General features: G+C 57.8%; 409 protein-coding genes, 6 tRNA genes, 3 rRNA genes, 1 other RNA gene, 7 pseudogenes and 1 riboswitch (2 of these 427 cut by a window edge). Of the genes and pseudogenes, 207 read left to right on the top strand and 219 right to left on the bottom strand.

Annotated features, from left to right (window positions below; all coding sequences use genetic code 11):
• Both AC1MEA_RS04005 and AC1MEA_RS04000 read left to right on the top strand, forming a co-directional pair.
• Positions 1–1177 carry the 3' portion of a TonB-dependent receptor gene (locus tag AC1MEA_RS04005; RefSeq protein WP_480916812.1) on the top strand. It extends 1079 nt beyond the left edge of the window, so only the last 1177 of its 2256 coding nucleotides appear in the window; the start codon falls outside the window, past its left edge; the stop codon is at positions 1175–1177.
• Between the two features lie 116 nt (positions 1178–1293).
• Positions 1294–3675 (top strand): PepSY domain-containing protein, encoded by a 2382-nt coding sequence (locus AC1MEA_RS04000; protein WP_480916810.1) that lies wholly within the window; start codon positions 1294–1296, stop codon positions 3673–3675.
• A 71-nt stretch (positions 3676–3746) separates the two neighbouring features.
• Here AC1MEA_RS04000 and AC1MEA_RS03995 read toward each other — a convergent pair whose 3' ends face one another.
• From AC1MEA_RS03995 to AC1MEA_RS03930, 14 genes and pseudogenes are all read right to left on the bottom strand, one after another.
• Positions 3747–4718, bottom strand: coding sequence for a peptide ABC transporter ATP-binding protein (locus tag AC1MEA_RS03995; RefSeq protein WP_480916808.1), 972 nt, complete (start codon positions 4716–4718; stop codon positions 3747–3749).
• On the bottom strand, positions 4715–5686 hold the full coding sequence (locus AC1MEA_RS03990) for an ABC transporter ATP-binding protein (RefSeq protein ID WP_480916806.1): 972 nt from the start codon (positions 5684–5686) through the stop codon (positions 4715–4717). Before AC1MEA_RS03990 ends, AC1MEA_RS03995 begins: the two co-directional genes overlap by 4 nt.
• Before the next feature lie 10 nt (positions 5687–5696).
• Positions 5697–6608: an ABC transporter permease subunit gene (locus AC1MEA_RS03985; RefSeq protein ID WP_480916804.1), complete on the bottom strand. Its 912-nt coding sequence runs from the start codon at positions 6606–6608 to the stop codon at positions 5697–5699.
• 10 nt (positions 6609–6618) lie between these two features.
• Positions 6619–7629, bottom strand: a complete 1011-nt coding sequence (locus tag AC1MEA_RS03980) for an ABC transporter permease subunit (protein WP_480916802.1) — start codon at positions 7627–7629, stop codon at positions 6619–6621.
• A gap of 75 nt (positions 7630–7704) precedes the next feature.
• Positions 7705–9300, bottom strand: a complete 1596-nt coding sequence (locus AC1MEA_RS03975; RefSeq protein ID WP_480916800.1) for an ABC transporter substrate-binding protein — start codon at positions 9298–9300, stop codon at positions 7705–7707.
• 92 nt (positions 9301–9392) lie between these two features.
• Positions 9393–10769, bottom strand: a complete 1377-nt coding sequence (locus tag AC1MEA_RS03970) for an OprD family porin (protein ID WP_480916799.1) — start codon at positions 10767–10769, stop codon at positions 9393–9395.
• Between the two features lie 425 nt (positions 10770–11194).
• Entirely contained in the window at positions 11195–12820 is a 1626-nt protein-coding gene (locus tag AC1MEA_RS03965) for an ABC transporter substrate-binding protein (RefSeq protein WP_480916797.1), read from the bottom strand.
• 270 nt (positions 12821–13090) lie between these two features.
• Positions 13091–14692 (bottom strand): ABC transporter substrate-binding protein, encoded by a 1602-nt coding sequence (locus AC1MEA_RS03960; protein ID WP_480916795.1) that lies wholly within the window; start codon positions 14690–14692, stop codon positions 13091–13093.
• A gap of 114 nt (positions 14693–14806) precedes the next feature.
• A complete protein-coding gene (locus AC1MEA_RS03955) occupies positions 14807–15589 on the bottom strand; it encodes a hypothetical protein (protein WP_480916793.1) in 783 nt (260 codons plus the stop codon).
• A gap of 346 nt (positions 15590–15935) precedes the next feature.
• Positions 15936–17126 carry a hypothetical protein gene (locus AC1MEA_RS03950; protein WP_480916792.1) on the bottom strand — a complete coding sequence of 397 codons (1191 nt, stop codon included), beginning with the start codon at positions 17124–17126 and terminating at the stop codon, positions 15936–15938.
• 1 nt (position 17127) lies between these two features.
• The gene (locus AC1MEA_RS03945; RefSeq protein WP_480916790.1) at positions 17128–20664 is read right to left on the bottom strand and encodes a T6SS effector BTH_I2691 family protein; all 3537 of its coding nucleotides are present in this window, start codon (positions 20662–20664) and stop codon (positions 17128–17130) included.
• 192 nt (positions 20665–20856) lie between these two features.
• Positions 20857–21165: pseudogene (locus tag AC1MEA_RS03940) on the bottom strand (hypothetical protein); the annotation flags it as partial.
• Between the two features lie 25 nt (positions 21166–21190).
• Positions 21191–22753, bottom strand: coding sequence for an HET-C-related protein (locus tag AC1MEA_RS03935; RefSeq protein ID WP_480918094.1), 1563 nt, complete (start codon positions 22751–22753; stop codon positions 21191–21193).
• A gap of 292 nt (positions 22754–23045) precedes the next feature.
• Positions 23046–23759: an SIMPL domain-containing protein gene (locus AC1MEA_RS03930; RefSeq protein WP_480916788.1), complete on the bottom strand. Its 714-nt coding sequence runs from the start codon at positions 23757–23759 to the stop codon at positions 23046–23048.
• Positions 23760–24021: 262 nt separating this feature from the next.
• On the opposite strand from AC1MEA_RS03930, the gene AC1MEA_RS03925 reads away from it, so the two are divergent.
• The 9 genes from AC1MEA_RS03925 (at position 24022) to AC1MEA_RS03885 (ending at position 35688) form a co-directional block, all read left to right on the top strand.
• Positions 24022–25284 carry an ATP-binding protein gene (locus AC1MEA_RS03925; RefSeq protein WP_219064294.1) on the top strand — a complete coding sequence of 421 codons (1263 nt, stop codon included), beginning with the start codon at positions 24022–24024 and terminating at the stop codon, positions 25282–25284.
• Positions 25277–25837 carry a response regulator transcription factor gene (locus AC1MEA_RS03920; RefSeq protein WP_219064293.1) on the top strand — a complete coding sequence of 187 codons (561 nt, stop codon included), beginning with the start codon at positions 25277–25279 and terminating at the stop codon, positions 25835–25837. The genes AC1MEA_RS03925 and AC1MEA_RS03920 overlap by 8 nt, the downstream gene beginning before the upstream one ends.
• Before the next feature lie 98 nt (positions 25838–25935).
• Positions 25936–27672: an ABC transporter ATP-binding protein/permease gene (locus tag AC1MEA_RS03915; protein ID WP_480916787.1), complete on the top strand. Its 1737-nt coding sequence runs from the start codon at positions 25936–25938 to the stop codon at positions 27670–27672.
• 98 nt (positions 27673–27770) lie between these two features.
• Positions 27771–28520, top strand: coding sequence for a FadR/GntR family transcriptional regulator (locus AC1MEA_RS03910; RefSeq protein ID WP_219064291.1), 750 nt, complete (start codon positions 27771–27773; stop codon positions 28518–28520).
• Positions 28521–28806: 286 nt separating this feature from the next.
• Positions 28807–29718 (top strand): 5-dehydro-4-deoxyglucarate dehydratase, encoded by a 912-nt coding sequence (kdgD, locus tag AC1MEA_RS03905; RefSeq protein WP_219064290.1) that lies wholly within the window; start codon positions 28807–28809, stop codon positions 29716–29718.
• A 63-nt stretch (positions 29719–29781) separates the two neighbouring features.
• Complete coding sequence (locus AC1MEA_RS03900) at positions 29782–31227, top strand: aldehyde dehydrogenase family protein (RefSeq protein WP_449634861.1); 1446 nt, start codon at positions 29782–29784, stop codon at positions 31225–31227.
• A 106-nt stretch (positions 31228–31333) separates the two neighbouring features.
• Entirely contained in the window at positions 31334–32707 is a 1374-nt protein-coding gene (locus AC1MEA_RS03895; RefSeq protein WP_322177729.1) for an MFS transporter, read from the top strand.
• An 11-nt stretch (positions 32708–32718) separates the two neighbouring features.
• Positions 32719–34272 carry a galactarate dehydratase gene (gene garD / locus AC1MEA_RS03890; protein ID WP_480916784.1) on the top strand — a complete coding sequence of 518 codons (1554 nt, stop codon included), beginning with the start codon at positions 32719–32721 and terminating at the stop codon, positions 34270–34272.
• A gap of 90 nt (positions 34273–34362) precedes the next feature.
• Positions 34363–35688 (top strand): OprD family porin, encoded by a 1326-nt coding sequence (locus AC1MEA_RS03885; RefSeq protein WP_219064286.1) that lies wholly within the window; start codon positions 34363–34365, stop codon positions 35686–35688.
• 75 nt (positions 35689–35763) lie between these two features.
• On the opposite strand, the gene AC1MEA_RS03880 is transcribed toward AC1MEA_RS03885, so the two are convergent.
• Complete coding sequence (locus AC1MEA_RS03880; RefSeq protein ID WP_480916782.1) at positions 35764–36648, bottom strand: LysR family transcriptional regulator; 885 nt, start codon at positions 36646–36648, stop codon at positions 35764–35766.
• Between the two features lie 138 nt (positions 36649–36786).
• On the opposite strand from AC1MEA_RS03880, the gene AC1MEA_RS03875 reads away from it, so the two are divergent.
• The 7 genes and pseudogenes from AC1MEA_RS03875 (at position 36787) to AC1MEA_RS03845 (ending at position 46062) form a co-directional block, all read left to right on the top strand.
• Entirely contained in the window at positions 36787–37935 is a 1149-nt protein-coding gene (locus AC1MEA_RS03875; RefSeq protein WP_480916780.1) for a muconate cycloisomerase family protein, read from the top strand.
• Between the two features lie 13 nt (positions 37936–37948).
• Positions 37949–38239, top strand: a complete 291-nt coding sequence (gene catC / locus AC1MEA_RS03870; protein ID WP_322177734.1) for a muconolactone Delta-isomerase — start codon at positions 37949–37951, stop codon at positions 38237–38239.
• Positions 38240–38293: 54 nt separating this feature from the next.
• Complete coding sequence (gene catA / locus AC1MEA_RS03865) at positions 38294–39223, top strand: catechol 1,2-dioxygenase (protein ID WP_480916779.1); 930 nt, start codon at positions 38294–38296, stop codon at positions 39221–39223.
• Between the two features lie 465 nt (positions 39224–39688).
• Positions 39689–43252, top strand: coding sequence for a PAS domain S-box protein (locus AC1MEA_RS03860; RefSeq protein WP_480916778.1), 3564 nt, complete (start codon positions 39689–39691; stop codon positions 43250–43252).
• Positions 43249–44316 carry an HD-GYP domain-containing protein gene (locus tag AC1MEA_RS03855; protein WP_449634855.1) on the top strand — a complete coding sequence of 356 codons (1068 nt, stop codon included), beginning with the start codon at positions 43249–43251 and terminating at the stop codon, positions 44314–44316. The genes AC1MEA_RS03860 and AC1MEA_RS03855 overlap by 4 nt, the downstream gene beginning before the upstream one ends.
• Positions 44317–44376: 60 nt before the next feature.
• Positions 44377–45156: pseudogene (locus AC1MEA_RS03850) on the top strand (cache domain-containing protein); the annotation flags it as partial.
• 201 nt (positions 45157–45357) lie between these two features.
• Complete coding sequence (locus AC1MEA_RS03845) at positions 45358–46062, top strand: methyl-accepting chemotaxis protein (protein WP_480918093.1); 705 nt, start codon at positions 45358–45360, stop codon at positions 46060–46062.
• 100 nt (positions 46063–46162) lie between these two features.
• Here AC1MEA_RS03845 and AC1MEA_RS03840 read toward each other — a convergent pair whose 3' ends face one another.
• The 3 genes from AC1MEA_RS03840 to AC1MEA_RS03830 form a co-directional block, all read right to left on the bottom strand.
• Complete coding sequence (locus AC1MEA_RS03840) at positions 46163–46435, bottom strand: hypothetical protein (RefSeq protein ID WP_219064278.1); 273 nt, start codon at positions 46433–46435, stop codon at positions 46163–46165.
• A gap of 118 nt (positions 46436–46553) precedes the next feature.
• Positions 46554–46787: a DUF2845 domain-containing protein gene (locus AC1MEA_RS03835; RefSeq protein WP_480916777.1), complete on the bottom strand. Its 234-nt coding sequence runs from the start codon at positions 46785–46787 to the stop codon at positions 46554–46556.
• 71 nt (positions 46788–46858) lie between these two features.
• The gene (locus tag AC1MEA_RS03830; protein WP_480916776.1) at positions 46859–47530 is read right to left on the bottom strand and encodes a helix-turn-helix transcriptional regulator; all 672 of its coding nucleotides are present in this window, start codon (positions 47528–47530) and stop codon (positions 46859–46861) included.
• A gap of 71 nt (positions 47531–47601) precedes the next feature.
• On the opposite strand from AC1MEA_RS03830, the gene AC1MEA_RS03825 reads away from it, so the two are divergent.
• The 3 genes from AC1MEA_RS03825 to AC1MEA_RS03815 all read left to right on the top strand — a co-directional run bounded on the left by AC1MEA_RS03825 (position 47602) and on the right by AC1MEA_RS03815 (position 50553).
• Positions 47602–49014 (top strand): MFS transporter, encoded by a 1413-nt coding sequence (locus AC1MEA_RS03825; protein WP_480916775.1) that lies wholly within the window; start codon positions 47602–47604, stop codon positions 49012–49014.
• A gap of 128 nt (positions 49015–49142) precedes the next feature.
• Positions 49143–49670 (top strand): type IV toxin-antitoxin system AbiEi family antitoxin, encoded by a 528-nt coding sequence (gene abiEi, locus AC1MEA_RS03820; protein WP_480916774.1) that lies wholly within the window; start codon positions 49143–49145, stop codon positions 49668–49670.
• Positions 49657–50553 carry a nucleotidyl transferase AbiEii/AbiGii toxin family protein gene (locus AC1MEA_RS03815; RefSeq protein ID WP_480916773.1) on the top strand — a complete coding sequence of 299 codons (897 nt, stop codon included), beginning with the start codon at positions 49657–49659 and terminating at the stop codon, positions 50551–50553. The genes abiEi and AC1MEA_RS03815 overlap by 14 nt, the downstream gene beginning before the upstream one ends.
• 188 nt (positions 50554–50741) lie before the next feature.
• Here the strand turns inward: AC1MEA_RS03815 and AC1MEA_RS03810 are convergent.
• The 9 genes and pseudogenes from AC1MEA_RS03810 to AC1MEA_RS03770 all read right to left on the bottom strand — a co-directional run.
• Positions 50742–51260 (bottom strand): annotated as a pseudogene (locus AC1MEA_RS03810) (methyl-accepting chemotaxis protein); the annotation flags it as partial.
• 429 nt (positions 51261–51689) lie between these two features.
• Positions 51690–52664: pseudogene (locus AC1MEA_RS03805) on the bottom strand (PDC sensor domain-containing protein); the annotation flags it as partial.
• A 1480-nt stretch (positions 52665–54144) separates the two neighbouring features.
• Positions 54145–54538: a transfer-messenger RNA gene (ssrA, locus tag AC1MEA_RS03800) on the bottom strand.
• A 118-nt stretch (positions 54539–54656) separates the two neighbouring features.
• Positions 54657–54926, bottom strand: a complete 270-nt coding sequence (locus AC1MEA_RS03795) for a hypothetical protein (protein WP_219063857.1) — start codon at positions 54924–54926, stop codon at positions 54657–54659.
• Positions 54927–55139: 213 nt separating this feature from the next.
• Positions 55140–57950 carry an FAD-binding and (Fe-S)-binding domain-containing protein gene (locus AC1MEA_RS03790; protein WP_480916772.1) on the bottom strand — a complete coding sequence of 937 codons (2811 nt, stop codon included), beginning with the start codon at positions 57948–57950 and terminating at the stop codon, positions 55140–55142.
• Positions 57947–58618: a LutC/YkgG family protein gene (locus AC1MEA_RS03785; RefSeq protein ID WP_480916771.1), complete on the bottom strand. Its 672-nt coding sequence runs from the start codon at positions 58616–58618 to the stop codon at positions 57947–57949. Before AC1MEA_RS03785 ends, AC1MEA_RS03790 begins: the two co-directional genes overlap by 4 nt.
• Positions 58615–60105, bottom strand: a complete 1491-nt coding sequence (locus tag AC1MEA_RS03780; protein WP_480916770.1) for a LutB/LldF family L-lactate oxidation iron-sulfur protein — start codon at positions 60103–60105, stop codon at positions 58615–58617. Before AC1MEA_RS03780 ends, AC1MEA_RS03785 begins: the two co-directional genes overlap by 4 nt.
• Positions 60102–60926, bottom strand: a complete 825-nt coding sequence (locus AC1MEA_RS03775; RefSeq protein ID WP_219063853.1) for a (Fe-S)-binding protein — start codon at positions 60924–60926, stop codon at positions 60102–60104. Before AC1MEA_RS03775 ends, AC1MEA_RS03780 begins: the two co-directional genes overlap by 4 nt.
• Before the next feature lie 150 nt (positions 60927–61076).
• Positions 61077–62771: a lactate permease LctP family transporter gene (locus AC1MEA_RS03770; RefSeq protein WP_219063852.1), complete on the bottom strand. Its 1695-nt coding sequence runs from the start codon at positions 62769–62771 to the stop codon at positions 61077–61079.
• A 411-nt stretch (positions 62772–63182) separates the two neighbouring features.
• Here AC1MEA_RS03770 and AC1MEA_RS03765 point away from each other — a divergent pair, with 411 nt between their 5' ends.
• A complete protein-coding gene (locus tag AC1MEA_RS03765; RefSeq protein WP_219063851.1) occupies positions 63183–63950 on the top strand; it encodes a GntR family transcriptional regulator in 768 nt (255 codons plus the stop codon).
• Positions 63951–64073: 123 nt separating this feature from the next.
• Here the strand turns inward: AC1MEA_RS03765 and smpB are convergent, their stop codons facing one another.
• Entirely contained in the window at positions 64074–64556 is a 483-nt protein-coding gene (gene smpB / locus AC1MEA_RS03760; protein WP_219063850.1) for an SsrA-binding protein SmpB, read from the bottom strand.
• 118 nt (positions 64557–64674) lie between these two features.
• On the opposite strand from smpB, the gene AC1MEA_RS03755 reads away from it, so the two are divergent.
• Genes AC1MEA_RS03755 through AC1MEA_RS03745 form a run of 3 tightly spaced genes read left to right on the top strand, consistent with a single transcriptional unit; the run spans position 64675 to position 66833 of the window.
• Positions 64675–66078 (top strand): sodium-dependent transporter, encoded by a 1404-nt coding sequence (locus tag AC1MEA_RS03755; protein ID WP_480916769.1) that lies wholly within the window; start codon positions 64675–64677, stop codon positions 66076–66078.
• A gap of 7 nt (positions 66079–66085) precedes the next feature.
• The gene (locus AC1MEA_RS03750; protein WP_480916768.1) at positions 66086–66520 is read left to right on the top strand and encodes a type II toxin-antitoxin system RatA family toxin; all 435 of its coding nucleotides are present in this window, start codon (positions 66086–66088) and stop codon (positions 66518–66520) included.
• On the top strand, positions 66513–66833 hold the full coding sequence (locus AC1MEA_RS03745; protein ID WP_480916767.1) for an RnfH family protein: 321 nt from the start codon (positions 66513–66515) through the stop codon (positions 66831–66833). The genes AC1MEA_RS03750 and AC1MEA_RS03745 overlap by 8 nt, the downstream gene beginning before the upstream one ends.
• Before the next feature lie 78 nt (positions 66834–66911).
• Here AC1MEA_RS03745 and AC1MEA_RS03740 read toward each other — a convergent pair whose 3' ends face one another.
• Positions 66912–67433, bottom strand: coding sequence for an outer membrane protein assembly factor BamE (locus tag AC1MEA_RS03740; protein WP_480916766.1), 522 nt, complete (start codon positions 67431–67433; stop codon positions 66912–66914).
• A 98-nt stretch (positions 67434–67531) separates the two neighbouring features.
• Here AC1MEA_RS03740 and fur point away from each other — a divergent pair, with 98 nt between their 5' ends.
• Entirely contained in the window at positions 67532–67939 is a 408-nt protein-coding gene (gene fur, locus AC1MEA_RS03735) for a ferric iron uptake transcriptional regulator (RefSeq protein ID WP_219063845.1), read from the top strand.
• A 128-nt stretch (positions 67940–68067) separates the two neighbouring features.
• On the opposite strand, the gene recN is transcribed toward fur, so the two are convergent.
• Positions 68068–69741, bottom strand: a complete 1674-nt coding sequence (gene recN / locus AC1MEA_RS03730; protein ID WP_449634835.1) for a DNA repair protein RecN — start codon at positions 69739–69741, stop codon at positions 68068–68070.
• Between the two features lie 274 nt (positions 69742–70015).
• On the opposite strand from recN, the gene grpE reads away from it, so the two are divergent.
• From grpE to AC1MEA_RS03690, 8 genes are all read left to right on the top strand, one after another.
• Positions 70016–70579: a nucleotide exchange factor GrpE gene (gene grpE, locus AC1MEA_RS03725; protein WP_219063843.1), complete on the top strand. Its 564-nt coding sequence runs from the start codon at positions 70016–70018 to the stop codon at positions 70577–70579.
• Between the two features lie 104 nt (positions 70580–70683).
• Positions 70684–72597: a molecular chaperone DnaK gene (dnaK, locus tag AC1MEA_RS03720; RefSeq protein ID WP_219063842.1), complete on the top strand. Its 1914-nt coding sequence runs from the start codon at positions 70684–70686 to the stop codon at positions 72595–72597.
• Between the two features lie 325 nt (positions 72598–72922).
• Positions 72923–74047, top strand: a complete 1125-nt coding sequence (gene dnaJ / locus AC1MEA_RS03715; RefSeq protein WP_219063841.1) for a molecular chaperone DnaJ — start codon at positions 72923–72925, stop codon at positions 74045–74047.
• A gap of 24 nt (positions 74048–74071) precedes the next feature.
• The gene (gene dapB, locus AC1MEA_RS03710) at positions 74072–74875 is read left to right on the top strand and encodes a 4-hydroxy-tetrahydrodipicolinate reductase (protein WP_449634833.1); all 804 of its coding nucleotides are present in this window, start codon (positions 74072–74074) and stop codon (positions 74873–74875) included.
• A 264-nt stretch (positions 74876–75139) separates the two neighbouring features.
• Positions 75140–76276: a glutamine-hydrolyzing carbamoyl-phosphate synthase small subunit gene (gene carA / locus AC1MEA_RS03705; protein WP_480916765.1), complete on the top strand. Its 1137-nt coding sequence runs from the start codon at positions 75140–75142 to the stop codon at positions 76274–76276.
• A 136-nt stretch (positions 76277–76412) separates the two neighbouring features.
• The gene (gene carB, locus AC1MEA_RS03700) at positions 76413–79634 is read left to right on the top strand and encodes a carbamoyl-phosphate synthase large subunit (protein ID WP_480916764.1); all 3222 of its coding nucleotides are present in this window, start codon (positions 76413–76415) and stop codon (positions 79632–79634) included.
• Positions 79631–80107 carry a transcription elongation factor GreA gene (greA, locus tag AC1MEA_RS03695; RefSeq protein ID WP_219063837.1) on the top strand — a complete coding sequence of 159 codons (477 nt, stop codon included), beginning with the start codon at positions 79631–79633 and terminating at the stop codon, positions 80105–80107. The genes carB and greA overlap by 4 nt, the downstream gene beginning before the upstream one ends.
• Positions 80085–80540, top strand: coding sequence for an MFS transporter (locus AC1MEA_RS03690; protein ID WP_480916763.1), 456 nt, complete (start codon positions 80085–80087; stop codon positions 80538–80540). The genes greA and AC1MEA_RS03690 overlap by 23 nt, the downstream gene beginning before the upstream one ends.
• Before the next feature lie 8 nt (positions 80541–80548).
• Here AC1MEA_RS03690 and yhbY read toward each other — a convergent pair whose 3' ends face one another.
• Complete coding sequence (gene yhbY, locus AC1MEA_RS03685) at positions 80549–80860, bottom strand: ribosome assembly RNA-binding protein YhbY (RefSeq protein ID WP_219063836.1); 312 nt, start codon at positions 80858–80860, stop codon at positions 80549–80551.
• A gap of 104 nt (positions 80861–80964) precedes the next feature.
• Between yhbY and rlmE the strand changes: the two genes are divergently transcribed.
• The 16 genes from rlmE to AC1MEA_RS03605 all read left to right on the top strand — a co-directional run bounded on the left by rlmE (position 80965) and on the right by AC1MEA_RS03605 (position 96959).
• Positions 80965–81615 (top strand): 23S rRNA (uridine(2552)-2'-O)-methyltransferase RlmE, encoded by a 651-nt coding sequence (gene rlmE / locus AC1MEA_RS03680; protein WP_219063835.1) that lies wholly within the window; start codon positions 80965–80967, stop codon positions 81613–81615.
• 193 nt (positions 81616–81808) lie between these two features.
• Positions 81809–83713: an ATP-dependent zinc metalloprotease FtsH gene (gene ftsH / locus AC1MEA_RS03675; protein ID WP_219063834.1), complete on the top strand. Its 1905-nt coding sequence runs from the start codon at positions 81809–81811 to the stop codon at positions 83711–83713.
• Positions 83714–83721: 8 nt separating this feature from the next.
• Complete coding sequence (gene folP, locus AC1MEA_RS03670) at positions 83722–84573, top strand: dihydropteroate synthase (RefSeq protein WP_219063833.1); 852 nt, start codon at positions 83722–83724, stop codon at positions 84571–84573.
• A 16-nt stretch (positions 84574–84589) separates the two neighbouring features.
• Entirely contained in the window at positions 84590–85927 is a 1338-nt protein-coding gene (gene glmM / locus AC1MEA_RS03665) for a phosphoglucosamine mutase (protein WP_480916762.1), read from the top strand.
• 66 nt (positions 85928–85993) lie between these two features.
• A complete protein-coding gene (gene tpiA / locus AC1MEA_RS03660; RefSeq protein ID WP_219063831.1) occupies positions 85994–86749 on the top strand; it encodes a triose-phosphate isomerase in 756 nt (251 codons plus the stop codon).
• Positions 86750–86753: 4 nt separating this feature from the next.
• Positions 86754–87137 carry a preprotein translocase subunit SecG gene (gene secG, locus AC1MEA_RS03655; RefSeq protein ID WP_219063875.1) on the top strand — a complete coding sequence of 128 codons (384 nt, stop codon included), beginning with the start codon at positions 86754–86756 and terminating at the stop codon, positions 87135–87137.
• Between the two features lie 44 nt (positions 87138–87181).
• Positions 87182–87267: transfer RNA gene (locus AC1MEA_RS03650), tRNA-Leu, on the top strand.
• 95 nt (positions 87268–87362) lie between these two features.
• Positions 87363–87439: transfer RNA gene (locus AC1MEA_RS03645), tRNA-Met, on the top strand.
• A 129-nt stretch (positions 87440–87568) separates the two neighbouring features.
• The gene (gene rimP / locus AC1MEA_RS03640) at positions 87569–88027 is read left to right on the top strand and encodes a ribosome maturation factor RimP (RefSeq protein WP_219063830.1); all 459 of its coding nucleotides are present in this window, start codon (positions 87569–87571) and stop codon (positions 88025–88027) included.
• Positions 88028–88074: 47 nt separating this feature from the next.
• A complete protein-coding gene (nusA, locus tag AC1MEA_RS03635; RefSeq protein ID WP_219063829.1) occupies positions 88075–89556 on the top strand; it encodes a transcription termination factor NusA in 1482 nt (493 codons plus the stop codon).
• A gap of 27 nt (positions 89557–89583) precedes the next feature.
• A complete protein-coding gene (gene infB / locus AC1MEA_RS03630; RefSeq protein ID WP_480916761.1) occupies positions 89584–92109 on the top strand; it encodes a translation initiation factor IF-2 in 2526 nt (841 codons plus the stop codon).
• A gap of 160 nt (positions 92110–92269) precedes the next feature.
• Positions 92270–92716, top strand: coding sequence for a 30S ribosome-binding factor RbfA (gene rbfA / locus AC1MEA_RS03625; protein ID WP_219063827.1), 447 nt, complete (start codon positions 92270–92272; stop codon positions 92714–92716).
• 5 nt (positions 92717–92721) lie between these two features.
• Positions 92722–93639 carry a tRNA pseudouridine(55) synthase TruB gene (gene truB, locus AC1MEA_RS03620; protein WP_449634829.1) on the top strand — a complete coding sequence of 306 codons (918 nt, stop codon included), beginning with the start codon at positions 92722–92724 and terminating at the stop codon, positions 93637–93639.
• A 118-nt stretch (positions 93640–93757) separates the two neighbouring features.
• Positions 93758–94027 carry a 30S ribosomal protein S15 gene (rpsO, locus tag AC1MEA_RS03615; RefSeq protein ID WP_219063825.1) on the top strand — a complete coding sequence of 90 codons (270 nt, stop codon included), beginning with the start codon at positions 93758–93760 and terminating at the stop codon, positions 94025–94027.
• A 175-nt stretch (positions 94028–94202) separates the two neighbouring features.
• Positions 94203–96308 (top strand): polyribonucleotide nucleotidyltransferase, encoded by a 2106-nt coding sequence (gene pnp, locus AC1MEA_RS03610; protein ID WP_480916760.1) that lies wholly within the window; start codon positions 94203–94205, stop codon positions 96306–96308.
• 300 nt (positions 96309–96608) lie between these two features.
• Positions 96609–96959 carry a BON domain-containing protein gene (locus AC1MEA_RS03605; protein ID WP_449634894.1) on the top strand — a complete coding sequence of 117 codons (351 nt, stop codon included), beginning with the start codon at positions 96609–96611 and terminating at the stop codon, positions 96957–96959.
• 186 nt (positions 96960–97145) lie between these two features.
• Here AC1MEA_RS03605 and AC1MEA_RS03600 read toward each other — a convergent pair whose 3' ends face one another.
• The 6 genes from AC1MEA_RS03600 to acs all read right to left on the bottom strand — a co-directional run bounded on the left by AC1MEA_RS03600 (position 97146) and on the right by acs (position 105832).
• On the bottom strand, positions 97146–97439 hold the full coding sequence (locus AC1MEA_RS03600) for a DUF2845 domain-containing protein (RefSeq protein ID WP_219063823.1): 294 nt from the start codon (positions 97437–97439) through the stop codon (positions 97146–97148).
• Positions 97440–97442: 3 nt separating this feature from the next.
• Positions 97443–100397, bottom strand: a complete 2955-nt coding sequence (locus tag AC1MEA_RS03595) for a DUF748 domain-containing protein (RefSeq protein ID WP_480916759.1) — start codon at positions 100395–100397, stop codon at positions 97443–97445.
• A 107-nt stretch (positions 100398–100504) separates the two neighbouring features.
• A complete protein-coding gene (locus AC1MEA_RS03590) occupies positions 100505–101521 on the bottom strand; it encodes a class I SAM-dependent rRNA methyltransferase (RefSeq protein WP_449634826.1) in 1017 nt (338 codons plus the stop codon).
• A 110-nt stretch (positions 101522–101631) separates the two neighbouring features.
• Complete coding sequence (locus tag AC1MEA_RS03585) at positions 101632–102810, bottom strand: acetyl-CoA C-acetyltransferase (protein WP_480916758.1); 1179 nt, start codon at positions 102808–102810, stop codon at positions 101632–101634.
• A gap of 162 nt (positions 102811–102972) precedes the next feature.
• Entirely contained in the window at positions 102973–103845 is an 873-nt protein-coding gene (locus tag AC1MEA_RS03580; RefSeq protein WP_480916757.1) for an oxygenase MpaB family protein, read from the bottom strand.
• A gap of 49 nt (positions 103846–103894) precedes the next feature.
• Positions 103895–105832, bottom strand: coding sequence for an acetate--CoA ligase (acs, locus tag AC1MEA_RS03575; protein ID WP_480916756.1), 1938 nt, complete (start codon positions 105830–105832; stop codon positions 103895–103897).
• Between the two features lie 221 nt (positions 105833–106053).
• Between acs and tssI the strand changes: the two genes are divergently transcribed.
• The 5 genes from tssI (at position 106054) to AC1MEA_RS03550 (ending at position 113859) form a co-directional block, all read left to right on the top strand.
• Positions 106054–108186, top strand: a complete 2133-nt coding sequence (gene tssI / locus AC1MEA_RS03570; RefSeq protein WP_480916755.1) for a type VI secretion system tip protein TssI/VgrG — start codon at positions 106054–106056, stop codon at positions 108184–108186.
• Positions 108183–108734, top strand: a complete 552-nt coding sequence (locus tag AC1MEA_RS03565) for a DUF4123 domain-containing protein (protein ID WP_480916754.1) — start codon at positions 108183–108185, stop codon at positions 108732–108734. The genes tssI and AC1MEA_RS03565 overlap by 4 nt, the downstream gene beginning before the upstream one ends.
• 1 nt (position 108735) lies before the next feature.
• Positions 108736–112440 (top strand): hypothetical protein, encoded by a 3705-nt coding sequence (locus AC1MEA_RS03560; protein ID WP_480916753.1) that lies wholly within the window; start codon positions 108736–108738, stop codon positions 112438–112440.
• Positions 112437–113504, top strand: coding sequence for a hypothetical protein (locus tag AC1MEA_RS03555; protein WP_480916752.1), 1068 nt, complete (start codon positions 112437–112439; stop codon positions 113502–113504). The genes AC1MEA_RS03560 and AC1MEA_RS03555 overlap by 4 nt, the downstream gene beginning before the upstream one ends.
• 112 nt (positions 113505–113616) lie before the next feature.
• On the top strand, positions 113617–113859 hold the full coding sequence (locus tag AC1MEA_RS03550; RefSeq protein ID WP_480916751.1) for a hypothetical protein: 243 nt from the start codon (positions 113617–113619) through the stop codon (positions 113857–113859).
• A gap of 273 nt (positions 113860–114132) precedes the next feature.
• Here AC1MEA_RS03550 and pgi read toward each other — a convergent pair whose 3' ends face one another.
• From pgi to dksA, 11 genes are all read right to left on the bottom strand, one after another.
• Positions 114133–115797, bottom strand: a complete 1665-nt coding sequence (pgi, locus tag AC1MEA_RS03545) for a glucose-6-phosphate isomerase (RefSeq protein WP_219063813.1) — start codon at positions 115795–115797, stop codon at positions 114133–114135.
• 226 nt (positions 115798–116023) lie between these two features.
• Positions 116024–116404 carry an aspartate 1-decarboxylase gene (gene panD / locus AC1MEA_RS03540; protein WP_064118696.1) on the bottom strand — a complete coding sequence of 127 codons (381 nt, stop codon included), beginning with the start codon at positions 116402–116404 and terminating at the stop codon, positions 116024–116026.
• 2 nt (positions 116405–116406) lie between these two features.
• On the bottom strand, positions 116407–117258 hold the full coding sequence (gene panC / locus AC1MEA_RS03535; protein WP_480916749.1) for a pantoate--beta-alanine ligase: 852 nt from the start codon (positions 117256–117258) through the stop codon (positions 116407–116409).
• Positions 117255–118055 (bottom strand): 3-methyl-2-oxobutanoate hydroxymethyltransferase, encoded by an 801-nt coding sequence (gene panB / locus AC1MEA_RS03530; protein WP_219063811.1) that lies wholly within the window; start codon positions 118053–118055, stop codon positions 117255–117257. Before panB ends, panC begins: the two co-directional genes overlap by 4 nt.
• A 339-nt stretch (positions 118056–118394) precedes the next feature.
• Entirely contained in the window at positions 118395–118868 is a 474-nt protein-coding gene (folK, locus tag AC1MEA_RS03525; protein WP_480916747.1) for a 2-amino-4-hydroxy-6-hydroxymethyldihydropteridine diphosphokinase, read from the bottom strand.
• 17 nt (positions 118869–118885) lie between these two features.
• Entirely contained in the window at positions 118886–120286 is a 1401-nt protein-coding gene (locus AC1MEA_RS03520; protein WP_219063809.1) for a polynucleotide adenylyltransferase PcnB, read from the bottom strand.
• A 724-nt stretch (positions 120287–121010) separates the two neighbouring features.
• On the bottom strand, positions 121011–122459 hold the full coding sequence (locus tag AC1MEA_RS03515; protein ID WP_219063808.1) for a sigma-54-dependent transcriptional regulator: 1449 nt from the start codon (positions 122457–122459) through the stop codon (positions 121011–121013).
• 22 nt (positions 122460–122481) lie between these two features.
• Complete coding sequence (locus AC1MEA_RS03510) at positions 122482–125436, bottom strand: sensor histidine kinase (protein WP_219063807.1); 2955 nt, start codon at positions 125434–125436, stop codon at positions 122482–122484.
• Positions 125420–125596, bottom strand: coding sequence for a hypothetical protein (locus tag AC1MEA_RS03505; RefSeq protein ID WP_003250005.1), 177 nt, complete (start codon positions 125594–125596; stop codon positions 125420–125422). The genes AC1MEA_RS03510 and AC1MEA_RS03505 overlap by 17 nt, the downstream gene beginning before the upstream one ends.
• Positions 125597–125700: 104 nt before the next feature.
• The gene (gene gluQRS, locus AC1MEA_RS03500) at positions 125701–126588 is read right to left on the bottom strand and encodes a tRNA glutamyl-Q(34) synthetase GluQRS (protein WP_480916744.1); all 888 of its coding nucleotides are present in this window, start codon (positions 126586–126588) and stop codon (positions 125701–125703) included.
• Positions 126589–126691: 103 nt separating this feature from the next.
• Positions 126692–127135, bottom strand: a complete 444-nt coding sequence (dksA, locus tag AC1MEA_RS03495; protein WP_219063805.1) for an RNA polymerase-binding protein DksA — start codon at positions 127133–127135, stop codon at positions 126692–126694.
• A gap of 357 nt (positions 127136–127492) precedes the next feature.
• Between dksA and AC1MEA_RS03490 the strand changes: the two genes are divergently transcribed.
• Positions 127493–128665, top strand: coding sequence for a pyridoxal phosphate-dependent aminotransferase (locus AC1MEA_RS03490; protein ID WP_219063804.1), 1173 nt, complete (start codon positions 127493–127495; stop codon positions 128663–128665).
• Positions 128665–129384 (top strand): DNA/RNA nuclease SfsA, encoded by a 720-nt coding sequence (gene sfsA / locus AC1MEA_RS03485; protein WP_480916742.1) that lies wholly within the window; start codon positions 128665–128667, stop codon positions 129382–129384. Before AC1MEA_RS03490 ends, sfsA begins: the two co-directional genes overlap by 1 nt.
• Here sfsA and AC1MEA_RS03480 read toward each other — a convergent pair whose 3' ends face one another.
• Positions 129385–129705, bottom strand: a complete 321-nt coding sequence (locus AC1MEA_RS03480; protein ID WP_480916741.1) for a Rieske (2Fe-2S) protein — start codon at positions 129703–129705, stop codon at positions 129385–129387.
• Positions 129706–129991: 286 nt separating this feature from the next.
• On the opposite strand from AC1MEA_RS03480, the gene AC1MEA_RS03475 reads away from it, so the two are divergent.
• From AC1MEA_RS03475 to deoC, 4 genes are all read left to right on the top strand, one after another.
• Entirely contained in the window at positions 129992–131032 is a 1041-nt protein-coding gene (locus tag AC1MEA_RS03475) for a FecCD family ABC transporter permease (RefSeq protein WP_480916739.1), read from the top strand.
• Positions 131033–131099: 67 nt separating this feature from the next.
• Positions 131100–131867: a heme ABC transporter ATP-binding protein gene (locus AC1MEA_RS03470; RefSeq protein WP_219063800.1), complete on the top strand. Its 768-nt coding sequence runs from the start codon at positions 131100–131102 to the stop codon at positions 131865–131867.
• 12 nt (positions 131868–131879) lie between these two features.
• Positions 131880–132797, top strand: coding sequence for a ChaN family lipoprotein (locus AC1MEA_RS03465; protein WP_480916737.1), 918 nt, complete (start codon positions 131880–131882; stop codon positions 132795–132797).
• Between the two features lie 145 nt (positions 132798–132942).
• Positions 132943–133713: a deoxyribose-phosphate aldolase gene (gene deoC / locus AC1MEA_RS03460; protein ID WP_219063798.1), complete on the top strand. Its 771-nt coding sequence runs from the start codon at positions 132943–132945 to the stop codon at positions 133711–133713.
• 215 nt (positions 133714–133928) lie between these two features.
• On the opposite strand, the gene AC1MEA_RS03455 is transcribed toward deoC, so the two are convergent.
• The 3 genes from AC1MEA_RS03455 to AC1MEA_RS03445 form a co-directional block, all read right to left on the bottom strand.
• The gene (locus AC1MEA_RS03455; protein ID WP_219063797.1) at positions 133929–134201 is read right to left on the bottom strand and encodes a TfoX/Sxy family protein; all 273 of its coding nucleotides are present in this window, start codon (positions 134199–134201) and stop codon (positions 133929–133931) included.
• A gap of 234 nt (positions 134202–134435) precedes the next feature.
• A complete protein-coding gene (locus AC1MEA_RS03450; protein ID WP_219063796.1) occupies positions 134436–134780 on the bottom strand; it encodes a pentapeptide repeat-containing protein in 345 nt (114 codons plus the stop codon).
• A gap of 90 nt (positions 134781–134870) precedes the next feature.
• The gene (locus AC1MEA_RS03445; RefSeq protein ID WP_480916735.1) at positions 134871–136415 is read right to left on the bottom strand and encodes a bifunctional aminoglycoside phosphotransferase/ATP-binding protein; all 1545 of its coding nucleotides are present in this window, start codon (positions 136413–136415) and stop codon (positions 134871–134873) included.
• 116 nt (positions 136416–136531) lie between these two features.
• On the opposite strand from AC1MEA_RS03445, the gene mrcB reads away from it, so the two are divergent.
• Genes mrcB through AC1MEA_RS03430 form a run of 3 tightly spaced genes read left to right on the top strand, consistent with a single transcriptional unit; the run spans position 136532 to position 139966 of the window.
• Complete coding sequence (gene mrcB, locus AC1MEA_RS03440) at positions 136532–138856, top strand: penicillin-binding protein 1B (protein ID WP_480916733.1); 2325 nt, start codon at positions 136532–136534, stop codon at positions 138854–138856.
• Positions 138857–138872: 16 nt separating this feature from the next.
• Entirely contained in the window at positions 138873–139637 is a 765-nt protein-coding gene (locus tag AC1MEA_RS03435) for a tetratricopeptide repeat protein (RefSeq protein ID WP_480916732.1), read from the top strand.
• Positions 139637–139966 (top strand): YqcC family protein, encoded by a 330-nt coding sequence (locus AC1MEA_RS03430; RefSeq protein ID WP_480916730.1) that lies wholly within the window; start codon positions 139637–139639, stop codon positions 139964–139966. Before AC1MEA_RS03435 ends, AC1MEA_RS03430 begins: the two co-directional genes overlap by 1 nt.
• Before the next feature lie 24 nt (positions 139967–139990).
• Here the strand turns inward: AC1MEA_RS03430 and AC1MEA_RS03425 are convergent, their stop codons facing one another.
• Complete coding sequence (locus tag AC1MEA_RS03425; RefSeq protein WP_480916728.1) at positions 139991–140416, bottom strand: DUF4124 domain-containing protein; 426 nt, start codon at positions 140414–140416, stop codon at positions 139991–139993.
• 403 nt (positions 140417–140819) lie between these two features.
• Between AC1MEA_RS03425 and AC1MEA_RS03420 the strand changes: the two genes are divergently transcribed.
• The 14 genes from AC1MEA_RS03420 (at position 140820) to AC1MEA_RS03355 (ending at position 156272) form a co-directional block, all read left to right on the top strand.
• Positions 140820–142544 (top strand): acetolactate synthase 3 large subunit, encoded by a 1725-nt coding sequence (locus tag AC1MEA_RS03420; protein WP_219063790.1) that lies wholly within the window; start codon positions 140820–140822, stop codon positions 142542–142544.
• A gap of 2 nt (positions 142545–142546) precedes the next feature.
• Complete coding sequence (gene ilvN, locus AC1MEA_RS03415) at positions 142547–143038, top strand: acetolactate synthase small subunit (RefSeq protein WP_219063789.1); 492 nt, start codon at positions 142547–142549, stop codon at positions 143036–143038.
• A 46-nt stretch (positions 143039–143084) separates the two neighbouring features.
• Positions 143085–144101, top strand: coding sequence for a ketol-acid reductoisomerase (ilvC, locus tag AC1MEA_RS03410; RefSeq protein ID WP_219063788.1), 1017 nt, complete (start codon positions 143085–143087; stop codon positions 144099–144101).
• Positions 144102–144256: 155 nt separating this feature from the next.
• Positions 144257–145114, top strand: coding sequence for a CDP-diacylglycerol--serine O-phosphatidyltransferase (gene pssA / locus AC1MEA_RS03405; protein WP_219063787.1), 858 nt, complete (start codon positions 144257–144259; stop codon positions 145112–145114).
• Positions 145115–145179: 65 nt separating this feature from the next.
• Positions 145180–146193, top strand: coding sequence for a protein-methionine-sulfoxide reductase catalytic subunit MsrP (msrP, locus tag AC1MEA_RS03400; RefSeq protein WP_480916726.1), 1014 nt, complete (start codon positions 145180–145182; stop codon positions 146191–146193).
• The gene (gene msrQ, locus AC1MEA_RS03395; protein WP_480916724.1) at positions 146193–146825 is read left to right on the top strand and encodes a protein-methionine-sulfoxide reductase heme-binding subunit MsrQ; all 633 of its coding nucleotides are present in this window, start codon (positions 146193–146195) and stop codon (positions 146823–146825) included. Before msrP ends, msrQ begins: the two co-directional genes overlap by 1 nt.
• Before the next feature lie 483 nt (positions 146826–147308).
• Positions 147309–148847, top strand: a 16S ribosomal RNA gene (locus AC1MEA_RS03390).
• An 83-nt stretch (positions 148848–148930) separates the two neighbouring features.
• A tRNA-Ile gene (locus AC1MEA_RS03385) sits at positions 148931–149007 on the top strand.
• Between the two features lie 30 nt (positions 149008–149037).
• A tRNA-Ala gene (locus AC1MEA_RS03380) sits at positions 149038–149113 on the top strand.
• Positions 149114–149349: 236 nt separating this feature from the next.
• Positions 149350–152240: ribosomal RNA gene (locus AC1MEA_RS03375) — 23S ribosomal RNA — on the top strand.
• Positions 152241–152382: 142 nt separating this feature from the next.
• Positions 152383–152498 (top strand): 5S ribosomal RNA (gene rrf, locus AC1MEA_RS03370).
• The 16S, 23S and 5S rRNA genes sit together here with 2 tRNA genes alongside, the layout of an rRNA operon.
• A 196-nt stretch (positions 152499–152694) precedes the next feature.
• Positions 152695–153369, top strand: a complete 675-nt coding sequence (locus AC1MEA_RS03365) for a paraquat-inducible protein A (RefSeq protein ID WP_480916722.1) — start codon at positions 152695–152697, stop codon at positions 153367–153369.
• Complete coding sequence (locus tag AC1MEA_RS03360; RefSeq protein WP_219063418.1) at positions 153356–153979, top strand: paraquat-inducible protein A; 624 nt, start codon at positions 153356–153358, stop codon at positions 153977–153979. Before AC1MEA_RS03365 ends, AC1MEA_RS03360 begins: the two co-directional genes overlap by 14 nt.
• A complete protein-coding gene (locus tag AC1MEA_RS03355; protein WP_480916720.1) occupies positions 153972–156272 on the top strand; it encodes a PqiB family protein in 2301 nt (766 codons plus the stop codon). The genes AC1MEA_RS03360 and AC1MEA_RS03355 overlap by 8 nt, the downstream gene beginning before the upstream one ends.
• A gap of 52 nt (positions 156273–156324) precedes the next feature.
• Here the strand turns inward: AC1MEA_RS03355 and mksF are convergent, their stop codons facing one another.
• From mksF to mksB, 3 genes are read right to left on the bottom strand one after another with little or no spacing between them, the layout of a single operon-like run.
• On the bottom strand, positions 156325–159159 hold the full coding sequence (gene mksF / locus AC1MEA_RS03350; RefSeq protein ID WP_480916718.1) for an Mks condensin complex protein MksF: 2835 nt from the start codon (positions 159157–159159) through the stop codon (positions 156325–156327).
• Positions 159156–159872 carry an Mks condensin complex protein MksE gene (gene mksE, locus AC1MEA_RS03345; protein ID WP_480916716.1) on the bottom strand — a complete coding sequence of 239 codons (717 nt, stop codon included), beginning with the start codon at positions 159870–159872 and terminating at the stop codon, positions 159156–159158. The genes mksF and mksE overlap by 4 nt, the downstream gene beginning before the upstream one ends.
• The gene (mksB, locus tag AC1MEA_RS03340; protein WP_219063422.1) at positions 159862–161139 is read right to left on the bottom strand and encodes an Mks condensin complex protein MksB; all 1278 of its coding nucleotides are present in this window, start codon (positions 161137–161139) and stop codon (positions 159862–159864) included. The genes mksE and mksB overlap by 11 nt, the downstream gene beginning before the upstream one ends.
• A gap of 144 nt (positions 161140–161283) precedes the next feature.
• On the opposite strand from mksB, the gene AC1MEA_RS03335 reads away from it, so the two are divergent.
• Positions 161284–162078: an energy transducer TonB gene (locus AC1MEA_RS03335; RefSeq protein ID WP_480916715.1), complete on the top strand. Its 795-nt coding sequence runs from the start codon at positions 161284–161286 to the stop codon at positions 162076–162078.
• A 22-nt stretch (positions 162079–162100) separates the two neighbouring features.
• Entirely contained in the window at positions 162101–162556 is a 456-nt protein-coding gene (rimI, locus tag AC1MEA_RS03330) for a ribosomal protein S18-alanine N-acetyltransferase (RefSeq protein ID WP_480916713.1), read from the top strand.
• A 25-nt stretch (positions 162557–162581) separates the two neighbouring features.
• Here the strand turns inward: rimI and AC1MEA_RS03325 are convergent, their stop codons facing one another.
• Positions 162582–162989: a serine kinase/phosphatase gene (locus AC1MEA_RS03325; protein WP_480916712.1), complete on the bottom strand. Its 408-nt coding sequence runs from the start codon at positions 162987–162989 to the stop codon at positions 162582–162584.
• A 153-nt stretch (positions 162990–163142) separates the two neighbouring features.
• Between AC1MEA_RS03325 and can the strand changes: the two genes are divergently transcribed.
• Positions 163143–163784 (top strand): carbonate dehydratase, encoded by a 642-nt coding sequence (gene can, locus AC1MEA_RS03320; RefSeq protein ID WP_480916710.1) that lies wholly within the window; start codon positions 163143–163145, stop codon positions 163782–163784.
• A gap of 94 nt (positions 163785–163878) precedes the next feature.
• Here can and AC1MEA_RS03315 read toward each other — a convergent pair whose 3' ends face one another.
• The 7 genes from AC1MEA_RS03315 to secF form a co-directional block, all read right to left on the bottom strand.
• The gene (locus tag AC1MEA_RS03315; RefSeq protein WP_480916709.1) at positions 163879–165252 is read right to left on the bottom strand and encodes a sensor domain-containing protein; all 1374 of its coding nucleotides are present in this window, start codon (positions 165250–165252) and stop codon (positions 163879–163881) included.
• Positions 165253–165525: 273 nt separating this feature from the next.
• Positions 165526–166095: an N-acetyltransferase family protein gene (locus AC1MEA_RS03310; protein ID WP_480916708.1), complete on the bottom strand. Its 570-nt coding sequence runs from the start codon at positions 166093–166095 to the stop codon at positions 165526–165528.
• 194 nt (positions 166096–166289) lie between these two features.
• Positions 166290–167423: a nickel/cobalt efflux protein RcnA gene (locus AC1MEA_RS03305; protein ID WP_480916707.1), complete on the bottom strand. Its 1134-nt coding sequence runs from the start codon at positions 167421–167423 to the stop codon at positions 166290–166292.
• 7 nt (positions 167424–167430) lie between these two features.
• A complete protein-coding gene (locus tag AC1MEA_RS03300; RefSeq protein ID WP_219063430.1) occupies positions 167431–167736 on the bottom strand; it encodes a metal-sensing transcriptional repressor in 306 nt (101 codons plus the stop codon).
• Positions 167737–167868: 132 nt separating this feature from the next.
• Entirely contained in the window at positions 167869–168717 is an 849-nt protein-coding gene (locus AC1MEA_RS03295) for an FTR1 family iron permease (protein WP_449636122.1), read from the bottom strand.
• Between the two features lie 21 nt (positions 168718–168738).
• Positions 168739–169092, bottom strand: coding sequence for a cupredoxin domain-containing protein (locus tag AC1MEA_RS03290; protein ID WP_449636121.1), 354 nt, complete (start codon positions 169090–169092; stop codon positions 168739–168741).
• Positions 169093–169266: 174 nt separating this feature from the next.
• Positions 169267–171816 (bottom strand): protein translocase subunit SecF, encoded by a 2550-nt coding sequence (gene secF, locus AC1MEA_RS03285; RefSeq protein ID WP_480916705.1) that lies wholly within the window; start codon positions 171814–171816, stop codon positions 169267–169269.
• A 151-nt stretch (positions 171817–171967) separates the two neighbouring features.
• Between secF and AC1MEA_RS03280 the strand changes: the two genes are divergently transcribed.
• Positions 171968–172633, top strand: a complete 666-nt coding sequence (locus AC1MEA_RS03280) for a response regulator transcription factor (RefSeq protein WP_480916704.1) — start codon at positions 171968–171970, stop codon at positions 172631–172633.
• Positions 172623–174050 (top strand): sensor histidine kinase, encoded by a 1428-nt coding sequence (locus AC1MEA_RS03275; RefSeq protein WP_480916702.1) that lies wholly within the window; start codon positions 172623–172625, stop codon positions 174048–174050. Before AC1MEA_RS03280 ends, AC1MEA_RS03275 begins: the two co-directional genes overlap by 11 nt.
• Positions 174051–174085: 35 nt before the next feature.
• On the opposite strand, the gene AC1MEA_RS03270 is transcribed toward AC1MEA_RS03275, so the two are convergent.
• The gene (locus tag AC1MEA_RS03270; protein WP_480916701.1) at positions 174086–174829 is read right to left on the bottom strand and encodes a hypothetical protein; all 744 of its coding nucleotides are present in this window, start codon (positions 174827–174829) and stop codon (positions 174086–174088) included.
• Between the two features lie 516 nt (positions 174830–175345).
• Here AC1MEA_RS03270 and AC1MEA_RS03265 point away from each other — a divergent pair.
• Positions 175346–175822, top strand: a complete 477-nt coding sequence (locus AC1MEA_RS03265) for a WbuC family cupin fold metalloprotein (RefSeq protein ID WP_480916700.1) — start codon at positions 175346–175348, stop codon at positions 175820–175822.
• 51 nt (positions 175823–175873) lie between these two features.
• Here AC1MEA_RS03265 and AC1MEA_RS03260 read toward each other — a convergent pair whose 3' ends face one another.
• The 10 genes from AC1MEA_RS03260 to AC1MEA_RS03215 form a co-directional block, all read right to left on the bottom strand.
• Entirely contained in the window at positions 175874–177589 is a 1716-nt protein-coding gene (locus AC1MEA_RS03260; protein WP_480916699.1) for a SulP family inorganic anion transporter, read from the bottom strand.
• A 105-nt stretch (positions 177590–177694) separates the two neighbouring features.
• Entirely contained in the window at positions 177695–177946 is a 252-nt protein-coding gene (locus AC1MEA_RS03255) for a hypothetical protein (RefSeq protein ID WP_480916697.1), read from the bottom strand.
• 301 nt (positions 177947–178247) lie between these two features.
• The gene (locus AC1MEA_RS03250) at positions 178248–178508 is read right to left on the bottom strand and encodes a hypothetical protein (protein ID WP_480916696.1); all 261 of its coding nucleotides are present in this window, start codon (positions 178506–178508) and stop codon (positions 178248–178250) included.
• Between the two features lie 150 nt (positions 178509–178658).
• Positions 178659–178910, bottom strand: coding sequence for a hypothetical protein (locus tag AC1MEA_RS03245; protein ID WP_219063444.1), 252 nt, complete (start codon positions 178908–178910; stop codon positions 178659–178661).
• A 239-nt stretch (positions 178911–179149) separates the two neighbouring features.
• A complete protein-coding gene (locus tag AC1MEA_RS03240) occupies positions 179150–179377 on the bottom strand; it encodes a hypothetical protein (RefSeq protein ID WP_219063445.1) in 228 nt (75 codons plus the stop codon).
• A 333-nt stretch (positions 179378–179710) separates the two neighbouring features.
• The gene (locus tag AC1MEA_RS03235) at positions 179711–180151 is read right to left on the bottom strand and encodes a DUF411 domain-containing protein (protein ID WP_480916694.1); all 441 of its coding nucleotides are present in this window, start codon (positions 180149–180151) and stop codon (positions 179711–179713) included.
• A gap of 27 nt (positions 180152–180178) precedes the next feature.
• Entirely contained in the window at positions 180179–180451 is a 273-nt protein-coding gene (locus AC1MEA_RS03230) for a heavy-metal-associated domain-containing protein (protein ID WP_480916692.1), read from the bottom strand.
• A 118-nt stretch (positions 180452–180569) separates the two neighbouring features.
• Complete coding sequence (locus tag AC1MEA_RS03225) at positions 180570–180716, bottom strand: hypothetical protein (protein ID WP_480916690.1); 147 nt, start codon at positions 180714–180716, stop codon at positions 180570–180572.
• A 56-nt stretch (positions 180717–180772) separates the two neighbouring features.
• Positions 180773–181159 (bottom strand): hypothetical protein, encoded by a 387-nt coding sequence (locus tag AC1MEA_RS03220; protein WP_480916689.1) that lies wholly within the window; start codon positions 181157–181159, stop codon positions 180773–180775.
• Between the two features lie 100 nt (positions 181160–181259).
• Positions 181260–181655, bottom strand: a complete 396-nt coding sequence (locus AC1MEA_RS03215) for a hypothetical protein (RefSeq protein ID WP_480916687.1) — start codon at positions 181653–181655, stop codon at positions 181260–181262.
• A gap of 584 nt (positions 181656–182239) precedes the next feature.
• On the opposite strand from AC1MEA_RS03215, the gene AC1MEA_RS03210 reads away from it, so the two are divergent.
• From AC1MEA_RS03210 to AC1MEA_RS03195, 4 genes are all read left to right on the top strand, one after another.
• Positions 182240–183343 carry an AI-2E family transporter gene (locus tag AC1MEA_RS03210; RefSeq protein WP_480916686.1) on the top strand — a complete coding sequence of 368 codons (1104 nt, stop codon included), beginning with the start codon at positions 182240–182242 and terminating at the stop codon, positions 183341–183343.
• A gap of 473 nt (positions 183344–183816) precedes the next feature.
• Complete coding sequence (locus tag AC1MEA_RS03205; protein ID WP_480916685.1) at positions 183817–184269, top strand: hypothetical protein; 453 nt, start codon at positions 183817–183819, stop codon at positions 184267–184269.
• A gap of 384 nt (positions 184270–184653) precedes the next feature.
• On the top strand, positions 184654–185214 hold the full coding sequence (locus AC1MEA_RS03200) for a lipid-binding SYLF domain-containing protein (RefSeq protein ID WP_219063453.1): 561 nt from the start codon (positions 184654–184656) through the stop codon (positions 185212–185214).
• 74 nt (positions 185215–185288) lie between these two features.
• The gene (locus tag AC1MEA_RS03195) at positions 185289–185699 is read left to right on the top strand and encodes a carboxypeptidase regulatory-like domain-containing protein (protein WP_480916683.1); all 411 of its coding nucleotides are present in this window, start codon (positions 185289–185291) and stop codon (positions 185697–185699) included.
• A gap of 63 nt (positions 185700–185762) precedes the next feature.
• Here AC1MEA_RS03195 and AC1MEA_RS03190 read toward each other — a convergent pair whose 3' ends face one another.
• A complete protein-coding gene (locus tag AC1MEA_RS03190) occupies positions 185763–186779 on the bottom strand; it encodes a zinc-dependent alcohol dehydrogenase family protein (RefSeq protein ID WP_480916682.1) in 1017 nt (338 codons plus the stop codon).
• A 188-nt stretch (positions 186780–186967) separates the two neighbouring features.
• Between AC1MEA_RS03190 and AC1MEA_RS03185 the strand changes: the two are divergent.
• The 10 genes and pseudogenes from AC1MEA_RS03185 to AC1MEA_RS03140 all read left to right on the top strand — a co-directional run.
• A pseudogene (locus tag AC1MEA_RS03185) lies at positions 186968–187864 on the top strand (LysR family transcriptional regulator); the annotation flags it as partial.
• A gap of 528 nt (positions 187865–188392) precedes the next feature.
• A complete protein-coding gene (locus AC1MEA_RS03180) occupies positions 188393–189487 on the top strand; it encodes a hypothetical protein (RefSeq protein ID WP_480916681.1) in 1095 nt (364 codons plus the stop codon).
• Positions 189474–189965 (top strand): hypothetical protein, encoded by a 492-nt coding sequence (locus AC1MEA_RS03175; RefSeq protein ID WP_480916679.1) that lies wholly within the window; start codon positions 189474–189476, stop codon positions 189963–189965. Before AC1MEA_RS03180 ends, AC1MEA_RS03175 begins: the two co-directional genes overlap by 14 nt.
• A gap of 39 nt (positions 189966–190004) precedes the next feature.
• Positions 190005–190823, top strand: a complete 819-nt coding sequence (locus AC1MEA_RS03170; RefSeq protein ID WP_480916678.1) for a sulfotransferase family protein — start codon at positions 190005–190007, stop codon at positions 190821–190823.
• 49 nt (positions 190824–190872) lie between these two features.
• Entirely contained in the window at positions 190873–194040 is a 3168-nt protein-coding gene (locus tag AC1MEA_RS03165; RefSeq protein ID WP_480916676.1) for an autotransporter domain-containing protein, read from the top strand.
• A 129-nt stretch (positions 194041–194169) separates the two neighbouring features.
• Positions 194170–195093, top strand: a complete 924-nt coding sequence (locus AC1MEA_RS03160) for an alpha/beta hydrolase (protein WP_480916675.1) — start codon at positions 194170–194172, stop codon at positions 195091–195093.
• 154 nt (positions 195094–195247) lie between these two features.
• Positions 195248–195421 carry a hypothetical protein gene (locus AC1MEA_RS03155; RefSeq protein WP_480916673.1) on the top strand — a complete coding sequence of 58 codons (174 nt, stop codon included), beginning with the start codon at positions 195248–195250 and terminating at the stop codon, positions 195419–195421.
• Complete coding sequence (locus AC1MEA_RS03150) at positions 195418–195798, top strand: BrnT family toxin (protein WP_480916671.1); 381 nt, start codon at positions 195418–195420, stop codon at positions 195796–195798. Before AC1MEA_RS03155 ends, AC1MEA_RS03150 begins: the two co-directional genes overlap by 4 nt.
• Positions 195776–196084 carry a BrnA antitoxin family protein gene (locus tag AC1MEA_RS03145; protein ID WP_480916670.1) on the top strand — a complete coding sequence of 103 codons (309 nt, stop codon included), beginning with the start codon at positions 195776–195778 and terminating at the stop codon, positions 196082–196084. Before AC1MEA_RS03150 ends, AC1MEA_RS03145 begins: the two co-directional genes overlap by 23 nt.
• Positions 196081–196233: a DNA-binding protein gene (locus AC1MEA_RS03140; protein ID WP_480916668.1), complete on the top strand. Its 153-nt coding sequence runs from the start codon at positions 196081–196083 to the stop codon at positions 196231–196233. The genes AC1MEA_RS03145 and AC1MEA_RS03140 overlap by 4 nt, the downstream gene beginning before the upstream one ends.
• Before the next feature lie 226 nt (positions 196234–196459).
• On the opposite strand, the gene AC1MEA_RS03135 is transcribed toward AC1MEA_RS03140, so the two are convergent.
• The 9 genes from AC1MEA_RS03135 to AC1MEA_RS03095 form a co-directional block, all read right to left on the bottom strand.
• On the bottom strand, positions 196460–197116 hold the full coding sequence (locus AC1MEA_RS03135; protein WP_480916667.1) for a KilA-N domain-containing protein: 657 nt from the start codon (positions 197114–197116) through the stop codon (positions 196460–196462).
• Positions 197113–197415, bottom strand: coding sequence for a helix-turn-helix domain-containing protein (locus AC1MEA_RS03130; RefSeq protein ID WP_480916665.1), 303 nt, complete (start codon positions 197413–197415; stop codon positions 197113–197115). Before AC1MEA_RS03130 ends, AC1MEA_RS03135 begins: the two co-directional genes overlap by 4 nt.
• A 1-nt stretch (position 197416) precedes the next feature.
• A complete protein-coding gene (locus AC1MEA_RS03125; protein ID WP_480916664.1) occupies positions 197417–197674 on the bottom strand; it encodes a helix-turn-helix transcriptional regulator in 258 nt (85 codons plus the stop codon).
• A gap of 103 nt (positions 197675–197777) precedes the next feature.
• On the bottom strand, positions 197778–198788 hold the full coding sequence (locus tag AC1MEA_RS03120) for a hypothetical protein (RefSeq protein ID WP_480916663.1): 1011 nt from the start codon (positions 198786–198788) through the stop codon (positions 197778–197780).
• A gap of 178 nt (positions 198789–198966) precedes the next feature.
• Entirely contained in the window at positions 198967–200208 is a 1242-nt protein-coding gene (locus AC1MEA_RS03115) for a tyrosine-type recombinase/integrase (protein ID WP_480916662.1), read from the bottom strand.
• 154 nt (positions 200209–200362) lie between these two features.
• Positions 200363–200439 (bottom strand) — tRNA-Met (locus AC1MEA_RS03110).
• 120 nt (positions 200440–200559) lie between these two features.
• Positions 200560–201738 carry an acetyl-CoA C-acetyltransferase gene (locus AC1MEA_RS03105; RefSeq protein WP_219063467.1) on the bottom strand — a complete coding sequence of 393 codons (1179 nt, stop codon included), beginning with the start codon at positions 201736–201738 and terminating at the stop codon, positions 200560–200562.
• 110 nt (positions 201739–201848) lie between these two features.
• Complete coding sequence (locus tag AC1MEA_RS03100; protein WP_219063468.1) at positions 201849–203621, bottom strand: acyl-CoA dehydrogenase C-terminal domain-containing protein; 1773 nt, start codon at positions 203619–203621, stop codon at positions 201849–201851.
• A gap of 140 nt (positions 203622–203761) precedes the next feature.
• Positions 203762–205384 carry an acyl-CoA synthetase gene (locus AC1MEA_RS03095; RefSeq protein WP_449635347.1) on the bottom strand — a complete coding sequence of 541 codons (1623 nt, stop codon included), beginning with the start codon at positions 205382–205384 and terminating at the stop codon, positions 203762–203764.
• 313 nt (positions 205385–205697) lie between these two features.
• On the opposite strand from AC1MEA_RS03095, the gene AC1MEA_RS03090 reads away from it, so the two are divergent.
• Entirely contained in the window at positions 205698–207755 is a 2058-nt protein-coding gene (locus AC1MEA_RS03090; RefSeq protein WP_480916661.1) for a methyl-accepting chemotaxis protein, read from the top strand.
• A gap of 51 nt (positions 207756–207806) precedes the next feature.
• Here AC1MEA_RS03090 and AC1MEA_RS03085 read toward each other — a convergent pair whose 3' ends face one another.
• On the bottom strand, positions 207807–208916 hold the full coding sequence (locus tag AC1MEA_RS03085) for a J domain-containing protein (protein WP_480916660.1): 1110 nt from the start codon (positions 208914–208916) through the stop codon (positions 207807–207809).
• Between the two features lie 290 nt (positions 208917–209206).
• Here AC1MEA_RS03085 and AC1MEA_RS03080 point away from each other — a divergent pair, with 290 nt between their 5' ends.
• Positions 209207–209425, top strand: a complete 219-nt coding sequence (locus AC1MEA_RS03080; RefSeq protein WP_449635344.1) for an HP1242/YdcH family protein — start codon at positions 209207–209209, stop codon at positions 209423–209425.
• A gap of 54 nt (positions 209426–209479) precedes the next feature.
• On the opposite strand, the gene AC1MEA_RS03075 is transcribed toward AC1MEA_RS03080, so the two are convergent.
• The 9 genes from AC1MEA_RS03075 to AC1MEA_RS03035 form a co-directional block, all read right to left on the bottom strand.
• Positions 209480–212413: a bifunctional diguanylate cyclase/phosphodiesterase gene (locus AC1MEA_RS03075; protein ID WP_480916659.1), complete on the bottom strand. Its 2934-nt coding sequence runs from the start codon at positions 212411–212413 to the stop codon at positions 209480–209482.
• Between the two features lie 122 nt (positions 212414–212535).
• Positions 212536–213636 (bottom strand): redox-regulated ATPase YchF, encoded by a 1101-nt coding sequence (gene ychF / locus AC1MEA_RS03070; RefSeq protein ID WP_219063475.1) that lies wholly within the window; start codon positions 213634–213636, stop codon positions 212536–212538.
• Between the two features lie 21 nt (positions 213637–213657).
• Positions 213658–214242 carry an aminoacyl-tRNA hydrolase gene (gene pth / locus AC1MEA_RS03065; RefSeq protein WP_219063476.1) on the bottom strand — a complete coding sequence of 195 codons (585 nt, stop codon included), beginning with the start codon at positions 214240–214242 and terminating at the stop codon, positions 213658–213660.
• A 165-nt stretch (positions 214243–214407) separates the two neighbouring features.
• Positions 214408–215004: a 50S ribosomal protein L25/general stress protein Ctc gene (locus AC1MEA_RS03060; RefSeq protein WP_219063477.1), complete on the bottom strand. Its 597-nt coding sequence runs from the start codon at positions 215002–215004 to the stop codon at positions 214408–214410.
• 137 nt (positions 215005–215141) lie between these two features.
• Positions 215142–216083, bottom strand: coding sequence for a ribose-phosphate pyrophosphokinase (locus AC1MEA_RS03055; protein ID WP_219063551.1), 942 nt, complete (start codon positions 216081–216083; stop codon positions 215142–215144).
• Positions 216084–216129: 46 nt separating this feature from the next.
• Positions 216130–216204, bottom strand: a tRNA-Gln gene (locus AC1MEA_RS03050).
• A 35-nt stretch (positions 216205–216239) separates the two neighbouring features.
• Entirely contained in the window at positions 216240–217091 is an 852-nt protein-coding gene (gene ispE / locus AC1MEA_RS03045; protein WP_480916657.1) for a 4-(cytidine 5'-diphospho)-2-C-methyl-D-erythritol kinase, read from the bottom strand.
• A gap of 2 nt (positions 217092–217093) precedes the next feature.
• Positions 217094–217711, bottom strand: a complete 618-nt coding sequence (gene lolB, locus AC1MEA_RS03040) for a lipoprotein insertase outer membrane protein LolB (RefSeq protein ID WP_480916656.1) — start codon at positions 217709–217711, stop codon at positions 217094–217096.
• 4 nt (positions 217712–217715) lie between these two features.
• Positions 217716–219443 carry a tetratricopeptide repeat protein gene (locus AC1MEA_RS03035; protein WP_480916654.1) on the bottom strand — a complete coding sequence of 576 codons (1728 nt, stop codon included), beginning with the start codon at positions 219441–219443 and terminating at the stop codon, positions 217716–217718.
• Between the two features lie 227 nt (positions 219444–219670).
• On the opposite strand from AC1MEA_RS03035, the gene hemA reads away from it, so the two are divergent.
• From hemA to AC1MEA_RS03005, 6 genes are all read left to right on the top strand, one after another.
• Entirely contained in the window at positions 219671–220948 is a 1278-nt protein-coding gene (gene hemA, locus AC1MEA_RS03030) for a glutamyl-tRNA reductase (RefSeq protein WP_219063481.1), read from the top strand.
• The gene (gene prfA / locus AC1MEA_RS03025) at positions 220945–222027 is read left to right on the top strand and encodes a peptide chain release factor 1 (RefSeq protein ID WP_480916653.1); all 1083 of its coding nucleotides are present in this window, start codon (positions 220945–220947) and stop codon (positions 222025–222027) included. Before hemA ends, prfA begins: the two co-directional genes overlap by 4 nt.
• Positions 222028–222870 carry a peptide chain release factor N(5)-glutamine methyltransferase gene (prmC, locus tag AC1MEA_RS03020; protein ID WP_219063483.1) on the top strand — a complete coding sequence of 281 codons (843 nt, stop codon included), beginning with the start codon at positions 222028–222030 and terminating at the stop codon, positions 222868–222870.
• Entirely contained in the window at positions 222864–223619 is a 756-nt protein-coding gene (locus tag AC1MEA_RS03015; protein WP_480916651.1) for a molybdopterin-synthase adenylyltransferase MoeB, read from the top strand. The genes prmC and AC1MEA_RS03015 overlap by 7 nt, the downstream gene beginning before the upstream one ends.
• Complete coding sequence (gene murI / locus AC1MEA_RS03010) at positions 223612–224412, top strand: glutamate racemase (protein WP_219063485.1); 801 nt, start codon at positions 223612–223614, stop codon at positions 224410–224412. The genes AC1MEA_RS03015 and murI overlap by 8 nt, the downstream gene beginning before the upstream one ends.
• Before the next feature lie 118 nt (positions 224413–224530).
• Entirely contained in the window at positions 224531–225049 is a 519-nt protein-coding gene (locus AC1MEA_RS03005; RefSeq protein ID WP_219063486.1) for an acyloxyacyl hydrolase, read from the top strand.
• Positions 225050–225064: 15 nt separating this feature from the next.
• On the opposite strand, the gene AC1MEA_RS03000 is transcribed toward AC1MEA_RS03005, so the two are convergent.
• The 12 genes from AC1MEA_RS03000 to AC1MEA_RS02945 form a co-directional block, all read right to left on the bottom strand.
• A complete protein-coding gene (locus tag AC1MEA_RS03000; RefSeq protein ID WP_480916650.1) occupies positions 225065–225379 on the bottom strand; it encodes a YkgJ family cysteine cluster protein in 315 nt (104 codons plus the stop codon).
• An 85-nt stretch (positions 225380–225464) separates the two neighbouring features.
• Entirely contained in the window at positions 225465–225974 is a 510-nt protein-coding gene (locus tag AC1MEA_RS02995) for a DUF2878 domain-containing protein (RefSeq protein ID WP_480916648.1), read from the bottom strand.
• Positions 225967–227229 carry a class I SAM-dependent methyltransferase gene (locus AC1MEA_RS02990; RefSeq protein WP_480916646.1) on the bottom strand — a complete coding sequence of 421 codons (1263 nt, stop codon included), beginning with the start codon at positions 227227–227229 and terminating at the stop codon, positions 225967–225969. The genes AC1MEA_RS02995 and AC1MEA_RS02990 overlap by 8 nt, the downstream gene beginning before the upstream one ends.
• Positions 227216–228016 carry a DUF1365 domain-containing protein gene (locus AC1MEA_RS02985; protein ID WP_480916644.1) on the bottom strand — a complete coding sequence of 267 codons (801 nt, stop codon included), beginning with the start codon at positions 228014–228016 and terminating at the stop codon, positions 227216–227218. Before AC1MEA_RS02985 ends, AC1MEA_RS02990 begins: the two co-directional genes overlap by 14 nt.
• A complete protein-coding gene (locus tag AC1MEA_RS02980; RefSeq protein ID WP_480916642.1) occupies positions 228013–229260 on the bottom strand; it encodes an NAD(P)/FAD-dependent oxidoreductase in 1248 nt (415 codons plus the stop codon). Before AC1MEA_RS02980 ends, AC1MEA_RS02985 begins: the two co-directional genes overlap by 4 nt.
• The gene (locus tag AC1MEA_RS02975; RefSeq protein WP_480916640.1) at positions 229257–230045 is read right to left on the bottom strand and encodes an SDR family NAD(P)-dependent oxidoreductase; all 789 of its coding nucleotides are present in this window, start codon (positions 230043–230045) and stop codon (positions 229257–229259) included. The genes AC1MEA_RS02980 and AC1MEA_RS02975 overlap by 4 nt, the downstream gene beginning before the upstream one ends.
• On the bottom strand, positions 230042–230464 hold the full coding sequence (locus tag AC1MEA_RS02970; protein ID WP_480916638.1) for a nuclear transport factor 2 family protein: 423 nt from the start codon (positions 230462–230464) through the stop codon (positions 230042–230044). The genes AC1MEA_RS02975 and AC1MEA_RS02970 overlap by 4 nt, the downstream gene beginning before the upstream one ends.
• Entirely contained in the window at positions 230457–231902 is a 1446-nt protein-coding gene (gene phrB, locus AC1MEA_RS02965; protein ID WP_480916637.1) for a deoxyribodipyrimidine photo-lyase, read from the bottom strand. The genes AC1MEA_RS02970 and phrB overlap by 8 nt, the downstream gene beginning before the upstream one ends.
• Positions 231903–231911: 9 nt before the next feature.
• Positions 231912–232862, bottom strand: a complete 951-nt coding sequence (locus tag AC1MEA_RS02960) for a MerR family transcriptional regulator (RefSeq protein ID WP_480916636.1) — start codon at positions 232860–232862, stop codon at positions 231912–231914.
• 3 nt (positions 232863–232865) lie between these two features.
• Positions 232866–233831: a YbgA family protein gene (locus AC1MEA_RS02955; protein WP_219063496.1), complete on the bottom strand. Its 966-nt coding sequence runs from the start codon at positions 233829–233831 to the stop codon at positions 232866–232868.
• A 173-nt stretch (positions 233832–234004) separates the two neighbouring features.
• Positions 234005–234220: a TIGR02450 family Trp-rich protein gene (locus AC1MEA_RS02950; protein WP_480916634.1), complete on the bottom strand. Its 216-nt coding sequence runs from the start codon at positions 234218–234220 to the stop codon at positions 234005–234007.
• On the bottom strand, positions 234217–235203 hold the full coding sequence (locus AC1MEA_RS02945; RefSeq protein WP_219063498.1) for an NAD(P)/FAD-dependent oxidoreductase: 987 nt from the start codon (positions 235201–235203) through the stop codon (positions 234217–234219). Before AC1MEA_RS02945 ends, AC1MEA_RS02950 begins: the two co-directional genes overlap by 4 nt.
• Before the next feature lie 272 nt (positions 235204–235475).
• On the opposite strand from AC1MEA_RS02945, the gene AC1MEA_RS02940 reads away from it, so the two are divergent.
• Together AC1MEA_RS02940 and hemH are read left to right on the top strand one after the other, a co-directional pair.
• Positions 235476–236378 carry a TIGR01777 family oxidoreductase gene (locus AC1MEA_RS02940; protein ID WP_480916632.1) on the top strand — a complete coding sequence of 301 codons (903 nt, stop codon included), beginning with the start codon at positions 235476–235478 and terminating at the stop codon, positions 236376–236378.
• Between the two features lie 13 nt (positions 236379–236391).
• Positions 236392–237417, top strand: a complete 1026-nt coding sequence (gene hemH, locus AC1MEA_RS02935) for a ferrochelatase (RefSeq protein WP_480916631.1) — start codon at positions 236392–236394, stop codon at positions 237415–237417.
• Positions 237418–238122: 705 nt separating this feature from the next.
• Here the strand turns inward: hemH and AC1MEA_RS02930 are convergent.
• Positions 238123–239400, bottom strand: coding sequence for a uracil-xanthine permease family protein (locus tag AC1MEA_RS02930; protein WP_449635325.1), 1278 nt, complete (start codon positions 239398–239400; stop codon positions 238123–238125).
• The gene (upp, locus tag AC1MEA_RS02925; RefSeq protein ID WP_219063502.1) at positions 239400–240038 is read right to left on the bottom strand and encodes a uracil phosphoribosyltransferase; all 639 of its coding nucleotides are present in this window, start codon (positions 240036–240038) and stop codon (positions 239400–239402) included. The genes AC1MEA_RS02930 and upp overlap by 1 nt, the downstream gene beginning before the upstream one ends.
• 162 nt (positions 240039–240200) lie before the next feature.
• Here upp and AC1MEA_RS02920 point away from each other — a divergent pair, with 162 nt between their 5' ends.
• Complete coding sequence (locus tag AC1MEA_RS02920) at positions 240201–240758, top strand: hypoxanthine-guanine phosphoribosyltransferase (RefSeq protein ID WP_219063503.1); 558 nt, start codon at positions 240201–240203, stop codon at positions 240756–240758.
• Between the two features lie 2 nt (positions 240759–240760).
• Positions 240761–241234: a WbuC family cupin fold metalloprotein gene (locus AC1MEA_RS02915; RefSeq protein ID WP_480916628.1), complete on the top strand. Its 474-nt coding sequence runs from the start codon at positions 240761–240763 to the stop codon at positions 241232–241234.
• A gap of 75 nt (positions 241235–241309) precedes the next feature.
• Here AC1MEA_RS02915 and dauA read toward each other — a convergent pair whose 3' ends face one another.
• Positions 241310–243037: a C4-dicarboxylic acid transporter DauA gene (dauA, locus tag AC1MEA_RS02910; protein WP_480916627.1), complete on the bottom strand. Its 1728-nt coding sequence runs from the start codon at positions 243035–243037 to the stop codon at positions 241310–241312.
• Positions 243038–243213: 176 nt separating this feature from the next.
• On the opposite strand from dauA, the gene AC1MEA_RS02905 reads away from it, so the two are divergent.
• Together AC1MEA_RS02905 and AC1MEA_RS02900 are read left to right on the top strand one after the other, a co-directional pair.
• A complete protein-coding gene (locus tag AC1MEA_RS02905) occupies positions 243214–243720 on the top strand; it encodes a hypothetical protein (RefSeq protein ID WP_449635323.1) in 507 nt (168 codons plus the stop codon).
• Positions 243721–243786: 66 nt separating this feature from the next.
• Positions 243787–244074 carry a PA4642 family protein gene (locus AC1MEA_RS02900; RefSeq protein ID WP_480916626.1) on the top strand — a complete coding sequence of 96 codons (288 nt, stop codon included), beginning with the start codon at positions 243787–243789 and terminating at the stop codon, positions 244072–244074.
• 73 nt (positions 244075–244147) lie between these two features.
• Here the strand turns inward: AC1MEA_RS02900 and mqo are convergent, their stop codons facing one another.
• The 3 genes from mqo to AC1MEA_RS02885 all read right to left on the bottom strand — a co-directional run bounded on the left by mqo (position 244148) and on the right by AC1MEA_RS02885 (position 246614).
• Positions 244148–245656, bottom strand: coding sequence for a malate dehydrogenase (quinone) (gene mqo / locus AC1MEA_RS02895; protein ID WP_449635322.1), 1509 nt, complete (start codon positions 245654–245656; stop codon positions 244148–244150).
• Between the two features lie 52 nt (positions 245657–245708).
• Complete coding sequence (locus AC1MEA_RS02890; protein ID WP_480916625.1) at positions 245709–245849, bottom strand: hypothetical protein; 141 nt, start codon at positions 245847–245849, stop codon at positions 245709–245711.
• Positions 245850–246380: 531 nt separating this feature from the next.
• Positions 246381–246614: a hypothetical protein gene (locus AC1MEA_RS02885; protein WP_480916623.1), complete on the bottom strand. Its 234-nt coding sequence runs from the start codon at positions 246612–246614 to the stop codon at positions 246381–246383.
• Between the two features lie 191 nt (positions 246615–246805).
• Here AC1MEA_RS02885 and AC1MEA_RS02880 point away from each other — a divergent pair, with 191 nt between their 5' ends.
• Positions 246806–247390 carry a YajG family lipoprotein gene (locus tag AC1MEA_RS02880; protein ID WP_219063510.1) on the top strand — a complete coding sequence of 195 codons (585 nt, stop codon included), beginning with the start codon at positions 246806–246808 and terminating at the stop codon, positions 247388–247390.
• A 106-nt stretch (positions 247391–247496) separates the two neighbouring features.
• Here AC1MEA_RS02880 and AC1MEA_RS02875 read toward each other — a convergent pair whose 3' ends face one another.
• Both AC1MEA_RS02875 and AC1MEA_RS02870 read right to left on the bottom strand, forming a co-directional pair.
• On the bottom strand, positions 247497–247703 hold the full coding sequence (locus AC1MEA_RS02875) for a hypothetical protein (protein WP_449635320.1): 207 nt from the start codon (positions 247701–247703) through the stop codon (positions 247497–247499).
• A 115-nt stretch (positions 247704–247818) separates the two neighbouring features.
• Positions 247819–248982, bottom strand: a complete 1164-nt coding sequence (locus tag AC1MEA_RS02870; protein ID WP_449635319.1) for a 1-acyl-sn-glycerol-3-phosphate acyltransferase — start codon at positions 248980–248982, stop codon at positions 247819–247821.
• A 120-nt stretch (positions 248983–249102) separates the two neighbouring features.
• Here AC1MEA_RS02870 and AC1MEA_RS02865 point away from each other — a divergent pair, with 120 nt between their 5' ends.
• The 4 genes from AC1MEA_RS02865 to AC1MEA_RS02850 all read left to right on the top strand — a co-directional run bounded on the left by AC1MEA_RS02865 (position 249103) and on the right by AC1MEA_RS02850 (position 251202).
• A complete protein-coding gene (locus tag AC1MEA_RS02865; RefSeq protein WP_449635318.1) occupies positions 249103–249285 on the top strand; it encodes a CPXCG motif-containing cysteine-rich protein in 183 nt (60 codons plus the stop codon).
• Complete coding sequence (locus AC1MEA_RS02860) at positions 249285–249545, top strand: putative signal transducing protein (RefSeq protein WP_449635364.1); 261 nt, start codon at positions 249285–249287, stop codon at positions 249543–249545. Before AC1MEA_RS02865 ends, AC1MEA_RS02860 begins: the two co-directional genes overlap by 1 nt.
• 86 nt (positions 249546–249631) lie before the next feature.
• Positions 249632–250252, top strand: a complete 621-nt coding sequence (locus AC1MEA_RS02855) for an SOS response-associated peptidase (protein WP_480916622.1) — start codon at positions 249632–249634, stop codon at positions 250250–250252.
• A gap of 131 nt (positions 250253–250383) precedes the next feature.
• Positions 250384–251202: a M48 family metallopeptidase gene (locus AC1MEA_RS02850; RefSeq protein WP_480916621.1), complete on the top strand. Its 819-nt coding sequence runs from the start codon at positions 250384–250386 to the stop codon at positions 251200–251202.
• 52 nt (positions 251203–251254) lie between these two features.
• On the opposite strand, the gene AC1MEA_RS02845 is transcribed toward AC1MEA_RS02850, so the two are convergent.
• The 3 genes from AC1MEA_RS02845 to AC1MEA_RS02835 all read right to left on the bottom strand — a co-directional run bounded on the left by AC1MEA_RS02845 (position 251255) and on the right by AC1MEA_RS02835 (position 254091).
• Positions 251255–251839 (bottom strand): TMEM165/GDT1 family protein, encoded by a 585-nt coding sequence (locus AC1MEA_RS02845; protein WP_449635316.1) that lies wholly within the window; start codon positions 251837–251839, stop codon positions 251255–251257.
• A gap of 71 nt (positions 251840–251910) precedes the next feature.
• Positions 251911–252048: riboswitch (yybP-ykoY riboswitch) on the bottom strand.
• 33 nt (positions 252049–252081) lie between these two features.
• Positions 252082–253086 carry a class I SAM-dependent methyltransferase gene (locus AC1MEA_RS02840; protein ID WP_219063517.1) on the bottom strand — a complete coding sequence of 335 codons (1005 nt, stop codon included), beginning with the start codon at positions 253084–253086 and terminating at the stop codon, positions 252082–252084.
• Between the two features lie 39 nt (positions 253087–253125).
• Positions 253126–254091: a 2-hydroxyacid dehydrogenase gene (locus tag AC1MEA_RS02835; protein WP_480916620.1), complete on the bottom strand. Its 966-nt coding sequence runs from the start codon at positions 254089–254091 to the stop codon at positions 253126–253128.
• A 292-nt stretch (positions 254092–254383) separates the two neighbouring features.
• Here AC1MEA_RS02835 and AC1MEA_RS02830 point away from each other — a divergent pair, with 292 nt between their 5' ends.
• The 12 genes from AC1MEA_RS02830 (at position 254384) to AC1MEA_RS02775 (ending at position 271285) form a co-directional block, all read left to right on the top strand.
• On the top strand, positions 254384–255550 hold the full coding sequence (locus AC1MEA_RS02830) for an AMP-binding protein (protein WP_480916619.1): 1167 nt from the start codon (positions 254384–254386) through the stop codon (positions 255548–255550).
• Positions 255551–255564: 14 nt separating this feature from the next.
• Complete coding sequence (locus AC1MEA_RS02825; protein WP_219063520.1) at positions 255565–256356, top strand: ABC transporter ATP-binding protein; 792 nt, start codon at positions 255565–255567, stop codon at positions 256354–256356.
• A gap of 75 nt (positions 256357–256431) precedes the next feature.
• The gene (locus AC1MEA_RS02820) at positions 256432–257313 is read left to right on the top strand and encodes a branched-chain amino acid ABC transporter permease (protein WP_219063521.1); all 882 of its coding nucleotides are present in this window, start codon (positions 256432–256434) and stop codon (positions 257311–257313) included.
• A gap of 11 nt (positions 257314–257324) precedes the next feature.
• Positions 257325–258392: a branched-chain amino acid ABC transporter permease gene (locus AC1MEA_RS02815; protein ID WP_480916618.1), complete on the top strand. Its 1068-nt coding sequence runs from the start codon at positions 257325–257327 to the stop codon at positions 258390–258392.
• An 82-nt stretch (positions 258393–258474) separates the two neighbouring features.
• Positions 258475–259800: an ABC transporter substrate-binding protein gene (locus AC1MEA_RS02810; RefSeq protein ID WP_219063523.1), complete on the top strand. Its 1326-nt coding sequence runs from the start codon at positions 258475–258477 to the stop codon at positions 259798–259800.
• Positions 259801–259859: 59 nt separating this feature from the next.
• Complete coding sequence (locus AC1MEA_RS02805) at positions 259860–260624, top strand: ABC transporter ATP-binding protein (RefSeq protein WP_219063524.1); 765 nt, start codon at positions 259860–259862, stop codon at positions 260622–260624.
• A 160-nt stretch (positions 260625–260784) separates the two neighbouring features.
• Positions 260785–261414 carry a LysE family translocator gene (locus tag AC1MEA_RS02800; protein WP_322278403.1) on the top strand — a complete coding sequence of 210 codons (630 nt, stop codon included), beginning with the start codon at positions 260785–260787 and terminating at the stop codon, positions 261412–261414.
• 221 nt (positions 261415–261635) lie between these two features.
• The gene (locus AC1MEA_RS02795) at positions 261636–263318 is read left to right on the top strand and encodes a fatty acid--CoA ligase (protein WP_480916616.1); all 1683 of its coding nucleotides are present in this window, start codon (positions 261636–261638) and stop codon (positions 263316–263318) included.
• A gap of 332 nt (positions 263319–263650) precedes the next feature.
• Entirely contained in the window at positions 263651–265573 is a 1923-nt protein-coding gene (locus tag AC1MEA_RS02790; protein WP_449635313.1) for a DUF1302 domain-containing protein, read from the top strand.
• Between the two features lie 31 nt (positions 265574–265604).
• The gene (locus AC1MEA_RS02785; protein WP_219063528.1) at positions 265605–267011 is read left to right on the top strand and encodes a DUF1329 domain-containing protein; all 1407 of its coding nucleotides are present in this window, start codon (positions 265605–265607) and stop codon (positions 267009–267011) included.
• Positions 267012–267211: 200 nt separating this feature from the next.
• Positions 267212–269953 carry a winged helix-turn-helix domain-containing protein gene (locus AC1MEA_RS02780; RefSeq protein ID WP_480916614.1) on the top strand — a complete coding sequence of 914 codons (2742 nt, stop codon included), beginning with the start codon at positions 267212–267214 and terminating at the stop codon, positions 269951–269953.
• A 126-nt stretch (positions 269954–270079) separates the two neighbouring features.
• On the top strand, positions 270080–271285 hold the full coding sequence (locus AC1MEA_RS02775) for an MFS transporter (RefSeq protein ID WP_480916612.1): 1206 nt from the start codon (positions 270080–270082) through the stop codon (positions 271283–271285).
• An 11-nt stretch (positions 271286–271296) separates the two neighbouring features.
• Here AC1MEA_RS02775 and AC1MEA_RS02770 read toward each other — a convergent pair whose 3' ends face one another.
• A complete protein-coding gene (locus AC1MEA_RS02770) occupies positions 271297–272541 on the bottom strand; it encodes a cyclic di-GMP phosphodiesterase (protein ID WP_480916610.1) in 1245 nt (414 codons plus the stop codon).
• A 511-nt stretch (positions 272542–273052) separates the two neighbouring features.
• On the opposite strand from AC1MEA_RS02770, the gene AC1MEA_RS02765 reads away from it, so the two are divergent.
• Complete coding sequence (locus AC1MEA_RS02765; RefSeq protein WP_449635309.1) at positions 273053–273697, top strand: MBL fold metallo-hydrolase; 645 nt, start codon at positions 273053–273055, stop codon at positions 273695–273697.
• Positions 273698–273833: 136 nt separating this feature from the next.
• Positions 273834–274538 carry a YiaD family glycine zipper/OmpA-like lipoprotein gene (locus AC1MEA_RS02760; RefSeq protein ID WP_480916609.1) on the top strand — a complete coding sequence of 235 codons (705 nt, stop codon included), beginning with the start codon at positions 273834–273836 and terminating at the stop codon, positions 274536–274538.
• A gap of 69 nt (positions 274539–274607) precedes the next feature.
• Here the strand turns inward: AC1MEA_RS02760 and AC1MEA_RS02755 are convergent, their stop codons facing one another.
• The 3 genes from AC1MEA_RS02755 to AC1MEA_RS02745 form a co-directional block, all read right to left on the bottom strand.
• Positions 274608–275513 (bottom strand): acyltransferase, encoded by a 906-nt coding sequence (locus AC1MEA_RS02755; RefSeq protein ID WP_480916607.1) that lies wholly within the window; start codon positions 275511–275513, stop codon positions 274608–274610.
• Between the two features lie 62 nt (positions 275514–275575).
• Entirely contained in the window at positions 275576–277666 is a 2091-nt protein-coding gene (gene pta, locus AC1MEA_RS02750; RefSeq protein WP_480916606.1) for a phosphate acetyltransferase, read from the bottom strand.
• Between the two features lie 113 nt (positions 277667–277779).
• Entirely contained in the window at positions 277780–278076 is a 297-nt protein-coding gene (locus AC1MEA_RS02745; RefSeq protein ID WP_480918092.1) for a DUF3565 domain-containing protein, read from the bottom strand.
• Between the two features lie 13 nt (positions 278077–278089).
• Between AC1MEA_RS02745 and AC1MEA_RS02740 the strand changes: the two genes are divergently transcribed.
• The 4 genes from AC1MEA_RS02740 (at position 278090) to AC1MEA_RS02725 (ending at position 281088) form a co-directional block, all read left to right on the top strand.
• Complete coding sequence (locus tag AC1MEA_RS02740) at positions 278090–278575, top strand: FKBP-type peptidyl-prolyl cis-trans isomerase (RefSeq protein ID WP_449635306.1); 486 nt, start codon at positions 278090–278092, stop codon at positions 278573–278575.
• Between the two features lie 121 nt (positions 278576–278696).
• Positions 278697–279179: a glutathione peroxidase gene (locus AC1MEA_RS02735; protein WP_449635305.1), complete on the top strand. Its 483-nt coding sequence runs from the start codon at positions 278697–278699 to the stop codon at positions 279177–279179.
• 176 nt (positions 279180–279355) lie between these two features.
• The gene (locus AC1MEA_RS02730; protein ID WP_219063538.1) at positions 279356–279967 is read left to right on the top strand and encodes a TetR/AcrR family transcriptional regulator; all 612 of its coding nucleotides are present in this window, start codon (positions 279356–279358) and stop codon (positions 279965–279967) included.
• Between the two features lie 17 nt (positions 279968–279984).
• Entirely contained in the window at positions 279985–281088 is a 1104-nt protein-coding gene (locus tag AC1MEA_RS02725) for an NADH:flavin oxidoreductase (protein WP_480916604.1), read from the top strand.
• Positions 281089–281171: 83 nt separating this feature from the next.
• Here AC1MEA_RS02725 and AC1MEA_RS02720 read toward each other — a convergent pair.
• The 5 genes and pseudogenes from AC1MEA_RS02720 to cysZ all read right to left on the bottom strand — a co-directional run.
• Positions 281172–282302: pseudogene (locus tag AC1MEA_RS02720) on the bottom strand (glycosyltransferase family 4 protein); the annotation flags it as partial.
• Between the two features lie 77 nt (positions 282303–282379).
• Positions 282380–282886 (bottom strand): hypothetical protein, encoded by a 507-nt coding sequence (locus AC1MEA_RS02715; protein WP_480916603.1) that lies wholly within the window; start codon positions 282884–282886, stop codon positions 282380–282382.
• A 70-nt stretch (positions 282887–282956) separates the two neighbouring features.
• Positions 282957–283187 (bottom strand): hypothetical protein, encoded by a 231-nt coding sequence (locus AC1MEA_RS02710; protein ID WP_480916602.1) that lies wholly within the window; start codon positions 283185–283187, stop codon positions 282957–282959.
• 341 nt (positions 283188–283528) lie between these two features.
• On the bottom strand, positions 283529–283840 hold the full coding sequence (locus AC1MEA_RS02705; RefSeq protein ID WP_480916601.1) for a hypothetical protein: 312 nt from the start codon (positions 283838–283840) through the stop codon (positions 283529–283531).
• Positions 283841–284054: 214 nt separating this feature from the next.
• Positions 284055–284810: a sulfate transporter CysZ gene (gene cysZ / locus AC1MEA_RS02700; RefSeq protein ID WP_480916599.1), complete on the bottom strand. Its 756-nt coding sequence runs from the start codon at positions 284808–284810 to the stop codon at positions 284055–284057.
• Positions 284811–285059: 249 nt separating this feature from the next.
• Here cysZ and AC1MEA_RS02695 point away from each other — a divergent pair, with 249 nt between their 5' ends.
• Both AC1MEA_RS02695 and trxB read left to right on the top strand, forming a co-directional pair.
• On the top strand, positions 285060–285659 hold the full coding sequence (locus AC1MEA_RS02695; RefSeq protein ID WP_219063544.1) for a peroxiredoxin: 600 nt from the start codon (positions 285060–285062) through the stop codon (positions 285657–285659).
• A gap of 151 nt (positions 285660–285810) precedes the next feature.
• The gene (trxB, locus tag AC1MEA_RS02690; protein WP_219063545.1) at positions 285811–286773 is read left to right on the top strand and encodes a thioredoxin-disulfide reductase; all 963 of its coding nucleotides are present in this window, start codon (positions 285811–285813) and stop codon (positions 286771–286773) included.
• A gap of 131 nt (positions 286774–286904) precedes the next feature.
• On the opposite strand, the gene AC1MEA_RS02685 is transcribed toward trxB, so the two are convergent.
• The 7 genes from AC1MEA_RS02685 to AC1MEA_RS02655 form a co-directional block, all read right to left on the bottom strand.
• A complete protein-coding gene (locus AC1MEA_RS02685) occupies positions 286905–288323 on the bottom strand; it encodes an IS1182 family transposase (protein WP_480916315.1) in 1419 nt (472 codons plus the stop codon).
• Positions 288324–288423: 100 nt separating this feature from the next.
• Entirely contained in the window at positions 288424–288765 is a 342-nt protein-coding gene (locus AC1MEA_RS02680; protein ID WP_480916597.1) for a HopJ type III effector protein, read from the bottom strand.
• Positions 288758–289054 carry a DUF1244 domain-containing protein gene (locus tag AC1MEA_RS02675; RefSeq protein WP_219060866.1) on the bottom strand — a complete coding sequence of 99 codons (297 nt, stop codon included), beginning with the start codon at positions 289052–289054 and terminating at the stop codon, positions 288758–288760. Before AC1MEA_RS02675 ends, AC1MEA_RS02680 begins: the two co-directional genes overlap by 8 nt.
• A 116-nt stretch (positions 289055–289170) precedes the next feature.
• A complete protein-coding gene (gene folX / locus AC1MEA_RS02670; protein WP_219060867.1) occupies positions 289171–289542 on the bottom strand; it encodes a dihydroneopterin triphosphate 2'-epimerase in 372 nt (123 codons plus the stop codon).
• Positions 289543–289544: 2 nt separating this feature from the next.
• Positions 289545–290105, bottom strand: a complete 561-nt coding sequence (gene folE / locus AC1MEA_RS02665; RefSeq protein WP_219060868.1) for a GTP cyclohydrolase I FolE — start codon at positions 290103–290105, stop codon at positions 289545–289547.
• A 22-nt stretch (positions 290106–290127) separates the two neighbouring features.
• Entirely contained in the window at positions 290128–290838 is a 711-nt protein-coding gene (gene folM, locus AC1MEA_RS02660) for a dihydromonapterin reductase (RefSeq protein WP_219060869.1), read from the bottom strand.
• 170 nt (positions 290839–291008) lie between these two features.
• Entirely contained in the window at positions 291009–291578 is a 570-nt protein-coding gene (locus AC1MEA_RS02655; RefSeq protein WP_219060870.1) for a putative antibiotic biosynthesis monooxygenase, read from the bottom strand.
• Between the two features lie 200 nt (positions 291579–291778).
• On the opposite strand from AC1MEA_RS02655, the gene AC1MEA_RS02650 reads away from it, so the two are divergent.
• Entirely contained in the window at positions 291779–292729 is a 951-nt protein-coding gene (locus AC1MEA_RS02650) for a MerR family transcriptional regulator (protein ID WP_219060871.1), read from the top strand.
• A gap of 57 nt (positions 292730–292786) precedes the next feature.
• Here the strand turns inward: AC1MEA_RS02650 and AC1MEA_RS02645 are convergent, their stop codons facing one another.
• Both AC1MEA_RS02645 and AC1MEA_RS02640 read right to left on the bottom strand, forming a co-directional pair.
• Positions 292787–293395 (bottom strand): hypothetical protein, encoded by a 609-nt coding sequence (locus AC1MEA_RS02645; protein ID WP_449633091.1) that lies wholly within the window; start codon positions 293393–293395, stop codon positions 292787–292789.
• Positions 293396–293463: 68 nt separating this feature from the next.
• Positions 293464–293910 (bottom strand): PAS domain-containing protein, encoded by a 447-nt coding sequence (locus AC1MEA_RS02640; protein WP_219060873.1) that lies wholly within the window; start codon positions 293908–293910, stop codon positions 293464–293466.
• Between the two features lie 99 nt (positions 293911–294009).
• On the opposite strand from AC1MEA_RS02640, the gene AC1MEA_RS02635 reads away from it, so the two are divergent.
• The 9 genes from AC1MEA_RS02635 to AC1MEA_RS02595 all read left to right on the top strand — a co-directional run bounded on the left by AC1MEA_RS02635 (position 294010) and on the right by AC1MEA_RS02595 (position 305050).
• Complete coding sequence (locus tag AC1MEA_RS02635) at positions 294010–294465, top strand: flavodoxin (RefSeq protein ID WP_480916594.1); 456 nt, start codon at positions 294010–294012, stop codon at positions 294463–294465.
• Positions 294466–294635: 170 nt separating this feature from the next.
• Entirely contained in the window at positions 294636–295400 is a 765-nt protein-coding gene (locus AC1MEA_RS02630; RefSeq protein ID WP_374028613.1) for a class II aldolase/adducin family protein, read from the top strand.
• Entirely contained in the window at positions 295400–296302 is a 903-nt protein-coding gene (locus tag AC1MEA_RS02625) for an alpha/beta fold hydrolase (protein ID WP_480916593.1), read from the top strand. Before AC1MEA_RS02630 ends, AC1MEA_RS02625 begins: the two co-directional genes overlap by 1 nt.
• 130 nt (positions 296303–296432) lie before the next feature.
• Entirely contained in the window at positions 296433–297344 is a 912-nt protein-coding gene (locus AC1MEA_RS02620; RefSeq protein ID WP_219060877.1) for an SDR family oxidoreductase, read from the top strand.
• Between the two features lie 197 nt (positions 297345–297541).
• Positions 297542–297736 carry a hypothetical protein gene (locus AC1MEA_RS02615; RefSeq protein WP_480916591.1) on the top strand — a complete coding sequence of 65 codons (195 nt, stop codon included), beginning with the start codon at positions 297542–297544 and terminating at the stop codon, positions 297734–297736.
• 326 nt (positions 297737–298062) lie between these two features.
• Positions 298063–298614: a hypothetical protein gene (locus AC1MEA_RS02610; RefSeq protein WP_480916590.1), complete on the top strand. Its 552-nt coding sequence runs from the start codon at positions 298063–298065 to the stop codon at positions 298612–298614.
• A 535-nt stretch (positions 298615–299149) separates the two neighbouring features.
• Positions 299150–300943 (top strand): DUF1302 domain-containing protein, encoded by a 1794-nt coding sequence (locus AC1MEA_RS02605; RefSeq protein WP_219060879.1) that lies wholly within the window; start codon positions 299150–299152, stop codon positions 300941–300943.
• A 22-nt stretch (positions 300944–300965) separates the two neighbouring features.
• On the top strand, positions 300966–302333 hold the full coding sequence (locus AC1MEA_RS02600; RefSeq protein ID WP_480916588.1) for a DUF1329 domain-containing protein: 1368 nt from the start codon (positions 300966–300968) through the stop codon (positions 302331–302333).
• A 158-nt stretch (positions 302334–302491) separates the two neighbouring features.
• Positions 302492–305050 carry a LuxR C-terminal-related transcriptional regulator gene (locus AC1MEA_RS02595; RefSeq protein WP_480916586.1) on the top strand — a complete coding sequence of 853 codons (2559 nt, stop codon included), beginning with the start codon at positions 302492–302494 and terminating at the stop codon, positions 305048–305050.
• Between the two features lie 9 nt (positions 305051–305059).
• On the opposite strand, the gene AC1MEA_RS02590 is transcribed toward AC1MEA_RS02595, so the two are convergent.
• Positions 305060–305863 carry a SirB1 family protein gene (locus tag AC1MEA_RS02590; protein WP_480916585.1) on the bottom strand — a complete coding sequence of 268 codons (804 nt, stop codon included), beginning with the start codon at positions 305861–305863 and terminating at the stop codon, positions 305060–305062.
• Between the two features lie 239 nt (positions 305864–306102).
• On the opposite strand from AC1MEA_RS02590, the gene AC1MEA_RS02585 reads away from it, so the two are divergent.
• The 4 genes from AC1MEA_RS02585 to AC1MEA_RS02570 all read left to right on the top strand — a co-directional run bounded on the left by AC1MEA_RS02585 (position 306103) and on the right by AC1MEA_RS02570 (position 310408).
• Positions 306103–307125 (top strand): Leu/Phe/Val dehydrogenase, encoded by a 1023-nt coding sequence (locus tag AC1MEA_RS02585; protein ID WP_480916584.1) that lies wholly within the window; start codon positions 306103–306105, stop codon positions 307123–307125.
• Between the two features lie 88 nt (positions 307126–307213).
• A complete protein-coding gene (gene pdhA, locus AC1MEA_RS02580; protein WP_480916582.1) occupies positions 307214–308314 on the top strand; it encodes a pyruvate dehydrogenase (acetyl-transferring) E1 component subunit alpha in 1101 nt (366 codons plus the stop codon).
• Entirely contained in the window at positions 308304–309290 is a 987-nt protein-coding gene (locus AC1MEA_RS02575) for an alpha-ketoacid dehydrogenase subunit beta (protein ID WP_449633081.1), read from the top strand. The genes pdhA and AC1MEA_RS02575 overlap by 11 nt, the downstream gene beginning before the upstream one ends.
• Positions 309291–309301: 11 nt before the next feature.
• Entirely contained in the window at positions 309302–310408 is a 1107-nt protein-coding gene (locus AC1MEA_RS02570) for a dihydrolipoamide acetyltransferase family protein (RefSeq protein ID WP_480916580.1), read from the top strand.
• Between the two features lie 89 nt (positions 310409–310497).
• Here the strand turns inward: AC1MEA_RS02570 and AC1MEA_RS02565 are convergent, their stop codons facing one another.
• Positions 310498–310761 carry a YebG family protein gene (locus AC1MEA_RS02565; RefSeq protein ID WP_480916578.1) on the bottom strand — a complete coding sequence of 88 codons (264 nt, stop codon included), beginning with the start codon at positions 310759–310761 and terminating at the stop codon, positions 310498–310500.
• A gap of 363 nt (positions 310762–311124) precedes the next feature.
• Between AC1MEA_RS02565 and AC1MEA_RS02560 the strand changes: the two genes are divergently transcribed.
• Positions 311125–311613 carry a phosphate-starvation-inducible protein PsiE gene (locus AC1MEA_RS02560; protein WP_219060888.1) on the top strand — a complete coding sequence of 163 codons (489 nt, stop codon included), beginning with the start codon at positions 311125–311127 and terminating at the stop codon, positions 311611–311613.
• A gap of 61 nt (positions 311614–311674) precedes the next feature.
• Here AC1MEA_RS02560 and AC1MEA_RS02555 read toward each other — a convergent pair whose 3' ends face one another.
• From AC1MEA_RS02555 to AC1MEA_RS02545, 3 genes are all read right to left on the bottom strand, one after another.
• Positions 311675–312004, bottom strand: coding sequence for a DUF3509 domain-containing protein (locus tag AC1MEA_RS02555; RefSeq protein ID WP_219060889.1), 330 nt, complete (start codon positions 312002–312004; stop codon positions 311675–311677).
• 177 nt (positions 312005–312181) lie between these two features.
• Positions 312182–312613 (bottom strand): HPF/RaiA family ribosome-associated protein, encoded by a 432-nt coding sequence (locus AC1MEA_RS02550; RefSeq protein WP_219060890.1) that lies wholly within the window; start codon positions 312611–312613, stop codon positions 312182–312184.
• 263 nt (positions 312614–312876) lie between these two features.
• The gene (locus AC1MEA_RS02545; RefSeq protein ID WP_480916575.1) at positions 312877–313752 is read right to left on the bottom strand and encodes a helix-turn-helix domain-containing protein; all 876 of its coding nucleotides are present in this window, start codon (positions 313750–313752) and stop codon (positions 312877–312879) included.
• Positions 313753–313886: 134 nt separating this feature from the next.
• Here AC1MEA_RS02545 and AC1MEA_RS02540 point away from each other — a divergent pair, with 134 nt between their 5' ends.
• Positions 313887–314801 carry a DMT family transporter gene (locus tag AC1MEA_RS02540; protein WP_480916574.1) on the top strand — a complete coding sequence of 305 codons (915 nt, stop codon included), beginning with the start codon at positions 313887–313889 and terminating at the stop codon, positions 314799–314801.
• Between the two features lie 4 nt (positions 314802–314805).
• Here the strand turns inward: AC1MEA_RS02540 and AC1MEA_RS02535 are convergent, their stop codons facing one another.
• Together AC1MEA_RS02535 and AC1MEA_RS02530 are read right to left on the bottom strand one after the other, a co-directional pair.
• Entirely contained in the window at positions 314806–315780 is a 975-nt protein-coding gene (locus tag AC1MEA_RS02535; RefSeq protein ID WP_480916572.1) for a 2-hydroxyacid dehydrogenase, read from the bottom strand.
• 112 nt (positions 315781–315892) lie between these two features.
• Complete coding sequence (locus tag AC1MEA_RS02530; RefSeq protein WP_219060895.1) at positions 315893–316840, bottom strand: LysR family transcriptional regulator; 948 nt, start codon at positions 316838–316840, stop codon at positions 315893–315895.
• A 183-nt stretch (positions 316841–317023) separates the two neighbouring features.
• On the opposite strand from AC1MEA_RS02530, the gene AC1MEA_RS02525 reads away from it, so the two are divergent.
• Genes AC1MEA_RS02525 through AC1MEA_RS02510 form a run of 4 tightly spaced genes read left to right on the top strand, consistent with a single transcriptional unit; the run spans position 317024 to position 321817 of the window.
• Positions 317024–318550 carry an efflux transporter outer membrane subunit gene (locus AC1MEA_RS02525; protein ID WP_219060896.1) on the top strand — a complete coding sequence of 509 codons (1527 nt, stop codon included), beginning with the start codon at positions 317024–317026 and terminating at the stop codon, positions 318548–318550.
• On the top strand, positions 318547–320742 hold the full coding sequence (locus tag AC1MEA_RS02520) for an FUSC family protein (RefSeq protein ID WP_480916570.1): 2196 nt from the start codon (positions 318547–318549) through the stop codon (positions 320740–320742). Before AC1MEA_RS02525 ends, AC1MEA_RS02520 begins: the two co-directional genes overlap by 4 nt.
• Positions 320732–320932, top strand: a complete 201-nt coding sequence (locus AC1MEA_RS02515; protein WP_480916569.1) for a DUF1656 domain-containing protein — start codon at positions 320732–320734, stop codon at positions 320930–320932. Before AC1MEA_RS02520 ends, AC1MEA_RS02515 begins: the two co-directional genes overlap by 11 nt.
• Before the next feature lie 24 nt (positions 320933–320956).
• Complete coding sequence (locus tag AC1MEA_RS02510; protein WP_219060899.1) at positions 320957–321817, top strand: efflux RND transporter periplasmic adaptor subunit; 861 nt, start codon at positions 320957–320959, stop codon at positions 321815–321817.
• A 25-nt stretch (positions 321818–321842) separates the two neighbouring features.
• Here the strand turns inward: AC1MEA_RS02510 and AC1MEA_RS02505 are convergent, their stop codons facing one another.
• The 15 genes from AC1MEA_RS02505 to yaaA form a co-directional block, all read right to left on the bottom strand.
• Complete coding sequence (locus AC1MEA_RS02505) at positions 321843–322664, bottom strand: SDR family oxidoreductase (RefSeq protein WP_449633073.1); 822 nt, start codon at positions 322662–322664, stop codon at positions 321843–321845.
• An 18-nt stretch (positions 322665–322682) separates the two neighbouring features.
• Entirely contained in the window at positions 322683–323147 is a 465-nt protein-coding gene (locus tag AC1MEA_RS02500) for a multidrug transporter (RefSeq protein WP_449633072.1), read from the bottom strand.
• 220 nt (positions 323148–323367) lie between these two features.
• Positions 323368–324822: a mannose-1-phosphate guanylyltransferase/mannose-6-phosphate isomerase gene (locus tag AC1MEA_RS02495; RefSeq protein ID WP_449633071.1), complete on the bottom strand. Its 1455-nt coding sequence runs from the start codon at positions 324820–324822 to the stop codon at positions 323368–323370.
• A gap of 123 nt (positions 324823–324945) precedes the next feature.
• Positions 324946–325617, bottom strand: a complete 672-nt coding sequence (locus tag AC1MEA_RS02490) for an alginate O-acetyltransferase AlgF (protein ID WP_219060903.1) — start codon at positions 325615–325617, stop codon at positions 324946–324948.
• Positions 325618–325629: 12 nt separating this feature from the next.
• Complete coding sequence (locus tag AC1MEA_RS02485) at positions 325630–326805, bottom strand: alginate O-acetyltransferase (protein ID WP_480916567.1); 1176 nt, start codon at positions 326803–326805, stop codon at positions 325630–325632.
• 10 nt (positions 326806–326815) lie between these two features.
• Complete coding sequence (locus AC1MEA_RS02480; RefSeq protein ID WP_449633068.1) at positions 326816–328402, bottom strand: MBOAT family O-acyltransferase; 1587 nt, start codon at positions 328400–328402, stop codon at positions 326816–326818.
• A gap of 192 nt (positions 328403–328594) precedes the next feature.
• Positions 328595–329722, bottom strand: coding sequence for a mannuronate-specific alginate lyase (locus tag AC1MEA_RS02475; RefSeq protein ID WP_219060906.1), 1128 nt, complete (start codon positions 329720–329722; stop codon positions 328595–328597).
• Positions 329723–329729: 7 nt separating this feature from the next.
• Entirely contained in the window at positions 329730–331184 is a 1455-nt protein-coding gene (locus tag AC1MEA_RS02470) for an alginate O-acetyltransferase (protein ID WP_449633067.1), read from the bottom strand.
• 12 nt (positions 331185–331196) lie between these two features.
• Entirely contained in the window at positions 331197–332762 is a 1566-nt protein-coding gene (gene algG / locus AC1MEA_RS02465; RefSeq protein ID WP_480916564.1) for a mannuronan 5-epimerase AlgG, read from the bottom strand.
• A gap of 25 nt (positions 332763–332787) precedes the next feature.
• Positions 332788–334266 carry an alginate export family protein gene (locus AC1MEA_RS02460; RefSeq protein ID WP_219060909.1) on the bottom strand — a complete coding sequence of 493 codons (1479 nt, stop codon included), beginning with the start codon at positions 334264–334266 and terminating at the stop codon, positions 332788–332790.
• Entirely contained in the window at positions 334263–335675 is a 1413-nt protein-coding gene (algK, locus tag AC1MEA_RS02455) for an alginate biosynthesis TPR repeat lipoprotein AlgK (protein WP_449633065.1), read from the bottom strand. The genes AC1MEA_RS02460 and algK overlap by 4 nt, the downstream gene beginning before the upstream one ends.
• A gap of 2 nt (positions 335676–335677) precedes the next feature.
• The gene (locus tag AC1MEA_RS02450; protein WP_219060911.1) at positions 335678–336847 is read right to left on the bottom strand and encodes an alginate biosynthesis protein Alg44; all 1170 of its coding nucleotides are present in this window, start codon (positions 336845–336847) and stop codon (positions 335678–335680) included.
• Between the two features lie 43 nt (positions 336848–336890).
• Positions 336891–338372 carry a mannuronan synthase gene (alg8, locus tag AC1MEA_RS02445; RefSeq protein ID WP_374028606.1) on the bottom strand — a complete coding sequence of 494 codons (1482 nt, stop codon included), beginning with the start codon at positions 338370–338372 and terminating at the stop codon, positions 336891–336893.
• A 157-nt stretch (positions 338373–338529) separates the two neighbouring features.
• A complete protein-coding gene (locus AC1MEA_RS02440; RefSeq protein WP_219060912.1) occupies positions 338530–339846 on the bottom strand; it encodes a nucleotide sugar dehydrogenase in 1317 nt (438 codons plus the stop codon).
• An 801-nt stretch (positions 339847–340647) separates the two neighbouring features.
• On the bottom strand, positions 340648–341427 hold the full coding sequence (gene yaaA / locus AC1MEA_RS02435) for a peroxide stress protein YaaA (protein WP_219060913.1): 780 nt from the start codon (positions 341425–341427) through the stop codon (positions 340648–340650).
• A gap of 94 nt (positions 341428–341521) precedes the next feature.
• On the opposite strand from yaaA, the gene AC1MEA_RS02430 reads away from it, so the two are divergent.
• The gene (locus tag AC1MEA_RS02430) at positions 341522–342646 is read left to right on the top strand and encodes a polysaccharide deacetylase family protein (RefSeq protein WP_480916562.1); all 1125 of its coding nucleotides are present in this window, start codon (positions 341522–341524) and stop codon (positions 342644–342646) included.
• Between the two features lie 350 nt (positions 342647–342996).
• A complete protein-coding gene (locus tag AC1MEA_RS02425; protein ID WP_219060915.1) occupies positions 342997–344391 on the top strand; it encodes a PhoH family protein in 1395 nt (464 codons plus the stop codon).
• A 113-nt stretch (positions 344392–344504) separates the two neighbouring features.
• Here the strand turns inward: AC1MEA_RS02425 and AC1MEA_RS02420 are convergent, their stop codons facing one another.
• Positions 344505–345272, bottom strand: a complete 768-nt coding sequence (locus AC1MEA_RS02420; RefSeq protein ID WP_480916560.1) for a sulfite exporter TauE/SafE family protein — start codon at positions 345270–345272, stop codon at positions 344505–344507.
• Between the two features lie 842 nt (positions 345273–346114).
• Between AC1MEA_RS02420 and AC1MEA_RS02415 the strand changes: the two are divergent.
• The 4 genes and pseudogenes from AC1MEA_RS02415 to moaE all read left to right on the top strand — a co-directional run.
• Positions 346115–346384, top strand: a pseudogene (locus tag AC1MEA_RS02415) (PhoH family protein); the annotation flags it as partial.
• 163 nt (positions 346385–346547) lie between these two features.
• On the top strand, positions 346548–347033 hold the full coding sequence (gene moaC, locus AC1MEA_RS02410) for a cyclic pyranopterin monophosphate synthase MoaC (protein ID WP_219060916.1): 486 nt from the start codon (positions 346548–346550) through the stop codon (positions 347031–347033).
• Positions 347030–347275, top strand: coding sequence for a MoaD/ThiS family protein (locus AC1MEA_RS02405; protein WP_449633059.1), 246 nt, complete (start codon positions 347030–347032; stop codon positions 347273–347275). The genes moaC and AC1MEA_RS02405 overlap by 4 nt, the downstream gene beginning before the upstream one ends.
• A gap of 2 nt (positions 347276–347277) precedes the next feature.
• Positions 347278–347736: a molybdopterin synthase catalytic subunit MoaE gene (moaE, locus tag AC1MEA_RS02400; protein ID WP_480916558.1), complete on the top strand. Its 459-nt coding sequence runs from the start codon at positions 347278–347280 to the stop codon at positions 347734–347736.
• Between the two features lie 105 nt (positions 347737–347841).
• On the opposite strand, the gene rhlB is transcribed toward moaE, so the two are convergent.
• Complete coding sequence (rhlB, locus tag AC1MEA_RS02395) at positions 347842–349320, bottom strand: ATP-dependent RNA helicase RhlB (protein WP_219060919.1); 1479 nt, start codon at positions 349318–349320, stop codon at positions 347842–347844.
• Positions 349321–349468: 148 nt separating this feature from the next.
• Positions 349469–350125: an alpha/beta hydrolase gene (locus tag AC1MEA_RS02390; RefSeq protein ID WP_219060920.1), complete on the bottom strand. Its 657-nt coding sequence runs from the start codon at positions 350123–350125 to the stop codon at positions 349469–349471.
• 480 nt (positions 350126–350605) lie between these two features.
• On the opposite strand from AC1MEA_RS02390, the gene AC1MEA_RS02385 reads away from it, so the two are divergent.
• The 7 genes from AC1MEA_RS02385 (at position 350606) to AC1MEA_RS02355 (ending at position 356840) form a co-directional block, all read left to right on the top strand.
• Positions 350606–351634 carry an amino acid ABC transporter substrate-binding protein gene (locus AC1MEA_RS02385; RefSeq protein ID WP_219060921.1) on the top strand — a complete coding sequence of 343 codons (1029 nt, stop codon included), beginning with the start codon at positions 350606–350608 and terminating at the stop codon, positions 351632–351634.
• A gap of 70 nt (positions 351635–351704) precedes the next feature.
• On the top strand, positions 351705–352886 hold the full coding sequence (locus AC1MEA_RS02380; protein ID WP_480916556.1) for an amino acid ABC transporter permease: 1182 nt from the start codon (positions 351705–351707) through the stop codon (positions 352884–352886).
• 10 nt (positions 352887–352896) lie between these two features.
• Positions 352897–353994, top strand: a complete 1098-nt coding sequence (locus AC1MEA_RS02375) for an amino acid ABC transporter permease (protein WP_219060923.1) — start codon at positions 352897–352899, stop codon at positions 353992–353994.
• Positions 353995–354004: 10 nt separating this feature from the next.
• Entirely contained in the window at positions 354005–354769 is a 765-nt protein-coding gene (locus tag AC1MEA_RS02370) for an amino acid ABC transporter ATP-binding protein (protein WP_480916554.1), read from the top strand.
• A 211-nt stretch (positions 354770–354980) separates the two neighbouring features.
• Complete coding sequence (locus tag AC1MEA_RS02365) at positions 354981–355451, top strand: nuclear transport factor 2 family protein (protein WP_480918091.1); 471 nt, start codon at positions 354981–354983, stop codon at positions 355449–355451.
• Between the two features lie 51 nt (positions 355452–355502).
• Positions 355503–355823, top strand: coding sequence for a GIY-YIG nuclease family protein (locus AC1MEA_RS02360; RefSeq protein ID WP_449633058.1), 321 nt, complete (start codon positions 355503–355505; stop codon positions 355821–355823).
• Between the two features lie 84 nt (positions 355824–355907).
• Positions 355908–356840 (top strand): glutathione S-transferase family protein, encoded by a 933-nt coding sequence (locus tag AC1MEA_RS02355; protein WP_480916552.1) that lies wholly within the window; start codon positions 355908–355910, stop codon positions 356838–356840.
• A gap of 38 nt (positions 356841–356878) precedes the next feature.
• Here the strand turns inward: AC1MEA_RS02355 and AC1MEA_RS02350 are convergent, their stop codons facing one another.
• Both AC1MEA_RS02350 and yejK read right to left on the bottom strand, forming a co-directional pair.
• Positions 356879–357229: a glutaredoxin family protein gene (locus AC1MEA_RS02350; protein ID WP_219060933.1), complete on the bottom strand. Its 351-nt coding sequence runs from the start codon at positions 357227–357229 to the stop codon at positions 356879–356881.
• A 22-nt stretch (positions 357230–357251) separates the two neighbouring features.
• Complete coding sequence (gene yejK, locus AC1MEA_RS02345; RefSeq protein WP_219060934.1) at positions 357252–358253, bottom strand: nucleoid-associated protein YejK; 1002 nt, start codon at positions 358251–358253, stop codon at positions 357252–357254.
• A 416-nt stretch (positions 358254–358669) separates the two neighbouring features.
• On the opposite strand from yejK, the gene AC1MEA_RS02340 reads away from it, so the two are divergent.
• Positions 358670–358951, top strand: coding sequence for an HU family DNA-binding protein (locus AC1MEA_RS02340; protein ID WP_219060935.1), 282 nt, complete (start codon positions 358670–358672; stop codon positions 358949–358951).
• Positions 358952–359058: 107 nt separating this feature from the next.
• On the opposite strand, the gene rlmF is transcribed toward AC1MEA_RS02340, so the two are convergent.
• The 5 genes from rlmF to AC1MEA_RS02315 all read right to left on the bottom strand — a co-directional run bounded on the left by rlmF (position 359059) and on the right by AC1MEA_RS02315 (position 365651).
• The gene (gene rlmF / locus AC1MEA_RS02335) at positions 359059–360060 is read right to left on the bottom strand and encodes a 23S rRNA (adenine(1618)-N(6))-methyltransferase RlmF (RefSeq protein ID WP_480916550.1); all 1002 of its coding nucleotides are present in this window, start codon (positions 360058–360060) and stop codon (positions 359059–359061) included.
• A gap of 177 nt (positions 360061–360237) precedes the next feature.
• Positions 360238–363084 carry a valine--tRNA ligase gene (locus AC1MEA_RS02330; protein ID WP_219060937.1) on the bottom strand — a complete coding sequence of 949 codons (2847 nt, stop codon included), beginning with the start codon at positions 363082–363084 and terminating at the stop codon, positions 360238–360240.
• Positions 363085–363245: 161 nt separating this feature from the next.
• A complete protein-coding gene (locus AC1MEA_RS02325) occupies positions 363246–363668 on the bottom strand; it encodes a DNA polymerase III subunit chi (RefSeq protein ID WP_480916548.1) in 423 nt (140 codons plus the stop codon).
• Positions 363669–363675: 7 nt separating this feature from the next.
• On the bottom strand, positions 363676–364104 hold the full coding sequence (locus AC1MEA_RS02320) for a DNA polymerase III subunit chi (RefSeq protein ID WP_219060939.1): 429 nt from the start codon (positions 364102–364104) through the stop codon (positions 363676–363678).
• A gap of 56 nt (positions 364105–364160) precedes the next feature.
• Positions 364161–365651, bottom strand: a complete 1491-nt coding sequence (locus AC1MEA_RS02315; protein WP_480916546.1) for a leucyl aminopeptidase — start codon at positions 365649–365651, stop codon at positions 364161–364163.
• A gap of 339 nt (positions 365652–365990) precedes the next feature.
• Here AC1MEA_RS02315 and lptF point away from each other — a divergent pair, with 339 nt between their 5' ends.
• On the top strand, positions 365991–367112 hold the full coding sequence (lptF, locus tag AC1MEA_RS02310) for an LPS export ABC transporter permease LptF (protein WP_480916544.1): 1122 nt from the start codon (positions 365991–365993) through the stop codon (positions 367110–367112).
• The gene (gene lptG, locus AC1MEA_RS02305; RefSeq protein ID WP_449633052.1) at positions 367105–368166 is read left to right on the top strand and encodes an LPS export ABC transporter permease LptG; all 1062 of its coding nucleotides are present in this window, start codon (positions 367105–367107) and stop codon (positions 368164–368166) included. Before lptF ends, lptG begins: the two co-directional genes overlap by 8 nt.
• 67 nt (positions 368167–368233) lie before the next feature.
• On the opposite strand, the gene AC1MEA_RS02300 is transcribed toward lptG, so the two are convergent.
• From AC1MEA_RS02300 to gap, 14 genes are all read right to left on the bottom strand, one after another.
• Positions 368234–368722 (bottom strand): RDD family protein, encoded by a 489-nt coding sequence (locus AC1MEA_RS02300; protein WP_480916543.1) that lies wholly within the window; start codon positions 368720–368722, stop codon positions 368234–368236.
• Between the two features lie 97 nt (positions 368723–368819).
• The gene (locus AC1MEA_RS02295; RefSeq protein WP_480916541.1) at positions 368820–369032 is read right to left on the bottom strand and encodes a cold-shock protein; all 213 of its coding nucleotides are present in this window, start codon (positions 369030–369032) and stop codon (positions 368820–368822) included.
• A gap of 406 nt (positions 369033–369438) precedes the next feature.
• On the bottom strand, positions 369439–370563 hold the full coding sequence (gcvT, locus tag AC1MEA_RS02290) for a glycine cleavage system aminomethyltransferase GcvT (RefSeq protein WP_480916540.1): 1125 nt from the start codon (positions 370561–370563) through the stop codon (positions 369439–369441).
• A 73-nt stretch (positions 370564–370636) separates the two neighbouring features.
• A complete protein-coding gene (locus AC1MEA_RS02285; protein WP_219060946.1) occupies positions 370637–372013 on the bottom strand; it encodes an L-serine ammonia-lyase in 1377 nt (458 codons plus the stop codon).
• A 179-nt stretch (positions 372014–372192) separates the two neighbouring features.
• Positions 372193–375057, bottom strand: a complete 2865-nt coding sequence (gcvP, locus tag AC1MEA_RS02280; RefSeq protein WP_480916538.1) for an aminomethyl-transferring glycine dehydrogenase — start codon at positions 375055–375057, stop codon at positions 372193–372195.
• Between the two features lie 9 nt (positions 375058–375066).
• Complete coding sequence (gene gcvH / locus AC1MEA_RS02275) at positions 375067–375450, bottom strand: glycine cleavage system protein GcvH (protein ID WP_219060948.1); 384 nt, start codon at positions 375448–375450, stop codon at positions 375067–375069.
• 293 nt (positions 375451–375743) lie between these two features.
• Entirely contained in the window at positions 375744–377252 is a 1509-nt protein-coding gene (locus AC1MEA_RS02270) for a sigma-54-dependent transcriptional regulator (RefSeq protein ID WP_480916536.1), read from the bottom strand.
• A 126-nt stretch (positions 377253–377378) separates the two neighbouring features.
• Positions 377379–377732: a DUF5064 family protein gene (locus tag AC1MEA_RS02265; protein ID WP_449633047.1), complete on the bottom strand. Its 354-nt coding sequence runs from the start codon at positions 377730–377732 to the stop codon at positions 377379–377381.
• A gap of 66 nt (positions 377733–377798) precedes the next feature.
• Positions 377799–378728 carry a carbamate kinase gene (gene arcC / locus AC1MEA_RS02260; protein ID WP_480916534.1) on the bottom strand — a complete coding sequence of 310 codons (930 nt, stop codon included), beginning with the start codon at positions 378726–378728 and terminating at the stop codon, positions 377799–377801.
• A 17-nt stretch (positions 378729–378745) separates the two neighbouring features.
• A complete protein-coding gene (locus tag AC1MEA_RS02255) occupies positions 378746–379756 on the bottom strand; it encodes an ornithine carbamoyltransferase (RefSeq protein WP_449633045.1) in 1011 nt (336 codons plus the stop codon).
• 84 nt (positions 379757–379840) lie between these two features.
• Positions 379841–381097 carry an arginine deiminase gene (gene arcA, locus AC1MEA_RS02250; protein ID WP_480916532.1) on the bottom strand — a complete coding sequence of 419 codons (1257 nt, stop codon included), beginning with the start codon at positions 381095–381097 and terminating at the stop codon, positions 379841–379843.
• Between the two features lie 33 nt (positions 381098–381130).
• Positions 381131–382558: an arginine-ornithine antiporter gene (gene arcD, locus AC1MEA_RS02245; RefSeq protein WP_480916531.1), complete on the bottom strand. Its 1428-nt coding sequence runs from the start codon at positions 382556–382558 to the stop codon at positions 381131–381133.
• Between the two features lie 163 nt (positions 382559–382721).
• A complete protein-coding gene (locus tag AC1MEA_RS02240) occupies positions 382722–383138 on the bottom strand; it encodes a YbaN family protein (protein ID WP_480916530.1) in 417 nt (138 codons plus the stop codon).
• 75 nt (positions 383139–383213) lie between these two features.
• Positions 383214–384215 carry a type I glyceraldehyde-3-phosphate dehydrogenase gene (gene gap, locus AC1MEA_RS02235; RefSeq protein ID WP_480916528.1) on the bottom strand — a complete coding sequence of 334 codons (1002 nt, stop codon included), beginning with the start codon at positions 384213–384215 and terminating at the stop codon, positions 383214–383216.
• A 221-nt stretch (positions 384216–384436) separates the two neighbouring features.
• On the opposite strand from gap, the gene edd reads away from it, so the two are divergent.
• The 9 genes from edd to AC1MEA_RS02190 all read left to right on the top strand — a co-directional run bounded on the left by edd (position 384437) and on the right by AC1MEA_RS02190 (position 395474).
• Positions 384437–386263 (top strand): phosphogluconate dehydratase, encoded by a 1827-nt coding sequence (gene edd / locus AC1MEA_RS02230; RefSeq protein WP_480916526.1) that lies wholly within the window; start codon positions 384437–384439, stop codon positions 386261–386263.
• Entirely contained in the window at positions 386260–387216 is a 957-nt protein-coding gene (locus tag AC1MEA_RS02225; protein WP_219060958.1) for a glucokinase, read from the top strand. The genes edd and AC1MEA_RS02225 overlap by 4 nt, the downstream gene beginning before the upstream one ends.
• 104 nt (positions 387217–387320) lie before the next feature.
• Positions 387321–388058 carry a response regulator gene (locus AC1MEA_RS02220; RefSeq protein WP_219060959.1) on the top strand — a complete coding sequence of 246 codons (738 nt, stop codon included), beginning with the start codon at positions 387321–387323 and terminating at the stop codon, positions 388056–388058.
• A complete protein-coding gene (locus AC1MEA_RS02215; protein WP_480916525.1) occupies positions 388048–389508 on the top strand; it encodes an ATP-binding protein in 1461 nt (486 codons plus the stop codon). Before AC1MEA_RS02220 ends, AC1MEA_RS02215 begins: the two co-directional genes overlap by 11 nt.
• Before the next feature lie 148 nt (positions 389509–389656).
• A complete protein-coding gene (locus AC1MEA_RS02210) occupies positions 389657–390949 on the top strand; it encodes an ABC transporter substrate-binding protein (RefSeq protein WP_219060961.1) in 1293 nt (430 codons plus the stop codon).
• 126 nt (positions 390950–391075) lie between these two features.
• Positions 391076–391984, top strand: coding sequence for a carbohydrate ABC transporter permease (locus AC1MEA_RS02205; RefSeq protein ID WP_219060962.1), 909 nt, complete (start codon positions 391076–391078; stop codon positions 391982–391984).
• Complete coding sequence (locus AC1MEA_RS02200; protein ID WP_219060963.1) at positions 391977–392822, top strand: carbohydrate ABC transporter permease; 846 nt, start codon at positions 391977–391979, stop codon at positions 392820–392822. Before AC1MEA_RS02205 ends, AC1MEA_RS02200 begins: the two co-directional genes overlap by 8 nt.
• A 2-nt stretch (positions 392823–392824) precedes the next feature.
• Positions 392825–393988: an ABC transporter ATP-binding protein gene (locus tag AC1MEA_RS02195; protein ID WP_480916522.1), complete on the top strand. Its 1164-nt coding sequence runs from the start codon at positions 392825–392827 to the stop codon at positions 393986–393988.
• A 121-nt stretch (positions 393989–394109) separates the two neighbouring features.
• Positions 394110–395474: a carbohydrate porin gene (locus AC1MEA_RS02190; protein WP_480916521.1), complete on the top strand. Its 1365-nt coding sequence runs from the start codon at positions 394110–394112 to the stop codon at positions 395472–395474.
• A gap of 151 nt (positions 395475–395625) precedes the next feature.
• On the opposite strand, the gene AC1MEA_RS02185 is transcribed toward AC1MEA_RS02190, so the two are convergent.
• Positions 395626–396486, bottom strand: coding sequence for a MurR/RpiR family transcriptional regulator (locus tag AC1MEA_RS02185; RefSeq protein WP_219061299.1), 861 nt, complete (start codon positions 396484–396486; stop codon positions 395626–395628).
• A 239-nt stretch (positions 396487–396725) separates the two neighbouring features.
• Between AC1MEA_RS02185 and zwf the strand changes: the two genes are divergently transcribed.
• The 3 genes from zwf to AC1MEA_RS02170 are packed head-to-tail and all read left to right on the top strand — an operon-like array spanning position 396726 to position 399587.
• A complete protein-coding gene (gene zwf / locus AC1MEA_RS02180) occupies positions 396726–398195 on the top strand; it encodes a glucose-6-phosphate dehydrogenase (RefSeq protein ID WP_219060966.1) in 1470 nt (489 codons plus the stop codon).
• A complete protein-coding gene (gene pgl / locus AC1MEA_RS02175; RefSeq protein WP_480916520.1) occupies positions 398182–398895 on the top strand; it encodes a 6-phosphogluconolactonase in 714 nt (237 codons plus the stop codon). The genes zwf and pgl overlap by 14 nt, the downstream gene beginning before the upstream one ends.
• A gap of 17 nt (positions 398896–398912) precedes the next feature.
• Positions 398913–399587, top strand: a complete 675-nt coding sequence (locus tag AC1MEA_RS02170) for a bifunctional 4-hydroxy-2-oxoglutarate aldolase/2-dehydro-3-deoxy-phosphogluconate aldolase (protein WP_449633032.1) — start codon at positions 398913–398915, stop codon at positions 399585–399587.
• 71 nt (positions 399588–399658) lie between these two features.
• On the opposite strand, the gene AC1MEA_RS02165 is transcribed toward AC1MEA_RS02170, so the two are convergent.
• Both AC1MEA_RS02165 and AC1MEA_RS02160 read right to left on the bottom strand, forming a co-directional pair.
• Entirely contained in the window at positions 399659–400861 is a 1203-nt protein-coding gene (locus AC1MEA_RS02165; RefSeq protein ID WP_480916519.1) for an aminotransferase class V-fold PLP-dependent enzyme, read from the bottom strand.
• Between the two features lie 26 nt (positions 400862–400887).
• Positions 400888–401118 (bottom strand): DUF3820 family protein, encoded by a 231-nt coding sequence (locus AC1MEA_RS02160; RefSeq protein WP_219060970.1) that lies wholly within the window; start codon positions 401116–401118, stop codon positions 400888–400890.
• Between the two features lie 221 nt (positions 401119–401339).
• Between AC1MEA_RS02160 and AC1MEA_RS02155 the strand changes: the two genes are divergently transcribed.
• Positions 401340–401813: a ferritin-like domain-containing protein gene (locus AC1MEA_RS02155; RefSeq protein WP_480918090.1), complete on the top strand. Its 474-nt coding sequence runs from the start codon at positions 401340–401342 to the stop codon at positions 401811–401813.
• 63 nt (positions 401814–401876) lie between these two features.
• On the opposite strand, the gene AC1MEA_RS02150 is transcribed toward AC1MEA_RS02155, so the two are convergent.
• The 6 genes from AC1MEA_RS02150 to AC1MEA_RS02125 form a co-directional block, all read right to left on the bottom strand.
• Positions 401877–403406, bottom strand: coding sequence for a sensor domain-containing diguanylate cyclase (locus tag AC1MEA_RS02150; RefSeq protein WP_480916517.1), 1530 nt, complete (start codon positions 403404–403406; stop codon positions 401877–401879).
• Between the two features lie 415 nt (positions 403407–403821).
• Entirely contained in the window at positions 403822–404052 is a 231-nt protein-coding gene (locus AC1MEA_RS02145; protein ID WP_219060972.1) for a hypothetical protein, read from the bottom strand.
• Between the two features lie 193 nt (positions 404053–404245).
• Positions 404246–405610: a heavy metal sensor histidine kinase gene (locus AC1MEA_RS02140; RefSeq protein ID WP_480916516.1), complete on the bottom strand. Its 1365-nt coding sequence runs from the start codon at positions 405608–405610 to the stop codon at positions 404246–404248.
• Positions 405600–406277: a heavy metal response regulator transcription factor gene (locus tag AC1MEA_RS02135; protein WP_480916515.1), complete on the bottom strand. Its 678-nt coding sequence runs from the start codon at positions 406275–406277 to the stop codon at positions 405600–405602. Before AC1MEA_RS02135 ends, AC1MEA_RS02140 begins: the two co-directional genes overlap by 11 nt.
• A gap of 10 nt (positions 406278–406287) precedes the next feature.
• Positions 406288–409401: a multidrug efflux RND transporter permease subunit gene (locus tag AC1MEA_RS02130; protein WP_480916514.1), complete on the bottom strand. Its 3114-nt coding sequence runs from the start codon at positions 409399–409401 to the stop codon at positions 406288–406290.
• Entirely contained in the window at positions 409398–410558 is a 1161-nt protein-coding gene (locus AC1MEA_RS02125; protein ID WP_480916513.1) for an efflux RND transporter periplasmic adaptor subunit, read from the bottom strand. The genes AC1MEA_RS02130 and AC1MEA_RS02125 overlap by 4 nt, the downstream gene beginning before the upstream one ends.
• A 389-nt stretch (positions 410559–410947) precedes the next feature.
• Between AC1MEA_RS02125 and AC1MEA_RS02120 the strand changes: the two genes are divergently transcribed.
• The 7 genes from AC1MEA_RS02120 (at position 410948) to AC1MEA_RS02090 (ending at position 417909) form a co-directional block, all read left to right on the top strand.
• Positions 410948–411295: a hypothetical protein gene (locus tag AC1MEA_RS02120; protein ID WP_219060977.1), complete on the top strand. Its 348-nt coding sequence runs from the start codon at positions 410948–410950 to the stop codon at positions 411293–411295.
• A gap of 334 nt (positions 411296–411629) precedes the next feature.
• Complete coding sequence (locus AC1MEA_RS02115) at positions 411630–412211, top strand: fimbrial protein (protein ID WP_449633026.1); 582 nt, start codon at positions 411630–411632, stop codon at positions 412209–412211.
• Positions 412212–412272: 61 nt separating this feature from the next.
• Positions 412273–413022 (top strand): fimbrial biogenesis chaperone, encoded by a 750-nt coding sequence (locus AC1MEA_RS02110; RefSeq protein WP_480916512.1) that lies wholly within the window; start codon positions 412273–412275, stop codon positions 413020–413022.
• A gap of 322 nt (positions 413023–413344) precedes the next feature.
• Positions 413345–415750 carry a fimbria/pilus outer membrane usher protein gene (locus AC1MEA_RS02105; RefSeq protein ID WP_480916511.1) on the top strand — a complete coding sequence of 802 codons (2406 nt, stop codon included), beginning with the start codon at positions 413345–413347 and terminating at the stop codon, positions 415748–415750.
• Entirely contained in the window at positions 415747–416553 is an 807-nt protein-coding gene (locus AC1MEA_RS02100; protein WP_480916510.1) for a fimbrial biogenesis chaperone, read from the top strand. Before AC1MEA_RS02105 ends, AC1MEA_RS02100 begins: the two co-directional genes overlap by 4 nt.
• Positions 416550–417539, top strand: a complete 990-nt coding sequence (locus AC1MEA_RS02095) for a fimbrial protein (protein ID WP_480916508.1) — start codon at positions 416550–416552, stop codon at positions 417537–417539. Before AC1MEA_RS02100 ends, AC1MEA_RS02095 begins: the two co-directional genes overlap by 4 nt.
• Positions 417540–417657: 118 nt before the next feature.
• A complete protein-coding gene (locus AC1MEA_RS02090) occupies positions 417658–417909 on the top strand; it encodes a hypothetical protein (protein ID WP_219060983.1) in 252 nt (83 codons plus the stop codon).
• Between the two features lie 187 nt (positions 417910–418096).
• Here the strand turns inward: AC1MEA_RS02090 and AC1MEA_RS02085 are convergent, their stop codons facing one another.
• From AC1MEA_RS02085 to AC1MEA_RS02075, 3 genes are all read right to left on the bottom strand, one after another.
• Positions 418097–418420, bottom strand: coding sequence for a hypothetical protein (locus tag AC1MEA_RS02085; protein WP_449633021.1), 324 nt, complete (start codon positions 418418–418420; stop codon positions 418097–418099).
• A 65-nt stretch (positions 418421–418485) separates the two neighbouring features.
• Complete coding sequence (locus AC1MEA_RS02080; protein ID WP_480916506.1) at positions 418486–418941, bottom strand: GNAT family N-acetyltransferase; 456 nt, start codon at positions 418939–418941, stop codon at positions 418486–418488.
• Between the two features lie 44 nt (positions 418942–418985).
• On the bottom strand, positions 418986–419888 hold the full coding sequence (locus tag AC1MEA_RS02075; RefSeq protein WP_449633019.1) for a chemotaxis protein CheW: 903 nt from the start codon (positions 419886–419888) through the stop codon (positions 418986–418988).
• Between the two features lie 335 nt (positions 419889–420223).
• Between AC1MEA_RS02075 and hmpA the strand changes: the two genes are divergently transcribed.
• From hmpA to AC1MEA_RS02025, 10 genes are all read left to right on the top strand, one after another.
• Positions 420224–421405: an NO-inducible flavohemoprotein gene (hmpA, locus tag AC1MEA_RS02070; RefSeq protein WP_449633018.1), complete on the top strand. Its 1182-nt coding sequence runs from the start codon at positions 420224–420226 to the stop codon at positions 421403–421405.
• A gap of 229 nt (positions 421406–421634) precedes the next feature.
• Complete coding sequence (locus AC1MEA_RS02065; protein ID WP_219060988.1) at positions 421635–422144, top strand: disulfide bond formation protein B; 510 nt, start codon at positions 421635–421637, stop codon at positions 422142–422144.
• Between the two features lie 482 nt (positions 422145–422626).
• Entirely contained in the window at positions 422627–423565 is a 939-nt protein-coding gene (gene cyoA / locus AC1MEA_RS02060; protein ID WP_449633017.1) for a ubiquinol oxidase subunit II, read from the top strand.
• A 3-nt stretch (positions 423566–423568) separates the two neighbouring features.
• On the top strand, positions 423569–425545 hold the full coding sequence (gene cyoB, locus AC1MEA_RS02055; RefSeq protein ID WP_480916505.1) for a cytochrome o ubiquinol oxidase subunit I: 1977 nt from the start codon (positions 423569–423571) through the stop codon (positions 425543–425545).
• A 3-nt stretch (positions 425546–425548) separates the two neighbouring features.
• On the top strand, positions 425549–426163 hold the full coding sequence (locus tag AC1MEA_RS02050) for a cytochrome o ubiquinol oxidase subunit III (RefSeq protein WP_219060991.1): 615 nt from the start codon (positions 425549–425551) through the stop codon (positions 426161–426163).
• On the top strand, positions 426164–426496 hold the full coding sequence (cyoD, locus tag AC1MEA_RS02045) for a cytochrome o ubiquinol oxidase subunit IV (protein ID WP_219060992.1): 333 nt from the start codon (positions 426164–426166) through the stop codon (positions 426494–426496).
• Positions 426497–426506: 10 nt separating this feature from the next.
• Positions 426507–427394, top strand: a complete 888-nt coding sequence (cyoE, locus tag AC1MEA_RS02040; protein ID WP_449633016.1) for a heme o synthase — start codon at positions 426507–426509, stop codon at positions 427392–427394.
• A gap of 303 nt (positions 427395–427697) precedes the next feature.
• Positions 427698–428591 carry a glycosyltransferase family 2 protein gene (locus tag AC1MEA_RS02035; RefSeq protein ID WP_480916503.1) on the top strand — a complete coding sequence of 298 codons (894 nt, stop codon included), beginning with the start codon at positions 427698–427700 and terminating at the stop codon, positions 428589–428591.
• Between the two features lie 72 nt (positions 428592–428663).
• Positions 428664–429311, top strand: a complete 648-nt coding sequence (locus tag AC1MEA_RS02030) for a CatB-related O-acetyltransferase (RefSeq protein WP_480916502.1) — start codon at positions 428664–428666, stop codon at positions 429309–429311.
• Between the two features lie 38 nt (positions 429312–429349).
• Positions 429350–429976 (top strand): hypothetical protein, encoded by a 627-nt coding sequence (locus AC1MEA_RS02025; RefSeq protein ID WP_480916501.1) that lies wholly within the window; start codon positions 429350–429352, stop codon positions 429974–429976.
• A 45-nt stretch (positions 429977–430021) separates the two neighbouring features.
• On the opposite strand, the gene AC1MEA_RS02020 is transcribed toward AC1MEA_RS02025, so the two are convergent.
• The 18 genes from AC1MEA_RS02020 to AC1MEA_RS01935 form a co-directional block, all read right to left on the bottom strand.
• Positions 430022–433357 carry a DUF6701 domain-containing protein gene (locus AC1MEA_RS02020; protein ID WP_480916499.1) on the bottom strand — a complete coding sequence of 1112 codons (3336 nt, stop codon included), beginning with the start codon at positions 433355–433357 and terminating at the stop codon, positions 430022–430024.
• Positions 433354–433782 carry a hypothetical protein gene (locus tag AC1MEA_RS02015; protein ID WP_219060997.1) on the bottom strand — a complete coding sequence of 143 codons (429 nt, stop codon included), beginning with the start codon at positions 433780–433782 and terminating at the stop codon, positions 433354–433356. The genes AC1MEA_RS02020 and AC1MEA_RS02015 overlap by 4 nt, the downstream gene beginning before the upstream one ends.
• On the bottom strand, positions 433772–434689 hold the full coding sequence (locus AC1MEA_RS02010) for a prepilin-type N-terminal cleavage/methylation domain-containing protein (protein WP_480916497.1): 918 nt from the start codon (positions 434687–434689) through the stop codon (positions 433772–433774). Before AC1MEA_RS02010 ends, AC1MEA_RS02015 begins: the two co-directional genes overlap by 11 nt.
• The gene (locus AC1MEA_RS02005; RefSeq protein WP_480916495.1) at positions 434689–435144 is read right to left on the bottom strand and encodes a prepilin-type N-terminal cleavage/methylation domain-containing protein; all 456 of its coding nucleotides are present in this window, start codon (positions 435142–435144) and stop codon (positions 434689–434691) included. The genes AC1MEA_RS02010 and AC1MEA_RS02005 overlap by 1 nt, the downstream gene beginning before the upstream one ends.
• Entirely contained in the window at positions 435141–435593 is a 453-nt protein-coding gene (locus AC1MEA_RS02000; RefSeq protein WP_219061000.1) for a prepilin-type N-terminal cleavage/methylation domain-containing protein, read from the bottom strand. The genes AC1MEA_RS02005 and AC1MEA_RS02000 overlap by 4 nt, the downstream gene beginning before the upstream one ends.
• The gene (locus AC1MEA_RS01995) at positions 435593–436030 is read right to left on the bottom strand and encodes a pilin (protein WP_480916493.1); all 438 of its coding nucleotides are present in this window, start codon (positions 436028–436030) and stop codon (positions 435593–435595) included. The genes AC1MEA_RS02000 and AC1MEA_RS01995 overlap by 1 nt, the downstream gene beginning before the upstream one ends.
• A 27-nt stretch (positions 436031–436057) precedes the next feature.
• Complete coding sequence (locus AC1MEA_RS01990) at positions 436058–436585, bottom strand: type II secretion system protein (RefSeq protein WP_480916492.1); 528 nt, start codon at positions 436583–436585, stop codon at positions 436058–436060.
• Positions 436586–436595: 10 nt separating this feature from the next.
• Complete coding sequence (locus AC1MEA_RS01985) at positions 436596–437075, bottom strand: hypothetical protein (protein ID WP_480916490.1); 480 nt, start codon at positions 437073–437075, stop codon at positions 436596–436598.
• Between the two features lie 14 nt (positions 437076–437089).
• Positions 437090–438322, bottom strand: a complete 1233-nt coding sequence (locus AC1MEA_RS01980; RefSeq protein WP_480916488.1) for a type II secretion system F family protein — start codon at positions 438320–438322, stop codon at positions 437090–437092.
• 64 nt (positions 438323–438386) lie between these two features.
• The gene (locus AC1MEA_RS01975) at positions 438387–440111 is read right to left on the bottom strand and encodes a GspE/PulE family protein (RefSeq protein ID WP_480918089.1); all 1725 of its coding nucleotides are present in this window, start codon (positions 440109–440111) and stop codon (positions 438387–438389) included.
• Between the two features lie 6 nt (positions 440112–440117).
• On the bottom strand, positions 440118–441548 hold the full coding sequence (locus AC1MEA_RS01970) for a tetratricopeptide repeat protein (RefSeq protein ID WP_480916487.1): 1431 nt from the start codon (positions 441546–441548) through the stop codon (positions 440118–440120).
• Positions 441545–442459, bottom strand: coding sequence for an ExeA family protein (locus AC1MEA_RS01965; protein WP_480916486.1), 915 nt, complete (start codon positions 442457–442459; stop codon positions 441545–441547). Before AC1MEA_RS01965 ends, AC1MEA_RS01970 begins: the two co-directional genes overlap by 4 nt.
• 4 nt (positions 442460–442463) lie before the next feature.
• Positions 442464–444113 carry a secretin N-terminal domain-containing protein gene (locus AC1MEA_RS01960; RefSeq protein ID WP_480916484.1) on the bottom strand — a complete coding sequence of 550 codons (1650 nt, stop codon included), beginning with the start codon at positions 444111–444113 and terminating at the stop codon, positions 442464–442466.
• A 5-nt stretch (positions 444114–444118) separates the two neighbouring features.
• Positions 444119–444442, bottom strand: a complete 324-nt coding sequence (locus AC1MEA_RS01955) for a Type II secretory pathway component (RefSeq protein ID WP_480916482.1) — start codon at positions 444440–444442, stop codon at positions 444119–444121.
• Positions 444435–445112, bottom strand: a complete 678-nt coding sequence (locus AC1MEA_RS01950) for a type II secretion system protein GspM (protein ID WP_449633001.1) — start codon at positions 445110–445112, stop codon at positions 444435–444437. Before AC1MEA_RS01950 ends, AC1MEA_RS01955 begins: the two co-directional genes overlap by 8 nt.
• Positions 445109–445714: a PilN domain-containing protein gene (locus AC1MEA_RS01945; RefSeq protein ID WP_480916480.1), complete on the bottom strand. Its 606-nt coding sequence runs from the start codon at positions 445712–445714 to the stop codon at positions 445109–445111. The genes AC1MEA_RS01950 and AC1MEA_RS01945 overlap by 4 nt, the downstream gene beginning before the upstream one ends.
• Positions 445714–446457 (bottom strand): type IV pilus biogenesis protein PilM, encoded by a 744-nt coding sequence (gene pilM / locus AC1MEA_RS01940; protein ID WP_449632999.1) that lies wholly within the window; start codon positions 446455–446457, stop codon positions 445714–445716. The genes AC1MEA_RS01945 and pilM overlap by 1 nt, the downstream gene beginning before the upstream one ends.
• Before the next feature lie 403 nt (positions 446458–446860).
• Positions 446861–449209, bottom strand: coding sequence for a tetratricopeptide repeat protein (locus AC1MEA_RS01935; protein WP_480916478.1), 2349 nt, complete (start codon positions 449207–449209; stop codon positions 446861–446863).
• Between the two features lie 494 nt (positions 449210–449703).
• Between AC1MEA_RS01935 and AC1MEA_RS01930 the strand changes: the two genes are divergently transcribed.
• Genes AC1MEA_RS01930 through AC1MEA_RS01920 form a run of 3 tightly spaced genes read left to right on the top strand, consistent with a single transcriptional unit; the run spans position 449704 to position 453312 of the window.
• Complete coding sequence (locus AC1MEA_RS01930) at positions 449704–451254, top strand: arylsulfatase (RefSeq protein ID WP_219061304.1); 1551 nt, start codon at positions 449704–449706, stop codon at positions 451252–451254.
• Positions 451255–451312: 58 nt separating this feature from the next.
• On the top strand, positions 451313–452590 hold the full coding sequence (locus AC1MEA_RS01925) for an OmpP1/FadL family transporter (RefSeq protein WP_219061012.1): 1278 nt from the start codon (positions 451313–451315) through the stop codon (positions 452588–452590).
• A 47-nt stretch (positions 452591–452637) separates the two neighbouring features.
• Positions 452638–453312 (top strand): DUF3313 domain-containing protein, encoded by a 675-nt coding sequence (locus AC1MEA_RS01920; RefSeq protein ID WP_480918088.1) that lies wholly within the window; start codon positions 452638–452640, stop codon positions 453310–453312.
• A gap of 67 nt (positions 453313–453379) precedes the next feature.
• Here AC1MEA_RS01920 and AC1MEA_RS01915 read toward each other — a convergent pair whose 3' ends face one another.
• The 7 genes from AC1MEA_RS01915 to AC1MEA_RS01885 form a co-directional block, all read right to left on the bottom strand.
• Positions 453380–454927: a TerC family protein gene (locus tag AC1MEA_RS01915; RefSeq protein ID WP_480916476.1), complete on the bottom strand. Its 1548-nt coding sequence runs from the start codon at positions 454925–454927 to the stop codon at positions 453380–453382.
• 262 nt (positions 454928–455189) lie between these two features.
• Entirely contained in the window at positions 455190–455630 is a 441-nt protein-coding gene (locus AC1MEA_RS01910; protein ID WP_449632995.1) for a YqaA family protein, read from the bottom strand.
• Between the two features lie 143 nt (positions 455631–455773).
• Positions 455774–456541, bottom strand: coding sequence for a phosphonate ABC transporter, permease protein PhnE (phnE, locus tag AC1MEA_RS01905; RefSeq protein WP_480916474.1), 768 nt, complete (start codon positions 456539–456541; stop codon positions 455774–455776).
• A complete protein-coding gene (locus AC1MEA_RS01900) occupies positions 456538–457365 on the bottom strand; it encodes a PhnE/PtxC family ABC transporter permease (protein WP_480916472.1) in 828 nt (275 codons plus the stop codon). The genes phnE and AC1MEA_RS01900 overlap by 4 nt, the downstream gene beginning before the upstream one ends.
• Positions 457359–458156, bottom strand: a complete 798-nt coding sequence (locus AC1MEA_RS01895; protein WP_480916470.1) for a phosphonate ABC transporter ATP-binding protein — start codon at positions 458154–458156, stop codon at positions 457359–457361. The genes AC1MEA_RS01900 and AC1MEA_RS01895 overlap by 7 nt, the downstream gene beginning before the upstream one ends.
• Positions 458153–459004: a putative selenate ABC transporter substrate-binding protein gene (locus AC1MEA_RS01890; RefSeq protein WP_219061017.1), complete on the bottom strand. Its 852-nt coding sequence runs from the start codon at positions 459002–459004 to the stop codon at positions 458153–458155. Before AC1MEA_RS01890 ends, AC1MEA_RS01895 begins: the two co-directional genes overlap by 4 nt.
• 156 nt (positions 459005–459160) lie before the next feature.
• Entirely contained in the window at positions 459161–460576 is a 1416-nt protein-coding gene (locus tag AC1MEA_RS01885; RefSeq protein ID WP_449632991.1) for a diguanylate cyclase domain-containing protein, read from the bottom strand.
• 214 nt (positions 460577–460790) lie between these two features.
• Between AC1MEA_RS01885 and AC1MEA_RS01880 the strand changes: the two genes are divergently transcribed.
• Positions 460791–461373: the 5' portion of an ATPase gene (locus AC1MEA_RS01880; RefSeq protein ID WP_449632990.1), read on the top strand. The gene runs 89 nt beyond the window's last position; the window shows 583 of its 672 coding nt (coding positions 1–583); its start codon is at positions 460791–460793; the stop codon falls past the right edge of the window.

The following is a 461373-nucleotide window of genomic DNA, read 5'->3' as shown; positions in this document are numbered from 1 at the left end:
AAGCCGTAACTCGACCTCCAGTGGCTTCGTCAACCAGACGGACCTGAGTGCCAAGTTCAACAGTGGTTTCATCGAACACAGCCTGGTGACCGGGCTGGAGTTCAGCTATCAGGACACCCACAACCGCAACTACAACGTGCTCAACGCCCGCGGCGGCACCATTGCATCGACATGCTCTTCGGGGTTGCTGGCGTCCGGCGATTGCACCAGCCTGTACAACCCGACGCCCGGTGACGCGTGGAACGGCACCATCACGGACAGTCAGGCGTTCACCGACACCGACACTAAAACCAGCGCTGCGTATGTGTTCGATACCCTGAAGTTCGACGAACAATGGTCGCTCAACCTCGGCCTGCGCTATGACCACTACGACGTTGAGTCCAGCGGGTATGCGACTGCCGGGCGCACCACGTCCGCCGGCACCTTTTCCCGGCAGAAAACCAGCGGGCTGCTGAACTATCAGGTTGGCCTGGTCTTCAAGCCACTGCCTAACGGCAGCGTTTACGCGGCATGGTCCACCTCCAGCAACCCGGCGGGTGAAACCAGCGGTAACGGCGGCCTGGAAATAGCCGCCAACAACGCCGATCTCGAGCCAGAAAAGAACCGCAGCTATGAGGTGGGCACCAAGTGGGACTTCTTTAACGATGACCTGTCGTTAACCGCTGCGCTGTTCCGCACCGAAAAAACCAACGCCCGCATCAACGACCCGGATAACGCGACCGTTCAGGTCCTGGATGGCGAACAGCGCGTCGATGGTTTCGAGTTCACATACGCGGGCAACATTACCCATAACTGGAAGGTCTTCGGCGGCTACACCTACATGGAAAGCGAACTGGTCAAAACCACCCTTGCGGCGGACCAGGGCAATCACATGCCGAGCACCCCGCGTAACAGCTTCAACCTGTGGTCGACCTATGACGTGATGCCGAAACTGACCCTTGGCGCTGGAGCCACCTTCGTCGATTCGCGTTTCGGCAACGAAGCCAATTCGGTGGAAGTCCCGTCCTACTGGCGCTATGACGCGATGGCGACCTATCGCCTGACCAAAAACGTCGACTTGCAACTCAACGTGCAGAACCTGACCGACAAGCGTTATTTCGATCAAGTGTTCCAGACCCACTACGCGCACGTTGCCGCCGGTCGTACCGCGCTGATGGGTGTCAACTTCCACTTCTAAGCCATGGTCGTTCAACGCCCGGTTCATTACGTGATCCGGGCGTTTGCCTATGCAATCGAGAATGCATGCTGCCTGGGCGCGTGATGCGCCGTAGCGGTTGAGTGAGGTAAGCCAAGGTGTTGAAAAAAACCCTGTTTCAGGTGCACTGGTTCTTTGGTATCAGCGCCGGACTGGTCCTGGCCTTGATGGGCGTATCGGGGGCGATCAGCTCGTTTCAGGACGAGCTATTGGAGGTGCTCAACCCGAATGTGTTGCGCGTGGAACAACGCGCCTCAGGGGTTTTATCGCCGGTTGAACTGGTCAGCAAACTTGAGGCTCAGACGGGCAAGGTGGTCGCTTCGCTGTGGGTCGATGCCGACAGTGACAAGGCCGCACGGGTGGCGTTTACGCCGCCGCCGGGGGAGCGTCGTGGTGAGCTGAATTACTTCGATCCCTACACCGGCCAATTGCAGGGAGAGGTCTTCGGGCAGGATTTTTTTGGTCTGAATCTGCAACTGCACCGTACTCTGGTGTTGGGCGAGTTCGGTAAGCAGATCACCGCTGCCAGCACCTTGATTCTGGTGTTCTTCTGTTTGTCTGGCCTCTATATGCGTTGGCCGCGCAGAGCCTTGAACTGGCGCATCTGGTTGACCCTGGACTGGGCGAAAAAAGGCCGTGGTTTCAAATGGGATTTGCACTCGGTTTTTGGCACGTGGTGCCTGGTGTTCTATCTGGTGTCAGCGCTGACGGGCCTGATGTGGTCCTACGACTGGTACAGCAACGGTGTGACTAAACTGCTGGGCGACGCACCCGCTGGCGAGCAGCGCAAGGGAGGCGGCGGTCGCCCAGGCCGTGGACAGCCGGTAGCAGAAGGTCCGTTGCCGACGGTTGACTACCCTGCGGTGTGGACCAGTATTCAAAGCGTCGCAGGCCCTGAACTGAGCAGCTGGAACCTGCGACTGCCCCCTGTGGCGGGTCAGGCAGCGACGGTTTATTACCTGCTCAAGGATTCGCCGCACCCGCGAGCCCTGAACCAGATCACCCTGGACCCGGCCACGGGCAAGGTCGGCGCGGTGTCCCGCTATGCCGACAAGAGCCTCTCCGCGCAGGTGTTGATCAGCAATTATGCGCTGCACGTCGGCAGTTATTTCGGGATCGTCGGGCGCGTTGTGATGACGGTTGCATCGCTGATGATGCCGCTGTTTTTTATCACCGGGTGGCTGTTGTACCTGGACCGTCGGCGCAAGAAACGCCAGATCAAAACTGCGCGTGGCCAGCTGATACGAGATGTCGGCACGGCCAGCGACGCACCTGCCTGGCTGATCGGCTTCGCCAGCCAAAGCGGTTTCGCTGAACAGCTGGCGTGGCAGACAGCCGGGCAGCTACAGGCGACGGGGTTGCCGGTGCGTGTGCAGCGCTTGGCGGACATCACGGCGCAGGATTTGAAGCAAAGCCACAATGCCTTGTTCGTCGTCAGTACTTTCGGTGACGGTGAGGCGCCCGACAGCGCCCGAGGCTTCGAGCGCACGTTGCTCGGCCAGCCCTTGTCGCTGACTAATCTGAACTACGCGGTGCTGGCGCTGGGCGACCGCCAGTATCAGCACTTCTGCGGCTTCGCCAAACGCTTGCACGGCTGGCTGGCCGAGCGCGGTGGCAACACGCTGTTCGCGCCGATTGAGGTCGACAGTGCCGACAGCGTCGCGCTGCAGCAGTGGCAACGGCAGCTCGGGGAATTGACCGGTAGCGCGCCGTCGATGGCCTGGCAGGCACCGGCATTCAGCCGTTGGATATTGAGCCAGCGCGAGTGGCTGAACCCCGGCAGTGGAGGGTCGAAGGTGTTTCTGCTGAGCCTGACGCCGCCGACTGCGCAGGCATGGGACGCAGGCGATCTGGTCGAAGTGCTGCCGCCTGACAGTGCTGTCGTACGCGAATATTCCATCGCGTCGATTCCGGCGGACGGCAGCCTGCAGCTCATCGTCCGTCAGGAAGTGCATGCAGACGGCAGCCTTGGGCTGGGTTCCGGCTGGTTGACTGAACAGGCCACGCTCGGCGCGTCCATCAGTCTGCGTCTCAGACGAAACAGCAGCTTTCATCTGCCACGCGAGCCGGTGCCGATGATCCTGCTGGGCAATGGCACAGGTCTGGCGGGGTTGCGCAGTTTGCTTAAAGCACGCATTGCCCAAGGACAGCAACGCAACTGGTTGTTGTTTGGCGAGCGCAACATCGCCCATGACTTTCATTGCCGGGAGGAGCTGCAAGGTTGGTTGGCGACAGGCGATCTGGCACGACTGGACCTGGCGTTTTCTCGCGATCAGGTCGATAAAATCTATGTGCAGGACCGTTTGCGTGAGTCCGCGGATGAGTTGCGCAAGTGGCTGGCTGAAGGCGCGGTTATTTATATCTGCGGCAGCCTGCAAGGCATGGCGATGGGGGTCGAAGATGTACTGGTCGACGTGCTGGGGACGCTAGAGGTCGCGCGTTTAGTCGAGCAAGGGCGTTATCGACGGGATGTGTATTGAGCGCGGTGTGTCAGACACACCGCGTCAAACGTTCGCGAAGGCGGTGTGGTTGACACACCGCCTTCAGCCCGTCACACGATGAACTGCTCTGCGTGATGGCAGGCAACCTGACGGTTGTCCAGCAGGCGCAGGGCCGGTTCTTCGCTGATGCAGCGTTCAGTCGCGTAGGGGCAGCGCTTGTGGAAGGCGCAGCCGCTTGGCGGGTTGAGCGGGTTGGGCAGTTCGCCGACGATTTTGATCTTCGGCTTCAGCGGGTCCGGGTGGATAGTCGGGGTCGCCGACAGCAGTGCCTGGGTATAAGGGTGCAGTGGCCGGTTATAAATTTCTTCCTTGGGCCCCATCTCCGCCGGACGTCCGAGGTACATCACCAGCACCGTATCGGCCACGTGACGCACCACCGACAGGTTGTGGGAGATGAACACGTAAGCGGTGTTGAACTCCTTCTGCAAATCCATGAACAGGTTAAGTACCTGCGCCTGAATCGAGACGTCCAGCGCGGAGGTCGGTTCATCCGCCACCAACACTTTGGGTTGCAGCATCATGGCGCGCGCCAGGGCGATACGTTGGCGCTGACCGCCAGAGAACATGTGCGGGTAACGCTGGTAATGCTCTGGACGCAGCCCGACCTGTTGCATCATCGCCTGGACTTTTTCCCGGCGTTCGGCACGGGTCAGGTTGGTATTGATCAGCAACGGCTCGCCCAACTGGTCGCCGATTTTCTGCCGTGGGTTAAGCGATGCATAAGGGCTCTGGAACACCATCTGCACGTCGCGTCGCAACTGCTTGCGTTCGGCTTTGCTGGCGCCGGTGACTTCTTGCCCGGCAATTTTCAGCGAGCCGGAGGAGGGCTCTTCAATCAGGGTCAGGGCGCGCGCCAGGGTGGACTTGCCACAGCCCGATTCGCCTACCACAGCCAGGGTCTTGCCCGCTTCCAGCTCGAATGACACGCCGTTAAGGGCGCGAACCAGGGCATGACCCTTGAACAGGCCAAGGGATACTTCGTAGTGACGGGTAAGGTCGCGGGCGGTAAGAACGACGCTCATAACACCAGCTCCTGATTCAGTGGGTAGAAACAGCGGGCAAGGCTATGGGCTTTAGAGTCCAGGCCCGGGCGCTGTGTCCGGCAGTTGTCTTGCACGTAGGGGCAGCGCGGTGACAGCAGGCAGCCCTGGGGTCGGTCATAACGCCCAGGCACCATGCCCGGCAAGGTCGCCAGACGCTCGGCGCCCATGCTGTGCTCGGGGATCGCAGCCAGCAAGGCTTCGCTGTAAGGGTGAGCGGGGACGTCGAACAACCCCGGCACCTGACCGATTTCAACGGCTTGCCCCGCATACATCACGCACACGCGCTGGGCGGTTTCGGCGACTACTGCCAGGTCGTGAGTGATCAGCACCAGTGCCATGTCCTGCTCTTTTTGCAGGCTCAGCAGCAGGTCCATGATCTGTGCCTGAATGGTCACGTCCAGCGCCGTGGTCGGTTCGTCGGCGATCAGCAGTTTCGGCTCGCCGGCAATCGCCATGGCAATCGCCACACGTTGGCTCATGCCACCGGACAGTTGGTGCGGGTAGGCGTGCAAGCGAGCAGCAGCGCCGGGGATTTCTACTTTCTCAAGCAGTTCCAGTGCGCGTTGGCGTGCGGCTTTGCCAGACAGGTTCAAGTGCTGGCGCAACACTTCTTCGATCTGGAAACCCACGGTATAGCTGGGGTTGAGTGCGGTCATCGGGTCCTGGAAGACCATCGCCATGTCTTTGCCGATGATCCGTCGACGCTGACGCGCACTGAGTTTGAGCAACTCCTGGCCATCGAAGCTCAGGGAGTCGGCAGAGACCACGCCGGGCGGATCGATCAAGCCCATCAGCGCCATCATGGTGACCGATTTACCGGAACCCGATTCGCCAACGATGGCCAGCACTTCGCCCTTTTCCACGTTGAGGTCCAGACCGTCGACAACCGGCACGGCCTTGGCGTCGCCGAAGCGGACGTTGAGATTCTTGATTTCTAAAAGTGACATACGAATCTCCTCAGGCGGCATTCTTGAGCTTCGGGTCCAGCGCATCGCGCAGTCCGTCGCCCATCAGGTTGATTGCCAGCACGCTGAGCAAAATGGTCAGACCGGGCAGGCTTACGACCCACCAGGCGCGTTCGATGTAGTCACGCGCCGACGCCAGCATGGTCCCCCATTCAGGGGTGGGCGGTTGCACGCCCAGGCCGAGGAAACCCAGGGCTGCGGCATCGAGAATCGCCGAGGAAAAGCTCAAGGTCGCTTGCACGATCAGCGGCGCCATGCAGTTAGGCAGTACGGTGATGAACATCAAGCGCGGCAGAGTGGCGCCGGCCAGACGGGCAGCAGTGACGTAGTCGCGGTTCAGTTCGCCCATGACGGCAGCACGGGTCAAACGCACGTACGAAGGCAGGGACACGACAGCAATTGCGATGATGGTGTTGATCAGGCCAGGGCCGAGGATGGCGACAATCGCAACGGCCAGCAGCAGCGACGGCAGGGCCAGCATGACGTCCATCAGGCGCATGATCGACGGGCCGAGAATACGCGGGAAGAACCCGGCGAGCAGGCCCATCAGAATCCCCGGAATCAACGACATGACCACGGAGGACAAACCGATCAGCAGCGACAGGCGCGAACCAGTGATCAAGCGCGACAGCAGGTCGCGTCCCAGTTCATCGGTGCCGAGCAGGAATTGCCATTGGCCGCCTGCGAGCCAGACCGGCGGGGTCAGCAGGAATTCGCGGTATTGCTCGGTGGGGTCATGGGGTGCGACCCACGGGGCGAACAGGGCACAGAACACGATCAAGGTCATGAACATCAGGCCGGCAACGGCACCTTTGTTCTGCGCAAATGCTTGCCAGAATTCTTTGTACGGCGAGGGGTAGAGCAGGCTTTGATCGACTGCTACCACGGGAGTAGGTGTGCTCATTAGGATGATCTCAGCGCTGATGACGGATGCGTGGGTTGGCAAAGCCGTAGAGGATGTCCACCACGAAGTTGACCAGAATCACCAGGCAGGCGATTAACAGGATGCCGTTTTGCACCACGGGATAGTCCCGGGCGCCAATGGCTTCAATCAGCCACTTGCCGATACCGGGCCAGGAGAAAATCGTTTCGGTCAGTACCGCACCCGCCAGCAGTGTGCCGACTTGCAGGCCGAACACCGTCAATACCGGGATCAGCGCATTACGCAGGCCGTGAACGAACACCACGCGTGCTGGCGACAGGCCTTTGGCCCGAGCGGTACGCACATAGTCTTCACGCAGCACTTCAAGCATCGAAGAGCGGGTCATCCGGGCGATCACCGCCAAGGGGATGGTGCCCAGCACGATGGCCGGCAAAATCAAGTGATGCAGCGCATCAAGAAAGGAGCCGGCCTCATCGCTGAGCAACGTGTCGATGAGCATGAAGCCGGTTCGCGGTTCGATGTCATACAGCAGGTCGATACGCCCGGACACGGGGGTCCAGCCCAGCGACACCGAGAAGAACATGATCAGGATCAGGCCCCACCAGAAGATCGGCATCGAATACCCCGCGAGGGAGATGCCCATGACTCCGTGGTCGAACAGGGAGCCTCGCTTGAGTGCCGCGATCACCCCGGCCAGCAGGCCCAGAATGCCCGCGAAAATCAGTGCGGTAGTCGCCAACTCCAGGGTGGCGGGGAACAGCGCGGTGAACTCCGTCCAGACGCTTTCGCGCGTACGCAACGATTCGCCGAGATCGCCGTGGGCGAGCTTGCCGACGTAATCGAGGTACTGCGCATACAGGGGCTTGTTCAGGCCAAGACGTTCCATGGCTTGAGCGTGCATTTCCGGATCGACCCGGCGCTCCCCCATCATGACTTCGACCGGATCACCCGGAATCAAGCGAATCAAGGCAAAGGTCAGCAGGGTGATGCCGAAGAAGGTGGGTATCAACAATCCCACGCGGCGGGCAATAAAACTAAACATCTTCTGGTGTACCTCATCAGCCGGTTAGGCGTGCCCCGGTGAAGCTCGGGTTACGAGCAGCACCGGTGTTTTTATCTACTTCACCTGAGTGGTGGCGAAGTTGTTATTGGTCAGCGGACTGATGTGATAGCCCTCGACATTCTTGCGCATCGCCGTGAACAGTTTGGGGTGGGCCAAGCTTATCCACGGTTGTTCCTGGTGAAAAATGTGCTGGGCTTGCTCGTAGAGTGCGGCCCGTTCTGCGGGGTCGGTCGTCGCGCGTGCCTTGGAGATAGCTTCTTCAAATGCCTTGTTGCACCAACGGGCGTAATTTTCACCGTTTTTTGCGGCGTCACAACTGAGAATAGGTGTCAGGAAATTGTCCGGATCACCGTTGTCACCCGCCCAGCCGGCGAACACCATGTCATGTTCTCCACTCTTGGCGCGCTTAAGCATCTCGCCCCATTCCAGAACGCGAATATCGACCTTGATGCCTACCTGCGCCAGATCCGATTGCAGCATCTGTGCGCCGACCAACGGATTAGGGTTGGTGACGGCACCACCGTTACGGCTGAACAGGGTGAACACTTGCCCTTTTGGGACACCGGCGTCTTTCAATAGTGCGCGGGCCTTGTCCAGATCACGAGGTGGATTCTGGATATCTGTAGCGTAGCCGAGAAGCGTTGGCGGATACGGGTTGACTCCTTCGGTGGCTTTGCCTTCACCAAACAGGGCTCTGATATAGGCTTTTTTGTCGAAGGCGATATTGATCGCTTCACGTACCCGCACATCGCTCAAGTAGGTGTGCGACGTATTGATGGCAATGTAGCTGGTCATCATGGCTTCCATCTCGTCAATCTTGAGATTGGGATCAGCCTTGATGCTGGCTATGTCGTCAGGTTTTGGATAAAGCGCGATCTGGCACTCGTTAGCCTTGAGCTTTTGCAGGCGAGTATTGTTGTCGAGCGTGATGGCGAAAATCAGCGCCTCGCTGGGCACAGTCCCCTTCCAGTAGTCAGGGTTGGCTTTAAAGCGGACCTGTGCGTCTTTGGCGTAGCGGACCAGGATGAACGGGCCGGTGCCGACAGGTTTGCTGTTCAGCTCGCCGGGCTTACCGGCCTTGAGCAACTGATCGCCGTACTCGGCTGAGTAGATCGACGTAAAGGGCATCGCCAAGTCGCGCAGGAACGGAGATTCAGGACGGGACAGGGTGAATTTGACGGTGTAGTCGTCGAGTTTTTCGACGTTTTTGAGCAGGTCATTGAAACCCATGCTCTCGAAATAGGGGAAGCCGGTGAGCGATTTATCATGCCATGGGTGCTTCGGGTCCCATTGACGCTGGAAGCTCCACAGCACGTCATCGGCGTTCATCGCGCGCGTTGGCTTGAAATAATCGGTGGTCTGGAACTTCACGCCGTGGCGCAAGTGGAAGGTGTAGCCGAGGCCGTCCGGGCTGATGTCCCAGCTTTCGGCCAGGCCCGGTGCGGTATCGCTGGTGCCGGGTTTGAACGTTACCAGACGGTCGAGAATAGTTTCCGCCGAGGCGTCGGCCGTGACGGCCGTTGTGTACTGCACAATATCGAAACCTTCAGGGCTGGCCTCGGTGCAGACCACCAGGGGTTTGGCTGAAACGCTGACGGCGACGCTGAGCAGCGCCAACGCAATCGAGGTTCGTAGAGAAAGCACTTTCATATAGACCCTCCTTAAACACATGAGCGGTGATGGCCTGTGCGGCTGATTGCGGAGGCTTCCGGGTTTCAGCCGCACAAGGCGCTATCGACGATTTAAAGAATGTTGAATGGAATCGTGGTCACCAGACGCAACTCGTTCAGGCTGCCGTCGACCTGATTCTCACTGGCGCGGTGGGTGGTATAAGTCGCGCGCACAGAGGTGTCCTTGAGAGGGCCGTTCTGCAGGGTGTAGCTGGTGCCGATCCCGTACTCCTGGTGTTTTTCACCGTCCATTTTTTTCACGTCGTAAGCGGTGCCGGCGTAGTGAGTACCGTCGATGCCCCAGCCGCGCGCCTCGTACACATTGAATTTCAGGCCCGGGACGCCGTACGCGGCCATGTTCAGCACGTAACCGATCTGGAAGGATTTCTCGTTCGGGCCGTTGAAGTCAGAGAGCAAGGAGTTGGCCAGGAAGATGCCGTTGGTCTCGTGGGCGTAGTCGAAGTACTCGTTACCGGCCACTTCCTGGTACGCGAAGGTCAGGCTGTGCGCCAGGTGCGTCGCGGTGAACGACAGGCTGAAGGTGTCGTTGTCGATCGCGCCGAGTTTACTTTGGCCTGAGTCCTTGGTTTTGTAGTAGTTGAACCCGGTGGTCAGGCCCACGATCGAGGTGTCACCCAGGTCATGAGTGATGCTGACGTAGTACTGCTTCCAGAAGTCTTCCAGGTCCGATGCGTAGAAGCTGGCCGTCAGGGCTTTGGACGGTTTGTAGTCGACACCGGCCATGCTCAGGCGGTCGGCGGTGGCGGTGCTGCTGGCGTACTCGGAGCGGAACCGGGTCATGCTCTGTTCGGTACGCGGCGATACGCGGTCGAAGCTGCCCGCCTGAAGCGACAGGTTGTTGAACTCTTCGCTGAGCAGGCTGAAACCGTTGAAGCTCGAAGGCAGCGCACGGTTGCCGATGTAGGCAATGACCGGCGTGTTCATGGACTGGCGACCGGCCGTCAATGTGCTGTTGGAAATACGCGCCTTGATATTGCCCAGGCCCATTTTGCTCCATTGGTCGACGGCATCACCGTTGCTGTCAGTGAGGGTACGGTTTCCGCCGCCGGCGATACGCGCGTGGCCCGCTTCAAGCGCGACTTCGTTGTAAACGGCGACTTCAGTACCAATCCCGACCGTGCCTTCGGTGAAGCCCGAGGTGTAGTTGAGAATGGTGCCTTGGGTCCAGGTATCGCGACGGTTGGTGGGGACTTTTTGGCCGTCTTTTTGATAGCTGAAAAGGTCTGCGCGCGTGCTGCGTTCCCGTGCGTAGAAGTTACGGGTGGACCCTGTCAGGTGCTGGTCTTCGATAAAGCCTTTTGCGCCGTCTTGAGCGTGGGTGGTACTCAACGTTGTCGGGACGAACGCCTGACTGGCGTTTTCTGCGTGAGCCATTGCGCCCAAGGTGGTAATGGACACGGCTAATAGAACGGTACTGGTCTTTCTCACGATATGAAGCTCCCTTTACTACTTTTATAAGGGCCAGTCTTATGGGTGATCTGGCTTGATGGAACACGGCTACTGCACGCTTCAATGCCTCTGTGCACGCAAGGCATCAAATCGCCGGAATGGCGTTGCCGGGAGCGAAAATCTCGCCCCAGGATGAATGCCGGGCAAACGACGACGGAACATCCCTGTTCCCGACGCGTTCTCGATCACTCAACTATTTTTACGAATAGCAAAGCCATAAGCCTTCGAACTTATGTTCGTCAGGCCGTCCAGTAAATAGTTCGGAGTGCTTCAGGGCTTATGGGAAACATGACTAGAGAGCATGGGAAGCCGCTGATTAGGCAGTTTCCCAACTGACATGAGTTTCTATAAGTTCCGGAAGTGGATGTCACTGCGCCGTGTGTAACAGCGCAGTGACAACACCCTTACTTGCTAACGCTGACACCGTAAAAGGAGTTCAGACCAAACGGGCTGATCTTGAAGTCCTGCACGTTGCTGCGCATAGGTTGGTAGACGGTGGAGTGCGCGATAGGTGTCATCGGCACGGCGTCTTTGAGGAGGTGTTGCGCCTGTTTGTACAGTTCGGTGCGCTTGGCCTGATCCGGGGTTGCCTTGGCTTGCTTGATGATGGCGTCGTACGGTTTATCACACCATTTCGAGAAGTTGTTGCCGTTCAGTGCGTCGCAACCGAACAGGGTGCCCAGCCAGTTATCCGGGTCACCGTTATCGCCGCTCCAGCCAATCAGCATCGCGCCGTTTTCACCTGCTTTGGCGCGCTTGATGTACTCGCCCCATTCGTACGTGACGATCTTGGCCTTGATACCGATCTTCGACCAGTCGGACTGGAGCATCTCGGCCATCAACTTGGCGTTGGGGTTGTACGGACGCTGAACCGGCATCGCCCACAGGGTGATCTCGGTCCCTTCTTTAACGCCGGCTTCCTTGAGCAGCGCTTTGGCTTTCTCAGGGTTGTAGCCCGCATCTTTGATGGTGGTGTCATACGACCATTGGGTCGGTGGCATGGCGTTGACGGCCAGTTGGCCCGCACCCTGATACACGGAATCGATGATCTGCTGTTTGTTCACCGCCATGTCCAGCGCTTGACGGACTTTCAGCTGAGCCATCGGGTTTGGCGTATCGCTGCCCTTGATTTTGTCCATCACGTTGTAGGCGATGTAACCAAGGTTGAAACCCGCCTGATTAGGCATTTTCAACTCTTTGTCCGCTTCGAGCACTTTAAGATCGGCTGGGCGCGGGAACAGGGTGATCTGGCATTCGCCTTTCTTGAGCTTCTGCATACGCACCGACGGGTCGGTGGTGATGGCGAAGATCAGGTTGTCGACTTTGACGTCTTCAGGCTTCCAGTAATCCTTGTTGCCGGTGTAACGGATGTTCGAATCTTTCTGGTAGCTCTTGAACACAAATGGACCCGTGCCAACCGGTTTCTGGTTGATGTCCTGAGCCTTGCCTTCCTTGAGCAACTGCGCGGCGTATTCAGCGGACTGGATGGACGCGAAGCTCATGGCCATGTTCTGGATGAACGCAGCATCGACGGACTTGAGCGTGAACTTGACGGTGTGGTCATCAAGTTTCTCGACCTTCGTAATGTTCTCGTCCATGCCCATGTCGGTGAAGTACGGGAACTCGGTCGGGTAGGCTTTGCGGAATGGATCGTCTTTGTTGAGCATGCGGTTGAACGTGAACAGCACGTCATCGGCATTGAAGTCACGCGTCGGCTTGAAGTAAGGCGTGGTGTGGAACTTCACCCCGTCGCGCAGATGGAAGGTGTAGGTCAGGACGTCAGGGGAAATGTCCCAGCTGGTCGCCAACCCTGGAATGACCGCAGTGCCGCCGCGTTCGAACTGGCTCAAACGGTTGAACATGGTCTCGGCTGACGCGTCGAAGTCGGTGCCGGTGGTGTACTGGCCTGGGTCGAAACCGGCCGGGCTGCCTTCGGAGCAAAACACCAGATTGGTAGCTGCTTGGGCGAAGGGAGCGCTGGCGATCAAACCTGCGCTGAGTAAAAACGGAATGACCGCGTTTTTGAGCATGGTGGCCTCATGTTGTTGTCATTTTTTAGATAGAGGGTGCGACCTCGTGAGTCGACCCTGCCGATACTTATGCAGGGGCCGTACCCAAAGCAAGATGGTGGCGCCAAGGAAACGCCAAACAGTGGTACGAACGTACAAGAATGTCGCATTCATGTACTTATGTGCCAATTTGATCGTTTGCGTGGTCGTTTTCAGAGGAGTTCGCTGCACCGCAGGAGGGCAACCGGGCGTGTGAAATGCACCCGGTTAGCGCGAGAGTGTTACGGATTGCTATTTATTCAGGCTGACGCCATAGAACGGCGTCAGGCCAAACGGGCTGAGTTTGAAGTTCTGCACTTCTTTGCGCAGTGGCTGAAATACCTTGGAGTTGGCAATTGGAGTAATCGGCACCTGTTCCTTGAGAATGTGCTGAGCCTGCTGATAAAGCCTGATCCGCTCTGAGCGGTCACGGCTCAATTTTGCCCGCTGCACCAGCGTGTCGTAGGCCGGATCACACCACTTGGCGAAGTTGCTGCCGTTGACCGCCGCGCAGCTGTAGAGCACGCCGAGCCAGTTGTCAGGATCGCCGTTGTCGCCGGTCCAGCCATAAATCATGACGTCGTGCTCGCCGTTTTTGGCGCGCTTGATGTACTCACCCCATTCGTAGCTGACGATGTTGGCCTTGATCCCGATTTTTGCCCAATCGGCCTGGATCATCTGCGCGGACATACGCGCATTGGGGTTCGACGCCCGCTGTACGGTCATGGCCCACAGGCTGATTTCGGTGCCCGGCGCGACCCCCGCTTCCTTGAGCAGTTGCCTGGCCTTGGTCGGGTCGTAGGGTGCGTCCTTGATCGTTGGGTCGTAACTCCACTGGTTGGGTGGCAGGGCGTTTTGCGCGAGTTGCCCGGCGCTCTGGTAAACCGCCTTGATGATCGCAGGCTTGTCGATGGCCATGTCCAGCGCCTGGCGCACCTTGAGCTGATCCAGCGGTGTGTGAGTGACGTTATAGGCGAGAAAACCAAGGTTGAAACCGGGCTGGCTGAGCACCTGGATGTTCGGGTCTTTTTCCATCAGCTCGATGTCCTGCGGGCGCGGGTAGCCGCTGACCTGGCATTCGCCGGTCTTGAGTTTTTGCAGGCGCACCGCGGCATCGCTGTTGATAGAAAACACCAGATTGTCGAGCTTCACATCCTCCGGCTTCCAATACGTCGGGTTGGCGCTGTAGCGGATCTGCGAGTCTTTTTGGTAACGCTTGAACACGAAAGGCCCGGTGCCGATGGGCTTCTGGTTGATGTCGGCGGCCTTTCCTTCCTTGAGCAACTGCGCGGCATATTCAGCGGACTGGACCGAGGCAAAGCTCATGGCCAGGTTCTGGATAAAGGCTGCATCGACGTTGTTCAGACTGAAACGCACGGTGTGTTCATCAACCTTGTCGACGCTTTTGATCGTGGTGTTCAGGCCCATGTCGTTGAAGTACGGCGATTCGGACGGGTAAGCCTTGCGAAACGGATGATTCGGGTCGAGCAGACGATCGAAGGTGAACAACACATCGTCGGCGTTGAAGTCCCGAGTGGGTGTGAAGTAATCGGTTGTGTGGAATTTAACGTTCTCGCGCAGGTGGAAGGTGTAACTCAGGCCATCGCTGGACACCTCCCAGCGGGTGGCCAGGCCAGGTTCGACTTCAGTGCTGCCACGTTCGAATTGCGTCAGCCGGTTGAACACGGTTTCGGCCGACGCATCGAAATCAGTGCCACTGGTGTATTGGCTCGGGTCGAAGCCGGCAGGGCTGGCCTCCGAGCAGTACACCAGGGTGCTGGCGGCCTGGACGACAGGCGTGCAGGCCAGCAGCGCGGCGGCGAGGAGCAGCGGTTTGAAGGCGGTCTTGTCCATAGTGGCCTCGAGAAGGTGATGCAAACGCGTCGTCTGGAATCATGCGGCGATGTGGATAGACACAATAAACGCTGAGTTCGTAAAAGCCATCCTTGTGGCGAGAATCGCGGAGCGTCATCCGCGTTTCGCTTCAGCAATCTGCACTTCAACGAAGTGCTGAATCAACGAGGCCTGCGGCTCTTTCTGGCGCAGGTCTTTGACCATTTTGCTCATGCGCTGCAACTTCTCGCTGGGTTTGGCCCATTCAGTTTTCGGCAGCGGAGCGGACCATGCCTGCATCGCCTCGAGCACGGCGGCGCGGCCCATGCTTTTGATGCGGCGGATTTCCCATTCGGTGAGGTGATTGGGCAATGTCCAGAGGGTCATGACGTGGTACAGGTACCACCAGAACGGATAACTCCAGCCCACTTCCCCAGCTTTGCGCCGACGGCGCATCCGTTCGCGGGCGTTGTAGAACGTGTGCAGCCCTTCATGTGGCGGATCGTCGGTGCCTAGCAGGTCGAGCGGGTCCTGAATGTCCTTGAGGGTGTGGACTTCGTACTCCATGTACGCACGAATGGCTTCCCAGTTACAGACGGCCAACTCAAAACCGCTGCAGTGAAACTCCAGGGTGTATTGCTGATCGTGAGGCGGGTGGTAAAAACCGAGGCCCATGGCGTATTGGATGTTCAGGCCGTATTGAGTAACACCTCGGGCCTGGACGACCCACGCCGAGAGTGATTCCCACGGAACGAAGATCGGTTCGGTTTGACCGGCAGGGACGAAGCAAACTTCACGGCGTTGGCGGTTGAAGCGGGTGGGGACCAGGGTTTCGTATTTGGCGAGGTGGTTGAGGGAGATGATAAGGAACATCAGAAGAACAGCGCCGCCGCCCCATGCACCTATTTTGAGGAGCATGGGGAATGGCCCTGTTAAAAATATCATTGCTTCTTCAAACGTTCCGCCAATCACCAAACCCGTAAATGCAAAAATAATAGGCATGAGAAAAGCAGACAAACAGAAGCAAGTAAATGGCCCTCCTAGGGTTATCTGCCAACCAAACACAGCAGGCAGTCCGAATCCAAAATCCATGTAGGTATCATTTACTTCACCTACCGCATTTCCGTAATCCTGAGCCAGCCTGTCGGTGGGCAAAGGAACGGGGGCCAGATAAATAACCTGGCCGCTGGGGAAGTTTTCGATCATCCCTGCATACGGTTCACGACTGATCGGTGGCGGCGCGTTATGGGGCGGCTTAGCCATATCAGTCGTCCTCCTGCGGCAGGTGGAGGGGATCAATCAGGGCGTCATCGCCGTCCTCTTCTTGACTCTCTCGTTTCGCTTCAGCGATCTGCACTTCAACAAAGTGCTGAATCAACGAGACCTGCGGCTCTTGCAGGCGCAGGTCCATGACCATTTTGCTCATGCGTTGCAGCTTCTCGCTGGGTTTGGCCCATTCAGCTTTCGGCAGCGGAGCGGACCATGCCTGCATCGCCTCGGGCACGGCGGCGCGGCCCATGCTTTTGATGCGGCGGATTTCCCATTCGGTGAGGTGGTTGGGCAGGGTCCAGAGGGTCATGACGTGGTACAGGTACCACCAGAATGGATAACTCCAGCCGACTTCGCCCGCCTTGCGCCGACGGCGCATGCGTTCGCGGGCGTTGTAGAACGTGTGCAGCCCTTCATGCGGTGGATCGTCGGGGCCTTGCAGGTTGAGCGGGTCCTGAATGTCCTTGAGCGTGTGGACCTCGTACTCCATGTACGCACGAATCGCCTCCCAGTTGCAGATGGCCAACTCAAAACCGGCGCAGTGAAACTCCAGGGTGTATTGCTGATCGTGAGGCGGGTGGTAAAAACCGAGGCCCATGGCGTACTGGATGTTCAGGCCATATTGAGTAACACCTCGGGCCTGGACGACCCACGCGGAGAGTGATTCCCAGGGGACGAAGATCGGTTCGGTTTGGCCTGCGGGGACGAAACAGACTTCACGGCGCTGGCGGTTGAAGCGGGTGGGGACCAGGGTTTCGTATTTGGCGAGGTGGTTGAAGGTGATGATGATGCCGAGGGCTAGGGCGAGGCCGCCGCCCCACGCGCCGATCTGCAAGCCAGAGGGGATCAGGCCCAACGTGAAGTCGCTGGCCTCTTTCAAATCCCCTCCAAGACCAAGAACTATTATCCCGACCAACAACGGCAAGATAAACGCATACAAACAGGAACACGTAAATGGGCCCCCAACTATCATCTGCCAACCGAATACAGCAGGCATTCCTAGCCCGAAGTCCATATAAACGTCATTTACGCTGCCCACTGCATTCCCGTAGTCCTGAGCCAGGCTGTCAGTGGGCAAAGGAGCGGGGGCCAGATAAATAACCTGGCCGCTGGGAAAGGTTTCAATCATCCCTGCGTAAGGTTCCTGATTGATCGGCGGAGGACTGCTAACGGAGGGTTTAGCCATATCAATCGTCCTCCTGTGGCAGGAGGAGGGGATCAATCAGGTAAAAAGAGCATTTCTCCCCTTGAGGTTCAAGGTTCTTATCAGCGATCTCACCGTCTTGGCCGTCGAGAGGCACTCTGAATTGATAAACGTTGAGTAAGTAAGCGCCATCCTCGGGGCTAAAGTCTCCAAGCTCAACGGTCACCACCAGCTCGTCGCGCTCGGTGGCGGTTGGGCGATACTCGCGAGTGGGTGCCTCAAACTCCAGAACCAGAGGTGTTACTTGTTTGATCTGCAGTTTTTGGATCAATGCGTCAGTCGCAACAGTCCAGCGCTCGACGGGATTGACGCGCGTGGTGTGAGTCCGTACTTCATAGCCGCCTATCCTGAGCACGGTTTTGGCTTTGCTGTTGCCAAAAGGTTTCATCAAATCGGCACTGGAGGTGGTGGGCAGGTGCAGCACTATTCGCGTCGCGGACAGGGTGCCCTGATCATCAGGTTGCTCGGGCCGCACCTCGATTTTTGGGGCCTTGACCTGAACGTGCAGATTTTTTTGGTACTCGCTTAACGGCAACGACAAGCGTCGATCCGCATCTCGACTCCAGGGTGTCGTTTGCAGCCATCGATCATGGCGACTGAGGTTATAGCGGTTGTAAAACCAACTGCCCGACAGTTCCAGAGCGGTAAACAGAATCCCGGCCATATTGACGCGAAAAAACACCAAGGACAGACGTGTGCCCGCTACGGCCCAAGCTGCCAGACGGGCTTCGGTTTGCATCGCAACGGATAGGACGTTTTTACCCGCCATCAATGTTTCACCGAAGCCATAAGCGTTGCTTAGTAAAAAACCGCTACTGCCCATCATGCTCAGGGTGGCACCTGCTTGTGCTGCCCCGTTACCTTCGCGTGCGGCATTCAGCCAGTTGTTATGGGCGCTTCTCAGGCTCATCGCAGCGGCCACCGTCCCGGCGAAGTAGCCGATTAAACCTAATCCGAGATGCAACTTCCCCATTTGGACGTGCACGCCTTTCAACTCGGCTACTTTTATGTTCTTACTCAACACCGCTGCCTGTGCGCCAAGTGCGGTATCAACAATTCCTCCGGCGGCACCAAAGCCGGCTGCGACTGTAGTGGAGAGTGAACTCCAAAATGAGGCAAGGTCTTTTTCGTGACCCGATTGGGCCCTTATTTCCCTAATCACCTGCACAAAATTCACCAACTGCGCCGCAAACACCAGCAGCCCAGCCCCATCCCCCAACAACCCGGCTGTAGGCGCAGCCCTCACCCCCTGCCGATAGTTATCCAGCAGCGACCGTACCTGCGCCTGCTGCTCGGGAGGAAACACCAAGGCCAACCCCGGCGTGCCGGCCGTCGCTGTTTGCAGGTGCACCGCGCCCTCTGGCAGTTCACGAATCGGGCTCAGCATCCGGGCCAGTCGCTCTTCCAGAACGTTAAGTTTCTGTTGAGTTTCAGGCCGCTGGTTTTCCAACTCTTGAGCCAGCCAGTGATCTTTTTCCGCACGATAGCGACGGGCATTGTTGTTCAGGGAACGCAGGTATCTACGTTTCGCCTGCACCTCCTTGACCGTCTCACCCAAGGCTTTCAGGTCATCGGCATCGGCCACTTGAAAGCTGACCTTCTCGCGCCGGGCCGCGTCGAGCAGGGAAACCCCGAAGGTCTTGGGCAGGTAGCGAAACAGTGCCTCGATGTCCGGCATCTGGCCTTTGTCCAAGGCCTGCATGAAGTCGTGCAGCCCTTGTTGCACGCCCCACTGCACGGCGGGGGCGAGGGTGCCCCAGGCGGCGGTGGCGTTGACTTGGGTGGCGTGGGGCAGGGTTTCGATGTCCGGCAGATGGCCGACAAACAGTGTTTTCAGCTTCTCGATCCACTCCGGCGCGCTTTTAAGCAGTCCCCAGCCCGCGTTGGTGAACAAGGCGAATTGTGCGGCCAGTTCGGTCTGCACGCTCAGCGGCAAGGTAAAAAACAGTGACCGACTCTGATGCGGGTTGCGGTTGAGCCAGGCAACAATGGTGTCGTTGGCGGTGTCACTGCGGCACAGGTCTTTCAAACAGTCGTATTGGGTGAGCAAGGCGTGATCGATCTGCTCCGGATCGTTGGCGTCGTAATACCAGGCGGCGCGGTGGAAACGGTTGTGGGTCAGCATCTCCAGTCGGTCATAGGTGATGCGATCAAGCAGGGTGTTCCAATGCGCGAGCTTGGGGCGTTGCGCCTTGAGAAAAGCGTCCATGCGCGGACGGTCGATCAGGTCGTTGATCCCGCGCTGGCCCCAGCGGGCGCCGTACAGCAGGTCTCTTAGTCGCTTGTCCTGTTTCCGGTGCAACTTGGCCAGGGTTTGCCAGTGGGTGGCAATAAACTCAGGGTCGGCGGTGGCAAGTTTTTGCTTGAGGTAGTAAAGCTCGACGGCTTTCTCCAGCTCGCTGGCCATGTTGTAGCCAATGGCTCGCACCGGGCCGATCTGGATGCTTTTTAGCTGGGCCTTGAGGTCGGCAGGATGGTCAGGGTCGGAAACACCGGGCAGCGGATTGGCAACCGGATCAAGGTTCAGCACCTCCAGCAACGCCTGCCGCGTTTCACTACGTTGGGGTTCGGGCAGCTTTTCCAGATCAAGCAATAACGCCTTGAGCGCAGGGTCATCGGTGCTCTCGGCCATTTTTCTGAGGTTGGCGGCACTGATCTGGCTCAGCGATTCGATGTAGCAGCCCAGCACGTAATCACGCTCGGTGTGGCCTTCTTCCTGACCGCTGCGGGCCCAGTCATCGATCCAGCCCACCACCTTGTCCTGATAGTTCGCCAGGTCGCGCATTACGCCGATATCGTCGCGTACGGCGAGGAACAGGAAGTCGTTTTTGTGCTCGTTGCTGACCTGGCTGGTCAGCTCCTCGATCAAGGTCTGACGAAACCGTGGTGGGTGTTCCCACAGGTACGGGATGTTTTCTTCAGGCGTAAGGCCTTGATGAGGGCTATCGTGATCCGGCGCCACCTCGGCCAGCCATTTCTTCGCGTGTCGCTCATGCAGCAGCGGCGCGACGATGTGTTCGCTGTTGACCGGCGCCAGGTCGATACGCTGCATGAAGTGCTCGCGCTCGGTGGCGCTATCGAGCACCTGCCGGCACTTGGCGACGGTCCACTGCAGCTCCGAGTAGGCGACATGCAGCACGCTGCGCCGGGAGACGATCATTTCTGGAGGATCACCCAGGGGCGGGCGATCCTCTTTAAACGCGTTGCCGGTGAACAGCCAGTACTCGAGGGAGCCGTCTTTGATGCTGTATTCACTCAGCATTCCGGTAGCGCTGTCGATTACATACAGATAACCGTCACGCAGCATGCGCAGACCCAAGGGGCGGCTTTGTAGCGTGTAAGGCATCGCCAGATCAGCACTCGGATCTAGGCTGTCTTCAACCAGGCCGTAACGTACCGGCAGCAGGTGAATGGTTTTTTGCAGCAGTGGGCAAACGCCGACTTCGCCGAAGGGTGTGGCGCTTTTGGATTGGGCGACCAGATTGGCCATGTGACCGCGTGGGGTCATGAAGTCGGTCATGGCTGGCTCCCGACCTGCTCAGCGCTGGAGTGGTTGTGATCGGGGTTCGAAAAACCGACGCGTTGCAGCCAGAGGAAAGCATCAGGCAAAGCAAATGGAGGTCTTTTTGCCGTAGTAGACGTCATGCGCAGTCCTTCGTATTTACCGAAAGCGGCGACTATGGCGGGATTTCAGATTCAGGGCTGTCGGCGGCGGGCGCGGCGGGCCGTAGGACTTTTCGCTTGGGTACGAAAGGTCCGGTGCCGATGAGCTTTTGGTTGATGTCAGGTGGAAGGTATAACTCAGTCCATCGCTGGACACCTCCCAGCGGGTGGCAAGGCGCGGCTCGATTTCAGTGCTGCCGCGCTCGAATTACGTCAGCCGATTGAACACAGTTTCAGCCGACGCATCGAAATCAGTGACACGGGTGCTGGCTTCGGAGCAATAGACCCGTGTGCTGGCAGCGTGAGCCAAGGACGCGTGCGGATGTCGACAACGATCAGACAACGCAGAATGCCGCACTGCTTCGTTTCCCTACAAGGTTTGCTTAGTTCTTTGGCCCGAGGAACTCCTTGATATTAGTAGCTGCGCGTCCAGTAGGGGTGAGCTTCCATATATCAAGTAGGGGGTTAGTGTCGGTGCTGATCAAGGTGTTTAAAAAGCGGGAGCCGTCTTTCTTGAATTTTTCCAGTCCTTGCACAACGCTGTTGTGCAAGTGCTCATGCACTTTATCCAAGTCGCTTTTTCGCGTGCTGCTAAGGACGAGGTCGGGGTGTTTTTCGGCCCACTCTCGTACCTTACCATCCTGCCAGTCGCAATCCTGGGGGTGGACGAAGTAAGAGGATGCGACAGTTACAGGATCGGCACCCGGCTTATCTTCCCAATGCCCCAGCATGGCTTGTGCAACTCGAAGAACTGCATCCCGGGCCAGTAATGCGGCAAGGGAATGAAGCGGGTGTTCGGCATGATCCTTGGCCAGCTGTGAGTGGGTCGGGTCAGTTGAGCCACTGGTATTGGGGTTGTCACCGAGCAAGGTCTGGCTATCGTCGATGCTGTTTCCCAACAATGTCAGCATGCCTTGCATGATTGTACCGACAGCATTGCTCAGTACTTGTACGGGGGTACCCAACTGCCATTGCAGCTTCTCCACCCATTCGGAAAAAGGCAAGTCGGCCCATGTATCACGAACCTGAAGGTATCCTTCGAAGGCCGGGAGCAGAATTGCGTTTGGGTGCTCACCGAGCAAAATCAGGATCAGTTGGTCTTGTTCAGTGCGAAAGCCAGCCTTGGTGGGTTCAAACGTTGTGTCTTTTGTCGAAAATAATATCTCCCCGAGAGGTGCTGCCAGACTGGCGATAACATCGCTGGCACCGAACATACCGGTGACCAGCGGCAGGCTCTGCTTGCAATCGGCTTTCGAGGTCCATGGCAACACATTTTCGTAACCCGTTTTGATCAAGCTCAGTTCGACGAAATTGGAGTGAGCAAAAAAATCTTCCAGGATATGCAGCGCCGCGCCGAACGACCTGAGCCCGTCGGTAGATGATGGCCCCTCCTGCATTGCCTTCTTCAATTCGTCGACCATGACGTCAACCGAACGTTGGATATAGCGTTTTTTCGAGGTCTCGAAGTCGACTTGCAATAACGGATCGTCAGGCAGAACCCACGGTTCGAAGTCTGCGTCGCGCTGCTTGGGATCGGCCGGTTCAGGTTTCACCACTTTAGGATTATCAATGTGTTCGCTTGGACGATAGACGCCCAGCCTCTGTGGCGTCACCTTGAATTTCTCCCGGTCTATCTTCATCAACGCGGGGAATTCACGGATGGCCAGTACATCCACTATCTGCGTCAGCGCTTCACGGGAGAGCACGTCCGGGAAATTTTTAGGCATCGTAGTTGCGCGCACAATCTTGGGATCAAGCAACTGCGAGTAGTCGCGCAACCAGTTACCGAAATAAATGGCTTCAATCTCATTGGTGCTAAATGCGACAGAGGCCAGCACCTCTTCGATGGTCCGGTGGGTCGATTTATTTTTGTCCCCAGCGCCGGCTTCGAAGTCTACCGTGTCGCTATTCTGCGACGATGACGACGGCTTTTCGTCGATGGGCATCTGAGAGATCAAATGCATCGCTTCGGCGTAGTAATGAGGGTTATCTGAAGGGGTGTTAAGAGGCTTCATCCGTGATTCCATAAAAAGTGGCGCGTCAATGCACCCTGTGTCAGGGCAGCTCAAAACGCAAAAGAATGAGTAAGTGTTGCGGGGATGGAGTTTACGGTTTGCGCAATGGATGCCAATCAGGCGGAGCAGCGAGTGCTGTAGGGCAACGGTCGGGCGGGAGGGCGGAATGTGGGCGGGGAAGAATAGAAAACGGCGGCAACCAGCGGCTGCCGCCGTGATTGCATCACTGCATCAACACTTCGATCACGCCATCGGCGTTGACACTGACCTGGCTGGTACCGGCTTCGACTTCCGGAGTGGGGGCTGACTCGGCGCGGGCGGCTTTCATCATCATGACGGGGGCGCGTTGGTATGGCTGTGGATAACCCGACGTATTGAGGTTCAGGTTGACCAGTTTGTAACCCTTGCCACCCAAGGCGTCGGTTACCAGCTGCGCACGGTTTTTGAAGGCGGCGACGGCGTCCTTGAGCAGGGTGTCTTCGCTGGCTTTACGCGTGGGAGGGGAGATGGCGAAGTCCATGCCGCCCATTTTCAAATCCTCCAGCAGTTCGCCGGTCAGCTTGGAGAGTGCGGCAAAGTCCGCGCTCTCGAGGCGCAATTCGGAGCGTTCGCGCCAGCCGGTGATTTTCTGGCCTTTGTCATCATAGATCGGATAGCTGTTGCGGCTGCCCTGACGAATCGTGATGTCCTTGACCTGACGCGCCTGGCCGAGGGCCTTATTCATGGTTTCGGTGATTTGTGCAGCCAGTTTGGCCGGATCCGTGTCCTGCGCTTCGCTGTACAGCGTGACCATCATCAAGTCGCGTTGGACTTCCTGGCTGACTTCGGCACGTACGGAAACCTGATTGTAATGAACCTCTTCAGCCAACGCAGGCAGACTGGCAAGCGTTGCGGCGCCAAGGGCGAAGAGGGCGGCAGTGGGGCGAAGCCTAAGCATAAAAACTCCTTGTTAACGAACCGGCTGCGACGGGTAACCGTCACCCGGAAAACTATCAGACTGTAGACGAACCCTTCAGGTTCCGGCAGCCATTCCCCTGTGAGAACGAATTCATTTATGAATGAATTCGCTCCCCACAGCCTGTACCGGGCTCGTGTGCATCTTTTCAGCGTATGTGGCGCTTTGACGCAGTTTTCGCTGTTTTCACCTCTGCTTGGTTATACTCGCTGCGATCCGCCTGCTGCGCTCATCAGGAGAGCTCATGCTCGCCCCCGTTCAACTGCTTTCAGCTACCCGCCAGAACCTGTGGCGCCTTACCGTTATCCGTACGTTGGTACTGGCCGCGCAAGCGGGTTCGGTGGGTATTGCCTATTTGTTCGACTTGCTGCCGCTGCCGTGGCTGCCATTGGCGATCACCCTCGGGTTCTCCATGGTCCTGTGCGTGATGACGGCCATTCGTCTGCGCACGTCGTGGCCGGTTACCGAGCTGGAATACGCCGTGCAGCTGGCATTCGACATGCTGATCCACAGCGTGCTGCTGTTTTTCTCCGGCGGATCGACCAACCCGTTTGTTTCCTATTATCTGGTGCCGCTGACTATTGCCGCAGTGACCTTGCCGTGGCTGTACTCGCTGATGCTCTCGGGCCTGGCGCTGGTCAGCTACACACTGTTACTGGTGCAGTTCTATCCGATGGGCACCTTTCCCATCGCCCGCGAGAACATGCAGATCTATGGCATGTGGCTGAGCTTTGCTCTGGCGGCGGCGGTCATTACTTTCTTCGCGGCGAAGATGGCCGAGGAGCTGCGGCGTCAGGAGCAGCTGCGTGCAGAGCGTCGGGAGGAGGGCCTGCATGATCAACAATTGTTGGCCGTCGCGACCCAGGCAGCTGGCGCGGCCCACGAATTGGGTACACCCTTGGCGACCATGAGCGTGTTGATCAAGGAAATGCGCCAGGACCATAGCGATCCGCTGTTACAGGAAGACCTCGGCGTGCTGCAAGAGCAGGTCCAACAGTGCAAGCAAACCCTGCAACAACTGGTGCGCGCGGCTGAAGCCAACCGCCGATTGGCGATCGATGAACAAGACGTCACTGATTGGCTGGACGAAGCCCTGAACCGCTGGCACCTGATGCGCCCTGAAGCCAGCTATCGCTTCCAGCGCCTGGGCCAAGGCACGGTGCCACGCCTGGCGCCGCCGCCGGACTTGACTCAGGCATTGCTCAATCTGCTGAACAACGCCGCCGATGCCTGTCCGGAAGGGCTGGAAGTGCATCTGGGCTGGGACGCCGAAGAAATCTGCATCAGTATTCGTGACCATGGGGCGGGTGTGCCGCCGGCAATCGCCGAACAAATTGGCAAACCGTTTTTTACCACCAAAGGCAAAGGCTTCGGCCTCGGCCTATTTTTGAGCAAGGCCAGCGTGACCCGCGCAGGTGGCTCGGTAAAACTCTACAGTCATGAGGAAGGCGGGACGCTCACTGAGCTTCGCCTGCCCTGTGGCGCCCGAGGAGACAAGCATGAGTGACGAGATCCAAGTGGAAGGCGAAGAACTGCCGCATTTATTGCTGGTAGACGATGACGCCACCTTCACCCGCGTGATGGCGCGGGCTATGAGCCGCCGTGGTTTCCGCGTCAGCACCGCAGGTTCGGCAGAGGAAGGGCTGGCCCTGGCCTTGAATGACGTGCCTGAATACGCTGCGCTCGACCTGAAAATGAATGGCGACTCCGGTTTGGTTCTGCTGCCCAAGCTGCTGGAAATCGACCCGGAAATGCGCGTGGTGATCCTCACCGGTTATTCGAGCATCGCCACCGCCGTCGAAGCGATCAAGCGCGGCGCCTGCAACTACCTGTGCAAACCGGCCGACGCCGATGATGTGCTGGCGGCCTTGCTGTCCGAGCACGCTGATCTGGATACGCTGGTGCCAGAAAACCCGATGTCGGTGGATCGCCTGCAGTGGGAGCACATTCAACGTGTGCTGACTGAGCACGAAGGCAATATTTCCGCGACGGCGCGGGCGCTGGGCATGCACCGGCGTACCCTGCAGCGTAAATTGCAGAAGCGGCCGGTTCGGCGCTGAACGGGGACTGAACGAATGTCTCAGGACTTCGCGAAGCAGCAAGCCGATCATCTATGATCGGCCCGACGCGAGTTCTCTATCCCAATCGAGCCTGAATAATGAATCGCAACGCCGAGTATTCTGCGGTCAATGACGCCGTACGCGGAGAGTTCTTCCGCCGCGTCTGGAAGCTGATAACGCCGTACTGGCGCAGTGAAGAAAAGGGCATGGCCTGGCTACTGCTGGTCTCCGTGATCGCGCTTTCGCTGTTCAGCGTGGCGATCTCAGTGATGATCAACAGCTGGTACAAAGACTTTTATAACGCGCTGCAAGAGAAAGACCTGGCGGCGTTTACCCACCTGATTCTGTACTTCTGCGGCATCGCCACGGTGGCGATTCTGGGGGCGGTGTACCGTCTCTATCTGACGCAGATGCTGACCATCCGCTGGCGTCGCTGGCTGACCGAGCAGCACTTTACCAAATGGCTCAGCCACAAGAACTACTACCAGTTGGAGCAACACGGCTACACCGATAACCCTGACCAACGGCTGTCCGAAGACCTCAACAGTTTTACCACCAGCACCCTGAGTCTCGCGCTGGGTTTGATCCGGACCGTGGTCAGTCTGGTGTCGTTCTCGATCATTCTGTGGGGCGTATCGGGCAGTATCGAGCTGTTTGGCATCACGATTCCCGGCTACATGTTTTGGGCCGCGCTTGTGTATGCGGTGGTTGGCAGCTGGCTGACCCACAAAATTGGGCAGCGTTTGATCAAGCTGAGCAACCAGCAAGAACGCTACGAAGCCGATTTGCGTTTCGCCCTGGTACGGGTTCGCGAAAATGCCGAAAGCATTGCGTTCTCCAACGGTGAGCCTAATGAAAACAAGCGCTTGAGCGCACGCTTCGGCATGATCTGGAGCAACTACTGGAACGTCATGAAGGTCTCCAAGCGGCTGACCTTCTTCACTGCGGGCTATTCCCAGATTGCCACCGTGTTTGCTTTCGTCGTGGCGTCACCGCGTTATTTCTCCGGCTCGATTGAGCTGGGCGGTCTGATGCAGATCAATTCTGCATTCGGCAACGTGCAAGAGAACTTCAGTTGGTTCATCGAGGCGTACACCACACTGGCCTCGTGGCGCGCCACGTGTGACCGATTGCTGAGCTTCCGGCAGGGCATGGCGGACAATGAAGCGCGCACCTCAACCATCAAGCTGGACCGAGACGGTGATGGCCTGCATTTTGACAATCTGGCGCTGAACCTGGCTGATGGCCGTGAACTGTTGGCTGGCGCCAGCCTGAACATCGTTCGCGGTGACCGGGTCATGCTCAGCGGTCGTTCCGGCAGCGGCAAAAGTACCCTGCTGCGAGCGTTGGGTGGGTTGTGGAGCGATGGGCTGGGCAGCGTGAAGCTGCCCGCCGAGCGTTATCTGTTTTTGCCGCAGCGGCCATATTTGCCCATTGGCACACTGCGCGAAGCGTTAAGTTATCCACAGGCGCCGGAAGCGTATCCCGTCGAGCGCTTTGCTCAGGTGCTTGAAACCTGTCGCTTGATGCACCTGGTACCGCGTCTGGATGAAAGTGATCACTGGCAGCGCATGTTGTCCCCAGGCGAACAACAGCGTGTGGCTTTCTCCCGTGCGTTGCTCTATGCACCCAGTTGGCTGTACCTGGATGAAGCAACTTCAGCCATGGACGAGGAAGACGAGGCGGCTCTGTACCAGGCGCTGATCGACGAGTTGCCGGGCGTGACCTTGCTCAGTATCGGCCATAGCAGCAGTCTCAAGCGCTTCCATCGACGGCATCTGCGCATTGACGGTGGGCAACTGCGCGAGCAATCTCATCCTGAAGTGGTTGTTTGAAACCAATAACCTGAAACCGGCCGAGTTGTTACGAGTGTTATCGTACAACCCGGTTGAGCTATCATGTGTTTTTCATCGCCTTGGGACAAATGTTCGACATGGATAATCAGAGTCCTGCGCCCCGCGTTCGCAGAAAGCACCGCAGCCTCGCTCAGGAATTGGTCACTGAACTGTCTGAACGGATTCGCGACGGCCAATTGAAGCGCGGAGACAAGTTGCCGACAGAGTCGGCGATCATGCAAGAGCAGGGCGTCAGCCGGACGGTGGTGCGCGAGGCGATCTCGCGTTTGCAGGCGTCCGGGCTGGTGGAAACCCGGCATGGCATCGGCACTTTCGTGCTGGACACGCCGAGCCCGAGCGGCTTTCGAATCGATCCGGCGACCATTGTCACCTTGCGTGATGTGCTGGCGATTCTTGAGTTGCGCATCAGCCTTGAGGTGGAGTCCGCAGGGTTGGCCGCGCAACGTCGCACCCCTGAGCAACTGGTCGCCATGCGTGCTGCGCTGGATGCCCTGATTGAAAGTGCGTCGCAGGCCGGTGATGCGGTAGCATCAGATTTTCAGTTCCACCTGCAGATTGCCTTGTCCACCGGTAACCGCTACTTCGTCGACATCATGACCCATCTGGGTACCAGCATCATTCCGCGTACCCGGATCAATTCGGCGCGTCTGGCTCATGATGACCAACAGCGCTACCTGAACCGCTTGAGCCGTGAGCACGAAGAAATCTTTGAGGCCATCGCCCGCCAGGACTCCGACGCTGCCCGCGCGGCCATGCGTCTGCACCTGACCAACAGCCGCGAACGCTTGCGTCATGCCCATGAACAGGCAGAACAGCAGCAAGCTTAACTCCTGTAGGAGCTGCCGAAGGCTGCGATAAGGCCGGAACGGCCTTCACACGATCAACCGTCGCATCCGGTCCCGTCGGACGCGACCCCGGGGTGATCGCAGCCTTCGGCAGCTCCTACATTTGGGTCGATGCAGTTTCCCTGACCGCTGATCGGCCCTCACGCCCCCAAATCAAATTCCCGCAAATCTCTATTGAGTGATCTTATTTTCAGTTGTACGATGACGTACGACATCAGTTTGGAGCTGATGTGCTTCCTCCACATTTGCTATCCAGGGTGTTCAAATAATGAATCCACAAGAACTGAAGTCCATCCTCTCTTCCGGCCTGCTGTCTTTCCCGGTCACCGATTTCAATGCTCAGGGCGATTTCCATCGCGCGGGCTATATCAAGCGTCTTGAGTGGCTGGCCCCGTACGGCGCTACTGCCTTGTTCGCCGCTGGCGGCACCGGTGAGTTCTTCTCCCTGGCGGCCAGCGAATACTCCGAAGTGATCAAGACGGCTGTAGACACCTGCGCCACCAGTGTGCCGATCCTGGCCGGTGTCGGTGGTTCTACCCGTCAAGCCATCGAATATGCTCAAGAAGCCGAACGCCTGGGCGCCAAAGGCTTGCTGTTGCTGCCGCACTACTTGACTGAAGCCAGCCAGGACGGCGTTGCCGCCCACGTTGAAGCCGTGTGCAAGTCGGTCAACATCGGCGTGATCGTTTACAACCGTAACGTCTGCCGCCTGACCGCGCCGCTGCTGGAGCGTCTGGCTGAGACCTGCCCAAATCTGATCGGCTACAAAGACGGTCTGGGTGACATCGAACTGATGGTGTCGATCCGCCGTCGCCTGGGTGATCGTTTCAGCTACCTGGGTGGCTTGCCGACCGCCGAAGTCTACGCTGCCGCCTACAAGGCGCTGGGCGTTCCGGTCTACTCCTCGGCGGTGTTTAACTTCCTGCCGAAAATGGCGATGGACTTCTATCACGCCGTTGCCCGTGACGACCACGCCACTGTCGGCAAGCTGATTGATGACTTCTTCCTGCCTTACCTGGACATCCGCAACCGCAAATCGGGTTACGCGGTCAGCATCGTCAAGGCGGGCGCGAAAATCGCCGGCTACGACGCCGGTCCGGTACGCACCCCACTGACCGACCTGACACCTGATGAGTTCGAAATGCTGGCTGCGCTGATGGACAAGCAGGGCGCGCAGTAAAAATCGCATGAATCAAGGCCGCTGATCCGTCAGCGGTTTTTTGCCTTTTCCAGGAGAATGTCTGTGTCTGATTCAAAGCGTTTCGATAACTACATTGGCGGTGAGTGGGTTGCCGGTGCGACCTACTCTTCCAACATCAACCCGTCCGACCTGTCGGACGTGATCGGTGAATACGCCCAGGCCGACGTGGCGCAGGTCAATGCCGCCATTGACGCAGCCCGCGGCGCATTCCCGGCCTGGTCGACGTCCGGTATTCAGGCGCGTAGTGACTCGCTGGACAAGGTTGGCAGCGAAATCCTCGCCCGTCGCGAAGAGCTTGGTACCTTGCTTGCCCGTGAAGAAGGCAAGACCTTGCCTGAAGCGATTGGCGAAGTGACCCGCGCCGGTAACATCTTCAAATTCTTCGCCGGCGAATGCCTGCGTATCTCCGGTGACTACATCCCGTCGGTACGTCCGGGCGTCAACGTTGAAGTAACTCGCGAAGCCCTGGGTGTGGTCGGACTGATCACTCCGTGGAACTTCCCGATTGCCATTCCGGCCTGGAAGATCGCTCCGGCGCTGGCCTACGGCAACTGCGTCGTGATCAAGCCTGCGGATCTGGTTCCGGGTTGTGCCTGGGCACTGGCTGAAATCATCTCCCGTGCAGGCTTCCCGGCGGGTGTGTTCAACCTGGTGATGGGCAGTGGGCGTGTGGTCGGTGACGTGATGGTTAAAAGCCGCAAGGTCGATGGCATCAGCTTCACCGGTTCGGTCGGCGTTGGTCGCCAGATCGCGGTCGATTGCATCGCGCGTCAGGCCAAAGTGCAACTGGAAATGGGTGGCAAGAACCCGCAGGTCATTCTCGATGACGCGGACCTCAAACAAGCGGTCGAGCTGTCGGTACAGAGCGCGTTTTACTCCACCGGCCAGCGTTGCACCGCTTCCAGCCGCTTTATCGTGACGGCTGGCATTCACGACAAGTTCGTCGAAGCCATGGCCGAGCGCATGCGTTCGATCAAGGTCGGCCACGCGCTGAAGTCCGGTATCGATATCGGTCCGGTCGTGTCCAAGGCCCAGCTTGATCAAGACATGAGCTACGTTGCCATCGCGCAGGATGAAGGCGCGCGTCTGGTAACCGGTGGTGAGCTGGTCACTTGCGACACCGAAGGTTACTTCCTGGCACCGACCCTGTTCGCGGACAGCACCGCGGAAATGCGCATCAGCAAGGAGGAAGTCTTTGGTCCGGTTGCGAACATTGTTCGCGTCGCGGATTACGAAGCAGCGCTGGCCATGGCTAACGACACTGAGTTCGGTCTGTCGGCGGGCATCGCGACGACGTCGCTGAAGTACGCCAACCACTTCAAGCGTCATTCACAGGCCGGGATGGTGATGATCAACCTGCCAACGGCCGGTGTCGATTACCACGTGCCGTTCGGTGGTCGTAAGGGTTCGTCCTACGGTTCGCGTGAGCAAGGTCGCTATGCGCAAGAGTTCTATACCGTCGTAAAAACCAGCTACATCGGTTCGTAAATAGACGATCTGTAGGCGCTGCCGCAGCCTTCGGCAGCGCCTACATGAGCAACACGTAAAAAATGTTTTACCCGCACAAAAAAATAATTAGTGGGAGCACATGTACATGCAACAGACCAAGCCGACTCACGTCCGCTATTTGATTTTGCTCATGCTTTTTCTGGTGACCACGATCAACTATGCCGACCGTGCAACCATCGCGATCGCGGGCTCCAGCCTGCAAAAAGACCTCGGCATCGACGCCGTCACCCTCGGTTATATCTTCTCTGCGTTCGGCTGGGCCTACGTGGCCGGTCAGATCCCTGGCGGCTGGCTGCTCGACCGTTTCGGTTCGAAGAGAGTCTATGCCTTGAGCATCTTTACGTGGTCGCTGTTCACCGTGCTGCAAGGCTATGTCGGTGAGTTCGGTGTCTCGACCGCCATCGTTGCGCTGTTCATGCTGCGCTTCCTGGTCGGTCTGGCTGAAGCGCCATCCTTCCCCGGCAACGCCCGCATTGTGGCTGCCTGGTTCCCGACCGCTGAACGCGGCACGGCCTCGGCCATCTTCAACTCTGCGCAATACTTCGCCACCGTGCTGTTCGCGCCGCTGATGGGCTGGATCGTCTACACCTACGGCTGGCAGCATGTGTTCGTGGTCATGGGCGGCGTCGGCGTTTTGTTTTCGCTGATCTGGCTGAAAGTTATCCACAGCCCGCGCAATCACCCGAAGATCAACGAAGCCGAGTTCAACCATATCGCCAACAACGGCGGCATGGTCGACATGGATCAGGACAAAGGCAAAGGCGCCAGCGGTGGTCCGAAGTGGGACTACGTGCGACAGCTGTTGACCAACCGCATGATGCTGGGCGTTTATCTGGGCCAATACTGCATCAACGGCATCACCTACTTCTTCCTGACATGGTTCCCGGTGTACCTGGTTCAGGAGCGCGGGATGACCATCCTCAAGGCAGGCTTCATTGCTTCGCTGCCCGCCATCTGCGGCTTTATCGGTGGGGTGTTGGGCGGGATCATTTCCGACTACCTGTTGCGTAAAGGCCACTCCCTGACCTTTGCCCGCAAGGCGCCGATCATTGGTGGTCTGCTGCTCTCGACCTCCATCGTTGCCTGTAACTACGTTGATATCGAATGGATGGTGGTCGGCTTCATGGCCCTGGCTTTCTTCGGCAAAGGCGTCGGCGCGTTGGGTTGGGCGGTGGTGTCCGACACCTCGCCGAAACAGATCGCCGGTTTGAGCGGTGGCCTGTTCAACATGTTCGGCAACATCGCTTCGATCACTACCCCGATCGTGATTGGCTACATCATCAGCGCCACCGGCTCGTTCAAATGGGCCTTGGTGTACGTCGGCGCCAACGCGCTGGTAGCAGTGTTCAGCTACCTGGTGATCGTCGGCCCAATCAAACGTGTCGTCTTGACCGAGCCGCCAGCCAAGGGGCCTTTGACCGGTGACAACGCCGGCACACTTTCTCAAGCCAAATCCTGAGGAAAACCGTGATGAACCTGATTCAACATGCCGATTCGCCGCGTTACATCTGCTTGCACGAACTCGACAACGTGGCGGTTGTGGTCAACGACCAAGGCGTCCCGGCCGGGACCCGGTTCGACAACGGCCTGGTGACCCTCGATAACGTGCCGCAAAGCCACAAGGTCAATCTGGTGGACATCGCCGAAGGCCAGCCGGTGATCCGTTACGGGCAAACCATCGGTTATGCCTTGCAAGCGATTCCACGCGGCAGCTGGGTCAGGGAAGATCAACTGCGTATGCCATCCGCACCACCGCTGGACAGCCTGCCACTGTCCACTGACGTGCCGGAAAAACAGGCGCCGCTGGAAGGTTTCACGTTTGAGGGTTATCGCAACGCCGACGGTACTGTCGGTACGCGCAATATCCTTGGCATCACCACTACCGTGCAGTGCGTGACGGGTGTGCTCGATCATGCAGTCAAACGCATCCGCGATGAGTTGTTGCCCAAGTACCCGAACGTCGATGACGTGGTGGCGCTGACCCACAGCTACGGCTGTGGCGTGGCGATCACCGCGACTGACGCTTATATCCCGATTCGCACCGTGCGCAATCTGGCGCGCAACCCGAACCTGGGCGGCGAGGCCCTGGTGATCAGTCTGGGCTGCGAGAAATTGCAGCCGGGGCAGGTCATGCATGAAAACGACAGCTCGGTGGATCTCGATGACCCCTGGCTGTATCGCCTGCAGGACTCCAGCCACGGCTTCGTCGAAATGATCGAGGAGATCATGGCGATGGCTGAAGTGCGCCTGAAAAAGCTCGATCAGCGTCGTCGCGAAACCGTACCGGCGTCCGAGCTGATTCTGGGCATGCAGTGCGGCGGCAGCGATGCGTTCAGTGGCATCACCGCCAACCCGGCGCTGGGCTTCGCTTCGGATCTGTTGTTGCGTGCCGGGGCGACGGTGATGTTCTCCGAAGTCACCGAAGTGCGCGACGCTATTTACCTGCTGACCTCCCGGGCCGAAACCAAAGAAGTGGCGCAAGAACTGGTCCGTGAAATGGACTGGTACGACCGTTACCTCGCCAAGGGCGAAGCGGATCGCAGCGCCAATACCACGCCAGGCAACAAGAAGGGCGGGTTGTCGAACATCGTCGAGAAGTCCCTGGGCTCCATCGTCAAATCCGGCAGCAGCGCAATCAACGGCGTGCTCGGCCCTGGCGAACGGTTCAAGCGCAAAGGGCTGATCTTCTGCGCGACACCGGCCAGCGACTTTGTCTGCGGCACGTTGCAACTGGCGGCCGGGATGAACCTGCATGTGTTCACCACGGGGCGCGGCACGCCCTACGGTTTGGCCATGGCGCCGGTGGTGAAAGTCTCGACTCGCACCGAGCTGGCCCAGCGCTGGCCGGACCTGATCGACATCGATGCCGGGCGCATCGCCACAGGCCGCGCGAGCATCGAGGACCTGGGGTGGGAGTTGTTCCACTTCTACCTGGACGTTGCCAGCGGCAAGAAAAAAACCTGCGCCGAAGCGCTACGGCTACACAACGACATCACCTTGTTCAACCCGGCACCGATTACGTGATGTTCGTTTGCAGAGTGATCAGTAAGGCCCTGAATAGTGATTGTTCAGGACGTAAAACAACAAAAAAAGATCCAAGAGCGGAGTAAAGCAATGAAAAAGTCCAACCTGGCGCTTGCTGTAGTGACAGCTGTCGTAGCCCAGCAAGCGGGTGCAGCTGGTTTTCTCGAAGACAGCAAAGCCAATCTGAAGCTGCGCAATTTCTACATCAACCAAGATAACCGTGATGGCATCACGGCCAAAAACAACAACTATCAAGCGGAATGGGGCCAAGGTTTCCAGCTTGATTTCACGTCGGGTTATACCCAGGGTCTTGTTGGTTTCGGCGTTGATGCAATCGGCATGTTGGGGGTCAAACTGGACTCAAGCACCGCGAAGCACGGCAACCCGACCGGTAACAACTATGGCGGTATCGTGTTCCCGAGTGACGGCGACCACGCGGTTGATGATTTCTCGAGCCTGGGCCTGACCGCCAAGGCCAAGATCTCCAAGACCGAACTGAAGCTGGGTACTTTGCAGCCGAAGAACCCGGTCATCGTCACCAACGATGGTCGTCTGTTGCCGCAAACCTGGCAGGGCGGCCAAATCACGTCGGCCGATATCACTGACCTGACGCTGGTTGGCGGTCAGATCGAACAGGTTAAAGGCCGTAACTCCAGCAACAACGAGAACCTGTCCATCGGTGGTGCGAACAACCCGATTACCGGCCGATTCAGTAACAAATTCATGTATGCCGGTGGCGATTACAAGCTGACCAAAGACCTGACATTGCAGTACTACTACGGCAACCTGGAAGACTTTTACAAGCAACACTTCCTTGGTCTGGTCCACAACTGGTCCATCGGTCCAGGTGTACTGAAGAGCGACATCCGCTACTTCAACAGCAAGGATGACGGCGCTAACAGTCACGACCCCGCCTACTTCACCACCGGTTTCTACGGCGGCAAAGTGACCAAGGGTAAAGTCGACAACAACCTGTACAGCGGCCTGTTCCTTTACACCCTCGCGGGGCATACCTTCGGTGGCGGTTATCAGGTCAGCAACGGCGACAGCGACTTCCCTTGGCTGAACCAGGGTGACGGTTCGTCCAACGGCACCATCACCGACATGCAGATCCAGAAGTTTGGCCGTGCCGGGGAAAAAACCTGGCAAGCTCGTTACGCTTATGACTTCGCCACAGTCGGTCTGCCGGGCGCAACTGCCGGCATCGTCTACCTTAAAGGTGACGATATCGATACTCCGACCACCAGCGCCAGCGAGTGGGAGCGCGACCTGACCCTGGCCTATGTTGTGCCGGCTGGTACGCTGAAAGGCTTTGGTGTGATGTGGAAAAACGCCATGTGGCGCAACAACATCCCTGGGCAGAACCAGCAAGACGAAAACCGCGTGATCCTCAGCTACACCCTGGCGTTGTTCTAACGGCAGTTCGACTGTGCAGAGCCCTCATCGCTGGCATGCCTGCGATGAGGGCTCAGGTGCACGCGCAAAAGCCTGTCAACGGCTCACCAACAACTCATCAATCAAACTCAAGCAATGCGTCAGGCTGGGCGTTACATCACCCACGCGGCGGCTGAGGATGATGGGCGAGGTCGCGTTCGATTCGAACAAGGTGGTGTAGCCAATGTCTACCCGGTGCAGCAATTGCACTGAGGCGGGCACCAGGGTGATGCCGATGCCTGCGCCTACCAAACCAATCGCCGTCTGCATTTCGTTGGTCCATTGCGCGACGTTGATGCTCAGGCCGTGGGCGGCGAATAGCGCCAGGATGTGGTCGGCATAGCTGGGTCGCGGGTTGCCGGGATACAGCACAAAAGGCTCGCGTGCCAGTTGCGCGAGTGTGGCGGGTCCCGCGAGCAGCGGATGGCCGGCGGGGAGAGCGGCGACAAGCCGGTCTTCGGTGAGGATGCGCTGATGGATCGCCGGATCGTCGATGCGAATCCGACCAAAACCGATGTCGATGCGTCCGGCTTTCAAGGCCTGCACTTGCTGCAGAGTGGTCATTTCCGACAGCCCCAGTTCCAGATCAAGCTGCTCATCGCTGCGCAGTCGCCGAATCAACTCGGGTAACACGCCATACAGGGTCGAAGGTGCGAAGCCGATCCCCATCCACGTCTTCTGGCCAGCGCCAATGCGCCGAGTGTTGTCGCAAACGGTGGCAAGTTGATTGAGCAGGGTATGGGAGTGTTCGTAGAAATAACGCCCGGCCTCGGTCAGGCGCAACGGGCGACCGCGCTCCAGCAGTACAACCCCGAGTTCATCTTCAAGCTGTTGGATTTGCCGGCTCAACGGTGGCTGAGCGATGTGCAGCCGCTCTGCGGCGCGGGTGAAGTTCAGGGTCTCGGCGAGTACCTGAAAGTAACGCAGATGGCGAAGCTCCATAGGGACTCCTTGGCAGCGCCACGTGAGGGGCTTCTGCATACCTTTAAAGTATCGAATGAGACTAATTCTATATTGGAAAGGCTAAAAAGGTCGGCTCAATATCAAGGTTGAAAACAAAAGAACCTGATGGGTATTGAAATGACTTCTACCGTGATCACGTCGCTGGAGACGATTATCGTCGACCTGCCGACCATCCGCCCGCACAAGCTGGCCATGCACACGATGCAGAATCAGACACTGGTGGTGATTCGGGTGCGCTGTTCCGACGGTGTCGAAGGCATCGGCGAGTCCACGACTATTGGTGGCCTGAGCTACGGCAACGAAAGTCCGGAAAGCATCAAAACCAACATCGACACGCACTTGGCGCCCCTGCTGGTCGGCCAGGATGCGGGCAATATCAACGCCGCCATGCTGCGCCTTGATCGCGCTGCCAAGGGCAACACCTTCGCCAAATCCGGGATCGAAAGCGCACTGCTCGATGCGCAAGGCAAGCGTTTGGGTCTGCCCGTCAGCGAGCTGCTCGGCGGCCGGGTCCGCGATGCGTTGCAAGTGGCCTGGACCCTGGCCAGCGGCGACACGGCGCGTGACATTGCCGAAGCCGAAAAAATGCTCGATATCCGCCGCCACCGGATCTTCAAATTGAAAATCGGTGCCGGAGAAGTACACAAGGATCTGGCCCACGTTATCGCGATCAAACACGCCTTGGGCGACCGCGCCAGTGTGCGGGTCGACGTCAATCAGGCGTGGGATGAAGCCGTGGCAATTCGTGCTTGTCAGGTATTGGCCGACAACGGCATTGACCTGATCGAGCAACCGATCTCGCGCAATAACCGTGCGGGCATGGCCCGTCTGAATGCGCGCAGCCCGGCACCGATCATGGCTGACGAATCCATCGAATGTGTTGAAGATGCTTTCAACCTGGCCCGCGAAGGCGCGGCTTCGGTGTTCGCCCTGAAGATCGCCAAGAACGGCGGCCCACGTGCCGTGTTGCGTACCGCTGCGATCGCCGAAGCGGCAGGTATCGGTCTGTATGGCGGCACCATGCTCGAGGGTGGCATCGGCACGCTGGCTTCTGCTCACGCGTTCCTGACCCTTGCCAAACTCACCTGGGACACCGAGCTGTTCGGGCCACTGTTACTGACCGAAGATATTTTGACCCAACCGCTGGTCTACCGCGATTTCCAACTGCACGTTCCACGCACGCCAGGCCTGGGTTTGAGCCTGGATGAAGAGCGCTTGGCGTTCTTCCGCCGTGACAAGACGTCCGCTGCCATCAGCCTTGCCTGAGGAGGCCATCAACATGTTGTTCCACGTAAAAATGACCGTGAATATCCCGCTCGACGAGGACCCGGAAAAGGTCGTCCGGCTCAAGGCTGAAGAAAAAGCGCTCTCCCAGCGTCTGCAGGAATCCGGCAAGTGGCGACACATCTGGCGCATCGCCGGGTTGTACGCCAACTACAGCGTGTTCGACGTCGACAGCGTTCAGGAACTGCACGACCTGCTGATGCAATTGCCGTTGTATCCGTACATGGCCATCGAAGTGAATGCCTTGTGCCGTCACCCTTCATCGATTCGCGAAGACGACCGATAGCCGACTCCCGTGCTTGCGTGCTTCCTAATAAATATAAAATTTGAGGCTCTGATAATGACTGTAAAAATTGCTCAAACCGAAGGCGTCCAGCAATTCCTGAAGGAAGCCAGTGGTCAGCTCAATGACGCGGGTAACCCACGGGTCAAGGCGCTGGTGCATCGCATTCTGAAAGACACGGTAAACATCATCGACGAGCTGAGCGTGACCCCGGAAGAGTTCTGGAAAGCGGTCAACTACCTCAATGAACTGGGTGCTCGCCAGGAAGCAGGCTTGCTGGTTGCAGGCCTTGGCCTGGAGCACTACCTCGACCTGGTGATGGACGCCGAAGACGAAGAGGCAGGCAAGTCAGGCGGCACGCCGCGCACCATCGAAGGTCCGTTGTATGTGGCCGGTGCACCTCTGAGCAAAGCCGAAGCGCGACTGGACGATGGCACTGATGCCGGCACCGTGTTGTTCATGAAAGGTCAGGTCAAGGATCTGGATGGCAAACCAGTCGCCAACGCCATTGTCGATGTCTGGCACGCCAATACCGGGGGTACGTATTCGTACTTCGACGGCACGCAATCCGAGTTCAACCTGCGTCGCCGTATCGAGACCGATGCCCAAGGCAACTATCGTTTTCGCAGCATCGTGCCGTCTGGCTACGGTTGCCCACCGGACGGTCCAACGCAACAGCTGCTCGACCAACTGGGTCGCCACGGGCAGCGTCCGGCGCACATCCACTTCTTCATCTCGGCCCCAGGTCATCGCCACTTGACGACCCAGATCAACCTGTCGGGTGAGCAGTACCTGCACGACGACTTCGCCTACGCCACTCGTGATGAGCTGATCGCCGACATTCGCTTCAGCGAAGACCCGGCTGCCGCCCGTGCCCATGGTGTCGAAGGCCGCTTCGCCGAAATCGACTTCGACTTCACCGTGCAATCCTCCGATGCGGCCCAAGAGCAAGGTCGCATGGAGCGGGTGCGCGCGCTGGAGAGTTGATAGAGGGGTTTAAACTGTAAAAAAACAGGTGCTTCGGCGCCTGTTTTTGTATGGGGCAGGCCGGTGCACTTAGGCATTGGATTACAGGTGACATACTGAGTGGTTATATACATAGCTTGCTGGCAAAGTTGCTGTATCGCAGGGTCGATTATTAAGGCGGCGACGTGCGAAAGTAGATGAGTTAAAGGGAGTAGTATGACTTTATTCAGGTGAAGTTGCGTTGATCAAACTCTTGATAGGTAGCTATCGATTATAGGTGGCGTCAAGGCTTAATTTGGTTAGATCAAAGTACTATAGACGAAAGGCATGCGCTCAAAAAAAGGGTCAGTGCTATACGTGCTCCTCAAGAAAATTTTGAATTAAATTCATATTTTTCAATAGGTTATGTAAATTTAATTTTCATTGAATTTTGCGCAACGAGACCGATGCCTGCCCATGCGAGTGAGGGTGGGGACACGTTTAGCGATGGACACAGTAGCGAATAGCCATTCTAATGACCTGACATTTTACAGGGGAAAGTATGGGCTAATCCGTCTAGCCCCTCCTGGTGCGGTTCGACGAATTGATGTTGGTACCCAGTCTTTGAGAATAATAACGCTCGGTGAATTCTCTGCTGAGATGTCATCGCTTATAACGCATCTCGATTTAAAAGAATTCGAGGTGAGTGAGTGTCGCAGTCTCAAATTACTCCCCTCTTTATCGGGCAGCCAAGAGGTGCTGCTGACAGAGCAGTCGTGGCTCTGCACACTCTCATCAGTCGAGCGTGGGGAGTTAAGTGAGCGCGCACGCGATGTAGCCGAGTGGATTGTGCTGTCCGACGCAGCGGATAGCGTCCAGGATCAAATCGAGTGGCAGCGACTCGGGGTCAGTCTTTTTTCCCAGTGCCCGCTGGATGTCGATTGTGTCGTTTCTCTCATCGAAGCAGCCCGGACTCGGCGCAGCGCGACCCCATTGCGCGTCATTCTGCTTGACTGCAATCAGTCAAGCTTGACCGCTAAGGCGGAAGCCTTAAGAGATGTCGGCATTAGTGTGTTCTCCACCCCCGACCCGCTGGCGGCGCTGGACGCTGTTAATCATTTCAAGCCCGACGTTTTGGTGGCGAGCGCCCATTTGCCCTCCCTATCAGCCGGGGAGCTCTTGGTCATCGCGCGGCAACGACCTGAAAATACTTCATTACCCGTCATTTTTCTAACAAGAGGCGCTGACGTTGAGACGATGCCGCAGGTCAAGGTGTCGAGCGGTGTTTGCTTTCTGATCGAGCCTGTTGGCTTAGAGCTATTGGTGGCGACTCTCAGCTCGCAAGCGTTGGGTTATCGTGCTGTAAAAAGTGCTTTTGTTCGCGTGCGTGAGGATGCACGTCGAGCGCGTGCCCGCCTTAAAGCGTTGCGTTCCGCGATCGATCAACACGCCATCATTAGCGTCGCGGATGGGGCTGGCAATATTGTGCATGTGAATGACCGCTTCTGTCAGATCAGTGGTTACAGCCGGAAAGAATTGCTGGGAAAAAATCACAGGCTGATTAAGTCAACTGTTCACGACTCAACCTATTATCAAGACTTGTGGCGAACCATCAGCGCCGGGAAAACATGGCGCGGCGAGCTGTGCAATAAAGCCAAGAATGGTGAGATTTATTGGGTTGATGCAACGATCATCCCTTTTTTAGACGCTGCCGGAAAACCCGTTCAATACATGTCCGTTCGCACGGATATTACGGCATTGAAATGCAGTGAAAACGCGCTGCGCTTAAGCCACGAAAGGCTTCGCTTGAGTCAGGAAGTCACCAGTATCGGTACATGGGACGTGAAACTGGCGAACGGTGATGTCTCCTGTTCGGACCGAACCTTGCAACTCTTTGGCTTTGCGGCAGGCGTATTAAAGCGGGACTACGGCGACTTTCTCATCGCGGTGCATATTGATGACCGTCAAAAACTGACCCGCATCATTAACGTCAGCATTGAAAACCGCTCACCCTATGAAATTGAGTTTCGAGTCGTGTGGCCAGACAACACGGTGCATTGGTTGCAAGAAAAAGGGGCTGTCGTCAGTGACGAGACCGATGGTGCTCTTCACATGCTGGGTGTTGTGCAAGATATTCACGTGCGCAAGATGGCCGAAATTGCGTTAGCTGAAAGCGAAGTTCGCTTTCGTGGGGCGTTCGAAGCGTCTGGCATCGGCATGGCCTTGATCTCATTGTCAGGCGCTTGGTTGTTGGTCAACGGTGCCTTGTGCTCAATGCTCGGTTTTAGTGAGGATGAACTGCTCGCCACCGATTTCAAAACCTTGACCCATCCTGACGACATCGCGGTCGACCAAGCTTTTTTAAGCAAACTTCTCAGTAGCGAAATGTCGAACTGGCAGCACGAAAAGCGTTACTACGCCAAGGGCGGACGGATTGTTTGGGTGTTGCTCAATATTTCGGCAGTACGTAACGACGATGGGCAGTACGTCCATTTCGTCTATCAAGTGCAGGACATTACGGCGCGCAAAATTGCCGAGCAACGCTTGGCCCTGTTTCGCAACGTGTTCGACGCCAGTGGTCAATGCGTCAGTATCACCGATGGGCAAGGGCTGATTATTTACCAGAATAAGCGGCATGCTCAAGAACTAGGCTATTCAGACAAAGAGTGTATCGGGCAACCCTTCACCCTTTTCCTGCCCGAGAAGACTGCCGGGACCTACGCCACTGAGCTGTTAAGTTCAGCAGCGGAGGGTAAAAGCTGGGTGGGTTACATCCCCATTCGGCGCAAGGATGGCAGTGTCTATATCTCCTCCAGCAGCATTGGTTTCGTCAGGGGCGAGCGAGGAGACCTGCAGAATTTATTTAATATCTTCACCGACTTCAGTGAAGAACTGGCCCGCCGCAATGAGCTCGCCGACGCCCGAAAAGCGGCCGATCAAGCGAACCAGGCTAAATCTGATTTTCTCTCGAGCATGAGCCACGAGCTGCGCACGCCAATGAACGCCGTCCTTGGTTTTGCACAAATGCTCGAGTGTGACAGTGACCTGAACGCTGATCAGAAAGACAGTGTCCAGGAGATTCTAAAAGGCGGTAAACACCTGCTGGAACTCATCAATGAAGTGCTTGATTTAGCCAGCATTGAATCGGGGCATGTCAGCCTCTCGCTCGAGGCAGTTGAGCTGGCCAGCCTGCTTAAGGAATGTTGGAGTTTTATCCATATTCTGGCGGAAGCAAGGCACATTACTTTGCATCTCAATGTCCCGGCGGGGATCGTCGTGTGTGCTGATCGGGTGCGTTTGAAACAGGTCCTTTTGAACCTGCTTTCTAACGCCGTTAAATATAACCGTGAGGGCGGTGATATTAGCGTCGGCGTACAACCTGTTGATGATGAAAAACTCAGAATCACGCTGACGGACACGGGAATCGGCATTCCATCTGACCGTGTCCCCGAACTGTTTCAACCCTTCAATCGACTGGGCGCAGAACACAGTGGCATTGAAGGTACCGGTATCGGGCTCACTATTTCTCGTCGCTTGATAGCGTTGATGGGTGGGGCGGTCGGTGTTGTCAGCGAGGAGGGCGTCGGTACGACCTTCTGGATTGAGCTACCCACTCAACCCACAGAAGAGAGGCTCGATTCGAATAACAACGTCGGCAATACAACACCCGTTGGTACTGTGCCCTCGCGCGAAAAATGTGTGCTGTACCTTGATGATAATCCGGTCAATGTAAAGTTGATGGCGGGTGCGTTTGCAAGGCACAGCCATCTACACCTGGTGACCGCAGTTACACCACCGTCAGGTGTTGAATTAGCGGTAGCCTATCGGCCCGATGCAATACTTCTAGACCTGAACATGCAGAGCATGGACGGCTATAAGCTGCTCAACGTGCTGAAAGGGCGCCTTGAAAAAACGCCAATTATCGCGCTGACCGCTAATGCCATGTCCCATGACATCGAAAAAGCCCTTTCCGCCGGCTTCGCCAAATGTCTCACCAAGCCCATCGACTTCGGCCTGCTCATGAGCACGGTAGAAGGCTGTTTGGCTGACAGTAAGGAGGCTCAGACATGAGCGCACAGCCCACTAACCATTCTTGTATTTTTGTCATTGACGATGAAACGACCAATCTTAAGCTGCTGCACAAGATGCTGGTCAGTGAGGGATATTCCAGCCCGGTTCTGATACAGGATTCGCGTCTGGTTCTTGAGCGCTATAAGGAATTACGACCCGATCTTATTTTGCTCGACATCAATATGCCGCACCTGGACGGCTATCAGGTGATGGAGCAGCTTAAGGCGCTTGATGACCCTTTGTTGCCACCCATCATTATGCTGACCGCTCAATGCGGCCAGGACTATCTGCTGAAAGCACTGGCGGCAGGTGCGCGGGATTTCGTCATCAAGCCCTTTATACGTGTTGAGCTACTCATGCGTGTGCGTAATTTACTGGACGCTCATCTGGCTCATCGATTAGTGCACAGCCAGAAAGCAACGCTGGAACGCATGGTGCAGCACCGTACAGATGCTCTGTACCAGGCACGTATACAGGTTGTTCATTGTCTTGGGCGTGCAGCGGAATATCGCGACAACGAAACGGGGCTGCACATTGTCCGAATGAGTCTGTATTCGGCACTGTTGGCCAAAAGCATGGGATGGACGGACAGCGAGTGTGAACTACTGTTGCACGCCAGCCCGATGCACGATGTCGGCAAGATTGGTATTCCGGATTCGATTCTGCTCAAGGCCGGTAAGTTTGAACCCGAAGAATGGGAGGTGATGAAAACCCACGCGGCGATTGGTGCGGAAATTCTGGAACATGGGGATTCGGAGTTACTGTGCCTGGCACGCGTTATCGCGTTAAGCCATCACGAAAAATGGGACGGTAGTGGCTACCCCAACGGGCTGGAGGGTGAAGCCATTCCTGAAGCAGGACGTATTGTTGCGGTGGCCGATGTCTTCGATGCCTTGGCGTCATCACGCCCCTATAAGAAAGCCTGGCCGGTCGAGGACGCAGCCGCGTACATCGGGGACAACGCCGGCAAGCACTTTGATCCGACAGTGGCTGAGCATTTCTACAAGAACTGGCCCGCTATTCTGGCGATACATAACAGCCATATGGAGCCACAGGAACCCTAGGCATTCGCTTTTAAAGTACCGATTTACGTATGCCATTATGATTAACTAAAGGGGCCTGCCATGCTCACCCATTTGCGCTTGAGAAGTAAACTGTTGCTGTTAACGCTGGTGCCCATTTGTGCGCTGGCTTTTATCGTGTGTGCGGTCGTCATCCAAGCGTTGCAGACGCTGGCGGATCAACAAGAAACCCAGACCCGCGAGCGCCTGATTGAAGATCATCGTGTCGAAATAAAGCAATATGTAGAGGTGGCGATGAATGCCATCGCACCTATTTATGAAGGGTCGGACAACAACGACATCACGGCGCGTGACCAGGCCGTCACCCTGCTAAAGCGTTTGAACTACGGAAAAAGTGGCTACTTCTGGGGCTATGACAGCCATGCCGTACGTATTTTTCAAGGCAACACCAACGATAAAATTGGTCAAAGCTTCTATGAGTTCAAAGACCCCAATGGCGTGTATGCAATTCGCGAGTTGGTGAGTGCGGGGCGAGACAATAGTCACTATGTTCACTACAGCTTCCTCTTGAGTGACGGCAGTGTGCTGGTGCCGAAAGTGGGTTACTCCCTCTCTCTCCCCAAGTGGGACATGGTTATCGGCACGTCCGTCAATCTTGATGATGTAGAGGCACAAGTAAAAGCAGCACGCAGTAGTTTTGATACCCGCGTTCACAGCCTCTTGATGGTGATGATCGGCTCTGCGGTGGGCCTGCTTATCTTCATGGCGGTGTTGGCCGTCATGATGAGCAGCACCTTGCTCAAGCCATTGTTACGGATCAAACGCAATCTGGACGATATGGCTTCTGGCGAGGGCGATTTGACTCAGCGCTTGCTGGTGACAAGCCAGGATGAGCTGGGGGAATTGGCCAACTCCTTTAACCTGTTCGTTGCAAAGATTCATGTGTTGGTACAACAGGTCGCGGGCACCACCGGCAAACTCTCCACGCTCGTCACGGCCGTGGCTAATCAGGCGCATCGTTCCGAGCAGGCGATCAGTGCTCAGCGCCATGAAACTGACCAGGTCGCCACTGCCATCAATGAAATGTCCGCTGCCGCCCATGAAGTTGCCCACAGTGCTCAGCAAGCGGCCGACGCAGCGAGCGAGACTGACAAAGAGGGGCAGACGGCCAAGCAAGTTGTGGATAAAAGCATCTCCCAAATCCATCAGTTGGTGACCGAGGTTCGAGGCTCCAGCGATACCATGGAAACATTACGTCAGGATGTGCAGAGCATCGTGAGCGTTCTGGACGTGATCCGTTCGATTGCCGAGCAGACCAATTTGTTGGCGCTCAACGCGGCGATCGAAGCTGCACGAGCGGGTGAAGCGGGACGTGGCTTCGCGGTGGTTGCTGACGAAGTACGCGCCTTGGCCAGCAGGACCCAGCACAGCACGGGTGAAATCCAGGTAATGATTGATCGTTTGCAAACGGCCACCAGCAAAGCCGTTGCGGCCATGCAGCATGCCAGTGAGATGGGAGAGGACACTCAAAAACACTCGAATCTTGCCGGTACGTCGCTGGACGCCATGGCTCAGTTGATCGCAACGATTAACTCGATGAATGCCCAAATTGCCAGTGCTGCGGAAGAGCAGACAGCGGTCGCTGAGGAGATCAATCGTAGCGTCCACCAGATAGCTGTCGCCGTGGACAGTGTCGCAATCGACGCTGTAGAGGGCGCGCAGACAGCCCGTGAACTGAGCAGTCTGGGCGCTCAATTGCAAGGGTTGGTGGGGCAGTTCAAAGTTTGAATAATGGGGGCAACAACAAGCGGGCAGTTGTCGTTGCGTGCCCCATCACCTCAAAGTCTGGTGCGAAGGTGACGGGGCTCGCCGTGACTTGCCGGTCGCCTTAATGGCTCTGGGCTTTTTGCAGCGCCTGGGTCGTTAGAGAAATGCATTCTCTTGCGCCTTCGTCGTTGTTCCTGGCGAGGGCTGCTTCGGCTCTATGGACGGTGGTCTCGACATCGCCCTTCAGTTGCTCGTTCAATTGGGGATTGCTCACCAGAGCGTCTCTGACTTTTTGCAGGTTTATCTGGCACAGACTGCTTTCGTTCCCGGCAAACACCGGGGCCGCCAATAGTGCAGTGGTAAGGAACAATCCAGTCATTACTACGCGTTTCATGGACATCTCCTTGAGCATGTGGGGCTCGGCGGACGCGGCGTAATCTGCGCGGGTCGCCGGGGTTGGATACAGGCTCTGATCCATTGGACCGAAGCCCCGCGATTATAACGATACGCAATTATTTCCGCTTGAACTCAATCCCTACCAGTTTGCCATCAATGAACTTCAGGTATCGGTAGCCACCGTTGGCAGGTCCATAGACCCAATGCTCAATGGTCACAGATCCTCGCTTCAGATACCCGTTCTCGCCGATGACGGGGTCGATCACGTTGGACTCCGACGGTTTACCGCACTTTTCGATGACCTCGGAGGTGGTCTCTCCTCCGGAAACGATGCCGGTACCACAACGCATCGATCCTTGTGCGCTCGCGCTCAGGGTTAGCAGCAGACTTAAGATTAAGTATCGATTGATCATGGGAGGTGTCACGACGTGGTCGCTTGAGTACCGGCAATGCGGTAGACGCAGCGTCGTGCGTCGCTGAGCAGATGCTCTTCCCGGACAACCGTAGCGTCCTGTCCGGCGATTTCCTGAAACACCTGCAACTCGGAGCGGCAGAAGCCTTGGCATGTGCGGGCGGCTGCACAAATCGGGCAATGGTCTTCAATCAGCAACCAATCCTTGCCGTCGCGCTCGACGCGCGCCATATACCCCTCCTGCGTGCGAATCATCGCCAGTTGCTCCAGTCGCTCCTGCAAGGAGTCGCCCGTACAGACCTGTTGATAGCTCGCTCGCGCGTCCACTTCGCGTTGCGTAATCAAGCGATCCAGACCTTCGTCCCCAAAAATCTGGCGTATCGAACCAATCAACTGCACGGTCAATTGGGCATGCGTATCAGGGAAGCGACCGTTACCCGCCTCGGTGAGCACCCAGTTCTGGTGCGGGCGACCGACGCCGGATGCTGCTTCCAGTCGACCTTCGATCAAACCCGCTGCTACCAGCTTTTGCACCTGCTGACGCGCCGCCTCGGCAGTCATGTCCAGGGCCTGGGCAATGGCTGCGTTTGAAACGGAGCCCTTGGTTTTGATGAAGAGCAGGATGCGATCCGGCGTTGGCAGTGAGGCCGAGATATCCAAGCCTTCTCTTGTGTAATTCAATGTAGCCACCTAATATCCAAGCCAATGCTTGGATATTAGGCGTTGGCTGTCCACCTGTCGAGGGAATGAGAATGCACACAGATTCACTGACTGTTACCGCTTGGGGTGACTTGCTGCGAGGCAGAAACGGCGTGCTGGCGCTGGCACTGATGGGGGGCGTGGCGCTGCATGCGATCAACGTCCACATTGTCACTACGGTGTTGCCGTCAGTGGTGCAGGACATCGGAGGACTCGACTGGTACGCCTGGAACACCACGCTCTTCGTCGTGGCCTCTATTGTCGGTGCGGCGCTGTCCGTCTGGCTGCTGGCGGTGCTGGGTCAACGCGGAGCCTGCGTTGCGGCGCTGACGGTGTTCGCCGTGGGGTCGGCCGGTTGCGCACTCGCCACTTCAATGCCCTGGATGCTGGCAGGTCGCAGCGTGCAGGGTCTCGGTGGCGGCACTCTGGCGGCGCTGAGCTACGCGTTGATTCGGGTCGTGTTCGAGCCGCGCCTATGGCCACGCGCAGTGGCGCTGGTCTCTGGCATGTGGGGGGTGGCGACGCTATGCGGACCCGCATTGGGCGGGCTGTTCGCTCAGTCGGGCCATTGGCGCTGGGCGTTCTGGACGCTGCTGCCGGTGGCGCTGTTGCAAGGGCTGCTGGTGGTCGGGCAATTGCAGCCGATGGGTGAGCGGGAATCCTCCGTGGACAGCACGCCTCGCATTCCTTTCATGCAGATCGGGCTGCTGGCAACCTCCGTGCTGGCCATCGCTGCGGGCAGCTTGTCGGTGGCACTGATATGGCAGTGCCTTGGTGTCGTCGCTGGTCTGGCTTTGGGCATGAGTGCCATCGTGTGTGATCGGCGTGCCAGCGTACGCTTGCTGCCGGTCGGCGCGACCGCTCTCGGCACGTCGCTGGGCGCTGTTTATGCGAGCGTTGCTTTGCTGTTGATCGGCACCACGACGGAAATCTTCGTGCCTTATTTCCTGCAAAAACTGCAGGGCCTGACACCGCTGGCGGCAGGCTACCTGACTGCGGCGATGGCGGCAGGTTGGAGCATGGCATCACTGTTTTCGTCAGGCCACGGCGGTGTTACTGCCGCGCGTCTGTTGCGTGTCGGTCCACTGCTGTGTGCGGCCAGTCTGCTGGTGCTGGCAGTACTGATGCCGGCAGTCGACGACCTGCCTGCGGGTGTGCGCACACTTTTCTGCGGTCTGGCGCTGGCCGGTGTGGGGGCGGGCGTCGGCATTTGCTGGCCACATCTGCTGACCCGTGTTTTGACCCTGGCGCCACCCGGTGAAGGCGGCATGGCGTCTGCCGCAATCACCACGGTTCAACTGTACGGCATGGCCATAGGCGCGGCGGTCGCGGGATTGGTCGCAAATGCGGCAGGGCTCGGCGGGCAGGACGGCATCGCGGGCACGCAGTCGGCTGCCGTGTGGTTGTTCGCCAGTTTCGCTTTGGCACCGATGTTAGCCATGCTGCTTGCTCGCCGGATCGGTTAGCGACTAGACAGGCATGGAAGGCTCTAGCCTTGTTATCGACTCGACAGCAAGTTACATTAAATGAAACTTTCTGTTGAGTGATCGGCATGCAGCCAATCTCTACTCCCACGCAGCCTATGCGGCGACTGATGCGTGACCTGGCACGGCTCGCCAGTAAAGAACGCTACCTCTTCACGCCAGACGACCTAAGGGCGCTTGTGCCTGACCTTTCTGATGGTGCCTACAAAACGCTGTTGAGTCGGGCTGTATCGCAAGGGTATTTGGCTCGGGTGTGCAGGGGGCTGTACCTGTTTGAACCGGTAAATCCATCCGGCGGATTGGTGCTGTTTCATGCTGCGGCGAGGCTGCGCGCAACTCAGTTCAATTACATCAGCCTTGAAACGGCATTGAGTGATTCCGGGGTCATTTCGCAGATCCCGATTAATTGGATCACGCTGATGTCATCTGGGCGCAGCAGCAGGATTTCATGTGGTCGATGGGGGACCATCGAATTTGTGCACACCCGTCAAAAACCACAAGACCTGGTTCGCGACGTTCACTATGACTCGCGTTGCCGTTTATGGCGGGCAACCCCCAAACAGGCATTGCGTGACATGAAGGCCGCGAAGCGGAACATGGACTTAATCGATTGGAGCGTTGCCAATGAGTTTGTTTGATGAGCTGGTGGATGAAGCGCTTAAAAGCAAACAGGATTTGGCCCCGTTGCGGGTAGTTGTAGAAAAAGAACTGCTGCATCACGACATCATGCTGGCACTGAGTTCTGCAGGCATGCTCACCAAACTGACATTCATCGGAGGTACGTGCCTGCGAGCGTGCTACGGGTCCAACCGGCTGAGCGAGGATCTCGACTTCACGGGTGGGGCTGACTTCAATCGCGCGAGTCTGAGTGAGCTTGGTCGCGTACTGGTTGAAAGTCTGAAGACTAAATACGGCCTTGAAGTCGAGGTTGGCGACCCTGTTCGCGAGGAAGGTAATGTAGACACCTGGAAGCTGAAAGTTCAAACAAGGCCTGGGCGCAAGGATCTGCCTGCCCAGCGCATCAATATCGATGTGTGCTCCATTCCGAGCTACCAGCCACAGCCCATGCTGCTTCTAAATCCTTATGGGGTCGACATGGGGACGAGCGGTCTGATCCTGCAAGCGGAAACACGCGAAGAAATTTATGCCGACAAGATCGTTGCTTTTGCTTTGCGTCCCAATCGAATCAAGAACCGTGATCTCTGGGACATGGTGTGGTTGCGCCAGCAGGGGATAATGCCGCAACTGGACTTGATTGATAAAAAGCTCGCCGACCATCAGTGCGTATCCAAGTATTTCCTCGCCCTGTTCAAGGAGCGCACGGAGATGCTGGATTCCGAGCCAAAGGTAGTGACCGACTTTCGCAAAGAAATGAGTCGGTTTTTACCGGTTGAGCTGGTGACGCAAACTGTCAACCAAGCCGCATTCTGGACGTTTCTGGTCGGCCATATACGTGATTTATACGCATTGACCGAGAAAGCGCTCAACGGCGATGACTCCAGCGGTGTCTTCAAGATGTGATTTCGGACGATTGTCTAGACCGACTTTGTCTGCACGAAGGTGGGAAAGACGCCGGCAGAAACTTTGCGAAACGGTCACAGAACTCAAACCCCGGATACAACAAAGCCCGCACAAGGCGGGCTTCGTTGGTGCTTCGTTTGGTGGCGCCCGGCGGCACGGTCTGAAAGGGTGATTTGTTCAGCGCCTCTCTACGTGTTTTTTATTTTGAATCGACTTAACACACCTTGCATCACTGATGCTCGCTCCGAAAGATCCTTGGCAGCCAAAGCGCACTCATGTGAGTTGGATTGGTTTTGCTGGGTCACTTCATCGATCTGCTCAAGGCCGATACTGGCCTGCCGCAGACCGGAAGCCTGCTCGCTCGACGCCTGGTAAATCAGCGACACCAGGCTGGACACCGAGCTGGTGCCGCTGACAATGTTCTTCAGCGACTCGGCGGTGCGGCCAGCGATAATCATGCCGCGCTGAGTCTTGGTGGAGGAGTCGGCAATCAGCGCCGCTGTTTGCTGTGCTGCCTCGGCACTACGCGCTGCCAGGCTGCGCACCTCATCGGCCACCACGGCAAATCCGCGCCCAAGCTCTCCGGCTCTGGCGGCCTCGATCGCCGCATTCAACGCCAATAGATTGGTTTGTGCAGCGATGTTGTCGATAGTCGTGATGATCGCGGTGATGTCTTTGCCAGAGTTGTCGATCTCGGCCATGGCGGCGATCAACTCACTCATTAGTTTGTCGCTTTCGCCTGCGTCGGCCCGTGACGCCTGGGATTGCTCATCGGCTTTTTTGGCGTTGTCGGCGTTGTCTGTGGTCTGCGCGGCCATCTGCGTCATCACGGCGCTGATCTCGGTAATGGACGATGCAGAGTTGGACGCGCCATCGGACAACGACTGACTCAAGTCGGTGACCTGTGCGGAACTGCCGGTAATCCGGGTTGCACTGACCTGTACTTCGGAAATCAGGTTATTGAGATTGCTGACCATTTTCTCCAATGACTTGCCCAAGGTATCGTGCGGGGACGATAGCCTGACTTCCAGATCCAGATCCCCTTCGGAAATACGTTCGGCCACCCGAACCTGGCGCTGCAGGCTTTCCGACATTTCGTTCAGGGCAAAAGACAGCTGTCCCACTTCATCCTCGGATTGCTGAACCAGCCGGCGCGAGAAATCCCCCAAGCTGATGTTGGCGGCCAGTGCTGCGGCCTCGCGGATCGGCCCAACTATTTTCGCTGCGGCAAACCACAGCGCCACCAGGGCCAGCAGCGAAATCCCCAGCCCCACTGACACCTGCCAGACACTGCTGCTGGTGCTGCGCGACTGCAGCTCTTGCTCAAGGGCAATCGCCTGACTCATGACCACCGCTTTGGGCAGCCGAATCAGGATCGCCCAGGGTTTGCCTGTGCGTCCCAGCTGGATCGGCATCAGCACTTCGATGTCCTGAGTCTCCTTGTTGAGCAGGCCGTCACCGCGACCGCTCTGGATATCGCCCAAGGTCTTTTCCCAGCTCTTGGGTAACAGCGACTTGATGGACTGGCCGATAAGCTCGGTGCGTTGACTGTCTGCAACCACCAACCCCTGGTTGCTCAATATCGACACCGAGCCTTTGCCGCCATACAGGTCTGCAGACATCTGCTCGCTGAGCTTCTGAATGAAGGCAATGTCGAAGTCGGCGCCGACCACACCGTAGAACTTGCCATTGGCCACGATCGGCACCGACAAGGTGGTCAGCCAGACATTCTTGCCCTGCACCACATAAGGGATCGGGTCCAGCACGCTTTCCTTGAGGGTGTCGCGAGGGCCGGCATACCAGCCGCCCTTGGGCACACCATTGGGATGACGTTCCTGGGAGTCATACTCGACCAGCGGCTGCACCGCGACATGGCCGTCGGAACTGCGTGTCCAGTAAGGCGTGAAGCGTCCGGTCAGAGGGTTGTTACCCTCCTGCCCGTTGCGAAAAGCCTGATCCTGCCCGTCCAGCGCATCAGGCTCCCAGCATGAATAGGTGCCGTTAAAGTCAGGATTATCCTTTAGCACACTGAGCAACACGTTATTGATCTGCTCTCGCCCGAGTGAAAGCGGGCTTTGCAAGGTCTTGCTGGCAGCAAAGGTATTGGCCATGGTGCGTGCCGAATCCAATGCATTCTGCAACTTGGCCTGAATGGCGTTAGCCCTGGATTCGGCGAGGTTCTGCACTTCACGAATGGTCGACTTTTCAACAAGCGCCGACACTTCGCTGGCGACGTATTGGTCATTGGCCCTGGAAGAAAAAAGCCCATATGAAACCAGACTTGCCGACGAAACAAACAGGCATATACCTGCGGTGGTGCAAATCCTGGCTTGCAGTGATGTGAATTTCATGGTTTCCCCAGCTCGCTTTTGTTGTGACTAACGTCAAAAATGAAAGTGCCGAATGCACTTGCTCGCCCTGGCAGATAACGCTCAATCACTTGCTGCTTACACCCGACCTCCGGCGAAAGAGAAATACTCAGCGCAGGAGGTTCGCAGCGTGACAGCTAAGTAGTCAGGGTCCATTGACTTTAGTTTTACGGTGTTGGGAAATTCGGTGAGTGAGCGTTGCTCTAATACGCTCTACAGCCCGTCCCGTCTGATCGCCGGAACGACATTTGGCGTAGACATGGTTGGCACCGCGGCCGTATGGATATCCTCCCCACAGCCGGTTGCGCTAGACGTTGGTAGTCGGGGCAGCTCGGCCCGCGCATAACCTCCCCGACGTTAAAACCATTGATTCCGTATAAGTGATTCTCATCAAGTCTAAACAATAGGCGAGGGAGTCTATGTCACCCCGCACGCTATGTTCGTCTGTTAAATCACTCCATAACACACAGTATGCTACCTCCCGAAGACGAGCTGATACACTGACGTGGCTCAATAATTCAACCATATTTAATAGTATGTAAAAAAATTGTGAAAGCGTTTTTTTGCTTAACTAAATACCTGTTGCGTCAGCCGCGTACCCACTTAGATTAATGTAGAAATGTTAGCCGGCTAACATATAAATGTGCGGTTTTTATTTTCACGAAATTTTATACTTTAGTACTGGTTTTAAATTTCACACTGAAAAGGAAAGGTTCGGATGAACTCTGGTTTTTCGAAGAAAGTTAAGGTGCGAATGCAGTTAGACGGTCTTAAGTTTTGTACTTAAGTACGGTATTGGGTTGTTCTAAATAGCGTCCGGTCTCACCGCGCGCGCTGAGCACCGTCGTACGGCCTTAGCCTGTGGCGGAACAACGGCTGAGCACCCTTTTTCGTTCCGGTGGGCCACTGGCCGGCCCCACACCCACGACTGACTGGCCGGGTCTCATCGGAGTGGATGACGGGGTTTTCTAACAAACCGATCATTCATCAGATTAAACGGCGGCTGGAAAAACGCTCACGGCACGGGATGATTCTGCGAGCCAGGGGTTGGTGCCGGGAGGATCGGCGGTAAGCGGTTTGCGTTTGCTACGACGCTGATCGGAGTGGTCGCGCTTCCTGCGCGACAGGGCGGAACCTCCTGCCACGACCGCCTGAACCGATATTTTCCCAAGCCCCAGATACAACAAAGCCCGCACAAGGCGGGCTTCGTTGGTGCTTCGTTTGGTGGAGCCGGGGGGATTTGAACCCCCGTCCGCCAGTACTCCGCTTTCGGGACTACATGCTTAGCCGTGTCTATTAAGTTAACCCTCAGCGGCCCGACGGGCAGGGTGCATTGGGCGAGCTGTGTAATTTTTAGCCGATTCGTCCACAACATACTGCACGGCGATTCTGTTCTATATGACAATCACTTCGGGTTTACAGACATCCCCTAGTGATTGCTGGCGCCGAAGCGACCAGGAGGGAAGGGCTAAGGCTGCTTACGCAGCGAGAGCGTATTCCCCGTAGGTTTCGTCATTGGCAACTATAAGAAGTTGCAACAGTGGATTTACGAGTTCTGTTACCAACTCGGCATGCCCCTAGAGTTTCGCGACCGGCGTCGAATCCTAATCGGCCCCAATTACAACTGCTCTAGCAGTCAAGTGGTGAGTCTACCTCAATGCAGGGAGGACGTCGACTTTCTGTCAGGCGACGGGGTGAAACAGGCCAGCCCCAAGGCTGGCCTCGGCAATGCTTTTACCTGTCCTCACCCTTGTCAGCCTCTTCCAGCGCCTTTTCGGTCAGCTCGATGCATTTTTTATTGTCGCCAGCCGCTTTTGCGGCCATGGCTTCCTTTTGCGCTTCCTTGAGGTTCATCAGGGTGTCGTCGCCCATGTCGGTCGCGCCGGTAGTCAGGTCATCTTTGATCTGCTGCAGATTGGCGTCGCACAGATCATCAGCGGCAAATACCGGGGAAGCCAACAGGGCGGCGGTGAGGAACAATCCAGTGAGTGCAGTGCGCTTCATGTGTGTCTCCTTAGCCTGTGGACTCGGGATGGACGGTCTATGAGGCCGATGGCCCGAGCGCTGTGGTAAGCCCGGATCACTTCTGGGGAGGGCTTGAATAGATTGACTCTGGCGTAACGCAGGGGTTCTATTTTTTCTTGAGCTGTCTGTGAAAAAGCCATTCTTGCGACGTCTGGCGTCCTGACGGGGCGTGTAGGCCCCGTCAGGGAGGTTTTACGCCGACTTGGCTTGAGTCACTCGATCCACCAGATAAACCAGTCCGTGGTAATCGATACCGCCGTGTTGCGACAGGCCGATTTCACAGGTCCGGCTGGTGGAAATGCCTTCGTTGCAGTACTGCACCGCGTCTTTCAAGGTGCGCAATGAATGCGCGTTCAGTTCCGGCGTAGTGAAGCCCTTGTCGCCGGCAAAACCGCAGCAGTGGATGCCTTCGGGTATCACCACATTCTGGCTGCACAGGCGCGCCAGTTCGATCAAGGCCTGGCTCTCGCCCAAGTGTTGGGTGCTGCAGGTGACATGCACTGCGATGGCTTCCTGCTGGGGGGTGAAGTGCAGCTTGTCCAACAGGTGAGTGCGGATGAAACGCACCGGGTCGTACAGGTCCAGGCGCGTGTCTTTCAGGTCCTGAACCAGGCGCAGGGTGCATGGGCTGGTGTCGCAGTAGATCGGGTCGAGACCGCCGCGACTGGCCTTGATCAAGGCCGCGAGCAGTTCCTGGCGTTTGTCCTCGGCTTGCTCGTTGTAGCCTTTTGAGGCAAAGGGTTGCCCGCAGCACAGGCTGTCCTGATTGTCGGGGAAGACCACCTGATACCCGGCCTTCTCCAATAGCCCGCGGGTTTTGTCCAGCAGCGACATCTGTTCGCGGTCGCTCGCTGCGGGGCCCATGACGCGTGATACACACGCTGCCAGGTACACCACGCGTGGGCGCTGATCATCGATCGGTGGGCTGAAACGAATGGCCCGCTCCGGCTGCGGCATGGCGGCGGTCCACTGCGGCACGCGACCTGACGACGCCTTGCTCAGCGCTGCGGAGATTTTCGCCAGGCGTGGCGCGCCCAAGAGCATCCGCGCACCGTTGGCCACGTGCAGCGTGAAGCGCGCACCTTGCAGCGCGGTCTTGAAATTATGGGCCAGCCAGTCCGCAGTTTTGCCATGGGTCGCTTCGCGGCTGCGCAGCTTCTTCACCAACTCGCCGGTATTGATCCCGACCGGGCAACGTTGCGCACACAGCCCTGTCGCGGCACAGGTGTCGATGCCTTGATAGTGGTAGTCGCGTTCCAGATCAGTGGTGTCGATGCCCGCGCGTTTTTTCGCCTGGATATCGCGCCAGATCACGATGCGTTGTCGTGGGCTCAGCGTCAGCCCTTTGGACGGACAGACCGGCTCGCAAAACCCGCACTCGATGCATTTGTCGACGATCTCATCGGCGGCGGGCAGTGGCTTGAGGTGTTTCAAATGGATCTGCGGATCGGTGCTGAGCACCACGTCCGGGTTAAGGATGCCGTTAGGATCAAGCAGCCGTTTGAGCTGCCACATCAGTTGGTAGGCATCGCTGCCCCATTCCAGCTCGACAAAGGGCGCCATGTTGCGTCCGGTGCCGTGCTCGGCTTTCAATGAGCCGCCGAACTCTACGGCCACCAGTTGCGTGACGTCGTCCATGAACGCTTGATAACGGGCGACTTGCGAAGGGCTGTCGAACCCCTGAGTGAACACAAAGTGCAGGTTGCCTTCCAGCGCGTGGCCGAACAGGATCGCTTCGTCGTAGTGATGCTTGTCGAACAGCGCGATCAGTCGACGCACGCCAATCGCCAGTTGTTCGACCGGGAAGGTAACGTCCTCGATGATCACCGTGGTACCGGTTTTACGCACGGCGCCAACGGCGGGGAAAGTGTCTTTGCGAATCGCCCAGAGACGGGCGTTTTCCACGGGGTCTTCGGTAAAGTCGACCTGCTTCTCCACCGGGAATGAGGCCAGCGAGGCCATGATCTGCGCGAGCTGCTCATGCAGTAATGCCTGGGAGGCGGCGCGGGATTCGATCAGCAGGGCGCAGGCGTTTTCCGATAATTCGCGGACGAAGGCAGGCATGCCTGGTTTGTCCTGCACCGACCGCATGCTGCGCCGGTCCAGCAGTTCGACTGCGGCAACCGGTTGGCTTTTCAGGACGGTGACGGCGGTGCAGCAGGTTTCCACATCGGGGAACACGATCAGCGCCGATGCTTTGTACGGGTGGTCGATAACGGTGTCGTAAGTGACCGCGCTGATAAAACCGAGGGTGCCTTCGGAGCCGACCAGCAAGTGGCTGAGGATATCCAGTGGCTCATCGAAATCCACCAGGGCGTTGAGTGACAGGCCGGTGGTGTTTTTCAGGCGGTATTTGTGGCGAATCTTTGCGGCTAGTGTGCTGTTGGCACGTGTCTCGCGGCCGAGTCGGGTCAGCTGTTCCAGCAGGTCGGCATGGCTGTCGCGAAACGCGGCGACGCTGGCGGAGTCTTCGGTGTCCAGGCGGGTGCCGTCAGCCAATACCAGTCGAATCCCGGCGAGGGTGTGATAAGTGTTCTGCGCGGTGCCACAGCACATGCCGCTGGAGTTGTTGGCGACGATGCCGCCGATTTTGCAGGCGTTGATCGACGCCGGGTCCGGGCCGATCTTGCGCCCGAACGGTGCCAGCCAGGCATTCGCCTGAGCACCAATGACCCCCGGTTGCAGGCGGATCTGCGTGCCCTGACCGCGAATCTCTCTGCCGTTCCAGTTGTCGCCGAGCACGATCAGCACTGAATCGCTGATGGCCTGGCCGGACAAGCTGGTGCCCGCAGCCCGAAACGTCACCGGCACGCTTTCAGCTTGAGCCAGCTTGAGCAGCGCGACCACTTCGTCTTCGGACTCGACGCGGATCACCAGTTTCGGGATCAGCCGGTAGAAGCTTGCATCAGTGCCGAAGGCCAGGGTTGAAAGCGGGTCGTCGAAGCGTCTGTTCTTGGGAATCAGTCGCTCGGCTTCGCGCAGGAATACAGCGGGCAGGCTCATGCATCCTCCAGAATCAGTACCACCAGATCTTTCGGGCCGTGGGCGCCGTAAGCCAGGATCTGTTCAATATCAGCGGTTTTTGATGGGCCGGACACCAGCAGTGCGTTGGTCGGCATGCCGGCTGCCCATTTCTGTTTTTGCTGAACCTGATAAAAGTTGTCGTAGATTTCGCTGGCCTTGAGCAGGGCGAAATGCACGGGCGGCACCAGACTCATCAAACGCGGCTCTTCGCGGGTCGGCCATAGAATCAGGCTGCCGGTGGCAGCAATGGCGCCCAGGGTGGTGGTGAAGCTGGCGGGGGTGTCGTCGAACAGCTCGGTTTTCCACGCCTCTACCGGACGGTCATAGGCCTTGAGCGGCGGTAACTCGGGGTGCACGGTCCAATGTTCGCTGACGCGTCGACCGTGAGGCGTGCTCGGGGCGATCAACAGGCTCGGCAATTGGCGGTCATGCACCAATTGTCCGAGCAGCTCCGGCCAGCCCTGTTCGGTGCTGAGATGGATTTCGGTGTGCACGGCTTCCATCAGTTTGCGCAACTGCGCGAGCCGTTGTTCCGGCGCGTAACTCCACGGGGTGGTCACCAGCTCTTCGTCGAAGTTGTCGGTGATCGGCGTGGCACCGGTCAGGCTGTGGCGCAGCTTGTTGAGGATGTTTTGCTTGGCGCTCATCGCTTGGCTCCCGGTTGCTTCTCTATCGACTGATTATCTGTCGACTGCTTGGCCAAATGTTCACGGGCCAGCTCATGCAGCGAGCGGGCTGCCGGTTTCGGTGCGCTGTGATTCTGCGTCCACGGGCCGATGTTGCTTGGGGTCAAATTGCGCAGGCGGGTCGCGAAAAAGCCGAACACGCGGTACAGCGCCGGCGAGCTATTGAGGCGCGACCAGGCATTCCAGATAAAGCGTTCTGTGCGTGAGTATTTGCTGCCTTGACCACGCATGACTTTATTCGGCGCGTCCGGCGATTTGACGTTTTCTTCGCGCAGGCGACGCAACAGGGCCGGGATCGGAATCTTCACCGGGCAGACTTCGCCGCAGGCGCCGCACAACGACGAAGCGCTGGGGTGGTCCGGGACTTTGTTCAGGCCGACCATGTGCGGGGTGATGATTTTACCGATGGGGCCTGGGTACACCTCGCCATAGGCATGGCCGCCGATGCGGGTATAGACCGGGCAGTGGTTCATGCAGGCGCCGCAGCGGATGCAGTTCAGGGTCTGGCGCAGTTCACTGTCGGCGAACGCCTGGCTGCGGCCGTTATCGAGCAGCACCAGGTGCACTTCTTGCGGGCCATCCAGTTCATCGGCCTTGCGTGGGCCGGAGATCATGTTGACGTACGTGGTGATGGGGATGCCCAGCGCCGAGCGGGTCAACAGCGACAGCAGTGGGACGGTGTCACGCAGGTTCTCGACGACTTTTTCGATGCCGGTCACGGCGATATGCACCGGCGGAACCGTGGTGCACATGCGGCCGTTGCCTTCGTTTTCGACCAGCAACAGGGTGCCGGTTTCAGCCACGGCGAAGTTGACGCCGGAGACGCCGATGTCGGCTTCGAAGAATTTTTGGCGTAGCACTTTGCGACCGATCTGGATCAGTTTGTCGACGTCTTTGGTGTAGTCCACGCCCAGTTTTTCGTGGAACAAGGTGCCCACCTGGCCGGCGTTTTTGTGAATCGCTGGCATGATGATGTGCGACGGCTTCTCGTGGTCGAGCTGGACGATGTATTCGCCCATGTCCGATTCCAGGCATTCAACGCTACGGGCTGCGAGGAAATCATTCATTTCCATTTCTTCGCTGACCATCGACTTGCCCTTGATCACTTGCCGGGCTTCATGAGCCTCGACGATCGAGAGGACAATGTCATTGGCTTCTTCTACCGTTTCCGCCCAATGCACCTTCACGCCATTACGGGTCAGGTTTCGTTCCAGCTGTTCAAGCAAATCGGGCAGCTTGGACAGGGCGCGCGCCCGAATCGCATTGCCCAGGGTGCGCAGACGTTCACGCTCGTCGGCATCGCTGAACGCGGCTGCGCGCTTGGTCATCAGCGAGTCCATGGCGGTGCGGAAGTTGTTGCGCAGTTGGCTGTCGCCCAAGGCTTTGTGGGCTCGGGCGCGGAAGTCTTCGTGTATCTCAACGGTGGGGATCAGTGTTTGCGTGCTCATTGTCCACCTCCGGTGCGTTGCCACAGGAAACTGGCCACGTGTTGGCCGCGTAGCGATTCCCGTTGTTTTTCCAGCGAGCCGTTGATGTTCATCAAGCAGCCGCAGTCGGCGGTCACTACCTGATGCGCGCCCGACTCTTTTAACGCACGTGTCTTGTCCGCGACCATGGCCCCGGAAATATCCGGCATGCGCACGCTGAACGTCCCGCCAAAACCACAGCATTCACTTTCGTGACTGTGGTCTACCCGCTCGACGTTGCTCATCTGGGACAACAGTTCCCGGACGTGCAAATGCGTATTCATTTCCCGGCGTGCCGAGCAGGACGTATGCAGCGCCACCTTGATCGGTGCGCCACTGTCCTGGAGCTTCACTTTGCACACGAACAGCAGAAACTCCGCCAGTTCATAGGTGCGGGCGGCCAGGGCATGGACCTGCTTCAAGGTTTCCGGCTCGTCCTTGAACAAGTCCGGGTAGTGCTCGCGCAGCATGCCGGCGCATGAGCCGGAAGGTACGACCACCGGGTAATCACCCGAGAACAATGCCAGTTGCGCACGCGCGACTTCACGCGCCTGATCGGTGTAACCGGAGGTGTAAGCAGGTTGTCCGCAGCAGCTTTGCCCCTGGGGGAATTCGACCCGAATGCCTTCGCGTTCGAGCAGGTGAATCGCGTCCATGCCGGCTTCCGGGTAAAACAGGTCGACCACGCAGGTGCCGAACAGGTAGACCCGCTCAGGTTTTACGTCAGGGTAGTGCCGTGGTTCGGCCTGTGGCGGTGCGACGCGGGTCGCATTAGGTACGGCGTTGTAATAGAGCTCGCTCATCAGGCGTTTCTCCGGGTGGTCCCGGTTATCCGTCCAGCGCCGCGGTCGAAAGATGCATCGTCTTAGCTTTCAACCGCTTTGCAGACCCGGTCATGAATGGTTGACGCCGGGGGTTAGCCCGGCGCCAGGTCGTTGCGGGTGTGGATGCTGTTAGTGAACCAGCATGCCGGTGAACCAATAAGCCTGAGCCAGGGTGATGCAGCCGACGATGGTGGCAAAGAACAGACTGTGTTTGAGGGTGAAGCGGAACAGGTCGGATTCTTTGCCCACCAGGCCAGTGGCGGCGCAGGCAACAGCAATCGACTGTGGTGAAATCATTTTGCCGGTCACGCCACCGGTGGAGTTCGCGGCCACCATCAGCACATCGCTAACACCGACCTGGTGCGCGGTCGTTGCCTGCAATGAGCCAAACAGCGCGTTGGAGGAGGTATCGGAACCTGTCAGGAACACGCCCAGCCAGCCAAGGAACGGCGAGAAGAACGGGAACGCAGCGCCCGTGGATGCCAGAACCAGTGCAAGCGTGGTGGACATGCCGGAGAAGTTCATCACGAAGGCGAACGCCAACACCATGCCAATGGACACGATGGCCCAGCGCAGTTCAAAGAGGGTTTCTTTGAAAGTGGTCAGACCGGTTTTGACCCCGATTCGCAACACCAGCATCGACAGCAATGCGGAGATCAGAATCGCAGAGCCGGAAGCGGCGATCAGGTCGAACTTGAACACGGCTGGCATGGCGGTCTGGTTGGCGACGATAGGCGCGACCTTGAACACCAGTTGGTCCAGATGCGGGATGGCAAAGTTCATGGTCCATGCCTGCATCGCACCACCGGCGGCGAACATTGCCTTGAACGGCTTAAGCGTCCAGATGGTGACGATGACGGTCAGAATCAGGAAGGGTGACCACGCTTTGAAAATCTGGCCCAAGGTGTATTCAGACTTGATCGACGTGCGTGGCAGACCGAAGCCGCCAGCGCTGGCGACTACTGGGCCAGTCGGGGTAGCACCGGCCATTTGCGCGCCAGCGGTACGTTTAGGCTGCCAGACTTTGAGGAACAGAGTCAGGGCAATCAGGCTGAGCAGCGCCGAAGTGATGTCCGGCAGTTCAGGGCCGATGAAGTTCGAGGTAAGGAACTGGCTGGCGGCGAAGGTAAAACCTGCGACCAGAGCGGCTGGCCAGGTTTCCTTGACGCCGCGCATGCCGTCCATCATGAACACCAGCCAGAATGGTACGAACAGCGACAGCAACGGCAATTGACGGCCGGCCATGGCGCCGATCTTGAACGCGTCGATCCCCGAAACCTGGCCCGCCACGATGATCGGAATACCCAATGCGCCGAAAGCGACCGGGGCCGTGTTGGCAATCAGGCACAACCCGGCGGCATAGAGCGGGTTGAAGCCCAGGCCCACCAGCAATGCTGCAGTAATCGCCACTGGCGCACCGAAACCTGCCGCACCTTCAAGGAAGGCGCCAAAGCAGAAGGCGATCAGCAGCACTTGCAGGCGCGGGTCGTCGGTGATGGTCAGGACCGAGCTGCGGATAATCTCGAACTGACCACTTTTAACCGTCAGTTTGTAGAGGAATACCGCTGCGATGATGATCCAGGCAATCGGCCAGACGCCATAGGCGAACCCGTATCCGGCGGCTGCAACGGCCATATCAGCTGGCATTTTGAAGGCGAAGATCGCTATCAGTACCGATAACAGCAGCGTAATGGTGCCTGCAACATGACCCTTTAGCCGGAACACAGCCAAGGCCATGAAGAAAAACACGATGGGAATAACTGCGGCGATAGCGGAGAAGCCAAGGCTGCCGAGTGGGGTATAGAACTGTTGCCAGGTTTGCATATGGGGTGGCCCCTAATTGTTGTTGGTCAGGCCCGATGTTCCGTATCGCAAGATCGCAGCTCGTTGTCGACGGCCCGCACGCTACATCGTGGTCGTCGAATCGAGGCTGACGAACAAGTCGCACAGCTCACCAGCTCAAGCCTTTCGCTATGACGAGAGGTCTTGCGGCGTCGTGGATAGTGGCCACTGAACGCCGGCATTGGATAATTGGTAATACCAATTTACAATGTCTGGACGCTAGGTTAAAAGCCTAGCTATTGGTGTGTCAATTTGCCCTTCTAATACTTTCGTCGATTTGCGAAAAAATTTGCATTGATGTGGCATTTGCAGCTGAACCTGAAGGGTGTCGGCGCGGCGGCAATCGGCGAGAATAGGCGGTCCCGACAGATGATCGGGGAGGTGGAGTGAGTTATGGGGTTTGATCAGGTGCGTCAGCGCCGTTTGTCTGACGATATTGTCGAGCAACTGGAAGGGATGATTCTCGAAGGCACATTGAAGTCTGGAGAGCGCTTGCCTGCCGAGCGTGCGTTGGCAGAACAGTTTGGTGTCTCGCGCCCATCCTTGCGTGAGGCGATTCAAAAGCTTACGGCCAAAGGTTTGTTGATCAGCCGCCAGGGCGGTGGCAATTACGTGGTCGAGAATCTGGGGTCGACATTCAGCGATCCGTTGCTGCATTTGCTGGAAAGCAATCCGGATGCTCAGCGCGATCTGCTTGAGTTCCGCCATACGCTGGAAGCTTCGTGCGCGTATTACGCAGCCTTGCGCGCGACGGACGTCGACCGTGAGCGGCTGCGGGCGGCCTTTGATTTATTGCAGGACTGTTATTCGCGGGTCGGCGAAGTCAGTCGGGCCGAGGAGGGCGCTGCCGATGCGAGCTTCCATCTGGCCATCGCTGAAGCAAGCCATAACGCGGTGCTACTGCACACGATTCGGGGGCTGTTCGATCTGCTCAAGCGTAATGTCGTGACCAACATCGGTGGCATGTACAAGCAACGCACGGAGACTCGCGACATGCTGATCAGTCAGCACCGTGAGCTGTACTTGGCGATTATCGAAGGCCGTGCGGAAGGTGCGCGCGAAGTTGCCAGCCGCCATCTGCTCTATGTGCAGGAGGTGCTGGAAGAGGTGCGGCAACAAGTGCAGCGCACGGCGCGGGCGGAGAGGCGTAACGGGATGTGAGGGCTGGCCCGGACTATTTTGCGAACAAATTCGCTCTCACAGAGATTACGTATCCTCCGTGAGAGCGAATTTACTCGCACATGAAGCGCCGCAGTGCGTCAGGCAACTCGCACATGCGAGCTGTCAGTCGTCCTTGCCCTTGGTGCGAACCGCACGTTGCAGCTCGCGATCAGAGTCGCGTTCACGCTCGGTGTGGCGCTTGTCGTATTCCTTCTTGCCTTTGCCCAGTGCGATCTCACACTTGATCAAGTGCGCTTTCCAGTAAATGGAAAGGGCCACGCAGGCATAGCCTTTCTGCTGAACCGCAGTGTTGAGCTTTTCGAGCTCGCGCTGGTTGAGCAGCAGTTTTCGGGTACGTGTAGGGTCAGCGATGACGTGCGTGCTGGCGGCCGCGAGCGGCGTGATATGGCAGCCCATGAGCCAGGCCTCGCCATCCTTGAGCAGCACATAGCTGTCAACCAGCTGCACCTTGCTAGCACGCATACTCTTTACTTCCCAGCCAGCCAGGACCAGACCGGCCTCGAACTTATGTTCGATGAAGTAATCGTGACGCGCCTTTTTATTTTGCGCGATGGTCCCTGTGGGGTGTTTCTTGAGCTTAGCCATAGGGGACGCATTATAGGGAGACAACGCGCTGTCGGCTACGGTGAAGCTGCGTGCTTGAGCAGCTTGATTGAATCCCGGACAATGCGGCCTCTTTTTTCAACGGTTGAGCGTGTTAACGATGTCGACGGACAAGGTTTCTGTCCACGGCGGCTGGGCGAGCCGCTGGGTGTTCATTCTCGCAGCGACCGGTTCTGCGGTGGGTCTCGGCAGCATATGGAAGTTTCCCTACATGGTCGGCGTCTATGGCGGCGGCGCTTTCGTGTTGGTATTTCTGGCCTGTATTGCCTTGATCGGTGTGCCGGTGATGCTCGCCGAAACGCTGATTGGCCGGCGCGCCCGGCAAAGTCCGGCCAACGCCTTGAAGGTGTTGGCGCTCGAGGCGGGGCATTCGACGCGTTGGTCCTGGGGGGCATTCGCCGGAATGATCACGGCGTTGCTGATCCTGTCCTTCTATAGCGTGGTGGGTGGCTGGTCGCTGGATTACATCATTGATATGGGGCGTGGCGATTTCCAGGGTGTTGCGTCCGATCAAGTGGGGGCTTACTTCGGCAAGGTCATCGCCGACCCTTGGCGCCTGACCTTGTGGCACACGGTGTTCATGCTGCTTTCTGCGGTGGTGATCGCCAAAGGCGTGGTTGCAGGGCTTGAGCGCAGCCTGCGGATCATGATGCCGTTGCTCTTTATCCTGATGGTGATCTTGTTGGGTTATAGCCTGACGACCGGACACTTCATGGAGGGCGTGCATTTCATGTTCGACTTCGACGTGTCGAAGCTGCTAGATGGCCTGTTGCCCGCGATGGGACATGCCTTCTTTTCGCTGAGCGTGGGCGTAGGGTCGATCATGATTTACGGCGCGTATATGCCGAAGAACTCCTCGATCTCCGGGACCATCGTCGGTGTGGCGTTGCTCGATACGTTTGTTTCGTTGTTGGCAGGCCTGGCGTTGTTTCCGATTGTGTTTGCGGCGGGCCTGAACCCCAGCGAAGGCCCGGGCCTGATGTTCGTGACCTTGCCATTTGCGTTTGGCAACGTGGCGTTCGGCCAACTGATGGGCGTAATCTTCTTCGTGCTGGTAGCAGTCGCGGCCTGGAGTTCGGCTATTTCTTTGCTTGAGCCAATGGTGGCTTACCTGATCGAACGGACTAAGATTCGCCGCGGCTGGGTGACATTCTGGCTGGCGTTTATCTGCTGGTTCGTGGGTTTGGGCACGGTGTTTTCGTTCAATATCTGGGAACAGGCCAAGTTTTTCGTGAACGATGCCGGTGTATTTCACCTCTACCAATGGGGCGCGGTGGGGGGGCTGAACTTCTTTGGGGTTATCGATTTTTTCACCTCGCGGATCATGTTGCCGCTGGGTGGGTTCTGTTTTGTGGTTTTTGCAGGTTGGGTGATGGGCCGTGAGGCGGTGCGTGATGAGTTGTCGATGCGCAGCCCGGTGCTTTTCGCTTTGACGTTCTTTTTGATGCGCTATGTGGCGCCGTTCGGCATTCTTGTTGTGTTTGCCGCTCAGCTTTGGAAGTGACGCTGACATGACTACCCATATTCAACGCTCTGCCCTGTTGCCTTACCCGGCCCAGGCACTTTATGACCTGGTAAATGACGTCGCGCACTACTCGGAATTTTTGCCGTGGTGCTCATCGGCGGTGATATTGGACGCCAGTGAGGGCCATATGCGCGCTCGGGTCGAAATAGCCAAGGGTGGTCTCAAACAGCATTTCGTGACGCGAAACACGCTGGTGCCTGGGCAGTCGATCGAGATGAATCTTGAGGAAGGGCCGTTCAACCAGTTACACGGGGTTTGGGTGTTCAAGCCGTTGGGAGAAAAGGCCTGCAAGATCAGCCTGGACCTGTCATTCGATTACGCTGGCCCCATCGTGCGCGCAACGTTAGGGCCGCTGTTCAATCAGGCGGCCAACACTTTGGTCGACGCTTTTTGCCAGCGGGCAAAACAGCTGGATGGTTAAGCCGCCGATTGGAATCGAAGTGGTTTACGCCGCAATAGATCGTCAGGTGTTGCTCGGCGTTGACGTGGCATCGGGCTCGACGGTGCGCGATGCGCTGCGGGCTTCCGGGATCGGCCAGCACTTTCCTGAGTTGAATCTTGAGCATTGTCCCGTAGGTATTTTCGGCAAAGTGCTGAGCAATGCCGAAACCCAAGTGCTGGCGGCGGGTGATCGAATAGAAATTTATCGTCCTTTGCTGGCTGATCCAAAAGAGGTTCGCCGGTTGCGTGCGGCCAAGGCTGCCCTGGCCAGGATAAAAAGCGATTCGCAATAATCTGTTTTTGAACCCGTAGACGCAAAAAAACCCGGCATGCCGGGTTTTTTTGAAGACGCTGGTGGCTGCTTTTCGCAACTACCGCGGCGATGGTTCCAGAGGTTCCTGAGTGGGTACTGGAGCAGATTCGCTCTTGTCCACGTCATCCTGGATCTGCTTGAGCAATGAGCCAGGTTTAGGCGCCTCTTCGGCTTTAGGCTGCTCACCCTGGACGGGCGCAGCGGACGTATCGCTATTCTTGCCAAGAATGGCCTCGTCACGACTCACGCCAGGCATGAAGTCACCGGAAAGGCTGACGAGCTGATCATTGCTATTAAAGACAATGGTCATGCGTTCTTGTTGGCGTTCACCGCCCCCAGGTTGCAGGCTATACAGGTAATCCCAGCGATCGGCATGAAACGTATCGGTCAGCAGAGGGTTACCCATGATAAACCGTACTTGCCGACGGGTCATTCCGGGGCGTAACTGGTTTATCATGTCCTGCGTGACGACATTGCCCTGCTGGATGTCGATTTTGTAAACCCCGGGGAATGAACAACCGGCGAGTGCGAGCAGTCCCACAAAGGTGAAACTGGTTAGCAGGTGCTTGGTGTTTTGCATCGGTGGGCGACTTCCACTATCTTGGCTGGGACAACGTAAACCCCGATCATACCCGCATTAAGAGAAGCTGCGAAGCAGCATCCGCGAGAAAGCTGACCATGGTTGAAAATAGCGAACTGCGTAAAGTCGGACTAAAAGTGACCCTGCCACGGGTCAAAATTCTACAGATGCTCGATTCTGCTGAGCAGCGTCACATGAGTGCTGAGGATGTTTACAAAGCACTCATGGAAGCGAACGAGGACGTGGGGCTGGCTACGGTTTACCGTGTACTGACTCAGTTTGAAGCCGCCGGGCTGGTGGTTCGCCACAATTTCGACGGCGGTCATGCAGTCTTCGAGCTGGCCGACGGCGGCCACCACGACCATATGGTCAACGTGGAATCCGGCGAGGTGATCGAGTTCTTCGAAGAAGAAATCGAGAAGCTTCAGAAGGCGATTGTCGAGAAGCACGGTTACGAGTTGGTGGACCACAACTTGGTGCTCTACGTGCGCAAGAAGAAGGTGTAAACCTTCCGACGGCCATAATAACGAAGGCGACCTCAGGGTCGCCTTTGTGCTTTCTGTTACCTGATTTTTATACAGCTATCGCGGACAGGCACCATGCGCCCCTTGCTCCACGGTTTTTATTCGGGTGATCAAACCTTGGCGGTGAGGACCATTTTTTTCGCGTGGGCCAATGACTCTTTGGTGAGATCAATGCCGCCGAGCATGCGTGCAACTTCCTCGACGCGTTCGGTTTTGCTGAGCTTGGACACGGCGGTGCGAGTGGCGTCGCTGTCACGTACCTTGTGTACGAACAGATGCTGGTGGCCTTGCGCTGCGACCTGCGGCAAATGCGTGACGGTCATGACTTGCCCGCGCTCGCCTAAACGACGCAACAGCTGACCGACAATCTCTGCGGTCGGCCCGCCAATCCCGACATCGACTTCGTCGAACACCAGCGTCGGCACTCGCGAGGTTTGTGCGGTAATGACCTGAATCGCCAGGCTGATCCGCGACAGCTCGCCACCCGACGCGACCTTGGCCAGCGCCTTCAGCGGTTGCCCAGGGTTAGCGCTTACCAATAACTCGACCTGCTCCAGACCATTGGGCAGTAATTCTTTGCTGGTATTGGGCCGCAGTTCGATGCTGAACCGCCCACCAGGCATGCCCAAACGTTGAATTTCCTGCTCCACGGCACTGGCCAGAGTCGGCGCTGAACCTTGACGTAGATCACTCAATTCGCGAGCTTTGTCCTGATAATGTCGAGCATAGGAGGACAATTCATTCTCCAGACGCTCGATGGCTTCATCGTTTGCATTCAAGGTTTCGATTTCGTCCAGCAGCTTTTGCTGGAGCGCGGCGACGTCGGTGGGCTGAATGCGGTGTTTGCGGGCCAGGGTGTAGATCGCATCGAGACGTTCTTCAAGTTGCTGCAGCCGCGCCGGGTCGGCATCGAAGTGATCGAGAAAGCGGTTCAGTTCGCCCACCGCTTCTTCGACCTGAATCTGCGCGCTGGACAGCAGGCTGGCGGCTTCGCACATGGCAGTCGGTGAGCTGTTGATGCCAGACAGACGATTGAGGCTGGCGGTCAGTGCGTTCAGGACGTTGCCCGAGTCGTTTTCGCTGCATTGTTCAACGACCTGACGGCAGATGCTCAGCAGGCTTTCGGCATTGGTCAGGGTTTTGTGTTCCTGCTCCAGCTGATCCAGTTCGTTTTCGCCAAGGCTGAGGCTTTCCAGTTCTTCGAGTTGATAGCTGAGCAATTGATGGCGCGAGCGTTGTTCATCGCCTGAATTGGCGAGGCGCTCCAGTTCTTGCCGGGTCTGGCGCCAGCGCTGTGCCGCCAGATGTACTTGGCGCGCCAGGTCGGTAGCGCCCGCGTATTCGTCAAGCAGACGGCGATGGGTGTCCGTCTTGAGCAATGACTGATGTTCATGCTGACTGTGAATATCGATCAGGAATTCGCCGAGCGCTTTCAAGTCACCTTGAGGGCAGGGCGAACCATTGATGTAGGCCCGCGAACGACCCTCTGCGGTGATAACCCGGCGCAGGATGCACGGCCCCTCATTGTCCAGGTCTCGTTCTGCGAGCCAGGCGCGGGCCTCGGGGATATCGGTCAGGTCGAACGTGGCAAGAATATCGGCCTTGTCGGCACCGGGGCGGACCACACCGCTGTCGGCGCGATCACCCAATGTCAGGCCGAGAGCATCGAGCATGATTGATTTGCCGGCACCGGTTTCGCCAGTGATCACGCTCATGCCTCGGTCCAGCTCGAGATCGAGATGTTCGACGATGGCGTAGTTATGTACTGACAGGTGCACCAGCATAGAGGCGGCTCCCAAGCTATTTGTCTGGTTATTTATACAGTGTTTTGCTTTCTGCTGACAATGCCCTGTCTTAGCTCGATTTGCTTGAATTACGGCTTTTTTTAGTCCGCTATGTGATTTGGTCGCGTGTGGTCCGGGCTGAGGGCGAAGCGGGTTCTTGATGAAAATGGACGTTATTGTGCTTTTGGTTGCACTTGAAGCTGGAAATTAAGACCCCATATAGCGGGACAGAAGCGCGAGTTGAGCTCGCGGACGTTATTGAAAGGAGAAATCTATGGCTGACGAACAGAATCTGGATACGCAGACTCAGGATCAGGCCGCTGGTGCGGCTTCGGTTGATGACGTGATAGCGCGTGTGCAAGTGCTTGAAGAGCAATTGGCTGCTGCGCAGGATCAGTCTCTGCGAGTTGCTGCGGATCTGCAGAATGTCCGCCGTCGCGCCGAGCAGGATGTCGAGAAGGCTCATAAATTCGCACTGGAAAAATTTGCGGGTGATTTGCTGCCGATCATCGACAGCCTTGAGCGCGGCCTGGAATTGTCCAACCCGGACGACGAAAGTATCCGTCCGATGCGTGAAGGGATCGAGCTGACGCTGAAAATGTTTCAGGACACCCTCAAGCGTTATCAGTTGGAAGCGATTGATCCACACGGCGAACCCTTCAACGCCGAGCATCATCAGGCGATGGCCATGCAAGAGAGTGCCGACGTTGAGCCTAACAGCGTGCTCAAGGTGTTCCAGAAGGGTTATCAGCTCCACGGTCGCCTGTTGCGTCCGGCGATGGTTGTGGTCAGCAAGGCGGTTTCGCCTGTTAGACCATCGATTGATGAGCAGGCTTGAAATCAGCCGTCAGGCCCCCATTTAGAAGTCATGCGTTTAAGAGCTACCGCAATGTGTGAACGCAGTTGCGGCATCCAAATTTAAAATTTCCGGAGAAAGTTAACATGGGCAGAATCATCGGTATCGACCTGGGGACCACCAACTCCTGCGTCTCTATTCTCGAAAACGGCAAAGTAAAAGTTATTGAAAACGCTGAAGGCACTCGCACCACGCCTTCGATCATCGCGTACGCCAACGATGGCGAAATTCTGGTTGGCCAATCGGCCAAGCGTCAGGCAGTGACCAATCCGCACAACACCCTGTATGCGGTGAAGCGTTTGATCGGTCGTCGCTTCGACGAAGAAGTTGTGCAGAAAGACATTCAGATGGTCCCTTACAAGATCGTCAAGGCTGATAACGGCGATGCATGGGTCGAAGTCAACGGTCAGAAAATGTCTCCTCCTCAGATTTCGGCTGAAATCCTGAAGAAGATGAAGAAGACTGCTGAAGACTATCTGGGCGAAACAGTCACTGAAGCGGTCATCACCGTTCCGGCCTATTTCAACGATAGCCAGCGTCAAGCCACCAAAGATGCCGGTCGCATCGCGGGTCTGGACGTCAAGCGCATCATCAACGAACCCACCGCAGCCGCTCTGGCTTACGGTATGGACAAAGCGAAGGGCGATCACACTGTTATCGTCTACGACTTGGGCGGCGGTACGTTCGACGTTTCGGTTATCGAAATCGCTGAAGTCGATGGCGAGCACCAGTTCGAAGTACTGGCTACCAACGGCGATACGTTCCTGGGTGGTGAAGACTTCGATATCCGTCTGATCGACTACCTCGTTGACGAATTCAAGAAAGAAAGCGGCATGAACCTCAAGGGTGACCCGCTGGCGATGCAGCGCCTGAAAGAAGCCGCTGAAAAAGCCAAGATCGAGCTGTCCTCCAGCCTGCAGACCGACGTTAACCTGCCGTACATCACTGCAGACGCAACCGGTCCTAAGCACTTGAACGTGAAAATCTCTCGCGCCAAGCTGGAATCGCTGGTTGAAGACCTGGTTCAACGCACCATCGAACCTTGCCGTATTGCACTCAAGGATTCGGGCATCGACGTAGGCAAAATCGACGACGTGATTCTGGTCGGCGGTCAGACGCGTATGCCGCTGGTACAGAAGCTGGTGACTGAGTTCTTCGGTAAAGAAGCACGTAAAGACGTGAACCCGGACGAAGCTGTTGCCATGGGTGCTGCTATCCAGGGTGCGGTACTGGCTGGCGACGTGAAAGACGTGTTGCTGCTTGACGTTAGCCCGCTGACCCTGGGTATCGAAACCATGGGTGGCGTGATGACTGCGCTGATCGAGAAAAACACCACGATTCCTACCAAGAAATCGCAAGTGTTCTCGACTGCCGATGACAACCAGGGCGCGGTAACCATTCACGTGCTGCAAGGCGAGCGTAAGCAAGCGACTCAAAACAAGTCGCTGGGCAAGTTCGACCTGGCCGAGATTCCACCTGCTCCACGTGGCGTCCCGCAAATCGAAGTGACCTTCGACATCGATGCCAACGGCATTCTTCACGTAGGTGCTCAAGACAAGGCGACTGGCAAGAAGCAGTCGATCGTGATCAAGGCCAACTCCGGTCTGTCTGAAGAAGAAATTCAGCAGATGGTGCGTGATGCTGAAGTCAACGCTGAAGAAGATCGCAAGTTCGAAGAACTGGCCTCTGCCCGTAACCAGGGTGATGCGCTGGTCCACTCGACACGCAAAATGATCAGCGATGCTGGCGAAAAAGTGACTGCGGAAGAAAAAACCGCCGTCGAAGCTGCTCTGACTGCTCTGGAAGCGGCCATCAAAGGCGACGACAAAACAGTCATCGACGCCAAGGTAGAGGAACTGTCCAAGGTTTCCGCGCCAATCGCTCAGAAAATGTACGCCGAAGCCGAGAAGCCGGAAGCCGCTGGTCAGCCTGCTGACGAAGCCAAAAAGCCTGACGACGTCGTTGATGCAGAGTTTGAAGAAGTGAAAGACCACAAGTAAGCGCAGGCTCACTTGCAAGCCGGTTGACTGCATTCAAGCGGTGGCTGGTAGGATGTCGCCGCGCGGGAGCTTGCTCCCGCGTTGGCGTGTCTGGAATAGACGAATTTTCAAGCTTGGGGGTTTTGGCCCGCAAGCGATGCGGCAAAGTCGACATGCTCCTGCATGTGGCTTGTTTTGCTGCTTCTCTCGGTCAGTGAACTGGCCGTAGAGCCAAGACCGGAATCGTTGAATCGACGTGAGTTGAGTCCGGGCCTGTATTGGGCTCAACGAGTTTGGCAAGACTCAGGAGGGTTTTGTCGGACGTCCTCAAGAGTGCATAAGACTTATGGCTAAGCGTGACTATTACGTGATTTTGGGTGTGGAGCGTGACACCAGCGAGGCGGACCTGAAGAAGGCTTATCGCCGACTCGCGATGAAGCACCACCCGGACCGCAACCCAGACGACAAAGCGTCCGAAGACATGTTCAAAGAGGCCAACGAGGCCTATGAAGTGCTTTCCGACACCAGCAAGCGCGCGGCCTACGATCAGTACGGTCATGCCGGCGTAGACCCGAGCATGGGTGGCGGCGGTGCAGGTTTCGGCGGCTCGAACTTCTCCGATATTTTCGGCGACGTGTTCAGTGATTTCTTCGGTGGCGGCCGTGGCGGTGCTCGCGGTGGTGCTCAGCGCGGCAGCGATTTGCGTTACACCCTTGAGCTGAATCTCGAAGAGGCTGTGCGCGGCACGACCGTCAGTATTCGTGTGCCGACGCTGGTCAATTGCAAGCCATGCGATGGCTCCGGCGCGAAGAAGGGCTCGGCGCCCATTACCTGCCCGACGTGCGGCGGTATTGGTCAGGTGCGCATGCAGCAAGGTTTCTTCTCGGTGCAGCAAACCTGCCCGCGCTGCCATGGCCACGGCAAGATCATTTCCGATCCGTGCGACGCATGTCGCGGCGAAGGCCGGGTCGAAGAGTTCAAGACTCTGTCGGTGAAAGTGCCGCCAGGTGTCGATACGGGTGATCGCATTCGTCTTTCCGGTGAAGGCGAGGCGGGTACTCAGGGCGGGCCGACGGGTGATCTGTATGTCGTGATCAACGTTCGCGAGCACGCGATTTTCCAGCGCGACGGCAAGCACCTGTACTGCGAAGTGCCGATCAGCTTTGCTGATGCAGCGCTGGGTGGCGAATTGGAAGTGCCGACGCTGGATGGCCGGGTCAAGCTGAAAATCCCCGAAGGTACTCAGACCGGTAAGCAGTTCCGTCTGCGTGGCAAGGGTGTGGCGCCGGTACGTGGTGGTGGTGCAGGCGACTTGATGTGTCGCGTTGCGGTCGAAACTCCGGTCAATCTGGGGCGTCGTCAGCGTGAATTGCTTGAAGAGTTCCGTGCTTCGCTCGAAGGCGACAGTTCGCATTCACCCAAGGCCAGCGGTTGGTTTGAAGGTGTGAAACGCTTCTTCGGCGATTTGTAAGGGCTAACAGGTCAGGAGCAAGGCATGCGACGTATTGCAGTAATGGGCGCCGCTGGGCGCATGGGTAAAACCCTTATCGAGGCGGTCCAGCAAGCGCAGGGCGCGGGTTTGACTGCTGCGGTCGATCGTCCGGACAGCTCATTGGTCGGTGCGGATGCGGGTGAGCTCGCAGCGCTGGGCCGTATCGGCATTCCATTGTCGGGCGATCTGGCCAACGTGGCTGACGCGTTCGACGTGCTGATCGACTTCACTCATCCGTCGGTGACCTTGAAGAACCTGGCGTTCTGCCGCAAGGCGGGCAAGGCCATGGTCATCGGTACCACGGGTTTCAGTGCGGAAGAGAAGCAGCTTCTGGTGGAGGCGGGTAAAGACATCCCGATCGTGTTTGCTGCCAACTTCAGCGTCGGGGTCAATCTGTGCCTGAAATTGCTCGATACGGCTGCGCGCGTGCTGGGTGATGATGTCGATATCGAAATCATCGAAGCCCACCATCGGCACAAGGTCGATGCGCCGTCGGGCACGGCGCTGCGTATGGGTGAAGTAGTTGCTCAGGCGCTGGGTCGTGACCTTGAAAAGGTCGCGGTCTATGGGCGTGAAGGGCAGACCGGGGCACGTGATCGTCAAAGCATCGGTTTCGCAACGATTCGCGCTGGCGATATCGTCGGTGATCACACCGTGATGTTCGCAGCGGACGGTGAGCGAGTAGAAATCACGCACAAGGCTTCCAGCCGCATGACCTTTGCCAAGGGAGCTGTCAGGGCTGCCTTGTGGCTCGATGGTCAGGCACCCGGCTTGTACGACATGCAGGACGTGCTGGATCTGCGTTGACCGTCTAAACGGGGTTGAAGCTCAACAGTTACGTGGGCTTTGACTCTGTTTTGAGCCTTTGGGTGGCGTTCTGTCGCATTCCCCTGTCTTTAAGGCTCATTGGCGGTAGACCAAAAAAGGCTTTTTCTGTAAGCTACAGCTTTAGTGTGTCCACTAAAAGCGCGCAGATAATTCGAAGAGAAAGCGGGGTGACGTGTCTATACGTCATTCCGCTTTTTTGCAACCTGCGAACGCCCTTTCAGGCTTTATTTACGGGAGGTCTTCTTGACTAAGCCAGCCATACTCGCCCTTGCTGATGGCAGCATTTTTCGCGGCGAAGCCATTGGAGCCGACGGTCAAACCGTTGGTGAGGTGGTGTTTAACACCGCAATGACCGGCTATCAGGAAATCCTTACCGATCCTTCCTATGCCCAACAGATCGTCACTCTGACGTATCCACATATCGGTAACACCGGTACGACGCCAGAAGACGCCGAGTCCAATCGCGTCTGGTCGGCAGGATTGGTCATCCGCGACTTGCCGCTGGTCGCGAGCAACTGGCGCAACAAGATGTCCCTGTCGGACTACTTGAACGCCAACAATGTTGTCGCAATCGCCGGTATCGATACCCGCCGCCTGACCCGCATTCTGCGTGAGAAAGGCGCACAAAACGGCTGTATCATGGCCGGCGATAACATTTCCGAAGAAGCGGCAATTGCCGCCGCTCGTGGCTTCCCTGGCCTCAAGGGCATGGATCTGGCGAAAGTCGTCAGCGCCATGGAACGCTATGAATGGCGCTCCGGCGTCTGGAACCTGGCGACTGACAGTCACCCGGACTTCGCTGCAGCCGACTTGAAATACCACGTCGTGGCTTACGACTACGGTATCAAACTGAACATCCTGCGCATGCTGGTTGATCGCGGTTGCCGTGTCACGGTAGTCCCGGCACAAACACCTGCCAGTGATGTGTTGGCGCTCAAGCCGGACGGTGTGTTCCTGTCCAACGGTCCGGGTGACCCTGAGCCGTGCGACTACGCGATCAAGGCGATTCAGGACGTGCTGGAAACCGAAATTCCGATCTTCGGTATCTGCCTCGGTCACCAATTGCTGGCACTTGCTTCCGGCGCCAAGACCATGAAAATGGGTCATGGCCACCACGGTGCAAACCACCCGGTCCAGGATCTGGACACCGGTGTCGTGATGATTACCAGCCAAAACCACGGTTTTGCGGTGGACGAGACTACGCTGCCAAGCAACATGCGGGCGACTCACAAGTCGCTGTTTGACGGCACCTTGCAGGGCCTTGAGCGCACTGACAAGAGCGCGTTCAGCTTCCAGGGTCACCCTGAAGCGAGCCCGGGCCCTACCGACGTGGCGCCACTGTTCGATCGCTTTATCGAAGCCATGGCCAAGCGACGCTAACCGGTTGCCTTGAGAATGTAGCGAGCAGGGGGTGTGTGGAGCCCGGACGATTGACCGTCTGGATGGTCCACCCGACCCCCTCAGAGAAATATTCAAGACGGCTTGCCGACTGACCTACGGATTTGAGTGACAACCCATGCCAAAACGTACAGATATAAAAAGCATCCTGATTCTCGGCGCCGGCCCCATCGTGATCGGCCAGGCCTGTGAATTCGACTACTCCGGCGCCCAGGCCTGCAAAGCCCTGCGCGAAGAGGGTTACCGCGTCATCCTGGTGAACTCCAACCCAGCGACCATCATGACCGACCCGTCAATGGCCGACGCGACCTACATCGAACCGATCAAATGGCAGACCGTTGCCAAGATCATCGAGAAGGAGCGTCCAGACGCGCTGCTGCCAACCATGGGTGGCCAGACTGCGCTGAACTGCGCATTGGACCTGGAGCGCGAAGGCGTTCTGGAGAAATTCGGCGTCGAAATGATCGGCGCCAATGCCGACACCATCGACAAGGCCGAAGACCGTTCGCGCTTTGACAAGGCAATGAAGTCCATCGGTCTGGATTGCCCGCGTTCGGGTATTGCCCACACCATGGAAGAAGCTTACGTCGTCCTGGAAAAACTGGGCTTCCCGTGCATCATCCGTCCGTCCTTCACCATGGGCGGCACAGGTGGCGGTATTGCTTACAATCGCGAAGAATTCGAAGAAATCTGCAACCGTGGTCTGGACCTGTCGCCGACCAAAGAGCTGCTGATCGACGAATCGCTGATCGGTTGGAAAGAGTACGAGATGGAGGTGGTCCGCGACAAAAAGGACAACTGCATCATCGTCTGCTCCATTGAAAACTTTGACCCGATGGGCGTCCACACTGGCGACTCGATCACTGTTGCGCCAGCGCAGACGCTGACCGACAAGGAATACCAGATCATGCGTAACGCCTCGCTGGCGGTACTGCGTGAGATCGGCGTGGAGACCGGCGGCTCGAACGTGCAGTTCGGTATCTGCCCGGACACTGGCCGTATGGTCGTGATCGAGATGAACCCGCGGGTTTCCCGTTCTTCGGCGCTGGCCTCGAAAGCCACCGGCTTCCCGATCGCCCGGGTCGCGGCCAAGCTGGCAATTGGTTACACCCTCGACGAACTGCAGAACGAAATCACCGGCGGCAAGACCCCGGCGTCGTTCGAGCCTTCGATCGATTACGTGGTCACCAAACTGCCACGCTTCGCCTTTGAAAAATTCCCCAAGGCCGACGCACGCCTGACCACGCAGATGAAGTCGGTCGGCGAAGTCATGGCCATCGGCCGCACGTTCCAGGAATCCCTGCAGAAAGCCCTGCGCGGTCTGGAAGTGGGTGTCTGCGGTCTGGACCCCAAGCTTGACCTGAGCAACCCGGAAAGCATGGCTGTGCTCAAGCGTGAGCTCACGGTGCCGGGCGCTGAGCGCATCTGGTACGTGGCAGACGCCTTCCGTGCAGGCATGACGGTTGAAGAAATTTTCAGCATGAACATGATCGACCCTTGGTTCCTGGTTCAGATCGAAGATCTGGTCAAGGAAGAAGAGAAGATCAAGACGCTGGGTCTGGCTACCATCGACCGTGACCTGATGTTCCGCCTCAAGCGCAAAGGCTTCTCCGATGCGCGTCTGGCCAAGCTGCTGGGCGTCACCGAGAAAAACCTGCGTCGCCATCGTCACAAGCTTGAGATCTTCCCGGTCTACAAGCGCGTCGATACCTGCGCGGCCGAGTTCGCCACCGATACCGCTTATCTGTACTCGACCTACGAGGAAGAGTGCGAGGCCAATCCGTCGACGCGCGACAAGATCATGATTCTGGGCGGTGGTCCGAACCGCATCGGCCAAGGCATCGAGTTCGACTACTGCTGCGTACATGCGGCACTGGCCCTGCGCGAAGACGGGTACGAGACCATCATGGTCAACTGCAACCCGGAAACCGTATCCACCGATTTCGATACCTCGGATCGCCTGTACTTTGAACCAGTAACTCTGGAAGACGTGCTGGAAATCTGCCGGGTCGAGAAGCCAAAAGGCGTGATCGTTCAGTACGGCGGCCAAACTCCGCTGAAACTGGCGCGTGCCCTTGAGGAAGCTGGCGTACCAATCATTGGCACCAGCCCTGACTCAATCGACCGTGCCGAAGACCGTGAGCGCTTCCAGCAGATGGTCGAGCGTCTGAATTTGCGTCAGCCGCCTAACGCTACTGTGCGCAGCGAAGATGAAGCCATTCGCGCCGCTGGCAAGATTGGTTACCCGCTGGTGGTGCGTCCGTCCTACGTATTGGGCGGTCGGGCGATGGAAATCGTTTACGAAGAAGAAGAACTCAAGCGCTACTTGCGTGATGCGGTGAAAGTGTCCAACGACAGCCCGGTGCTGCTGGATCACTTCCTCAACTGCGCCATCGAGATGGATGTCGATGCGGTCTGTGACGGCACTGACGTAGTCATTGGCGCGATCATGCAGCACATTGAACAGGCAGGCGTTCACTCCGGTGACTCCGCATGCTCGCTGCCGCCGTACTCGCTGCCTGCGCATATCCAGGACGAGATGCGCGAACAGGTCAAGAAAATGGCTCTGGAGCTGGGCGTTATCGGCTTGATGAACGTACAGTTGGCGCTGCAAGGCGATGACATCTACGTCATTGAAGTCAACCCGCGTGCCTCGCGTACCGTGCCGTTCGTGTCCAAGTGCATCGGTGTTTCCCTGGCAATGATCGCTGCGCGCGTCATGGCCGGTAAAACCCTGAAGGAAATTGGGTTCACCAAAGAAATCATTCCGAACTTCTACAGCGTGAAAGAAGCGGTGTTCCCGTTTGCCAAGTTCCCGGGTGTTGACCCGATTCTCGGCCCGGAGATGAAGTCCACCGGCGAAGTCATGGGTGTGGGTGATACGTTTGGTGAAGCCTTCGCCAAGGCCCAAATGGGTGCCAGCGAGCTACTGCCGACCGGTGGCACTGCGTTCATCAGCGTTCGTGATGACGACAAGCCGCTCGTGGCCGGTGTCGCGCGTGACCTGATCAATCTGGGCTTCGAAATTGTCGCGACAGCGGGAACCGCTCAGTTGATTGAGGCTGCGGGCCTGAAAGTGCGTCGCGTCAACAAGGTGACAGAAGGTCGTCCACACGTAGTCGATATGATCAAAAATGACGAAGTCACGCTGATCATCAACACCACTGAGGGCCGTCAGTCGATCGCTGATTCCTACTCTATTCGTCGTAATGCCTTGCAGCACAAAATCTACTGCACGACCACCATCGCTGCGGGTGAAGCCATCTGTGAAGCGCTGAAGTTCGGTCCAGAGAAGACTGTACGGCGCTTGCAGGATCTACATGCAGGATTAAAGGTATGACTAAATATCCAATGACTGTTCGGGGCGCTCGCGCCCTGGAAGAAGAGTTGACTCACCTGACAAAGGTGATCCGCCCCAAGCTCAGCCAGGACATCGGCACTGCACGTGAGCTGGGTGATCTCAAGGAAAACGCCGAATACCATGCTGCTCGCGAGCAGCAGGGCATGGTGGAAGCACGGGTTCGTGATATTGAAGGCCGACTGCAGAACGCAGTGGTCATTGATGTGACGACGATTGTGCACACCGGCAAGGTGATATTCGGCACGACTGTCGAGATCGCTAACGTCGAAACCGATGAGCGCGTGAAATATCAGATCGTTGGTGAAGACGAAGCGGATATCAAGCAGGGCAAACTTTCGGTCGGCTCACCTATCGCTCGTGCCTTGATTGCCAAGGAAGAGGGTGAAGTGGTGACAGTCAGAACACCAAGTGGTGTGATCGAGTACGAGATTGTCGAAGTCAGCCATATCTAACAGCTGTCGCCCGTATCGTGCGGGCGCAATTATCTGGCAGCTCGCCCAGACGTTATGGGTGGGCGGTCTGGTATTGCTGCATCTTGCGATGTTGACGGTGCTGGAGCAAACAGGTCTGGCGCCACTGCTGATTGATGAGGTTGCCAATCTTTCAGGGACGTTGCTGGTCGCGTTTGCAGGTTTTTGCGCGGTATTGCAGATGGTGGTGCTGGTACAGGCCGAGCGCCTGTCGAGTCTTTGGCTTGATGTGCGCGGGCAATTGCTGTTGATCGCGACGTTGGCTTCAGCGAGTTATTACGTGCTGTACCAATGGCTGCCAGATGCCGTGCGTTGGCAATTGCTGAGCTACCTGATGCTTGCGCTGTCCGGACTGCTGCTGGTTATCCAGCCTGTGCCGGGAGGAAGTGGCGGGGCGCGCATTGCGCGCCCCTGACCGCTTGGTTATGCGTGGAAGCGGTGGACGTTGGACAACAGCTTGTTTACCTTGGCGTTCTTGCGATAAATCAACGCCATTTTACCGATGACTTGCACTAAATCCGCTTTGCCGGCCTTGCACAACGCTGCAACGGCCTCCAGGCGGCTTTCGCGGTCGAGGATGTTGAGTTTGATTTTAATCAGCTCGTGATCGCCCAATGCGCGTTCAAGTTCGGCTAAAACACCTTCAGTCAAACCATTGTCAGCCACAATCAATACCGGTTTCAGATGGTGGCCAATAGATTTGTACTGTTTCTTCTGCTCCTGAGTGAGCGGCATAATCTGACCCCTGCGTCTGATCTTGTAAAAAGCGGCGGCCAGTTTACCCGAGCGAGTCCGGGACCGCCCAGTTAATCACGACTCGTTTATTTTTGAGGTGCCCTGTGGCCCGTTCCAAAACAAGCCATAACTGGTTGAAAGAACACTTCGACGACCCTTACGTCAAAATGGCGCAAAAAGACGGGTATCGTTCGCGTGCCAGCTACAAGCTCCTGGAGATCCAGGAAAAGGACCGGTTGATCCGCCCAGGCATGACCGTTATCGACCTTGGCGCCGCGCCAGGAGGCTGGTCGCAGGTCACCAGTCGTCTGATTGGTGGTCAGGGTCGGTTGATCGCCTCAGACATTCTCGAAATGGACAGCATCCCTGATGTGACCTTCATTCAGGGCGATTTCACTGAAGATACGGTGCTGGCTCAAATCCTCGAGGCTGTCGGTAATACTCAAGTAGACCTTGTGATTTCCGATATGGCCCCCAATATGAGTGGACTGGCTGCTGTTGACATGCCTCGCGCTATGTTTCTTTGCGAGCTGTCGCTTGATTTGGCGGGTCGTGTATTGCGTCCAGGTGGTGATTTTCTGGTCAAGATTTTCCAGGGCGATGGTTTCGACGCGTTCCATAAGTCGGTTCGCCAAGTGTTTGACAAGGTCCAGATGCGTAAACCGGCGGCTTCACGCGATCGGTCTCGCGAGCAGTACTTGCTGGGTCGAGGGTTTCGCGGCATCAAGGGCGCTGAAAGCGTTGAGCGGCTTTGATGTAGAGGCGATAGCTTTTATTAAATAGCCTTGCCAACGAAGCATAAACGAACATGATGTAGTCAACGTTTCACAAAGGGTTACAGACGGCGCCTGCCACACCCGTAGGTAATGTAGTAAGTTAGGCCGGTGAATATCATGCGAGGCACGCTCCTGCGTGGAGCTTGCTTCAGAGGGTAGCTAATTGAACGATATGGCAAAGAATTTGATCCTGTGGTTGATCATCGCCGCTGTCCTGGTGACAGTGATGAACAACTTCTCCAGCCCAAACGAGCCGCAAACCCTCAACTATTCCGAGTTCATCCAGCAGGTTAAGGATGGCAAGGTCGAGAAGGTTGCCGTCGACGGTTATGTCATCACCGGCAAGCGTGCCGATGGCGACTCCTTCAAGACTATTCGTCCGGCGATTCAGGACAATGGTCTGATCGGAGATCTGGTCGACAACAATGTAGTGATCGAAGGCAAGCAGCCTGAGCAGCAGAGCATCTGGACTCAGCTTCTGGTCGCAAGCTTCCCGATCCTGGTGATCATCGCTGTCTTCATGTTCTTTATGCGGCAGATGCAAGGTGGTGCCGGCGGTAAAGGCGGGCCGATGAGTTTTGGCAAGAGCAAGGCGCGACTGCTGTCCGAGGATCAGGTCAAGACCACGCTGGGCGACGTCGCCGGTTGCGATGAAGCCAAAGAAGAAGTGGGCGAACTCGTTGAGTTCCTCCGTGATCCGGGCAAGTTCCAGCGTCTGGGCGGCCGGATCCCACGCGGCGTGCTGATGGTTGGCCCGCCAGGTACCGGTAAAACCCTTTTGGCCAAAGCCATTGCGGGTGAAGCCAAGGTGCCGTTCTTCACGATTTCCGGCTCCGACTTTGTCGAGATGTTCGTAGGCGTTGGTGCAAGCCGCGTCCGTGACATGTTCGAGCAAGCCAAGAAGCATGCGCCTTGCATCATCTTCATCGACGAAATCGATGCGGTCGGTCGCCATCGTGGTGCTGGCATGGGTGGTGGTCACGATGAGCGTGAGCAGACTCTCAACCAGTTGCTGGTGGAGATGGATGGTTTCGAAGTGAATGACGGCATCATCGTCATCGCCGCTACCAACCGTCCAGACGTACTCGACCCAGCGCTGCTGCGTCCAGGTCGCTTCGACCGTCAGGTGGTGGTGGGTCTGCCAGATATTCGTGGTCGCGAACAGATTTTGAAAGTCCATATGCGCAAAGTGCCAATGGGTGAAGACGTCAACCCGGGCGTGATCGCTCGGGGTACGCCGGGCTTCTCCGGTGCTGACCTGGCTAACCTGGTCAACGAAGCTTCTCTGTTTGCCGCGCGTACCGGTAAGCGCATCGTTGAGATGAAAGAGTTCGAGTTGGCCAAAGACAAGATCATGATGGGCGCTGAGCGCAAATCAATGGTCATGTCCGAGAAAGAGAAACGGAACACGGCTTATCACGAAGCGGGTCACGCCATCGTGGGTCGCGTGGTGCCTGAGCATGATCCGGTTTATAAGGTGTCGATCATTCCGCGTGGTCGTGCGCTGGGTGTGACCATGTTCTTGCCTGAAGAAGATCGTTACAGCTTGTCCAAGCGCGCGCTGATCAGTCAGATTTGCTCGCTGTACGGCGGGCGGATCGCTGAAGAAATGACCCTGGGCTTCGACGGCGTGACCACTGGTGCATCCAACGACATTATGCGTGCAAGTCAAATTGCCCGGAACATGGTGACCAAGTGGGGTCTGTCGGAAAAACTCGGTCCGTTGATGTATGCCGAAGATGAGGGTGAAATGTACCTCGGTCGCGGCGGCGGTGGTCAGCACTCCAGCGTGTCTGCCGAAACGGCAAGGCTTATCGACTCGGAAGTTCGTAGCATCATTGATCAGTGCTATGGCAGCGCCAAGCAGATCTTGACGGACAACCGTGACAAACTGGATGCGATGGCTGATGCGCTGATGAAATATGAAACCATCGATGCTGAACAGATCGATGACATCATGGCCGGTCGCGCTCCTCGCGAACCGCGTGATTGGGAAGGTGGCTCCGGTACTACTCCGGCAGCGCCTCTGGGCCCGCGTCCAGAAACCCCTATCGGCGGTCCGGCTGCTGAACTCTAAGGCCTGACATGACTTCTGCGCTGTACCCAACCCGGTTGCCTTGTGGCAACCGGGTTCTTGATTTGGCCCATACGCATGTGATGGGCATCCTGAACATAACGCCAGACTCCTTTTCGGACGGCGGCCGATTCAGCCAGCGCGACGCGGCATTGCGCCACGCCGAAGCGATGGTGGCTGCCGGTGCGACGTTGATCGATGTCGGTGGCGAATCCACGCGGCCCGGTGCGCGCGCAGTTTCTCCTGTCGAAGAGCTTGAGCGAATAGGTCCTGTCGTCGAGGCGCTAAGTCGCGAACTTGATGTGATTATTTCGGTCGATACTTCAACGCCAGCGGTCATTCGTGAGACGGCGCGCCTCGGGGCGGGCCTTATCAACGATGTGCGCTCTTTGCGTCGTGAAGGTGCTCTGGACGCTGCTGCAGCCACAGGTTTGCCTGTGTGTCTGATGCACATGCGCGGCGAGCCGGGCGATATGCAGGATAATCCGCAGTATGAGGATCTTGTGGGTGAGGTCTCCGCGTTTTTGCTCGAGCGTATGGAGCAGTGCGCCGCAGTCGGCATACCTCGTGAGCGGATTATTCTCGACCCGGGATTTGGTTTTGCTAAAAACCTTCAGCACAACCTGAGTCTGTTCAAGCATATGGAAGCCTTGCATGCGCTCGGCAGACCGTTATTGGTGGGTGTGTCGCGCAAGAGCATGATTGGCCAGGTGCTTGGGCGTCCGGTTGCCGAGAGGCTTTCTGGTGGTCTGGCTTTGGCTGCCATGGCCATGATCAAGGGTGCACGCATTTTACGTGTGCACGATGTGGCCGAAACCGTCGACGTGGTGCGAATGATCGCTGCAGTCGAATCGGCTGAATAAGAATGAGGGAGCATCCATGACTAGAAAATATTTCGGTACCGACGGCATTCGTGGCCGGGTCGGCCAATTTCCGATTACTCCGGATTTTATGCTCAAGCTCGGCTGGGCCGCAGGGATGGCGTTCCGTCGCTTGGGCGCTTGCCGGGTTCTGGTCGGTAAAGACACACGCATTTCTGGCTACATGTTCGAATCGGCGCTGGAAGCCGGTCTCTCGGCTGCTGGCGCTGACGTCATGCTCCTGGGGCCGATGCCTACACCTGCCATCGCCTATCTGACCCGTACCTTTCATGCTGAAGCTGGCATTGTGATCAGTGCGTCGCACAATCCCCATCATGACAACGGCATCAAATTCTTCTCTGGCCAGGGCACCAAGTTGCCTGACGAAGTGGAAATGATGATCGAAGAGCTGCTTGACGCGCCGATGACGGTGGTTGAGTCAGATAAGCTGGGCAAGGTTTCGCGTATCAACGATGCCGCCGGGCGCTATATCGAATTCTGTAAAAGCAGTGTTCCGAGCAGTACCGATTTTGCAGGCTTGAAGCTGGTCATCGATTGCGCTCACGGGGCCACTTACAAAGTCGCGCCTAACGTTTTTCGTGAGCTGGGCGCTCAGGTGACAGTGTTGTCGGCTGAGCCTAACGGCTTGAACATCAATGATGACTGCGGGTCGACCCACATGGGCAACCTGCAGGCTGCCGTGCTGGCAGGGCATGCCGATCTGGGCATCGCCTTCGATGGCGATGGCGACCGGGTGCTGATGGTCGATCACACGGGTGCAATCGTCGATGGTGATGACCTTTTGTTCATCATTGCGCGTGATTTACATGAGCGTGGCAAGCTGCAAGGCGGTGTCGTTGGGACGCTGATGAGTAATCTCGGGCTTGAGCTGGCATTTGCGGACTTGAATATTCCGTTCGTGCGTGCGGGCGTTGGCGACCGTTATGTGGTTGCGGAGTTGCTTGAGCGTAACTGGCAGGTCGGTGGTGAGAACTCCGGTCACATTATCTGCTTCCAGCACACCACGACCGGTGACGCCATTATTGCTGCGCTGCAGGTTCTGCTTGCACTGCGTCGTCGCGACGAAAGCCTGGCGTTGGCGCGACAAGCGCTGCGCAAGTGTCCTCAGGTGCTGCTTAATGTTCGCTTCGCGGGCGGTGTGGACCCGGTCCAGCATCCTGCCGTGAAAGAGGCTTGCGAGCGCGTTACCGTGGCTATGGGTGGTCGTGGGCGCGTGCTGTTGCGCAAATCTGGCACTGAGCCATTGGTGCGTGTCATGGTCGAAGGCGACGACGAAATCCTGGTTCGTGGTTACGCTGATGAGCTGGCAAAACTGGTTACTGAAGTTTGCGCCTGATTTCGGCTTGCCAGTGTTGATGCGGTTGGGTAACATCTGCGCCCACTTTGACCGACGAGGTACAGCATGCGTCGCCTAATGGTAGCTGGTAACTGGAAGATGCACGGTACCCGCGCCAGCGTCGCTGAGCTGATCAAGGGCCTTCGTAATCAGGCCTTGCCGAGCGGTGTTGATGTAGCGGTGTTTCCGCCTTGTTTGTACATCAATCAGGTGATTGACGGCCTTGATGGCAAGTTGATCGCCGTAGGTGCGCAGAATTCTGCGGTAGAGCCAGTGCAGGGCGCGTTGACCGGTGAGACTTCACCGAGTCAGCTGGCTGATGCTGGCTGTACCCTGGTGCTGGTAGGGCACTCTGAGCGTCGCCAGATCATGGGCGAGCGCGACGATGTCCTTAATCGCAAGTTCGCGGCAGCTCAGGCGTGTGGTTTGACGCCGGTGTTGTGTGTAGGGGAAACCCTGGAGCAGCGCGAAGCGGGCAAGACGTTTGAAGTTGTCGCGCGTCAGCTTGGCAGCATCATCGAAGAGCTGGGCGTCGGTGCTTTTGTAAATGCAGTCATTGCTTACGAGCCTGTCTGGGCCATTGGTACCGGACTGACTGCATCGCCCCAACAGGCGCAGGAAGTGCACGCAGCCATTCGTGCGCAGTTGGCGGCAGAGAATGCTGAGGTTGCACAAGGCGTGCGACTTCTTTATGGCGGCAGCGTGAAGGCGGCCAATGCGGCTGAACTGTTCGGCATGCCGGATATCGATGGGGGGCTCATTGGTGGAGCTTCCCTGAATGCAGATGAGTTCGGTGCGATTTGTCGCGCCGCGGGAAACTGAAAAAATGCTGGAAACAGTCGTAGTCGTTTTTCATCTGTTGGGTGCGCTGGGCGTTGTCGCTCTGGTATTGCTGCAGCAGGGTAAGGGTGCGGACGCTGGTGCGTCTTTCGGTGCAGGTGCTTCAAATACTGTGTTCGGAAGCCAAGGTTCCTCTACCTTTCTTAGTAAGTTTACTGCTATACTTGCCGCAGGTTTTTTCATAACCAGCTTGGGGTTAGGTTACTTTGCTAAAGAGAAAGCTCATCAGCTGACTCAAGTAGGTTTGCCTGATCCAGCAGTATTGGAAGTACCGCAGAAAAAGCCGGCTACAGAAGATGTGCCGGTGCTTGAAGCGCAAAAGCCAGCGGCTAAACCTGCTGACGTACCTCAAGCGCCACAGCAAAAGTAACACGGGATAGGGCGGTTGATGTTGAGCCGCTAAAGAGTTGTATTGCCGAGGTGGTGGAATTGGTAGACACGCAACCTTGAGGTGGTTGTGCCCATAGGGTGTAGGGGTTCGAGTCCCCTTCTCGGTACCAATTATCAAGAAAGCCCGCAGTAGCGGGCTTTCTTGTCGGTGGAGGTTCGATTGACCCTGTGAGGGATCGGTCGTATACTTCCGCCCCAGCTTTGTCGCGGGGTGGAGCAGTCTGGTAGCTCGTCGGGCTCATAACCCGAAGGTCGTTGGTTCAAATCCAGCCCCCGCAACCAGTTTTAGCGGAGCCCCTTTTTAGGGGCTTTTTGTTAGCTGGACAGTCATAGCGCCGCTATTCAACGGCGTTTTCAGGGATGGGCGTTTCGCCCATTTTTTATTTGCATTGCATGCACGAGGGGGTTCAGGTGTCGAGCAAGCTAGAACAGTTGCAGGCCTTGGTGGCCCCGGTGGTCGTGGCCCTTGGCTATGAATGCTGGGGAATTGAGTTTTCGGCTCAAGGTCGCCATTCACTGTTGCGTATTTATATCGATAAAGAAGGCGGCGTTTTGGTGGATGACTGCGCAATAGTCAGCCGTCAGATCAGCGGTGTTCTGGACGTCGAAGATCCGATCGCCGTTGAATACACCCTTGAAGTCTCTTCTCCTGGCATGGAGCGCCCACTGTTCACGCTTGAGCAGTTTGCTTTGCACGCCGGCGAACAAGTGAAGATAAAGCTGCGTTCGCCCTTCGATGGTCGTCGCAACTTTCAGGGCCTTCTCCGCGGGGTGGAGGAGCAAGACATCGTGGTGCAGGTAGAAGACCACGAATACTTGTTGCCGATCGACTTGATCGACAAAGCCAACATTATCCCCAAGTTTGACTGAGACGCGGATCCCGCGGATCCAATGGCTTGCGAAAGGCGAGGCGTACGATGAGCAAAGAAGTACTGCTGGTTGTTGAGTCGGTGTCCAATGAAAAGGGCGTACCGGCAGGTGTGATTTTCGAAGCGCTGGAGCTGGCTCTTGCCACTGCTACCAAAAAGCGTTTCGAAGATGAAGTTGAGCTGCGTGTGGAGATCAATCGCCAGACCGGTAACTACGAGACTTTCCGTCGCTGGACAGTGGTCGAAGACGAAGATCTGGACGATCCAGCACACGAACTGGCTGTCGATCAGGCCCAGGAAAAACAGCCTGGTGCCGTAGCCGGTGATGTTGTCGAAATTAAAATCGACTCTATCGAATTCGGTCGGATCGCTGCACAGACTGCCAAGCAAGTCATCGTGCAAAAAGTCCGCGAAGCCGAGCGTGCTCAAGTCGTTGATGCTTATCGTGAGCGTCTTGGCGAAATTATTTCTGGCACTGTTAAAAAGGTTACGCGTGACAATGTCATCGTCGACCTGGGTAACAATGCCGAAGCGCTGCTGGCGCGTGAAGACATTATTTCGCGGGAGACTTTCCGCGTGGGTGTCCGCGTTCGTGCACTGCTTAAAGAAATCCGCACCGAAAACCGTGGCCCTCAGCTGATCCTGTCGCGTACTGCGCCAGAGATGCTGATCGAGCTGTTTCGGATTGAAGTGCCGGAAATCTCCGAAGGTCTCATCGAGGTGATGGCTGCCTCCCGTGACCCGGGTTCGCGTGCAAAAATCGCTGTTCGCTCCAAGGACAAACGAATCGATCCGCAAGGCGCTTGTATTGGCATGCGTGGTTCGCGCGTTCAAGCTGTTTCCGGCGAGCTGGGCGGCGAGCGTGTGGACATCGTGCTGTGGGACGATAACCCGGCGCAGTTTGTCATCAACGCCATGTCACCGGCTGAAGTGGCGGCAATTATCGTTGATGAAGATGCCCATGCAATGGACATCGCCGTTGGCGCAGACAATCTGGCTCAGGCCATTGGTCGCGGCGGTCAGAACGTGCGTCTGGCCAGCCAGTTGACTGGCTGGACCCTGAACGTGATGACCGAATCGGACATCCAGGCTAAGCAGCAAGCAGAAACCGGTGACATCCTGCGCAACTTCATCGACGAGCTGGAAGTCGACGAAGATCTGGCACAGGTACTGGTTGATGAAGGCTTCACCAGTCTGGAAGAGATTGCCTACGTACCGTTGGAAGAAATGCTCAACATCGATGGCTTTGACGAAGATACCGTCAACGAGCTTCGCGCTCGGGCCAAAGATCGTTTGTTGACTAAAGCCATCGCTACTGAGGAAAAGCTGGCAGACGCCCATCCGGCCGAAGACCTGCTCTCGCTTGAGGGTATGGACAAGGATTTGGCGATGGAACTGGCGGTGCGCGGCGTAGTTACCCGCGAAGACCTGGCCGAGCAGTCTATTGACGACCTGCTCGACATCGACGGCATTGACGATATTCGTGCCGGCAAGTTGATCATGGCCGCCCGAGCCCATTGGTTCGAGTAAGTAGGCGCGGCCTGAGGAGAGAAGTGCATGACGCAAGTCACGGTGAAAGAACTGGCCACAGTGGTCGACACACCGGTAGAGCGCCTGTTACAGCAGATGCGTGAGGCAGGTTTGCCGCACACCGCCGCCGAGCAAGTTGTGACCGACATAGAGAAACAAGCCCTGTTGACGCATTTGAAAAGCGGTCACAAGGCCAAAGTGGAAGAGCCGCGCAAGATCACTTTGCAGCGCAAAACCACAAGCACACTTCGCGTTGCTGGCAGCAAAAGCATCAGCGTTGAAGTGCGCAAGAAGAAAGTTTTCGTGCAGCGCAGCCCGGAAGAAATCGAAGCCGAGCGTAAACGCGAAGTGGACGAACGTCGCGCCGTAGAAAATGCTGCACGTCAAAAGGCTGAAGAAGAATCCAAGCGTCGCGCCGAAGAACAAGCGCGTAGCCAGCCTGCTCCTGCGCAATCGAACGGTACTGAAGCTGTTGCCGCGCCTGTTGCTGTTGCCGAACCTGTGCGTCAAGCACCGGTCGCGGCTGCTGCACCGGCTGCCGATGCCCGCAAGAAAGACGAACAGCGTCGCCCGGACAAACCACGCAGCGATGACAACAGTCGTCGTGGCGGCGGTGGTGGTGGTGACGGCGATCGCAAGAACGCGCCGCACCGTGCTTCTGTTAAAGAGAAAGCGCCAGCGCCACGTGTTGCGCCTCGTACTACCGACGAAGAAAGCGACAGCTTCCGTCGTGGTGGTCGCGGCAAGGCCAAGCTGAAAAAGCGTAACGCTCACGGTTTCCAGAGCCCTACCGGGCCGGTCATTCGCGACGTTGCCATCGGCGAGACCATCACTGTCGGCGAGTTGTCCGCACAGATGTCGGTCAAAGCGGCTGAAGTGATCAAGTTCATGTTCAAGATGGGCACCCCGGTGACCATCAACCAGGTACTGGATCAGGAAACTGCCCAGTTGATCGCCGAAGAGTTGGGCCACAAGGTCAAACTGGTCAGCGACAATGCCCTGGAAGATTCTCTGGCCGAATCGCTGAAGTTCGAAGGGGAGACGTTCTCCCGTGCACCGGTTGTGACCGTAATGGGCCACGTTGACCACGGTAAAACCTCGCTGCTCGACTACATTCGTCGTGCCAAGGTTGCAGCTGGCGAAGCCGGCGGCATCACTCAGCACATCGGTGCTTACCACGTTGAAACTGATCGTGGCATGGTCACCTTCCTCGACACCCCGGGTCACGCTGCGTTTACCGCAATGCGTGCTCGTGGTGCCAAGGCGACCGACATTGTGATTCTGGTTGTTGCTGCGGACGACGGCGTCATGCCGCAGACCGTTGAAGCTGTTCAGCATGCCAAGGCCGCGGGTGTTCCGCTGGTCGTAGCAGTGAACAAAATCGACAAGCCAGGTGCTGATCTCGATCGCATCAGAAGCGAATTGTCTGTCCACGGTGTTACTTCCGAAGAGTGGGGCGGTGAGACTCCGTTCGTTCTAGTCTCTGCGAAAGTAGGTACCGGCGTTGACGAACTGCTCGAAGCTGTTCTGTTGCAAGCCGAAGTCCTGGAACTGAAAGCGACCCCGTCCGCTCCTGGTCGTGGTGTCGTGGTTGAATCGCGTCTCGACAAAGGTCGTGGTCCGGTTGCAACCGTTCTGGTCCAAGACGGTACGCTGCGTCAAGGCGACATGGTATTGGTCGGTTCGAACTTCGGCCGTATCCGCGCCATGCTCGACGAAAACGGCAAGCCTGTTAAAGAAGCGGGTCCTTCGATTCCGGTCGAAATCCTGGGTCTTGATGGCACACCGGACGCTGGCGACGAGCTGAGCGTACTGACTGACGAGAAGAAAGCGCGCGAAGTCGCTCTGTTCCGTCAAGGCAAGTTCCGCGAAGTCAAACTGGCTCGCGCTCATGCCGGCAAGCTTGAAAACATCTTTGAGAACATGGGCCAGGAAGAGAAGAAGACGCTTAATATCGTCCTCAAATCTGACGTTCGTGGTTCGTTGGAAGCTCTGCAGGGCGCCCTTGGCGGCCTGGGTAACGACGAAGTGCAAGTGCGCGTAGTCGGCGGCGGTGTCGGTGGTATCACCGAAAGCGACGCTAACCTGGCACTGGCTTCCAACGCTGTACTGTTCGGCTTCAACGTGCGTGCCGATGCTGGCGCTCGCAGGATTGTCGAGCAGGAAGGTCTGGATATGCGTTACTACAACGTAATCTACGACATCATCGAAGACGTCAAGAAAGCCCTTACCGGTATGCTTGGCAGCGACGTTCGGGAGAACATCCTGGGTATCGCCGAAGTCCGTGACGTATTCCGTTCGCCGAAGTTTGGTGCGATCGCTGGCTGTATGGTTCTGGAAGGTGTGGTTCACCGCAACCGTCCGATCCGTGTACTGCGCGAAGACATCGTTATTTTCGAAGGCGAACTCGAGTCCCTGCGCCGCTTCAAGGACGACATGTCCGAAGTGCGTGCCGGCATGGAATGCGGTATCGGCGTCAAGAGCTACAACGACGTCAAAGCCGGTGACAAGATCGAAGTGTTCGAGAAAGTCCAAGTGGCTCGCAGCCTCTAAGTCGCGAGTTGTAAGAGCCATGACGGGTCGTCGCATGCAAATGCACCGCGATCCGTCATGGGCTCTAAACGCAACGCCCGGTCCGACATTTTGTCAGGCCGGGCGTTTGCCGCTTTCAGACCGTACGGGTTTCGCCCCGGGTCAGTGACAGGTAGTAGACATGGCAAAAGAATATAGCCGTACCCAACGCATTGGCGATCAGATGCAGCGCGAGCTGGCACAGCTGATCCGCCGCGAAATCAAAGACCCGCGCGTCGGCCTGGTCACCATCACTGCTGTCGATGTCAGCCGTGACGTTGGTCATGCGAAGATTTTCATGACCGTGATGGGTCAGGACAGTGCTGAAGAAATTGCCCAGACCATCAAGGTGCTTAACGCTGCGGCAGGTTTTCTGCGCATGCAGCTGGCTCGCGAGATGAAATTGCGCAGCGTTCCACAGTTGCATTTCCATTACGACGAAAGCGTCGTGCGTGGCGCTCATCTTTCTGCATTGATCGAACGTGCTGTGGCTGAAGATGGCCATCACCCGGACAATGTGCAGGCAGAAGACGCTACCCAGGAAAACTCCCTGGCAGAAAGCGACAAGCCAGAAAGCAACAAGGAGTAATGCGGGTGGCGCAGGTCAAACGTATACGCCGTAACGTCAGCGGGATCATCCTGCTCGACAAGCCGCTGGGCTTCACGTCCAACGCCGCCTTGCAGAAAGTGCGCTGGCTGCTCAATGCGGAAAAGGCCGGGCATACCGGTAGCCTCGATCCACTCGCGACGGGCGTATTACCGTTGTGTTTTGGCGAAGCGACAAAGTTTTCCCAATACTTGCTCGATTCGGACAAAGCGTACGAAACCAAGATGCAATTGGGTAAAACCACCACCACGGCAGACGCTGAAGGTGATGTTTTACACGTTCGTCCAGTGACCGTTGGTCGTGCCGATATCGAAGCGGCTTTACCGTTTTTTCGCGGTGAAATCAGTCAGATACCGCCGATGTACTCAGCGCTCAAACGTGATGGTCAGCCCCTGTACAAGCTGGCCCGAGCGGGGGAAGTGGTGGAGCGCGAACCGCGTTCTGTTACTATCACGCGCCTGGAATTGCTCGAATGCGACGCCGATACTGCGCGCCTGGCAGTGGACTGCACCAAAGGCACCTATATTCGTACCCTCGTGGAAGATATTGGTGAAAAGCTTGGGTGTGGCGCCTATGTCGCAGAGTTGCGTCGTACGCAGGCCGGACCTTTCAGCCTGGCTCAGACCGTTACGCTGGAAGAGTTGGAGCAGGTACACGCCGAGGGTGGCAACGAAGCGGTTGATCGCTTCCTGATGCCTTCGGACAGCGGTTTGCTGGATTGGCCGCTGCTGCAGTTCTCGGAACACAGTTCATTTTACTGGTTGCATGGTCAACCGGTAAGAGCACCGGACGCGCCACAATTTGGCATGGTTCGCGTGCAAGATCATGAAGGTCGCTTCATCGGAATCGGTGAAGTGAGTGAAGACGGGCGGATCGCGCCGCGTCGATTGATTCGGTCAGAATGACCGGACGAGGGTGGCTGTCAATGGGCACGGTCACATCTCATTTAAAAATACGAGGATTTGTCCTCGGCCCATTGAAACTGTCTCTTTGGAGCGGTTTCTCGAATAAAGGATTGCCCACATGGCACTCAGCGTAGAAGAAAAAGCTCAGATCGTAGCCGACTACCAGCAAGCTGTTGGTGATACTGGTTCGCCAGAAGTGCAAGTTGCACTGCTGACCACCAACATCAACAAACTGCAAGGCCACTTCAAGGCCAACGGTAAGGATCACCACTCACGTCGTGGTCTGATCCGTATGGTAAACCAGCGTCGCAAGCTGCTGGATTACCTTAAAGGTAAGGACGTTAGCCGTTATAGCGCCCTGATCGCTCGTCTGGGTCTGCGTCGCTAATAACGACGTTGCTAGAGGTTGGTTGTTTGTCGCGGCTCATCGGGTTTACCTGATGAGCCGTGGCAGGCTCCCAGCCTCAAGTTTTATCTGGACGGTCGATGGGTCCGATCCCTGTCACTGCCCAAGAATTCGCAAGAAACCAGTTCCCCAAGAGCCACAAAGAAGGTAGGAAACCGTGAACCCGGTCATCAAGAAATTCCAATTCGGTCAATCGACCGTCACCCTCGAGACAGGCCGTATCGCCCGTCAAGCTTCCGGCGCAGTATTGGTCACCGTTGACGACGACGTCAGCGTGTTAGTGACTGTGGTCGGTGCCAAGCACGCTGACGCAGGCAAAGGCTTCTTCCCACTTTCCGTTCACTACCAGGAAAAAACCTACGCTGCGGGCAAAATCCCTGGCGGTTTCTTCAAGCGTGAAGGCCGTCCTTCCGAGAAAGAAACCCTGACTTCGCGTCTGATCGACCGTCCGATCCGTCCGTTGTTTCCAGAAGGTTTCATGAACGAAGTGCAGGTTGTCTGCACCGTTTTGTCCACCAGCAAAAAGACTGATCCAGACGTCGCTGCCATGATCGGCACCTCGGCTGCACTGGCGATCTCCGGTATTCCTTTCGACGGCCCTATCGGTGCTGCGCGCGTTGCTTTCCACGAAAGCACCGGCTACCTGTTGAACCCGAACTACGAACAACTCAAGGCTTCGAGCCTGGACATGGTCGTAGCCGGTACTTCGGAAGCGGTATTGATGGTTGAATCGGAAGCTAAAGAGCTGACCGAAGACCAGATGCTGGGCGCTGTACTGTTCGCCCACGACGAATTTCAGGTTGTTATCCAGGCCATCAAAGAGCTGGCTGCCGAAGCTGCCAAGCCAACGTGGGACTGGAAAGCACAACCAGAAAACACCGCACTGCTGAGCGCGATCCGCGCTGAGTTCGGCGATGCGATTTCCCAGGCTTACACCATCACCGTCAAGCACGAGCGTTATGCCCGTCTGGGTGAGTTGCGTGACCAGATCGTTGCCAAGCTTTCCGGCGAAGAAGGTCAACCGACTTCCAGCGAAGTCAAAGCTGCCTTCGGCGAAATCGAATACCGCACCGTGCGCGAGAACATCGTCAACGGCAAGCCGCGTATCGATGGTCGTGATACCCGCACCGTACGTCCGCTGAACATCGAAGTCGGTGTTCTGCCGAAGACTCACGGTTCGGCACTGTTCACCCGTGGCGAAACCCAGGCTCTGGTTGTTGCTACTCTGGGCACTGCACGTGATGCACAGTTGCTCGACACCCTTGAAGGCGAGCGCAAAGACCCGTTCATGCTGCACTACAACTTCCCTCCGTTCTCGGTGGGCGAGTGTGGTCGTATGGGCGGTGCTGGTCGTCGCGAAATCGGTCACGGCCGTCTGGCTCGTCGCAGCATACAAGCCATGCTGCCTGCTGCTGACGTGTTCCCGTACACCATTCGTGTGGTATCGGAAATCACTGAGTCCAACGGTTCCAGCTCCATGGCTTCGGTCTGTGGTGCTTCCCTGGCGTTGATGGACGCGGGTGTGCCGATGAAGGCACCCGTGGCCGGTATCGCCATGGGTCTGGTTAAAGAAGGCGAGAAGTTCGCCATCCTGACCGACATCCTGGGTGACGAAGATCACTTGGGCGACATGGACTTCAAAGTAGCCGGTACCGCCAAAGGTGTTACCGCGCTGCAGATGGACATCAAGATCAAAGGCATCACCGAAGAAATCATGGAGATCGCTCTGGGCCAAGCCCTGGAAGCGCGCCTGAATATCCTCGGTCAGATGAACAAGATCATTGGTCAATCGCGTACCGAACTGTCGGAAAACGCTCCGACCATGATCGCGATGAAAATCGACACCGACAAAATCCGTGATGTCATCGGTAAAGGCGGCGCGACGATCCGTGCGATCTGTGAAGAGACCAAGGCTTCGATCGACATCGAAGACGACGGCACCATCAAGATCTTTGGCGAAACCAAGGAAGCGGCTGAAGCAGCACGTCAGCGCGTTCTGGGTATCACCGCTGAAGCCGAGATTGGCAAGATCTACATCGGTAAGGTTGAGCGCATCGTCGACTTCGGCGCATTCGTCAACATCCTGCCTGGCAAAGACGGTCTGGTTCACATCTCCATGTTGAGCGATGCTCGCGTCGAGAAAGTAACTGACGTATTGCAAGAAGGTCAGGAAGTTGAAGTTCTGGTACTGGACGTGGACAACCGCGGCCGTATCAAGCTGTCGATCAAAGACGTTGCAGCAGCAAAAGCATCAGGCGTGTAATTAGCCTGATTGCCATACGCTGAAAAAGGACCCTTCGGGGTCCTTTTTTTATGAGCGCTTTTAAGCGCTTATACGGGCAGCCAGTCATTTTGCTGCGCACTGCATGCATCTTGCATGCAGTGCAGGGGGAGGAGCGTGCAATCTGCACGATATCCAATTTTTGAGTATTTGATAACTTATTGTTTTATAAGGTAATTATATTAGTCTGGAGGTTGGCACAGCCCTTGCGATATATCCTGTAACCCTGCTTCCAGTGATGCTGGCGCAGATTTTAGAAAAACAGGAGTGACTCGTATGAATATGAATAAGTTCGCTATTGCCGCTGCTGCTGCCACTGCACTGACCTTCACCATGGCCAACGCGGCATTTGCTCAACAAACCACTCAAGCACCTATGGTTGTTGCTGCTGGCGAAATGACCAAAGCTACAGAAGCAACCTCTGATACCTGGATCACCACCAAAGTCAAAGCCGATCTGGTCACCGAAAAAGGCATTCCAGGTACTGACATAAAGGTAGAGACCAACAAAGGCGTGGTTTCCCTGTCATCGACCGTTACATTGAGCGCTGCTCAGAAAAAGCTGGCTGTCGACATCGCCAAGAAAATCAAAGGCGTTCAAGCAGTGTCGGCTGATGGCCTGAAATCCGAGTAACGTTTTACCCTCTCGCGATGATCATGGATAAGGAGCCCGCTGATAACGCTGGACGGTGTCGGCTGGCTCGTTAAAGGTTCATGCGAAAGACCATAAGGATGTGGTCATTACAGGCCCCTGCGTTCGCGCCGGGGCCTGTTCTATTGTGGGGATGGGGGATTTGAAGGGTAAGGCCCGGCGCAGCCGTCAGCTACCGCGCTTACTGTCTATGCGCAGTAGTCGGCCGCCTTCGAAACGCAGGTATTGATACATTCCGTTATTGGGCCCGTAGATCCATTCATCAATCTGGACTTCTTCGCGCCTGTTCACGCTGCGCTTATAGCCAATGATATTTCGGGCAATAGGTTCACCGCATTTCTGCTGCACCTCAAACTCCCGATCACCCACGCTGATCAATTGACTGCCGCAACGCAAGGTATCTGCCTGTGCTTGGCCTGCGAGGCAAGCGACTGCCAAAAGTACTAAACCGCCTGTTCGCATGGGTTATTCGCTGTCCAGATGCAGCTGAGTGACGACACGGCCATCTGATTGAGCCTCACCAAGGCTGGTGTCGATGAAATAGACCCGATCATCAGCCAGTTTGCCTTTATCGACCAGATAGTCCTTGATGCTGCCGGCGCGCGCCTGGCCCAGCTGGCGGAGCAATGCGGTGTTGGTGCTCCAGGACTTGATCACGTCTGCGCGCATTTTCGCGGCCCGCTCTTCCTTGCCCAGATTTGTCCACTCGGCAGGCGGTTGTTGCTTCAGCAGGGTGCGATAAATACCTTCGAGCATGGGTGTTTTTTCGTTTTCCGGCACTTGCAACAGTGAGGCTTGAGCCGGGACTTTGTCACCGCGACGCTGAAGAATCTTGTAGTACGTGCTCTGGTACTCGCGCTCCAGACGTTGTGCCGCGATCAGCGGGCCATCGCTGCTGACAGCGCTGGTGCCTTCGATCTCGAGATGCAACGCCGGGCGCTCCTTGAGTGCGGCGGAGAGCTTGTTCAGGGCGGATTGGGCGTCGCTGGTCAAGTCGCTCGAGCCGGGGGTGAACGCAATGCTGCCGAGGTCTTGAGATTCGCCGCCGCTGATTAACCCCCCAATGAACTTGAAGGGCGCCTCAGCCGCACGCAATACCAAATTGCGCAGCGTTTGCCAGACAATGGGCATCACGCTGAATTGTGGGTTGTTCAAGTCGCCGGAGATTGGCAGTTCGATGGAGATCTTGCCATCGGTGTCCTTCAGCAAGGCAATGGCCAGGCGAATCGGCAGATCGACGGCACTGGCGCTGTCGACCTTCTCACCCAGCTGTAGCTGTTCGAGTACCACCTTGTTTTCGGCCTTGAGTTGGCCTTTGACGATCATGTAATGCAGGTCGAGATTCAGGCGCCCTTTGCGAATGCGGTAGCCGGCGAATTTCCCGGAGTACGGCGTCAGTGTGGTTAGCTCGACGCGCTTGAAACTGGTCGCGATGTCCAGGCTGGCCAAGGGGTCGAAGGGGTTGAGGCTGCCTTTGATGGTCACCGGCGCATAGCGGTCGACCTTGCCATTTATATCGACTGTTGCAGGTTTTGACTGACGGTTGTCGAGTGTCCCGATTTTGCCATTGAGCTGTTGAATGGCGGTGGCAAAGTTGGGCGTGAGACTGAAGTCGGCGAAGTTGGCGGAGCCGTCATTGATATTCACTTCACCGATGCGAATTCCCATCGGCTTTTCACCACTTGCAGAGGCCTTGCCTGCCGCTGGTTTAGTCGCTGGTTTACCGCTGTCGGCTGGCTGTGGAATCAACAGATCATCAATGTTGGTGGTGCGGTCATCGTTGATCATGAAGCGTGCATACGGTTGCTGCAGATTGACCTTGGCGATCGTCAGGCTGTTGCCGTGTTGATAATCCAGTCCTTCAAGCACCACCTGCTGCCACTTGAGAAAGTCGCGCTGTTTGAGGGTGTCGAGGGTGTGCAATTGATCGATCTGGGCCTTGCCCATGACGCTGAAAGCCAGCGGCTCCGTGCTCTTCAGATTGACCGCTAGGTCGCTGCCAAGCATGCCGCTGCGCAGTTCAAGACGGATAAACGGGCTGATATAAGACTGCGCGACACGCAGGTCGATGTCTTTGGTGGTGACCTGCAGTTTGGCGCTGACCGGGCTCAGATTGACGTCACCTGCTGCCGTGATATGCCCTTGCTTGCCCAGCCCGGTGTCAAGCTTGAGGCTGAAAGGCGACTTGTTGAGGCTGTCGAAATTCTGCAGGTCGAGGTTCAGCGGGCCTACTTCCAGCGCAACGGGCTCCTTGGGGACCCGATCAGCCAGGTGAATCTGATAGTTGCGCAGTTGCACGTCACGCAGCAGCACCTGCCAGGGTTTGCTGGGGGCGATGGGCTGCTGGGCGACTTCGGGGGCGCTACCTGCTGCGGTCGCCGGAGCCTTGATGGCTGCTGCCGAAGCCGGCTTTTTCGGTTGGCTGGCGAACAGCTTCTGCCAGTCGAGCTCGCCATCCGCTTCACGCGCAGCCCAGGTTTCCAGTTTGTTGCTGCGGATCTTGCCGACCGTCACTTGCTGCTTGGCCAGGTCGATAGAGGTCTCGGTGACGTCCAGTCGCTCCAGACGCACCAGTGGCCGCCCGTCCGGCGCATTGATCGCGAAGGGCGCAACGCTCAAGGCGGTATTGGTCAGTTGCAATTCGGTTGCGCTGGCCAGGCTGAGCTTGTAGTCGGTGCTGAAGTTCAGAATGCCGTCTTGCAGTACGAGCGGCAGCGCATCGCGCACGTAGGGCCACCAGACTTTCATCTTGCCGTCAGTGACTTTTAGCTTACCTTCGGAGGCAATCGGCACCAGGCTGATGCGCCCGACCCAGTCGACTCGACCGCCTCCAGGACCTACTGCAACCAGGGTCATGTCGGCATTGTCTTCGGGCAGGGTGCTGAGGTTTTTCAGTTCCAGGCTCAGCTTGTCGTAAAGGAATTCAATCGGTTCGCTGGGGCGTAGATCCTGGAAGTGGACATAACCGTCAGCCAATTTGATGTGGTCAACCCGCATCGGGAAGGGCTTGCCGGGTGGCGCGTCCTTCGCTGGCGCGCTGGCCGGTAGCTTGAACAACTGCGCCAGGTTCAGCGTACCGTCCTTGCTGAAGAGAAGTTCGGACTTGGGTTTGTCCAACTCGACAGCCGCCAGATGCAGGGCGCCGGTCCACAGGCTGTCAATCTGCAGGTTGGTGTACAACCGTTCGAAACCGACCTGCTCCTGGCCCGGCGTGCCGATGTTCAGGCCCCACAGGGTGACTTCCAGTGTGTAGGGGTTGATTTCCAGGCGACCAAGCGTTGCCGGGACCGTGGAATAGGTGGCCAGTTGTTGATTGACGATCCGCAATGCGATGCCGGGCAGAATCAAGAACCCCAGCAAGCTATAAAGCGCGATGACGGTCAGCAAGGCGCAAATAGCGCGTATCAATCCTTTGGGCATGTGAGGCGTCGTCTCTCTGTCGGAGGTCCTTGGAGTATGGCACGCGAATCTGGTTCCCCAGAAGTACCCTCAGTGCGTGTCGGAAGATTCCTTTCTTGCGTCGGGCGTCAGAGCTGCAGTATCAGCGTTTTGAGCGGCGGTTGCTGGTCCTGAGACGGGAAGTCGCTGCCCGGCGTCAGAACCTGCCAGTCGCGTACCGGGCGCCCGGCCTTGCTGGCGCAGCGTAGCACCTGTTCGCGCCAGTCCTCCATGCTGACCTTCGCCAGATTATTGCAGCAGATCAACACGCCATCGGTGGCCGTGGTCAATACCGCCGGTTTGAGCAGGCTCTGGTAGTCGCGCAGTAAATCGACGGTGCCGAATGCACTTTTAGCCCACGCAGGCGGATCAAGGAACACCAGGTCGTATTGCCGTTGTTCGAGGCGCACATACTCGGGCAACTTATTCCCGCGACGTGGGGCGATGGGCAAGCCTGCCAGTTGGCGGATCGCCGGGAAGTAATCGGATTGCACAAACTTCATGGCTTTCAATTGAGGGTTGAGGACGCCATTTTCGCGACCCACCGCCAGATTGCCTTCGGCAAAGTCCAGGTTGCACACTTCCCGCGCGCCGCCCGCCGCCGCACTCAGGCCAACGCCACAGGTATACGCAAACAGGTTCAGCACGGTCTTGCCGGCGCTGTGTTGCTTTATCCAGCCACGGGTATTACGCAAGTCGAGAAACAGCAGCGGGTCCTGCCCGGCATGGCGCCCGCGTACGCGGTAGTTCAGGCCCCACTCATGACCAATCATATCCACCAGTGCCGCGTCTTCGGCTTTATATACGGCGTCGTTACGGTCTATTCGCGAGTTGCCTTGGGAGCGGTCGTTGTAGACCAGCAGGGTTTCGAGCCCCAGGCGCGTATTGACGGCCGCGTGCAGTTCCAGCAGTACCTCGCGTTCCAGCGAGTGGTGGAAACTCTGCACCAGCAATTGGGGGCCATAGCGATCGATGGTCAGGCCGCTGGCACCTTCCTGGCTGCCATGGAATAGCCGATAGCAATCCGTGCCGTGTTGATGCAACTCGGCAAGCAGTGGTTCACGGTTATCGAGGGCGACGCTTAGCGCCTGATTCAAGGAGGACATGCACAGCGCCTTGGGTTGGAAATGGGCGCGGCAGTTTAACAGTTAAGCGCGGGCATTGATCGCGGGCAAGCGTGCTTGCCCGCGATGACGTCAGCTCAGGCGCAGCAGACTCAGCGGGAAAGCGCCAATGCCACACCCTGACCACCACCGATGCACAAGGTTGCGAGACCTTTTTTGGCATCGCGCTTGATCATCTCGTGCAGCAGCGTGACCAGAATGCGGCAGCCTGATGCACCAATCGGGTGACCAAGGGCAATGGCGCCGCCGTTGACGTTGACCTTGTTCATGTCCAAGCCCAGTTCCTTGCCGACTGACAGCGCTTGTGCGGCAAACGCCTCGTTGGCTTCGATCAGGTCAAGTTGCTCCAGCGACCAGCCGGCCTTGGCCAGGCAACGACGCGTGGCGCTGACCGGGCCGATGCCCATGATTGCCGGGTCGACACCTGCGTTGGCGTAAGCAGCGATGCGCGCGAGAACCGGCAGCCCGAGCTTTTCAGCTTTGGCGGCGCTCATCAGGATGACGGCGGCGGCGCCGTCATTCAGCGACGAAGCGTTGCCCGCGGTGACGGAGCCATCTTTCTTGAACGCTGGCTTGAGTTTGGCCAACGATTCGGCGGTCGTCCCGGCGCGCGGTTGTTCGTCCGTGGCAAACGACAGCGGGTCGCCTTTGCGCTGCGGGATCAGGATCGGGGTGATTTCGTCGACAAAACGCCCGGCTTCGATGGCAGCCACAGCTTTCTGTTGCGACGCGGCGGCGAACGCATCTTGTGCTTCGCGGGTGATGCCGTACTTTTCCACCAGATTTTCGGCAGTGATGCCCATGTGGTAGTCGTTGAACGCATCCCACAAACCATCGCTGATCATCGTGTCGACCAGGGTGCTGTTGCCCATACGCAGACCGGTGCGCGCACCGGGCATGACGTAATTGGACTGGCTCATGTTTTCCTGACCGCCCGCGATGACCACTTCCGCGTCGCCGCAGCGAATCGCCTGAGCGGCCAGATGCAGGGCCTTCAAGCCCGAGCCACAGACCTTGCTCACGGTCATTGCCGGTACCGCGAAAGGCAGCCCCGCCTTGATCGCGGCTTGACGTGCAGGGTTCTGCCCGGCGCCTGCGGTCAATACGTGGCCCATGATCACTTCATCGACTTCAGTAACATCCAGCCCGGTTTGAGACAGCAGTTGGCGAATGACAGCAGCGCCAAGATCGACTGCGGAAATATTCGCCAGGGCACCCTGGAACGCACCGACAGCGGTACGGGTGGCGGCAACGATAACGACGTCTTGCATGGCAAAGGTCCTCACTATTATTGGGTTTTGCGTCGGGCCTGATTCAGCTGGCCCTGTTCGCTGTGGCGGTGGCTATGACAATGACAATGGTGTGCATGGTGTCACACATGGCCGTTCAGGTTCCAACGACAAACCGGCGGTCGTGCGCGTGCTTCAGGTCGGTCAGCAGGATAGCCCCATCCGTCGGTGGGCGCGCTGAACTGAGCCGTTGCGCACCGCCCAGCGTAACAAAGGCACGCTACGTCTGATGCTGGCGCGGATCAATGTGCGTTGCAGCAGGCCCTGATGGATCTCGAACAAATCGCTGGCCCAGACGGGTAACAGGTCGATGCCTGCCTGCATCATTAAGGCACCGAATGGCTTGGCCAGCCTGCTCGGAGCCGGGGCAGTCAGCAATAAGCGCAGTACCTCGCGGCTGCGTTCATCACAGATCAACTGCGGGCGCATCCGGTCGAGATAGTCGGCAATGGCTTGCCTTGAGCGCGGCACCTCACGTGCGCCGAGCCGTTCGGCAATGGTGGCGACTTCTGCGTAGTACGCATCCTGTGCGTCACCTGATAACTCGGGGTTGCGATAGCGCAAATGGGCGGCCAGAAAACTGCTGACTTCGGCCACATGCACCCACGTCAAAAGATCCGGATCACTGGCAGCATAGGGGCGTCCGTCGGGCGCAGTGCCCGTCACTTGCAAGTGGATGGTGCGCACTTTGTCTATCAGCCAGTTGGCGTCGCGGGTCGAACCGAAGGTTGTCCCTGAAATAAACTGGCCGGTCCTGCGAAGGCGGCCCAGCATGTCCTGACGGAAGGTCGAGTGATCCCAGACCCCGGCCAGCGCTAATGGATGCAGCGCTTGCAGCATCAATGCGCTGATGCCGCCGATCAGCATGCTGCTGAAGTCGCCATGCACCTGCCAGCAGATCGCCTCTGGACCGAACAGGCCGGGATCACCTTTAGGGTTTTCCAGGTCCAACTGACCCAGAGACAATCCAGTCAGACTCATGACTTGGGTTTCGATACGGCTACGAATGAATTCCATGGGCTCTCAACATCTGAGTCGGGCGCAGGGAGGGCTGCGCCCAACACGTTCAACGGTTCAGGCGTTTATCGATCAGGCCTTCGACCACACTCGGGTCAGCCAGGGTCGACGTATCACCCAGGCTGTCCAGTTCATTGCAGGCAATTTTGCGCAAAATCCGGCGCATGATCTTGCCTGAGCGGGTTTTCGGCAGGGCGGATGCCCACTGAATCAATTCCGGTTTGGCGAAGCTGCCGATTTCCTGGGCGACGTGGGCCAGCAGTTCTTTTTTCAACGCATCATTTGTTTCGACGCCTTTCATCGGCGTGACGAATGCGTAAATCCCCATGCCTTTGACGTCGTGGGGATAACCGACCACTGCGGCTTCGGCGATGCTGTCGTGCAGCACCAGTGCGCTTTCAACTTCGGCGGTGCCGATCCGGTGTCCAGACACGTTGAGTACATCGTCGACGCGGCCAGTGATCCAGTAGTCGCCATCCTCGTCGCGGCGAGCGCCGTCGCCGGTGAAGTAGTAGCCGGGATAGGGTTTGAAATAGGTCTCGACCATGCGCTGTTGGTCGCCGTATATGCTACGAATCTGTCCCGGCCAACTGGCCTTGATCGCCAGAACACCGCTGCCCGCACCGATGATTTCCTTGCCTTGCTCGTCCAGCAGTACCGGCTGAACCCCGAACAACGGACGCGTCGCGCAGCCCGGCTTGAGGTGGCTGGCACTGATCAACGGGGACAGCATGATGCCGCCGGTTTCGGTCTGCCACCAGGTATCGACAATGGGGCAGCGCTCCTTGCCGACCTGATGGAAATACCACTCCCACGCTTCAGGGTTGATCGGCTCGCCGACGCTGCCGAGCACGCGCAGGCTCTCGCGTGACGTGCTTTGCAGCGGCCCTGATCCTTCGCGCATCAGGGCGCGCAGGGCAGTGGGTGCGGTATAGAAAATGTTGACTTGGTGCTTGTCGATTACCTGCCAGAAGCGCGAAGCGTCCGGGTAGTTCGGCACGCCTTCAAAGATCAGCGTGGTTGCGCCATTGGCCAGCGGGCCATAGACGATATAGCTGTGACCGGTGACCCAGCCGACGTCGGCGGTGCACCAGAAGATTTCCTGGTCCTGGTAGTCGAACACATGCTTGAAGGTCATTGCGGCTTGCAGCAGGTAACCGCCGGTGGTGTGCAACACGCCTTTGGGTTTGCCGGTGCTGCCTGAGGTGTAGAGGATGAACAGCGGGTCTTCCGCATCCATTGGCTCGGGCGGGCAGTCAGCGCTCATGCCACGCACGGCGTCGTGGTACCAAATGTCGCGACCTTCGACCCATTCCACGTCGCCCTGAGAGCGCTCTACCACCAGTACGGTGCTGACGTTCGGGCAGCTTTGCAGCGCCTTGTCGACATTCTTCTTGAGCGGGACATATTTACCCCCGCGCACCCCTTCATCGGCAGTGATCACCGTGCGGCAGTCGGCATCGAGAATCCGATCACGCAACGCGTCTGGCGAGAACCCGCCGAACACCACCGAATGCACGGCACCGATTCGGGTGCAGGCCAGCATCGCGTAAGCGGCCTCGGGGATCATCGGCATATAAATGCAGACGCGATCACCTTTTTTCACGCCGCGACTTTTGAGTACGTTCGCCAGGCGGGCGACGTTGTGATGCAGTTTTTTATAGGTGATTTCAGCGGACTCACCCGGATTGTCGCCTTCCCAGATGATCGCGATCTGATCACCACGTTCTTTCAGATGACGATCGATGCAGTTGTAGCTGACATTCAATTCACCGCCCTTGAACCAGCGGGCCTCGCCAGTGTTCAGGTCTGCGTGCTGCACTTGCTGCCAAGGTTTGGACCAGTCGAGAAACGTCTTGGCCTGTTCGGCCCAGAAGGTGTCGGGGTGTTCCACTGACTGTTGATACATCCGCTGATAGTCAGCGGGGCTCAGCTGCGCAGCTTTACGCACGGCGTCGGCTTTCGGGAAAACGCTGATATCGAACATGGGTTGATCCTTATTCTTGTTGATGCAACAAGTCATCAGGGTGCGCTTTGGTGGGGATTGGTTCAAGGGGATGGGAACTGCATCCATGTTTGGCTAAGTCCGTCAGTGCAAGCCCACCCAATCACCAGAACTGTCCTACATGATCCAGAGGCGCTGGCTGGCTGTGTGGGCGCACATCGTCAATGACACTGCGTGCCCCCTTCCAACACGAAGATCCGCGCATGTCTCATCCCGGCCTTACCCCGAAGTTCTGTCTGGACATCAACGGGGAGCAGCAAACTGACTTGCAGGTGCTGAGTTTTCACGGGACCGAGGCGCTGAGCCGACCCTATGAAATCAACATCGAACTGGTGAGCCGGCGCTCATCCCACGCGTTGGACGGCTTGCTGCATAACGCGGCCTACCTGAGATTCGGGGCGCAAGGGCAGGGGATTCACGGTCATATTTATGCGATCCGCCAAGGCAAAACAGGCGGGGCATTCACCCATTACCATCTGGTGCTGGCGCCCTTTCTGGCCTTTTTGCAGCACTCGAGCCATCGCCGTTCGTTCCAGAAAATGACCGTGCCGGAGATCATTCTTGAGGTGCTGAAAGGGCACCACATGCTGAAGGGCATCGATGCATCGTTCGACCGCATCACGGGGGGCATGGCGCCGCGCGACTATTGCGTGCAGTACGACGAGTCGGACCTGCACTTTCTCAGCCGGTTATGCGAGGAAGAGGGGATTTTCTACCGGTTTGAGCACACGCCTGACAGTCATCACTTGATCTTTGCCGACGATGAAACCCGATTCCCGCAGCAATCCCCGCAGGTGTTGCCGTTCAAGCCGGCGAGCGGCCTGGTGGCAGAAGGTCCGGCGGTCAAGGCCTTCGGCGTGCGACTGACCGCCCAAACCAACCATGTCGCCCTGCGCGACCATGACTTCAAACAGACCCACATCCCGCTGCAGAGCCTGCAAAACCCCGCGCGAACCCAGGCGCAATGGGAGAGCGGCGAAGTCCCCAAATACGGTCCCTACCTGGAGAATTACGTCTATCCCGGGAATTTCGAAGAAAAAAGGCGCGGTGACGTTCTATCCAAGCGTGCGCTTGAGCGCCATCAAACCGGCTTTCGCCTGGCGGATGGGGAGAGTGATGCGTCGCTTTTGCGCAGCGGATCGCGCTTGCACCTGGTTCAGGATTACGCCCCCGAAACCCACTGGGTGCTGATTTTTGTGCAACATGACGCAAGACAGCCGCAGGTGCTCGAAGAGCTGGCCGGCAGCAGCCCGGTTGAAGAGGGGCGCATCGTTCAGGGGTATCGCAACACCTTCACCGCCATTGCGGAAGCGGTCCAGTTCCGTCCGGCACTGGAGCACCCGAAACCGCGAATCCACAGCACCCAGACCGCCAGGGTCACCGGCCCTGTGAATGAAGAGATCTACTGCGACAAATTCGGTCGGGTGAAAGTCAAATTCCACTGGGACCGTAGCGAACAGGGCGATGAAACAACCAGTTGCTGGGTGCGGGTCGCCTCTAGTTGGGCGGGCGACGGGTATGGCGCCGTCACCATTCCCCGGGTGGGCATGGAGGTGCTGGTTTCATACTTGGAAGGGGACGCCGACAGGCCGGTTATCGTGGGCTGCCTTGCCAATAACCTGAACCCCGTTGCGCATGGACTGCCTGAAAACAAGACCAAAAGCGTCTTTCGTAGCCGGAGCTCCAGTGCGAGCACCGGTTTCAACGAAGTCCACTTTGACGACAAGCGCGGTTCGGAACGGGTCTACCTGCGCGCCCAACGTGACATGGAACAGCTGATCCAGAACGACAGCCGGACTGAAATTGGCGGTCAGCGCCTGGAGACCGTCAAGGGCAATAGCACCTCGGTACTCAACGGTGAGGAACACCGGACCCTCACCGGCGAGCGCAAGGTTCAGCTGCTGGCGGGCGATCATCTGCAGGTGGCAGGCAGCAGTCACACCCGCGTGGGTCAGGTGTTGGCGATGGAGGCCGGGCAAGAAGTGCACATCACCGGTAACGACATCGTCATCAACGCCGGCCTGGGTCTGACGCTGAGCGCCGGAGGTCAACATATCGTCCTTAATTCGGCTGGCATTTTCAGCAGTACACCCATTCTGTTAGGCGGCGTGCCGATGCCGGGCACGCCAGCGATGCCGTTGGCGCCGGGCGACACTCAAGCACTGTCGGTTGGCACGCTAGAGGCCGCTCAAGTCAGCATCACATTACAGCGCAAGCTACGAGGCAACGCCTCCATCGTGGAGCTGTGTCAAAAACCAGAAGGGGGTACACCTGCGGACTGTCCGCTTGAGAACTGTGCCTGCCGCGAAGCCATGAACGCGGGAGCAGTGTCATGACGAACTGGATGCTCCTGGAACGCACCGACGATTTGCTCCCCGCTCTTTTTCGGCAGATTGATCATCCTGACTTCGTGCCGCTGTTCGACACTACTGAACTAGGCCTCTACTCAGAATTCGGCCCGCTGCTGGTGAAAGACAATTATCAAGGGGCGCTGTTGCAGGCGATGAAGCACGCCCCTGACAACTGGCCGGGACTGATCATTGAAAGCGAGCACTCCCGCGAAGCGTTGCTTGAACACCTGCGGCATATCCTCATCGTCCGCTTCGAGCTGACTCGCAAAGGCATGCTGCGTTATTGGAACCCGAGCGTCGCCAGCCATTTTTTCCCCGCTTGCTCGGATGAAAATCTCAACCTTTGGCTTGGCCCTATCAGTCGCTTGAGCTGGCACATACCAAGAAAGGCCGAATGGCAGGGCTTGGATAACCCGCGCGCAAAAGCCTGGCAGTCCGCCACCCCAAACCGGCTGCTGACGCTCGCTATAGAGCAGTGTCACGCCCTTGAGCAGCAACGCCAGCCATCCAAACCGACTGGGCAGGAGTCCTGATATGGCCAAGAGCACATTGAGTGACGGCCCCTGCTGCGAAATCAATAAATTGATCGTGCAGGTCACCGGAAATCAGCATTCCGCCCGTCAGCGTCTGGCCATCTACGACAAAACCGGCGCTCAACGTCTGGATGTCCTGACAGGCGAAGACCGGCCTGAAACCCAGGACAGTCCCTATTTCACGGCCAGCGCCCTGCACGTCTGGAGCTGGAAAAATCACTACACCCACCGCCTGTGGCTGGAAATCGACTCGGTCGACGGCAGTCCCATTCGCCTGCTCCTACCCGAGGTCGCGATCACCCTGCGCCAGTTCGACGCGCAGTGGAACCAGATCGTGCCAGTGGTGCCCTTCGTCGCGTTGCCCGGTGCCAACAGTGCCCACGATCACGGCACTCCGGTGGTGTGCCGCGCAGGGTTCATTTATGTCTTTTTGGGCAACCGGCTGTGGCGCGAGCTGGAGGTGCAGGTCGCAGACGAACACACCACCTATCACGACATTGACCTGAACCGTTATCGCATGGGCGACGAGATTGAGGAGGGTCCTCGACTGGCCACCGGGCAGGCGCTGGAAGACATCTGGCTGCCGTCCAGCTGGAACGATCAACAGGTGTCGCCGCAGCTCTGTTTCAGCGAGGTGCAGTTCAGCCCGGCCCGACTGCGGCGTCTTGAGCAAGACCCGGCGTTGCGTGCACAACGCTGCCAAAGTCCGGACTTGCGCAGCTCGCAAGACAAGGTCAAGCGTGTCTTCCGCGACAAACCGGATGGCGTGGCGATGCTTGAAGCCTTCAGCGCATTCGATGCTTTTGACGCGGCTAACCAGTCAGCGGCCGGCGCGGCCCATGTCGCCTGGCTCAACCTCAAGCAACACGCCTTCCCGGTCAGCCTGGTCGCCCCGCAACGCGCCCGCCAACCCGGTTACGAATGGCTGCTCGACCAACCGGGCCGCTACCTGTGCGACCTGAGCGGGCAGTTCCCGGTGATTGCCTTGAGCGCAGCGCGCCAGCATGTGGTCCGCTGTGAAAAGGGCGAAGTTGCCTATCGGCCCACCTCCGTAGAAACCGGCGCCTGGACCCATTGGCTGGAACAGGTGTGCAGTCCCGAAACCCAGCTCGCCGAGGAGTTCTGGCAAGAGCAGCCGGCCACCACTGATGTGCTGCAACGTGCGCGCAAACGCGAACTGTACGGCGTGCTGCTACAGGACACGCACTATCGTCTGCGCCACTTACAGACGCGGATTCACGACCAGCAACACCTGCTGAACCTGTGCGCCCAGCGCGCCAGCCATTACGCCCACCACGCCAGTGCGCTGCTTGTGCAACAACTGATCGTGCCGCAGACCTTGGGTGGACAGAAAAATCCGCTGCACCAAGGTATGGAGAAGCTCAAGGAGCAGGGCCGGATCGACATCAGCCGCTTCACCGCCACCGGCGAACGAGCGCAACTCTGGCGCCAACTGGACATGAGTCAGGCGCTGTTGAGCGATGCCCTGCAACAATCAGAAACCGAACAAACCCTGGCCGATCACCTGAGCCTCGACGGCTTCGACTACGTCGCCGCCATGCACTTCGTCAGCCGGCTGTTCGCCAGCCTCGCCATGACCCCCGCGCAAATGGACCCCTTTGCGGTCAACGGCGATGTCACTGACGCGGTGACCGGTATCAGCCTCTACAGCCCCAAGGCCAGTGCCGGGCAACAACTGATCAGCCGAATGGCCAATGAAGAAGGGCATGCGTTGCATCGGATGCTGTGGCCCGACCTCGCACAGCAAGATATGGAGGCGCCGTATGTTCAGCCCTCGGTCGCAGACATCAATGGCGGCAATGGTCTGTTTCGGCCGAACGCGCTGCTTGGGGCCGTCAGCAGCGACGCCGTCGATGCCAAGCAACTCAATACGCTCGACGCCCATTTACTGGCGGGTTTGCTGGACAGCGGCAGCCTCAACAACACCCTGACCGGCACTCTGAAAGTCGTCGCGGCGACCTTGATCAGCTTCCACGAAAATCTGCAAGGCTCAGTGGATGTGGCGGAACAGGCGCTGCATGCAACCCATTACATTCCAGTCCCTGGCACCGAACGCCCAGCCCCGGCGCTGAACATGCGCCAACGTCAGCGAGCCTTGGCGCAACTGCGCAGCATGCTGCCGGGGGCCTTTGGCGATGCACACTTCATGCGTCATCAGGAGGCCAGAAACAAGAATTACTACGTGTTCGGCCTGACCGACCTGCCGGAGATGCCAGAACGCCTGCGACGGCCTCACCTCGACTATCGAGGCCCCTCCGGGTTGTCGAACGTTGGCCAGGAGCATTACCGCACCGGAGGCGACCTGCGAGCCAATACCGTCGTCATCGCCATGCCCCGCGATCATCGGATGTCGCGACTGATCAGCGGCGTGAACCAACGGGTCAATGCTGCGTGGCAACTGAATATGACCGGGCAGGTCACCACCAAGGGAACAGCCATACAGGATGCGGTGAAGAGCCGGAATGCATTGCAGAGCGAGTGGATGTATCGGGCGCTGAACTCAACGCCGTTTGCGGCGGCGGTGGGGATGTTGGAGTTGTGGAATTTGAAGAATGAGCTCAATTCACTTCAACAAACAAAAAGAGAGAAAAGCGGCGGGCGAGCAGTTGTGGGCGTGATTGGTGCAGCAGTGGACTTGACAGTAGCGATGGAGGCTTTGACCGTCAAACTCGCAGGCAGCCAATCAGTTCTGGCCGCAGGTCGTAAAACGTTGTTTACCATCACTGATGTCACCGCAAAGCGCGTTTTAGGCTCATTAAGCGAGTATTTCATAAAAGAATTCTCGGCCCGCTTGCTCGCTCAGATCGGCGCAGGAGCGATTTTTGTCGGCCTGAACCTCTACGACGCCTGGCACGCCTACCAGTGGGGAGACGATGCCATGTGGGGCCATCTGCTGATGGCTGCGGGTGGCTTGACCGGCATTGCCGGCACCTTGATGGTCGGTGGCGCCACCTTCCTGGGCTTGGGCCCACTGGGCTGGATCACGTTGATATCGATCAGCGTTGGCCTGGGGCTGGTTTACTGGCTGAGTGCTTCGCCCATCGAAGACTGGCTCAGCGCGGGTCCGTTCGGGCCTGACAGTGGCCGAATTTTACACCTGCAAGACCCAGATCAAGCCTTCTACTACCTGGTCAGTCTGTTCGCCGACATCCGGGTCACCGTTGAGCGCAACCCGGAATACACACTTCCCGCCTACCACCAAGAATGGAATCCGGTGCCCGTTGAGGTACGCAGAGCGGATACCCGCATCCGCATCGAGAGCAACTTGCCCGGCCTGCTGACCGGGCTTGGCGACCTCAGCCTCACGGTCTCGTGCGCGATGCTGAAAGTGCGCAGACTCCATGACCGCTTGAATGGGCAGACCCACGAGGAAGCCCAGCTATTCCCCGAGGCGAAGCCCAATGCCTACCGGCGGCTGCCCGATGCCTTGGAGATATTCGTCGAGACCCCCCTGAATACGCGCATCGAAGCCTCGCACTCGAACGACTCTGTGTCGGTACACGCTGTATGGAAGGTCCGCGCCCAACTGATAGTGACCGATGGCAGTTCAATCTGGGTGTTCCCTGCACCAGCGCCAAAAGATCCTACGCCCTTTGGCCTGGTTCATGCCAAACCGAACTTTGAGAAAGTCGAACAACTGTTCTGGGCCGATGAAACCACCCATAAAGCGCGGAGCGGCCAATGACTCCCATACGCTCGTCTTACTACGCGGCCACGGCTTATCATTCTGGGCGTGTACCCAAACAGTCACCTTCGGCAGAGCGCTCGTGGATACGACGCTTTGCCAAAATTCGTCTGCCGTGGGGTGCGACGCAGGAAGTTGCCCCGGATGATTTTCTGCTCCGGCGCAAACCGAGCAGCTTGCGGTTTCAGGAGGAAATGAACAAAGAACGAGAAGAGAAAAAAGCACTAGGGACGTATGTTCCAGCACCCTACGAGCACGTGGACTTCCATGACCGGCATGATCATGAGCGTTTCAGGTTTGCCTTATGGTCGAAGCGCTCACACTTCTGGGGCTATTTACATCTTTTTGGGAAATGGTTTTTTTTGCTCGGCCTTCTTCCAGGACTGTTCGCACTGCTAGCGATGATATTTACGGGTAATGAGCCGTGGCTTGATGTAACGATTGAGATTTTTGAGGATGTTTTTTCCTGGTTTTTTGGCATCCCACTTATTTGCTGGGCACTCGCCTCACTAGTCATCCGCTACTTCCCCCACCTCTGGGTCAAACCCTCCAGAGGCCCGATCTGGGAAATCAATCGTCGTACCGGCCTCGTCACGCTATTCGATTACGACAACAACGGCGAATACAAAAAGAACGGCACCATCGGTGAGCTGATCGCGCCGTTCTATGAGTTCGACGCCTATATCGCCACGACCCCGGACCGTCAGGGTTTGCCGATGAGTGTGCTGTACATAGCCCACCGCTATCGCGACATCGTCATCAACTTCGGCGCGCTGGTTCCGGCGGGCGCTGGCGAGTTGTGCTGTGCCCTGTGGGATTTTCTGCAGAACTACATGGACACCCGCCGCCCGTTGCCCGACTTGCCACGCTACGAAGAATTCCGCCACCTCGACCCTGTGACGGCCCAATACGACCGCGAAGTCGGCCGCAATCCACGGTTGTGGATCGACATGGATGACGAAACGTTTGAAGGGGCGCTCTACCACATGCGCGGCCAGATAGATCAGATCGACACCTTCCACCGCCCTAATCTGATGGCGCGGTATGTAGAGTATGTCGATTGAATACCGCAAGGGATAACCAACATGGAGCGAAAATTATTGTCATGGATATTATTCAGACCGTCTGAAACGTTACACCAGAACCTATACCATTTAGTAAATAAGGAAAGATGCAGTGGATGATAAAGTAGATGCGAAAGTAGTTGAAGTGGTGCAGCGCATTCTAGGCGCAGTGGTGGCATTGGGTGGTTTGGTTTTAGTGGTGTTCGCTGTCTATTATGGCTGGATTGCCTATAGATGGAATGATAATGCTATGTGGGGGTATTTTATGATGGCGGCAGGCGGAGCTCTTGCTGTATTTAACGGCTGCCGAAAATGTCTATGCGTCACAATTAAAAGCACGCACCCAGAGGTGTAATGTGGTTGGTGTTTTTGTTAGAGATAACGTAGATGAACGTGTCTGCATCACAGTATGTAATGTCATGTGGCCCCTTTTTGTGAGTGGTTTAGGCGCTAGTGTTATCTCATCCATCTTGTCCTTTGGCTGCAGAAAAACTGGTCGCAAAATCCGGTGACGAGTTTTTAGCCGGCGATGAGATTAATGCTGTGACGTTTATTGAAGGGGGAGGGGCATTAAAAAACCCGCCGCCTCTTGCGAGGGGGCGGGTTTTTAGGTGTGGCGGAGGATGGATCAGCCGCGGTGACGACCACGGAAGTAATTGATCAAGCCTTGGGTCGACGCATCGTCTGCCGGCTCTTCAATGCTGCCGGTCAGGCGGTTGTAGACGCCTTTGCCCAGCTCCTTGCCTAGTTCCACGCCCCATTGGTCGAAGGCGTTGACGCCCCAGATGACGCTCTGGACGAACACTTTGTGCTCGTACATCGCCACCAGCGCGCCAAGACGGCGTGGGCTGATGCGCTCTACGACCAGGGTGTTGCTCGGGCGGTTGCCCGGAATCACTTTGTGCGGCGCGAGTTTCTGGATTTCTTCTTCGGCCATGCCTTTGTCACGCAGCTCGGCTTCGGCTTCGGCGCGGGTTTTACCGAGCATCAGCGCCTGGCTTTGCGACAGGCAGTTGGCATATAGCCATTGGTGGTGGTCGGCCACCGGGTTGAAGCTGACGATCGGTACGATGAAGTCAGCCGGAATCAGCTGTGTGCCTTGGTGCAGCAACTGGTGATAAGCGTGCTGGCCGTTGCAACCCACGCCGCCCCAGATAACCGGGCCGGTGTCGGTGGACACTGGTGAGCCGTCCTGGCGTACGCTCTTGCCGTTGGACTCCATGTCCAGTTGCTGCAAGTGCTTGGTGATGTTGCGCAGGTAGTGGTCGTACGGCAGGATCGCGTGGCTTTGCGCACCCCAGAAGTTGCCATACCAGACCCCGAGCAGGGCCAGCAGCACAGGCATGTTCTGTTCGAACGGTGCGCTCTGGAAGTGCTGGTCCATGGTGTAGGCGCCGGACAGCAGCTCTTTGAAGTTGGACATGCCGATGGCCAGAGCAATCGGCAGGCCGATGGCCGACCACAGGGAATAACGACCGCCAACCCAGTCCCACATCGGGAAGATGTTTTCTTCGCGAATCCCGAAAGCCACTGCCGCAGCGTTGTTGCTGGAAACAGCGATGAAGTGACGGTACAGCTCCGCTTCGGAACCGCCTTGCGCCAGGTACCAGGCGCGTGCGGCCTGGGCGTTCTTCAGGGTTTCCAGGGTGTTGAATGACTTCGACGAGACGATGAACAGGGTGGTCTCTGCGCGAATCTTGAGCGACAGCTCATGGAACTCACTGCCGTCGATATTCGCCAGGTAGTGGCAGCGCACGCCTTTCTGCGCGTAAGACAGCAGTGCTTCGGACACCAGTTCCGGGCCGAGGAAGGAGCCGCCGATGCCGATGTTGACTACGTCGGTGATGGGCTTTTCGGTATAACCGCGCCATAAACCGTCATGAATACGTCCGACCAGTTCGGTGATCTGGTTGAGCACTTTGTGCACTTCAGGCATCACGTTGACGCCATTCACCGACAGCTTGTCGCCTACCGGGCGGCGCAATGCAGTGTGCAGGGCCGGGCGGCCTTCGGATGCGTTGACCAGTTCGCCGGAGAACAATGCCTTGATCGCGTCCTGCAAGCCTGCTTCGTTAGCAAGGCCCACCAACAGGTCGCGGGTTTCGTGGGTGATCAGGTTTTTCGAATAGTCGAGAAACAGCCCGCAGCTGCTGAGGGTAAATTGAGTAAAACGTTGCGGGTCTGCATTGAACGCCTCGCGCATGCTGAAATCCTGCATGGCTTCGCGGTGTTGATTCAGCGCCTGCCAGGCGGGCAGGGTAGTCGCGTCAATAGGAGTGCGGTAGTACGCCATCGCTGAGGGTTTCCTTGTACTTGAACTGCCTTTTCGGGCGCTAAACAAGCCCGGACGGTGGGTGTGAAGACATCGATGCTCTGTCAGTGAGCGTAGACGGATAACTGAACTCTAACGCGAGTTGCTCGGCCCGTCTGCGCGCTGCTTTGCTTTCGCGCGGTACGCTTTCACACGTCAAGGGCCGGGCCTTCCAGTGGGTCGTCATTTTTACGTGTTCAGGGATAACTCAGGCAACCTGCACGGGTATGGCATTGCTGGTGTGGCTAAGTTCATTACCGGCGGCCATGTACAGCATGCGCGGTTTGAAATTGAGCAGTTCTGCTTCGCTGTAGTGAGCATAGGCGCAGATGATCACACGGTCACCGACCTTCGCTTTATGGGCGGCGGCGCCGTTCACGGAAATCATGCGTGACCCTTCTTCGCCACGAATGGCGTAGGTGGTGAAGCGCTCGCCATTGTCGACGTTGTAAATCTGGATTTGCTCGTATTCGCGAATCCCTGACAGGTCCAGCCATTCGCCGTCGATGGCGCAAGAGCCTTCGTAGTCGAGTACGGCGTGAGTGACTTCGGCACGGTGCAGCTTGGCCTTGAGCATGATTGCGTGCATTTTTATTCCTTGGTCAGGTGCAGATTGTCGATCAAGCGTGTTGAACCCATATAGGCCGCGGCCAGAATCACCAGGTCGTGATCTTCCGCTGTAGTGGGGCGAAGGGTGGTTGCGTTGCGAATTTCCAGATAATCGAGGCGAAACCCGGCGGCTTTGAGTTGATCCACACCGTTGGCGAGCAGGAGGTTCAAATCGCGCTCACCGATGTGGATAGCCTCGGCAATGTGTTTTATCACGCGATACAGCGCCGGTGCTGCAGCACGTTGCTCTTCGCTGAGATAGCCGTTGCGCGACGACAGCGCCAGGCCATCGGCCGCACGTACGGTCGGTTCGCCGATGATCTGGATCGGCATGTTCAGGTCACGAACCAGCGCGCGAATCACTGCCAGTTGCTGGAAGTCCTTCTGGCCGAAGATCGCGAGATCGGGCTGAACCATGTTGAACAGCTTGCTGACCACCGTGGCCACGCCGTCGAAATGGCCGGGACGACTGGCGCCGCACAGCCCTTCAGACAAGTGCGGAACACTGACCAGGGTCTGGTCTTCCATGCCATGCGGGTACATTTCTTCGACCGACGGTGCGAACAGCAGATGACAACCGGCCTGCAGCAGCGTTTCCTGATCGGCGGGCAGTGTTCTCGGGTAGGTCGCCAGGTCTTCGGTCGGGCCAAACTGCAGCGGGTTGACGAAGATGCTCGCCACCACGAAATCGGCACGTTGGGCGGCCTTGACGACTAATGCGGCGTGGCCGCTGTGCAGGTTGCCCATGGTTGGGACCAAGCCGACCCGCTTGCCTTCGCTACGTGCTCGAGCAACGGCGGCACGCAATTCACGTACGGTTTTTACTGTGTTCATGCCGAGAATCCGTGTTCAGTTGCCGGGAAGCTCACGTCTTTGACGGCGGCGACATACGCCTGTAACGCCGACTGGATATCGGGCTGGCCGGTCATGAAGTTCCTGACGAACTTGGGCACACGGCCGGTAATGGACAGGCCAAGCATGTCATGCAATACCAGTACTTGGCCGTCAGTCCCGCTGCCTGCGCCGATCCCGATTACCGGGACTTTTACGGCGTGGGTGATTTCCTGGGCCAGTTCGCTGGGTACGCACTCGAGCAGGATCATGGAGACCCCGGCTTGTTCCAGTGCGATGGCGTCAGCACGCATCTGGCGAGCTTGAGCTTCCAGGCGACCTTGCACCTTATAGCCGCCAAGAATGTTCACCGATTGCGGTGTCAGGCCCATGTGCGCACAGACCGGGATACCACGTTCGGCCAGCAACCGAATCGATTCGGCCAGCCACGCGGCGCCTTCGACCTTGATCATGTGCGCACCGGCTTGCATCAACTGCGCGCTGTTGGCGAAGGTCTGCTCAAGGGTGGCATAGGCCATGAAAGGAAGGTCGGCGAGAATCAATGCCCCCTGATTGCCGCGTTTGACGCAGGCAACGTGGTAGGCCATCTCGGCATTGGTGACGGGCAGGGTGCTGTCATGGCCCTGCAACACCATGCCCAGAGAGTCGCCGACCAGGAGAACTTCGACGCCTGCCTGGCTGGCTGCGTGAGCAAAGGTCGCGTCATAGCAGGTCAGCATGGTGATTTTTTCACCTTTCTGCTTGAGGCCTTGCAGGGTCGTCAGGGATATTTCTGGCATGAAAAAGTCCTCGTTCAGGCGCTGTGAAAACTACTGCGAGCAACGCGTGAGATCATCTGAAAAAACAGGCACACCGTCTTTGGCGGTGTTTGTCCATGGCCTGATTTGCGCCCTTGTGCCCGGTAGGGGACAGCGGGACGCCTATCTTCGTGAGGAGGGGGCGTGAAGTCAATTACGGGTGTTACCGTTTTGTGTGCCTGTTACCGCTCATTGAGCGTTAGGTGTTACGGCGCGCGGCTCCGATCAGGCGTTCCCGGGCAGATAAACCGGGTCGCTAATATCGCGAATAAATGCCCTCAGGACCGGGGATATCCGCAGCTCTGCTGTCGGGCCCTGACGCTAAAGGCGCTCAAGCCCAACGAATGGGCAGTCTGCCAGTAACTGATCCAGGGATCGGCCGTCAGCCAGGAGTAACTCAGGCGCAAGTTCGGCCAAGGGATACAGGACGAAGGGTCGGGCATGCAGGTGATAGTGCGGCACTTTTAAGCGCGGCTCATCAATCAGGCGTTCGCCGAATAGCAGGATATCCAGGTCCAGCGTGCGCGGTCCCCAGCGCTCGTGGCGTTCGCGGCCTTGATCGAGTTCGATGGCCTGCAATGCGTCGAGCAAAGCCAGGGGCTCAAGTTCGCTGTCCAGCGCGGCGACCGCATTGGTAAAGCGCGGCTGGCCGGGCAACAACGAGTCGCTGGCATAAAAGGAAGACATGCCCACCAGCCTGGATTGGGCTAATTGCCCCAGGGCCTTGAGGGCGTTGCGCAGTTGCTCGGCCGGGTCAGCCAGATTGCTGCCCAGGCCGATATAGACACGCTCCATGATCAATCGCCCCTCCATCAGTCGTCTGAAGTGGTCGGTGCGTCGGCGCGCTTGCGTTTGCTGCCGGTGCTGCGACGGCGTTTGCGCGGCGCTGCACCTGTGGCATCGGGCTTGCTGCCCAGATCACGAATCATGTTGCGTCGTTCGCTGTCGTTGCCTTCCTGATAATCAGTCCACCAGTCGCCAAGACCATCGGTTTCTTCGCCCGCGGTTTCGCGCAGCAGCAAGAAGTCGTAGCCCGCACGGAAACGCGGGTTATCGAGCAACAGATCGGCACGTTTGCCGGTACGACGAGGCAGACGCTCCTGCATGTCCCAGATCTCGCGGATCGGCAGGGTGAAGCGCTTCGGAATGGCGATGCGCTGGCACTGTTCGGTGATCAGTTCGTGGGCGGCTTCCTGCATGGCCGGAATCGGCGGCATGCCGCGTTCCTGCAGGCGAATCACCTTGGCCGGCAGGGCAGGCCAGAGCAGTGCGGCGAACAGGAAGGCAGGGGTAACCGGTTTGTTCTGCGAAATACGCAGGTCGGTATTGGCCAATGCTTCGCTGATCAGCGTGTGCGTGTACGTAGGGTTCAGTTCGAGAGACTTGGCGCTGGCCGGGAACAGTGGCTCGAACAGTTCGAGGTCGACCAGCATTTCGAAGGTGGACTCTGCGTAGCCGGACAGGAACAGCTTCAACACTTCTTCGAACAGGCGCGCGGAAGGGATGTCCCGCAGCATGGGCGCTAATTGCTGAATCGGCGTGGCACTGTGTTTTTCAATGCCGAAATCCAGCTTGGCGGCGAAACGCACGGCCCGCAGCATGCGCACTGGATCTTCTTTGTAACGCTGCTGGGGATCGCCAATCAGGCGGATCAAGCGATTGCGAATGTCATGCACGCCATTGGCGTAGTCGAGGACACGCTCGCTGACCGGATCGTAATACAGCGCGTTGATCGTGAAGTCGCGACGTTGGGCGTCTTCTTCAAGGGTGCCGTAAACGTTGTCGCGCAGGATGCGTCCGCTTTCATTGCGGGAGGACTGGTTGCTGTCCTCTTCTTCATCATCTTGCGGATGGTTGGCGCGAAACGTCGCGACTTCAATGATTTCACGACCGAAATGGACGTGAACCAGTTTGAAGCGACGGCCAATCACGCGTGCGTTACGGAACTCTGCGCGGACTTGTTCCGGCGTGGCGCTGGTGGCGACGTCGAAATCCTTGGGCGTTATATGCAGCATCAGGTCGCGCACACAGCCGCCGACCAGATAGGCCTGATAGCCGGCGTTCTGCAAGCGCTCGACAATACTGACGGCGTAACGACTGAACTGGCCGCGCTGCAGCGAGTGTTGGCTGCTGGTGAGCACTTCAGGCGTGCTGCGAATATGTTGCGGTCGACGCACGGGGGAACGGAATGACTGGAATAGCTTCTTCAGCATGGGATGCACTGTTTGAAGGGATATTCGGCCAAAAAACAAGAATGACCGCATGATGGGCGGGGATTCTAGCATTTAGTCGGGGGATGGTGTAGGAAGCTGCGCGCAGGGGGCTGTATCGGGCGCTTGAGCGTTAGACCATGAGGGGTTTGTTGCAGAAGCTACTGGGGGAGCCGAAGCTCCCCCAAAGTGTTTGCGCTTTATTTTTATTATCGAGTCGGGCTTTTTGTTTTTATTGAGTGCCCAATCCACAAGCTTTTCGCCTGTGAAACCTCCCAGTCGGGAGTCAAGAGCAAACGGATTGCTTTGGTCGCTGCGTTGCAATGATCGTTCGATCCAACCAGTTCAGGCTCTACCTTAGGGTAGCTTTTTATTATTCTCGGCCTGGTTGCGGGGCAAGCCCCAAATACAACTCCTCTCCAAAAGAATCAGTTAGCTGCGCCTCCGCCGTGTTGTTTTTATTGTGCGTGAGTCGATTCGTCTTATTTTTATTGTCTTTTGCATTGCTTGTTATTGTTCTTGTACAAGACATATAGCAGGACCTGTGCCAACTTTTGAAATCCCTTTAAAACCGGGGGCTGGCGGGGAATGGCGGTTTTTGGCAGGCATAAAAAAGCCGGGTCTTCGTTACCATAAGACCCGGCTTTTGTTACGTGAAATGAAGGGGGTAACAGTTTACCCAAGGGCAGGAGCGCCGCGTGCCAGAGCCTCGCGGCCCATTGCGACCTCAGCTTTCGCTGGCGATCCCGGTTTTGCGACGCGGGATACCCAAGCGCTGACGTCGCTCCCACAGACATTTACGGCTGACCCCGAGTTTGCGGGCCAGTTCGGTTTCAGTCATGTGGTCCTGATGCTCAAGAACGAAGTGCTGGAAGTAGTCTTCCAGGGACAGGTCTTCGGTTGGCTCGTGGCTCGTGGAGCTGGACGAGCCTTGCTGTGGGGCCAGGCCCATGAAATCGTCATCATCCAGGTCGCTCAGCTCGATATCGATGCCCAGCAGCTCGGCAGAGATTTCAGGGCTCTCGCACAGAATCACGGCGCGCTCGACGGCGTTTTCCAACTCGCGAACGTTACCGGGCCACGTGTAATGACGGATGGCCTGCTCGGCATCCGGGGCGAACTTAAGGTCGGTACGACCGACTTTCGCGCTTTGCCGGGCCAGGAAAGCGTGGGCGATGTCATTGACGTCGGCACCTCGTTCGCGCAGGGCTGGTAATTTCAGGGCGATAACGTGCAGACGGTAATACAGGTCTTCACGGAACTGGCCGACTTTGGCCAGGCTCTTGAGGTCACGGTGGGTGGCCGCAATCAAGCGCACATCGACCTTTTGCGATTGCACCGAGCCGACGCGACGGATTTCGCCTTCCTGGAGTACGCGCAACAGCCGCGCCTGGGCCTCGAGCGGCAACTCGCCGATCTCGTCGAGAAACAGGGTGCCGCCGTCAGCCGCTTCGACCAGACCTGCCCGGCCGGCGCTGGCACCGGTGAACGCCCCTTTTTCGTGGCCGAACAACTCGGACTCGATCAATGACTCCGGGATCGCGGCACAGTTCACCGAAATCATCGGTGCCTTGGCGCGCTTGGACAGGTTGTGCAGGGCTCGGGCCACCAGCTCTTTACCGGTGCCTGACTCGCCCTGGATCAGGACGTTGGAGTCGGTTGGCGCGACTTTGCGGATCTTGATGTAAAGGTCCTGCATCAGTTGGCACGAGCCAATAATGCCGATTTCGCCGTTACTGTTGTCGACCGCGCCTTTGTCGGTGCCACCAGCGCCAGCAGGTTTGGACGCGGCTGCGCTACGTTCGGCCTGCAAGCTTTGGATGCTTTGTCTGTCACGCAGAATGCGCGCGACAGCCTGGAGCATTTCGTCGTGGTCGAAGGGTTTGGCAATGTAGTCCACCGCCCCCATTTTCATTGAGTCCACGGCGGAGCGCAGGCTGGCGTAGCTGGTCATGATCAGGACAGGTTTACCCTGACCCAGCTTGATCAGCTCGGTGCCGGGTGCGCCAGGCAGGCGCAGATCACTGACGATGAGGTCAAACGAGGGGATGCTGAAACGTTCCTGGGCTTCCTGCACCGAGCCCGCTTCGCTGACCTGGTACTGGTTGCGTTCCAGCAGGCGTCGCAGGGCCGAGCGGATAATTGTTTCGTCTTCGACGATCAGAATGTGCGGCATTGATTCGATACTCTCGACGGTCTCAGTTCACAGCGGACGTCGCTTCGACATGACGCGGCAATGTCACCCGAATACGGGTGCCGCGTTGGTGCTCGGGGTCGGCCGGGCTGTCGATGGTGATTTGTCCATAATGCTCTTCCACGATGGAATAGACCAGTGCGAGGCCCAGTCCGGTGCCTTCCCCTGGATCCTTGGTCGTGAAGAATGGTTCGAACAATCGGTCCATGATCGCTTTTGGAATGCCACTGCCTTCATCTTCTACGATCAGGTCGACCGTGTGTTCCGATGCTTCGCTTTTGACCCGCACCGCGCAGCCCGAAGGGGACGCGTCACGGGCGTTGGTGAGCAGGTTGATCAACACTTGCGCCAGCCGCTGTGGGTCGCCATCGACCCAGTGTTCGGGGTTGCACAGGTTGAAGAATTGCACTTCGTAGTTGCGCCGGTTCAGCGCCAGCAGACCGATGGCATCTTGCGCAACTTCGGCCAGGCAAACCGGTTCGTCGGAATGTTGATGACCGCCGGCATGGGCGAAGCTCATCAGCGACTGGACGATGCGCGAAACACGTTTGGTCTGCTCAAGGATCTGGCTGCTGATTTCGGTCAGTTCGCTGTCGTCCTCGCGCTCTTCGCGCAGGTTCTGCGCCAGGCAGGCGATGCCGGTGATCGGGTTGCCGATTTCGTGGGCGACACCCGCCGCCAGACGACCGATGCTGGCCAGGCGTTCGGAGTGCACCAGTTTGTCTTCGAGCATCTGGGTGTCGGTCAAGTCTTCGACCAGCAATACCAGACCGCTATTGCCGGGGGCGAGCGGTTCATCGATGGCCGCTTTGTGCAGGTTCAGCCAACGGGTTTGACCGTCGAGCCCCAAGCGTTGTTTGTGCAAGTGTTCGTCGGGCAAATCAATAAAGCCCTGAAGCAATTGTTTCCATGGATCGGCGATGGTTTCCAGTCGCGAACCCACTACGCGCTGCGCAGCGATGCCGGTCAACTCTTCCATGGCCTTGTTCCACATCAGGATCTCTTGATCCTTGGCCAGGGAGCACACGCCCATCGGCAGTTCTTGCAGGGTCTGGCGGTGATAGCGGCGCAAGGCATCGAGTTCGGCGGCAAGGCCTGTAAGCCGGGAGTGGTAATCCTCGAGACGGCTCTCGATAAAGTGGATGTCCTCGGTGACGTAGTTTTCGCTGCCGGACTTATACGGCAGGAAGGTTTCGACCATGTCCTGAGCGACGCTGGGGCCCATCAGTCCGGACAGGTTGGCTTCGATCCGGTCGCGCAAGCGGCGCAGGGCATAAGGTCGACGTTCATCGAAGGGCAGATAGAGGTCGCGCAGCGCCTGTTCGACTTCTTTCTGGGCGGCTTTGGCGCCGAGGGGTTTGGCCAGTTGGGTGGCGAATTCCTGGGGAGAGGCCGCGTGCAGCTCGCGCCGTTGCGGGCGCCGGACGTTGTCGACGGCGCATGCCTCGGCGGCGCTGGCTTCTTCCGGGCTGGCGTCACTGAACAGTGAAATCAGGGTGAATATCAGAACGTTGGCCGCCAGCGAAGCGATGGCCGCCATGTGCCAACTGGTGTCGTCGAGCACGTAAATCATGTTCAGCAGTGGGATGTAGAAACCCTGGAAATTGCCGATCAACGGCAACAGCATGGTCACCATCCACACGATGATCCCGGCCAGCAGTCCGGCGATGAAGCCGCGACGGTTGGCGGTCGGCCAATACAGGACCGACAGCACACCCGGTAAAAACTGCAGGGTGGCGACGAAGGCCACGATGCCCAGGTTCGCCAAGTCCTGCTGCGCGCCAATCAACAGGTAAAACCCGTAGCCGGCCATGATGATCGCGACGATCAGTGCGCGGCGGGTCCACTTCAGCCAGCGGTAGATATTGCCTTCGGCAGGTGGCTGATACAGCGGCAACACCAGGTGGTTGAGCGCCATCCCGGACAGCGCCAGGGTGGTGACGATGATCAATCCGCTCGCAGCCGATAACCCGCCGACATACGCCAGTAGCGCCAGGGCTTTGTTGTTGGCGGCAATGCCGATGCCCAGAGTGAAATATTCAGGGCTGGTGGTGGCGCCGAGTTTAAGGCCGGCCCAGAGAATCAGCGGCACGGCCAGGCTCATCAGCAACAGAAACAGGGGCAAACCCCAACTGGCGCTGACCAGCGAACGCGGATTGAGGTTTTCGGTGAAGGTCATGTGGTACATATGCGGCATGACAATCGCTGAGGCAAAGAACACCAGCAGCAGGGTGCGCCAAGGGCCTTCCTGCAATGGGGTGTGCAGGGCGGCAAGTGCCGCCTGGTTTTGCAGCAGCCACTGCTCCAGCTGTTGCGGGCCGTCGAACACCCCGTACAAGGCATATAGGCCAATACCAGCGACTGCGATCAACTTGATCACGGATTCGAAAGCGATGGCGAACACCAGGCCCTCGTGCTTTTCCCGGGTCGCGATGTGCCTCGAACCAAAGAAAATAGTGAACAGGGTGATCAGTGCGCAGAACGCCAGTGCAACGCGGTTCTGCACCGGCTCGCGGGTCAGGATGCTGATGGAGTCGGCTACGGCCTGGATCTGCAAGGCCAGTAACGGCAGCACGCCGATCAACATGAAAATGGTGGTCAGCGCACCGGCCCAGGTGCTGCGAAAGCGGAAGGCGAACAAGTCGGCCAGTGATGAAAGCTGGTATGTGCGGGTGATCTTCAGAATCGGGTACAGCAACACCGGCGCCAACAGAAAGGCCCCGGACACACCCAGGTAGCTGGAAAGGAAGCCGTAACCGTACTGATACGCCAGACCAACGGTGCCATAAAAAGCCCAGGCGCTGGCGTACACCCCGAGAGACAAGGTGTAGGTCAGGGGGTGACGAATGATCCAGCGCGGAATCAGGCCGCGCTCACTGACCCAGGCGACGCCGAACAGCACCAGCAAATAGGTGGCACTGATCAGGATCATCTGGGTCAGGCTAAAGCTCATCGGCATCACGTTGACTCTGCAGGATAAAGGTCACGACGATCAGAATCAGCCAGAGTAAATACGGGCGATACCACGCGCCTGTTGGCTCAATCCACCAGTCCATGATGGCCGGGGAAAAAAGGTATATCCCCACCACCAGGAGCAGGACCAATCGATAGATATACATGCTGGTCCCTCACTAAAAAGGTGCGGCGATGGTACTGGATGGTGGCCAAGCTGCAAGTGGCGTTTTAATAACGGTCAGAACTTGAGCGCGCTTGGCAGGCTGACTCAGCTTAATAGAGCCTCTTCAAGGCTGTGGGTGCGGGGGATGAGCGCAGCGTCCCAATGGCGAATTCCCCAGTCGAGTAACTCTCTGAGGCTGGCATATTCAAGCTCATCGCTGACGGGCTGGCCCAATGCCCGCAGGGCTCGCAGCAGGAGCGGGATGGCCTGATCGCTCGGCAGGGGCGGCGAGCGGTACGACTTGCCCAGTTTGTTGCCGTCGGGCTGAGTGATCAGTGGTACGTGCAGATAACGGGGTTGCGGCAGGCCGAGCAATTCTTGCAAGTAGAGCTGGCGGGGCGTGGAGTCGAGCAGGTCGGCGCCGCGCACGATATCGGTGACCCCTTGCCAGGCATCGTCGATCACTACCGCCAATTGATAGGCATAGAGACCATCACGCCGACGAATGACGAAATCGCCGACGTCTCGCCCCAGATGCTGAGAAAACTCGCCTTGCACGCGGTCCTTGAAACGGTATTCCAGCTCCGGCACGCGGATACGTACCGCCGCGTGCTCGGGGTCATGCCCGACGTTGCGGCACAAACCCGGATAAATACCGTGGAAGTCTTCCAGCTGTTTGCGCGAGCAGGTGCAGGCGTAAGCCAGGCCCTGGCTCAACCAGCGATTCACCACTTCGGCATAAGCCTCATGGCGCAGGCTTTGGTAGACGACCTCGCCGTCCCACTCGAAACCGTAGCGCTCGAGGGTTTGCAGAATCGCCAGTTGCGCACCGGCGACTTCGCGCGGTGGATCGAGATCTTCCATGCGCATAAGCCATTGGCCGCCCACGGCGCGGGCGTCAAGGTACGAGGCCAGGGCCGCAACCAATGAGCCGAAATGCAGGTAACCGCTGGGGGTTGGCGCAAAGCGCCCGATGTAGGAAGGGGATTTCATGGGGGCGATGTTACTGGAACTCGTTGATCACGATCCACTGCAAATCAAATCGCCAGAAACAACAAGGGGCGCCGGAGCGCCCCTTGTTCAAGTTCAAAACAGGTTATTTGCCGACCTGTTTTTCCTTGATTTCTGCCAGTGTTTTGCAATCGATGCACAGGTCGGCCGTAGGACGGGCTTCCAGTCGGCGCAAACCGATCTCTACACCGCATGACTCGCACCAACCGTATTCTTCGTCTTCGATCAGTTGCAGCGTCTTGTCGATCTTTTTGATCAACTTACGCTCGCGATCACGGGCACGCAGCTCCAGGCTGAATTCTTCTTCCTGGCTGGCGCGGTCTGAAGGATCAGGAAAGTTAGCAGCTTCATCCTGCATGTGATGCACGGTCCGGTCGACCTCTTGCATCAGTTCCTTCTTCCATTGGCCAAGAATATGGGTGAAGTGAGCGCGCATTCGAACGCCCATGTACTCCTCGCCCTTACTCTCAACGTAGGGTACAAAGCCGCGAATCAGTTGGCTGTTCTGTTGCTGTGCTTTATTGGGCATGAATGGACCGCCTCTTACTCTTCTAATCCATTGCGCAGGAATGATCCATCACCGACACCTGCCGGCCCTGCGGCTGCAAGCGGGCGAACTTACCAGATCGAATCGGAGCGCGCCACTCTCTGTTGTCGAGCGTGCAGTCGTTGCTTGGCTTTAAAAGCCCTGATAGTTGGACATTGGGCGTAAAAACACGTTCGAAAATCTAATTTTAGTCCTCGCAAGGGCGCCTGCCGGGTTTTATTTTCGATCAGGTTTAGGCGCCGCTCGACAGTAAACGCGTCATTAAACGGGCTCTTGCGCGGGCGCTTGGGTAGAATCGCGGGATTAATATTTCGACGCTCCCCGCTAAAAGGAAGACTTATGGCTCAGCCCTACAGTGCACGCAGTCGCGCTATCGAACCTTTTCATGTGATGGCTTTGCTGGCGCGGGCGAATGAACTGCAGGCAGAGGGGCACGATGTCATCCATCTGGAGATCGGCGAGCCTGACTTCACTACAGCCGAGCCGATCATTGCCGCTGGCCAGGCGGCATTGGCTGCGGGCAAAACCCGTTATACCGCTGCCCGTGGGTTGCCCGAGTTGCGTGAAGCCATCGCCGGTTTCTATGCCCAGCGTTATCAGGTGACTGTCGATCCGCACCGAATTCTTGTCACCCCCGGCGGTTCGGGCGCCTTGCTGCTTGCCAGCAGCCTGCTGGTAGACCCCGGCAAGCACTGGCTGTTGGCCGATCCTGGTTACCCGTGCAACCGGCACTTTCTCCGACTGGTTGAGGGGGCCGCGCAACTGGTGCCGGTGGGGCCGGAGGTTCGTTATCAGCTGACGCCGGACCTGGTGGCGCAGAACTGGAACCAGGACAGCGTCGGCGCGCTGGTCGCATCGCCAGCCAACCCGACCGGTACCTTGCTGCAACGCGATGAGCTGGCCGCGTTGTCCGCGGCGTTGAAAGCACGCAATGGTCATTTGGTGGTGGACGAGATCTACCACGGGCTGACGTACGGCTGCGATGCGGCCAGCGTGCTTGAAGTCGATGATGATGCTTTCGTGCTGAATAGCTTCTCCAAGTATTTCGGCATGACCGGCTGGCGTTTGGGTTGGCTGGTCGCCCCCGAAGATGCTGTGGCGGACCTGGAAAAACTCGCGCAAAACCTCTACATCAGCGCGCCGAGCATGGCCCAGTATGCGGCGCTGGCCTGTTTCGAACCGCAGACCCTGGCGATTCTCGAAGAGCGGCGTGCCGAGTTCGGGCGTCGGCGTGATTTCCTGTTGCCGGCCTTGCGCGAATTGGGTTTTGGCATCGCCGTCGAGCCAGAGGGGGCGTTTTACCTTTACGCGGACATCAGCGCCTTTGGCGGCGATGCGTTCGCGTTCTGTCGGCACTTTCTGGAAACCGAGCACGTCGCGATCACCCCAGGGTTGGATTTTGGCCGTTTTCAGGCGGGGCATCACGTACGGTTTGCCTATACCCAGAGCCTGCCGCGTTTGCAGGAAGCGGTTGAGCGGATTGCCCGTGGCCTGCGGAGCTGGCAGGGCTGATGCGCTTTTCTCCTGAACTGGAACAAGGCCGCCTACTGATTCGCTACAAACGCTTTCTCGCCGACATTGAAACGGCCGATGGCGAAAAGCTGACTATTCACTGCCCCAATACCGGTTCGATGTTCAACTGCATGGCGCCGGGTGGGCGTATTTGGTTCAGTCGCTCAAACGACCCCAAACGCAAGCTGCCGGGGACGTGGGAGATCAGTGAAACCCCGCAAGGGCGCTTCGCCTGTGTCAACACCGGACGGGCGAATCACTTGGTGGAAGAGGCCTTGCTTGCTGGAGTGATCACCGAGCTGAACGGCTTTACCGCCTTCAAGCGAGAAGTGGCTTACGGCCAGGAAAACAGTCGGGTAGATTTTCGCCTGGACTATTCAAGCGGGCCAGCCTTTGTCGAAGTCAAAAGCGTGACCCTGGGGTTTGACGATTCGCGGATTGCTGCTTTTCCAGACGCAGTGACCCAGCGCGGAGCTCGCCATCTTCGAGAGTTGGCGAGCCTGGCTCGGGAAGGTGTGCGTGCGGTGCTGTTGTATTGCGTCAACCTGACCGGAATCGACGCAGTGCGCCCGGCCGAAGAGATTGACCCCGCGTATGCTGCGGCCCTGAGTGAAGCGGTTGCGGCGGGTGTCCAGGTCTTGGCCTACGGGGTGCAGTTGACCCCTGATGAGGTTCGCATCGACCGTCGGCTTGAGGTGCATTTAGCACCGTCAACGTGACTAGGTCGGGCTGATCCAGATCCCGCTCGGGTCTTCGTGACAGGCAATTGCGCTTAACGATTGTCCTGCGCAAGGCCCGGACACACATTCTCCGCTTTCAATCAGAAACAGGGCGCCGTGGGTCGCGCACTGAATCAGGCTTGCGCTCGTGTCGAGAAATTGATCAGGCTGCCACTCCAGCGGTACACCTCGATGCGGACAGCGGTTGCGGTAGACAAAGACTTGCCCTTCCCGGCGTATCGCCAGCAGTTTGAGACCGTCCAAATCAAAACCCCGACTTTGGGATTCAGTCAGGTAATCTGCGGCGCAGAGAAATTTCATGCTTGGCTCCGATCGCCAGTAAGTACCACCCGGACGCGTAATGGCCTGAGCGGGTGATTGAGCTTGTGCAAGAATGCAGACAATTATCGAACAGATGACGAGTTCAACGCTCGACAGTGTCGCAGCTCTGGCCGCTGGATGCTGCTTCCTGAAAGTGGCTAGCGGTCTATATTCAAGGGAACCTCGATATGGGCCTTCGTGCCAGCGGTCTCGGTCTTTGTGCCGAATCCTTTTGTAACCCGACGTCTCGGGTGGCCGAAGGTTCTGTGGCGGAGCTGGCGCCGCTATGAACGGTTCAGTGCCGCCGCGCGCGCTGTTCATCGGCTTGAGCGGGGTGTGCTTTATCGCGTTTTGGTTATCGCTGGCGCTGGGCCCCGTCAGTTTGCCGCTGATGGACATCTTGCGAGCCGGGTTGCGTCTGCTGGGCGTACCCGTGTCGGGCGCTGGCCTGGAACAGGCCGAACTGATTCTCGGCCAGATCCGCTTGCCGCGCACCCTTCTTGGGCTGGTCGTCGGTGCGGTGCTGGCGTTGACTGGCGTTGCCATGCAAGGCCTGTTTCGCAATCCGCTGGCTGATCCGGGACTGGTCGGTGTTTCCAGCGGTGCAGCCTTGGGCGCCGCGGTGGCGATTGTCGGCGGCTCGGTTTTTGGCGGCGTGCCGGAAGTGCTCGCGCCCTATGTGTTGTCGCTGTGTGCGTTCATCGGTGGACTGGGCGTGACCGCGATGGTTTATCGATTGGGGCGGCGCGATGGGCAGACCAGCGTCGCCGTCATGCTGTTGGCCGGCGTCGCACTGACCGCATTGGCGGGGTCTACCATCGGCCTGTTCACCTACCTGGCCGATGACGCCACCCTGCGTACCCTGACATTCTGGAACCTGGGCAGCCTCAATGGCGCCAGCTACGCCCGATTGTGGCCGTTGCTGTTGGTCTGTGTGCTGATCATCGTGTGGCTGCCGCGTCGGGCCAAAGCGTTGAATGCCTTGCTGTTGGGGGAATCGGAAGCCCGGCATTTGGGCGTCGATGTCGAAAAGCTCAAGCGTGAGCTGATTTTTTGCACCGCTTTGGGTGTCGGTGCAGCGGTGGCGGCGGCGGGCATGATTGGCTTTATCGGACTGATCGTGCCGCATCTGGTGCGCTTGTTGACGGGGCCTGATCATCGAGTGCTGTTACCCGCTTCGGCGTTGGCGGGGGCCTGCCTGTTGTTGTTTGCGGATATCTTTGCGCGTTTGGTATTGGCGCCAACGGAGCTACCGATCGGCATCGTGACCGCATTTTTGGGTGCGCCGTTCTTTTTGTACCTGTTGGTACGTGGGCGTACCTTATGACGGGTACGTGGGCGTACCTTATGAAAAGTACGTGGGCGTACCTGATGCCGTTACGAGGGCGCACCTGATGCTGCGCAGTGAAAACCTGCACATTCAACGCGGTACAAAAACGGTGTTGACGGACATCACACTGGACCTTCGCCCAGGTGAGATTCTCGGCGTACTGGGCCCCAACGGCGCCGGCAAAAGTACCTTGCTGGGGGCGTTGTGCGGTGAGCTGAAAGCCGCTCAGGGACAGGTTTGGCTGGATCAAAAAAGGTTGGCCGACTGGGGCGGTCCGGAGCGGGCGCAGCGTTTGGCGGTACTGCCGCAAAGCTCGACCTTGAGTTTTTCTTTCAGGGTGGAGGAGGTGGTGGCGATGGGGCGCTTGCCCCATGACAGTGGCCGGGTGCGCGACGCAGAGGTCATTCGTGCCGCCTTGATCGCTGCGGACGCGGCACATCTACAGGGGCGCAGTTATATGGCGTTGTCCGGTGGCGAACGCCAGCGCGTTCACTTGGCGCGGGTGCTGGCACAGCTATGGCCGGGTGAAAGTGGTCAGACGTTATTGCTCGATGAGCCCACCTCGATGCTCGACCCGCTGCACCAGCACACTACCCTGCAAGCGGTCCGCGAGTTTGCCGATCGCGGGGCGGCGGTGATGGTCATCCTGCACGATTTGAATCTGGCTGCGCGCTACTGTGATCGTTTACTGTTGTTGGCGAGCGGTCATGCCCATTCGCTGGGCAGCCCCGCCGTCGTTCTCCAGCCTGAGCCCCTCAAGGCGGTCTTTGGCCTGGAGGTATTGGTGCAAGCTCACCCTGAACGCGGCCATCCTCTGATCATCGCGCGATAAAAGGCAGGCCTGATGTTTCGTTTGCTCTCGATTATGTTGCTTGCCGGGTTGTTGGGTACGCTGAATGCTTGCCAAACCACGCCTCCCGTACGAAAGGTGCCTGCCTGGCAAAGCCCGCCTGGGCATGAGCAGGCGGATGTCGGGGTGATCCGTGATCTGAGCAGCGGTCGGGAACTGACGCCGCAGCAACTGGTTGAGCGTTTAGCGCAGGCGCCGAGAGTCCTGGTCGGTGAGCAGCACGACAACTCCGATCATCATGCGTTGCAACTATGGCTTTTGCAGGTACTGGCCGATCAGCGTGCGCAAGGCAGCCTGCTGTTGGAAATGCTCACCCCTGACCAGCAGACGAAGGTTGATGTGGCCCAGGCGGAGGTCAGAAAGTCGGATATTCCTGATGATCTGCCAGCCGCTTTGGCGTGGCAAAAGGGCTGGGACTGGGCTCTTTACGGTCCTGTCGTGCGCTATGCGCTGGGACAGCCCTATCCATTATTGTCGGCGAACCTGGATGCCAGCGACGTCACGGCGATCTACGCGCAAGCACCGACGCTGATCGGCGTGCATTCGACCGCTCCGGCAGTGCGCGAGCAATTGCTGAATCAGATTCGTGAATCCCATTGCGGATTGCTGCCGGAAGAACACATGCCTGCGATGCTCGCGGTTCAGCAGCAGCGAGACCGGCGCATGGCCCAGAGTCTGCTCGACGCACCTTCGCCCGCGCTACTGTTTGCCGGCACTTACCATGCGCGCAAGGACATCGGTGTGCCCACGCACCTTCTGGATCTGGGTGTCAGCCAGGGCACCGTTGTGCTGCTTCTGGCGCAAGTCGGCACGCCGGTGTCACAAGGGGCTGCCGATTACGTCTGGTACACCCCGGCATTGCCTGAACAGGATTACTGCGCACAATGGCGGGCCCAGCCTAAAAAACCTTGACCATCGTTTTCATCGCACGCCTGGGCACGTCTTGATTCGGACTCGTCCTTTAGTTGTGTAGTCCATGTCCCTGTTCGACGCTTGATCGAGCCTGGAGCATCGGCCTCGTTTATTGTTCTGACTGTTGTGTAAGGGACAGGACAGAATGAACGAAATGACTCCGCAGGATGAGCAGTTGGCGCGTCAAGTGATCGGATTGCTTGATCTGACCCTGCTCAACGTCGATGACACAGAGGCGCGGATTATCGCCCTTTGCCAGCGAGCGCTAACGCCCGTGGGGATGGTCGCCGCAGTGTGTGTCTATCCGCGTTTTGTGCAATTGGCGCGGCGTACCCTGGATGAATTGCACGCTGAGACGGTACGCGTCGCCGCCGTCGCCAACTTCCCGTATGGCGGGCTCAACATCCAGTCTGCTGTTTCTGAAACCAGGGCCGCCCTGGCCTCCGGTGCCGATGAGATTGATCTGATGTACCCGTATCGCACCCTGTTGACCGGCGATCAGCAAGCGGCGATGGACCTGGTTGCGGCGTGCAAAACGACGTGTGGCGAACGGGCGGTGCTCAAGGTCATTCTGGAAACCGGTGAATTGAAAGACCCGCAGATCATCCGTAAGGCCTGTGTTGACGTCCTGGCGGCGGGGGCTGATTTCATTGAGACCAGTTCTGGAAAAGTCGTTGTCAATGCCACGCCCCAGGCCGGGCGCATCATATTGGAGGTGATTGCCGAGACAGGCGGGCAGGCCGGAATCAAAGCAGCAGGCGGGATTCGCACGTTCGAGGATGCACGGCTCTATCTCGATCTGGCCCGCGCCCGCTTCGGCCCGCATTGGGTCAACGTTAATCGTGTGCGGCTAGGGGCTTCGAGTCTGCTCGACGACGTACTGACCCGGCTAGGCGTGCTGGCGCCAGGGCACTAGCCGAGTGTGATAGCGGAGCTTTCATACAGGCAAAAAAAGACCCGGCAAAAAGCCGGGTCAATAACCGTGATTAGCCTGATGAGGAGATAATCTGAGAGTCCGAACCACTGGTCTTTCAAACCATCGACCAGTCTCGCGACCAGTTGCCGCCAATAATAACGATTCTCATTAGCATGTCAATGCCTGATCCAAAACTAATTTCAACGGACTGCCGCCTAGTGCCTCAGGTTCGGCGCAAGTGCTTCAAATTGCTGGTTCAGGGCTTGCTTACGCTCGACCGGAATGTCATTCCAATGCATGTCCAGCAGCGCGCCTTCTATGGCATAAAGCAGCACTTTCGATGCCCGAAAACCTCGAGCGCGTACTGCTTTGTAAGCGTTCACCGGGCCTAGCCGACGCAAGTCGGAAGCATTGTGAATACCAACGGCATGCAGCCATTGAGCAGACGTCTTGCCGAGGTTTTTCAAGTGTTGCAGTTCATCGTTCATCGTGCCTCCTTGCGATGGCTGAGCACTGCACTGTGTTTGCGGTGTGAGCAAATCTGAAAGGAGTGTAGCGGGCAGTGGCAAAAGCGCGGGCTATTGATCCGGCAGGCTAAAGCTCGCCCGGGAAGGCGTCATTCGACAGGGGCAAGTTCGGAGGGAGTGCAGGTCTGCGTAGAGGACACAGGCAGCACGATCAGGCCCGCACGATAGAGCGTGCGGGGCCAGATTATCGGGCAATCATTTGGTTTTGTAGCGCAACCGGGTGCCAAAGTTGACAGACATCAGAATTTCATCCGCCGTCAGTTCCACCGGGAAAAAAGTCCCGGAGATCTGTGCATGGCCAAGGCTGGCGCCTTCCAGTGCGGTGTGACGCAGGTCCACACCTCGTAGATCAGCTGCACGAAAATAGGCATCCGTGAAGTCGACACCGGTGGCGTCCAGCCTGCGCAGATCAAGACCGCGGAAATCTCCGCCGACAAGATCGACGGTACCTGTTTTTGGCTTCTGCTCATTGAAAGCCGTGATGTCGTCTTGGTGCAGAAGAGCGTAGAGCGGGGAGTCGAGCTGTTTAGGCTGGCTCATGGGGCATCTCCTGTTGGAATTGTGACGCCAGTATAGTGCCACTATTTTTGTGCCGTGAAGCATTAACTGCGTCACGGCACAAAGTATCGTTTACAGCCCTGGCAGGCGCTGGCGGATATGGGCAACCAGACCATCAAGATCGCTGCTGTTGTTGGTCTCGACGCGTTTGCTGCGCAGAATCTCATCAGCGCCCAAGGCTTCACGATGGGCTTGCTGAGCTTCAATCACGTCCATGGTCGCGTCGGACGGATCAACATTTTGCGCCTGACGTTGCGCCAGCCAACCCGCGATCACCGCTTGTGGCGCGTTGCAATCGAGGATCAGGAACGGCGCCCCCGAAGCTTCGGCAGCTTTTGCCGCGGCGTCGCGTTGTTCGCGCTTGAGGTAGGTCGCGTCAATCACGACCGGGAAGCCTGCGCGCAATACGTTGTCAGCCAGTTGATGCAGGTGGGTATAGGTGGCAACGCTGGCGTCAGCGCTATAAATGCCGCCGTTCTCGCTGTGTTTACCGAAAAGACGTTTACGTTCGACGTCAGAGCGCAAGCGAATCGCGCCCAATGCTTCTACCAGACGCATGGCTACGTGGCTCTTGCCAACGGCGGAAACACCGTGGGTAATGACCAGGAACCGCGATGGGATGGCGCTGTAGCTTTCAGCCAGATTGGCGTAGTTGCGATATTGGCGCAGGGTGCTGGCGCGCTGCACGGGATCGGCGTGCTCTGGCAGGCTGAACAATGCAACCTTGGCACGCACCAGTGCGCGATAGGCTTTGTAGAAATTCAGCAGCTCCAGACCCTGATAATCGCCGGTCAGTTCCAGGTACTGGCTGATGAAGCGTCGTGACAGGGATTTCAGGCCGCGGTCTTCCAGGTCCATCGCCAGGAACGCGATGTCGGCATAGACATCAGTCAGGCGGAAGGGCTCGTTGAATTCGATGCAGTCGAAAATCACCACCTTGCCGTCGATCAGCGTGGCGTTGCCCAAGTGAATATCGCCATGGCACTCGCGAATGAAACCTGCAGCCTTGCGCTGTACGAAAAGGTCTTTAAGCCGCTCGAAGCTGGATTCAGCCCACGCCTGGAGCGCGTCCAACTGCTGCAGGTCAGCCTTCTCGCTGATCAATGGACGGATCTGTTCGAAATTCTGCAGGACCGGCGCCATCACGCTTTCAGGTGTGCCTAGCGCATGTTCCTGCGGAACGCGCGGTGCGTTGATGTGGAACTCTGCAATTTGCTTGGCCATTTCGTCGATGTGCGACGGTGTCAATTCGCCATTAGCCTGCAGCGTGGTGAGCAACTGGCTTTGCGGGAACTGGCGCATTTTGAGTGCGTACTCAATGACCTCGCCATCGCCGCCCAATTGCGGTGCTTCAACGCTGCCGGTAATCGGCAAGACATCCAGGTACAAATCGTTAGTCAGGCGCTGGTTCAGGCGCAGCTCTTCGCGACAAAAGTGCTCGCGGGCCGGCAGGGTGGTGAAATCGAGGAAGCCGAAGTTGACCGGCTTCTTGATTTTATACGCGTAGGGGCCGGTGAGCAGCACCCACGAGATGTGCGTCTCAATGACCTGGAAACCTTCTACCGGATGCGGATAGAGGGCCGGGTTTTGCAGCGCGGCAATCAGGGACTGGCTCACAGGCGATCCTTAAAGGGGTTGAAAATCAAGGCAGCCATTATGGCGATTCATGGCTGCGCTGCAAACCGCCAGAGGGCGCCTGTCGGTCGTGAATAAAGTGCGTATAATCCGCCGCCATGACTCGTACCCGCACTCCCCGTACCCCCAAAAAACGCGCCTCTGGCGGTCTTCGCACCTGGTTTGGCTGGGCTTTGAAGCTCGGACTGGTTGGCCTTGTCGTGCTCGCCGGCTTTGCGGTTTATCTCGACGCTATCGTCCAGGAAAAGTTTTCTGGCAAGCGCTGGACGATTCCGGCCAAGGTTTATGCCCGCCCGCTGGAGCTGTTCGTCGGACAAAAGCTTTCTCAGGTCGACTTCCTGACTGAGCTCGATGCCTTGGGTTATCGCCGTGAAAGCGTCGCCAATGGGCCGGGCGCGGCCGCAGTAAGCGGCACCAGGGTCGATCTCAATACCCGTGGTTTCCAGTTCTACGAAGGCACGGACCCGGCACAGCAAGTCAGCGTACGTTTCTCGGGCGATTATGTGGCCGGGTTGTCGGCGACCGATGGTTCGAAATTGTCGGTTGCGCGGCTTGAGCCGTTATTGATCGGCGGGCTGTACCCGAAAAATCTCGAAGACCGCATCCTGATCAAGATCGATCAGGCGCCGCCGTATTTGCTCGATACGCTGATCACGGTCGAAGACCGGGATTTCTATCACCACTTCGGTGTGTCGCCCAAGTCGATTGCCCGGGCGTTCTGGGTCAATGCGTCTGCCGGGCAGATGCGTCAGGGCGGCAGTACGCTGACCCAGCAGTTGGTCAAGAACTTCTACCTGAGTAATGAGCGCAGCCTTAACCGGAAACTGAACGAAGCCATGATGGCCCTGCTGCTGGAGGCGCACTACAGCAAGCAGGAAATTCTCGAGGCTTACCTCAACGAGGTCTTCCTCGGGCAGGACGGGCAACGAGCGGTCCACGGTTTCGGTCTTTCCAGCCAGTATTTCTTCAGCCAGCCGCTGTCCGAACTCAAGCTGCATCAGGTAGCGCTGTTGGTCGGCATGGTTAAAGGTCCGTCCTATTACAACCCGCGCCGCTATCCCGAGCGCGCGCTGGAGCGCCGCAACCTGGTGCTCGACCTTCTGGAGCAGCAGGGCGTGGCGACGCCGGAAGTTGTCGCTGCGGCCAAGAAGATGCCGCTGGGCGTGACCAAGACTGGCAGCCTGGCGGACAGCTCGTTTCCCGGCTTCCTGGACTTGGTCAAACGTCAGTTGCGTGAAGACTATCGCGACGAAGACTTGACCGAAGAAGGCCTGCGCATCTTCACCAGTTTTGATCCGATCCTGCAAATGAAGTCCGAGGCTGCGGTCAACGAAACATTCAAAAAGTTGGCGGGTCGCAAAGGTTCCGAGGATGTGGAAGCGGCGATGGTCGTGACCAATCCGGAAACCGGCGAAGTCCAGGCGTTGGTCGGTAGCCGTCAGGCAGGGTATGCCGGGTTCAACCGGGCAATTGATGCTGTGCGCCCGATTGGGTCGCTGGTCAAACCGGCCATCTATCTCACGGCCCTCGAGCGCCCAAGCCAGTACACGCTGACCAGTTGGGTGGCTGACGAACCATTCTCGGTCAAGGGTGCAGATGGTCAGATATGGAAGCCTCAGAACTACGACCATAAAGCTCACGGGAACATTTTCCTGTACCAGGGGTTGGCGCATTCCTACAACTTGTCCACGGCCAAACTGGGGCTTGAGCTGGGTGTGCCGAATGTGTTCAAAACCTTGGCCAAGTTGGGTGTGACCCGTGAATGGCCCGCGTATCCGTCGATGTTGCTGGGCGCGGGCGGGCTCAGTCCGATGGAAGTGGCGACCATGTACCAGACCATTGCCAACGGTGGCTTCAATACGCCGATGCGCGGTATCCGTAGCGTACTGACTGCCGAGGGCGAGCCGCTCAAGCGTTATCCGTTCCAGATTCAGCAGCGTTTCGATCCGGGCTCGATTTACCTGGTACAGAACGCGATGCAGCGTGTCATGCGCGAAGGCACGGGTAAGTCGGTCTACAGCCAACTGCCGAGCTCTCTGAATCTGGCGGGCAAAACCGGCACCAGCAACGACTCGCGTGACAGTTGGTTCGCGGGTTTCAGTCAGGACTTGCTGGCCGTTGTCTGGCTGGGCCGCGATGATAACGGCAAGACTCCGTTTACCGGTGCTACCGGCGCGTTGCAGATTTGGACAAGCTTTATGCGCAAGGCAGACCCACTTCCATTGGATATGCCGCAGCCGGACAATGTGGTTCAGGTCTGGATCAATGCCAGTACCGGTCAAGGCTCCGATTCGACCTGCCCGAATGCGGTCCAGATGCCGTATATTCGCGGCAGTGAACCGGCACCCGGCGCAGCCTGTGGCGGTGTCAATCCAGCACCGGCCGATGCGGTGATGGATTGGGTCAAGGGCTGGTTGAATTAAGCAAAGAGGATGTGATGTGAATAAGTGGTGGATTCCTGCGGTAACGGCTCTGGCTTTGCTTAATGGCTGTGCCAGCGTTCAGCGTGGCTCAATTCCGGTGGTGGACTCCGGTAGCAAGGTCTCCAACAGCGAGCGTATCTCCGCCAATAACAAGGGCGCTTATCGGCCCAATGTTGCCCAGCCTCAGCAGCGGCAAGCGATTCCGCAAGACTCAGGCGTAGTGGTGATGGTGCCTGGTGGTGGTGGTGGCAGTTCTGCGCCGATCCAGAGCTATGCGGCGCCGATCAACACTGCGCCGATCAGCACCAGCCCGATCGATACGTCGCCGATCAGCCCGTCGCCGATCAACTCTGCACCCATGAATACGGCGCCTGCCAATACCGGCAGCTACAACGCGCCTGCGCCTGTGATGCCAAGCGGTATCCCAAGTAGTGGCGGCTTGTCTGCGGACGAACAGCTGGATGGCCCGGTGTTGTCGTTGCTCACGACTGCTCAGCAGCAACAAGCCAGCGGCGACCTCAATGGCGCGTCGTCGAGCCTGGAGCGTGCCCAGCGTGTGGCGCCGCGTGAGCCGCAAGTGCTTTACCGTCTGGCACAAGTGCGTCTGGCTCAAGGGGACGCGGCGCAGGCCGAACAGCTCGCTCGTCGTGGCCTGACTTACGCCAATGGGCGGCCAAGCCTGCAGGCAAGCCTGTGGGGTTTGATTGCCCAATCGCGTGAGAAGCAGGGCGATCCGGCTGGCGCAGCACTGGCCCGCCAAAAAGCCAAGGTCAGCTCCTGATGGATAGGCGTTTCCCTCAGATCGCAGAGCAATTGCTGCTGATCGAGCGTGAACTGCGTGTGCTGGGTTGGTGGAGTGATCTGCCACCCGGCGCGCAGGCGTTGGCCAGTCGCGAACCTTTTTCCGTGGATACGCTGGAGTTCCACCAGTGGTTGCAGTGGATTTTTTTACCGCGGATGAAAGTCATCCTCGAACAGGATCTACCATTGCCCAATGCGTCGGGCATTCTGGAAATGGCCGAGATGGTCTATGCAAGTCGGCAGAGTGAAGCTCGACAGCTTCAGCAACTGCTGGCGCAGTTCGATCGACTGATCACCGAGGTCAGTTGACGTTCGGCTCTTTGCCAGGCGCGGTTACTGGCAGTTGTCGCTAATGGCTTTTTGGGTTTCGGCTATTCGGGTCTGACGCTCTTCCTCGGTCAAACGCCTCACGTCTCCGTCTACTTCCTCACGCAGGCGCGGGTTGTTCTGAAGCTGGACCAGATTGGTCCTTACGTCTTCGCAATACTTCGCCCGCTTGGCTTCCTGCACCGCAATCTGTTTTTTGACTTTGCTTTCGATTGCTTTCTGGTCGCCCTGCACGCTGCCTGCCGCCGGGGAAGGGCGGGGAGGGGCTGGCGGAGCCTTCTGCACATCAATCTGTTGCGTCGGCTGCCCGGCTGGCGGTTGCGCATCAAAATGAGTCTGGCCTTGGGCATCGACCCATTTGTAGATCTGCCCGGCTTGGCTGGTGGCGCTCACTGTAAACAAAAGAGCGGCCGCTAAGGTCCTGTAGCGCATGGTGCTTCCTTCGATGGCTGTGCACCGGCAACCTACCATAAGTGCATGCCGGCAGCCGTCATTCAGTGACTTTTCATGCTGTTAGTCGGAAGAAAGCGCACGGATGACTTGACTTGAAGAGGTCTAATCACAACAATCCAACGTTCGCTGTAGACGGACTGCCAGAAGCAGACCCTCTCGGTAGATCATGAGGCGCACATCCGCGTCGACCTGTAACACCCGCAACGCGTTACCTCGCGCTGGGTGGGAAAGCCCCGCAAACACTTTGGGGACCTCCCAATACTTGCTCAGTCAGTGCTGACGTAGTCGGCGACCACCGTCGCTCATGCTCTGCTAGCAGTAAACCTATTAAGACCCGTCCCTTTTTGGTGGGCGGTATTCTGGCGTTTTAGAGGTGAACAACGTGGAGCTTTTATCTGGCGCTGAAATGGTCGTCCGCTTTTTGCGTGACGAAGGCGTTAAGAATATCTATGGGTACCCTGGCGGTGCCCTCCTGCATATTTACGACGCACTGTTCAAAGAACCGGCTGTGACTCACATCCTGGTTCGTCATGAGCAAGCAGCAACTCATATGGCTGACGGTTATGCCCGTGCCACCGGTAAAGCCGGTGTGGTACTGGTGACTTCGGGCCCAGGCGCGACCAATGCCATCACTGGCATCGCAACCGCCTACATGGACTCGATCCCGATGGTGATCCTGTCTGGCCAGGTTCCGAGCACCATGGTCGGCACCGACGCGTTCCAGGAGACCGACATGATCGGTATCTCCCGGCCGATCGTGAAGCACAGCTTCATGATCAAAAGCGCTGCGGAAATCCCTGAGGTCCTGAAAAAAGCCTTCTACCTGGCGCAATCCGGTCGTCCTGGTCCAGTCGTGGTCGATATCCCGAAAGATATGACCAACCCGGCCGAGAAGTTCGAATACGTCTTCCCGAAAAAAGCCAAGCTGCGCTCGTATAGCCCGGCTGTGCGTGGTCACTCGGGGCAGATTCGCAAGGCAGTGGAAATGCTGTTGGCGGCCAAGCGGCCAATCATCTATGCAGGTGGCGGCGTCATTCTGGGTCATGGCTCTGCGCCATTAACCGAACTGGCACAGCTGCTGAACGTACCGGTCACCAATACCTTGATGGGTCTTGGTGCTTACCCGGGCAACGACAGACAGTTTCTCGGCATGCTGGGCATGCACGGCAGCTACACCGCCAACCTGGCCATGCACCACGCTGACGTGATCCTGGCGGTCGGCGCGCGGTTTGATGACCGTGTGATCAACGGCCCGGCAAAGTTCTGCCCGAACGCCAAGATCATCCACATCGATATCGATCCGGCTTCGATCTCCAAAACCATCAAAGCCGACGTCCCTATCGTAGGCCCGGTAGAAAGCGTGTTGACCGAAATGGTCGCCACCCTCAAGGACATCGGCGAAACCCCTAACAAGGAATCGGTTGCCAGCTGGTGGAAGCAGGTCGATGAGTGGCGCGCTGATCGCGATATGTTCCCTTACAACAAGGGTGACGGCAGCATCATCAAGCCGCAGACCGTTATCGAGACGCTCAGCGAAGTCACGCGTGGCGATGCTTACGTGACCTCCGATGTTGGTCAGCACCAGATGTTCGCAGCGCAGTACTACCGCTTCAACAAGCCTAACCGCTGGATCAACTCCGGCGGACTGGGCACCATGGGCTTCGGTTTTCCGGCGGCCATGGGCGTCAAGCTGAACTTCCCAGAAGCGGATGTCGCTTGTGTGACGGGTGAAGGCAGTATCCAGATGAACATCCAGGAGCTGTCCACCTGTCTGCAGTACGACTTGCCGGTGAAGATCATCAACCTGAACAACGGCGCGCTGGGTATGGTGCGTCAGTGGCAGGACATGAACTACGGCGCTCGTCATTCACATTCCTACATGGAGTCCTTGCCCGACTTCGTAAAACTGGCCGAAGCCTATGGCCATGTCGGGATGCGAATCACTGAGTTGAAAGATTTGAAGCCGATGATGGAAGAAGCCTTCGCCATGAAGGACCGCCTGGTGTTCCTTGATATCAAGGTTGATACCAGCGAGCACGTCTACCCGATGCAGATCAAAGACGGCTCCATGCGCGATATGTGGCTGAGCAAGACGGAGCGGACTTAATCATGCGGCACATCATTTCTCTTTTGCTGGAAAACGAACCTGGTGCATTGTCACGGGTTGTTGGCCTGTTTTCGCAGCGCAACTACAACATCGAAAGCCTGACTGTGGCGCCGACTGAAGACCCGACTTTGTCGCGCCTGACGTTGACCACCGTGGGGCACGATGAGGTGATCGAGCAGATCACCAAGAACCTCAATAAATTGATTGAAGTGGTCAAGTTGGTCGATCTGTCTGAAAGCGCGCACATCGAACGCGAGCTGATGCTGGTCAAGGTCAAGGCCACCGGCGCCCAGCGCGCCGAGATCAAGCGCACCACGGATATTTTCCGTGGGCAAATCGTTGACGTATCCAGTAGCGTGTACACCGTGCAACTGACCGGGACGAGCGATAAACTGGACAGCTTCATTCAGGCTATCGGCACTTCGGCGATCCTGGAAACAGTACGCAGTGGCGTGACGGGCATTGCCCGTGGCGACAAAGTGCTGAGCATTTAACTCATTACGCAAATGGCCTGAACGGCCAGGATAACAGGGGAATTTCATGAAAGTTTATTACGACAAAGACTGCGACCTTTCGATCATCCAGGGCAAAAAAGTGGCCATCATCGGTTACGGTTCCCAGGGCCACGCTCAAGCGTGCAACCTGAAAGACTCCGGCGTAGATGTCACTGTTGGTCTGCGCAAGGGTTCGGCTACTGTCGCCAAGGCTGAAGCTCATGGCTTGAAAGTGACTGACGTTGCTTCTGCTGTTGCTGCTGCTGACCTTGTCATGATCCTGACCCCGGATGAATTCCAGTCCCAGTTGTACCGTGACGAAGTCGAGCCGAACCTGAAGAAAGGCGCAACCCTGGCTTTCTCCCACGGCTTCGCGATCCACTACAACCAGGTCGTGCCTCGCGCTGACCTCGACGTGATCATGATCGCGCCGAAAGCACCGGGTCACACCGTGCGCTCCGAGTTCGTCAAAGGCGCAGGTATCCCTGACCTGATCGCTATCTACCAGGATGCATCCGGCAACGCCAAAAACGTTGCACTGTCCTACGCTTCGGGCGTTGGCGGCGGCCGTACCGGTATCATCGAAACCACGTTCAAAGACGAAACCGAAACCGACCTGTTCGGCGAACAAGCTGTTCTGTGCGGCGGTACCGTTGAACTGGTCAAAGCAGGCTTTGAAACCCTGGTTGAAGCTGGCTATGCGCCGGAAATGGCTTACTTCGAATGCTTGCACGAATTGAAGCTGATCGTTGACCTCATGTACGAAGGCGGTATCGCCAACATGAACTACTCGATCTCGAACAACGCTGAATACGGCGAATACGTGACCGGTCCTGAAGTCATCAACGCTGAATCGCGTCAGGCCATGCGCAACGCCCTGAAACGCATTCAGGACGGTGAGTACGCCAAGATGTTCATCAGTGAAGGTGCCACTGGCTACCCTTCGATGACTGCCAAGCGTCGTAACAACGCTAATCACGGCATCGAAATCATCGGTGAAAAACTGCGCTCCATGATGCCGTGGATTGCAGCGAACAAGATCGTCGACAAAGCCAAGAACTGATACCTGGTTCCAGGATTTTTGTTTCGGAAAACGCGGCTTCGGCCGCGTTTTTTCGTTTTGGTTGCACGCTTCTGGTATAAAGCTGCATCGTTTGATGACGAACCCTCGTCGCAAACATCTGTCGAAACTCTCCACACCGTTGCAAGGTATTGTCCATGAGCGAACGTCCCGAAGAGCCAAACCAGGCCTCTGACGCCGAAAGCCTGCTACCGATCGATGAGCACATTGAAGAAGGGCATGATGCCGAAGGGCGTAAGGTCCGGCATCGTGGTATCTATCTGCTGCCTAATCTGTTCACTACAGCGAACCTTTTTGCTGGCTTCTATTCCATCATCAGCTCGATGAGCGCTCAGAGCGCGTTGAGTGCTGGCGATGCTGTTGGGGCGAGCAAGTATTTTGCCTTTGCCGCGATCGCTATTTTCGTCGCGATGGTACTCGACGGTCTTGATGGCCGTGTCGCACGCATGACCAATACTCAGAGCGCCTTCGGTGCCGAGTACGACTCGCTGGCCGACATGGTTGCCTTTGGTGTCGCACCCGCCTTGTTGGCGTTTGGCTGGGCATTGGGTGATATGGGCAAGGTCGGCTGGATGGTCGCCTTTATCTACGTCGCCGGCGCTGCACTGCGTCTGGCACGGTTCAACACTCAAGTCGGCAAGGCCGACAAGCGCTACTTCATCGGCTTGGCCAGCCCGGCCGCTGCGGGTGTTGTGGCGGGAACGGTCTGGGCCTTCAGTGACTACGGCATCCAGGGTTCGAAAATGTCGTTCCTGGTCGCTTTGCTGGTGGCCGCCGCGGGCATGCTGATGGTCAGCAATATTAAATACAACAGTTTCAAGGAGTTGGATCTCAAGGGGCGCGTGCCTTTTGTCGCCATTCTTGCTGTGGTATTGGTCTTTGCGGTTGTGTTCAGTGATCCGCCTCGTATCCTCCTGCTCGTTTTCCTCGCCTATGCAGCCTCGGGGCCAGTGCAATATTTGTTACGACTGCGTCGTCACAAATCGGCTGAGTGATCTGTAATTTCTCCCATACTCCACAGTCTACTGGTGCATAAGTTCCTATAGCTGTGGAGTCATCAATGCTAATCAAGCTGCCTACGGCATCCGCCTGTAAAGAGTCGGATGTTACGCCTGAATCATTTTATATCTCCCGTCGCGCATTGCTCGGTAGCTCCATCGCTGGGCTGGCCATGAGTGCTCTACCGCGCTGGGCCAGTGCCGCTGATCCTTCTCCCTATGCGGGGGTCGAACCTGGTTCTGCACCTGCATGGTTCAACGCAAAGCTGCCGGATACCAAATGGCAGGCCGTCACCGTCAAGGGTGAGGCGATTACGCCATTCAAGGACGCCACTCACTACAACAACTTCTATGAGTTCGGGACCGGCAAAGGTGACCCTGCGAAAAATGCGGGTACCTTGAAAACCGAGCCGTGGAGTGTGGTGATCGATGGCGAGGTTGGAAAACCTGGGCGTTATGCGCTCGAAGACTTCATGAGGCCCTATCAACTGGAAGAGCGAATCTACCGACTGCGTTGCGTAGAGGCCTGGTCGATGGTCATCCCCTGGATCGGCTTTCCCATATCGGAACTGCTTAAACAGGTGGAGCCCACTTCGAAGGCCAAGTACATCCGCTTCGAAACGCTTCAGGATCCTAAAAGCATGCCTGGTCAGCGTTCAGGCTTTGCCCTGATCGATTGGCCCTATGTCGAGGGCTTGCGTCTGGATGAGGCGATGAACCCCTTGGCTATTCTTGCGGTGGGTATGTATGGGCGGGAGCTGGCCAATCAGAATGGCGCACCTTTGCGTCTGGTCGTTCCATGGAAGTACGGGTTTAAAAGCGTTAAGTCGATTGTGCGGATCAGTCTGGTCAGCGAACAGCCAAAAACGACGTGGCAGAGCATTGCGTCGAGTGAGTATGGCTTTTACGCCAATGTGAATCCGACTGTGGATCATCCGCGCTGGACGCAAGCGCAAGAGCGGCGTCTGCCGAGCGGGTTGTTCAGTCCGAATATTAAGCAGACGGAGATGTTCAATGGTTATGGGGAGGATGTTGCCTCCTTATATAGCAACCTGGATCTGAGGAAGAACTACTGATGCGTTATCCCTTCTGGCGCGTCGGCGTCTTCGTTGCTGCGTGCGTCGCCCCTATTCTTTGGCTGTATCAGGCGTGGAGTTTTGCTTTGGGGCCTGATCCCGGCAAGATTCTGGTCGATCGTCTGGGGCTGGGTACCTTGATTCTGCTTTTAATCACGTTGGCGATGACCCCGTTGCAGAGGTTGAGCGGTTGGGCGGGATGGATCGCGGTCCGTCGGCAGCTTGGATTGTGGTGCTTTGCATATGTGGTCATGCACCTGAGTGCCTATGCGGTCTTTATCCTCGGGTTGGATTGGGCTCAATTGGGGGTAGAGCTGATTAAGCGGCCCTACATTATTGTCGGCAGCCTGGCGTTTGTTTGTCTGCTGGCGTTGGCAGTCACCTCCAATCGCTATAGCCAGCGTCGATTAGGTGCTCGCTGGAAGAAGCTTCACCGATTGGTTTACGTGATTCTTGGGTTGGGATTGCTGCATATGCTCTGGATCGTTCGTGCTGACCTTAAGGAGTGGGCCATATATGCAGCCATTGGGGCATTGCTGTTAGTCCTGCGAATCCCGGCAATTGCCAGGCAGATCCCTCGGTTAAAAGCTCAAAAGGCACCCTCAGTAACAAAGGTCGAAATAAGCCCTTGACGGCCCGTCAAATCTCTCTATAATTCGCACCTCTTCCGGAGCAGATGAAACGGAAAACTCCTTGTAAATCAAAGAGTTATCCAGAGTAAGCGGCGAGGAAAAGGTTTTGATCTTCTGGATCGAAAGCGGTAGAAAAGAGGTGTTGACAGCAGCGTGTAACGCTGTAGAATTCGCCTCCCGCTAACGAGAGACGTGAAGTTGATCGAAGCGCAAGTGGTTGAAGTTGCAAAGGAAACTTTGAAACTTGTTAAAATAACCGCTTGACAGCAACAGGGGCTGCTGTAGAATGCGCGCCTCGGCTGAGACGAAAGATCTCAACCACCCGCTCTTTAACAATTGAATCAAGCAATTCGTGTGGGTGCTTGTGTTGTAAGACTGAAGTCAACTGATTATCAGCATCACAAGTTACTCCGCGAGAAATCAAAGATGTAACCAACGATTGCTGAGCTAAGTTTAGGGTTTTGTCAAAACCCAAAGATGTTTGAACTGAAGAGTTTGATCATGGCTCAGATTGAACGCTGGCGGCAGGCCTAACACATGCAAGTCGAGCGGCAGCACGGGTACTTGTACCTGGTGGCGAGCGGCGGACGGGTGAGTAATACCTAGGAATCTGCCTGGTAGTGGGGGATAACGTTCGGAAACGGACGCTAATACCGCATACGTCCTACGGGAGAAAGCAGGGGACCTTCGGGCCTTGCGCTATCAGATGAGCCTAGGTCGGATTAGCTAGTTGGTGAGGTAATGGCTCACCAAGGCTACGATCCGTAACTGGTCTGAGAGGATGATCAGTCACACTGGAACTGAGACACGGTCCAGACTCCTACGGGAGGCAGCAGTGGGGAATATTGGACAATGGGCGAAAGCCTGATCCAGCCATGCCGCGTGTGTGAAGAAGGTCTTCGGATTGTAAAGCACTTTAAGTTGGGAGGAAGGGCATTAACCTAATACGTTAGTGTTTTGACGTTACCGACAGAATAAGCACCGGCTAACTCTGTGCCAGCAGCCGCGGTAATACAGAGGGTGCAAGCGTTAATCGGAATTACTGGGCGTAAAGCGCGCGTAGGTGGTTCGTTAAGTTGGATGTGAAATCCCCGGGCTCAACCTGGGAACTGCATTCAAAACTGTCGAGCTAGAGTATGGTAGAGGGTGGTGGAATTTCCTGTGTAGCGGTGAAATGCGTAGATATAGGAAGGAACACCAGTGGCGAAGGCGACCACCTGGACTGATACTGACACTGAGGTGCGAAAGCGTGGGGAGCAAACAGGATTAGATACCCTGGTAGTCCACGCCGTAAACGATGTCAACTAGCCGTTGGGAGCCTTGAGCTCTTAGTGGCGCAGCTAACGCATTAAGTTGACCGCCTGGGGAGTACGGCCGCAAGGTTAAAACTCAAATGAATTGACGGGGGCCCGCACAAGCGGTGGAGCATGTGGTTTAATTCGAAGCAACGCGAAGAACCTTACCAGGCCTTGACATCCAATGAATCTGCTAGAGATAGCGGAGTGCCTTCGGGAGCATTGAGACAGGTGCTGCATGGCTGTCGTCAGCTCGTGTCGTGAGATGTTGGGTTAAGTCCCGTAACGAGCGCAACCCTTGTCCTTAGTTACCAGCACGTAATGGTGGGCACTCTAAGGAGACTGCCGGTGACAAACCGGAGGAAGGTGGGGATGACGTCAAGTCATCATGGCCCTTACGGCCTGGGCTACACACGTGCTACAATGGTCGGTACAGAGGGTCGCCAAGCCGCGAGGTGGAGCTAATCCCAGAAAACCGATCGTAGTCCGGATCGCAGTCTGCAACTCGACTGCGTGAAGTCGGAATCGCTAGTAATCGCGAATCAGAATGTCGCGGTGAATACGTTCCCGGGCCTTGTACACACCGCCCGTCACACCATGGGAGTGGGTTGCACCAGAAGTAGCTAGTCTAACCTTCGGGAGGACGGTTACCACGGTGTGATTCATGACTGGGGTGAAGTCGTAACAAGGTAGCCGTAGGGGAACCTGCGGCTGGATCACCTCCTTAATCGAAGACCTCAGCTTCTTCATAAGTTCCCACACGAATTGCTTGATTCATTGAAAAAGACGATTTAGAAGCAGCCCGAAATTGGGTCTGTAGCTCAGTTGGTTAGAGCGCACCCCTGATAAGGGTGAGGTCGGCAGTTCGAATCTGCCCAGACCCACCAATTTTGTGTGGGAAACGCCTGTAGAGATACGGGGCCATAGCTCAGCTGGGAGAGCGCCTGCCTTGCACGCAGGAGGTCAACGGTTCGATCCCGTTTGGCTCCACCACTTACTGCTTCTGTATTGTAAAGCTTAGAAATGAGCATTCCATCGATGTGATGGTGAATGTTGATTTCTAGTCTTTGATTAGATCGTTCTTTAAAAATTTGGGTATGTGATAGAAAGTTAGACCGGACAGCACTTTCACTGGTGGTGTCACGGGCTAAGGTAAAATTTGTGAGTTAAATTGCGAATTTTCGGCGAATGTCGTCTTCATAGTATAACCAGATTGCTTGGGGTTATATGGTCAAGTGAAGAAGCGCATACGGTGGATGCCTTGGCAGTCAGAGGCGATGAAAGACGTGGTAGCCTGCGAAAAGCTTCGGGGAGTCGGCAAACAGACTTTGATCCGGAGATGTCTGAATGGGGGAACCCAGCGGTCATAAGACCGTTACCTTACACTGAATACATAGGTGTATGGAGCGAACCAGGGGAACTGAAACATCTAAGTACCCTGAGGAAAAGAAATCAACCGAGATTCCCTTAGTAGTGGCGAGCGAACGGGGACCAGCCCTTAAGCTGTATTGAGATTAGCGGAACGTTCTGGAAAGGACGGCCATAGTGGGTGATAGCCCTGTACGCGAAAATCTCTTTGCAGTGAAATCGAGTAGGACGGAGCACGAGAAACTTTGTCTGAATATGGGGGGACCATCCTCCAAGGCTAAATACTACTGACTGACCGATAGTGAACTAGTACCGTGAGGGAAAGGCGAAAAGAACCCCGGAGAGGGGAGTGAAATAGATCCTGAAACCGTATGCGTACAAGCAGTGGGAGCCCACTTTGTTGGGTGACTGCGTACCTTTTGTATAATGGGTCAGCGACTTATTTTCAGTGGCGAGCTTAACCGAATAGGGGAGGCGTAGCGAAAGCGAGTCTTAATAGGGCGTCTAGTCGCTGGGAATAGACCCGAAACCGGGCGATCTATCCATGGGCAGGTTGAAGGTTGGGTAACACTAACTGGAGGACCGAACCGACTACCGTTGAAAAGTTAGCGGATGACCTGTGGATCGGAGTGAAAGGCTAATCAAGCTCGGAGATAGCTGGTTCTCCTCGAAAGCTATTTAGGTAGCGCCTCATGTATCACTGTAGGGGGTAGAGCACTGTTTCGGCTAGGGGATCATCCCGATTTACCAACCCGATGCAAACTCCGAATACCTACAAGTGCCGAGCATGGGAGACACACGGCGGGTGCTAACGTCCGTCGTGAAAAGGGAAACAACCCAGACCGTCAGCTAAGGTCCCAAAGTTATGGTTAAGTGGGAAACGATGTGGGAAGGCTTAGACAGCTAGGAGGTTGGCTTAGAAGCAGCCACCCTTTAAAGAAAGCGTAATAGCTCACTAGTCGAGTCGGCCTGCGCGGAAGATGTAACGGGGCTCAAACCATACACCGAAGCTACGGGTATCACTTAGGTGATGCGGTAGAGGAGCGTTCTGTAAGCCTGTGAAGGTGAGTTGAGAAGCTTGCTGGAGGTATCAGAAGTGCGAATGCTGACATGAGTAACGATAATGGGTGTGAAAAACACCCACGCCGAAAGACCAAGGTTTCCTGCGCAACGTTAATCGACGCAGGGTTAGTCGGTCCCTAAGGCGAGGCTGAAAAGCGTAGTCGATGGAAAACAGGTTAATATTCCTGTACTTCTGGTTATTGCGATGGAGGGACGGAGAAGGCTAGGCCAGCTTGGCGTTGGTTGTCCAAGTTTAAGGTGGTAGGCTGGAATCTTAGGTAAATCCGGGATTCTAAGGCCGAGAGCTGATGACGAGTGTGCTTTGGCACACGAAGTGGTTGATGCCATGCTTCCAAGAAAAGCTTCTAAGCTTCAGGTAACCAGGAACCGTACCCCAAACCGACACAGGTGGTTGGGTAGAGAATACCAAGGCGCTTGAGAGAACTCGGGTGAAGGAACTAGGCAAAATGGCACCGTAACTTCGGGAGAAGGTGCGCCGGTGAGGGTGAAGCATTTACTGCGTAAGCCCATGCCGGTCGAAGATACCAGGCCGCTGCGACTGTTTATTAAAAACACAGCACTCTGCAAACACGAAAGTGGACGTATAGGGTGTGACGCCTGCCCGGTGCCGGAAGGTTAATTGATGGGGTTAGCTAACGCGAAGCTCTTGATCGAAGCCCCGGTAAACGGCGGCCGTAACTATAACGGTCCTAAGGTAGCGAAATTCCTTGTCGGGTAAGTTCCGACCTGCACGAATGGCGTAACGATGGCGGCGCTGTCTCCACCCGAGACTCAGTGAAATTGAAATCGCTGTGAAGATGCAGTGTATCCGCGGCTAGACGGAAAGACCCCGTGAACCTTTACTATAGCTTTGCACTGGACTTTGAATTTGCTTGTGTAGGATAGGTGGGAGGCTTTGAAGCGTGGACGCCAGTCTGCGTGGAGCCAACCTTGAAATACCACCCTGGCAACTTTGAGGTTCTAACTCAGGTCCGTTATCCGGATCGAGGACAGTGTATGGTGGGTAGTTTGACTGGGGCGGTCTCCTCCTAAAGAGTAACGGAGGAGTACGAAGGTGCGCTCAGACCGGTCGGAAATCGGTCGTAGAGTATAAAGGCAAAAGCGCGCTTGACTGCGAGACAGACACGTCGAGCAGGTACGAAAGTAGGTCTTAGTGATCCGGTGGTTCTGTATGGAAGGGCCATCGCTCAACGGATAAAAGGTACTCCGGGGATAACAGGCTGATACCGCCCAAGAGTTCATATCGACGGCGGTGTTTGGCACCTCGATGTCGGCTCATCACATCCTGGGGCTGAAGCCGGTCCCAAGGGTATGGCTGTTCGCCATTTAAAGTGGTACGCGAGCTGGGTTTAGAACGTCGTGAGACAGTTCGGTCCCTATCTGCCGTGGACGTTTGAGATTTGAGAGGGGCTGCTCCTAGTACGAGAGGACCGGAGTGGACGAACCTCTGGTGTTCCGGTTGTCACGCCAGTGGCATTGCCGGGTAGCTACGTTCGGAATAGATAACCGCTGAAAGCATCTAAGCGGGAAACTAGCCTCAAGATGAGATCTCACTGGGACCTTGAGTCCCCTGAAGGGCCGTCGAAGACTACGACGTTGATAGGTTGGGTGTGTAAGCGCTGTGAGGCGTTGAGCTAACCAATACTAATTGCCCGTGAGGCTTGACCATATAACACCCAAGCAATTTGCGTCGAAAGAGCAGATTGCGGTGTGTGAAGACGACACAAACCGAAAATTGGCAACAGCCCACAAATCTATCACATCCCCATTCGCTGGCACGTTACGTAAGTAACGGTCTGGCTACCGAATTTCTTGACGACCATAGAGCATTGGAACCACCTGATCCCATCCCGAACTCAGCAGTGAAACGATGCATCGCCGATGGTAGTGTGGGGTTTCCCCATGTGAGAGTAGGTCATCGTCAAGATTAAATTCCGAAACCCCTGTCTGCTTATGCAGACAGGGGTTTTGTTTTGCGCAGGGAAAACATCTTCCCCATCGAAAAGCTTAAGTCCGCAGGTACGGGAACCTGTACTCGCATGCGGTGCCAAATTTGCTCGGCTATTTGTTGGGTAGACCACTAGAATGGGCCGCTATCCTTTCGTCTTTGAGTCTCCAGTTCTATGCCCGATCAAGCCAACTCCAGCGGCCTGACCCAGGTGCCGCTAGATGAGTTGCCGCTCGATGATTTGGTGGCTTGTCATGAATGCGATCTGCTCATGCGCAAGCCCGTATTGTCCCGCGGCGAAAAAGCTCAGTGCGTGCGCTGTGGCTACGAGCTCTATGCCCAAAGGCACAATGTCGTTCAGCGCAGCCTGGCATTAGTGATCGCGGCGTTATTGCTATACATCCCCGCGAACTTTTTGCCCATCATGCATCTCAATCTACTGGGCCAAACCTCGGAAGACACGGTTTGGACGGGCGTGCTGGGATTATTCGATACCGGGATGCAAGGCGTCGCAGCGGTGGTGTTTCTGTGCAGCATGGGTATCCCGTTACTCAAACTGCTCTGTCAGTTGGCTGTTTTGTTAAGTATTCGTTTGAATGTTGGCCGGAGCTTTGGCCTGCTGCTCTACCGTATTTACAATCACCTTCGTGACTGGGGCATGCTTGAGGTATATCTCATGGGCGTGCTGGTCGCGCTGGTCAAGCTTTCCGACCTCGCTGAGCTGACTCTGGGCTTGGGGCTGGTATGTTTCATCGGCTTGTTGTTGATTCAGGTCTGGCTTGAAGTGGCCATGTCACCCCACCAGATTTGGCAGGCGTTATCAGGGGAAGATGCAGATGCGGGCGATTGATGCAGGGATTCTGATTTGTGCGGAATGCCATGAACTCAACAAAGCTGAACCGGACAATGACGAGCTGAGGTGCTCTCGCTGCGGAGCCCAGGTACACCCTCGTCGCCCCGATAGCATGAAGCGCACGTGGGCATTGCTGGTGACCGCCGCCATTTTGTACATCCCTGCCAATATGTTGCCGATCATGACTGTCAGCTCATTGGGGCAAGGCGATCCCTCGACCATCATGTCAGGCGTCATTCAGCTGATGCAGCATGGGATGTATCCGATCGCCATTGTGGTGTTCGTGGCCAGTATTCTAGTGCCCACGTTCAAATTGATCGGCCTGAGCCTACTGCTTTTCTCGGTACAGCGTCGTCAGCCCTTGTCAGCGCAACAGCGCATCATCATGTACCGCTTCATTGAGTTCATCGGTCGCTGGTCCATGTTGGACATATTCGTGATCGCCATTCTTGTGGCCATGGTGAATTTTGGCCGAATCGCCAGTGTCGAAGCCAATCTTGGCGCGGTCGCTTTTGCCAGTGTGGTGATTTTGACGATGCTCGCCGCAATAACTTTTGATCCCCGACTTATTTGGGACAACACGGAGTCGGATGACGACCATGAGTGATTTGCCTACCGCTAAAACCCGCCCTGCGTCCAATTGGTCTGCGATCTGGATATTGCCCTTGATTGCGTTGATCATCGGCGGGTGGCTCGGCTGGCGAGCGTATAGCCAGTCAGGCATCGAGATTGAGGTCCGCTTTGAAAGTGGCGAAGGTATTCAGGCCAACAAGACCGAAGTGGTCTACAAAGGTATGTCGATCGGCAAGGTCAAGGCCTTGGCGCTGGATGATGAAGGCAATACCAAAGGTGTTATTGCAACCATTGAAGTGAACAAAGAGGTCGAACCGTCCCTACGGGCCAACAGCCGTTTCTGGCTGGTAAAACCGAGTGTCACGTTGGCCGGGATCACCGGTCTGGAAACGTTGGTGTCGGGTAACTACATTGCCGCAAGCCCCGGCGATGGCGAGCCAACACGCAAGTTCAAGGCGCTGGCAGAGGCGCCACCGCTGTCGGACAGATTGCCGGGTCTGCATTTGACCCTCAAGGCCGACCGTTTGGGTTCGCTGAACCGAGGCAGCCCGGTGTTCTACAAGCAGATCCAGGTCGGGCAGGTCAAAAGCTATGTCCTGTCGGAAGACCAGGGCACGGTCGAGATTAAAGTCTACATCCAGCCGACCTACGCCAATCTGGTGCGCAAACACACACGTTTCTGGAACGCCAGCGGCATTAGCATCGACGCCAACCTGTCAGGAGTGAAGGTACGCAGCGAATCGCTGGCCAGCATCGTTGCCGGCGGTATTGCCTTCGCGACGCCAGAGCACCGCAAAGACAGCCCACCCACCGACCCGAGTCTGCCTTTCCGTCTGTATGAGGACTTCGACGCCGCTCAAGCCGGGATCCGGGTCAAGCTCAAGCTGAGCGACTTTGAAGGCTTGCAGGCCGGCCGTACGCCCGTGATGTACAAGGGCATTCAAGTCGGCAACATGAAAACGCTCAAGGTTGATCCCGATCTATCCAGCGCCACGGTCGAATTGGCCCTGGACCCTTTGGCCGAAGACTACCTGGTAGAAGGCACCCAGTTTTGGGTGGTCAAACCTTCAATTTCGCTGGCGGGTATTACGGGTCTGGAGGCATTGGTCAAAGGTAACTACATCGCGGTTCGCCCCGGCGATTTAGGTTCGCCGCCCAGACGCGATTTCGTCGCCAGAGCCAAGGCGCCGCCGCTGGACCTGCGCTCACCAGGTCTGCATATGGTGCTGTTCAGCGACACACTGGGTTCGCTGGATGTCGGCAGTCCCATCCTCTATAAGCAGGTGAAGGTCGGCTCAATCCAGAGCTATCAATTCTCCCGCGACCAGAAACAAGTCGTGCTTGGCGTGCATATCGAGAAGGAATACGAAAATCTGGTCAATGGTTCGACGCGCTTCTGGAATGTCAGCGGCGTTACGCTGACGGGGGGCTTATCGGGTATTGAGGTCAAAAGCGAGTCTCTGCAGAGTTTGCTGGCAGGGGGGATATCCTTTGAAACACCGCTGGCCAAATCGCCGCTGAAAAAACGTATCCCTCGCTTCAGATTGTTTGCCAGTCGTGACCTGGCCACACAGCGCGGGACCGAAATCACGATCAAAGTCGACCGTGCAGACGGTCTGCATCCCGGTACGGCAATCCGCTTCAAAGGTCTGGATGTCGGCAAGGTCGAAGACGTTGATCTGACCAGTGATTTACAGGCGGTGATGCTGACGGCGCGGATCACCGAAGTCCCCGACAAAATTGCCCGCGTGGGCACCGAGTTTTGGGTAGTCAAACCAGAAGTGGGATTGATCAAAACCTCGAATCTCGAGACCTTGGTCACCGGCCAATACCTGGAAGTGTTGCCGGCCAGCAAAAGCACGGGACCGCAGAAAAGCTTTGTTGCGTTGAAAGACCCTCCGAACGCTTCTGGACGTGACGAGGGATTGAGCGTAGTCCTGAGCGCGCCACGCCGTGGCTCAATCAAGCCGGGTGTGCCGGTGACTTACCGTGAAGTGACAGTGGGCAAGGTGATGGGCTACGAGTTGGGCCAGACAGCGGATCGTGTATTGATCCACATCCTGATCGAGCCGCGTTATGCGTCGTTGGTACGGGGCGGCAGTCGCTTCTGGAACAGCAGTGGCTTCGGCGTCGACTTCGGCTTGTTCCGAGGTGCGACCGTCCGTACAGAGTCGCTGGAGACGCTGATTGATGGCGGCATCGCGTTCGCGACACCGGAGGGGGAGCGCATGGGGGCTCAGGCGCGACCTGAGCAAACCTTCCCGTTGTTCGACAAAGCCGAGGATGAATGGCTGCAATGGGCGCCCAAGATTTCTCTCGGGAAATAGAGCAGCCAACGCGGTGTGCCAGGCACACCGCGTTGGTTACTTCAGCGGCACATCAGGCCAGCACGGTCTCTGCTTCAGGATCTGCCGCCACCGCTTTCACCTCGTCATGGCGACGGATGTATTTCCAGTCGGCCTCGTCGATGTAAATGCCGTTAGGTCCGCTACCGCCTTCCAGATCAATCGCAACGTGTGCCGAGACCTGGGGTTTGACGCTGGCCAGAATCGGTACAAAGCCCAGCTGCAAACTGGTTTCCAGCAAGGCGGCCTGGTTTTTCTCATCAATGTCGGCCGCTTCGTCGAGGTAGTAAGGCAGACGAATGCGCCCGGCTTGATCGCGATCCATCAAGTGCAGCAACAAATACATGTTGGTCAGCGCTTTGATGGTCATGGTCGTACCGTTGGACGCCGCACCATCGATGTCGGTATGGATTACCGGCGGGCCGTTAACCTTGGTGATCTCGAAGGCCAGTTCGAACAAATCCTTCAGCCCTAGCTGGTTATGATTCGCCGCCACCAGCCGCGCCAGATACTCCTTGGCTTCTTCGTTCTTGTTGTCCTGATCGGCACTTTGGCTGAGGTCGAACACCGATAACGTTTCGCCTTCTTCGTACTGACCGGCGCTGTGGATGATCTGGTCGATGTGTTTGAGTGCTTCCTTGTTCGGCGCCAGAACGATGCGGAAACTCGCCAGATTGGACACCTGACGTTTGTTGATCTCGCGGTTGAACAGCGCCAGTTGATGCTCAAGGCTATCGTAGTCGCTACGGATATTACGCAAGGTCCGGGCGATGTCGGTCACTGCCGCACGCCGTGCCTTACCCAGGGTCAGTGCTTCGTCCTGGCGATGCGCGTACGCGTTGATCAGCAAGTGCAGGCGACGCTCCATGTCATCTTCACTGTCGAACTTGGCCACGCCCTTGAGGCGTACTTGAGCGTAAAGCGCTTCAATCTGGCCATCACTGCGCTGCAAACCCTGCCAGCTGTCCTGATAGTCATTGAGCAGTGGCAGCAGGTTCTCCAGCGAATCATCCACCGGCTCCATGAACGGCGTGCCGAACGGCATATCTGCAGGCAACAGCTGACGACGACGCAGGGCGTCATCCAGCGTGCGTTGCTTGGCTTCCATGTCACCGATCTGCCGCCCGACCAGTTGCAGCTTGGCGGAGAGCTGTTGTACGCGTTCGGTGAAGGCATCGCTGGAGCGTTTGAGTTCGTCCTGCGCGGCTTCCATCTGCGCCAGCTGTTCGAGTTTCTCCGGCTCTTCCGCACTCAACGTCTGGCTGCGACGGAAGTCTTCCAGCGCTTTTTGCGCGTCCAATACCTGCTGGTACAGCGCTTCGGTCTGTGTTTTGCTCGCCGCCCGGTCCGAGGCAACGGCCTGTTGGACTTTCAGCTGCTTGAGTTCTTTTTCCAGGCGCTCTTTCTGATCACGCAGTGCCGCACGGTCAGCCAGGGCTTGCAGCGCGGGCGGTTCAATGTGGGAAAGATTGATCGTCAGGCCCGGGACTTCGAAGCGCTCGCCTTTAAAGCTGTCGAGGATCAGCTCCAGCGACTTGACCCACGCGTCGCCATCATCGAGTGCAATACCCTGCTCACCGAGTGGCAGACTGAATAGCGCGCTGTTAAACAAACGCATCAAGCGCTCGACATCCGGCTGCGAGAACTCTTCGCGCAAGCGGGCATAGCTGTTGTTGTCAGCGTGATCGAGTTGTTGCTTGACCGACTTCAGGCGTTTTTCCAGATCGCGCAGGCGCTCATCCAGGTCCTCGGCGCTGAACTGCCGGGACTGGGCCAGCGCACCGGCCAGTTCATCGTGAGCATCCTTGGCGGCCAACAGTTGCTGCTCCAGCACCTTGACGTCATCGACCAGCGCAAAGCGATGCTTGAGTACCGACAGCTCGCCGATCCAGCGCTGAATGCCGCTGATTTCCCGCTCCAGGCGCATCAGCTCCTGAGTCCCGCCACGCTGATCGTTTTGCAGCGAGTCCTGCTCGTTTCGGTAATGCTCGGCCTGGATCACCAGCTCTTCTTTGCGCGCATTGGAATAGTCCTGCCACGTGCCCAGTAGCGAATCGAGCAGCGGTGACAGGCGGTGCAGTTTGCCGCGCAGCACTTCCCGCTGCTTGACGCCAGAGGACAGGGCTTCGACCAGCGGACCGGCGAGAACCAGTGCGTTGTAGTCCTGTTCCATGCGGCGCACGTCGCGGAAGGCTTCTTCGCACGCGGCGATGTAATCAACGCTGCCGGACCGCAAGCTGTGCTCAAAGGCATCAAGGAACAACTGCTTGAGTTTCGCGGCCGTGATTTCGCGCATATGCAGCAAGTTGATGAACAGGGCGCGGAAGGTTTTCAGGCTCTGTTCGCTGGTGGAACGCAGCGGGATCAGGGTCAGGTCCAGCGGGATCGAGGTATGACCACCCACCAGCAGGCGACGCAGTTCATCAGGCTTCAGCTCGTAGGCTTTCAGGCCCTGGCTTTCCAGGTTGCTGAACAGCTCTTTCTGCCGCAAGCAGGTGTCATTTTTCTGATAGTGCGCCAGGTCCAGTTTGCCAGCGTAAGCAAAAAACTGGTGACCGAAACCACCGCCCGGTCCGCGCCCGACCACGCCAATCACATGCGGGCCGTGGGGCAGCGAGACTTCCACCAGGATGTAACTGGTGTCGGAGGCGAAATAGAAGCGCCGCGACTGTTCCAGGCTGTACTTGCCGAAACTCATGTCCGACATGCGCGCCAGAATCGGGAATTGCAGGGCGTTGATCGAGGCGCTTTTGCCCAGGTTGTTCGCGCCGTACACCGACAAGGGGTGTTCCAGCGGGAACAGGCCGAGGCTGTAACCAGCCGTGTTCAGCAGGGCAAAGCGGCGGATGCCGTAGCGTTCCTGGCTCATGCGTCCATCTCCTGTTGCTCGGCGGCAATGGCGCGGGCCAGCGCCTGCGCTTCGGTTTCTTCAGGTTCGTCGAACTCGGCGAGATCCAGCGGGTCATCGGTTTCCAGGAGTTTTCCGTCGCTGTCGCTGTCATCGTCGATCAGGATCGGCGTGGGCAGTGGCAACACGCTGTGCAGGCTGGCCGCCAGATCGCGGTCCTGTTGCACCGACAGGCAGACGTCGAGGAAGCGGTGCATCGGCGGCAGGAAACGGTAGATGCCGTTTTCTTCGTTGGCAAAACCAAGCTGGGTCATGCGGCGCATGATTTTCTCTTCCAGCTCTTCCTGGGTTTGCACTTCGGCCTGCACAAATAGGTCGCGGTATTTTTCCAGCAACGAAGGCAGCTCATCACGGCCCAGGCTGCCGCCGTCGAGCACGGCGACCGGGTCGCGGCCCTGATCGGCCAAATGCTCGACGATGATGAAGGTGAACAACGCGAGGCGTTGCGCGGTCTTGTTCACCTGCGCGGCGGCCATTTCCGGGACGAAGTAATAGAAGCCGCGGGTGTCGCAGACCAGCTCAAAACCCAAGGCCTTGAACAACGTGCGGTACTGGTCCTGGCAATTGGACAGCTGCGCATACAGCTCTGGATCGCGGCGGCTGATGTGGTAACCCTTGAACAGCTCGCGAAAGATCGGCGCCATCTGGGACAGTTCGGATAGATCAAGATGCATGAGGGGTGCTCGCGGAATTCTCTAGGTGCTCGTCTCGGCTAGAGAGCAGGGCGAAGGAGCGCAGGCTGACCTGATGCTCCTGCGTGTTGTAATCACGACGTTCCAGGCGCTCACGGGCAAAACGCTTGTCCCGCGACAGGCGCGAGAACCAGTACAGCAATTCGTCGGTGGCGCCGTCAGGTTCTTGCTCCAGCAGCCAAACCATCAAATCCGGCATCGGCAGCGCGTCTTCGCAGCGCTCCAGCATTTCTTTGACCGTGCGGGGCGCGCGCGGAGGCTCGCCTTTGCGGGTGACGTTGGCCTTGGGGAATTTCGCCGGTTTTGGTTCGAAGCGTGCCAGGGCATACACGTAGGCTTCAACCTGACTGGCGCTGCCCAGGAACGTGCTTTGTGGTCGAGTGAACATCGACATAGCCGCTTGCGGCACGGCATCCAGCCCTTTACGGCGGATAGCAGAAAGCGCCAGCGCCGCACCACGGGTGACTGCGTTATGTCGGCGGGCTTCCTCACGCAGCGGCAACAGCAGCTCGCGGGCGTGACGCAGGGTCAGTTGAGCGCTGGTTTGCATTTCCAGGATGCGCGCGTGGGTACGCAGCAACATGTCGTCATCGACCAGATGGCCCAGGCGCTGCTGTTCGGTGAGCAGGCGCAGCAGAACATTTTCCACCTTGCGCACGCCCTGTTCGAACGCCCCATCGGCGTTGACCAGTTGGATCATCGGTTCGATGTACTCGTCCCAGGTCGCCAGCACCTCGGCATAGCGCTGCCGCAGCGGAATCTGCCGGTCACTGGTTTTGGCCCGGTCCGCCACCGCGACCAGCGCCTGCTCATCATTGGCCAGCTTTTTCAGAACATCGCGCACGCGCATGTCCAGCAGGCGCAATTGCCGCGCCAGGTCGTTGGCATCGCGGATGTCGAACGCGTCCTGGATGTAGCCTGCCAGACGCTCCAGATGGCGTAGATAGGCTTCGATCTCCAGGCACAGGCCTAGGCGATGTTCACGCCGTAGGTAGGACAGGAAGTCATGGATCTGTGCGTTCAGTTCAAAACGGTTAGGGCTTTTAGCCACCGGAACCAGAATGTCCAGACGAATCCACACGTCCAGCAGGCTGGTGATGTCCTGTGGTGTGCTGTCCAGTTGCTGGGCAGCCAGTTGCAGGCGCAGTTCGCTCAGGCTCAAGGTGCCTTGGTCGAAGTGTTCGCACAGTGGCTCAAGGAGCGCCCAGTGTTCGGCAAGGGCGCGCAAGACGCGCTTAGGTTCGATCATGGGAAGGCCGGTTGGTTGGCAAATAAAAGCAGCGATTGTACTGCATCGGCTACCTGAGATTTCACCTCCGGGCGATCAACTGCGGCGGGAATCGGCGAAGGGCGGTAGAATCGCCCCCTTAACTTATCCACAGGTGGCTGACCTTTGCTTAACGAGTCCCGCCGCCGCGCTTATATGACCGCCATGCAGGTGGTCAATTGGCTGCCGCGCACCGAATTGCCCTTTGCCGCACCTTCGCGCCCGGAATTACTCGCGCCCTTGCCGCTGCCGGTCGAACAGACTGTTGCTGCGCCTGCGCCCGCCGCGGCTATCACGCCAGTCGCCGCGCCTGTAGTGCGTCCGGTTGTCGAGCGGCCGAAAATCGAAGTGCCCCGTCCGTCGCTTGCCAGCACCCGAAATGGCGCCGTGGCCGACGCTGAGGTCGCTGCACCTGCGCCAATCAAGGCCGCTGTCGTTCCTCCTCCGCGCTTTGCGTTGCAATTGCTGCGGGCCGGGCGTTGCCTGGTGCTGGTCGAGTTACCCACAGGCGAGGCATTTCAGAGTCGCGACCCGTCCTATATGTTGCTCAAGGACATGTTGCGTGCCGCCGGCCTGCCTGACAGTCCGCAAATCATTGGCGAGCCGGTGCGTTGGCCATTGTTGGTCCGTGGTCAATTGGATCAGGGCCCCGCAGCCGCGCGTGATTTCGTGCAGGGATTTGTTCTCGCCCGACTGGAGGATGAGCCCTGCGCGTGCCTGTGGCTGATCGGCTTGCCTGCGGTACGATTTGCTGGCGAAGCCAGTGCCGAGTCCTACAATCGAGAGTTGCAGATCGACGGTCTGGGCAGCGCCTGGGCGCTGCCTGGTCTGGAATTATTAATGGATGAGCCGCAGCGCAAGGCCGATGTCTGGCAAGCCATGCGTCGGCTGATGACACGCTGGAAAACGATTGATGACTGACGTTTCAATAAAGAGCCCCTCAATGAGCGACGCTGTAACTTTCCGCCCGATGACCGAAGCGGACCTGGACGCTGTACTGAAAATCGAATACGCGGCGTTCAGCCATCCCTGGACCCGAGGCATCTTTCTCGACGGGCTCAAGTCCTACGAAATCTGGCTGATGTTCGAAGGTGCCCAGCAAGTCGGCCACGGCGTGATCAACGTCATCATCGACGAAGCGCACCTGCTTAACATCACCGTCAAGCCAGAAAGCCAGGGCCGTGGTCTGGGCCTGCGCTTGCTGGAACACCTGATGTCGCGGGCCTACCAGATGAACGGCCGCGAATGTTTCCTCGAACTGCGCGCGAGTAACCAGGCGGCCTATCGCCTGTATGAGCGCTACGGCTTCAACGAGGTGGGCCGCCGTCGAGATTATTATCCAGCGGTCGGCGGGAGCGAAGACGCGCTGGTCATGGCCTGCACACTGCTGGAAGAGTAGCGTCTACTCGGGGCTGGAATGGTCGTTACTCTGGCTTGCCGTCGAGCGGATCGTGGCGAGCCAGTTCAGCTTCATCCAGGCCATCGCCACCCCCGATGTCATTTTCATCGACGACACTCAAATCCCAATCGGCAGGGCGGTTTTCGCCGGCTTCATCCGCAGAACGTGCGCCATCTTCGTCGATCATGTTTTCCGGGTCCAGATCATCGTCGGTGGAGTGGTGATCCGGGGTTGACGCACCGGTCATGCCCGCTTCACGAACCCGCTTGTCCGGGAACTCATGTTCGAGTTCGTCTTCTGGCACAAGATCACCGATGCGGCCAGGGTCCTCGTCTTCATCGAAGTGCAATTCTTCCATCGAGCCCATACGGTCTTCATTGTCATCGATCGGTTCAGGCTGTGGGGCACCGTAGGGGCGGCGTGATTCAGTCATGGCAATTCCTCATGTTTTGGGGCCTTATAAAGATTGACCGGCCGCAACGATGAAGATTCCTTTTGTCTCCTCAGCCAAAGTAGTGGCACATAAGCGTGACCCAGACAGCCGGGCGCCAGTCAAAGCTGTGCATCATCTTCGAGGCTTCAACGCATGAACGAACTACAAGATCTGATTGATAACAACGAGCGCTGGGCCGACGCGATCAAGCAGAAAGACCCGGAGTTTTTCGCCAAGCTGGCCCGCCAGCAAGCGCCGGAATACCTGTGGATCGGTTGCTCTGACGCTCGCGTGCCAGCCAACGAGATCGTCGGCATGCTGCCGGGCGATCTGTTCGTGCACCGTAACGTCGCTAATGTCGTGCTGCACACTGACCTCAATTGCCTGTCGGTGATTCAGTACGCAGTGGACGTGCTCAAGGTCAAACATATCCTGGTCACCGGCCACTATGGCTGTGGCGGCGTACGTGCAGCGATGCAGGATCGTCAGCTTGGCTTGATCGATGGCTGGCTGCGTTCGATCCGCGATTTGTATTACGAAAACCGCGTTCCCTTGGCCCTGCTACCGACTGAGGAAGAGCGTGTTGACCGGCTGTGCGAGCTGAACGTAATCCAGCAAGTGACCAATGTCGGCCATACCAGCATTGTGCAAAATGCCTGGCATCGGGGGCAGAGCCTGTCGATTCATGGCTGCATCTACGGCATCAAGGATGGTCGTTGGAAAAGCCTGAACGCGACCATCACCGGCTTCGAGCAGTTGCCGCCGCAATACCGGCTGCGCCCGCTGGGTGAATGAAGGGCGAGGCGACTCATTCCTTGAGTCGCCTTGTATCTGCTTTTTTAACGCGGAGGCTGAACCCGCGCCGAGCCAATCGGCGGCTGCACGTGGGTCAGTCGGCGTCGCACTGGCTGGGCTCGGCCTCCGTACGGAAGTGATTACCGCCATTCTTTTTCGCGAAATACATGGCTTCATCGGCGTGCTTGAGCAGCTGTTTCTCTTCTATGCCATGTTCGGGGTAGAGCGCGATCCCGATGCTCAGCAGAGTGCACAAACCTTGACCTTCCATGTTCAGCGGGTCACTAAGCTCGCGGTGGATTTTTTCAGCCACCCGCAAGGCGTCCTCCGGCAACTGGATGTTGTGCAGCAGCACCAGAAACTCGTCACCGCCGATGCGCGCAACCGTATCGGTTTCGCGCACACATTGTTTGAGGCGCTGCGCTACTTCTTGCAGCAACCGGTCGCCTGCCGCATGGCCGAGGGTGTCGTTGACCTGTTTGAACTTGTCCAGATCGAGGTAGAGCAGGGCGAACTGGCCTTGTTCGCGCCGGGCCATCGCGAGTGCAGTCTGCAGCCGATCCTGGAACAGTCCGCGATTGGGTAACTGGGTCAGTTGGTCATATTGCGCCATGTATTGCAGTCGAGCGTGCAGCTGTTTGCGCTCGATAGCGGCGGCGACTTGGGTGGAGACGAACTGCAACAGCTCTTGATCCTTCACGGTATAGCGTGTGCCGCCGGAGTAACTCTTGACCACCAAAGCCCCGATAGTGCCCCGGTTCGAGTGCAACGGTACGCCCAGCCAGCACAGCGAATCGGTGTCGAACTCGGCGCGTAAATATTCCGGGAAGGTGGTCAGTGTCTCGGGGGTCAATAGCAGCGGGAGCCCGGTGCGGATCACCTCTGCGTTCAAAGAGTCGGTGACTGTCCGTGGAGCAGGTGCCTGGTCCTGCTCATCCACGTGGTAGGCAAAGCTCAGTTGGTCATTCTTTTCGTCATACAGCGTCACGGAAAAATTCAGCGCGGGCAGAAGTTCGCCAATGATCTGATGAATGCGATGAAACAGGGCGGGCAAATCCTCGGCGGCGTGGGCGGCTTCAGAAATGGAGTACAGCGCGGCTTGTACCGACTCTGACTGTTTGCGCTCCGTGATATCACGTGCAACCCCTACCCGTAGTTGATCGACTTCCGACCAGCGGGCCGACCACATGATGTGCACGATTTGTCCGTCTTTGCGCACATAACGATTTTCGAAATGGGGTTTAGGCTGCCCGCCGATGATTTCGCTGGCGGCCTGCAGCGTCCGCGCTCGATCTTCTGGCAGCACCATGTCCATCATGACCCGGCCGATCATTTCCTCGGACGTGTAGCCGAAAATGCGTTCACACGCAGCGCTCACAAACACAAAGCGACCCTGAGGGTCCACCACGCAGACAGCGTCGAGCATCAGGTCAACAAAGTTGCTCAACTGTGCGTAGGGGTTTTCCATAAGGAAGCGCTTGCCTGGAAAAATTAATGGCCGATGACCGAGAATCATACCGATAGGCTGCTACAGGTAGTGGTCAAAGCATAGCGTGATTTCAATTCAATGGGATGAACCCGATTATCAGCACGTCACGCTACCGATGATGGCGTGACGGCAGCAGGCTGACTCGAAGGTTTCGAGACGCGGGCCCTCTGGGTGATTGGAGGGCCTGAGGCGATCAAATGAGAACAGATAGCACGTGACCTTGAAACTACCGTGCTATCTGCGAGGGCGGTGTTACTTCAATGCAAGTTTGTAAATGACTTGGGTTGCGTCCGTTGGATCTCGGTGGCATTCAAAGCCTAACTGTTTAGTCAGCTGATGCATGTGCGTGTTGCTTGTCGAATCGATCGATATCATCTGCGCAAAACCGTTGCGCCGTGCGGCGTCGATCAAATGCCGCATGAGTAACGTCCCCATGCCAAGATTTTGCCAGTCATCGGCAATCACGACCGCGCATTCGCATTGCCCTTCCTCTTCCAGCTCGGCATACCGACTCACGCCGATTTCGATCAACTCGCCGTCTTTATGGGCCAACGCGACGTAAGCCATTCGCTTTTTGTTATCAACGTCCATCAATTGATCGAGCAGGGCAATGCTGGGTTCATTCATTGAACCGAGAAAGCGAAAGTGCCGCGACTCTGGGGAGAGCTTTTTGATGAAGTTAAACTCGCGGTCCCTGTCATGAGGTGCCAAAGGCCTGATCAGGATGTGGGTCCCGTTGCTCAGCAAATCGATCCAGTGTTCACCGTTGACGCTTGGAAACGCGGCGCTGCCGCTGACATTGCTTGTTGGACTTATGGTCATGTTGATGCTTCCGTCGCAAGAAATGGGAGGGACTCTAAGCGTGGAACTTGGAACCTCTTGTACGCCTCGGAAGGTATTGCCAACTGATCTAGATCAAAAGTCCATGCCGAGGAAGATCCCGGCAGACAAGCGGTGAGCGGATATTTGGGGAGCCGTGCCTGCTTGCGTGCAGGCACACGTCTGCCTTTCGCTGATTATTGCCCGCTCAGTCCGAGCCAGCCATGTATGCCCACGTACAGCCCGACACCGATGATCAAGAGGCTTGAGAGGTAAGGTGCGCGGCGCGCCACTGCGCCCAGCCACGGCCAGCGATTGGACGCCTGCTTTGCACCCACGGCCGCAGCGACACCGACGCTGACCAGGGTGATCGCTAAGCCGATACTGAAGCACAGAACGAGTACGCCGCCTAAAGCGACCTCTTTAACCTGTAGGCACAGCAACAAAACGGTAATGGCCGCCGGGCAAGGGATCAGGCCGCCGGTCAAGCCGAACAGGATGATCTGGCGTGTGGTGACTTCGCGGTGGGTGAAGCGTTTGCGAATGTCATTGGCGTGCGCCCGTTCATGGGCATCTTGATAGCCGTCTATCGATAACTCCAGCCCTTCCAGCTCGGCGTGAACGTGGTCGTGATCATGCTCATGGAAGTCCAGATCATAATCATGAGTGTGACTGGCATGCCCCAGACTCAAGCGCGCGTTGAACTGATGAGGCTCGGGGATTTCGGCCACTGACTCCAGATAGTCGCCGCGATCGACGAATGCGAACTGTTGGGTCAGTCCGTCTGGACGCGTCGTCGACACGCTGACCTCGGCAGCAGGCCATGCATGCCCGCTCAACGGTTTCAGCCGCCAGCGTGGTGGTGTGCCTTCCTCAAAAATCGACAGTTCGATGTGTCCGTGGCCGGTGTCGATGCGACGGGTTTCATCATGATGATCATGCTCACCATGGTGGTGATCGCCATCTTGCTCGAACTTGAACATCTGTTCGCCACGCCATGTGCGCCAGAGCATCCACAGCGCAATCGCGATGATCAGCCCTGATGAGACCAGCTGAAAGTACGGTTCAGTGGTTTGCGCATCCAGCCCTTTGCCCAGGTACATACCGCCAATAGCAACCAACCACACCACTGCGGTGTGCGAAACCGTCGCCGCCAGGCCCAGCAAAATCGCCTGTTTGACGGAGCCTCGAACGGCCACGATAAAAGCGGCCATCATGGTTTTCGAATGCCCTGGCTCCAGGCCGTGCAATGCCCCCAGCAAAATGGCACTCGGGAAATACAGCCAGGCGTGAGTTCCGCCCTGTTGCAGCAGTTCAGCAAAATTTGGCATGACAGGCCTACAGGTACTTGGTGATTTGCTTGAACTCTTCCAGTGGCGCGCGGGCCCCATTGGCAAGTGCGTCCACGGTGTGTTCCAGGCAGTGATCGATGTGATCCTGAATAAGCGTTCGCTTGGCCTGACAAACCGCTTTCTCAACGGCGTGCAACTGCTGGGCGATATCCACGCAGGCCCGCTGATCTTCGATCATGGTGATGATGCTGCGCAGATGACCCTCGGCCTTTTTGAGCCGCTTAACAATCGCATCATGAGTCTGGTGCGTGTGAGGGTGAGGGTGCGTATGAGGGTGTGAATCGTCGCTCATGGCGATGGGCGTCCTGGTTCAGAGTGTCGGCATAGTATCCCCCCGGGGGGGATAAAGTAAGCCTGCCGATAAACCCTGGAAATGCGAGGACGCTGTGTAAACGGTGAATCGGTGTTCTGATGGAGAACCGAATCAGGTAAGGCTTGAGTCTGTATTTTTAAGCGGGAGAGACTTCTTGTTGGGGCGACCTGATCGTCGAACCAGCGCCGTGATAATGATCAGCGTCGCCAGATACGTCAGCACCTGAATCCCCGAAGGTTGGGCGCTATAACCGATGAGGGTGTGTAGCATTTTGCCAACGATGCTGCTTTCTTTCAGCAGCCAAGAGCTGTCCCACAGTGTTTCACCCAGCGCAGGCAACCAGTTGGCACTGACCAGAAAGGCGACTCCCTGACTCGCCATGCCCGCCGCCAACAGGATGATCATCCCGTTTGTCACCTTGAACAGATGACGCATCGCGACGCGTAGCAATCCGAAGTAGAGCGCAATACCCATTGCCACGCCGCTGGCGATGCCCAGCAATCCGCCCATTAGCATTTGCCAGGTCTGGTTTGGGTCGCTGGCCGCGATCCCGTACAAAAACAGCACGGCTTCGGACCCTTCGCGCAGCACAGCGACAGCCACGACGATGGCCATCCCGCTTAGCGCGCGGTCTCCACTGCTCACGGCTTCACCAACCTGGGTGAGCTGCACCGCCATTTCGCGCCCGTGCTTGCTCATCCAGATGCTGTGCCAGGCCAACATCAGCGCCGCGATAAACATGACGCCAGCGTTAAACAGTTCTTGCCCGGCACCGGAGGCCCAAGCGCTGATGGCGTCCGCAAAGACCGCCACAAGGCTTGCGCCCAGAATGCCGCCCACAACGCCCCACGCCACCCAATAACCTCTGCGGTACACGCCTTTGGTGGCGGCGAGGATGATGGACACCACAAGCGCAGCTTCGAGGATTTCCCTGAAAACAATGAGCGCTGTCGATAGCATGGGGTTTACTCCGAAAGTGGGTTATTTAACGATCAACCGAGCTTTCGAAATGCTTTCTTTATATTCGTCATGAAACTCATAAGTGCCGGCTTTCAATGGGCCAATGAAAAAGCTCACGGTTTTGCCTCCGGTCACCAACTTGCCACCTTTGAAGTCATCGCTCATAAATTCGGCGGTGGTTTGATCACGGTTTTCAAGGGTGACCTTGACCTTCGTGTCGGCAGGGATTTCCAACGGATTCGGTGTAAACAGATGGTCTTTGATGACCAGTGAAACCTCGGCGTCAGCGGCGAGTGCGGGCTGTGCCATGGAAATAAAAGCGAGGGCGGCGGCAGCGCTGACAGTTTTGACCAGACTGGAAATACGAAGTTGCATGCGTTTGATTCCGTTTAATCATTGGATCTCGGCAATATGACGCCACATTTGTAAAAAATACGTTCAGATCGCGTGAAAAAAACCTTAAAAATGGGCGGTTCGTCTTTGCTGCAGCGCTCCCCTGGCCAAGGGGGGCGGCAGCGCTGACGCATTGAGGGCTTCGTTTCAGAGCGATCAGTGAGTGGTTTTACTGTCGATTTTGGCGAGCAGGGTTGTCAGGGCCGAGGCGCAGGCTTTAGGGGCCGGGCTACCGGAGCGCAGTTGCGACAAGGCCCGGTCGATGGACTTATCCACAGCGGTCCAGTCACTGGGGCTCATCGGTTGAAGCTTTTCTTCGCCTTGGTCCCAGGCCGTTTCCAGATCGGTAATGCGTGAACGTGCAGCGCTCATGTCACCGGTATTGACCAGCGCAGAGGTGTCCACGACGATTTTGCGGTAGGCGGAGAGATCGCCCAGAGGACCGCCAGCAGGGCTCACTCGCGCCGCGACCTGGCCTTGTTGGCTTGCGAACTTGGCGATCAGGGTTTGCAACGCTTCATCAATGGCGGCCTTGTCCGGGGTACCGGAGCGCAATTGCACGAGGGCTCGATCAATGGATTTATCCACCGATGTCCATCCTTCCTGGCTGCGTGCCTGAAGTTGCTTGGCTGAGGCGTCCCATGCGCTTTCCAGGTCCTTGATGCGGGCTTTCCCTCCTGCGATGTCACCGGCTTTTACTTTGCCGAGGGTGTCGCTGGCGATGGCCGAAAATGACGAGAGGTCGCCCAGAGATCCTGTGGTTACTAGCGTTTGAGCGCTTGGCGATGCTTGAGGGGTGAGTGTCGGTATCCAAAACCAGCCGCCCAACCCGATGACGCCCACGGCCAGCAGGAGGCTGAGAAAGGGGCGCGACGTCAGACGGGGAATGGTCGAGCGTTTATCGGGGCTGCGCAGGGACCGACTGTGCAGCGTGACCCAGAGGGCGCTGGAGATGAAAATCGACGACACCGCGCCACACATCAACCCGATCACCAATGCCAGCGAGAACATTTGCAGCGGTTCGCAGGCGAATAAATAAAGACTGCTCGAGGCCATCACCACGGTCAGCACTGTGTACAGGGAACGCCCCAGGGTTTGCGCGATGCTCTGATTGACCATGCTTAACAAGGATGCTTCGTCTGGGGTTTTGGTCCGTTTGAGGTTTTCGACGATGCGCCCGAAGATCACGATTTTATCGTTCAGCGAGTAACCGATGATGGTCAGCAGCGCGGCAACGTAGGTCACATCGATTTCGAACTTGAAGAGCGCGAAAACTGCCGAGACAAATAGAAGGTCGAGAATGATCGGAAGGACGGTGGCCATGGCAATGGCCCAGGAAAACCGAAGCCCGATGTACAGGGTAATGCTGATGAATGCGGCCAGGACTGCATAGATCGCGCGGGTTGCGAAGTCGCGTGCGATGCCCGGGTCCGCCGTATTCTCTTCGTACTCGACCTTCTGATATTTTGCCTGGAAGGCTGAAATCACCTGCTTCAACTCAGCGGGCTTGAGAACTTCATCGAAGCGGGCCGCTATGTGTTCGTTCTGCGTACCACCTACCGCGAGCGTCGCCGGAACGATCCCGGCAGCGGTCATGATCTGTGTGGCCTCGTTCTGGGTTGTCGGGCGATCAATATCGATATCCAGCGCAGTGCCGGCCGTGAAGTCGATATCAAGATTGAGTCCGTGCGCACGGTAGTACAGCGCACCACTGGCGATGGTCAGCACCGAAAGAAGGATTGCTGTTTTGCCGAATTTCACGAAGTCGAAAAAGTGTTTGCGCGCTTTGCGCGGCTTGCCGCCACCGATCAACCAGGCCTGTGGCAACCAACCCGAATCCACCAGCCACAAGGTCAGCGTGCGCACCAGGAAATAGTTGGTGCAAATACTGATCACGATGCTTGCCAGCAAGGTCAGCGAGAACCCCTGGATCGGCCCGATGCCTGCGGCAAACAATGCGATCATCGCCAGTGCAGTGACCAGATTGGCGTCGCGAATGGTCGGGAATGATCCATTGAAGCCATTCACTACCGCTGTTCTCAGGTCATGACCCCGCGCGAGCTGCTCGCGGGTGCGTTCGAAGCAAATGATGCTGGCATCCGCCGCCATGCCGATCCCCAACACAAAGGCGACCACCGCAGAAAGCGACAGGGTCGCGTGTGATGCGTTGAACAGAATGATCAGCAGCCACAGGTAGACGACGGTGCAGAATGCGGCGATCAGCCCGGCCCCTCGGTACAGCACCAGCAGCAAGAGGAAGATACAGGCGATGCCGATAACTCCTGCGGTCATGGTTTCAGCCAGAGCCGTCTTGCCAAGGACACTCCCGACCGTCTGGGTGTATTTCTCGGTGAGTACCGTCGGCAGCCCGTGGGTGTCGCCCAGCAGTGAGCGCGATTCATCCGCTGACGTCAGTCCCGCCAGCTTCACGCGAATGTGATCGTCACCCTCAAGACGGATATCAGGCTCAGACATGCCAATGCTGTCGGCCCGTTGGCGCAGGATGTCGACGGTCTTGAGCACATCCTGTTTGGACAGCGTCTGTTCGCCTGGCTGCGGTGTCACAACGTAGTAAATCTCGTAACCGCCGCGAAACTCCAGGCCGAATCGCACCTTTGAAGCAAGGGGCGCGAACGACAAACTGATCAAGGTGGCCAGCAGGCCCACCAGCAGCACAAACAAAATGCGTTGTTTCGATTGAGTCATGATCGTTGTACCCAGACATGCGTAATTGCCGGGCAGTCTATTGAGGTGCGAATGAATGGATCATTAACGATAGAAAACGACGCAAAGCGGGCTACTTTATGGCTAAGTGCGAATGCGGTAGCGTGTCGCGAACGATAAGGCGAGGTGATCAATGAAGGCGCTTGTGGTCGAGGACAATGTACTGCTCGGCAAGAGCGTCAGGCGTGGTCTCGAAGAGGGAGGCTGGGTCGTCGATCTCGCCCTGGATGGCAAGGAGGCACTTTATTTCGTCGAGTCCAGCGAGTACGACGTGATCGTGCTCGATTGGATGTTGCCCAAGTTGTCGGGCTTGGATTTCATCAAGACGGTGCGTGCGCAGGCAAGAGAAGTGCCCATCATCATGGTCACCGCCAAGGGCGATTTGCGCGACAGGGTCGAAGGTCTCGATCAGGGGGCCGATGATTATCTGGTCAAGCCTTTCGACATGGTCGAGCTGATTGCCCGGGTCAACGCGCTTTACCGGCGATCCACGGCTCGTGGGGCAACGCTACTGGAACTGGCAGGCCTGAATATCGACCTCGCAACCATGAGCGTGACGATCAACCAAACCCCCTTGGTGCTGACGGGCAAGGAATATGACTTGCTCGTGGCGCTTGCCAGTAAAGCCGGGCAGTTGGTCAAACGCACGGCTATCACAGGATTGCTGTACTCCCTGGACATGGAGCCGGACAGCAATAGCCTTGATGTGCTGCTCGCGCGCCTGCGCAGAAAACTGATGGGGTCGGGCGTAGAGATTGAAACCTTGCGCGGCAAGGGGTTCACGCTTCGTGTGGCTTAAGCTTTCGCTGAATATCAAAATAACGATTACGTTATTCGTTGTGCAGGCGAGCGTGTTGGCGCTGAGTGTCCTTTGGTTGAGCCATTGGGTGGAAGCGGCTCGGCTGGATGAGTTGCGCCATCATTTGGATACTCAGTCAGACGTCATCGAGGCGCTGATCCTCCCCGAGGCAGGTCAACTGGTCTATCAGCGCAGCGGCGAGTTTGCGCAAGAGCTGGATCGTGACCGTGACGTCTATTTTATCGCGGGGGACGAAGCAGGCCCTCCGATGTTTGAGTCTCAGGGCCCCCCTGAGAAAATCCGCAACACCTTACGCCAGCGCATGACGACCTTGAAGGTGACAGGCGAAGCATCCCGGTTGCTGACCACTGAGTTCGGCAAATGGCTGGTTCAAAGCGGGCAGATAGAGCGTCAGTCCGGGGCGGCCACGCTTCAGACGACGGTCACGGTGGCCCTCAATGCTCAGCCCGTGCTCGACGCAGTGAGTGAATTCAAACGGCTGGCCACTCTGGCGGCGATGGGCATTCTGCTGCTGACGGCACTGGGTAGTTTTCTGGTGGTGTCGTATTCCACACGAAACCTGCGCAGTTTTTCGCGGCAGTTACGCTTGCTCAAACCCCCTGAATTTACTCAGCGCGTGGTGTTTACACCCCATTCAGCAGAGGAAAAGCTGCTGTTCGACAGCTATGCCGAGATGGTGCATGCGGTGCGCACGGTTCTGGAAAGCCAGCGTCTGTTTATTGCTAACGCGTCTCATGAGTTGAAAACGCCCATTGCCGCAGTGACATCTGCATTGGAGGTTATTCTCATGCGCCCCCGTGAGGCGCAAGACTACGCAGACACTTGTCGAGATGTTCTGGCGGAGATGCAGGTGTTGAAACGGTTGTCGTCGGCACTAATGGACCTGGCACGACTGGACGAAGCCCAAATCGCCGGGATCAATAGTGAATGTCGGCTGGATGATGTCGTTCGCGTGGTAGCCGCCCGTTGGCAGCGACAGGCTCAGGCCAAAAATGTGGCGCTTTCGGTGCAGATCGACGCAGACGCGCGTTACGAGACGCCCGGCTCGCTTGAGCAGTGGGAAGTGGTGCTTGGAAACCTGGTCGACAACGCGATCAAGTACACGGCGACGCAAGGTCATGTGCGGGTGAAGTTGAGCACATCGCCGGACGGCGGTTGGCAGTTGTCGGTCGAAGACGACGGTATAGGGATGTCATCGACGGATCTGGAGCAGTTAGGGCAGGTCTTCTTCCGAGCGGATACTGCGCGCTCGGATGGAAGCTCATTCGGCCTTGGTTTTGCCCACGCCAAGCGCATCGTTGAACAACTGGGCGGGAAGATGAGTGTGCAGAGTGTCAAGCATTCGGGCACCTGTGTGACGTTATGGCTGAAGACATCGCACGTGCTGGCCGGCTAACCCCTGAGCGCACCAGAAACACCGCTCCTGACCACTCACATCGGCACGGGTTGATTCGGCTTGATATAGGCAACTGATCGACGTATCCGCTCGGCGAGGGAGCTGTCTGCATGCTGGTTGTGGTAGTGAAAAATAGCGGTTGCGCGCAAGGCATTCGCATCAGCCGGCAGATTGGTGTGCAGCGAACGGTAGCCCCAGAACAGGTAAAGGTCGCCCGGTCGCATACGGACTCGGGTGAACCGCTCGGGGTGGTTCGCGTACTCTTTTAGCCGCCGACGCTGTGCCCAGCGGTTGTCGACGCGCAGCTTGTCGAGCAGGTTAAAGGCATAGGTCTTCCGGAGGGGGCGGTGGTTTGGCAGCATGATTAAATCGCCAGGATTATCCGGCATACAGACTGGCATGATGGTGGTCAGCACGAAGGAGTCATAGTGGAAAATCGAGGACTCACGTTGACCTTGCTCGCCGGTCAGGCAACGCAACACCTGGTACAGACGCTGCTCGGTTGAATGCTCCCCCGTCGCGGCCGTAACGATACGCTTGCATAGATCGACGAAGTACGGGGAGCGGCCCCATTCGTCCAGAAGCGAACCGGCAACGGCTTGGTGCCCGGTCAGGGCAACATAGCTGTTACCCGCCGCTACGACGGCCTCTGTGGCCAGGTTCTGTAACTCGGTCAGCTCTGCGCTTGTGGCCCAGCCAGGTAGCACGGCATAACCGTTGATATTGATAGCCTCGATGAGAGACTTTATCTGTTCATCTGAAAACGTTGTGTATTGCATGGCTACATTCCCGACTTTCTTGAATATAGAAGGGGCGTTAGCAGGCACTCATCACAACATGGATAACGGCGTTGGGTGATCGCCCACTCTCGCGTGGGTAGCGCACGGTTGATAATGCCGAGGGCACGTTTAATAGTGCGTCGATTCGTTCAGCGCTTTTAAACTATTCAATTACCGGTGTAGCAAAGCTTGTCGTCCGTGAGAACAGAGGCCACACCGACCTTCCAGATAACGCGCAATCCGTCGTCTGGCAGTTACTCTTTGAGGCAACCCACGTGCATCGCCGTTTTATAGGCGTGCTCACGGATCCAAAATCCAGAGTAGCAGCTACTAAACATTACGCTGGTCGTGCCGAAAAATATTTTTGCGTTGAGCTGCACGCACCGTAGCTTGCGTGCGCGATGGCTGCTGAGTAGTGTCTAATGGCCTTCTCACACGCCCTGGCAGATGATGCCGCTTTTGTGCACGCAGGCGGACGGGGCCACAATCACGTTTTACCTCTACCGGTAACCTCAAATGAAACAGATCACCCCGGCTGACCTGGACGCGCTAGGTGCCCAAGCCCAGCAATCCCAGCGCCTGCGCGCTAACCGCAACCTGCACGATGAACTGGCTGACCCGATCCAGCGCCTGGCTATCGCCATGGAGCCAGGCACGTATGTGCGTGCCCAGCGTCATCCCCATACCTGGGAGTTGCTCTATCCTTTGCGCGGTCGGTTTGTGGTGTTGAATTTCGACGACGCGGGTACCGTCACCGAGCGCGCGGTATTGGGCGAAGACTGCGCGGTACTGGAAATTCCCGCGGGCTGCTGGCATGCAGTGCTCTCTCTGGATGAGGGCGGCGTGATCTTTGAAGTGAAGCACGGGCCGTATATGCCCGTTGCTGAAGCAGACTTTGCCGCGTGGTCCGGCGCCGAAGGCAGTCCCTTGGCGGCCACGATTCTGAACGGCTATGCCACGGCGCAAATCGGTCAGCGTCTGCCCGGCCTGTAGGGTGCGAGTGCGGCCACGGGTGACCGTACAACTGCCTTTTCAGCGCAGCAACTAGAGCGCCGGTTCATTGTTCATAGCATCCAGTGAACTGGCTTTTGCCCCGGAATAGAGTTCCTGCGCGACCCTGACCACATCATCCACGCTCAGCGCACACAGCATATCGATGGGTAGCCCCGGAATCTCTGCTCGAACCAATACCTGTTGCACCCGGGTTTTTAAACGGGCGAGCATCAAGTGTTTGTTCTGGTCGAGGACCACTTTGCAAAAATCCTGTAACGCTTCCACGCTTGAACTGTCCAGGTCCGGTGACTCTTCCAGGCTCAGGATAACGGTGTGCACGCTACCGCCAGCGACCGTAATGTATTTTTGTACCTGCGCAAACACCCGCTCGGCATTCGCAAAGAAAAGACCGGTGTGTGGGCGCAGGATCAAAATACCGGGGACTGCTTGCGCCTCTGGATGAAGGGTTGTGCTGACGAAATCATGGCCATGATTGAGCTGGCCAAGGATGGTCACTGATGACTCGGACAACCGGCGCAACAGCATCACCAGGCTGACAGCGATGGCGGCCAGCAAGCCATCCAATACCCCTAGTAACAGCACGGCCAATACCGCAGCAATGACGACCAGTCGGTCGCGGTGCAACGTGAAATAAGGAGTAAAAGTCGAAGGGCGAAGCGTATGGCTGACGGCATGCACGACAATCGCCGCCACCACCGGTTCTGGGGTCAGGGCGATGGTCGGCAGAAGCGTCATCACGATGATCAAGAGCGCAAAGGCCGCAGACCAACCCGCCAGTCGCGATAAAGTCCCCGATGCCTCGTTTGCCGACGTCGCGGAGTAACCGGCGCCCACCGGCATGCCGTGGAAAAGTCCAGACACCAGGTTAGCGGCGCCGAGGGCAAGTAAATCCCTGTTGGGCGAGACACTGTCACCATGCTTCATCGCAAAACTGCGGATCGAACTGTAGGACTCTGCGTAGAGAATCAGCACCATGGCGATACTGAGCTCTCCTACTCGTAACCATTCTGTATACAGCAGCGTCGGGACCGTCGGTGCGGTCAGTTGCAGGTTTATGGAGCCGACCAGGCTAATGCCATACTGCGAAAAATCCAGCCATTCACCGGCCGTGATGCCGATGACAATCACCAATAGCCCTCCGGGCAGGTGTGGCACACGGGCAAACAAGAACAGCAGCAACCACGCAGCGACGGCCACCGCCACGGCGGCCCAGTTCCATGATCCTGTCTGACTGAATAATTCGGCCATGAATCGGATAAGGTCAGTGTGCTGGGGGTGGACGCCAACCACGTGAGCGATCTGCTTGAAAATAATCACGATGGCCAGGCCGAAGGCAAACCCGCGCAAAACCGGTTTGGCAATAAAGGCTGACATGCTGCCTAATCGTGCCAGTCCCGCAACCGTGAAAAACAGACCGGTCAGCATGACCAGGGCGACGGCAATGACCAGCCGGAGCGTATTGTCCGGGCCCGCCATCGTCGCGGAGGCAGCTGCCAGCACGGCGGCAGACGATGACGTTGCAGAGACGATCGCGAAGCGGCTGGTGCCGATCAAACCGTAGCAAACCAGTCCGGCAAACAGGGCGATGACCCCGGCCTGAGGCGCCAGATTAGCAATGCTTGCGTAAGCGACTGCCTCCGGTAACAGCAATCCCGCCAGCGACAAGCCGGCAATGATATCCAGCCAGGACACACGGTCGATCAGTTTTGTTTTGACAGGCCCGGACTGCGGGCTTGGTGTTGACATCGGTGTCGCCTCGATCACGTCGCATGGGCTCTGGTCCCGGATAAAAAAACAACCTGGGTTTACTCTTCTAATCAGGCTAAACGTACTGCCCCATTGATGTATCGATCATAACCACGATTCGACAACACGGCGGTCCAGCTCTTCCCAGTCAGCCATGCCCAACACCCTGGTCGTATTAAGGCCTCGCAAGTAGCCCCTGAGCTGATTGGCCGATGCGCGCAGGTCGTCAGACTGGACGTTATCGTCGTGTAGAGCCTCTTCGTAGAGGCTCAGGTACTCGGCAACCCGGTCGCGATACTCCGGCAACACTGCCTCGCGGATCCGGTCAAAGGTTCGCAGCTTCTGATGGGTATTCACGGTGACATCCTTGCTGAGTTCGAGGGCTGCTGCCTGGGTGGGAGGATCAGATTTTAATGTACCTCATGCGAGGTCGCCTACTGGACATGTAGTTGAGTAAAAAGGGAAAAAGAGCTCAGGTTTACTGCGTCCGCAATAATATAAACAGCGGCGGGCATCATCAACCGTGCCTTGCGCGCTCACTGTTCTCTACTGACTAAAAAGGCCTACCTTTAGGTAAGCCCTTTTTAGTGCGGGTGTCCGCAGTGATTCGTAAGGTATGAAAGGCGAGAGAACAGAATGAGTTATTTTATTCGGTCATTCATCGGAGGCGCGCCGGGGGATTCTCGGCGCTCGCTTCGGTCATGTTTTTTATCCGGCTTTCGACCATGCGACCGATCTTCGAGGCGAAAAAGTCTGCCCTGCGGCTGATCGGCAAAATAACCCCGCAAACCTTGTCACTTGCTCTCAATGAGCTGAGTGTTCTTTCGTTAGCGCTCAGGCTCGAAAGGGCCTCACGCAATTCAAGTAGATTTGCGATCATTTGTGGCAGCGGGTCGTCATGGGGACGGAGTTTGCGCATGGTTGATTCTCGCGGTTGAGCCCCTAGCATACCCAATGTCAGGGGCCTACCCGATATCAGGCGATGACCGGGGCGCGAGGCAAGCTGCCAGTGTGCCATTCAATGCTGCTAACAGAGAGGGCAGAATGATCATTTGCCAAGCATTGCCGCTTAGCGATAGCTGAACAACGCACCCCGCTTGGTCAGCCGTATGTGATCCGCGGCGACGAGCAGCAGGCCAAGCGGATCACTTAGGCGGCCGTAGGTAAAGTCGCCAGAAATCATATCGAGCTGAATCAGATCCCTCAAGCCCATAAGGTTTCGCTCCGAGTTGCCCATCAGGGCAAGCGAAGACCTGAATTCGGCAATCGAGAGCTGAGAAATCAGGGATTGGAGCAGCGCGGAGTTGTTTTCGATGTACATGGAATGACCCTGTGTGCACAGCGAACAGAGTGGAACGCCATAAACGTAAGAAGTCAGTGAAGTCGGTTCGTTCAGTCTATTTGGATTTAAGCCTCCAGGCGGTACCTCACGGGTCCCTCCGCAAATCGTCAGCCCTTCGCCCTACGCCCTCGGGCGTTAGGCATCTCCGTATGCTTTGGAGGCCTGCTTATACTAAGTCGCGATAAATTATCCCGACTAAAAACATGAATCACGCCACCTTACTCGGCTTTATTCCTGACGATCCGTCCAGACTTGATCTCATCGACATAGGCTTTTAATCGGTCTGAATCCTTGTATAAGCGATTCATCAGGTGCAGCACCGCAACAACATCCACATCGTTAATTCGCTCGGCGAGCCGACTGATTTCGCCTGCCGTTTGCTCCAGGTTGCAGGCCACATTATTAAGGTCGCGCTTCAATTCTTGCGCTGACTTCTTGATTCCCACGATAACCCCCTAAAAAAACGTCGCGCCAAGAGCCCGCTACGGTCCCGTGATCGCCTTGTACTGCTTCTGACGCTCATCATAAGGCAAGTGCTGCTGCATAAGCGTCTGGATTGGGATTCAGTCAGACCTTGCTGCGATTAAATCCCGGTCAGCATTCGCGCCAACACCCGGACTTGCAGCTCGCCTGTGATCGGGTGGGTATCAGAAGAGACCGCACTCCACTCGACCTTTCAGTCAGGTTGGCAAGGGCGGTCAGGCTTGCGCGGAGATTGAACAGCGCTTGTTATCTGGCAGCTCCAACGGACGCCATGTGTTCAGCCCCAAAGGTCATCGTCAATTGCCGGGGTAATCCGCGATCACCCGATCAGTGCCGGAGTCAGTCAGACCTATCACCTGATACGGCTGTTTGGTCGAGCCATACTCCATGCCGGGCGAACCCGATACCATACCGGGCACCGCGACCCCAACGAGGTCGGGCTGATTCTTCAGATCGAGGATCTGTGCCACTGGCACATGCCCTTCGACGAACTTTCCGCCAATCATCGCGGTATGACAGGAGGCCAGGCGCGGAGCCACGCCGAGGCGCTGTTTGACTTCACTCATGTTGGGTTCGACATGGTCGAGCACGCTAAAGCCATTGGCTTCAAGGTACTTGATCCACTCCTCGCAGCAGCCACAGTTAGGGTCGCGGTAAACGTCGATGACCTCAGCGGCTTGGGCTGCTCCGGCCATGAAGAGTGCAGTAAAAACAGCGATACGAAGCTTGGTATTCATGGGAGTTCTCCAATTCAAAAAGACCGCTTACCGGCAGCAGCAACCACCGCCGTTCCCGCCACAACCTGAGGTTTTTTTACTGGCTACGCTTTCGGCTGTCGCCAGGTGTGCCGAATAGCCCGCGTCCTGCAGGGCTGCAAGCAGCGCATGGCTGCCCGAATCGCCGCTGACCTTCACCCGTCCGGATTGTAGATCCACTGCCACGTCACTGACGCCTTCAAGTGTGCGCAGCGCTTCGCTGACATGTTTGACGCATGAACCACAGCTCATGCCCTGGACTTGCAGTTCAACGGTTTTCATCGATGACGCCTCACAAAAAAATGATCGTGGAAGGACGGGTGTATACGGCTTTTCTGTGGCCTTGGATTTATTCTCAACCTTGCCGCTATGGCAAGGTCAAGCGGCCGTCGTCACTCAATCAATCGGAACCTGGCGCAGGCGCAAAGCGTTGAATACCACCGACGCCGATCAACGCGTCACCAGGCCTCATATGGTCGTGGTGTTCTCTGGCCAGATAGAACAGGGCGATCACCAGCAGCATGCCCAACGCTACGCCGGGTTTCATCCTTGCCACGTTGGCCAGGATGAAACCGCCGTTGCATTTACAGCGCTACCTCGGGATCACTTGTTCATGGGCATCGCCATCATGCTCGACTGCTGATCCATCATTTTCATCATCATGTTCATCATGCCCATGCCGTCTTTGTTGCCGGACATGCCCATGCCATTACAGTTTTTCTGCATCATGCCCATGCTGTCTTTCATCGTTTTCATGTTCTCCTGCATGGCGGCCTGTCGCTCGGCAGGGGTTTTGGCGGCCGCCGCTTTGTCGTGTGCCGCCTGCATTTTGTGCATTTGCTCGGTCATGGCTTTGCTCTGCATGGGCATTTCACTTGTTTGAGCTGGCGTGGTCGACGACGGCTCTGGCTGTGGTTCATCGGCGGCCGAGGCCATGAATGGGCTGCTGACGAGCAGGGCAGCGAGGATCAATTTCAATGACATATGCATAGCAATCTCCAAAGGGTAAGGACAACACAGGTAATACCAAGCCGCGCCAGAGTGGCGCAGCCAAGAAGTGCGGCCGGAGTTCGGCGCGCAGAAGGTCGGTCTAAATGTTGAAGCGGACGAAAATCAGGCGAGCGGGCGGTCTGGCGGGCGCAGGGTGCCGCAATGCAAGAAAGGCAAAAGCAGAGGGGATGACGGGGTAAAAAATCAGCAATGCAGGGATCAGTAGCAGGAACGTCCAACTGGACAGGTCAAACAGCTGAAGAGGCGATGACGGACTCACTGCAATCGCCGCATCGGCGCAGTGTTCGATGCAGCCAAGGGGGTGGGCGTCGTGGCTATCGTCATCTTGCGCGGTATTGAGCGAGACGTGGGTTGTCGAGGGATTGTGGCTGGGCTGTGTCAGGCATCCCTGGGTCGCGGCCATACCAAACGCTAACGCCCACAGCACGATGGCGAGGCGTATGAACGCTGATTGGTGATAGCGAAACCAGAACATGGAACATCCCTGACAATAGGTCAACGGGTGGTCGCGCACCAAATGTACGCCACCTCGAAGTGCCACCCTTGATTCATGTCAAGTAAAGCACAGCCAATGGTGTTCAACCCCGCGCCGGGATTTTTACCTCCTTTTTTTCTCCCGGCATATTGCCTGTCAATCCGCCTAAAACGCCTCTGTGGCAATGAAGAAAAGAACTGCGGAAGCTGCAATCGTGTCAGCCACTTGAGCAACAATGTACGGGATAACGTCTCCCTTCGGAATTCGCTGGCCCGCCCAGAGGCCAGCCAGTCCAATGCCTGGTTGGGGGAACGCTGTAGAAATAATCAACGTTAGATAACTTTTTTGTGCCTGGATAGTTGCTGTTGGCGTTGAGGGTAAATAAGGATATGGATTAAATTACGTAGTGTTAAATGGGTATTACATATGACTCATACATGACGCACGTTGATCGGCTTGTCAGTCAATTGTTGCCTCGGGTCGTTATATCGTTCAGGGTCGTATTTGCCGTCTTCCATTAATTCTGCGTCTATGCTGACTTTACCGATTTCATACCTTTGCAACGCTCTGCAAGGAGGCAATCAATGGCGCCCACGCTCAACTCCGAGAAGGCGTTTTCCCGTGGTCTGCTCGATGTACTGATTCGTGCCGGGCTGATTGCTGTGTTGGTGATGTTCTGCTTCCGGATATTCAGTCCGTTCATTGATTTGATGCTTTGGTCGGTGATCATGGCGATCACTCTCTACCCGCTGCAAGGCAGGCTCATGGGTACCATGGGTCACAGCGAGGGGCGCATCGCGACGCTGATCGTGCTGGTCTCCATCAGTATCCTCATGGTGCCGATCTACCTGTTGGGCACCTCGATCGCTGACTCGGTGGCGAGTGTCGTCACCCTGGTCAAAAGCGGCAGTTTTCATATTTCTCCACCGGCCGACTCGATAGCCGATTGGCCGTTGGTGGGCAAGCCGTTGCATGGCCTGTGGCTGCAAGCTGCTACCGACCTGCCCGGCCTGACGCAGAAGTTCATACCGCAAATCAAGAATGTCAGTCTGACTCTGCTGAGTAAGCTCGCAGGCGTCGGCATGGGTTTCCTCATATTCTTCTGCGCCCTGATCATCGCCGGTATCGTCATGGCGTATGGCGAGGGGGGGAGCCGCAGTGCGGTGCAGATCGCTTCGCGCATCTCCGGTCCCGTCAGGGGGCCGCAGATCACCGAGCTGTGCACCGCCACCATTCGTGCGGTAGCGCTGGGGGTGGTGGGTATCGCCTTCATCCAGATGCTGCTGATCGGCGTCGGTTTCGTGCTCATGGGCATCCCCGGTGCGGGTCTGCTCGCCTTGGCTGTGCTGCTGATTGGCATTATGCAGTTACCGGCCACCCTGATTACCCTTCCGGTGATCGTCTACGTTTTCGTCACTCAGGGTGCCACCACGGCGACCGTTGTGTTCGCCATCTATATCTTCGTTGCCGGCCTGGTCGATAACGTACTCAAGCCACTGCTGCTGGGGCGTGGCGTCAATGTACCGATGCCAGTGGTGCTGATCGGTGCCTTGGGCGGCATGGTCGCCAGCGGCATCATCGGCTTGTTCATCGGCCCGGTAATGCTCGCGGTCGGCTATCAATTGTTCTGGCAATGGGTGAGGGACCCGCAGCAAGTCAGCGGGCCAGATGATCAGCGTCAGACCTGACGCGACGGGCTGATCCCCATCCATGTGCCCATCATTTCACCGAGGCCGGTTATTCCTGACGGGATCTGCAGAAACAAAAAGCCCGCACGATGGCGGGCTAAAATATCTATCACGAGAGAGTAGCCTGCAATTTGCGTTCTACGCCGTGAAAGTCTCGTGAAAGGGATGTCGCAGATGTGGTAAGCGATGAATTAAGTCCGGGCTCCACGCACCTCAAGTGCAATGCAACTACGCAGAAAGTTTAGCGACATAAAAAAAGCCCGCAGATGAGGGCGGGCCAAGGGAGTTCTTCAAAGGAGTAGATGGAATTTAGCGAGGCTGGAGTGAACGCCACGTGAAAAACATGTCGCAGGAATGGAAAAAAACCGGCGTGGGGCCGGGCTAGACACACTACGTTCTGCTGTTCCCTGGCCATGAACCTAATCGCGTGGAAACTGTCACATCTGCGTTGAATTTAACTTCGTGGAGTCGTCATGTTTATAACAAAAAAGCTCATGGCTGTTGCTGCATGCCTGATGGTGTTTTCAGCGATATCCATGCTGCCCGGTGAGTTTTCGTTCATCTCCTCAGCCCATGCAAAAGATGGCGGAGGTGGAGGCAATGGCGGTGGTGGCGGTCACGGTGGTGGCAGTGGCGGCAGCGGCAGTAGCGGGCATTCTGGCGGAACCGGAAGCAATGGGCAGGGCAAGGGGCTGAGCAGCGACCACGCGGGCAAGGCCGTGAGGGACGGAGGGGTAAACGGTCAGCATATCGGTAATGCCCTTACTGATAAGGATGACCGTGGCTCGATCACTTCAGGCGTCGCGCAGTCTAGAGATACTCGCGGTTTGTCCAAGGCAACGTCTATTTCTGGCACCACGCCGGGCGATCATAACGCCAAAGGGTTGTCTAACGCGGCCGTATCAACGACCAAACAAGACCGCTAATTTCAACGTGGCCGGGCAAGCAGCTCAACACTGCAAGCCCGACTTCAGAAACTCCACTCTTACCCGTTGCCTCAAGCCTCTGTCGGCAGCTAGTCCGCGTTGAAAGTGCAGTGCCTGCACCATTTGTCGGGCGCTGTATTTACGACCGGGCAAACCTGGCACAGCAACTAGACTCAGCCTGAAGAGCAGTAGATCGCTGGCAGATGATGACCAAGAGTACTGCCATGTTTAGGTGACGGTGATCATGGCGTTCTTGAGCCAGGCTTTCAAGGTAGTGCGGCCCCCCATGGCGCCGGACTATTTCCCTGAGGCTACGGAGCCTGTTTATTACCTGCATGGGCGCTGTTGCCACATCCCTTCTATCGTGAACATAGGAGTACAGCAATGACAACGTCAGTCCGCTTCTTCCTCTCAATCATCCTTGCGACCGTATCGCTGGCATCGGCAACCCTGCTGAATAGCGCAAGCGCTGCGACTGCTGAGGACTTGGACAAAAGCTCCCGGCAGGCCTTGCAAACACTCTACAAAACTCATCCATCTGCTGAGACCATTTCGCGCAGTGCCAAGGCTGTGCTGGTATTCCCGAATATTGTCAAAGCGGGCCTTGTGTTTGGTGGCAGCTATGGCGAAGGCGAGTTGTTGAGAGGCTCGAAAGTGGAGGGCTATTACAACTCCGTGACCGGGTCATGGGGCTTGCAAGCAGGCGCGCAGTCATACGGCTATGTGATGTTCTTGATGACCGAAAAAGCGGTGAACTATGTGCGTGAAACCAAGGGGTGGGAAATTGGCGTAGGGCCAACTGTCGTCCTGGTTGATGAAGGGCTCGCAAAGAACCTGTCGAGCTCGACGCTGAAGGACGATGCTTATGCATTTGTCTTCGATCAGCAAGGCTTGATGGCTGGCGTCAGTATTGAAGGAACCAAGATCTCTCTCATCAAACGCTAATCTGGCCATGACACTAAGGGGTATTCATTGTGACGTCCGTCCATGGGTTAACGCCTTCAAGAGTTGTCCTTGTCATGCTGTTGAGTTTCTCTCCTGTGGTACTGCAGGCCGCCAACGAAGCTCCAGTTGATATGTCGGTCGTACAGTTGGTGCCGCAAGAGCAAAACGGCATCACCTATCTGTCCGGTGGCGTTGGTCAGGACGAGTCGCAGGCCATCCAGCAAGTCAAGGGTTACAACTTGCACATCACCTTTTCCATCGGGCCGGAGAATAAGTATCTCGGTGGTGTTGACGTTGTGATCCAGACTGAAAAAGGACGCTCACTATTGTCGGTGAGTCAGGTCGGTCCCATTCTTTACGTTAAATTGCCGGCAGATAAATACCTCATCATCGCCAGCCAGAATGGCCATGAGAAACGAGGCACCGTTGTACTGGAAGGTACGTCGACCGGCACGGTGAACCTTCACTGGAGCGATGAGCCCTGAGTTTTCTGATGGGCAAAAAAACGTAAAAAATTTAGCGGTGTGCGGCGGCGATCATGCGTTTTTTCAGTCTTGCGCGATCTTGATGACTACCTTGCCAAACGCCCCTCTGGCCAAGTGTTCGTACGCCTCGCGTGCTTGTTCGAATGGATACACATGGTCGATCACAGGGCGAATTTTGTGCTCATTCAAAAATTCGTTCATGCGGTCAAATGAAGAGCGTGGAGCAACGGCAATGCCGCGAATGGTGGTTTGCCGGAAGATCATAGGCATCAAGTTCAGCGCCGATGTTTGACCGGTCAGAAAGCCGATCTGGGCGATACGCCCTCCTGCCTTGGTCGCAGCAATAGATTGATTGATACCGTCCCCACCGGCTACGTCTAGCAAGAGGTCCACACCCTTGCCGTCGGTAAGCTTCAGCACTTCCTCTGCCCATTCAGGGTGGGTACGATAATTCACTCCCGCTACAGCCCCCAGTTTGATGACAGCGTGCAGATTCTCATCTCGACTTGAGGTAACGATAACCTTGGCGCCCAGCGCAGTTGCAATCTGTGCCGCGAAAACAGAAACGCCTCCCGAACCCTGAACCAAAACGGTTTGGCCGGCCTCGATCTGGCCGAAATCAACGAGTGCATACCAGGCGGTCAGGGCCGCAATCGGAAGGGTCGCTGCTTCTTCATCCGACAGGGTATCGGGTGCGCGTACCGCGCTGTCCTCATGGATGATCATGAATTCCGCCAGACCACCGGGCAAAGGCGAGCCGAAGCAGTAGTCGGGCTCATCCGGCCCGGGCATGCCATCCAGCCAACGTGAGTAGAGGTGCGAATTCACCCGATCCCCGATAGCAAAGCGGCTGACGCCATCGCCGATGGCCACGACAGTACCCGCCGCATCGCTCACGGGGATTAGCGGTTTGGGTACTTTATGGGGCTCATAAATACCGTCAACGATGGCCTTGTCACGAAAGTTAAGCGATACAGCGCCCACTTTTACCAACAACTCCCCAGCTTTGGGTACAGGTGTCTCTGCCTCACCCAGCACCAGATTGTCCAACCCGAAATCCTTCAGAAGCCACGCTTTCATTTTTTATCTCCAGCAATAGTCAGGGTATGCAGAAGGAGGCACTCATCCGCCTTTGCGCTGGGGACATTGTTCAGGTATCGCGAGCCCGGATAAATGTGCAGAAACCAACAGGATTGTTACTCTGAAAAGCAACAATCATTCAATTGCCATGCTTTCCGAGGAACACCCCGATGGAGCTTCTACAGTCGATGCAGGTATTCGCCAAGTTAGCGGAACTGGGTAGCTTCACTAAAGTTGCAGAGGCGATGCAGGCAGGGCGCCCGCACGTCACACGCACAATTCAGGATCTTGAAGCTTCGTTGGGTGTCCGTCTGTTCCAGCGCACTACGCGCAAAGTGAAGCTGACTGCTGAGGGCGAGAGGTTTTATGAGCGCGTTAAAGCGCTTTTGGCAAACATTGCAGAAACCACATCCATGTTCGACCGCAGTGGATCGACGTTGCGGGGCCGACTGCGCATTGACATTCCAACCGCCTTTGCTCAGCGCAGTTTCATGGGAAGCCTGAGGCGATTTACCCAAGCATTCCCTGAAATTGAGCTTGCTCTAGGGGTAACCGACCGCACGGTAGATCTAGTCGCTGAAGGCATCGATTGTGCGCTGCGAATAGGCGAACTCCCGGATTCAAGCATGGTGGCTAGAGAGATAGGCACCGCCACTATGGTGACCTGCGCGTCACCAGATTATCTCCAGGCGTGCGGTGAACCAACAACGCTGGAAGATCTTGTAGACCACTGTTGTGTCAGCTTCATCTCCGGTCAAAATAACAGACCGTTACCTTGGCATTTCTCGGTGGGTGGTGAAGATCGTCCTCACACGCCTCATGGAGGTATTACCGTGAACGAGTCGAATGCCTACGTGCAATGCGGCGTTGCAGGTTTCGGCCTTCTTCAAGCTCCGGGAATCACCGTTGAAACCTTCCTTGCAAGCGGAGAACTGGTTGAAGTACTCAAACCCTTTCGTCCAAGGGCACGTCCGGTGTCCGTGCTTTACCCCAGCAGAACGCATCTTGCGCCACAGGTGAATGCATTTGTGGATTGGCTGAAAGAGCATTTTCCGGTGCTACATCCCGGCTGGTTCAACGCTCGCCAGGACGTGCATGGGGGACACGCCGATGATGAATTATCAACGGCTGAGCAAAGAGCACTGATTTGAAGTTGTGTTGGCTGGACACTTAAGAAAAGCAGTCGGATTTATTAAATTCGCGCAGCCTACTTTCTTGCACCAGGGGATACGCGGTGCCCGCTGCTGGGGCATTTTTTCCTGTGCTGCCCTTACTACGCTCAAAATACTCAGAATTGATTGTGAGCTCGATTTAACGCATCGGATGAACGGTCTCGTTTTGTTCTCGCTTTGTGCGCAACGCGCGGCAATCACGACGTGATTTTTGATCAAGCCAGTCGTTGTTGAGATATTCAGTAGCACTTTTTTTATAACTTGGCATTATACCAGCCAGTAGGTGCCAAATAGCCACTAGTCAAGCCCTATGGCTCAAGCGCAACGGACCATTATAGATCGCAAGTTATTGAATTTCTTGAAGAAATTTTTAGGTGCTTGCTGGAATTATAGTGAGTGAGCGTTTTTGACGTTGTTCATAGACCACAACAGGGTTCTCAAATGCTCAGTGACACCGAATTCTGGAAGCTGTTGCGTCAAGAGCTGCTGCCTCTTCGCCCAAGCCAGTACGACATCACTTCGGTGTGCAACCTTACCTGCGAAGGTTGTCTGTTCTTTTCAGGCGACGACTACCTCGGACACCCAGACGTCAAGGACCTGCAGCGCATTGAGGCGTTCTTTGCGGGCGAAGGCGCACGGGGCGTGCGCTACGGTTATTTTGGCGGAGCCGAACCTTCGCTGGCCGAGAAAAAACTAGTCATTGCCAGCAGGCACATTCCCTATGGCGTGGTCTTTACCAACGGTATTAAGCGCTTGAGCGCCGAGATTGATTATCGAGTGCACGTCTCGCTTTGGGGTAATCCCGAGCGCAGTCGCGAACTACGCGGCGCCGACATAATGACCAAGCAGCTCAAGAACTACCGTCGCGACCGCCGGGCTGTTTTCGTGTTCACTCTGACGGCGCGCAACCTCGACGATATTCCGTATATCGCTCAAGTGTGTGCAGACAATGATTTGGCGCTGACCTTCAACCATTACAGCCCCACTACCAAGTACATGGATTTTATCGGCAGCGGAGCCGGTGCCGACCAATATCACATCACCAGTACTGCCGCAGACAATCTGATTCTAAGCGACGACGATCTGCGACGTGCGCGGGACAGTATCGCCCTGGTGTTGCAACAGCCGGGACAGCGGGTCCTGTATGACAATGATTTCAATAACTTAATACATGATCCGGCTGGCTTGTATCCCGATGCTCAAAGCCCAGGTGCTGTTACTCGAGATTGTGGTGTGCTACTGAGCCCTTCCCTTCGTCACTACAACACTGACTTGAGCCAGAGCAGCGGTAAGTGCTGTACGCCGAATATCGAGTGCAGCCGCTGTCGACTCTACGCCCAGTCCTTCGCCAGCGTGCTGGCTCGGGCCACCCGGGATATGCGCCAGTCCGGTGGTCAGCAAAGGCTGATCAAGCTCTGGCGCCTGTGGTGCGAATTGTTCCTGAACGATGATCGCTTGCGTATGCCTTTTTTGAGCAGTGACAGCCTGGATCTCCCTTTGACCTCTATAGCGGAACACTCCCGTGTCAGTCATTAGTTCATTTAAAAAATATCAGATTGTCTGGGTGTGGAACCAGACCACACCTACGCTGCGCAGCGAATTGATCGCCTTCTGGCGTGACAACGGTGCGATACAGGATCCTTTGGAGGCTTGGCGCAGAACGTTTGAAGTGGCCTGCGTGGCCTTGAATGCCGAGGGCCGGATCGTTGGGGTCAGCTCGGTGTATTGCGCCTGTCCCGCTGCGGGCGCAGCGCTTTATTGGTTCTATCGCACCTTCATCCGTGAGGATTGCCGCGACGTGGGCCTGGCTCCATGTGTGTTTGCTCAGACCTATGAGCAACTGGCGCTGGCGTATGCCGGTGAAGCCCAGGCACCTGTAGGGATGATGATCGTTACCGAGAATCCGAAGCTTGAGACCGCTGCTGGTATTCGCATTATTCAGCGTGTCGGCTTTCAGCGTTTTGGTATCAGCGACAGCGGCGAAAGCGTCTGGCATCGGCTGTTTCTGCCATGAGCCAAGACGTCATGACCATTCCGGTAAGGAGCCCTGTTTATGGCTGAGCGCACCCTGCATTTCATTTCCGGCCTGCCTCGCTCCGGCTCGACCTTGCTCTCGGCACTGTTGCGCCAAAATCCGCGCTTTCACGCGAACATGAGCGGTCCTCTTGCCGGCCTGGTCAACGACCTGCTCAATGGCATGAGTGGCAGTAACGAATATTCGCTGTTTATTTCTGATCAGCAACGCCAGCGCATCCTGCGTGGGTTGTTTGAACAGTTCTACGGTGAGGAATTTACCGCGCCGGTGATTTTCGACAGTAACCGCTCCTGGTGTTCGCGCATGGGGCTGCTGCAAAGCCTGTTCCCCAGCAGCAAAGTGATTGCCTGTGTGCGTGACGTACCGTGGATCATTGATAGCATCGAGCGCTTGGTTCAGCGCAACACATTTTCGCCCTCAGCCCTCTTCAACTTCCAGGCGGGTGGCACTGTTTATAGTCGCGCCGATGCCGTGGCCGGTGCCGATGGCATGCTCGGTTATCCCTACAACGCCCTTAAAGAAGCTTTTTACGGCGAGCATGCCAGCCACTTGTTGTTAGTGCGCTATGAGAGTTTGGTCAGCAACCCGCAAGCGGTACTTAAGGGCGTCTACGCCTTCATTAATGAACCTTCCTTCAGTCACGACGTGCACAACATCGAGTTCGATGCGCAGGCGTTCGATCAGCGCGCCGGCACGCCAGGGTTACACGACGTGAGGCCGACCGTTCAAGCCAGCAGCCGGCCAACAATTCTGCCCCCCGATGTGTTTGCGCGTTTCAGCAATGATGCTTTCTGGCAACACCCCCAACACAACATACAACGGGTCAAGATTCTTTGAACATCCGGTCAAAAAATAATAGAACGATAGAACATTGGAGCCCATGTAAATGAACAAAGCTATATATCGACTGGTGTGGAATAGCCGTCTGGGGGCGCCGCAAGTCGTTTCCGAAGTCGCCAAGTCGAAAACCTGTGGTGGTTCAGTATCGGCCAGCGGCCCGGGAGCCCGCACATCGAGAGTTCGGGGTAAAGCAGCCGCCTGGCCCCTGGCCTTGCTGTCGCTGGGAATAGCCTCTTCAGTCTTTGCGACTCCGGGCTACAACGTCACCACCGGTGCTGATTCGGGTATAGGCTCCTTGCGTGAGCGGCTGTCCACCAGCGGCTCGGTGAATATTGATCCTGGCGTCAGTACCATCACGCTCGCCTCCGACCTCTCGGCTTTTAATGGCCCAACGACGCTGCACGCCTCTGCCCCCCTGAGCGTTACAGGCGGCAGTTTGGTGGGTGGCGGCAGTACGTTGTCATTGACCGGCGCGAGCTCTGTCGGCGGTGCATTGACCACGGCGATCTCGGGTCAGTTCACTGGCAGCTCAGGCAGCGGCGGGTCTGCAAGCAATGGCAGTGCGGGAGCATATAGCGGTGCCTCTGGTTCGGATGGCACGTACTCTTCTCCAGCCAATGGTTCTTCGGCCATCAGCGGAAGTTTTTTTGCTGTTACCAACAATGCCGCCGTAACCGGTGGTCTCGGCGTCTCTAGCTTAGCGCCGGGCGCTGGAGGCAATGGCGGCAATGGCTACACTTATTCGGGCTTGGGCGGCAACGGTGGTGCAGGCGCCAGTGGCGGGGCTGGCTCAGCCGGTGGTGCCGGAATCTCCGGCAGTAACTTTTCCGTGACCAATAACGTCAGTATCACCGGTGGCAATGGTTCCAATGGCACTGTCGGTGGCGCCGGCGGCAGCGGGGGGGCTGGTGGCCAGGGTAAATATGGTTGGGTTGGTTGGAATGGTGGCAATGGCGGAGCTGGTGGCATCGGCGGTAATGGTGGCAATGGCGGAGCTGGCGGCATCGGCGTCAGCGGTTCGTACATGCGGATAGTCAATACCGGAAGCATTCAGGGCGGTAACGGTGGTGCCGCCGGCATAGGCGGGATAGGTGGCGCGGGCGGTGCGGGCGGCACTGGTGGTGGCGGAAGCATTAATGGTCTGAACGGCATCTCCGGCAGCAACGGCCAGGTCGGCATCGAGGGTGCCGGTGGCGCAGGTATCGTCGCAACCGGAACTTCGGCTATCTATAACGCCGGGACTATTTCCGGTGGCTTTGCCAACAATGGCAGCGGTGCCCGGGCCAATGCGATTGAGCTGTCCGGCGGCGACAACAAGCTGGTACTCGAAGCGGGTTCAGTCATTAACGGAAACGTGGTGAGCACCAGTGGCACTGGTGGCAGCGGTGATGTGCTGGTCCTGGGCGGTGATAATCTTGTGGTTCCCACTACGTTCGATCTTGGCTCGGTCGGCACTGTAGGGAGTGCGGCGCAATACCAGGGATTTGCTGACTTTGAAAAAGAAGGCAACAGTACCTGGACCCTGACAGGCACTGACACTTATACCCAGAATTGGACAGTAAGCGCCGGCACCTTGGCCATGGCCAGCGGTTCAAGCCTGTTGGGCACGGTAGATGTCAGCAGCGGCGCAACGCTCAACACTGGCAACGCGTCTATCGGTGGCGACCTCAATAACTCTGGCTCCGTGATAGTTGGAACGACGACCTCGCCTTATGCAACGTTGACCGTCGGCGGCGCCTTCACTCAAAGTGCAAGCAGCACCTTGCAGGTGAGTGCCTACAGTTCATCGCAGTACAGCAAGCTTAGCGCCACAGGTAACGTTCAACTGGACGGCACCTTAAATGTTGATGTTAAAAGTGGTAACACCCTGGCCGGTGGTAATCAGCTCGCCAATGTGATCAGCACCACTGGTACGGTCAGCGGGCAGTTCAGACACGTCACTGATAACAGTCTGTTGTTTGACTTTACTCCTGTCTACAACAGCAAGAGTGTCGATCTGAGCCTCGTCGGCACCAATACTGGCACTGGCACTGGCACTGGCACCAATACTGGCACTGGCACAGACGCTGCTACTGGCGATAGCGGCAATAGTGGTGGCAGCGCTAACACGGTTGTGGGCAGTATTCAGGCCCTTGGCAATACGCAGGGCAGGGGAGCTGCCGCAGTTCTGGATCAAGTCATCGCCAGCAATCCCAACGGTAAGTTAGCCGGTTACTTAGTCCCATTGACCACTCAGGCCGAAGTGTCCAAGGCGGTCAGTGAAATCCTGCCGCAGACCGCGGGTTCAACCGTAGCAGCCCAGACCGCATTGACCAGTATCAATCGGGTGGTTCAGGCGCGTTCGGATACAGTGCGCGGCGTGTCCTCCGGTGATAGCGCTTTCAGTGATGATCACTTTTGGATCAAGCCTTTCGGTTCTTGGGCTGATCTGAACAGCAATGGCGGCACACCGGGCGTCCAATCCAGCGTTGGAGGGATGGCATTCGGTCTCGACGGCAGCTTGAATGATCGCTGGGTTCTCGGTACTGCGTTCGTGTACGCCAAAGCGGACACCCATAACAGCGGTAACTCGGCTCGTCAGTCACTCACCACCGATGTTTACCAGTTGGTGGGCTATGGTACTTATCACCTGGACGATAATACCGACCTGAGCTTTCAGATCGATGGTGGTCAGAACCGTAACGATGGCAAGCGAGATATCGACTTCGCCGGTTTGCAAGCCAAATCCAGTTACAACTCCTGGACCGCTCACGCTGGCGTTGCACTGGATCGGACATTCAGCCTGACCACTGCCACCCGTTTCACACCTTCAGTGCGAGCTGATTACACCTGGATCAAGGACGAGTCCTACAACGAGAAAGGTGCCGATGCGCTGGACTTGCAAGCCAAGAGCCGCAGCACTGATCAGTTCATTCTTGGCGTGGACGGCAAGCTGGCTCACGACTTCACCGATCGGGTGAGTCTGAGTGGCACCGTGGGCACCGGTTATGACTTCAAGGCGAGCCGTGACTCGGTCGTCAGCAGTTTCGCCGGAGCACCTGGTGCTGCCTTCACCACTTATGGTGGCGAGCCTCAACGCTGGCTGGTTCGCGGCGGTACGGAGTTGAGCTACAAGGTTAGCGGCCCGCTTCAACTGTCAGTGCGTTATGACGTTGAAAAACGCACCAACTTCCTCAACCAGACAGCCTCGGCCGAGGCACGTTGGGCGTTCTAAAGAACAGCTAATGTAAAGGCATACGCCCATTTCTCATCTGAGAGAAATGGGCGTTTTCATGTCTGTCGGGTCGCAGATTATTAACGTACAGTCGCTCGCTTGGCAGCTTCATTATTCTAACGAGCCTCTATGAGCGACGCCCCCCATCCTCCTTCCGTATATCCAACACTCGAACAGCCTTCACGTCTTGCCTCATCTCGTTGGCGAGGCCTGCTGACCAGCCTGTTTACCCTGTTACTGGTGGGCTGTGTTGAAACCCCGAACTTTACCGAACTCGATCATCGCGCGGACATCCTGGCTAAGTCAGGCGGTTTGATACGAGGCCAAGTCCAGACTAACAACTTTGTGTTGACCAGCTTTTACCGGATCACTCGGCCCGACCTGCCGCTGACCGTCTATATCGAAGGCGACGGCTTTGCCTGGCGCACCCGCAGCCAGCCGTCGATGAACCCTACACCACGCAAACCACAAGGGCTCGAACTGGCGTCGGTCGATCCGGCGCCCAATAGGGTCTACCTCGCACGGCCCTGCCAGTTCACACTGATGGCCGCCAACCCGCGCTGCGAGGTGGGCTATTGGACCAGCAAGCGTTTCGCCGAAGACGTGGTTGTGGCGATGGATCAGGCTGTGAGTCAGTACGCCAGGCAGGTGCCAGGGCAGCCGATCAATCTGGTGGGTTACTCGGGAGGCGCCGCCATCGCCGTGCTAATAGCAGCCCGGCGTCACGATGTCGCCACGCTGCGGAGCGTGGCCGGGAACCTGGACACGGCCGAGGTCAATCGCCTGCACCGGGTGACACCCATGCCTGAATCGCTCAATGCAATCGACGTCGCGTCCCAGATCAGCACCTTGCCCCAGATTCACTATTACGGCAGTGAAGACAGGATCGTACCGTCGACCATTGCCCAGCGCTTCGCACGCGCCACGGGAGGTCGCTGCACGCAAGTACGCGCAGTGCCAGGCATGAGTCATGAGAGCGACTGGGCGCGGCTGTGGCCAGAACTGTTAGCCGAGTCGGCGCGCTGTTTGAAGAGCCCTGAACATGACCGATAACATTAGCCTCTCCAGTCACGGCCTCTCTGCCCTGGAGCACAAGGCGCGTTGTGTGCATGAAGGGATGTGATTTGGCTGACCGGATTGTCCGCAGCAGGGAATTCATCGCTGACGATGGCATAGCAGGCTTTGTGCGCACGGTTATGCCTGTTATGTGCTGGACGGCGACAACCTGCGCAGAGGACTGAACGCTAATCCTGGCATGCCTGATTCAATGTTCTTGAAGCCCACAAGTCGGCCTACGCGGTGGCGAGAGCTGTCAGGGTATCCAGAGTCACAAAACAAATACCCCGGAAACAAGAAAGCCCGCACGAGGCGGGCTTCTTGAGGTTGCTTATCTGGTTTGCGGTGCGGGCGGTCTTGGCACTCATACTCGTAATGGCGGCGCAATACCTTGTGTGCATTAATTATTGTGGGTACATTAATGCTATGCAGATTACTTACGATCCAGCCAAAGACGCCCGCAACACCGAGGAACGCGGTCTTCCATTCGCTCAGGTGGCGGACTTTGAATGGTCTACAGCCCTTATCAAAAAGGACGACCGATTCGAATACGGCGAGATCCGGTATCAAGCGATGGGGTTCATAGGTGATCGACTGTATGTCGTGGTGTTCACCCCTCGGGGCGATGCGGTTCACGTCATCAGTTTTCGAAAAGCTAATAAACGGGAGGTCAAAAACTATGAGCAAACAGCCCAAATCTGAAATGGTCGATGAGACCAACCCTGAGTGGTCGCCCAAGGACTTCGTCAAGGCCAGACCGGCCAGCGATGTACTGCCGGGATTGTTCGGCAACGCCCAGGCCAAGGAAATGCTCCAGCCCAAGCGCGGGCGCCCGAAAGCGGGCGCGACCAAAGAGCATGTCAACCTGCGACTTGATGCGGAAGTTCTGGAGCAATTCAGAGCATCAGGCCCAGGCTGGCAAACGCGCATGAACGCCGCTTTGGCCGACTGGCTCAAGACACACACGCCGAAAGAATTGCAGGTATGACCATCAGGCTGACCAGGTGGGAAGTCACCGACCACCTTCAAGCGGACGAGGAGCGGGCGCTGTTCCTTGAAGCTTGCATTGATAAGGCGGGCGGTGATTCGGCGTTCATGGTTCAGGCGCTGCGCACAATTGCCCGCGCCAGTAGGTAGATGACCCGGCCGCAATCGCTGGAGTTGATCCCGCCAGTCTGTCAGATGATTGTGAGTTGAGTTTTGACACCTTTCTCAAAGTGACAAGGGCGCTCGGCCTCCAGCTTCACGCCGAAGTTGTGCCCGCCCACGCGCCGGGATGAGTCGCGCCTCACTGCCTCCGTTTGAAACGGCAGCAAGTCAGAGCGCTTGAACTTGGCAACACTCGGGAATGATTGAGTGGGCGTCATGCGGCTATGCTCCCGATCAGTTTCATCTGCAGATCGCCGACGTAGCCCCGCAGATGTTTCTTCCGGGCCGCGAAGTCCTTGCCCTGGCCGATCAACAGCACGTCGCGATTTTCCACCAGCATGATCAGCTCAAGTTCAGCCTGGGTGATTTGGTCACGGTTGCGGCCCTTGAAGGCGCCCGTGATGACCTCGTTAATCAACCGGGCCTCGTTCATGTAGTGGTGCGGCTTCGTGATCTTGCCGATGGCCTCATAGGTCAGCGACAGAGCGTCGCACAAGCTCTTGTAACCGACGGCGGCCTGACGGCGGGCCATCGACCGCGAGTTGAGTTCTCCGCGTATCAGGGCGTCTACCTGCTCGTCACACCAAATCTCAAAGTCGACTGACAGCCATCGGGCAAACTTCACTGCCAGCTTTGGATGGAGCCAGGTGCCGCCGCCGCGATCGGTGCGAGCACGGCTAGTTTTTACATACGGGATATCCCCGTATCTAGCCCGCAGAGCATTCAAGTAGCGTTCGGTTTCTGGAAGCCGTAGCCAATCGTTCGGGAGTGCCTGGAAGCGTTTCGCCGCTTCTGTGGCGTTGATCCAGCCTTCGGCGTTGAACTGCACGGCCTGGCCTTCATAGTTGATTGGAACAATGCGGGCACTCATGCGGCCGCCCTTACGCCAGGCTTGGCGATCAGGGTGTACACGGCAACGCCACGATGGATACGCCCCCATTCATCGGTCAGCACTATGCGATTGGTGATGATCTCGTAACCGGCGTTTCGCAGGTCGCAGATACGCGCACCAGGTCGGCAGATGTTGAGTTCACGCATTATGGCGAACGTATCAATGGAGCCTTGCTCCATACGACCGGCAAGCCGTGCGTTCTGAGCATTTTGACTGTTATCATTTATGCGAGAGTTTTCGTGGCTGGCCTGTTGGTCGGCCATTTTTTTTGTTTTCATTTTAGGCCACCGAACGCAGGGCGATGCGTTGGCGTACCCAGACATGAACCTCGGCCAGCACAAAGCCCACTGGTGAACCACGGGACTTGCTGTTGCTCAGCGATACCGGGCGGGGAAAGGTTGGATCATCTTTTAGGCGTTTGTAGACGGTTGCACGGGCCAAGCCAGTGATGGCTTCCACTTCGGGGAAGCGAATGATGGTGTTAGCAGGGTCAAACTGAAAGGCGCTGGCGGTCTCGATAGGGTGAATGTTGCTCATGTCTGTTTCCCGTTATTGATGGCGACGGGACAGATTTAATAGAGCTAGGCGATATGTCAGGAAGGGGTGACATAGTGTCATGACCCCATGTCATACCCATATGTCATGTTTTTGGTAGGCCCTCCGGCTTAATGGCCGTTGCTAGATAAATCGCTTTGTTAGGCGGTATTTTAGTAGCTGGTGTTTCAAGGCCTAGCGCCTTGCAAATTGCCCGCTGAATAGCGTCCTGCTTAGGTTGTCGCTTGTCTAGCGTATGGCCTGCCCAATACTCCATGGCAACGCTGCGCATAGCCTCAAGCTCTTTTGTTGCATAAGGGAAAGTCAGGGTTGTAGTTGCGGCTACGTCCAGGATATCTGACTGCTCGCCTTGATGTTGCTGTCTAAGCTTGGATGCCATGGCTTTAAGTAATTCATCAGTTTGGCGCTTGGCTTCTGCTTGTTCTGTCAGTTGTTTATCCATGGCAGCCACCATTTTTTCGGCCTGCTCTGCTCGCATTTGCATGGCTGAAAACTCTGTGTGGTCATGTAGCATGTTCCGTATGTCATCTATGTTTCTTTTTCCGTTTTCGTAGCGGAGCGTTAGAAACTCGGTTTCAATAGCCTCCCTAGTCGCGCGCTCCTGCTCTAGTTGCTGGCGCAAGTCTTCTGGTTCGGCGTCGCATCCGTCCTCTATACCGTTGATCTTTGCAGCAAGGGCCCGGATATCCTCCGGCTTGAAGAACGCCGAATAGCGCTTCCCATCCTCTGTGATGGCTTCCCAGTAGTCATAATCAGCCCTAGAAGCTATACCATTGTCGAATGGGTCGGGCTCATATCTGGCACCTTCAAGGCTGAACCTGCGTTTTTCTGGCAGCCCCGTCTTTTCGTCGCTTTCCCTGATAGTTTCAAGGCCAACGACCAACTGAAAACCTCGCCCGATAACCTCCACCTCGAAACCATCATTGTCGATATAGTGGCCGCGCAGACCGAAGGGTTGGATGTAGACGTCACACTGCTTTGAAAGCACCAGCCTAAATAATTCCCCTCGACCTATTGGGGCCCCTGTTAGGGTGCTAAGCCAGTCCGCAGCCTGTCCCATGTCGAGCCAGTCCAGCAGACGATAAACCTTTTCCATCCTCACGCCCTCCCAGGCGATCCCGTGCTGAATAGATCGGCTGACCAGGTGGATGGGAAGTCCGCTTTTCGCTCCGTCGAGCTAGGCCAGCCAAAACCGTTATCTGTACGAATACTGGCTATCCGAACAGTGATGGCGTCAGTCTATATCCATCTACGCCGACAAAGGAAGGCCCGCATCAGGCCCTCTTTCCGAACTGCCCCTGGATGACCACGCCACCCTCAAGGCCATCGAGATAGTCGGCATACCATTGCATCATGGTCACGCGCTGACTTAGGTACTGGGCCTTGTTGTAGACCCCGCGCCCCCCTGGCGCCTTATGGCTGAGTTGAGCCTCGACGTGATCAGCCGAGAAACCATGCTCGTTCAGCGCGGTGCTGGCGATGTGACGGAACCCGTGGCCGGTTTGGCGCCCCTCATAACCCAGTCGACGCAACGCCATCAGGAAAACGGTATTGCTGCGAGGCTTGGTGCGGTCGCTTCTGCCAGGGAACAGCAAAGGGTAGGCGCCGGTCAGCACGCGCAGCTCAGTTAGCGCCTCGATGGTCTGGCGGCAAAGCGGCACCAGGTGTTCGCGGCCTTTCTTGCGGCCTTTGCGCTCAACCGGAATCGTCCACAGCTTTTTATCGAAATCGAATTCTGACCATTTCGACTCTCGCAATTCGCTGGGGCGCACCGACAGCTGTGTGAGCAAGCGAAGGCCAAGCCGCACGTCCTGCGCGTGGGGGTAGGATCGAATGGCTCGGAGCAGGGCGGGTAGCTCGTCAACCGAGACGTGGGCGTAGTTTTCAGGGCTGCCGGATGACAGGAACTTGTGGACGCCTTCGAGTGGGTTGTTCACGGCACGACCGGTTACGCGGGCCAAGTCGTAAACATCCTTGCAATAAGCGCGCACCCGGCTCATCTGTTCCAGAATCCCCTCTTTCTCAAGTCCGCGTAGAAGCTCCATCCATTCCGTGGACAGGATGCCGGTATACCGGCGCTTACCGAACGTTGGGAAAACGTGACGCTCAAGGGCGCTCAAAACCCGCGAGGCAGTATCAGCACTCCAGCCGCTGAGGCGTGAGGCGTGCCATTCGCGGGCAAGGACTTCGAAGGTGTCGTTCGCGGCCTCGACTTCGGTTGCTTTTCGCGTCTGCTTGGTCGCCATCGGATTTTTGCCCTCGGCTGCGTCAGCGCAAAGTTCTGTAGCTTTTGCTCTGGCCGATGCGCCGCTGACTTCTGGGTAGCCACCCAAGCCGAGCCAAGACCATTTGCCGTCGGCCTTTTTGTAGTGCAACTCCCAAGACTTTTGTCCGGTAGGTTTCACGCGAAGGTAAAGAACGCCGCCGTCCAGCTCACGATAGGCAGCGCCCTCTGGCTCAAGGCCCGAAATAGTGGTGTCAGCCAGCGGACGACGCTTGATTTCGGAGCGTTTCAATTCGTGTGTGCAGTCGGTTCAAATTTTTCTCAAGCATGCACGTGGGAAGAGATAAGGGAGTACAAGGAGATACAGCCAGACACAAGAAAGCCCGCACGAGGCGGGCTTCTTGAGGTGGTTTATAGACTGCTGTAGACGTCTGTAAACCGGTACTTGGTGGCTACACAGGGACTTGAACCCCGGACCCCAGCATTATGAATGCTATGCTCTAACCAACTGAGCTATGTAGCCAAGTGGCGCGCATTATTCGCGGATAACGAATATGTGTCAAGCGTTGTTAGTGAAAATTTATGCGTGTGATCAAGCGGTTAGGCTGCAGGGCCTGTAAAACGGGTGTTTCTGGGGGCTGACTTAGCGTTCAATGAGCAACGCGATGCCTTGGCCTCCGCCGATGCAGAGGGTGGCGAGGCCTTTTTTGGCGTCGCGTTTGACCATTTCGTGCAGCAGGGTGACGAGTATCCGACAGCCTGATCCGCCAATAGGGTGGCCCAAGGCGATGGCGCCGCCGTTGACGTTGACCTTGTCGCGGTCCCAGTGAAGTTCGCGTCCCACGGCCAGGGCTTGGGCCGCAAAGGCTTCGTTGGCTTCGATGAGGTCGACATCCGCCAGCGTCCAGCCAGCTTTCTTTAAGGCTTTGCCGGTAGCGAATACGGGGCCGATGCCCATGATCGCCGGATCGACGCCTGCGCTGGCGGCGGTGACGATCCGCGCGAGCACCGGCAAGCCCAGTTCGGCGGCTTTATCTGCGCTCATCAGCATGACGGCTGCGGCGCCATCGTTGAGTGACGACGAGTTACCCGCCGTGACGGTGCCGCCGGGCTTGAAGGCCGGCCGCAGTTTGGTCAGGGTTTGCGCGGAGGTGTTGGGACGGGGTTGCTCATCCTGTTCGAAGCGCACGCTTTCAGCGTTGCGCTGGGGGATCTCGATGGCGGTGATTTCATCCTGGAAGCGCCCGGCGTTGATGGCAGCGCAGGCCCGCTGTTGCGAGGTCGCGGCGAAGGCGTCTTGTTCTTCGCGGCTGATGCCGTATTGCTCGGCCAGGTTCTCGGCGGTGATCCCCATGTGGTAATCGTTGAAAGCATCCCACAGGCCGTCCTGGATGATGCTGTCGACCAGTGTCGCGTGGTTCATGCGCAGCCCTGTGCGGGCGTCTGGCAGCACGTAGCCGGCCATGCTCATGTTTTCCTGGCCGCCGGCAATGATGATCTCTGCATCGCCACAGGCAATGGCCTGATAGGCCAACTGAACTGCCTTGAGGCCGGAGCCGCAGACTTTGTTCAGGGTCATTGCCGGGACGGTATGTGGCAGTCCGGCTTTTAGCGTGGCCTGGCGTGCCGGATTTTGCCCGGCGCCGGCGGTCAGTACTTGCCCGAGAATCACTTCATCCACGTCTTGCCCTGGTAGGCCGGTGTCGGCCAGCAGGCGGCGGATCACCGCAGCCCCGAGTTCCGGTGCGGGGATGCGGCTCAACGAGCCCTGGAATGTGCCGACCGCAGTGCGGGTGGCGGCGACAATTACAACTTCACGCATTCAATACTCCATAGGGCGAATGTCACCCCAGCCCTCGCCAAGTGGGCGAGGGCAGATCGATAAAAAGACGCGGACACCTAACCAGGCTGGCGCCGCGTTACGCTAAATCGTCAGAACTGTTCGGCATCCAGACCGTATAGCGAAGCGCTGCCCGCCCGAATGGATTGTTCAAGGCTCAAGGTGCGGGGCAGCAGGCGGCTGAAGTAGAACTGGGCGGTGGCGACTTTCGCGCCATAGAAGGCTTCGTCTTCGCCGCGCTTGCTCTCGGCGACCTGAGCCATGCGCGCCCAGAGGTAGGCATACGCGACGTAGCCGAACAGGTGCAGATACTCGACCGACGCTGCGCCGACTTCGTTGGGGTTGGTCTTTGCCTGTTCCTGCAGCCAGTCGCTGAGGTTTTCCAGGCGCTCTACGGCGTCGAGCAATGGCACGGAGTACTTGGCATCGGGCTGGTCGGCGAACACACGAATTTCGTGAGTGAACTGACGCAGGGCGACGCCGCCGTTGGCGACTACTTTGCGCCCGAGCAGGTCCAGTGCTTGAATGCCATTGGTGCCTTCGTAGATCTGTGCGATACGCACATCACGCACCAGTTGTTCCTGACCCCACTCGCGGATATAGCCGTGGCCGCCGAACACTTGCTGACCCAGTACGCAACTGTCCAGGCCGCTGTCGGTGAAGAATGCTTTGGCGACGGGGGTGAGCAGGGCGACCAGGTTTTGCGCGTCGCTCCGCTCCTGGGCGTCATCGGAAAACTTGGCCAGGTCCAGTTGTTGCCCGACGTAGCTGGCGAAGGCTCGGCCACCTTCGGTCATGGCTTTCATGCTGAGCAGCATGCGGCGCACGTCGGGGTGGACGATGATCGGGTCGGCTATTTTATCTTTTGCCACTGCCCCGCTCGGTGCACGGCTCTGAATGCGTTCGCGGGCATAAGCGACGGCGCTCTGGTAAGACGCCTCGGCACAACCGATGCCCTGGATGCCGATGGACAGGCGTTCGTAGTTCATCATAGTGAACATTGCGGCGAGCCCTTTGTTGGCCTCGCCGACCAGCCAGCCGCTGGCGCCGTCGAAGTTCATCACGCAGGTGGCCGAGGCCTTGATGCCCATCTTGTGTTCGATCGAACCGCAACTGACCGCGTTGGGCTGGCCGAGCGAACCGTCGGCGTTGATCAGCACCTTGGGCACTACAAACAGCGAGATGCCTCTTGGCCCTGCTGGTGCGTCCGGTAACTTGGCCAGAACCAGGTGGATGATGTTTTCGGTGAGGTCTTGATCGCCACCGGTGATGAAAATTTTGCTGCCGGTGATGTTGAAACTGCCGTCGGCCTGAGGTTCGGCACGGGTGCGGATGATGCCCAGGTCGGTGCCCGCATGGGCCTCGGTCAGGCACATCGAACCGGCCCAGCGACCTTCATACATCGGAGGCAGGTACAGGTTTTTCAGCGCTTCGCTGGCGTGGGCATCAATGGCCAGGCAAGCGCCCGAGCTCAGGGCCGAGTACAACGCGAAGCTGGAGTTGGCCCCGTAGAGCATTTCTTCGAACTGGACGGCGAGCATCTTCGGCATGCCCATGCCGCCGAAGTCCGAGTTACCGGAAAGGCCGACCCAACCACCTTCGATGTAGGTGGCGTAGGCTTCTTTGAAGCCGGTTGGCGTGCTGACCTGACCGTCGAGCCACTGTGCGCCTTCCTCGTCGCCGCTGCGGTTGAGCGGGGCGATCAGTTGTCCGGTGACCTTTGCAGCTTCTTCGAGAATGGCATCCGCAGTGGCCGCGTCGACGATCTCGGCCAAGGCCGGCAGGCGTGCCCACAGGGCTGGAGCGTCGAACACTTCTTGCAGAACAAAGCGCATGTCGCGCAATGGGGCGTTGAATTCAGGCATAACGTGAACCTCGTTGGAACAGCGTATGGATTGCACGGCACTGTTTGGACGACCGTGCCACTTTGGCGCGCAAAGCCCGGGAGCGACAAGTTTGACCTGTCGCTGGGTAGGGGCCTTATCGAGGGTTAAAGGGCCGAGGGTTAAAGATTCTTGGCCATGTCCCGCAGGACAAACTTCTGGATCTTCCCGGTGGAGGTTTTCGGCAGTTGGGTGAAAACCACGGTGCGCGGCACCTTGAACCCTGCCAGATGCTCGCGGCAAAAGCTGATGATGTCGGCTTCGCGAACGTTCTGGTGGTCAGCCTTGAGGGTGATGAACGCGCAGGGCGTTTCTCCCCACTTCTCATCGGGGCGTGCAACCACGGCCGCTTCCAGCACGGCCGGGTGGCGGTAGAGCACGCCTTCAAGCTCAATGGTGGAGATGTTCTCGCCACCCGAGATGATGATGTCCTTGAGTCGGTCCTTGATCTCGACATAACCGTCGGGATGACAGACCGCAAGGTCGCCGGTGTGAAACCAGCCGCCTTCGAACGCTTCTGCGGTGGCGGTCGGGTTCTTCAGATAGCCCTTCATCACCGTGTTGCCGCGCATGAAAATCTCGCCGATGGTCTGGCCGTCGCGTGGCGTGGGTTCCAGGGTTTTCGGGTCGGCGACCATCACGCCTTCCAGCGTCGGGTAGCGCACGCCCTGACGGGATTTGACCTGGGCGCGCTCATCGAGCGGCAGTTCATCCCACTCGGCATGCCAGGCACAAATCGTGACCGGGCCGTAGGTCTCGGTCAGGCCGTAGACGTGCGTGACCTTGATGCCCATCTCTTCCACGGCGCCGATCACTTTGGCTGGCGGCGCAGCGCCTGCGACCATGGCATTGACCGGATGATCGATGGCAGCCTTCGCCGACTCAGGCATGTTGACCAAGGCGTTGAGCACGATCGGTGCGCCACAGAAGTGGGTGACCTGATGTTCGCGAATCAGGGTCAGAATCTTTTGCGGGTCGACGCGGCGCAAGAACACATGCACCCCGGCCATCGCGGTGATGGTCCACGGGTAGCACCAGCCGTTGCAGTGAAACATCGGCAAGGTCCACAGATAAACCGGATGGTTACCCATGTTCCAGGTCATCTGGTTGCCCAGCGCGTTCAGATAAGCGCCGCGATGGTGGTAGACCACGCCTTTCGGGTTACCGGTGGTGCCGGAGGTGTAGTTCAGCGAAATCGCCTGCCACTCGTCGTCCGGCCATTGCCAGGCGAACGCTGGATCGCCTTCGGCCAGCAGTGCTTCGTAATCGAGGTCGCTGACGGCCTGGCCTTCGCCATACTCCGGGTCATCGACGTCAATCACCAGCGGCGGGTGGTCCAGCATGCTGACCGCTGCGTGGATCACGTCATGGAACTCACGGTCAGTGATCAGCACCTTGGCCTCGCCGTGCTGGAGCATGAAAGCAATCGCTTCGGCATCCAGGCGCACATTGAGCGGGTTGAGCACTGCGCCGATCATCGGCACGGCAAAGTGGGCCTCGAGCATGGCAGGGATGTTAGGCAACATCAGTGCGACGGTGTCGTTCTTGCCAATACCGCGACCAGCCAGCGCCGAAGCCAAACGGCGACAGCGCGCATAGGTTTGCGCCCAGGTGCGGCGGATAGAACCGTGGATCACGGCAGGGTAGTCAGGGTAAACGCTGGCAGTGCGCTCAATAAAGCTGAGCGGCGACAAGGCAATATGATTGACAGCCTTAGGGGCTAGCCCTTGTTCAAAAATCGACATGTAGAGGTACTCGGTGGCTGATTGTTAGCTCTTTAGGTGTGACCTTGCAGCATAGACTGCTGGGATCAACTTATGTCCGGCGTGTTTTATATAACAACTCTAGATGAATATGGAAGTAATACCTTAACAGTATAGTAAATATACTATACGTAATTTGCGGGCCTGAAAATTGATCCCAAGCGCGCGCCGAGGCGGGCGTCTACGGTCCAGATATTGCTTCGATATCGACTCTGAAAATGGCGATCTGCCAGTTTTGCATAAGCACCCTCCATGACCACAAGTGATGACAGGGTGCCCAGATGAGAGGTTGGACATGCAGGCACTTTTGTCACCGGGGATTCGCCTGCTTGGGCGTTTTGGATTTGCTCGCAAGTTTCAGCTGCTTTTTTTACTGTTCATGCTGCCGTTGGTCGGCAGTCTGTGGATGATTGGTTCGGATTATCGCGACAAACTTGCTGTAATTTCGGGGGAAAGGGGGGGAGTTAGCCAGTTATTGGCGCTGGAAACGCTGGACGACCTGCTGACCGCTCAGCGTGACCGTGCAGCCCGCTGGAAGGCCGCCGACATTCTTCATGATCCGACCCCTGCGGCACGCGAAGCCATGGGCGCGCTCGACGCAGCCAACCCCGGAATCGGACAGGCGCTAACGTTGATAGGTGCGCAATTGCACCGTGACGGAGCGACGTCAGATACGCTAGACCGTTACCAGAAGCTACAAAGTGCGGCCACTGGACTGGATTCTGCGGCCCTGCGCACGGTTGGCTGGTGGCCGGACGGTTATGAGCGCTTTACGAGTGCCTTGAATGCGCTGCAAACCTTGCGCGAACAAATCGCTCAGGGCAGCGGGTTGATCCTCGACCCTTGGCTGGAAACCTATTTGTTGATGCAGATGTCCACGCAGCAGGCGCCCGAGCTGATCGAGCGTGTCGGACGTCTGGCCAGCGTGGGCCAAACGTCGGTAGCGTCTGGTCAGTTCAGCCTGCAAAGTCGTTTGCAGATGCGTGATCTGCGCAGCCGGCTTGGCGATGCCCGCGAGCAATTGAATAAAACCGGGGTCTCCCTGGAAGCCAGGCTCTCGCCCGATCTGCAGCCGTGGGCCGATCAATACCGCAAGAGCCAACAGCGTCTGGACAGCGAGTTCAAGGTGCTTGATGACGGTCTGTTCGGTGGCAGCATCAACCTTGATACCGGCAGTTTCGAACGTAGCGTCGATGCCTTGCTGGGTGATTTGATAGCGCTGCGCCACCAATCCCTGGTCTCGCTGGACACGCGTCTGGCCTATTACCATGACCAGTCGGTTCGCCAATTTATCCCCGTGGCGACGATTCTGGGTTGCTTGCTGTTGGCGGCGCTTTACCTGTTTGTCTGTCTGCAGACGTCGATCCGACGCAGTGCCAGCGGCATTACAATGCTGGCGCAGTCGTTACGCGACGGTAATCTGTGTGTACAAGTGCCGGTTGAAGGGCGCGATGAGCTGGCAGCAATCAGCACCGCACTCAACGCCGCCGTGGTGCAGTTACGCACAAGCCTGTTGGGCGTCGATCACGAAACGCTGCAGTTGAGTGGCGCGGTTCTGACCCTCAACACCCAGTCCAACCGCACCCTCGATGAGGTCGAGGAACAGCAGCAACAGATCAGTCAGATCGCCACGGCGGCAACGCAACTGGCCGCCACCTCTCAAGGCGTTGCGAAAAGTTGCGAGCAGGCGTCGACAAGCGCCCAGCACACTCGGCTTGTGGCCGAAGAAAGTAGCCGTGACAGTCAACGAACCACGGCCAGTATTCAGCAACTCAACCTGCGCTTGAGCGACACCGCCGCAGCGCTGGGCAGGGTCAGCGAGCAGGGTCAGCAGATCCAGTCGGTGGTGGACGCGATACGCGGCATTGCCGAGCAGACTAATTTGCTCGCGCTCAACGCCGCCATCGAGGCCGCGCGGGCGGGTGAGCAGGGCCGAGGGTTTGCCGTGGTTGCCGATGAAGTGCGTAGCCTGTCGCAACGCACGCAGGCGTCTACTGCGCAGATCGCGGGAACCGTGGACAGCCTGCGCAACACGGTGAGTCAGGCAGTGGACTTGATGGCTGCTGCGTGTGGGCAGGCCGAGACCGATGCGGCTTCGGTGACCGGGTTGGGCCTGCGACTGGGAGAAATCGCCAGTGCCGTGCAGGGTGTGACCGATACCTTGGCGCAGATCGCCACCGCCGTAGAAGAGCAGGCTGCCACGGCGGATGAAGTGAGTGGGAATATCCAGCAGGTCGATCAGGCGGCAGGGCGCTTGCTGGACGGTGCGCGCGCAGTGAATCAAGCGGCCGATACGCTCAGCAAGGGCAGTCGAGCGCTGAGCGATAACACCGCACGTTTTCAATTGAGCTAAAGGTTTGAAGCATGCCCCGGTCGGCTCATCAGCGGCCCGGGGTCAATGTCATCAGCGAATGAAGTCATCCGGCATCCCGCCAGATAAATAGGCTTCCATATCGAGCACATGGCGTTGCTCTTTCAGCCAGCTATTCAGGGCTCTCGGGTCTTCCAGCGCTTCACGCTGCTCCTTTAATGTCTGAATTTCAGTGCGCAATTCCCGAAGTTTTTTCGGGAATTTGCGTGTTACGTTGGCGGGCGTGATGTTATCGCCCGGTGGCAGATTGAACTGCCTCTTGAACGCCAGCGTCAGCTCGGACACTTCGTGCTGCAATTCATCGAGTTGATTGATCAGGACTCGGTTGTAGTGCTTGAGTTGGCCTTCAGCAATCGAGTTGATATGGCTATGGTCGATCTGTTCGATCTCGAGTTGCAATTGCAGCAGAGCAAGCAGGTTGTTGTCGGTATAGGCCTGGTTGACCCGCTGCATCATCACGGTCTTGCGCTCTCGTTCGACAGCGTCGGTTTCGCGATCAGGGTGCAGCGCACTCACCAGTTTGCGGTAAATCTCGCGCACTGATCGGCTGGCGTTGGCGTGCTCTTCTTCCTCACGGATCTGTTGTGCGGATTTCTTGCGTGGCTTGGCGTTGCGCGTTCGCTGTTCCGCTTCCTCGGCCTGCTTTTCAAAAATATATTGAGTGATGTCCTCCAGCGAATCCAGATCGACGTCATCGTCCATCTTGAACCCGAACGTCTCTTCGAACGACGTCTTGAAATGCTCGGCCTCCTCAAGCCTGTCGGCGTCGAAGTGACTGCCCGCGTGCTTGTTGTAAATCGCCTTCAATGTTTCGTCATGTTCTCCGCCCATCAGGGAAGTGACCAGGCCGCAGATGATCTCTTGCAGGGTCTGCCGATCGTTTTTGCTGAGTTTTACTCGATCACTGGCATCGTCGAGGAAGTGCAGCATCTCGCTATCAAGCTGGTCAAACTCATCGAGCAACGGCTTGAAATCGGCGTTCCAGCGCTGCTGACAGCGAGAGGTCGTGTTTTGCCAGGCTTCCAGTAATTGACGTTGCGTTTCGATTTTCTTGAGCAAGGCGTTGAATTTCTTTTGCCCGGCCGACAGGTGCGGCTTGCCTGCCTGTAAGGCGATGCTGAGTTTCGGCGCCTGCTGTGTCATGGGAGTCCCGCTGAGTTTGAAAATAGGGGCATTTTAAGGGGTGGACGACAGTTTTTGTAATCGCCTGCGGAATGCGCGGAAGATCACCCGAAGGTACAGCCGCAGTTGAGGCTCCACGCCGTGTCAGTATTGCGATGGGGCTGTCAGGCGACGATGCGCCGGTCCATGAGCACGTGTCACTTCAACCGGAGGAATTTTCTGAGTATCTGCCGTTGGCATGATCCTGATCATGGAACCCAAGCGGATGGCTTTGGATAATTGTCAGGACACTACTTCAATTAGGAGCTTTTATGTTTCCAGAATACCGTGACCTGATTACTCGTCTTAAAGCTGAAGATAAGCACTTTTCCCGTCTTTTCGATGAACATAATGAGCTGGATCAGCGCATCAAGAACATCGAGGCACGCATCGAATCGGGCACCGAGCTTGAAACCGAAAATCTGAAAAAAGAAAAGCTGACCCTGAAAGACCAGCTTTACGTGATCCTCAAGAAAGCTGAGACCGTATAGTTCTCAAGTCAGCGATGTTTGTAGATTCAAGGTTACCTGGCATGTCCGGATTTCTCAGGTCAGCGCGGCCAGTCCCTTTTCGAGGAGACTGGCGAGTTGATCGGCTGGAACCGGACGGCTAAACAAATACCCTTGAGCCTCATCGCATCCTGACTCGTCGAGGAACGCCAGTTGGGCATCGATTTCCACACCCTCAGCGATCACCGTGAGTTGCAGGGTGTGCCCAAGCTGGATGATGGCTTTGACGATTGAGGCGCCATCGGGATCGGTCAGCATATCCTGCACAAACGATTGATCGATCTTGAGTTTGTCGACCGCCAACTGCTTGAGATACGAAAGGCTGGAATAGCCGGTTCCGAAATCGTCGATGGACAGCTTCACACCCATGGCTTTCAAGCCGCGCAGGGTTTCTATCGTGGCATCCACGTCCTGCAGCAGAATGGATTCGGTCAGTTCCAGTTCCAGCCGGTCCGGTCGCAACCCAGACCTGGCAAGCGCCGCAGACACCACTTCCAGAACGTTCCCGCGTTTGAACTGCAAGCCCGAGAGATTGACGGCTATTACCGGTGCTGGCGAATATTGGCTCTGCCAGATCCTGGCTTGACGACAGGCTTCGTTGAGCACCCATTCGCCTATCTGGACGATATGGCCGCTGCGCTCGGCCAGAGGAATGAACTTACCCGGAGGTACCAGCCCGTCGACCGGGTGCTGCCAGCGGATCAGAGCTTCCGCGCCGGTGATCCGACCACTGCGAATGTCTATCTGAGGCTGATAATGGAGCACGAATTCGTGATTTCGCAGGGCATTGCTTAATCCCCCCGTGAGTCGAACTTGCTCAATCAGACCGATATTCATTTCACGCGTGAAGAAGCGATAGGTATTGCGCCCCGCCTCCTGGGCACTATTGACTGCCGTGTGGGCGTTATTGAACAGGGTGTCGAAGTCCTCTCCGTCATTCGGGAACAAGCCAATGCCGATGGAGAAAGAAATACTCAGTTTATGGCTGTCGATTTCCAGGGGTTCAACAAAGACCTCCTGGATGGCGTTCGCGAAGCCAATAATTTCCGCAACGTCGTAATTTCCCGTGAGCAAGACAACAAACTCGTCACCGTTAATTCGACTGATCGTTGCGGTCATCGGGATGCACTGCCACAGCCGTTCAACGACCATGACCAGTATCTGGTCGCCGACAGCGTATCCCAGGCTGTTATTGATCCGCTGAAAATGATCCAGATTGAGGTAAAGCACGGTGAGCGTGGTGTTTTCGCTCCTGCTGGCGAGTACCGCGTGCTCAAAGCGGTCGCGCAGCAGCAGACGATTGGGCAGGTGGGTCAGTGGGTCGTAGTGGGCCAGGAACGCCAGCGTTTCCTTGGCGGCGGCATGCTCTGCACGGGTACGCAACGCCATGATGCCGTAAGCCAGTTCGTTGGCCAGCTCCTGCAGAAGCTTCAGCTCTTCCGGGTCGAAGGCGTGCGCTTCGCTTGCGTAAATAGCTAATGCGCCCAGCACTTTGGCGTCGCAAATGAGCGGCAGGGCCACACTGGACTGGTAACCATGCTGGTTTGCCGCCTCGCGCCACGGCGCCATTCTTGGGCTGTTCAGGATATCCTGGCTGATATTCGGCTGGCCGGTTCGGATGGCCATACCGGTCGGGCCCTGACCGTTCTCGGTATCCGCCCAGGAGATATTGATCCCATCGAGATACCCGTTGTCATAACCGGCTTGCGCTATAGGGCGCACCATTTTGGCTTCATCCTGCTCCGCATAGCCAACCCAGGCCATCAGGTAATTGTCCCTGTCCACACACAAACGGCAGATTTCAGCCAGCAGGGTGTACTCATCTTCAGCGTGCACCAGTGCTGTATTGCAGCGACTGAGCAGCCGTAAGTCGCGATTGAGCTTCCTGAGTACCGTTTCGCTTTGCTGCAAGGCGGCGGTCATGTCTTTGGCAATGACCAGCGCCCTTACTCGACCGGTCACCAGCAGCCAGCCGATCAGGGCCAGCAGGACGCTGGCAACGGTACCGGAAACTGCAATGATGTCGGCTTTTTCGCTTTTCAGTCGGGCGTCGAAGGGTGCCAGTGAGCTGACCACTACCGTCCACTGATGGCCAAAAAGAGGGACAAACCGGGTGGTGTGAAACTCTGGAGTCGTGCTCTCGCTATGGCTTTTCGAGCTGAATATCAATGCGCTCTGTTCAACCGAATCACCATCGTAGAGGTCTAGACTCAGTGTGGCGCTGGCTTCGCCAAAGCGTTGTCCCGGAATCCCGTCCATCAGGTCATTCATGCGGAAGGGGGCATAGACCCAACCGATCAGATTTGCCCGGCGTTCGTCGATTGTCTGATGGGGAACCTGCAGACGATAGACCGGGTGGTACATCAGGAATCCTGCCTGAACGTCATGATCGGTTTCCTGCAGCAACCGAACCTTGCCCGAGATAGTGGTAATTTCCTCATCCCTCGACTGATTCAGCGCCACACGACGAACCGGCTCGGAATACATGTCGTAGCCAATCGCGCGCTGATTGCGCGAGTTGAAAGGCTCCAGGTAGATGACGGGGGTGTAGATGTCTCGGTTACCGCTGGGGTTGATGGTGTAATCAACCAGGCCCTCTGCACGTACATCGGCGATGTGCCTGGACTTGTCCTCGGGCAACACCCGCGGAGCAAATCCTAATCCCTGAATGCCCGGGTACTTGCCTTCGAGTTTAAGGGCTTCAACGTATCTACCGAACTCGCTGCGCGTGACAACGAGCGACGTTGCGAACAGGCCAGACAGGCCTTCCATTAGTTGCTCGTAACGTTGCAAGCGCCTGTTGGTGTTCTCGATGATTTCGTTGGTACGGTAGTCGAACTCATCGTGGAGCGCCTGTCGGGCAGACTCGCGGGGAATGTCCTGAAGTGCATAGGTCAGCGCCAGCCCCAGGCAGAGGAAGACCCAGGGGATGAATCGAAGGCGATTGGAAAGGACTTCATAGTTAGGCATTGGCTAAATCCCCTAGACGTCCTATGGGGACTCTAGATGCAAAAAACCCCCTTTTCAGGGGGCTTCAGGTTTTCATTGGGTTTCAGATATTTCCTGCAGCCCAATGAAATAGCGGTAGCGACTTATACGTTGAAGCGGAAGTGCATCACGTCGCCGTCTTTGACGATGTAATCCTTGCCTTCCAGGCGCCATTTGCCCGCTTCTTTAGCACCGGCTTCGCCTTTGTACTGGATGAAGTCTGCGTAGGCGATGACTTCGGCGCGGATGAAGCCTTTTTCGAAGTCGGTGTGGATCACGGCTGCGGCTTGTGGTGCGGTGGCACCCACGCGGACGGTCCAGGCGCGAACTTCTTTTACGCCAGCGGTGAAGTAGGTTTGCAGGTTAAGCATTTCGTAGCCCGCGCGGATCACGCGGTTCAGGCCAGGCTCTTCAAGGCCCAGGGCCTCAAGAAACATGTCCTTCTCTTCGCCGTCATCGAGCTCGGCGATTTCTGCTTCGATCTTGTTGCAGACGGGCACTACGATAGCGCCTTCTTCTTCGGCGATGGCGCGGACCACGTCCAGAAGCGGGTTGTTCTCGAAGCCGTCTTCAGCAACGTTGGCGATGTACATGACCGGCTTGATGGTCAGCAGGTGGAAGCCGCGAGCCAGTTGCTTGTCATCGGCGCTCATGTTCTTCACCAGGCTGCGCGCGGGCTTGCCTTCGGAGAAGTGGGCGATGAGTTGTTCCAGAATGGCTTTTTGTGCAACAGCTTCCTTGTCACCGCCTTTGGCATTGCGCGCGACTTTTTGCAGCTGTTTTTCACAGCTGTCGAGGTCGGCGAAGATCAATTCCAGGTCAATGATTTCGATGTCGCGTTTCGGGTCGACACTGTTGGAGACGTGAATCACGTTCTCGTCTTCGAAGCAGCGGACCACGTGGGCGATGGCATCGGTTTCGCGGATGTTGGCCAGGAATTTATTGCCCAGACCTTCACCTTTCGAGGCGCCAGCAACCAGGCCGGCGATGTCGACGAATTCCATGGTAGTCGGCAGTACGCGTTCCGGGAGAACGATGGCCGCCAAAGCGTCCAGGCGTGCATCCGGCATCGGCACGATACCGGTGTTCGGCTCGATGGTGCAGAAGGGGAAGTTCTCAGCCGCGATGCCGGATTTGGTCAGGGCGTTGAACAGGGTGGACTTGCCGACGTTGGGTAGGCCGACGATGCCGCAATTGAATCCCATGATATTTCCCCTTGGAGTTAGTCAGGCCTTCTGGCTGTGCAGGTTTTTCATCGCACGGTTCCATTCACCGGCGAAGATATCCGGCAGCACGCCGAGGGCAAAATCGATACTGGCATCCAGTTTTTCCTGTTCGGCGCGTGGCGCTCGACCCAGAACAAAATTGGAGACCTTGCTGGCATCACCCGGGTGGCCAATGCCAAGCCGCAGGCGGTGAAACGTATTCTGATTGCCGAGCTGCGCGATGATGTCGCGCAGTCCGTTATGACCGCCATGGCCGCCGCCTTGCTTTAGCTTGGCAACGCCGGGAGGCAGGTCAAGTTCGTCGTGTGCCACCAGTATGGCGTCTACCGGAATGCGATAGAAGCCAGCGAGCGCCGCTACGGCTTGGCCGCTGCGGTTCATGAACGTGGTGGGAATCAGCAGACGAACATCCTGACCCTGGTGACTGAATCGCCCGGTCAGGCCAAAAAATTTTCGCTCGACGGCAAGATTGACGCCTTGCGCCGCAGCAATACGCTCAACAAAAAGAGCCCCTGCGTTATGCCGGGTCTGTTCGTATTCGGCGCCTGGATTTCCCAGGCCAACGATCAGTTGTATGGCAGTCACGACAGGGGCTCTTCCTTGGAGTTGTGGATAACATCGCTATGCGTAGCGGCAGAAGTGGGCGAAATGTGCTCATTTACCATGATGTAAACTCCGCGATCTCGCCCGCTTTGCCTGACTATCGCTCGCGACGCTTTCTGAGCAACTCCGACGTTACCAAGCAATTAATTACTCGGCAGCGGTTTCTGCTTCAGGTGCTACACGTGGTGCGTGAACGTTGGCAACAGCCAGGTCGTTACCGTGTACCAGTGCAACGAACTCAACGCCTTTAGGTGCTTTGAGGTCGGACAGGTGAATGATGTCACCCACTTCAGCAGCATTCAGATCGACTTCGATGAACTCAGGCAGATCTTTCGGCAGGCAAGTCACTTCGACTTGGGAAATAACGTGCGAAATTTCGCCGCCTTTCTTGATCGGTGCTTCTTCGTTGATGAAGTGCACAGGTACGTGAGCGATCAGTTTCTGACCAGCGATAACGCGTACGAAGTCAGCATGCATCACGTGGCCTTTGGCCGGGTGACGTTGCAGTGCTTTGATCACGACGTTCTGCTTGGTGCCACCAATGTTCAGTTCGATAACGTGGCTGAAAGCAGCTTCGTTTTCCAACAGTTTGGCAACTTCTTTAGCCAGCATGCTGATCGATTCAGGGGCTTTTTCGCCACCGTAAACGACAGCTGGAACCAGGCTTGCGAGACGACGCAGGCGGCGGCTCGCACCTTTCCCCAGGTCAGAACGCACTTCAGCATTCAAAGTAAAATTATTCATGTTGTTTCTCCAAAATAACCACATTCGCCCAGCGGTTGCGACCAGCGCTCAGACGATATGGGCAAAAAAGCCCCGCCCCAACAATAGGTTGGGGCGGGGCGCTTTTCGACAGCGTAATGCAACCGTGGGCAGAGCCCTTAGCGGAACATCGCGCTGATCGATTCTTCGTTGCTGATGCGGCGGACCGCCTCAGCGACTACCGGTGCAATATCCAGTTGGCGGATACGTGAACAGGATTGTGCGGCAGCGGACAACGGGATGGTGTTGGTCACCACCAGTTCGTCCAGCATGGAATTTTCAATGTTTTCGATCGCCCGACCCGACAGCACAGGGTGTGTGCAGTAGGCAAAGACCTTGGCAGCGCCATGCTCTTTCAGGGCCTTCGCCGCGTGGCACAAAGTGCCTGCGGTATCGACCATGTCATCGACCAGAATACAGGTACGCCCTTCGACATCACCGATGATATGCATCACTTCAGAGTGATTGGCTTTCTCACGGCGTTTGTCGATGATCCCGAGATCGACGCCCAAGGATTTGGCAACAGCCCGTGCACGCACGACGCCACCGATATCCGGGGAAACAATCATCAGGTTTTCGAAGCGTTGATCTTCGATGTCATCCACCAAAACGGGGGAGCCGTAGATGTTATCTACCGGAATATCGAAGAATCCCTGAATTTGGTCCGCATGCAAATCAACCGTAAGAACACGATCGATCCCCACCACGGTCAGCATGTCAGCGACAACTTTCGCGCTGATAGCTACACGTGCGGAACGCGGACGGCGATCCTGGCGGGCATAACCAAAGTATGGAATCACCGCAGTGATCCGGGACGCTGAGGAGCGGCGGAAGGCGTCTGCCATCACAACCAGTTCCATCAGGTTATCGTTGGTTGGGGCACAGGTTGGCTGGATGATGAAGACGTCTTTACCGCGGACGTTTTCATTAATCTCGGCACTGATTTCGCCATCGGAAAATTTGCCGACGGAGATATCACCTAGAGGGATATGCAGCTGGCGTACGACACGCCGAGCTAGATCGGGGTTAGCGTTCCCCGTAAAGACCATCATCTTGGACACGCGCACTACCTGCCGGCTGAGGGTATACCTGGATGAGTATAGAAAATGGCAGGGGCGGCTGGATTCGAACCAACGCATGGCAGGATCAAAACCTGCTGCCTTACCGCTTGGCGACGCCCCTGTAATGTTTCACCTTGAGTGCCCAGCACTCAATTCTTAGAACAGATTTTGTAACTTGCGATGCAACATCGAAACGTTGCTTCCCTTTGCTACAAACCCTGTAAGGGTCTCTGTAAGAAGGGCCGAGACTTTATCAGCTTCGGCTTGGTTTGGGAAGGCCCCAAACACACAACTTCCAGTTCCGGTTAATTTTGCTTCGGCAAATTTGCCTAACAATTTCAAAGCGTTACGAACAGCTGGGTAACGCCTCTCTACAACCGGTTGGCAGTCATTTCGACTGTTTCCCTCGAGAACGGGGCGCACTTTAATGGGAGGAGTGTCTCGTGTCAACAGTGGATCTGAAAAAATTTCTGCTGTACTTACAGATACTTGCGGTACAAGCACCAGATACCAAGGTTCTTCGGGGTTTACAGGGGTCAGTATTTCGCCGACACCTTCAGCAAATGCAGCATGCCCACGCACGAAAACCGGGACGTCCGCGCCTAATGTCAGGCCCAATGCGGCCAGGCGATCTTCATCCCAGCCAAGTTTCCACAGGTGATTCAGGCCGAGCAATGTTGTGGCTGCATCGGAGCTTCCGCCGCCGATTCCTCCGCCCATGGGCAGACGTTTTTCCAGCCAGATGTCTATTCCAAGGGTGCAGCCGGACTGTTTTTGCAATGCGCGAGCGGCTTTTACGATCAGGTTACTGTCGTGGGGCACGCCGGGGATTTCAGTTTGAAGGCGGATTTCTCCGTCATCGCGTACGGCGAAACTGAGTTCGTCACCGTAGTCGAGAAATTGAAACAGCGTCTGCAACTCGTGATAGCCGTCTTCACGACGGCCAAGAATATGCAGCATCAGATTGAGTTTGGCGGGTGCAGGCAACGTCAGGCGAGGGGGATTCATGATTACTGCCCCAGTTTGCGTGGTTGCCAGTCCTTGATCACCAGCGTGACGTCGAGGTCCTGGCCATGCAGCTTGATGCGCTCAGGCAGCCAATAGCCGTTCTGTTGCGTGTAGCTCAGGTATTCGACTTGCCAATCGTCCTGCTCGAGGCTGGCAAGGCGACTGTCGCCATCCAGGTTCAAGCGACTCTTAGTGCCGGGAGCGGGTAGACCGCGTACCCACCAGACAAGATGCGACACCGGCAACTTCCAGCCCAGCTGTTGCTGGAGCAGGTCTTCGGGGTTGGCAGCTTCGTAGCGGCCCTGATTGGCCACTTCCAGGGCCACGCTACCCGGTCGCCCGGTCAAACGGGCTGCGCCGCGTCCCAGAGGGCCTGAGAGGCGGATATCGTAGTAGTCCTGACGTTGCAGCCAGAACAAAGTGCCGCTGCCCGAATCCTTCGGGGCGCGAATACCGACCTTGCCGCTGATTTGCCACCCGTCGAGGCTGCTCAGTTGTGCTTTGTGTTCGCGCCATTGCGCGGGGTTGCCTTGGCCCTGCAGGGCTTCGCGGGAGGTAAAACCGGCGCAACCGGCGAGCAGGGCGATCAGGCTGAAAACGATAACGTGGCGCAAAAACATAAAATTAGAGAGTCTCAGATCCGGTCAGGCGCCGCAGAGTGCTGCGCAAAATAGGGCTATCAGGTTGTTGCTCGAGGGCTTTGCTCCATACTTTCCGGGCTTCGCGCTGCTTGCCGTTGGCCCACAATACTTCGCCCAGGTGAGCGGCGACTTCGTGGTCCGGGAAGCGTTCCAGCGCCTGACGCAGCAGGCGTTCGGCTTCATCGAGGTTGCCCAGGCGGTAATTTACCCACCCCAGACTGTCGAGTACGGCCGGGTCTTCCGGGTTCAGTGTGTGCGCTCGTTCGATCAGAACCTTGGCTTCGGCGTAGCGCGTTGTGCGGTCTGACAGGGTGTAGCCCAAGGCATTCAAGGCCATGGCGTTGTCAGGCTCGCGCTTGATAATCGCGCGCAGGTCTTTTTCCATTTGCGACAGGTCGTCGCGTTTTTCCGCGAGCATGGCCCGGGTATACAGCAGGTTCAAGTCGTCGGGATACTGCTTCAACGCCTGTCCCAACACTTGCCAGGCTCGATCACTCTGGTTGTTGTTTGCCAGGGTTTCGGCTTCGATCAGGTACAGCTGAATCGCATAGTCGGGCTGCGCTTCGCGTGCAGTAGCCAGGCGTTTCGAGGCTTCGGCCACGCTGCCGTTGCTCATCAGTATGTCGCTTTGGCGCAGTTGCGCCGGCAGGTAGTCATTGCCGGGGCCGACCTGGGCATATTCGGCCAGGGCGTTTTGCGGATCGTTGCGCTCTTCGTAGACACGGCCGAGGTTCAGGTGCGCCGAGTCAACGTGGCTGCCGCGAGCGATCAGGTCTTCCAGGTAGCCGACGGCTTCATCCCAGGCTTTGGCCTCAAGGCAAACCAGCGCCAGCGAATAACGCAACTCGTCGTCATCCGGGAACTGTTGCACCAGACTGGAGAACTCGACTTTGGCGTCGTCCATGCGGTTCTGTTCGACCAGCATGCGGGCATAGGTCAGGCGCAGGCGTTTGTCGTCCGGGTATTGGCGAATGCTTTTTTCCAGGATCGGCAAGGCCTCTTTGCCTCGGTCCATGCCCTGCAGGAGGCGGGCGCGCAGCAGGATAGGGGTCACGTCGCCATCGTTGGCCGGATTGTCTTCCAGCAGTTTCAGGGCGCCTTGGGCATCACCGTTCTGCTGGAGGAGCAAGGCTTTGCCGAAGATCAGCTGGCCGTTTTTCGGGTATTTCTTGAGCAGGCGATCAAAGCTGGTCAGCAGACCGTTGCGCGTATCTGCATCGGTTTCGGCGGCAGACAGCGCCAAAAAGTCAAAATGCGTATCGCCCTGTCCCTGCAGGACCTTCTCCATGTACGCCATGGAGTCGTCGTAACGTCCGGCACGGGCCAATTGAATCGCCGCCGCGCGTTGTGCTTCAAGATTGGTCGGGTCGTTTTTCGCCCAGATCAGCGAGGTATCCAGCGCTGCCTGATCGGCGCCCACGTACTCGGCAATGTGGAAGGCGCGTTCGGAAACCCCTGGATCCTGAGTATTGATCGCTTGGGTGACGTAGTTATCCAGCGCGATGTCGAATCGGTTGCGCTGACCTGCCAGCTCCGCACTCAACAGGCTGAACACTGTGTCTTCGGTGAACGAGCTATAAACCTGCGGCTTGGGGGCAGGTGCGGGCGTCGTGTCTGCGGCCGGTGGCGTAGCATCCGGTGAAACGGGGGCTATAGCCTGGCAACCGTTCAGAAAGACAAAGGCGAGAAATAACGCGGAGGATCTATTCATATATAGGGAGAGGGCGACTTACCTGCGGTCGGATCATCATGACACAAGCCTAGGAGCAAACCCACAGCCCATGCGAAAACTACTCAGTTGGCCTTCTTTGGGGTCAAAACACGCCCGATAAACGGCTTCAAGTGAGCCGCTCTATTCGGACAATATTCTGCGGTGGTTGTTCTCACTCTGGCGAAGTAGGACAATTGCCGGCTTCACGTCACCATCAGCGACCTTGAATGGCCTTCCTTGCACTTGGTATTAACCATAAGACTGCTTCAGTAGACGTCCGCGAGCGCGTGGCATTTACGCCTGAGCAGTTGGTTGAGGCCTTGCAGCAGCTCTGCCGTCTAACCGACAGCCGCGAAGCTGCGATCCTCTCGACTTGTAACCGTAGCGAACTGTACATCGAACAGGACCACCTGGCGTCCGATGCCATACTGCGCTGGCTGGCCGATTATCATCACCTGAGCCTGGACGAACTGCGCGCCAGTGCTTACGTGCATGAAGATGAGGCGGCCGTTCGTCACATGATGCGGGTGGCCTCAGGGCTTGACTCGCTGGTGCTCGGCGAGCCACAGATTCTCGGCCAGATGAAGTCTGCGTACGCCGTTGCGCGGGAAGCGGGGACCATTGGCCCGCTGCTGGGCCGGTTGTTCCAGGCCACCTTCAACGCTGCCAAGCAGGTGCGCACCGATACCGCCATCGGTGAAAACCCGGTGTCGGTGGCGTTTGCTGCCGTCAGCCTGGCCAAGCAGATTTTCAGTGATTTGCAGCGCAGCCAGGCATTGTTGATTGGCGCGGGCGAAACCATCACGCTGGTTGCCCGGCATCTGCATGATCTGGGCGTGAGGCGTATCGTGGTGGCCAACCGTACCTTGGAGCGGGCCAGTATTCTGGCCGCGGAGTTCGGTGCCCACGCGGTTTTACTGTCCGATATTCCGGCTGAGCTGGTCAAAAGCGACATCGTGATCAGTTCCACCGCCAGTCAGTTGCCGATCCTGGGCAAGGGCGCGGTGGAAAGCGCCTTGAAGCTGCGCAAGCACAAACCGATCTTCATGGTCGATATTGCGGTGCCTCGCGATATCGAACCGGAAGTCGGCGAGCTGGACGACGTTTACCTCTACAGCGTCGATGACCTGCACGAAGTGGTCGCCGAGAACCTCAAGAGTCGCCAGGGCGCTGCGCAAGCGGCTGAAGAGCTGGTGAGTCTGGGTGCCGATGAGTTCATGTTGCGCCTGCGAGAGCTGGCGGCAGTGGATGTGCTTAAGGCCTATCGTCAACAAAGCGAGCGCCTGCGTGACGATGAATTGCTCAAAGCCCAACGCATGTTGGCCAACGGCAGCAGCGCCGAAGACGTGCTGGTGCAATTGGCGCGAGGGCTGACCAACAAATTGATGCATGCTCCAAGCGTGCAGTTGAAAAAGCTGTCTGCCGAAGGTCGCCTCGATGCGTTGGCCATGGCCCAAGAACTTTTTGCCCTCGGTGAGGGCTCGACGGATAAACCCCCGCAATGAAAGCTTCACTGCTCAATAAGCTGGACATCCTCAATGATCGTTTTGAGGAACTGACCGCACTGCTGGGTGATGCCGAAGTCATTTCCGAGCAAACCAGGTTTCGCGCCTATTCCCGGGAGTACGCCGAAGTAGAGCCTATTGTCGTGACCTACAACCAGTTGCTCAAAGTGCAGGGCGATCTGGAAGGTGCACAGGCGCTGCTCAAGGACAGTGACCCGGACATGCGTGAAATGGCCGTCGAGGAAGTCCGCGAAGCCAAAGAGCAACTGGTCGAGCTGGAACGTCAGCTGCAACGCATGCTGTTGCCCAAGGACCCGAACGACGGGCGCAATGTGTTCCTCGAAATTCGTGCGGGAACCGGTGGCGACGAGGCCGCTATTTTCTCCGGCGACCTGTTTCGCATGTACTCACGCTACGCTGAACGTCGCGGCTGGCGCGTGGAAATTCTGTCGGAAAACGAAGGCGAGCATGGCGGCTATAAAGAAGTCATTGCGCGCGTCGAAGGCGATCACGTCTACGGCAAATTGAAATTCGAGTCCGGTGCCCATCGCGTGCAGCGCGTCCCGGAAACCGAATCCCAGGGGCGTATTCATACGTCTGCCTGCACCGTGGCGGTATTGCCTGAGCCCGATGAGCAACAAGTCATCGAGATCAACTCATCCGATTTGCGTGTCGACACGTACAAGTCCTCCGGCGCCGGTGGTCAGCACGTGAACAAGACCGACTCGGCAGTGCGCATTACTCACCTTCCGACCGGCATCGTTGTCGAATGCCAGGAAGAGCGGTCCCAGCACAAGAACCGGGCCCGGGCGATGTCCTGGCTGTCGGCGAAACTCAACGATCAGCAAACCAGCGCGGCGGCCAATGCCATCGCCAGCGAGCGTAAATTGCTGGTGGGGTCGGGTGATCGCTCCGAACGAATTCGGACCTACAACTTTCCTCAGGGTCGTGTGACGGACCATCGGGTCAACTTGACGCTGTATTCCCTTGATGACGTTATGGCTGGTGGAGTCGATGCAGTGATCGAACCGTTGCTGGCCGAGTTCCAGGCTGATCAACTTGCGGCATTGGGTGAGTAAATGACTATTATCGCCAGCGTGTTAAGAGCCGCCGAGCTGCCGGATTCGCCGACCGCGCGCCTGGATGTGGAGTTGTTGTTGGCTGCCGCCCTGGGCAAGCCCCGTAGCTATCTGCACACCTGGCCCGAACGGATTGTCAGCAGCGAAGCGGCGCAGGTGTTTGCCTCCTATCTGCAACGCCGTCGTGCGGGCGAGCCGGTGGCCTATATTCTGGGCCAGCAAGGGTTCTGGAAGCTGGACCTGGAAGTGGCGCCACACACGCTGATCCCGCGTCCCGACACCGAACTGTTGGTCGAAGCAGCGCTCGAACTGCATGCGGCAACGCCTGCTCTGGCGCCTGTCACCGTGCTTGATCTGGGCACAGGCACCGGCGCCATTGCCCTGGCGCTGGCCAGTGAACGTCCGGCCTGGAACGTAACGGCTGTAGATCGCATCCTTGAAGCCGTTGCGTTGGCCGAGCGCAATCGTCAGCGCCTGCACCTGAACAACGCCACGGTGCTGAACAGCCATTGGTTCAGCGCGCTTGAAGGTCAGCGTTTCGACATGATCATCAGCAACCCTCCTTATATTGCCAGCGCGGATCCGCATCTGGCGGCAGGAGACGTACGTTTCGAACCGAGCAGTGCCTTGGTGGCGGGCGTCGACGGGTTGGACGATCTGCGCGTCATCATTACCCAGGCGCCGCAGTACCTCGATGTTGGCGGTTGGCTGTTGCTTGAACACGGTTACGATCAAGCCGCCGCCGTGCGCGACCTGATGGCAAACCAAGGCTTTGAACGCGTGCACAGCCGCAAGGATTTGGGCGGCCACGAGCGTATTACTCTTGGGCGCCTCCCGTGCTGACCGACCAGGAACTGTTGCGCTACAGTCGACAGATTCTGTTGCAGCACGTGGATATCGACGGTCAGTTGCGCCTCAAACACAGCCGGGCGTTGATTGTCGGCCTCGGTGGCCTGGGTTCTCCTGTGGCTCTGTATCTGGCTGCTGCCGGTGTCGGCGAGTTGCATCTGGCCGACTTCGACACCGTGGACCTGACCAATCTGCAACGGCAGATCATCCATGACAGCCACAGCGTCGGGCAGAGCAAGGTCGATTCGGCTATTGAACGCCTGACCGCGATCAATCCCGAGGTGAAACTGATCGCTCATCGCAGCGCACTGGATGCCGACAGCCTGGCTGCTGCGATAGCCGATGTTGACGTGGTACTCGATTGCTCTGACAACTTTTCCACCCGCGAAGCGGTAAATGCGGCGTGTGTCGCGGCGCGTAAGCCGCTGGTCAGTGGTGCAGCGATTCGCCTGGAAGGGCAATTGTCGGTGTTCGATCCACGGCGCGATGACAGCCCGTGTTATCACTGCCTGTACGGGCATGGCAGCGAAGCTGAACTGACGTGCAGCGAAGCCGGTGTCCTCGGGCCATTGGTGGGTCTGGTCGGCAGCCTGCAAGCACTCGAAGCGCTGAAGCTGTTGGCCGGGTTTGGCGAGCCGTTAGTGGGGCGTTTGCTATTGATCGACGCGTTGACCAGTCGCTTTCGCGAGTTGAGGGTCAAGCGCGATCCAGCCTGCAGTGTGTGCGGTCTTGTCCATGACTAACACCCATGAAGCGCCGATTGGGGTCTTTGATTCCGGAGTGGGCGGTTTATCGGTGCTGGGTGAGATTCGCAGCCTGTTACCCAACGAGTCCCTGCTGTATGTGGCCGATTGCGGCAACGTTCCTTATGGCGAGAAAACCCCCGAGTTCATTCGCCAACGCTGTGCGGTGATTGCCGATTTTTTCCAGAAGCAGGGCGCCAAAGCACTGGTGCTGGCCTGCAATACCGCGACGGTGGCAGGCGTTGCTGATTTACGCGAACGCTATCCTGACTGGCCTATCGTCGGCATGGAGCCTGCCGTCAAACCGGCAGCAGCGGCCACCCGTAGCGGTGTGGTGGGCGTGCTGGCGACCACAGGTACCTTGCAGAGCGCCAAGTTTGCGGCCTTGCTCGACCGGTTTGCACTCGATGTGCGGGTCGTCACCCAGCCGTGTCCTGGTTTGGTCGAGCTGATCGAAACCGGCGATCTGGTGAGCCCGACGATCAGCAGCTTGTTGCGCAGCTATGTCGAGCCTTTACTGGCTGCGGGCTGCGACACCATTATTCTCGGCTGCACGCACTATCCTTTCCTGAAGCCACTGCTGCGCCAAATGGTCCCGGAGTCGATCAGCCTGATTGATACGGGCGGCGCAGTCGCCCGGCAACTTCAGCGGTTATTGACCCAGCGCGAGTTACTGGCGACGGGGCCGGCTCAAGAAACGCAGTTCTGGACCAGTGCAGATCCGGAAAATTTCAGAAAAATCCTACCGTTGCTATGGAAGTCGTCTGGCTGTGTGCGATTCTTCCCTCAGTAAAAAAAACCACGAAGAGCTCAGTTTTGAGCTGAACTGACGTGTAACGGCGAATGTTTATAAAATGTCGGTGGATAAGTAAAAAATTTCTACAACTGCATTCGAAAATAGGATGTTTCTGATGAAGCGACTGTTTTGTTTGGCTGCGATTGCGGCCGCACTCATGGGGCAAAGTGTTATCGCTGAAGCGGCGGGCGTCGAGTTATCGGTCGGTCAGACCGGCGAGTCGACAATGACCTATCGCTTGGGCTTACAGTTTGATTGGGATAAAAGCTGGTTACAGAGTGACGTGGGTCGCCTGACAGGCTACTGGAGCGGGGGTTACACCTACTGGGCCGGCCGCCACGGCTCCAGTAACAACAGCCTGTCGTTCTCGCCGGTATTGGTTTATGAGTTCGCGGGTCAAAACGTCAAGCCGTACGTGGAAGCAGGTATCGGCGTCGCGGTGTTTTCCGGCACTCGGGTAGAAGATCAGCAGTTGGGCACGTCTTTTCTGTTCGAAGACCGGCTTGGGTTTGGTCTGCGCTTTGCTGGAGGGCATGAGGTCGGGGTTCGTGCGACGCACTATTCCAACGCCGGGCTCAACGACGTCAACTCCGGTGTAGAAAGTTACGCCCTGCACTACACGATGCCCTTCTAACGGCGTGATGCCGTTTCAGAGATACGCCGTGGCAATCCCACGGCGTTCATTCAGGCAATCCGCTTCGCCTGTCTCGAACTCGCGGCAAATCAGCGGGCGTTTTTCATAGATGCTGCACATCATGGTGTTGCGATCCAGCGCCGCGCACCAGCCGTCATCCAGACGCAACATGACCTCGCCGCCCCAATCGTCGGTATCGATGTAACGTTCAGGCACGCCGGTATCGGTGATCAGCATCACTTCCAGCTGGCAGCAACAGGCTGCGCAGGTCGAACACGTGACGGCCGGTTCTGCGTCGATGGGGGTCAATGGAATGTTGGTGGTTGTCATAGGCGCGCAGTGTATGCCAGTGCGCAGCACCCGTGTGAATCCCCTGACAGAACACCGCCTTTTGCACGTCTGCGTGGGACTGCATTTATTCGCGAAGGCTGCGTGTCAGGCGCAGAAAATGTGCCAGACCTTGCAGCAACGGAAACAAAACGGCCCAGATCAGCCCCAGCAACAACAGGCTGGGCCACACCCCCAATGGCAAATGAACCCCCGCCATCTGCGAACCTGCGCAGTACGACAGCGGTCCGCCGACGGCGCCGAGCAGGCTGGCGCGCCACCAGGGTTTGGCGGTCCAGGCCAGGCAGTGATTGAGCGTGGTCGCCAATACGGCCCACAACACGATCAACCACAGCGGGATTAACGGCCCGCCGCTGTCGAAACCGAATACACCCAGCGTCTGCAAGGCACTGTCGAGCAAGGTGCCGACCAGCGTCACGCTGATCAGCAGTTTGCCTTCCGCCTGCCATGAACTTATCCACAGCAGATGCACGCACAACACGCCCGCCGCGATCAGCAACCACAGGCTGTTACCGCCCAGTACGCAGGCGAACCAGCCAATCTGGAACAGCAGCGCGTTGGCCAGCTGTTTATGCATCGAAACGCCCGAGTAACGGTTGCGGTAGCGCGTCGGGTTTGGCCAGCAGTAATTGCGCTGTACCGATGGTCCGTTCAAGGAAGCCACCTTCGCAGTAGCACAGGTAAAACTCCCACAGCCGCAGGAAGTAATCGTCGTAGCCCAACTCCGTCAAGTAGCCGTGGGCGTGACGAAAGTTGTCGTGCCACAGGCGCAGGGTTCGCGCGTAGTGCAGGCCGAAATCCTCCATGTGCAGCATGTTCATGTCGGTGTCACGGCCGACGATCTCCAGCATCCGTTGCACCGACGGTAAAGCGCCGCCGGGGAAAATGTAACGCTGGATAAAATCGACGCTATTTTTGGCTTGCTCGTAACGTTGCTCGCGGATGGTGATCGCTTGCAGCAGCATCAGCCCATTGTTTTTCAGCAGCTGCGCGCACTGTTTGAAATAGGTGGGTAAAAACCGATGGCCCACCGCTTCGATCATTTCAATGGACACCAGTTTGTCGTATTGGCCGGTCAGGTCGCGGTAGTCCTTGAGCAGCAGGGTCACCTGGTCCTTTAAGCCCATCTTGGCAATGCGCTTCTCGGTGTAAGCGAATTGCTCTTTTGACAGGGTAGTGGTGGTGACTTTACAGCCGTAATATTGCGCCGCATAAATGGCCATGCTGCCCCAGCCCGTGCCGATTTCCAGTAAATGATCGGTGGGTTTGAGGTCGAGTTTCTGACAGATACGCTCCAGTTTGTTCAGTTGCGCCTGTTCCAGGGTGTCATCTGGACTGAGGAACTGCGCCGCGGAATACATCATGGTCGGGTCGAGGAACTGTTCGAACAGCTCATTGCCGAGGTCATAGTGGGCCTCGATGTTTTTCTGCGACCCTTTGCGCGTATTGCGATTGAGCCAATGCAGGGCCTGAATGAAGGGTCGCCCCAGTTTGGCCAGACCACCCTCCATGGCGTCGAGGACTTCCATGTTGCTGACGAAGACCCTGATCACCGTGGTCAGGTCGGGCGTGCTCCAGTAACCGTGGATAAACGCCTCGCCCGCGCCGATCGAGCCGTTGCTGGCGATCATGCCCCAGACGGCGGGGTCGAGAATATGGATCTGCGCTTGCTGTACGGCACCGGTCGCGCCGAATACCTGACGCTCGTCGCCCTCGATGACCACCAGTTGCCCACGCTGCAATCGGGCAAGCTGGCGCAATACGCCGCGCCGCAGAATACCCGCTGTGAGGCTGTTGGTGCTCAAGCTGGCCGATACGCTACTGCTTTTCATGGCGAGATTCCTTGGGTTGCACGGCGGCAATGCGGTAGGCGCCGTCGGCGGCCTGATGAGAGTAAATCGGCATTCGTTTGATCAGCAGGCGCAATGCTTGCCAATAGATCGCCAGGCAGGTTTTGGCGGTCATCCACGGAAATTCGAGCAAATGACGATGCAGGCTGGCGCGGCTCAGGGCCTGGCGTTGCAGGTTGAGCGTGGCGTCGAACACCTTGAACTCGCCCTGCCAGTCGGCCATGTGCACGCCGAGCTTTTCGGTCGGCGGGCTGAAGCTCATGCGGTATTCCAGATCGCGTGGCAGAAACGGAGAAACGTGGAAGGCCTTGGCCACCGCAAAGTGCTGATGGCCTGTTCCGTTGGCCGGCAGGATGTAGTGATAACGCTCGCGCCACGGCGTATTACTGACCTCGCAGAGGATCGCGGCCAGTCGGCCGTCGCTCTCGTGGCAATAGAAAAAACTCACCGGGTTGAACGCCAGGCCCCAACTGCGGGCTTGGGTCAGCAGGCAAATCGAGCCTTGGGGTGTGTGGCCCAGGGCGGCACCGACCAGCTCACGCACTGCATCGATCAGGGGCACGCCGCGCCCGGTGTAGGCGTGCAGGTAGTCGCTTTGGCGAAACGAAAACGGCGCAAAACGGCTGCTGCCGGCCAGAGGTGACAGGCCAAGCACTGCGTCTTGTTCGTCCAGGTCCAGATACAGCAGGCCGATCCGATAACGGAAGTCATGGGGTTTGGGCGAAAACCGCCGATGGGCGATCCAGCCGCTGTACAGGGCGCTGTTCACAGCGATTCACCGAAGGCCTGGGCCACTCGCAGGCCACTGACCACGCCATCTTCATGAAAACCGTTGGCCCAGTAAGCGCCGCAATAATAGGTGTGTTTGTCGCCATGCAGTTCTTCCCAGCGCGCTTGCGCCGCAACGGCGGCCAGGCTGTATTGCGGGTGCGCATAGCGGTAGCGAGCGAGGATCTTGCTCGGGTCGATGGCGGCGGTCTGGTTCAGGCTCACGCAAAACCGGGTGTCGCTGTCGATCCCTTGCAGGATGTTCATGTCGTATGTCACGGCCGCGAGGTGCTGGCCAGCACTGCCCAGGCGGTAGTTCCAGCTGGCCCAGGCCAACGGACGCTTGGGCAACAACTGGATATCGGTGTGCAGCACCACATCATTGTCGGCGTAGGGCAGCGCGCCGAGGATGTCCTGTTCGGCCAGGCTCGGTTGTGCCAGCAGACGCAGGGCTTGATCGCTGTGACAGGCAAATACCACCTTGTCAAAACGCTCGCTGCCTGCTGCGCTGTGGATCAACACACCTTCGTCATCGCGCTCGACTCGGGTTACAGGGCAGTTGAGGCGAATTTTTTCGCGAAACGAGGCGGTCATGGGTTCGATGTAACGGCTTGATCCGCCTTCGACCACACACCACTGCGGCCGGTTACTGACAGAGAGCAGGCCGTGATTCTTGAAGAACCGAACAAAAAATTGCAGGGGAAACGAGAGCATGTCGGCCAATGACATCGACCAGATCGCAGCCCCCATCGGCACGATGTAATGCTCGGTGAAACGTTGCCCGTAACCCCCGGTTTTCAGGTAGTCGCCGAGAGTTGTATCGGCGGCAATACGCTGGCTGTACAGATCGTTCAGCGCTTCGCGGTTGAAGCGCAGGATGTCGCGCAACATCCCCCAGAACGAGGGCGAACAGAGGTTGCTGCGCTGAGCAAACAGGCTGTTGAGGGTATTGCCGTTGTACTCGGTGCCCGAAACAGGGTCGCACACCGAAAAGCTCATTTCCGTGGCCTTGAAGGTCACGCCCAGCGTGGTCAGCAAGCGAATGAAATTCGGGTAGGTCCAGTCGTTGAACACGATGAAGCCGGTATCAATGGCGTGCTGTTGGCCGTTGACGGTCACGTCCACGGTATGGGTGTGGCCACCAATCCAGTCAGCCGCTTCAAACACACTGATCTCGTGGTTGCGATTGAGCAAATACGCGGTGGTCAGCCCCGCGATGCCACTGCCAATGATCGCGACTTTCATGGGGTGTTCCTCTCCGCGCTCGATGAGCGAACCATGCATTTGCCAAGCGCGAGTTGCAGGCGTGTGGGCAGTAGCGCCAGTAGGCGCAGGGTGAAAATGAATGCGGCAGGGAAGGCGATCTCCAGGGGCCGGCGCGGGCGTTGAAGGCGTTCGGCAATGTGCCGGGCGGCCTTGTCCACGGGCCAGCGCATAGGCATGGGGAAATCGTTTTGGGCGGTCAGTGGTGTGTCGACAAAGCCTGGGCTGACGAGGGTCACGTCGATGCCTTCGTGGGCCAGGTCAATGCGCAAGGCTTCGAACAGATAACGCAGGCCTGCCTTGGACGCGCCGTAGGCTTCCGCGCGGGACAGTGCCAGGTAGGTCACTGAGCTGGAGACGGCCACGAGGTGCGGTTTTCTACCCTGGCGCAGCAGTGGCAGCGCTTCCTGGACGCAGTAACTGCTGGCCAGCAGATTGGTCCGCACCACGCGCTCGATCACGGCGGCATCGAACTGTTTGCAGTCGACATATTCACAGGTGCCAGCATTCAGGATCACGGTATCCACGGAACCCCATACCTGACCAATGCGCTCGCCGATGGCCTTGACCTGTTCGCTGTCGGTGATGTCGCCGGGCGCCAGCAGAACCTGTCGTGGGTAACGTGCATCAAGGGCCTCTAGCGGCCCCAGCGTGCGGGCAGTCAGGGCCAGTCGGTGGCCAGACTTGAGCAGTTCTTCGGCCAGCGCCAGACCGATGCCACTGCTGGCGCCGGTCAGCCAGATACGTCGTGCGTCAGGATGCGTCATACCAGTCTCCTTTTTAGCCAGGCGATGGCCCGTCCCATGACCGGCACGTGCTCATAGAGCAGGGCGCCAGCGTCGAAGAAGTCGCGGTGCTGGTAAACCTTGTCGTGCCATAGCAAGTGTGAGCAGCCCTCAACCCGGATCAGCTGACCGGCATTTAATCGCGGGTGACAAAAACTCATGGTCCAGCGCAGGTAGCCTTTGCCTTCGCCTATTTGATCGAACGCATAGAAATCGAAGCGCAGTTGGCTGACGTTGGTGTACAGCTCGCTGAAATACCGACGTACATCCTTGAGGCCATGAACGGCATGCAAGGGGTCGGTAAACACCACATCGTCGCTGTACAGCTCGCCAAGCCGATCCAGGTTGTGCTTATCCAGTGCGGCAAAGCGCTGGGCGAACTGGCGCAGAAAGTCACTCATAGCCGCCACCCACAGGCTGTCGATGCGGCAGGCCTTTAAAGGCAGCCAGTGCACGTTCGCGGCTTGCTCTCAAATCAACCATGGGTTTCGGGTAGTCGCCCACGCCGAACAGCCCGCCCATGGCCGCCGGGTTGTGGATATCCTTTTTGTTCAGATCCTCCAGTTCAGGCAGCCAGCGCTTGATGAAGCGACCTTCACCGTCGAATCTCTCCGACTGGCTGAGAGGGTTGAATATCCGGAAGTAAGGCGCCGAGTCGGTACCCGTGGACGAACTCCATTGCCAGCCGCCGTTGTTTGCCGCCAGATCACCGTCAATCAAGTGCTGCATGAAAAACCGCTCACCCAGGCGCCAATCGATCAGCAGGTTTTTGGTCAGGAACATGGCGACGACCATCCTTAGCCGGTTGTGCATCCAGCCTGTTTCCAGCAGTTGGCGCATGGCGGCATCAATAATGGGCAGGCCGGTGCGGGCTTCTTGCCACGCCGCCAATTCTTCAGGCGCGTCGCGCCACGGCACGGCTTCGGTTTCCGGGCGAAAGGCGCGGTGCCGGGAAACCCGTGGGGAGCCGACCAAGGTATGTTTGTAGAATTCACGCCAGAGCAGTTCGTTGATCCAGGTGACGCAGCCGACGTTGCCGGTTTCGAATTCGCCGTGGTTGCTCATCAGCGCGGCGTGCAGGCATTGGCGGGGAGATATCACCCCGGCAACAAGGTACGCAGACAGCTGGCTGGTGCCCGGTTTTGCCGGAAAATCCCGTTCGCTCTGGTAGTAACCGATCTGTTCGTCAGTGAAGGCTTCAAGACGCCGACGCGCCTCGTCTTCTCCTGCGGGCCAAAGCGTGCGCAACGCCGCTGTCGGTGGGGCGAAACCCTCGACATGGTGCGGCACGGCATCACTGTGGATGCCCAGCCTGTGTTGCGCTTCAGGCGCATGGACCAGACTCGGCATGGCTTCGTGCAGGCGCGAATAGCAGACTCTGCGGAACTGACTGAAGACCTGGAAATAACTACCGGCTTTGGTCAGGACGCTGCCGGGCTTGAACAGCAACTGATCCAGGTAGCGGTAGACATTAATCCCGGCCTGTTCCAGGGCTTCGGTGACGGCGCGATCCCGATTCGTTTCATTGATGCCGTATTCGTCATTGAGGTTCAGGCCCTCGATGGTGTGCTCTTTGCACAGATCGAGCAGCACCTTGGGCACCTGGTCCCAGGTGTCGGCATGACGGATCAACAGCGGCACATTCAGTGCGTCCAGCGCCTTACCCAGCTCAACCAGGTTGCGCAACCAGAAGTCGACCTTGCAGGCGGCATCGTCATGGGCCTGCCACTGCCCAGGGCTGATCAGGTACACCGCCACCGTCGGGCCGCGCTCCATGGCGGCGGTCAAGGCGGTGTTGTCGTGCAGGCGCAGGTCGCTGCGCAGCCAAATCAGTTGCATGGTCGTTCCTTAGATGAGCCCGAGTTGGTGCAGCGCGGTTTGGGCTGACAGGGGATCTTCGGCGAGGGTCAATCCGTCGATCTCAGTGGTAGATACGGACAGCTCGGCAAAGTGGATGCATACCGTGGGTCCGGTCAGCAGCTTGGGGCAGGCGATGTTGCTCAAAAGCTTGGGCAATTGGCTGAGGTTCAGTGCCTTGCTGGAATACAGCAGCAGGGCGCGGGCCTGCAGGTACTCCACCGCGAGCGCCAACTCGCCGTTCGGCAGCGGCCAATCGAAGACCTGCACCGGGCAATCGGCGCTGCTGATCAGCCAGGCAGTCAGCCACAGGTGCGGCTCCAGTGGCAGGTCGGACTGATTGACCAGTAACAGAGGAGCGCCGCTGAGTTGGCGGTTGTTGTAGTAGATCCGTGCCCCCAGCTTGCTGCGCAGCCACGAGTAAAAAAACACGCGCTCCAGCTGCGCGCCGAACTGTCCCTGCCAGCGCTGTTCCAGCTCTGCCAGCAACGGCAGCAAAAGCTGCTCGCAAAGGGTGCGAGGCGGGTACAGCGCCATGGCCTGATTGACGGTTTCGTCGACCTTGCGTTCGTCCAGTTGGCTGATCGCTTGCATCAACGCCTGGCGCAACGTGTCCCAGTCGTTTTCAGGGTTGTTCGCGACCGGCTGTGGAGTGTCGAGCAGGTGTTTGACCTGGCTGACCGAGACGCCCCGGTTGAGCCACGTCAGGATCGTCAGGATGCGTTGCACATGCTCGGCCGAATACAGGCGATGGCCTTTGGGCGTGCGCTGTGGCACCACCAGTCCGTAGCGCCGTTCCCATGCGCGCAGGGTGACGGCGTTGACCCCGGTTTGCCGGGCGACTTCACGGATCGGCAACCAGCCCTGTTCCAGCGCCAATGCGTAGGCATCGGGCCCGGATTCCGGGGCATCGTCGAGTGCATCGCAGCTAGAGTCGTTCATGGGTTAGATCGCATTTCGCAGGCTGAGATTTTCCGGGTGCGGTTGCAGGTAAATCTGCTGGGCCACGTACGGGTCGGGGTTCTGGCGCAAGTGATGCTTGAGCAAGGTCAAGGGCACCACCAGCGGCACGATGCCTCGGCGGTATTGAGCAATCAGGCGCTGCATTTCCTGGCTGTCCCCGGGGCTCATGGTTTTTTTGAAATAGCCGTTGAGGTGCTGCAGGACATTGGTGTGGGTGCCACGGGTGGCGCATTTTTTCAGCGCGCTCATCAACGCGCTGAAGTAGCGCGGGCCGACTTCATTCGGATCGGCTTTGGCCATGGAACCAAGCATTTTCCCCAGCACCCTGTACTGCGCCGGGTGGTTGGCCATCAGTTGGTATTTGTAGCGCGAGTGGAATTCGGTCAGCCCGCGACGGGTCAGCCCGTTGCGCAGCAAGGCTTGCCAGTCGGCGTAGGCAAACACGCGGGTGATGAAGTTTTCTCGCAGCACCGGGTCATTCAGGCGACCGTCTTCTTCCACCGGCAGATTCGGGTGCCGAGCGCAAAAAGCCTGGGCATAAATCCCGCGCCCGCCGTCCGTTGCCGGTACGCCGTTGTCCTGGTAGACCTTGACCCGCTCCAGACCGCATGAGGGGGACTTTTGCATAAAGATGTAGCCGCAGATGTCGTCCATTTCGGTCGCCATGTGCGTGCCGTAATCTGCCAGCGCCTGGGTCACGTTCAATTCGCTGTGCACGCTGCCGACCGCCTGTGGATTAGCGGGGTCACCGATCAGGCGAATGGCTTCGCGGGGAATGCCCATGCCAATGGCCACTTCCGGGCAGGCCGGTACGAAGTCGAAATGCTCATTCAGGCTGCGGGTACACAGGTGCGACTCTTTGTGGCCGCCGTTAAAACGCACTTCGACGCCCATCAGGCAGGCGCTGACGCCGAGCTTCGGTTTGTGGATGGCGGGGGTGCTGGTCATAACGAACCTCTGAGCTGGACTTGTACAGATACTGTTTTCTGTACAACTTAGGTCCATCATAGGTTCGCGCTTGTACAAGTCAAATTATTTGTACAGGAATTGTCACGGATTGGCAGAAAGAGGGCTTCCGTGACGAGGTCAGGCGAGGGTGAGGAGAGGTGTTCGGCGCGGCGCTATTTCCAGCCGAGATACCAGGCTTCAGTGTTTTGCAGGGTTTGCCAGGGAAAGCGTTCACTGCGCTGGGTGAGCACGGCTTGCAATTCGATATCCAGGACGTTGCCTTCTTCGTCGCAGAACAGTTCGGTGACCAGAAAATGCTTTTCACGGTGTTGAGGATGGGCTGCTGTCCACTTGGACAGCAGCAATTTACGCGGATTGAAGCGGTTCATTCCAGATGCTCGATCAGTCGGCGCGCGGCCTCTTGACCGCTGAGCCATGCACCTTCGACACGGCCCGACAGGCACCAGTCGCCACACACATACAAACCCAGATCCGAGTCGGACAATGCGCCCCATTCGTGCGCGGTTGCCGGGCGTGCGTACAGCCAGCGGTGTGCCAGCGTGAACGCGGGGGCGGGCATGGCGCAGCCGACCAGTTCAGCGAAGGCTCCGTGCAATTGTTCGATCACGGCTTCCTTGGGCATGTCCAGGTGCTGCTTGCTCCAGGCGCTGGTGGCATGCAAAACCCAGGTGTCGAGTGCGCTGTCACGTCCCGGTTTGCTGCGGTTGCGGGCCAGCCAGTCAAGCGCGCTGTCCTGCACGAAGCAGCCCTCCATCGGGGTTTGCAGGGGGGTGTCGAACGCCAGTGCCACGGCCCAGGTCGGCTCCATCTGCACACCGGCAGCGACGCCAGCGAGTTTCGGCGCGGCGGCCAGCAAGGTTGTCGCTTGCGGTGCGGGCGTGGCGATGACCACGTGGCTGAAGGGGCCGTAGGTAATGCCGTCGGCGTCCTGCAGATTCCAGTGTTCTTCGCCGCGAAAGACTTCAGTGATCCGGCAAGAGAAGGTGACCGGCAGATCGCCGCGCATCGCTCGGGTAATCGCGCTCATGCGCGGGGTGCCGACCCAGCGCACTTGTTCATCCGGCGACGGACTGAGCTTGCCTGCGTGGTAGTTGTAGAGCAATGGCTTCCATTCAGCGACGTGGCCTTTGGTTTGCCATTGCTGAACCGCGTCGACGAAGCGGCGGTCGCGAGCAGTGAAATACTGCGCGCCCAGATCCAGAGAGCCTGCATCGCTGCGCTTGCTGGACATTCGGCCGCCACTGCCGTGGCTTTTATCGAAAAGATGAACCGCATGCCCGGCGGCGTGCAGGGCTTGGGCGGCGGAGAGTCCGGCGATGCCGGTGCCGATGATTGCGATGGGTACAGTCATAGGGGCCTCGTTTACCTTGTCCGTACAGACTACGCCGTAGTTAAAACCTGTACAATATTGTTTTTTGGTATAACTTGCTGCCTCGTGCTGATCGTACGGCTCGACAGCTTGAGTCTGGCGCCCTGATGGGTTCTTTCAACTACCCGAACGGGTCATGCAGCGTCACCGTTTTCAGGGGTAGCCTATTGTTAGGTCAACGGCGGCGAGTAAAAGCGCCGGGCTGTAATTAATAGACTAACGATTTGCGACGAACGCCACGCGAGGGAGATGTCATGCACATATTGCTGACCGGCGGTACTGGTTTGATAGGACGTCAACTCTGCAAGCACTGGCGGGCTCAAGGTCATCAGCTCACCGTCTGGAGTCGAAGGCCTGGAGAGGTCGGTAAACTCTGCGGCGATTCGGTCCGCGGCATTGCGCGTCTTGACGAGTTGGGGGCCGAACCGGTTGATGCGGTGATCAATCTGGCAGGCGAGCCGATTGCCGACAGGCTCTGGACCCGCAAGCGCAAGTTACTGCTGTTGAGCAGTCGCATCGGCCTCACCGAACAGTTGCTCGCGTGGCTGGAACGGCGTGAACAAAAACCTCAGGTGTTGATTTCTGGCTCGGCGGTGGGCTGGTATGGCGATGGTGGCGAGCGTGAGCTGGACGAAGACGCGCAGCCAGTCATCCGGGATTTTGCCAGCCAGTTGTGCGAAAGCTGGGAAGAGACCGCGCAACGTGCGGAAGAGCTGGGCATCCGTGTGGTGATTGTGCGCACGGGGTTGGTGTTGGCCAATCCCGGTGGCTTTTTGCAGCGCCTGTTGCTGCCGTTCAAACTCGGTCTGGGCGGGCCCATCGGCAATGGCCGGCAATGGATGTCGTGGATTCATTTGCGCGATCAAGTTGCGCTGATTGATTTTCTGTTGAACCAGCCTGACGCCCGAGGTCCTTATAATGCCTGCGCGCCACACCCGGTGCGTAATCGCGAATTCGCCAAGACGCTGGCTGACGTGCTGCACCGTCCAGCGTTCATGCCATTGCCGGCCCCTGTGTTGCGCGTGCTGATGGGCGAAATGTCCGAGATGTTGCTGGGTGGTCAGCGCGCGCAACCAGGGCGATTACAAGCGGCAGGTTTCACTTTCCAATTCACTGATCTGCACGCGGCCCTGGATAATTTACTGGGTCGCCACTGAAATAGGATGTTGCATGACCGATCACGCGCTGTTGCTGGTCAATCTGGGTTCACCGGCGTCGACCAAGGTGGCGGATGTCCGCAGCTACCTGAATCAATTTTTGATGGACCCCTATGTTATTGACCTGGCTTGGCCCATTCGGCGCTTGCTGGTGTCACTGATCCTGGTCAAGCGTCCCGAGCAGTCGGCGCATGCCTACGCCTCGATCTGGTGGGACGAAGGTTCGCCGCTGGTGGTGCTGAGTCAGCGTTTGCAAAAAGCCATGGTCAAGGAGTGGATCCAAGGTCCGGTCGAGCTGGCTATGCGGTATGGCGAGCCGTCAATCGAGACGATGCTCACACGGCTGGCGGCCCAGGGTATTCAGAAGGTGACGCTGGCACCGCTGTACCCGCAGTTTGCCGACAGCACCGTGACGACGGTGATCGAAGAGGCAAAGCGAGTCGTGCGGGCGAAACACCTGAAGCTACAGTTTTCGGTGCTGCAACCCTTTTACGACCAACCCGAATACATTGATGCGCTGGCGGAGCATGTCCGGCCGCATTTGCAGCAGGAACATGACCATCTGCTGCTGAGCTTCCACGGCCTGCCAGAGCGGCATTTGCACAAGCTTGATCCGACCGGCAATCATTGTTTCAAGGGTTCTGATTGCTGCCAGATGGCGTCTGCGGAAGTGCTTGCCACATGCTATCGCGCTCAATGCCTGCGCACGGCGGCGCTGTTCGCTGAGCGTTTGGGCTTGCCTGAGGGCAAATGGTCGGTGTCGTTTCAGTCACGGCTGGGCCGGGCCAAGTGGATCGAACCGTACACCGAGGCACGACTTGAAGACTTGGCGCAGCAGGGGGTCAAAAAGATCCTGGTGATGTGCCCGGCGTTTGTCGCTGATTGCATCGAGACCCTGGAAGAAATCGGCGATCGCGGCCGCGAGCAATTTCGCGAAGCCGGTGGCGACGACTTGGTCCTGATCCCTTGTCTCAATGATGACCCGAATTGGGCAGCGGCGCTGAATACGCTGTGTGAGCGGGCGCCGTTGATGCTTTGATGGGCGAGATATGTGGGGTGGGCTCCGTCTTCGACGCCGCGCTGTCGCGCAGCAAACTGGGTGTTTGGTTCACTCTGAATTCCCGTGGGAGGCTTGCAACTATGCGTCCCGCGGCGAAAGCGTTGGATAAGGTTCAAATACTCCGCAAGTCATGACGCTCTTTGTTACACGACGGGCCTCTTCGCAGGCAAGCCTGCTCCTACAGGGTTTTGATCTGCCTTTGGGATTTGGTGTGAATTGCCTATCGAATTACGGCCAGGCCCCTTTTCCAGAAGGCCGAACGCAGGCGTTGCGCAGGGGGTAACGAGGCAAGGATGCCGAGTAAGCCGCACGGGGCCAGGGACGGCCCCTTGCGGCGACCCCGGAGCAACGCTGGAGCGAGGGAAATCCTCGCCTAAGCGAGGATCCGTATGGAGGGGCAAAGCGTTTTGGCGGGACCTTTTTGGCGTTTGAAAAAGGTTCCTCGCTGTAAAAGCGAAACCATAATTCCAGCAACCACACATGCCGGATATACACCCAAGACAAAGCGCCAACGCATTTTATTAAATAATAAAAATCTGTTTGATAGGCGCGGACTCATTCGCGAAAGGCTTAACGCGGAGCAGCAGGATTACCGTAGCAGCCCATTCGCGAATGAATTCACTCCCACATAACCTGCACAAAGAGTGTGCCTTGCGCAGTCCCTTGCGGGAGCGAAGCGAAAAACTAAAGCATCTCCTCCAGCTTCTTCTTGTGCTTCCAGCTGTCATTGCCTGGCAGCAACAGGTTCAGCGCAATCGCGACCACGGCACACAGGGCAATGCCCTTGAGGCCGAAGTCGTCAGGGCCGGAGCCTGTACCGATCAATACCCCGCCAATACCAAACACCAGCGTCACCGACACAATCACCAGATTGCGCGCTTCGGCGAGGTCGACTTTGTGCCGGATCAGGGTGTTCATCCCCACCGCCGCGATTGAGCCGAACAGCAGGCAGAGAATCCCGCCCATCACCGGAATCGGGATGCTTTGCAGCAACGCACCGAACTTGCCGATGAAGGCCAGGCTGATGGCGAATATCGCCGCCCAGGTCATGATCTTCGGGTTGTAGTTTTTGGTCAGCATCACCGCGCCCGTGACTTCGGCGTAGGTGGTGTTCGGTGGCCCGCCAAACAGGCCGGCCGCTGTTGTCGCAATACCATCACCGAGCAGTGTGCGATGCAGGCCTGGCGTCTTCAGGTAATCACGCCCGGTCACGCTGCCGACCGCAATCACCCCGCCGATATGCTCGATGGCCGGTGCCAGGGCAACCGGAACGATGAACAGAATCGCCTGCCAGTTGAACTCCGGTGCGGTGAAATGGGGAAGAGCCAGCCAAGGGGCGGCGGCAATTTTCGCGGTATCGACCACGCCGAAGTAGAACGCCAGAGCAAAGCCGACCAGGACCCCGGAGATAATCGGCACCAGACGAAAAATCCCTTTGCCGAATACAGCAACGATCACGGTGGTCAGCAGGGCTGGCATCGAGATCAACATCGCGATGCGATAAGGGATCAGTTCCGCGCCGTCACCGCCTTTGCCCATGGCCATGTTCGCGGCAATCGGCGCCATGGCCAGACCAATCGAGATGATCACCGGACCGATCACCACCGGTGGTAACAAACGGTCGATAAAACCGGTGCCTTTGACCTTCACTGCCAGGCCCAGGAACGTGTAAACGAAGCCCGCCGCCATCACGCCGCCCATGGTCGCTGCCAGGCCGAACTGCCCCTTGGCGAGAATGATCGGGGTGATGAAGGCGAAGCTTGATGCCAGGAATACGGGCACCTGACGTCGGGTCACGATCTGGAACAGCAGGGTGCCAAGCCCGGCGGTGAACAATGCGACGTTAGGATCGAGCCCGGTGATCAGTGGCATCAAGACCAATGCGCCGAAGGCCACAAACAGCATTTGTGCCCCCGATAGAACCGTACGCCAGAGTGGATCGTTGAACTCATCCGGCTTCATCAGGCGTCCTTCTGCTTGGTGCCGAATATTTTGTCGCCGGCATCGCCCAGGCCCGGAATGATGTAGCCGTGTTCGTTGAGGCATTGATCGATGGACGCGGTGTAGATCATCACGTCAGGGTGCGCTTTATCCACGGCAGCGATGCCCTCTGGCGCGGCAACCAGGACCATGGCGCGGATTTCCTTGCAGCCGGCTTTTTTCAGCAGGTCGATGGCGGCGATCATGGAGCTGCCGGTGGCCAGCATCGGGTCGATGATCATCGCCAGACGCTCGTTGATTTCCGGGACCAGCTTTTCCAGATAGGTATGCGCTTGCAGGGTTTCTTCGTTGCGGGCCAGGCCCACGGCGCTGACCTTGGCGCCCGGAATCAGGCTGAGTACACCGTCGAGCATGCCGATGCCGGCGCGCAGGATCGGTACCACCGTGATTTTCTTGCCAGCGATTTTCTCGACCTGCACAGTGCCGGCCCACCCCTGGATTTCATAGTTTTCCAGCGGCAGGTCTTTGGTCGCCTCGTAGGTGAGTAGCGCACCGACTTCCTGAGCAAGCTCGCGGAAGTTCTTCGTGCTAATGTCAGCCCGGCGCATAAGGCCGAGTTTGTGGCGGATCAGCGGATGGCGGATCTCACGGATAGGCATAAGGAAAGCTCCGGCGTAGGACAAAAAACGGCCTAGGTTAATCTATTCCAAATGTTACTGTCTTAGAACATCCGGAACGTTAGTCCAGAAATGCTTGCTCTGACCGAAACGGATGCGTACCTTTGCCGGTTTTTATTCCACCGCACCCCCTTGGAGAGCGCTATGTCTGCTGATCTCGAGCATATCCGTCAAATCATGCGCGAGGCTGACTGCCTTTACACCGAAGCTGAAGTCGAAGTGGCTATCGCCCGTGTCGGTGCACAGATCAATGCCCAGTTGGCCGACAGCAATCCCGTGGTGTTCTGCGTGATGAACGGCGGCCTGATTTTTTCTGGCAAGTTGTTGACCCATCTGAACTTCCCGCTGGAAGCGTCTTACCTGCACGCCACCCGCTATCGCAACGAAACCACCGGCGGCGACCTGTTCTGGAAAGCCAAGCCGGAAGTCTCGTTCATGGACCGCGATGTGTTGATCATTGATGACATCCTCGACGAAGGTCATACCCTCGGCGCGATCGTGGATTTCTGCAAGCACGCTGGTGCGCGCGCTGTGCACACCGCCGTATTGATCGACAAGGATCACGACCGCAAGGCGCGTGCTGACCTGAAAGCCGATTTCGTCGGCCTGCCGTGCATCGACCGCTACATCTTCGGTTACGGTATGGATTACAAAGGTTACTGGCGTAACGCGGCCGGCATCTATGCGGTTAAAGGGATGTAATGATGAGCACTCCACGTTTTCTCGACCAGTCGCTGTTTGCCGATCTTGCCGAGAAAGCGGCGGCCAGTCCGCGTGGCCGGCAGCACCACAATTTCCATCAGATGGAAGAGCCGTGTCACCGCTTGGCGGTAGGTATGCAGCCAGGTACTTACATCGCGCCACATCGCCACCTGAGTGCCGACAAGGCTGAATGCCTGTTGGTGCTCAAGGGCGCGCTGGGCCTGTTGGTGTTTGATGAGGATGGCCAATTGCTGAGCAAGCGGCTGATGCAGGCAGGCGGCGATTGCCTCGGTGTGGATTTGCCTCCGGGCGTTTTTCACGGCCTGGTCGTGCTGGCGCCGGACACCCTGATGTTTGAATGTAAAGCCGGTCCCTATCACCCACTTAGCGAAGTTGAGTTCGCCCACTGGGCACCGCGCGAAGGCGAGGCGGGAGTGGCTGAATATCATGCCTGGATGCGTGCGCAGTTCGAGTAGCGGCAGCAGCAAGCCCCCGCGTCGCCCCCTTCGCAGGCTTGCCTGAGAAGGGGCGCTTGCACGCACTCAAAACATCTATCGCGCGTCATCCTGACCCAGCCAGCGCAACGCTTTTTCTCGTGCCTGGTGCAGGTCGCGCACGTAAGTCAGTTGCCCTTCAAGCCGATGCACGCCGGCCCGGCGCAATTTCAAACGCACCCTCGGCGTGGTCCCGACCAGGATCAGGCCGACCCCCGCACTGCGGTATTCAACCAACACGCTGTCCAGTGCTGCCAGTGCGGTCATATCGAGCATGGGCACCGCGCTCATGTCCACCACCACGACCTTGACCCCCGAGCTGAACTTACGCAGCACGCTGAGGGCTTTTTCCGCTGCGCCGAAGAACAACGGCCCGCGAATCGCGTAGCTCTGCACCTGGTCGGGCATGTCATGCAACGCTTGGTGGTAGCTGCGCGGCAGTTCGGCGGTGTCGGTCAGGTCGCTCATGCGCTTGATAAACAGCCCTGCCGCCATGAGCAGCCCGACGCCGACCGCCAGCACCATGTCGAACAGCACCGTCAGGCTCAAACAGGTCAGCAGCACCCATACATCGCTACGTGGCGCTATGCGCAGGGTGTGGATAACGTGACGGGCTTCGGCCATGTTCCAGGCCACCATCACCAGCAAAGCTGCCATTGCCGCCATGGGCAGGTAGCTGAACAGTGGCGCCAACAGGACAATCGAGATCAGCACCACGGCGCTGTGAATGATCGCCGCCAGGGGCGAAAACGCACCGGCGCGGATGTTTGCCGCACTGCGGGCGATGGCTGCCGTGGCGGTGATCCCGCCGAACAACGGCCCAACCAGATTGCCCAGGCCTTGGCCGATCAGCTCGGCATTGGGGTCGTGTTTACTGCCTGTCATGCCATCGCCGACCACCGCGCATAGCAGTGACTCCATAGCGCCAAGCATCGCGATAGCGAACGCCGGGGCCATCAGTTGGCGGATCAAATCATAGGACAGCGTGAGCGGTTGCCCATCGGCAGCGGGTAGGTTCCACGGCCAGGTGAAGGTCGGCAGGAATGGCGGGATGCCGGCATGACTGATGCCGTCGACGCTATAGCTGAAGCGTTCACCCAGGGTTGCGACTGACCAGCCCGCGGCCTCCATCAGCAATCCCAGGAGCGCGCCTACCGCCAGCGCAACCAGATGCCCCGGGACTTTCGGCACCCAGCGTGGCCAGACAATCAGCACTGCCAGGCACACCGCACCTACCACCGCATCGCCCAAATGAGCGCTGGGCAGCGACTGGATCAATACGCCTACTTGCTCGACATAGTGCTGCGGTTGGCTGATGAGGCTCAGGCCGAGCAAGTCCTTGAGCTGCAAGGTCGCGATCACAATCCCGATCCCGGCGGTAAAGCCCAGGGTGACGGGGTAGGGAATGTACTGAATCAGCCGACCTGCGCGGATCAGGCCCAAGGCGATCAGGATTACCCCGGCGAGCATCGTGCACAGCAACAGGCCACCGAGTCCGTACTGCTGGGTGATGGGCAGCAAGATCACCACGAAGGCTGCGGTCGGCCCGCTGACGTTGAACCGCGAGCCGCCCGTCAAGGCGATCAACGGGGCGGCCACCAGCACGGTATACAGTCCATATTGGGGGGCGACGCCCACTGCAATAGCCAAGGCCATCGCCAGCGGAATGGCGATGACCCCTACCGTCAAACCGGCGCTGAGGTCGCCGCGGAAGGCGATCCATGAGTACCCGGCACGCCAGGTTTGGCGCCAGGCAGAAAAAACGGGCGGGAGAGAGAAAGACATGGCAACTCCAACAGTGAGCGCACAGGTCCGCTCGATTGATTCATTATTTTTATTCGTGCAGCCGCTAATGGTTTCAGACAGGCCCATTCAAGTATGAACTCGGTACGGGCCGTGCGCCTTGATCCGAATCATCGAGCCTCATGCTAGAGTGCTCTCCAGCTTTTTGGGGAGTCAATATGACCTTAGTAATCCGTAGTGCAGCCGCCTTGATCCTTTCGCTCAGCCTGCCGCTGGCTGCCGCGCCGAGCCAGAGCCCTGGCACCTCTACACCCATGCATGCGCAATATTTGCCGCCTGATGATCTGGCGGTGCGCGAGGGTAATCCCGAACAGCAACAATTGCTGCAGATCACCGAATACTCGGTGGTAATTGGCAGTCAGCGCCAGTCCAATCAGCAGCCGATACCGGTGACCTTTCCGGTTTTACTGCGTTTGAAAGGCAAGCCAATGAATAAAGGCGCCACCGTATCCGAGGTGCTGATTCACTTCGACGGTGAAAGTAAAAGCCTGAAAAAGCCTACCTTCGATGACCATACCCGTACCTTGACCCTGTATTACCCCATGACTGAGTATCGGGCAGTGCTCGACCTGTTGCGCAACGAGAAGGTGTATTGCCAGTTTTTGAGCTACGCCAATGGGCATGTCTGGGCTGATCTGCACACGATGGCCGTACGCGCGCGTTGAGCGTTACGGTGGGCGAGGGGTAAACTGCCTGCCCGTGAAATATCCGCAAGTCAGTTGGAGTCAGCAATGCGTAAAGATAAGAAGCAGTTGATTGGTGATGAGATCGGCGATGCGCAGATCAAATTGTTTCTCGACTTCGAACCGGTCGATGCAACTTCACCGTCGCTGCACAAGCTGATCAAGGCGTACCGAGGCCTGCGGATCAATGATTTCGAGCGTTTCCTGGCGTTTTTCCTCGAAGCCGGTTACGACCTCGATGGCAAAGATGAGCACGGCAAGGATTTCATTGCGCTCATTGCAGACCAGCGTCATGCCGATGAATACATCGAGCTGATCGAAAAAGCGCGCGGCTGAGACGGACACGTCAGGCCATAAAAAAACGCCCCGAAGGGCGTTTTTTTATGGGCGGTGGAGAAAGTGCGTTACCTCAAGCGAAGCTTTTGGTCTCGCTGCTCTTCTCTACCAACTCCAGGCTTTCATTGGTCTGGGCGTTGATGCGCTGATACAGCTGCGCGTCGGTTTCCAGAGCCTTTTCCCGTGCCGGGAAAATTTCGTTGAGCTTGGCGGCCCATTCGTTGCGAGCCTTGTCCGCGAAGCAGCGTTCGATCAAATCCAGCATGATCGACACTGTTACCGAGGCACCAGGGGACGCGCCGAGCAGGGCAGCCAGAGAACCGTCCTTGGCCGAAACAAGTTCGGTACCGAATTGCAGGACGCCGCCTTTCTTCGGGTCTTTCTTGATGATCTGCACGCGCTGACCAGCCACTTCCAGGCGCCAGTCTTCAGCCTTGGCTTCAGGGTAGAAGCGACGCAGCGATGCAAGACGTTGCTCCATCGACTGCATCACTTCGCTGACCAGGTACTTGGTCAGGTCCATGTTGTCGCGGGCCACGGCCAGCATCGGCCCGATGTTGGCGGCGCGAACCGACAGGGGCAGGTCAAGGAACGAACCGTGCTTGAGGAACTTGGTAGTGAAACCGGCGTATGGCCCGAACAACAGAGAGGTCTTGCCGTCGACGACGCGGGTGTCGAGGTGCGGCACCGACATCGGTGGAGAGCCCACGGCGGCCTGGCTGTAGACCTTGGCCTGGTGGCGCTTGACCACTTCCGGGTTGTCGCAACGCAGCCATTGACCACTGACCGGGAAACCACCGAAACCTTTGCTTTCTTCGATGCCTGACATCTGCAGCAACGGCAGTGCCGCGCCACCTGCGCCAAGGAACACGAATTTGGCATCGACTTCGCGGGTATTGCCGGTGTTGACGTCCTTGATGCTCACGCTCCAGCCCTGACCCTTGCGGCTCAGACCGGTCACGCGCTTGCAGTATTTAACCTGGGCATCCGGGGTGCTGGACAGGTGCTTGAGCAACTGATTGGTCAGGGCGCCGAAGTTGACGTCGGTGCCTTGCATCACGCGGGTGGCGGCGATCGGCTCGTCAGCAGGCCGGCCCGGCATCATCAAAGGCATCCACTCGGCCAGTTTGGCCTTGTCTTCGGTGTATTCCATTGCCGCGAAAGCATGATGCTTGTGCATGGCTTCAAAGCGGTGCTTCAGGAACGCGACGCCTGCTTCACCCTGGACGTAGCTCAGGTGCGGAACCGGGGTAATAAAGGACTTCGAGGAGCCGAACGTGCCTTTCTTGGCCAGGTAGGACCAGAATTCCTTCGATACCTCGAACTGGGTGTTGATGTGCACCGCTTTCTTGATGTCGATGGAGCCGTCGGCCGCTTGCGGCGTGTAGTTCAGCTCACATAGCCCGGCGTGACCGGTACCGGCGTTGTTCCACGGGTTTGAGCTCTCCGCGGCACCAGAATCCATCAGCTCAACGACTTCCAGCTTAAGGCTGGGGTCGAGCTCTTTGAGCAGTACTGCAAGGGTGGCACTCATGATGCCTGCCCCAACCAATACCACATCGACTGCTTCGTTATGCGCCATTAACGCGTCTCCAAAATCTGCAGCACCAAATTGACGGCATACGATCCTGAGGTCAGTTGCCAAGTGTTTGCGGGGCGTGTATCCGAAAGTGCCCCTGGTAACTCATGGCCAGGATCGCCATGTCCGATTCTTCGCAATTTTTTGCATCTTCAGCGGACACCACCAATCGGGCTTTGAATTCGTATGAACTCATTTTCAGGCCCGGTTAGCAATTCGACTATCGTCAAGGCATCCGGTTGTGCAACCAAATCCGTAGCGGACAGGCTTCAGACTCCAGTCATGGAGGCTGCGCAGCAGTCAGTCCTGTTTAAGGGGGCTGGGTCAGACATTAATGGTGCATGTACAAACGCAAAACTATTCATTTGCTCGCCACACTCTTGTGAAGTAGTGAAAACCCGTTTTTTTCACGCTCTTTTGGAGACGTGAACCTCAAAAAAGAACCGACGCAATGGCAGTTCCGGCAGATCGGATGCAGGCAAGAGTGAGAGGCTGGGAGGCGAGAAAGGTTCGAAACGATTCGAGCTATTCGACACCGGACCAGCAAGCACTGACGCTTGCAAACGACCTGTGTGGGCGGCTCTCTGTGGGCGGTGCGGGGGAGCTAATACAGGGTATTAGCGATGCTGCGAGGCCCGATCAGGAGACGTCCTTATAATCGGGGGAAGATTATAGCGATGAAACGTGCGGAATTGATCTTATTAACTGACTTTTATTAGCGCGTCAGTCAGTTCGTAAGGAGATGGCGGTCATCGGGGTGTGCCGCGTGCAGGCTGACACGTGCGCTGGCGGGGAGGGGCTGGTGCAGCCAAGTGAGCCGGGCTTCGTTGATTTCTACCCACCCAAAACCGATCGGCGGCGTGGCGCAATGCCGAAATGCCTGGCACAGCCCTGATTTATCCAGCAGCGCGTAGTGACGATGCTGAGGGCGCAAGCTGAACAATGACCAGAGAAAGTCCATGGCGGGGCTCCTGTTGAGTGGGCAGGGAAAGATTGCCCGAAGGACGTGACATCTCGGTGACAGTCCCGTGGCGAAGGCGTTTCATAAGGAACTGTGCCCCGTCGTGTCCGGTCCTATTTTCAACTAGTGAGCGGGCCGTTGGCACCGCTATACTGCTGCATCTATTGTGTCTGGCCCCTGGAGAGATGAGCATGTTGCATCGCCTGTTGTTCGGTTTGCTTGCTGTTGGCAGTTTGACCCTGGTCGGCTGTGCCCACAGCCCGCAACAACTTAGCCCGCAACCCAAACTCACCAGCCAACTCGCTGCGGTGGGTCACGGTCAGCCGGTCGTGGTTCGCGTCGTCGATGGTCGCCCATCGCCAACCCTGGGAACCCGTGGTGGTCTGTACCCGGAAACCAGCGCCATCAGCGTCCAGGGTTCTGACTTGCTGCCTAAACTGCAAGCTCAGACCGAAGCCGCTGTACGTCTTCTGGGCTTTACCCCAACCACCAACGGTGGCAACGCGCCGCAGCTGACGGTGACCTTGGTGGACCTGAAGTACCAGTCGCCCAAAGAAGGTCTGTACGTGACCGAAGCGACCATCAGCTCGACGTTCCGCGCTGACGTGCAAAACAATGGCCGTAGCTACAGTGGTCGTTATGCCGCTTCGCTGGACCAGCGCTTCGGCATGGCGCCGAATCAGGAAACCAATACCAAGCTGGTCAGTGATGTGCTCAGCGATGCCCTGACCCGGCTGTTCCAGGATCAAACTATCGGCAGGGTGCTGGGCCAGTAATACGGTCTGTTCGCTGCAAACAAACTGTGAACAAAAAAACCGGTTTCTTTAGCGAGAAACCGGTTTTTTTGGGTCTGTCTGGCGACATCCATCACTCTGTCGCCGGTCATGCGGCTTCGCAGTAGAAATCCAGAAAACTCAAGCCCGTCTGCTGATCCAGGTCTGGCAGGTCGTGGTGCTGATGGCCTCCCAGCGCGCAGTAAACCAGCCAGTGGCGGTCTTGCACGTTGAATGACAACGCGTCGATCAGTGCTTCCTGTTCGTCGCTCTGGGTAACCAGATACAGCCGATCCTGATTCTGTGCATGCAGCATGACAAGGTCTCTTTAGGTGTCGAGGTGCAACACAGTGGCGGATTCAGGTTACGGTTAGGTGACCGGGGCAAAAAAAATGGCGCCCGAAGAGGCGCCATTTTTATGAGTCAGACGTTTAAAGCGCTCGTCCGGCCTTGACCCGATACTGATTGCGCACAGGCATTGCGTATTGCAACACCAGATACGGACGGTGTTCGACAGAGCAGCTCTCCAGACGGCGCTGCCACTCTTCCTTGGCGCGGGCCAGCTCGTCGGCAGGGAATACCTCGGCGGCACTGGGTACATCCAGTGTCGGGTCGGCATCAGCCCATTGCGCGTACGCCAGGTAATGCGCCGGAAACAGGCGATAGCCGCCGAGAATCTGCCGGTCCATCTCAATCGCCAATTGCTTGGTGTCTTCGAACACCCCGCTGATCGGCGTAGCGAAATTCACGTGCACCCTGCCTTTATATCCCGTGATCCCCAGCGCGATGCTGACATCATCCTCGCCCGGCGCCTTGGTATAGCTGCCGGTGGTGGCGCGGATATACAGTTCGCGGGCCTTGGCGTGATCGCATGGGTCGTATTCGTAGCTGATCGACACCGGCGTCAGGTTCAACGACTTGATCACCTCGGCGAACGGCTCGTCCTTGCGGCTCATGTGGAACATCTTGAGGATGGCCGATTCGGTGCGATCGTCGCCATCTTTGGCGCGGCCTTCAGCCTGGGCGATCCAGATTGATTGGCAGTCTTCGCGGATCGAATGATTGATATAGGCCGACAGTTGCAGGTACGCCGCCATCTTTTCCCGGCGCCCGGTGATGGAACGGTGCACGATGAAACACTTGTTCAGGCGCATCAGGTCGCTGACGAAGGGCTTCTGCAGCAGGTTGTCACCGATGGCGATGCGCGGCGTTGGCAGGCCCGCGTGATACACCGCATAGTTGACAAAGGCCGGGTCCATTGCGATATCGCGGTGGTTGGCCAGGAACAGATAGGCGCTGCCGGACTTGAACTGCTCGACACCGGTGTAGGTCACACCGTCGGTAGCCCGCTCGATGGTGTGATCGACGTAAACCTCGACTTTGTCCTGCAGCGAGGCCACCGAGTGGACCTCGGCGAACTCGCGACGTAGTCGATGTGTGATTAGAGGCTTCAGCATCCAGCCAAATGCGCCTGCCATGCGAGGGAAGCGAAAGTGGGTGAGTGTTTTAAGGAGAGCCTGATCACTGAGCAGGCGTGCAATGACGGCTGGGACTTCGGCGTCGTTGTAAGGTCGGATGGCATCGAATTCGCCCATCATGCTCTCTTGTTGGAAACGGCTAGGGTAAAGGCAGGCCGATCTGAAAAATGCGATCAGATCACAAGCCATGCTTCAAATAGACGGCGATTATACGCATAACTCACTCCGGAGACTTCGATGCAGGAAATAGAGCGTTACGACTGCCCTTACTGTGGCGAGTCAGTTGAGGCCGTGCTGGATTTATCCGGCGGTGATCAGACCTATATCGAGGATTGCCCGGTATGTTGTCGACCGATTGTGTTCGATTTGCAGACGGACGGCGAAAAATGGACCCTGGATGTGCGCAGCGAGAATGAATGATGCAAAGAGTCTACGAGCCGGAAAACTTGATGGAGGGCGAATTGCTGCAAGGCATGCTTGCCAGTGAAGGCGTCGAATCTCATTTGACGGGCCGTGATTTGCTCGGCGGCGTGGGCGAGCTCCCGGTTTTTGGCCTGTTAGGGCTGTCGGTGGACAATGATCAGGCCGAGCAGGCACGGCTGTTGATCGCCGAGTACAATGCGGCACTGCCGCTGTCGGGTGATGAACCTGACAATTTTCCCGACGTACTGGAGTGTTGACGTGCGTTTGGCCCTGCTTTCAACTGCCAGCTTTTAAAGCCTGCGTCTGAAAAAGGGTTTTTCAAAAAAGAGAGTGTGTTGCCCTTATGTGTGGACGCTATGCCCTGTTTCGCTGGACGCCCGCGTTTGCGGCCTTGCCCGGTTTCCCTGCTGACCAAAAAGCGCAATGGAACATCTCGCCGGGCGACTCGGTGCTGATGATGCGCGGCGGGGACGCCCAGCGCGAACTGGCACGTGCACGTTGGGGGCTGACACCGCCATGGTTGACCGACCTTTCCCGAACGCCTGCTCACGCCCGCGCCGAAACCCTGGCCGAACAACCGATGTTTCGCGAGGCTTTCCGGCTGCGCCGCTGCCTGTTGCCGGCCAATGGCTTTTACGAATGGCGCGGCACCACGCGCAAGCGGCCGTTCTGGCTGACGCCGGGGGAGGGCTCTACGCTGTTTTTTGCCGCGATTTGGGAGGCTTATCCGGTAGAAGGCCACACATACCTGAGTGTCGCCGTCGTCACGCAGGCGGCAGCCAGTCAGCGGCGCCCGCTGATCCTTGATGCCGCCGGGCAGGAAGCCTGGCTGGCCGCTGATACGCCAACGTCCACCCTGCAAGCACTGCTCGCCAGCCCCCAGGCGGCGCTGCGCGAGCGAGCACTGGCTAACCTGGTGAACGATCCAAAACTGAATGCGCCGGAATGCCTGACGCCGCTTTGAGCTGAAGGCGCTTCGCAGGCAAGCCTGTGATCATCTGCGGACGCTGTCTACAGGGGTGGCAACTGGCTTGTATCTAGCTTCGCGGCGGGACATTGCCTAGGATACCGGCCATGTTTCCAGGGAGATCCACCATGCGTCAGTCATTTGCTCTGTGTGCCTTGAGCGCGAGCTTGTTGCTCAGCGGTTGCCAGTCCGTCAATACCACCAGCGGTGGTGCGGTGGGCGTCGAGCGCAAGCAGTACATGTTCAGCATGCTGTCGACCCAAGAGGTCAATCAAATGTATGCGCAGTCTTATCAACAGACGGTAGGCGAGGCCACCACTAAAGGTGTGCTGGACAAAACCAGCGCCGACGCCAAACGGGTGAAAGCGATTGCTGATCGGCTGATTGCGCAGGCGCCGATTTTTCGCCCTGATTCGGCGCAGTGGCAGTGGGAAATCAATCTGATCAAAAGCGATGAGCTCAACGCCAACTGCGGGCCCGGTGGCAAAATCATTTTCTACACTGGGTTGATCGACAAGCTGAAACTCACTGACGATGAAATCGCCGCGGTCATGGGGCATGAAATTGCCCACGCCTTGCGCGAGCATGGGCGTGAAGCGATGTCCAAGGCCTATGGCATTGCGATGGCAAAGCAGGGCGCGGGTGCGTTATTGGGATTGAGCCAGGACAGCCTTGCGCTGGCCGATACGGTGGTCAATTACAGCCTGACCTTGCCCAATAGCCGCAGCAATGAAAATGAAGCGGATCTGATTGGGCTGGAGCTGGCGGCGCGCGCTGGTTATAACCCCAATGCCGCCATCAGCCTGTGGCAGAAAATGACCCAGAACACCGGAGGTTCACCGCCGGAGTTCATGAGCACTCACCCCGCCTCGGAAAGCCGCATCGCATCGCTGCAAAGCGCCATCCCGAAGGTAATGCCACTTTATCAACAGGCTAAAAAAATCTGAGGGGATCGGGTCGTCAATGACGACCCGATCCCCTTGATCTTGAAAGCGTCGTTTAAACCCAGCCACTCACCTGCATTGCCTTGTACACCGCGACGATGGCCAGGACGAAAAACGCACAGGCCGCCAAGCGACGGATCAAGGTGAGCGGGAGCTTTTCAGCCGCGAAGTTACCTGCCAGTACCACTGGAACGTTGGCGATCAGCATGCCCAGTGTGGTGCCGAGAATCACCAGCCACAGGTAGGAATACTGGGCGGCGAGCATCACGGTGGCGATTTGGGTCTTGTCGCCGATTTCAGCGATGAAGAACGTGATCAGCGTGGTCACGAACGGCCCGAACTTACGCGCAGTGCTGGCTTCGTCGTCATCCATTTTGTCGGGCACCAAGGTCCACAGCGCGGTGGCGGTGAAGCTGGCGGCCAGAATCCAGTGCAGGGTGGCGTTCGAGAAGAAACTCCCGAACCAGGCCCCGACGGCACCTGCGGCGGCGTGGTTGGCCAGGGTGGCGACGATGATACCGGCGATGATCGGCCAAGGCTTGCGAAAGCGCGCAGCGAGAATCAGGGCGAGGAGTTGGGTCTTGTCACCGATTTCGGCCAAGGCAACAACAGCGGTGGGGACGAGCAGGGATTCCAGCATCAGGTTTTTCCTAAGGGGCGGGTCGACACGGCTATGACACGTACAGCCTTCCCGCCCCGGGTAAGGTGTTCGTGTCATAGGTCTTGTCAAACCACCGATCCGACTGAGCGGATCTGGGTCGCACGCACCATGGTCTGTTGACCAAGTATGTTGATACGTGCCGGACGAGCATGGCGCTCGTGGGAGACTACTCCCCTAGGACGGAGCGGATTCTGCCTACACCGAAAGCATTCGGCAAGTGCTTATTTTTTTTCGCGTTTGGCGCGATAGACACGAAAGCCTTGCCCTTGTGCCTTCACCGCACACACACCCAGATGCTCTTCGATCAGTGGCTGATAGCGAAGGAAAGCATTGGCGACCAAGCGGAGTTCGCCACCGTTTTTTAGATGTTGGCGAGCTTTTCGCAGCAAGTTCTCGGTTGCCAGGTAGTCGGTATGCACCCCGACGTGGAACGGAGGGTTGCTCAAGATAGTGCTCAAACCCATGGGCGCGGCGTCGATCCCGTCACCGGTCAACACTTCACCCTCCAGGCCATTGGCGGCCAGGGTCAGGCGGCTGCTGGCGGTGGCAAAGGCATCGACATCCAGTAGCGTGACATTGTTATGCGGGTAGCGACGCTTGACCGCAGCCCCCAACACGCCAGCGCCACACCCGAAGTCGAGCACCTCGCCACTGGGCAGTTTATCCAGATGCTGCAGGAGCAGCGCCGAACCGCGATCCAGTCGACCATGGCTGAAGACGCCGGGCAGGCTGACCACTGTGAGCGGGCCGTCTTCCAGGTCGACTTCATAGCGTTGGGCCATGCTTTCCAGGGTCACCGCTTGCGGTGCGTTCTCGACAGTCACCAGCCAAAGCTGGCAGTGGCGGGCGCTGTCGACTTTGCGGGGTTTGCCGAAGGGGCTCAATTGTTTGGCCGCAGCTTCGATGCCGCTGCGTTTTTCGCCGACCAGATACAGCTCGCGTCCGGCCAGGCGCGATGCCAAGGCGTTCAATACGTAGTCGGTCAGGTCGCGGGCTTTGGGCACAAACAGCACGGCTGTTTCGAACGCCTGCTCTGGCACATTGACCCCAAAGTGGCAGCGGCCTTCGAAACGCGCGTCCAGCACCGCTTGATCGCCGGCATGCCAGCACCAACCGTGGGCATTCGGCAATTTCCCGAGCAGATCGTCTGCAGGCAGCCCGGCCAGGAGCACGGAGCCCTGAAACAATTCGGCCTGACGGAGTAACACTTCACTGCGCGGGTCCATCTTTGGCTCCTGAAAAGTGGCGAAGTCTAACAGAGCTTGTCAGCTCACGACCCGTCGCGGTGTACCAGCAAAAAACGCGTGGGCATTTTCGCTGAGTTGGCCGACGATCCGCTGCCGGGCTTCGCGACTGCCCCAGGCGTTGTGCGGGGTGACGATCAAGCGCGGAATGTCGCCCGCCAACAGCGGATTGCCGTTCACCGGCGGCTCGACGGTCAGTACATCCGTTGCGGCGCCGCCCAGATGCCCGTTGCGCAAGGCATCGGCGAGCGCTTGTTCGTCAATCAGGCCACCACGTGCGGTGTTGATCACAAAAGCATGGGGTTTGAGCAGGCCGAGTTCATAGGCGCCGATCATGTTCCGGGTGTGTTCGTTGAGCGGGCAGTGCAGGGTCAATGCGTCGACTTGCGGCAGCAGTTCTTGCAACGGCACACGGTCATCACGCTCAGGGCGGCCGGGTATCTGCCCCAGCAGCACGCGTATGCCGAAGGCTTCGGCCAGCTTCGCGACGGCGCCGCCGAGTTCGCCATAACCCAGCATGCCGAGGGTTTTGCCTTCCAGCTCGACGATAGGGAAATCCAGCAGGCAGAACTGTTTGGCGTGCTGCCAGCCCCCATGCTGCACCGCGTTTTGATAGTCCGGCAGGCGGGTCGCCAGCGCGAGCAGCAGCATCAGCGTGTGTTGCGCCACGGAGGCAGTGCCATAACCCTGGCAGTTGCTGACCACAACCCCATGTTCACGGGCCGCAACCAAGTCGACGTTGTTGGTGCCCGTGGCGGAAATCAGCACCAGCTTCAAATCGGGACACGCCGCGAACGTGCTGGCATCGATCATGATTTTGTTGGTAATCGCCACCTGCGCGCCTTGCAGACGTTCGATCACCTGTTGCGGTGTGCTGGTGGTGTGCAACTGCAAATCGCTGAAGTGTTCACGCAGCTCGCTGAAGTCAAGATCACCCAGGTCCAGAGACGTATGGTCGAGGAAAACTGCTTTGTGATGATTGCTCATGGGATGAGGCGCCTTATTGAAAATATAAGGTCCAGCCCGAAATGGCTGGAGGCATTGGAAAGGTATCAATTTCTGGTAGTCGACGCGACCGTCTGGGGGCGGTGTCCGTATTCGGCGGGATGCGCAACTGTTCAGCTGCAAACAGTCGCGCAACAGCTTGTGCAGTGAGAAGCACACCCGGGTATTTCGATATTCTTTTAACTCATTGTTTTTTATTGATATTTATCTTTGGCACGGTTGCTGCTCTATCACTGTGGACGGTGCTGAGTCGGCACGTGGGCGGGGAAAGGCAATGTCTGAGTTCACGGAAAATCGGGAGACGGTTCCCACCACGCTTCCAGAGTGGTTGTTGTTGCAAGCAGGGCAACACCCAACAGGCATCGCCTTGCGCCATAAACATTTGGGTGTGTGGCAAGTGCGCAGTTGGCCTCAGGTCGCCACGCAGGTGCTCAGTCTTGCCACGGCATTGCACCTGCGCGGTTTTACCCCTGGCGCAACGCTGACCTTGCTAAGTCGACCACGGCCCGAAGCCTTGCTGGCGACGTTGGCTGCTCAGTGGCTCGGCGGCGTGGCCGCGCTGCTCGACCCACTGGATACTGCGTCAGAGCAAACGGCGTTGCTGGAGCAACTGCAACCCGACTTTATCTTTGCCGAAGGGCTGGAAGAGCTTCAGCGGGTGGACGCCGCGCACCTGGCCCCGCAACTGGTGTTCTATGCCGACGGCCGCACGGTCACAGGCAACGCCGATGGGCAGGGCAGGTGGGTCGCCTACGCAAGCCTGGTGGAGCAAGCACCGAATCTTGAATTACCGGTTCGAGGGCATTCCCAGCACACGGCCTTTGCATTTTATCGGCGTGGTGAGGGCGGCGTCCTTGAGCAGCAGCGAATCAGTCACGCCGAACTGTTGAATGAAGGCCGACATCTGGTTGAGGTTCAGCAGTTGGGTAGTCATGAGGAAGCATTGGCCGCCAGGGCGTTCGCTGCGGGTGGGCAAGCACGCTATCTACTGGCTCCCTGGCTGATTGCAGGTTTCCGTTTGAATTTTCCGGAGAGCCTGGCCACTCGGGATAACGACCGTCGCGAACTCGGGCCGACCCTGGTGGCGGGCACCCGCGAAACCTATGGCCGCCTGCATGCGCTGGTCTTGACCCGGTTGCCGCCCGTGGGCAGTTGGCAGCGGCATCTGGTCGAGTGGGCGTTGGCCAGCAGGCCGGGTGTTGTCCGCAGAGTGCTGGGCGATTGGTTGATCCGCAGACCATTGCGCGATGTCCTCGGCTTTAGCCGTACGCACGCCGCGCTGCTGGTGGGTGACGCGTTACCGGAAAACACCAAAGCATTTTTTGCATTGCTGGGTATCAACATCCAGGGCTGGCCAGACCCGGGTCAATGGCAACCCCGGCCCCGAGCGTCAGCAGAGCGGGTCGATGGATGGATTAATGACGGCCCGCAATTGGCCTGATCAGGAGCACGACGATGTCTCAGGCTACTCGCGCAGTACCGCAGCCTTTGCTGGAACTGGAACATATTTCGCTGTCGTTCAAGGGTGTTAAAGCCATCACCGATATCAGCTTCGCCGTCGCCCCCGGTGAGATCTGTGCCTTGATCGGCCCCAATGGTGCCGGCAAGAGTTCGCTGCTCAATGTGATCAATGGTGTTTATCAGGCACAGGAGGGGCGGATCAGTTTCAACGGTGAAGTTCACCGCCGCATGCACCCGCACGCCGCCGCGCAACGAGGCATTGCCCGGACGTTTCAGAATATCGCGCTGTTCAAGGGGATGAGTGTTCTCGACAACGTGCTGTGCGGTCGCAATCTCAAACGCCGCAGCACGTGGGTCGAACAAGCCCTGCGCCTGGGGCGTGCAGCGGCTGAAGACGACCGCCAGCGTGAAGCCGCCGAGCGCGTGATTGAGTTTTTGCGGATCCACGCCTGGCGTGACGCGATCGTTGGCAAGTTGCCTTACGGCTTGCAGAAGCGTGTCGAGCTGGGTCGTGCATTGGCCGCTGAACCCACGCTCCTGCTGTTGGACGAGCCCATGGCCGGGATGAACGCCGAGGAGAAGCAGGAAATGAGCCGCTTCATCGTCGACATCAACCGGGAATTTGGCACCACCGTGGTGTTGATTGAGCACGATATCGGCGTCGTGATGGGCATCTCGGACCATGTGGTGGTGCTCGACTACGGCAGCAAAATCGGTGATGGCACCCCTGAGGTGGTACGCCGTGATCCCAAGGTAATCGCCGCGTATCTCGGCACCCGACACTGACACCCAGGCATGAACCGGCTCCCTCGAATGACCCGGGGAGCAGGTCAGCGTATGCCGAACAACAGGTGATTTAGCATGGAATTTTTCTTCGAAGTACTGATCGGGGGGCTGCTGGCCGGGGTGATGTACTCGCTGGTCGCCATCGGTTTCGTCCTGATCTACAAGGCTTCGGGCGTGTTCAATTTCGCCCAGGGGGCCATGGTGCTGTTCGCTGCCCTGACGTTTGTCAGCCTGGTTGAGCGCGGCATTCCGTTTTGGCTGGCGTTTGTTATTTGCTTGGCGGTGATGGTGGTGCTGGCGCTGTTGGTCGAGCGGATCGTGTTACGGCCGCTGGTCAATCGCCCGCCGATCATCCTGTTCATGGCCACGTTGGGTCTGTCTTACGTCATCGAGGGCTTCGCCCAGTCACTCTGGGGCTCCCAGGTGCATGGCCTGGAGTTGGGCATTAGCGACGAGCCTCTGGAAATCAAAGGCATGCTCCTGTCGCAGTTCGACCTGTTCGCCTCCGCTACCGCAGCCCTTTTGGTGGTGGTGCTCTCGGTCCTGTTCAACAAAACGCGGGTTGGCTTGTCGCTGCGGGCAGTGGCTGACGATCCGCTGGCAGCCCTGGCGGTAGGGGTGAAGCTGCCACGTATCTGGGCATTGGTCTGGTCGGTGGCCGGTTTTGTCGGGTTGGTCGCCGGGCTGCTGTGGGGCGCACGCCTGGGGGTCCAGTTCTCGCTCTCCCTGATCGTTCTCAAAGCGTTACCCGTGTTGATCATTGGCGGCTTTTCCTCCATCAGCGGCGCGATCATCGGCGGCCTGATCATTGGTGCGTCGGAGAAGTTGGCAGAGGTGTATCTGGGTCCCCTTATCGGGGGCGGTCTCGAGAACTGGTTTCCCTATGTGCTGGCCTTGCTGTTCTTGCTGGTGCGGCCAGCGGGATTGTTCGGCGAACGTGCCATCGAGCGGGTTTAAGGAGAACGCACATGTTTTATAAAGAAGCCGGCCAGTTCAGCACGACCTATGCGGCGGACCGTCGTGTGTTCCGTCTCAGGCAGGACCGTTATGGGCTGGTCCTGCTATTGGCCTTTGCGTTTATCGGTGTGCCCTTCATCGGCAACGACTATTGGTTCAGTGCCATTCTCATTCCATTCCTGGTGCTGTCGCTGGCCGGATTGGGTCTCAACCTGTTGACGGGCTATGCCGGCCAATTGTCGCTGGGGTCAGCGGCCTTCATGGCCGTCGGTGCGTTCGCCACTTACAATTTTGAACTGCGCATAACGGGTCTGCCGCTGCTGGTCAGTATTGCGCTGGGCGGTGTCACCGCCGCACTGGTTGCGGTCGTGTTTGGATTGCCCAGTTTGCGGATCAAAGGCTTTTACCTGCTGGTGTCGACCCTGGCCGCACAGTTCTTCGTGGAATGGGTGCTGACTAAATTCGATTGGTTCTCCAATAACAACGCGTCCGGGGTCATCACTGCGCCGCCGCTGAACATCCTGAGTATCGATTTCAGTACGCCGGTCGGTCGCTATCTGCTGACCCTGGGCATCGTGGTCGCGATGTTCTGGCTGGGTAAAACCCTGGCGCGCAGTGAGCTGGGGCGCAACTGGATGGCGGTGCGGGACATGGACACTGCCGCCGCGGTAATCGGTATTCCCATCCTCAAGAGCAAATTACTGGCCTTTGCCATCAGCGGATTTTTCCTCGGCATCGCCGGCTCGCTGTGGGCGTTTACGTACCTGGGAACGGTCGAGCCCCACGGCTTTGATCTGAACCGGTCGTTCCAGATTTTGTTCATCATCATTATCGGCGGTCTGGGTAGCATCCTCGGCAACCTGCTGGGCGCTGCGTTTATCGTCTTGTTCCCGGTGCTGCTCTCCAACCTCGTCAGTTTATTACCGGTGGGCCTGATCGATTCCGGGCAGCTGGAAAATGCTCAGAAAATGATTTTTGGCGCATTGATCATCGTCTTCCTGATCAAAGAACCCGAGGGCCTGGCGCGCCTCTGGCAACGATTTCGCGAGCGCGCACGGCTCTGGCCGCTGCGCTACTGAGTGAACCCCCGCGTGACCGGACGCTCGTCCATCTCAACCCTTTAAACCTGCTGATCGCCCTGATTCGATAAGGATAATTCCGATGCTAAAACGCACCTTTGTCAGAAGCCTCGCTTTGGCGCTGAGCCTGACCGCTACAGCCATGACTGCGCATGCCGACAACGAGCAGTACTTCCCCTTGCAGAGCTACCGGGTCGGTCCCTACGCAGCCGGCGGTACCGGCTTTTTTGGTGGGTTCATCGACTACATGCAGTACGTCAATGCCAACGGTGGCGTGAACGGGGTCAAGCTGACCTGGAGCGAATGCGAGACCGAGTACGTGGTGGAGAAGGGCGTTGAGTGCTACGAGCGTCTGAAAAAAGGACTTAACGGCGCGCCAGCTGCGGCGACCAACCCACTGTCGGTGGGGATCGCCTACGCGACGCTGGAGCGTTCGACCGCAGACAAGTTGCCGTTGATTACCATCAACCACGGCCGGACCGACTCCACTGACGGCAGCGTCTTCCCCTACGTATTTCCGCTGCAACTGAACCCTTATTCAGAAGTGTCGGCCATCATCAACTACATCGGTCAGCAAGCCGGCGGGCTGGACAAACTCAAGGGCAAGAAGATTGTCACCCTCTACCATGGTTCGCCGTACGGTAAGGAAACCAATGAGGTGTTGCAGACCCTGGCCGACAAGTACGGCTTCGAGCTGACCCTGGCTGAAGTCCCGCACCCAGGCAACGAGCAGCAGTCACAGTGGCTGAACATTCGTCGGGCCAAGCCTGACTGGGTGATCCTGCGTGGTTGGGGGGTGATGAACCCGGTTGCGTTGAAAACCGCGCAGAAGGTCGGTTACCCGGCAGACCACATTATCGGCAATATCTGGAGTAACTCCGAAGAGGATGCCGCTCCGGCGGGCGCTGCGGCCAAAGGTTTTATTTCCATCACCACTCACCCTTCAGGCACCGACTTCCCTGTGCTGCAAGGCATCAAGAAGTCAGTACTGGATGCGGGTAAAGGCAACCTGGAAGACCCGAAACGGTTCGGCACGGTGTACTACAACCTCGGTGTGGTAAACGGCATCCTCAACGTTGAAGCGGTGCGGATCGCTCAGGAGAAATTTGGCAAAAAACCACTGACGGGTGAACAGGTCCGTTGGGGTTTCGAGCACCTGAACATCGACGAAGCACGACTCAAGGCGCTGGGGGCCGAGGGCCTGGTACAGCCGTTGAAACTGTCCTGCTCGGATCATGAGGGCGGCGGTGCCGTGCGCTTCCAGCAATGGGACGGCCAGAAATGGAACCTGATCAGTGATTGGGTGCAGGCCGATCGTGCGTTGTTGCGGCCGATCATCGAAGCCTCTTCGCATAAGTACGCGCAAGAAAAAGGCATCACGCCACGCGATTGCAGCAAGGAGTCTTAAGCCGTCTATGGCCGAAGAGGGCTGCATGCGCTTCGGCCTCGTCACCTCTGGAGAGCGTTATGGCTGATACACCCATCCTGCAAATCGACAACATTGAAGTCCTGTATGAAAAAGCGATTCTTGCCGTCCGGGGCGTGTCGCTGAAGGTGCCCGAAGGTGCCGTCGTGGTCCTGCTCGGAGCCAATGGCGCGGGCAAGAGCACAACCCTCAAAGCCGCTTCTAACTTGATCAGTGCCGAGCGTGGGGAGGTGGTCAAAGGGCAGATTCTCTATCGAGGGCAGAACATCACCCGCAGCTCGACCAGCCATTTGGTGGCCAATGGTCTGGCGCAAGTGCTTGAGGGCAGGCACTGCTTCGCACACCTGACAGTGGAAGAGAACCTGCTGATTGGGGCGTTTGTGCGCAAGCCGTCGCGGCAGGCATTGAAGGCCAGTCTTGAGCGCATTTACGCCTACTTCCCACGGCTCAAGGAGCGGCGCAAAAGTCTGACGGGCTACACCTCAGGTGGTGAGCAGCAAATGGTCGCCATCGGTCGTGCGCTGATGGCTGAGCCACGCCTGGTGTTACTGGATGAGCCTTCGATGGGGCTGGCGCCACAGATTGTCGAAGAGATTTTCGAGATCGTCGATCAGCTCAATCGTCATGATGGCGTGAGTTTTCTGATTGCCGAACAGAATATCAACGTCGCTTTGCGTTATGCCCAGTACGCCTATGTGCTGGAAAGTGGCCAAGTGGTGAGCGAGGGACCGGCGCACATCCTGGCCCAGCGCGAAGACATTCACGATTTTTATCTGGGCGGAAAGGGCGCTGCCGTTAATGGCTAGAGACGCCTGGTCGTGGGCGGCGAACACCTGAAAGCCAGGGCGCAAAGGATTGTGCGGGTACTCGATCACCCAACTGTATCTTTTGCACGGTTGGACGAAGGCGTAATGTGGCCAGCACTAATAGAGTGCTTATTGCTCACATGCTCGATATGGAGGCCCCATGTACTGGACGGAATTTCTGACTGTTGCCCTGATCCACCTGCTCGCTGTCGCCAGCCCCGGCCCTGACTTCGCCGTGGTTGTGCGCGAAAGCGTGACACACGGCCGCAAGGCAGGCACCTGGACCGCCATGGGCGTCGGCACGGCGATCTTCGTGCATGTGGGTTATTCGTTACTGGGCATCGGCCTGATCGTGTCGCAGTCGATCGTATTGTTCAACGCCCTCAAATGGGCGGCGGCCGCGTATTTGCTGTACATCGGCATCAAGGCCCTGCGCGCCAAACCGGCCAGCGCCACCGATGCGCCCGTCAACCTGCCCGTGGGCGAACGTACCGCACGCGGTGCCTTTACCAGCGGTTTCGTTACCAATGGACTCAACCCCAAGGCGACGTTGTTTTTCCTGTCGTTGTTCACCGTTGTCATCAACCCGCACACCCCGTTGATGGTCCAGGCCGGTTATGGCGTGTACCTGGCAGTCGCAACGGGCGTCTGGTTCTGTCTGGTGGCGCGGTTGTTCAGCCAGGAGCGCGTACGTGCAGGGTTTGCACGGATGGGCCACTGGTTCGATCGGGCGATGGGCGCGGTGCTGGTTGCGCTGGGCGTGAAGCTGGCCTTTACCTCGATTAATTGATGTCGGCGTCGTTTGCGCCTGGGTCTGCTCCCTCTCTGTGGGAGCAGGCGTGCAATAGGCCACACCCCTGAGAATCCCCTGATACGGATCGCTGTTTGATGGCGCAATGCCTGCATTCCGGCCCGTCCGCAAATCATCCCTTTGGCTGATTTGGCTGGCTAGCAAGGTCTCTAAAGTGCATATTTTTAAGCCAAGACTGTGCACTCAGAAAAGGGACTCCTATGTTGCAGACTCGCATCATTCCGCCAGCTGATGGCGCCTACCAGTACCCTCTTTTGATCAAACGGCTATTGATGTCGGGTAGCCGTTACGAAAAAACTCGCGAGATCGTCTACCGGGACAAGCTGCGCTACAGCTACCCGACCCTGAATGAGCGCATTGCCCGTCTGGCTAACGTCTTGACTGCTGCGGGGGTCAAGGCCGGGGATACCGTTGCCGTGATGGACTGGGACAGCCATCGTTACCTGGAGTGCATGTTCGCGGTGCCGATGATTGGCGCGGTGATCCACACCATTAATGTGCGTCTGTCGCCCGAGCAGATTCTCTACACCATGAACCACGCCGAAGATAAGTTCGTGCTGGTCAACAGCGAGTTCGTGGGGCTCTATCAGGCCATTGCCGGGCAACTGACCACGGTCGAGAACACCATTCTGCTGACCGATACCCTGGAAAAGACCGCCGATCTGCCCAACCTGATCGGCGAGTACGAGGACCTGCTGGCGGCCGCGAGTACTCAGTATGAGTTCGAGGACTTCGACGAAAACTCGGTAGCCACAACCTTCTACACCACCGGCACCACGGGTAACCCCAAAGGTGTGTATTTCACCCACCGGCAATTGGTGCTGCACACCATGGGGGTGGCGACGATCATGGGCTGTATCGACAGCGTGCGGCTGCTCGGCACCAATGACGTGTACATGCCCATCACCCCGATGTTCCATGTGCATGCCTGGGGCGTGCCTTATGCCGCGACCATGCTCGGGCTCAAGCAGGTCTATCCCGGTCGTTACGACCCGGAATTGCTGGTTGAGCTATGGCGCAAGGAGAAGGTTACGTTCTCCCATTGTGTACCGACCATCCTGCAGATGGTGCTCAACGCCAAAGCCGCTCAGGGCACGGACTTCTCCGGTTGGAAGATCATCATCGGCGGCAGTTCACTCAACCGTGCGACCTATGACGCAGCCAAAGCCAAAGGGATTCAACTGACAGCGGCTTACGGCATGTCTGAAACCTGTCCGCTGATTTCCGTTGCGCATTTGAATGACGAGATGCTGGCCGGCAGTGACGACGAACGCATCACCTACCGGATCAAAGCCGGCGTGCCCGGGGTGCTAGTGGATGCGGCGATCATCGACCTGGACGGAAACTTCCTGCCGGCGGATGGCGAGTCTCAGGGCGAACTGGTGCTGCGCGCGCCCTGGCTGACGGAGGGCTATTACCGCGAGCCGGAAAAAGGCGCCGAACTGTGGGCGGGTGGCTGGCTGCACACCGGCGATGTCGCGACGCTGGACAGCATGGGCGTGATCGATATTCGGGACCGGATCAAGGACGTGATCAAGACGGGCGGCGAATGGGTGTCCTCGCTGGCACTCGAAGATTTGATCAACCGGCATCCAGCGGTACGTGAAGTAGCAGTCGTCGGTATCGTCGACCCGCAGTGGGGTGAACGGCCTTTCGCGTTACTGGTGATACGCGAAGAGCACAACATCGGCGCCAAAGAGCTGAAGGAACATTTGAAGCCGTTTGTCGAACTTGGGCACATCAATAAGTGGGCGATTCCAAGCCAGATTGCCCTTGTTACTGAAATTCCCAAGACCAGTGTCGGCAAGCTCGACAAGAAGCGTATCCGCCTGGATATCATCGAGTGGCAGAAGACCAATAGCACCTTCCTCTCGACACTCTAAGTGCCTTTTGCCGTGCTCCCTGAGCACGGCAAGCCCCCAAGCAAGCGCTTGTCTTGCCAAATCCTGAAATTACGCCATTCTCCCGGTGCCCGCTGTGACTGGTCGGTCGAAATAGCCGTGCCAGAGGGTTTGCCGCTGTAAATCACACTTTAGAGGGATCAAGTGCTAGTACCTGCTGGCTATAGTCGGTACAGGGTCTTAGTAAGAGCGGCTATAACGCCCCTTCGTATCGCAGCCTTCTGGGCTGCCCGATGGGGTTAACACTCAAGAGCACTTGAGCCGGTCTGGAAAAGCCCACTGTCATAACAATAAAAGCACATGGAGTAGCGTCGATGACATCAGTTAACCAGTTCTGGCGCCGGGCGAAATTGCCTCTGGCCGTCAGCCTCGCCTCTACGCTCGCCGGTCCGGCATTTGGCGTAAGTTTCAACATCGGTGAAATCGAAGGTCAGTTCGACTCGTCGCTTTCGATAGGCGCCAGTTGGTCTACGCAGAATCCCAACAAGAATCTCATCGGTTCCAACAACGGCGGCCACGGCCTGTCGCAGACCTCCGATGATGGCCATTTGAATTTCAAGAGCGGGGAAACGTTCTCGAAGATCTTCAAGGGCATTCACGATCTTGAGTTGAAATACGGCGACACCGGTGTGTTTCTCCGGGGCAAGTACTGGTATGACTTCAAGCTCAAGGACGATGATCTCAACTTCAAGAACATCAGCGACAGTGGCCGCAAGGAAGCCGCGAAAGCGTCGGGCGCCGAGCTGCTCGATGCATTCGTTTACCACAACTACTCCATCGGTGATGAGCCCGGTTCCGTGCGGTTGGGTAAGCAAGTCGTCAGTTGGGGTGAAAGTACCTTCATCCAGGGCGGTATCAACAGCATCAACCCGGTCGACGTGTCGGCCTTCCGTCGTCCCGGCGCGGAAATCAAGGAAGGCTTGATTCCGGTCAACATGTTCTACCTCTCGCAAAACATCACCGAGAACCTCTCGGCCGAGGGTTTCTACCAGATTGAGTGGGACCAGACGGTCGTCGATAACTGCGGCACCTTCTTCTCGCAACCGGACGTGATCGCCGACGGCTGCAACAACAACCTGGCCGTACTGAAAACCAAAAATGGTCTCAATGGCGCGTTGCCAGCCAGTTTGCGTACACCCGTGTCCAACAGCCTGGCGGCCCAGGGCGTTACCTTCGGCAACCCGGATGAAGGCGTAATCGTGCGTCGTGGTCCTGACCGTGACGCCCGCGACAGCGGCCAGTTCGGCCTGGCCACGCACTACATGTTCGATCCACTGGACACCGAGTTCGGTGCCTATTTCATGAATTACCACAGCCGCAACCCGATCTTCAGTGGTAAAGGCGCCCCGGCCAGCGCTTATAGCCCTGCAAACCTGGTCGGTTCGCTGGCTCGCAATGGCATACCGCTCGGGACTGCTGCGGCTTTGGCACCGACCCTGCTGCCTTTGGTCGTGGCCGGCAACTCCAGCTATTACGTTGAATACCCGGAAGACATTCGTCTGTACGGCCTGAGCTTCTCTACCACCCTGCCTACCGGCACGGCGTGGAGTGGCGAGGTCAGCTACCGTCCGAACGCGCCGGTGCAACTCAACACCACCGACATCCTGTACTCCGGTCTTACGCCGTTGAACCCGAACGTATCGCTGCTGCAAGGCAAGCCGGGTGCTGACCAGTCGGGTTATCGTCGCAAGGAAGTCACCCAGTTCCAGACCACCTTCACCCAGTTCTTCGATCAGGTGATGGGCGCTGAGCGACTGACTGTCGTGGGCGAAGTCGGCTGGACTCACGTCGGTGGGCTGGAAAGCACCTCGAAAGTCCGTTATGGCCGCGACCCGAGCTACGGCCCAGGTCCTCTGCCTAATGGTCAGTGCGCCACGCTCAACGCCAGCACCCTGGCCGGCGCCGCCCAGAACAACGTCTCGCGTTATTGCGAAAACGATGGTTTCACCACGGCTGACTCCTGGGGCTATCGTGCTCGTGCGATCTGGGATTACAACAGCGTGTTTGCAGGTATCAACCTCAAGCCAAGCGTGGCCTGGTCGCATGACGTCTCCGGCTACTCGCCGGGTCCTGGTGGCAACTTCGAAGAAGGGCGCAAGGCTGTCAGCCTCGGCCTGGATGCCGAATACCAGAACACCTACACCGCGAATCTTTCGTACACCAACTTCTTCGACGGCAAGTACACCACTGTGGATGACCGCGATTTTGTTGCGCTCAGCGTTGGCATGAACTTCTAAGAATACGGTTTTTTTCAGGACGACTATGAACATGAAAATGACAAAGGGTCTGTTACAAGTCGGTGTACTGGGTCTGTCATTGCTGGCGACCGGGGTGATGGCTGCAGTGTCGGAATCCGACGCCGCCAAACTGGGTACAACCTTGACGCCGATGGGCGCCGAAAAGGCCGGCAACGCCGCAGGGACGATCCCTGCCTGGAGCCCGCTGCCGAAAAACGCTGGCGCTGTGGACAGCAAGGGTTTCCTTGCTGACCCCTATGCTCAGGAACAACCGCTGTTCGTGATCACCGCGCAAAACGTCGATCAGTACAAAGACAAGCTGGCGCCAGGGCAAATAGCGATGTTCAAGCGCTATCCGGAGACTTTCAAAATGAAGGTCTTCCCGTCCCATCGCGGCGCGACTGTGCCTGATGATGTGTTCGCAGCGATCAAAGGCAACGCGACCAAGACCAAACTGGTCGCGGGTGGTAACGGCCTTGAGAACTTCAAAACCGCGATTCCATTCCCGATCCCGCAAAACGGTTCTGAGGTGATCTGGAACCATATCACCCGTTATCGCGGTGGCAGCGTTCAGCGTCTGGTGACCCAGGCCACGCCGCAGGCCAACGGCTCCTACAACCTGGTTTACTTCAAGGATCAGTTCGTTTTTCGCGATAACGTGAAAAAATCTGGCGCTGACGACGCGAAAGCCAAGTCTGGCGATGAAGACGAGAAAACCGGTGACACCAGCAACATCCTTTTCTACTTCAAGCAGGAAGTCACCGCGCCAGCGCGTCTGGCCGGTGGGGTACTGCTGGTGCACGAAACCCTCGATCAGGTTAAAGAACCGCGTATGGCCTGGGTGTACAACGCCGGTCAACGTCGCGTACGTCGCGCGCCACAAGTGTCCTATGACGGGCCGGGTACCGCAGCAGATGGTCTGCGCACCTCGGACAACCTGGATATGTACAACGGCGCACCTGATCGTTACGACTGGAAACTGATCGGCAAGCAGGAAATGTACATCGCCTCTGACAGCTATAAGCTTGATGATCCGACCCTTAAATATGCCGACATCATCAAGGCCGGTCATATCAATCAGGATCTGGCTCGCTATGAACTGCGTCGTGTCTGGCACGTGACCGCCACTTTGAAGGAAGGCCAGCGCCACATCTATGCCAAACGTGACTTCTTCATCGATGAAGACACCTGGCAGGCAGCGGTGATCGATCACTACGACGGTCGTGGTCAACTGTGGCGTGTGGCGGAAGCTCACTCCCAGAACTACTACAACGTACAAGTGCCGTGGTACACCCTGGAAACCCTCTACGATCTGCAATCGGGCCGTTATCTGGCGCTCGGTATGAAGAACGAAGAGAAGGCGGCTTATAACTTCAAGTTCGAGGCGAGCGTCAGCGACTTCTCTCCTTCGGCCTTGCGTCAGTCTGGCGTACGGTAACGATTCATCGCTAAACGCACACTGAAAACGCCCCGACTGTTCGGGGCGTTTTCTATTGAGAGCCCCGTGTTCACGGGGAGCGATGCGTATTGTTTTAATCTTTTTCTAAAAATGCGCCAAATTCCTTCAAAAGGGCCGACTTACCCGCTAGTCTGCGGACATCTGCAATGCCGATAACAGCACTTTAATAAGAGCCGGCTATGACTGATTTGTCTCGTCTGCAAGGGTTTGACAGCCACGCGGTTACCGCGTTGGAAGGCCGTTTTTTTCGACCACCGTTGCCCGAAGGTTATGTACTGCGCCCACGTTTATGTGAGCGCTTGAGTGCAGGCCTGGCGGGGCGGCTGCTGTTGGTCTGCGCCCCGGCAGGTTTTGGCAAGAGCTCGCTGGCGGTAGAGTTTTGCCAGAGCCTGCCAGCTCAGTGGCAAAGCCTGTGGCTAGGGTTGAGTCATCGCGACAATGATCCGGGACGGTTTCTCGAGCGTCTGCTTGCCGGTCTGCAACAATTCTTCCCTCAACTGGGTACCCAGGCGTTGGGTTTGTTGAAGATGCGCCAGCGGCATCAACCTTTTGCATTCGAAGAGTGGCTTGATGGCCTGCTTGATGAGCTGACCACGCACCTGATGCTGAGTAAGCCACTGCTGCTGGTGCTGGACGATTACCATCTCGCTCAAGGGCCGGTGCTCGACCGCTGTCTGCAGTTTTTCCTCAATCACCTACCCGCCGGGCTGATCGTGATGGTCACCAGCCGTCAGCGTCCGAACTGGCACCTGGCACGGCTGCGACTGTCGCGCCAATTGCTTGAGCTCAATGAGCAGGATTTGCGCCTGACCAACGCCGAGTCGGTGGCGGTGCTCGATCAGCACTCTAATTCGCTGGACAGCGAGGCGCTGCAAAACCTGATTCAGCGCAGCGAGGGTTGGGTAGCCGGGTTGCGCTTCTGGCTGTTGGCCGCGTCTGAAGCGGGCAGTGACAACGCGTTACCGCAAGCGCTGCATGGCGGGGAAGGGCTGATTCGTGATTACCTGCTCGAAGAGGTGATCGACTTTCTACCGACTGATGTTCAGGCATTTTTGTACGATACCGCCTGCCTGGAGCGTTTTTGCAGCGAGCTGTGCGACGCCGCTCGCGAAACGTATGACAGCGCCGAAATGCTGCGTTATCTGCAAGCGCATCAGGTGTTCCTGGTGCCGCTGGATGAGCATGGCCGCTGGTTTCGTTATCACCATTTGTTTTCCGACCTGCTGCGCACCCGGCCCGGCGCCGAGACCGGTCCGCAGCAAACCCGCTTGCACCTGAATGCCTGTCGATGGTTCAGCGACCAGGGCCTGCTTGATGAGGCCGTCGAACAAGCCTTGCGTGCAGGGCATCTGGATGTCGCCGCCAATCTGGTACAGAACCTGTCCGAAGAGCAGCTGCTGGCGGAGCAGAACGTCGGCATGCTGCTGCGTTGGAAAATGGATTTGCCTGACAGTCTGCTGATCAGCACGCCACGCTTGATCGTGCTCTATAGCTGGGCGCTGGGCCTGGCGTGCCAGCTGGATGCCGCTGAAGAGCTGGCCAGCCACTTGAGTCGCTTTCTGCCCGCCCCCTCGGCGACAGCGCAGAAATCCATGCTCGCCCAGTGGCTGGCGCTCAGCGGGATTATTGCCCGAGGGCGTGGCGACAGCGCCAAGGCCCATCTCTATTGCAACGAAGCGCTGCGCAGCCTGCCGCATAAACGGTATGGTCAACGGCTGACGTGCCTGTCGACGCTGGCTAATCTGGCCATTGCCGAGGGCGACCCCCTGCGCGCCCGGGTACTCAATCGCGAGGCGCTTGAGTTGGCGCAGCGGGTCGCCAATCCGTTATTTGAAGCCCTTGCCCATTATGATCGGGCGCGGGTGTTGCAGGCGCGTGGCGAGGTATTGCGTGCGCTGGACGAAGTCCATCAGGGCCAGGAGCGACTCAAGGGTTTATCGGCCCAACGGCTCTATGCTGTTCGTGCGCGGCTGACATTGTATGAAGGCTATCTGCTGACGATGCGCATGCAGCCTGAAGCGGGGCGTGCGCGGCTGTTGGCCGGGTTGACTGAAGCGCGAGCCTGTCGTGATATCAGCGTATTGATCGGCCATTGTGTGATCGCCGGGCTGGACGGGCGCGACGGTCGTTTTGCCGAGGCCTTTGCCGAGCTGGGCGAGGCCGAGCGCTTGATGCACATCTGGGACGTGCCGCCGATCTACTACCTGGCCATGATCACGCTGGTCAAATGTGAGCTGTGGTTGTTGCAAGGCCGCATCGACCTCGCCGAAGCCTGGTTGGTGCGGTTGGCGCAAACCTATGGCGGTGATCAGGCCGCTGCCGCACCGGAGTGTCATCCGCAACTGCCGCAGCACATCGAATTACAGCGCGCAGTGCTCGAACGCATTCAAGGGCTGCTGCCCGAATCCGAGCAGCGGCTGCTCGCCCTTGAACAGCAGGCACAAAATACCGGTGCCCACTCTATTTATGTCGCCGCGCTGACCCAGCAAATCCTGCCGCTGTTGGGCACCGCGCGCGAGGCACAGGCACGGACACTGCTCACCCGTAGTCTGCAAGCAGCCACCGGGGGCGCGCTTCTGCCGTTCTACTGGCTGGTGAGCGGGCACCCCGATTGGTTGCGAGAACAACTGCTGCAAAGCGCACCGGGCGTTGTTCGCGATTCGTTACGGGAACTGTTACCGCCTGCGCTCGCCTTGCGTGAACCCAGCGAGCCTCTGCACTGCGCAGAACAACTCAGCGCCCGCGAACTCGCCGTACTCCAACTCATCGCTCAGGGCTGCTCCAATCAGCAAATCAGCGAACAGTTGTTCATCTCCCTGCACACCGTAAAAACCCACGCCAGCCACATCAACAGCAAATTAGGGGTCGAACGGCGAACGCAGGCGGTGGCACGGGCGCAGGAGATGGGGTTGTTGGGGTGAAGGCAACCCGGCGGTGCAAGCAGTTAAGGGCGTGTTCCACCCCTTTGGAGTGCGCGATGGAATCGTGGCATTGCGCAGGCGTTAATTAACCCGTTGAAGGATATGTTCCGAGCCCTACCCCGAGTCGTGCAACTCCAATTTTTGGCGACCCTGTGCAATAGCGCAGGCGGTATCGTCAAGCTCTTCATGCCTTTGTTTTTTTACGAGGCTTATGGGTTTGACTTCACTGTGATTGCTTTGCTCATGGCGGCCTATGGCGCTGGGTGCATCATCGGTGCTTACTCAGGCGGGGTTTTATCTGAATACGTTGATTGCCAGTGGGTGGCGGGTTTTTCGTTGCTGTTCAGCGGCCTGTTTGCCGCTGCGCTTGCCCTGCATTTGCCTTTGGCCTTGCTGTTTTTGGTAGTGCCTTTGGTGGGGCTTTTCGATGGCGCGTTCCGCCCTGCCAATTTACGGTTGGTCATGGACGCCAGCCCGAAGCAGTTGCAGATCCGTGTGCAGGGTTTACATCGGGCTGTGTTCAATCTGGGTGTTGCCTTGGCGGGCGTCATGGCGGGTGCACTGGTCAGTCTAGGGTATGGCTACGTATTTCTTTTCCAGGGTGCGGTGAATGTGCTCGGCAGCGTGTGTCTGGTGGGCTACGCCTTGAAACATGCAGGCCGAGTTCGATTGCATGTCGAGGTGGCGACCAGCGACCTTCAGCGGGAGGTCTTGGCATTAAAAGGCTCGCCCTGGAAAGATCGACTATTTCTGGTGTTCATCGTGGGGCAACTGTTAGCGCTGGGTGTGTTCGATCAAATGTACGGCACGTTTGGACTTTTTTTACGCGAGCACGCTACCGCTGGCCCAGAGTGGATTGCTTATCTTTTTTCCATGAATGCGTTGCTGGTGGTCTTGCTGCAGATGCCGGTAACGCGGTGGATTGAGCGTCACGGGGTGGTCATCGCCTCGCGGCTTGGCGCTTGTCTGCTCAGTTGTGCTTTTTTGTTTCTTAATGCGGGCAGTCATATCGGCTGGGCCATCGTGACTATGCTGACAATCACGGCGGCAGAACTGCTTTTGACCCCCGCGTGGACGTTGGCGGTGCTAGAACGCTCTCAGCATCGTCAACGAGGTAAGTATCTGGGGATATTCAGTGCTGGCTGGCTGGGGCACTCGCTTTATGGTCCCAGCGTCGGTGCCTGGTTATACGGAGCCTATGGTGGACCGACACTGTGGTGGATCTGCGCGTTGGTGGGCGGGACGGTGTTCTTGCTTCACTATTCGACAATCGCGCGTCTGAACGCCCCTCCAAAAGCCGTGATCCTGCCGGAACGCATCGGAGCTCCTTAGCGTTCAGGACGTCAACCGAACAGGTTGCCTTCGGCTAATGAGAGGCCAGACCAAAGTTCTTCAGCGTTGGTGATGCCCCAGTCCTCAGCCAGCTCGATTTGCACAATTTTGTCTGGTTCCTCGAGGCAGGCAAGGTCAATGACCTTATGGGGAATCGCCATTTTGTTTCGCGTCGACAGGAATACTTTAACTTTGGGTGTCAGAAGGGACTGTTCATTCTGCTCAATGACTACGCCCATGCGACCGCTTTGCAGGCTGACTAAAGCGCCGATGGGGTAGATGCCGATGGTTTTAACAAAGTTCTGGAAAACAATTTCATCGAAATGCCCTTTCCAGGAGGCCATTTCGCGAATGGAGTGTGCAGGACCCCAGCCCTTTTTATACGAGCGCTCAGACGTCACCGCGTCATACACATCGCACACCGCGCCCATCCTGGCAAACAGACTGATCTGGTCCCCAGCCAAGCCATGCGGGTAACCCAAACCGTTGATTTTTTCGTGGTGATGCAGGCATACGTCAAGCACGTAAGCACTGACGTCCTCGCTCCTCTCCAGAATTTTCAGCCCCTCTTCAGGGTGGCTCTGGACGAGTTTGAACTCCTCGGGTGTCAGCTTTCCGGCCTTGTCGAGGATGGCGCTTGAAATCATCATCTTGCCGACATCGTGCATGAGGCCGGCCATCCCTGCTTCACGGACTTGCTCCTCGCTCATCTGCAGTTGTCGAGCCAGGGCAATCATCAATATACACACGGCCACGGAGTGCATGTAGGTGTAGTCGTCAGACGTTTTCAAGCGCGCCAGACTGATAAGCGCATGGGGATGGCGAAGTATGGAGTTGGTTATTTCATCCACCAAAAAAGCGCCATCCTCCACTTTTATAGCCTTGCCCAGTCTTGCGTCACTGAACATGGTGACGACGGCTTCTTTGGCTCGCACACAAATCTTTAAGGCCTGGGACAGCTCTTCATCCAGACTGACCCTGGAGGGGATGGTCGTGGGCTCTACGACGGGAATGGGTGGAGAAAGCGGAAGGACAGGCGCCTCGAGGTGTTGAGGGTTATCGCCAGTCACAGGAGGATGACCTTTGCTGGTGTCCACCCACACTTCTGTAATGGCGGACTGTTGGATCCGTACAATATCCAGAGCATCTTTGAGTTCAAAGCTGCCTTTCCAAAAGGGATGCGCAACCCACGCACCACAGAATTTATGGATGTACATGCCAAGGGCAAGTTCAGAGGTAGGGATTTTCTTCAGCATCGCCAGTTTCTCAGTACCGCCAAGCCTTCCTGCAAGTAGGCCGGCCCTATTCTTGTGACCACGAAAACAAAACCCGTCACGACGCCTGATATTTTAGGTGAGCAGTCGACATTGCTTCACCCTGTAGAGCGTGCTTAATGGCGTGATCGGCTCGCGATGATTGCATAGTGCCATTATAGCCTGCCCCTTCCCGAAAAAGCGTGCAAAGCTAAACGGTGGTTTTGCTCTATTTTTTTATTTTAAATTTATACGATATAAATCAATAGGTTGCTGTGATTATTCTCAAATTTTCAATTGTAACCACTGCGCGTGTCGGGTGTTTCGTGGAAAAAAATCAGTAAGCTTTTTGATGTTTTTTCCTGGGGCCCGCCCATGCTGGCGGCCTCGGGCAATCGGATGCAAACCTCGGGTCTACAGGCGAGGTACTCAGTGTGGATAGGGTGCAAGCCGACGCTCGACGGCATGGCCTCTACAATTCAAACTTACGTCTATCCATCTCCCGGGAGGCCCCATGCAAGTCGCCAAACCGTCACTCATCCGCGAAACCTTCCCCGTCGGCCCGTTGCAGTGCAACTGCACGATCATCGGCGATCCCGTCACCAAGCAAGCGATCGTGGTCGACCCGGGTGGCGATCATGAGTTGATTCTGGCTCGGCTGGACGCGTTGGGGCTGCGGGTGGTCAGTATTATTCATACCCATGCGCACCTGGATCATTTTCTGGCTTCCGGGTTGATGAAGGAGAAGACCGGGGCGACGTTGCATTTGCATCGGGAGGACAAGTTCCTCTGGGACAACCTGGAGATGCAGTGCCAGATGTTCGGTGTGCCTTATACGCCGGTACCGCCACCGGATTGTTGGTTGGCCGATGATGAGGCGTTGCCGTGTGGCTGCGGCGTGGCGTTGCACACCCCTGGGCATACACCCGGTTCGATGAGCTTCTGGTTTGCCGACGACAAGCTGTTGATTGCTGGCGACACGTTGTTCAAGCGTGGGATTGGGCGCACGGATTTGTGGGGTGGCGATCAGGCGACTATCGTTCGTTCGATCAAGCAGCGCTTGTACTGCCTGGACGAAGAGGCGACGGTGATCACCGGTCATGGCCCAGAGACACGCTTGGGCGATGAGATGCGCCAGAACCCTTACGTTCGGGCGTGAATTTTGTTACATCGGGTTTATGGAATTTTTTCCTTAAGTGAGGCTCTAATCGCCGCACGGTCTGCGTCTGACGTTCGTTGCGTTATCGAAAGCGGCCATAAAAAGTAGCCCTAGGAAGTTAAACAGGAGTTCCTCAATGTTCACCTCGCGTCGTTTGATTCTTGTCGCTACTGCTGTTGCCTTGTTGTCCGGGTGCGCGTCGCCTAATCCTTATGACAACCAAGGACAGGCTGATAATTCAGGTGGTGTCAGCAAGACCGCCAAATACGGTGGCCTGGGTGCGCTGGCCGGGGCCTTGGCCGGTGCTGCGATTAGTCACGATAACCGTGGCAAGGGCGCGCTGATTGGCGCAGCGGTTGTCGGTGCCAGTGCTGCCGGTTACGGTTATTACGCTGACAAGCAAGAAGCCGAGTTGCGCAAAAGCATGGCCAATACCGGGGTAGAGGTGCAGCGTCAGGGGGATCAGATCAAGCTGATCATGCCGGGCAACATCACCTTCGCTACGGACTCTTCAGCCATTGCCAGCAGCTTCTATTCGCCGCTGAACAATCTGGCCGGCTCCTTGAAGCAGTTCAACCAGAACATGATTGAAATCGTGGGCTACACCGACAGCACCGGTAGCCGTCAGCACAACATGGACCTGTCCCAGCAGCGTGCGCAAAGCGTAAGTACGTACCTGACTTCGCAAGGCGTCGACCCTTCCCACCTGTCCGTGCGTGGTGCGGGTCCGGATCAGCCGATTGCGAGCAACGCCGACGTGAATGGCCGGGCGCAGAACCGTCGGGTTGAAGTCAACCTGAAGCCTATTCCGGGTCAGCAATACCAGCAGCCGCAGCAGTAAGTCAGTATTTTTATATCGGCCGCTAACCCGGCAGGAGCGAATTCATTCGCTTCTGCCGTCAGGTTGCGATCAACGCTTTTGTGGATACTCCTGATGCAGGCGATCCAGCAATAAATCCTTGTCTTCCCACAGTCGGTTGATCCACTGCTGGAATTCCAGGCGGTATTCACCGTCCTGGTCATAATTGCTGCCGATGAACTGCGTCGGGATTTTGATTTCTTCGAAATGCGCGACCACTTCCCTGACGTTACCGCACAGCAGGTCCCAGTAACCTGGGCGCCCGCCAGGGTAGTGGATGGTCACGTTGACGATGGCCTCCAACTGATCGCCCATGGCGTCGAGCACAAACGCGATGCCGCCCGCTTTGGGTTTGAGCAGGTGGCGAAAGGGCGAATTTTGCTCGGCGTGTTTGCTCTCGGTGAACCGCGTGCCTTCCACGAAGTTAAAGATGCCCACCGGGTTATTGCGGAACTTGTCGCAAGTACGCTGCGTGGTTTCCAGGTCTTTGCCCTTCTTCTCCGGGTGTTTGGCCAGGTACGCCTTGGAGTAACGCTTCATGAACGGGAAACCCAGCGCCCACCAGGCCAGGCCAATAACCGGTACCCAGATCAATTCCTGCTTGAGAAAGAACTTCAGCGGACGGATGCGCCGATTGAGCACGTATTGCAGGACCATGATGTCGACCCAGCTTTGATGGTTGCTGGTAATCAGGTACGAGTGTTGATAGTCCAGGCCTTCGAGCCCGCTCAGGTGCCAGCGGGTGTTGCGCACCAGCTTCATCCAGGTTCTGTTGTTGCTGATCCAGGCTTCGTGGATGTGGCTCATCAGCCAGTCGGTCAAGCGTTGGGCGGCAGGGAAGGGCAGGCACAGCTTGAAGATGGCGACCACGAACAAAGGTGTGCAGCAAACGATTGTATTAAGCGCCAATAGCAGCGAGGCAATCACGCCTCGCAATGGGGCAGGTAAAAAATCCATGCGGGGCAGGGCTCCAAAAATAGTTCAAGTTCCGCCGGACTTCCCGGCGGCTGTTATTGGGGTCAGGAAAGGTTGTCAGCCTGAATCGCCGTAAGGGCGATGGTGTAGACGATGTCATCGACCTGAGCGCCGCGTGGCAGGTCGTTTACCGGTTTGCGCAGGCCTTGCAGCATCGGGCCGAGGCTGACGCAATCTGCGCTGCGCTGCACGGCTTTGTAAGTGGTGTTGCCGGTATTGAGGTCCGGGAACACAAACACCGTGGCGCGTCCGGCGACCGGGCTGTTGGGCGCCAGTTGGCGGGCGACGGTTTCGTTGGCGGCGGCATCGTACTGCAGCGGACCGTCGATCAAAAGATCGCTCTGGGCCCGATGCGCCAGCTGCGTGGCTTCACGGACTTTTTCCACTTCTTCGCCGCTGGCCGAATCGCCGCTGGAGTAACTGATCATCGCCACCCTTGGCGCAATGCCGAAAGCCACTGCCGAATCGGCACTTTGCAGGGCGATTTCAGCCAGCTCGTTGGCGCTGGGGTGCGGGTTCATGATGCAGTCGCCGTAGACCAGCACCTGCTCCGGGAGCAGCATGAAAAATACGGACGACACCAACGTGCAGCCCGGCGCGGTCTTGATCAACTGCAACGCCGGACGGATGGTATTGGCGGTGGAGTGGATGACCCCGGAAACCAAGCCGTCGACCTCATCGAGCGCCAGCATCATGGTGCCGATCACTACGGTGTCTTCCAATTGCTGCTCGGCCATCGGCGCGTTGAGGCTCTTGCTTTTGCGCAGCTCGACCATGGGTGCGATATAGCGTCCCCGGATCAGGTCCGGGTCGAGAATTTCCAGCCCTGCTGGTAACTCGATGCCCTGGGCCTTGGCCACGGCATAGACTTCTTCTGGCTTGGCCAGCAGCACGCAACGGGCGATGCCGCGCGCCTGGCAGATGGCCGCCGCCTGGATGGTCAACGGTTCGCTGCCTTCCGGGAGGACGATGCGCTTGTTGGCGGCCTGTGCGCGCTGAATCAATTGATAGCGAAAGACCGCCGGGGACAGGCGCATTTCCCGAGGCGTGCCGCAACGCTGGTGCAGCCATTTCGCGTCCAGGTGCCCGGCGACAAAATCGGTAATGATTTCCGCGCGTTCGCGGTCATCGATAGGGATCTCTTTGTTCAGTTGGTTCAACTGGTTCGCGGTGTCATAGGAGCCGGTGCTCACGGACAGTACGGGCAAGCCTCCTTGCAGCGCGCCACGGCACAGTTCCATGATCCGTGGATCAGGCACGGTGTCGCTGGTCAGCAGCAGACCCGCCAGCGGCACGCCGTTCATCGCAGCAAGGCTGACGGCGAGGATGATGTCATCGCGATCGCCAGGTGTTACCACCAGTACGCCCGGTTTAAGCAGCGACACGGTGTTGAGCACGGTGCGTGCGCAGAGGATGACTTTGGACATGCGCCGTTGTTCGTAATCGCCGGCATTGAGTACCTGTGCGCCAAGCAGATCGGCCACATCGCGGGTGCGCGGGGCGTTCAGGTCAGCCTGAAACGGAATACAGCCCAGCAGGCGGAAATCACCGTTACGCAACAAAGGCGAGTGTTCTTTGAGGCGCGCGGCGAAGGCCTCCATGCTTTCGTCGGTGCGCACTTTGTTCAAAATTACGCCGAGGACTTTCGGGTCTTTTGGGCCGCCGAACAGTTGCGCCTGCAATTCGACCCGCCCGGACAGCTCGGTCAGCACTTCGTTTTCCGGTGCGGAGACCAGAATCACTTCGGCATCCAGGCTTTTCGCCAAATGCAGATTGACCCGCGCGGCGTAGCTGGCATGGCGGGTAGGGACCATGCCTTCGACGATCAGCACATCCTTGCCTACCGCAGCCTCTTGATACAACTGGATGATTTCTTCCAGCAATTCATCCAGCTGGCCGTCGCCGAGCATCCGCTCGACATGCGCCAGGCCCAGCGGTTTAGGCGGCTTGAGGCCGTGGGTGCGAGCGACCAGTTCGGTGGAGCGCTCTGGCCCCAGATCGCCCGGATGAGGCTGGGCAATGGGTTTGAAAAAGCCGACCTTGAGCCCTGCGCGTTCAAGCGTGCGCACCAGGCCCAGGCTGATGGAAGTCAGACCCACACCGAAGTCAGTGGGGGCGATAAAAAAAGTCTGCATGCGGGCTTCTCAATTGAGCAGTGCAAGGGCGGCGCGGATCAGCCAGCCAAAATACCGGTTTACGTCACTGATTCTTTTTGTACATTACGGGCACGCTATCGATTCGCGGTGCCTCAGTGGGGCATAAGACTATCGTTATCCGGGCCCTGCGCACACCAGCCACAGCTAAAGCTTTTACCTATTCGTTGTTGCCGTTGCGCTGGATCAAGCACCCAGGGCCGCGATTGCCATGGCGGTTGATGGCGCAGATGCTGAGTGTGGCCGCAGGAAAGCACGGCAATCCAGTGCCCATCCTCGTCCTGACGAAACTCAAGGAGTGTCGGGTTTTCCAATCTGGGCCGTCCGTCAGAGTTGCGTTCGCTTTCGGGCGATTGCTTGGTTAAACTTGATCGTTCTTCAATCTTAAGCAAAAGGTCTTGCCCCATGCCGATCGCCGCCAACAAGGCTGTCTCCATTGACTATACCCTGACCAACGACGCTGGTGAGGTCATCGACAGTTCCGCCGGCGGCGCGCCGCTGGTCTACCTGCAAGGTGCAGGCAATATCATTCCGGGCCTGGAGAAGGCTCTGGATGGTAAGAACGTCGGTGACGAACTGAAAGTGTCCATCGAGCCGGAAGACGCTTATGGCGAATACCTGGCCGAATTGGTCAGCACCCTGAGCCGCAGCATGTTCGAAGGTGTCGACGAACTGGAAGTGGGTATGCAGTTCCACGCGTCGGGCCCGGACGGCAGCATGCAGATCGTGACTGTCCGCGATCTGGACGGCGATGATGTGACCGTTGACGGCAACCATCCTTTGGCTGGTCAGCGTTTGAATTTCGAGGTCAAGATCATTGAAATTCGTGACGCCAGCCAGGAAGAAGTCGCTCATGGTCACGTGCATGGCGAAGGCGGCCATCACCATTGATTTGTGCTGCTAAGCTCTGTTAGCCGGCAAGGCGCCCAGGCAGGTGTGTGAAGACGACTGGTTCGTTTCCACGGCCTGATACGGGCGCCTTTTTAGTCCGCTAGTTATTTAGGAGTTCGTCATGAGTGCTTTTCACGACACGACATTAAAAGCTCTGGATGGCCAGGAATTGCCTCTCGCGCCCCTCAAGGGCAAAGTCGTGCTGGTGGTCAACGTCGCCTCCAAGTGTGGTCTGACGCCGCAATACGCGGAGTTGGAAAAACTCTACCAAAAGTACAAGGATCAAGGCTTCAGCGTGCTGGGTCTGCCGTGCAATCAATTTGCTGGCCAGGAACCTGGGTCCGAAGCGGAGATTCAAGAATTCTGCACCCTGAATTACGGAGTGACATTTCCGTTGGGTAGCAAGCTTGAAGTGAACGGCGCTCATCGTCATTCGCTGTACCGTCTGCTGGTCGGTGAAGGTGCCGAATTTCCCGGAGACATTACCTGGAACTTCGAGAAATTCCTGGTAGGTAAAGACGGCCGCGTCCTCGCGCGGTTCTCGCCAAGTACGTCGCCAGAAGATCACGCAGTGGTTCAGGCTATTGAAAAAGCCCTGAGCTGATCCACCGGCTTCGCCCGCCGGGTTGCCATTCGAGCACGCCCGGCAAGCTTTTCCCCTTCAGGTTCTGTCCATTGAACCCCGCTATTTGCCTTTATTCTCTCTCCGACTTTTACTACTAAATCACCCAAATCAATAGTGCTGGCAGAAGCGAGACGACCGGTCATATGCTTCGCGCCATGAGCACATCCATTCGACTCGACAAGCGTGATCTGATCCTCGCCAAAGGCGCCCACCTGATGACCCGGCGCGGTTATCACGGCACGGGCGTGCTGGAGATTGTCCAGGCCGCAGGTATTCCCAAGGGGTCGTTTTATCACTACTTCGCCAGCAAAGAAGACTTTGCCGTGCAAGCGCTGGAGTATTTGTATGCGCCGCGATTGCAGCGTTACGCCGCTGCGCTGGCAGACCCGGCGCAGAGCCCGCGTGAACGGGTCCTGAGTTACTACCGCGACCTGCTCGAGCATTTTTCCCGACAAGAGAAACCTGAGTATCACTGCTTTATCGGCAGCTTGAGTTTCGAAATGGCGGATGGCTGCCAGCCCATCGCCCGTCAGGTGGAACAGATCCTTGAGCGTTCGGTGGCGATTCTTGCCCAGTGCCTGACGGCCGCCCGTCAGGCCGGTGAGTTGCCTGGCAATACCGACTGTGCCGCGCTCGCCGAATTTATCGCCAATGCCTGGGAAGGGGCGTTGATGCGCATGAAAGTGGGAGGCAGTGTCGCCTCCCTCGACGTTTTTCTGAACCAGCTTGAGCGTCTGTTGGCGCCTGGCCCCACTGATACCGATTGATCCCCGAGGAGCGTCACATGCCAGTCAACGCCTTGTTCAAACCCTTTCATCTGGGCCATTTGCAATTGCCTTCACGCGTGGTCATGGCACCCATGACCCGCTCGTTTTCCCCAGGTGGCGTGCCTAACTCCAAAGTCATCGAGTATTACCGCCGGCGCGCTGCCGCAGGCGTAGGTCTGATCATCACCGAAGGTACGACGGTCAATCACAAAGCCTCTAACGGTTACCCGAACGTCCCGCAGTTCTTCGGTGAAGCGCCGTTGGCCGGTTGGAAAAAAGTCGTGGATGCGGTGCATGCCGAAGGCGGCAAAATCGTCCCGCAACTGTGGCATGTGGGCAGCGTTCGGCGCGTCGGCACGGAACCTGACGCCAGCGTGCCGGGTTACGGGCCAACGGAAAAACTCAAAGACGGTCAGGTCGTGGTGCACGGCATGTCCAAACAAGATATTCAGGACGTGATTGGCGCCTTCGCTCAGGCAGCCAGGGACGCCAAAGCGATTGGCATGGACGGCGTTGAAATCCACGGCGCTCACGGTTATCTCGTCGATCAGTTTTTCTGGGAAGGCACCAATCAGCGCACGGATGAATATGGCGGCGATCTGGCCGGACGTTCGCGTTTTGCCATCGAGTTGATCCAGGCAGTGCGTGTTGCGGTCGGCCCTGACTTTCCGATCATCTTCCGTTTCTCGCAGTGGAAGCAGCAGGACTACAGCGCACGTCTGGTGCAGACGCCGGAAGCGCTGGGTGAATTCCTCAAGCCGCTGTCAGACGCTGGCGTGGATATCTTTCACTGTTCGACACGTCGCTTCTGGGAACCTGAGTTCGAAGGCTCTGATCTGAACCTGGCCGGCTGGACCCGCAAGCTGACCGGCAAGCCGACCATCACCGTGGGCAGCGTCGGGCTTGATGGCGAGTTCCTGCAATTCATGGTTAATACCGACAAGATCGCGCAACCGGCGAGCCTGGATAACCTGCTGCAGCGTTTGAACAACGACGAGTTCGACCTGGTCGCGGTAGGCCGTGCGCTGCTGGTGGACCCGGACTGGGCGGTGAAGGTGCGTGATGGCCGCGAGCAGGACATCCTGCCGTTCAGCCGTGACGCCTTAATGACGCTGGTCTAAAGCCTGTAGGTGCGTGGGGGACGCCCCCCCCCACGCGCTTACAATAATTGCCCCATGGGCAACGCCTTGGTGCTCATCTCGCGCGCACTGCGTAGTTGTCTTTCGAACAGGTCGATAATCGCTCCCCATCCCTGACGACTGGCGTGTTGCCGCGCGTTCAAGCGGACTCTGCGCAGCGTTTCGCTTTCTTCGAGCAACCAACGTGCGGCATCGATAAACGCTTCTTCATCCCCCGGCATCGCTAGCGCACCATTGTGCCCATGACGAATATGCTGAGCCGCCGCGGCCTGGTCATAGGCGATCACGCCCAGCCCGGACGCCAAGGCCTCAAGCACCACATTGCCAAAGGTTTCGGTCAGGCTCGGGAAGACAAAAAGATCCCCCGATGCGTAGTGCGTCGCCAGCATTTCACCCCGTTGTGTACCGCAGAAAATCGCGTTCGGCAGTTGCTGTTCCAGCGTCGTTCGTTGCGGGCCATCGCCGACGATAATCAACTTCAGCGTTTGTCGAGGGTGTGCCGCTTGCAGGGCGTCGAAGCTGGTTTTAAGCAGGCCCAGATTTTTCTCGGGAGCGAGCCGGCCCACATGCAGCACGGCAATATCGCCCACACCCAACCCCCAGCTCTCACGCAGCGCCGCTGAACGTTTCGACGGATGAAACAACTGACTGTCGACGCCCCGCGACAGCAGTTCAACCCGCTCAAAGCCTCGACGCTCCAGCTCCATTTTCTGGCTGAGGCTGGGCACGACGGTGATCTGTGAGCGATTGTGAAACCAGCGCAAGTAATGCGTCAGCAGACGGGTGACAAACCCGAACCCGTATTCGTGGGTGTACTGCTGGAAGTTGGTGTGAAAGCCGCTGACCACGGCAATTCCCAAGCGCCTGGCCGCGCGCAATGCGGACAATCCCAGCGGCCCTTCGGTGGCGATGTACAGCACATCCGGGCGTTGCCGCGTCCAGCGCCGCAACAGCTTGTGCATTGATGATTGCCCCCACTGCAAACCGGGATATCCCGGAATCGGCCAGCCACGGCACAGCATTAGATCGTCCGCGGCGACAAACCCGGCATCTTCACTCTGGCGCGGACGTATCAACTCGACACGGTGACCGCGCAGACGCAGGCCGTCGCACAACCGACCAAGGGTATTGGCCACGCCATTGATCTCGGGCGGGAAGGTTTCGGTAATCAGGGTGACATGCAAGATCGTGCTCATGACGTCAGTCTCGGCTGAGGCCATGTCGCTTATGTGGTGATTTGATGATGGATTTGTGACAGTGATGGGCGCGGAGTTTACCAGTTCGCCATTTCACGGAACTTCTGTGGTAATCCATCATTGAAATTCAGCATTTTCTCCAGGATTGTTGCTGGAGGTGTACCCTTTGCTTGTTCTGTTTCATACAGTTCAATTCGTTCTTTTCTTATCGAGAACATTGTTCTCTCAAAATATGAGGTTGTGGTATCAGTCACAATTTCGCCGGTCGAGCTATAGCGAATAATAGGGTAGTCAGTAAGATCATGCATTTCTCCGTTGAGAGAATTGTAGGCATAGCTATGAGCCAGCCGCGCAGCCTCTTGCTGGTCGTTGTTGGCTCTGTCCAAAAGAAAACTTCTGAGCGATACGCTTTTAGCACTTTTAGTGTGTTCTTTGTGCGTTTCGGATGCTGTGACTGCCTCGTTAAAGTTCTGCATGAATGACTTGCCTGCGCTATCGAGGGGCCGTAACGACGTTGCATCTTTAGCTTCTGGTCGAGTTGTTTCAATCGGGCGGGTTGAATTGATCGATGTCTCAATACGCATAATGTTTTCTCGCGAAAGGTGTTCGACGCCGAATGACCGGTAGCGCTGGCCGACGAAGGCTGGCTTTCCATCAGTTTAATGGCGCTGAGCGAGGTGCTGCTATCCTCTCCATTGCTGCCGCGGCGGGTGTATGGCTTTTATCTTGAGTCGAGTTATATTCGCTCATTGCACTGGTTAACGTGTGTACGAATCTTGAGCGAGACTCGACTAATCTCTCGATGGCTGCGGGTGCGGAGCTATCGATGATTTTCTGAAAATTTGAAACAGTTTGAATTGAATTGATGCTGGATTCAATGGGCATAATGCCTCCTGGTTTTTTAGTGTTAGGAGAGCAATAAAGATGCCAATTTTTATTTGAGGACGAGCGGCGCGGAGGATGAGTCAACTGTTGCAGCTATTCTGCGCGCTGGAATAGTTGTCCTACAGAAAGTTCCTACAAGTGGTTATTTGTAGGACGTGGGCAAGGGGTTGCCCCCTATCGGCAAGGGGTTGCCTTCCGGTTAATCGCCTCTGTTCGGACACCAAATAGTGCCTTGGTTGTTTTCATTTTTTTACGGGGTAAACATGTTCATCCTTTTTACAGGATGAACATGCTCTGGTTAATGCCGCAATGACTTTCCGTCAGGGAAATGCACGGTGCTATTAAGCCAGGGTATGAATGATTTCAGTAATGATGCGGCTCAGGGTTTCAGCGTCAGGCCCTTCCACGCGGTGTTCATCGGCGAATGAGTAAGCTACCGAAAACAGACCTGCGTTTACATAGGAGTACGTAGGCAGATCTTTTTCGAGGGTTTTATCTACGGTTTCTTCGGTCAGTGAAATGGAAGCAATGACCAGGCGTTCGGTCATGTTGTTGACGCCGTTGAAATAGACGGCGTCCGGGTTCAGGTTCCAGCTTTCCAACGCAGCATTCAGCAGGTTGCGCGCTTTTTCACGAATGATTTCAGTGCTCATGGTGATCTTCCTTTATCTAGCGTCCCCGCCGTTGAGCATCATGCTCATCGTGGTATGCAGAGGGACAGGTTGTTTGGAAGAGCCATTAGAAAGGATCAGGCGGGGTGACAGCACATACATAGTTATGGCAGTGAAATTCATCGGGCGTTAGTGCGTGCTTTAGATAACAGCCGGTGCGTGGCGGGAGCAAAAAACCGGCTGTTATCGGCGAGCTTTAAAGCGTGTTACCGGGCGTTGCCTCTGCTCCGCGCTCACGCACCCAGAACAACGTTGCCCCGGCCACGGCGGCGGGCATCATCAAAATGTTGACCACCGGAATCAGCAACGCCAGGTAGACGATGCCGCCGAAGCTCAGGCTCTGCCAGCGTTTGGCGCGCAGCCAGGCGAGCATTTCGTTCCAGCCCATTTTATGGTTATCCGCGGGGTAGTCGATGTACTGAATGGCCATCATCCAGACGCCGAACAACAGCCACAGTGGCGCAGCGACCAGATTGACCACCGGGATGAAGGACAGGATCAGCAGGCCGATCGCGCGGGGCAGGAAGTAGCCAAGCTTGCGCATCTCCCGGCTGAAGGTGCGCGGGACTATGGCGACCAGTTCGCCCCAACTGAAGGTCGGGAAGTCATCGGTGCCGCGTAGCACCACTTCGACTTTTTCCGCGAGAAAGCCGTTGAACGGCGCGGCAATGATGTTGGCGATCATGGTGAAGGTGAAGAACACCATCAGCAGCACCAGCACCACGAACAATGGCCAAAGGATGTAATTGAGAAAGCTCAACCAGACTGGCAGGGTTGGCATGAAGGTGTCGACCCACATGCCGAACTGATGCATGGCCAGGTAAATCAGGCCGCCGAATAGCACCAGGTTGATCGCCAGCGGCAGCAGAACGAACAGGCGCAAGCCGGGGCTCAGGACCAGTTTCAGGCCTTCACGCAGGTATTGCGGACCAGAAAGAACAGGGGCAGGCATGGCAGGCTCCGAACGGTGGGAAACGCGCCGACCTTACCGGCTTTGCAGGGCGTACGAAAGTGCGGACATTCGCGGTAACAAACCCGACGGCGTAAAGTCTATGGTCAAGCGTTGATACAAAGGTTATCTGGATAGACCCTGCCTATGAGGTGGATTGTGAAACGATATTTCCTTAATCTTCGCGACCTCGATAAGCTTCTCGGCAACTTATCAATCTCTTCCTGAAATTTTAATCTCCAAGGAGTCATCATGAGCGTACTGGTAAACAAGCAGGCCCCGGATTTCGACGCAGCAGCAGTTTTGGGTGACGGTTCCATCGTCGACAGCTTCAAGCTGTCCTCCCTGCGTGGCAAATACGTGGTTCTGTTTTTCTGGCCTCTGGATTTCACCTTCGTTTGCCCGTCTGAAATCATCGCCCACAATAACCGCATCGCGAAATTCCGTGAGCTGGGTGTTGAAGTGGTCGGCGTTTCCATCGACTCGCAATTCACTCACCACGCATGGCGCAGCACCCCTGTTGAAAAAGGCGGTATCGGTGAAGTCGAATTCACCATGGTGGCTGACGTCAAACACGAAATCACTCGCGCTTACGGCATCGAGCACGAAGCTGGCGTCGCTCTGCGCGCTTCGTTCCTGATCGACAAGGAAGGTGTGGTTCAGCATCAGGTCGTTAACAACCTGCCACTGGGTCGCGATGTCGACGACATGGTCCGTTTGGTTGAAGCTCTGCAGTTCACCGAAGAGAACGGCGAAGTCTGCCCAGCCGGCTGGCGCCCAGGTCAAAAAGGCATGAAGGCTGACGCCAAGGGCGTTGCCGATTACCTGGCCGAAAACGCTAAAAACTTGTAATACCCCGGCTGCGGCTCCGGCCGCAGCCTCATATTTTCAGGACTGCCGTGTTGTAAGCCTTCCCCAAGTGCTTGTGCGGTCCTTTTTTATTCCAGCCGGTACACCGGCGTTCCGACCACGCGTAACGATGGCCGGTCAATAGGAGTGTGTCATGTCTGATGTACGTCATTCCCGAGTGATTATTCTCGGCTCCGGTCCTGCCGGTTACAGCGCAGCGGTCTACGCGGCACGTGCCAACCTCAAGCCTCTGTTGATTACCGGCATGCAGGCAGGTGGTCAATTGACCACCACCACTGAAGTCGATAACTGGCCTGGTGATCCCCACGGCCTGACCGGCCCGGTGTTGATGGAGCGGATGAAGGAACACGCCGAGCGTTTCGAAACCGAAGTGGTGTTTGACCACATCAATGCGGTGGACCTGGCTGGCAAGCCGTTCAGTCTCAAAGGCGACAACGCGACGTACACCTGTGACGCCTTGATCATCGCGACCGGTGCCAGCGCTCGTTATCTGGGCCTGCCATCAGAAGAAACTTTCATGGGCAAAGGCGTATCCGCCTGCGCGACCTGCGATGGTTTCTTCTATCGCAACCGCGAAGTCGCAGTCGTCGGTGGTGGTAACACTGCCGTGGAAGAGGCGCTGTACCTGGCTAACATCGCCAGCAAAGTGACCTTGGTCCACCGTCGCGAAACGTTCCGCGCCGAGAAGATCCTGATCGACAAGCTGCATGCCCGCGTTGCCGAAGGCAAGATCGTGCTCAAGCTCAACGCGACCCTGGAAGAAGTGCTGGGCGATAACATGGGCGTGACCGGTGCTCGCCTGAGAAATAATGACGGCAGCGCTGACGAGCTGAAAGTCGATGGCGTGTTCATCGCTATCGGCCACACGCCGAACACGTCGCTGTTCGAAGGCCAACTGACCTTGAAAGACGGCTACATGGTGGTTCAGGGCGGCCGTGAAGGTAATGCGACTGCGACCAATGTCGACGGTGTTTTCGCGGCGGGCGATGTGGCTGACCACATCTATCGTCAGGCGATTACCTCGGCGGGTGCGGGTTGCATGGCGGCACTGGACGTCGAGCGTTACCTCGATGGTCTGAAGGATGCTGCGCTGTAAAAGCCTGCTTGCAGTTGCAAAAAAAACCGGCCTCGCAGACTGTGTGAAAACGCAGTTTCCCGAGGCTAAAGGAAACGCCCCGACTTGTCGGGGCGTTTCCTTTTATATCGTCAGCAGGCGAAAAAGCCTTTTCAGGCCATCAGTTCCATCATCCGGCGTGCACCCAGCACGCTAACGGCTCTTTTCAGGTTGTAAGCGTTCACGGCCAGTGCCATTTCCGCTCGCGCGCCCTCCAACTGGCGCAACAGGAAGCGGCCATTACCAAACAACCACTGTTTCAGATTTCCGAAGGGGTGCTCAATGATGGATCTTCGGCTAATCATCATTTCCGGATGCGCGAGCATCCTTTTTTCCATTCGTTCGAACGCCTCTTCATGGGCATGCCGCATGACATGGCGGCGTTGCGCCTTGGTGCATCGGGATTTTAACGGGCAGACCGCGCAATCACTGATGGCTGCCTGGTAGATGCGGTCGCCCTTGTTCAACTGTTTGAGCGTTAGCCATTTGCCCGCAGGGCATTGATAGCGGTCTTGCGTGGCATCGTAGGCAAAATCATCGCGTGCGAAGAACTCCTGATCACATGGGTTGAGCGAGCGCTGAACCGGCACATAACTGGTAATCGAAGCATCCTCGCAAGCCTGGAACTGCTTGCCGTTGGAGTAGCCGGCATCAGCGGTAACCGTTAATTCTTCCTGCTGTAGTTGCTCTTTGGCGGCTTTGGCCATCGGCTCCAACTGCTTGCGGTCATCACTGTCCTGAGTGACCTCGTGATGCAAAATCAGGCAATGCTCGGCGTCCACAGCCGTCTGTATGTTGTAGGCGACGCGAGCGCCTTTTGGCGTGCGCATCATTCGGGCATCGCTTTCGTGTGTGTTGAACTGCTCCACGCCAAGGGCATTCATCAGTACCTGGCAGCTCTGATTGTCCTGCTTGCGAACTTCAAGCTTCGCCAGCGCGGTCTTGACCGCACTGCGATCAATCACTTCAGAAACGTCGGCTTTATCGGCTTCATCCAGTTCTGCCAGATACTGGGCAATGCGTTTATCCAACTTCTCCTCTTGGCGCTTGAGCTGCTTTAGATTCAGATGCCGCCGTGCAGAAGCAACCGCCTGGAACTTGCTGCCGTCGATGGCGACCAGTTCTCCTGCAATCAGACCAGCCGTTCGACAAAACCGAACGAAGGCACGGCACGTCGCCACGAAGGCAGGTTTGTTGTCTTTTCGGAAGTCGGCGATAGTCTTGAAGTCGGGCTTGAGCCGATTGATTAGCCACATGACTTCGATATTGCGCTGGCACTCGGCTTCGAGTCGGCGCGATGAGCGGATCCGCTGGAAGTAGCCGTAGAGATAGAGCTTGAGCTGATCGGCAGGATCATAAGACGGGCGACCGGTGCCTTTAGGTCGCGCTTTATCAAACCCCAGCTGTATGAGATCCAGCTTGCTCACGTACAGGTCGATGACCCGGACAAGGTGATCCGCAGGAATCAATTCCTCCAGCGAGACCGGAAACAAGCTGGTCTGGCTGCGCGACTCGCCTTGAATGTAGGCCATAACGAAAAATGCCCCGTATCTTTCGGTACGGAGCATTTTCGTTGAGCCTTGTGCAGATTGCTAGGTTTTCACACAGTCTGCTCGGCCGGTTTTTTCACGTTCAGACTTTACGTTTCAGCGGCTCGGCTGCGAAGGTCACCCCGGCCAGGCCGTGAGCGATCAGCGCGCGGATGTTGCCGTGATCATTGCCATCTGGGGTGGCCTGCACCGAGCGATAGTGTTCGCCAAATGCGAGCAGGGCTTCTTCATCGCTCAGCCCCTCAAGCACGGCCAGGCCCAGTGTCTTGCAGGAACCTTCGTTCTGCCCGGCGGCGTTTTCCACGCCACCGTTGCTGAACGCCTGTGGCTGGTAGTCGTAGCCGGCAGAGATGAATGCCAGGGTGTCGGCGAAAGCGTGTTGGCCGCTACGAAGGCTGGCGCGCAGGGTGTTCAGATCAGTCATGCTTTTTTTCCTTGGCGAACGCGGCTTTCTGCTCGGCGTTGGCTTCTTGCTGGTAGTGGGTTTTCCACTCGCTGTAAGGCATGCCGTAAACCACTTCGCGGGCCTGGTCGAGGCTGACGTCGATCTGTTTCTCATCGGCTGCGGCCTTGTACCACTTGGACAGGCAGTTGCGGCAGAAACCGGCAAGATTCATCAGGTCGATATTTTGGACGTCTTTGCGGCTGTCCAGGTGCGCGACCAGTCGGCGAAAGGCGGCGGCTTCGAGTTCGAGGCGTTCTTGCTCGGTCATGATGGGCTCTTTGCAGGCAGTTAATGGTTTGAATGATAAGAGGGGAAGACACCGGGTCCAAGCCATTCGCGAAGATATTCACAAGGGCTTCTGGTCAGACCCTTGTCAGCATTGAATCAACGCTGCCCAGCCAGGGTAATCGACACCGACTCGGCAAATCGCAGGGCGTGAGGTTTATCGACTTCGACTTCGGCGTACAGCACGGCTGCGTGGCTCATCACCAGGTCGAGCACTTCCTGGGTCAGACGTTCCAGCAGCGCAAAACGATTGCCTTCCACATGCTGGATGATGGCTTTGGTGATCGTGCGGTAGTTGAGGGCGTGATCGATGTCGTTGTCTCGCACAGCATCCTGGGCGGCATACAGAATCGTCAGGTTGATCAGCACGTCCTGCTTGTTGAGGATCTCGTCCTCATTGATGCCGATAAAGGTGCGCAGGCACAGGTCTTTGACCCGAATGCGGGCCGTTCCTGGTTCGAGTCTTGGCATGACTATTTGCTCCGTCCAATCAATTGCAGAAACTCCTGACGGGTCGTACTCGAGTCACGGAATGCACCGAGCATGACCGAGGTGATCATGGTCGAATTCTGCTTTTCAACGCCACGCATCATCATGCACATGTGTTGAGCTTCAATCACCACGGCGACGCCAGCGGCGCTGGTCACTTCGCGGATCGTATCGGCAATCTGCCGGGTGAGGTTTTCCTGAATCTGCAGGCGTCGGGCGAACATGTCGACGATGCGTGCAATCTTCGACAGCCCAAGGACCTTTCCCGTAGGGATGTAGGCGACGTGTGCTTTGCCGATGAAGGGCAGGAGGTGATGCTCGCACAGCGAGTACAACTCGATGTCCTTGACGATGACCATCTCATCGTTGTCGGAGGCGAACAGCGCGCCGTTGACGATGTCTTCAACGCTTTGCTCATAGCCATGACACAGGTATTGCATCGCTTTGGCGGCACGTTTGGGCGTATCGAGCAGGCCTTCGCGGTCGGGGTCTTCACCCAGGCCCACGAGGATCTCGCGGTAATGCTGTGGCAGCGATAAGGTCATCAAGGAATCCTCGCGGGGCGACTTATTTAAGGTGCCGACCGCCGTTTACAGTCAAGGTTGTGCCGGTAACGTAGGGGTTGTCCAGCAGATAGCGCAGGCTCTGGTAGATCACCTCGGCACCGGGTTCTATGCCCATGGCGGACTTGGCCAGGGTCTTGGTGCGGTACGCCGCGTCGTCGTCGGGTTGAAACATCAACAGCGCTGGCGCGATGCTATTGACCTTGATCCGGGGCGCGAACTTGGCCGCAAATGACAAGGTCAGGCTTTCAAGCCCTGCTTTGCTGGCGCAGTAGGCGATGTGCTTGCTGCTGCCTTTACGGGTGACGTCATCGCTGATGTGAACGATGTCGGCCACAGGCGAACGGTGCAGTAATGGGGCGCAGTGCAGGTTGATCAAATAGGGCGCCAACATGTGCACGTTGAACATCTGAGTAAAGGCCGCGGCCTCACTGCCTGGCGTTTCGGCCAGCCATTGGGAGGCATTATGGACAATTGCCCGCAGGCTGTCGGTGTGGTTTCCGAGTTCATCGATGAACGCCAGGATGCTCGCTTCAGATGAGAAATCGGCATGGATCGCCAGCGCACCCAGGTCACGTAATTGCTGCACGCCCGGGCGGTCGCTACGGTAACTGACGATCACCGAATGACCGTCTGCCAACAGGCGTTTTGCGCAATCCAGCCCGATACGCTGGCTGGCGCCTGTGATCAGAATAGGGGCAGAAGGAAAAACCATGGGGCAACTCGCGCAACACAGTGAGGGTTGAAGCCGGGGCCCTGAGTGATCGGCATGCGGCCCGAGCCAGCGAAACCATTAGCTGGCTATTATTTGCAGCAAAGTTATACCAATGGCCCTCACTGAACAACCCGCACCGCGCTGCGCGAGTTGTTGAACCTCGCGCCTGGCTAGTGGCTGGGTGACGATTCTGACGCGCGGATTGGCGCTCGAGGTGCGCTGTGCAGCCAGGGTGACAGCAGGTGGGTGGACAGTGGAATGAACAGGAAAACCATCAGCGGTGTGAGGGCTAATGTGCTGACCAGCACCCGAGGCAGCAAACTCAACTCATTGAGCAGGGGAGCCAGCAAGAAGTTGAATATCAGCGATACCGGGAAGAACGCGAGCCAGATGGCCACGGCTTGTTTCCAGCGCGGCGGACGCTGACCGGCGGCACCAAACCAGCCGTCGATGCCTCTGACCCGGTGTTCCGAAGGTTGTGCAAACAAGCCGCTGCCGCGCACCAGCCAAGTGCTTCGTGACGCGGAATGCTCCCATGCGTGCATTGTGAATTCGTCGGCGAAGCGAAAGATGATCTGGAATTCATCGTCACCAGGGGGCGGCGCTAAAACGCCGGAGCCCAGATATCCGGGGAAGTCGGTGGCAAGTTGCTCACCTTCACGCAGCCAGGCGATGAGTTCGTGGTAGCGGCCATGGGCGACGCGGCGGGCGACCATCAGGGTGACGGGTGAGGTAGACATCGTGCATCTCCGTAAGACGAGTGAGTTTCCCGGGTAGGGAATTCACATAACGCAGCGCCGGGGTGGTGGGCTGCGTTTAAAAGGCAAGCAAGGATTATTCCCGATTCCCGCAAATAAGCCAGAGGCTGTCGTCGTCCGCGTTGTTTCTAGGGGCGACCTTGAGGGTACAATGCGGCCACTGTTCTCAAGCGATGCCTGTCATGACCGAACCTGTTATTGGCCCTGCTCTGGGCAGCGGCCTCAAACAAGAAGAGTTGTTCCCCATTCGCGAAGTCTCGCGTATTACCGGGATCAATCCGGTCACGCTGCGCGCCTGGGAGCGGCGCTACGGGCTGATTCAGCCGACCCGCACCGACAGCGGCCACCGTCTGTATTCCCAGGCCGACATCGATGAGGTGCGGAGCATTCTTGGCTGGATCGAGCGCGGTGTGGCCGTCAGCAAGGTCGGGAAGATTCTTGCCAAGGCCAGCATCGTCAGGACCCAGTCCAATCCGCTTCCAGATGAGGGATTGCTGGGTGAGTGGGGTGAATGGCAGGCACAACTGCGTCGCACCATCAGCGCCTTCGATGAGCGCGGTCTGGAGCAGTTATATGGCCAGATATTTGCCAGTTACCCGTTGACCGTGGTGTTCCAGGATATTTTGATGCCGTTGTGGCAGGAGTTTCTGCTGCATCAGGATCAATTTGGCCAAGCCAGCGAATGGTTGTTTCTCGACAGCTTTTTGCGTGCGCGAACGCTGCAACGCTTGCAGATGCTGCGCGGTACGACGGAGTTGAAGGTCGTACTGGCGGCTATTCCGGGTCAATGTCGCGAATTGGAGCTGTGGGTGGCGGGGTTGATGCTGGGCACGACGGATACGTCGATCAGTGTCTTGGCGCTCGGTCAGCCACTGGAGGAGTTGAGCCTGGTCTGTGAGAAAATTCAGCCTCAGGCCTTGGTGCTGTTTTCAAATCATCCACCTGCGGCTGATCTGCCTCGGCGCCTGAAGCGCCTGGCGCTGACCCTGGATTGCCCTGTTTTGTTGGCGGGGGAGGCATCGGATTTGGCGCAAGAAAGCCTCGATGGCTCACCCATCGCGTGTCTGGGAAGTGATGGGCGTTCCATGCAGCGACGTTTGCAGCAGTTTTTAGCGGGGCATCTGGACACGTAGAAAGTGTCGATGTGCCGTGGAGTTTCTTGACCAAGGGTGACGCTGTTCACGCGTTACTCAGTCGAGCGGAGCAGGGTGAACCAGTAGATGCTGTTGCAGGATGTACTGGCGCAGGCGCTCAGTGTCTTCTTTGTTTCGCTGGCTCAGACGGTACGCCGCAAGACCTTGCTCGGTCAGCCGTTCGAAGGTGCCGCGCAACGCAATGGGCGCGTAGCCCATCGGAGCAAACCACAGGGCGAAGTATTTTGGCGGTTTGGTCGCTTTGCGGTTCTCCAGCAAAATCCCCTTGAACGAGATTTCATGCACCCAGAGCGCACTCTGCGAACCTTTTTCGGTTTGCAGCGGGAGGGGTTCAGGCAGGCTCAGTCGCCATGGACGCACCTGAGGACCTTGTTCTTCATAAATACTGGGCGCGCCCAACTCCAGATGCATGGCATGGAATTCATCTTCCACCAGATGCAACGGAAAGGTCATTTGCTGGTTTTCGAACTGCGCCTGAATCGTCACCTGCTCGTGGGCAGCCAGACGGGTCAGCAACTCCTGAATCTGCACGCCACCATTGACGAGCAGGCCGCGCGACGCATCACGCACGTTCAGCTTCGGGTTGTGCTGCATGTTCTGAATGAAATCCAGCTCATCCTGAGTGAGTAGGGTATCGCGTTGCATGCTAAAGCTCGAAATATGCGGTTATTGGAAAACAGACAACTCATTCGGTGGTTTGTTAGCACCACGTGTCATTTTTTAAGTGATTCTATCTCGGCCCGTGCAAGCGCCAGCTCGGCTTCCAGTTCGACGACGCGCTGTTGTGCTTCGATCTGGGCGCTGACATTTTTTTGAATGCCGATGAAATAGGTTAGCTGATCAGCCTCATTGAATACCGGCGTGATCGATAACTCGTTCCAGAAGGCGCTGCCGTCCTTGCGATAGTTGCGCACCACCTGCCGGCATGGCTGGCCGCTGGCAATTGCCTGGCGAATCACCTCCAGCCCCGGTTGCTGCCGGTCATCGGCCTGCAGGAAACGGCAATCGCGATACAGAATTTCTTCCACCGCGTAGCCTGTCAGCGTTTCGAATGCCTTGTTCGCGTAAATCAGGATGTTGTCATCACCTTCCTGCTCAGCGACCACAATGCCGTCATTCGAGGCGTTGATTACCAGCTGCAACAGTTTTGCATTGATCATGGAAAGCTTCCGTTGCGAATTGCCAAGCCAGCATTCTAAGACATCGCGCTGCGTTGGGGCATAATGTCCGACGTTTTTACTGCGTTACAGGGTCTATTTATGAAAGTGGTCATCCTTTCCGGGTCGGTCTATGGCTCTGCCGAAGAAGTCGCCCGGCATGCCGAGTCAATCATTCGTGCCGCTGGCCACGAGGTTCGACACAATCCCCGTGTCACCTTGGCAGAGTTGCAAGCGTTCGCGCCCGAGGCATTTCTGGTGGTGACCTCGACCACGGGGCTGGGCGAATTGCCTGATAACTTCCAGGCGCTCTATTCGCAGATTCGTGATCTGTTGCCTGCGGCCTGGCGTGGCTTGCCCGGCGGAGTGATTGGCCTGGGCGACGCCAGCTATGGCGATACGTTCTGCGGCGGTGGCGAGCAGGTGCGTGAGCTGTTTGCCGAGCTGGGGATTCGTGAAGTGCAACCCATGTTGCGCCTGGATGCCAGCGAGACCGTTACGCCTGAATCCGATGCAGAACCTTGGCTGGCGGAGTTTATTCTTCACCTAAATGCCTGAGTCGGTTGTGCGCGCACACCCGCGCGCCCTGACATGACTCGCTCGGCCAGTAAGCTGGCTGCCAATGCAACTACCGGGATGCTCAGGCCTGACTAGACTGATCGAGATGGGAACCTAATCGCGATTATTATAAAAAAGCCGAGGTAAGCACCGTGAACGTTGCCCAAGTTTTGCCTTCCCGAAGCGTGAAGGATCAAGTCAGTGCCGCCGAATGGCAGGCGCGGGTAGATCTCGCGGCCTGCTATCGGTTGGTTGCGATGCACGGTTGGGACGACCTGATTTTTACCCACATCTCGGCCAAGGTTCCTGGCACCGAAGATTTTCTGATCAACCCGTTCGGCCTGATGTTTCACGAAATCACGGCATCGAGTCTGGTCAAAATCGATCAGGCCGGTAACAAATTGATGGACAGCCCTTACGAGATCAACCCGGCCGGCTACACCATTCACAGCGCGGTGCATGAAGTTCGGCATGATGTGGCTTGCGTGCTGCATACCCATACCGCGGCAGGGGTTGCGGTGTCTGCGCAAAAGCAGGGGATTCTGCCGATCAGTCAGCAATCGATTTTCGTTCTGTCGAGCCTGGCTTATCACCCCTATGAAGGCGTCGCCCTGAATCATGAAGAAAAAGCGCGGCTGCAAGCTGATCTGGGCGATAGCAGCTTCTTGATGCTCAACAATCATGGGCTGTTGACGTGCTCCAGCAGCATTGCCGATGCCTTCCTGATGATGTTCACCTTCCAGCGTGCCTGTGAAATCCAGGTGCTGGCGCAAACGGGTGGTGCCGAGCTGATTCCTATCGGCGGGCAGATCCTGGCTGGCGCGAGAGCGATGATTGCCGGGGTGACTAAAAGCACCCAGGGCATGGGCGGGGCATTGGCCTGGCCGGCGTTGCTGCGCAAACTCGATAAACAAGACCCGAGCTACAAAGAATAATGCCGCTGGCAGAGATCCCTTTGTCCGTCTGGCGTACCCGTGGACAAAGCTTTTTGTTCCGGGGCCAGACCATTCGCTACTGGGTCGCGGGGCAGGGCGAGCCATTGTTGTTGATTCATGGCTTCCCCACCGCCAGTTGGGATTGGCATTACCTGTGGCAACCCTTGACTCAGCGTTATCGGGTGATTGCCTGCGACATGCTCGGTTTCGGCGATTCGTCCAAGCCGCAGGACCATGATTACCGCCTGCTGGAACAGGCCGACCTGCAGCAGGCGCTGCTCGAGCACCTGCGCGTAGAGCAAGCGGTGCATGTGTTGGCACATGACTACGGTGACAGCGTCGCCCAGGAATTGCTGGCCCGGCATTATGAAGGGACGTTCGCCATGGCCAGTTGCGTGTTCCTCAATGGCGGGCTGTTCCCGGAGACCCATCGCAAACTGCTGGTCCAGAAACTGCTGCTCAGCCCACTGGGCTGGCTGGTGGGGCGGATGTTCAGCCGGGAACATCTGGTTAAAAGTTTTACGAAGATATTTGGCCCAGACACGCGGCCCAGTGAAAGTGAGCTGGATGATTTCTGGAGCCTGATCGAAACCAACCAGGGACCGCGGATCATCCATCGTTTGATCAACTACATTCCCGAGCGGATTGTGCAGCGTGATCGCTGGTTGGCCGCCATGCGGCGCGGCGATGTTCCGATGCGAGTGATCGACGGTGCGGTCGACCCGATCTCCGGTGCGCACATGGTCGAGCGCTACCGCGAATTGATCCCCAATGCCGACACTGTGCTGTTACAGGGTATCGGTCATTACCCGCAAACCGAGGCGCCAGTGCTGGTCCTGGAGCATTACCTCGGCTTCCGGACCGCACTAGACGTCCAGAACCGGGTATTGGCTTATTCCTGAACGCCGCTAATCAGGCTCAACCCTCATCCTGCTACCTTATTGCGCACTATTCAGCACTGAGCGTATTGATTGTGACTGTGGGTCGAGTGTTCGACACTCAAGCCATTGTCCACCTTTGCTGGAGCTGTCCATGAGTGAGCCTGTGCGTTTTGAAGATAAGGTCGTCATCGTTACGGGTGCCGGCGGTGGCTTGGGTCGTGCCCATGCGTTGCTGTTCGCCAAACATGGTGCCCGCGTAGTGGTCAACGATTTGGGGGGCTCGGCGCATGGTGAGGGCGCCAACGCGTCGGCGGCAGATCGTGTAGTCGCCGAGATTCGCGAGGCGGGCGGCACTGCGGTTGCCAACCATGACTCGGTCACTGACGGCGCCAAAATCGTACAAAACGCACTGGATGCATTCGGTCGCATTGATGTTGTGGTCAACAACGCCGGCATCCTGCGTGACAAGACCTTCGCCAAAATGGAAGACCCCGATTGGGACCTGGTGTATCGCGTGCATGTCGAAGGCGCCTACAAGGTGACCCATGCTGCCTGGCCGCACATGCGTGAGCAGAACTACGGGCGTGTGATTTTCACCTCATCGACCTCCGGCATCTACGGTAACTTCGGTCAGTCCAACTACGGCATGGCCAAGCTTGGCCTTTATGGCCTGACCCGCACCTTGGCCCTTGAAGGGCGCAAGAACAACATCCTGGTCAATGCCATCGCCCCAACCGGCGGTACACGCATGACAGAAGGGTTGATTCCGGCCGGTGTGTTCGAATTGCTCAAGCCCGAACTGATCAGCCCGCTGGTGGTGTTTCTCGGCAGCGAACAGTGCCAAGAGAGCTCAGGCCTGTTCGAAGTCGGCGGCGGCTGGATAGGCAAGACCCGCTGGGAGCGCAGCGTCGGTGCCGGCTTCGACCCTCGTACCGGTTTTAGCCCGGAAGATGTCGCCGCTAGCTGGCAGAACATCTGTGACTTCGAAGGTGCAGCACACCCAAAAGACACGATCGAAGCCCTGCAAGAGATGATGAAAAACCTGCAAAAGTATAGCGCTTGATAATAGTGGCTTCATATTGAACTCGGTCGATCAGGGCATACCTGATCGGCCGAGTTTTTTTGTAGGCTTATTCTTACTTTGTATGTAGGAATGATCTCTAAATCTATTTTTGATGCTGTTTTAGGTCGGACGCATATCAAGATTTTCTAACGACTCCCGATACGACGTTAATAGCTATGTCGATTTTGGAGGCCTGCATGATTGAAAATTTTGGTCTGATCAAAGACCGAATAAGCGCCTATACCTATGTGCCTGACAGGCAGTTCAGAACGTCCTCCGGTCGTTCCGTCGAGGAAGTGACTACGCTGAAAACTGCCATGACTGTTATCTTGGCCTTGCAGGAACGTGCACAGTTTTCTCGCACGCCATCGTTGATTGATACCCGGGTCTGAATAGCGTGGGCACGGAAGGCTAAACCAGGCCTGAGCCGTGACCCATGATCGTGCGGCTCAGGCAACCTTATGAGTAAATTGTTCAAGTAGCACTCGAATTCCGACTGGGCGACTTAAGGTTAATCACACTTTCTTGTCCGTCTGTATCTGAAATAAACGTAGGGCTTTTCCGTTCCGATGAAGTTTCTCTGTTTTTTGTACGACATTTCTTGTTGTTAAGTAGGCGGTGGATGGAATTCAATCACGCCTTGTTTGAACTATAAAGTTGTCGAGCCGTTTCCCGATATGCCCAATGATCTGTCTATTTATTGAGTCGGGAGAAAGCCATGTCAACATTTCGTATCTGGGGCGACCTGCCTGCCGTTCTTATTCGGCAGCCGCCAGAAAGTACAGTGCCCAAAGCGTCCGCCACTGCGCTTACCCATAGCATCCTGCTGGAAATCGGCGAAAATCCAATCGCGCTTGATGCAGAATTTATGGACACACTGAAGTTGAAACCGTTGCTCAAGGGCTTCAACCCTGAAGAGATCACACCCAATGAGCTCAGTCAGTTAGGTGGGCAGCTTTATAAGTTTGGCCTTATCGATAATCACACGGCCGAGCTCATGGATAAAGCCGGCACCGAGTTTGATAGAGACGGACTGCCAATGAACCCGGATGTGAAGATCAATGCGCTGGATTTTTTCGCGGGCAGGATATCGGCCATGAAGGACAACTCATTGCGCGGTGATCCCTATGCAACGATGTTGCTCCCCGATTATATCCGGGCGGTTCATGTCATGCAGAACCTGCACACCTACGCGACCACGGGCGATAGCTACGCCAGCCAGCGCGCGAAAGAGCGGGAGCAAAGTGCGGGTGGACAATCGGCGGGGTGATGGCGCAGGTCTGTGATTGCTGAATGACAGGCAAAAAAAAGCCGCTGTTTAAACAGCGGCTAAACAAGACGTTAGATCCAGGAGCTTTCAAACCAACGTCGATAAACCTGGGGGCGAATCAGTCCGTAGAAGCTCATGTTTGAGCCACTGCCGGTACACAGTAAGTAATCAAGTCACTTGAATGAAACACCGGCGTTTTAATGGTTCTGGCCGGTTGCTGTGAAAGCCCGGCAAGAATAAAGAATTCAGGCCCAATGAAACATAGCGGTTTGCGACATTGACTGTTACATACCCGGCAATAGTCGGGTGGTTCCGGTTGCCGTCCGCAAAACCTCGCCAGGATTTTCAGAGCCCGGAAGCTCAATCCATGTCCCTCATCATGGATCATCCATGCCATCGATGATGGCGCGCAAAGCCGTGCCAGACGGGGGATTCACTCTTTAGAGGTACAACGAGAATACCTCCTTGGTGCGCTTATCCCTCCTGATGGCTGTGGGTAGGGTGATTTCTTCTGCAACCACCAGGGGGAAGACGCATGACAACAACAATAATGCGCGCCATCTTCAAGCCACAGACGCTGGCCATCGCCGTGGCGCTGGGCTGCACGGCTCAGGCGCATGCCGTTTCATTCAATATTGGAGAAGTCGAAGGGCAATTCGATTCCTCGCTGTCGTTCGGCGCGAGTTGGGGCCTGCGTAACGCGGACCCGAGTCTGGTCGGTACGGTGAATGGCGGCAAAGGGCAATCGTCTACCGGTGATGACAACCGGTTGAACTTCAGGAAGGGCGACGTCTTCTCGGAGATCTTCAAAGGTGTCCATGACCTGCAACTCAAATACGGCGATTCGGGTGTGTTTCTGCGGGGCAAGTATTGGTATGACTTCGAACTCAAGGACGGGCATCAGGACTTCAAGGACGTCAGCGATAACGGGCGCAAAGAGGCGGCCAAGTCGGCAGGTTATCAACTGCTGGATGCCTTCGTTTACCACAGCTACGCGATTGCCGACATGCCAGGCACCGTGCGTGCGGGCAAGCAGGTGGTCAGTTGGGGGGAAAGCACCTTCATCGGTAACTCGATCAACAGCATCAACCCTATCGACGTGTCAGCATTCCGCCGCCCGGGCGCCGAGATCAAGGAGGGGCTGATCCCGGTCAACATGCTTTTCGCTTCCCAAGGGTTGACCGACAAGCTCAGCGTCGAGGCGTTCTACCAGTTGGAATGGGATGAGACGGTCGTCGACAATTGCGGGACTTTCTTCGGTAGCGACGTGGTCGCCGAAGGTTGCAACAATAATTACACCGTGGGCAGTCCGGCGATCAAACCTTTACAGCCGATTGCCGCGGCCTTCGGTCAAGGCTTCGACGTCACACCTGAGGGCGTGGTCGTCCGACGCGCGGGTAACCGTTACGCACGTGACTCCGGGCAATGGGGTACGGCTTTGCGCTGGTTGGGTGACGACACGGAGTACGGCCTGTACTTCATGAATTACCACAGTCGCTCACCTGTCTTGAGCACCAAGACTGCCGGTCTGGCGACGTTGGGTGCGATCCCCAGCATCGTCGGCGCGGCCAACGCCGTGGCACCTGGCACTGGGTCAGGCCTGGCGCAGAGCACCATGCTTGGTAATGGCCAGTACTACCTTGAGTACCCGGAAGACATTCAGTTGTACGGTGCCAGTTTTGCCACCACCTTGCCCACCGGCACGGCCTGGAATGGGGAAATCAGCTACCGGCCCAATGCCCCGGTCCAGCTCAATACGACTGATCTGACCCTGGCGCTGCTCAACCCGATTGCTCGCGGGACCGCATCACCGATTGCATCGAGTCCTGGTGCGGATAACAAAGGTTACAGACGCAAAGAAATCACCCAGATCCAGTCCACGTTGACCCACTTCTTCGATCAGGTGCTCGGTGCTCAGCGACTGACCGTGGTTGGCGAGGCGGCAATCGTCCATGTGGGAGGGCTGGAACCCACCAGCGAGCTGCGTTATGGCCGTGACTCGGTCTACGGTGCCTATGGCTTTGGTGGCGATACCAGCGGTTTTGTCACATCGACGTCATGGGGTTATCGCGCTCGGGCGATTCTCGATTACGCCAACGTTTTTGCCGGGATCAACCTCAAGCCCAACCTGTCGTGGTCCCATGACGTGCACGGTTATGGCCCCAACGGCCTGTTTAACCAGGGCGCAAAAGCGGTCAGCTTCGGGGTCGATGCCGACTACCGCAACACCTACACCGCCAACCTGAGTTACACCGATTTCTTCGGTGGTGATTACAACACCCTGACGGATCGTGACTTCGTGGCGTTGAGCTTCGGCGTGAACTTCTGATCGGCTTGATAAGGACATGACTATGCGCAAGATGATCCTGCAATGTGGCGTCCTGGCTTTAGGCCTGCTGGCGACCAACGTAATGGCTGCGGTGTCGGCGGACGAAGCCGCGAAACTGGGCAAAAGCCTGACACCGTTAGGGGCGGAAATGGCCGGGAATGCCGACGGTTCGATCCCTGCTTACACCGGCGGTCTCCCGGTGAATGCGGGGGCGGTGGACAGCAAGGGCTTCCTGGCGGATCCGTTCGGCAACGAGAAGCCGCTGTTTATCATCACCGCCAGCAACATGGCGCAGTACAAAGACAAACTGTCCGATGGGCAGCAGGCGATGTTCCAGCGCTATCCCACAACCTACCGGATTCCGGTTTATCCGACTCATCGCACCGTCGCCATGCCGCAAAAGGTCTACGACGCGGCGAAGAAAAGCGCGACTACGGTCACCACCATCAATGACGGCAACGGCCTGTCCAATTTTGCCGAAAGCCGCTACTACGCGTTCCCGATCCCGAAAACCGCGAATGAAGTGTTGTGGAACCACATCACCCGTTACCACGGCGGCAATCTGCACCGCACCATCACCCAGGTAACCCCTCAAGTTAACGGCTCGTTCGACTCGGTCACGTTCGAAGAGGACGCCGGTGCCCCCGAGGACATACCGGACCTGAAGCCAGAAGAAGGCGCGAATATCCTGACCTTCTTCAAGCAGGAAGTGACGAAGCCTGCGCGCCTGGCCGGTAACGTGTTGCTGGTGCACGAAACCCTCGATCAAGTGAAAGAGCCGCGTCTGGCCTGGATCTACAACGCGGGTCAGCGGCGTGTCCGGCGTGCGCCGCAAGTGGCGTATGACGGTCCGGGTACTGCGGCGGATGGCCTGCGCACATCGGACAACTTCGACATGTTCTCGGGTGCCCCGGATCGCTACGACTGGAAGTTGATCGGCAAAAAAGAAATGTACATCCCGTACAACAGCTACAAACTTGACTCGCCGAGCCTCAAGTACAGCGACGTGATCAAGGCTGGGCACATCAATCAGGACCTGGCCCGTTATGAGCTGCACCGGGTGTGGGAATTGGTCGGCACGCTCAAAGCCGGTGAGCGGCATATTTACGCCAAGCGCCACATGTACATCGACGAGGATACCTGGCAAATCGCGCTGGTCGACCATTACGACGGTCGCGGCCAGCTCTGGCGGGTGGCCGAAGGTCATGCGCAGTTCTACTACGACCACCAGGTGCCGGCTTATACCCTTGAGGCCCTGTACGATTTGAACGCCGGCCGCTACATCGCACTGGGCATGAAGAATGAGGAGAAGCGCAGCTTCCAGTTCGGCCTGAAGCTCCACGTGTCTGACTTCACCCCCAACGCCCTGCGTAACGCCGGCATCCGCTAACCGGTTGCAACCCACGTCTCAATCCGCTTGAAAAGCCATTCACGGTTGCTGTGAGTGGCTTTTTTTATGGGGAATGATAAGCGCGCCAAATACTCCTACAGCAAGGCGTGACGAACGGCTTAGTGTGAGCGCAGGCAAGAATAACAAGGGACCATCCCATGACTGCCTTTACCGTTCATGTGGGGCGTGCGGACCACTGGCCGCGATTGTCTCCTCAACACCTGACACGCAGTCGATTGACCGCGCCTTTGCTGGGCTCGAGCGCACGGGTCAAGCTGCTGTGCGCGCCAGCGGGCAGTGGTAAAAGTGCATTGCTCGGCGAGTGTCTCCGTCAGGCGCCTCAGGGCTGTCTTGTCGGCTGGCTGCCGCTGGCTGGAGAAGCGCAAACGCCGGCCGACTTCTGTGCGTTGCTGGCCTCTGTGTTGGGCCTCGACCAGGCTGACGAGACCGGCGTGCTGAGTCAGTTGGCCCAACGGCAAACACCGTGCTGGATTGTGCTCGACGACTATTGTCGTGTCCCCGCAGCCGCACTGGATCATTGCCTTGATCGCTTGCTGGCTGTCAGCAGTCCAGCGGTGACCTGGTGGATTAGCGGGCGCAGACGGCCGCAGTGTAATTGGCCCCGTCTGCTGCTCAGCGGCGAATTACTCGAGCGCTACGGCCCGGCGCTGGCGTTCAATCTGACAGAAATCGAACAGCTGCTGGCTCATGAGCCTGCCGTCTGGCCGTCCGGAGCCGCCGCTGCGATCTTTGCCCAAAGTGCCGGTTGGTGCGTTGGCGTACGCGTTGCGTTGCTCAGCCCGGGCGACTGGTGCGTTTCCGAAGACTTCAGTGCTCTGCACCTCAACCGGCAACACCGTTCGACAACCTTGATCGATTACCTTGAGCACGAACTGTTCGCCGGGCTCGCCCCCGAATTGGCCGAGGCCTGGCGCGTGCTGGCGCATTTGCCGCGCTTCAATCCAGGTCTGTGCGAGCACCTGTTCGGGGCTGGCGAGGGTGGGCAATGGCTCAAAGCATTGCAGGACATGGGCAGCTTTATCGAGCCTTGCGAACACGACACCGATTGGTTGCAGATATTTCCGCCGCTGGCCCAATGCCTGCACGACGAAGCGTGGCCCGCGAGACGCTCCTGGCATCGTCGTGCCTGCCAATGGTTCAGCGTAGAAAGGGATTGGCAATCCGCGATCGAACACGCCTTGCAGGCAGAGCAGTACGAAATCGCTGTCAGCCTGCTGCAAAACTTTGACTTCTCCTACCTGTTGCAAGGGCAGAATGTGGCGTTGTTGCTGGACCTGCACGAACGCTTCGCCGACTTGATGCTGGGCACGCCGCACCTGATCAGCCTGACCAGTTCGGCGTTGGTGTACGCCGGCCGTTTTGACCAGGCCTGCGCGTGCCTGGAGCATCTGGCTCGTTTTTCGCCGCAACCCTCTGCGACTCAACAGCGTGAATTGATCGCCCTGTGGCAGGCACAGCAAGGTTGGCTTCAGCACCTGTGGGGCAAAGCGGAATTGGCTGTCGGGCATCTGCAGGACGCCTGTCGGGATCTGTCGCAAAGCATGTGGCAAGTTCGCGTGATGTGCCTGTCCGGGCTGACGCAACAGGCGCTGCTCAATGGCCAGTTCGATCAAGCGCTGGCGCATAATCGCACCGCGCTGTGCCTGGCCCGGGGCGAGGGTTCACTGCTGTTGGAAGCCTTGCTCGAACTTGATCATGCGCAACTGCTGGAACAGCGCGGGGCATTGCAGCGCAGTGAGAGCACGCTGGAGAAAATGCACGATTTGCTGTTAGCCCGGCACGCTCCCGCAGGCCCGTTGCTGGGCCGGATTGCTCTGCGTCGGGGTCGTCTGGCCCTGCGCCAAGGTCAGGATCAGCAAGCGAAGCTGCATTACCGGAGCGGTCTTGAGCAATGTTTGCGCAGCAAAGACAAACTGGCATTGTTCGGGTTTTTGGGGTTGGCGACGCTGGACGCCAATCAGGGCGACTATGCACGGGCATTCGTCTGGCTGCGCGATGCCGAGCGCGTGATGCAACAAAACCATATCCCGGAATATTTTTGGCGAGGTGTGCTGCTGCAAGTCAGCAGTCACTTTTGGTTGCAACAAGGTCGTGCGGGCCTGGTACAAGAGGCTCTGGCCAGGGTTCTGCGTCACCTCCAACGACATCCGGCAAAACATGCGCCGCCCGCCACGCTGGAATTGATCCCGAGCATCGAATACCTACTGGTGTTGGCCGAAGTCTATCTGCATCAGGCCGAACAGCCGTTGCAGCGTTTACACATTCTGCAGCAGAAGGCCCATCAAGACGGCATGCACAGCCTTGAGACCGAGCTTTATCTGGCCATGGCAGAGGTGGCGTTTTTGCAAGCCGATGCGCAGGCCGCGCATGCCAGTCTGGCTGAGGGCCTGACACTGATCGGTCGCTTCAATCTGCAACAACCGTTACGCGAACTGAGGTTGCGTCAGCCGACACTGTTGCGCGAGTTGGGGGTGGAAGATGACCTGATCGCGGCCGCCGATAATCCCCTCAGCCAGCGTGAACTCGAAGTGCTCAAGCTGATCGCCCATGGCAGCTCCAATCTGCAAATCGCCGAGCAGCTATTCATTTCTCTGCACACGGTGAAAACCCATGCCCGGCGCATCCATAGCAAACTGGGGGTCGAGCGCCGCACACAGGCGGTGGCGAAGGCCAAGGCGTTGGGGTTGATGGCCTGAGTTGGGCGTCTAGTGAAGCGCGCTGGTGGGCGGCAAATGGCTCAACCGTTCAGTCAGACGCAGGCGCTGAATCGGATCGTCGCTGAGTAACAACGCATGTTCGAGGTCGAAGCGTTCAGCCTGTGGGCATTCGAGTGACTGGTACAGGCTGGCACGGGCGAGGTGATCGCTGGTGGTGGCCTGGCCCAGTTCCACCACCCGGTCAGCGTCCTTGAGCGACGCCAGGAAATCATCGTTTAGTTGATGCAGGTGCCGCAGGTTGCGAGACAAGCGTTGCACCATCGCCATGGCGGTGGCGCGAACCATGTGCTCGGACTGGAGTTGCATGTCCGGGCCGAATTGGCGGGTCAGCAGTTCGCGGCAATCTTTAGGGTAAAGCCTGCGTCCTCCGCAGGGATCGAGGAGGTGGTCGGCACCCGGCACCCGCAGCAGGAAATGCCCCGGAAAGTTGACACCCTCCAGCGGGATTTCCAGACGCCTGGCCAGCTCCAGGGCAATGATCGCCAGTCCCAAGGGTTGTCCACGGCGGCGCTGCAAAATGTTGTGCAGCAACGCCGACTGGGGTTTTGGATGACTCCAGTCGTCCTGCTGAAACCCCATCGTGCTCAACTGGCGCAGCAAGGGTTGCGCCAATTCGCCCGCCGGTAACATCGGCAGGGCAGCACTGACCTGGCGCTTCAGATCCTCGATATTTTGAAGCGCTTGTTGCGGTAAAAACTCCGGGTCGTGTTCGGCCGAAACCCACAAAGCCGCTTCAAAGACTGAAGGCGGCGTGCGTTGCAGGCAGGCAATGCAAGCTTGACGTGGGGTCATCGACCTCTCCGGTGGATCAGACGTGTGGAGCCATACGGCGAACTATTCATCTGACCTCACATGCCCTGTTTTAGCCCCAGCAATCGATTTCGTCCAGTGCCGTCGCAGCCGCTGAGTCAGGGGCACGAGTGTTATGCCCTGAAGCCGGTCCGCATGGGTTTACTTATGCTTGAGCGATCAGTCGCTTTTTTTTTCAGCGCCTATACTCGCAGTAGAAAAAAGAACCGGGAGCAATACCGATGTTCGCTCTCATGCAAAGCTCAAACGTTGAAACGTTACACTTCATCGTGGATCCCGAAACCGGACTCAAAGCGGTGATCGCGATTCACAACAGCAAAAAAGGTCCGGCCCTCGGCGGGTGCCGTTACCTTGCCTATGTGGATGAGGAAAGCGCCATCGAGGACGCCATTCGTCTGGCGCAAAACATGAGTTACAAAGCGGTGCTGGCCGGATTGCCTTTTGGCGGCGGCAAAGCGGTGATCATGCGTCCTGCGCATGTTCTTAATCGCGCCGCGCTGTTCGAATCCTTCGGTCGCTTTATCGAAACCCTGGACGGTCGGTACATCACCGCTGTCGACAGCGGCACCTCCAGCGCCGACATGGATTGCATCGCCCAGCGCACCCAACATGTCACCAGCACCACCGAAGCGGGCGACCCTTCGCCGCACACAGCCATGGGCGTATTCGCCGGTATTCGCACCACGGCGCTGGCGCGACTGGGCAGCGACAATCTTGAGGGCTTGCGGGTGGCGATTCAGGGGCTCGGGCATGTCGGTTATGCCTTGGCCGAACAGCTGCATGCGGCAGGCGCTGAACTGCTGGTCAGCGATCTGGACAGCGGCAAGGTGCAATTGGCCATGGAACAACTGGGCGCACATCCAATTGCTTGCGAAGCGTTACTCAGCACGCCGTGCGACATTCTTGCGCCCTGCGGGCTGGGTGCCATCCTCAATAGTCATAGCGTCGCTCAACTGCGTTGCGCTGCCGTGGCGGGCGCGGCCAACAATCAGCTGAGCAGCTTGCAGGTTGCCGATCATCTGGAAAACCGGGGCATTCTTTATGCGCCGGATTACGTGATCAACTCCGGCGGCCTGATCTATGTCGCCCTGCAGCATCAGGGGGAAGCGCTGGGCACCATCACCGCGCATCTGTCGCGAATCGGACTACGATTAACTGAGGTTTTTGCCCACGCCCAAGCGGAGAAGCGCTCCCCCGCGCGCGTCGCCGATATGTTGGCAGAACGCCTGCTGAACGTCGGCTAGCACCTACCCGGTGTCACCCGACAAGACCTTGCCGTCACACGCGGCGAGACGGGTCACCACGCGTACCGTCGCGTGTTGGGAGGGTGCCGTGTCCTATAACAAGATCGATGTTGCATACACCCGTTATCTCACCCCCGAGGGTGGCCTGGTCGACGAACTTCCGCGCTGGGCGGATGACTTCAATCTTCTTACCCGGCTCTATCGGCAAATGGTGTTGACCCGCCTGTTCGACCAGAAAGTCGTCGCGCTGCAACGCACCGGGCGCATTGGCACGTACGCGCCGACCCTCGGCCAAGAAGCCATCGGGGTCGCCATTGGCAGCCTGATGCAACCTGAAGATGTATTGGTTCCCTACTACCGCGACACGGCCGTGCAACTGTTGCGCGGCGTGCGTATGGAAGAAATTCTTCTGTATTGGGGGGGCGACGAACGCGGCAGCAACTATGCCGAACCGGCCGTAGCCCAGGATTTCCCGTTGAGCATCCCGATTGCAACCCAGGCCTTGCATGCCTGCGGTGTCGCCACTGCGTTCAAGATTCGTGGCGAGCATAGGGTGGTGGTGACTACCTGCGGCGACGGTGCAACCAGCAAGGGTGATTTCCTCGAGGCGCTCAACGTCGCTGGCACCTGGCAACTGCCCGTGGTGTTCGTGATCAATAACAACCAGTGGGCGATTTCTGTGCCCCGACGCATCCAGTGCGGTGCGCCGACGCTGGCGCAAAAAGCCATCGGCGCCGGTTTTCAGGGGGAGCAGGTCGACGGCAACGACATGCTGGCGGTCTACGACAGGGTGCAGATCGCCCTGGCGCGCGCCCGCAAAGGCAAAGGTCCGGTGTTGCTGGAGTGCCTGAGTTATCGCCTCGGCGACCACACCACTGCGGATGACGCCACTCGTTACCGTTCGGCTGAAGAGGTCAAGCACGCGTGGCTGGAAGAGCCGGTCAAACGCCTGCAATCGTTCATGGTGAGCCAGGGTGTCTGGGATGAGGGGCGCGAGCGGGCGCTGATCAGTGAATGCCAGGCGTTGGTGCAGAAGGCAGTGGATGCCTTCGACAGCGCCGGCACTCAAGCGCCAGAGTCGGTGATCGATCACGTCTACGCCAAATGGCCGGAGGCCTTGGCTGAGCAGCGCGAATGGTTCCTTGAACGGGCGACGCGTCGTGCCGGGAGTGGCGCTCATGACGAATGAAAAAGTCACGCTGCTGGGGGCGGTCAATCTGGCGCTGCATCGGGCCATGGCTGAAGACGAAAATGTGGTGATCCTGGGTGAGGACGTTGGCGTTAACGGCGGAGTGTTCCGCGCCACTCAAGGTTTACGCGACAGCTTCGGTTTCAAGCGGGTGATCGATTCGCCGCTGGCTGAAACCATGCTGGGTGGCCTGGTGATCGGCATGGCGGCGCAGGGGTTGAAACCGGTGGTGGAAATCCAGTTCATGGGCTTCATCTATGCCGCCATGGAGCAGTTGGTGTCCCACGCCGCCCGCTTGCGCAATCGTACACGGGGTCGCTTGAGTTGCCCCATGGTGATGCGCACCCCGATGGGCGCGGGGATTCGCGCACCCGAGCATCACAGCGAAAGCACCGAAGCACTGTTCGCGCATATTCCCGGCTTGCGCGTGGTCATCCCTTCTTCGCCAGCACGGGCCTATGGTTTGCTGCTGGCGGCCATCGATGACCCTGATCCGGTTATCTTTCTCGAGCCGACGCGTCTTTACCGGATGAACCCGCAACCGTTGGTGGACGATGGCAAACGACTGCCGCTGGACACCTGCTTCACCCTGCGTGAAGGCGGCGACATCACCCTGATCAGTTGGGGCGCCAGTGTGCTCGAGACCCTGCAAGCCGCCAGCGCGCTGGCGGAGCGAGGCGTGTCGGCCGAAGTGATCGATGTCGCCTGCGTCAAGCCACTGGACCTCGACACTCTGGAGGCTTCGGTGCGTAAAACCGGGCGCTGTGTGATCGTCCACGAAGCGCCGCGTTCGTGCGGCGTGGGCGCGGAAATCGCGGCCAGTCTCTATGAACGGGTATTCCTGGATTTGCAGGCGCCGATCCAGCGGGTCACCGCGCCAGACATCCCGCCGCCGCTGTATCGGCTGGAGCATCTGTACATCCCCGGCGTTGCGGACATCCTTCACGCGTGTGACAACGCCTTGAATTTCGCCTGAGGAGGCCAGCCATGAAGTATTTCAAACTGCCGGACCTGGGCGAAGGTTTGCAGGAAGCCGAGATTGTCCGATGGCACGTCGCGGCGGGTGAAACGGTCAAGACCGATCAGTTGCTCGTGTCGGTGGAAACCGCCAAAGCTATTGTCGATATTCCTGCGCCGTACGATGGCGTAGTGGCGAAAACCTATGGCGGTGAGGGTGACATCCTGCACGTGGGTGAGCCGCTGATGGCTTATGAAGGGGAGGGCGATGCCGGCACAGTGGTTGGGCGTCTTGAAGGCGGCGGCAACAGTCAGGACGATCAGTTTTTTATTGGCGCGGCGCCGTCGACTCGCGAACACATGGCCACCCGCGCTACGCCTGCGGTGCGCCAGTTGGCCCGACAGCTTGGCGTTGAACTCAGTGCCTTGAGTGGCTCTGGCCGCGATGGCCTGATCACCCGCACCGATGTCGAAGGCGCGGCGCACTTGGAACGCGATAAATTTGGCGGAGAAAAACTGCACGGTGTGCGTCGCAGCATGGCGCTGAACATGGCCCGCTCCCATGCCGAAGTGGTGCCGGTGACGATTTTTGCTGACGCCGATTTACACCGCTGGGGGCACGCCCGCGACCCCTTGATTCGTTTGGGCCAAGCCCTGGTGGCTGCGTGCAAGGTAGAGCCGGTGCTCAACAGTGGGTTCGAGGGTAAGTCCTTATCGATCAAGCAGCATGAAACGCTCGATCTGGGGATTGCCATTGATACGCCCGATGGCTTGTTCGTGCCGGTGTTGCGCGATGTCGGCAACCGTACTGCAGCGGACTTGAAAGAGGGCATGGACCGACTGCGGGCTGACGTCAAAGCGCGTTCGATTCCGCCTAAAGAAATGATGGGCGCGACCCTGACCCTGTCCAATTTCGGCACCTTGTTCGGTCGTTACGCCAACCCGGTGGTCATTCCGCCACAAGTGGCGATCCTCGGTGCCGGCGGCATTCGTGACGAGCCCGTTGCCGTGAACGGCAGCGTGGTGGTGCATCCAATATTGCCGCTGTCATTGACCTTCGACCATCGTGCCGTGACCGGCGGGGAGGCGGCGAGATTTTTCAAAGCGCTGGTGATGGCGCTGGAAATGCCTGAGTGATACGTATCAGGCCGGTACTTATATCGAACGAATTTACTCCCACACGTGATCGCGTTGTGGGAGCGAACTCATCCGAACACCGCATCAAGTCATTCTTCCAGCGGCGTACTGAGCAGTTCGGACAGTGCGTCCGGCTGGCTCTTGAAGGCCTTGGCGAAAACATCACGATTTTTCGCCATGTAAATCCCGGCTTCTTCCACTTGTGACTCCGTCAACGACGGCACTGCTCTTTGCAATACTTCGGCGAGCAACTCGGCCAGCTCAAGCATTTTGTCATGACGATCAGCTTCGGCTTTATCCATGAACAAACGCTCCAGATCTCGGCTGCTGCGGTATACCACTTCGACGGCCATTCACCACCTCACATGCCTTTACGATAATGTGTCTTTAGCGACTACTGTATTTTTATACAGCTAAAAGCATAAGCGAACCGATCCGATTTGGATAGTGGCATTTTTGCAGCCCTGTGCATCGGATGAGGGTTGAGATGTGTCTTGCGACAACGCACCACGCTCTCAACCATAGACTTTGGCCCCGATTCTGCTTGGAAAGCTGCTACAAAATGCAGCACAACGGAAAACAGTCACGTGGGTACCGCATCATCCGATCGAGTTGCCCATAGCGGGTGTCGGGATCTGTCTCAAGAGCAGCCCACCGATGATTTATACGGACAGGGTTAGTCGTTTTTTAAAATTGAAAGGTCAGGGGTAAGAATCATGGAAACCAAATGGGCGGAAAAGCTCCGCGAAAACCTGCATTCCCGAGCGGAGTCATTCGGCAATCTCTGCGTCGAAGGCTTCCATTTCATGGCGCTGTTCGCGATTGGCGGGATCACTGCCTGGGCTTCTGTGGTTGCTTTTCTGGGGATGGTCGAGAAGGGAAATGTCACGGTTGATGACATCTTGTTGCTGTTCATTTACCTGGAATTAGGGGCGATGACAGGGATTTATTTCAAGACCAATCACATGCCCGTGCGCTTTTTGATCTACGTCGCGATCACGGCACTCACCCGGTTGTTGATTTCGGATGTGTCGCACCATGCGCCACCGGATCTGGGAGTGGTCTATCTCTCGGGCGCCATCCTCTTGCTCGCCTTTTCGATTCTGGTCGTGCGATACGCTTCGTCGAAGTACCCATCAGCGAAAATCCCTGACCCGCACAGCACTGTAAAAGGTGCCGTAATTGAAGAGAAAGGGGAGGTTTGACCGGTAGGTTGGCTTGCACGGGGCTGGGTTTAGTTTGAACGCGGCCCCGATGTGTTCGCGTCTAGACGCTGATCCTCAGATGGGGTTGATTGCTCAGCCAGTCTTTGCGCGGCACGTGCAGTTGATTGAGGTTATCGCCGTCGGTCATGGCGGTGAGAATCTTCATGGCGCTGTGGCCTTGCTCGATGGCGATGCCGAATTGCACGCTTTCAATCAGGCGGCGCATACGTTTGGGTTCGTTGCGCTGTGCGGCACTGATGAGGCGTTTGGCGACGACACCCGTTTCATTGGACAAGGTCAGCATGATGCTGCCTTCAAGGCTCTGGATGCTCAGGTTGACCCGGTATTGGGGCTGGAAGGCATCGGTGATGAGTTGAAAAGGGTTGTCCATGGCCTGTTACCTAGTCAAGAAGTCTCCCTAAGTTGACCTGCGGTGGGCGGATTAAGTTCGCGAAGCCTGATCAATCCGACGTCCTGACGAAGAAGGGCGGGCCTGTTTTCACAGGCCCGCCCTTCTTTAAGTGATTGCTTCAACCGCTATGTCATTGAAATCAATCGTGCTGCCGGATTAGCCGAGCAGCGCCTCATCCTTTTCGAGTTCTTTTTCCAAAAACTCTTCCTGAAGCAGGGCGTCCGGGTTTTCTGCACCCTCTTCCAGACCGCCTTCTGCTACTGGCGCGCCTGCACGTTTGTCACGCATTTTACCGAACAAATGCTCAAGGGCATGCTCGAGTTTTTCCGCCGCGCCTTCCACAGCCCTGTCCAGCGTATCGGCTTTGTGGGTGACTGAAATCGGTTGGTGTCCTTTTGGACGAGCTTCCATCTGGCAGCGTTTGTCATGCGGGCCTGGCTTGTCGCCATTTTCGTCGCGGAGATGGACTTCGACGCGAGTCAGGTCTTCTTCGTAGCGTTCGAGCGTGCTCTCAACGGTGGTACGTACCCACTCCTCCAGTCGGATGCTGTTTTCGATGTGGTTATCGCAATTGACCTGGATTTGCATAGATTTTCCCTTACTTAGGCTTGCTCGTATGAGAACTGACGGTTTCGCTCGGGGAGTTCAAACCATTCGCCTCTCACCCTCAGTGTTGGCGCCGATTAGGAAACAATTCAAGCCCTTTGTGCATAGAAATATTTTGACGTGGAAAAAGCCAGGGATGGTGGGCCGGGATTCGACCGTCTTCGACGGGCTTTGGCGGGGCGCCCGCGCTGATTTTTGTAGGCGCTGCCGAAGGGTCAATATTCCTCTGCGAAGGCGTCGATCAATTACCGGGCAAACGCCAACCGGTATTCCCCCGGCGTCGCGCCCATTGCCTGGCGGAACCGATTGTTGAAGTGACTCGCGCTGGCAAAACCGCACGCCATGGCGATATCGCCGAACGCTTGGTTGCCGGTACGCAGCAGGTGCCGGGCGTGGGCCAGGCGGCGGGCGAGCAGGTATTGATGGGGCGGCAGGCCGAAGCTTTCGCGGAACATGCGGGCGAAGTGGTATTCGGACAGCGCGCATTGCCCCGCCAGTAGCCCAAGGCTGAGAGGGGCAGCCAAGTGGTTCTCGATGTAGTCCACCAACTGCCGCCGCAGGTGCGGAGCCAGGCCGCCCTTGAGGCGTAGACCTTCACGCTGGCCAACCTGACTGAGCAGGGCATGGCTGAGCATGTCGTGGGCCAGGCTGCTGGTCAGCAGACGCTCGCCGGGTTCGCTCCAGTTGAGCTGGATCAACTGGCGAAAACGCTGCACTTGTTCGGGGTCGTCGATGAAGGTGCTTTCGCGCAGTTGCAGCTCGCGGGGCTCACGGTCCAACAGGGTGACGCAGCCCAGCGCGAATTGCTCGGGGCTGATGTACAGGTGTGCAAGACGGATCTCGCCATTGATCACCCACGCGGATTCATGTCCGGCGGGCAACACACACAACTTGCCCGGTCCGCCCTTGTCGTTGGGCCGGTCGCGGCGAAACGTCCCGGTGCCGCCAGCTATGTAGCAGGACAACGTGTGGTGGCTCGGCGCCTGATACTCCTGCGCATCGTGCCGGTTGTTCCAGAGGGCCGCGACCATGCCGTCACCCAGGCCCGCACTTTGTTCCAGACGAGCGTTGGGCGAGCTGTTCAGGGCTTGAAAGACTTGGATGGTTTCCAGTGGTGGCATAACTGTTTCTCTCCGATTCGCATCCTACTCTGTAGCGTCCACGCTGCCAGCCTCTACTCGATTAAATGCGCAAGATTGTGCAAGTCGGCGCTCAAGCAAAACGCCAGACTGAGGCTTCATTCAGGAGCCCGACGATGAACATTTCGCTTTATCTACTCACCGTTTTGATCTGGGGTACGACCTGGATTGCTCTGAAATTGCAGCTTGGTGTCGTGGCAATTCCGGTGTCGATTGTCTATCGCTTCGGCTTCGCGGCCTTGGTGTTGTTCGTGATGCTGCTGTTGAGCGGGCGTCTGCAAAAGGTCAATCGGCGCGGGCAACTCATTTGCCTTGCGCAGGGCCTGTGCCTGTTTTGCGTCAACTTCATGTGCTTCTACACGGCCAGTCAGTGGATCCCCAGCGGCTTGATCGCCGTGGTGTTTTCCACCTCGACGCTGTGGAACGCACTGAATGCCCGGATTTTTTTCCGCCAGAAAGTCGCGCGCAATGTGCTGGCCGGGGGGGCGTTGGGGCTGATCGGTCTGGCGTGTCTGTTCTGGCCTGAACTGGCCGGGCGTACGGCCAGCCACGAAACCTTGCTCGGTCTGGGCCTGGCCCTGCTCGGCACGCTGTGCTTCTCTGCCGGGAATCTGTTGTCCAGCCTGCAACAAAAAGCTGGCCTGCGCCCCCTGACCACCAATGCCTGGGGGATGCTCTACGGTGCGGCGATGCTCAGTGTGTATTGTCTACTCAGCGGTACGCCCTTCAGCTTCGAATGGAACACGCGCTACGTCGGCTCCCTGGTGTATCTGGTGATTGCCGGCTCGGTCATCGGCTTTACCGCTTACCTGACCCTGGTCGGACGCATGGGGCCGGAACGCGCTGCGTATTGCACGGTGCTGTTCCCGGTGGTCGCGCTGAACATCTCGGCGTTCGTCGAGGGCTATCAATGGACACTGCCCGCGCTGGCGGGGCTGGTGTTGGTGATGCTGGGGAATGTGCTGGTGTTTCGTAAGCCAAAGCAGCCTGCCGTTAACCCTGCCCAGAGCGGTAACGGCAAGCTGGTTTAAAGAATCAGCCCTTCCACACCTGTGGATTGACCAGATCCTGCGGTCGCTCACCCAACAACGCGCTGCGCAAGTTGGCATAGGCGCGATTGGCCATGGCCTGGCGTGTCTCGTGCGTAGCGGAACCGATGTGCGGCAGGGTGACCGCGTTGCTCAATTGGAACAGCGGTGATTCGGCCAGCGGTTCTTTTTCGTACACATCCAGACCTGCGCCACGAATAGTGCCTTGCTGCAGGGCTTCGATCAGCGCGGGTTCGTCGACCACTGGGCCGCGAGAGATGTTGATCAGGATCGCACTGGATTTCATCAGCGCCAGTTCGCGGGTGCTGATCAGGTGCTTGGTCTTTTCGCTCAACGGCACGACGAGGCAGACGAAGTCGGATTCAGCCAGCAGTTGATCGAGGCTGCGGTATTGCGCGGCCATTTCCTGTTCCAGCGAGGTCTTGCGGCTGTTGCCGCTGTACAGGATCGGCATGTTGAAACCGAAATGGCCACGACGGGCGATGGCCGCGCCGATGTTGCCCATGCCGACGATCCCCAAGGTCTTGCCATGCACGTCGGTGCCGAAATGCGAGGCTTCGACCGTGCGTTTCCACTGACCAGCCTTGGTCCAGGCGTCCAGTTCGGCAACGCGTCGGGCGCTGCTCATGAGCAGGGCGAAGGCCAGGTCGGCGGTGCTTTCGGTCAATACATCCGGGGTATTGGTGAGCATGATGCCGCGCTCGTTGAAATAGCCCAGCTCGTAATTGTCGTAGCCCACTGAAATGCTCGACACCACTTCCAGTTTGGCGGCACTGTGCAATTGCTCGCGGCCCAGCGTACGGCCCGCGCCGATCAGGCCGTGGGCGTGCGGCAGCGCGTCATTGAACTGCGCGTTCATATCGCCAAGCTTGGGGTTGGGTACGATCACGTTGAAATCTTGCTGCAGGCGCTCGGCCATTTCAGGGGACACGCGGCTGAAGGCAAGTACGGTCTTTTTCATCAGGCAGATACTCTCGGACGTTCGAATGGTCAGTGCGTAGCACGCTAACATTCTTGCCCGTCCCTGGGCATCTGGTTCTTTCGAGAGGATTCTTCTGGCCGGGCGGAACAGGTCAGACGATGTTCATCAAATCGTGGGTTTTCAAGTCGGCTTCATGGGCGGCCAGAATCTCTGGCAGTGAGCCGCGCAGGTATTCGACCCACGTCCTGATCTTCGCATCCAGGTATTGGCGAGACGGGTAGATGGCGTACAGGTTCAGTTCCTGCGAGCGGTAGTTGGGCAGGACCCGTACCAGCGTGCCGTTGCGCAATCCTTCGATGGCGGAGTAAATCGGCAGAATCCCCACACCCATGCCACTGCAGATCGCGGTTTTCATGGCGTCGGCCGAATTGACCAGGAAGGGCGAGGTGACAATGGTGACCATCTCCTGACCTTCAGGACCATCAAACAACCACTTTTCCAGCGGAATCACCGGGCTGACCAGGCGCAAACAGGCATGGTTGAGCAGGTCTTGGGGCTTTTGCGCAGCACCGAAGGCTTTGACGTAGGCCGGGGAGGCGCAAACGATGCTGTAGGTGATCCCCAGGCGTTGGGAAACGAAACCCGAATCCGGCAGCTCGCTGGCCAGGACGATGGAAACGTCGTAACCCTCGTTGAGCAGGTCGGGCGCGCGGTTGGCCATGGTCAGGTCGAAGGTCACGTCCGGGTGATGCTTGCGATAACGGGCGATGGCATCGATGACGTAATGCTGGCCGACGCCGGTCATCGAATGGACTTTCAGCTGTCCGGCCGGGCGAGCGTGAGCATCACTGGCTTCAGCTTCCGCTTCTTCGACGTACCCGAGGATTTGTTCACAGCGCAACAGGTAGCGTTTGCCTGCTTCGGTGAGGGCAATCCGTCGAGTGGTGCGATTGAGCAGTCGGGTTTGCAGGTGCGCTTCAAGATTCGAGACTGCACGCGATACGTTGGCGGTGGTGGTATCGAGCTGTACTGCTGCTGCAGTAAAGCTTCCCGCTTGCGCCACGCAACTGAAAGCGCGCATGTTTTGCAGGGTATCCATTGGCAGTTCTCTGATGAGATTGGCAAAGTGTGACATGAAGTAACAGTTGCGTGTGAGTCAGACCAATGGATTATCGCGCGTTCGGTAACAAAGAATCACACTTCCCTCGGCTTATCGCCGCCTTGACTGCCGCCTAGAATCGTTGTCTTCACGCTATTTCACCTAAGTCGGGAATTTGCAGCTGTGCCGCGTCGCATGATCAGAGGGCTTAAGCTCCTCAGTGTTTTGTCTTTATCCCTGGCAATAGGCGGCTGCATCGGGACTGGGGGGATTGCCCCTCAAGACCATTCATTGCCGGCCAACACCCTGGCCACGGACGAAGCGATCCAAAGTGCTGCCAAAGATGCTCATTGGCCCGCTGCCCAGTGGTGGCGCGCCTACAGTGATGAGCAGCTTGACCGCTGGATCGAGCTTGCCGCCCAAGGCAGTCCGAGCCTTGCGATGGCCGCCGCCCGCGTACGTCAGGCCAAGGCCATGGCCGGTATCGCCGAGTCCGCCGAGTCGTTGCATGTCAATGGCGACTCTACCCTCAAACGCCATAACTGGCCTACCGATCAGTTCTACGGTCCGGGCGCGTTGGCCAACACTAGCACGTGGGACAACAATGCCTCGCTGGGCCTGAGTTACTCCCTCGACCTGTGGGGCCGGGAAAGTAATACCACCGAACAGGCGCTTGACCTGGCGCACATGAGTGCCGCCGAATCACGCCTGGCGCAACTCGAACTGCAGAACAACATCGTCCGTGCCTATATTCAGCTGTCGTTGAATTACGCACAGCGCGACATCGTTGAAGCGACGCTGGCCCAACAGCAGCAGATCCTCGATCTGGCGCAACGACGCCTGAACGGCGGGATCGGCACTCATTTCGAAGTCAGCCAGGCGGAAACACCGCTGCCGGAAACCCATCGGCAAATCGATGCGCTGGACGAGGCTATCGACCTGAGTCGCAATCAGCTCGCGGCGCTGGCAGGCAAGGGCCCGGGGGAGGGCGCGAAGTTACAGCGGCCAACCCTGTCATTGCAGACTGCGTTGAAACTGCCGTCGGCGTTGCCGGCTGAACTGCTCGGGCAGCGCCCGGACGTGGTCGCCAGCCGCTGGAGGGTTGCGGCCCAGGCGCGTGGCATCGATGTCGCGCATGCCGGCTTTTACCCCAACGTCGATCTGGTCGGCAGCCTCGGCTTCATGGCGACTGGCGGCGGCATGCTGTCGTTTCTCTCAGGCAATAAATTCAACTACAGCGTAGGCCCGGCGATTACGTTGCCGATCTTCGACGGCGGGCGTTTGCGTGCAGAGCTGGGTGAAGCGTCGGCCGGGTATGATGTGGCCGTGGCGCAGTACAACCAGACGCTGATCAATGCGCTCAAAGATATCTCCGACCAATTAATCCGCCGTGCCTCGATGGACAAGCAACAAGTGTTCACCGCTGAGTCGGTGGCGTCGGCGCAGAAGACGTATGACATCGCGTTGGTTGCCTATAAGCGCGGTCTGACCGATTATCTGAACGTGCTTAACGCCCAGACCTTATTGTTTCACCAGCAGGAAATTCAGCAGCAGGTCCAGGCTGCACGCCTGACCGCTCACGCCGCGTTGGTGGTTGCGCTGGGTGGTGGCCTGTCGGCAGGTGCCGATGCGCCCGACGAGAAAAAAACCGCGCCCAGCAAACCCCCCGCGGCCCTTGAAGCGTTGGATCACATGATGAGTCGACCATGACCCCTCTGTATGCACCCGTGCGTTGGTTGGGCTCGTTGGAATGGCGTCGCGGTTTTTTTGAGTGGGCGCGCAGCGATGGCGTGACCTGGGTCTATATCTTCAAGGTGCTGTTCGCCGCGTTCTTGACCTTGTGGCTGGCCATGCGTCTGGAGTTGCCACAACCCCGCACCGCGATGATCACTGTGTTCATTGTGATGCAGCGGCAGAACGGGCAAGTCCTGGCTAAAAGTTTTTACCGCTTTCTGGGGACGTTGACCGGTTCGGCGGTGATGGTCGCCCTGATCGCCTTGTTCGCTCAGGACACTGAGTTGTTTCTAGTCAGCCTGGCGATCTGGGTGGGCATTTGTTCGGCCGGTGCCGCGCGTAACCGAAACTTCCGGGCCTACGGGTTTGTTCTGGCCGGTTATACCGCTGCCATGGTCGGCCTGCCTGCCCTGGCACACCCGGATGGGGCGTTCATGGCGGCCATGTGGCGGGTACTTGAAATCTCCCTGGGCATCCTGTGCTCGACACTGGTCAGTGTCGCGATCTTGCCGCAAACAGCCAGCGCTGCGATGCGCAACGCACTGTACCTGCGCTTTGGCGTGTTCGCCGGGTTCGTGGCCCATGGTTTGCGGGTGGGTAATGAATCGGGCGCGTTCGAGGCCGGTAATGTGCGTTTCATCGCCGAAGCGATCGGCCTGGAAGGCTTGCGCAGTGTCACCGTGTTCGAAGACCCGCACATGCGCCGACGCAATGGCCGTCTCAATCGCCTGAACAGTGAGTTCATGGCCATCACCACGCGCTTCAATGCCTTGCACCAACTGCTTGAACGCTTGCGCAGTCGAGAAGCTGCTCAGGTGATCAGCGCCATCGAGCCAGGGTTGATGGCACTCGCCGATTTGCTTGAGGCTTTCTCCGGGCGTCCCTTGACCGATGCCGACGCGGCGCGATTGGCCGAGCGATTGGCGGCGTTTAAAGAGGGACTGCCGGAGCGGGTGCGGAGTTTGCGTGCGGCGCTGATCGAGACTCAACCTGCCGAGGCGGACCTGCTGGATTTCCACACGGCCTATGAGCTGCTGTATCGCTTTGTCGATGACATGCACGGTTACGCCCAGACCCATGCCTCGCTGGCCGATCACAACCATGTCCGTGAACAGTGGGATGAACCGTTTACCTCTCAGACGAACTGGATGGCCGCCCTCGCCGCCGGTGTTCGAGCTTCGTTCGTCCTTCTGGTGCTGGGCAGCTATTGGGTCGCCACGGCATGGCCGAGTGGCTCTATCATGACCTTGGTCGCCGCCGCCACCATCGGCCTTTCGGCCTCGTCGGCGAACCCCAAGCGCATGGCCTTTCAGATGGCGTGTGGTACGTTCCTGGGCGCCATATTAGGCTTCATCGAGATGTTTTTCGTGTACCCGTTCATCGATGGATTCCCCTTGCTGTGCCTGGTGCTTGCCCCGGTGTTGGTGCTCGGCTCGTTCCTCTCCTCGCGTCCCCAATTGGCGGGCTATGGCTTGGGATTGTTGATTTTTTTCAGCACCGGCTCGGTGCCTGACAACCTGACGATCTACAACCCTTACGGGTTCATCAACGACTACATCGGCATGGTGCTCGGCATGTTGGTCTGCGCAGCGGCGGGTGCAATTATTTTGCCGCCCAACAGCCGTTGGATGTGGAGCAGGCTTGAACAGGACTTGCGTCAGCAGGTGTTGTACGCCATCAGCGCGCCGTTGCGCGGTTTAGGGTCGAGCTTCGAAAGCCGTACCCGTGACCTGCTGCATCAAGCTTACGGCCTGGCGGCGGGGCAACCGGAGGTTCAACGCAATCTGTTACGCTGGATGTTCGTGGTGCTTGAGGTCGGTCACGCCATCATCGAACTGCGTCGTGAACAGTCAATCATGCCGGTGCACCCGTGCTATGCCGAATCACAGTCCTGGCGTCTGGCAATCCGGGTGATGGGACGCTCGCTCATCCGCTTGTTTCTGCAGCCCAACCACAGCAACCTGGAGCGTGCCCTGATCGCCGTCGACCATGCGATCAGTCGAGTGCAGGCCACCGATGAACCCTTTGCCCGCCACTTCGACACGTCGGTCTTGCGGCGCGTCCAGAGTTACTTGCACTTTATCCGCACTTCGCTGCTTGATCCGCAATCTCCCCTGGCCGCGTATGCCCCGTTACGCAAGCCACAAGGACTGATCCATGCCTCGTGAAATCGCCTTCCACGGCGTCTATATGCCGACCATGACCTTGATGTTCCTGATCGCGGCGGTCATTGCCTGGACCTTGGGTCGGCTCTTGTCCGACCTCGATCTGTATCGGTTTTTCTGGCATCCGGCGCTGCTGCGTCTGTGCGTGTTTACCTGCATCTTTGGCGCTATGGCGCTCACTGTTTACCGTTGATGCACTTTTTTTGAGAAACCCTGGATGAAAAAGCTCTTCAGTCTGATTGCTACCTTGTTGGTTCTGGCCCTGGCTCTGTGGATCGGTCGCACCCTGTGGATTAATTATATGGACACGCCCTGGACCCGCGATGGTCGGGTGCGCGCCGATGTGATCAACGTCGCTGCCGATGTCTCCGGGGTGGTGGTGGATGTACCGGTGCGCGACAACCAACTGGTGAAGAAGGGCGATGTGCTGATGCAGATCGACCCAGAGCATTACGAGATTGCCGTCAAACAGGCGCAGGCGTTGGTGGCTTCACGCAAGGCAACGTGGGAGATGCGCAAGCTGAATGCCAAGCGTCGCGCGGACATGGACAGCCTGGTGATCTCCAGCGAAAGCCGTGACGATGCGAGCAATATCGCCAGCTCGACGCTTGCCGACTATGAGCTTGCTCAGGCGCAACTGGACGCCGCCGAGCTCAACCTCAAACGCACCAAGGTGCTGTCTGCGGTAGATGGCTACGTCACCAACCTCAACGTGCACCGTGGCGACTATGCGCGGATCGGCGAAGCAAAAATGGCCGTGGTCGACAAGAACTCGTTCTGGGTGTACGGCTACTTTGAAGAGAACAAACTGCCGCATGTTCGTGTCGGTGATCCGGCCGACATGCAGTTGATGAGCGGCGAAGTGCTGAAGGGCCACGTCGAAAGCATCGCCCGAGGCATCTATGACCGGGACAACCCGCAAAGCCGCGAACTGACCGCCGACGTCAACCCGACCTTCAATTGGGTGCGCCTGGCCCAGCGTGTGCCCGTGCGCATCCACCTGGATCAGGTGCCAGAAGGTGTGGTGTTGGCGGCAGGGATTACCTGCACCGTGATCGTGAATCCAGAGGACCATTGATCATCAGCGATGATGGATACAGTGCCTACAACGTGCCACGCAATCCAAAGCGCTTTTTCAACGCGTAGTCCAACACGCCTTTAGGCAGCAGCCACGCCATCAGCGGCATGGCCCTGCTGCCATTACCCAGCCGCAGCAAGCGCGGCGGGTTGTCTTGCGACACGGCCTTGAGCAGGTCGCGGGCGAAGTCGGCGGCGGGGGTCGGGTTGCCTTGTGACGCGTTGGCCCGGGCGCGAATAGCGTCGCGCAGTGGCCACCAGGGCGAGGACTCACCGATCAACTGTTCGGCTTCGCGGCTGGCGTTATTGGCGAAGCTGGAGGCGATGGCGCCGGGCTGCACTTCCATCAGTTTGATGCCGAACGGCGCCAGCTCCAGACGCAGGGCATCGCTCAGCGCATGCACGGCGGCTTTAGACGCGCAATAAGCGCCCGCAAACGGCGTGACCAGCACCCCCGAAACACTGCCGATATTCACCACCAGCCCTTTGCTGCGGCGCAATAACGGAAACAGCGCACGCGTGACGCCGACCACCGCGAATACATTGGTGTCGAACTGTCTGCGCATGGCCTCCACGCCACCATCGAGCAACGGCCCCATGGCGCCGTAACCGGCATTATTGATCAGCACATCAAGGCCGCCTTGTTGCTCGAGCTGTCCAGCCAATCGCTCAAGCGCCGCGCTATCGTTGACGTCCAGTTCCACAGCGGTAAACCCGGCAGCCTGCAACGCAGCGACATCTTCGGTTTTGCGGGCAGTGGCCCATACTTGGTAGCCAGCGGCTTTGAAGGCCTCCGCCAGTGCGCGGCCAATGCCGCTGGAACAACCGGTGATAAGGGCGATGGGCATGTATTTTCCTTAAAGGACCTAGTCCGAGAAACTGCCTTGTAAGTGCTCGGCACGAAACTCCACGGTCTGCGCACGGTAACCCGGACGCAGCGGCGGCAGGGGTAAGCAGTCTTGCCAATCGCCATCGGCCTGCAATTCGCCAGGACCGCGATAGCGAGGTGCCGCGTAGACGTTATCGGCCAGGTTGACCGTGTCCCCCGGCATATAAGCCGCAACACGCCACTGCAGGGAGAGCAGTGGCACGTCATTGCCATTGTGTAACAGGATCTGTAGCGGACGGTCAGGCGGGCATTGTTGCGGCAAATAAGTCAATCGCAACTCCAGATGCTCCAACCGTCGCGTTTCACGGCTGTCCTGCCACACCACCCACGCAGCCACGCTCCCCAAACCCAACACCGCCGCCAATGACACCGGCAGCGCTTTGGCGGGGTAACGCAATAGCAGAATCAACCAGGTGAGGATGAGCGCAATGCCGATCAGCATGGAGGGATACCTTGGTCACACAGATGTGGGCATCGTAGCGTTAGCTTCAGGTTTTGTATTGCGGCACTGACGCCTTCGCGAATGAATGCGCTCCCGCACGACCAAAAATATCAATAACTGAGGGTGATGTGACTGACATGAAAAAGCCCCCGTAAACCCTCTGCGGATGGGAAATACGCAGAGGGTTTACGGAGGCTGGAACGTTACGGCTTAAGCCGTATCAGCGTGCGATGGTCTTGGTCTTTATGCCCATTTCCACCACGTTGTTGGAACGCCCGTAGACGTCTTCGAAACGCTCAATGTCGTCTTCGCCCAGGTAGCTGCCGGACTGGACTTCAATGATTTCCAACGGGATCTTGCCCGGGTTTCTCAAACGATGGACCGAGGCAATCGGGATGTAAGTGGATTGGTTTTCGGTCAGCAGGAACACGTTTTCATCGCAGGTCACTTCGGCGGTGCCGGAGACGACGATCCAGTGTTCGGCACGGTGGTGGTGCATCTGCAGGGACAGGCAAGCGCCCGGTTTAACCGAGATGTGCTTGACCTGGAACCGGCCACCCATGTCCACCGAATCGTAGGAACCCCAAGGTCGGTAAACCTCACAGTGGTTCTGGGTTTCGCTGCGGCCCTGTTCGTTGAGGGTGTTGACCATCTGCTTGACGCCCTGAACCTTGTCCTTGTGGGCAATCATCATCGCGTCTTTGGTTTCGACCACGACGATATTGTCCAGGCCAATGACCGAGACCAGTTTGCCGTTGCCATGGATCATGCAGTTGCGGCTGTCCTGGATCACCACATCGCCTTTGGCAACGTTGCCGTGAGCGTCTTTTTCCTGCACGTCCCACAGCGATGACCAGCAGCCGACATCATTCCAGCCAGCGGTGAGCGGAACCACGCAGGCGCGCTGGGTTTTTTCCATCACGGCGTAGTCGATGGAATTATCCGGGCAGCAGGCGAAGGTGGCGGCATCGATGTCGATGTTGTCGCCGTCGTGAATGCTGCGTTCGAGGGCCAGCATGCAGGTGTCGTAGATGTCCGCGTCGTGCTTTTTCAGCTCTTCGAGGTAACGGCTTGCACGGAACAGGAACATGCCGCTGTTCCAGAAATAACCGCCCGCCTTGACGAACTCGGAGGCGCGCTTTTCGTCAGGTTTTTCGACGAAGTGCGAAACGCGGCTCACACCTTCTGGCAGCAACACATCGTGGGTCGACTTGATGTAGCCATAACCGGTTTCAGGTTTGGTTGCCGGTACGCCGAACAGCACCATTTCGCCGCGCTCAGCCGCAACGGTGGCCAGGGCGAGGGCGCGTTGCAGGGCTTTTTGATCGTCGATGACGTGGTCGGCCGGGAGCACCAACATCAGTTCATCACGGCCATCGCTGAGCAGCATCATCGCGGTGATCGCGACGGCCGGTGCGGTGTTGCGGCCGAAGGGCTCGAGCAAGATGGCCTGGGTCGCCAGCTTCAAGGTGTCCAGTTGCTCTGTAACGATGAAGCGGTGGTCCTTGTTGCAGACCACGATAGGGTCCTGCATGCCGTCGAACTGCAGGCGCTCGAGGGTTTGCTGGAACAGGGTGTGCTCGCCGGTCAAAGCCAGGAACTGTTTAGGGAACTGTTTGCGCGAAAGCGGCCAGAGTCTTGAACCGCTACCACCTGACAAGATTACTGGAATCATTTTATTTCTCCAAAAGTCTTCAAAAAGGCTGTACGTCGTTTTCTGTCGTTTCAGTCTTGTTTTTGTTCCGTGACAACCGGTCCTCTCTTGGCTACGGAGCCCAGGACCGGCTGTCTCAATGGGTTAGCGCGTGGCGACTGGGGGTTTGACCCAGACCGGCGACAAGTTGCTGCCGCTGCCGGTGATATACAGAACGGCGGCTTCACCACGTTCCAGGGCAATCGGTTTCAGATCGCTGACTTTCTTGTCGCCGTCGAACAGCGCCAGGCTGACTTTCACCGGGTTGATTTCACGGTCACCACGGCCTTTGGCGGCGACGGCCGGGATGACATCAGTCTTGCCATCGGCGGTTTTCAGGGTCAGCGCTTTATCGGTAAGGTTCTGCACGCGAACCAGGGATTTCTGTTTGTTCTTGAACGGCGGCTCTTCCACCAGTTGTGGGGTGCCGCTGGTGTTGCTGACCAGGGTGTAATAGTGATCACTGGCCAGTTTCACCGGCACGGTCTGGCTGCCAACCTTGGCGCTGTAGTCGCCCTGGGGCATGAAGCTGAAGGCGCTGCTGGCCAACGGTGCGATTTCGTTGAGGCTGGTGTTGCCGACGCTGGCGCTGATTTCCGCGTTGCTGGCGTTGTAGACCCGGACGAAGGTCGAGCCTTTAGGGGCCGTCGGGCCGTAGAGCGCAGCGTCGCCACCGGCGAAGGCTTGCACGGAGAACAAGCCGAGGCCTGCAACCAGTGCGCAGGTTTTCAACAGGCTTTTTTTGGCAAAACGATTTGGAGTGGTCTGTAAGGTCATGAGATGTTCCTCTCAGTTTTGCGCCCGGTTGGGCGACTCGGATTTGTTGGCGTTAAGCGCCAGATTTTGTTGCGGGTCACGCGCTTGTTTAAGTTCTGCGATCCACTGGGGATCGAACTCGCCAAGGTCGTTGTGGGCAGGCAGATAACGTTCCGGGAACTCCCAGATCAGCACTTGTGGCGGGCTGTTCTTGAAAGCATCGGTTTGCAGGTATTTGAGCATCGGCAGAATCGGGCCATGGCCGTCTTCGGCGTAATTGACCACGTCGCTGTGCAGCGCTTGTTTCAAGGCGCCCAGGAAGTTCCAGTTCGGGTTGGCGCTGTAGCTGGTGCCGACCAGTCCCACCGCGACTTCGCTGTCCGCGAACAGGGCATCGCCGCCGTTAGCCTCGGCCTGAGCCGGATTAGTGCTGCGTTGTTGCAACTGATCCGGTTTAGGCAACAGGTTGCTGAACAGCGGGTCCAGTGGCAGGAAGCTGGTCAGGTCACCCTTGTACGGCGCGGTCTCTTTGGCTTCGGTGACGAACTTTTCAGGCTCGCCGCTCAATGGCGTTTCCTTGCTGATGACAGTGCCTAGCTGTTGAGCGACGACTTCGGCACCCATCGGCGTCCAGTGCGTGTCGGTCCGCAGGAACACGGCGCCGTTCTGTTTTGCGCTCTGCAGCGGCGTCAGCAGGTCAGGGGCAATAATGCCGGCCTTCGCCACCTGGGCATGGAACTGCTGATACAAATCGGCGTGCAGCGTGGCCGGGGTGTTGTCGCCGATGTGCTCAGGGTACAGCCGGGTTTTTGCCGGCACGATGGCCAATACCAACTGCGTGCCCTGTTTTTTCAGGGTGTCGCGTACCCCTTGAATTAGCGCGAGGTTGTCGGCTTCGTTCTGCTCGCCATTGACCACAGGGTTGAATTCTTCATCGCTGTACAGCCACTGATCGCGGCCCAGCACGACGCCAGGACGGCCTTCGTTGAACAGCTTGAAGTCCAGCGCGGCCCAGAGGTTGGTGCCCAGGCGTTTGATCGGGAACTCATCGTCGTAATGAGTCTCCGCCGCTTTGGTCCAGCGCCCGTTGAGCACGGTGGTCTCGGCGGAGGTCGAGAAGCTGCCGAAACTGCGCAGCGACCAGACACCCAACGCGAGCAGGATGGCAAGGAACAGGACGATGTAGAGGATGCGTAATGATCGGGTCATGTCAGGCTCCTCAAAACTGGAAGTAAAGGAACGGCGAGAAACTTTGCGCCGAGAGCTTGAGGATCGATGCCACGAACAACAGCAACACCAAGGTGCGCATTGCATAACGTGGCCAGTCGGCGACCCAGAACGCAGGCTGTACCTGAGCGTCGGTGCCGACGGTGTAACCCGGCAGGTGAATGCTGTTCGGCTGGTCGCCAGGGACTGCTTTGATCATGCCCGGTTGAGCGGTTGCGGGACCGTTGGCCTCGGTGCTCTCTTCGCCGGCAGCAGGTTTCGCACCCTTGATCGCGTCGGCTTTAGGTCGGTTGGCGTAGAAGTCACGCAGACCGAAGAACGCCAATGTCATGTACGCCACGATCAGTGTTGCCACTTGCAGGCCGGTGAGGCTGGCGCTGTTGAGTTCCGACAGTTGCCATTCGCTGAAGCTGAACATCGCGCCGTACATCCGTGCGGCAACGTGCAGGTTTTCTGAGCGGAAAATAACCCAGCCCATGATCACCAGGAGGAAGGTCAGTGCCCAACGAATCGGGTTGAAGCTGCGCTGATTGGTGTTCAGGCCCAAGGCCTTTTCGATCGCCAGCCACATGCCGTGCCAGGCGCCCCAGACGATGTAGGTGATGTTCGCACCGTGCCACAGACCACCGAGCAGCATGGTCAGGAACAGGTTGCGGTAGGTGGTCAAGGTGCCGCCACGGTTGCCGCCCAGGGTGATGTACAGATAGTCACGCAGCCAGGTGGACAGGCTGATGTGCCAGCGCCGCCAGAACTCGGTGATCGACTGGCTGATGTACGGCTGCTTGAAGTTCTCCATGAAGCGGAAGCCCATCATCAGACCCAGGCCGATGGCCATGTCGCTGTAGCCGGAGAAGTCGAAATACAGCTGCGCGGTGTACGCCAGCGCACCGAGCCATGCATCCCCGGTGGTGGGGTGCTGCAAGGCGAAGCAATGGTCGGCGACGACCGCCAGGGTGTCGGCGATGAACACCTTCTTGATGAAGCCCTGCATGAAGCGCGTGGCGCCTTCGGAGAACTTGTCCAGGGTGTGCGTGCGGTTATTGAACTGGTCGGCCAGGTCACGGAAGCGCAACACGGGGCCGGCAATCAGGTGCGGAAAGATCGCGACGAACGCAGCAAAGTCGATCAGGTTACGCGTGGCCGGTGTGTCGCCACGGTAAACGTCGATGATGTAGCTGATCGATTCGAAGACGTAGAAGGAGATCCCGATCGGCAACAATACGTGGGTCAGGATGAACGGTTCGAGACCTACCGAGGTCATCATCGCGTTGATGCTGTCCACGCCGAAGTTGGCGTATTTGAAGTAACCAAGGATGCCCAGATCCACCGCCACGCCAAGCAACAGCCAACGCTGTGCCGGTTTGGTGCGCACGCCTGCCGCGCCGACTTTCAGGCCGATCCAGTAGTTCCACAGAGTCACGCCGATGAACAACGCCAGGAAGTCCACTCGCCACCAGGCATAGAACGCGTAGCTGGCAATCAGCAACAGCAAGTTGCGGTAGCGTTGTCCGCTCAAGTAGTACAAGCCGAGGAAGATCGGCAAGAACAAGAACAGAAACACATTGGATGAGAAAACCATCCTTATCCCTCCGTTGGTTCAACAGTCAAGGGCCGAAACCCCCCCAAACCCCCCATCAAAAACAGGGGGTGTATTGCATGAAATTTACTGCCCCTGTAGGAGCTGACTTGTCTGCGACAAGGTCGGTACGACCTTCAAACGGTAGTGAATTCACTCTGTTTGCAAGTCAGCGCCTACGGGTTTCGTGGTGCCTCAGGAGCCAGAACCTTTATTGCCTTTTTCATGCGCCGGATCGAAAACCTTGGTCAGGTCGCCGCCAAGACGGAAGGTCTTGAACGGTTCCATCTTGTGTTTTTGATCCAGTACTTCGGGCTTGCAGGTGTAGAGCGAGCAGAAGGGTTCGAGCCAGGCGAACTTGCTGTCGATCTCGAGATCGGTCATGTCCTGTTTCTCGCCGTTGCGCTGGGTGAAGCTGTCGGCATCCTTGATCCCGCTCAGCACCCGTTCACCCAGACGCTGCAATGCACCGTTGTTTTCCGGGCGTACATCGACACCATTGGCCTGGGCAAAACTGGCAATCATCGCCATCGGTGGCAGGGCGTAGTTGTGATACGCCAGGGCGCGTTGTTTGCGCTTGAGCTCGTTGGGCAGGAAGCCGTCTTTGTCGATCTGATTGGCGCCGACGCGGAACTCCTTCACCGACCAGTCGAACAAATCACGTCGATTGGTCACCACCGACGTCGCCATCACCGACCAGGCAGCCCAGTAGGTGTGGTTGTTGTTCTTGTCCATCGGCAGGTTGTCCCAATCGCTGACCACCTGATCGGCCAGTTTGCTGAACCAGGCTTCGATGATTTGCGCTTGCTCCTGATGCGCGGCCAACGGGTGCGAGTTGGAGAACTTCAGGCGCAGGTACGACGCGGACATGCTGCCCAGTGCCCATTTGCGCATCGACTTGCCGGTGTGGTTAAAGTCTTTGGACTCCAGCGCATCTGCCTTGGCCCAGGTCGTGAGCAGGTTCAAGGCGCAGTCGAGCTGTTCCGGACGACCGTCGCGCATGTACTGCATGACGATTTTGCTGGTGTCACGCTCCAGCTTGGTGATGTCGGCAGTGGCGTCCCGGAAGGCTTTTTCCGAGACCTCGTTCAGGGTCGAACGGGCCTTGTCCGAGCCTTCGTATTTGCTGCGAAACACCAGTTTGTCGGTGTACGGCTTGGGGATCGCATCGCACGTAAATTTGTTGTCACCGGTTTTGACCTTTTCAATACCGGCGAAGTAGCCCTGCGGAGGAACCAGCGCCTGTGCAGCGGACGCGGCATCGGTCGCGGCCAGCAGCGCCACGGCGAGCAGGGTGGGGAGCATCATTTTTCGAGAGTGCATAAAGGCCTCATAACCCGGCTTGCGCGGTATTTTGCGCAGCTCGTGGGAACACGTTGCGTTTGCATATTTTCGCTTCGACTTGCTGAGGTGCAGCGCCCGCTTCCGGGCCCTGTACTTCCACGGCGAGCAATTGCTGGTCAGCCCAGTCCTTGTCGTCGCGCAGTTCAAAGGCGAAACGCCCGTCTGTATCGGATGTTGTCGGTTTTTCGATTTTCAGGTCTTCATGCCGGCCATTCATGTACCAGAGCGTGGCGTGCAAGGTTTTCACCGACGTGTCGGCGAAGCGGATGTCGACCTGATTACTGCCGTTGCGCACATCCTTGATGCCGTTTTTGCCATTGACCAGAAGCTCATTGGCCCCGGTTTTCAGCGTGGCGCTCTGGCTCATGATTGCAGTCTTGCCTTCGCAGCCGTTGTCGAGCAGCGACATCATCTGCCGGTAGATGGTCTCTTGGTCCAGGCGATACAGCGGCGAGAATTCCCAGATCAGGATTTTCGGCGGTTTTTTCTGGAAGTCTTCGCTGCCCAGGTATTGCAGCATTGAGCCTTCCAGGCCACCACCAGGGAAGGCGACGTTAAGAACGTCTGCGCCGATGTACTCTTCAAGGAAACCGGAGAAGTTGTAGTTCTTGCCGCTGTGACTGGTACCGACCAGGGTGATTTCCGGGTTGCCGGAATCGCCGAACAGGTCGCCGTCAGCTGCTTCGCCCTTGGGCTCGGTCACGAACTGATCCATGTACTGGATCGCGTAGGTGTTGCCGCACAACTGCGCGGCCATGTTGTGCAGGGTACCGGTCTTGCCCATGCGGCCAGACTTGTGGCTTTCGAATTCACGCTTGGGAATGTCAGCGAACCCCGGTACCTGCTTGACCTTTTCGGCGACGATTTTTGCCGTGCGCTGAGCACCGTAAGGCGTCCAGTGCTGGTCACCGCGGAAGTAGAAGTCGTGCCCCTGTTCGTCCTTGGTCGAGGGCTCATTGGTCAATGGCGACAGGTCGGGCACCCAGTAACCCATCTGGCTGAAACGGCCGAGCATGGCCTGGTAGTTTTTCAGCGCCGTTTCGTAGTCGTACTTGGCGCGCTCAGCCGGGAACAGCTTGTTACGATCGACCAGACCACGGGTGGGTTGGTACACCACGACCAGCTCGACACCTTTGCTTTTGAAGGCATCGTGCAGCTCTTTCATGCGCCGATAGCCTTCGGGCGAAGTATCGAATTGGGTCCGCAGGTCTTCCTGGGTACGGAACAGCCAGTCACCCTGAGCCTGTACCAGCGTGGTGAAGTTCTGCTGGTAGCGCGTGGTGTAGTTCTTCGCGTCAAGCGCCTGTGGGCAAATGTTGCAGCAAGGCTCGGCGGTGAACGTCGGCGCGTGAGCGTCATCGGCGCGCACGCCGCTCGAGGCTGCGAAGATGGCTGCCGTGAGGCCCGAGAGGCTGAGTAACTTGATCAATTGAGCATGCATAAATAGGTTTCCTCAGTCCCGGAGATCGGTCTGGCGTTCGACCGGGTCGATCAACACGGCTTTCTTCTGGCGCACCAGCAGGTCGAGAATTTCGTCCTGACGTTCACCGAGAATCCCGTTGAAGCTGATCCCGTTGGATTTGGTCGGTGCGAGCATCGACACCCGATACAGCTCGACACTCAATGGCGAGTCGATGGACAGTGGGCCGGAACCGTTGGCGGCGAGTTCGCCACCGACAACGATCAGCGAGACCTTGGTGTCGAAGGGGTCAAGGGCGATGTCACGGTCGGTGTCGCTCAAATCCTTGATGTGCCCGTAGACGCCCATCAGGCCATTGGCCATGGCGATGTTTTCGTACAACCGGATATTCACGCTGTTACGGACACGAATTCCGTGGCGACGGTTGTTGATCACACGGTTGCCCCAGATCAGGTTGTCGCCACTCTCGTACATCGTGATGCCGTCGGAATGGTTCTGAAAAATCTCGTTGTAAGCGATCAGGTTGTTCACGCTGTTACGGTCGATCACCACGCCTGACAGGTTGTTGTCGTAGCTGCGGTTGCCGAAGATGAAGCTGTCGTTGACCTCGCGGGAAATAATGATCCCGTGTTTTTTCTTGGTCCCGTAGACCGTGTTATCGGCAATGATCAGACCGTGTGAGCGGTCATGCGGGTCAATCCCGTAGACGATGTTGTCACGGTAGGTATTGCCCTTGACCACCACGTCACGCGCTTCATAGCAGTAGAAGCCGTACCACATGTCCGAGAACTCGGAACCGATGATCCAGCCGGTCGGTTCCGGGCGTTTCAGGACCTTGGCCATGTTCGGCGTGTACTGGGAAATACTCACGCCATAGGATTTGCTGTTGGCATAACCGAAGCTGGCGATTTTGCTGTTGACGATATAGGTCTCGGTGCCGCCCCAGGACAGCAGGAACGGACGAAACTCATTCGGCTTGCGAAAGGTCGCCGGGCCGTTGTCGGCTTCGCGCCATCCGGTGATTTTGGTGTCCCGGACAAACAGCTGACCATCGTTGATCAAGAACGAACCGGCTTCCTGCGACAAGCGCAGCTCTTGAGTCTTGTTATCGATTTCAAGAATGCCCTTGCGTCCAACGACAATCGGCAATCTGGCCAGGAATACACCGGGCGAGGTTTCGCTGAAGTACTGCTTGGGCAGGCTTTTGCTCAGGTCACGCAAGTTCACGTAACCGTCTTCGATAAAGATCGCCTGGGGGATGCCGTGCTGGCGTGCCACCCATTCGGTCATCTTGTTATCGCCACCGATAAAATCTTTCAGGGCGTCTTCCTGCATCATGCGCTGGACTTTGATCTTGCCCGGTTTGCTGCGCACGATTTTCTTGGCGACGGCTTCGGCGGTATAGCCGGAGATGTCGGGCAGTTTAGGCTTGGCCAGTTCCAGCGGCGCGGTGGGCGGGCTGGTCACGGTGTAGGTCTTGGCCTGCTGCAGGCCTTTGGCCGGAGCAGCAGGGTCGACCGCGGCAAACGCTGCGGCGCTGGCCAGCATCAAGGCGCTGGCCAGCAGGCTGACGGAGCCTCTCATGGGTAGACTGTTCATCGTATCGCTCCCTTGGCGGCTTGCATCAGAAGCGCCAGATGACGTCGATAAAGGCGCGGTGCATATACGAATCCACTTCTTTACCGTAAGCATCGCCAGGTTTGAACACACCGCCACGGAACCGCACCAGTGCCGACGGTTCGTCGATGGACTGGCTCAGTGCCGCGGGCAGCAGGCCCTGTTTGAAGTACTTGGTGACGACCAGGTCCATTTCTTGACCGAGGTCTTTTTTACCGTCCATCAAGGGCAGAGACGTGCTGGACTCAACCGCGCCGTCAGCGTTGTAGGAGTTCTCCACGGCATTGATACCGGTGGTGCCCACGGCTTTGTTGCCGTCGACGCGCCAGAACTTGTGGTAGACCAGGCTGGCGTCGTAGTCGTCGCGCAACATCCAGGAACCGAACAGGGTGCCGGTTTGTACGTTGTTCATGCTGCCGCGGAAGGCCTCGCCGAAACGGTGGACGCGCGAGCGGGTGCCGGTGTAGTTCGAACGGTTGCTTTCCAGGCCGTTCTGTTCGTAGTCGCCGCTGGCGCGGGCATAGGCCGCACCGACTTGCCAGTTAGGGTCCAGACGCAGACGGATCCCCATATCAGTGGCCCAGCCGTCGACGTTGCCGCTGGTTTTTTCGCCCGCAGTACTGACACCGTTCACGGTCGAAGGGTGGATCGAGTCGCGGTCGCCGCTCATCCCGGTCAGGCTGGCCCAGTAATTGATGGTGTTGGTGTTGCGGTAGTTATAGGCATCGCTGTTGGCTTCGACACCCAGCCAGGTCAGGTCGCCATTTTGGGTTTTATCCAGGGAGTCGACTTGATCGAGGCCGGTCTTGAGCTTGCCGTCATCGTGAGTGTGATGAGCGCGCACGCCAGCCCACTGACCAGGTCTCCACTGTGCCGAAATATCGCCAAACAGGTGCAGGCGATCTTTGTCTTTAGGCGACAGTTCGGAGAGGTCGGTGCGGTATTCGCTGAAGCGTTCCGCTGCGCCAAGATTGGCCCGGAGCAACGTGGTGTCGAAGGTCCAGTTCAGGGCTTCGATATTGGCGTCGCGCCACATGCCATCGTCGTTGCGCAGGCGCTGACGGCCCAAGCGCAGCTCCTCGCCAGGGTAAGGGGTCAGACCTTTGTAGCCGATCCAGAACTCACGCAAGGCCAGGTAGCTTTTGTCGGGTTTTCGATCATCGCTGGCGCTGGAACCGTTGCCGGTATCTGACTGTTGCAGGGTGTCGGTTTCGATAATGTCCGTCGAAGTGACTGCCTGGCCCATGGCGTAGGCGCTCCAGTTACCGCGCTCGCCGTAGGCCCATGGACGCAAGTCCAGGCCGACCCCGTTGACATCGCCACCTGAGCGAGTGCCCAGGTCGCGGTCGTCTTCGGATTGGCCGGTGACTTTAACTTCCAGACCGAAGTTCTTGGTCTCGGTCAGTGCTGCTGCCAACGCCGGGGTGGCCGAGAGCAGGGAAAAGCTCAGGCCCAGGCCAGCTGTCATCCAGTGATTCAACTTCATAGAGCTTCCTCGGCGTCTTCTTGTTGCAGAGCATGCAGGGCCAGATTGTTCTGGGCGGACGTGCCACGTACCTGTTGCTCTTGTTGCAACATACGTTGGGCTTCGACGCGCTGTGCAGGCAGCAGTTGGTCATTGATTTGTTGCGCAAGTTCGGTCGCTTCCGGGGTCGGAGCGTCCTGCTTCAGCGCCAGTTGGCTGAACACGTACGCGTTGACCGGGTTAGGCAAGGTGCCCTTACCTTGGGAGAACAGCTGCGCGAGGGCGTAGTCGGCGCTGTTCTGACCGCCGCGAGCGGCTATCAACAGTTGCTCGACGGCCTTTTGCGGGTAGACCTGGCCGAGGTAGCCCCGGCGGTAGATCTGACCCAGGTAGTAGTGCGCGGCAATTTCGCTGCCAGCGGCTTTCTGCAGATGAGCTTCGGCCTGCTTGGCATCGGGCAGGACCCATTTGCCTTCGTAATAGAGCTTGCCCAACAGCAGTTCGGCACGCGGTTGATCCGCTGCGCGACCGTTGTTCAGGTACTCCATCATCTTGTTCACGTCGCCCAGTTCCGGGAAGTCATAGAGCAACTTCGCCAGGGTGACCCAGGAAACCGGATAGCCCGGTGCGACTTTTTCCAGCAGTTGCTGAGCTGTTTTTTCATCAGGCTTGCCGAGCTCAGAGTCGCTCAATACACGCGCTACACCGTCAACCCGTTGTGCTGAAACCTTGCCGAGCGCGTAAGCGCTTTGCAGTTGGGCAATCAGAGCAGCCTGTTGATCCACTTGCGCGCGTTTCTGGTAAACGGTGGCCAGTTCGACGTAGCAGATGTCGGTGACGAGCAGGGCTTTCTTGCAGATGCTTTCGATTTCATCCAGATGCTGATCGTAGGTGTTCTGCGTGCGATAGAGCAGCACCTGGGCCAGGCCCGCTTCCGGGTAGCCGGCGGCGCGCCATTGCTCGATCTGCCGTTGCGCGTTGACCTTCGGGAAGGTCTGCGGGTATTGCAGGTACAGCATCGCCAGCGGAATCAATGTGCCGCCTTCGCCATTGGCAAAGGCCTTTTTCAGCAGGACCTCGGCTTCATGGTGTTCGGCTTCCGTGGCGTCTGGCCGTGCAACCAGCAAGCGACCCAACCGGGCCTGAGCCCGGGGCGAGGTGTCGGCGGCGGCGCGGTAAGTGGCTTCAGCTTGTTTGAGCTGGGCGGGGTCACGGGTTTCGACCTGAATATCCGCCAGGCCGACCTGTGCATCGCTATAACCCAGGTCCGCCAGTTGCCGATAGTTCTGCTGTGCCATCGCGGTGTCGCCGCGTTTGAGGGCTTCGTTGGCCAAGCGCTGATCGGGCAGGCCAGCGCAACCGCTAAGGCCGATCGCCACGGCGAGGCCCAGCAGGGTAGGGGTCGACAGCTTTCGTAGTGGGCTAGCCATATTTAGAGACCCGCGGCCATGGCTTTGTCGATCAGCCAGTTCAATGAAGGACCACGGTCGCTGGTGACTTCCACCGGACGACCGGACAGGCTGCTGCTCAGGGATTCGTCAGGCTTGATCTGCACGCGAATGTCGGTAGACAGTTCGGTGTTGCTGTTGTTGACGCTGCTGACGATCTTGCCGCGGCGGATCGTATCTTCGCCCGCAACCTGGAAGTTCACTGGGGTGCCAGGGCGTACGTCGGCGAACTGGCGATAGCTGAAGCGGGCTTCGACAGTGGCTTCGGTGTTGCGTGGGACCAGTTGGAAGATCACTGCGCCTTTACCGGCGAACTGACCATCAGCGACCAGTTGTTTGGCGATGATGCAGTCGCACGGGCTGGTCAGGGTGCCGCTCAATTGCCGGGCGAACAGGTCTTCGACCTTGGCCGGTTGCAGTTGCGCGTCATCCAGGTGGTCTTTGAGCATTTCCAGCATGCTGGTGCTGAACGAGGCCAGCGGTGCACCTTTGGCGACCACGCCATCAGTACCGGCCAGGCTTTGCACGGTCCCTTCGCGAGGCATGGTCACGTCCATGCTCGGCACGCTGACCACGCCGGCTGTTGCATGGCTGACGAAGTACAGGCCATAAACCGATTTGAAGATAAAGCCGAACGCGACCAGGCCGACGATGAAGATCCCCAGGCTGAAGGTCACGGCGCGCAGGCGGCCGAAGAACGTCATGCCGCTGCCGCCGTCCTTGACCTTGCGTGCCTTGGTGAAATTGTCGCGCTGCAAGGTGGCGAGTACTTCGCCCATGGTCACGATGTCACCGCTCAAGTGCGAGGTGATCAGGTGGCGCAGGGTGGCGATGTCTTGCTGTTCCAGGTTCTGGAACTGGCAGCCGGCACGGCCGGTACGAGCATCAAAGGAGCGAACCTGCAGTTCAACGTCCATGGCCAGGCCAAGGTTATCGATGACGAATTGCAGACGGCCTTTCTGTACTTCGCCGATTTTCAGGGGCTGCCGACCGGCGTTGAAGCACAGGCCGCCGGCAGACAGGTCTTCGACCTGGGCGATATGGGCGGTACCGTCGCTGCCGAAGAAGCGCAGTTTGGCCGGTATTTTGACCCGAGCGTGCTGGCGCTGAGCTTCAGATTCATGCACTACATTCACATTCACGGCGGTATTCATGGCGGTAATTCCTACTTAATCAATTGATCCATTGGCCCGGTGGTCAGACCATCGTCAGCAGCACGGCGACAAACACGCTGCCTGCGGAGAAGGTCATGGTCCGAGACGACCAGGTGTTGAACCAACGTTGGAAGCTGGCCAGGTCGCGAGTGAGTTTGGTGTCCTGGCGAGTCCAGGACTGTTGATCGAGGCGGAAGAAAACGTAGATTTTCACCAGCGCACCGACGATCTGGTTGTAATAGAGAATCACGGGGTAAGCGGGGCCGATGGTGTGTCCGGTGCAGGACAGCAACAGCGTCAGGATGAGGCGGGTGATACCGATCCACAGCAGGTACATCAGGATGAACGTCATGCCGTATTTGAAGCTGGCGATCAGGGCGACAGTCAGCCCCAGAATCGAGGTCCACATCGACACGCGTTGATCGAACAGCACCACGCTGGTGAACAACCCCAGGCGCCTTACACCCAGACCCAGCGCGCGGGAGTTCTGCCGCAGGTTGTTGCCGTACCAGCGGAACATCAGTTTGCGGCTGGCCTTGATGAAGCTCTTTTCCGGCGGATGTTCAACGGTGTTGATCGAGGCGTCCGGCACGTAGAACGTGTCGTAACCCAAGCGCATCAGGCTGAACCAGCTGGACTTGTCATCGCCGGTCAGGAACTTGAAGGTGCCCAGACGCCAATGATGCAGGGAGTCGCTTTCGACGTCGGCAATGAATTCCGGGTCGGTAACCACTTCTGCGCGGAACACAGACATCCGGCCGGTCATGGTCAGCACGCGCTTGGACAGGGCCATGGAACACATGTTGAGGTGACGCTGGGCGAAGCGCAGCTTGTGCCACTCGCTCATGATGTAGCCGCCACGGACTTCGCAGAACTCATTGGTGGTCAAGCCGCCAACGTTGCCGAACAACTGGAACCAAGGCACGGTCTTGCGCACGACACCCGGGCTGAGCACGGTGTCGCCATCAATCACCGCAACCACGGCGCGGGCATCGGGCATGTGTCGGGAAATGGCGCGGAAGCCAAAGGCCAGGCCGTCACGTTTACCGGTACCTGCGATGCGCACGAAGTCCAGCTTGACCCGCTCAGGTGGATTGAGTCTGGCCCACATGCTCTTGACCAGCAGCTCGTCGGACATCTCTACCAGGGAGCAGACAATCGTTGTCGGGTAGCCGCATTCAATGGCTTCGCGAATCACCGAGCTGTACACCTGGGCGGTGGTCAGGGCATCGATTCGAAAACTGGTGACCATCAGAAACACATGGGATGGATCTGCCGCGCTGCCGAGCTTGCGCACTTTGCGGCGCAGGTGCGGATAGACCACGTACAGAAACAGCATGCCGCGCAGAAAGTGCGTGGCGCCCATGGAGTAGCGCCAGATGCCGACAGCGCCAATCAGGAACAGAAAGTTCTTCGACTGAGAGTCGAAGATACTGGTAGGCAGCGCCAGAGCGAGGCCCATTAATATACTGAGATAAAACAGCCAACCTGCGGCCTGAAGTAGGCCGTGCTTTAGCCTGTGCATAATCTGCATCCGTCTCGATATCGGGCGAACCTTTTGGGTTGGCCCGAATGGGTTAAGGCAGGCATGTGTAGCTGATGCCCGTCAGTTAAGGTGATGGGTACGTGTGGGAGCGGATTCGCTCCCACAGACCTTGACTGACGCTGTCAGGGCAGCTGGATTACCAGCAGATACCTTCGGTCCGGCCACTTGTGCTTGTGGCGTTGGACATGAAACCAACCAGGTCGATAACCTGTTTGCCGGCCGGGGCTTTGTCTGCCAAGGCGCGGAACTTCTCGTCACGGTTGCCGAGAATGATCACGTCGGAGTTGTTGATCACTGCTTCAAAGTCCGAGTTGAGCAAGGACGAGACGTGAGGGATCTTCGACTCGATGTATTCCTTGTTCGCGCCGTGCATGCGGGCATATTCGACGTTGGTGTCGTAGATGCTCAGGTCGTAGCCTTTGCCGATCAGCATTTCTGCCAGGTCCACCAGCGGGCTTTCGCGCAGGTCATCGGTGCCAGCCTTGAAGCTGAGGCCGAGCAGGGCGACTTTGCGTTTGTCATGGCTGGTGATGATGTCGAACGCGTTTTGCACTTGCGAAACGTTGCTGCGCATCAGCGAGTTGAGCAGCGGCGCATCAACGTCCAGCGAGCCGGCACGGTAGGTCAGGGCGCGAACATCTTTGGGCAGGCAAGAGCCGCCGAAAGCGAAGCCTGGACGCATGTAGTACTGGGACAGGTTGAGTGTTTTGTCCTGGCAGACCACGTCCATCACTTCACGACCATCGACGCCCACCGCTTTAGCGATGTTGCCGATCTCGTTGGCGAAGGTGACCTTGGTTGCATGCCAGACGTTGCAGGTGTACTTGATCATCTCGGCGACAGCGATGTCCTTGCGGATGATCGGTGCGTCGAGCTCTTCGTACAGCGCTTGCAACACGTCACCGGAGGCTTTGTCGAACTCGCCGATCACGGTCATCGGTGGCAGATCGTAATCCTTGATCGCGGTGCTTTCACGCAGGAACTCAGGGTTGACCGCGACACCAAAGTCAACACCGGCTTTCTTGCCGGAGCAGTCTTCGAGGATCGGAATCACCACGTTGGCGACAGTGCCCGGCAACACGGTACTGCGCACGACGATGGTATGACGGGTGGTCTTGTCACGCAGGACAAAGCCAATTTCCCGGCAGACGGATTCGATGTAATCGAGTTCCAGATCGCCGTTCTTTTTGCTGGGCGTGCCCACGCAAATCATCGACAAATCAGTGTCGCGAATAGCGGCAGAGAAGTCCGTGGTGCCACGCAGTTTCCCGGTTTTGATGCCTTGCGCCAGAAGCTCTTCCAGGCCCGGTTCAACGATAGGCGATTTGCCATTGTTGATCAGGTCAATCTTGGCGCTCGAGATGTCTACACCCACTACATCATGACCACGTGCAGACAGGCAACCGGCACATACTGCACCGACATAGCCCAAACCAAAGATGCTGATACGCATCGTATTCTCCTTGTTTATTCACGCCATAAGTTGGCTGGATATTGAGGTTGACCAGCAATAATCATCCGCCCAGCAGTGCGACGGTTAGACGTCACATACCGGGCGTAGGCATAGTTAAGTTGTGAGGGCCTAATAAGGGGCGCACTCAATGACGCTGATAAGGGCTGCACTTGGCCTATTGTCAGGCTCTGGCCCATGGGGCTTGGCGAAGCACTCTAGGACGCGTTGCCGGCAAGCGCGGAGCGCACAGGCCTTGGTTCTGGGCCTTGATGTGCGTTACCTGACAATTGCCACAAGCACTAGGACGGTGCTTTACCTGATCTTATTCAGACACAGGGTATTGCGTGATCTCCTGGGCTAACTCATCGACCCTGCGGTCGAACTTCATAGAGGGTAACTTCCCGGACCTTCTCGTCACCGTGTAAGTCATCGCTTACAATGTTGGCGAGAATTGTTACGATGGGTAAGAGCCTCTAATTTTGATATTAGTTCCGGGCCGCCGATCTTCTTTTCAAAACTAAGCCATTTAAAGTTTTCAGAAACCGTACTTGCATATTAGTGGCACTTACGGACGAGGCCTTAATAAATAGGGAGTTGCGGGCAGGAGATAGTTATAGGCCACTACCTGAAAGGGGGGCGTCGCGGAGTGAAAAAAAAGCTGTAATTTTTTTGAGAATTTCAGATTTCAAATTTACAAGGCGTTTTGTTGGCGTCAATAAACCGTCTAAAAGTGCATATCAATCGGGTGTGGAAAGTGACGACGTGCACGCTTTCGAATGAGCCGTGCACCTCACACTGCATTTATTGGTCGGCTGTCTCCCGGAGAAAAACCAGGGTGTCCGCTTTCGAATGCGCCGGGCTGTAACAATAGCCGTGCTCGTCGAACTGTTTTAGTGCGTCGGGATTGTTTATGCGTTCTTTGATCACAAAGCGGCTCATCATTCCCCGGGCTTTCTTCGCGTAGAAACTGATGATTTTGTACTGACCGTTCTTCCAGTCGCGGAACTCGGTATTGATGATCCGCGCATTGAGGGTAGAGCGCTTCACTGCCGAAAAGTACTCATTGGAGGCCAGGTTCAGCAACACGTCATCGCCTTGGTCGGCCAGCGCCTGGTTCAGCCACTCACTGATGTGCGTGCCCCAGAACGCATAGAGGTCTTTGCCGCGGTCGTTGCTCAGTTTGGTGCCCATCTCCAGCCGGTAAGGCTGCATCAGGTCCAGCGGGCGCAACAGGCCATAAAGGCCGGAGAGCATGCGCAGATGGTCCTGGGCATAGGTGAAGTCGGCGTCGGTGAAATTTTCGGCTTGTAACCCGGTGTAGACATCACCCTTGAACGCCAGCAGCGCCTGCTTGGCGTTCGCCGGGGTGAAAGCCGGTGTCCAGCTACCGAAACGTGCTGCATTGAGCCCCGAGAGCTTGTCCGACAGGTGCATCAGTTCGCCGATCTGCACGGGGGTCAATTCACGCAGTTGAACCATCAGTTCCTGAGAGTGATCCAGGTACTGCGGCAGCGTGAAGCGTGCGGTCGTCGGCGGGGTTTCGAAATCGAGGGTTTTGGCTGGGGAAATCACCATCAGCATAAAATCGTCTCCTTTGATCGTGGCGCGATTCTAGGGGGTGAGAGGTGTGGACTCCAGCTATAGTGCGTCGCGGGGATTTTCTGGGGATTTGATTGTGCGCATTGTTTTATTCATCTCGGTCTGCCTGTTCTGCTTCAACGCTCAGGCCGCCGGGCCTGCTGTGCCCGCCATGCTGGATCGCAGCGTATGGCCTGAGCATTTGACCACGCCGGTCTTGTTCGATGTCGCCTCGCGCGCCGAGATACTGGCCTTTGCCCATGCCTTGCTGGCCAGCGAAAGCCAGGATGAAACGGGCCTTAAAGCGCGTCTGGGGCTGAAGAAAATCAACATGGTTTCGCTGAATTTGATCCGCCAGCGTCTGTGGGCGCGCTTGTTGGAGAATTACCAGTTTGCGCAACAGAGCTGCGAGCAGGACGCCTCTTTCTGCGTGCTGGTCGAGGACATGGAGATGCTGCGCGAGCGGGCCGAAAATTTTCAGGTCGCCGACGATTCGTTCTATGCGGCCTGGGCGGCACCGAGCCGGGCCTTTCACGAGCGTTACCTGAACGAGCTGCTGCGCATGGCGGCCTTGTTCCCGCTGGTCAGCAGCGAAATCGAACGTTACAACTCGGACGAACTCACGGGCGATGAACTCAACGACCGCGCATTTCTGCTCACCTTCGACAGTGGCCCGACAGTCGTTGGTGGCACCACGGATTGGTTGACCGAGTACCTGCGCCAGCAAAAGCTCAATGCTGCTTTCTTCGTACTGGGCAAAAACATGCAAATGCGCCTGGAAAAAAGCGCCGTGCCCGAAGTGCAGGGGCTTTATAAGCAGCAATGCGTGGGCTTGCAGGGCTGGGAATACCGTTCACACAGCCAGTGGCTCGACTGGCAGAACTCGGTTCAGCGCAGTGCCGTGCTGTTGCAGCAGGTGTTACCCGACAACTACCTGCCGCTGTTCCGTCCCCCATATGGCCACCGTCGGGCCGACAGCGCCGAATATTTCCGCGCCCAGGGTCTGAAGGTTTCGTTGTGGAATATCGATTCTCAGGACTGGAACCGAAATATTTCCGCCCAACAGGCCAGCGAGCGGGTCTTGACCCTGATGCTGCTGTGGCGACGCGGGGTCATTGTATTTCATGACATCCACAATAAAGTCGAGACGGCCTTGCCCTGGCTGATCGCCAACACGGCACAAAGTGGACTTCAATGGCAGGATTGTCACGACTACCCCTGAAAGGCCCGTGGGGCAAGGCCATGCAGGCATTTTAAGGGCGGGAAGAGGTGGATTTTTTCGACAATTCGGGTCAGGCGGACTTCTGACTTTAACGGTGCTTTGCGGTCTCGCCAAGCGCTATTCGTCATGCTGAAAAATAAACTTCAAAAAAACGTCAAAGTGCTTTTTTCTGTCATGAGTTTTGCGGTATTACCAATACAGACCGCCGAAACCTGCAACACAGGTGGCGTCATCCCAGACCCATCTTGAGCATTTTCTCCTCTGCCTGAAGAGGAGAGCTACGGCGGCCTTTCCGTGGCGCAGAACTGTTGTTGTATTGCGTTGCTTGGCTTCTAAAAAGGTGAGCGAGTATGGATGATCACGGACGCACCCCTTCTTCTAACCAGCCAATCCTTTACGTGCTCGATACCAACGTATTGATCCATGATCCAAACGCACTGCTGAATTTCGAAGAACACCACGTCACTATCCCCATGACCGTCCTTGAAGAGCTGGACAAGCTCAAGGCCGGCAAGCATTCGGTCGCTGCCGAGTGCCGCCAGGCGATTCGTTTGATCGACAAGACACTGGGCAACGCGACGCCGGAGGAAGTTGAACAGGGCGTACCGATCGACCGTGGCACAGGCATCTGCAAAGGCTTCCTTTCGATCCTGATGAACAAGCGGGCCGAGCCCAACAGCTTGTTGCCCGAGCACCTGAACGACAACATCATCATTAACCAATTGATCGACCTGCACGTGCGCAACAAGGATTTGCCTGTCGTGCTGGTGACCAAAGACATCAACATGCGCCTCAAGGCGCGGGCGTGTGGGATCGCCGCAGAGGATTACAGCACCGACCAACTGGTCGACGACGTGTCCATGCTGTCGCGTGGCTACCACAACATGACCGGCTCCTTCTGGGACCGTGTCAGCAAGGTCGAAACTCGCCAGGATCACGGCCGCACATGGCATCGCGTGCAGCTCATCGACAACCTGCCGGCGGTGCACATCAATGAGTTCATCATCGATGCGCAAGGTTTTGTCGGCTGGATCAAAGGTATCCAGGCCGACGAACTGCTGATTCTCGACATGCATCAGGAGCCCTTGTTGCACCAGGAAGCCTGGGGCCTGAAGCCACGGGACATCTACCAAGGCCTGGCGTTGTTTGCCTTGCTTGATCCGGACATCCATCTGGTCAATCTGTCGGGCGCAGCCGGTTCGGGTAAAACCATTCTCGCCTTGGCGGCAGCCATCGAGCAGACCATGGTCAGCAAGCGCTATCGGCGCATTATCGCTACCCGTAGCGTGCAAGGGCTGGATCAGGAGATTGGCTTCCTGCCCGGCACCGAAGCAGAAAAAATGGAGCCGTGGCTCGGCGCCATCACCGATAACCTTGAAGCGCTGCACATGGATGACGAAAACACCCATGGCAGTGTCGACTACATCCTCAGCAAAGTGCCGTTGCAGTTCAAATCCCTCAACTACATCCGTGGACGCAGTTTCCAGCAAAGCCTGATCCTGATCGACGAATGCCAGAACCTCACACCGCACCAGATGAAAACCATCATCACCCGTGCTGGTTCCGGTTCCAAAGTGGTCTGCCTGGGTAACCTGGCGCAAATCGACACCCCGTACCTGTCGGCCACCAGTTCTGGCCTTACTTACCTGACGGAGCGTTTCAAGGACTTCCCTAATGGTGTGCACATCACCCTGCAAGGGGTGCCACGTTCGATCCTCGCCGAGTATGCGGAGAGCCATTTGTAGCGCTTGACCAACTGGGCGGCCGTTACGGCCGTCCATTTCCACCCCGCTTCGTTCAAATGCTATTCGCTAAGAATCTGCGGACCCAGATCCAAGCTTAGAAAGCCGGCCATAAATTATAAAAAGATGGACACTCCCATCCTGCCTATCAAAAATAAAAGTAAAATTAAAAAGAATATCCGAATAAAGCCACTTCCATAACGCAATGCCAAAAAAACGCCAGTGAGGGAGCCTGCAATATTACATGCGCCAACCACTCCACCTATCGTCCATAAAACATTACCTGATGGGATAAAAAACATTAGCGCCGCGCTAAACGTTCCAAAATTAACTAGTTTTGCTGAAGCTGAAGCATTTAAAAAGTCGAAACCAAAATATTTAACAAAAATAAAAAGCAGGAAGCTGCCACTGCCCGGTCCAAAAACCCCATCATAAAACCCAATCAATCCTCCAAAAAAAATCCCCAACAGGACTTCTTTCTTTCCGCATTGAATATGAGAATGGACCCGGCCTAAATCTTTTTTTGCAAAGGTATAAATAGCCATCACTATCAGAATAAAAAAAACAATATACTCCATGAGCTCTTTGGGCACGAGCGAAACAGAAATAGCACCAAAAAATGCGAATACAAATGCTGAGATCATAGTGGGAAGCATAAGTTTCCATACGATTTTTATTCTTTTTATATAAGTGAAAATAGATGAAGCATTGCCCGCCAAAACAGCCAGTTTATTGGTTCCAAAAATAGTAGCCAAACTGTATTGGGGCAAAGCATGTAAGAGTGCTGGCAATTGTACAAGCCCCCCTCCACCAACGGCTGCATCAATTAAGCCACCGCAAAAAGCAAAAAAACCTATTGCAACAAGAGCGTGTTCAAAATTCATATGCTGTCCAACCAAGGGTCGAGCTCTTGACGAATCATCATGACATCCTCGTCACTTTATTTATGCGTGGCCAAATAACATGTCGCCCTTGATACCCCGACCCACTTGCCGTTGCGGAAGTTTATCGGAATACCCTAAGGCGTCATTGCGCTAGCTTCCGTTTCAACGGGCATGGCATGATTTAGATATTTAACAATAACGCCGAGCAGATTGACTATATAAAATACTCAAGACAAATATTTCAGAACCGTCAATTCATCAACGTCAAAACTCCATGCAAAGAATTGAAAGCTCTCCCGACACGATTAAACTATACTCGCGTCCATTCCAGAGTTCTGAAGCGATAGAGACCATCATGGCGTCCATGATAGATTGTTTGTGCTCAACGGAGTTCATGGCGGACTTGTGCTCCGCAACACCAGCTTCGTAGAGAAATTCAGAAACTCGTTACACTCATTAACGTTGTATTGATTCTCTACCCAGTCGGGCGCACCAAAAGATACTGTCGTGTGGCAGTACATGCCATCATGTCCTGATTGCGACCTCATGCACGTGTGCATCTCGTGACTTCATGCTTTGAGAGTAATGTTTACATATTTTCTGTCAATAAAATTATTGTATGATATCTCCTACAGCTCAATCTTTATTGTCAGTGAGAAAATTCTGATATTTTATTTTTTCTTCTTTTTCAGCGATTTATATTCGTCGAATAACGCACTCGTATAGTAGAGAGTCGAGTTTAATCAAGGGTCGGTAATGTTTTGTAATGGGTAATGCTGATTTGGAACTGTGGAGTCGCAGCGTTTCGGCGTCGGAACAATCGACACAATTGAGTTTGCAGACGCAGTTTCCAGCAAAGCCTGATCCTGATCGACGAATGCCAAAACCTCACACCGCATCAGATGAAAACCATCATCATCCGTGCTGGTTCCGGTTCCAAAGTGGTCTGCCTGGGTAACCTGGCGCAAATCGACACCCCGTACCTGTCGGCCACCAGTTCTGGCCTCACTTACCTGACGGAGCGTTTCAAGGACTTCCCTAATGGTGTGCACATCACCCTGCAAGGGGTGCCACGTTCGATCCTCGCCGAGTATGCGGAGAGCCATTTGTAACTCTCTCGCTGAGGATCTGTGGAAGCAGGCTTGCCTGCGAATGGGGATGCACAGTGTGTCAGGCCGGCCCTCTTCGCAGGCAAGCCTGCTCCTACAGTTATGAGTAAGGCCCACAATTTGAGGTTTAGGTTTACAATCGCCACTCCTGCTCAGGAGTAAGGCTGTGCTAACTCATCTCGATTCCCAAGGTCGCGCCAATATGGTCGACGTCACCGACAAAAACGTGACGTTCCGTGAGGCTGTGGCCCAAGCGTTTGTGCGTATGCGCCCTGAAACCCTGCAAATGATTGTCAGTGGTGGCCACCCCAAAGGGGATGTGTTCGCCGTGGCGCGTATTGCCGGCATTCAAGCGGCAAAGAAAACCTCGGATTTGATCCCGCTGTGTCATCCGTTACTGCTGACCGGCGTCAAGGTCGAGTTGAGCGCGGACGGTGAAGACGCGGTGCGCATCGTCGCCCGCTGCAAGCTGTCCGGGCAGACCGGCGTGGAAATGGAAGCGCTGACGGCGGCGAGTGTCGCTGCGCTGACTATCTATGACATGTGCAAGGCAGTGGATCGCGGCATGATCATCGAAAACGTGCGCCTGCTGGAAAAGCTCGGCGGCAAGAGTGGTCACTTCATTGCTGAAGAGCCGGCGGGCGCGCAATGACCTTTAAAGTGCTGTATTTCGCTCGTTATCGCGAGGCCTTGGGGCTGGATACTGAAACGGTAGACGGCGAGTTCGCCACTCTCGACGCTCTGCGCGCGCATCTGGCACTGCGTGGTGGTGTGTGGCAGGTGTTGGCCGAACAAAACCTGATGTGCGCCCGCAACGAGGAGCTGTGTCAGCTCGACGAGCCGCTGGTATCAGGCGATGAAGTGGCGTTCTTCCCTACCGTGACCGGAGGCTGAATATGGCGATTCGGGTGCAGACGGCTGCGTTCGATCCGGGCGTCGAAGTGAATGCCTTGCACGCTGCCAATGTGGGGGTTGGTGCGGTGGTCAGCTTCGTCGGCTATGTGCGCGACTTCAACGAGGGGCGGGAGATCGCAGGGATGTTCCTGGAACATTACCCCGGCATGACCGAGAAGGCGCTTGGCAAGATCACCGCTGAAGCCGAACAGCGCTGGCCTTTGCTCCGGCTGGACGTGCTGCATCGGGTGGGCGCTCTGGAACCGGGTGAGCCGATTGTCTTTGTCGGCGTCGCCAGCGCTCACCGGCAAGCGGCATTCGATGCCTGCGCGTTCGTGATGGACTATCTGAAAACCCGCGCACCGTTCTGGAAGAAAGAGACCTCCGGCGACGGCCCACACTGGGTCGAAGGTCGTGACAGTGATCACGCGGCGGCAGGGCGTTGGGTCGATAAGACCTGATCCCGAACGGGCTTCTTCGCGAATACACGGGCTCCTGATTTCATGGAGCAAAAAAAAGCGCATCACCGAAACCGGGATGCGCTTTTTTTGTGATGCAGTGATCTTTTACTGAGGCTGAGCGCTCTTGCGCACCACCGGTTTCAACAGCTCGGTCGGCGGCGTTTCGCAGCTGATCTTGCGGCCTAACAGCGCTTCGATCGAAGGCAACTGATAGGAGTCATCTTCCCCGGCAAAGCTGATCGAGACACCGCTGGCGCCAGCACGACCTGTACGGCCGATGCGGTGCACATAATCGTCTGGCACTTCGGGCAGGGTGAAGTTGATTACGTGGCTGATGCCGTCGATATGAATCCCGCGACCTGCGACATCGGTGGCCACCAAGACGCGGATTTTACCTTCGCGGAAGCCTTCCAGGGTCTTGATGCGTTTGTGCTGCGGGACATCGCCGGACAACTGCGCGGCATTGACGCCATCACGCACCAGACGCTCTTCGATACGCCGCACTTCATCCTTGCGGTTGGCGAAGACCATCACTCGTTCCCAGTTGTTCTCGGTCACGAGGTTGTAGAGCAGCTTGTACTTGTCGGCGGCTGCCACGGCATAGATATGCTGTTCGACCATTTCGCTGGCCACGTTTTCCGCTTCGATTTCGACGATGGACGGGTCGGTGGTCCACTGCTTGGCGAGGTTCATCACGTCTTCGGTGAAGGTCGCGGAGAACAGCAGGGTCTGGCGTTCGCCCTTGTGCGGGGTCTGGCGAATGATCTGGCGCACTTGCGGGATGAAGCCCATGTCGAGCATCCGGTCGGCTTCGTCCAGCACCATCACTTCGACCATGTCCAGGTGCACTTCGCCGCGCTGGTTGAAGTCCAGCAGGCGGCCCGGTGTGGCCACCAGAATGTCGCAGTGGCGGGCTTCCAGCTGCTTGAGCTGCTTGTCGAAGTCCATGCCACCGACGAACGTCATGACGTTGAGGCCGGTGTACTTGGTCAGGCTGGCCGCATCCTTGGCGATCTGCACCACCAGCTCACGGGTAGGGGCGATGATCAGGGCACGCGGTTCGCCCATATAGCGCTCTTTGGGCGGCGGGGTCTGTTCCAACTGCGTGATGATCGAAATCAGGAACGCGGCTGTTTTGCCGGTGCCGGTTTGCGCGCGACCGATGGCGTCTTTGCCCGCGAGGGTAAAGCCCAGTACTTCGGCCTGGATGGGCGTGCAATACGGGAAACCCAGATCGTGGATTGCATGCATCAGTTCGGGCGACAGGTTGAAATCGTGAAAGCGGGTTTTGCCTTCCTGTGGCTCTACGACAAAGTCTTCGGGCTTCCAGGCGATGACCGGTGGTTTTGGCGCGCGTTCACGACGCGGGCGCTCGGCCTTGGGTTGTTCGACTTTTGGGGATTCGATGTGCGTGTGCTGATCCTGGACAGGCGTGCTGGCAGGTACCGATTTTTTTGCGTTGTGTGGCCGTTGATCGCCCTCGGTTGGGTCGATGGCAGCAGGCGAAGGAGCGATGGGGCTGGGCGCGAGCTGCTCAGCCTCGCTTTTACCGAACATCTTTTTGAGTGCTCTGAGCACGGTCATCTCATCAATTGATTAAGGAATATACGACAGGCAGTGTAAAGCAAGAACCCGGCGCGGCGTAGTGCCATGCCAAATGCCCTACACGACATGTCAAATCAGGGCTTCTCCAGCGCGCTTCAGGTGGCATCTGTCCGCTCTGATTGAGCGATTAACGCAGCTTTTGCGCCAACCAGACGCCAATGTCGGAAATTTCCTGCGGTAACACTTCGTGGGCCATTGGGTATTCCTGCCATGTTGCGGTGACGCCCAAGGCCTTCAGGTACTCATACGCGGTGCGCCCCATGGAGTTTTGCACCACATCATCATAGTGCCCGTGCAAGCAATACACCGGGGTCCGTTGTTGGCTCGCGGAAAGGGTCATTTGATCGCTGAAGGTAGGCGCGTAAGTGGACAGTGCAAGCACACCGCCCAAGGGCCCTTGCCAGCGCAGGAATGCAGTGTGCAATACCACCGCGCCACCTTGGGAGAAGCCAGCCAGGAAGATTCGTGCCGGGTCGATGCCGCTGTCGCGCTGCTCTTCAATCAGGTTCAGGAGCATCTGAGCCGATGTCTCAAGCTGCTCGTGACTAATGGCCCGGGCCGGGCTCATGGCCAGAATGTCGTACCAACTGGGCATCTCGTAGCCACCATTTATGGTGACTGCGCGGGTCGGTGCCTGGGGCAAAACGAAGCGTGTCGTCAGCAACGTGGCTTGCAGTGTCTCAGCGACAGGCATGAAGTCGTAACGGTCGGCGCCCAAGCCATGTAACCAGATGACGCAGGCATCGGCGGTCTTGACGGGCTGGAGGGTCAAAGGGGTGGTCATGGCTGCTCCATTAGTGTGCGTGCGCTCTTTCGCAGTGCGTTAGTACAGGGCACATTCAAAAAATAGGGTTGGACGATGTCGCAAGGTTACAAGTTTTGCCGTTGATGTGTCGCTAATTCGACATTGCCAGCATGCTGGTACGGGCTTTGCTATACAACCTTCGGAGTGAATGCGCTCACCCCGGGCGGTAACACTATCAGGCGACTGATGGCCGCGGGGGAGCTTGTAACCCATGTATCAAGATTCTGCGTACGGTTCGTTCTGTACCGGACTGGTCCAGCGGACATCATGGGGGGCTTCAGTCCATTCGGCCGATTGACGGGCTGCGGGTAGGTGGTGTCGGGTAGATCTCGCACCAGACTCGTGGTCCAGGTCTTACGTCGCGTGACCCAAAAATAAGCCAGCACGGGTCATTAACGCCTCACAAGGGTGCGACGGGACTCAAGCTCCTACACAACAAAGAGCAAACTGGAGGTTTGAATGAAGATGTTGAAATCCACCCTGGCTGTACTGACGGCGGCCGCGGTTCTCGGCGTTAGCAGTTTTGCTCACGCAGGCGCCACTCTCGACGCCATTCAGAAAAAGGGTTTTGTTCAGTGCGGTGTCAGTGATGGCCTGCCAGGTTTTTCGGTTCCAGACTCGACAGGCAAGATCCTGGGGATCGACGCTGACGTTTGCCGCGCTGTCGCTGCTGCCGTCTTTGGTGACGCTACCAAGGTCAAGTTCAGCCAGTTGAACGCCAAAGAGCGCTTCACCGCGCTGCAATCGGGCGAAATCGACGTGCTGTCGCGTAACACTACCTGGACCAGCTCCCGCGACGCGGGCATGGGCCTGGTGTTTGCCGGCGTGACGTACTACGACGGCGTTGGCTTCCTGGTAAACAAAAAGCTGGGTGTTAAAAGCGCCAAGGAACTGGATGGCGCGACCATCTGTATCCAGGCCGGTACTACGACTGAGCTGAACGTTTCCGACTTCTTCCGCGCCAACAAGCTTAAATACACCCCGATCACTTTCGACACCTCTGACGAAAGCGCCAAGTCGCTGGAAAGCGGTCGTTGCGACGTGCTGACCTCCGACAAATCGCAGCTGTTCGCACAGCGCAGCAAACTGGCGAGCCCAGGCGATTACGTGGTAATGCCTGAGACTATCTCCAAAGAGCCGCTGGGCCCTGTCGTGCGTAAAGGCGACGAAGACTGGTTCTCCATCGTCAAGTGGACCCTGTTCGCCATGGTCAACGCTGAAGAGATGGGCGTTACCTCGAAAAACGTTGTAGAAGAAGCCAAAGCCAGCAAAAACCCGGACGTTGCTCGTCTGCTCGGTACTGACGGTGAGTACGGCAAAGACCTGAAACTGCCGAAAGACTGGGTCGTACAGATCGTTAAACAGGTCGGTAACTACGGCGAAGTCTTTGAGAAGAACCTCGGACAAAGCACTCCGCTGAAGATCGACCGTGGTCTGAACGCGCTGTGGAACAACGGCGGCATTCAATACGCACCTCCAGTGCGCTGATAGGCCCTGCGCTCGGTAACCTTTAACCGTTACCGAGCGTTGTTCTGTTCCAATCTTCATGGGGCACTTCATGCAAAATCAAATCGGCGCACCAAAGCAGAGGTTTTCCCTCAGCGATCCTAAAGTGCGTGCGTGGCTATTCCAGATCATCACGATTGGCGTGGTGGTCTTCATGGGTTGGTATCTGTTCGATAACACCCAGACAAACCTTCAGCATCGCGGCATCACGTCCGGGTTCGGCTTCCTTGATCGGAGCGCCGGTTTCGGCATTGCTCAACATTTGATCGATTACACCGAATCCGACACGTATGCGCGGGTGTTCGTCATCGGTCTGCTCAACACCTTGCTGGTCACGGTGATCGGTGTCGTGCTGGCGACGCTGCTGGGCTTCATCGTTGGTGTTGCCCGGTTGTCGCCTAACTGGATGATCAGCAAGCTGGCCACGGTTTACGTCGAGGTTTTCCGTAATATTCCGCCGTTGCTGCAAATTCTGTTCTGGTACTTCGCCGTCTTCCTGACCATGCCGGGTCCGCGCGGCAGCCATACCATCGGCGGTATGTTCTTTTTCAGCAATCGCGGCCTGAACATGCCGGGCGCCACCGTGACCGACGCCTTTTGGCCGTTCCTGGGCAGCGTGGTGGTGGCCGTCGTCGCTGTCATTCTGATGGTCCGCTGGGCCAATAAACGTTTCGAAGCCACCGGCGTGCCGTTCCACAAGTTCTGGGCTGGCCTGGTCTTGATGGTGGTGATTCCGGCGCTGTGCGTTCTGATATCGGGCAATCCGCTGCACTGGGAAATGCCAGAGCTCAAAGGCTTCAACTTCGTCGGCGGCTGGGTAATGATCCCGGAACTGCTGGCCCTGACCATCGCCTTGACGGTGTACACGGCGGCGTTTATCGCCGAAATCGTGCGTTCCGGGATCAAGTCGGTGAGCCACGGTCAGACCGAGGCTGCACGCTCGCTGGGCCTGCGCCCTGGCCCGACCCTGCGCAAGGTCATCATCCCGCAAGCCTTGCGGGTGATCATTCCACCGTTGACCAGCCAATACCTGAACCTGGCGAAGAACTCTTCGCTGGCGGCCGGTATCGGTTACCCGGAAATGGTCTCGTTGTTTGCTGGCACGGTGCTCAATCAGACCGGTCAGGCTATCGAGGTGATTGCGATCACCATGAGCGTTTACCTGGCGATCAGTATCAGCATTTCGCTGCTGATGAACTGGTACAACAAGCGCATTGCGCTGATCGAACGGTGAGGAAAAGCGCATGACAACCCATACTTTCAAACCCGACATGCCACCCCCCAAGCTAAGCGTGGGTGTCGTGGCGTGGATGCGGGCCAACCTGTTCTCCAGTTGGCTCAATACCCTGCTGACGCTGTTTGCTTTCTATCTGGTCTGGTTGATCGTTCCGCCCTTATTGGGATGGACGATTTTCGATGCCAACTGGGTCGGTACTACCCGCGCCGACTGCACCAAGGCCGGTGCATGCTGGGTGTTCATCGAGCAACGTTTCGGCCAGTTCATGTACGGCTACTACCCGGTCGAACTGCGCTGGCGCATCGACCTGACCGTGTTGTTGGCGGTTATCGGTGCGGCGCCCTTGTTTATCTCGAAGTTCCCACGCAAGGCCGTTTACGGACTGTGCTTTCTGGTGATCTACCCGACCGTGGCGTATTTCCTGATGCACGGCGGCACTTTCGGCCTGGCCAACGTGGCGACCAGCCAATGGGGCGGCTTGATGCTGACCCTGGTGATCGCCACCGTAGGCATCGCCGGCGCTCTGCCGCTGGGTATTGTGCTGGCCTTGGGTCGACGTTCGAAAATGCCGGCGGTGCGTGTGGTCTGCGTGACGTTCATCGAGTTCTGGCGCGGCGTTCCGTTGATTACCGTGCTGTTCATGTCCTCGGTGATGTTGCCGTTGTTCCTGCCCGAAGGCATGAGCTTCGACAAGTTGCTACGGGCCTTGATCGGGGTGATTCTGTTCCAGTCGGCCTACGTGGCTGAAGTGGTGCGCGGTGGTTTGCAAGCCATCCCCAAAGGTCAGTACGAAGCGGCCGCTGCCATGGGCCTGGGTTACTGGCGCAGCATGGGCCTGGTGATTCTGCCGCAAGCGTTGAAGCTGGTGATTCCGGGCATCGTCAACACCTTTATTGCCCTGTTCAAGGACACCAGTCTGGTGATCATCATTGGCCTGTTCGACCTGCTCAACAGCGTCAAACAAGCCGCCGCCGACCCGAAATGGCTCGGTATGGCCACCGAAGGCTATGTCTTCGCGGCCCTGGTGTTCTGGATCTTCTGTTTCGGCATGTCCCGCTACTCCATGCATTTGGAGCGTAAGTTGGACACAGGCCACAAGCGTTAGGAGTTTTGTGATGAGTGAAGCAATCAAACAGCCTCTGGGCGCTGAAGGCATGATCCAGATGCAGGGCGTGCACAAGTGGTACGGCCAGTTCCACGTGTTGAAAGACATCAACCTGAACGTCCGGCAGGGCGAGCGTATCGTATTGTGCGGACCTTCGGGGTCGGGCAAGTCGACCACGATCCGCTGTCTCAACCGTCTGGAAGAGCACCAGCAGGGTCGCATCATCGTCGACGGCACCGAGTTGACCAACGATCTAAAGCAGATCGAAGCGATTCGGCGTGAAGTCGGCATGGTGTTCCAGCACTTCAATCTGTTCCCGCACCTGACCATCTTGCAGAACTGCACGCTGGCGCCGATGTGGGTGCGCAAGCTGCCTAAGCGCAAGGCTGAAGAAATCGCCATGCATTACCTGGAGCGGGTGCGGATTCCAGAGCAGGCGCATAAATACCCTGGCCAGCTTTCCGGTGGTCAGCAGCAGCGTGTGGCGATTGCCCGCGCCCTGTGCATGAAGCCGAAAATCATGCTGTTCGATGAGCCGACCTCGGCCCTCGATCCAGAAATGGTCAAGGAAGTGCTCGACACCATGGTCAGCCTCGCCGAAGACGGTATGACCATGCTCTGCGTAACCCACGAAATGGGCTTTGCCCGTACCGTGGCGAACCGGGTGATCTTCATGGACAAGGGTGAAATCGTCGAAGAGGCCGCGCCAAACGACTTCTTTGATAATCCACAAAGCGACCGTACCAAGTTGTTCCTTAGCCAGATTTTGCACTAGTCGGTTAGGTGGGCATAAAAACCCGGGCTTAGGTCCGGGTTTTTTTTCGATTGCGTTTTGATGGGTTGGATGGCTGTGTCGAGGATGCTGTAGGGCAGAAAGTCTGACCGACGGTATTCCCGGTACGAATTGAGATAGTCAGCACGCAGGTTGCAGACTATCGTTCAGGCATCTTTCGTTGGAGTCGGGCTGTATGAGCGAAGCAAAAAGTCTGAGCGATGCCAACAGTGCAGTGATCACTGAGTTTTACCAGGCGTTCAACCGGCTGGACGCTGAGGCCATGAGCGCCTGCTACACCGAGGACGTTCTGTTCAGCGATCCGGTGTTTGGCGAGCTGCGCGGACGGCAAGCCGGTGACATGTGGCGCATGTTGACCTCGCGGGCCAAGGACTTTTCCGTGGTCTTCGATAACGTCCGTGCCGACGAGCGCACTGGCGGTGCCCATTGGGTCGCGACCTATCTGTTCAGTCAGACCGGCAACACCGTGGTCAACGATATCCAGGCGCGCTTCGTGTTTCGCGACGGAAAGATCTGCGAACATCGTGACCATTTCGACCTGTGGCGTTGGTCGCGTCAGGCCTTGGGCGCCAAAGGCCTGCTGTTGGGCTGGACACCGTTTGTGCAAAACGCGATTCGGGCTCAGGCGCAGAAAGGCCTGAAAGCTTTCCAGGCCGGGCGCTGACGCTCTGCTAAGATCGTCCGCTCGCTCTAACTGCCTGCGTTCATGACCACCATGCAAGAAGCTTCCCTCACGCCGGCCGACGATGCGCCGATGACGATCAATGCCGGCAAGCCCTGGTTCGTCTATCTGGTGCGTGCGGCCAACGGTTCGTTGTACTGCGGCATCAGTGATGATCCCCAGCGCCGGTTTGCCGCCCATCAAAGTGGCAAGGGTGCGCGGTTCTTCTATTCCAGCCCGGCGGTCGCGCTGGTCTACACCGAAGCCTGCTGCGATAAACGTGAGGCCTTGCGTCAGGAACGGTTGATCAAGCAGTTGAAAAAAAGCGCCAAGGAAGCCCTGGTATTGAGTGCGGTTGCTGATCCATCGGCGTGATGAGCGGTTATCAGGCTGACCGGGTAGGCTCGCAGGACTCAGGCAGGTAAGCTGCTGACTTTCCATCTGAAGGGCGGACCGAACATGACAGAGCTGATCCTGCACCATTACCCAGCCTCGCCGTTTTCCGAAAAAGCCCGTTTGATTCTGGGCTTCAAAGGGCTGTCGTGGCGCTCGGTGATGATCTCACCCGTCATGCCAAAGCCTGACCTGACTGCATTGACCGGGGGTTATCGCAAGACGCCGGTGCTGCAAGTGGGGGCCGATATCTATTGCGACACGGCCTTGATGGCCCGCCGTTTGGAACAGCAGAAAGCCTCACCTACGTTTTTCCCCGAAGGCCAGGAATTCACCGTGGCCAGCTTCGCTGCCTGGTCTGATTCAATCATGTTCCAGCATGCCGTGAGCCTGGTGTTCCAGCCAGAATCCATCGCCCTGCGTTTTGCCAAAGTGCCGCCCGAGGCGGTCAAAGCCTTTATTGCCGACCGTGCCGAGTTGTTCAGTGGCGGCACCGCATCACGCCTGACGCTGGAGCAGGCCAAGCATCAATGGCCGACCCTGATGTCCCGGTTGGAGCTGCAACTGGAACGCAATGGCGACTTCCTGTTCGGTGAGGCCTCCATTGCCGACTTCTCCTTGGCCCACACCCTGTGGTTTCTCAAGCAGACGCCCGTGACCGCACCGTTTGTCGATGCCTACCCGGCGGTGTCTACATGGTTGAATCGAGTGCTGGGCTTCGGTCACGGTGCGTTTAGCGACATGAGTGCCACAGACGCCCTGGAGATCGCTCGTAACGCTACGCCTGCCGCGCTGCCGGACGAGGTCTTCGAGGACCCGAACGGCTTCACCCTCGGCCAGAAAGTGGCCATCTCCGCCGTTGACTACGGCGTCGATCCGGTGGAAGGCGAGTTAGTCTTTGCGGGTCGTGAAGAGCTGATTCTGCGTCGCGAGGACGAGCGCGCAGGTGTGGTGCATGTGCACTTTCCGCGCTTTGGATTTCGGATCGAGGCGCGCTGAGCAGAAAGTCCCGCGCCCGCTTTCGGGCACTGCTGACATCACTTCAATGCCGCCAGGATCGCTTCCGGGCTGAATCCCCTGATCAACGTGCCATTCACGTCGATCAGCGGGATGCCGCGTCCTCCCAACGCCTCATAGGCCTTGCGCCCTTCGGCTGACTTCTCGATATCAAACTCTTTGTACGGGATGCCTTTGCTGTCGAGAAAACGTCGGGTCTTTTTGCAGTAGCCGCACCAGTCAGTGGCGTACAGCACGACGTTGGCCTGCGCCTGACGTTGAGTCGCCACTGCCGAGGACGGCGAGAACAGGTGCTCGATCTTGCCCCAGTTCTGGTAAGCCACAACCACCAGCATGATCAGCAGAAACTTTTTCAGCGTGCGCGTCAGCATCTGCCAGAGCCCTTTTTAATCATCACCGACGCTTCAACTGGTCAGTGAGTTGGGTGGGCAGACCTTTGATGATCAAGGTGCCAGCCTCTTCGTCGTACTCGATTTTATCGCCCAGCAAATGGGCCTCGAAGCTGATCGACAGACCCTCTGCGCGGCCGGTGAAGCGACGGAACTGATTCAGGGTGCGCTTATCCGCCGGGATCTCCGGAGACAGGCCGTAGTCCTTGTTGCGGATGTGTTCGTAGAACGCGCGTGGGCGTTCTTCGTCGATCAGCCCTGAAAGCACTTCCAGGCCCATGGGCTCGCCGATCTTGCTTTGGCTGCTGGCGTAGTCGACCAGTGTCTTGGTCTTCTCGCGGGCGGACTCTTCCGGCAGGTCTTCGCTCTCCACGAAGTCGCTGAAGGCCTTGAGCAGGGTGCGGGTTTCGCCCGGACCATCGACACCTTCCTGGCAGCCGATGAAGTCACGGAAGTATTCCGAAACCTTTTTGCCGTTCTTGCCCTTGATGAAGGAAATGTACTGCTTGGACTGCTTGTTGTTCTGCCACTCGGAAATATTCACCCGTGCGGCCAGGTGCAATTGGCCCAGGTCCAGATGGCGCGACGGCGTCACGTCCAGTTCGGCATTCACTGCCACGCCTTCACTGTGGTGCAACAGGGCGATGGCCAGGTAGTCGGTCATGCCTTGTTGGTAGTGGGCGAACAAAACGTGGCCGCCGACCGAGAGGTTGGATTCTTCCATCAGCTTCTGCAGGTGCTCGACGGCGACCCGACTGAATGCGGTGAAATCCTTGCCGCCTTCCAGGTATTCCTTCAACCAGCCGCTGAAAGGGTGCGCGCCGGATTCGGCGTGGAAAAACCCCCAGGCTTTGCCTTGCTTGGCGTTATAGCTCTCGTTGAGGTCGGCGAGCATGTGCTCGATGGCCTGGGACTCAGCGAGTTCGGAGTCGCGCGCATGCAGGACTGCTGGCGTACCGTCGGGTTTTTTGTCGATCAGGTGGACGATGCAATGACGGATCGGCATGGGCTTCTCGGCTGGGGTAAACGGATGATGAAGCGCTGCGGTGGAGCCCGCGCTCAATTCAAGGTCGGGCAGTGTAACGCACCTTGGGCACTGCCAGAACGCCTCGCAAGACACGGGTTTTGGCCTGAATCAGGCGTTTGCCCTGTATTTTTCATGCTCTAACGCTCTAAAGCTGACCAAATGGGTAGGTAGGTGCGGATATTTGATCGTCTCTGTGCTAGTTTTGCCCGGTCTTGCGCACTTGAAGGGCGCTAAGCATGCAGTTTGTAAGCGTCAGGTCGAACCAAAGCCCGGTTTCAGTATCTACATTTCGCGATTAATCGTGGCTGCTACTGGAGGGCCGGATTCATTGTCTGGCCCCAGGCCGATGCCGCATTCTGCAATCCACATGAATTTGATAGGGAAGGAACACCACCATGGCTCTGACTAAAGACCAATTGATCGCCGATATCGCTGAAGCTATCGACGCGCCAAAAACCACCGCGCGTAATGCTCTTGAGCAATTGGGCCAGATTGTTGCTGACCAACTGGAAAATGGCGCTGAAATCACTTTGCCAGGCATTGGCAAATTGAAAGTGACCGAGCGTCCAGCTCGCACCGGCCGTAACCCGTCGACGGGCGCTGCCATCGAAATCGCTGCCAAAAAAGTGATCAAGTTCGTGCCTGCCAAAGGGTTGACCGATTCGGTTAACAAGTAAGCCGAAGCTGCCTTAAGGGCAGTTTTTACTTGCTGTAAAAAAGCCGTGCTCCGGATCGCTCCGGGCACGGCTTTTTCAGGCCTGCGGTAAACCCATCCAGCGTGAACTCAGCTTTTGGCCGATGCCCAGCGCTCCAGGCGCCATGCTTGCTGCTGTGCTTTGTCGAGGAAAGTCCAGGCAACGAAGCGGCTCTGCTTCTGGCCTTGTGACATTTCCACCACGTGGCTTTCCACAACCCCGGCCTTTTTCAGCGTGCTTTGAATCGAGGCCAGGTTGGAAGCCTTCGATACCAGCGTGCTGAACCAGAATACCTGCCGCGGTACCTGCTTGCTCTCGTTGATCAGTTGCGTCACGAAGCCAATTTCGCCGCCTTCGCACCACAATTCCTGCGACTGCCCACCAAAGTTCAAGACCGGCAATTTGCGCTTGGGATCAGCTTTGCCGAGGGCGCGCCATTTGCGTTGACTGCCGCGTTGCGCTTCGTCGATTGAGGCGTGGAACGGCGGGTTGCATACGCTCAGGTCGAAACGTTCGTCGCTGCGCAGCAGGTCCAGAAGGATGTGCGAGCGATTGCTTTGCAGGCGCAGGCTGATGGCTTTGCTCAGGCCATTGGACTTGACGATGGCAGTAGCGGCTGCAACGGCAGTCGGATCGATCTCCGAGCCAAGGAATTGCCAGCCGTAGTCGCTGTGACCGATCAACGGATAGACGCAGTTGGCGCCCATGCCGATATCCAGCGCACGAATCGACGCACCGCGCGGGATAACGCCGTCGTTGCTGCTGGCCAACAGGTCAGCGATGAAGTGCAGGTAATCGGCACGTCCTGGAATCGGCGGGCAAAGATAGTCCGCCGGGATATCCCAGTGGGCAACGCCATAATAGGACTTGAGCAAGGCCCGGTTGAACACCCGCACGGCAGTCGGGTTGGCGAAGTCGATGCTTTCCTTGCCATACGGATTGATGACCACGAATTCGCCCAGTTCCGGGCTGCTTTTGATCAACTGCGCAAAATCGTAACGGCCTTGATGGCGGTTGCGGGGATGCAGGGTCGCTTTTTCACGGGGCTCGGCGGGTTTGTTGGATGCTTTAGGTGTGCGTGGAGCTGTCATGAGGAGTCAATTCTGTGAAGTGTAGGCGTAGCCCTGTAGGAGCTGCCGAAGGCTGCGATAAGGTTGGAACAACCTTCGCTTGTTTAAGACCACGACCGCTTCGCAGTCGATCGCAGCCTTCGGCAGCTCCTACAGGGTGCCACTGGCTCGCTTGCGAGCCAGTCTTACTGGTCGCCCTTACAAACTGGCGATCCGTGCGTGTTGCTCAGCCAGCTTGCCCAAAGCCTGTTCGGCTTCGGCCATTTTGGCGCGTTCTTTGGCGATGACTTCAGGCGGAGCCTTGTCGACGAAGGCTGCGTTGGACAGCTTGCCGCCGACGCGTTGCACTTCACCTTGCAGGCGCAGGATTTCTTTGTCCAGTCGCGCCAGCTCGGCGGCCTTGTCAATCAAGCCGGCCATTGGCACCAGCACTTCCATCTCGCCCACCAGCGCTGTGGCAGACAGCGGCGCTTCTACGCCCTCAGCCAACACGGTGATGGATTCGAGCTTGGCCAGTTTTTTCAACAGGTAGTCGTTTTCGGTCAGGCGACGCTGATCTTCGGCGCTGACGTTCTTGAGGAACAATTGCAGCGGCTTGCCTGGACCGATGTTCATTTCCCCGCGAATGTTGCGGGTGCCGAGCATCAGGCCCTTGAGCCACTCGATATCGTCTTCGGCGGCCTGATCGATGCGTGCCTCGTTGGCCACTGGCCACGGTTGCAGCATGATCGTCTTGCCGCTCACGCCAGCCAGTGGCGCCAGGCGCTGCCAGATTTCTTCGGTGATGAAGGGCATGAACGGGTGAGCCAGACGCAAAGCGACTTCCAGTACCCGTACCAGCGTACGGCGGGTGCCGCGCTGACGCTCGACCGGTGCGGTTTCGTCCCACAATACCGGCTTGGAGAGTTCCAGGTACCAGTCGCAATACTGGTTCCAGATGAACTCATACAATGCCTGTGCCGCGAGGTCGAAGCGGAACTGGTCGAGGTGTCGGGTCACTTCGCTTTCAGTGCGTTGCAGCTGGGAGATGATCCAGCGATCCGCCAGCGACAGCTCTACCGCTTCGCCGTTCTGGCCGCAGTCTTCACCCTTGTCCAGAACGTAGCGTGCGGCGTTCCAGATCTTGTTGCAGAAGTTGCGATAGCCTTCGACGCGGCCCATGTCGAACTTGATGTCGCGGCCGGTGGAGGCCAGCGAGCAGAACGTAAAGCGCAGGGCGTCGGTGCCATAGCTGGCGATACCGTCGGCGAATTCCTCGCGGGTCTGCTTTTCGATTTTCTTCAGCAGTTTCGGCTGCATCAGCCCGGTGGTGCGCTTGGCGACCAGGTCTTCGAGTTCGATGCCGTCGATGATGTCCAGTGGGTCAAGGACGTTGCCCTTGGACTTGGACATCTTTTGACCCTGGCCGTCGCGTACCAGACCATGCACGTACACGGTCTTGAACGGAACCTGCGGCGTGCCGTCTTCGTTTTTCACCAAATGCATGGTCAGCATGATCATCCGGGCGACCCAGAAGAAAATGATGTCGAAGCCGGTGACCAGTACGTCGGTGGAGTGGAAGGTCTTGAGTGCTTCGGTTTTTTCCGGCCAACCCAATGTCGAAAAGGTCCAAAGCCCAGAGCTGAACCATGTGTCGAGAACGTCGTTGTCCTGTTGCAGGGCGATGTCCGGGCCCAGGTTGTGCTTGGCGCGCACTTCGGCTTCGTCGCGGCCGACATAGACTTTGCCGGACTCGTCGTACCAGGCCGGGATGCGGTGGCCCCACCAGAGTTGACGGCTGATGCACCAGTCCTGAATGTCGCGCATCCACGAGAAGTACATGTTTTCGTACTGCTTGGGCACGAAGGCGATGCGGCCATCTTCCACGGCAGCGATGGCGGGTTCGGCCAACGGCTTGGTGGAGACGTACCACTGGTCGGTGAGCCACGGCTCGATGATGGTCCCGGAGCGGTCGCCCTTTGGCACTTTCAGCGCGTGGTCATCGACACTGACCAGCAAACCCATTTCATCGAGGGCAGCTACGATCTGCTTGCGCGCTTCGAAACGATCGAGACCGGCGTAGGCTGCGGGCAGCGTGCCATCCACTTGATCGTTGAGCGTGCCGTCGATGTTGAACACCTGCGCGACAGGCAGCACGGCGGCGTTCTTGTCGAAGATGTTCAGCAGCGGCAGATTGTGGCGCTTGCCGACTTCATAGTCGTTGAAATCGTGGGCCGGTGTGATCTTCACGCAGCCGGTGCCGAATTCAGGATCGCAGTAATCATCAGCGATGATCGGGATACGGCGGCCAACCAGTGGCAGCTCGACGAACTTGCCGATCAGGGCTTTGTAGCGCTCGTCTTCCGGGTTAACCGCTACAGCGGCGTCGCCCAGCATGGTTTCCGGACGGGTGGTGGCAACGACCAGGTAATCCAGGCCGTCAGCGGTTTGAGCGCCGTCAGCCAGTGGATAACGCAGGTTCCACAGGTGACCTTTCTCGTCGTGGTTTTCCACTTCCAGATCGGAGATCGCCGTGTGCAGCTTGGTGTCCCAGTTGACCAGACGCTTGCCGCGATAGATCAAGCCGTCTTCATGCAGGCGCACGAAGGCTTCTTTGACGGCATCGGACAGGCCGTCGTCCATGGTGAAACGCTCGCGGTTCCAGTCCACGGATGAACCCAGGCGGCGGATCTGCCGGCTGATGTTGCCGCCTGACTGATCCTTCCATTCCCAGATTTTTTCGAGGAATTTTTCACGGCCCAGGTCGTGACGGCTCAGGCCTTGAGCTTCGATCTGGCGCTCTACCAGCATCTGCGTGGCGATACCGGCGTGGTCGGTACCCGGCTGCCACAGGGTGTTGCGACCCTGCATGCGACGGAAACGGATCAGGGCGTCCATGATCGCGTTATTGAAGCCGTGACCCATGTGCAGGCTGCCGGTGACGTTCGGCGGCGGGATCATGATGGTGTATGCGTCACCCGTGCCTTGCGGAGCGAAATAGTTCTCGGACTCCCAGGTCTGGTACCAGGAAGTTTCAATAGCGTGCGGCTGGTAGGTCTTATCCATGCGCGGCGGGACCCTAATAGGCATTAATTCAGGAAAGCCGACAAGTATAACGGGGATGAACAGCGGGGCGTAGAGCGAGGCGATCACCAGCGGGATAAAAGTGCTGGTTCGTGGGGTGTGCAGGCGCGGGCAAGCCCGCTCCTGCACGGGTAAACAGTTGCTCAGCTCTGATATTGACTTAACAACCGTTCCATCCGCGCATCAAGGCGGCGTTTGATTTCGGTTTCTATGTGCGGGGCGAAGTCGTCAATGACGTCTTGCATGATCAATTGCGCAGCGGCGCGCAATTCGCTTTCCAGGTGCAACAGGCGATCCGGGTTGGCGCTGACAGGTTCGGGTTGTGCCACCGGAGGTTCTGGCGTCAGGGTCGGAATGTCCGCCTCTTCGACATCGGTGTCATCCGCGTCGGTGTGTGCCGTCGCCTGAGCGCCCACCACGTTGAACAGTAACGGAATCTGTACGTCGCTGGTGACCGAGTCGGTCAACAACGGCGGCTGCAGGGAGTCATCGCCGAGCAATTGGCGGATCGACTCGAGGTCATCCAGCAGATGCGCGGAGTCTTTCAGGGGTTTTTGAGTATCCATCGTGTGCTCAGAGACGCTGTAGCCGGTGATCTTGCAGAGGATAGCCCTGTTCACGATAGAAGCGGAAGCTCTCTCGTGCGGCCTGACGAATCGCCGGGTCTTCTACCACGACTTCCGCCACGCGGGCAAAGCGCTTGAAAAATTCGGGGATGCGCAGGTCCAGATTGACCAGCAGATCCTGATGGTGACCTGGGTCATCGCCCAGGCCTAAAACGACGGGCGCGTCCTGATCGTCTTCCGCCGCGCCATGGGGCACGAAGCTTTCGCCCTTGAAGCGCCACAGCCTGGCGTCGAGGTCGTCGCGTTGGGCGGCATCGCTGCAATGGATGTACACCCGATGGCCCAGGCGCCAGGCCTTTTCGCTGAGTTTGCAGGCGAAGTCCAGGCGTGCCAGCGGGTCAGCGCTGGGCAGGATATAAAAATCGACTTGAGTCATGTCAGTTCCAGAGCGCAGGGCGTATCAGCCAGACGGCCGATACGCCCTCAAGCGTTTTATGCGCCAGCGCGGTCGAGCAGGTATTGAGTCAGCAGCGGAACCGGGCGGCCAGTAGCGCCCTTGTCCTTGCCGCCGCTCAGCCATGCAGTGCCCGCGATGTCCAGGTGGGCCCAGTTGTAGGCCTTGGCAAAGCGTGACAAGAAGCAGCCTGCGGTGATCGAGCCGCCTTTAGGGCCGCCAATGTTGGCAATGTCGGCGAACGGGCTGTCAAGTTGCTCTTGGTATTCCTCGAACAATGGCAATTGCCAGGCGCGGTCGTCGGCCTTTTTGCCGGCGTCGAGCAACTGTCCGATCAGCGCGTCGTTGTTGCCCATCAGCCCGGAGGTGTGGCCGCCCAATGCAACGATGCAGGCGCCGGTCAGGGTGGCGATGTCGATCACCGCTTGTGGTTTGAAGCGTTCGGCGTAGGTCAGGGTGTCGCACAGCACCAGACGGCCTTCGGCGTCGGTGTTGAGGATCTCGACGGTCTGACCGCTCATGGTGCTGACAATATCGCCCGGACGAGTAGCGTTGCCGCCTGGCATGTTCTCGGCGCAAGCCAGCAGGCACACCAGGTTGATTGGCAGTTTCAGCTCAAGCACGGCGCGCAGGGTGCCGAACACGCTGGCGGCGCCGCACATGTCGTACTTCATTTCGTCCATGCCTGCGGCAGGCTTGATGCTGATGCCGCCGGTGTCGAAGGTGACGCCCTTGCCGACCAGCACATGCGGCTGGTCGCTCTTCTTGCCGCCCTGATAATTCATCACGATCAGGCGGGGCGGTTGTTCGCTGCCCTGGGCTACAGCCAGGAAAGCGCCCATGCCCAGTTCCTTGAGCTTCTTCTCGTCGAGGATGTCGACTTTGAGATGCTTGTGTTCCTTGCCCAGCGCTTTCGCTTCTTCGGCCAGGTAGCTTGGGTGGCAGATGTTGGGCGGCAGATTGCCCAGGTCGCGGGTGAAGGCCATGCCAGTGGCGATAGCGGCGGCGTGAGTTGCGGCGCGCTCGGTGTCAGCCAGTGCTGCCTTGCTGGTCAGTAAGGTGATTTTCTTCAGGGCGCGCGGCTCGGCTTTCTGGCTTTTGAAACGGTCGAACACATATTCGCCATCGGCCAGGGTCTCTACCAGCAGGCGCACTTTGCCGTAGGTGTCGCGATTCTTGACCGCAAGATCGCCGAGGGCAATGACCGCATCGCTGCCGCCCAGGCCTTTAAGCACGTTTAGCGCGCCGGTGACGACTTTGCGGAACTGACGGTCAGACAGTTCGGCGTCTTTACCCACGCCGACCAACAGCACGCGTTCGGCTTTGAGGTTGGGCAGGGTGTGCAGCAGCAGGCTTTGGCCGACTTTACCAGGCAGGTCGCCACGTTTCAGCGCCGCAGTAATCGCGCCGCCGCTGAGGGTATCGAGCTTTGTTGCTGCGTCGCTGAGGATGCGGTCTTCAGTGACTGCGACTACCAGCGTGGCGGTTTTCAAGGTTTCTGGACTAACGCTCTTTACAACAAATTCCATGTCGGGGTCCCCGAATAAACTGTGAGTTTTCGTAGAATAAGTGACATGCGCGGCCACAGAGAGGTGTCTCGAATCTGTGACGCCTGCTACAAGGCCCGCAGTTTGACCCTGACGCACGGACCCTGACAACCCTTCGCGCGATACGTTTACATGCAGTCCTGACGTTGTCGTATCGAGCGTATCAGCCTTCTATAGAGAAGGCGCAGTGACAGGGACCCTCAATCACAGGATAATGCCGCATATTTTTTAGGCGGGTCGCTTCTGCGAGCCGGTTATCACTGTGGCTGATTCGCTTTCTTTGTTTGGCCCCCTGCGCCTGACAACCCTGGAGTGTCTGGTTTGATCGTCTTTCGTTATCTGTCCCGAGAAGTGCTGGTTACCTTGAGCGCGGTCAGCGCCGTGTTGTTGGTAATCATCATGAGCGGACGCTTCATCAAATACCTGGCTCAAGCCGCATCGGGTGTCCTCGACCCTGGTGTGTTGTTCATGATCATGGGCTTTCGTCTGCCCGGCTTCATGCAACTGATCCTGCCACTGGGCTTGTTCCTGGGCATTCTTCTGGCATACGGACGGCTTTATCTGGAAAGCGAGATGACCGTTCTGGCCGCTACCGGCATGAGCCAGCAACGTTTGCTGTGGATGACCATGGCGCCCGCGACTCTGGTTGCGCTGTTAGTCACCTGGCTGAGCCTGGGGCTGGCGCCGCAAGGGGCTGCGCAGGTCTCGATGATCGTCAATCAGCAAGACGCACTGACCGAATTCGACACACTGGTTCCCGGCCGTTTCCAGGCGCTGCGCGACGGCACCCGGATCACCTACACAGAGACACTGTCAGACGACCGCGCGCTTCTGGGTGGGGTGTTCATTTCCGAGAAGCGCGTGTCCCAGAACGGTGCCAAGGATCCGGGGATCTCGGTACTGGTTGCTGAAAAGGGACGCCAGGAGGTCAAGGCTGATGGCCGCCGTTATCTGATTCTGGAAAACGGTTATCGCTATGACGGCAATCCTGGCGAGGCCAATTACCGCGCAATCAAGTACGACACGTACGGTGCGCTGTTGCCCAAGCCCGAGATCAGCGAGGAGGTCACCGACCGCGAGGCGATTCCGACCCGTGATTTGTTCGGCAGTGACAATCCCCGTTACAAAGCCGAGTTGCAGTGGCGGCTCGCGCTGCCCTTGCTGGTGTTTATCGTGACATTGATCGCGGTGCCGCTGTCCCGGGCCAACCCGCGTCAGGGCCGTTTCCTCAAGCTGCTGCCGGCGATTCTTCTGTATATGGCTTATCTGACCATTTTGATTGCTGCTCGCGGTGCGCTGGAGCGGGGCAAGATTCCAATGAGCCTTGGCCTTTGGTGGGTGCATCTGCTGTTTTTGGGCATCGGGCTGCTATTGCTTTACTGGGAAACCCTGCGATTGAAGTTTGCGAGTCGCCGCAGCACGCAGGAGGTGGCCCATGGTTAAAATCGACCGCTACATCGGCAAGAGTGTTTTAGTCGCGATCCTGGGCGTGCTCGGGGTCATTCTTGGGCTGGCCTCGTTGTTTGCGTTCATCGATGAGATGAACGAGATCAGTGACACCTACACGCTGGCCAATGCTGGCTCTTTCGTGTTGCTGACTGCGCCACGCCGTATCTACGAGATGTTGCCGATGGCTGCGCTGATTGGTTGCCTGGTCGGCCTTGGCGGCCTGGCGAGCAGCAGCGAGCTGACAATCATGCGCGCAGCCGGTGTGTCCATCGGGCGCATTGTCTGGGCCGTGATGAAGCCAATGCTGGTGCTGATGATCGCTGGCTTGTTGCTGGGCGAGTATGTCGCGCCGCCCGCTGAAAACCTGGCTCAGTCAAACCGGTCCCTGGCTCAGGGCGGCGGCGACTCGCAAAGTGGCCGGCACGGTGTGTGGCATCGTCAGGGTGAAGAGTTCATTCACATCAACACCGTGCAACCCAACGGTGTGCTGTACGGCGTGACCCGCTATCGTTTCGACAATGAACGCCACATGCAAATCGCAAGTTTTGCCAAGCGGGCGAAATTCGACACTGACCATTGGCAGCTGGAAGAGCTCATTACCACGGTTTTCCACGCCGACAGTACTGAAGTCGTCAATACCCCGTCCGAGCGTTGGGACGTGTCCCTCAGCCCGCAACTGCTCAGCACGCTGGTCTTGCCCCCGGATTCGCTGTCGATTACCGGCTTGTGGAGTTACGCGCATTACCTGGCTGAACAGGGTTTGAACAACGGCCGTTACTGGTTGGCGTTCTGGACCAAGGTCCTGCAGCCGCTGGTCACAGTGGCGTTGGTACTGATGGCGATCTCATTCATCTTCGGCCCATTGCGCTCGGTGACCCTGGGTCAACGGGTGTTCACCGGCGTGCTGGTCGGGTTCACCTTCCGCATTGCCCAGGACCTGCTGGGGCCGTCGAGTCTGGTGTTCGGATTCTCACCACTGTTCGCTGTGCTGGTGCCCTCCGGGATCTGTGCCGTGGCCGGGATCTGGCTGTTGCGTCGGGCGGGTTAGAAAAAAGACAGACAAAAAAGCCGACGTCGAGTCGGCTTTTTTACGCGCGTGAGTTCATCCAGAGCCCCTATTTCTTGCGCTTGGGCACCTGCACCAGTTGGCTGTTGGAGTACATGTCCTGCCAGTTGCGTTGCTGTTTGTCGAACAACATCCAGATAAAACCCAGCCCCAGGCACAGCCACGAGCCGATGGCGACCACGAAGCGCAGCAGTGCCTGCCACAGGCTGATGCCAGTGCCATCGGCGTTCTGCACGCGAATGCCCCACACCTGCATCCCGAGGGTCTGGCCTGAATGGGTCCAGAACTTGGCGAAGAAACCGAACAGCACAAACACCAGAATCGTTGAAAGCAGTGGGTCGCTGTCCAGCGCCCCGGACTCGGACATCGCGCGTAACTGAGTCTCACCGATAAAGGCCATCAGAATCAGCTTATAAACGAAGGTGGTGACCATCAGCAGTGCGATGCACAGCAGGGCGTCATAGAACATCGCCGCAAGGCGGCGGCCCAAGCCTGCAATGGGAAAGTCGCCTTGTGGGCGGAGCAGGTGTTTCGACATGGCGGGCTCTCGTTTGCAAAAAGAACCCATTTTACGGAATCCCAGCCATAAAAAAGCCCCCGATGTCAGCATCAGAGGCTTTTTTACTGATCGCTATTTAGGCTTCGGATTGAACTTCATCAGCCTGCAAGCCTTTTTGGCCTTGCACTGCGATGAAGGTCACCCTCTGGCCTTCTTTCAGGCTCTTGAAGCCGCTGCCCTGAATAGCGCGGAAATGGACGAACAGATCCGGACCGCTCTCTGGCGTGATAAAACCAAAACCCTTCTCGTCGTTAAACCACTTGACGGTACCGCTCTGACGATTTGACATTTTCTTATTCCCTGGACCTTGAATTGATGACAGCCTCTTTCGCCTGAAAGAGTACTGGACTGGCTGCAGGTAGTAAGAAACGTCGAGCGGGATGTAGCAATACTTAGAGCTACTGCCCAGGTCACGGTTCAAGCGACCCATGCAAACACAGTTAAGAAACTCTACGCCAACCATGGCAGAAAAAACAAGCCCTGCTCAGGCGTGGGTTTCAGGCGCTCTCCGGACGTTTTGAGTGTTTTGCCCATCAGGCGAAATCGATAGTTTTTTACCCGCATGCCTAGTTATATGCAAAGCGCGCCGTGGACTAACAGCGCACTTTACTGCGGTATACATTGCGATTACATGACAGCCAGTTGCCCTGTTTCTTGGCATCCAGCTTACTGGCGATAGCCGTTAGCCCCGCCGGTTAACCTCGGAAGTAACGCTGCGCTACGAACGGCATTTTGCTGACCCGCATCAGCACTTTCTTACCCCGTACGATGGCCCAGACTTCACTGTCCAGCGCGGTGTAAGCGCTGTCGAGGTAAGCCATGACCAGCGGTCCACCCAGCGTCGGACCGAACCCGCCGCTGCTGACCGTGCCGATGGGTTTGTCGTTGGCATCGACGATTTCTGCGCCTTCACGGACCGGTGTACGTTCCTGCGGTAACAAGCCGACACGTTTGCGGCTCACGCCGGCTTGCTGCTGAGCAAAGATCTGCTCCGCGCCAGGGAATCCACCGGCACGTGCGCCATCGGCACGTCGAACCTTGGAGATCGCCCATAACAGGCTGGCCTCAACCGGTGTGGTCTCGGTGTTCATGTCGTGGCCATACAGGCACAGGCCCGCTTCCAGACGCAGAGAGTCGCGGGCACCGAGACCGATGGGGGCGACCTCTGGTTCGGCCAACAAACGACGGGCCAATGCGTCGGCTTGATCGGCCGGGACCGAGATCTCAAAACCGTCTTCACCGGTGTAGCCGGAGCGGCTGACGTAGCAGTCGGCGCCGAGCAGCGTCACTTTGGCAAACTGCATGAACGTCATGTTCGCCACTTCCGGAGCCAGACGTGCAAGGACGGTCACCGCTTCAGGACCTTGCAGGGCCAGCAGGGCGCGCTCTTCGAACAGAGGCTGGATGTCGCACTGGCCGGCCAGGTGTTGTTGCAAGTGTGCAAGGTCCTGGTTCTTGCAGGCTGCGTTGACCACCAGAATCAGCTCGTCGTTGCCGATGTTGGCGACCATCAGGTCATCGAGAATGCCACCGCTTTCATTGGTGAACATCGCGTAGCGCTGCATGCCCACGGGCAGGTCGATGATGTCGACCGGTACCAGGGTTTCCAGGGCTTTGGCGGCGTTGGCACCGGTCAGGCGAATCTGGCCCATGTGCGACACATCGAACAAACCGGCATGCGCGCGGGTGTGCAGGTGTTCCTTAAGCACGCCAGCGGGGTATTGCACGGGCATGTCGTAGCCGGCAAACGGTACCATCCGGGCCCCGAGTTCGCGGTGTAAAGCGTGCAGTGGGGTAGTTAACAGCTGTTCGGTGGACATTCATGGCTCCTTGGAGTTTTTCCGGCTTTCGCTTTGTAGGGAGGGCGAAAGCAGTCGATTTCATGAGGCTGTTTCAGCACTCGATAATGTTCACGGCCAATCCGCCTCGGGCGGTTTCCTTGTATTTACTTTTCATGTCGGCACCGGTCTGGCGCATGGTGCGGATCACTTTGTCGAGGGAGACGAAGTGCTGACCATCGCCGCGCAACGCCATGCGCACGGCATTGATTGCTTTCACCGACCCCATCGCGTTGCGCTCGATGCAGGGCACCTGCACCAAGCCGCCAATCGGGTCGCACGTCAGGCCCAGGTTGTGTTCCATGCCGATTTCGGCGGCATTTTCTACCTGCTGAACATTGCCGCCCAACACTTCGCACAACGCTCCGGCTGCCATTGAGCAGGCCACGCCGACTTCGCCCTGACAGCCAACTTCGGCGCCAGAGATCGAGGCGTTTTCTTTATAGAGGATGCCAATCGCCGCCGCCGTGAGCAGAAAGCGCACAACCCCGTCCTCATTGGCGCCGGAGATAAAACGCATGTAGTAATGCAGTACTGCCGGGACAATTCCCGCTGCACCGTTAGTGGGGGCTGTGACGACCCGGCCGCCGTTGGCGTTCTCTTCGTTGACCGCCAAGGCATACAGGTTGACCCAGTCGAGCACCGACAGCGCATCGCGCAACGCCGCTTCCGGGTTGTTGCACAACTGGCGATGCAGCGCTGCTGCCCGGCGTTTGACCTTCAAGCCGCCTGGCAAAATGCCTTCATTGCGGCAACCTGCTTTCACACAATCCTGCATGACCTGCCAGATGTTCAGCAGGCCCTTGCGGGTTTCCGCTTCCGGGCGCCAGGCGGCTTCGTTGGCCAACATCACCTGACTTATAGACAGGCCATGTGTCGTGCAATGGCCCAGCAAATCCTTGGCGCTTTTGAACGGATAGGTCAGCGGCGTGCTGTCTTCGACGATCCTGTCAGCACCGGCGGCGTCTTCATCGACAACAAAGCCGCCACCGACCGAATAATATTCGCGGCTACGAATCTGCAACCCGGCGGCATCGAAGGCACGGAAAATCATGCCGTTTGGATGGAACGCCAAGGGTTTGCGGATCATTGCCAGGTGTTGTTTTTCGACGAACGCGATGCAGTGTTCACCCAACAGGTTCAGCTGTTGGCTGTCGCGAATCTGTTGCAGACGCGCAGAGATGGTTTCGGTATCGACGGTGTCGGGGTGTTCGCCTTCCAGGCCCAACAGCACGGCCTTGTCGCTGCCATGGCCCTTGCCGGTAGCGCCCAGCGAACCATACAGCTCGACCTTGACGCAGGCCGTTGTCGTCAGCAAATCGTCACGGCGCAGACCTTCGGCGAACCGGGCAGCAGCCCGCATCGGGCCCACGGTATGCGAACTGGAGGGGCCGATACCAATCTTGAACAGGTCAAACACGCTCAGCGACATGATTGCACTCCGGTTTTTTATTATAGACATGGAGGTCGCGTTTATTTGTGGGAGCGAGCGTGCTCGCGATCAGATTGGCGTGGTGTCTCCGATACGCCGTAATCGCGGGCAAGTCCGCTCCTACAGGGTCATGCGTCGTAGCAAGGGTGGGGCTACTTTGCACAGTAGCCCCATCTCGATCAGGCGTCTTGATAGCTCTCGATGGACGGGCATGCGCAGACCAGATTACGGTCGCCAAACACGTTATCGACGCGACCCACTGGCGGCCAGTATTTGTTCTCGATCAACGAGGCTACCGGGTACACCGCTTGTTCGCGGCTGTACGGATGGGTCCATTCGCCGACGATTTCAGCGGCGGTGTGCGGCGCGTTTTTCAACGGGTTGTCGTCCTTGTCCAGTGCTCCGCTTTCCACTGCGCGGATTTCTTCGCGGATGCGGATCATGGCTTCGCAGAAGCGGTCCAGTTCTTCCCTGGATTCGCTTTCGGTCGGCTCAATCATCAGGGTGCCTGCGACCGGGAACGACATGGTCGGTGCGTGGAAGCCAAAATCGATCAACCGCTTGGCCACGTCATCGACGCTGATACCGCTGCTGTCTTTGAGCGGACGCAGGTCGAGGATGCATTCGTGGGCGACAAGACCGTTGCTGCCGGTGTACAGCACGGGGTAGTGCTCTTCCAGGCGACGGGAAATGTAGTTGGCATTGAGGATCGCCAGTTGCGACGCGCGCTTGAGGCCTTCGCCGCCCATCATGCGGATGTACATCCAGGTGATCGGCAGAATGCTCGCGCTGCCAAACGGCGCTGCGCTGACAGCACCTGTTTTGCGTTCCATCGTCCCGTGACCCGGCAAGAACGGGGTCAGGTGCGATTTGACGCCGATAGGACCAACGCCCGGGCCGCCACCACCGTGGGGAATGCAGAAAGTTTTGTGCAGGTTCAGGTGCGAAACGTCGCCGCCGAACTTGCCCGGCGCGCAGAGGCCGACCATGGCGTTCATGTTGGCGCCATCAATGTACACCTGGCCGCCGTTGTCATGGACGATCCCGCAGATTTCGCGGATGCCTTCTTCGAACACGCCGTGCGTCGACGGGTAGGTAATCATCAGTGCGGCGAGGTGTTCGCGGTGCTCGATGGCTTTGGCGCGCAGGTCTTCGATGTCGACGTTACCGCGGGCATCGCAGGCAGTCACGATCACGCGCATACCTGCCATGTTGGCGGTCGCGGGGTTGGTGCCGTGGGCGGACGAGGGGATCAGGCAGATGTCGCGACGATCATCGCCACGGCTCTGGTGGTAAGCACGGATCGCCAGCAGGCCAGCGTATTCGCCCTGAGAACCGGCGTTAGGTTGCAGCGAGATGGCGTCGTAACCGGTCGCGGCGCAGAGCATCGCTTCCAGTTCGTCGGTCAGTTGCTGGTAGCCCAGGCTTTGTTCAGCGGGTGCGAAAGGGTGCAGGTTGCCAAACTCGGCCCAGGTGATTGGGATCATTTCGCTGGCGGCATTGAGCTTCATGGTGCAGGAGCCCAGCGGAATCATGGTGCGGTCCAGTGCCAGGTCCTTGTCGGCCAAACGACGCAGGTAACGCATCAGCTCGGTTTCGGAGTGGTAACGGTTAAACACTGGATGGCTGAGGATCGCTGACTGGCGCAGCAACGCAGCAGGCAGGCGTGACTCGACGCTGCTGGCCAACGCATTGAAGTCCGGCAGGCTTTGCCCGTTAGTGGCGAACAGCTGCCACAGGGTTTCGACGTCGGCCTGTTGGATAGTTTCGTCGAACGACAGGCCAAGGCGCTGAGCATCGATTTCACGCAGGTTGATCTGTTGGGCGCGGGCCTTGACGTGCAGCGCAGCCGTATCGGCACCGGTGTTCAGGGTCAGGCTGTCAAAAAAGAATGCCTGATCGACGTTCAAGCCCAACTGCTTCAAGCCTTCGGCGAAAATTGCGGTCAGCTGGTGCGTGCGTTTGGCGATTTGCGTCAGGCCGCGCGGCCCGTGATAGACCGCATACATGCTGGCAATGTTGGCCAACAGAACCTGCGCGGTGCAGATGTTGCTGGTGGCCTTTTCGCGACGGATATGTTGCTCGCGGGTCTGCATCGCCAAGCGGTAGGCGGGCTTGCCATGACGGTCGATGGAAACACCGACCAGACGGCCTGGCATATCGCGTTTGAACGCATCGCGTGTGGAGAAGTAGGCCGCGTGTGGCCCGCCAAAGCCCAATGGCACGCCAAAGCGTTGCGCACTGCCGATGGCCACGTCTGCGCCAAACTCACCCGGAGGGGTCAGCAAGGTCAGGGCCAGCAGGTCGGCAGCCACGGCGACCAATGCATGAGCGGCATGGAAACGTTCGACCAGTTCGCGGTAATCGAACAGGTCACCGTTGCTCGCCGGGTATTGCAGCAGGGCACCGAAATACTCGCTGACATCGCTCAGCTGGTTTTCATCCGCAACGACGACAGTGATGCCCAGTGGCTCGGCACGGGTGCGCAGTACATCGAGGGTCTGCGGGTGGCAATGGCTGGAGGCGAAGAACAGGTGGCTGCTTTTGTTCTTGCTCAAGCGTTTGCAGAAGGTCATGGCCTCGGCGGCGGCAGTGGCTTCATCGAGCAACGAGGCGTTGGCGATGGGCAGGCCGGTAAGGTCGCTGATCAAGGTCTGGAAATTCAGCAGCGATTCCAGTCGGCCTTGGGAAATCTCTGGCTGATAAGGAGTGTAAGCGGTGTACCAGGCCGGGTTTTCCAGCAGGTTGCGCAGAATCGGTGCCGGGGTGTGGCAGTTGTAATAGCCCTGGCCGATGTAGGTCTTGAACAGTTGGTTTTTGCTGGCGATGGCTTTGATTGACGCCAGGGCATCGGCTTCGCTTTGCCCGGCAGACAGCTCCAGAACACTGGTGTCCTTGATGCTGTCCGGGATGACGCTGGCGCTCAGTGCTTCCAGGGAGTCGAAACCCAGGGTCGCGAGCATGGCTTTTTCATCAGCCTGGCGCGGGCCGATGTGGCGCGCAATAAACTCGTTGGCGGTGCTCAATTCGATACGGTCAGTCATGTCGGCTCCTCAGGCTTCAGCGCTGGCTTGGATCAGGCGGTCGTAAGCGTCTTGATCAAGCAAGCTGTCGATGGCGCTGGCGTCTTCAGGGATGAAGCGGAAGAACCAGCCGGCGCCCAGTGCGTCTTCGTTGACCAGTTCAGGCGTCGCTTCGAGTGCTGCGTTGACTTCGACCACTTCGCCAGTGAGCGGCATGTTGATGCTGCTGGCAGCCTTCACAGACTCAACCACCGAGGCTTCAGCGTGTTGCGTGTAAGTCTGCAATTCAGGAAGTTGCACGTACACCACATCACCCAGCGACTCTTGCGCGTAGGGCGTAATGCCGACGGTGACGCTGCCATCCGCTTCGGTACGCAGCCATTCGTGGTCGACGGTGAATCGCAACTCGCTCATAAAAACTCCTCAAGGGGCAAAAGCTCACGGCGTGCATGAGCATCATGAGGAAAGACCATAGCAAGTTTGCGGCCAATATTATTTAATCGTTATATATCAATGGCTTGCATGTATTTTGCGGTGGCGAGGCGATAGAGGGTGTAGCGAAATCGCTACAGTTGTGGCGCGATAAAAAAGGCTTACAGGATCAAAGCCTTGCACACGGGGGATGTCCGGAAGCTGTAGCGAAATCGTTCCGCTGTAGCGGTTTCAGTACAGATTTTGCAGATGGTTAACAAAATCGGTTCGAGACCTCAGCCTTTCCCCGGAATCCCGTACTTGCGTAACCGATGGGCGATGGCGGTGTGGGAGGTTTGCAGGCGGGCGGCGAGTTGGCGGGTGGAGGGGTAGCTGATGTAGAGCTTTTCCAGCAAGGTTTTCTCGAAGTTCTCGACCGCCTGTTCGAGGCTGTCGACTTCGCCGTCGTTTTGTCGGGCGACGGACGTGCCGGCAATGTCCAGATCGCCGATGTCGACCAGTGTGCTTTCGCAAATAGCCGCCGCGCGGAAGATTACGTTCTGCAACTGGCGCACGTTACCCGGCCAGCGATTACCCAGCAGCGCAGGGTAAGTGCCCGGTGTCAGGCGGCAAATCGGCCGTTGAATCTGCGCGCAGGCCTGCTCCATGAAATAGCGCGCCAGCAGCAGGATGTCCTGCCCGCGATCGCGTAACGGCGGCACTTCCAGGTTGAGTACGTTCAGGCGATAGAACAGGTCTTCGCGGAAGGTGCCTTCGCTGACCATTTTCTCCAGGTCGCGATGGGTCGCGCTGAGAATCCGCACGTTGACCTTCACTTCACGATCGCCCCCTACGCGGCGGAAACTGCCGTCATTCAGGAACCGCAGCAGCTTGGCCTGCAGGTACGGGGACATTTCGCCGATTTCGTCGAGAAATACCGTGCCGTGGTTGGCCAGTTCCATCAGCCCTGGCTTGCCGCCACGTTGTGCCCCCGTGAAGGCGCCGGGGGCGTAACCGAAGAGTTCGCTTTCGGCGAGGTTTTCCGGCAGTGCTGCGCAGTTGAGCGCAAGGAAAGGGGCGCTGTTGCGGGTACTGATGGCATGGCAGGCACGCGCGACCAATTCCTTGCCGGTTCCTGTTTCGCCTTGAATCAGCAGTGGCGCATCGAGGGCTGCCACGCGCAGGGCACGGGCCTTGAGGGTACGAATCGGTGGTGACTCGCCCAGCAAGGCATCGAAACCTTCGGCATGGTCATGGTGCAGCGCGGCCAGGCGTTCGCCGATCCGGCTCGGTTGGTACAGCGTCAACAGCGCGCCTGCGTCGGTGATCGGGGTGGCATCAAGCAGTAACACTTCACCGTTGAGCGTGACTTCGCGCAACGGCAGGCGAAAGCCGTTTTCCAGTAATGCGGTTTGCAGGCCGGGGTCGGCGAACAGCTCGGCCACGGATTCACCTGCAGGTTCACGTCCACACAGGGCAATCAGCGCCGGGTTGGCCAGCAGCACATGTCCGGCGCTGTCCAGGGCCAGCACCGGGTCGGTCATGGCGGCGAGCAGGGCATCGAGTTGCAAGTGGCGACGCTGACCGGGAAGGATGTCCACCACGGTGATCGCTTCGACACCGCGCACCCGGAACAACGCATCCTTCAACTCTTCGAGCACTTGCGGGCTAAGAGTCGGGGCATCAATGTAAACGTTCGGCGGCACCATCTCCACGGCGTCCAGATTCAGATTTCGTCCACCCAGAATGGCCAGCACTTCCTGGGTGATACCAACGCGGTCGATAAAACAGACGTGAATACGCATGGGCAACTAAAGGTTCTGGACCGCGGGGGCAGCAATTATGCCAGCAAATGGGTCAACGGCGTGTCAGGTCGTCCGCGTCAGTGGTATTGCCGGGCCAGTTCGCGGGAGGCGTGCCTGGCCATGGGCTCATTCCAGATGTTCTGGCTTCACCGGATCACCTGGCTTGGCGTCGAGCAGTTGCCGGATGTGTTCGAACATGGCGTCGTATTGCCCATGCATCGAGCGCAGGTCCGCAGCTTTGGGCATGCCGTGTTTGACCGCGATGTGAAAGGCTTCGCTGGCAAAGTTGTAGGCCATGTCCTTGGGCAGTTCGAATTCGTCCTTGAACGCAGCGCCATTGATCTCACCGTCCATGAAAAAGTGCATGGCCATGCCTTGCGTGGGGGCCTGTCGCACTTCATATCGGATGTGGATGTCGTAGCTGAAATCGGTGGGTTGCAGTGCAACGCGAGTGATGTGCAGATGACCGGGTTCGAACATGTGCATTGCTCCTTCGCTGGACGAAACGATAAGTGTCGGGATAGACCTCGCGGCCTATCCCGAGGTTCATTTATAGATAATGCCAGGTGTGGCACTGCTGATTCGCGTGCCGGCGTTACCGTTGACGATGTCTTCAATATCTTCCAGTGATCCGATCACCGCGACCTTGCCGGTATTGCGCGCGAAGGTGCAGGCTGCCTGCACTTTAGGCCCCATCGAGCCTGCGGCAAAGCCCAGTTTTTCCATCTCGTCAGGGTGAGCCTGGGCGATAGCCTTCTGCGTGGGTTTGCCCCAGTCGATAAACGCGGCGTTCACGTCGGTGGCAATCACCAGCAAATCACTCTCCAGTTGCTCCGCCAGCAAGGCCGAGCACAGGTCTTTGTCGATCACGGCTTCGACACCTTGCAGCTGGCCGTCCTTGTCATACATCGTCGGGATGCCGCCGCCACCGGCACAGATCACGATGCTGCCTTTTTCCAGCAACCACTTGATCGGGCGGATCTCGAAGATACGTTTGGGTTTCGGGCTTGCAACCACTCGGCGAAACTTATCGCCATCCGGGGCGATGCTCCAGCCCTTTTCCTTGGCCAGGCGCTCTGCTTCTTCTTTCGAATAGACCGGGCCGATGGGCTTGCTCGGATGCTGGAAAGCGGGGTCGTTGCCGTCTACCTCGACTTGGGTCAGCAGAGTGGCGAAAGGCACCTCGATGGGCAGAAGATTGCCCAACTCCTGTTCGATGATATAGCCGATCATGCCTTCGGTTTCAGCGCCGAGCACGTCCAGCGGGTAAGGCGCCACGGCGGTGTAGGCCGATGCCTGCAAGGACAACAGGCCCACTTGCGGGCCATTGCCGTGGGCCACCACCAGCTCATTGCCGGGGACGATTTTGGCGATCTGTTGGGTGGCGACGCGGATATTCATCCGCTGATTCTCCGCAGTCAGCGGTTCGCCACGGCGGAGCAGGGCGTTACCACCCAATGCAACGACGATACGCATGGTGTTTTTCCTCAAAGTCAGATGTCGGCCAGCGCCGACACCAGGATTGCCTTGATGGTGTGCATGCGGTTTTCTGCCTGCTCAAAAGCGATATTGGCCGGCGACTCGAAGACCTCTTCGGTGACTTCCACGCCATTGGCCAGATTCGGGTAACGGCTGGCGATGTCTTTGCCGACCTTGGTCTCACTGTTGTGAAACGCTGGCAGGCAATGCATGAACTTCACCCGAGGGTTGCCCGACGCCTTCATCATCGTTGCGTTGACCTGATACGGCAGCAGCTGTTCGATGCGCTCGTCCCAGGCTTCAACCGGTTCGCCCATGGAGACCCAGATATCGGTATGGATGAAGTCCACGCCCTTGACTGCTTCCAGCGGGTCTTCAGTGATGGTGATGCGGGCACCACTTTCCTCGGCGAACGTTTTGCACTGGGCAATGAAGTCAGCGTGCGGCCACAGGGCCTTGGGTGCGCCAATGCGTACGTCCATGCCCAGTTTGGCGCCGATCATCAGCAGTGAATTACCCATGTTGTAGCGCGCGTCACCCAAGTAGGCATAGCTGATGTCATGCAGCGGTTTGTCGCTGTGTTCACGCATGGTCAGGGTGTCGGCAATCATTTGCGTCGGGTGGAACTCGGCGGTCAGGCCGTTGAAAACCGGCACACCGGCGAATTTAGCCAGTTCCTCGACGATTTCCTGTTCAAAGCCACGGTACTCAATGGCGTCGAACATCCGGCCGAGCACGCGGGCGGTGTCTTTCATGCTTTCTTTGTGGCCGATTTGCGACGACACCGGGTCGATGTAGGTGACGTGGGCACCTTGATCGTGGGCTGCAACTTCGAAGGCACAGCGGGTGCGGGTCGAGGTTTTTTCGAAGATCAGCGCGATGTTTTTGCCTTTGAGATGTTGCTGCTCGGTGCCTGTGTACTTGGCGCGTTTGAGGTCGCGGGACAGGTCGAGCAGGTAATGCAGCTCGCGGTTGGTGTGATGCATCAAGCTCAGCAGGCTGCGGTTACGCATATTAAAGGCCATGTTTCAGATCTCCTTGGGTTTCGGTTATCTCCCTGGCGGGCTCGGGATAGGGCCAAGCCAGGGCACATGTGGGTGATCGATGACTCAGTAATCGATCGGGTCGCGCAGGATCGGGCAGGTCATGCAGTGACCACCGCCGCGACCCCGGCCGAGTTCGCTGGCGCTGATGGTAATGACTTCGACCCCAGCCTTGCGCAGCAGGGTGTTGGTGTACGTGTTACGGTCGTAGCCGATGACCACGCCCGGTTCCAGCGCGACCACGTTGTTGCCGTCATCCCATTGCTCGCGTTCGGCGGCGAAGCTGTTACCGCCGGTTTCGACCACGCGCAGGGTTTTGAGATTGAGTGCAGCGGCCACGGTATCAAGGAAGTTGGTTTCTTCGCGACGCACATCAATGCCGCCCGGCTTGCTTTCATCGGGGCGCAGGCTGAATGCGACGATCTGGCTGACCACTTCCGGGAAAATCGTCACCAGGTCGCGGTCGCAGAAACTGAACACGGTATCCAGGTGCATCGCGGAGCGGGACTTCGGCAAGCCCGCGACAATGACCCGTTCGACCGCATTGTTCTTGAACAGGTTCTGCGCCAGTTGGCCAATGGCCTGGTGCGAGGTGCGCTCGCCCATGCCGATCAGTACCACACCGTTGCCGATGGGCATGACGTCGCCGCCTTCAAGGGTGGCGTTGCCATGGTCCAGATCGGGGTCGCCGTACCAGACCTGGAAGTCGGCGTTGGTGAACTCCGGGTGGAATTTATAGATGGCGCTCGCCAGCAGGGTTTCCTGACGACGGGCAGGCCAATACATCGGATTCAGGGTCACGCCGCCATAAATCCAGCAGGTGGTGTCGCGGGTGAATATAGCGTTGGGCAGTGGTGGCAAGATGAAGCTGGAGTGGCCGAGGAAGTCGCGGAACATTTCGATGGTCTTGCCGCCGAAGCTGGTCGGCAGATCATCGGCCGACACGCCGCCAATCAGGAATTCGGCGATCTGGCGTGGCTCCAGGCTGCGCACCCAGGCGTCGACTTCATCGACCAGAGCAACACCCACCAGATTAGGTGAAATCTTGCGTTCGAGAATCCAGTTCAGCGCCTCTGGAAGCGCGACGATGTCGGTCAGCAGGTTGTGCATTTCCAACACGTCAGTGCCGCGCTCACGCATTTTAGTGACGAAGTCGAAGTGATCGCGCTTGGCCTGACCGACCCACAGCACGTCATCGAACAGCAGTTCGTCGCAGTTAGTCGGCGTCAGGCGCTGATGCGCCAAGCCTGGTGAGCACACCATGACCTTTCGAAGTTTGCCAACTTCAGAGTGAACGCCGAGTTTGACTCTATCGGTGGACATATCTGTATTCCTCCAATGATGTACGCATGGGTGTTACAGGGTCAGGAAGCCGTCGTAGAGACCATAGGCGGCAATCAACGCGCCGATGACCACTGCAGCAAAGATCAGCTTCTCGACGTTGGTGAAAACGGGTTGGCCTGCTTCATGTTTTGCCTTGGCAAACAGGATCACCCCTGGTGCATAAAGCAGCGCCGACAGCAGCAGGTACTTCACGCCGCCGGCGTAGATCAACCAGATTGCGTAGGTCAGCGCGACGGCACTGATAGCGAGGTCTTTCTTGCGTTCGGCCAAGGCTTGCTCATAGGTCTCGCCGCGCACCGCCAGCAGCAGGGCATACGCTGCCGACCACAGGTAGGGCACCAGAATCATCGAGGTGGCAAGGTAGATCAGCGACAGGTAGGTGCTGGCCGAGAACAGGGTGATGATCAGGAAAACCTGAACCAGGCCGTTGGTCAGCCACAAGGCATTGGCTGGCACGTGGTTGGCGTTTTCCCTTTTGAGGAACGCGGGCATGGTGCGGTCTTTGGCTGCGGCGAACATGATCTCTGCGCACAGCAGCACCCACGACAGCAGCGCACCGAGCAGGGAAATGACCAGGCCAACGCTGATCAGCACTGCACCCCAATGCCCGACGACGTGTTCAAGCACGGCGGCCATGGACGGGTTTTGCAGTTTAGCCAGCTCGGGCTGGGTCATGATGCCCAGCGACAACACATTCACCAGTACCAGAAACAACAGCACGGTGATGAAGCCGATGATGGTGGCCTTGCCCACGTCCGAACGTTTCTCGGCACGGGCGGAGAAGATGCTTGCGCCTTCGATGCCGATGAACACCCAGACGGTGACCAACATCATGTTGCGGACCTGATTCAACACACTGCCCAGATCCGGGTTTTTAAACCCCCAAATATCAGCAGTGAAGATGTCCAGCTTGAACGCGAAGAGGGCGATCAATACGAACAGCAGCAACGGCACGACTTTGGCGACGGTGGTCACCAGGTTGATGAACGCCGCCTCCTTGATCCCGCGCAACACCAGAAAATGCACCGCCCACAGCAGCACTGAAGCGCCGATGATCGCCGCTAGCGTGTTGCCCTGGCCGAAAATCGGGAAGAAATAACCGAGGGTGCTGAACAGCAGGACGAAGTAGCCAATGTTGCCCAACCATGCACTGATCCAGTAACCCCAGGCGGACGAGAACCCCATGTAGTCGCCGAAACCTGCCTTGGCGTAGGCGTAGACCCCACCATCAAGATCGGGCTTGCGATTGGCCAGGGTCTGGAATACGAAACCCAAGGTCAACATACCCACGGCTGAAATGGCCCAGCCGATTAAAATCGCCCCTACGTCAGCACTGACTGCCATGTTCTGCGGCAGAGAAAAAATGCCTCCGCCGATCATGGACCCTACGACCAGCGCGACGAGTGCGCCGAGTCGAAGTTTGCCGGGAGATTGAGACATTGCGCAGCTCCATCCGGGAGAAGTGATGTCTCAGGGTAGGTGCCCTGACGGTCGCAAAATATGACGTAGGTCAACAGAGCTTCTTATGCAACGTGATGGCTAACGATGCGGTGGGCATTCCGATTGAAAATGTCGCATTGCAGCAACAGCCTGCTGCAGGCGCTCAGGGGGTCTCTGCATTCACGGGCTCGGGTCGTGACCAGATCCACAGGTTGCCCAGGCTCATGCCGGCGATGGCGAGGTACACCGGCCAGTGGTGCTCAAGCAGGATTAGCATGATGCCGGCGCACAGCACCATGCTCAGGGTGGCGCTGATTTTCGCGCGACGCGTGATCAAACGCCCGTTGCGCCAGTTATTCAGAATCGGTCCAAACAGGCGATGGTTTTCCAGCCAGGCGCTCAGGCGTGGCGAACTTTTAGTTGCAGCCCACGCGGCCAACAGGACGAATTCGGTGGTGGGCAAGCCGGGCACGACGATGCCGATCAGGCCGATCCCCACACTGACGTAAGCAAGGATGGCAAACAAACGGCGTGAAAGGATCGACCTGTGCGGTGTGCCGGTCTTGGTCTCGAGGGTCATGAGGCGTCTGTCCATTTGACAACACGGCCAGCTTAACAGGGCTGGCCGGGCTTGAAGCACTCATGCAAGACGGGCTTACTGGGCGTTATGCAGCGCCAGGCAGTTATCCAGCATGCGGTTGGAGAATGCCCATTCGTTGTCATACCAGGCCAGCACTTTCATCAGCTTGCCGTTAGCCTTGGTGTGGTTGGCATCGAAAATCGACGACAGCGGGTTGTGGTTGAAGTCGTGGGACACCAGCGGCAGGGTGTTGTAGCCGAGGATTTTCGAGTGCTGGCTGGCTTCTTTGAAGATCGCGTTGACCTCTTCAGCCGTGGCTTCGCGCTTGAGCTGCACGGTCAGGTCCACCAGCGATACGTTGATCACCGGAACGCGAACAGCCATGCCATTGAGTTTGCCTGCCAGTTCCGGGAGCACCAGGCCGACGGCTTCAGCCGCACCCGTCTTGGTCGGGATCATCGACTGGGTGGCTGAACGCGCACGGTACAGGTCGGTGTGGTAGACGTCGGTCAGATTCTGGTCATTGGTGTAGGCGTGGATGGTGGTCATCAAACCGCTTTCAATCCCCCATTCGCGGTGCAGAATCTGGGCGACGGGTGCCAGGCAGTTGGTGGTGCAGGACGCGTTGGAAATAATCTGATGCGATTGACGCAGGATGTCGTGGTTGACGCCGTAAACCACGGTGGCGTCCGCGCCTTTGGACGGGGCCGAGACAATCACTTTGCGCGCGCCGGCAGTAATATGCGCAGCGGCTTTGTTGCGGTCGGTGAACAGGCCGGTGCATTCGAACACCACATCAATGTTTTCTGCCTTCCACGGCAGCTCTGCCGGATTACGGATGGCGCTGACCGCGATTCGGTCACCGTTGACGGTCAGGCTTTCATGGTCGAATGCCACCGTGCCGCCAAAATGGCCGTGGGTGGTATCGAATTGCAGCAGGTGCGCGTTGATCGCGCTGTCACCCAAGTCGTTAATGGCGACGACCTGCAGGTCCTCTCGATAGCCTTGGGTATAGAGTGCACGTAGGACATTGCGGCCAATGCGGCCAAAGCCATTGATAGCGATACGAAGCGTCATGCAGCCGTCCTCTTTTAAATTTGTTGTTGGAATTACAAGATTATTCGCATAAAAATAGAAAACAAGCCTTTTTAATGGCAATATTTTGTCTTATCTACAACGAGTAGCCCGTAAGTCCGGTTCAAATGTTCGACATCAAGCCTTTGCCCAGCCTAGGCCGCACAGTCGATAATTGGAACCACCTGAACGGGTCATCTATCCGCAAGCCTGGAGTTCATCACATGCATCCCCGCGTTCTTGAGGTAACTGAACGGCTAATCGCCCGTAGTCGTGCGACGCGCGAGCGCTATCTGCACATGATCCACGGCGCCGCCAGCGACGGCCCGATGCGCGGCAAGCTGCAATGCGCCAACTTTGCTCATGGCGTCGCAGGCTGCGGCACCGAAGACAAGCAAAGCCTGAAGATGATGAACGCCGCCAACGTGGCCATTGTTTCGTCTTACAACGACATGTTGTCGGCGCATCAGCCGTACGAGCATTTCCCGGACCAACTCAAACAGGCCCTGCGCGATATCGGCTCGGTCGGCCAGTTCGCCGGTGGTGTGCCGGCAATGTGTGACGGCGTGACCCAGGGCGAGCCGGGCATGGAACTGGGTATCGCCAGCCGTGAAGTGATCGCCATGTCCACCGCCATCGCGCTGTCGCACAACATGTTCGACGCCACGTTGTGCCTGGGTATCTGCGACAAGATCGTGCCGGGTCTGCTGATGGGCGCATTGCGCTTTGGTCACCTGCCAACGCTGTTCGTGCCGGGCGGGCCAATGCCGTCGGGTATCTCGAACAAGGAAAAAGCCGACGTCCGTCAACGCTACGCCGAAGGCAAGGCCAGCCGCGAAGAGCTGCTGGAGTCGGAGATGAAGTCCTACCACAGCCCTGGCACCTGCACGTTCTATGGCACCGCCAACACCAATCAGTTGCTGATGGAAGTCATGGGCCTGCACTTGCCGGGTGCCTCTTTCGTCAATCCGTACACGCCGTTGCGCGATGCCCTGACCCGCGAAGCGGCGCATCAGGTCACGCGTCTGACCAAGCAAAGCGGCGACTTCATGCCGCTGGGCGAAATCGTCGACGAGCGCTCGCTGGTCAATTCCATCGTTGCCCTGCACGCCACTGGCGGCTCGACCAACCACACCTTGCACATGCCAGCGATTGCCATGGCGGCCGGTATCAAGCTGACCTGGCAGGACATGGCTGATCTGTCGGAAGTGGTGCCGACCCTGACCCACGTTTATCCGAACGGCAAGGCCGACATCAACCACTTCCAGGCGGCGGGCGGTATGTCGTTCCTGATCCGTGAACTGCTGGAAGCCGGGCTGCTGCACGAAAACGTCAACACCGTCGCCGGTTTCGGCCTGAGCCGTTACACCCGCGAACCGTTCCTCGAAGACGGCAAGCTGGTCTGGCGCGAAGGGCCTATCGAAAGCCTGGATGAAGACATCCTGCGCCCCGTCGCGCGGCCATTCTCGCCTGAAGGCGGTTTGCGCGTGATGGAAGGCAACCTCGGTCGTGGGGTGATGAAAGTCTCCGCCGTGGCGCCTGAACATCAAGTGATACAAGCCCCGGCGCTGGTGTTCCAGGATCAACAGGACCTGGCCGACGCATTCAAGGCTGGCAAGCTGGAGCGCGACTTCGTGGCGGTGATGCGCTTTCAGGGTCCGCGCTCCAATGGCATGCCCGAACTGCACAAGATGACGCCGTTCCTTGGCGTGCTGCAGGACCGTGGTTTCAAAGTCGCGTTAGTCACTGATGGGCGTATGTCCGGTGCGTCCGGGAAGATTCCGGCGGCGATCCATGTCTGTCCTGAAGCCTTCGACGGCGGACCTTTAGCGCTGGTTCGTGACGGAGATATCATTCGCGTCGACGGCGTCAAAGGTACATTGCAGGTGCTGGTCGAGCCGGCAGAATTGGCCGCCAGAGAGCCCGCGATTGGTCTGCTCGACAATGGTGTCGGTTGTGGGCGCGAGCTGTTTGGCTTCATGCGCATGGCCTTCAGCTCCGCAGAGCAGGGCGCCAGTGCCTTTACGTCGGGTCTGGAGACGCTTAAGTGAAATTGGCTTTGGTCGGTGATATTGGCGGCACCAATGCGCGTTTTGCCATCTGGGAAGACGGTCAGTTGCATTCGATCCGGGTCTTCCCGACCATCGATTACGCCAGCCCGGAAAAAGCCCTTGAGGTCTATCTCGAAGACCTGGACCTGCATCCGGGCGAAGTCGGCTCCATCTGTCTGGCGGTTGCCGGGCCGGTGGGCGGCGACGAATTTCACTTCACCAACAGCCACTGGCGTATCAGTCGCACGGCGTTCTGTGCGCACTTGAAGCTGGATAACCTGCTGCTGATCAATGACTTCTCGGCGATGGCGCTGGGCATGACGCGTCTGCGCGACGATGAGTACCTGACGGTCTGCCACGGCATCCCCGAGGAAGGTCGTCCACGGGTGGTGATCGGTCCTGGCACCGGGCTTGGCGTGGGCACCTTGCTGCCCCTCGCCGACAACCACTGGATGGCGTTGCCGGGGGAGGGCGGGCATGTCGATCTGCCGCTCGGCACCCCACGCGAAGCGCAGATATGGGCGCGCCTGATGACTGAACACGAGCATGTCAGTGCCGAAACCGTGCTCAGCGGCAGTGGCTTGTTGCTCTTGTACAAGGTCAGCTGTTCGCTGGATAACATCGAGCCCACGCTTAAATCACCGGCCGCCATTACCTCGGCGGCGCTGGCGGGCGATCCGGTGGCTGTGGCGGTGCTGGAGCAGTTCTGTTGCTGGCTGGGACGGGTGGCGGGCAATAATGTGCTGACCGTCGGCGGTCGTGGCGGTGTCTATATCGTGGGCGGGGTCGTGCCGCGCTTCACTGACTTCTTCATCGCCAGCGGTTTTGCCCGGTCCTTTGCCGAAAAAGGCTTGATGAAAGATTATTTCAAGGGCATCCCAGTGTGGCTGGTGACCGCCGAATACCCCGGTTTGATGGGGGCGGGAGTGGCATTGCAGCAGGCATTTGGCTGAGGGCTGTTTGGAACCTGTTGCGCTCGGCGCAGTCTGGGACCGTGTAACCTGTGCCACGCCTCGTTCATGAGGCGCATGTTTTATTCAGAACAAGGACGATGGATGTGAGTTCAGTCAGTAAATCGATTTTGCTGGTCGATGATGATCAGGAAATTCGTGAATTGCTGCAAACCTACCTGAGTCGTTGTGGCTTCGTCGTGCGCACGGTGGGCGATGGTGCCGGTTTTCGCCAGGCGCTCAACGAAGAACCCAGCGATCTGGTGATCCTCGATGTCATGCTGCCCGACGAAGATGGTTTCAGCCTGTGCCGTTGGGTGCGTCAGCATCCGCGTCAGTCCCAGGTCCCGATCATCATGCTCACGGCCAGCTCCGACGAAGCCGACCGGGTGATTGGTCTGGAATTGGGCGCTGATGATTATCTGGGCAAACCTTTCAGTCCCCGCGAGCTGCAGGCGCGAATCAAGGCCCTGTTGCGACGTGCGCAATTCGGTCACGAGCGGGGCGCCGGTGAGGTACTGGCTTTCGATGAATGGCGGCTGGACATGGTCAGTCACCGACTCTTTCACAATGATGGCGAGGAAGTGATCCTCTCCGGCGCCGATTTTGCCTTGCTCAAATTGTTTCTGGACCGCCCGCAGCAAATCCTCGATCGCGACACCATTGGCAATGCCACCCGGGGTCGTGAGCTGATGCCTCTGGAGCGCATTGTCGACATGGCTGTCAGCCGTCTGCGTCAACGATTGCGAGATACCGGCAAGGCGCCGCGGCTGATTCGTACCGTGCGTGGCAGTGGCTACCTGTTGGCCGCGAATGTCACGTCGTTGGTCACTAATGGCTACTGAAAAAGGTTGGCGTCGGCTGGTGCCGCACTCGTTGCTGGGTCGCATGCTGTTGCTGACGCTGCTGGTCGTGCTGCTGGCGCAGGGGTTGTCCAGCGTGATCTGGTTGTCGCAATTGCGCGCCACGCAAATGGAAGGCTTGGTCACCAGTGCCCGCAGCCTCGCGCACTCCATGGCCGCCAGCGTCAGTTACTTCCGGTCACTGCCGGTGGCTTATCGTCCGCTGGTGCTCGATCAATTGCGCAGCATGGGCGGTACGCGCTTTGTCGTGACCCTGAATGACAAACCGCTGGAAATGGAAGTGCTGGGGCCAACCCCGCGCAAGACCGCAGTGCTGAACGCGGTCGACGACGTGTTGCGTCAGCATCTCGGCAGTGAACCGAATATTTCGGTGAGTTTCGTGCGACCCGAAGACCTGCGGATTTTTAACGGTGGCATCAAGCTGGATGAGCTGCCGCGTTCCTGGGCGCATTACGCCTTGAGTCTGGAGCCGATCAATCCGCCGGTCCTCGTCACCCAGATCGAACTGGCGCCCGGCGAATGGCTGTACATCGCCTCGTTGCTGCCCGAACCCTACACCACGCTCGAAGAGCAGGATCTGCCGGCGCAGCAGGTCTGGTTCATCGTGCTGACCAGCAGCTTTCTGTTGTTGTTTATCGGCCTGCTGGTGCATTGGCAAAGCCGCCCGCTCAAGCGCCTGGCCCGCGCGGCGCGGGAAATGTCGTTGGGTACGGTAGTCGAACCGGTCGTCGAAGGTGGCGGCAGCGAGGTGGTTGAAGTCAGTCGGGCGTTCAACGCCATGCGCGAGCGTATCAGTCGCTACCTCTCGGAACGCAGCCAGCTGTTCAGCGCGATCTCCCACGATTTGCGTACGCCCATCACGCGTTTGCGGCTGAGGGTCGAGCTGTTGGACGATGAGGCGGTGCAAGCCAAATTCAGTCGCGACCTCGACGAGCTGGAGCTCTTGGTCAAAGGCGCGCTGCAATGCGTGAAAGATACGGATATCCACGAAAACATTGAGCCGGTGGACCTCAATCAGGTGCTGCATTGCCTGGTCGAACCCTACCTGTCGCCCGCCGGCAATGGCCGTGTCACCCAGCAAGGGAAGGCCGCCGCGTTTTATCCGGGCAAGCCATTGGCGCTCAAACGCTGCATCGGCAACCTGATCGATAACGCGCTCAAGTACGGGCAGAAGGCCCACCTGCATGTCGATGACGACGCCGAAGCGTTCGTCCTGCACGTCGATGACGAAGGCCCCGGTGTGCCCGAACAGCGCCAGGAACAAGTGTTCGAGCCGCATTTCCGTCTCGCCGGCAAGCAACAGCAGGGGTACGGCCTGGGCTTGGGTATTGCGCGCAATATTGCCCACAGCCATGGCGGCGAAGTGAGCCTGCAAAACCTCCGCGAAGGCGGCCTGCGCGTGACCTTGCGCCTGCCGCGAACCCACGACTGACAGGCCTTTTTACGACTGTTTCCTTTATGTAACCAGGCTGTGACCTTTGCGCGTCCCTTCGTTACCGTGGCGCCGAAACCCTTGGTTAAAATCTATGCAGCGCAAGCACCAGACTTGCTCACGCATAACAACAAGAAAAGGTAATCAGATGAATTCGATCTCCCGCCTCGCTGCTGTCATTTCCCTCGCCTCGTTGTTCCCTCTGAGCGTTCTTGCTGCGGATGCGCCTGCCGGTTCAAAAGGCACCGTGGAAGTGGTCCACTGGTGGACGTCGGGCGGCGAAGCAAAGGCTGTCGATGTCCTGAAAAAGCTGGTCGAGAAAGATGGCTATAGCTGGCAGGACAGCGCCGTCGCCGGTGGCGGTGGTGCCGCGGCCATGACCGTGTTGAAAACCCGTGCGGTGTCTGGTAATCCACCTTCTGCTGCACAGATCAAAGGTCCGGACCTGCAAGAGTGGGGCGCCTTGGGCCTGTTGACCAACCTCGACGACGTATCGAAAGCCAATAACTGGGACAAGCTGCTGTCCAAAACCGTCTCCGACACGATGAAGTACGAAGGTCATTACGTGGCGGTGCCGGTGAACATTCACCGGGTGAACTGGCTGTGGATCAACCCGGAAGTGTTCAAGAAAGCCGGTATCGACAAAGCGCCAGCCACCCTTGATGAATTCTTCGCGGCAGGTGACAAGCTCAAGGCAGCCGGTTTCATCCCCTTGGCCCACGGTGGCCAACCCTGGCAGGACAGCACGGTCTTCGAAGACCTGGTGCTGAGCATCATGGGGCCAGAGGGCTACAAGAAAGCCTTCCTTGATCTCGACGAGAAAACCCTGACGGGCGACAAGATGGTCGAGGTGTTCACCACGCTGAAAAAACTCATCGGCTACATGGACAACAACCGTGCCGGGCGTGACTGGAACCTTGCGGCGGCTGACGTCATTCAGGGCAAGGCCGGCATGCAGATGATGGGCGACTGGGCCAAGAGCGAGTGGAGTGCCGCCGGTAAGGTTGCCGGTAAAGACTACCAATGCGTTCCTTTTCCGGGCACTCAGGGCAGCTACACCTACAATATCGATTCACTGGCGATGTTCAAGTTGTCTGCCAAGAACAACACCCCCGGCAACCTCGCGGCTCAGAACGACGTGGCAAAAATCGCCCTCGAGCCTGAGTTCCAGTACGTGTTCAACCAGAACAAAGGCTCGATCCCGGTTCGTAACGACCTGGACATGAGCAAGTTCGACAGCTGTGGTCAGGCTTCGGCAAAGGACTTCAAGGATGCCGACAAGAACGGCAAGCTTGAGCCAAGCATGGCGCACAACATGGCGACCTCACTCGCTGTGCAGGGCGCGATCTTCGACACGGTCACTAACTTCATGAGCGACCCGAAAGCCGATCCGCAAGCCGTCGTCAAAAAGCTGTACTCGGGCATCCAGTCAGCCAAGTAATCGACTGTTGAATCACCGCTGGTTCGCCAGCGGTACACCCCAGCCGTAGTGCGTGCTGCTGAAACCTTAGCGGGTTTCACGCTGGCGTTCGGCCTGGATTCCTTGTTCTCGAACTGGATTTTTCAGATGAGCTCTGTCGCTGTGTTCAGCAAGGCCTCACCGTTCGATGCGTTGCAACGCTGGCTGCCCAAGTTGGTGTTGGCGCCAAGCATGCTGATCGTGCTGGTCGGTTTCTATGGTTACATCCTATGGACGTTTGTGCTTTCGTTCACTAATTCAACGTTTATGCCCAGCTACAAGTGGGCGGGTTTGCAGCAATACACACGTCTGCTCGACAACGATCGTTGGTGGGTGGCGAGCAAAAACCTGGCGGTGTTCGGCGGCATGTTCATAGGCATCAGCCTGGTGCTGGGTGTCGTGCTGGCGGTCCTGCTGGATCAGCGCATCCGTCGTGAAGGTTTTATCCGCACGGTCTATCTGTACCCGATGGCGCTGTCGATGATCGTCACCGGTACAGCCTGGAAATGGCTGCTCAACCCCGGTCTGGGCCTGGACAAAATGCTCCGTGACTGGGGTTGGGAAGGCTTCCGCCTGGATTGGCTGGTCGATCCGAGTCGCGTCGTGTACTGCCTGGTGATCGCAGCGGTCTGGCAGTCCTCCGGGTTCGTCATGGCGCTGTTTCTCGCCGGGTTGCGCGGGGTCGATCAGTCGATCATCCGTGCCGCACAGATCGACGGCGCAAGCCTGCCGACCATTTATCTGCGTGTCGTGCTGCCAAGCCTGCGCCCGGTGTTTTTCAGCGCGGTGATGATTCTGGCGCACATCGCCATCAAGAGCTTCGACCTGGTGGCGGCGATGACCGCAGGTGGCCCCGGCTACTCTTCGGACCTGCCCGCGATGTTCATGTATTCGTTCACCTTCAGCCGCGGCCAGATGGGCATGGGCTCGGCGAGTGCAATCCTGATGCTCGGCGCGATTCTCGCCATCCTCGTGCCGTATCTGTATTCCGAGCTGAGGACCAAGCGCCATGAATAGTCAGATGGGTAAACCTTCCATCAGCATCAGCCGGGTCGCGATCTATGCGGTTTTGCTGTTGGCGGTCGTGGTGTACCTGGTGCCGCTGATCGTGATGCTGCTGACCAGCTTCAAGTCCCCGGAAGACATCAGCACCGGTAACTTGTTGAGCTGGCCGACAGTGGTCACCGGCATGGGGTGGGTCAAGGCCTGGGCCACGGTCGATGGCTACTTCTGGAACTCGGTGAAAATCACCGTGCCAGCGGTTCTGATCTCTACCGCCATCGGCGCCATCAACGGTTACGTGCTGGCGATGTGGCGTTTTCGTGGTTCGCAATTGTTCTTCGGTCTGTTGTTGTTCGGCTGTTTCCTGCCGTTCCAGACCGTGCTGCTGCCGGCGTCGTTCACGGTCGGCAAGATGGGGCTGGCAGCCTCCACCACCGGCCTGGTGTTCGTGCATGTGGTCTACGGCCTGGCATTCACCACGCTGTTCTTCCGCAACTACTACGTGAGCATTCCGGATGCGTTGGTCAAGGCTGCGCGGCTGGACGGTGCCGGATTTTTCACCATCTTCGGCCGGATCATTCTGCCGATGTCGACGCCGATCATCATGGTCTGCCTGATCTGGCAGTTCACCCAGATCTGGAACGACTTCCTGTTCGGTGTGGTCTTCTCCAGCGGCGACTCGCAGCCCATCACCGTGGCACTGAACAACCTGGTCAACACCAGCACCGGTGCCAAGGAATACAACGTTGATATGGCAGCGGCGATGATCGCCGGGCTGCCGACACTGCTGGTCTATGTGCTGGCTGGTAAGTATTTCCTGCGTGGGCTGACGGCCGGCGCGGTCAAGGGGTAATCATGGCAACTCTCGAATTGCGCAACGTCAACAAGACCTACGGCAGCGGTTTGCCGGATACCTTGAAAAACATCGAACTGAAGATCGATGACGGCGAGTTTCTGATTCTGGTCGGTCCGTCGGGCTGCGGTAAATCGACCTTGATGAACTGCATTGCCGGGCTGGAAAACATCAGCGGCGGCTCGATCCTGATCGATGACGCGGACATCAGCGGCATGAGCCCCAAGGATCGCGACATCGCCATGGTGTTCCAGTCTTATGCGCTGTACCCGACCATGAGCGTGCGCGAGAACATCTCGTTCGGTTTGAAAATCCGCAAGATGCCGCCCGCAGCCATCGAAGAGGAAGTCGCTCGGGTCGCCAAGCTGTTGCAGATCGAACACCTGCTCAATCGTAAGCCCGGCCAGCTTTCCGGTGGGCAGCAACAGCGTGTGGCGATGGGCCGTGCGTTGGCGCGGCGGCCGAAAATCTACCTGTTCGATGAGCCGCTTTCCAACCTCGACGCCAAGCTCCGGGTCGAGATGCGCACTGAAATGAAGCTGATGCACCAGCGCCTGAAAACCACCACGGTTTACGTGACCCACGACCAGATCGAAGCCATGACCCTGGGCGACAAAGTGGCGGTGATGAAGGACGGGATCATTCAGCAGTTCGGTACGCCGAAGCAGATTTATAACGATCCGGCCAACCTGTTCGTCGCCAGCTTCATCGGTTCGCCGCCGATGAACTTCATCCCCTTGCGCCTGCAACGCAAGGACGGGCGCTTGCTGGCCCTGCTCGACAGTGGTCAGGCGCGTTGCGAGCTGCCGCTGGGCATGCTCGATGCAGGCCTGGAAGACCGTGAAGTGATTCTCGGCATGCGTCCTGAACAGATCGTTCTGGCCCCCGTCGAACCCAATGGCTTGCCGACCATTCGCGCCGAAGTTCAGGTCACCGAGCCGACCGGGCCGGACACCCTGGTGTTCGTCACGCTCAACCAGAGCAAGGTCTGCTGCCGCCTGGCGCCGGACGTTGCGCCGCAGGTGGGGGAATCCCTGAACCTGCAGTTCGATCCCTCCAAGGTGTTGCTGTTCGACGCCAAGAGCGGCGAGCGGCTCGGGGTTCTAGGCGCGTCCCAGTCCGCTGGGCGTGTGGGCAATGTCACTCAGATGAATCGCAACCAATGACGGAGTGCGCCGAGCATCGCAGGTTTGATCGACCTGGCCCTAACAGTCAGTCAGCCAGCGACACGATGTTAGTCAATGCAAGTCACCTACTAGCGCTAATAACAATAAGAGGATTTAAGGGATGAATCATAAAGAAGCCAAATCGCTTACCCAATTCAAGCTGATTAGCACGCTGTCTGTTTTGGGTGCATTAAGCCTGGCTGGAAGCGTGCACGCAGCTGAAGCTTTTGATCCGAACTCGCAGTGGATGTCGGGCGACTGGGGTGGCACGCGTACCGAGTTGCTGAACAAGGGATATGACTTTTCACTTGAGTACGTAGGGGAAGTCGGCAGCAACTTGCACGGCGGCTACAACAACGACAAGACCGCACGCTACGCGGACCAGTTCGCTCTGGGCGTGGACCTGGATCTGCAAAAAATCCTCGGCTGGCATGACGCTGAATTCAAACTGGCGATCACCGAGCGCAGTGGCCGCAACATCTCCAATGACCGCATCGGCGATCCGCGTGCTGGCACCTTCAGTTCGTCACAGGAAGTCTGGGGCCGCGGTCAGACCTGGCGCCTGACGCAAATGTGGGCCAAGCAGAAATATTTTGACGGCGCACTGGATGTTAAAGCCGGTCGTTTCGGGCCGGGCGAAGACTTCAACAGCTTCCCGTGCGACTTCCAGAACCTTGCGTTCTGCGGCTCGCAAGTGGGTAACTGGGTCGGCAGCATCTGGTACAACTGGCCCGTCAGCCAGTGGGCGTTGCGCGTTAAGTACAACATCACGCCTGAGTTCTACGCACAGGTCGGCGCGTTCGAGCAGAACCCGTCCAACCTGGAAACCGGTAACGGCTTCAAGCTCAGCGGCAGCGGCACCAAAGGCATGATCATCCCCACCGAGCTGGTCTGGTCGCCGAAGGTCAACGACCTGCCGGGCGAATACCGTCTTGGTTACTACTACAGCACCGCCAAAGCCGACGACGTATACAAAGGCGCCGACGGTCAGGCGCAGCCACTCACCCCGGGCGGGGAATACCAGTCGCACAGCAGCAAACATGGCTGGTGGGTCGTGGCTCAGCAGCAACTCACCACCCACAACGGCGATGCTGCCCGTGGCTTGAGTGCGTTCGCCAACGCAACCGTGCATGACAAGGCCACCAACTACATCGATAACTACCAGCAGATCGGCCTGACCTACAAAGGTCCGTTCAATGGGCGTCCAAAAGATGACATGGGTGTGGGTATCGCTCGGATCCACGTCAATGACGATGCGCAAGACCGTGCACGCCTGGTTAACCAAATCAGCGGGATCGACGATTACGACAACCCGAACTATCTGCCGGTGCAGAGCACTGAATACAACGCCGAGATTTACTACGGCTTCCACGTCACCAATTGGCTGACCGTGCGTCCCAACCTGCAATTCATCAAACACCCTGGTGGCGTCGATCAGGTTGACGATGCGCTGGTTGCGGGTTTGAAGATTCAGTCGAAGTTCTAAGCGGGCTTTAGCGCTAATCAAGGCTTTAAGACGCGCTTTCAGTGATCAAGGTATGTGTGTGCTTTGCGGGCAGCCTGGCTGCCCGCTTTTTTTTGAGTCGTTTGGCGCAGAAGGGCTGGCTCGATGCGGTGTGCCCGAGGGCGCCCAGGTCTTAAATCAAATCATCGTCAATCGGATACCGGCTGGCGTTGAGGCTTTCCTTGATTTTGCGCAAATGCGGCTGGAAATCCACGCCCCGGCGCAGGGTCATGCCGGTGGCCAATACGTCGAGCACGGTGAGCTGGATGATCCGCGAGGTCATCGGCATATAGATGTCGGTGTCTTCGGGGAGCGGAATATTCAAGCTCAGGGTGCTGGCCTTGGCCAGTGGCGATCCCTCGGCGGTAAGCCCCAGAACCGAGGCGCCGTTTTCGCGGGCAATGCGGGCCACTTCCACCAGTTCGCGGGTGCGACCGGTATAGGAAATGATCACAAACAACTCGCCGGTATGTGCGACCGAAGCGATCATGCGTTGCATCAGCACGTCAACGTGCGCGGTCACCGCGAGGTTGAAACGGAAGAATTTGTGTTGCGCATCCATCGCCACCGGGGCCGAAGCGCCGAGGCCGAAAAAATGGATCTGCCGTGCCTGAATCAATAGATCCACGGCTTTGCTGATCAGGTTCGGATCGAGTTGCTGAAGGGCGCTGTCCAGCGAGGCAATGGCGCTGCCGAAGATTTTCCGGGTGTAGTCTTCGGGGTTGTCGTCGGCCTCCACGGCGCGGCTTACATACGCCGCACCACTGGCCAGGCTTTGCGCCAGCTGCAACTTGAGCTCGGGATAACCGCTGACCCCGAACGAGCGGCAGAAGCGGTTGACCGTGGGCTCGCTGACCTTGGCGGCCTGGGCGAGCGCGGCGATACTCAAGCGCGTCGCTTGCTGTGGGTTGAGCAGGATCACCTCGGCGACCTTGCGCTCAGCCTTGTTCAATTCGTCGAGACGGCCCTGGATATGCTCCAGGAGGTTGCGCATGCGGTCCATTTTATATCCTTGTCGAGCAGGCAACAGGCTGATTCGTACACACCCTGGCAGTGCCTGTCATCGAGAGTCTTACAGACGCTGGTAAAGGTGGCCTATCGTACTGATGGCCCTCGTCGATCACCATCGGAATCTGGTTTTAGACGAAATGTTGTGGTTATTACTACATTTGATCTTGAATACTGCCTTTAAAAAAGGTATTTGTAGCCTAACTTGATAAAAGAACAAACATTATGCCCCTGATAACGGTTGAATCGTGCACCTTTGCCTTGTTTGGCGCGTTAGGCGACCTGGCAGTGCGCAAGCTGTTTCCGGCTTTGTACCAGCTTGACCGCGCTGGGTTGTTGCATGCCGATACCCGTATTTTTGCTTTGGCGCGTGAGTCCGGCAGTGAACAGCAGCATCTGGCTTACATAGACAGCAGTCTGCGCCGATTCGTACCCGAGGCCGAGCTTGAAGATGAGCATGTGCAGCGTTTTCAGGCGCGCCTGAGTTACCTGCATGTGGACTTTCTCAAGGCCGAGGATTATGTCGCACTGGCTGATCGTGTGGGCGACGCCGAGCGCTTGATCGCCTATTTTGCTACCCCGGCTTCGGTGTATGGCGCGATCTGCGAGAACCTCGCGTCGGTCAACCTGACCGAGCGCACGCGTGCCGTACTGGAAAAACCCATCGGCCACGACCTGGCCTCTTCGCGCCGGGTCAACGATGCGGTCGCGCAGTTCTTTCCGGAAAACCGCGTCTATCGAATCGACCACTATCTGGGCAAGGAAACCGTACAGAACCTGATCGCCCTGCGGTTTGCCAACAGCCTGTTCGAGACCCAGTGGAATCAGAACCACATTTCCCACGTTGAAATCACGGTCGCCGAACAGGTCGGCATCGAAGGCCGTTGGGGTTACTTCGATCAGGCCGGGCAACTGCGCGACATGATCCAGAATCACTTGCTGCAACTGCTTTGCCTGATCGCCATGGACCCGCCGAGCGACCTGTCCGCCGACAGTATTCGCGACGAGAAGGTCAAGGTGCTTAAAGCCCTGGCGCCGTTCACCCCTGAACGCCTTGCGACGCAGGTGGTGCGTGGTCAGTACATTGCCGGTTACAGCGAAGGTAAACCGGTGCCGGGCTACCTGGAGGAAGAAAACTCCAATACCCAGAGCGATACCGAAACCTTCGTTGCGCTGCGTGCCGACATTCGCAACTGGCGCTGGTCGGGCGTGCCGTTCTACCTGCGTACCGGCAAGCGCATGCCGCAAAAGCTGTCGCAGATCGTGATCCATTTCAAAGAGCCGCCGCACTACATCTTCGCCCCCGAGCAGCGCTTGCAGATCAGCAACCGGTTGATCATTCGCCTACAGCCTGATGAAGGCATTTCCTTGCAGGTGATGACCAAGGATCAAGGCCTGGACAAAGGCATGCAGTTGCGCAGCGGCCCTTTGCAGTTGAATTTTTCAGACACCTATCAAAGCGCACGGATCCCCGATGCCTACGAACGGTTGTTGCTGGAAGTCATGCGTGGCAATCAGAACCTGTTTGTCCGTAAAGATGAAATTGAGTATGCATGGCAATGGTGCGACCAACTGATCGCGGGCTGGAAAAAGGCCGGCGATGCACCCAAGCCTTACGCGGCTGGGTCGTGGGGGCCGATGAGCTCCATTGCACTGATTACTCGTGACGGGAGGTCCTGGTATGGGGATATCTAAAGTTGAACTGCCTGCGGGCATAGTCGCTCACACGTTTGCCAATCCGGCGCTGTTGGCCAGTGAGCTGGCGACGGCGGTGGCTGAGCAATTGCGCAGCGCCATCAGCGCGCATGGCGTGGCAACCCTGGTGGTGTCCGGCGGGCGCAGTCCGGTGGCATTTTTCCAAAGCCTGGCGCAGCAGCCGCTGGACTGGTCCAAGGTGGTGGTGAGCCTGGCGGACGAACGCTGGGTGCCGGTCGAGCATGCCGACAGCAATGCAGGCCTGTTGAAGCGCTACTTGCTTCAGGGACCGGCGGCTAAAGCCCGTTTTATTGGGCTGTACCGCGCAACGCCAACCCTGGATGAGGCGGCACAAGAGGCCGATCAAGCCTTGGCTGAGTTGCCACCGATTGATGTATTGGTGCTGGGCATGGGGGATGACGGTCACACTGCGTCGCTGTTTCCCAAGAGCCCGAACCTCAGCGAAGCGTTGCGCCTCGATGGGCAGCGTCGTTGCTTGCCCATGCTGGCGCCGACGGTGCCACGCCAGCGCCTGACCCTCACGCTTCAGTTGCTGGCGTCTGCCCGTCTGCAGATCCTGTCCATTTCCGGGCAGGCCAAACTCGATACGTTACGCACGGCAGTGGCGGGTGATGATCTCGCCCAAATGCCCATCCGTGCCTTTCTGAATGCCTCCTTAGAGATTTACTGGTGCCCATGAGCAAAGGATCAGCCGCCATGAAAACAATCGAAAAAAACCTGCCGCTGAACAGCATGGCGAACAAGATTGTCCAAATCGACGAACTCTGCGCCAAGGCGAAGATTTTGCCGGTGATAACCATTGCCCGCGAACAAGACATTCTGCCCCTGGCCGATGCGCTGGCCGCCGGTGGATTGACCACGCTGGAAGTGACCCTGCGCTCGGCATTCGGCCTGACCGCGATTCGCATCCTGCGCGAACAACGCCCCGAGCTGTGCGTCGGTGCCGGCACCATCCTTGACCGGCAGATGCTGGCGGACGCTGAAGCGGCGGGCGCGCAATTCATCGTCACCCCCGGGTGCACGCCCGAGCTGCTCCAGGCTGGCGTCGACAGCCCGCTGCCGATGTTGCCGGGGATCAGTAGCGCCTCGGAGATCATGATGGGCTATGCCCTGGGTTACCGTCGTTTCAAATTGTTCCCGGCGGAAATCAGCGGCGGCGTAGCAGCAATCAAAGCCCTCGGCGGCCCGTTCGGCGAAGTGCGATTCTGCCCTACCGGTGGCGTTAATCCAGACAACCTGAAGAGCTACATGGCGCAGCCGAACGTGATGTGCGTGGGCGGCTCGTGGATGCTCGACAACGCCTGGATCAAGAATGGCGAGTGGGCACGGATTGAAGCGGCCAGTGTTGAAGCGCTGGCGCTGTTTGACTGACAGATAGGTTGTTGGTTGTTGTTGCTTGGCTTTTCACGGTGCGCCTTGGTCGGGTGCACCGTGTTTTTAGGTTACTGGCTCAGTTCACGCAGTGCCCGTACCAGTGTTTCGATCTCCGCGACCGATGTGGTAAAGCCCGGTGTGATACGGATGCACGGCCCGCACGCAGCGCCGACGGGTGCCACTGTGAACAGGTTGTACTCCTCCAGTAAACGTTCGACCATCCGCTGCTGATCCGCTTGGCGGGTGAAGCGAAATGCCGTAATCCCGCAATACAGACGGGGATCATCCGGCGTCAAAATCTCAATCCCCGAAAACTCTCTTGCAGGCTTGACCCACAGGTCGCGCAAGTATTTCAGGCGTGCGCCTTTTACGACGGCACCGCCCATCGCCACATGCTCATCGAATACCTGCGGCAGGGTCAGAAACGCCGGAATATTGGGCGTGCCACAGGGCGCGCGCGAGCGAATGTCATCGGTTGGAAATCGGTTGTCGTCCATGTCCGGGTCAATGTCCGCCAAGCGTCCTTTAGTGATGTAGATAAAGCCCAGGCTCAGGGGTGCACCGATCCACTTTTGCAGATTGAACCCGGCAAAAACCACGCCCAGTTCATCCAGTTTGAAATCGAGATGCCCAAGGGCATGCACGCCATCAAGGATCACGTCAATGCCGTGGGCCTTGGCCAGCGCGGCAATCGCTTGCACCGGCATCACCAGGCCGGTGCGGTGGGTAACCTGGGTCAGCGCCATTAATTTCAAGCGGGGATAACGCTCGAAGGCCGTACGGTAGCTGTCGAGCAGGCTTTCGTAACTGGCGGGGTGTGGGTGCTGTATTTCGATCACCTCCACGCCACGGTTTTTCGCTAGCCAGCGCATGGCGTTCTGCACACTGTGGTAATCCAGATCACTGACCAACACCTGATCGCCGGGTTGCAGGGCCGAGTAGTTGCGAATCAATGATTGCAGGGATTCGGATGCGCAGCGGGTGATTGCGATCTCGTCTGCGGGCACCTGGAGCATTGCCGCTAATTGGTCGCGAATGCGCACGCTGTCGACCTGATCGAACTGATACCGCACGTACACTGAGTTGCAGCGGTTGACGTAGGCGATCTGGCGTTGATAGTCCTCGACCACCGTCCGGGTCATGCGGCCAAAATAACCATTTTCCAGGTTGATCGGGCCAGGCTCAACCTCATAGCGTGAGGCGACGCGCTGCCAGAAGGCTTCATCGCGGGCGCAGTCCAGAGCGGTGGCGGCATGTTGATCAGTCGGCATTATGAGCTCGCTTGGCGTTTGAACTGTCAGGGGCGGAACGGGCGTTGGCGTTTGCGCAGTGGGTCAAGCAGTTCGGACAAACCGTTATGGTCGATCTCGTGCATCAACGCCAACAGGCTGCCTAACTCACCCGAGGGGAAACCTTCCCGAGCGAACCAGTTCAGGTACTGCCCCGGTAAATCGGCAATGAGCCGGCCCTTGTATTTGCCATACGGCATTTCGCGGGTGACCAGCAGTTCAAGCTTTTCGGGATTCATGTCCAGGCCATTCAATGGGGGGCACGTCGGATGTGCAGGCAGCCTTCAAGATACGTGCATTCTGCATGCAGGCCAAACGACAGTTCTTGCAGAAAGAACGATTGATCTGTCTCTTGTGTAAATCAACTTGTTGAAATGTAAAGGTATTTAAAGAAAATAGAATGTGGCATGAAGACTGCTTTTTCAACTGTCATCCACTAACCGATAAGGAGTTGGAAAAAATGACAGACATTAATAAAGAAGCCATTTCACTGCTCAATGATCTGATTGAAACCAGTAAGGATGGCGAAAAAGGCTTTCATACCAGCGCCGAAGACATCAAAAATCCGACGGTAAAGAGCTTTTTTATCAGCCGGTCACAAGAGTGCGCCACAGCCGTTCGGGAGCTCCAGGCTGAGGTTCGTGTTCTGGGCGGGGATCCTGAAACGTCTTCAAGCATCGTGGGTTCGCTGCACCGCGCCTGGGTCGATCTGAAGTCGGTGGTGACCGGTAAAAGCGATGAGGCGATTCTGAGTGAGGTAGAGCGTGGTGAAGACACTGCGCTCAAGGCTTACAGAAAAGCGCTTGAAAAAGCCCGTGAAAAGAATCTGCCAACGAACGTTATCGCATTGGTTCAGAAGCAGCTTGACGGTGCACAGCGTAACCACGATCAGGTCAAAGCCATGCGTGATACCGCTCACATACAAAAAAGCTGATTGAACGCTTTGCAGAAAACGCCAGCTCGTCTGGCGTTTTTTATGCGTGGCGCAATCTGCAACTCAAGTGACAAGAGGGTCGCGATGGGAGGTCCATGATCCACACTCCACACGATTGCGACCTTTGCGTTTGGCTTGATACAGCGCCTGATCGGCAATGCGGGTCAAGGTGCTCAGTGTGTCGCCGGGGCGCATCACATGAGAGACGACGCCGATGCTGACGGTGATGGCGTGTTCGTCATTGGCAAAGCGCGGCAGGGCCTCGATCGCAGCCCTGATGGCTTCGGCAATGACCTGCGCGCCTTCGAGCGGTGTGTCGGCCAGTACCACGGAAAACTCTTCGCCGCCATAACGCGCCGCAAGGTCTCCAGGGCGGCGAATACGGCCAAGAATAGTCGCCGCCACCGTACGCAGGGCCTCGTCGCCACCATGATGACCGTGGCGGTCGTTGAACGTCTTGAAGTTGTCGACATCAATCATCAGCAGCGACAGGGGCTGCCCTGAACGTAACCCTCGCGCCCATTCGGTTTTCAGTACCTGATCGAGCCGGCGACGATTGGCCAGGCCGGTCAAACCGTCGGTCGCAGCCAAGTGGGCCAAGCCATGTTCGGCACGCTGGCGCAAACGCAGTTCGCGGCGCAGCAGAAACGTCAGCCATAAAATGCCGAAACACAAGATACTGGTAGCGCTGCCCACCAATAAGGTCGTGCGCTTCCAGGCGGCATACACCTCTTCCACTGATTGACCAACGACCACGATCAGCGGCAAATCGCCGACTCGCGAAAAGGTGTACAGACGCTCTTTGTTGTCCAGCGAGGACACACTGGTAAAGTGACCACTGCCTTCTTTGAGAGAGCGCTTGAAGTTGGCTTTCTGACTGAAATCCTCCCCGGTCAGGTTCTTGCCATCCAGCACCGGTTGTCGCGCCAGCATGATGCCGTGGGTATTGAGCAGGTTCACGTTGCTGTCCTTGCCGATATTCAGGCCTTTGAACAGCTCATTGAAATACAGCAGCCGCATCGCCCCCGAGGCGATGCCAAGAAATTCGCCTTCGGGTGAAGACACGCGGCGACTGAAGCTGATGCACCAGTCCGGGTCGCCTAGGCGCATCTTGAACGGATCGCTGACCAGCAGACCCAGCGATGGGTTATCCCGGTGCGCCCGGAAGTGAGTGCGGTCAGCAAAGTTGCCGGTTCTGGGGACAAGCGAAGTAGAGTCGGCAAGAATGTCGCCATTCTTGTCCAATAACAGCAAATCACCTTTGTAGGGCGCAGCCGTGGAACGGTCGAACAGCATCAGATGACGCATCTGTGGCGGGATGGCCATGATCCCCGGAAGCTGCCAGGCGGCAATCATGCCTTGAATGGATGTGTCGTACAGCTCGGCGTTGCGCTGCACGTCGGCATCGATCAACTGCACGATATTGGACGCCGCGCGGGCGGCAATTTCTGTCGCGCTGTCGCGTTCGCGAAACAGCAGCGATGTGACGATCACAAGAATAGCGAGCACCGCAAAGGTGCTGCCGAAAATCAGGATGATTTCGGGTCTGGACCACTTTCCTGGTGTTGCGTGCAATGTAAAGGTTGGGTTCATGACCGGAATTCTATGGAAATAAAACGCTGGAAATAATTTAACGTACTGATTTAAAAGACAATAATTAGTTTAAGTAAGGATTTTTCGACACCTGAGTAGAACGTATTTAACACCTTGCATCTTAGGGTTGGTATCAACGTTTACTCTAATAATTGTTACAAGTCTGACATGTCTTGATGGTACGTACGATCAGTCTTTGAGCTGAACGCTCATCCTGTTCAGAGGGCGGGACGGGATTCAGGTGGGCTGGCGAGCCCGGGGAAGGGAATCGGTGGGCCCGAAGATGTCCGACGTAGAGCGATCACAGCGCAAAATTGTACGCAAAAAAAAAGCCACTGATAGCAGTGGCTTTTAAAGAACGGTCGATCAAATGGGGCATTTGATCGACTGTCGAGGGAAACTTTTTTACAGTCGATCAGCCCTTTTGGGCGTTATCGGAAGTACCGCGATCTACCGACTTTTCCAGAGATTGCTCGTTGTTCGGTGTCTTTGCGGTCATTTCTGCTCGGGTTTGGGCTTGTTCAACAGACGCCTGACGTGCGGCTTTCTGTGAAACAAAGGACTGCGACTCTTCTGCAGACGCCTGACCGGACAACAGGAACGAAGACAATACGAAAACGCTGGCAATACCCATACTGGTGGACATTTTTGAGACCTTCTTGCTAGGCAAGTGCTAATTAAGTGCGACAAAAATATAGGTCAGACGAAGTTCGAAAAAGAGGCATGTACTCAAAGGACTTTTGTCATTCTGGTAACAAAGTGCGGCACGAATTTTAACGTGTCAGCGGGGATGGCAAGTTTGCGGGAGCCGGCGCGCCTGTAATGAGGGGGGCAATGCTTCAGCGCGGAAGGTTGATGCCGAAGGTGTTGACGCCTTGCTGGCTGTGCACGAAAACGGTCCCTCCGTGCATCAGGGCGATGGCTTTGACGATGGCCAGACCCAACCCGTGGTTGGCGCCGCTGTTGCTGCGTGAGGCGTCGACGCGATAGAAGCGTTCAAAAAGCATGGGCAGGTGTTCGCTGGCTATTTCTGCGCCGGGGTTGGCCACGCCAATGCTGACATGGTCGTCCTGGGCCTGGATGTCGACCCGGATCACTTGCCCTGGTTCGGTGTGTTGCACGGCGTTGTGCAGCAGGTTGATCAGCGCCCGCCGCAGGTGGGCTTTTTCGATACGCACACTGGCGTCACCCTGGACCTCGACCCGCACGTGGGCGTCTTCGAGGATGAAGTCCAGATAATCAAGGGCGGTGGCGACTTCTTTGGCCAGTGAGGTGGACGTCAATTCGGTGGCCTTGCTGCCTTGGTCGGCGCTGGCCAGAAACAGCATGTCGTTGATGATCGACCTCAATCGCTCAAGCTCTTCCAGGTTGGATTGCAACACTTCGAAGTAATGCTCGGCGGAGCGTCCACGGGTCAGCGCCACTTGAGTTTGACCGATCAGGTTGGTCAGCGGCGAGCGCAGTTCATGGGCGACATCGGCGTTGAAGGATTCGAGCCTTGAGTAGGCTTGCTCGACTCGCTCCAGCGTCGAATTGAATGAGCTGACGAACTGGTCCAGTTCAGGCGGTAGGGACGACAATTGCAGGCGGCCAGACAGGCGTGGGGGCGCCAGTTTCCGGGCTTCCAGCGATAGGCTGACCAAGGGTTTCAAACCAATGCGCGCGACCCAGTAACCCAGCACTGACGCGAGCACGATGCCGGCGGCCGCCAGGCCGATCAAGGCGATCAGGAGCGAGTGCTGGGTCTGCCAGAAAGTTTCGGTATCGATTGCAATCAAAAACCGTAGTGGCGGGCGTTGATCCTGTGCCGGGAACTGGCTGACCAGTACTTTGAACGGGAACTCATGGCCGGCCAGTGCCATGTCGCGCATGCCCGGCGGGCCCTTGGCGAACTGGCGGATTGCGGCATCCGGGTTTCCGAATTCATAGGCCGGGTTGTCGCTGACGACCCAGAAGCGTATGCGTTTGTCTTCTTCGCTGAGCAGTTTGAGTTTGGCGCTGATCTTCGCCCAATGCTCGGGTGTGCCAAATCGGGTAACGGCGGATTCGAGCACGCTGTAACGCGCTTCCACCTCGGCGGCGGGCAACTGGCCCAGGCCTTTTTCGACTTGCAGGTAAAGGGCCCAGCCGATCAGCAGAAACACCAGCATCGCGACCAGCGCAAACAGGCTGCTCAGGCGCAGGGCGATGGAATTAGTTGCCAATGCGGTTCTCCAGCACATAGCCCATGCCGCGAATGGTGTGCAGCAGTTTCTGCTCGAACGGCCCATCCAGTTTGGCGCGCAGGCGTTTGATCGCGACTTCGACGACGTTCGCATCGCTGTCGAAATTGATATCCCAGACCATCTCGGCAATTGAGGTTTTCGAGAGGATCTGACCTTGGCGGCGAGCCAGCACGCTGAGCAGGGAAAACTCCTTGGCGGTCAGGTCCAGGCGCATCCCGGCGCGTGTGGCCTTGCGGCTGATCAGGTCGATCCAGAGGTCGGCGATGCTGATCTGCACCGGCTCATGGCCGCTACTGCGTCGGGTCAACGCTTGCAGGCGTGCGACCAGTTCGAGAAAAGAGAAGGGTTTGCCCAGGTAATCGTCCGCGCCTTCGCGTAAGCCGCGAATGCGGTCGTCGACGTTTTCGCGAGCGGTGAGCATGATCACCGGTGTCTGCTTTCGCGCGCGCAGGGCACGTAACACCCCGAAGCCGTCCAGGCCCGGCAGCATGACGTCGAGGATGATCACCGCGTAGTCACTTTCCAGCCCCAGGTGCAGGCCCTCGATGCCATCGCGCGCCAGATCCACGGTGTAGCCCTGTTCGGTCAAGCCCCGGTGCAGGTAGTCGGCGGTTTTCTCTTCATCTTCGATAATCAGCACACGCATGGGGCGACACTCACTTGTCTATGGCCAGAGCCGTTGCGGGGTCAGGCGCAGGGTGTGGCGGGCGCCGATGGAACAGCCGCTCTAGCTGCAGGTAGATCACCGGCGTGGTGAACAGAGTCAACGCTTGGCTGACGACTAACCCTCCGACCACCGCAATCCCCAAAGGTTGGCGTAACTCCGCGCCGACGCCGTAACCGAGCATCAGCGGCAAGGCGCCGAGCAGGGCCGCGAGCGTGGTCATGATGATCGGTCGGAAGCGCGTCAGGCAGGCTTCATAAATAGCGTCTTGTGGGCTGAGCCCTCGATTGCGCTGGGCATCCAGGGCGAAATCGACCAACAGGATACCGTTTTTCTTGACGATACCGATCAGCAGCACGATGCCGATAAGCGCCATGATCGAGAAGTCCTGGCCCAGCAGCCAGAGCAGCAACAGTGCGCCGATCCCTGCGGAGGGCAGGGTCGAGATGATGGTCAGGGGGTGGACGAAGCTTTCATACAGCACACCAAGGATGATGTACACCGCCACCAGAGCTGCCAGGACCAGCCACGGCTGGTTGGCCAATGAGCTCTGGAACGCCTGCGCCGCCCCCTGGAACGAGCCGATGATTGCTGCAGGCATGGCGATGTCGCTCTTGGCCTTGTCGAGCATCAGCACCGCATCGCCCAGCGCCACGCCGGGGGCGAGGTTGAAGGACAGATTGGCGGCCGGGAACATGCCGTCATGGCTGATGGACAGGGGACCAACGCTCGGTGGGTCGACCTTGGCCAGAGCCGACAGCGGGACCATTTCGCCACTGAGCGGTGAGCGCAGATAGAAATAATTCAGGCTCTCGGCCTTGCCGCGTTGCTCGGTATCGAGTTCGAGGATGACCTTGTACTGGTTGATGTCGGTCTGGTATTCGCTGATCTGCCGTTGGCCGAACGCATCGTACAGCGCCTGGTCGACGTCACTGGTGGTCAGGCCAAAGCGGGCTGCGGCGCTGCGGTCGATGCTGATGTGGGTGATGCTGCCACCCAGTTGCAGGTCGTTGGACAGGTCACGGAAGGCCGGGTTTTCCCGGAGCTTCTCGGTCAGGCGCTGGGTCCAGGTATTGAGGAGCTGACCGTCATTGCTCTTGAGCACGTACTGGTATTGGCTTCGACTCGGGCCGGAGCTGAGGTTGATGTCTTGCCCGGCGCGCAGGTACAGGACGATGCCTGGCACTGTTGCCAGTTTCGGCCGTATGCGGTCGATGAACTCGCTGACCGATACGTCGCGATCGCTGCGGTCTTTGAGGGCAATCCAGAAACGTCCGTTGGCGATGGTCTGGTTGCTGCCGGTCACCCCCACCGAATGAGAAAATGCCTGGACCGCCGGGTCTTCTCCGACGATTTTGGCCATCGCCAAGTGTTTCTCGACCATGTCAGGGTAGGAAATATCGGCGGCGGCTTCGCTGGTGCCGAGCACGAAAGCGGTGTCCTGGACCGGGAAAAAGCCTTTGGGGATGACGATATAACCGGCGACTGCCAGCACCAGCGTCATGCCGAAAATCCCCATCATCACGCGCTGGTGAGCCAGTGCCTTGCGCAGACCTCGTTCGTACAGCGCCAATAAGCGCTCGCCGAAGCCCGGCTTGGCATCTGGATCATGCTTGGGGGCGCGCATGAACAAGGCGGCGAGGGTGGGCGCCAGGGTCAGCGAGACCACTACCGAAATCAGAATGGTCGCGGTGGCGGTGAGGGCGAACTCCTTGAACAGCCGCCCGACCACGCCGCCCATGAACAGCAGCGGGATGAACGCGGCCACCAGCGAGAAACTGATCGACACCACGGTGAAGCCGATTTCCCCGGCGCCCTTGATCGCGGCTTCGCGCATGCCATCGCCTGCTTCGAGGTGGCGGTGAATGTTCTCGACCACCACAATCGCATCATCGACCACGAACCCCACGGCCACGACAATCGCCACCAGTGTCAGGTTGTTCAGGCTGAAGCCGAACAGGTACATCATCGCGAAACTGGCCACCAACGACACGCCCAGTACGCTGCTGACGATCAGGGTTGCCGATAGCTGGCGCAGGAACAGGGCCATGACCGCGACCACCAGCAGCACGGCGATCAGCAGGGTCATTTCCACTTCATGCAACGACGCACGAATGGTTTTGGTCCGGTCGTTGAGCACTGACACTTCCACCGACGCCGGGAGCATTTCCTGCAGGCGCGGTAACTCGCGCTGAATGCGATCCACGGTCTCGACGATGTTCGCCCCCGGCTGACGGAAGACCACCAGGTTGACCCCCTGTTGATCGCCGGACCAGGCTTTGACGTAAGCGTTCTCCGCACCGTTGATCACCGTTGCGACATCTTTGAGGTGAACCGGTGCGCCGTCTTTGTAGGACACAATCAGTTGCGCGTAATCCTCGGGTTGGAACAGCTGATCGTTGGCAGAGAGCGTCGAGACACTGTCCTTGCCATACAGCGCGCCTTTGGCCAGGTTCAAGCTGGTGTGTTGCAGCGCCACGCGCACGTCGGCCAGGGTCAGGCCCAAGGCCGCGAGTTTCTCCGGCGCGGCCTGAACCCGGATTGCGGGGCGTTGTTGCCCGGTAATGTTGACCAGGCCGACACCGTCGATCTGGCTGAGCTGGCGCGCGAGCAAGGACTCGGTGATGTCACTGAGTTCGGTGCCGGGCATCAGGTTTGAGCTGACGCTGAGGATCAACACCGGGCTGTCGGCCGGGTTGACCTTGCGCCAGGTCGGCAAGTTGGGCATGTCTGCGGGCAGCCTGCCCGCAGCGGTGTTGATGGCCGCCTGGACTTCCTGGGCGGCGGTGTCGATGCTTTTGCCGAGGGTGAATTGCAGCGTCAGATTGGTCGAACCCAATGCGCTGCTTGAGGTCATTTGTGTCATGCCGGGAATAGCGCTGAACTGCACCTCCAGCGGGGTCGCGACCGAGGAGGCCATGGTTTCCGGGCTGGCGCCTGGCAGAGAGGCGGCGACCTGGATAGTCGGGAACTCAGCCTCTGGCAACGGCGCGACAGGCAGGCGCGGGAAGGCGATCAGGCCCAGCAACACCGCTGCAAACGTCAGCAGCAAGGTGGCGACCGGATGATCAATGCACCACGCCGATACCGACCCTCGGCCTTTCATCGTGCGGTCTCCATCGCGGTGTCCGGTCCGACAATGGACGGTGCGGCGAGTACCTCCACGCGGGCGCCGGGTTTAAGCCGGGACTGGCCGTCGCTGACCAGTACATCACCGGCGTTGGGACCTTTGATCAGGGTCAATTCACTGTCTTGATACACCACTTGCACCGGCACCACTTCGACCTTGTTGCCGTTCACGCGGTAGGCGAAGTGCTGATCAACGCCACGCTGGACCACTTGTGGCGGTACCTTCAACGCATCCCGGTCAATGGCCGTCTGGATTTTGATGGTCACCAACTGGCCGGGCCAGAGTTTCTCTGTGGGGTTGCTGAATTCGGCTTTGGCGCGAATGGTGCCGGTGTTGGCAGTCACCTGATTATCGATCAGGGTCAATTTACCTACGCCCAGCAATGTGCCGTTATCGGTATTGCCGATGTAGGCCTGGACGGCCGCTGGCGTGCTGCCGTGGACCAGCGCCTGCAAGGTTGGGAGCATCTGTTGTGGCAAAGAAAACTCGACAGCAATCGGGTCGATCTGGGTCACGGAGAACAGGCCTTGAGCGTCACTGACGCGCAGGAAGTTGCCTTCATCGACGTTGCGAATACCGACGCGGCCAGTCACTGGTGAGCGTATCTGCGTGTAGGACAACTGCACTTGTGCGGCCTCGATAGACGCCTGATTGCCCAACACGGTGGCCTGAAGCTGATGGACCAGCGCTTGTTGCTGGTCGAACGTCTGCTTGGAAATACCGTTGTCCGTTGTCAGCAAGCGATAGCGTTTCAGATCGATTTGGGCGACGTCCAGTTGCGCCTGGCTTTGGCCCGACTGAGCCTGAGCCTGAGCCAGCGTCGCACGAATCGAACGGTCATCGATGGTCGCCAGCAGGTCGCCGGCTTTGACTTGCTGACCTTCCTTGACCAGCAGTTTGGTCAGGATGCCATCGACTTGGGGGCGAACGATGACACTGTGCAGCGAGAGCACGGAACCGATGCCGGTGACGTAGCGCGGTACATCCTCCTTGAGCACGCTGATGACCCGGACCGGAATCGCCGTCGGCGCCGATACTTTTGCCGGGGCAGGACGGGTCAGGCTCCAGCTGGTGAGCGCGATGAGTACAACGATGGCGCTGGCGGCGATTGCGGTTCGGATCTGTTTACGCATGCAGGGAAGGCGCCGGGCAAGTCAAAGGGAAGGACAGGGATGAGAGGAGGCGCCTGGTGCAGGCTTTCGTCATCGTCAGTGTCAGCCCCTTCTTTATAGCCTGCCAACCCGGTCAGCAAAATGACGGCTAACTGACAAAATGGACAGCTAGCGCCGTAGGCAGGCTTCGCCTCTCTGTTCTGCGCGTCTGCGCGCGCGGACGGTCTATTAAAGAAAAGATGAGCGTTGACGATAATAAATAATAGGCATCAGGTGCCTGTTTGATATGATCGGCTGAAAGGTTGGTGAAAGAAACCCGAGGAAAGTTCTTACTTATAGTTTTGAATACCCGGGTGAGTTCTTTTTTTCAGCGTTGTTTATTGATGTGAAACGCCGCACGGAGTCCTGCAATGAACGGTAGCTCGGTCAGGTGTATGTTGTTTTCGGTCGTGGTGTTTACCTTCAGCGCCGGGGCATCAGCCAACGGTGGCGTTATCCACTTCAGCGGGCAGGTGGTCAATACTGGATGTGCGGTCCAGCCACTGTCTGAAAGCCCCTATTTTAAGGCGCTGCAGCCGATTCGGGTCACATCGGAAATCACCCTTGCCGTGGACACTTATCGGAATGCCTGCAGTGGTGATGTCATTCCATTCAATACTGCATTCACGGCGCTTTCCTCTTCAGGTGCGGTGGAGGGTACAGGGTTGTCTCTGGACAAAGAGTCCAGGGTCGGGGTGGTTACGTTGACCTACCAGTAGTGTGTGGGCGGCGAGAGGAACCCCGGAAAAAAATGCAGTTTTTGTTCTTCTGATTGAAGGGGGCGTGACAGTTTTAGATCAATGCAAACACTGTATTGAAATTACGTGAATCGTAACTTTGCTCACACTTTGCATTTGCTCTTTTCGCGGAAAGCCCCTGTTTCCGGGCGCCTATCGATAATCAGGAATATTCCCACAGAAAGTGCCTGCTTTTCCTGTTGCCAAATCCATACTCGTAATGTGGTTATCCTGACATCGGATGATGCGCCGTGCCGTTATAGTTCTGTTCGTCCAATGATGGGCATACAGAACGAACGCAAGGAATGTCGTTAGCATGAAAAAAATCTCTCTCACACTGGCTGTACTGGGTGCTTTGGGTTTGGGCGCAGCAGGCTCGGCCAACGCTGCAAATAACGGGAAGCTGGTGTTCAACGGCACGCTGACCAACATCTCTTGTAACGTCGGGCCGGGCGCTGGGGTCGGTGCCGGTCCTAATGGCGATATCAATATTGATCTGGGTAACGTTTCGTTCTCGGATATTGGTTCATCGACCGCAAGCAAGCTGGAAACCGCTACACCTGTCCAGCTGCTGGTCAATTGCAGCGCAGGCGTCGAGCAATACGACACGGTGAAAATGCGCTTCATCGCACGCTCTGGCAGCGGTCTGGATAACAATGACTCCATGCTGTTGCGTACCACGGGTGCGGCAGACGGTGTCGGCATCGGCTTGCTCAACGCTGAATCTCAGCTTATGGACTTGAGTGGTACCGAGACGATCGATAAGCCGCTGATCAAGGATGGTGCGAGCGGCGCGACGGCAGAGCTGAATTTTGGAGCGGTCTACGTGCTTAACGGCACCCCGACCAACCCAGGCAACGCTGATGGGTTCATGCCTTTCGTACTTGATTACGAGTAAAGCCACTGGCGGGGTGAGCCGTACTCACCCCGTCGCACCTCGACTCAAGGTGAATGCCATCATGTTTTACACCGCAATTCGTTACGCCTGCTTCTCGCTGGCGATGACACTGAGCGCCAGTGCCCAGGCGGGCATCGTACTCAACACCACCCGCGTTATTTACCCGGCCGAGGACAAGGAAGTCAGTTTCGGCGTGCATAACAGCGGTGGCGGAGAAATCCTCCTGCAGTCCTGGCTTGAATCTGACGCACAGGGCACTGTCGATTTGCCATTTGTGATTATCCCGGCGCTGGCCCGCATGCCGGCTGACAGTAAACAGTTGCTGCGCATCATGTATGCGGGCGTGGACATGCCGCAGGACCGCGAGTCGGTGTTCTGGCTCAATGTGCAGGAGATTCCTCAGGCCGCCGCAGAGAACGCCTTGCAGATCGCTATTCGTCAGCGCATCAAGGTGTTCTTTCGACCTCAAGGGTTAAGGGCCGAACCGGCACAGGCCGCGGAGAAACTCCAATGGCGTGTGTTGGAGGGCGACAGGTTGCAGGTGAGCAATCCGGGGCCTTATTACGTGTCCATGGTCAGGATTGACGTCCTGGAGGGTACGACTCACGTGCTGAAAAAGGACAGCCTGATGTTGGCACAGAAACAGTCTCTGGACCTGCCGCTTACCAAGCCGGCCAGCGGTCATCCCTTGAACGTTGGCTTCACCAGCATCAATGACTTCGGTGGGCTAGTGCCCTATAGGGCCACGCAGATCGCCCGCGAGGCGGTCAATGCGATCAAGGTCGCCAAGACCGACACCGGCGTCCACTAGCGACCGCTCCAGAACTTTTTATTCACCGGGTAACCCGAGTGGCGACACCTGCCCGGGCTCGGCAGTTTTGCGCCTGCGCGAAAGGATTCTCCGGCGCGGCAGTACTCCAAGGATTGAGTGATAACAGCACATGGAACGGCTCAACCGAAGTACCCAGGGATTGTTCTCAGGCCATTCCCTGCACGCGAATAAACGCGTCACGAGGTTTTACGCGTGCGCATCGTTCAGCCTCAGTGCGCTTGCCATGAGTGTGGGCATGGCGTTTTCGACGTCAGCCGTGGCATCGCCCGATCAATCCAGCGACCCTGGAAAGGGCCCCTCGATGAAATTCAACACGGCGTTTATCCAGGGCACCGACGAGCCCGCCGACCTCAAGGAGTTTCTGCGGGGCAACAGCGTTTTGCCTGGCGTCTACCGGGTGGATGTGTACGTCAATCGGGTCCTGAGTGGACGCAATGATGTCAGGTTCACCCAAAACCCGGCCTCAGGCTTGATCGAACCCTGCCTGACGCTGGAGATGCTCCAGGCCTTTGGATTGGACATGGAGCGCTTGCACAACGACGCAAGCCTGGCGGTTGATCTGCAACCGGGTGCCTGTTTTGACCTGGCGGCGCAGGTCGAATTTGCCCGTGTCGACTACCAGCCCAATAGCCTGCGCCTGAGTGTCAGCGTGCCGCAGACCGCCATGGCTCGTAGCGCTCGGGGTTACGTGTCACCTGAACTCTGGACTGAAGGCGAGACCGCCGCCTTCATCAATTACAGTTTCAATGGCGCCCGTCGGCACAATCAGCAAGCGCGCACGGATCAGTATTACCTGGGCCTGCGAAATGGCCTGAACCTCGGCGCCTGGCGCCTGCGCAACGAGTCGTCGCTGACCTACGGCGGTAATCAGCCTTATCGCTTCAGCAGTAACCGCACGTTCGCCCAGCGCGACCTGACGCGGCTCAAGGGGCAGCTGACACTCGGTGAGATCTACTCGAATTCGCTGATCTTCGACAGTGTGCGGTTCAGCGGTGCGGAAATCGCCTCCGACGACGGCATGCTGCCTGACAGCGAGCGGGTCTACGCTCCGACGATTCGTGGTATTGCCGAGACCAATGCCACGGTTGAAGTTCGCCAGAACGGCTTTTTGCTGTACAGCAGCAACGTTTCTCCGGGCCCGTTCGAGATTACCGATATCTACCCCAGCGGTTCCAATGGCGATCTATCGGTCACGGTAGTGGAGGCGGATGGGCGCACGCGCACCTTTACGCAGGCGTTTACCTCGTTGCCGATCATGGTGCCCCACGGTGCGTTGCGCTACAGCCTCGCCGCCGGTCGATACGACAGCAATGCCGATCAACAGGCCTCGCCGACATTCACCAGTGGCACCCTGGTTTATGGCCTGTCCGAACGGTTGACCGGGTTCGGTGGGCTGCAATGGGCCGAGGATTATCAAGCGGCGAATGTCGGGGCCGGCGTGAATACCGGCCTGGGGGCTTTTTCGGCCGACCTGACGCAGTCGATCAGCCAGGCGCGTGCGAGCAATACTAGCCAGGGCCAAAGCGTGCGGTTGCGCTACGCCAACACCCTCGACGTGACGAACACCACCTTTGCCGTCGCCGGTTATCGCTATTCCACTGAGCAATACCGCACGCTGCAGGAGCACGTAGAGGAGCTCGATGGGCGCATCGTTCGAACGGTCACCGGCCGGGCAAAGGATCGGGTAGAGCTTAATGTCACGCAGTCGCTGCCAGGGCAATCCGGTTCGTTGAGCCTGACCGCCAGTGATCAGCGTTACTGGAACCTGCCGGGCAAAACCCGTCAGCTGTACTTGTCCTATAACGGCGCGTGGAAGACCGTCAGTTACAACCTGTCGATCGAGCAAAACCAGCAATTGGACGGTGACGGGCAGGCCAACACCGATCATCGGCTTTCCCTGAGCCTGACAGTGCCGTTGGGTTCAAGCTCAAGCGCGTCCCGGGCATCGTTCAATCTGGTGCGCGACAGCCAAGGTGATTACAACGCCCAGGCCGGTCTCAACGGTCAGGTGCTGGACAATCGAAATGCCTTCTATTCGCTACAGACCGGGCACGACAGCAGCTCCGGCACTTTCGGCTCCGGCAAACTTAACACCACCACGCCCTACGGTCGTTTTGAGGCCGGGTACAGTCAGGGGCGCGATTACGATGCCTTTAGCCTGGGTGCGTCAGGGTCGCTGGTTGCTCACCGTGGCGGGGTGAACTTCGGGCAGCCTTTGGGTGAAACCTTCGCGCTGGTCGAGGTGCCAAACGTCAGCGGTGCAAAACTGACCAACTACAGCAACGTCGAGACTTCGGCCAACGGTTATGCGGTGTTGCCTTACGCTCAGCCTTACCGAACCAATTGGATCAGTCTCGACACCCGGCAGTTGGGCGCGGACGTCGAGGTGGATAACGCCATCGTCCAGGTGGTGCCGCGTCGTGGCGCCGTGAGTGTTGTGCACTTTGCAGCGTCGATCGGGCGCCGCGTGCAATTCGAGCTGGTGCGCGCGGATGGCAGCAAGGTGCCGTTGGGCGCCAGCGTAGAGGACGAGCACGGCAAGTCTTTGGCGGTGGTCGACCCCACCAGTCGCGCATTGGTGTTGACCGGGCAAGATCAAGGCGTGCTGCGGGTGAAGTGGTCCGATCAAAGTTGCCGGGTGCCCTATAGCCTACCTCCGAAGGACCCGCTACGTGCCTATGAACGACTGAAGGTCACCTGCCAATGAGTCTGTTGAAACGACTCGGTCACAGGCTGATCGGCCCTATGTTGCTATTGATAGGGCTCGCCAGTACCGGCGCGCAGGCTGCGGTGTCCCTTGCCGGAACGCGGTTGATTTTCGACGGGGCTTTTCGCGAAGTCAGCATCGACGTGATTAACCGCAGTCCCCGCGAGGTGTTGCTCCAGGCGTGGTTGAGCAGCGCTACGGCTGAGGGCGATGGCGTGCCTGATGATCTGCCGTTTGCCCTGACGCCTCACCTGTCACAGCTGCCTGCTAACGGCAAACAGGCGCTGCGCATCCTGTATGAAGGTGTCGGCATGCCGCAGGGGCGGGAGTCGCTGTTGCACCTGTACGTGATGGAAATCCCCCGACGCGCAGAAGGCGAGAACCCGCTGAGCATTGCCATCCGCCAGCGGATCAACGTGTTCTATCGCCCGTCAGGTTTGCCCGGTGATCCGGCCAACAGCGCCCAGGAGTTGCTCTGGAACCTGACCCGCGATGCGACCGGCGCGACATTGTTGCGGGTCAGTAACCGGTCTGCTTACCACGCCTCTCTCCAGAACCTGCGACTCGATGGCATCGACGGTAAACGCGACGTTAGCGACTACCTGCTGCTGCCACCGGGCACCACCCGAACCCTGTCCCTGGGCACAGACGAGCCAGCCACCAGTCGCTGGCAACACCTGTCCTTCAACGCCCTGACTGACTACGGCGGTCAGCGTAATTACCGCGCTGAGGTCGACTGGCATTTGCCGTTCAAGGCCCGGTTGCTGCCGGACACTGCCCACCTGGAAGCCCCTGAATCATGATCGATATTCGCTGGATTCGCCTGTTATTACTGACGCTGTCGCTAAGCCCTGCCACCTGTTTTGCCCTGGTCTGCACGGCGCAGAACACCGGGGCCGTGGTGATTAATGGCGACCTGGGCAGCACCGTTGCCATCCCTGCCGCATCGCCCGAGGGGACCATCGTCTGGCGCTCGGATCGGTTCAATGCTCAGGTCGAATGCTTCAAGGACGGTCTGCAAGAGCAGCAGGAGGACGTGTTCATTTATTTGAACCCGGACAACGTGCCGATTGGCCAAGGTATTCGCGCGGGTTTGACCGTCGACGGTATCGACTATCTGCAGAACAGCGGCCGGATAGGCACCGGCCAGAGTCTGCCTGTTTGTCATGAAAGTGACGCGAATATGGCTGCGTGCCCGCGCATCACCTTCAATCTGGCGTTCTCGGTGTTCGTGCAAAAGTTCGGTCCGACCCCACCGTCAGGGGTGGCCAGTCATCTGCTGGACTATCGGATGTTCCAACTCGACAGCGCAGCAGGTTTGAGCCCATTGCCCGGCTACACCCTGAGCTACGTCATCAATAACCTGACCGGCCTGCGTTTCATTGCCTGCGATGCCGAGTTACAGGTCACCCCGGAGACGGTGGAGTTTGGCTCGATAGGGATTCAAGAGGTCGCGGTGGGGCGGGTCATTGATCGACGTCCGTTTTCACTGGTGACCAGCCGCACCTGTGACACACCCTTCAGCCTCGATGCGCGATTCAAGCCAGTGTCAGGTGTGCTGTCTGGCGATTTTCTGATTCCCACGGCCAACGACGGCGTCGGCATCCGCATTATCAATGGCCGCGATGGCGCAACGTTGCCTTACAACCAGCCCTTCCATCTGGCGGATCTGCTCGGGACGAGTCAGTCGGCGAAGGCCGATTTCGAGGCCGAACTGGTCTGGCAAAGCCAAACACCCAAAGCGGGCGCCTTCGAGGCTGAAGTCATCATTGATCTGTTTTACAAATAGCAGGCGATGGGAGGTGAGAGGTGATGGCGGCAGGTCGTCTGCGATTCAGGTATGCTGCCGGGCCTTGGGCGACTGCCCATTTTCGCCAGACGACTGACTCGATACTTTTGGAGCTTCCATGACTACCCCCGAACACACGCCAGCTCCTGAAGCCGTCGCCACCGAAGAGGTGACAGTCGTCGAGCCGGGTGCTGAAACCACCGATAAAAAAGCCGCTATTCCTGCATTCAGCTTTCCATTCAAGCCGGGCGAGCTCTTGCAAGCCAAGACTCAAGACTCCCTGTATTACAAGAAGTCGGGCAAAGCCAGCCATAACAAAGTCCCCGGTGTCGCGCCTCACGGCACCCGCAAGACCATGGGCAAGCGCTGATTTTCAGCGCTGTTCAGCCACGCCAGACGCTATGCAAAAGAAATGAAGGCGTAGTCCAACGGATCGGTGCTCACCACCTGAGCGCCGGCCCGCTGCAGCGTATTGGCAATCTCCCCGCCAGATACGTGAAAAACCCAACCCGACTCGACGGACAGCGCAGGTAACGTGCCGCCCCACTGCCAGGCGATTATTTTTTCGGCAACGTGGTCGCTGCATCCCACTCGGTCACGGTGGCTTTTCGGGTTTGACGTTGATACAGGCACAGCTCGGTGCCGGGCTTGTTCTTCATGTGCGCCTGCGGGTAGCGGCCTTTGAGCAGGAGTGCGCTGTACCCGACGCTGTCATCGAACAGGGCTGCGGTGCCGGCCGGTTTTACCTCTTTTAGCTGACTGGCTTTCACGCAACTGTCGATGACGGCCTTGTCCAAGTCGCTCCAGGCCTGGCTGCTGGATGCATTGGCGTGGGTCGCAGCAACCGCAAGGGCCATGCACAGCGCCGTGGATGCTTTCATATCTGGCTCCTTTCGAGTGGTGTTTCCGAAAGGCGGATTATGGCAGACGAGATCGCAGGGCGGTCTCAGTCGACAGTAAAGCGCTGGACGTAACGCATACCGGATGTTTCATACAGGCGCCGAGCGTCGTGGTTGCTGTCCATCACCTTGAGGTCGACGCACGCTTCACCCCGCACGCGGAAAGCCTCGAAGGCATGGTTCAACAGGGCGCGCGCGAAGCCTTGGCGGCGGGCGCGTGGGTCCACCACCACATCCTTGATGAAGGCACTGGTCCAGCACTGTACGACGCCGACCAGACCGTGTTCATCGGCAGCGATAAAGCACAGCGACGGGTCGAACTCAGGGTCGGTGGCGAACGCTTTGTGCCAGTGCTCATAGTCCGGCACGCTGCCTGCGCCTTGTTGGTAACCGAGTACCAATAGCGCGTGTACCTGTGGCGCGAGTTCAGGGCTGAACTTGAGGAGGCGGAGGGCGACAGGCCACGCTGTGGGGGCGAGGGTCTGACGCAGATCGCGGCGCATCAGCCAGCACCAGGCTGTCGAATCCTCTGGCTGGGGGCTCTGTATTAAATGCCCTGGGCCTCGACCGTACGGGCTGCCTGAATCAAGCATTTGGTCAACTCGGGTGAAGAGAATTTAGTCAGCACGGCATTCGCTCCCGCAGACTTGGCTTTTTCGCTGTTCATCTTGCTGTCCAGGGAGGTGTGCAGCAGGACGTACAGGTCCTTGAAGTCAGGCGTTTCGCGCAGGGTCCGGGTAAAGGCATAGCCGTCCATTTCCGACATTTCAATGTCAGACACCACGACGTTGATCTGCTCCTCCGTGCCTTGCAGTTCGAGCAGGCGGTCGATGGCTTCTTTGGCGCTGCGGGCGGTGTGGCAATGGATGCCAAGGTTGCGCAGGGTGATCAGCGATTGCTGCAAGGCGACCTGGCTGTCGTCGACCACGAGGATTTTGGCCTTGGCCAGTACCTGGGCGTCTTCTTCGCTCAGGTGCGCAGGCTCGTCAGAGTTGATCCTCGCCGGGGCGATGCCGTGGATGACTTTTTCGATATCCAGCACCTGCACCAGCACGCCGTCGACCTGAGTCACACCCGTGATGAATGACCTGTTGCCAGAGGCGAAGGGTGGCGGCCGGATGTCCGTGGTCAGGCAATGCACGATCTTGCTCACTGCCTGCACATGCAGGCCCTGTTTGGAGCGGCTGACATCTGTGACGATCAGGCAGCCACCCGAGGGGTCGAGCAGCGGTTGTTCACCAATGGCCCGACTCAGGTCGATCACCGACAACGACGCGCCGCGCAGGACGGCGACACCTTTGACGTGTGGATGGGATTCTGGCAAGCGTGTCAGGGCAGGGCAGGGGATGATCTCGCTGACCTTGAGCAAGTTGATGGCCATCAGCTTGCCGCTGCGCAACGTAAACAGCAGGAGTGAGAGTGAGTCTGCGCGGGCATTATTTGAGGACATATCAACCTTCTGAAGATTAAAGGCGTCGCTACAAGAGTGGCAAACAGCTTTCGATGCCGGGTTATCGACTTGCAAAGGTTTCGCTTTAGGGCATTTGTGCCTCGGGACAGCAAACAGTCAAGTCGGTCGATGACGCTGTCGGCAAACTCAGCCCAAGGCCGTGTTGTGTTTCAGTAGTCATAAGGACGCAAAGGAGTCTTATTGACTATGAGACGCGGCGGGTCATTTTGACTGATTGTTTTCAACTTATTGATTCTTAACATAAAAATAATTGGCACGAATCCTGAAGTATAAGCCGTAATTAGCTAGAAGCCTTGCGGCTCAGGAGTCCAATCGTGTTGAACGCTCAAGATCGTGCCATCGTCAAATCCACCGTGCCCCTGCTCGAAAGCGGTGGAGAAGCGCTGACCACTTATTTTTACAAAATGATGCTCGAGGAATACCCGGAGGTACGCCCGCTGTTTAACCAGGCCCATCAGGCCAGCGGTGACCAGCCCCGCGCCTTGGCCAACGGTGTACTGATGTACGCACGGCACATCGACGAACTGGAGCAGTTGGGCGATCTGGTGGCGAAAATTATCAACAAGCACGTCGCCTTGCAAATCCTGCCTGAGCATTACCCTATCGTCGGTTCCTGCCTGATCCGCGCCATCGCTGAAGTGCTGGGCCGCGACATCGCCACTGATGAAGTGCTGCAAGCCTGGACCCATGCGTATCAGCAACTGGCCGATATTCTGATCGGTGCCGAGGGCGCGATTTACAACGAAAAAGCCGAAGCCGTTGGCGGCTGGCGCGGTGCGCGTGAATTCAAGCTGGTAAACCGGGTGGATGAAAGTGCCGAGATCACTTCTTTCTATCTGCAACCTGCGGATGACGGGCCGATCCTCGGGTTTACCGCGGGTCAATACATTGGCTTGCAGTTGTTCATCGGTGGCGAAGAGATGCGCCGCAACTATTCGCTGTCGGCAGTGGCCGGTGGCAACCAATACCGCATCAGCGTCAAGCGCGAACCCAATGGCGTGGTGTCCAACTACCTGCATGACCAACTGCAGATTGGCGATAGCCTCCAGTTGTTCACACCGTCGGGCGAGTTCACCCTGACTGAGAGCCAAAAGCCGCTGGTGTTGATCAGCGGCGGTGTTGGCATCACGCCGACATTGGCCATGCTTGAGACCGCGCTGGAAACCTCGCGTCCCGTGCACTTTATCCATTGCGCGCGCAATGGCGCGGTGCATGCGTTCCGCGATTGGGTCGATGGTCTGGCCGGTAGTCACCCGCAGCTCAAGCACTTCTATTGCTACGCCGAAGACGATGGCGTGAGCCCTGCTGCGGATGCGGTTGGCCTGCTTGATCAGCAGCAGTTGGAACAGTGGTTGCCCGAAGATCGGGACCTGGATGCCTACTTCCTGGGTCCGAAAGGGTTTATGGCAGTGGTCAAACGCCAGCTGAAAGCAGCCGGCGTACCAGAGAAACAAAGCCGCTACGAGTTCTTTGGCCCGGCTTCCGTGCTCGAATAAACCCGGCGCGATAAAAAATGCCGCCAGCCTCTGTCAGGGGCTGGCGGCATTTTTTTGTCCGCGCTTCGCAGGGTTGAGGCTGCGTGTCAGGTCCATCGCCATCGGGCCCCTGAATTGTTCCGTACAGCGGTTTTGCACTTGAGTTGGTAACCTCTGCCCACGATTATCGCGGGCGATCAGACCGTTGTGCATTTACACTTCGGGTCACACCATCTCAAAAGGTAAGGGAATGAGCGACAGCACGATGTACCTAAGACGCGAAAAGCGCTTTCTGGTTTTGCTCGGGGTGATCTGCCTCACGTTGATCGGTGGCGCGCTGTACATGCAAGTGGTATTGGACGAGGCGCCATGCCCGCTGTGCATTCTTCAGCGTTATGCCTTGCTGTTCATCGCCATTTTCGCCTTCATTGGCGCCGCGATGCCGGGCAAACGCAGCACCACGGTGTTCGAGGGGTTGACTGTACTTAGCGCGATTGGCGGCATCGTCGCGGCCGGCCGTCATGTCTACATCCTGGCGAATCCGAACGAGAGCTGCGGTCTGGATGTATTACAGCCTATCGTTGATGGCCTGCCGCTGGCGTCCTGGTTCCCGCTGGGCTTCCAGGTTGATGGCTTCTGCACCACGCCGTATCCACCGATTCTCGGTTTATCGCTGGCGCAGTGGGCTTTGGCTGCCTTCGTTCTGACCGTGATATTGGTTCCGTTGGGGATCATGCGTAATCGTCGCACCGTCCGCTGAATTCAGCGGGAGGCCGCAAAAGCCCTGTTTTCCGACGGAAAGTAGGGCTTTTTTTCAGCCCCCGATAATGTCCTCGCCGGCTGATAATTGTTGGATGCGAGAAGAACTGTTGCAGAATAAGTCATAGTCAACAAATGGTTACATATCTACAATCGCTAACACTTATCAGTCAGTACCGCTTTGCAATTGACAAGAAACGAGGTCGAAAGCGTCTCTACGCACTCTATGTAGATCACGCCGATACGGCTTCAGGGACTGACACCCTTTCAAAAAATCCGCACCAAATGGAATTGGTCTGCTAACCAGGCCGTTGCCACACCAGTTCAATAAGAAACCACCGACAATTCTGGATTTGCCGCCCAGCTCTCGAGCTTTTCTGGCAGGCCCTTATTCAATCAAAAAAACATGCCAACACCTGGCAGGGTGAAGTGTTGGCGGTCGAAACCCAACTGCATTGCGTGCGCAGCTTTAGAGGTCGTGAGATGAGTAGAAAAAGGTACCCCAGATTGTTTGGCTCGTTGGCCCTTTTGAGCATGCTTGCGCTGGGTGGTTGCAACATGGCCCTGCTCGATCCAAAAGGGCAGATAGGCATTGACGAGAAAAACCTGATCATCACCGCGACGCTGCTGATGCTGCTGGTGGTTGTTCCGGTGATCATCATGACGTTCGCCTTCGCCTGGAAATACCGCGCTTCGAACACCCAGGCGACCTACGCGCCGAACTGGGCTCACTCCGGCAAGATTGAAGCCGTGGTGTGGGGCGTTCCAACCTTGATCGTGATCGCGCTGGGCATCCTGATCTGGACATCGAGCCACGAACTCGACCCCTACAAACCGTTGGATTCCAACGTCAAACCGGTGGTCATCGAAGTCGTCGCGATGGACTGGAAGTGGTTGTTCATCTACCCGGAACTGGGTATCGCCACGGTCAACGAGATCAAGTTCCCGGCCAATGTCCCGGTTAACTTCAGGATCACCTCCGACTCCACCATGAATTCGTTCTTCATCCCGGGCCTTGGCGGTCAGATCTACGCCATGGCCGGCATGGAAACCAAGCTGCACCTGATCTCCAACGAAGAGCATGTGTACGACGGTATGGCGGCCAACTTGAGCGGCGAAGGCTTCTCGGACCAGAAATTCAAGGCCTATGCCACGTCGCAAGCGGACTTCGATGCTTGGGTCGCTGCAGCCAAAAAAACACCACACCCGCTTGAAATCGCTGAATTCAATCAGTTGGCCAAGCCTAGCGTGAAAAACCCTGTTGAGTACTTCGCCAGCGTCCAGCCCAACCTGTTCCAGACCATCATTGATAAATATGAGGGGATGAACAAGGCCAAGGGGATGCACCACAAGGCGGACGATGCACCAGAAATGACGGGCATGGACATGAAAATGCATTCGGCTGCCGGCGCAGAGGAGTAAGAGATGTTCGGTAAATTAACGCTGGAAGCCATTCCCTTCCATGTACCGATCGTAATGGTGACGCTGGTTATCATCATGCTGGTGGGTGCGGGACTGGTTGCTGCAATCTCCTATCATCGCAAGTGGTCCTACCTGTGGACTGAATGGCTGACCTCGGTCGACCACAAAAAAATCGGTGTGATGTACATCATCGTTGCGCTGGTCATGCTCCTGCGCGGCTTTGCCGATGCGATCATGATGCGCTCGCAGCTGGCCCTTGCCAGCGCCGGTTCCGAAGGCTACTTGCCACCGGAACATTACGACCAGATCTTCACCGCTCATGGCGTGATCATGATCTTCTTCATGGCGATGCCTTTTGTGGTCGGCCTGATGAACATCGTCGTACCGCTGCAGATCGGTGCTCGCGACGTTGCCTTCCCGTTCCTCAACTCGTTGAGCTTCTGGTTGTTCGTGGTCGGCGCGGTGCTGGTCAACCTGTCTCTGGGGCTCGGCGAGTTCGCCCGTACCGGTTGGGTTGCTTATCCACCGCTCTCTGGCCTGGCGTATAGCCCGGGTGTCGGGGTCGATTACTACATCTGGGCATTGCAGTTGTCAGGCTTGGGTACGTTGCTGACGGGGGTGAACTTCGTTGTCACCATCCTGAAAATGCGCACCCCTGGCATGACGTTGATGAAAATGCCGGTGTTTACCTGGAACTGCCTGTGCACCGCGATCTTGATCGTGGCGTCGTTCCCGATCCTCACCGCGACCTTGATTCTGCTGACGCTGGACCGTTACCTGGGCATGCACTTCTTCACCAACGAGCTTGGTGGCAACCCGATGATGTACGTCAACCTCATCTGGGCCTGGGGCCATCCCGAGGTGTACATCCTGATCCTGCCGGCCTTCGGCATATTCTCGGAAGTGACCTCGACGTTCGCCAAGAAGCGCCTGTTCGGTTACACCTCGCTGGTCTACGCGACCATCGCCATTACCGTGTTGTCCTTCGTCGTCTGGCTGCACCACTTCTTCACCATGGGCTCGGGGGCCAACGTCAACGCCTTCTTTGGCATCATGACGATCATTATCTCCGTGCCCACGGGGGTGAAGATTTTCACCTGGCTGTTCACGATGTTCCGCGGGCGAATTCAATTCACCACGCCGATCCTCTGGACCCTGGGCTTTATCGTGACCTTCAGCATCGGCGGCATGACCGGCGTACTGCTGGCGGTTCCGGGTGCTGACTTCGTGCTGCACAACAGCCTGTTCCTGATCGCGCACTTCCATAACGTGATCATCGGCGGTGCGGTGTTTGGTTACCTGGCGGGCTTCGCCTACTGGTTCCCGAAAGCGTTCGGCTTCACGTTGAACGAGCGTCTGGGCAAGTATGCGTTCTGGTGCTGGATCGTCGGTTTCTACCTGGCGTTCATGCCGCTTTACGTACTCGGCTTCATGGGCATGACCCGTCGTCTGAACCACTACGACAACCCAGCATGGACACCGTGGCTGATCGCTGCGTTCTGTGGTGCGCTGGTCATCATGGTCGGCATCATCTTCCAGATCGCGCAATTGGTGGTCAGCATCCGTGATCGCGAGAAAAACCGTGACCTCACAGGTGACCCGTGGGATGCCCGCACGCTGGAATGGTCGACCTCTTCGCCGCCGCCGTTCTACAACTTCGCCGAGCAACCGCACGTCAATGGCCTGGACGCCCACTGGGAGACCAAGGAACGCGGGGTACAGAGCAAAAGAGCAGTCGATTACAAGAAAATCCACATGCCGCGTAACACCGGTGTTGGCGTGTATATCAGCTTTGGCAGTCTGGTCTTTGGCTTCGCGTTGATCTGGCATATCTGGTGGCTGGCCGCCGTCGGTCTGGTCGGCATGGTAGCCACCTTCATCGTGCGCAGTAACGACGATGACATCGACTACTACGTTCCCGCCGAAGAAGTGGCGCGAATCGAAAATGCACGCCTTCAAACTTTGGCTAAGCAGGCTTAAACCATGTCGAACTTAGTATTAGAAACTCAGATTGCCCATGCTGAGGAGCATGGGCACGAGGATGCCGGGTCCATGACCGTGTTCGGTTTCTGGATCTACCTGATGACTGACTGCATCCTGTTCGCGACGATCTTCGCCGCGTACTCGGTGCTCAGTAACAACGTCGCAGGTGGCCCGTCCGGCAAAGACATCTTCGAGCTGCCTTACGTGCTGGTAGAAACCTTCTGCCTGCTGTTCAGCAGTATCACCTACGGCTTCGCCATGCTGGCGATGCACAAGGGCAACAAGAACGGGGTTATCGCCTGGTTGGCGGTGACGTTCTTGCTGGGCCTCGCGTTCATCGGCATGGAAATCAATGAATTCCATCACCTGATCGCCGAGGGCTTCGGCCCTGATCGCAGCGCCTTCCTGTCGGGCTTCTTCACGCTGGTCGGTACTCACGGCCTGCACGTGACATCCGGTCTGATCTGGATGGCGGTGCTGATGTTCCAGATCAAGAAGAAAGGTCTGACCGCTACCAACAACACGCGTCTGAGCTGCCTGAGTCTGTTCTGGCACTTCCTGGACGTGGTCTGGATCTGCGTGTTCACCGTTGTCTACCTGATGGGAGCCCTGTAAATGGCTAACGCACATATCAGCCACGGCGGTGCCGACCATGGCAGCCTGAAGTCCTACGCCGTCGGGTTTTTCCTCTCCGTGATTCTGACGGTGATCCCTTTCGGTCTTTTGATGCACCCGGTGTTCCCGAAGACGATGACCCTGGCCATTGTCGTGGCCTTCGCCGTGGTACAGATATTCGTGCACCTGGTGTTCTTCCTGCACATGAACAGGTCGTCCGAACAGCGCTGGAACATCATTGCCTTCGCCTTTACCGCCCTGATCATTGCGATCGTGGTCGGCCTGTCGTTGTGGATTATGTACAACGTCCACACGAACATGATGGCGCACTGAGGATCTCCCCATGTCGCTGAAGCACTTTATCCAAATCACCAAGCCGGGGATCATTTTCGGTAATGTGCTTTCGGTGGCAGGTGGCTTTTTCCTGGCGTCCAAAGGGCATGTCGACTTTGGCCTGTTCCTGGCTGCTGTCATCGGCACTTCGTTGGTGGTGGCCTCCGGGTGCGTGTTCAATAACTGCATCGACCGCGACATCGACGTCAAGATGGAGCGCACCAAGAATCGGGTGCTGGTGCAGGGCCTGGTTTCATTGAGACTGGCCCTGATCTTCGCCAGCGTGCTTGGCATCGCCGGGGTGGGTTTGCTGTACACCAAGGCCAACCTGCTCGCGGCGCTGTTCGCGGTGATCGGTTTTGTGATTTACGTCGGCTTCTATAGCTTGTACCTGAAACGCAAATCAGTGCACGGCACACTGGTCGGCAGCTTGTCAGGGGCGATGCCGCCCGTGATCGGTTACGTCGCGGTGAGCAACAGCTTCGACCTGGCGGCACTGACCTTGCTGGTGATGTTCAGTTTGTGGCAGATGCCGCACTCCTACGCCATCGCGATCTTTCGCTTCAACGATTACCTCGCTGCGTCGATTCCGGTCTTGCCGGTGAAGCGTGGCATCGTCGTCGCCAAGCGTCATATCCTGATCTACACCCTGGCGTTCCTGCTGGCTACCCTGATGTTGACCGTGGGTGGTTACGCCGGTCTTAGTTATCTGGCCGTTGCGGCCGTCATGGGTATGTACTGGCTGTACATGGCCTGGAGCGGTTACAAGGCAGTGGATGACCGGGTCTGGGCGCGTAAACTGTTCGTCTTCTCGATCTTCACCATCACCGCGCTGAGCGTGATGATGTCGCTGGACTTTCAGGCGCCCAGTGAGTTGTTGCTGACTTACGCACCTTGAACTAAGCCAGCTGCTGCAACAAAAACGCCCCGTTCTTCGGATGAAGAACGGGGCTTTTTTTTTGTGGGGTCAGTAATAGCCGGTATCTCTTGCAACGTTCTGGAAGGCAAGGCTGTCATTGAAATCATGACAAAAGGGGGTATGTTGCAGCATGATGTATGCCCCTCAACCCAGTAAACGCGTTGCACGCAGCCCCGACAACCGCTGAGCCTCATGAGTGGCTGTCATCGGATCCGGAGACGACTGCAAAGCCGGCGTTTTAGGGTGGATTCAGTTGAACGATTTAGTAGAAACATCGAACTTATGACTGAAGAACTTATTTCTAACAATAATCAGGCAGCGGTCACAGGGCCTTTGGTCTCGATTGTTGCGCCCTGCTACAACGCAGAAAAATACCTGAAGGAGGCGCTCGAAAGTATCTTCGCCCAGGATTATGAAAATAGAGAAGTCATTATCGTCGACGACGGGTCGACGGATAATAGCTATGCGATGTTGCAGGCGCTGCAAAGCACTTATAAGTTCCAGCTCTATACGCAGCCCAACCAAGGCGTCAGCGCGGCCCTCAATCATGGGTTGAGGTACGCGAAAGGGGAGTATGTTTCTACGCCTGACCTGGATGACATCATGCTTCCGGATTCGGTGCGTATAAGAGCCGAATACCTGGATAAACACCCGGAAGTCGGCTGTGTCGGCGCGCTGGTCACGTACATGGACAGCGAAGGGAACAACGGCAAGACGCAAAAACTCGACGGGATCCAGTGCCTGGGTTTTGACGAAATACTGAGCAACGCCATCGTGGTCGGCGCGCCGGTCTCTCTGTATCGGATGGAGGCACTTAAAGCGGTGGGCTTCTACGAGCCGAACATCAAAGTGCAAGACTTTCAGATGACGCTGAGAATCGCCAACCAGGGTTATCAGATCCATGTGCTCCCGGTGTGCGTCACCCGCTATCGGCGCCATCCAAACAATCTGTCCCGCCGATACAAGGTATTGCTCGACGCTGACATGAGAGCGATCAGCCCCTATCAAACGCACCCCGGTTACGAAAAAGGCAAGACCGTCATCCTCAACAAAGCGTTGAAGTATGCGGTGGTGACAGACAAAAAAGACGCGTGGCGTTTGCTGCGTGCCATCCCCTTCAGGCAGTTCAACAAGACCACCTTTCGCCGACTCAAACGGCTGCTGCTCCATCGTTGAGATGGCCGCTGGGTGACGGAGTCTGGTTGAAATGTCTTCAGTCACAACCGGGCGACCGATGAGAGCCATTGCATGAAGCTTTTGGAATTTCTAAAAAAGCGAAAAACAAGAAAGCAGCTCCGCCGAATGGACAAGCTCGACCGGTGTGCGGAGCGAATCAGGCTGCGGTACCCGAGCTACTCCATCGGCGTTGGAACGTACGGGATTCCGGAGGTTATCGAGTTTGACGACGTTACGACGCTGAAAGTGGGCGCCTACACGTCTATTGCCGACGGGGTGAAAATCCTCCTGGGGGGAGGGCATCGCACAGACTGGATCACCACCTATCCGTTCCCGGCGATGATCGACGAAGTAAAGGATATTGTGGACTTCGCCCCGAGCAAGGGCGATGTCGTGATCGGCAGCGACTGCTGGATCTGCACGAATGCAGTCATTCTTTCCGGCGTCACTGTCGGTCATGGTGCAGTCGTTGCCGCAGGCGCCGTCGTGACCAAGGATGTGGCTCCTTTTTCGGTGGTCGGCGGCAATCCCTGCAAATTCATCAAATGGCGGTTCGAAGAAGATACGCGTGAGATCCTGCTAGGGTCTGCCTGGTGGGACTGGCCGGTCGCAGAGGTCAAAGCCGTTGCCAGAACGTTGTGCAGTTCTGACATGGACGCGTTCATCGCCTATATAAAGGCCCGTAAAGCGCCCTTGGCCGAACAAATTCTGCTCTCATAGGCTCCTGAGTGAAGGACTTGATAGAGGTTGCGTGGGATATGAGGTTGGCAGACATCACTCAGTACGGCGGTATCACGGTCATGCTTCCGGCGGCCGTGGTCATCGGGGGCTGGCTTTGGTTTTCCAGGTCCAGGCAGTCGGCATTGTTATGGGGCGCCGTGCTGCTGTTCGTGTACGCGATTGTCGGGGCGAGCAAAATCCTCTTCAAAGGATGGGGCATTGGCCTTGAAAGCCTGAACATTGCGGTCATCAGTGGTCATGCCATGAATACCAGCCTGGTGCTGCCCGTGGCAATGAGCCTGCTCGCGCGACAAATCGATCCTCGCTTTCGCTGGCCGGGAGCCGGCGTAGGGTTACTGATCGCGTGGTGGTTCAGTATCAACTGCGTGGCACCCTATATCCATCCGCTGCAGGAGGCGATTGCCGGGGCTCTCCTGGGCTCTGTCGCTGCCTGCGGGTTTTTGTATTGCCTGGAAAATACAGAGATCAAAAAAATCCCTCATGCGGCGCTGGTGATTGGCCTTGTCTTCATCGCCCTTAACACGACCACCAAAAAATACACCGCCGAGCAGGTGCTGAATCGTATAGCCGTCTCGATTTCCGGCGCGGAGACAGCGTTCAAACGGCCTGAGTGGCGAGCGCCAGTCGATACAACAAAGCTTTAAGCGCTTTGTCGATGTGAGTCGCCAGCGCCGGTTAAAAGCAGGTCGCTAGCGATACACTTCGCGGCGAAAGATCATTGGCGATGAGCCTCGATAGATGCCGAATCTGGCCAGCCCCGTTGCAGCTTCACGCCCCTTGCCATTCCAGTCGTAGAAAAGCCAGGACGGTGTTGCCGGCAGTCCTCCGAGTACCGATCCGTTGATCCCGGGAGGCTGCAAGCGCAACAGCCCCAAGCCCGCGCTGGGTGCGATCAACGTGACCTTGTCATTGCCATAGTTCTGTTGGCTGAGTTGCCCGGTGTAACTACTCAGTGCAGGCGTTTGTAAAACGGCTGCCGTGGTGCAGGTGTCCAGGCCTTCGACCCGAAAGCTGCCACCCGCAAGGTTCTGCCACGTCTCGATGCGCAAGGGCAGATCCAGTGCCTGTAGCTCAGAGCCATGGGCATTGTCCAGACGCAAGCGCCCCAGACGAACCTCACTGCCAGGGCTGTCGCTAAAGTCATAGCTGTACGCTGAACAACTGTTGCCATCGCCAAAACAGGCACCATCGGTATCGGTCAATGTTGCAGCGCTGAAACCTTGACGTATCGCCGCGATAAACGGGTAATCATCGGCCAGCGGCAAGAGTGCCGGGGTGTACTGCAACGTTTCACCGCTCCAGCGGTAGCGCTCGGTACCGTCACCATCGTCGGCACCGCTTTGTGCCAGGTTTGCTGTGCCACTGCGGGTCAACCGCCCGCTGATATCCAGGCTGGTCTTGCCGGTGATCGAGGTGTAGGCATTCGGCACTGGCGTTGCCAACCGCCAGAACGCGCCACGGTCATAGTTATGGGTGATGCTTGCGCTGCGATTAAAACCAGTGACAGTCAGCGTAGGCTCCTGGCCGATGGCAAAGGCTATTGGCTGGCCTTGGTAACTGAAGGAAGAACCGCAGCTCGGCGTCAGGCTGGCATTTGCTTGCACCCCTAAGTAAGCAGGAATGAAGCGGCCGACCAAATCACTCTCACCGCCACTGACGGTTTCGCCGAAGTAGCCATTGGCCGTTGGCGTGGCATTCAGGCGGAATACACCGACCTCGGAAATCGAGGTGCTGATGGTGGTCTGGTTGCCCACTACATGGCTGTATCGGGGCGGCGAGAGCGTGCCGCTGTCTCCGGGGAAGGGCGCCACCAGTTCGCTGCTCAGGGTGATATCGCTCATCTGAAAGTTGGGCGTGATGATATGGCTGCTGCACACATTACCTGCCGTCAGCGGTTCTCCGTCTGCCTGCCAGCCCACCGCCTGAATGCGCAAGGGAAAACTGTCGCCTGCTTTTGTGAAGACCTGACAGTTGTCGCTCACGCCTGCGACGGTGCAGGTCGACGCGGTCTGCAGGCACAGGCCATAGGGTTTGGACACGAACAAATCACTGCCGCTCATACTCAATCCCACATCGCCATTGGCGGTGGTGCCGTCGTAGCTGGCAGCGAGCATCATCTGTCCGGCATCGTCATAGCGTACCGTGAGCAGCGCGCTGCCCATGCTGTCAAACGCCAAGTTGAGGCTGCTCGGGCTGCTGGTCACCGGGCTGTTATTGACCATCACTGGTTGGGTGCCGGTGTCGGGATTGATGTAGGCCGAGGTAAAACTCAGGCTGCGAGTGACGTTGGCAAACCCGGGGACACAGGCTTGCGAGGTGTCGCTTTTTTTCACGGCGCGCAGGGCGATGTTGCTCTGCGGTCTGGCTGCAATCAGGGTCGGTACATCGAAGATGAAACCGCTCTCGGCGTAGGCAATCGTACAGTCGCTGGTTGAGCAAACCGTCGATGAAGTGCTCCCCGGGACTGACGAGGCAACGGCAAGGCTCACGCTTCCCACGCTACTGCTGCGCAACTGCGCTTGAGCACTGCCGCCACTGAAGGTAATGGTGTTGCCGTTGATCACTGCGGGCGGGGTCGCTGTCCAGCCACTGGAAGGGCTCAGCACGACACTGACCGGATCGGCATAGAGACTGCAGCTGGCATTGCTGCAGGCGGTGATTGTGATTGGCTGCGGATTGCAGGTGAGTGCCGCGCCCGCATAGCTGAACGCGAAGTGGTCAATTTGAGCCGTCGGCGCTACGGCTTTGCAAGAGTTATGCGGCGGGCTGGATGAACAGTCGCCGGTGATGGTTTTGGCACCGCCCGTCACAATAACGCCACCGATGCAGCTGTCGGTGGCAGTGATGGCGCCGCCGGCCGTGGCATTGCCACCGACACTGGTCCCGGTGAGCGTCATCGCCCCAAAGGCCTGGGCATTGCCGCCGACGGTAGCGCGAGTGAGCGTGGTCGCGGCACCGGACACGGCATCGCCGCCGATGCACGTGTCGGTGGCGGTGATGGCGGCGAATGCATTGACATCACCCGAGACACTGCCGCGTACGAGGGTAATAGCAGCACCGCTGCTGGTCAGGTTGCCCGTTACCGGGGTGTCAGTCGCCGTAATGACACCTGCGGCCAGGACATTACCGCCGACGCTGCCGGTGGTGAGGGTAATCGCCCCTGAGTTGCTGGTCAGATTGCCGGTTATCGGCGCACCCGTCGAGGTGATGGCACCTTCGGCGTGAACCGCAGCACCGACGCTACCGCCGACGACAGTGATCGCTCCAGTGCTGGTGCCGAGGTTAGCCTTCACGGTTGTATTGGTGGAGGTGATGGCCCCGTAAGCCTGGACATCGCCCCCCACGCTGGAGTCGGTCAGCGTCAGTGCACCTGCCCGGCTGGTCAGGGTTCCGGTCACGGCGGTGCCCAGCTTGAGGGTGACCGCCCCTTGAACCAGCAGGTTACCGCCGACCTTACCCCCCGCGAGCGTGACTGCCCCGGCGCTGCTGGTGAGATTGCCGTTTACCGAGGTGCCGGTGGCGGTAATTGCTCCGCCGCCAAGGACGTCACCTGCGACGCTGCCACCGACCAGTGTCACGGCACCGCTTGTTGTCTGGACGGAGCCGGCTACCACCGCATTGGATAGGCTGATCGCGCCATCGGTGGAGCTTATCGAGGCGCTGAACGTACTGTGGGTGCCCGTGACGGTGATAGCGCCCGGGCCAGAGACCAGCGCCACGGTGTTGCTGCTGGTGCCGACCGAGTTGGTGTCGAGTGAGAAGCCTTGATTCGCGACAACGGTAATGTTGCCGATGGTCAGGAAACCCACCGCCAGTTTGTCCCCCGCCCCCAGTATCATCTGTCCACTGCAGGTGAAGGTATTACCGCTGCGGCTCCACGTGCCCGAACATGGGGCATCTATACCCAGCAAAGTACCCAGCAAACTGAACGTATAGGTCGTTGCAGCCTGCGCCACGTTTGTTAGCAACAGCCCCGCCAGAAGCGCAATCCCAAGACCGCCCCGTGCCCATGTTTGTCTGCTCATGGAGCCCCTTTCTCTATCGTCGAGGTGAGCTGTCGGTAGGCGTAGTCGGAGCGACTGCCTGGGGTGCCATTCTGTGCGGTGGAGGTGAACCGGAAGATGCTTACGGCAGCGCCGTCGTTGTCCACATAGTTGTTGCGGATGCACGCCACATTGAGGCTGAACTCGCCCAGGTTATTACCGGCCAGGCTCGGCGTTCCCTGAGCACAGTTGCCGCTGCTGATCGCTTGGGTTATGCCCCACTCGACCCCGGCCCGCGCCGCCTGATAGGCACGCGCCTGCTGTATGGACAGGCTGATGGTGCCGTGTTGCGCGACGGACAGGCGTGCCATGGCGATCACCACCAGGGCGACCACGATGAGCAGGAACATCGCTGCAACCAGGCCAAAACCCTGGGCGCGATGGGGCCAGCGGGGATCAGGGCGCATTGTCGATGTGGACCTGTTGCAAGAGTTGGAAGCTTTCGCCGTCGAGGGTGGTATGCAGTGCCAGGGACAGCAAACCGGCGCGCGCAGTGCTGCCGGCCTGGTAGGTAAAGCGTGTTTGCCCACAATCGACATTCAGTGCCAGCGGCTCAGGGTTGGAACCGGACGGCGGGGCGGCGGGCAGTGTAGAAAGCAGTTGGCTATAGGTGTAGCGAAGCAGTTGGCCATTCTGGCAGCGAAAGCCCACGACCGTCTGGGCCAGATACACACGCTGCTGCGGCGACGCATAGGCAAAGCGAAAACCGGTGGCGGGCAGGTTGCCCACCGCGATAATGCTTTCTCCAGCCGGTGCGCCTGGAAGCAGACTGAACGTGCTGCCTGTCGGGGTCATTACTCCTGGATTGGCCGGTGCCCAAAGGTTACTCCCGACCACCGGGTTGCCACCGGATTCGGCCCCGATGTTGTACACCACCATCCAGCGGGCCCCGGTCGGGTCGAATGCCCCGTCCAGCACCTGCACGGTATCGCAACGACCGTCGATGGCAGTACTTGCGCACGTGCCGGCAGCCTCCGGGGAAAAACGCAGTCCTTGGCTGTCATTGCGATTCGCACGGTAGCGCGCAGCGCCCTGGATCAGCAGTAACTCCACGGCTTGGCCATCGGCTGACACCCTCAGCGAGTTGGGCACGGCCAGGCGTACATCGCGGGTCAAGCGGTTCATCGCGCCAGCCGCTTGATCCACCAGCTCGCCGCGTCGACTCTGGGCCAGGAAACCGTCCAGAGGACGCGACAGCACGGTGCTGATCATCACCACAATAATGCCGGCCAGGGCGATGACGAGCACCAGCTCGACCAGGGTGAAGCCGCGCGCTTGCTGCGGGATGCCAACCGCCAATGCCGGGGTTTTCATCAGTAGCGAGTCCGGTAGCCGGCCAGCACCAGCGGCTCGTTTGCGGGGTCGGTGACGGTGACTTCAACATAAAGCGCATCAGCTGCCGCCAGGCCCGCCCACGCGTGCGGGGTGACCGTGACGTTTACGCGATAAGCGGCGAGGGCGGCGATAGAGGTTCCGTCCGCTTCGCGAGCTCCGTTGTCGTTTAGCCCTGCGTAATCACAGACCGTCTGATATTGACTGCGGTTACCGGGCACCGCCGGGCAGACGACACCGTTCGCATCGACGTAGTCCTTCAGAAGGATTTCCTCAAGATAGGCTTCGGCGATGCCCAGGCTCTGTTGGCGCAGCAGTGGGTCGGCCGACCGTGTGGTGATGGCGGCCATGGCGCTGAACAGGGCTGCCGCCGCGATGCCGATAATCACGATGGTCATGACCAGTTCGATCAGGGTCATGCCCGTTTGGCGCTTCATTGCAGCAGGCCTGTTTCGGGCGTCACGCTGAGCGTGAAGCCGCCGTTGAGCGTACCGACAGTGGCACTCGCCGCGCTGGACGGACGGCCCAGCGAATCGAATACCACGGGAAAATTGACCGCTGTCAGCGTCACATGAGTGGGCGCTGGCGCGGCAAAGGGTGTTTCGCCATCCGGGCCCCTGACCTCGGCGCTATAAGCGCCGCTGGTGCAGTTGGCCGCCTGGCGCAGGTGGTAGCCGTTATTGTCGAGGCTGACTTGAGTCAGGCAGCCGCTGGCCAGGGCAAGCTTCTGCCCATAGCGCACGGCCGCCTGGCTTTCTTCGAAAAACAGGCGCTCATCGAACACCTGTCGATCAAAGAACCGCGGCCCCACAACGGCCGAGATAATCCCGATGATAACGATCACCAGAATCAGCTCGATCAGCGTGAAGCCGCGGTTGTCAGGCATTAGCAGCCGCCAACTTTCACTTCAAAAGTCGGTGCTGTTATGACCGCTGGAGTCCCTGTTGACGTTGCTTCTGTGTAGACCACGCTGCAAGTAGCAGGCGTCGGTGCGCCACTCGAGCCCACTGTTCCGGCCGTTGTCGTGACGAAATCCTTGGAGGAGATTTGCGCAGCATCCAGCATGCCCGCCAAGTCTGGGTAGCCTTCCGCCATGGTGATAGTCGTACCTTCAAGGACTACGGGCGCACCCGAGACAAGAAATTGCGAATGGGCAATGGCGGAGGCTGAACGCATTGATCCGGCCGCACCATTGATGGCTGCGACCCTGGCATCGACACTGAAGTTGGCAAAGCGAGGGAGCGCGAACGCCGCCAGAATGCCAAGGATAACGATCACCATGATCAACTCGATCAGGGTGAAACCACTTTGTTGTCTTTTCATTTTTAGTGCCTGCTTGGATAAAGAGCGTCAGTTGATGGTGCTGGATACGTCGCCGGTATTGGCGTCGTATGAAATGGTGTCGTTTGCGCTATTCGGCTGATAGGTGAAGGTGCAGACGTTGCCTGCGGCGGTGGTCACATAATCGACAGAGCCTGCGCTCGTTCCCACCGTGGGTGCCGACCCTTGCAGGACGTTGCGAAAGACCTCATTGCACGCCGTTGCGGTCATTGCGCTGGCAGCGGTGCCCGTCGCATTGATACCCACCGGCCAGCCATTGGTGTTCACGTCGACGTTGTTAGTGCCAAAGCCCTGCACGTCGATCTGGCAGTTGACCGGAGTGCCACAGCCATTGGTGCCACCGTTGCGGTTCACTTCGTACTGGGAGCGCACGAGCAACACAGCAGAAGCCAGCGCGCCGCCGGCGCCCTTGACCGCAGCGTGCTGAGCATCCTGGGTGACGTTGATGAAACGTGGCAGCGCGACGGCGGCGAGGATGCCGAGTATCGCGATCACCACCACCAGTTCGATCAGGGTGAAGCCTTTGCTTTTTTTCATCATGAGCCCTTCACCGATTTAACCAATCCGCTGCGGAAAGCTCCGCAACGGGTACCGCTTCCAGCTCCAGAACAAAAGTGGCGCCTGACCCCGCTAACAGTCGGTAGGCATGGAGTTCACCCGGCGACGTTGTCCATCCCTCAACAAACCGTACCCGGTACACAATCCAGGCCCGGGCTGGCAACCAGTACCAATAACCCGGTTTTGGCTCTGCGCCAGCCAGCAGTGCGCCGCCGTAGTTGTCCTGCTGCCAGCGCAGCAGGACAAAAGGATTGGCGTTCCGCCATTCAGGTTCCAGCACCTTGCCGTTGGCCAACCGCTGCGCCGCCAGACCGCTCAGGCTGGAGGCCAGGTATTCACGGGTGGCTTCCATCGCCCGACGTTCACTGACCTGAGCGATTTTCCAGCCCATTGCCAGGAGCACCGGGAGCAACATCAGTCCAGTGATGCCCCAGCCCAGCCGACGCATCCGGCGAACGCTACGGCCCATTCCATCGTTCCGATTCACGCGTGGCCCTTGGCGGCCGCAGACAGATCCCACATCGGCAGAAACACGCCAAGGGCAAGTACCAGCACCATGGCGCCCATGCCCACGATCAGGATCGGCTCGATGGCGTCGGCCAATTGCTTGAGGTCGTAATCCACTTCCTGCTCATAGAAGTCCGCGACCTCGACAAACAGCTCGTCCAGCGCGCCCGCTTCTTCACCCACCGCCATCATTTGCAGGACCAGCGGGGTGAACAGGCCGCTGGCGGTCGCGGTACGGGTCAGAGCTTCGCCGCGCTCCACGCCCTCACGCATACTGAGGATGGCCCGGCCGATATAACGATTACCGACGCTGACGCTATTGATCGTCAGGGTCTGCAGGAGCGGCACGCCCGCGCGGTACATCATCGCGAAGGTGCGAGTGAAACGGCCCAGGGCGATACGCTCGAAGAGGCCGCCGACAATTGGCAGACGCAGTTTGGTCCGGTCCCATCGCAGGGCTCCCGCCTCGGTATTTGTCCACGCGATGAACCCATAAATAGCGCCTGCCACCATCAGCCCCATCAGCCACCAGTAATCCTGAAAGAACTGAGAGGTCGCGATCAACACCCGGGTGGGCAAAGGCAGTTGAGCGTGAAACTGCGCGAACACCTTGGCGAAGGCTGGAATCACCAGCAGGTTAATTACGGTCAGCCCTATCCCCATCGCGATCAGTACAAACATCGGATAACGGGTGGCCTGCTTGATGCGCTTGCGCGTCTCGCGCTCCAGCTCCAAATACACCGAGAGTTGGCGAAAGGCCAGATCGAGCTGGCCGGTGTTCTCGCCGACGCTGATCATGCTGATGAACAGGGTGCCGAACACCTTGGGGTGCGCGTTGAGCGACACCGCCATGCTCATGCCACCTTCGAGGTCACTGCGCACCTCCAGCAGGACCTCGCGAAAGTATGGGTTACGGTGTGATTCGGCCAGGCCACCAATCGCGCGGATGATCGGTACGCCGGCCTTACTCAGGCTGTGCATCTGCCGACAGAAGATGATCAGTTCCAGCAGGTCGACTTTTTTTCTGCGCATGCGTTCGGCGAGCAACGCCAGCAGGCCATCGCCCTGTTCAGCCTGCGCTTCGATGGTCAGTGGAATGATGTTCTGTGCCAGGAGTTCATTGGCCAACGTGTCTGCAGAGCCGCTATTGCGGCTGCCGCTGACCTTGCCGCCCTGAGCATCGCGGCCGGTAAACCGGAACAGGCTCATGGCGCCACACTCCGTTCGACGGGCGAGGGCATCAAGGACACCAGGCTGTGCAAGCGTGTGCGCATCAGATCAGCACCTCGTCGGTCCGGGAGACGCACACTTTGAGCACTTCCTCGACGCTGGTCAGTCCGGCCAGCGCATAGTCCAGCGCGCAGGCGGCGAGAGGCCGATAGTGAGGGCTGCTCAGGGCTGCGTCGGCGAAGCCCTGGGGGTCGTTGCGACGCAGCATGGCGATCATGGTCTCGTTCATTTCCAGCAGTTCGAAGACCCCCATCCGCCCGGAGTAACCCGTGTTGTGGCAGTGGTTGCAGCCGGACCCACGCTGGAAGTTGCGCCCGCTCAGTGAGGCGCCATACAGGGCCTCCAGCCACACCATCTGGCGCACCTCGGGCAGGTGGGTCTCCCGACAGTTTTCGCACACGCGACGGATCAGCCGCTGGGCCAGTACGGCGCTCAACGCGGTGGCGACCAGAAAGGGCTCGACGCCCATGTCAACCAAACGCATGGCTGACGTCGGGGCATCGTTGGTGTGCAACGTCGAGAGCACCAAGTGGCCGGTCATCGCGGCACGCAGCCCGATCTCGGCGGTTTCCTGGTCGCGCATCTCGCCAATCAAGAGGATATCCGGGTCCTGACGCAGGGCGGCGCGCAGCACGCGGGTGAAGCTGAGGTCGATCTTTGCGTTGACTTGGACCTGGTTGATCCGTGGCAGTCGGTACTCCACCGGGTCTTCCACGGTGATGATTTTCTTCTGCGGGCTGTTCAATTCGCTGAGCCCGGCATACAGCGTGGTGGTTTTGCCCGAGCCGGTAGGACCGGTGACCAGAATCAGGCCGAAGGGGCGTTGCAGCAGTTGGCGAAACCGCACCAGCATCTGCGCCGGCATGCCGCCAGCGTCGAGGCTGGTAATGCCGTGAGTCTGGTCAAGCAGACGCATCACCACCGACTCGCCGAACTGCACGGGCATGGTCGACACGCGTACATCGAGGGTGTGGTTTTTGACCCGGATATTGAAGCGCCCGTCCTGGGGCAGGCGCTTCTCGGAGATATCCAGACCGGACATGATCTTCAAGCGCATGACCAGGGCCGAGGCCACCCGTGCCTCTTTCATGACATGCTCGTTGAGCACCCCGTCGATACGCTGACGAATGCGCAAGATGCCATCGCCGGGCTCGATATGGATGTCCGACGCCTGCATCTGCACCGCGTCTTCAAACAGCGTTTGCAGGAGGCGCACCACCGGCGCTTCGCTGTTGTTGTCGGCGCCCAGGACAGACAGGTCGAAGTCACTGTCCTTGAGTTCACCTTCCAGCTCGCCGGCAATCGAGTTGATCTCGCTGGTGCGCCGATACAGCATGTCGAGGGCGGTCAGCAGCTCAGACTCGCGGACCACGGCAGGCTGTACGGTGGTCTTCAGCAGGCGGTCCAGTTCGTCGAGGGCGAACAGGTCGAGCGGGTCGCTCATGCCCACCAGCAGGCCATCGCCCTCACGCGAAAGAACGATGACGCGGAAGCGTCGTGCCACGGCTTCCGGCAGGGCCTGGACCAGGTTTTTGTCGAACTTGAAATGCTTGAGTTCGATGAAGGAGATGTTCAACTGCTCGGACAGTGCCGTCAGCAGGCGCACTTCATCGATGAAACCGAGGTCGACTACGGTACGACCCAGCTTGAAACCGGTGCGTTTTTGTTCCAGCAAGGCGCGCTGCAATTGAGCATCGCTGATCAGGCCGGCCTCGATCAACAGGTCACCCAGGCGCACCTTGCGCTGACGTATATCTTCTTTATTCATCATGGTTCACCGAGCTCCCAGTGCTGTCGCGCGTTCACTGGCGAAGCGTCGTGCGCTGTCATCCAGCGCTTGCCCTTGCTGGGCCAGACGATAATGGCGAGCCGCCGCAGCCGATTGGTCCAGGCGCTCCAGAGCGATTGCCAGGCCTAACTGCCAAGTCGCCTGGTCAGGCCGTAGTGTGATCATCTGCTGATACAACGAAGCGCTCTTTTGCCACTGCGCGGTCTGCTGGTAGCTGGCCGCGAGCAACGCGTGATACGTGAGTTCCTGCGCCAATGGCGGAGGGTTCTGCTCCAGCGTTGCGACCGCGCCGCGTGCATTGCCGGATTGCAGTTGCGACCGTGCCAATAGCAGGCGCAACTCGCTGTCGTTCGGCCACTGTTTCAGTTGGACCGGTAACCACGTCAGCAGCAATGATGATTGGCCGTTGGCCAGGTAAGCGCGGGCCAGACCGTGCACGACATCCAGATCATTCCCACGTGACAGTTGCAGGGACTGAAGCTCACGGACAGCCCGTGGATAGTCACCGCTCCGCAGGGTTTGCAACGCTTGAGCCAGAGCATCGGGCTGGTAAGGCACGATCTTCATCTGTGGCGGACCGCTGGCGGAGAGCGGCTTTACTACCGGGATGACGGCAGGTCGGGGTCTCGCCTCCGCAGACGGCACCCGCGCATTGGCCCATGCCGGCAGCGGTGATTCTGCGGTCTCTGAGTCGACCGTTGTCGCGTCAGTGGCCGGTCTGTTTTCCATATCGCTCACCCTGTCCGAGGCGTCGTTCTGCGATGCCTTTGCCGACATAGGCACTTCGACCCACAACAGCCAATGATCGCCGGCGGGCTCAAGTCGATCGCGCACTTGCAGGTTGTCACCCAGACCGACCAGCAACACCTGCACGCCCTGACCCTGGGCCTGCACTCGCCAAGACAGGCTGCGTCCGTCGCGCTGCACCCGGCCTTGGGGCATGTCGGCTGCAAGCTGTGTGCTCAATTGCGCCCCAGGGAGGCTGAGGGTTACGGAACCGCTTTGATCAATGCGTTGATACGCCACTGACTGGTCCAGCAGCAGTTGCAGGACCAGGCTGCGGCCATCGTTTTGAGGGAGCACTTCCAGAATGTGGGTCGAAGCGACGGGTGCAGGACCTGGAGTCACAACGGGCGCTATAGGCACTGCGACAGGTGCCGCAGGCGCGACAGGCATTGCCGTTACGCTGTGCGGAAGTGCGGGCGACTCAAGCAGGCGGTCTATCAGCACGCCCAATGGCAGTCCGATCAGGATGATCAGCGCCAGTCCAGTCAAGGCCGTGCGGACGCGTTGAAAGCGCTTGCGACGGGCAGCCCCGGCCTCATCCACAGCCCACAGGCCGTCCAGCCTGAGTCGTTCGGTTGGCGCGGCGCGGCGCTTCTCAAGGTTGCGCAACATGTCGTTGACCAGGCTCATACCAGCATCTCCCCGTACTGAATCAGCCCCAAGCCGACAGCAGCGGCCAGCAACAGCGAGAGCATTACAATCCTCCGGCGCGATGAGTACGGGGCCGGCTGGACGCTGTCGGTATCGCGCATGGCGCGCTGCACATGCCTTGGCGCGACCTGTTTTCGCCCCTCGCCATAGGCCGCCATCAGCGCCTTGTTCGCCAGTATATTAAGCAGTCGCGGGATGCCACCGCTGTCGTGCACCAAGTGGCGCACTGCGGCCCTGGAAAATAAAGGCTCGCCCCGGTAGCCCGCCACGGCCAGGCGCTCAGTCAAATACCGGGTCGTGTCTTTCAGGTCGAGAAGGCGCAGGCGATATGAAAACGTGATGCGTTGGCGCAGTTGGCGCAGGTCGTTGCGCGCCAGGGTGACATCCAGTTCCGGCTGGCCGAACAGCACCACCTGCAGGAGTTTGGCCTGCTCGGTTTCCAGATTGGTCAGCAGTCGGAGCGCTTCCAGGGTCCCGATTGGTAGCCCTTGGGCTTCGTCGATTAATAGCACCGTGCTTTTACCAGCCGCCGCCAGCTCGATCAAACGCCGTTGCAAAACCTCCAGCACACCTTGGGTATCAAGCTCTTCAATGCCGCTGATGTGCAGCTCGCGGGCCACCGCTTGGCGCAGGCCGCTCGGGCTCATGCCTGGATTGGGCAGGTAGGCCAACTGATAGCGTTCGCTGTCCAGTTGCTTGAGGAGGGCACGGCAGATCAGCGTCTTGCCGGTGCCTACCTCGCCAGTGACTTTGATAAAGCCTTCACCCTCGCCAAGCGCCACGTGCAGCATATTAAGGCAGGCCTGATAAGGCGCCAGCTGGACCAGAAACTCGGTATTGGGGGTCAGGGCGAACGGTTTCTCGCGCAGACCAAAGTAGGCTTCGTACATGGCCTTACTTGAGTTCCTTGAAGGTCTCTGCGGTTTTACGCAGTTCGCCCAGCCAGACTTCGTCGTTCACCACCTGCGGCCGCATGAGAATCACCAGCTCGCTTTTGTTCAGTGATTTGCGCTGCTGCTTGAACAGGTTGCCGATGATCGGCAGTTTGCTGGCCCATGGAATATTGGCATCGGTGTCGTTGCTGTTGTTTTGAAGCAAGCCACCGATCACCACCACCTGGCCACTGCGGGCGCGCACGATGGAGTCGGACTGACGGGTTTCAGACAGGGCCAGCGGCAGGTTCAACACCGTGTTCGTGCCCAGAGTAATGATCTTGTTCTGATCGGTAACGCGGCTAACCGTGGGACGTACATGCAGGGTCACGGTGTCGTTCTGATCGATCTGCGGTGTGACGTCCAGCGAGATACCGGAAAAGAACGGGGTCAGGGTCACGTTCTGGGTCGGCTGGGTGACCCCGGCGACCGTCGTGGTACCCGATTGAGATGACACGTCAGTGACAAAAAACTCGTCGGTGCCGACCTTGATCACGGCTTTCTGGTTATTGAGCGTGGAAATTCGCGGGCTTGAAAGTACGCGCACCTCGCCCTGGGTTTCCAGCAACTGGATCAACCCGTTGAAATTACCCGCGCTGATCGTACTGCTGAATACGCCGCCAATACCGGTGGGGCCGGTCAGCGCTGCGCCCGCCAGACTCGTGCCTATATCGCCACCCAGCTGGTCCCAGCTAATCCCGGCCTGAAAGCCTTTGGACAGGGTCACTTCGAGAATCTTGGTTTCCAGGATCACTTGGCGCTGGAGGTTACGTTGTGCCTTTTCCAGAAAGCGCGCGACGTTTTCCTGGTCGGCACTTTTGGCGCGGACCACCAGCAGGCTGGCCTGTGGGTTAACCACAACACTGTTACCTGGCTCGTCACCCACCATTACTTTCACGACATCGCCGACTTCCTTCCAGAAGTCGGCGTCACTGACGGTGGTCACCTGGCTGGCATTGAGGGTGGACGCCTGCCCATTGCTGCCATTGCTGCCGCCATTACTCCCGTTGCCATTGCCGCCGTAGCTACCGTTTCCACCACTGTTACTGCCGTTACTACCGTTATTCCCCTGGTTATTATTGTTACTGGTCATCTGGCCTGCGCTGACGCGGGTGTCGGACTTACCGAAGCGCTGCAAATTCAGATAATTGAGGTCATAACTGCGAGTGATCACACTGTTTGGCAGGATTTGATAGCCATAGGTGGTGCGGCGAAAATCATAGCCATAGGTGTCTCGTACTGCGCTAAGCACTTCTTCGAGCGTGACCCGGTGCAGGCTGAAGGTGATATTGCCGGTGACGTCCGGATGCACCACCAGGTTCTGCCCGGCACCCTGCATCAGGCTCAGGAAGAAGTCGCGAGCGGGCATGTCCTTGGCCGATACGTCGAAACGCGGATCGTTCGAAGAGGGACCTTGCGGGGAGTAAGCAGGTATCAGTGCGGCTTGCACCGAAGGGGGAGGCGTTACCTGCTTTTGCGCTTGTTGCAGGCTTTCGTTGAGCAGCCGGTTGCTCTGGTCATAGAGCACCTGGTCGCCACTGTTGAACGTCTGGCAGGCGTTTAACAGGCACACCAGGCCAAGGAGGCCTGGGCCCGACAAGAACTTCATCATGGGCATCATCGGCTCGGTTGTATAACGGATTTAGCCAGGCGAAGAAGTTCGCGCTTGCCCTTGCGTTCAATCAAAACAGTCTGGGGATAGATAGCCAGTACGCGGCCATCGGCGTATTCGTCACCGACGCGCAGTGTTTGGCCATTGATGACCGCGCGGCTGCCTTGGGCGCTCAGGAGGATGGCCTGCAACACTGGAGTTTGGGTCTTTTCATCCGTGCGGGCTGGCGCGAGGCTGGCCGGTGGCTGAGTCGGATCAAGGGGGATTTCGATGCTGGCCTGGGCCATCGCGCCATACAGCAGCACGCTCGCTAGAAGAAATTTAAACACCGATCCACCCCGCATAGCGGCTCAAGGTATACAGCTGCAGGCTGATCTGTGCGTGCGCTGCCCCGGCCTCACCGACCCGATAGTCGAGGCTGTCCCAGTTCAGTTTCCACTGGGTGCCCTGGATCGCTTGCAGGTAGCGCAACAGGTCGAAGTACCCTCCCTGTAACTTCAGGTTCACCCCATGCCGATACAGGACAACGGCGCTGGCCGGACCCTTGGCCTTCGTTGCCGGGGCTGGGTCGGTCGAGGGGACTTCGACGGGTGTACTGAAACTCTCCAGGCTCAGTAGTTGCAGACCCGGCTGGGCTTTCAACAGGTCTTCAAGTACCGCGCGCATTTTGCCCGGGGTGATCAGCTCGCCCGTGTTGTGGTCGATCTGCTCCAGCAACTGCGCGCTGTCCGTCGAAGCCAGGAGCAGGGCGCGGTTGTAGGGGATATTGGGGTCGGCTTCAAGGGCCGCACGCAGCTTGGCCAGAGCGGTCGCGGCTTCAACCCGATGCGCTTCGGCAGTCTGATAGTCAGCCGTCTGCTTGACCAGGCGAGCGCCGAGCGGGTTACCGAGTAGCACCAGATACAGCGTGCCGCACAGCGCCAGACCGACCCCGCAGGCCAGCCATTGCTCTCGCGGGGCCAGGGTCTGCCAGCGCTGCAACCATTTGCTCGTGTTCATGGGCTGTCCTTTGGATCGGTAGCCCGTGAGGACAGGTCGAAATGCAGCAGTTGATCGTCGCCACGCTGCACATCGAAGCGTGCAAATTCACGCCCCTTGAATACCGCGCTCTGGCCCAGGCGCTCCAGGTACTGCGGCAGCATTTGTTGGTGCTGGCTGAAACCCTGCAAGCGCATTTGGGTCCCGCCTTCGCGCAGGGAAATAGCGTTCAGCCACAGGCCGCTGGGTGGGTGCTGTTCAGCCAGGGCCGCTAACGGCGCAACAAAACCGATGCGCTGCTGGCGCGCCACGACGTCCAGATAGCTGACCAGGCGCTGCAGTGCTTTGTTTTGCGCGTCTATGTCGGCCAAACGCAATGGCAGTTGGGGATCGAGTGTCGGTTGGACGAAAGAGGCTTTGGCAGCATCAAGGTCGCGCAGTTGTTGTTGCTCCAGGTTTTGCGCCTGAGTTAGCCGCTCAGCGCCCACATACAGATGCCAGCCCTGCCAAGCGCCATGACACAGACAGAGCAGCACCAGCACGGCAAGGCCAGCCAGTAGTTGGGGTTTTTGCGGTCCGTGGCGTGCGTTTTTTTCTACCTGATAAAGGTTGAGGTTCTGCATCAGGAAGCCGTCTGGCGCAGAGCTGCGCCGACGGCTGCCATGCAGAGAGCCTGCATCTGTTCGTCCAGTTCGGCCGCGGGTTGCCCGCTGAACAGTTCGCGCAGGTCGAGGGCCTGCAGTTTGACGGTCAGTCCGTTACCCAGCGCTTGCAGTGCGGCTTCGCCATCGCGCTTCATGGGCAGTAACAGCAGGCGATTAATGTGCCCCTTGCCTAACTGGCTCTCGAAATAGTCAAGGGAACGCTGGATCTCCAGGGTGGCTGAAGAAAAATCCTGGCCAGCCTGCTCCAGTCCATGCTCAATGACGCGCGCCATGTACAGATCCGCGCCATGCTGCACGCAGATCAAGCCCTCGCTGGAACGCAAGCGCAGCAGTGCGATGTTCAGATTGTCGGCACCGGCCAACAGGCCAAGATTGCGAAATGCCATTTCGGTAACGTCGATGCTGACCAGATTTAGACCGGCCTGCTTGATCAGTTTGGCCCACTCCTGCATGCGCGCTTTATTGAGTACGGCGCAGTAGGCCATGCGCGAGCGGCCACGGTAGGCATCTTCGGGCAGGGCAAACGCGTCAACGACGACGTCTTCAAGGGGTTCACTGATAAGGTCCTTGATGCGCCAGCGCATGGCGGCGCCCAAGTCTTCAGCGGGGACATCGGGGCTGTCGAGAAGCAGCATCTGGTAGGCAGCAGGGTGCAGCACAAGGTTGACCGGCAAGCCGCCAAGCCCTGATTCGTCGACCATATTTTTCAATACGGCGGGTTGCTGTTCTGGCGCGGCTACGCGGAAGCTACAGTTGAGCAGGCGTGGAGCTTCGCCTTGGCTTCTCTGTATATGGGCTAGAGCTATTCCATTTGGACCTGTCTCTACACCCACCAAACCGCGCGCTGTGGTTTTACTTCTTGGAAACCACATTAACTTCTGATCTCTTTACCTGGCGAGGTGCGCCAGTACCACTCGATACACAAAAAAACTAGCCGGAAAGATGTTACGTACAGGGAGCATGATGTCAAAAAGATAGCATGTATTGTAGGACGATCATAATACTTAGATGGGCGGTCCTAAAACTGCGGTTTCGGGCAGCATTACCGGCGATCAGTTCCTTGCTGGTTGGCATAAAAAATGGCATTTACGTGGCAGAAAGCGATCATCTAAGCGCAGGGTCTTCAGGGTTGATGTGCGTCCATGCCTCTATCAACCTTCGCGCCTTTGGCTCATGACCGTTTTTCAGGTCGTACTGGATCAGCAACAGCCGGGCATTGCGGTTGGCTGGCTGGTGTTCGAGCATCTGCTCCAGTTGTGAGCACGCCTCATCGACCTGGCCGTTTTCATACAAGGCCACTGCCAGTACGTAGCCATACTGAGCGTTTTGCGTTTCGAGCCGGGCAGCCCTGCGTAACGCGGGGATGGCCTGTACCCGTTGTCCCGCGCGAATCATTGCCAGGCCTTGGGCCTGGTGCAGCAAGGCGACGTCGGGATGTTCGCGCAGGCTGTCGTCCAGCAACTGTCGAGCCTCTTTGCCGCGAGCATTTGATTCCAGCCACTCCACCAGTGTGACCAGTGCCGGAAAGAAATCCGGGTCACGTTGCAAGGCGGCACGCAGTCGGGGTTCTACATCTGCATTGCGGCCACTGGCCTGGTAGAGCATCGCCAGGTTGAGGTTGGCTTCGGCGCGCTCCATAAGGCTCGACTGCACAGCCTCGTACTCGCCGATGGCTGTGTTCCAGCTGGGCTGAGAGGCCCCCAATCCGCCATTCGCAGCGCCTGGCAGCGCACGGGCGGCGGCGATTCGTACGGCGCGGACCGGGTCATCGAGCCGCGGTGACAGCAACAGCACACGTTGCGCCTCGGGCATCAGGGCACTGACCGCGCGAATGGCACTTTCGCGCACATGCGGTGCCGGATTGTTCAGATCCTTGGTGACCAGCCTCAGCGCTTGTGCGCTGGGGTAGGCGGGCAGTTCGGCGAGTAGTGTTGCGCGCTGGATGGCGGGCAGGTTGCTACGTTGCAGCTGTTCGTACAACGCCTGTGCTGCACCGGTTTGGCCGCCGCGAATCAGCGAGAGGCTTTCGTCGTAGCGCGGTGCTTGTTCAGGTGGGTCGCCGATCCAGAGCTTGAATTGCTCAATAATTTTGTTGCCCGCCACACTCTGGTGGCAGCTCAAACAGGCATCCGGCGTGCCGAGTGTCTGCGCGCGCAGGGGGTTGGGGATACTGAAACTGTGGTCATGGCGAAAGTCATTGCCCATGTACAGCTTGCCGGGCATGTGGCAATCGACACATTGCGAGCCAGGCTTTCCGACCTGATGCCGATGGTGTTCGGGAGAGTCGTAGTTCTTCGCTTGCAGGCCCTTGCCATTGACACGCTCGACGGAGGTTGTGCCTGCGGTGTTGTGGCATTGCCCGCACACACCGTTGCCCGGGTCCTTGAGTGCGGTGCTATGAGGGTTGTGGCAGTTGCTGCAGCGCACCCCCTTGTCGAACATTTTGCTTTGCAGGAAGGAGCCGTATTCGAACACCTCATCCTTGATCTTGCCGTCCACCGCATAGAGTTCAGGCGTCAGCACGCTGGGCAGATAATCATCCATCAACCGCTTGCCGACCTGATAACCGTCGTCCAGCGGTGCGCGACGAGCGTGGCACCGGGCGCAGGTCTCGATCTCGGTGGTGGCGTCTTTATCTTTGAGATCGACGGCAAAGCCGGCATGCGTCAGGCCATTGGGCTTTGTCGCCCACGCTAAATGATTGGAGGCCGGGCCATGGCACGCCTGGCAGCCGACTCCCAGACTGTTCCACTGGCTGGCAAAGCTATTGCTCACGGTGTCGAAATTGCGCTTGAAACCCGTGGTATGGCATTCGACACACATGAAGTTGGCGTTCTGGCTCGGCTTGCTCCAGTGCAAGGGATTCTTGAAGTTCACACCTTGGCCTGGATAGAGATGAAACCAGCGATGTTTCTCGGTATCCCAGGCCACCCCCAGCGCTTGCAACCGCCCTCCGGGTGTCTCTATCAGATACTGCTGCAAGGGGGCGACGCCGAAGGTGTAAGCGACTTTGAAATCAGCGGGTTTACCGTCTGCGCCAGGAGTGTTGACCCAGAAACCGTCATTTTTATGAGAGAAACGGGTGGTCTCTCCCTCGTTTTTGAACGTGATGTCACTGAAATTGGCGAGGACCGTTTCAGCGTTAGCCGATTGCATGGCCAACTGGTGATGAGAGCCTTGCCAATCGCTTACCTGCGCGCCGTGGCAACCCTGGCATTGCTGCTCGTCGACCATTTTTGCTGCTGGCGTGGGAGTTGTTTTCAGCGGTTGTGGTGCTGATGTGACGGCGGGTGAATAGATCAAAGGCGCGGGCTTACTGTTTTGGAAGAACAGCCAACTACTGAAGACTGCCAAGGGTAACAGGATCGCTAAAACGATACGCAGAGAGGGCGTCATGAAAGGGTGTCGGGGACTCGATGTGGAGTGCGCTGATTTATTTTTATGTTTCGGCATTCCGTCGTCCTGATAGAACATTATCCAATACGGTTGCAGCTTTGACGCAGGGCCGAGGCCTGTCAACTATTCATTCTGTGTGTTCTCATAATAGTTACACTAGTGTGTTTGGCGGTTTTCGATATTCATTCCTGTTTATATACGGGCGCGGGTGTGGGGGTTCGTGTTCATAGTGAAACTGAATAATTATTATGTCTAAACGTTATGAGTCGCTGTGGGGATCGACGAAAGAGTGTCGGTAACGAACCTGCGCAATAGAGGGTTTGCGGGCATATTGCAGGCCTGGAAGTTGGCAGCCGTTCCAGGGCGAGCGATAAAAAAGAAAGTGGCTATCTGAGTATTCTCGCCTAGGATTAAATTCAGCTACTGTGTGTATCCCGAATTTTCACGTTGTAGGCTAGTCCTGAGACTTTCATAAGAGTACTGAGGAACTGACCGTGACAAAAACTATCGATTTTTTGGCGCTGACAGTAACAACTCTTTTGCTTACTGCCATGCCCCTGCACGTGAAGGCAGCGTCCGATAAACCCAACATTGTTGTCATCATGGCCGATGACGTCGGCTGGTTTAATATTGGCGCCTATCATCAAGGCATGATGGCGGGTAAAACACCGAACCTCGACAGTCTGGCAGCCCAAGGCATGCGGTTTACCGATTATTACGCCGAGGCGAGTTGCACCGCTGGCCGGGCCAACTTCATCACCGGTGAGTTGCCCATCCGCACGGGCATGACCACCGTAGGCCAGGCCGGTTCACCGATTGGTATTCCCGCTCAGGCATTGACCCTTGCGACAACGCTTAAGTCGATGGGCTATTCCACGGGGCAGTTTGGCAAAAACCATTTGGGTGACTTGAACGAGTTCCTGCCAACGGTTCACGGCTTTGACGAGTTCTTTGGCTACCTCTATCACCTTGACGCGATGGAAGATCCGGCCCACCCAAACTATCCACAGGCGCTTAAAGATACGGTCGGCCCGCGCAACATGGTGCACAGCTGGGCAACCGACACTGATGACCCTACGGTGATGCCGCGTTGGGGCAAAGTGGGCAAGCAGAAAGTCGAAGATGCCGGCACGCTCTATCCGGAGAGAATGAGAACGGTCGACGAGGAGATTCGCGACGTTGCCTTGAGCTTCATTGATAAGGCCAAGAAGGATGACAAGCCGTTCTTCCTCTGGCTCAACCCTACACGTATGCACGTCACCACTCACCTGTCGCCCAAATATGAAGGGATGCGTAACGCGGACAACGACTGGACTATCCAGGAAGCCGGGATGGCCCAGCTGGATGACATCGTTGGCGATGTCCTGAAGAAGCTCAAGGACATGGGCCTCGACGATAACACCATCGTTGTATTCACCACCGATAACGGTGCCGAGAACTTTACGTGGCCGGACGGTGGTCAGACGCCATTCGCTGGCGGGAAGGGGACGGCCCTGGAAGGTGGCTTCCGTGTCCCGGCCATTCTGCGTTGGCCAGGGAAAGTTCCGGCCGGCAAGGTCGAGAACGGCATCATGTCAGGGATGGACTGGTTCCCGACGTTTGTCGCTGCGGCGGGTAATCCGAACATCGTCGAAGAGTTACTGAAGGGTAAACAAGTCGGCAGTCAAAGCTACAAGGTGCACCTTGATGGCTACAATCAGACCGACATGATCATGGGCAAGGGACCGTCGACGCGCCACGAAGTCTTCTATTTCACCGAAGGTACGCTCTCCGCCGTGCGTATCGACGATTTCAAATACCGCTTCACTGATCAACCCGATGGCTGGATCGGCAGTACCGTGAAGTTGGACATGCCGGTTCTCACCAACCTGCGCCTTGATCCCTTCGAGCGCACGGGCTTTACCAAAGGCGCTCAAGGCTCATACCAGTACATGAACTGGTTCCTCTACGAATTTTGGCGCTTTCAGTTCGTGCAAAAAGAAGTCGCCAAGGTGGCGGCGACTGCGATTGAGTTTCCTCCAATGCAAAAGGGTGCCAGCTTTAACCTGGATGCAGTGAAGGAACAAATCCAGCACGCGATGTTGAGCCAGTCAGGTAAGTAACTAACTCAGGTATCGATCGGGTAGGCGGTGTGTGCGCCTACTTGATCCTGGAGTTCTTATGCCGTCAAAAACAGGTACGCTGCCGGTCTCCGCGTTTACTCTGCTGACGCTCTGTTACAGCCAACAGGCGCTGGCAGGAGGCATCATGCTTTATGAGATCGGTAGCGATAATACCGGTCTGGTCAATGCGGGTGCCGCGGCGCGTGCGCAAGGGCCGTCGACCATTGCGAGTAACCCGGCAGGCCTCAGTTATCTAGAGGGCACCCAGATCGCGGCCGGTGCGCAACTTATTTACGGCAATGTGAAGTTTGATGCTGACGGGGACACTAACGTGGCTGGCAGTGGCAGCGGCGATGTTATTGAACCGACACCGGGTGCCAGCTTCTTTATAAGCCATAAACTGGATGAGCACTGGAGTGTCGGCTTTGGCACGTATGGCGACTTCGGTCTGGCGCTCAGTTATAAGAATGACTGGTACGGTCGCTACTTCAGTCAATATGGAAGTATTGGTGGTGTGTCATTTGTACCCAGTGTGGCCTATCGTTTCAATGACGAGTGGTCAGTGGGCGTTGGCATAAAGGCCATGTACGGCATGTTGCAAGCTCAGGCGGCGATCAATCGGTCTCCTTTTGGATTAACGGATCGTGCTGACGGGCAGTACAAATATGAGGACAGTACATGGGGGTACGGCGCTAACCTGGGGGTTATTTATGCACCCAAGCCGGGCACCCGGATTGGTTTGGCTTATACCAGTAAGATTGATCTTGATTTCAAGGACCGTATAGACGTTCAAGGGAATGGCCTGTTACTGGACCGCGTGAATGGTACGGACACCACGCTCGGTGTGCAGGTCCCACAAACAGTCACGCTCAGCCTCTATCAACAACTCGACGCGCAATGGGCCGTGCTGGCGACCGTCAACTGGCAGGACTGGTCACAGTTCGGCGAGATCTATATCGATGTCGATACGTCCAGTGCGGGTGGGCAGTCAACCACCGTTAATGCGCCTTATAAGGACACCTATCAATTAGCGCTGGGCACACAGTACCGAGCCACACCGAAACTGCTTTGGAGCGGCGGTGTCGCCTACGATACCTCGGCGGTATCGAACAGTGATCGAACCTTGAATGTCCCTATGAGTGCTCAATGGCATGTGGGGGCCGGGGTCACTTATGCAGTGGATCATGATACCGACCTTAACCTCGGCTGGGATTTTGTGTGGATGGGCGATATGCCTGTCGACCAGAGCAAACGTTTGTCAGGTGATCGCGTTTCCGGCCAGTTCAGTAGCGCCTGGATTCAGTCTGTTACCGGCAATATGACGTGGCGTTTCTAACGCCTGACAACAATAAATACCCTATTAATCCCATGAGTACAAAGCACATGAAAGCATCACGTAAATTGCTTGTCGGCATTGCGCTGAGCAGCTTGTTGCTGGGTGGTTGTGTCTCGAAAGTGACTGAAAAGGAACAGTTCTCAGGCTTTTTGCCGAATTACGATGGACTCCAGGAAACGACGTCGTCGAGCGGGAAGGAAGTGCTGCGCTGGGTGGCTCCCGACTTTAAACCCGGGGCGTACTCTACGGTGGTGTTCAACGAACTTGAGTTGTACCCCGCACCCAAGCCGACGGATCGGGTTGACATGAAAACGCTGAGGCAAATACAGGCGTATGCCAGCAGCAGTGCCAAGGGCGTTCTTTCACAAAGGTACCGGGTGGTGAACAGCCTGCAGGCTGTACCACCCGGTTCGCGCACCTTGATCATGCACGCGGCAATTACCGGTGTAACGGCTTCTAACGAAGGTATGCAATGGTACGAAGTGGTTCCGGTCGCGGCGGTTGTGGGGGCTGCCAGCGCTGCTTCCGGCCATCGCGATCAGAACAGTGAACTTTACATTGAGGCGAGTTTTGTCGACGCCGCCACGGGTTCGCCAGTGGTGAAAGTCGTGCGTAAAGTTTTCGGTAAAACCCTGAAAAATGAAAGCCAGGCGATTACCGTGGATGACTTCAAGGCCGCGATCGACGGGCTGGCCGGTGATATGAGAGCGTTCATCAAGTAGCGATAGGGTCACTTCGCAGTCACTCCGGAGCAACAAGGCCGCTTAAAACGGCCTTGTTCAACGGTGTCTACATTCTGCTGAGCAACACTTTCTTTACCCTGCGCTCCTCAACATCGACCACCGTCATGTTCCATCCTTCCCAACTGAGCTGGTCTCCGGTGTGTGGCAGTCGATCCAGCAGGCTGACAACCAGCCCGGCCATGGTCTGATAGTCCTCGGTCGCCCTGGCCTGAAAGCCGATACGCTCACGAATCTGGCTGAGGTTGAGCGCCCCATTGACCATGAACCCGTCTCCTTCAGCGACGATATTCGGGCCTTCGACCTCACTGGCATCGGGTAACTCACCGGCGATGGATTCGAGAATATCCGTCATGGTGATGATGCCGATGAAGTCACCGAACTCGTTCACGACGAAGGCGATATGCGTCGATTCCTTACGCATCTGCTCCAGCGCGTTAAGGATGGTGAAGCTTTCCAGCAGGTTGACCGCTTTACGCACCATGCTCTCAAGGTTTGGCTGATTGCCGGTCAGTAACTCTTTATAGAGTTCTTTTTTATGCACGAAACCCAACGGCTCATCAATGCGTCCATCGCGGATCAACGGCAGTCTGGAGTATGAGGAATGCATCAGTCTGGTGTGGATTTCTGCCTGCGTAGCTGCCAGGTCAACGTGGTCGACTTCGGCGCGCGGTGTCATCACCGAACGAATCGGGCGCTCCGCGAGTTGTAGAACCTCACTGATCATAATCCGTTCGCGTCGGCCGAACACCGCATCGGTCTGGCCTTCGTCCGACAGGTCAGCGATCTCTTCACCGACTTCATCGGCTTCCAGTTTGCGTCCGCCCAGCAGGCGCATAACGGCATGCGCCGTACGTTCGCGCATGGGGCGGCTCCCGTGCAGGGATTTTTTACGCCGTGAGCGGGCAATCTGGTTGAACAACTCGATCAGGATCGAGAAGCCAATCGCGGCATAGAGATAACCTTTGGGGATATGGAAGCCCAAGCCTTCAGCCGTAAGACTGAAGCCGATCATCATCAGGAAGCCCAGACACAACATGATCACCGTCGGGTGCGCATTGACAAAGTTCGTCAGCGGTTTACTGGCAATGATCATCAGGCCAATGGATATGACCACAGCAATCATCATGACGGCCAGGTGTTCAACCATGCCGACGGCCGTGATGACCGCATCCAGCGAGAACACGGCATCCAGCACCACAATTTGCGCAACGATGGGCCAGAACTGCGCGTAGGTCGCTTTACCCACCCGCTCTGCGACATGGCCCTCTAATCGCTCATGCAACTCCATGGTTGCCTTGAACAACAAGAACACCCCCCCGAACAGCATGATGAGGTCTCGCCCGGAGAACGTCTTGGCGAACACCTCGAACAACGGCTCCGTCAGGGTGACCATCCAGGAGATGCTGGCCAACAAGCCCAATCGCATCACCAGCGCGAGCGACAGGCCAATGACCCGCGCGCGATCTCTCTGCTCGGGCGGTAGCTTGTCAGCCAGGATGGCGATAAAGACCAGGTTGTCGATGCCAAGCACCAGCTCAAGCACGATCAGGGTGAGCAGGCCAAGCCATGCCGTAGGATCAGCTATCCATTCCATAGGGAATTATTCAATCTCTCGAGAAAGTGCGAAGGGGGTGTCGCGGGGAAACAAGGTGGTATGGGGTAACGCAGGGGGGAGGGGCGAATACACACTTAGGTGAGGACGTGCTTGATCACAGAGACTGGGAGGCTCCAGGAGGGTGTTCATAGTGGCCTGATAGTAGTACGGCCGGTGATCCTATACGGTCCACGGAAACTTCACGCAGTCAGAACTATTACAAAAGTTGACAGCAATGGGCCTGACTTCCGGGATATCCCAACTAGGCTGCCCACTTCAAGGTCACCCCAATCAACACCAGATACCGAGTCCCTTTGGCCAGCGTCACAATCATCAGAAACCTCCAGAGCGGTTCACGCATGACACCGGCAACCAGCGTCAGCGGATCACCGATCACCGGAACCCAGCTGAGCAACAGCGTCCAGTGCCCGTAGCGCAGATAGGATCGCTGAGCGTTTTCCAGCGTGTTCTGGCTCACTGGGAACCAGCGTTTGTTGCGAAACCGCTCAACGGAACGCCCCAGGTACCAGTTCACTGCCGAGCCCAGCACGTTGCCCAGCGTTGCGACGGCGAACAACAGCTCCGTGCTGTATCGCTCCAGGATCAACATCCCGACCAGTACGGCCTCAGATTGCAACGGCAGAAGCGTGGCCGCTCCAAACGCCGCCATGAACAGCCCAAAATAGCTGGTTAGTTCAAACACTGAAGGCTCTCGAGCGCCGTGCCGAAATCGACCCGGCGCTGCCAGTGGTTAGTCGTCGAGAACGAGTTCTGGGTGGTGTTTTTCAGGATCATTTGGCGTCTTACCGTCACTTTTCTGGTTTTACCTGTTCGGTGAATAAGCGATCAGGCCTTGACCCAGCGCTGGCGGCTCCAGCCGCTCAGGGCGTCTACGGCGAATACCAGCAACAGCATGGCCAGGATCACCGTGCTGGCTTGGGCTTCCTGGAACAGGCTGAGGCTGACATAGAGCATCTGCCCCAAACCGCCAGCGCCGACGAAGCCGAGCACGCTGGCCATGCGGATATTGTTTTCCCAGCGGTATAGGCAGTAGGCCAGCAGTTGTGGCAACAGGTTGGGCAGGGTGCCGTAACAGAAGGCCCACACCGGATTACCGCCCTGCAGGCGGATAGCCTCGGCGGGTTCTGGCGGGGTGTTTTCCAGAGCTTCGGCGAACAGCCTGCCGAGCACGCCGGTGGTGTGCAGGGCCAGGGCCAGGGTGCCGGCGTTCGGGCCGAGGCCGGCGGCCAGGACCATCAGCGTCGCCCACACCATTTCCGGGATCGCGCGCAGGGCATTGAGCACAAGGCGCGACGCGCTCTGCAGCGGCCAACCAAAGCGGCCGGCGGCGGGCAGTGCCAACAGCAGGCCGAACACGGCGGCGAGCAGGGTGCCGAGGGCGGACATGGCCAGGGTTTCCAGGGCGCCATAACCGATGGCTTGCAGATGGCCAGTGCTCAGGTCCGGGCTGAGAAAACGCTGCACATAGGCGCCCATCTGGCTCAGGCTGCGGGCGCTGCCCAGCTCGCCGAAGTCGATGCCCAGATAGGCGAACGAGGCGATGATTGCTGCGCCGATACCGAGGACCAGCAGCAGGTTGAACAGGCGATTCATGCCAGCCTCCAGCGCAGCAGGCGGCTGAGTTGGTCGGCGAGCATGACCAGGACGAAGAAGGTCAGCAGCATGCTGGCCACTTCACCCCCGGCGAACATGCGCATCGACAGGTCGATCTGCTGGCCCAGGCCGCCGGCGCCGACGAAACCCATCACCACCGAGGCGCGGATCGCGCATTCCCAACGGTACACCGTGTACGACAGCAGCTCTGCAGCGACATTGGGCAGGATGCCGTAGCAGAAGGCTGCCAGCCGACCACTGCCGGCCTGCATCAGGGCGTGTGCCGGGCGCTGGTCGACCGACTCGAAAATCTCCGCGTAGACCTTGCCGAGCATGCCGCTGTAGGTGATGGCAATGGCCAGCACCCCGGCAGCCGGGCCGAGGCCGACGGCGCGGACGAACAGCAGGGCCCAGACGATTTCCGGCACGCTACGCAGGAAGATCAACAGTCCGCGTACTGGCCAGCGCAGCAGTTGTGCCCAGACGCTAGGGTGCCCGCCACGAGAGGCGGCGGACAGTGACAGCGCGCGACTGGCCAGCAGGCTGGCGGGTACTGCCAGTAACAGGGCCAGGGCCATGCCGGCCGTGGCGATGGCCAGGGTTTGCAGGGTGGCTTGCAACAGCAGCTGGATGAACTCCTCGCCATGGGCGGGCGGCCAGAACGCGGAGACGAAGCGACCCATCTCGCTCTGGCTGTCGGTCGCCAGCAGTACGCTCAGGTCGAGCTCGCTGAGTCGGATGCCCGGCCACAGCAGGGCGATGGCCAGCAGGCTGAGCAGCAGACGAGGCCCGGCGGCCGGGTCGCGGTTGTCGCGCGTCAGCATCGGGGAATCTGCACGCTCAAGGGAGTATCTGGAACCGGTGCAGGCTGCAGAGATTCGTTGGCATAGAGTGTGTCGAGCAGGTCGCGGCTGACTTCGCTGGCCGGACGGTCAAACAGGATCTGGCCGTTGCGCACGCCAATGATGCGCGGGAAGTGCGTCAGGGCCAGGTCCACGGCATGCAGACTGGCGACCAGGGTGACATCGTGCTCCTGCGCATGCTGGCAGAGGACCGCCAGGGTGTGCGCGGCCAACACCGGGTCCATGGCCGACACCGGCTCATCGGTCAGCAACACCTCGGGGGCCTGGTACAGCACTCGGGCAATGCCCACGCGCTGTAACTGACCGCCGGACAGTTGCTGGCACTGGGCGAACAGCTTGTCGCTGAGGTCCAGCCTGGCCAATGCCGCGCGCGCGCCCGGAATATCCAGAGGGTGCAGCAGGTTCAGCAAGCTCTTGCCCAGACCCCACTGGCCAAGCTTTCCGGCCAGTACCGCAGTGATTACGCGCTGGCGCGGTGGCAGTGGTGGCGACTGATGCACCAGACCGATGCGCGCGCGCAGGCGCTGACGCTGGTGCGCAGAAAGCTGCCAAGGCCGCTCACCGAGCACCTGCACTTCGCCGCTGCTGGGCCGCAGGGCGGTGGCCAGCAGATTGAGCAGGCTCGACTTGCCCGCGCCGGACGGGCCGATGATGGCGACCTGTTCGCGGGCACCGATGTGCAAGTCCACGCTACGCAGCGCGTGGACTCCATTGGCGTGGCTGAGGCTGGCCTGGATAAGGCGCAGGGTCATTTCAGCAGGTCGGCGGCGCGTGCGGCTTCCTCGATACCCTTGTAGTTCTCAGGTTTGGTTTCGATGAAGCGGCTGGCGGCCTGCAGGTCGAGGATCGCCTTTTGCTCCGGGTTCGCAGGGTCAAGGGCGAGGAACGCGGCCTTGATTTTGGCAGTCAGTACCGGGTCGAGGGTGCCGCGCACGGTCCAGTTGTAGTCGTAGTAGGTCGGGGTAGTGGCGAATACTCTGACCTTGCTGGTGTCGACCTTGCCGGCGGCGACCAGTTTGTCCCAGACGCTGGCGTTGAGTACCCCGGCGTCGACCTTGCCGGCCTGGACCCAGGCGACGGTGGCGTCATGGGCGCCGGAGTAGCCTACGCGGCTAAAGAAGGTTTCTGGCTTGATGCCGTCCTTGAGCATGAAGTAACGCGGCATAAGGCTGCCAGAGGTGGACGACACCGAGCCGAAGGCGAAGGTCTTGCCCTTGAGATCCGCGAGGGATTTGACCGCGGGGTCGGCGGTGATGAACTTGCTGGTGAACTGGGCATCCTGCTCGCGTTGTACCAACGGAATGGCGTTACCGGTTTTCAGGCGTGCCTGAACGAAGGTGAAGCCGCCCAGCCAGGCCAGGTCGATACGGTCGGTCGCCAGCGCCTCAACCACGGCCGGGTAGTCGGCAACCGGAATGAACTCGACCTTCATGCCCAACTGTTGTTCCAGATAGGCGCCCAGCGGCTTGAACTTGCGCAGCAGTTCGGTCGGGGCTTCATCAGGAATGGCGCTGACTTTCAGGGTGTCGGCGGCCTGTGCGAACAAGGTCGAAAGGGACAGGGCAAAGCCTGCGGCCAGCACCAGCGTACGCTTGAGCATGGAAGTTCTCCGGTTAAATAGCGGAAAAATGTCGAGGCGCCTGGCGCGAGCTGTTTGCTGCACGGCGCTTCGTGAGGGTAGACGAAACGGCGCGATTATATGGCCCCTTGTGTGAAAGACCAGCTATGCAAACCATAGGGAGATTCAAATCATGGTTTATTCACAAAACCGAATCGTGTTTCGTCCATGCTCTTTGGCCTGATACATCGCCGAGTCAGCCGAATCTATGACGTGTTCTTCACTCGCTTCGCGTCCCTTGAAGAGGGCGACACCGATGCTGGCCGTGCAGCGATGTTCAATGGTGAGGCTCAATAAATACGGCGCCGACAAACTGATGCGTATCTTTTCGGCAATGCGTCCTGCCTGAGCAGTGGCTTCGCGCTTGTCGCAGCTCAGGTCACACAGCAGCACGACGAACTCGTCACCGCCAAAGCGGGCAACGGTATCGGCTTCGCGCACACAGGCTTTCAGGCGGTTGGCGACCTCGATCAGCAGCAGGTCGCCGACGCTGTGGCCATGCGTGTCATTGAGGGGTTTGAAGTTATCCATATCGAGGAATAGCAACGCGCCGTAGCAGTTACTGCGGTTGCTGGACGACATCGCCTGGGAGAGGCGATCTTTCAGCAGGCGGCGATTGGGCAAGCGGGTCAGCGTGTCACGGAACGCCAACTGGTTGACCTGCTCTTCCAACAGCTTGCGCCGGGTGACCTCTCGCGTAATACCGTGGTAGCCAATAATCTCACCCTGTTCGTCAAGGTCCGGCTTCGACAGCACCTCCCCCCAGAGCACGCTGCCGTCTTTGCAGCGATGCTGTACCTCAAAGTTCACAAAGCCATCCGGCGCAGGTGGCCGTTCAGATCGCCGTCTTTCCTCTATCACTTGCTTGACGGTGGCCACACCCTCGTCGGTAAACAGTTCAAAGACGTGATGCCCGACCACCTCGTCGGCCTTGAAGCCACGCAGGCGTTCGTCGGCGGGGTTGATGTAGGTGATGAACAGGTCACGGTCTGTTTTCCAGTGGACATCGCGAGTGTCCTCGGTGAGCTGGCGATAGAGGGCTTCGCTTGTATGCAGTGCCTGGGTGCGTTCCTCGACCAGAGCCTCCAGAGTGCGGTTGCGCTCCTGCAGGCTCTTGAGGGGATACACCTCGCCATCCTCCGCCCGGTGATAGGGAATGGAGATACCGCTGTGAGCGATTTTCCACTCTTCACCTTCGAGGCGGAAAATCAGCACCAGGCGTGCCGCTTCCTTTGCAAGCATATCGCCGTCAACGGGCAAGTGAATGCGGAACAAGGCGGTGGCAACCACCACCTCGTCACCCAGATCCTGGAGTGAGAGATCGAGCATCTCAATGCGGATAGGCTCAGGCACTTGAGAGAAGTCCTGCCGAGTGATGTTCTGCCAGTCGGCGAGATCCTTGACCAGAAAATCACCGCTCCCCGTATAACCACTGAAATTGTTACTGAAGCGGGTCGTCAGGCGCTGATCCCGAGAGGCGTACATCTCGATGTACTCTTCAAACAGGGCACGAATCAGGCGCTGTCGATCTGGAGATGGGGTGCTGATGGTCATGGCTGGTGTGTACTCTGTTCTGCACCCATGGCGAAAAACCTGTTCGAGGCGCTTTTTGGGGGGAGCACTTTACACGTTGCCCTCAATCAATAAACCGCTTCTGTTTTTACCATTCGTTTAGTTGATAGTTACCATCGACGAATGCGAGTTTTGTTTTTCCAGCGAAGGAGGAAGATAGCGCCATTCCGAACATGCTTCTGAGGGAAATAATGCGATGAGAATCTCCACCTTGCTGGCTCTTGTCGCCGTATTGACCGGTGGTGCTGCCGCCACTGCGCCTTCTTACGCTGCCGACGCACCGTCCTGCCATTTGTTATCGGTGGCCGACAGTACCGCTGGCCTGCAGCATGCACAATCAGTCGGTGTGCTTTACAGCGAAAACACCCTCAACACCCTTGAGTACCTTGAGCATTACCATGCTGTAGCGCTGAACGGCGTGAAGAATAGTGCGATCGATTCTCGCATCAGCGGCGCGTTCGCCAACAGCTCCGATCCGAAACTTGCGATCAATTGGCTCATGGGTTCGCTGCAGAAAGAATTCTCCTCAGTGACCGTCTACGACAACCTTGATGCGCTGGTGCAAGCCCACCCTGACGTAGTGGTCATGCTGGACACCTACAACCGTCTGGTGACACAGCGCAATACCCAGGTCGAAGCGCGTTTCATCGCCAAATTTTACGATTCGAACCTGCAATACATTGGCAAGGCCGAAGGTTTGGGTGAAAAGCAAATGTCCGCTGTCTGGGTGCATGGCAAAGCCGCTCCAGAGATTGCCGCGCAAATCGACCAGCAACGTG

The sequence above is a fragment of the Pseudomonas sp. ASL8 genome, assembly GCF_056680355.1.
Note: the sequence above shows the minus strand (reverse complement) of the source record. Positions and strands in the feature narration are given on the sequence as shown.

Coding starts and splice junctions, on each gene's coding strand:
- AC1MEA_RS03975 (WP_480916800.1), bottom strand. CDS start 9,300: ATGAAAGTGCTTTCTCTACGAACCTCGATTGCGTTGGCGCTGCTCAGC.
- arcC (WP_480916534.1), bottom strand. CDS start 378,728: ATGCGTATCGTCGTTGCATTGGGTGGTAACGCCCTGCTCCGCCGTGGC.
- AC1MEA_RS02860 (WP_449635364.1), top strand. CDS start 249,285: ATGCAAAGAGTCTACGAGCCGGAAAACTTGATGGAGGGCGAATTGCTG.
- AC1MEA_RS03770 (WP_219063852.1), bottom strand. CDS start 62,771: ATGCAAACCTGGCAACAGTTCTATACCCCACTCGGCAGCCTTGGCTTC.
- AC1MEA_RS02390 (WP_219060920.1), bottom strand. CDS start 350,125: ATGACCACCCCTTTGACCCTCCAGCCCGTCAAGACCGCCGATGCCTGC.
- msrP (WP_480916726.1), top strand. CDS start 145,180: ATGCTAATCAAGCTGCCTACGGCATCCGCCTGTAAAGAGTCGGATGTT.
- AC1MEA_RS02325 (WP_480916548.1), bottom strand. CDS start 363,668: ATGGATACTCAAAAACCCCTGAAAGACTCCGCGCATCTGCTGGATGAC.
- AC1MEA_RS02900 (WP_480916626.1), top strand. CDS start 243,787: ATGCGTAAAGATAAGAAGCAGTTGATTGGTGATGAGATCGGCGATGCG.
- AC1MEA_RS03480 (WP_480916741.1), bottom strand. CDS start 129,705: ATGAAATTTCTCTGCGCCGCAGATTACCTGACTGAATCCCAAAGTCGG.
- AC1MEA_RS03300 (WP_219063430.1), bottom strand. CDS start 167,736: ATGAGCGACGATTCACACCCTCATACGCACCCTCACCCTCACACGCAC.
- AC1MEA_RS03600 (WP_219063823.1), bottom strand. CDS start 97,439: ATGCGAACAGGCGGTTTAGTACTTTTGGCAGTCGCTTGCCTCGCAGGC.
- AC1MEA_RS03765 (WP_219063851.1), top strand. CDS start 63,183: ATGGGGTTTGATCAGGTGCGTCAGCGCCGTTTGTCTGACGATATTGTC.
- AC1MEA_RS01985 (WP_480916490.1), bottom strand. CDS start 437,075: ATGGGCCGTAGCGTTCGCCGGATGCGTCGGCTGGGCTGGGGCATCACT.
- sfsA (WP_480916742.1), top strand. CDS start 128,665: ATGCGCTTTTCTCCTGAACTGGAACAAGGCCGCCTACTGATTCGCTAC.
- folX (WP_219060867.1), bottom strand. CDS start 289,542: ATGCCAAGACTCGAACCAGGAACGGCCCGCATTCGGGTCAAAGACCTG.
- AC1MEA_RS02815 (WP_480916618.1), top strand. CDS start 257,325: ATGTTTTATAAAGAAGCCGGCCAGTTCAGCACGACCTATGCGGCGGAC.
- AC1MEA_RS03225 (WP_480916690.1), bottom strand. CDS start 180,716: ATGAAACCCGGCGTAGCGTTGGGCATGCTGCTGGTGATCGCCCTGTTC.
- AC1MEA_RS02835 (WP_480916620.1), bottom strand. CDS start 254,091: ATGAGCAATCATCACAAAGCAGTTTTCCTCGACCATACGTCTCTGGAC.
- AC1MEA_RS02770 (WP_480916610.1), bottom strand. CDS start 272,541: ATGCTGAAGAAAATCCCTACCTCTGAACTTGCCCTTGGCATGTACATC.
- AC1MEA_RS02795 (WP_480916616.1), top strand. CDS start 261,636: ATGTTGCAGACTCGCATCATTCCGCCAGCTGATGGCGCCTACCAGTAC.
- AC1MEA_RS03510 (WP_219063807.1), bottom strand. CDS start 125,436: ATGCCGATGAGCTTTAGCCTGACCCAGATGATCCTGATCAGTGCCACC.
- AC1MEA_RS02710 (WP_480916602.1), bottom strand. CDS start 283,187: ATGCCCATTGAATCCAGCATCAATTCAATTCAAACTGTTTCAAATTTT.
- AC1MEA_RS02945 (WP_219063498.1), bottom strand. CDS start 235,203: ATGACTGTACCCATCGCAATCATCGGCACCGGCATCGCCGGACTCTCC.
- AC1MEA_RS02870 (WP_449635319.1), bottom strand. CDS start 248,982: ATGGGCGAATTCGATGCCATCCGACCTTACAACGACGCCGAAGTCCCA.
- AC1MEA_RS03555 (WP_480916752.1), top strand. CDS start 112,437: ATGACTCCCATACGCTCGTCTTACTACGCGGCCACGGCTTATCATTCT.
- panC (WP_480916749.1), bottom strand. CDS start 117,258: ATGAACACAGTAAAAACCGTACGTGAATTGCGTGCCGCCGTTGCTCGA.
- AC1MEA_RS03795 (WP_219063857.1), bottom strand. CDS start 54,926: ATGAAGCGCACTGCACTCACTGGATTGTTCCTCACCGCCGCCCTGTTG.
- AC1MEA_RS03450 (WP_219063796.1), bottom strand. CDS start 134,780: ATGAGCCAGCCTAAACAGCTCGACTCCCCGCTCTACGCTCTTCTGCAC.
- AC1MEA_RS02780 (WP_480916614.1), top strand. CDS start 267,212: ATGACTGATTTGTCTCGTCTGCAAGGGTTTGACAGCCACGCGGTTACC.
- kdgD (WP_219064290.1), top strand. CDS start 28,807: ATGAATCCACAAGAACTGAAGTCCATCCTCTCTTCCGGCCTGCTGTCT.
- AC1MEA_RS02030 (WP_480916502.1), top strand. CDS start 428,664: ATGAAGCTTTTGGAATTTCTAAAAAAGCGAAAAACAAGAAAGCAGCTC.
- AC1MEA_RS03985 (WP_480916804.1), bottom strand. CDS start 6,608: ATGAGCACACCTACTCCCGTGGTAGCAGTCGATCAAAGCCTGCTCTAC.
- AC1MEA_RS02650 (WP_219060871.1), top strand. CDS start 291,779: ATGACCGAACCTGTTATTGGCCCTGCTCTGGGCAGCGGCCTCAAACAA.
- AC1MEA_RS02520 (WP_480916570.1), top strand. CDS start 318,547: ATGACCCCTCTGTATGCACCCGTGCGTTGGTTGGGCTCGTTGGAATGG.
- AC1MEA_RS02865 (WP_449635318.1), top strand. CDS start 249,103: ATGCAGGAAATAGAGCGTTACGACTGCCCTTACTGTGGCGAGTCAGTT.
- AC1MEA_RS02785 (WP_219063528.1), top strand. CDS start 265,605: ATGAAAATGACAAAGGGTCTGTTACAAGTCGGTGTACTGGGTCTGTCA.
- AC1MEA_RS03000 (WP_480916650.1), bottom strand. CDS start 225,379: ATGACAACCACCAACATTCCATTGACCCCCATCGACGCAGAACCGGCC.
- AC1MEA_RS03780 (WP_480916770.1), bottom strand. CDS start 60,105: ATGAGCACGCAAACACTGATCCCCACCGTTGAGATACACGAAGACTTC.
- pgi (WP_219063813.1), bottom strand. CDS start 115,797: ATGGCGTACTACCGCACTCCTATTGACGCGACTACCCTGCCCGCCTGG.
- AC1MEA_RS03060 (WP_219063477.1), bottom strand. CDS start 215,004: ATGAATAATTTTACTTTGAATGCTGAAGTGCGTTCTGACCTGGGGAAA.
- AC1MEA_RS02490 (WP_219060903.1), bottom strand. CDS start 325,617: ATGACCTTACAGACCACTCCAAATCGTTTTGCCAAAAAAAGCCTGTTG.
- AC1MEA_RS02425 (WP_219060915.1), top strand. CDS start 342,997: ATGGATGATCACGGACGCACCCCTTCTTCTAACCAGCCAATCCTTTAC.
- gcvT (WP_480916540.1), bottom strand. CDS start 370,563: ATGTCCACCGAACAGCTGTTAACTACCCCACTGCACGCTTTACACCGC.
- AC1MEA_RS02350 (WP_219060933.1), bottom strand. CDS start 357,229: ATGCTGACGCGCACGCTGAAAAAGTTTCTGCTGATCATGCTGGTGGTT.
- AC1MEA_RS03360 (WP_219063418.1), top strand. CDS start 153,356: ATGCGGGCGATTGATGCAGGGATTCTGATTTGTGCGGAATGCCATGAA.
- AC1MEA_RS02050 (WP_219060991.1), top strand. CDS start 425,549: ATGTCGAACTTAGTATTAGAAACTCAGATTGCCCATGCTGAGGAGCAT.
- zwf (WP_219060966.1), top strand. CDS start 396,726: ATGCCCCTGATAACGGTTGAATCGTGCACCTTTGCCTTGTTTGGCGCG.
- AC1MEA_RS03005 (WP_219063486.1), top strand. CDS start 224,531: ATGAAGCGACTGTTTTGTTTGGCTGCGATTGCGGCCGCACTCATGGGG.
- AC1MEA_RS03160 (WP_480916675.1), top strand. CDS start 194,170: ATGAGCGACGCCCCCCATCCTCCTTCCGTATATCCAACACTCGAACAG.
- AC1MEA_RS03745 (WP_480916767.1), top strand. CDS start 66,513: ATGGTTAAGCCGCCGATTGGAATCGAAGTGGTTTACGCCGCAATAGAT.
- AC1MEA_RS02285 (WP_219060946.1), bottom strand. CDS start 372,013: ATGTCGCTGAGCGTGTTTGACCTGTTCAAGATTGGTATCGGCCCCTCC.
- folM (WP_219060869.1), bottom strand. CDS start 290,838: ATGGTTTTTCCTTCTGCCCCTATTCTGATCACAGGCGCCAGCCAGCGT.
- AC1MEA_RS03270 (WP_480916701.1), bottom strand. CDS start 174,829: ATGCAATACACAACGTTTTCAGATGAACAGATAAAGTCTCTCATCGAG.
- AC1MEA_RS02025 (WP_480916501.1), top strand. CDS start 429,350: ATGAGGTTGGCAGACATCACTCAGTACGGCGGTATCACGGTCATGCTT.
- msrQ (WP_480916724.1), top strand. CDS start 146,193: ATGCGTTATCCCTTCTGGCGCGTCGGCGTCTTCGTTGCTGCGTGCGTC.
- AC1MEA_RS02480 (WP_449633068.1), bottom strand. CDS start 328,402: ATGGTTTTCTCATCCAATGTGTTTCTGTTCTTGTTCTTGCCGATCTTC.
- AC1MEA_RS03245 (WP_219063444.1), bottom strand. CDS start 178,910: ATGTACATCGAAAACAACTCCGCGCTGCTCCAATCCCTGATTTCTCAG.
- AC1MEA_RS03490 (WP_219063804.1), top strand. CDS start 127,493: ATGGCTCAGCCCTACAGTGCACGCAGTCGCGCTATCGAACCTTTTCAT.
- smpB (WP_219063850.1), bottom strand. CDS start 64,556: ATGGCTAAGCTCAAGAAACACCCCACAGGGACCATCGCGCAAAATAAA.
- AC1MEA_RS02470 (WP_449633067.1), bottom strand. CDS start 331,184: ATGCATGCTCAATTGATCAAGTTACTCAGCCTCTCGGGCCTCACGGCA.
- AC1MEA_RS03235 (WP_480916694.1), bottom strand. CDS start 180,151: ATGAATACCAAGCTTCGTATCGCTGTTTTTACTGCACTCTTCATGGCC.
- AC1MEA_RS03515 (WP_219063808.1), bottom strand. CDS start 122,459: ATGCCGCACATTCTGATCGTCGAAGACGAAACAATTATCCGCTCGGCC.
- dauA (WP_480916627.1), bottom strand. CDS start 243,037: ATGTCTTTCTCTCTCCCGCCCGTTTTTTCTGCCTGGCGCCAAACCTGG.
- AC1MEA_RS02355 (WP_480916552.1), top strand. CDS start 355,908: ATGACAGAGCTGATCCTGCACCATTACCCAGCCTCGCCGTTTTCCGAA.
- AC1MEA_RS03935 (WP_480918094.1), bottom strand. CDS start 22,753: ATGCCCATCGACGAAAAGCCGTCGTCATCGTCGCAGAATAGCGACACG.
- secF (WP_480916705.1), bottom strand. CDS start 171,816: ATGACTCAATCGAAACAACGCATTTTGTTTGTGCTGCTGGTGGGCCTG.
- panD (WP_064118696.1), bottom strand. CDS start 116,404: ATGCACGCAATCATGCTCAAGGCCAAGCTGCACCGTGCCGAAGTCACT.
- AC1MEA_RS02530 (WP_219060895.1), bottom strand. CDS start 316,840: ATGGATACCCTGCAAAACATGCGCGCTTTCAGTTGCGTGGCGCAAGCG.
- AC1MEA_RS02810 (WP_219063523.1), top strand. CDS start 258,475: ATGCTAAAACGCACCTTTGTCAGAAGCCTCGCTTTGGCGCTGAGCCTG.
- AC1MEA_RS02920 (WP_219063503.1), top strand. CDS start 240,201: ATGTCTGCTGATCTCGAGCATATCCGTCAAATCATGCGCGAGGCTGAC.
- AC1MEA_RS02950 (WP_480916634.1), bottom strand. CDS start 234,220: ATGAACCGCTTCAATCCGCGTAAATTGCTGCTGTCCAAGTGGACAGCA.
- AC1MEA_RS03260 (WP_480916699.1), bottom strand. CDS start 177,589: ATGTCAACACCAAGCCCGCAGTCCGGGCCTGTCAAAACAAAACTGATC.
- AC1MEA_RS01980 (WP_480916488.1), bottom strand. CDS start 438,322: ATGAGCCTGTTCCGGTTTACCGGCCGCGATGCTCAGGGCGGCAAGGTC.
- AC1MEA_RS02905 (WP_449635323.1), top strand. CDS start 243,214: ATGACCTTAGTAATCCGTAGTGCAGCCGCCTTGATCCTTTCGCTCAGC.
- AC1MEA_RS01885 (WP_449632991.1), bottom strand. CDS start 460,576: ATGACCATCAGCACCCCATCTCCAGATCGACAGCGCCTGATTCGTGCC.
- AC1MEA_RS02005 (WP_480916495.1), bottom strand. CDS start 435,144: ATGAAGCGCCAAACGGGCATGACCCTGATCGAACTGGTCATGACCATC.
- infB (WP_480916761.1), top strand. CDS start 89,584: ATGACGCAAGTCACGGTGAAAGAACTGGCCACAGTGGTCGACACACCG.
- AC1MEA_RS02075 (WP_449633019.1), bottom strand. CDS start 419,888: ATGTCCTCAAATAATGCCCGCGCAGACTCACTCTCACTCCTGCTGTTT.
- lptG (WP_449633052.1), top strand. CDS start 367,105: ATGGTTAAAATCGACCGCTACATCGGCAAGAGTGTTTTAGTCGCGATC.
- AC1MEA_RS02195 (WP_480916522.1), top strand. CDS start 392,825: ATGGCAACTCTCGAATTGCGCAACGTCAACAAGACCTACGGCAGCGGT.
- AC1MEA_RS02190 (WP_480916521.1), top strand. CDS start 394,110: ATGAATCATAAAGAAGCCAAATCGCTTACCCAATTCAAGCTGATTAGC.
- dnaK (WP_219063842.1), top strand. CDS start 70,684: ATGGGCAGAATCATCGGTATCGACCTGGGGACCACCAACTCCTGCGTC.
- AC1MEA_RS02760 (WP_480916609.1), top strand. CDS start 273,834: ATGTTCACCTCGCGTCGTTTGATTCTTGTCGCTACTGCTGTTGCCTTG.
- AC1MEA_RS02840 (WP_219063517.1), bottom strand. CDS start 253,086: ATGGACCCGCGCAGTGAAGTGTTACTCCGTCAGGCCGAATTGTTTCAG.
- AC1MEA_RS02825 (WP_219063520.1), top strand. CDS start 255,565: ATGTCTCAGGCTACTCGCGCAGTACCGCAGCCTTTGCTGGAACTGGAA.
- AC1MEA_RS03465 (WP_480916737.1), top strand. CDS start 131,880: ATGTTTCGTTTGCTCTCGATTATGTTGCTTGCCGGGTTGTTGGGTACG.
- AC1MEA_RS02730 (WP_219063538.1), top strand. CDS start 279,356: ATGAGCACATCCATTCGACTCGACAAGCGTGATCTGATCCTCGCCAAA.
- AC1MEA_RS02715 (WP_480916603.1), bottom strand. CDS start 282,886: ATGCGTATTGAGACATCGATCAATTCAACCCGCCCGATTGAAACAACT.
- AC1MEA_RS03130 (WP_480916665.1), bottom strand. CDS start 197,415: ATGAAAACAAAAAAAATGGCCGACCAACAGGCCAGCCACGAAAACTCT.
- AC1MEA_RS02570 (WP_480916580.1), top strand. CDS start 309,302: ATGAAGTATTTCAAACTGCCGGACCTGGGCGAAGGTTTGCAGGAAGCC.
- AC1MEA_RS03755 (WP_480916769.1), top strand. CDS start 64,675: ATGTCGACGGACAAGGTTTCTGTCCACGGCGGCTGGGCGAGCCGCTGG.
- AC1MEA_RS02890 (WP_480916625.1), bottom strand. CDS start 245,849: ATGAGTTCATACGAATTCAAAGCCCGATTGGTGGTGTCCGCTGAAGAT.
- AC1MEA_RS02685 (WP_480916315.1), bottom strand. CDS start 288,323: ATGGCCTACATTCAAGGCGAGTCGCGCAGCCAGACCAGCTTGTTTCCG.
- AC1MEA_RS02360 (WP_449633058.1), top strand. CDS start 355,503: ATGCAAGAAGCTTCCCTCACGCCGGCCGACGATGCGCCGATGACGATC.
- AC1MEA_RS02550 (WP_219060890.1), bottom strand. CDS start 312,613: ATGCAAATCCAGGTCAATTGCGATAACCACATCGAAAACAGCATCCGA.
- AC1MEA_RS02595 (WP_480916586.1), top strand. CDS start 302,492: ATGACTGCCTTTACCGTTCATGTGGGGCGTGCGGACCACTGGCCGCGA.
- AC1MEA_RS02735 (WP_449635305.1), top strand. CDS start 278,697: ATGAGTGCTTTTCACGACACGACATTAAAAGCTCTGGATGGCCAGGAA.
- AC1MEA_RS03855 (WP_449634855.1), top strand. CDS start 43,249: ATGAGCGCACAGCCCACTAACCATTCTTGTATTTTTGTCATTGACGAT.
- AC1MEA_RS03140 (WP_480916668.1), top strand. CDS start 196,081: ATGACCATCAGGCTGACCAGGTGGGAAGTCACCGACCACCTTCAAGCG.
- AC1MEA_RS02800 (WP_322278403.1), top strand. CDS start 260,785: ATGTACTGGACGGAATTTCTGACTGTTGCCCTGATCCACCTGCTCGCT.
- AC1MEA_RS02585 (WP_480916584.1), top strand. CDS start 306,103: ATGTTCGCTCTCATGCAAAGCTCAAACGTTGAAACGTTACACTTCATC.
- AC1MEA_RS01990 (WP_480916492.1), bottom strand. CDS start 436,585: ATGAAAAAAAGCAAAGGCTTCACCCTGATCGAACTGGTGGTGGTGATC.
- AC1MEA_RS02100 (WP_480916510.1), top strand. CDS start 415,747: ATGAGTCTGTTGAAACGACTCGGTCACAGGCTGATCGGCCCTATGTTG.
- AC1MEA_RS01925 (WP_219061012.1), top strand. CDS start 451,313: ATGCCGTCAAAAACAGGTACGCTGCCGGTCTCCGCGTTTACTCTGCTG.
- AC1MEA_RS02940 (WP_480916632.1), top strand. CDS start 235,476: ATGCACATATTGCTGACCGGCGGTACTGGTTTGATAGGACGTCAACTC.
- AC1MEA_RS01920 (WP_480918088.1), top strand. CDS start 452,638: ATGAAAGCATCACGTAAATTGCTTGTCGGCATTGCGCTGAGCAGCTTG.
- AC1MEA_RS02240 (WP_480916530.1), bottom strand. CDS start 383,138: ATGACCCTCGAGACCAAGACCGGCACACCGCACAGGTCGATCCTTTCA.
- yejK (WP_219060934.1), bottom strand. CDS start 358,253: ATGCCGATCCGTCATTGCATCGTCCACCTGATCGACAAAAAACCCGAC.
- hemA (WP_219063481.1), top strand. CDS start 219,671: ATGGCCTTCCTTGCACTTGGTATTAACCATAAGACTGCTTCAGTAGAC.
- AC1MEA_RS03085 (WP_480916660.1), bottom strand. CDS start 208,916: ATGACACAGCAGGCGCCGAAACTCAGCATCGCCTTACAGGCAGGCAAG.
- AC1MEA_RS02740 (WP_449635306.1), top strand. CDS start 278,090: ATGCCGATCGCCGCCAACAAGGCTGTCTCCATTGACTATACCCTGACC.
- AC1MEA_RS03145 (WP_480916670.1), top strand. CDS start 195,776: ATGAGCAAACAGCCCAAATCTGAAATGGTCGATGAGACCAACCCTGAG.
- folE (WP_219060868.1), bottom strand. CDS start 290,105: ATGACCTTATCGCTGCCACAGCATTACCGCGAGATCCTCGTGGGCCTG.
- AC1MEA_RS02085 (WP_449633021.1), bottom strand. CDS start 418,420: ATGAAAGCATCCACGGCGCTGTGCATGGCCCTTGCGGTTGCTGCGACC.
- AC1MEA_RS02850 (WP_480916621.1), top strand. CDS start 250,384: ATGCGTCAGTCATTTGCTCTGTGTGCCTTGAGCGCGAGCTTGTTGCTC.
- AC1MEA_RS01900 (WP_480916472.1), bottom strand. CDS start 457,365: ATGCTGACGCGCGACAACCGCGACCCGGCCGCCGGGCCTCGTCTGCTG.
- AC1MEA_RS02845 (WP_449635316.1), bottom strand. CDS start 251,839: ATGCTGGAATCCCTGCTCGTCCCCACCGCTGTTGTTGCCTTGGCCGAA.
- AC1MEA_RS02035 (WP_480916503.1), top strand. CDS start 427,698: ATGACTGAAGAACTTATTTCTAACAATAATCAGGCAGCGGTCACAGGG.
- cyoA (WP_449633017.1), top strand. CDS start 422,627: ATGAGTAGAAAAAGGTACCCCAGATTGTTTGGCTCGTTGGCCCTTTTG.
- AC1MEA_RS03990 (WP_480916806.1), bottom strand. CDS start 5,686: ATGTCACTTTTAGAAATCAAGAATCTCAACGTCCGCTTCGGCGACGCC.
- AC1MEA_RS02065 (WP_219060988.1), top strand. CDS start 421,635: ATGAGCGACAGCACGATGTACCTAAGACGCGAAAAGCGCTTTCTGGTT.
- pgl (WP_480916520.1), top strand. CDS start 398,182: ATGGGGATATCTAAAGTTGAACTGCCTGCGGGCATAGTCGCTCACACG.
- AC1MEA_RS02440 (WP_219060912.1), bottom strand. CDS start 339,846: ATGCGTATCAGCATCTTTGGTTTGGGCTATGTCGGTGCAGTATGTGCC.
- AC1MEA_RS02535 (WP_480916572.1), bottom strand. CDS start 315,780: ATGAAAAAGACCGTACTTGCCTTCAGCCGCGTGTCCCCTGAAATGGCC.
- glmM (WP_480916762.1), top strand. CDS start 84,590: ATGACTAGAAAATATTTCGGTACCGACGGCATTCGTGGCCGGGTCGGC.
- AC1MEA_RS03590 (WP_449634826.1), bottom strand. CDS start 101,521: ATGTCCTCCTTGAATCAGGCGCTAAGCGTCGCCCTCGATAACCGTGAA.
- grpE (WP_219063843.1), top strand. CDS start 70,016: ATGGCTGACGAACAGAATCTGGATACGCAGACTCAGGATCAGGCCGCT.
- AC1MEA_RS02620 (WP_219060877.1), top strand. CDS start 296,433: ATGAGTGAGCCTGTGCGTTTTGAAGATAAGGTCGTCATCGTTACGGGT.
- AC1MEA_RS03840 (WP_219064278.1), bottom strand. CDS start 46,435: ATGAAACGCGTAGTAATGACTGGATTGTTCCTTACCACTGCACTATTG.
- AC1MEA_RS02340 (WP_219060935.1), top strand. CDS start 358,670: ATGGCTCTGACTAAAGACCAATTGATCGCCGATATCGCTGAAGCTATC.
- AC1MEA_RS02010 (WP_480916497.1), bottom strand. CDS start 434,689: ATGAAAACCCCGGCATTGGCGGTTGGCATCCCGCAGCAAGCGCGCGGC.
- edd (WP_480916526.1), top strand. CDS start 384,437: ATGCATCCCCGCGTTCTTGAGGTAACTGAACGGCTAATCGCCCGTAGT.
- AC1MEA_RS02545 (WP_480916575.1), bottom strand. CDS start 313,752: ATGCCACCACTGGAAACCATCCAAGTCTTTCAAGCCCTGAACAGCTCG.
- rhlB (WP_219060919.1), bottom strand. CDS start 349,320: ATGACCGTGCTCAGAGCACTCAAAAAGATGTTCGGTAAAAGCGAGGCT.
- nusA (WP_219063829.1), top strand. CDS start 88,075: ATGAGCAAAGAAGTACTGCTGGTTGTTGAGTCGGTGTCCAATGAAAAG.
- AC1MEA_RS03955 (WP_480916793.1), bottom strand. CDS start 15,589: ATGCTCCTCAAAATAGGTGCATGGGGCGGCGGCGCTGTTCTTCTGATG.
- dapB (WP_449634833.1), top strand. CDS start 74,072: ATGCGACGTATTGCAGTAATGGGCGCCGCTGGGCGCATGGGTAAAACC.
- AC1MEA_RS02605 (WP_219060879.1), top strand. CDS start 299,150: ATGACAACAACAATAATGCGCGCCATCTTCAAGCCACAGACGCTGGCC.
- AC1MEA_RS02980 (WP_480916642.1), bottom strand. CDS start 229,260: ATGAAAGTCGCGATCATTGGCAGTGGCATCGCGGGGCTGACCACCGCG.
- AC1MEA_RS03250 (WP_480916696.1), bottom strand. CDS start 178,508: ATGCGCAAACTCCGTCCCCATGACGACCCGCTGCCACAAATGATCGCA.
- phnE (WP_480916474.1), bottom strand. CDS start 456,541: ATGAATCGCCTGTTCAACCTGCTGCTGGTCCTCGGTATCGGCGCAGCA.
- AC1MEA_RS03505 (WP_003250005.1), bottom strand. CDS start 125,596: ATGTATATCTATCGATTGGTCCTGCTCCTGGTGGTGGGGATATACCTT.
- AC1MEA_RS02160 (WP_219060970.1), bottom strand. CDS start 401,118: ATGAATCCCGAAAAGCTTGAACTGCTGGTCACCCGCGAAATGCCGTAT.
- AC1MEA_RS02640 (WP_219060873.1), bottom strand. CDS start 293,910: ATGATCAATGCAAAACTGTTGCAGCTGGTAATCAACGCCTCGAATGAC.
- AC1MEA_RS03080 (WP_449635344.1), top strand. CDS start 209,207: ATGTTTCCAGAATACCGTGACCTGATTACTCGTCTTAAAGCTGAAGAT.
- AC1MEA_RS02115 (WP_449633026.1), top strand. CDS start 411,630: ATGAAAAAAATCTCTCTCACACTGGCTGTACTGGGTGCTTTGGGTTTG.
- rpsO (WP_219063825.1), top strand. CDS start 93,758: ATGGCACTCAGCGTAGAAGAAAAAGCTCAGATCGTAGCCGACTACCAG.
- AC1MEA_RS02995 (WP_480916648.1), bottom strand. CDS start 225,974: ATGCATAAACAGCTGGCCAACGCGCTGCTGTTCCAGATTGGCTGGTTC.
- AC1MEA_RS02450 (WP_219060911.1), bottom strand. CDS start 336,847: ATGAATACCGCCGTGAATGTGAATGTAGTGCATGAATCTGAAGCTCAG.
- ychF (WP_219063475.1), bottom strand. CDS start 213,636: ATGGGATTCAATTGCGGCATCGTCGGCCTACCCAACGTCGGCAAGTCC.
- AC1MEA_RS03165 (WP_480916676.1), top strand. CDS start 190,873: ATGAACAAAGCTATATATCGACTGGTGTGGAATAGCCGTCTGGGGGCG.
- AC1MEA_RS03295 (WP_449636122.1), bottom strand. CDS start 168,717: ATGCTATCGACAGCGCTCATTGTTTTCAGGGAAATCCTCGAAGCTGCG.
- AC1MEA_RS02645 (WP_449633091.1), bottom strand. CDS start 293,395: ATGCAACGCGATACCCTACTCACTCAGGATGAGCTGGATTTCATTCAG.
- AC1MEA_RS03945 (WP_480916790.1), bottom strand. CDS start 20,664: ATGACCGACTTCATGACCCCACGCGGTCACATGGCCAATCTGGTCGCC.
- AC1MEA_RS01895 (WP_480916470.1), bottom strand. CDS start 458,156: ATGACCCTGCGCCTTATCCAGGCCAGCCTCAGCCACGCCAATGGAGTC.
- AC1MEA_RS03190 (WP_480916682.1), bottom strand. CDS start 186,779: ATGAAAGCGTGGCTTCTGAAGGATTTCGGGTTGGACAATCTGGTGCTG.
- gap (WP_480916528.1), bottom strand. CDS start 384,215: ATGACGCTTCGTATCGCTATCAATGGCTTTGGCCGCATTGGCCGCAAT.
- AC1MEA_RS03925 (WP_219064294.1), top strand. CDS start 24,022: ATGCTCGCCCCCGTTCAACTGCTTTCAGCTACCCGCCAGAACCTGTGG.
- AC1MEA_RS02170 (WP_449633032.1), top strand. CDS start 398,913: ATGAAAACAATCGAAAAAAACCTGCCGCTGAACAGCATGGCGAACAAG.
- mksF (WP_480916718.1), bottom strand. CDS start 159,159: ATGAGCCAGGAACGCTACGGCATCCGCCGCTTTGCCCTGCTGAACACG.
- AC1MEA_RS02215 (WP_480916525.1), top strand. CDS start 388,048: ATGGCTACTGAAAAAGGTTGGCGTCGGCTGGTGCCGCACTCGTTGCTG.
- AC1MEA_RS03455 (WP_219063797.1), bottom strand. CDS start 134,201: ATGAACGATGAACTGCAACACTTGAAAAACCTCGGCAAGACGTCTGCT.
- pssA (WP_219063787.1), top strand. CDS start 144,257: ATGAGCGAACGTCCCGAAGAGCCAAACCAGGCCTCTGACGCCGAAAGC.
- AC1MEA_RS03290 (WP_449636121.1), bottom strand. CDS start 169,092: ATGCAACTTCGTATTTCCAGTCTGGTCAAAACTGTCAGCGCTGCCGCC.
- mksB (WP_219063422.1), bottom strand. CDS start 161,139: ATGATCGAACCTAAGCGCGTCTTGCGCGCCCTTGCCGAACACTGGGCG.
- AC1MEA_RS02380 (WP_480916556.1), top strand. CDS start 351,705: ATGCAAAATCAAATCGGCGCACCAAAGCAGAGGTTTTCCCTCAGCGAT.
- AC1MEA_RS03280 (WP_480916704.1), top strand. CDS start 171,968: ATGAAGGCGCTTGTGGTCGAGGACAATGTACTGCTCGGCAAGAGCGTC.
- AC1MEA_RS02560 (WP_219060888.1), top strand. CDS start 311,125: ATGGAAACCAAATGGGCGGAAAAGCTCCGCGAAAACCTGCATTCCCGA.
- AC1MEA_RS02540 (WP_480916574.1), top strand. CDS start 313,887: ATGAACATTTCGCTTTATCTACTCACCGTTTTGATCTGGGGTACGACC.
- AC1MEA_RS03180 (WP_480916681.1), top strand. CDS start 188,393: ATGCTCAGTGACACCGAATTCTGGAAGCTGTTGCGTCAAGAGCTGCTG.
- AC1MEA_RS03880 (WP_480916782.1), bottom strand. CDS start 36,648: ATGGAGCTTCGCCATCTGCGTTACTTTCAGGTACTCGCCGAGACCCTG.
- tssI (WP_480916755.1), top strand. CDS start 106,054: ATGTCTCATCCCGGCCTTACCCCGAAGTTCTGTCTGGACATCAACGGG.
- alg8 (WP_374028606.1), bottom strand. CDS start 338,372: ATGCACAGGCTAAAGCACGGCCTACTTCAGGCCGCAGGTTGGCTGTTT.
- AC1MEA_RS02705 (WP_480916601.1), bottom strand. CDS start 283,840: ATGAGCACTGAAATCATTCGTGAAAAAGCGCGCAACCTGCTGAATGCT.
- AC1MEA_RS03215 (WP_480916687.1), bottom strand. CDS start 181,655: ATGTTCTGGTTTCGCTATCACCAATCAGCGTTCATACGCCTCGCCATC.
- mqo (WP_449635322.1), bottom strand. CDS start 245,656: ATGGCGCATAACGAAGCAGTCGATGTGGTATTGGTTGGGGCAGGCATC.
- AC1MEA_RS02165 (WP_480916519.1), bottom strand. CDS start 400,861: ATGCCGACTGATCAACATGCCGCCACCGCTCTGGACTGCGCCCGCGAT.
- upp (WP_219063502.1), bottom strand. CDS start 240,038: ATGCCTATCCGTGAGATCCGCCATCCGCTGATCCGCCACAAACTCGGC.
- ispE (WP_480916657.1), bottom strand. CDS start 217,091: ATGAATCCCCCTCGCCTGACGTTGCCTGCACCCGCCAAACTCAATCTG.
- AC1MEA_RS01935 (WP_480916478.1), bottom strand. CDS start 449,209: ATGCCGAAACATAAAAATAAATCAGCGCACTCCACATCGAGTCCCCGA.
- AC1MEA_RS02125 (WP_480916513.1), bottom strand. CDS start 410,558: ATGCGTAAACAGATCCGAACCGCAATCGCCGCCAGCGCCATCGTTGTA.
- AC1MEA_RS02420 (WP_480916560.1), bottom strand. CDS start 345,272: ATGAATTTTGAACACGCTCTTGTTGCAATAGGTTTTTTTGCTTTTTGC.
- AC1MEA_RS02155 (WP_480918090.1), top strand. CDS start 401,340: ATGACAGACATTAATAAAGAAGCCATTTCACTGCTCAATGATCTGATT.
- dksA (WP_219063805.1), bottom strand. CDS start 127,135: ATGCCCAATAAAGCACAGCAACAGAACAGCCAACTGATTCGCGGCTTT.
- lolB (WP_480916656.1), bottom strand. CDS start 217,711: ATGTTTTTGCGCCACGTTATCGTTTTCAGCCTGATCGCCCTGCTCGCC.
- AC1MEA_RS03095 (WP_449635347.1), bottom strand. CDS start 205,384: ATGTCGATTTTTGAACAAGGGCTAGCCCCTAAGGCTGTCAATCATATT.
- AC1MEA_RS01930 (WP_219061304.1), top strand. CDS start 449,704: ATGCCCCTGCACGTGAAGGCAGCGTCCGATAAACCCAACATTGTTGTC.
- AC1MEA_RS03740 (WP_480916766.1), bottom strand. CDS start 67,433: ATGCAAAACACCAAGCACCTGCTAACCAGTTTCACCTTTGTGGGACTG.
- AC1MEA_RS03775 (WP_219063853.1), bottom strand. CDS start 60,926: ATGAGCGAGCTCTATTACAACGCCGTACCTAATGCGACCCGCGTCGCA.
- murI (WP_219063485.1), top strand. CDS start 223,612: ATGACTAACACCCATGAAGCGCCGATTGGGGTCTTTGATTCCGGAGTG.
- cyoB (WP_480916505.1), top strand. CDS start 423,569: ATGTTCGGTAAATTAACGCTGGAAGCCATTCCCTTCCATGTACCGATC.
- AC1MEA_RS03595 (WP_480916759.1), bottom strand. CDS start 100,397: ATGCCCAAAGGATTGATACGCGCTATTTGCGCCTTGCTGACCGTCATC.
- AC1MEA_RS02885 (WP_480916623.1), bottom strand. CDS start 246,614: ATGGACTTTCTCTGGTCATTGTTCAGCTTGCGCCCTCAGCATCGTCAC.
- AC1MEA_RS02830 (WP_480916619.1), top strand. CDS start 254,384: ATGTCTGAGTTCACGGAAAATCGGGAGACGGTTCCCACCACGCTTCCA.
- cyoE (WP_449633016.1), top strand. CDS start 426,507: ATGTCGCTGAAGCACTTTATCCAAATCACCAAGCCGGGGATCATTTTC.
- recN (WP_449634835.1), bottom strand. CDS start 69,741: ATGCTGGTGCACCTGTCAGTACATAACTACGCCATCGTCGAACATCTC.
- AC1MEA_RS01950 (WP_449633001.1), bottom strand. CDS start 445,112: ATGAACACGAGCAAATGGTTGCAGCGCTGGCAGACCCTGGCCCCGCGA.
- AC1MEA_RS03915 (WP_480916787.1), top strand. CDS start 25,936: ATGAATCGCAACGCCGAGTATTCTGCGGTCAATGACGCCGTACGCGGA.
- moaE (WP_480916558.1), top strand. CDS start 347,278: ATGGCGATTCGGGTGCAGACGGCTGCGTTCGATCCGGGCGTCGAAGTG.
- can (WP_480916710.1), top strand. CDS start 163,143: ATGAACGAACTACAAGATCTGATTGATAACAACGAGCGCTGGGCCGAC.
- AC1MEA_RS02295 (WP_480916541.1), bottom strand. CDS start 369,032: ATGTCAAATCGTCAGAGCGGTACCGTCAAGTGGTTTAACGACGAGAAG.
- panB (WP_219063811.1), bottom strand. CDS start 118,055: ATGCCAGAAATATCCCTGACGACCCTGCAAGGCCTCAAGCAGAAAGGT.
- prfA (WP_480916653.1), top strand. CDS start 220,945: ATGAAAGCTTCACTGCTCAATAAGCTGGACATCCTCAATGATCGTTTT.
- AC1MEA_RS03605 (WP_449634894.1), top strand. CDS start 96,609: ATGAATAAGTTCGCTATTGCCGCTGCTGCTGCCACTGCACTGACCTTC.
- AC1MEA_RS02930 (WP_449635325.1), bottom strand. CDS start 239,400: ATGAAGCCGGATGAGTTCAACGATCCACTCTGGCGTACGGTTCTATCG.
- AC1MEA_RS03520 (WP_219063809.1), bottom strand. CDS start 120,286: ATGCTGAAGAAGCTATTCCAGTCATTCCGTTCCCCCGTGCGTCGACCG.
- catA (WP_480916779.1), top strand. CDS start 38,294: ATGACTGTAAAAATTGCTCAAACCGAAGGCGTCCAGCAATTCCTGAAG.
- AC1MEA_RS02755 (WP_480916607.1), bottom strand. CDS start 275,513: ATGGATTTTTTACCTGCCCCATTGCGAGGCGTGATTGCCTCGCTGCTA.
- AC1MEA_RS03835 (WP_480916777.1), bottom strand. CDS start 46,787: ATGCGTTGTGGTACCGGCATCGTTTCCGGAGGAGAGACCACCTCCGAG.
- AC1MEA_RS03090 (WP_480916661.1), top strand. CDS start 205,698: ATGCAGGCACTTTTGTCACCGGGGATTCGCCTGCTTGGGCGTTTTGGA.
- yaaA (WP_219060913.1), bottom strand. CDS start 341,427: ATGCTGATGGTGATTTCCCCAGCCAAAACCCTCGATTTCGAAACCCCG.
- fur (WP_219063845.1), top strand. CDS start 67,532: ATGGTTGAAAATAGCGAACTGCGTAAAGTCGGACTAAAAGTGACCCTG.
- gcvH (WP_219060948.1), bottom strand. CDS start 375,450: ATGAGCGAGTTGCGATTCACCGTCGACCACGAATGGCTGCGTACCGAA.
- AC1MEA_RS02020 (WP_480916499.1), bottom strand. CDS start 433,357: ATGAGCAGACAAACATGGGCACGGGGCGGTCTTGGGATTGCGCTTCTG.
- greA (WP_219063837.1), top strand. CDS start 79,631: ATGACTAAATATCCAATGACTGTTCGGGGCGCTCGCGCCCTGGAAGAA.
- AC1MEA_RS03845 (WP_480918093.1), top strand. CDS start 45,358: ATGTCCGCTGCCGCCCATGAAGTTGCCCACAGTGCTCAGCAAGCGGCC.
- catC (WP_322177734.1), top strand. CDS start 37,949: ATGTTGTTCCACGTAAAAATGACCGTGAATATCCCGCTCGACGAGGAC.
- AC1MEA_RS02875 (WP_449635320.1), bottom strand. CDS start 247,703: ATGCTGCATGCACAGAATCAGGATCGGCTGTATCTGGTTACCCAGAGC.
- AC1MEA_RS01965 (WP_480916486.1), bottom strand. CDS start 442,459: ATGTACGAAGCCTACTTTGGTCTGCGCGAGAAACCGTTCGCCCTGACC.
- AC1MEA_RS03325 (WP_480916712.1), bottom strand. CDS start 162,989: ATGACTGAATCACGCCGCCCCTACGGTGCCCCACAGCCTGAACCGATC.
- AC1MEA_RS02655 (WP_219060870.1), bottom strand. CDS start 291,578: ATGTCTACCTCACCCGTCACCCTGATGGTCGCCCGCCGCGTCGCCCAT.
- AC1MEA_RS03105 (WP_219063467.1), bottom strand. CDS start 201,738: ATGCGTGAAGTTGTAATTGTCGCCGCCACCCGCACTGCGGTCGGCACA.
- mrcB (WP_480916733.1), top strand. CDS start 136,532: ATGACTCGTACCCGCACTCCCCGTACCCCCAAAAAACGCGCCTCTGGC.
- AC1MEA_RS02375 (WP_219060923.1), top strand. CDS start 352,897: ATGACAACCCATACTTTCAAACCCGACATGCCACCCCCCAAGCTAAGC.
- AC1MEA_RS03200 (WP_219063453.1), top strand. CDS start 184,654: ATGACAACGTCAGTCCGCTTCTTCCTCTCAATCATCCTTGCGACCGTA.
- AC1MEA_RS02880 (WP_219063510.1), top strand. CDS start 246,806: ATGTTGCATCGCCTGTTGTTCGGTTTGCTTGCTGTTGGCAGTTTGACC.
- ftsH (WP_219063834.1), top strand. CDS start 81,809: ATGGCAAAGAATTTGATCCTGTGGTTGATCATCGCCGCTGTCCTGGTG.
- AC1MEA_RS02975 (WP_480916640.1), bottom strand. CDS start 230,045: ATGACGCATCCTGACGCACGACGTATCTGGCTGACCGGCGCCAGCAGT.
- AC1MEA_RS02330 (WP_219060937.1), bottom strand. CDS start 363,084: ATGGATAAGACCTACCAGCCGCACGCTATTGAAACTTCCTGGTACCAG.
- pta (WP_480916606.1), bottom strand. CDS start 277,666: ATGCAGACTTTTTTTATCGCCCCCACTGACTTCGGTGTGGGTCTGACT.
- AC1MEA_RS03785 (WP_480916771.1), bottom strand. CDS start 58,618: ATGAGCGCCAAGCAAAACATCCTCAACAAGCTGCGCCACAGCCTGACC.
- AC1MEA_RS03230 (WP_480916692.1), bottom strand. CDS start 180,451: ATGAAAACCGTTGAACTGCAAGTCCAGGGCATGAGCTGTGGTTCATGC.
- AC1MEA_RS03790 (WP_480916772.1), bottom strand. CDS start 57,950: ATGAGCCTGCCCGCTGTATTCCTGCGCGAAGCCGAGCGACTGATTCCC.
- deoC (WP_219063798.1), top strand. CDS start 132,943: ATGAACGAAATGACTCCGCAGGATGAGCAGTTGGCGCGTCAAGTGATC.
- yhbY (WP_219063836.1), bottom strand. CDS start 80,860: ATGCCGCTCACTCAGGAGCAGAAGAAACAGTACAAATCTATTGGCCAC.
- AC1MEA_RS03265 (WP_480916700.1), top strand. CDS start 175,346: ATGAAACAGATCACCCCGGCTGACCTGGACGCGCTAGGTGCCCAAGCC.
- AC1MEA_RS02255 (WP_449633045.1), bottom strand. CDS start 379,756: ATGGCCTTTAATATGCGTAACCGCAGCCTGCTGAGCTTGATGCATCAC.
- AC1MEA_RS02110 (WP_480916512.1), top strand. CDS start 412,273: ATGTTTTACACCGCAATTCGTTACGCCTGCTTCTCGCTGGCGATGACA.
- pilM (WP_449632999.1), bottom strand. CDS start 446,457: ATGGTCGACGAATCAGGGCTTGGCGGCTTGCCGGTCAACCTTGTGCTG.
- AC1MEA_RS03960 (WP_480916795.1), bottom strand. CDS start 14,692: ATGGACAAGACCGCCTTCAAACCGCTGCTCCTCGCCGCCGCGCTGCTG.
- algK (WP_449633065.1), bottom strand. CDS start 335,675: ATGGCTAGCCCACTACGAAAGCTGTCGACCCCTACCCTGCTGGGCCTC.
- AC1MEA_RS03995 (WP_480916808.1), bottom strand. CDS start 4,718: ATGAGCGTCGTTCTTACCGCCCGCGACCTTACCCGTCACTACGAAGTA.
- AC1MEA_RS03305 (WP_480916707.1), bottom strand. CDS start 167,423: ATGCCAAATTTTGCTGAACTGCTGCAACAGGGCGGAACTCACGCCTGG.
- AC1MEA_RS02505 (WP_449633073.1), bottom strand. CDS start 322,664: ATGCCCATCGCCCTTATCACCGGTTGTTCCAGCGGCATTGGCCGCGCA.
- AC1MEA_RS03195 (WP_480916683.1), top strand. CDS start 185,289: ATGCTGTTGAGTTTCTCTCCTGTGGTACTGCAGGCCGCCAACGAAGCT.
- AC1MEA_RS02725 (WP_480916604.1), top strand. CDS start 279,985: ATGCCAGTCAACGCCTTGTTCAAACCCTTTCATCTGGGCCATTTGCAA.
- AC1MEA_RS02790 (WP_449635313.1), top strand. CDS start 263,651: ATGACATCAGTTAACCAGTTCTGGCGCCGGGCGAAATTGCCTCTGGCC.
- phrB (WP_480916637.1), bottom strand. CDS start 231,902: ATGCAACTGATTTGGCTGCGCAGCGACCTGCGCCTGCACGACAACACC.
- AC1MEA_RS03425 (WP_480916728.1), bottom strand. CDS start 140,416: ATGCGCTACAGGACCTTAGCGGCCGCTCTTTTGTTTACAGTGAGCGCC.
- AC1MEA_RS03205 (WP_480916685.1), top strand. CDS start 183,817: ATGTTTATAACAAAAAAGCTCATGGCTGTTGCTGCATGCCTGATGGTG.
- hemH (WP_480916631.1), top strand. CDS start 236,392: ATGACCGATCACGCGCTGTTGCTGGTCAATCTGGGTTCACCGGCGTCG.
- AC1MEA_RS02300 (WP_480916543.1), bottom strand. CDS start 368,722: ATGTCGAAACACCTGCTCCGCCCACAAGGCGACTTTCCCATTGCAGGC.
- AC1MEA_RS03920 (WP_219064293.1), top strand. CDS start 25,277: ATGAGTGACGAGATCCAAGTGGAAGGCGAAGAACTGCCGCATTTATTG.
- AC1MEA_RS02090 (WP_219060983.1), top strand. CDS start 417,658: ATGACTACCCCCGAACACACGCCAGCTCCTGAAGCCGTCGCCACCGAA.
- AC1MEA_RS03430 (WP_480916730.1), top strand. CDS start 139,637: ATGGATAGGCGTTTCCCTCAGATCGCAGAGCAATTGCTGCTGATCGAG.
- ilvC (WP_219063788.1), top strand. CDS start 143,085: ATGAAAGTTTATTACGACAAAGACTGCGACCTTTCGATCATCCAGGGC.
- AC1MEA_RS02820 (WP_219063521.1), top strand. CDS start 256,432: ATGGAATTTTTCTTCGAAGTACTGATCGGGGGGCTGCTGGCCGGGGTG.
- AC1MEA_RS03815 (WP_480916773.1), top strand. CDS start 49,657: ATGAGTTTGTTTGATGAGCTGGTGGATGAAGCGCTTAAAAGCAAACAG.
- folP (WP_219063833.1), top strand. CDS start 83,722: ATGACTTCTGCGCTGTACCCAACCCGGTTGCCTTGTGGCAACCGGGTT.
- rimI (WP_480916713.1), top strand. CDS start 162,101: ATGAGCGACGCTGTAACTTTCCGCCCGATGACCGAAGCGGACCTGGAC.
- AC1MEA_RS03910 (WP_219064291.1), top strand. CDS start 27,771: ATGGATAATCAGAGTCCTGCGCCCCGCGTTCGCAGAAAGCACCGCAGC.
- arcD (WP_480916531.1), bottom strand. CDS start 382,558: ATGTCTCAATCTCCCGGCAAACTTCGACTCGGCGCACTCGTCGCGCTG.
- rbfA (WP_219063827.1), top strand. CDS start 92,270: ATGGCAAAAGAATATAGCCGTACCCAACGCATTGGCGATCAGATGCAG.
- AC1MEA_RS03310 (WP_480916708.1), bottom strand. CDS start 166,095: ATGACCATAAGTCCAACAAGCAATGTCAGCGGCAGCGCCGCGTTTCCA.
- tpiA (WP_219063831.1), top strand. CDS start 85,994: ATGCGTCGCCTAATGGTAGCTGGTAACTGGAAGATGCACGGTACCCGC.
- AC1MEA_RS02680 (WP_480916597.1), bottom strand. CDS start 288,765: ATGACTGATCTGAACACCCTGCGCGCCAGCCTTCGTAGCGGCCAACAC.
- gcvP (WP_480916538.1), bottom strand. CDS start 375,057: ATGACTGACCGTATCGAATTGAGCACCGCCAACGAGTTTATTGCGCGC.
- AC1MEA_RS02765 (WP_449635309.1), top strand. CDS start 273,053: ATGCAAGTCGCCAAACCGTCACTCATCCGCGAAACCTTCCCCGTCGGC.
- AC1MEA_RS03930 (WP_480916788.1), bottom strand. CDS start 23,759: ATGCTTAGGCTTCGCCCCACTGCCGCCCTCTTCGCCCTTGGCGCCGCA.
- AC1MEA_RS02105 (WP_480916511.1), top strand. CDS start 413,345: ATGAAATTCAACACGGCGTTTATCCAGGGCACCGACGAGCCCGCCGAC.
- AC1MEA_RS01975 (WP_480918089.1), bottom strand. CDS start 440,111: ATGAATAAAGAAGATATACGTCAGCGCAAGGTGCGCCTGGGTGACCTG.
- AC1MEA_RS03825 (WP_480916775.1), top strand. CDS start 47,602: ATGCACACAGATTCACTGACTGTTACCGCTTGGGGTGACTTGCTGCGA.
- AC1MEA_RS02120 (WP_219060977.1), top strand. CDS start 410,948: ATGAACGGTAGCTCGGTCAGGTGTATGTTGTTTTCGGTCGTGGTGTTT.
- prmC (WP_219063483.1), top strand. CDS start 222,028: ATGACTATTATCGCCAGCGTGTTAAGAGCCGCCGAGCTGCCGGATTCG.
- AC1MEA_RS02080 (WP_480916506.1), bottom strand. CDS start 418,941: ATGCGCCGCGATCTGCGTCAGACCCTCGCCCCCACAGCGTGGCCTGTC.
- trxB (WP_219063545.1), top strand. CDS start 285,811: ATGTCTGATGTACGTCATTCCCGAGTGATTATTCTCGGCTCCGGTCCT.
- AC1MEA_RS03210 (WP_480916686.1), top strand. CDS start 182,240: ATGGCGCCCACGCTCAACTCCGAGAAGGCGTTTTCCCGTGGTCTGCTC.
- AC1MEA_RS03950 (WP_480916792.1), bottom strand. CDS start 17,126: ATGGCTAAACCCTCCGTTAGCAGTCCTCCGCCGATCAATCAGGAACCT.
- AC1MEA_RS03365 (WP_480916722.1), top strand. CDS start 152,695: ATGCCCGATCAAGCCAACTCCAGCGGCCTGACCCAGGTGCCGCTAGAT.
- AC1MEA_RS02205 (WP_219060962.1), top strand. CDS start 391,076: ATGAGCTCTGTCGCTGTGTTCAGCAAGGCCTCACCGTTCGATGCGTTG.
- garD (WP_480916784.1), top strand. CDS start 32,719: ATGAACCTGATTCAACATGCCGATTCGCCGCGTTACATCTGCTTGCAC.
- AC1MEA_RS02200 (WP_219060963.1), top strand. CDS start 391,977: ATGAATAGTCAGATGGGTAAACCTTCCATCAGCATCAGCCGGGTCGCG.
- AC1MEA_RS02955 (WP_219063496.1), bottom strand. CDS start 233,831: ATGACCAGCACCCCCGCCATCCACAAACCGAAGCTCGGCGTCAGCGCC.
- AC1MEA_RS02370 (WP_480916554.1), top strand. CDS start 354,005: ATGAGTGAAGCAATCAAACAGCCTCTGGGCGCTGAAGGCATGATCCAG.
- folK (WP_480916747.1), bottom strand. CDS start 118,868: ATGGAGCGTGTCTATATCGGCCTGGGCAGCAATCTGGCTGACCCGGCC.
- arcA (WP_480916532.1), bottom strand. CDS start 381,097: ATGTCCACCGATAGAGTCAAACTCGGCGTTCACTCTGAAGTTGGCAAA.
- gluQRS (WP_480916744.1), bottom strand. CDS start 126,588: ATGAAATCCCCTTCCTACATCGGGCGCTTTGCGCCAACCCCCAGCGGT.
- AC1MEA_RS02615 (WP_480916591.1), top strand. CDS start 297,542: ATGATTGAAAATTTTGGTCTGATCAAAGACCGAATAAGCGCCTATACC.
- AC1MEA_RS02695 (WP_219063544.1), top strand. CDS start 285,060: ATGAGCGTACTGGTAAACAAGCAGGCCCCGGATTTCGACGCAGCAGCA.
- AC1MEA_RS02600 (WP_480916588.1), top strand. CDS start 300,966: ATGCGCAAGATGATCCTGCAATGTGGCGTCCTGGCTTTAGGCCTGCTG.
- acs (WP_480916756.1), bottom strand. CDS start 105,832: ATGTTCGATATCAGCGTTTTCCCGAAAGCCGACGCCGTGCGTAAAGCT.
- AC1MEA_RS03120 (WP_480916663.1), bottom strand. CDS start 198,788: ATGGAAAAGGTTTATCGTCTGCTGGACTGGCTCGACATGGGACAGGCT.
- AC1MEA_RS02460 (WP_219060909.1), bottom strand. CDS start 334,266: ATGAAGTTGAATCACTGGATGACAGCTGGCCTGGGCCTGAGCTTTTCC.
- AC1MEA_RS03580 (WP_480916757.1), bottom strand. CDS start 103,845: ATGGAATTCATTCGTAGCCGTATCGAAACCCAAGTCATGAGTCTGACT.
- AC1MEA_RS02990 (WP_480916646.1), bottom strand. CDS start 227,229: ATGAAAAGCAGTAGCGTATCGGCCAGCTTGAGCACCAACAGCCTCACA.
- AC1MEA_RS02495 (WP_449633071.1), bottom strand. CDS start 324,822: ATGATTCCAGTAATCTTGTCAGGTGGTAGCGGTTCAAGACTCTGGCCG.
- AC1MEA_RS03220 (WP_480916689.1), bottom strand. CDS start 181,159: ATGCATATGTCATTGAAATTGATCCTCGCTGCCCTGCTCGTCAGCAGC.
- AC1MEA_RS03125 (WP_480916664.1), bottom strand. CDS start 197,674: ATGAGCAACATTCACCCTATCGAGACCGCCAGCGCCTTTCAGTTTGAC.
- AC1MEA_RS02210 (WP_219060961.1), top strand. CDS start 389,657: ATGAATTCGATCTCCCGCCTCGCTGCTGTCATTTCCCTCGCCTCGTTG.
- AC1MEA_RS03475 (WP_480916739.1), top strand. CDS start 129,992: ATGAACGGTTCAGTGCCGCCGCGCGCGCTGTTCATCGGCTTGAGCGGG.
- carB (WP_480916764.1), top strand. CDS start 76,413: ATGCCAAAACGTACAGATATAAAAAGCATCCTGATTCTCGGCGCCGGC.
- AC1MEA_RS03035 (WP_480916654.1), bottom strand. CDS start 219,443: ATGAATAGATCCTCCGCGTTATTTCTCGCCTTTGTCTTTCTGAACGGT.
- AC1MEA_RS03965 (WP_480916797.1), bottom strand. CDS start 12,820: ATGCTCAAAAACGCGGTCATTCCGTTTTTACTCAGCGCAGGTTTGATC.
- AC1MEA_RS02805 (WP_219063524.1), top strand. CDS start 259,860: ATGGCTGATACACCCATCCTGCAAATCGACAACATTGAAGTCCTGTAT.
- AC1MEA_RS01890 (WP_219061017.1), bottom strand. CDS start 459,004: ATGCTCAAGCGTACGCTGGTGCTGGCCGCAGGCTTTGCCCTGTCCCTT.
- AC1MEA_RS02970 (WP_480916638.1), bottom strand. CDS start 230,464: ATGAGTGACTTTCTGCGCCAGTTCGCCCAGCGCTTTGCCGCACTGGAT.
- AC1MEA_RS02270 (WP_480916536.1), bottom strand. CDS start 377,252: ATGCGTATTCACGTCTGTTTTATCGACCGCGTTGGTATCACCCAGGAA.
- cysZ (WP_480916599.1), bottom strand. CDS start 284,810: ATGCCTGCCCCTGTTCTTTCTGGTCCGCAATACCTGCGTGAAGGCCTG.
- AC1MEA_RS02145 (WP_219060972.1), bottom strand. CDS start 404,052: ATGTCCACCAGTATGGGTATTGCCAGCGTTTTCGTATTGTCTTCGTTC.
- AC1MEA_RS02485 (WP_480916567.1), bottom strand. CDS start 326,805: ATGACCCGATCATTACGCATCCTCTACATCGTCCTGTTCCTTGCCATC.
- AC1MEA_RS03750 (WP_480916768.1), top strand. CDS start 66,086: ATGACTACCCATATTCAACGCTCTGCCCTGTTGCCTTACCCGGCCCAG.
- AC1MEA_RS02385 (WP_219060921.1), top strand. CDS start 350,606: ATGAAGATGTTGAAATCCACCCTGGCTGTACTGACGGCGGCCGCGGTT.
- AC1MEA_RS03100 (WP_219063468.1), bottom strand. CDS start 203,621: ATGCCTGAATTCAACGCCCCATTGCGCGACATGCGCTTTGTTCTGCAA.
- AC1MEA_RS03135 (WP_480916667.1), bottom strand. CDS start 197,116: ATGAGTGCCCGCATTGTTCCAATCAACTATGAAGGCCAGGCCGTGCAG.
- AC1MEA_RS03560 (WP_480916753.1), top strand. CDS start 108,736: ATGGCCAAGAGCACATTGAGTGACGGCCCCTGCTGCGAAATCAATAAA.
- AC1MEA_RS02960 (WP_480916636.1), bottom strand. CDS start 232,862: ATGAACGACTCTAGCTGCGATGCACTCGACGATGCCCCGGAATCCGGG.
- AC1MEA_RS02015 (WP_219060997.1), bottom strand. CDS start 433,782: ATGCGCCCTGATCCCCGCTGGCCCCATCGCGCCCAGGGTTTTGGCCTG.
- AC1MEA_RS02320 (WP_219060939.1), bottom strand. CDS start 364,104: ATGACTCAAGTCGATTTTTATATCCTGCCCAGCGCTGACCCGCTGGCA.
- AC1MEA_RS03875 (WP_480916780.1), top strand. CDS start 36,787: ATGACTTCTACCGTGATCACGTCGCTGGAGACGATTATCGTCGACCTG.
- AC1MEA_RS03355 (WP_480916720.1), top strand. CDS start 153,972: ATGAGTGATTTGCCTACCGCTAAAACCCGCCCTGCGTCCAATTGGTCT.
- AC1MEA_RS03860 (WP_480916778.1), top strand. CDS start 39,689: ATGGACACAGTAGCGAATAGCCATTCTAATGACCTGACATTTTACAGG.
- AC1MEA_RS03980 (WP_480916802.1), bottom strand. CDS start 7,629: ATGTTTAGTTTTATTGCCCGCCGCGTGGGATTGTTGATACCCACCTTC.
- AC1MEA_RS01970 (WP_480916487.1), bottom strand. CDS start 441,548: ATGAGCCTGGTCAACGACATGTTGCGCAACCTTGAGAAGCGCCGCGCC.
- AC1MEA_RS02315 (WP_480916546.1), bottom strand. CDS start 365,651: ATGGAATTTGTTGTAAAGAGCGTTAGTCCAGAAACCTTGAAAACCGCC.
- AC1MEA_RS02135 (WP_480916515.1), bottom strand. CDS start 406,277: ATGCGTGTGCTGATTATCGAAGATGAAGAGAAAACCGCCGACTACCTG.
- AC1MEA_RS03315 (WP_480916709.1), bottom strand. CDS start 165,252: ATGGAAAACCCCTACGCACAGTTGAGCAACTTTGTTGACCTGATGCTC.
- AC1MEA_RS02500 (WP_449633072.1), bottom strand. CDS start 323,147: ATGCTGATCGGCATTGCGCTCATCCTCACCTGGTTGATTCTGCTATTG.
- AC1MEA_RS02635 (WP_480916594.1), top strand. CDS start 294,010: ATGAAAGTGGTCATCCTTTCCGGGTCGGTCTATGGCTCTGCCGAAGAA.
- AC1MEA_RS02405 (WP_449633059.1), top strand. CDS start 347,030: ATGACCTTTAAAGTGCTGTATTTCGCTCGTTATCGCGAGGCCTTGGGG.
- AC1MEA_RS03075 (WP_480916659.1), bottom strand. CDS start 212,413: ATGCCTAACTATGAAGTCCTTTCCAATCGCCTTCGATTCATCCCCTGG.
- cyoD (WP_219060992.1), top strand. CDS start 426,164: ATGGCTAACGCACATATCAGCCACGGCGGTGCCGACCATGGCAGCCTG.
- AC1MEA_RS02265 (WP_449633047.1), bottom strand. CDS start 377,732: ATGTTCGAACCCGGTCATCTGCACATCACTCGCGTTGCACTGCAACCC.
- AC1MEA_RS02675 (WP_219060866.1), bottom strand. CDS start 289,054: ATGACCGAGCAAGAACGCCTCGAACTCGAAGCCGCCGCCTTTCGCCGA.
- AC1MEA_RS02000 (WP_219061000.1), bottom strand. CDS start 435,593: ATGCCTGACAACCGCGGCTTCACGCTGATCGAGCTGATTCTGGTGATC.
- AC1MEA_RS03895 (WP_322177729.1), top strand. CDS start 31,334: ATGCAACAGACCAAGCCGACTCACGTCCGCTATTTGATTTTGCTCATG.
- AC1MEA_RS02185 (WP_219061299.1), bottom strand. CDS start 396,486: ATGCGCAACCTCCTGGAGCATATCCAGGGCCGTCTCGACGAATTGAAC.
- AC1MEA_RS02625 (WP_480916593.1), top strand. CDS start 295,400: ATGCCGCTGGCAGAGATCCCTTTGTCCGTCTGGCGTACCCGTGGACAA.
- AC1MEA_RS03170 (WP_480916678.1), top strand. CDS start 190,005: ATGGCTGAGCGCACCCTGCATTTCATTTCCGGCCTGCCTCGCTCCGGC.
- AC1MEA_RS02475 (WP_219060906.1), bottom strand. CDS start 329,722: ATGCACTCTCGAAAAATGATGCTCCCCACCCTGCTCGCCGTGGCGCTG.
- AC1MEA_RS02515 (WP_480916569.1), top strand. CDS start 320,732: ATGCCTCGTGAAATCGCCTTCCACGGCGTCTATATGCCGACCATGACC.
- AC1MEA_RS02590 (WP_480916585.1), bottom strand. CDS start 305,863: ATGACCCCACGTCAAGCTTGCATTGCCTGCCTGCAACGCACGCCGCCT.
- AC1MEA_RS02510 (WP_219060899.1), top strand. CDS start 320,957: ATGAAAAAGCTCTTCAGTCTGATTGCTACCTTGTTGGTTCTGGCCCTG.
- rlmF (WP_480916550.1), bottom strand. CDS start 360,060: ATGACAGCTCCACGCACACCTAAAGCATCCAACAAACCCGCCGAGCCC.
- AC1MEA_RS02610 (WP_480916590.1), top strand. CDS start 298,063: ATGTCAACATTTCGTATCTGGGGCGACCTGCCTGCCGTTCTTATTCGG.
- dnaJ (WP_219063841.1), top strand. CDS start 72,923: ATGGCTAAGCGTGACTATTACGTGATTTTGGGTGTGGAGCGTGACACC.
- AC1MEA_RS02150 (WP_480916517.1), bottom strand. CDS start 403,406: ATGAACCCAACCTTTACATTGCACGCAACACCAGGAAAGTGGTCCAGA.
- AC1MEA_RS03585 (WP_480916758.1), bottom strand. CDS start 102,810: ATGCAAGACGTCGTTATCGTTGCCGCCACCCGTACCGCTGTCGGTGCG.
- AC1MEA_RS02130 (WP_480916514.1), bottom strand. CDS start 409,401: ATGAAAGGCCGAGGGTCGGTATCGGCGTGGTGCATTGATCATCCGGTC.
- secG (WP_219063875.1), top strand. CDS start 86,754: ATGCTGGAAACAGTCGTAGTCGTTTTTCATCTGTTGGGTGCGCTGGGC.
- AC1MEA_RS02855 (WP_480916622.1), top strand. CDS start 249,632: ATGTGTGGACGCTATGCCCTGTTTCGCTGGACGCCCGCGTTTGCGGCC.
- AC1MEA_RS01915 (WP_480916476.1), bottom strand. CDS start 454,927: ATGGAATGGATAGCTGATCCTACGGCATGGCTTGGCCTGCTCACCCTG.
- AC1MEA_RS02565 (WP_480916578.1), bottom strand. CDS start 310,761: ATGGCCGTCGAAGTGGTATACCGCAGCAGCCGAGATCTGGAGCGTTTG.
- mksE (WP_480916716.1), bottom strand. CDS start 159,872: ATGCATCTTGATCTATCCGAACTGTCCCAGATGGCGCCGATCTTTCGC.
- AC1MEA_RS03470 (WP_219063800.1), top strand. CDS start 131,100: ATGCTGCGCAGTGAAAACCTGCACATTCAACGCGGTACAAAAACGGTG.
- algG (WP_480916564.1), bottom strand. CDS start 332,762: ATGAACAGTCTACCCATGAGAGGCTCCGTCAGCCTGCTGGCCAGCGCC.
- AC1MEA_RS01945 (WP_480916480.1), bottom strand. CDS start 445,714: ATGCAGAACCTCAACCTTTATCAGGTAGAAAAAAACGCACGCCACGGA.
- AC1MEA_RS02555 (WP_219060889.1), bottom strand. CDS start 312,004: ATGGACAACCCTTTTCAACTCATCACCGATGCCTTCCAGCCCCAATAC.
- AC1MEA_RS03565 (WP_480916754.1), top strand. CDS start 108,183: ATGACGAACTGGATGCTCCTGGAACGCACCGACGATTTGCTCCCCGCT.
- AC1MEA_RS03885 (WP_219064286.1), top strand. CDS start 34,363: ATGAAAAAGTCCAACCTGGCGCTTGCTGTAGTGACAGCTGTCGTAGCC.
- AC1MEA_RS02575 (WP_449633081.1), top strand. CDS start 308,304: ATGACGAATGAAAAAGTCACGCTGCTGGGGGCGGTCAATCTGGCGCTG.
- AC1MEA_RS01960 (WP_480916484.1), bottom strand. CDS start 444,113: ATGATGAAGTTCTTGTCGGGCCCAGGCCTCCTTGGCCTGGTGTGCCTG.
- ilvN (WP_219063789.1), top strand. CDS start 142,547: ATGCGGCACATCATTTCTCTTTTGCTGGAAAACGAACCTGGTGCATTG.
- abiEi (WP_480916774.1), top strand. CDS start 49,143: ATGCGTGACCTGGCACGGCTCGCCAGTAAAGAACGCTACCTCTTCACG.
- AC1MEA_RS01995 (WP_480916493.1), bottom strand. CDS start 436,030: ATGAAAAGACAACAAAGTGGTTTCACCCTGATCGAGTTGATCATGGTG.
- AC1MEA_RS02095 (WP_480916508.1), top strand. CDS start 416,550: ATGATCGATATTCGCTGGATTCGCCTGTTATTACTGACGCTGTCGCTA.
- AC1MEA_RS02915 (WP_480916628.1), top strand. CDS start 240,761: ATGAGCACTCCACGTTTTCTCGACCAGTCGCTGTTTGCCGATCTTGCC.